Here is a 440,227-nt window from a genome sequence, read left to right on the forward strand (position 1 = left end):
AGAACTGGAAGCCCAGTAATGGGTGCAGGTGACTGGTACTAATCGGCCGAGGACTTACCACAAAGAAGCTACGCGTCCACTGTGCAGTATCTGAAACAACACACACGTTGTTCAGAACTGAAAACCCCCACAACACAATTGTGAGGACATATCAGTTCCGTGTGACAGTTTCACAGAGTTACGGCGGCCATAGCGACAGGGAAACGCCCGGACCCATCCCGAACCCGGAAGCTAAGCCTGTCAGCGCCGATGGTACTGCACCCGCCAGGGTGTGGGAGAGTAGGACACCGCCGAACATACATTACGGCGATGGCCCCCAACTGTGTTGGGGGCCATCGTCATTTCTATGGTTCATGCCTTGGAGTCGGTGCTCACCAACCGCCGTCGAAGAACGCCGCGAGGGCTGGTTGTGAATCCGCAGCAGTACCGGCGTTCGCTACGACGAGAACCACCGCGGCGAGTGCGAGCAATGCCGAGAAAACGCCGAACGAAGCTAAAACGCGCCGTGTCCGCTTCTCGAGCAATGGCATTCGGGCGAACTGTCGCCACAGCCAGACGCTTGTCGCCAGGAAGGCCACCGCCACGATCGCGCCGATCACCGCCATCGCAAGGTGGTAGCGGGAAAAATCGCTGATCATTGCGCCGGCTGCAGGTGATATCCGATCGGTGGGCGAAGCGTGCAACTGTTCTCTTACTTGACCGAGGGCGGTGGCAAGGTCGCTGTTGGTCTCGCCGAACGGCAGCATCGAGAGTAGCGAAGAAAACGGAGCCACGGCGCCCTGAAGATTGGCCATCACCATGGCCGACGCGATCAGGCCGCAGGCCGTGACAACGACACCGCTCGCTGCGAGGGCGACCTGTCTTCCGTAGCTGCTGTCGGTGGCTCTGAGGAACGCCCGCCATACGTGCAGACCCAGCGCAAGAAGCACCGCGAGGAGGATCGCTGCAATTGCGGCCTTGGCAACGTGGAAGCGGAACCAGTAATCGACGAGCGTCCCCATGCTGGGGGAGAAGGCGCGGCCACCGGAATTCCAGTACTCGACGAATGCTCCACGCAGGGCGGCAGTGAGCCAGGCCTCGTCGAAGGTTTGTCCGCCCGGCGCCTTCGCCAGCGCACCCGGAGCCACGAACACGGCGACAACCAACGCAGACGCTAGGGCGGTCAACAGCGCTACTGCGCGATTGGGGGAAATCGGGACCCGCAACCGGGCGACGGTGGTGTTCAACAGAGAATCCTTCTGCTCGATCGGTAGTCAGTCGAACTACCATTCTCTGAGCCACTCTGTAGCTGCACATCAACCCACGGGTGGAGATGCCGTCCGTCGCGTCAGTCGACGGGGCTCGCTAGACGAGTCGGTTGGCTGCGACCGCGGAGCGTCACGGAATCGTCGAGACGCCAATGCTTTGCCTCGTCTTCGCGTGCCGCGCCGACGGCACGGTCGGATGCGAGGACCAGACTGGGCACGGTCTTGGCCAATTCGCAGAGGCGGGCGGCCTCGTTGACCGGATCTCCGATCACCGTGTACTCGAATCGTTTACGCGCGCCGATGTTTCCGGCAACCGCCACGCCGTATGCGATGCCGATGGCAGCACGGCAGTCCGAGACTTCCACCGGCAGACGATTTCTGATCGCCCGTGCGGTCGCAAGGGCTTGCCCCGCTGCGTCGGGCAGGTCGAGCGGCGCGCCGAAGATCGCGAGAGCGGCGTCACCCTCGAACTTGTTGATGATGCCGTCGAAGTTGTCGACCTCTTCGACGACCACATCGAAGAATCGATTGAGCAAATCGACCACGACCTGCGGCGGATGGCTCGCAGCGAGCTGGGTGGAGCTGATGATGTCGATGAAAAAGACTGCGACGGTGCACTCTTCGCCACCCAACTCTGGGTTGCGCGCCAGTGCAGCGTCGGCAACCTCGCGCCCGACATGGCGGCCGAACAGTTCTCGGATACGTTCGCGTTCTTGCAGGCCCTCGGCCATCCGATTGAAGCCGCTCTGCAGCTCACCCAATTCGGTGCCGTCGTAGACGACTACGTAGGCATCGGTGTCGCCGCGTTCCACCACCGACATCGCGTTGGTGACGGAGCGGATGGGATCGACCGTCGCCCGCGAACCCAACCTCGTCAACAGCAGCCCGAAGACGATGGTCAGGATGCCGATTCCGAGAATCGATACCGCGAGCTGATTTGCGGTCACCGGGTTGACGAAGCTGAAGAGTGCAACGGTCATCAGCCCGAACACCGGCACGCCACTGCCGAGGATCCACGCAAGCATGGATCTACCGGTGACACCGGTGATCCGGATATGGCGGGGATCGCCGTATTCCAACGCCCGAGCCGCAACCGGGCGGAGTGCGAACTCGCTGAGGACGTAACAGAACGCGCACGTCGTGACTCCGGCAAAGCCGATTGTGAAGGCCACCTTGGGAATTGCGTCTTGATTGATCGTGCCCAGTGCGGCGGTGAAAACCGCAACCCCGATCGCCCAGAGGACCGCCTGCAACATCGTGAAGCGGGCAGGCATCGCCAGCGCCGCAACCTGTTCGCGGCGAGTCGGCTCCCGGCCCTCTGCGGCCCAACGCAGCCCGCGCAGCCCGATCCCAGTGCCGATCGCCATCCCGATCACCACCGCGACGATCGTATAGAGCGGTGCGACAACGAAGTCCACGAAGGCATATTCCTGCGCCAGCAGGTTGGGGCCGGGAATCACCACCGTGATCAGTGCCGTCACGACCATGGCGCCGACCAGATTGGTGACGCCGATGAGCGCCATCAAGAGCAACTGCACCCGGATCCGTTGTCGGCGTATCGATTCGTTCGGTGTGCCGAGCAGCCAAGATCCCAGTGGGGCGACGGTCCGGGGGTGGTGCGCTCGAAGTCGCGACATGGTGGTTCGAGGGTAACGTGACACCTCGTTTAAGGTGGTCGAGTGCGCCTAGTAATTGCCCGCTGCCAAGTCGATTACGTGGGTAGGTTGACGGCTCACCTGCCACTCGCGCGTCGCCTGCTCCTCGTCAAGGCCGACGGATCGGTGAGCGTTCACGCCGACGATCGCGCATACAAGCCGCTGAACTGGATGAGTCCGCCCTGCTGGCTCACCGAAGGAAAAGCCGAGGACGGCGAGCGAGCGTTGTGGGTGGTGACGAACAAAGCGGGCGAAGAGTTGCGCATCACCATCGAGGACATCGAGCACGATTCCTCGCACGAACTCGGCATCGATCCCGGTCTGGTCAAAGACGGGGTGGAAGCCCACTTGCAGGAACTGCTCGCCGAGCACGTCGAGACCTTGGGCCAGGGTTACAAGCTGGTTCGTCGGGAATTCATGACGGCGATCGGCCCGGTGGACCTGATGTGCCGCGATGCCGACGGCGCCAGCGTTGCAGTCGAGATCAAACGGCGCGGCGACATCGACGGCGTCGAACAGCTGACCCGGTACCTGGAATTGCTCAACCGCGACCCGCTCCTTGCACCGGTGACCGGGGTGTTCGCGGCTCAGCAGATCAAACCGCAGGCAAAGACCTTGGCCGTCGACCGCGGAATCCGTTGTCTGACGCTCGACTACGACGCTCTCAGAGGCACCGAGAGCAACGAGTTCCGGCTCTTCTGAGGGGACCCGCGCAACGCCGCATATTCTGTAGTGGTGCCCCGACGTAAGCCGCAGCGTTCGCGAAGTCAACCGACGCATCGCTCTGCTTTCGGCGATGCCACCAGCCGAATCGATGATGGACCGGCGGGGGAGCGCTACCAGGTGCGGACGGTGCCGGGTTCGCGTGCCACCAAGATTTATCGGTGCCCGGGGTGCGATCACGAGATTCGACCGGGCGTCGCGCATCTTGTCGCGTGGCCGGTCGACGAGATCGGCGGTGCAGACGAACGCCGGCATTGGCACGCAGGCTGCTGGTCGGGCCGTGAGACGCGAGGGTTGACGCGTCGCTGGTCCTGAGCCTTACCGGGCGGACGCGCTTTCCTTGGCCTTCGACACCGTCTGGTCGTCCAGATCCTTGTCGACCGAACCGTCGATATCGGAGTCGGACGATTTCTGCAGTGCGCCCGGCGTCTCCGTCGGGGTGTCGAGAAGTTCGCTCTCGCGATTGACCGAGGCGAGCATGGCGGGCACCGAATCCAATTGGCCGCGAATGCCAAGCAATTGGGCGAGGACACGGCCGCGGAGGACGCGCAACTCTTCCGCAAGCTCCTTGGCATGCGCGATCCGACGCTCCGCCTGCTGCGTCGCGGTCTGCAGGCGACGCTGCGCCTCTTCGGTGGCGTCCTTGATCCGCTGCGCGGCCTCGGACTGGCTCGACGACTCGAGATCTTCCACGGCGCGCGTGACCTTGGTCCGACGCTCGCTCATGGTGATCTCGAAGTCCTGCTGCTCGGCCTTGCGCGTCTTGTCAGCCGTCGCAGCGAGGCGGGCGGCCTCTGCATCGGCGGCTTCGACGATCCGCGCGGCTTCGGTGCGTGCGCTGGCCATTGTCTGCTCGTACTCGATCTCGAGCGCGTTGCGGCGTTCCTCGATCTCGGCGAGCATCCCGTCGTAGCGAGCTTGCATCTGGGCGGCGTCCTGCTCGGCGATGGACGTCACTTCCGCTGCCTCGGACTGCGCTCGAGCGCGAACTTCGGAGGCTTCGTCCGACGCCAGGCGCAGCATCCGCGAAATACGATCGGACATGCCCTCGGCAGTGGTCGGCGGCACCGACAGGCGATCGACGTCTTTGCGCAGAGCATCGATGTCGTCACGAGCGTCCTCGAGCTGATTCGCCAGGTTCCGTGCCTGCGCTGCCGCGGCGTCGCGGTCCGTCGCAGTTACTCGAAGTTCCGCATCGAATCGGTCGAAGTAGTTGCGCACCTCGTCACGGTCGTAGCCCTTGCGGGTGATCGTGAAAGGAAGTGCCGCACCATATCGGTCTTGCTCGTTCGCCATGTCGTTCAACTTACCGTTAGAGAGTGAAGGATGTCGGCTGGAAAATCGGGTGCTCAGTGCGTCGATTCTGCAGCAGGTTGGACAAGTTCTACCAGTACGCCGCCTGCATCCTTCGGGTGGATGAAGTTGATGCGCGAGTCCGCTGTACCTCGGCGCGGCTCGTCGTAGAGGAGCCGAACGCCGCGCCCGCGTAGATCGGCGGAGACGGCGTCCAGATCGGTGACGCGATAGGCGAGTTGTTGCAGGCCGGGGCCGTTCCGATCGATGAACTTCGCGATGGTCGACGACTCGTTCAGAGGCGCGAGCAGTTGCACCTGCGTAGCACCGGACGCCGCACCCGCGTAGGAGAGCATCGCTTCGTGAACACCCTGCGATTCGTTGATTTCGCGATGCGTCTCGACCATTCCGAGGTTCTCGCCGTACCACGCGACGGCGGCGTCGAGGTCTGGGACGGCGATCCCGACGTGGTCGATAGCGGTCACGAGCTGCGATGCCAAGGCGCCTGCGGCCGCACTTGGGCCGGATTGTGTCATGGGCAAACGGTAGCGCTACCGTTGACCGAGTTCTCGCCGGGATACCGCCCTCCCGGTCGATCGTCATCGGAGGCCAAAAATGTCCAGCTCAGTCATCGTGTCGGGTGCTCGTACGCCGGTTGGCCGGCTTCTCGGTGGGTTGAAGGGCTTCTCCGGCTCCGACCTCGGCGGGTTCGCGATCAAGGCCGCACTGGAGAAGTCGGGTGTTGCTCCCGAGCAGGTCGAGTACGTGATCATGGGTCAGGTGTTGACGGCGGGCGCCGGTCAGATTCCCGCCCGGCAAGCCGCGGTCGCCGCCGGGATTCCGATGGACGTTCCCGCGTTGACCATCAACAAGGTGTGCCTGTCGGGCGTCGACGCCATCGCGCTCGCCGACCAGCTGATCCGCGCCGGTGAGTTCGACATCGTGGTTGCCGGCGGTCAGGAATCGATGACCAATGCGCCGCACATGCTGGAGAAGAGCCGCGAGGGGTTCAAGTACGGCGATGTGACGCTGCGCGATCATCTGGCTTTCGACGGGTTGTACGACATCTTCACCGATCAGGCGATGGGCAGCCTCACCGAGCAGCGCAACCGGACCGAGTCGACGCCGCTGACCCGCGAGGAACAGGACGAGTTCGCCGCTGCCTCGCACCAGCGCGCGGCACTCGCCTGGAAGAACGGCGTATTCGACGACGAGGTGGTTCCCGTGGCGGTTCCGCAGCGCAAGGGTGACCCGGTCATGGTCACGACGGACGAAGGCATCCGCGCCGACACCACGGTCGAAACCCTCGGCAAGCTGCGTCCCGCGTTCAGCAAGGACGGCACCGTGACCGCCGGATCGGCGTCGCAGATTTCCGATGGTGCCGCGGCCGTGGTCGTGATGAGCAAGGCGAAGGCCGAAGAGCTCGGATTGGACTGGCTGGCGGAGATCGGCGCGCACGGTGTGGTCGCCGGTCCGGATTCGACACTGCAGTCGCAGCCGGCACGTGCGATCGCCAAGGCATGTGCACGAGAAGGCATCGATCCCAAAGATCTGGATTTGGTGGAGATCAACGAGGCGTTTGCAGCAGTCGGGATCACGTCGGCACGTGAATTAGGTCTCGATGCCGACCGCGTGAACGTCAACGGCGGCGCGATCGCCATCGGCCATCCGCTGGGTATGTCGGGTGCGCGTATCGCGCTGCATCTGGCGCTCGAGCTGCGTCGACGCGGCGGCGGAGTCGGCGCAGCCGCGCTGTGCGGCGGCGGCGGTCAGGGTGACGCGCTGATCATGCGCGTGCCGAAGAGCTGACGGCAACTACAGCTTGTCGTAGCTGGTCCGGCACAATGGCAGGCATGGGAAATATCTTCGATGTCTCGACGCCTGCCAAGCGGTTTCGGCTGGTCGCGTACTGGGAGGCCGTCACGTGGGCCGCATTGCTCGTCGCGATGTTCTTCAAGTGGGTGCTCGGCCACGAGGAAGCGGTCCGCATCCCGGGCATGGTGCACGGAATCGCTGGATTCATGCTCTTCGTCGTGATTGCGTTGTTCACGGCGCGATCGCTGCGATGGAATGCATCGACCACCGTCTGGGCGCTCCTGTCGAGCATTCCCCCGTTCGGCACGATCGTGTTCGAGAAGTGGGCGGCGCGCACCGGTCGATTGGCTGAGCTGTCGACCACCACCGCCGTTGCGCAGGTCCCCGCACAGTCGTGACAAACTGGAACCCGTGACTCGACCCGGTTCCCGTCCACCAGCACGTCCGTCTCGACCCGCGCCCGCAGTGGCAGCGGCGATGACGGGCGCAGTCGACCTGTCCGCCCTGAAGGAGCGCGCGCAGCCCGCGCAGCGACCGGCTGGCACCGCTCCCAGCGGCGCCGACGGGCCGAGCGCGCCAGCCGTTGTGCAGGTGACGGAGGCGAACTTCGAAGCAGAGGTGCTGCAGAAATCCGACCAGGTGCCCGTCGTGGTGGCGATGGTGTCGGGCAGAAGCCCGGGTAGCCTCGATCTGCTCGAAGTACTCGAGCGAATTGCCGTGCAGGACAACGGGGCCTGGATTCTTGGCGCCGTCGACGTCGATGCGAACATGCGTATCGCCCAGGCCTTCGGGGTGCAGGCCATTCCGACAGTCGTCGCGGTGGCGGCCGGCCAACCGCTTGCCGACTTCCAGGGCGGTCAATCCGACGCACAGGTCCGCCAGTGGATCGATGCGGTTCTCGCCGCCGTCGAGGGCAAGTTGGCAGGGCGCCCCGCGCAGGAGGGCGACGCCGAGGCGGAAGCGCCGGAAGACCCACGATTCGTCGCTGCGGAGGACGCGCTCGACTCGGGCGACCTGGACGCCGCCGTTGCCGCGTATCAGAAGATTCTCGACGAGGAACCTGCCAACGCGCAGGCAAAGGACGCGCTCCGCCAGGTTCAGTTCCTCGCCCGGGCCCAAACGGTCGGACCCGACGCCGTCGAGACCGCCGACGCGAATCCGGCCGACGTCGACGCCCAGCTCAGCGCCGCCGACGCGGAATTGCTTGCACAGCTTCCGGAAGCGGCTTTCGGACGCTTGATCGACGCAATCAAACGCACCGCAGGCGACGACCGCACGGCGCTGCGAACGCGGCTACTCGAACTGTTCGAATTGTTCGATCCCGCAGAGCCTTTCGTGGTCGCCGCACGCCGCAAACTGGCAACCGCGCTTTACTGACCAGGTCGCGCTAGCCGTACCGACCATTGCACGCGGATTGACCCCCGAGCACGCCGGAGCGGAATGCGTCGATTCGAGCGAACCCGCTCGGCACCGTCTTGCCGTTGACGTCGCTTGCGGCGAGCCCGTCGGTGAGCAGGCCGGATACTGCCTCGTCGAGATCGCCCGGTGACAGCGTGAAGTCGCCCGCATCCGGCCCACGATCGGATGCGAGCCCCGTGGTGACCACCCCGGACAGGCAGGCCGCGCGCAGCGCAGTCTTGGCTTCGGTGAGCGACTGTTTCTCGTTCTGCTGTACGGCGAGCGTGAAGCGCGACCCGAAGACCACGTACGCGTTGTAGTCGCCGGTGACGGTGACCGGAAGCCCGTTCCCGGGATCCTGGCGGGGTGTGCCGCGCTCGGCAAGCGCGGGAATGTCGACGCCGATGGTGTCTGTGGTGGGGCAGTAGGACACCGGCTCCGTTGCCCGGGCGTCCGCGCACCCGGTGTCCGCGCCGGTGTAGGAGATCTTCGGTTCCTGTGGCAGGGCGAAAATACTTTGCAGTGCCTTCACGAATTCGGTGAGACTTGCTTGGGTGACCGGTAATTCGCCGGTATCGCTCGGTGAGCTGAACTGCTGCGGCAAGTCGGCGCGGCGGCTATCGATCTCTTTCTCGTCGATCTTCGCGCATGCATCAGGTCCGTCTGTGAACCCGATCTGTACTGCCGTGACCCGTTCGAACGCAGAACCGTGAATCGACTCGGGATCGTTCGGATCGGAGTCTCGGATCGAAACCGTCGCTGCAAGAACGGAATTCAGGCCGTCCGAGGTGTTGATGGTGAAATGTGGTGCGCCGCCTTCCGCGACATGCCGGATGAACGCACCCGCGAAGCAGTCGGCTTGCTGTTCGAACACGATGCCCGGCTCGTCCTCACCGACGATTCCGCTCTGGAACTGCACCGCGTGTCCGTACTCGTGCGCGAGCACCATCACCACCGACATGGGACCGAACGCGTCGATCATGGCCGGAAGCAGGTTGGTCCGATCCCAGCCGATCGTGTTGTCCTTGGTGCAGTAACCGGCATTGGCCACGCCGGCGGTGCGGTCCTGGCAGAACTCGATTGCGCTGCCGCGCGGGGCATCCGAGTCCCAGGAGACGATGCGATCGACGGGCTGGAACTGGCCCTTGAAATGTTTGGGGTATTCGGCCTTCCAGTACGTCTGGATGTCGTCGACAGCATCGACGGCCAACTGATCGACGTCGCCTCCGTCGCCGTTCTCCGCTTCGAGCGTCGACGGTGCTACACCCGGCCGCGGTCCGCTCGGCCCCGACGTAGCCGGTAGTCCGGCGACGGTGAACGGGTCGTTGTAGATGGACACGGCATTGCCGTCGACGGTGCTACTGCAACCCGCAATCAATGCCACGGACAACATCAGGGTCACCGACACCACTGCTGCACCGACGGATCGTGCCGTGCTCATCCATGCTCCGTATTCCCGAAACCCTGCTCACCGCTGGAAGTTCAACCAGATAGCGCTGTTCGCGGGCAGAACCACCTGTGCGGATGCCGGCCTGCCGTGCCAGGGCTCGACGGTGGCGGTGACCGCCCCCAAGTTGCCCTGCCCCGAACCGCGATAGATGTCGGCGTCGGTGTTCAGAATCTCCACCCAGCGACCAGGTTCGGGTAATCCGACACGATAGCCGGAATGTGCCGAGCCCGAGAAGTTGTAGATGCACGCAACGACCGATCCGTCGGTGCCGAACCGGAGGAAGCTCAGCACGTTGTTGGCGGTGTCGTTGGCATCGATCCAGGAGTAGCCGCCCGGTGACGTGTCGAGGGTGAACAGCGCCGGATGGGCGCGATAGATCGCGTTCAGATCGCTGACCATGCGGAAGATCCCGCGACGCAGGTCGCCGGTGTACGGCTCGTCCAACTGATACCAGTCGAGGCCGCGTTCCTCCGACCACTCGGTGCGCTGGCCGAATTCCTGGCCCATGAAGAGCAGCTGCTTCCCAGGGTGCGACCACATGTACGCCAGCAACGCCCGCAGCCCAGCGGCTTTCGCGAAATCGTCGCCCGGCATTCTGGTCCACAGCGTGCCTTTTCCGTGCACCACTTCGTCGTGGCTGATGGGCAGCAGGTAGTTCTCGCTCCAGGCGTACATCAGCGAGAAAGTGATGTCCTGATGGTGATACGACCGGTGGATCGGATCATGCCCGAGGTAGCCGAGCGTGTCGTGCATCCAGCCCATGTTCCACTTCATGTTGAAGCCGAGGCCGCCGACGTTGGTGGAACGCGTCACGCCCGGCCACGCCGTGGATTCCTCTGCGATGGTGACGACTCCGCTGTGCTTCTTGTGCACGGTCGCGTTCATCTCCTGTAGAAACCCGACGGCCTCGAGGTTCTCGCGACCACCGTGCACGTTGGGCGTCCAGCCACCCTCGGGGCGCGAGTAGTCGAGATAGAGCATGGAGGCGACAGCGTCCACCCGGAGACCGTCGACGTGATATTCGTCGAGCCAGTACAACGCGTTCGCCACGAGGAAGTTGCGAACCTCGCTGCGGCCGAAGTCGAAAACGTAAGTACCCCAGTCCAATTGCTCACCGCGCTGCGGGTCGCCGTGTTCGTAGAGGGGTGCGCCGTCGAATCGTGCCAGCGCCCATTCGTCCTTGGGGAAGTGGGCGGGCACCCAGTCGACCAACACGCCGATGCCGGCAGCATGCATGTGATCGACGAAGTAGCGGAAGTCGTCCGGGCGGCCGAATCGTGCAGTCGGTGCGTAGTACGACGTCACTTGGTAGCCCCAGGAACCGCCGAACGGATGCTCGGCGACCGGGAGCAACTCGATGTGGGTGAATCCGGCTTCGGTCACGTACGTCGCGAGTTGCTCGGCAAGTTCACGGTAGGTGAGTCCCGGCTTCCAGGATCCGAGATGCACTTCGTAGACGCTCATCGGAGCTTGCGACGGATCCACGTCGCCGCGTTGCGCGAGCCAGGAACTGTCCGTCCACTCGTAGTCGCTGGTGGTGACGACCGATGCGGTATCCGGGGGGAGTTGCGTGCAGAAGGCCATGGGGTCGGCCTTCTCGCGGGCAACGCCGTCGCTGCCCACGATGCGGAACTTGTACAGCGTTCCTGCGCCGAGGTCGGGGACGAAGAGTTCCCAAACACCAGTCGAACCGAGTACTCGCATGGGCGAGCTTGCCCCGGTCCAGCCGTCGAAATCGCCGATCAGAGTGACACCTTGGGCATTGGGCGCCCAGACCGCGAACGAGGTTCCGGTCACTTCCCCGTCCGGGGTCGTATACGAGCGGGCTTGCGCACCGAGGATGTCCCACAGGCGTTCGTGGCGGCCCTCGCCGAACAGATGGAGATCGAGTTCGCCGAGGGTGGGTAGAAACCGGTAGCCGTCCGCTGAGACCGCGGTGTGACCACCTTGGTAGGTGGTGGCGATTCGGTAGTCGACAAGGTTCTCGATCGGAATCAGTGCCCCGAACAGTCCGTTCTCGAGGTGCGGTAGCGGATAGTCGACACCGCCGATGCGGGCTACGACCGACTCCGCCTGCGGCCGCAGGACGCGAATGACAGTGCCCGACCCTTCGGGGTGTGCACCGAGGACCGAGTGTGGATCGTGATGGCGTCCGGAGAACAACAGATCGAGATCGCGACGATCGGGTAGCGCGTTCTTAGGTGCTGGGGGCTTTCGAGTCACGATGAATCTCCTCGGTAGGCGCGTTCGGCTCGGGCCTCGTACGGGACCATCGGAAGTGCGAGGATGTGTGCGACCGACTTCCACGGTTCCAGGCGCACGTAATTCGTTTGGCCCCAGTGGTATTGCTCGCCGCTGACCTCGTCGTACACCGGCAGTTGGTCGTGCCAGTCGCGTCCGATCGCAGGCATGTCGATCTGGACGTTTCCGTCCTCGACGCCGAACGGGTTGAGGTTGACGATGATCAGCACTGCGTCGCCGGTGACCGGATCGACCTTGGAGTAGGCGATCAACGCGTCGTTGTCGACGTGGTGAAACGCGATGGTCCGCAACTGCTGCAAGGCGGGATGTGCACGCCGGATCTCGTTGAGCCGGGTGATCCACGGTTCCAATGACTCACCGCGAGCCCGAGCCTCCGCGAACGGCCGCGGGCGCAGTTGATACTTCTCGGAATCGAGGTATTCCTCGCTGCCCGGTCGCACCGCCTGGTGCTCGAACAGTTCGTAACCCGAATAGACGCCCCAGCTCGGTGCGAGGGTCGCGGCGAGCGCCGCGCGAAGTGCGAACATGCCCGGCCCGCCGTGTTGCAGGCTTTCGTGCAGGATGTCGGGAGTGCTGACGAACAGGTTCGGTCGAGCCTCGTCCGCCTTCGCGGCGATCTCTTTGCCGAATTCCGTCAACTCCCACTTGGCAACTCGCCAGGTGAAGTACGTGTACGACTGCGTGAACCCGCGTCGAGCCAGCCCGTAGAGCCGGGCGGGGCGGGTGAACGCTTCGGACAGGAAGATCGCGTCAGGCTCTGCGATGCGGGCGCGGGCGATCAGCCATTCCCAGAAGTCCGGCGGCTTGGTGTGCGGGTTGTCTACCCGAAATATCTTGACGCCCAAGCTGATCCAGTACTCGACGATGCGCAGAACCTCGGCGTAGATGCCCTCGGGGTCGTTGTCGAAGTTGACCGGATAGATGTCCTGATACTTCTTCGGCGGGTTCTCGGCGAATGCGATTGTGCCGTCGGGTAGCACCGTGAACCACTCGGGATGTGCTGCGGCCCAAGGATGGTCGGGTGCGCACTGCAGCGCCAAGTCGATGGCGACCTCGAGGTTCAGCCTGTTCGCGCTGGCCACGAACGACGTGAAATCTTCCTCGGTCCCGAGCTGTGGGTGGATCGCGTCGTGGCCACCTTCGTCGGACCCGATCGCCCATGGCGATCCCACGTCGTCCGGGCCTGCTGTCAACGTGTTGTTCGGGCCCTTGCGGTTGATCTTGCCGATCGGGTGGATCGGCGGCAGGTACACCACGTCGAAGCCCATCGCCGCAATGCGTGGAAGATCTGCCGCCGCTGTCTCGAAGGTGCCGTGACGTGGTGTGCCGTCCTCGTCCCAACCGCCGGTGGAGCGTGGGAAGAACTCGTACCACGAGCCGTAGAGCGCGCGCTTGCGTTCGACGAGGAGCGAATGTTGGTGGCCTCGGGTGACAAGTCCGCGCAGTGGATAGACGCGCAGCAAATCGGTGATCTCCTGTGAGAACGCGGGCGCGACGCGCGCAGGTAGCTGGTCGTTGCCGCGAAGCGCTGCCGCCGCACTGTGCAGCCGTTGCCGTTCGGCTTGCGGCACCTTGCGCGCCGCCCGATCGAAGAGGAGCGCGCCGATCTCCAGATCGTTGGCCAGGTCGGTCGCGCTCTGGCCTACCGCCAGCTTGGCTTCGACACCGCCGCGCCAGGTGGCGATCGGATCGCCCCACGCTTCGATTCGGTACGTCCACAGGCCTGCGACGGTCGGTGCGAAAACGGCGTTGAACACGTCCGGTCGATAGTCGGGTGACATGCGAATTCGCGTCGTCTTGCTACCCCCGGGTTCACGCATCGCGAGAGTGGCCGCGACGGCGTCGTGACCTTCGCGCCACACGACGGCACGGACGGGGAACATTTCCCCTACCACAGCTTTGGCGGGGCGTCCGCCCGAGATGTCGGGCGAGACGTCGTCGATCGCGATACGACCTGTCACGCGGTGCTCCGTTCATGGTGGGACCAAGGGAGGCTCTCGAAATGGCGTCTGTAGTTCAACCGTAATGGAGTTCGGGAAACTTCGGACATGCAGTTCGACATTCGGAGCGTGCCGACACCGTCGAGGTGAGTAGTCTTCGCTGGGTGAAGGCACTCCGTCGGTTCACTGTCCGCGCTCACCTGCCGACGCGCTTGTCCGCGCTCGCGCATCTCTCGACGAACCTGCGGTGGTCGTGGCATCCGCCCACCCAGGATCTGTTCGAAGAAATCGATCCGAAAAGGTGGCTCGAAGTCGGGCACGACCCCGTGCGAATGCTCGGCGAGGTGCCGGGATCGCGGCTCGACGAGTTGGCTGCGAACCACGGTTTCCTGGAGAGGCTCGACGCCGCGGCCGCCGACCTCGACGACTACCTGACGCGTCCGCGTTGGTTTCAGAAGCAGGCCGATGCCGGAACGCCGTTGGCCGGAATCGCCTACTTCTCCATGGAATTCGGCGTTACCGAGGTACTCCCGAACTATTCCGGCGGGCTAGGCATCCTTGCGGGTGATCACCTGAAAGCTGCATCGGATCTCGGTCTTCCGCTGATCGGTGTCGGGCTGCTGTACCGCTCGGGTTACTTTCGGCAATCGCTGACGGCCGACGGGTGGCAGGCCGAGCACTATCCGGCGCTGGATCCGCAGGGGCTGCCGCTGCGGCTGTTCACCGACGGTGACACACAGTCGCCCGTCCTCATTCACGTCGCGATGCCCGGTGGTCGGGTGCTGCGTGCGCGGGTGTGGATCGCACAGGTCGGCCGCGTGTCGCTGCTGCTGCTCGACTCCGATATCGCCGAGAACGAACCGGAGTTGCGCGGGGTGACCGACCGCCTCTACGGCGGCGATCAGGACCATCGCATCAAGCAGGAAATCTTGGCCGGTGTAGGGGGAGTGCGCGCGGTGCGCGCGTTCACGCATTCCAACGGGTTGCCGGATCCGGATGTGTTCCACATGAACGAGGGGCACGCGGGATTTCTCGGTGCGGAACGCATTCGGGAATTCATCTCCGGAGATGGGCTCGATTTCGATTCCGCGCTCGCTGCTGTTCGCGCGGGCACCGTGTTCACGACGCACACCCCGGTTCCCGCAGGCATCGACCGCTTCCCGGCAGGGCTGGTTCGCCACTACTTCGGTACGGGCGGCGATTCGGATCTGCTGCCGGGACTTCCCGTCGACCGCATCCTTGCCTTGGGCCGCGAGGCTGATCCGACCGTGTTCAACATGGCGCACATGGGATTACGGCTCGGCCAACGGGCCAACGGCGTGTCCAAGCTGCATGGCGAAGTGAGCCGCGAGATGTTTTCGGCCCTGTGGCCGGGTTTCGACGCATCGGACGTCCCGATCGGGTCGATCACCAACGGTGTGCATGCGCCGACCTGGGCGGCCCGCGAGTGGATGGAGAAGGCCGAGACGCTCGTCGGACCCGAGCTCGTGGAGGAAGCCCGCGGCTGGGAGCAGTTGCACGACGTCGATCCGGCGGAGCTGTGGTCGACGCGCAACGTTCTGCGGCAGAAGCTGGTCCACGAGGTTCGTCGGCGGGTCCGCGCATCGTGGCTCGAACGTGGTGCCACCGCGGCCGAATTGTCCTGGACCGACAGTGTTTTCGATCCGAACGTGTTGACCGTCGGTTTTGCACGACGTGTTCCCACCTACAAGCGCCTGACGCTGATGTTGCGCGAGCCGGAGCGGTTACGTGCGATGTTGCTCGATCCGGACCGACCGGTGCAGCTGGTGGTCGCGGGCAAGAGCCATCCGGCCGACGACGGCGGAAAAGCGTTGATACAGCAGGTGGTTCGCTTCGCCGACGAGGCGGATGTCCGTCATCGGATCGTCTTTCTTCCGAACTACGACATGTCGATGGCACGCTTTCTCTACTGGGGTTGCGATGTCTGGTTGAACAACCCGTTGCGGCCGCTGGAGGCGTGTGGCACATCGGGCATGAAGTCCGCACTCAACGGTGGGTTGAACCTGTCGATCAAGGACGGGTGGTGGGACGAGATGTACGACGGCGAGAACGGTTGGGCGATCCCCACCGCGGACGGTGTCGCCGACGAGACCCGGCGCGACGATCTCGAAGCCAGTGCGCTCTACGAGCTCCTGGAGAAATCGGTGCTGCCGCGTTTCTACGATCGCGGCGAAGACGGTATTCCTACTCGCTGGGTCGAGATGGTGCGACACACCCTGCAGGTACTGGGGCCGAAAGTGTTGGCGTCGCGAATGGTTCGCGACTACGCGGTCGACTATTACGTCCCCGCCGCGCACGCGTCGCGTCAGGCCACATTCGACAACTTCGCCGCAGCACGTCGGATCGCCGAGTATCGCGGTCGGGTGGAGTCGGCATGGCCGCACGTGCGGGTCACGCAGGTCGACAGCGCGGGCTTACCCGATACACCGGTCATCGGTGCGAACCTCGCGCTGCGGGCGTACGTGCAACTCGCGGGCCTGTCGGCAGACGACGTGGTTGTGCAAGCCGTGCTGGGACGGGTCTCGGAGGACGACGATCTCACCGAGGTGTCCGCGACTCCGATGTCGCACGTCGCGACCGAGCACGACGGGCACGTGTTCGCGACGGAGACACCGGTGCCGCTCTCCGGTGCGGTCGGCTACACAGTGCGCGTGCTGCCGCACAATCCGCTGCTCGCCGAAGACGCCGAGCTCGGATTAGTGGCAACGCCGAGCCTCTGACGATCGAAGGGCGGGCACATGACAACCATCACGGTCGAACGCACCATCGAGGCACCGGTGGCGGACGTCTTCGACTGGGTCGCGACCGCACGCAACTACCCGCGGTCTTGGGTGGTGCTTCGAGAACGCCTGGCAACGCCCGGTACCGAGGCACCGTACGGCGTCGGGGCAGTCCGAATCCTGCTCTGGGTCATCGGGTGGTTTCGCGAACGGATCACTGCGTACGACGCGCCGCGCAGCTTCGACTACCTGGTGGAGCGAAGTTTTCCGCCCTCTCGCCACGAAGGTGGCCGCATCGAGTTCACCGAAGTTCCCGGTGGCACGCACGTGGTGTGGACGACGACCGGAATTGTTGCGCTACCGATCGGTGGCGCATTCGTCATGCGAGTGATCGCCAAACCGTTCATCGTGTTCGTATTCGGCAGAATTCTCGACAGGGCGGCCCGCGAGTTGACGCAGCAGAAGCGCTAGTCGTTTTTCCGCGTCAGGATCGGCAACAGATATCTCGAAGCGAAGTCCGCTATCTGTTCGCGGGTGTCGAGCGGGAGGGCGGCCATCGGCGTCAATACGAACGAATGGACGATCCGGACGACTGTTTCCGCGCGAACCGCAAGATCCGGTGCGTCTTCGAGGAGTCCGTCGGCCACCGCCCGCTTCAGCGAGTGCAGGGTGGCGAATACGGCCATCGACAGCGTTGCGCTGCCGTCCGTGGTCATGCGGGGCAGCGCGTACTCCGGTTCGAGCGTCAACAGCCGCGCGAAGAAGAAGTGTGAGCGCGCTCGTTCGAGGACGGTGGCAAAAGTCGCACCGATGCGGGCGTCCAATGTGTCGTACTGATCATCGATCTGTGCGAGATCAGCGAGCACTGCCGTCGTTTCTCGATTGATGACGGCCCTGACCACTTCGTCGCGCGAACCGACGCGGCGATAGACGGTGACGCGGTCCACGCCTGCCCGACGGGCGATGTCCTCGATGGTCGACTTTCGGATTCCGAACTCTTCGAATTGCTTCAGAGCAGCGACGATGATGCGATCTTCGATCGAATCTGCCTCGCTCGTGGACGCAGAACGGTCCGACGAGACCCTGATTCTGTCGCTGTCGCCAACGGTTCGATTCCCAACCACGAACGTAAGGCTATCAAACAGTTGCAACACTTTCGCCCATTTGTTGCTGCAACATTGCGATGAGAATTGTTGCTGTGTACGGTTGCGACGACAGTCACATCCCGCTGCCGAGTGGCGCGAGACAGGAGCGATTTATATGACTGCCCGACCGGCAACCTTGTGCGAGGCATTCCAGGCAACGGCGGTGATCGCACCCGACGACATTGCCCTGAGAACTCCCGGCAACACCGACACCCGCACCTGGCGGGAGTACGCCGACCAAGTGCGTCAGGTCGCGGCGGGCATGGCCGCAGCGGGAATTCAGCGCGGTGACACCGTCGCGCTGATGATGTCGAACCGGATCGAGTTCTACCCGGTGGAAGTGGGCGCCCAGCACGTCGGCGCGACGTCCTTCTCTGTCTACAACACACTGTCGCCCGAGCAACTTGCGCATGTCTTCGGTAACGCGGGCAACAAAGCCGTGTTCTGTGAAGCGCAATACGTCGAGCGGATCAAGGCCAGCGGTGCGAACGTTCCGCTGATCGTCACGATCGACGACGAGGTCGAGGGCGCGCAGACGCTCGCCGCATTGATCGCGGGCGGGCACCCTGCCTACGACTTCGACGCAGGCTGGAAAGCCGTCGAGGCCGACGACGTCGCGACGCTGATCTACACCTCCGGCACCACGGGCATGCCCAAGGGTGTGGAGTCGACTCACGCGAACCTGCTGCACGAGTCGTACGCGTTCGGTGAGGTCCTCGACATCGAATTCGGCGATCGCATGACGTCCTACATGCCGTCTGCGCACATCGCCGACCGGTTCACGTCGCTCTACATGCAAGAGGTCCATGGCACCCAGATCACCACGGTCGCCGACGCGAAGATGATTGCGGCAGCGCTGGCCGACGTCCGCCCGACCATCTGGGGCGGTGTCCCGCGGGTGTGGGAGAAGCTGAAGGCCGCAATCGAATTCGGCGTCGGCGCCGAACAGGACGAAGCGAAGAAGGCAGGCCTGCAGTGGGCGCTGTCGGTCGCAGCCAAGCGTGCCGCAGTCGAGTTGGCGCACGACAAGATGGACGACGGACTCGCCGCCGAGTGGGCGAAGGCCGACCAGCTGGTGTTGTCGAAACTGCGCGCGAAACTGGGTCTCGATCAGATGCGTTGGGCGATGTCCGGTGCTGCCCCGATCCCGGCGGAAACCCTCGGGTTCTTCACCGGCATCGGCGTCGACATTGCCGAGATCTGGGGCATGTCCGAGCTGACCTGCGTCGCGAGTGCCGCGCACCCGCGTGATGCGAAGCTCGGCACCGTCGGTCGTCTGCTCCCGGGCATGGAGAGCAAAATCGCCGAGGACGGTGAGTTCCTGATCCGCGGCCCGCTCGTGATGAAGGGCTACCGCAAGGAGCCCGAGAAGACGTCGGAGGCAGTCGATTCCGAGGGGTGGCTGCACACCGGCGACATCATCACCGTCGACGACGACGGATTCATGACCGTCGTGGACCGCAAGAAGGAAATCATCATCAACGGGATGGGCAAGAACATCTCGCCCGCTCACGTCGAGAACACCATCAAAGCTGCGGCGCCCCTGATCGGTGCCATGGCCACGATCGGTGAGGGTCGCCCGTACATCACAGCGCTCATCGTGATCGACGCGGAGAGTGCGCCGGTCTACGCGGCGCAGAACGGTCTCGCGGACGCTTCGGCGGCAGCTCTGGCGAACGATCCTGGGGTGCTCGCGGCCATCGCTGCAGGTGTCGCTGCCGGAAACGACAGGCTCTCCCGAGTCGAGCAGGTCAAGCGCTTCACTGTCCTCCCGACGTTCTGGGAACCGGGTGGCGACGAGGTCACGTTGACGATGAAGCTCAAGCGCAAGGTGGTCTCTGCGACCTACGCTGATCAAATCGAAGCGCTCTATGCGGCGGAGCCGGGTGTCACCGTGTTCGAACCCGCAGTGTTCGAACCCGCAGCAGCGGAAGCCGCAGAGCCCGTAGCAGTCAGGTGACGGATATGACGAGCTGGTTTGCGTTGAACGAGTCGAGCGACGAAACATTCGAGACGGCCGCCTCGCGATTCACCCACGTAGTCGATGTCCCCGCGCCGCGTGAGCGGGTGTGGGAGGCGCTGGCGGCCGACGATGCGATCGTTGCGTGGTCACCGCTGGTCACCGGGATCGAATGGTTGACGCCACGCCCGTTCGGCGTAGGAACGTCGCGCATCATCACGCTGGGCCATGGCGCGGTCGCGCTGCGCGAGCGCTTCTACCGCTGGGACGAAGGCGAGCGGATGACGTTCACTGTCGACGCTGCATCGCGCCCGGGATTCGAGAATTTCGCGGAGGACCTGAAACTCGAAGACGAGGGTAACGGCACCACGCTGACATGGACGTTCGTGTCCACGCCGATCAGCGTGCTCCGCCCCGCCGCACTGGTGGGCGGCCCAGGGCTTCGTCTCGCCACTCGATCGATAGCGCACGGGATCGCAGGCCATCTGCGTAAGCACACCGCCGCGGCAGGAAAGGGAACGACCCGATGACAGTGCAGACCGACGCCCAACGGCCGAGGATCGTGAAGACGAAGACGCTTCCGACGTTCGATGTGCACAGCCCGCTAACGGGCGCAGTGGTCGGCTCGTATCCGATTCACGAGGCCTCCGATGTCGATGCCGCTGTCGCTCGTGCGCGTGCCGCCGGCGAGTGGTGGTCTGCGCTGACCTTCGCCGAGCGGGCCAAGCGGCTCGACGCCTGGCGCGGTGAGATCGCGCGTGGCGCAGACGAACTCGCGTTGCTGATCAACACCGAGATGGGAAAGCCGGTATCCGACGGCAAGCTCGAGATCGCCATGGCACTCGAGCATCTCGCGTGGGCGACCAGGAACGCGGAGAAGGTCCTCGGCCACCGATCGGTCAGCCCGAGCCTGCTCACGCTGAACCAAGCGGCGAGCGTCGAGTTCCTCCCGTACGGCGTCGTCGGCGTCATCGGACCGTGGAACTACCCGATCTTCACGCCGCTCGGATCCCTCTCGTTCGCCCTCGCCGGGGGAAACACGGTGGTGTTCAAGCCGAGCGAGTTCACCCCCGGTGTCGGCCACTGGCTGGCCGATGCCTTCGATCGCGTCGTTCCCGAGCATCCGGTGCTGCAGGTGATCACCGGATTGGGCGACACCGGTGCGGCGCTGTGCCGCTCGGCCGTCGACAAGATCGGCTTCACCGGTTCCACGACTACCGGCAAGAAGGTCATGGCGGCCTGTGCCGAGAACCTCACGCCCGTGCTGATGGAATGCGGCGGCAAGGACGCGTTGGTCGTCGACGCCGATGCCGACGTCGTCGCAGCGGCGGACGCAGCAGTGTGGGGTGGACTGTCCAACGCCGGCCAGACGTGCCTTGCGGTGGAGCGCGTCTACGTGCACCAATCCGTGTACCAGAGGTTCGTGTCCGAGGTGGTCAAGCAGTCCGCGAAAGTGCGGGCCGACGCCGATGACGGGCTGATCGGCCCCATCACCATGCCGAGTCAGGTCGAGGTGATTCGAGCGCACATCACCGACGCCATCGCCAAGGGCGGCCGGGTTGTGCTGGGCGGGCTCGACGCGATCGTCGGCAATTTCGTCCAGCCGACGATTCTGGTCGACGTACCGGAAGACTCCCTCGCCGTGGCCGAGGAGACCTTCGGCCCAACGTTGACCATCACCAAGGTCACGTCGATGGACGAAGCCGTCGGACTGGTCAATGCGAACAGGTACGGCCTCGGTGCCACCGTGTTCTCGCGCAAGAACGGCGAAGCGATCGCGCGTCGCCTGCGTACCGGTGGCGTCGCCATCAATGCGTTCGTCGCCTATGCGACGGTGCCCTCTCTGCCGCTCGGCGGCGTCGGCGACTCGGGATTCGGGCGCGTGCACGGCCCGGAAGGCTTGAAGGAGTTCACTTTCCCGCGTGCGATGACGCGCCAGCGGTTCCCGTCGCCGCTTGCACTGACCACGTTTGCTCGCTCGGCGCGCACTGACGCGATTGCCGGCACACTCGTGAAATTTCTCCACGGAAGGAACTGACCCATGTCCGAGCAACGCAACGGTGCGGTGCCCGATAACGATCAGCCCGAGCATCATCAGATAGTCGTCATCGGCGCCGGATTCGCCGGCATCGGATTGGCAGTCAAGCTGCAGGAAGCCGGATTCGAGGACTTCGTGGTACTCGAGCGAGCCGACGATCTCGGCGGTGTGTGGAGCAGCAACACCTATCCGGGCTGCGCGTGCGACGTGCCGTCGCACCTGTACAGCTACGCGTTCGCGCCGAACCCGAACTGGACTCGGACCTACGGCCAGCAGGAGGAGATCCTCGAGTACCTGCGTTCCGTCGCCACCGAGCACGACGCGCTGCGGTTCATGCGTTTCAAGGTGGAGCTACTGGACGCCGAATGGTCCGAGGCAAACTCGCTGTGGCACTTGGATACTTCCGCAGGCGCACTGACCGCGAACTTCGTGATCTCGGCGGCCGGGCTGTTCGGTGAGGCAGCGAAGCCGAACATCGACGGCCTGGATACCTTCGAGGGCAAGCTCATCTACTCGCTGGACTGGGATCACCAACACGACTTCGAGGGCGAGAACATCGCCGTGATCGGAACCGGCGCGTCGTCGGTGCAGATCATTCCCGAGATCGCACCGCTGGCACAGAAGTTGACGGTCTTCCAGCGCTCCGCGCCGTGGATCATGCCGCGGGTCGATCGCTCCATCCCGGGCCTCGAGCGGATTCTGCTCCGTCGGGTCCCGCTGGTGGGCAAGGCAATTCGTAGCGCCTACTACGCCGGAATCGAGGGCTTCGGGCTCGTCGGCTTCGTCGATTCGCGCTTCCGCCACCCATACGAATTGGTGGGCCGACTGCAGTTGCTGCGGCAGGTGCGCGATCCCGAGCTCCGCAAGAAGCTCACACCCGACTACATGATCGGCTGCAAGCGCGCCATCTTCTCCGATGCCTATCTGCCTGCGCTGAGTCGGGACAACGTCGAGGTTGTGACCGAGGGTATCGACGAGATTCGGCCGCACTCGATCGTGGACAAGGAAGGCGCGGAGCACCCTGTCGACACCTTGGTGCTCGGCACCGGATTCGTCACACCGCCTGCAGCTTTCGAGCGTTACCGCGGCCGCGACGGTCGGACGTACGCCGATCTGTTCCTCGAGCACCCGCGTAGCTACCTCGGCGCAGTGGTCTCGGGTTTCCCGAACTTCTTCTTCACTCTCGGCCCGTTCGGTGCGGTGGGCAACCAGTCGGCGATCTTCATGATCGAGTCGCAGATTCACTACATCATCGAGGCCCTGAAGCTGATGCGTGCCGAAGGCGCGCAACGCGTCGAGATCCGCAAGGACGTGCAGGATGCGTTCATGGCGGAGGTCGACGAGCGTAGCCGTTCGACTGTGTGGTTGACCGGCGGCTGCAACAGCTATTACACCACCGCCAAGGGTGACAACGCCGGGCTGTATCCGAACTGGAGCTTCGAATACCGGAACCGGACAAGGAAGTTCGACCGAGACGAATTCGAGGTAGTGAGCTGATGCCCAGCCTGTGGCCGTTCGGATCGAACGACTTCGACGTTCGCGACAAGGTCGTCGTGATCACCGGTGCGGGGCAGGGTATCGGCTTGGCCGCGGCGAAGATTCTCTACGGCCGGGGTGCGCGGATCGCAATCCTGGACAGCGATACCTCATCGGCTTCCGCGGCAGCAGATTCGCTCGGCCGCAATGCCCTTGCCGTCCCCGTCGACGTTCGTGACCGACCCGCGATGGCCGCCGCCATCGAGAAGGTGACCGATCACTTCGGCAAGCTGGACGTGGTTGTCGCGAACGCAGGCGTGGTGCCCGCTCCCGCGACGTTGCGGACCATCGATCCGGCGGACTTCGATCGGGTGCTCGGCATCAACCTGACGGGTGTGTTCAACACGATTCACCCCGCTCTGGATCAGGTAGTCGAGAACCACGGCCATGTGGTTGTCGTTGGATCGTGCGCGGCGTTCTCGCCGCCTGTCGGCGGCTCGCCGTACATGATCAGCAAGGCTGCCGTCGAGCAATTGGGGCGTGCGCTGCACATCGAGCTGGCTGCGGTCGGCGCATCGGCCGGTGTCGTGTACTTCGGCATCGTCGACACCCAGATGACCAGAGACGCCATGGACGACGATGAGATCGGGCGCGAACTCGACGCCCTGCTGCCGTGGCCGCTGAGCAGGCGCATCTCGGCGGACGATGCCGCGCGAGTTATCGCGGATGCAATCAAATCCCGTGCAGCGCAGGCGATCGCACCAGCCGGGTGGGATATCTACTCCCTGTTGCGCGGCGTCGCGAACGTAGCTGTCGATCGGCAACTGGTCACCGACAGCAAGCTGCACGCGTTGATTCACAAGATCGAGGCTCGAAAGGGTCGATAGACGTCACCAGCCGGCACGTGTGCGCGGCATCTCAGCTGCGCCGGATTCGTGTCGGCGTACCGCGAGCACCTGATGGATCGTGATTCGCCCGCGCTCGAACGACAACGCGCTTGCCGCCAGATACAGCAGCCAGGTGCGGGCGCGCGCTGCACCCACGAGCTCGACAGCCTCGTCCCACGAGCCCCGTAGATCGTCGACCCATGAGCGCAGGGTCAGCGCGTAGTGCTCTCGCAACGCCTCGGAGTCGCGGGTCTCGAAGCCGGCGCGTTCCAGCGCGCCGACCGTGTGACTCAGGGGGAGTAGTTCGCCGTCCGGGAAGATGTATCGGTCGACGAACGTCTGCGGCGATTTCGCTTGCGGTGCAATGGGAGCCACCGACGCGATCGCGTGGTTCAGCAGTCGACCGCCGGGCCGCAACAGCCCGAACAGAATGCATGCGTAGTTGGTCAACTGCGCATCGCCGACATGTTCGGACATGCCGATGCTGGAGATGGCGTCGTACGGTCCGTCGGCGACGTCGCGGTAGTCCTGCAGACGGATCTCGATGCGGTCCGACATCCCTGCCTCGGCAACTCGTTTCAGGGCCAACTCACGCTGCTCGTGACTGATCGTCACTCCGACCACGTCGACGCCGTAATGGGTCGCCGCATGAATGGCCATCGAGCCCCAGCCGCACCCGACGTCGAGCAGCCGCATTCCCTTTGTCAGTCCCAACTTTCGGCAGATCAGATCCATCTTCGCGAATTGTGCATCCTCGAGCGTTCCGCTCCCTGGCGTCGCCCAGTAGGCACAGGAGTAGACCATGCTCGGCCCGAGGATCAATCGGTAGAAATCGTTGCCGACGTCGTAGTGGTGCGAGACCGCCTCGGCGTCGCGATCCTTGCTGTGCTTGGCGCCGGCCCTGCGCCGCACTTCCTCCGCAGGCGGTTTCGGTGGCAGGCCCAGTGCGCCCAGTCGCAGGAAATTGTTTGCAATGTCACGAATTTCGTGTCGATCGAGCTCGCGCAGATCGCGCCGGGCAATCCGTTCGATCACCGCAGGTCCCTCGATGAGTGCGAAGAGATCACCCTCGACGTCCATGTCACCGGAGACGTACGCGCGCGCGAGTCCGATTTCATTGGGGGACCACAGGACCCGTCGTAACGCGCGCCGGTTGCGGAACACGACGGTGACATCCGGGTCCGACGGTCCGGCGGTCGACCCGTCCCAACTCCGTACGCCGACCGGGACGGGGCCGCCCGCGATCTGCTCGAAGGTAGTGAGGATTCGCTGTGCGGTCGACATCCCGGTTCGGTCGATCATTGTTGTGGCCGATGCCCTTCCATCCAGTCGAACGTACGAGTCCATGCCAGCGCCGACGCCGCCTCGTTGAAGACTGCGGGGCGGTCGTTGCAGTTGAAGCCGTGATCAGCGGTTGCGTATCGGTCGATCGCGGTGTCGGTGCGAGTCGAGTCAGTGGCCGCGCGAAGAGCTTCCACCTGGTCCACCGGGATGCCTTTGTCGATATCGCCGAAATGTCCGAGCCACGGCGTCTGGAGTTCGGCGACCTCGTCCACCATGGCGGGATAACCGAAGCGGCCGTTGGTGATTCCGCCACCGTAGTAGGTGATGGCCGCGCCCAGGCTGCGTCGAACCGCAGTATGGAACGCAACGCTGCCGCCCATGCAGTATCCGACGACGGCCGTGTTCTGCGCCTCGATACCGGCCGACGCGAGAGAGGCGAGTGCGGCGTCCACGTCCTCGTCCAACTCGGTACCGACCAGCGAGTGCACGAGTCGCAGCGCCGTCTCGAGGTCGTCGTACGCCAGAATCGGATCGCCCTTACGGTGGAACAAGTGTGGAGCGACGGCCGTCCAACCGGCCGCTGCGAAGCGGTTGCACACATCGACGATGTGGTCGGTGATGCCGAATGCCTCTTGCAGCACGACGATTCCGCCGCGAACGGCGCCTTCGGCGGGAACGGTTGTCAGTGGGGTTGTCATATTTCGATCACACCAGATCTTTCTCGTTCTCGCTGCAGACGAACTTCCCGCCACGCAACCAGGATGCGACTGCCGCGATCGCGCACGCCGCGATCGCGAAACCGAAAGCGACTGTAAGGCCTTGCGAGAACGGCTCGGAGATCAATTGCGGGAAGAAGGTGCGGCCGGTCAAGAAATCGGCATGGCCTGCTGGCAAGTGCGCGAGCGTGTCCGATCCCAACAGCGATTGGATGGGGTTGTAGCCGAGCAGCGACGCAAACATCACCGAGACCGGTGGCAACGCGGCTACGTGCGCAGCCTGTGCCTGCGAGACGCCCTGCGCGGTGAGGCCGCTGTACATGGTGTCCGGCAGCGAATGCGACAGGCCGGTGATGATGAGACTGAAGAAGATACCGATCGAGAGCACCATGGCAGCGTTCTGGAATGTCGTGCTCATGCCCGCGCCGACGCCTCGGCGGTTCGGCGGCAGGCTGTTCATGATTCCTGCGCGATTCGGCGCTGCGAACAATCCCATACCCAATCCGTTGAACAGCAAGATCACAGCGAACTGCCAGTAACTGAAATCGACTGGCAACACCATCAATCCGAGAAAGGTCACCGCCGCGACGACCATGCCGCCCGTAGCGAACAGTCGTGCGCCCAGTCGATCGCTGAGCCATCCGGACACCGGCCCGGCGACCAAGAAGCCGATCGTCAGCGGCACCATGTAGATCCCGGCCCAGAGTGGTGTCGACTCGAAGCTGTAGCCGTGGCGGGGGAGCCAGATGCCCTGCAGCCAGATGATCAGGATGAACATCAACCCACCTCGCCCGAGCGATGCGAGCAAGCTCGCCACGTTGCCGGCGGTGAAGGCCCGAATTCTGAACAGGCTCAGTCGGAACATCGGATCGGCGACCTTGGTCTCGATCGCGCAGAAGAGCGCAAGAACGGCGATACCGCCGATGATGGCAAGGAGTACCCAGGGGTTGGTCCAGCCCATCGTGTGCGTTCCGTAGGGCTGGATGCCGTAGGTGATGCCGACCAGCACCGCGATCAACCCGACGGCAAATGTCGCATTGCCCCACAGGTCGAGGCGGGCAGGTTGTTTGATTCCGGTGTCGTGCAATTTCAGATACGCCCAGATCGTCCCGAACACGCCGATCGGCACCGAGACGAGGAAGACCAATCGCCACTGCACCGGCGCGAGCAGTCCGCCGAGAATCAGGCCGAGAAACGAACCTGCGATACCGGTCACCTGGTTGAGCCCGAGGGCGAGTCCGCGCTGTTCGACGGGGAACGAGTCAGTGATGATCGCCGCCGAATTCGCCATCAACATGGCACCGCCGACGCCTTGCAGAATGCGCATGACGATCAACCACCATGCGCCCGCGGTGCCGTGCATCCAGGTGATCGACAACAGGACCGAAAAGACCGTGAACACCGCAAATCCGGCGTTGTACATACGAACTCGACCGAAGATGTCCCCGAGCCTGCCGAAACTGACCACGAGAACGGCAGTGACCACGAGGTACCCCATGATCAGCCACAGCAGCAGGCTGGTGTTGCCCGGCGCGAGGGGATCGATGGCGATGCCGCGGAAGATGTCTGGCAACGCGATCAGCAGAATCGACGAATTCACTGTCGCGATCAGGCCACCCAACGTCGTGTTGGAGAGGACGATCCATTTGTAGTGCGGATGTGCGATCGCGGTGGCAGCGCGGTTGTCCCGTTTGCGCACCCGATCCGACACCGATAGGGCCATTGACGTCACTTCCTGGAATCTCTTGGCAGGGCTCACTGACCAAAGTAATCTCAATACTTGCGGTAAACAACAAAGCCGAGGAGCCGGTCATGACTGTTGACGAGACACCCGCAGCTGTTCAGTCCAACCACACCCCGTCCACCACCGGTCATCCCGTTGTCGTGGGTTTCGACGGCTCGCAGGCCAGCCGCCGCGCGCTCGCGTACGGAGTGCAGATGGCGCGCAACGCAAGCGAGTCTTTGGTGGTGGCGTACGTGTCATCGATGAACCCGGGGTTCGACATGGGCTTCGTCAATCCGGCCTGTGATGCCGGTTCCGAAAAGAGCGAGCGCGACCTCGCGGGCTGGCTTCATGCCGAAGTTTCTGCCGCCGTCGACATGTCGTCCATCGGAGTCGAACTGATCGAGAGGACCGGTGATACCGCGCGGCAACTCGAGCAGATCGCCACCGCCCGAACTGCCAACGCGATAGTCGTCGGGGCGCCGGAGCATCGGCGACATCACGTTGCGGGATCTGTGCCTGCCTGGCTTGCGCGGCACGCCTGCTGCCCGATCGTCGTCGTGCCTTGAGCGCGCCTACTTGGCGGCCAGTCGCTTCAGCGCCTTGCGAACGACGGCGGGATCGGATGTCTCCCAGTACGGCGGCAGCGATGCCCGCAGGTAGCCCCCGTAGCGCGCGGTAGCGAGGCGGGGATCGAGCACTGCGACGACGCCGCGATCGTCGACGCTGCGGAGCAGTCGACCCGTACCTTGCGCGAGGAGCAATGCCGCGTGGTTCGCCGCCACTGCCATGAAGCCGTTTCCACCTCGGGATTCGACGGCGCGCTGGCGGGCGACCAGCAGTGGATCGTCGGGCCGGGGAAACGGAATGCGATCCAGGATCACCAACGTCAGCGACGGTCCTGGCACGTCGACGCCCTGCCACAGCGATAACGTCCCGAACAGCGACGCCGATTCGTCGGCGGCGAACTTGGTCACCAGCGCGCCCGTCGCGTCCTCGCCCTGGCACAGAACCGGGGTGTCGAGCCGCTCCCGCAGCGCTTCGGTTGCTGCCTTCGCGGCGCGCATGGATGAGAACAGACCCAGGGTCCTACCGCCGGCCGCGGTGATGAGCTCGAAGATTTCGTCGAGGTAGGACGCAGCAAGTCCGTCGCGACCGGGAGGCGGCAAATGCTTTGCCACGTAGAGGATTCCGGACTTGGCGTGGTCGAAGGGGGAGCCGACGTCGAGTGAACTCCACTTGATCGACGTCTCGTCGGCGGGCGGTTCGGCGCCGGATGCCATCGCCGTATCACTGCGCGCCGCAGCTTGTGCAGGAAGTCCCCAGTTGATCGCGAGCCCGTCGAACGAGCCGCCGACCTGCAACGTCGCCGATGTCAGCACCACGGTCGATTCGGCGAACAGACGAGCACGCAGCAATCCGCCGACCGACAGCGGTGCCATGCGCAGCACCCGCTTGGTGTTGCCACGGAAGTCGTCGACCGCCAGCCACACCACGTCACGACGTTTGGCGGGGTCCGGCTCGTCGAATGCGCCGAGGGCGCGCACCGCGTTGTCGTGGACTTCGTCGACGGCGGCCAACGCCTGGGTGCGCGCCGCCGCGGCCTCGGGGTCCGATGCCGCCATGCCTGGGCGTGTCGGTGCGACCGCCGTGCGCACTGCCCACGCCGAGTCTCGGACCAGCGCGAGAACGGCATCCACGCCTTCCGGCATGGCGTCCCACCGTGACGCGCTCATCTCCTCCAACACGCCTGCCCAGGCCTCTGCCGCACCGTCGAGTCGGTCGACCTCTTCTTCTTCGACCAACTTGGTGCACCTGCGCGCAGCCGCGGAGATCGCGGCCGAACTGAGTTCGGCGGTCGCGACGCCGGTGACACGATCCACCAGCTCGTGAGCCTCGTCGATCACGACGACGTCGTGCTCCGGCAGCACTGCGATTCCGGTGATGGCGTCTATGGCGAGCAGTGCATGATTGGTGACCACGACGTCGGCCTTCGCGGATGTCGTGCGTGCCAGCTCGGCGAAGCAATCCTCGCCGTACGGGCAGCGAGACTTGCCGAGGCATTCGCGGGACGAGACGCTTACCTGGCGCCACGCCTGATCGCTGACGCCGGGTACCACTTCGTCTCGATCGCCGGTCTCGGTGTCCGAGGACCATTTGTTCAGTCGCTGTACCTCGCGGCCGAGCCGGGAGACTGCGAACGCATCGAACAACTCGGCTTCGGGCGGGTCGTCGGGAATCGCGCTGTTGAGCTTGTTGAGGCACAGATAGTTGTTGCGGCCCTTGAGGATCGCGAATTCGACCGGGCGGCCGAGCGACGGCTGCAACGCGTCGGCGAGCCGGGGGAGATCACGATCGATCAGCTGCCGCTGCAGTGCGATGGTGGCGGTGGAAATCACCACGGTCCGACCCGAGTCGACAGCGTGGCGCACGCTCGGCACCAGATACGCCAACGACTTGCCGGTGCCGGTGCCCGCCTGCACCGCCAGGTGTTCGCCTGTGTCGATGGCGTGTGCCACTGCCGATGCCATGGTGAGCTGGGCGGCGCGATCGGTTCCACCCAACGCCTTGACCGCCGTTTTCAGCAGTTCGGGGACGATCGGGAGTTCGGGCACCGAAGAAGGTTACTGCCAACCACCGACCACGCCGTCCGCGACGCGGCTACTGCCGCTCGCCGACCTGCCCGACAAGTTCCACTCCGGCGTCCCGCAGCGCCGTCAACGCCTTCTCGACGCTCTCGGGGGCGACGCCGGCGGTGTGTCCGAGCAGCACGCGGGTCCGCAGGCCGCTGGCTGCGGCATCGAGTGCGGTGGCGCGGACACAGTGATCGGTGGCGATGCCGACGATGTCGACAGCGTCGATATTGCGCGACTCCAGCCAGTCGGCGAGGGGTTCGCCGTTCGCCGACGCGCCCTCGAATCCCGAGTACGCCGCGGAGTACTCGCCCTTGGAGAAGATCTCGTCGACCGCGGTCAGATCGAAATTGGTGTGGAAATCCGCGCCGGGCGTACCGACTCGGCAATGCGGTGGCCACGTGTCGACGAAGTCGGGGTTCTCGGAGAAATGGGCGCCCGGATCGATGTGATAGTCGCGGGTCGCGACGACGGCGGCGTACTGGTTCTCGGAGCGAAGCAGGTCCGATACCGCTGTGGCGACCGCCGAGCCCCCGGCTACGGCCAAGGATCCGCCTTCGCAGAAATCGTTCTGGATGTCGACGACGATCAGGGCTGTCGTTGGCGCGAGCGTTCCTCTCATCCGACGAAGGTGGTCGGGATTGCCGGTTCGCCGTTGGACAACTTCAGGCCCTCCCACGGCAGACTGATCAGGCCCTGCGCCACCAGTGCGCGGGCGTCGGCGAGATCGGGCAGGTCGGGAACCTTCTCACCGGATCGCACCAGCGGAATCATCAACTCCCGCACCTGCAATCCACCGGGATCGGGTGCGGGGTTCTTGGCGAGATACACCACTTCCTCCACGACGGTCCCTGTGCTGCGAGCCAGTCGTGATGCGCGCTTGGTTCCGCCGATCGACTCCTTGTGGCTGCTGCGTTTCGCAACGGGAACACCGTCCACCTCGACCAACTTGTAGACCATGCCTGCGGTCGGCGCACCTGATCCTGTCACCAGCGACGTTCCGACTCCGTAGGAGTCGACTGGTTCGACCCGCAAGGCAGCGATTGCGTGCTCGTCCAGATCGCCGGACAGCACGATCTTGGTTTCGGTGGCCCCCAGTTCGTCGAGTTGCTTGCGGACCTGACGCGCGAGAACGCCGAGATCGCCCGAGTCGATGCGCACACCGCCGAGCTTGGGCCCTGCCACCTCGACTGCGATGCGCACGCCCTCGGTGATGTCGTAGGTATCCACCAGTAGCGTGGTGCCTACACCGAGAGCTCGGACCTGAGTTCGGAAGGCGTCGGCCTCGTGGGGTCCGTCGGTGTCGGTGTGGAGCAGGGTGAAGGCATGGGCGCTGGTTCCGGTTCCGGGAATGCCGTAGCGGCGAACGGCTTCGAGGTTGGAGGTGGCGGTGAAGCCTGCCAGGTACGCGGCGCGCGAACTCGCGGGCGCCGCTTGTTCATGGGTTCGACGCGACCCCATTTCGATCGTCGCCCGGCCGTCCGCGGCGCTGACCATGCGTGCTGCGGCCGACGCGATCGCACTGTCGTGATTGAGGATCGACAGCGCGAGCGTTTCCAGAAGCACACATTCGGCAAACGTTCCTCGCACCGACAGGATCGGTGAACCGGGAAAGTACAGGTCACCTTCGCGGTAGCCGTCGATGTCGCCGCCGAATCGGTAGTCGCGGAGCCACGCGACGGTGCGATCGTCGAGGAATTTCGCGACGATGTTCAGCTCGTCCGCTCCGAAGCGGAAGTTCGCCAACGCGTCGAGCAACCGACCCGTGCCTGCGACCACTCCGTAGCGCCTGCCGTTCGGGAGCCGGCGGGCGAATACCTCGAAAGTGCACGTGCGCTGTGCGGATTCGTCGGCCAGTGCCGCCGCGAGCATGGTCAGCTCGTATTGATCGGTGAGCAGGGCAGTGCTGGTGTGCGCGACGGTGGCGTCGGGCGCATGCGTTTGGTTGGCCACGGCGACAACTTTACGAGTACCTGCTCAACCGGGTGTTGTGGTTCGCATACCGCGTCGTACCCTTGGAATATGGCTCTGCGCACGACGACAGTTCCCACGGCCAGAGTTCCGGCCGCGCCGCAGGCCACGCCGCAAACGGCGGAGGTCGAGGAAGTCGATGAAGCCCAGGATCGGCCCTGGGTCACCATCGTGTGGGACGACCCGGTCAATCTCATGCATTACGTTGCATACATCTTCCAAAAGCTGTTCGGTTACAGCAAAGCCAAGGCAACCGAGCTGATGATGAAGGTGCACCAAGAGGGCAAAGCTGTGGTGTCGTCCGGCTCGCGCGACAAGATGGAACAGGATGTACGCAGGTTGCATGCCGCGGGACTCTGGGCCACCATGCAGCGCGAAGACCAGTAATTCACAACTGACCACAACCCGAAAGGGACCTACAGGTACCGACGTGCGGACGTGGACCCGAAAGAATTCGCTGGGCGGCGTGAGGCTGCGCACCGACATGGATGCACGCGAAGCCGCTGTGCTGCGATCGCTGGTCGGATCGGTGCTCGGTCTACTCCACGAACGCGCCGACTCGGTTCCCGAAGACGATCTCGCCGCGCTCACCGGGCTGCGGATGGGCAACAACACGCCCCCTGACGACGCGACGCTGGCCCGACTGCTGCCCGACTTTCACCGCAGCGACCCGGACAAGCCCGACGACGACCGCGCCGACATGAACGGGGCGCTGCGCAGCTTGCACGAGCCGGAGATCATCGACGAGAAGCTCGCGGCAGGCCAGGTGATCCTGGAGACGGTGCCTGCCGAGGGCGGCCGGATTCTGTTGACCCGCGAGCAGGCCGATGCGTGGCTGAACGGCCTGAACGACGTTCGCCTCGCCCTTGGCACGACATTGCAGATCGATGCCGATACGCCTGATCATCTGGAGCCCGACGACCCGCGCGCGCCGCATCTGGACGTGTATCACTGGTTGACCTGGATCCAGGATTCGCTCCTGCAAGCCATGGCGCCTTAGATGAACATGGCTCCCTAGATGAAGCCGGGTGTACGGAACTCGTTGGCGGACGTGACCGGCGTGCTGGTCGGCCATCACCACGCCCTGGATCCGGACGCGACGACAGCTGACGAGTCGACACCGGGAACCGGCTCTGCGACTGGGTGCACCGTGATCCGCGTGCCCGGTGGCGCAACAGCATCGGTCGACGTTCGCGGCGGCGGGCCGGGCACCCGCGAGACGGATCTGTTGGAACCGAGCAACACGATTCAGCAGGTCCACGCCGTGCTCCTGTCCGGAGGTAGCGCCTACGGGCTTGCCGCAGCCGACGGCGTCATGCGATGGCTCGAAGAGCACGGTGAAGGCATTCCGATGGGGCAGCCCGGACAGGTTGTGCCGATCGTTTCCGGCGCGGTGATCTTCGATCTACCCGTCGGCGATTGGGCCACGCGCCCGACCGCCGAATTCGGTTACCGAGCTGCCGACGCTGCGGCGACGGACTTCGCGACTGGCTCGGTGGGCGCGGGTGTCGGTGCGAGAGCGGGATCGTTGAAGGGCGGAGTCGGTACCGCGAGCGTCACCATCACCGGGGGCGTCGCCGACGGCGTGACGGTGGGCGCGTTGGTGGTCGCCAATCCGGTCGGGTCCGTCGTCGATCCGCGGCTGGGGTTGCCGTGGGGGACCGCCACCGACGGCCCTGCATCGTTCGGACTGCGAGCGCCCGACGAGTCGCAGCGGTCCGCGTTCGTCGATCTCGCTCCTAAGGGCACGACGCTGAACACCACCATCGGCGTGGTCGCGACGGATGCAGCACTGAGTTCGTCCGCGTGCCGCCGAATGGCGATCACGGCCCACGACGGCCTTGCGCGGGCAATCAGGCCTGCGCATTCACCGCTCGACGGCGACACCATGTTTGCCCTGGCCACGGGAACTTTCGTTGCGTCGGACGCCGGCGATCCGCTGCCATCAGCCTTTCCGCAGGAGCTGCCGATGATGGGCGCGGTATGCGCGGCGTCGGCGGTGTGTGTGGAGCGCGCGATCGTCGGTGCGGTCCTGGCCGCCACATCCGTCGCGGGAATACCCGCATATCGTGAGCTGTTGTCGTCGGCATTCGCCTGAATCAACGGAAAGGTTGAGCACGTGCTGGTCATCAGGGCCGATTTGGTCGATGCGATGGTGGCGCATGCGAGAGCGGATCACCCCGACGAGGCGTGCGGAATCATCGCGGGCCCTGAGGGTTCCGACCGTCCCCAGCGTCACGTCGCGATGGTCAATGCCGAGCGCTCGCCGACGTTCTATCGCTTCGACTCCGGGGAGCAGCTGCGCCTGTGGCGAGAGATGGACGACGCGGACGAGACGCCCGTCGTGATCTATCACTCGCACACCGCAACCGAGGCCTACCCGAGTCGCACCGACATTTCGTTCGCATCCGAACCCGACGCGCACTACGTGTTGATATCCACCCGCGATCCGGCGCAACACGAGTTGCGCAGCTATCGGATTCTGAACGGCGTGGTCACCGAAGAACAGGTCGACGTGGTCGAGAACTATCAACCCGCCCAAACCTAGAAACACCCTTCGAGCACAGGAGTTCCCATGGCAGTTACCGTGTCCATTCCCACCATTCTCCGCACCTACACCGACGGCGAAAAGCGCGTCGAGGCAACGGGTTCCACATTGTCCGCCGTCATCGACGATCTGGATGCCAACCACGGCGGTCTCAAGGAACGCCTGCTCAACGATGGCAAGCTGCATCGCTTCGTCAACGTCTACGTCAACGACGAGGACGTTCGGTTCTCCGGTGGACTCGACACCACGGTCGCCGATGGCGACAGCGTCACCATCCTCCCGGCTGTCGCGGGCGGCTGAACGCCCGTGGCGCGCTTCGATTCTCTGATCGCATCGCTCGGTGATACCCCGCTGGTCGGGCTGCAGCGGCTCTCGCCCAAATGGGACGGCGACGACCACGTCCGGCTGTGGGCGAAGCTGGAGGATCGCAACCCGACGGGCTCCATCAAGGATCGCCCTGCCCTGTCGATGATCGAACAGGCCGAACGCGACGGGCAATTACGGCCTGGCGCAACGATTCTCGAGCCGACCAGCGGCAACACCGGCATTTCGCTCGCAATGGCGGCGAAGCTCAAGGGCTACAAGCTGATCTGTGTGATGCCCGAGAACACGTCGATCGAGCGCAGGCAACTGCTCACCATGTACGGCGCGGAGATCATCGACTCGCCTGCCGCGGGCGGGTCGAATCAGGCGGTCGCCATGGCAAAGCAGATTGCCGCCGAACATCCCGACTGGGTGATGCTCTACCAGTACGGCAACCCCGCAAATGCGTTGGCGCACTACGAAGGCACGGGTCCGGAGCTGCTGCGCGATCTTCCCGAGATCACCCATTTCGTCGCCGGTCTCGGCACCACCGGAACCCTGATGGGATCGGGACGCTATCTGCGCGAACAGGTTCCGGGTATCGAGATAGTCGCCGCCGAACCGCGTTACGGCGAACTGGTTTACGGACTTCGCAATATCGACGAAGGCTTCGTTCCCGAGCTCTACGACGAGTCGGTGCTGAGCTCGCGTTTTTCGGTCGGCCCCTTCGATGCCGTGCGCCGGACCCGGGAGTTGGTGCTCGAAGAAGGCATCTTCGCAGGCATCTCGACCGGCGCGATTCTGCATGCCGCCTTGGGGGTCAGCCGCAAGGCGATCGCTGCCGGAACGCGCGCCGACATCGCCTTCGTCGTCTGCGACGCCGGGTGGAAGTATCTGTCGACCGGCGCATACGACGGTACGCTGGAAGAAGCCGAAGATCGGTTGGACGGCCAGTTGTGGGCGTAAGGAGCTGACGAAGATGACGGGAAGTATGGGTCCGTCCTTCGACCCCGCCCGAATCGATGCCATTCGCGCATCGCTCGACAAGTCCTCCTCGGCGACGACCCGTCCTGCCGTCAATGCCCCCTCGAACCCGCCGACCTCGATGAAACCGCCGCGCGACGGTCGCCCGCTCTGGATGCAGGCCGCCGCGATCATCGTCGCGTTCACCGTGTTGCTCTACGCCATCGAAGCGGTCGACGTGCTCGCCAATCACCGGCTCGATCAGGCCGGCGTCGAGCCCCGCGAGGTCGACGGCCTTTGGGGAATCCTGTTCGCGCCGATGCTGCACTTCGGCTGGGGGCATCTGATTGCCAACACGATTCCCATGCTGGTGCTCGGCTTCCTGTCGTTGATGGCGGGTATTGCCCGCGGAATCACCGCTACCGCCGTGGTGTGGATCGTCGGCGGTATCGGCACCTGGCTGACCGGCGGATCGGGCAGCGTCCACATCGGAGCGTCGGTGCTGATCTTCGGCTGGCTGACGTTCTTGCTGGCGCGGGGCATTTTCAATCGCTCCGCGATGCAGATCCTCATCGGTCTGGTCGTCCTGGTGTTCTACGGCAGCCTGCTGTGGGGCGTGCTGCCCAGCGATCCGAGAATTTCCTGGCAGGGTCATCTGTTCGGCGCGATAGGCGGGCTGATCGCGGCCTGGGTGCTGTCCTCGGATCAGCGCGCAGCGAGGCGCAAACCCGCCGTTGCCGGCTGATTGCCCTTCTCGCGTTTCAACTGTTGTCTGTGTCTGGCGGTACCGGGTCAGGTCACATTTCCGCGGCATTTGTGAAGTCACCCCGACGAATCTCGGGGAAGCTTTTTGGCGCCGCCCAGATCGTGGCAGCATGGCGGTTATGCGTCTTACCGTCCTCGGGTGTTCGGGCAGTGTCTCCGGCCCGGATTCCGCTGCGTCGGGATATCTACTGACCGCACCGGACATGACACCCGTGGTCGTCGACTTCGGTCCGGGCGTGCTCGGCGTTCTGCAGCGCCATGCAGATCCCGGCGAGGTTTCGGTTTTTCTGACGCACCTCCATGCCGACCATTGCCTCGACCTCCCTGGCTTGTTGGTGTGGCGGCGCTACCACCCGAACCCGCCGACGGGGAGGGCGGTGGTCTATGGGCCCTCGGATACCTCCCTGCGCATCGGGAACGCGTCCGCGGAGGTCGGTGGCGAAACCGACGACTGGTCGGACACGATCGATCTGCGGCCGTGGCAAGCGGGTGTCTCCGTCGACTTCGGCGGTGGCAATTCGGTGACGCCGATGCGCATGGACCATCCGCCCGAGTCGTATGGATTGCGGTTCGCCACGGATTCCGGACGCACTTTCGTCTACACCGGTGACACCGGGATCTGCGACATGGTCGTCGATCTTGCGCGCGGAGCCGACGTCCTGTTGGCGGAGGCATCGTGGACCCATGACCCGCCGAATCGTCCGCCGGGCGTTCACCTTTCCGGAACCGAGGCAGGGCAGGTCGCTGCTCGCGCCGGGGTGGGGGAGTTGCTACTCACCCACATTCCGCCGTGGACGTCCCGCGAGGATGTGATCGCCGAAGCGAAGGCCGAATTCTCCGGACCCGTGCATGCTGTTTCACCCGGCGAGGTCTTCGATCTCTGAGTGCGGCTAGGCTTTTGTCGTGTCGAGAAGAGCCGATGGCAGGGCGGACGACGAGCTCCGCGAAATCCGTATCACCCGTGGATTCACCGATCACCCAGCAGGTTCCGTGCTGGTGGAGTTCGGTAAGACCAGGGTGATGTGCACAGCCAGCGTCGAGGCCGACGTGCCGCGTTGGCGGAAGGGATCGGGGCTGGGGTGGTTGACCGCCGAGTACGCGATGCTTCCCGCGGCGACCCACACCCGTAGCGGCCGCGAGTCCGTCAAGGGCAAGGTCGGTGGGCGTACCCAGGAGATCAGCAGGCTGGTCGGGCGCTCCCTGCGTGCATGCATCGACCTCGCAGCGATCGGTGAGAACACCATCGCCATCGACTGCGACGTGCTCCAAGCCGACGGCGGCACCCGGACCGCGGCGATCACCGGTGCGTACGTGGCCCTTTCGGATGCCGTGACCTACCTGCGGGCCGCCGACAAGCTGGCGGACCCGCAACCGATCTCGTGTGCCATCGCCGCAGTCAGCGTCGGCGTCGTCGACGGTCGCGTCCGCCTCGATCTGCCGTACGAAGAGGATTCGCGCGCCGAGGTGGACATGAACGTCGTCGCGACCGACACCGGAACGCTGGTCGAGATCCAGGGCACGGGTGAGGGCGCGACCTTCCCGCGGTCGACCTTGGACAAGATGCTCGACCTGGCGTTCGCCGGTGCCGAGCAGTTGTTCGTCGTTCAGAAAGAAGCGCTGGCGCTGCCGTACCCCGGCATCTTGCCCGAGCCGAAGGAGCCGGCGAAGAAGAAGTTCGGTGCCTGACTCGGGTGGCAGGCGACTTCTCGTCGCAAGTCGGAATCCGAAGAAGCTCAACGAGCTTCGCCGGGTTCTCGCGGAAAGCGGTGTCGTCGGAATCGAATTGGTGGGCCTCGACGAGGTGGCGCCGTTCGACGAGACGCCCGAAACAGGAGCGACGTTCGAAGCGAACGCAGTTGTCAAGGCCCGAGACGGTGCAGCTGCCACCGGGTTGGCTTGCGTTGCCGATGATTCCGGGTTGGAAGTCGATGCCCTCAACTCGATGCCGGGCGTCCTGTCGGCGCGTTGGTCGGGCACCCATGGTGACGACGACGCGAACACGACCCTGCTGCTTGCGCAACTCGCCGACGTTCCCGACATCCGTCGTGGCGCGCGATTCGTATCGGCGTGCGCGTTGGTGACGCCGGACGGCGACAAGATCGTCGTGCGCGGCGAGTGGACGGGCACCATCACACGGGAGCCGCGGGGAGACGGCGGATTCGGCTACGACCCCATCTTCGTTCCCACCGGCGGCAACCGCACTTCGGCGGAGCTCACGCCTGCCGAGAAGGATGCCGAGTCACACCGCGGGCGTGCACTGCGTCAGCTCGTGCCGTCGCTCGCTGCGTTGGTGTAGTGCTGTGTTGGTTTAGCGCCTAGACGTTGAAGTCGCGCTTGACCTGAGCTGTCCGGCGATGCTCGATGACGAATGACAGGAACGGGATGGTTCCCGCGAGCAGGGTCCCCACCGTGCGCAGCGCAGGCCAGCGAACCTTTACGGCCAGGTCGATCGTCATGATCAGGTAGACGAAGTACACCCACCCGTGCACCACGGCGATCCAACTGGGCGTGTGCACGCCGAAGCCGTATTTGACGATGATGTCGACGGTCAGCACCAGCAGCCAGATGCCTGTGGCGTAGGCGAGAACTCGATAACGCAGCAGCGAACTCGCGATCTTCTTGTTGGTCTGGCTCGCGGGTGCTGTCGCGCTGTCCTGACTCGCCGTCACTTGGTGCTCCTATCGGTCTCGCGAGCCGAGAGCTCCGCGAGGTATCGGTTGTACTCCCGCATCTGCGGGTCTTGGTCGTCGCGTGCAGCACTGGGACGCTCGGGCAACAGGCCGACGGGTACTTCGCGAACGACGACCTTCTTCTTCGGCGTGCTCGATGGATCTTCGGCCTCGTCTTCGAGTTGCACAAATCGGCGGTAGGCATAGACGACAAATCCGGCGAACAGCGGCCATTGCAGCGCGTAGCCGAGGTTCTGGCCGGTCCCGCCCGCCGATTCGAAGCGTGTCCACTGCCACCAACCGAGCGCAAGACAGCCCAGCGAGGCGACGATCACGAGGATGATCAGCGACGCACGGTGCCGACGTCGGCCATGATCGGCCGCGTCTGCATTGCGTTCGGTTGCACTCGTCATCGACTACGAAGATACCGGTGGGTCGCTGGTGAGACTATTCGTGGTGGTATGACATGAATCGCCACTGTGCGCGAGGGGGGACTTGAACCCCCACGTCCGTTGGACACCACATCCTAAGTGTGGCGCGTCTGCCATTCCGCCACTCGCGCGCGAGCAAAGCTTACGCCACGAGGTCGGACGGTTCCGATGCGTGCAGTCAACTGGCGGTCAGTCTCCGTCGCGTCCGCGCCTTCTTGATCGCACCGGTCCAGGCCAGCTGAGCCATCGCTGCCGACTCGCGAACCATGGCGGTCGGATTTGCGACACCGATCTCTGCGCCCTGGCGCGCGAACAGCATCGCGACCTTGCGCTTGGTCGCTGCGGATGCCTTGCTGAGATGACCGCTGTCGAAGGGCGGTTGGGGGTCGTATTCGATGGCCAATTGGATTGCTTCCGCGACCTCTTGTCCCGCGATTTCGGCTGCAAGCCATAGCCCGAGGTCGATCCCTGCGAGACGCCCGCTGCCGTGACGATCTTGCCGACTTGCACGATCCGCTGGTCACGCTGCACCTGTGCGCCGAGCCCCGCCAGAGCCGAATGTGCCATCCAGTGGCCGGTCGCGGGCTTTCCGTCGAGCAGACCTGCCGTCGCGAGGACCAACGATCCGGTACAGACGGATGCAGTCCACGTCGTCGTCTCGTGTGCCTTCCGCACCCAGTCGAGCACGACCTTGTCGGCGGCGACTGTCGCAGCTGTCGACGAACCGCCGATGAGAAGTACATCGGGCGTAGGGGTTTCGTCGAAGGAATGTGTTGCACCCAGGATCAGCACGCCACTGTCGGTGGTGATCGGACCGGGCTCTTTCCAGACGAACCGAAGATCCACGCCCGGCAGCAATCGCAGCACCTCGTACGGCCCGATCGCGTCGAGCGCGGTCATCCCCGGATAGAGCACAATTGCGATTTGCATGCTGGTCCTCTCAGATTCCGATGGACAACGCTATGGCGTTCATCTTGCGCGGAGCAATCATGGACAGCAGCTGGGTGTAGCGCGCGAAGATCGGTTCGACTGTGCTCGGTCTGGTCTCGATCGCGTGCAGGATCCATTCGGCGGCCACCTCGGGAGTCAGCGCGGGCATTGCCGCGTAGTCCTCGGTCGGGGCGATCATGGGTGTGCGCACGAGTGGGTAGTGAACGGTCGTGACACACACGCCGGTCGATGCCAATTCGGCATCGAGGCTGCGACCGAACGCGGTGAGTGCGGCTTTCGATGCGTGATAGGCGGTGAATCTGGGCATCGTGCCTGCGGGAACGCCCCACGTGCCGACGTTGATGATGTGACCGGACTTCCGTTCGATCATCGCCGGGAGCAACGCCAACGTCAGTTCCACGGGTGCAAGATAATTCAGTCGTGCAGTTCGCTCGTAGTCGTGGAATCGGTGCACGGCGTCTGCTGCTCGGCGGCGGATGGAATGCCCGGCGTTGTTGACCAGTACGTCGGGGATCCAGTCGATGTCGTGGAGATGGCGTACCAATCGGGCGACGTCCGTCGAGTCCGAGAGATCGCAGGTAGCGAACTGTGCTGTTCCACCGGCCTTCTCGACTTCGACGCACGTCGCTTTCAGCTCGTCCTGCGATCTGGCCACCACCAACACCGATGCGCCGTGCTCACCGAGCAGAACGGCGAGAGCACGCCCGATTCCCGACGATCCGCCGGTCACCAAGCAGCGCCTGCCACGCAGGTCCGGCCCACCGCGGACACTGCGCCGAATGCCGTCGATTCGGTGGGTGATTACCGCGCGATCGGAGGCGGCTTGCAAGAGCCAGCGTGTCGGGTCCATGCGCTCACTCTGCCATCCGACTACTCGGTGCCGATGGCGTCGACGACGTTCAACCGTGCGGCACGAATCGCCGGCGGTATCGACCCGAGCAGACTCAGCAGCAGGGCTGCCCCCGCGAACACCACCATCAGCACCCGGGGGTGGTAGGCGACGTCGATGCTCAGGACGTCGGTGATCGCTCGGGCGTTGAGAACCTGCGTCGCAGCACCGATCGCGAGCCCCAACACCGCGCCGATCACACCGATCGCCACAGCTTCCGCGAGCACCGTGCGCAACGCGAATCGTCGACTCGAACCCATCGCCCGAAGCACACCGAGTTCGCGGCGACGTTCGAGCACCGACAGCATCAACGTGTTCAACAGGGCGATCGCAGCAACCAGGACGACGATCCATGTGATGGCGCCGGTCAACGCGGTGGCCTGCGCTATCGCCCCGCTCACGCCTGCAACGGCCTCGCTACCGGAAAAGACGTATACATTGTCCGGCACGGCGGCCCGGATCGCGGCTTGCACGCGGGCGGCATCGGCACCCGGTGCAACCATCACCTGCAGCACCGTCGAACCCGGCCTGTCGAACCACTGCTGCATTCGATCGAAATCTATTGCTGCAGTGCCGCTTATCGCTGCGAAGAACGGAACTACGGCGAGCACCGTCAGGTGTTGGCTCCCGTTGGGTGTGGGTAGATCGACAGCGCCGCCCGTCGAAACGCCGAGCGACCTGGCGACGTCGCGTGACAACACGATGCCGGTGCCCTCGCGTAGTCGCTCGCGGACCGCCGGGTCGAGCGAGCTGTAGATGGGTCCGTTCGCACCGCTCTGCAGCCCCTGGATCATCACCCGGTCGGATCCCAATGTCGCAAAAGCCATTTGGCCCGCGACCACCTTCGATACGCCGGGAGCGGAGCGAACGGCGGGAAGTACGTCGGCCGCCAGGATCGGCGAGGTGGGAAAGACCGCGGCGCTGGTGGAACTGACCCAGATATCCGTCTTGGCGAGGCCCGCGAACGAGTCGGTGGTGGAGTCGATGACGTCGTTGTTGGAGTTGTTGATCGTCACCGTCACTGTGACCGCAATCAAGACGGTCATCAATGTTGCCCACACGCGGCGCGGGGCACGCTCGATGGTCGTCGCAGCGAGAGTCCCTGGTGCGCCGAACAATCGGGCAGCCGCTGCCACCAAGGCGATAATCGGCCCGGTAAGAGCGAAGCACAGGGCCAACGCCGCGAGCAGCGACAACCCGATCGACCCGACGGACGCCTTGCCGAGATCCGACGTCGCGACGGCGACTGCGCCGCCCGCCAAGATCAAGCCGCAGGCAGCCGCGATTGCCAGCAGCGATCTGCTCGGCAGCGCCGATCGCGATGCCGCCACGGGGACCAGTGCTTCGATAGGTGCGACCCGGTACACCTGTTGACCCGCAAGTGCAGCTGCGGCAACGCAAGCGCAGACACAGACGGCCATCGCGGCCGGTACTGCATAGCCGGGAAGTATGAATTCGGTTCGGGTATCGACGGATTGGACGATCGCTTCCGGAAGCTGCCGAATTGCCGAGCGCCCCAGCATAATTCCGAGTGCGGCACCGACCGCGCTGCCGAGCAATCCGAGCACCGCGGCTTCGGCGAGGACGTCTCGAAGTATCGCGCGTCGCTGTCCGCCGAGCGCGCGGAGCAGCGAAATGGCCGGCCTGCGCTGACTCAGAGCCATGCTCATCGTGTTGTAGATCAGGAACATGGTCACGACAAGCGCGGCGGATGCGGCCAACAACGTGGAGTAGCGGAGAACGGCGATCCCTGCACCGGCCTGCGCGGCCCGAAAACTGGGTGTGGCGACAATTGCCCGACCGGCCACAGCGTTGCTGACCGCAGATCGCACGGTGGTCACATCGGCACCGGGCTTCGTTGTCAGCAAGACGGAATCGAGTCGACCGGCCCGATCGGTGATCTGCTGTGCCAGGGTCAGCGGTGCCAATACGAAATGTCCACCGTTCACCGTGTCGGCATCGGCGCCCGTCACCACCGCCGCGACGGTGACGGACTTCGAACCCAGCTCGAACACATCACCTTTCGCGTGCCCGGTACCCGTCCCGACCAGAACGCCGTTCGGAACACTCAGCAGTGCTCCCACATCGTGCGCGACGGCGTTCTGCATCGGAGTGTGCAGCGCCGTCCCGCGCTGGTCGGTTCCGATCAACAGAGTTCGATTCGTCGCCGATCCTAGGGTCATCCGCAGCATCGGCACCGCAGCGTCGACACCCGAAACGGTGCCGACCTTGTCCAGCAGGCTCTGATCGAAGCCGCCATCGGTGATCCCCGAGACCTCGAGATCCGCATTTCCACCGATCGCCGTCGTCAGGCGGTCGACGGATCCCGTGATGGAGCCGGTGATTCCGAGTACCGCCACCAGCAGAGCGGCCGAAACGGCAACCACCGCAAGGGACATCAGGGTGCGGGCGCGATGTGTGGCGAATTCGCGAAGGTTGAAGATGCGCAGCCGGTCGAGGGCGGCGGGGATCATGCCCGCACTCGCGAACGAGCGGTGATCGACTCGTCCGATCCGACGAGCCCGTCGCGCAGTGTGATGACCCGATCGGTCGCTCGCGCGGCGTCGAGGTTGTGCGTCACCATGATTGCCGAACGTCGCGCGTCGGTGTCATGTGCGATGTCGCCCAACAGCTCCATGATCGCAGCACCCGTCGTCGAATCGAGATTGCCGGTTGGTTCGTCAGCCAGAATCAGGGGCGGATCCATCATCAACGCACGCGCGATCGCAACACGCTGCATCTGGCCGCCGGACAACTCGGACGGCCGGTGCTCGGCGCGATTGCCGAGGCCGACAAGGTCCAGCAGCGCAAGTGCCGCCGGTTTGGCGGTGCGCAGCCGAACCCCGTCGAGCAGTGTGGGAACCGCCACGTTCTCCCATGCCGAGAGCGTGGGCAGCAAGTTGAAGAATTGAAAGATGAACCCGACCTTGTGACGTCGAAACGCCGACTGCCGCTCGTCGTCGAGAGAGCCGATCTCCTCGCCCTCGAAACGAATCGAGCCGGAATCGGGGGAGTCGAGTGCACCGAGCAGATGCAACAGCGTGCTCTTGCCCGCACCGGAGGGACCGACCACCGACACGAAGAGCCCACTCCCCACTTCGAGGCTGATGCCGTCCAGCGCGGTCACCTGCTGACCGCCGACACGATAGTGCCGAGTTACTTGCGTCAGTTCGATCATGACCGCCCCAGTTCTCGAATGCTGAATTCATGCAATGGTTTTGAACGAGGCATGCGCGTCGAGCACTGCCCTGAGCGCCGGCTGCTCGGCGACCAGTTCGTCCCACGCCTCGTTCGGCGAGCTGCAGTCGTACATCGCTTGATCGAGCTTGGCATTCAGGTGCGTAGTCCAGCGATGCTGCAGCGCGAGCAGCAGTCCCTCGACACCGCCGAACAGTCGGTGGACCTCGCTGAGATCGAGGGCGTCGAAAGCCTTCGACGGATCCGTTTCGGCGCGTTCGAGAATCGTCTCCAGCACGTCTCTGCGTTGATGTAATTCGTTCCAGGACAAGGTCGCCTCCGTTGCTCGTACTGTCGAAAACACTACGAAGCGATCGGGAAGCCGTCGCCGTGCCATGGTCGCGACTTTCTCTCCTACCGCAGGCGGAGGTTGGCAACCGCCCCGAGTCCGATGACCAGGCAGGATTTCCCCTCTAGGGTGATGTGGATGAAGGTGTCGGAATCGATTTCGATGGCCCGCTACCTCGAGCGGCTGCGGGATCACTTCGAGGCGCATGGGTACGGCTATCCGATCAGCTACCTCGCCATTTGTGACGGCGGCATACTGTTGGCTGTCGTTGCCTCTGTTGCGCAGCGATATTCGCAGCTGCTGGCGGTCTGGACGATCCTTGCAGTGGCGTTCTGTGCGTGGCCGCTCGTCTGGTTTCAACTCACCGGGCGGACGTCGGCCGTGATGTCGACGTTTACCGCCATCTGTGCAACCTCGCTGTTCCTTCTCGAGCCGGTGAGCCCGGACTTCTCGCCTGCGATCCTTGCCATCTGGCTCGCGGTGGCGAGTGCCACCGCATCGCTGCGAGTGTCGCTGATCGCGGCGGCTGCCTCGTTGGTCACGCTCGTGGTTCCTGCGCTCGACGGGCGACTGAGCCAGGCGCCGTTCTGGATCGTCGCCATCGGGTTCGGCTGGGTGGTCGGCTACATGATGCAGGTACAACTACGTCTGCTGCACGAGGAGCGAGCCTCACATGCAGCGAGGGAGCTCAAAGCGGCGGCGGACGAGCGCAGCCGCATTGCCCGGGAGGTACACGACGTGGTCGCGCATTCGCTGAGCATCACGTTGTTGCACCTCACCGGCGCGCGGCGGGCACTGGAAGAAGATCGAGACGTCGACGACGCGGTCGATGCGCTGGGGGATGCCGAGCGGGTCGGGAGACAGGCGATGGCGGACATTCGCCGCACGGTCGGCTTGCTGGATCCGGCCCCGGCTACCGCGCCGCCCGAGCCCGATCTGGCCGACATCGACGATCTCGTCGCGGATTTCCGTCGCGCGGGTCAGTCGGTCGATTACGCGCTTGTCGGTGATCCGAAGGCAGTGTCCGCGGTCATCGGACTCGGCCTGTTCCGCGCCGCCCAGGAATCGCTCTCCAACGTCGCGAAGCATGCGCCGGGTCAGGGCGCGCGGATCGATGTTGCGATCGACGAGGAGGTGGCGACGCTGACGGTGTGTAATCCGCTCCCGCCTCGGCATCGGGAGCCGGGCACAGGATCGGGCATCAAAGGTATGTGCGAGCGTGCGAATCTCCTCGGCGGTACGTCGCAGGCCGGTCGCCACGGTGACGATTGGGTTGTGCGCGTTGCGATTCCGCTCGAACCCGACGCCAACACCTCGCGTTGTCTTCAGCAGTTGTTGCGGCGGCAGCCGTGAACGACGTTTCGGTGTTGCTGGTCGACGATCAAGAACTGGTGCGGTCGGGGTTGCGTCGGATTCTGCGACGCAAAGACGGATTCGTCATCGCAGGCGAATGTGCCGACGGTCGCGAGGTTGTTGCCGCCGTCGCCGACTCCACGCCCGACGTTGTGGTGATGGATCTGCGCATGAAGCATGTCGACGGCATCGAGGCGACCCGCAGGCTCCGCGAAACCGACGACCCGCCGCCGGTTCTGGTGTTGACCACGTTCGACGACGATGAGTTGCTCTCCGGCGCACTCCGAGCGGGCGCAGCCGGCTTCATTCTGAAGGACTCGCCTGCCGAAGAACTGATTCGTGCCGTCCGCACCGTCGCCGAGGGCGGTTCCTGTCTCGACCCTGCGGTCACGGCTCGAGTCTTGGCAACCTATCGCCGGGCCCCGGTCGCGGTGTCCCCGAAGGCCGACGCCGAGGACCTGACGCCGCGGGAAGCAGACGTGCTGCTTCTGCTCGGTCGTGGCTTCAGCAACGCCGAGATCGCGCGACGTCTCGGCATCTCGTCGGTGACCGTCAAGAGTCACGTCGGCCACATCTTCGTCAAGTTGGGGCTGCGAGACCGGGCGGCGGCAATCGTCTATGCGTTCGATACCGGTGTCGTCACGCCCGGCATCGCGTCGAACCCGTAGGTCATGCAATCCCGTGACCTGCATGTTTCTACCCACGAGTAACCAACACTCGCATATAACGAATTGGTAACGATCAATCTGAGGGATCCTCATGTTCTCGGTCGTCCAAGCATCGCCGGTGCCAGCGGCGATGGATGGTGAACAATCGTCCAGTTTGTTAATTCTGGTACGGCCGCACCGTTACCGATTCACGATTCGCCGCCGTGCAGAGTGAAACATGAGGGTTCCCTCATGATCTTGTGTCACTCTTGTGAAGCCCGAACGAGGACGTTCGCTGTCGATTGCCCCGACTTGATTCGCGGGCCCGACCATCCCCGCCGAACGCTCGCACCCACCAGGTGCCCACGAGAGGAACCTTCACTGTGACCATCGACGAGAACGCACCCATCGGCAAAGGACGAGGAGCGACGTCGGCACGGCAAGCCCCCAACGGGTCGATGCTGTCGAAGCCGAGCCGCGCCCCACTGGTCGACAGGTTCGTCTCGGGCGAGCCGTACGCGATCGCCTTCGGCGGTCAGGGTTCGCCGTGGCTTGCCGGGCTCGAGGAGATCAGCCGTGACAGCGCGCTGGAGCCCGAGCTCACCGATCTGGTCAACATCGCGGCGTCGTTGCTCGCACCGGTAGAGCAGAAGCTTCTGGTCGTGCGACCGGTCGGATTCGATCCGATCGCGTGGATGCTCGAAAACGACATCGTCGACGAAGAGCGTGGCGAGGCGTCCGCGGGACCGTCGGAAGCGGCCCTTCGCTCCGCTGCTGTCTCGTTCCCCGGGGTGCTGCTCACGCAGCTCGCCGCCGTGCGCGCACTGCAGCTGCAGGGCCTCGACCCCGTGAGCGAGCTACCCACCGCCGTCATCGGTCACTCGCAGGGACTCATCGCTGCGGCCGCTGTCGACAGTGATGGTCGCGACGACGCCGAACTGCTCGCCGTCGCACAGTTGATCGGTGCCGCCGCTGCGTTGATCGGCCGCCGCAGAGGAATCGTCGCCGTTGCCGACCGCTCGCCGATGGTGGCCGTGTCCAACGTCGACTCGGACCAACTCGCGACGATCGTCGCAGAGGTAGCCGCGGCCGGCGATCCCGCAACGGCTGCCGTGCTGTCGATCCGCAACGGTCGCCGTCGCGTGGTGCTGTCGGGTGCGCCCGCGCAGCTGGAGCTGGTCGAGCAGCATTGCGATCGCATCGCCGCCGAGCAAGCCCGCGAACGTGACGCCAAGAAGCGTGGCGGAGCCGTGTTCGCGCCGGTCTTCGAGCCGCTCGCAGTGGAAGTCGGTTTCCACCATCCCGCTCTCGCGGACGCCGTGGAGCTGGTCGGGGAGTGGGCCGCACTGTGCGGTATCGATGTCGAGCGAGCACGCACGCTGACCCATGGTTGCCTGGTCGATCCGCTCGACTGGGTCCAAACCGTCTCGGACGCTGTCGATTCCGGTGCAACCTGGATCCTCGACCTGGGCCCGGGCGATCAGCTCAGCCGCATGACCGCGTCCATCCTGCGGGGCAGCGGCGTCGGCATCGTTGCCGCGGCCACGCGCAGCGGACAGCGCAGCTTGCTCACCCCGGGCGCCGCACCCGAGGTGACGCCGTCCTGGGCGCAGTTCGCGCCGAAGACGATCACCTTGCCGGACGGTCGGGTCGTCGTCGAAACCGCCTTCACCCGCCTCACCGGACGGTCGCCGATCCTGCTCGCGGGCATGACGCCGACCACGGTCGACGCGAAAATCGTTGCTGCAGCAGCCAATGCAGGCCACTGGGCCGAGCTGGCCGGCGGTGGCCAGGTGACCGAAGAGATCTTCGAAGATCGCGTCACCGAACTGCGCACCCTGTTGGAACCGGGCCGCACGGTCCAGTTCAACTCGCTGTTCCTCGATCCGTACCTGTGGAAGCTGCAGCTCGGTGGAAAGCGCCTCGTCCAGCGTGCGCGCGCGGCAGGAGCGCCGTTCGACGGCGTCATCGTCACCGCGGGAATCCCGGAACTCGAGGAGGCCGTCGCGCTGATCCACGAGCTGTCCGAGGCGGGAATCACCCACATCGCGTTCAAACCCGGCACGGTCGCGCAGATTCGTTCAGTGATCCGGATCGCCAACGAGGCACCGGATTTCGCGGTCATCATGCATATCGAAGGCGGACGTGCGGGCGGTCACCACTCGTGGGAGGACCTCGACGATCTGCTGATCGACACCTACGCCGAGTTGCGCAGCCACCCGAACGTGATCGTTTGCGTCGGTGGCGGCATCGGTACCCCGGAGCGTGCAGCCGAGTACCTCACCGGTACCTGGTCGGCGGTCTACGGCTACCCGGCGATGCCGCTCGACGGCATCCTCGTCGGCACGGCCGCCATGGCCACGCTGGAGGCGACCACCTCCGAGCAGGTCAAGCGGCTCCTCGTCGACACGCCAGGCACCCCCGACTGGGTCGGTGCGGGAACTGCCGAGGGCGGCATGGCTTCCGGGCGTAGTCAGCTCGGTGCCGACATCCACGAGATCGACAATGCCGCCTCGCGCACAGGCCGCCTGCTCGACGAGGTCGCGGGCGATGCGGACGCCGTTGCGGATCGTCGCGACGAGATCATCGCCGCGCTCGACGGAACGGCCAAGCCGTACTTCGGCGACGTCGAGACCATGACCTACACGCGGTGGCTCGAGCGCTATCTCGAGGTTGCTGTCGGCATCGACTCGCCCAACGCCTTCGATTGCGGTTCCGACATCGGCGATGTCATTGCGGCGGTTGCCGATTCCCCCTGGCTGGACATCACGTGGCGTGATCGCTTCGCCGAGATGCTGCAGCGCACCGAGTCGCGGCTGCACCCGTTCGATCGGGGCCCGATCCCCACTCTGTTCGCCGACCCCGAGTCGCTCGAGCGCCCCATTGCCGCGCTCTGCGCGCTGAAGGCTCGCTACCCGGATGCCGACACCACTGTGCTGCACCCGGCCGACGTCTCGTTCTTCGTCACCCTGTGCAAGACGCCGGGCAAGCCGGTGAACTTCGTTCCCGTCGTCGACGGCGACGTGCGCCGCTGGTGGCGCTCCGATTCCCTGTGGCAGGCACACGATCCGCGCTACTCGGCCGATCAGGTCTGCGTCATTCCGGGAACCGTTGCGGTAGCGGGCATCACCCGCATGAACGAGCCGGTCGGCGACCTGCTCGACCGATTCGAAAAGGCAACGACGGACTCTCTGCTCGGTGCGGGTCAGGAGCCGCTCGCCGTGGCGAGCCGTCGCCACGTCGGCATCTCAAACGGACCGATCGACATCGTGCTCGCCTCGCCCGATGTCACGTGGTCCTCGCGCCTGACCCAGAACCCGGTGCAGCGCCTCGGCGACGCATCCGAGTGGATTCTCGTCGACTCGCATGCAGTGCACCCGAAGACCGGCGCGACGCTGACCGAGCTCGACGCCACGCACGTCGAACTGTCGGTTCCCTTGGCGCGTAGTGCCGTACGGATCCGGATCACCGTTCCCGCATCGACCAGGGACGGCGGCGCACCGGTGGTGACCGAAGAAGACGCCGACCTGTCGATGGCGGCGCTGCTTTCCGTGGCAGCCGGCCAGGACCTGCCGACCGTCAAGGGCAACACCGCGCGCATCAACCTCGCGTGGTCGCCGGACATGGTCGCCGATCACGCGGGTGTGACCGGATCAGCAATGCCGGAGAACCTGAGCTCGGTGGGCAACACCGTCCCTGATGTGGTCGTCGGTGCCTGCTGGCCCGCGGTGTTCGCGGTGCTGGGCGCTGCGCGCACCGGGGTCAACGGAAGTGTCAGCAGGGTTATCGAAGGCATGTTGGACCTGGTCCACCTTGACCACCAGGTGCAGCTGGTCGGTGAACTCCCCGCCGAAACGAGCATCCTCACGGTCAAGGCGTCGTCGCACTCGGTGCACGACACCGACCTCGGCCGCGTCGTCGAGGTGCACGTGGAGATCGGCGTCACCGATCTCGCGCAAGGGCTGCAAACGCCGGTCGTCGCAAAGCTGGTGGAGCGCTTCGCGATCCGCGGGCGCACCGGTCGGGGTGAACTGACGGATCCGCCGCGTGCCGGTGGTGCCCTGTCCGGCTCGGTCATCGATACACCACGGCGTCGTCGTCGCGACACGAAGATCACCGCGCCGCGCGACATGGGGGCGTTCGCCCAGGTGTCCGGCGATCACAACCCGATCCACACGTCCGACGCCGCAGCGTTGCTAGCCGGCCTCGGCAGTCCGATCGTGCACGGGATGTGGCTCTCGGCCGCCGCCCAGCATGCGGTGTCCGCCATCGACCCCAGGGCGGCCGTGCCTGCCCGCCGCCTCACCTCGTGGACCGCGCGTTTCCTCGGAATGGTGCGCCCAGGCGCAACTGTCGACGTGCGCGTCGACCGCACCGGCGTCGACGGCGGCGCGGACATCGTCGAGGTGTCCTGCCGTGTCGACGGTGACATGGTGATGGTCGCGTCGGGTCGAACGACTGTCCCGAAGACCATCTACGCCTTCCCCGGCCAGGGCATTCAGCGGCAGGGCATGGGCCTCGATGCTCGTGCCAGGTCCAAGGCCGCCAAGGACATCTGGGACCGCGCCGACAAGCACACCCGCGCGGCCCTCGGCTTCTCCATTCTCGCTGTGGTGCGCGACAATCCGACCTACCTGAAGGCGCGCGGTGTCGAGCATCGGCATCCCGATGGCGTGTTGCACCTGACGCAGTTCACCCAGGTCGCCATGGCGACCCTCGGTGTTGCCCAGATCGCGGAACTGCGCGAGTCGGGTGCCTTCGTAGAAGGTGCCCTGCTGGCGGGACACTCGGTCGGCGAGTACAACGCGTTGGCCGCCGTCGCCGGCGTGCTGCCGCTGGAAGCCGTACTCGAGGTCGTGTTCCAGCGAGGCTCGGCCATGCACCAGCTGGTACCCCGGGACAGCAAGGGCCGCAGCAACTATCGGATGGCCGCTATCCGGCCTTCGCAGATCGGGCTGCCGGACGACGAGGTCGAGGGCTTCGTCGCCGCGATCGGCGAGCGCACCGGTGAATTCCTGCAGGTGGTCAACCTCAACCTGCGTGGCTCGCAGTACGCGATTGCCGGGACCGTCGAAGGACTCGAAGCGCTGGAAGACGAGATCGACACGCGCCGGGCCCAGTTCGGTGGCAAGCGCGCGTTCATCCTGGTTCCCGGCATCGACGTGCCGTTCCACTCCACGGTGCTGCGCAAGGGCGTTCCGGAATTCCGCAAGCGACTCGACGAACTGCTGCCGCGAGACCTGCATCCCGAGGTGCTCGAAGGTCGCTACATTCCGAACCTGGTGCCCAAGCCCTTCTCGCTGAAGCGCGAGTTCGTTCAGGAGATCGCGGACTTGGTGCCGTCCGATCCGCTACAGGATGTGTTGGCAGACTTCGACAACTGGGCCGCACGCCCGCACGACCTGTGCCGCGTGGTTCTGACCGAATTGCTGGCCTGGCAGTTCGCCAGCCCGGTTCGGTGGATCGAGACCCAGGACCTGATGTTCGCCGACGAGGCGGCAGGCGGTCTCGGTGTGGAGCGTTTCGTCGAGGTCGGCCTCGGTGCGATGCCGACGGTGGCGAACCTGGCGACGCAGACGTTGAAGCTGCCCGGTCGCACGGGCTCGCCTGTCGAGGTGCTCAACATCGAGCGCGACGCCGCGGTGGTGTACTCCACCGACGTCGATGCTGATCCGGTGGAAGACGATGCCTCGGTCGAGGTGGTCGAGACTGCCGCTGCGCCTGCGCCTTCCGAGGCACCCGCCCCGGCCGCGCCGGCCGCCCCGAGTGGTGGTCCGCGTCCGCAGGACATCGTGTACTCGGCCGCGGATGCGACCAAGACCCTGATCGCGCTGTGGACCAAGCTTCGGCCGGACCAGATCGGACCGGTCGACACCATCGAAGCGTTGTGTGACGGGGTGTCCTCGCGGCGTAACCAGCTGCTGGTCGACCTCGGTTCCGAGCTGTCGCTCGGTGCCATCGACGGCGCTGCCGATGCCGACATGGCTGCTCTGGCAGGCACTGTCGAGAAACTGGCGCGTACCTACAAGCCGTTCGGCTCGGTGCTCGCCGAATCGACGGGCGACCACCTGCGTAAGGTCTTCGGCCCGTCGGGTCGTAGGCCTGCTGCGATCGCCGAACGGGTGAGCAAGGTCTGGGAGCTCGGCGACGGCTGGGCGCACCACGTGCTCGCGGAAGTCGCTCTGGGAACCCGTGAAGGTGTCAGCGTCCGTGGCGGCGACCTCGGTGGCTTGATCGACGGTCCGTTGACCGACGGCGCGTCCGTCGATGCCGTGATCGACGCCGGCATCGCTGCTGTCGCCGCGCGACGGGGCATCACCGTGACGATGCCGTCGTCCGGTGCAGCTTCCGGCGGCACCGTGGACGCTGCCGCACTCGGCGAGTTCACCGACCAGATCACCGGGCGTGACGGCGTGCTTGCGTCCGCGGCCCGGCTGGTGCTGAACCAGCTCGGACTGGTGGACGAGGTTTCTGCACCGGAGAAGTCGACCGATGCCGAACTGATCGACCTGGTGTCGGCAGAGCTGGGCAGCGACTGGCCGCGGCTCGTCGCCCCGACCTTCGATGCGAAACGTGCTGTGCTGATCGACGATCGCTGGGCCACTGCTCGAGAAGACCTGGCGCGCTTGTGGATCGGTGCCGGCGACATCTCGGGGATCACTGCAGGCGGTTTTCTCGGTGCCGGCAAAGACGTTGCCGCCCAAGCGCTGTGGTGGAAGGCACGCGCGGCTGCTGCCGATCGTGCGATTCTCACCGCCGCCTACGGCCAGATCGCCGATGCCGCTCTGCGGAGCGTCGAGTCGGAGTCGTCCGACGTCGCTGTGGTGACCGGCGCGAGCAAGGGCTCGATCGCCGCAGCCATCGCGGGTCGACTGCTGGGCGAGGGTGCCACCGTGATCGTCACGACCTCGCGGTTGGACGACGACCGGCTCGGGTTCTACCGAGATCTCTACCGGGACAACGCTCGTGTGGGCGCGGCACTCTGGGTGGTGCCTGCCAACATGGCGTCCTACACCGACGTCGACGCGTTGATCGACTGGATCGGCAACGACCAGACGGACAACGCCGGTGGTGCCAAGATGCTGATCAAGGCGGCGATGACGCCGACTCTGCTGTTCCCCTTCGCAGCCCCTCGCGTCGCAGGTGACCTTGCCGACGCAGGCGCACGTGCGGAGATGGAGATGCGCGTGCTGCTGTGGTCGGTGGAACGCCTGATCGGTGGTCTGTCGAAGATCGGTTCGGACCACGACGTGGACAGTCGTCTGCACGTGGTGCTGCCCGGTTCGCCCAACCGCGGACTGTTCGGTGGCGACGGCGCCTACGGCGAAGCCAAGGCCGCCTTGGACGCGGTCGTCGCCCGGTGGAGTGCCGAACGTACCTGGGCCGAGCGAGTCACGTTGGTGCACGCCCTGATCGGGTGGGTGCGCGGCACCGGCCTGATGGGTCACAACGACCCGCTGGTCGATGCTGTCGAGGCTGCAGGCGTATCGACGTGGTCGACGGACGACATGGCGACGGCACTGCTGCGCCTGTGCGCACCGAGCACACGTCGCGACGCCGAGACCAAGCCGGTCGAAGCAGACCTGACCGGTGGTCTCGCCGACGCGAACCTCGACTTGGCCGCGCTGGCAAAGCAATCGACCGCCGCGACCGCCGCCGATGTGGTGGACACGGACGACGACGCCGTCATCGCGGCTCTGCCCCCGGCGCCGTCGCAGCTGCAGCAGTCGGCTGCGCCGAAGTGGGGCAACGTCGATGTGGATCCCGCCGACATGGTGGTGATCGTCGGAGCAGGCGAGCTTGGACCCTACGGCTCGGCCCGCACGCGCTTCGAGATGGAGGTGGACGAGAAGCTCTCCGCCGCAGGCGTTCTGGAGCTGGCGTGGAACACCGGCCTGGTTGCGTGGGAGAACGATCCGACGCCGGGTTGGTACGACATCGAGTCCGGTGACCTGGTTCCCGAGGCGGAGATTGCCGACAAGTACCACGACGCTGTGGTGGCGAGGTGCGGTATCCGGCGCTACGAGGACGACGGCGCGATGGTGGAGAACACCGCTCCGCTGCTCACGTCGGTGTTCTTGGACAACGACTTGACCTTCGTCGTTCGCAGTGAGGCCGAAGCCCGGTCGTTCGCGGCCGCCGATCCGGAGCACACGGTGATCACGCCGGGCGACGGTGGCGACTGGACGGTGATTCGCAAGGCGGGCACGGAGATTCGTGTGCCACGCAAGATGAAGCTCACCAGGACGGTCGGTGGACAGATTCCCACCGGCTTCGATCCGACTCGCTGGGGCATCTCGGCGGACATGGCGGGCGCGGTCGACCGGGTGGCGCTGTGGAACATCGTCACCACCGTCGACGCGTTCATCAGCTCCGGCTTCACTCCGTCAGAACTGATGCGCTGGGTACACCCGAGCTTGGTGGCCAACACTCAGGGCACCGGAATGGGCGGCATGGAAGCGATGCGTGGGCTGTACATCGACACGCTGCTCGGCGAGGCTCGAGCGAACGACATTCTGCAGGAGGCACTGCCGAACGTGGTTGCGGCGCACGTGGTCCAGTCGTATGTGGGTAGCTACGGCGCGATGGTGCATCCGGTTGCGGCGTGCGCAACCGCTGCAGTGTCGGTCGAAGAGGGCGTCGACAAGATCAAGCTCGGCAAGGCCGAATTGGTAGTCGCAGGCGGCTTCGACGATCTGAGCGCCGAAGGCATCATCGGCTTCGGCGACATGTCGGCCACAGCGGACTCGGCGGCCATGTCGGCCAAGGGCATCAGCGACAACCGGTTCTCGCGAGCCAACGATCGTCGTCGCGGTGGATTCGTCGAATCACAGGGTGGCGGAACGATTCTGCTCGCTCGCGGTGACATCGCACAGGCCATGGGGCTGCCGGTGCTCGGCGTAGTGGCATGGGCACAGTCCTTCGGTGACGGCGTGCATACATCGATCCCGGCTCCGGGACTCGGCGCCTTGGGAGCCGGCCGCGGTGGCGCGAACTCGCGAATGGCGAAATCGCTGCGCAGCTTGGGTGTTTCGGCCGACGAGGTCGCAGTGATCTCCAAGCACGACACATCCACGGCGGCAAACGATCCGAACGAGTCGGAGTTGCACGAGCGGTTGGCGTCGGCGATCGGCCGATCCGACGGTGCGCCGATGTTCGTCGTCTCGCAGAAGAGTCTGACCGGTCACGCGAAGGGCGGCGCGGCGGCATTCCAGCTGATCGGGCTGTGCCAGGTGCTCAGTCATGGCGTCATCCCGCCGAACCGCAGCCTCGATTGCGTCGATGAGAAGATGCAGGACTACCCGCACCTGGTGTGGGCGCGCGAACCGTTGCGTTTCGGCGAGCAGTTGCCGCTCAAGGCAGGTTTGTTGACCAGCCTCGGCTTCGGTCACGTATCCGGTCTCATCGCCGTGGTGCACCCGGAGGCATTCGTGCAGGCTCTTCCGGTGGACGAGCGTGAGGAGTACCAGCGGCGGGCACAGGAACGCACGATCGCGGGTCGGCAGCGGTTGGCTCAGGCGATGTGCGGTGGGGCTCCGCTCTACGAACGTCCGGCGGATCGCAGGCTAGGCAACGGCAGTGCTGCCATCCGCACGCTCGAGGCAGACGTGCTGCTCGCAGAGGATGCACGGCTCGGCGACAACGGCACATACAAGGCGGGCTGCGCGTGAGCATTCTCGGAATCGGCATGGATTTGGTGACGGTCTCGGAGTTCGCGGAGCAGATGGAGCTTTCGGGCACCACCATGCTTCGGGAGAGTTTCACTCCGGGGGAGCGGCGCTACTGCGCGAGCAAGGGCACCGACCCGGCGCGCAGCTACGCGGTGCGATGGGCGGCGAAGGAGGCGGTGCTCAAGGCATGGGCGTCGTCTCGCTTCGCCCGCAGCCCGCAAGTCGGCGACAACCCGTATCTCCTGATCGAGGTTGTCAACGATGCCTGGGGTAGGCCGAGCATCAAGCTGCACGGGCTGGCCAAGGACTTCCTGCCGCGAGCGCAGATTCATCTGTCGCTCACTCACGACGGCGACACCGCAGCAGCAGTCGTCGTTTTGGAAGATCCGGCAGACGGTGCACCGGTCGATCAAGACTGAGCCGATCGAATCTGAGCCGATCGGGTCTCACTTTGAGTGAACGGCACGTTCGTTCGATCTGACCGCGTGAACGTGCCGTTCACTCGTTCAGGTGCGATAAATCCGCCATTCATGAAATGTCGGCGGAAGGGTGTCTACTTGGTTCGGGAGTCCTTTTCGGCGACCAGTAGGTAGGCGACCATGAGTCGTTTGAGTTCGGCGACCGCATCGGCGTGGCTCTGACCGTCTTGGACGGAAAAGTTCAGCATCGAATAGACGACGTGCACCAGCACCTCGGCCATCATCTTGCGACGATCACGCGGTGTTCGTGGTGTGAGCGGCCGGAGCATCCTCGAAATTACTTCGGCAAATTCTTTCTCGTGGATTGCTCCTGTTGCGCGTGTTGACGGTGTGGATTGCATTGCGAGCCACACTTCGCGCCGAGAAGGGTCGGAAATCCAGAGGGTTGCCAGGTGATCGACCAGCCTGTTCATCGAGCGCAACCAGTCCAGCGACGGTATTTCGCCGTTGAATTCGTCGAGCTCCTGGGATACCGCGACGAGGTCCTGTCGATTCAGCTCGCACACGATCACGTACTTGTTAGCGAAGAATTGGTACAGGGTCCCGATCGGAACTTCGGCTCTCGAAGCCACTTCTTCGCAGGTGAACGACTCGAAACCGACCTCGGTGAGCAGATCGCGGGATGCGCCCAGCAGCGCGTCGAACTTGCGCTTGCTGCGTTCCTGCGTCGGCCGACGTCGCGGCATCAGCTCTTGTGGATCGTCCTGGAGCTCGAGCGCGGGATCGGGACGCCGTGCTGACTGCGTGCTCGTAGGCGACTCCACGAACCCAGGTTAGTCGCCCGTACGCGACCGTGCGGTCTCCCGTCGGTCCGAGGGTGTCGGCGCGGGCGCGAATATAAAGGAAAAAGCGCCCTACCTGGCATTTCGGGTAATATCCAATCCCTGATCGCGTTGGTTCCGAATAACCATCCGAGTGCGTGTCTTATTGAGGAGGGTGATCGAACGTGGCGACTATCGGTGTATCGACCGAACGCGGGGTGGTGCGCGGTGTGCTTCTCGGCGCCGAGCCGTCCGGCAAGGGCGCCGAGCGAGAGCTGACCGTGGCACAGGAACGGCCGGTTGAAGATCAGAACGATACCGCAGCCGCCGTTGTGTCGATGTTGGACTCGATCGACGCGGAGAAGAAGAAGGGCGTCGACATCAGCGGCGCCGCCGTTGCCTACCGCGACGCCGAAGAGCGGCACGCCATCGTGTCCGGCCTCGCGTCGAGCCGCTGGAGCACCTCGTCCTTGGTTTCTGCCAAGGCAGCCCAGCTGGCCAGCTTGAACGAAATGCCCGAGCTCGCCGACTACCGGAACCTCCTCATGTACGAGGTGGCCCCCGGCGTCGTCACGTTCTCGGTAGTCGATCCGACCCGCACCAAGGTCCTCGCGGCCGATTCCGTGGCGTCGAGCTCGCACACCGCCGAGACCATCGGCGGATCGGTTCGCCGTGCGTGGGAACTGCTGGACACCTCCGAGGTCTCGCCCGATGCGGTTGTGCTCTTCGGCTCGCGCGCAGGCGATCCCGATGTGATCCCAGTTCTCGAGATGGGCTTCTCGGTGCCGGTGGTTCGGGCCACCGAGGCAACATCGACGACGGCCTACGGTGCAGCCCTGCTCGCCGCCCGTGACATTCCGGGCAGCGGCCTCGCCGCGGCAGGCGCAGGTATCGGCGCAGGCGCCACACGTTCGAAGCGTCCGTACGTCCTCGCTGCCGCAGCCGCGGTACTGCTCGGTGCAGGTGGCCTGGGCGTCGCTGGTCTGATGTCGAACTCGGATTCGTCCGATGTCGCGACCAACGCCAGCCCGGCGTCGTCGCAGGGTGCTCCCGCCCAGATGGGCGTGACAGGTACCGCGTCGACGCCGTCGGCATCGACTGCCGCACCGGTCCAGATGCCGCCGCCCGCAGCGGTTCCACCGCCTGCGCCTGTTGCGTTGGTACCGGCGAGCGCGCCCACCGAAGACGATCCGGCTCCGGTGGACGCATACACGCCTGAAGCTCAGCCTGCGCCCGCGCCGTGGACGCCCGAGGCCGTGGCCGCTGCGACGCGGGAGCAGCAGACCGCGGCAGCGCCCGCACCGAAACCGCAAGCCGTTGCGCCGGTAGCTCCTCCGGCGCCGGTGGCACCCCCGGCCCCGCCGGCACCCACGACGGTCGGTAACCCGAACCCGTCGACCTGGCTGTTCCCGGGTGAGTCCCCGCCGCCGCCCGCCGGCGATCCCACCGCGGAGGCCTGGTGGGCCAACCACTTCGAGCTCAAGGATCGCTGGCTGCACCACGAGTAAATCGCTCTACGCCGTACGGTGACTGAATGGCCATCGAGCACAGTGGGTCCGGCGACCCGCGTCGGACCGTCGAACTGCTGTGGGGCACCTCGCCGCGCTCGCCGAAAGGGCCCAAGCCGCGGCTGACCGTTGCGCAGGTGACGGCGGCTGCGGTTGCGTTGGCCGATGCCGAAGGGTTGCAAGGCTTTTCGATCAGGCGACTCGCGGACACCCTCGGGGTGTCCGCGATGAGCCTATACACCTATGTGCCGACCAAGGCCGAACTGATCGACCTGATGGTCGACCACGTCAGCGGTGAGACCCTCGGTGCGTACCGCGCCACCGACGACTGGCGAGCCGGTCTGGAATCGATCGCCCAAGCGAATTGGATTCTCTACCAACGGCATCCGTGGTTGCTTGCGGTCTCGCGTGCCCGCAGCCCGTTGGGCCCCAACGTGATGGACAAGTACGAGCGGGAACTTTCGATCATCGACGGCATCGGGCTTACCGACGTCGAGATGGACTCGGTTCTCAGTTTGGTGCTCGGTCACACGGAGTCGACAGCTCGTCGGGTTGCTGACGCAGCCGATGCGGTGCGACGAAGCGGACTGACCGACACTCAGTGGTGGGAGCAGAGCCAGCCTGCTCTGGACGAGGTGGTCGACGCCTCCCGCTACCCGACGGCCCAGCGTGTAGGCGAGGCGTCGGGTCAGGCCCATCAGGCGGCGTCCGACGCGAATTCCGCATTCGGCTTCGGACTCGCCCGCATCCTCGACGGGATCGAGGCTCTGGTGGCTGGGCGAAGAGGTTAGACCGAGATGTCGCGACGCAGCTTCGCGACGTGACCCGTCGCCCGGACGTTGTACTGCGCGACCTCGATCTTGCCGTCTTCGTCGACGAGGAAGGTCGAGCGGATCACGCCCTGAACCTTCTTGCCGTACATCGTCTTCTCGCCGAACGCGCCCCAGGTCTCGAGCGTCGACTTCTCCGGATCCGAGAGCAGCGGGAACGTCAGCTTCTCCGCATCGCGGAACTTCGCGAGCTTGGCAGGCTTGTCCGGTGAGATACCGACGACGTCGATGCCGGCGCCGTTGAGGTCGCCGAGGCTGTCGCGGAAGTCGCACGCCTGCTTGGTGCATCCGGGCGTCGACGCCGCCGGGTAGAAGTACACCAGCACCTTGCGGCCCCGGAAGTCCGACAACGACACGTCGTTGCCGTCGGCATCGGGAAGGGTGAAGTTGGGGGCGTCGTCTCCGGCTGCAAGCCTGCTGTTGGCGGTCACGAGAACTCACGCTACCCAAGGATCGGACAGTCGATGCGTCGACTGCCCCGGTTCGACGGCCTGGCCCTGCACAGCATGCCCACCGATGCTCTACGGTTGATCCCACCAGCGCCGGTAGGTCAGGCGCAGAAGCATCGACCAAGTTGGAGGACACGTGCCTAGGGACACCGAGAGCATCGAGCGGGAGATCGAGGCCGCCCGCAATCAGCTCGCCAACACACTCGACGAACTGAGTGTGCGGGCACATCCCAAGCGCCTTGTCGAGAACACCAAGCAGACCGTGGTCGCCAAGGTCAACGAGCCGAAGGTCAAGTACAGCCTGATCGGCGGCGGCGCGCTCATCGTGCTGCTGTTCCTGGTGAAGATCTTCCGCTAGCTCGTCACGGCTGCTTGACCAGAACTGCTCGGGTGTAGAGCAGGTCGAAACCCTGGCGTTGAACGTTCTGTTGCGACTTGGAGCCCGGTTGCGTCGTGACGATTGCAACGTCGCACCCTGCGGCCGTGGCGTCGACGATGCGCGCGGTGAGCAACGCGGTCTGGACGCCGTGCCTGCGATGTGCCGGAGCGGTTCCCGCGCCGGCGAACTGGGCCACACCGTCGCGCACCCGGTAGTTCGCGCCGCCGGCCATTTCGCCGTTGCGCAGCGCAACGTAGCGGGTGACTCCGGCGCCCAGGAGATCCCTGGTTGCGCTGATGTAGGCAGCGCGCGGAAATTCTTCGTGCCACGGCACACCTTGGTCGTCGGGGTGGGCGGCCGTATCCGCCATCATTTCGAGCCAAGACTCCAGCTCGTCGTCGCCACGTCGAACCTCGATTCCTGCCGGAGGCGCGTGGTCGACCGGCGACGGCAACGCAAGACCGAGCACGTTCTCGAACGACTCCAGCCGATACCCGCGGTCGCTGAGCACCGCGACGAGATCGGGGTCTGCCAGGTGAGCGAGTTCGACCTGCACCGGGGCGTCGTAGGTTGCGAATGCCCGCTCGATCTCGCCCAGCTCGTCCGCGGTGGGGACACCTCCGAAGCCGAGTCCCGCGACCTTGTTGAACGGTGAGTTCTCCTCCGCGAAGCTGGCGACGCCGCCGGCGATGGGGATCACGAAGCCCGTCGTATCCGACCGCCGCCTGCGCGCCGCATCGCTGCACGCGGCGGTGAGCTGTGCTTCGACCCGCTCGATGCGTTCGGCAAGAGCGATGTCGCAGAAGAGCGGTATTCGCTCGGTGGTCATGTCAGGTTCCTTCGGTGAGCGGCTGTCGCTGTTCACGAAACGCTCTTAGGATCCGTTCAACCGGACATTGCGAAAGTGGGATCGACATGGACGCTGCAGGACTCGACGCGGCCGTACTGAGGGCCACCCGCCGTTCGCTGCACGCGGTGGCGGAACTGCTCATTGCCGGTCCGCAGTACCGCGAGCACGGCACCATCCGGTTGGCGGTCACCCCGGGTGGTATCGGCGGAACGGCAACGCCGACACGAATCGACGGCACCGACCTGGTCTGGTCCGGTGGGCGAATGCCGTTGCGGGGCAGCTACGCCGACGTTGCGGCGGCCGCAGGGATAGCACTGGGAGCGCCGGTCGGCGTGTATGCGGACACGTCCGGCGTCGAGGGCGACGAACAACTCGCGGTCGACCCCGACGCGGTGGCGTTGATGCTCGGCTGGTTCGCGGCGGGCGACGATGCGCTGCGCACCTTCGCGCCCGCCGTCACACCGATCCTGTGGCCCGAGCATTTCGACCTCGGCATTGCACTCGACGACGTCAATTACGGCGTCTCACCCGGTGACGCAGACAGCCCGCGGCCGTACGCCTACGTCGGGCCGTGGCAGCCACGCACCGGAGCGTTCTGGAACGCATCGTTCGGTGCGTGGCGCCACGATGGTGAGTTGCCTACGGCACAGAGCATCACCGATTTCTTCGCCGAGGGGCGACGCGAGGCTGCCTCCTGAGTCGAATCAGCTCCGCGTTCCGGACAACGCGTCGTTGAGCGTCTTGCTGGGACGCATCACCGCCGATGTCTTCTCGGCGTCCGACTGGTAGTACCCGCCGATGTCGACCGGCTCGCCTTGGACCTCGCCGAGTTCAGCGACGATCTTGTCCTCGTTCGAGCCCAACGTCTCCGCGAGTTCGCCGAAGTGCTTGGCCAGGTCCGCGTCGTCGGTCTGGGCAGCGAGCTCACGGGCCCAGTACAGCGCGAGATAGAACTGGCTGCCACGGTTGTCCAGCTCGCCGGTCTTGCGCGAGGGATTCTTGTTGTTCTCGAGGAGCTTGCCGGTAGCCGCGTCCAACGTCTTGGCGAGGATCTCGGCCTGCTTGTTGCCTGCCTTCTTGCCCAGGTCTTCCAAACTGACTGCAAGCGCGAGGAATTCGCCGAGCGAATCCCACCGCAGGTGATTCTCCTCGATCAGCTGCTTGACGTGCTTGGGCGCGGAGCCGCCTGCACCCGTTTCGTACAGCCCGCCGCCTGCCATCAGCGGAACGATGGACAGCATCTTCGCGCTGGTTCCCAGCTCGAGAATCGGGAACAGATCGGTGAGGTAGTCGCGCAGGATGTTGCCGGTGGCGGCGATGGTGTCCAGTCCGCGCATCAGCCGCTCCAGCGTGTAGCGCATGGAACGCACCTGCGACATGATCTGGATGTCGAGGCCCTCGGTGTCGTGATCCTGCAGGTACTTCTCGACCAACTTCGTCAGCTCGTGCTCGTGCGGGCGGTACGGGTCCAGCCAGAACAGCACCGGCATTCCTGAATCCCGGGCCCGAGTGACGGCAAGTTTGACCCAGTCGCGGATCGGCGCGTCCTTGACGATCGGCATGCGGAAGATGTCGCCTGCCTCCACGTTCTGCGTCATCAAGATCTCGCCGGTCGCGACGTCGACGATGTTGGCTGCGCCGTCGGAGGGAATCTCGAAGGTCTTGTCGTGGCTGCCGTATTCCTCGGCCTTCTGCGCCATCAGGCCGACGTTGGGAACGGTGCCCATGGTGGTCGGATCGAACTGGCCGTTGGTCTTACAGAAGTTGATGATCTCCTGGTAGATCCGCGAGAACGTGGACTCCGGGTTGACGGCCTTGGTGTCCTTGGTGCGGCCGTCGGCGCCGTACATCTTGCCGCCGAGTCGAATCATCGCGGGCATGGACGCGTCGACGATGACATCGCTGGGGGAGTGGAAGTTCGAGATGCCTTTGGCCGAATCCACCATCGCCAGCTCTGGGCGATGCTCGTGGCAGGCGTGGAGGTCGCGGACGATCTCCTCGTGCAGCGACGCGGGCAACGACTCGATCTTGTCGTAGAGGTCGGACAGGCCGTTGTTGACGTTGATGCCGAGCTCGTCGAACAGCTCCTGATGCTTCTCGAAAGCGTCCTTGTAGAAGACCCGAACGGCGTGCCCGAAGACGATGGGGTGCGAGACCCGCATCATCGTGGCCTTCACGTGCAGCGAGAACATGACGCCGGTCTCGTAGGCGTCTTCCATTTCGGTCTCGTAGAACTCGTAGAGGGCCTTCTTGCTCATGAACATGCTGTCGATGACGTCGCCCTCGTCGAGCGACACCTCGGGCTTGAGTACGACCGTCTCGGTGGGCGTCACCAGCTCCATCCGAACGGTGCGAGCGCGATCGAGGGTCATCGACTTCTCGCCGTGATAAAAGTCGCCCTTCTTCATCGTCGCCACATGGGTGCGCGATGCTTGCGACCACGCGCCCATGCTGTGCGGGTGCTTGCGTGCGTACTCCTTGACCGCCTTGGGTGCGCGACGGTCCGAGTTGCCTTCGCGCAGTACAGGATTGACCGCGCTGCCGAGACATTTGGTGTAGCGCTCGCGGAGCTTGCGCTCGTCTTCGGTCTTGGGGTCCTGTGGAAAATCAGGAAGCTCGTACCCCTTCGCGCGGAGTTCTTTGATCGCGGTCAGCAGCTGTGGCACCGACGCGCTGATGTTCGGCAGCTTGATGATGTTGGTCTCGGGTAGCTGCGTCAGCCTGCCGAGTTCGGCCAGGTTGTCCGGCACTCGCTGCTCTTCGGTCAGTGCGTCGGGAAATTCGGCCAAGATGCGCGACGCCAGTGAGATGTCACTGGTTTCGATGTCGATTCCCGCGGGTTCGGTGAAGGCACGAATTATCGGGAGAAAGGCGTAGGTCGCGAGTCGCGGCGCCTCGTCGGTAAGGGTGTAGATGATGGTCGGCTTGTGCGCGTTCATTGTTCTCCCGGGCGTCATTATCGGATTGCGATTCTGAGGACTCCAGAATGTCACGTCGGCACTCGGTCATGGTGACGATATGGCTCGCACCGATGGTGAGAGTGTTGTGTCCGGGATGCAGAACACCCCCCGTCGGCGCTGTGCCTGCGAGGGGTGTTCGTGTTGTGCGCCATCAGGGACTTGAACCCCGAACCCGCTGATTAAGAGTCAGCTGCTCTGCCAATTGAGCTAATGGCGCCCGAAACGATGTTTCGTTGCGGGAGAGACGATAACAGGAGAGTGGCGCGGAAGTGAAATCAGTATCCGACGTGATCGCGACGCGCCAGGTAACGCTCTGCCCGGACCGCAACGATCAGGTGATTGAACTGTGATCCAGCTCGGGGACGATCGGATGGATCGTGGCGCTCTGGCCTGGCAGAATGCCAAAGTCACCACGATCTCCACAGGCTGGTGGCCGGTGCGACGGAGCTGGTTGACGTCAATGCACAACGAAGAGTGTGAAGTGGGGTTCGTATGCGGGTGGGTCCGGGCGGTGATCGCCGAGTCGGAATGAGATCGGGCCGATGTCTGATCGCGTTGGCGGCTGCGAGTGTCGTTGTCGCAGGGTTGGTTTCGGGTTGCACGACGTCGTCGCACGATGCTGCATCCACGGTGCCGATCGACTCCAATCCGTTGACCGAGCTGATCAAGCCGAAGGTGACGTCCGTCGTGAAGGACGGCGAGGTCGGGGTTTCGCCTGCGGTTCCGGTGACGGCGACGGTCGCCGACGGTCGCCTGGGAGCTGTAACGCTGCTCACACCGGACAACACCCCTGTTGCGGGCGTGTTGTCGCCGGACGGAGTGTCCTGGCAGAGCTCGGAACCGCTGGGCTACAACCGCGAATATCGAATGCAGGTACAGGCCTACGGCCTCGGCGGTACGACGTCGAGCGTGATGAACTTCACGACCAGCGCGCCGGAGAATCTGACCAAGCCGTACCTGCTGCCGGGTGACGGCGATGTGGTCGGGATCGGGCAGCCGGTCGCTGTGCAGTTCGACGAGGACATCCCGGATCGGCTTGCCGCACAGAAGGCGATCAATATCGTCACCGATCCGCCGGTCGAGGGTGCGTTCTACTGGGTCAACAATCGCGAGGTGCGTTGGCGGCCAGAGCATTTCTGGGTGGCGGGAACCAAGGTCGACGTCAATGTCGGCGCCTACGGTCAGGACCTCGGCGGCGGACTCTTCGGATCCGAAGACGTGCATTCGAACTTCAGGATCGGCGATGCCGTCGTACTGACCGCCGACGACAACACCAAAGAGGTGACCGTCGAGCGCAACGGTCAGGTCGAGATGACGATGCCCACCTCGATGGGCAAGAACGACACACCGACCGACAACGGTGTCTACATCATCGGCGATCGTTTCCAGCACATCATCATGGATTCGTCCACGTACGGCGTCCCGGTCAATTCGCCCACCGGATACAAGACACCCGTCGATTGGGCCACCAGGATGTCCTACAGCGGCATCTTCCTGCACTCTGCGCCGTGGTCGGTGGGGCAGCAGGGATATTCGAACACTAGTCACGGGTGCTTGAACCTGAGCCCGGCAAATGCCGAGTGGGTCTACAACAACACCAAGCGCGGCGACATCACGATCGTGAAGAACACGGTCGGCGGGATCCTGTCCGGGACCGACGGTCTGGGCGACTGGAACATCCCGTGGCCGGAGTGGAAAGCCGGCAATGCCAATCGGCAATAGCTGACGTCAGACGCAAACGAGGCCGGTTCTCTGGAGAGAACCGGCCTCGTGTGCTTGGGGTGAGTGACGGGACTCGAACCCGCGACATTCAGGATCACAACCTGACGCTCTACCAGCTGAACTACACCCACCATGTGCCGGACAATTCCAGCGCGATCGATACTAGCGTGCCGGGTGTTCCGGTAGCCAATCGGATATCGGCGACGTCCCCGCGCGCTGGGTGAATGTACCCCTCGTTCGATCTGACCGAACGAATGTGGCATTCACTCCGGGACGTCGAGGGCTTTCACGACCGCGGCGATGTCGTTGGTACTCGGTCCGGGCTCGGCGACGAAGGCGGTGCGACGGTAGTACTGCAACTCCTTGATCGATTCTTTGATGTCCGCCAGCGCGCGGTGGGCGAGGCCCTTTTCCGGCTGGCCGAAGTAGATGCGCGGGAACCAGCGACGGCACAGTTCCTTGATGGAGCTGACGTCGATCATGCGGTAGTGCAGGTAGGCGTCGAGGTCGGGCATGTCCCTGGCGATGAATCCGCGATCGGTGGCAATCGAGTTGCCGGCCAGCGGTACGGCACCGGCGACCGGAACGTGCTCGCGGATGTATTCGAGAATCTGCTTCTCGGCCTCGGCGAGAGTGACCGTCGACTGGCGAACTTCCTCGGTGAGACCGGAGTGCTCGTGCATGTCCCGGACGATGTCGGGCATGGCCGCCAGCGCGTCGTCGTCGGCGTGAATCACGATGTCCACACCGTCGCCCAGCACGTTGAGATCGCTGTCGGTGACCAAGGCTGCCACCTCGATCAGCTTGTCGGTGCCGAGCCGCAGTCCGGTCATTTCGCAATCGATCCACACAAGTTTGTCCTGCACTCGACACACAGTAGTCACTGTGGTCGCTCCACGACGGCGCGCATCGCGCTGTGGGTTACCTGAAGTGGAGGAGAAACGCATCGAGTCTTTACCTTGCCGGCCGGATCGATCGGCACTTCGAACTGTCGGTCGGTGAGTGGAGCGTCCAGGCACTCACCTGCAGCGTTGGCGCGTTATGGTCTGCGGTGGAGCTTTCCCTTTCACCGGTCCCAGGAGGACGTGCATGACCAGTCCGAACGACAAGCTGGCCGCTGCGCGCAAGGCCGCAGCCGACGCCGCCGCAGCGCTCGAAGCCGCAGAGAAGGAAGCTGCGCAAGCGCAAGCGGCTGCGCCCGCAGCCCAGAGCGGTGGATCGGACAAGGCGAAGGCCATTGCGGCCGGTTACCAATCGCAGGGTGCTGCGCTCGAGCTGGGCGCCGTGATCGTCGACGGCACCATCGATTCGCAAGCGCTGGTTCGCATCCCGCTCGCCACGATCAACCGCCACGGGCTGGTCGCGGGTGCGACCGGTACCGGTAAGACGAAGACTCTGCAGGGCATCGCCGAGCAGCTCTCGCGCGCCGGCGTCCCGGTCGTGCTTGCCGACGTGAAGGGCGACCTGTCCGGCCTGTCCGCACCCGGCGAGGCCAACGACAAGATCAAGACCCGTGCCACCGAGACGGGTGCCACCGACTGGTCGCCTGCCGGTTCACCCACCGAGTTCGTTTCGCTCGGCACCGGTGGCATAGGTGTTCCGGTGCGTGCGACCATCACCGCGTTCGGACCGATCCTGCTGAGCAAGGTGTTGGGGCTCAACGAGACTCAGGAGTCCACCCTCGGTCTCATCTTCCACTGGGCCGACACCCAGGGCCTGGCGCTGCTCGACCTCAAGGATCTGCGTTCGGTGATTCAGCATCTCACCAGCGACGAGGGCAAGGCCGACATCAAGGGCATCGGCGGCGTATCGCCCGCCACCGCCGGTGTCATCCTCCGCGCGTTGGTGAACCTGGAATCCGACGGTGGCGACACCTTCTTCGGTGAGCCCGAACTGGACACCAAGGACCTGCTGCGGGTGGTCGGCGGTCAGGGCGTCATCACCCTGTTCGAGTTGGGCGACCAGGCCGCCCGGCCCGCGATGTTCTCCACCTTCCTCATGTGGGTCCTCGCGGACCTGTTCCAGACGCTGCCCGAGGTGGGCGACGTCGACAAGCCGAACCTGGTGTTCATCTTCGACGAGGCGCACCTGCTGTTCGCCGATGCGTCGAAGGCGTTCCTGGACCAGGTGGAGCAGACGGTCAAGCTGATCCGTTCCAAGGGTGTCGGCGTGTTCTTCTGCACGCAGTTGCCGACGGACATTCCGAACCAGGTGCTCTCGCAGCTGGGTGCCAGGGTGCAGCACGCGCTGCGCGCATTCACGCCCGACGATCAGAAGGCGCTCACGAAAACCGTTCGGACATATCCGAAGACAGACGCCTACGACCTCGAAGAGGCACTGACCTCACTCGGCATCGGCGAGGCGATCGTCACCGTGCTGTCCGAAGTCGGCGCGCCGACGCCGGTCGCTTGGACGCGCCTTCGCCCGCCGCGGTCACTGATGGGCACCATCGGAAACGACGCGATCAAGAGCAAAGCGCAGTCGAGCCAGCTCTTCGCGAAGTACGGCGAAACCATCGATCGCGAATCGGCATACGAGAAGCTCACCGCCCGCGTCGCCGCCGAACCCGAAGCTGCACAACAGGATCAAGCGCCTGCCGCGCCGAAGCAGGAGCGCGGCGAAGAAAGCGCTGCAGAGCGGATCATGAAGAATCCGGCGGTCAAGAGCTTCATGCGCTCGGCCGCATCGGCGGCGGGCCGCGAGATCAGTCGCAGCATCTTCGGAACGGGCCGCAGGCGCTGACCAACCGTGCGTGAAATTGGGTGCTCTGGCACCCGATTTCACGCACGGGCAAGCGGGATCGCCAGCACCTCACCTGCGTGAACGTCGAGGGGGAGCCGTACGTCGCCGGCGATCTCCCTGCCGGATCTGGCCAATATCGTCGCGGTGGCTTGCGGCCCGCAAGGATGGCGGTTGACCAGCACCGCGTGGTCGGTCAGCGCGTCGCTCGGGCTGCCGTCGACCCACACGAAGGTATGCCCATCGGTGATCGGCTCGACGAAGTCGATGCGGAACAGGGCGATCCCGCTGCCCGCCAGTAGCGACTCACCCGGGTCGACGGAGATGTTCGGCCTCGGAAAGCGTTGGCGCCCACAGGCATCGTCGAGCGCATCGTCGATCTCCGCGGCAAGATTCGCATCGGCGCATCCGAGTCCGAGTTCCGTGGCGATGACGCCGTGGTCGTACCGTATCTGCGCCATCGTCGCGATCATCGATCCGATGGCTGCGCCGTAGTCGTTGTCGAAGCGGGCGGACGGGCACCAATGCACGCCGGTCAGACGCAGATGATCGCTGGCAACGACGGCCGCGATCACGGCATCGGCATCTTCGCCGGTTCGGACATCGAGCATCACGTCGACCGGACGGCCCGACGCGCGCAGCAACGGTTGCAGATCGTCCGTGGAATCGAGCACTACGCGTCCGATGTGAACGTCGGCACCGAACCGGTCCGCCGCCTCGGCGACGTGGGCCGCGGTGTCGTGCAGGGTGATTCGTCGGGCAGCGACCGAGGCTGTCAACGCGGTCGCCAGCGCGTCAGCGGACTCGACCATGACCGACAATCGTTGCCCGACAACCCAACTGCTGTTGTCGCCGACGCCGAGGACCGCGTCCGGGACGTTGACCCGCGCGAACGGGAACAGTGATCGCAGCGCATCGACACGACGCTGCAATTCGACGTCGCACAGAGCAACTGTGGGCGTGCCGTTGCGATCGGCGACATCCTCTAGCGCACTGGTCCCGACGGTGACGCGGCCGCGATCGTCGTAGTGCGTGTCCGCTGGCCAGACTGCGGGATCCAGCCGCGGTGTCACGACGGAACGCAACGAAGGAAGAATGTCGAGCAGGGTCACCGATGTCTCCTGAAGAAGTCCCGCACCGTCGGCGGATTCATCTTCAGGATTGCGCGTAGCTCGCCGCATCGGACCGCCCTTGACGTCGTTTTGACGGGTCGGGCGGGCCTCTTGACGAGTCGTTGACGGGAGTCCGGATGTCGATCCGCGCCGCGGTTCCTCGCGAACCTTCGACCAGCGACGAGAGCCTGTCGTACGGTGTCTAGCGCCGCCCGAGAAGAGGACACCGCCGTGCCAGCATTCGATCTGGAGAATTTGCTTGTCGAGCCTGCACGACGTGCGGGGCTGGAGGTGCGTTCGCTGGTTGCCGTTGTCCGTGCAGGCGCGGTAGGAGTCGAACTTCCGCATCGACTGCTGCTGATCGTCAAGGCGCTCAACGATTACGGCCCGTTCGGTGCCGCCGCCAAGATCGCGGCGATTCGCCACGGCAAGCACCCGGCGATCTCCGACGAACGTGGCGAGCTCGCCTACAAGGACTTCGATCGTCAGATCGACCAGCTGGCAAACGTGTTCCGCGAACGATTCGCGCCTGGGACGACGATCGGCATCCTGTGTCGTAACCATCGTGGGCCGCTGATTGCAGCGTTTGCGGCCTCGCGTGCTGGGCTCAACGCAGTCTGGCTCAACACGGCATTCTCGGCACGGCAGGCCGGCGAGGTAGCAGAGCGTGAAGGCGTTCAATTGCTCGTCCACGACGCCGATTTCGCCGATGTGGTCGCACAGTTCGAGCCAACCCACGGCAAGGTGATCGTCGATATCGCCGCGGCGACGGACGAGTTCGATGCGATGATCGCAGAGGGCTTGCCCAAGGCGCCCCCGTCGCCCGCCAAGCCCGGCCGGATCGTGCTGCTCACCAGCGGCACCACGGGGACGCCCAAGGGCGCGCCGCGCTCGGAGCCGAAGGGTTTCAGCGTGCCGGGCGCGGTGATGGAACGCATGCCCATCCGCGCCCGTGAGTCGGCCCTCATCTCGCCGCCGTTGTTCCACGGGACGGGTCTGCTGATAGCCCTCATGGCGATCGCGCTCGGCGACAAGCTCGTTCTGCGTCGCAAGTTCGATCCAGCCCAGGTACTCGACGACATCGAGGCACACAAAGTGGCCACGATCTGCTTCGTTCCGGTGATGCTGCAGCGGCTGCTCGCCCTCGGCGACGATGAAATCGGGAAACGCGACACGTCCTCGTTGCGCGTGGTCTTCTGTGCGGGTTCGCAACTGCCTGCCGCTGTCGCGACGAAGGCGCAAGAGGTCCTCGGCGATGTCGTCTACAACCTTTACGGCTCCACCGAGGTCGCACTCGCGACGATGGCCACGCCGAAGGATGTGCGCGAATCGCCGACGTCGGTCGGGAAACCGCTCCTCGGGGCGCGTATCAAGATCCTCGACGAGCACGGCAGTGACCTGCCGACCGGCTCGACCGGGCGGATCTTCGTCGGCACCACAATGCCGTTCGAGGGCTACACCGGTGGCGGCGGCAAGGAGATCGTCGGCGGCCTGATGTCGAGCGGAGATGTGGGCCACTTCGACGAGAACGGCCGACTCTACGTCGACGGCAGGGACGACGACATGATCGTCTCCGGCGGCGAGAACGTCTTTCCGAAGGAGATCGAGGAGCTGCTCGCCAGCCACCCTGCGGTCGTCGAGGCGGCGGCGATCGGTGTCGACGACGACGAGTTCGGCAAGCGGCTTCGCGCGTTCGTCGTCACGAAGCCGGGATCGACCTGCACCGAGGACGAGATGAAGGCGTTCGTGAAGCACAACCTCGCGCGCTACAAGGTGCCGCGCGACATCGTTTTCCTCGACGTCCTTCCGCGTAATCCCACTGGCAAGATCCTCAAGAGAGAACTGGCGGACCAGGAGGATCGGGGCTAACCGCCGAGCTTCTTGTAGAAGCCGCCCACGATCGGCGCGATCACCCCTCGCGGGGTGTATTGCCCCGCAACGGACATGCCCTTGCTGAGAAGGCCGGGCACGATGCGCATCTTGTTGCGCTCGAGCGCATCGATCGACACCTTCGCGGTGTACTCGCTCGACACCCACAGAAAGTCCGGCACCATCTTGTCGACGATCGACGCGTCCGCGGGGTCCGGCAATTCAGTACGCACGGGTCCAGGGGCCAGCACCGTGACGTTCACGCCGGTGCCCTTGAGTTCGCCCCGAATGGACTCGGAGAAAGTGTTCACGAACGCCTTGCTCGCCGCGTAGGTGGCGTTGTTGGGGATCGGCATGTTGCCTGCGGCGGAACCGCTGGTGAGAATGCCGCCGCTCTTGCGGGCAACCATGCCGGGCAGAACGGCCAACGTAAGGTCGTGCACGGCAACGGTATTGAGCTCCACCTGCGCGCGTTCGTATTCCGGGTCCAGGTCGGCGACCGGCCCGAACGTCGCGATCCCCGCGTTGTTGCAGAGGATCGAGATGTTGCGTTCCGAGAGTTCCTGCACCAGTGGCGCGCGCGCGTCCCGGTCGGAGAGGTCGACGGCTCGCACCTCCACCTCGACGTTGTGCTGTGCGCGCAGCGTTGCCGCGAGCGTCTCCAGGATTTCGCCGCGTCGAGCGACGAGGATCAGCGAATAGCCGCGCGAGGCCAGCTCGGCGGCGAGAGCTTCACCGATTCCGGACGAGGCGCCGGTAACGACGGCACGGCTTTCGGGCGTGGGGATTGGCAGGCTCACGGACGCAGCGTACCTGCGGCGCCGGAACCAGCGCTTGAAAGTGGAACTCCATCGCATCTGGGCAGCGTAACGGCGCTACGCGCAGGTGAGCGTTTAAGGGGTCCTGACACCAACAAAGCGCTCACCTGCGGCGAAGCCGCCTCACAACCGCGCAGCCAGTCGCGTGCCTTGATCGATGGCGCGCTTGGCGTCCAGTTCGGCCGCAACGTCGGCGCCGCCGATGACGTGCGTGCTGACACCGGCTGCTTCCAGATCGCCGAGAATGTCGCGCACCGACTCCTGGCCTGCGCAGATCACGACGTTGTCCACCTCGACGACCCGCTTCCGCTCGTGCTTGTCACCGAAGCTGATGTGCAGTCCGCGATCGTCGATCAATTCGTAGTTGACGCCGCCGATCTGCTCCACGCCCTTCGCCTTGATCGCGGCACGGTGGACCCAGCCGGACGTCTTGCCGAGGCCCTTGCCCAGTTGACCGGTCTTGCGCTGCAACAACACCACGGCGCGGGGGGAGGGGGACGGTTTCGGCGTGGTCAGCGCACCCGCGAACTCTTCCGGGTCGCCGACGCCCCATTCCTCTTTCCAGTCGTCGATCTTCAGACTGGGTGAACCGTCGACAGTGAGGAACTCGCTGACGTCGAAGCCGATGCCGCCGGCGCCGATCACGGCAACGCGCTTCCCGACCGGCTTCTCCTCGCGAACCAGCTCCGCGTAGGTGAGAACCATCGGGTGGTCGATACCGTCGATCTTCGGAATCCGCGGGCGCACACCGGTTGCGACCACCACGTCGTCGTATTTACCGTCGATCAGTTGTTGCGCGGTGACGCGAGTGTTCAGGTGCACGGTCACCTTGTTCACGTCCAGCAGTCGCGTGTAGTAGCGGATGGTTTCGGCGAACTCTTCCTTGCCGGGGATGCGGCGGGCGATGTCGAACTGGCCGCCGATCGACTTGTCCGCCTCGAAGAGATGCACGACGTGTCCGCGCTCGGCCAGGTTGACGGCGGCAGAGAGACCGGCAGGCCCGGCACCGACGACGGCAACCTTCTTGGTCCGTCGCGTCGGCGACAACGTCAGCTCCGTTTCGTGTCCGGCCCGCGGATTGAGCAGGCAGGACACCGTCTTTCGCATGAAAGCGTGATCGAGGCAGGCCTGGTTGCAGGCGATGCAGGTGTTGATTTCGTCGGCACGGTCACTGCCTGCCTTCTCGACCCAACGTGGGTCGGCCAGCAGGGGGCGTGCCATCGAGATCAGATCCGAATCGCCACGCGTCAGAATCTCCTCCGCGGTCTCCGGCATGTTGATGCGGTTGGAGGCACACACCGGAATGCTCACGTGGGCTTTGAGTTTCGCGGTGACATCGACGAAGGCCGCCCGCGGCACCGAGGTGACGATCGTGGGCACGCGGGCCTCGTGCCAGCCGATGTCGGTGTTGATGATCGTGACGCCGGCCGCCTCGATCTGCTTGGCCAGCGACACGATCTCGTCCCAGGTCTGTCCACCTTCGACCAGGTCGGCCATCGACAGGCGGAACAGAATGATGAAGTCGGGACCGACGGCTTCGCGGGTGCGGCGCACGATCTCGACGGCCATCCGCTGCCGATTCTGTGCGGTGCCGCCCCATTTGTCGGTGCGCTTGTTGGTGCGCTCGGCTAGGAACTGATTGATGAAATAGCCTTCGCCGCCCATGATTTCGACGCCGTCGTAGCCGGCGAACTTGGCCAGTTCGGCGCAACGCACGTAGTCGTCGATGGTGTTCTCGACGCCTTTGTCGGAGAGCTTGCGCGGCCGGAAGGGATTGATCGGCGCCTTGATCGACGATGCGGACACGCTTCCGGGCATGTAGGAATATCGGCCCGCGTGCAGAATTTGCAGCGCGATCTTTCCGCCCTCCGCATGGACGGCCTTGGTGATGGCACGGTGGCGATATGCGTCGTTCTTCGACGTCATCTTGGCGCCGAGGGGGAGTAGCCAGCCGGTGCGGTTGGGCGCGTAGCCACCGGTGACGATGAGACCGACACCGCCGCGCGCACGTTCGGCAAAGTACGCGGCCAACTTGTTGGTATCCCAGGCCCGGTCTTCGAGACCTGTGTGCATGGAGCCCATCACCACGCGGTTCTTCAGCGTCGTGAAGCCGAGGTCGAGCGGGCTGAGCAGGTGGGGGTAGCCAGTCATCGTCGAGTCGACCTTTCCAGTGCGGCGAGGACTTCCTCGCACCATTCGGTGAATCCTTCTTCGACCCGGATCCCGCCGCGCAGCACCAGGTACTGATGCAACGGACTCCCGGAAAGTTGTTCGGGCGCCGCGAAATCGCGCTTTTCCATCCGCCGATAGTGGTCGAGGCGTTCGGCATGGCTGTCGCGGTGTCGGGCGACCTCGTCGATCAGCGCTGCGACGTCGCCGTGCTCGGCTGCCCGGATCTTGATGGCCAGCTCGTCGCGTAACTGACCGGGTTGGGTGGGCTCGGCAATCCACCGGGACAGCTCGGCGTGCCCGGCGGTGCTGACCGAATACACCTTCTTGTCGGGCCTGCCGTCCTGTTCCACCTCGACGCCGTCGACCCAGCCCGCCTCGTGCATGCGCTTGAGCACGCGGTAGATCTGCTGATGGGTGGCGGTCCAGAAGAAGCCGATGGACTTGTCGAACCGGCGCGCGAGCTCGTAGCCGGAGCCGGAATGCTCCGTGAGCGACACGAGAATCGCGTGTTCGAGGGCCACGGCGTCAACATATATGCAACGAGCTGCCTATGCAACTAAGTGCGCACTGCTCTGAGTCGTACCTCGGTACGACGACCGCGTCGGCGCGCCTGCCCTAGGCTCCCGTCCCATGAGCACCGGAATCGAACCCGTCGCGGGTATCGGCGCGGCCGCGACCCGACGGCAGATCGGGGCGTGGGGTCTGTGGGACTGGGGTTCGTCGGCGTTCAACGCGGTGATCTTGACGTTCGTCTTCTCGGTGTATCTGACCGATGCGGTCGGCGACGATCTGCCGGGCTCGATCTCGGCCAGTACGTGGCTGGGTTGGGCGCTCGGCATCGCCGGTTTCTTCGTCGCGATTCTCGCGCCGGTCAGCGGCCAGCGGTTCGATGCCAACGCGAAACGTAAACGCTCGCTTGCCTTCTTGACCGCAGTGACGGTCGTATCGATGGCCGGGCTGTATTTCGTCAAGGACGAGTATCAGTATCTGTGGATCGGCTTGGTGCTCTTGGGCATCGGGTCGGTGATATTCGAGCTTGCTGGGGTTCCGTACAACTCGATGCTGCGCCAGGTATCCACGCCGGCGACCATCGGCCGGGTGTCCGGATTCGGTTGGGCGATGGGCTATTTCGGTGGCATCGTGTTGTTGCTGATCTGCTATTTCGGTTTCATCGTCGGTGACGGCGACACTCGCGGCTTCCTGGGTATCACCACCGACGGGGGCCTCAATATCCGGATGGTCGCCTTGCTCGCTGCCGTCTGGTTCGCTGTGTTCGCCATTCCGGTTCTGTTCGTGGTGCCCGAATTGCCCCCGGTCGACGCCGATCCCGGGGCGGCGGACGCCGGATTCATCGCGTCGTACCGGGTGCTGTGGCGCGACGTTCGCGAACTGTGGACCGCCGATCGCCGCACCGTCTACTTTCTCGTCGCCAGCGCGCTCTTTCGAGATGGCCTGGCGGGGGTCTTCACGTTCGGAGCCGTGCTTGCCGTGAACGTCTACGGCATCGCGAGTGCAGACGTGCTGCTCTTCGGTGTGGCCGCGAATGTCGTTGCGGCACTGGGTGCGCTGGTCGCGGGACGCATCGACGACAGGGTCGGGCCCAAGCGGGTGATCCTCGGCTCGCTGATCGCGATGGTCGTGGCGGGGGTGATTCTGCTCGCCGTGTCCGGTCCGCTGCTGTTCTGGGCATTCGGCCTGATGCTCTGCCTGTTCGTCGGTCCGGCTCAGTCGTCGTCGCGCACGTTCCTCGCGCGCATCGCGCCGCCCGGTCGAGAGGGTCAGCTGTTCGGTTTGTACGCAACCACCGGTCGGGCAGTGTCGTTCCTGTCGCCGACACTGTTCGGACTGTTCGCATTTCTGTTCGGTGCCGATCGGGCCGGAATCATCGGCTTGTTGATCGTGCTGCTGCTCGGCCTTGCGGCGCTACTCGTCGTGCGAGCTCCGGAACCAGGGGATCCGCCGCTAGCGCTCGGACCGCGGCTTCCATTGGCCCAGCCCGAGTAACAGCACCCGCATCTGCTTCTCGGTCCGCGCCGAAACCTCTTCCTCTTCGCGGCCGTTCTCCTTGGTGCGGAGGAACGCCGCCATGGCTTCCAGCATCGACGAGACGACAAGGTCGGCAGCCATGTCCAGGTCGTCGGTGTCCCACGCGCCGAACCCCGGCATGCGGGACAGATCGATGGTGAGCTCGCCGACGATCAATCGCAGTTCCGTCTCGATCGCGCGTCGCACGACGGCCGAACCCCCATAACGCTCGCGGTAGAGAAACAGAAAGATCTCGCGGTTGGCACGAACGTGCTTGGACAACACGGCGAGCGATTCGCGCCCGTTGGCCGGGATGGGGGACTTGCGCGCGTCTCGCAGCATCACGCGCAGTGCCCGCATGCCGTCGTCGACCAGCGCGAGACCCAGCGCGTCCATCGATTCGAAATGGCGATAAAACGCTGTCGGGACGATGCCGGCGGCGCGCGCGATCTCCCGCAAGCTGACGGCTGCAAGCCCGCGATCGGACGTCAATTCGAGGGTGCAATTGAGCAGCGATGTGCGCGTCTGCTCCTTGCGTTCTGCCCTGCTTTGCGGTCCGGTCACCGAATCAGCGTACAACTGTGCACTCCGCTCGTCGTCGATTGGTGTAACTCAGATCACCGGTAACTGCAGTTGACAGGCATCGGGTGTCAGGTGACACACTTGTTCAGTGTACGGGTGTGCACTGAAATGCAACGCCCTCCGCGGATCACGACAGGAGACCTCGACATGACATCGGTTTTGCCGAAGCGGCTCACCGGAGGCAGGCTGTTCTCCTTGGTAGAGGCACTTGCCACCCCTCACCACGTAGACAGATATCTCGAACTGCTCGACCCGATGGCCACCGTGCGCGACATGCGCGCCGAGGTCACTGCGGTGCACAAATCCACCGACGACACGGTGACCCTCACCCTGCGTCCGACTCGGCATTGGCTGGGATTTCACGCAGGCCAGTTCGTTCAGGTCGGCGTCGTCATCGACGGTGTCCGCCACACGCGCTGCTACTCGCCCGCATGCTCGCAGCATCGCAACGACGGTCATATCGAACTGACCGTGAAAGCGCATCCGGACGGTCTCGTGTCGCAGTACCTGCACCGCAACGCCCGGGTCGGACTAGTCGTCGATCTGTCGCAGGCGTCGGGCGCTTTCCGGATGCCCAACGCTCGTCCGGCGAGCGTGCTGTTGATCAGCGGTGGCAGTGGGATCACGCCGGTGCTGTCGATGCTTCGGACGCTCGTCGACGAGAACTACCGCGGGCAGATCACCTTCCTGCACTACGCCTACACCGAGCAGGACGTCTCGTACCGCGCAGAGCTCGATCGGATCGCGGCCGCCAACGACAACGTCAACCTGGTGCTCGCCTACACCGATCAGCAAACCGGTGGTGACCTGCACGGATTCTTCGACCAGGCACACCTCGACGCCGCAGCGCCGTGGCACCGTGACGCCGAGACATACCTGTGTGGACCGCCCGGACTGATGCGCGGCGTTCGTGAGCTGTTCCGCGACATCGACCTGGAAGATCGGCTCCACACCGAGGAGTTCGCGCCGCCCGTCGTCGCAACGGAAGACGCGACCGGCACTGCGTCGTTCTCGACCAGCGGCATCGAATCCGCGAACGCGGGAGCCAACCTGCTCGAGCAAGCCGAAGCCGCCGGACTCACGCCCGAGTACGGATGCCGCATGGGCATCTGCTTCACGTGCACCTCGACCAAGATCTCCGGCTGCACCAAAAATCTGCGTACCGGCGAAATCGACAACGACCCCGATCAGCCCATTCAGCTCTGCATCTCGGCCGCCGTCGGCGACGTCGAGATCGCCATCTAGGAAAAGGAGCACACAATGTCCGTTCTGAACCTCCCCATTCCCGGCTTCGCGGCCAAGGCAGACGCAGGCCCCGTCGTCATCAGCGCCGAGCAGGTCGAAGAGCTCGGCCGCGAGCTCGACGAACTGCGTGCGCGCATCGTCGCCGACCTCGGCGAAGAGGACCGCGAGTACATCTACAAGATCATCAAGGCGCAGCGAGGTCTCGAGGTCGCCGGCCGTGGCCTGATGTACCTAGGTTTCATTCCGCCGTTCTGGTTGGCGGGAGTCGGCGCGCTGGGCGTGTCCAAGATCCTCGACAACATGGAGATCGGGCACAACGTCATGCACGGTCAGTACGACTGGATGCGTGAGCCCGGCCTGAATTCACGCGTCTTCGAGTGGGACACGGTCTGCCCGGCGGACCAGTGGCGGCACTCGCACAACTACATGCACCACACGTTCACCAACATCGTCGGCAAGGATCGTGACATCGGTTACGGCATCCTTCGGATGGACGAGCAGCAGAAGTGGAATCCGTACTACCTCGGCAACCCGGTGTACGCATTCCTGCTGATGACGTTCTTCCAGTGGGGCGTCATGTTGCACGATCTCGAGGCCGAGAACGTGATCCAGGGCAAGCGCAAGTGGGTCGACGTCAAGCCTCTGTTGCAGGGCATGTGGCGAAAAGCCGGCCGTCAGGTGCTCAAGGACTACGTGATCTTCCCGGCCCTCACCGGACCGTTGTTCGTCAGCACTCTCGCGGGCAACGTCGGCGCGAACCTGATTCGCAACCTGTGGACCTACTCGATCATCTTCTGCGGGCATTTTCCGACCGGTGTACAGACCTTCACCGAGGAGGAGACCGAGAACGAGTCGCGCGGCGAGTGGTACATCCGACAGATGCTGGGCAGCGCCAACATCGAAGGCAGCCCGCTCTTCCACATCATGTCCGGCAACCTGTCGCACCAGATCGAGCACCACCTCTTCCCCGATCTGCCCGCTCATCGCTACCCGGAGATCGCTCCCGAGGTCAGGGCGTTGTGCGAGAAGTACGGCCTGCCCTACAACACGGGTGGCTTCTTCAAGCAGATCGGCTCGGTGTGGGGCAAGATCTTCAAGCTCGCGTTGCCGCCTTCGCTCGTCAAGTCCGATTCAGCTCCCGGTGTTATCGTTGCGCGTCGTAAAACCGCAGCTTGAGAGGTACTGAAATGGTCGGCAAGTTCGAAAGCAGCAAAGACGTCGTGCAGGAACTGACGGAATCCGCTGCGCATCGCGTGGGCAACATCGCGACGATCATCACGAGTGCCGTCAAGGACGTGACGCGCGAGATCGGTGACTTCGTCACGGACGGCATCGAGATGCGCGAGGCGGCACAGCAGGCAAAGGTCGATCACGATGGTGGGGGCGTCGATCCGATCGACGACCGCGGCGCCGATCCGCGCTGATCAACACGACAACGGCGGTCCACACGCAACAGCGGTGGGCCGCCGTTCGTCTGCCCGGAATCGGGGGTACCGCACTGTAGGCTCGACCGAACCAATCCGCGCGGGGGAATAGCGATGATCAGGGAGGTCCGAGTGCGGCCGATCGTCGTGCTCGGTGTCGGTATCGGCATCGTCGCGCTTGCCGGCATCAGCGCGTTACCGGATCGACCGGCCGCGATCGGAGCGGGGGTGGCGCAACTGGTCGGTGGCGCGGCGGCAACGTGGGCCTGCCTGTGGACCAGTCGAAATCAGGACGGACTGCAACGGTCGTGGCGGCTGCTGGTCGCACTCGGAATGGCCGGGTGGACGGCAGGCGCCTTTCTGTGGGTGTTGAACAGGAACATCGCCGGAAATCGCCGCCCGCCGCCGATGTTGGCGGACTTCGGCTACTTCCTGTTCGCGGGTGCCCTGCTGGCTGCCCTGTTGCTCTTCTTCAGGGAGTCGATGCGCGCCGCCGGCGGCAGCAGTGAACGGCACGTGCGCGCGGTGTCGCTGATCGACAGCTTGGTGGTTGTCGGATCGTTGTTCACCCTGACGTGGTCGACCTCGCTGGGCTCGGTGGCGCACTGGAATGCCCCGTCGCTGCAGAAGCACCTGATCGTTCTCGCGCATCCGATCGCGGACCTGATCATCGTGTCGACGGTGGCGCTGCTGCTGCTTACCCGGCGTGTCCGAGACCGATTCCTGCCGCAGCTGTGCCTGTTGGGCTGCGGCGCAGTGGTGTCCGGGCTGTCCGACAGTGCGCTCGCGTATCGCGTCAGCGTCGGCAGACCGGAACTGCCGCCGATCGGCGACCTCGGCTTCGTTCTCGGTCCGGCATTGATCGTCGTCGCCGCGATGACCGCGACCGGCAAAGCATGGGTGCCGCGTATTCGCACCTCGAGCGAGCGCGCTCATTTGCTGATGCCGTACGGCTTCGTCGTGCTGACCGGCGCCGTGGTGCTGGGACGAGCAATCGGCGGCGGCGGAATGGACGTTCTCGGAACATCGATGGTGTGGCTGGTGGTGGTGCTGGTCCTGGTTCGGCAGATCGTCATTCTTCTCGAGAACAAGGCTCTGCTGGAACAACTTTCGTCGGCTCAGACCGAATTGGCCTATCGCGCTCACCACGATCCGCTGACCGGATTGGCCAACCGCACCCTGCTCGGTTTGCGCCTCGACGAGGCGATGGATCATCGGCGGCGCAGTGGTCAAGTGTTCGCCGTGCTGCTGATCGACCTCGACGACTTCAAGGCGGTCAACGATTCGCTGGGGCACGCGGCGGGTGACTTGCTACTGCAGATCGTCGGCGATCGACTGCGTGGCTGTGTCCGCGCGCACGACACCGTGTCTCGTCTCGGCGGCGACGAATTCGTGGTGGTGCTGGCCAGCGGTGGTTCCGAACCACGCGCCGTCGCGCAACGGATCGTGTCGGTGTTGGGGGAGCCGTGCGTGGTCGACGGGCACGTGCTGGCGATCAAGGCAACCGTCGGCGTGGTCGAACCCGGATACGAGCCGGGCCTCACGCCGGAGATCATCCTCCATCGGGCCGACGGCGCCATGTACGCGGGAAAGCGACGGGGCAAGTCGGTGATCGTTGCCTACGACGCATCCGGGGCGTCGACGCTGTCCGAAGACACCGACATCATCCCGCGTTAGGCAATAACCCGAAAATCGTTGCGGGGGGAGCCTGACCCGCCTTTGTTCAGGGTGCCGCCCGCCAGAATCCGCGCGCCGGTCTTCGGCCGCGCTGCCAAGTTGTTCAGGTTCTCCAGGCTGATCCGACGTTCGGCATAGAGCATCCTCGACGCGGCGTAGGTGTCGTCGATACCGAGGTCGGGACCGAAGGTGTCGGTGCCCAGTGCGCCCCGAACGTCGAGCCTGCGATTGTCGATCAGCCAGCGCACGGCGTATGCCGGAGTGCCCCAACGCGATTCCCAACTGGTCCAGGCGATGACGGTCGGCGGCGAGTCCACCCTCCTGGAAATGCGCGGGCGCGCCCCAGTGGGTGCCCGTGTGATTCGCCCTGCTTGACGTATTGCAGGTAGAAGCCGTTGTCGGGAACGGTCGCCGCGCACTCGAGGGTGAACTCCGGATCACCGGGGAAGCCGGTGGTGATCGCCGGATCGTTGATGTGCGACAGGCTGATCACGCGAACCGGGCGGTCCACGCTGCCGAGCCGATCAGCCGTTGGGGTTCAGGATGTAGTCGCGTGCCGAATTGATGGCGTCGTCACCACCGACCGAGTACAGGCCGGCGAACGCGCCGACAACCGCGCCGACAACGGTGGTGATCGGAACCACGATGAAGTCGAGGATGAAGAGGCTGAGCGGGAATCCGAGCACGAATCCGATGGCGGCACCGATCGCAGCGCCCGTGAGGATCTGCGGCATCGCCTTCTGAGTCTCGGCGAAGAACTTTTCCTGATTGCTGACGTCGTGCAGCGGGGATGCGACGGAATGGACGGGCGCGAGGGTCAGGCGTTGCCCGTCCTGCTCCACCTTCGCGCTGATCGGAACCTGCTTGTCGCCCAGGTGAATCAGCATCGGAAGTGCGGCGACAACCTTTCCACTGTTGTCCGCGATGGTGACGATGTTGCCGTTGTCCACCAGCTGGAAGCGTCCTGCCGTGAGGTCGGTAACGACGGAACGGTGATCGGTGGACGTTGCGACGTGATAGGTAATCTGGTCGATCGTCCCGCGGAGGTCGGGGGCCACAGCTGCGGGAGCGGGCTGCGCGTGGGCAACCGCACCACCGAGTGTCGCGACGCTCACGGCGGCAAGGGCGGTCGCGGTCATTCTTGCGATGTTCATTGTGCTCTTCTCGTCGCGCCAAGCGGCCCGCATAGGTCTACCCGGGCAGCTGCTTGCGACCGGTTTGCGGAAAACATACGGGATGACGGTGCCGGGCGCGACGGACGCGCCATAAACGCTCAGTTCGCGCGAATGCAAATTTCAGTGCCCCCGGCAGGATTCGAACCTGCGACCAATGGATTAGAAGGCCATTGCTCTATCCCCTGAGCTACGGAGGCGCGGGAGATGGTGCAAGACGTGCCGGTCGCACTCACTCCCGAAAACAGCGGACGTCGGTCAGCGTTGCCGCAGCCCGAGGCCGCCTGTCTCGGCAGTCAGTGTATCCGCAACGGAAATGACAACCCGACACCGCGTGGGGGGTCGAGTAGGTGCACTCGGCGATCGGTTGCACAGCGAAAGTCATGCACCCGTCTGCCGGGCATCTTGTACGCCCCGACCACGACCGATGGAGGGAATTTCGCCGATTTGCCGGTCAGTTCCCCGATTCGGCGGCAATCTTTGGCAATTTGACGGCAAACATCGGCATTCCGGTTGCCGGTCGTTGGTGTCCGGTTCATGATATTCAGCTACAGGCTGCGTTCTAGCCCTCGAGATCGGGATGGACGGCGGAAGAATGACAGATATCGACACCGCTCAGGCGCCTGGCGGAGGTAACGCCAGTTTCGACGCCGAGCAAGCAGGCTACAAACAATCTTTGAGCAGTCGGCACGTCCAGATGATCGCCATCGGTGGCGCCATCGGAACGGGCCTTTTCCTCGGTAGCGCGTCGCGGTTGCACAGCACCGGTCCGGCCCTGTTGTTCAGCTACGCGTTCGTGGGCCTCGTGTGCTACTTCCTGATGCGGGCGCTGGGCGAACTCGTCCTCTATCGGGCGTCGTCGGGCGCGTTCGTCTCCTACATGCGCGAGTTCTTCGGTGAAAAGGCAGCCTTCTACACCGGCTGGCTGTACTGGATGAACTGGGCACTCACCGGTGTCGCCGAGCTGTCGGCGGTCGGTCTGTACATCCAGCGGTGGTGGCCGAACATGCCGACATGGGCAACGGTGCTGATCGCACTTGCGGTCGTGCTTGCCATCAACCTGTTGTCCGCCAGGGCTTTCGGCGAGTTCGAGTTCTGGGCGGCCATCGCGAAGGTCGGTGCGATCGTCATCTTCCTGCTGGTCGGCATCGTGGTCGTCGGACTTCAGTTGGACGTCGGCGGACACAAGGCCGGTGTGTCGAACCTGTGGAGCAACCCGGGTGGTTTCTGGCCCGCATCCGGCGACTTCATGTGGTACGGACCGATTCTCGTGATGTCGGGCGTGGTGTTCGCGTACGCCGCCATCGAGATGGTCGGTGTTGCGGCAGGCGAGATGGCCGACGCGAAGAAGGAAGTTCCTAAGGCCGTCAACGCCGTCATCTTCCGCATCGCGGTCTTCTACTGCGGCTCGATCCTGCTGCTGGTCTGCATCCTCCCGACCAGCGAGTACAAGTCGGGAATCAGCCCGTTCGTCACGGTCTTCGGGCGAATGGGGCTGGACTGGATGGGCACGGCGATCCAGATCGTCCTCATCATCGCCGCACTGTCCTCGCTGAACGCTGGGTTGTACTCGACCGGTCGAGTGTTGCGCAGCCTCGGCATGGCCAAGCAGGCGCCGAAGTTCACGTTGAAGATGAGCAGCTCGGGTGTTCCGTGGGCAGGCATCGTGATGACGTCGGTCGTGTTCGTGCTCGGTGCCGTACTCAACGCGCTGACCCCGGACGCCTTCGAAATCGCAATCGAAACGACGGCCGTCTGCATCCTGTGCACCTGGGCGACGATCTTCCTGTGTCAGTTGCGATTACGCCATCTGAGCGACCGAGGAGTCATTCCGCCCAGTTCGTTCCAAGCGCCCTTCTCGCCGTGGTCCAGCTACTTCGGTCTGGCGTTCCTGGTACTCGTTCTGCTCGGTATCGCCGTCTCCGGTTGGCAGTCGTCGCCGTACTTCTGGCACAAGACCGGCTTCATCGTCGTGGTGATCGGCTTCCCGATCGTGCTGGTACTACTCGAAGTCGGTTGGCGCGCAGTCAAGGCGAAGGTGATCGCCAATACCGGCGGCAAGATCCAAAGTCTGTGGACCGACGACGGTCCGCGGTATCCGAGTACGACGTCCACATCCACGACGGAGGGCTGACCGAGATGAGCATTCGAACTCGGCGTCACGCCAAAGTTGCGGTGGCTCTGTTGGCTTCGGTGTTGGTCGTCTCCGCCTGTTCCTCCGGCGGCGATCGCTCGGCGCCGACCGACAACGGAGCCAGCGGTGATGCGAAGATCACCATCGGAATCTCCGATGACGAGCCGGGACTGGCCGACAAGGACGGTTCGTCCTACAAGGGCTTCGACATCGATACCGCGAACTTCGTCGCAGGCAAGCTGGGTGTTCCGACCCAGAACATCGTCTGGAAGCCGGTCGATCAAGGTGAGCGCATCTCTGCCTTGACCAGTGGTGACGTCGACCTCGTCGTGTCCACCTTCTCGATCACCGCCGATCGCGAAAAGCAGGTCTCGTTCTCCAAGCCGTATTACGTTGCGCACCAAGATCTTCTGATACGGCGCAACGACGACACGATCACCAGCCCGGAGACGTTGGATGGAAAGGTCCTCTGCGCTGCATCGGGGACCACGTCTGCGGACTATGTGAAGGCCAACTACAGGGGCAAGATCACGCTCCGCGAGGTTCCGTCGTGGTCGGAATGCGTGCGCAACCTCGCCAACGGTGACGTCGACGCGGTCTCGACCGACGACTTGATCCTGGCAGGGTTTGCCGCGCTACCCGAGTACAAGGGCGTGCTGCGCCTGATCGGCAAGGGCTTCACCGACGAGAACTACGGCATCGGCGTCAAGAAGGGTGACACGGAGCGGGTCGACAAGGTGAACGCTGCACTCGCGGACTATGTTTCGTCGGGTGCGTGGAAGAAGTCGCTCGACACCTGGTTCGTCCCGTCGGGCTACAAGATTCCCGACCCGCCGTCGTTCGGCTGATTGCTGTTGACCGAGTCGCTTGCCGAGTTGCTCGGCACCGCAGATCCGTTCGATGGACTGGCACCGCCGGAGTTGGAGGCGATCGCCGCTGCGTCGACGCTTCGTGACTACGCGCTCGGCGAGGTCGTGATCGACGCCTTCGCCGAGCAGTCCGGCGATGTCTTCTTCGTCGTCAGCGGCGGCGTGGAACTGTGGACCGGCGTGGACGCCTCCGGACCGGCCGACGATCGGCTCGGTCCGGGTGGCGTGTTCGGCTACTCGGCGATGCTCATCGAGAGTTCGATCGGGCCGCGTGTCGTCGCGTCCGCTCCGTCGCGGATCGCCCAGATTCCGGGTGACAGCGCGACCATCGCCTTCGTCACGCGGAAGGGAGCGCGATATCTGGCGAAGCGGATCGTGAGATGGAGTACCAGCCCCAGACCGTCGAGTGTCTCCGCGGGTGTCGAGGATCTGCTGCGTGCCCAGCCGCTCGTCGTAGCCTGCGATGCGACCGTCGCAGATGCGGCCCGCGACATCGGTGCCGACGGGCGCGGTTACGCGGCGGTTCGACTGCCCGACGGCAACCACCGGTTGGTCACGGATGCGTCGTTGCGGCAACGCGTGATCGTCGACGGGGTGCCGGGTAGCGCACCGGTCACCGAAGCACTCGACTCCACACCACCGGTCGCGGTCGGCGGTGACAGTGCCGCCGAACTGCTGCTCGCAATGCTCGACCGGGGCGCGCAGTTCGTCGTGGTCACCGATCGCGACGGCGCGTTGCGGGGCGTCGTTTCGCTGCGGGATGTGTTCGCGTCACCGATCAAGGTCGACATCTCGTTGCACGAACGGTTGCGATCGGCGACGACCGTCGACGATCTCGTCGATAGGGCACATGCCCTTCCGGGTCTGCTCGGCGATCTGCTCGCCAGCGGGTTGACCGCGACCAAGGTGATCGCCGTCAACGCGACGATGCGAGACGCCCTGGTTCGGCGAGCAATCGAGCTGACCTTCGCCGACCACCCCGAGCTCAGCACCGATGATTTCACGTTGCTGCTGTTGGGCAGCCATGGCAGGCGCGAGGCCGTGCTGTCCTCCGACATCGACTCTGCCGTCGCCTTCCTCGACGCGACACCCCCTGCGACGGTCGTCGCGTGCCGCGGCGTCTTCGCCGAGATCGGCGGTGTGCTGTCGCGCGCGGGACTTGCGAAAGACGAGCACGGCACCAACGCGAGCAAGCCCCTGTTCTGTCGCACCAACGCCGAGTGGCGATCGGCCGCATCCGATTGGATTGCGAAGCCCGAGGCGGACCGCGGTGCGATCATGACCTCGCTGATGGTCGACGGTCGCCCGATCTACGGCGACCCGGGCCTACCGCCCGCCACTGCCGTGATCGGCGATCTTCGCAGGCATCCTGGGACGTTGCGGCTACTCCTCGAGGACGCGCTTGCGCGCCGAGCCAGGCTGCGATTCGCGCGCGATGCACTACGCCTACGACCCCAACGGGTCGACCTCAAGCGCGATGCCATCCTGCCGGTGGTCAACCTCGCGCGGTGGGCTGCGCTGAGTTCCGGTTCGGTCGCGACCGGAACGGTCGACCGTATTCGGGCGGCTGCGGGATCACCGGCTCTGCCCGAAACCCGAGCACGGTCTTTGATCGAGGTTTTCGAAGCGCTCGCGCAGATCAGGCTGCGCTACCAGCTGATTCAGCTGGAGGAGGGCAGTAGCCCGGCAGATTCGGTCACAATGGAGCGGATGTCTCCTATCGATCGCTCCGTAGTAGCCCAAGCTGTCCGCGAGGTCGCCGCCGCCCAGCGGCGGGCGGCCAACATTTCCAACTGGGTCGACACTGACGAGTTGGTTGCGCCGCCCGGACGATGACCGCTTCTCTCACACCCAGCCGGGTTGCCGTGATCGGCGACGTCGGCGGGCACGTAGACACCTTGCGCTCCGAGCTGACCCGGCTAGGTGCAGACCCTCGGACGGGGGTGCTGCCTGCCGATCTCGTCGTGATCCAAGTCGGCGACCTGGTTCATCGCGGTCCCGACTCGGACGGTGTAGTCGAACTGGTCGACGGCTACCTCACGGAGCAACCGAACAACTGGGTGCAACTGGTCGGCAACCACGAAATGCTCTATCTGCGCGAGCCGGCATTCCTCTGGGACGAGTATGTCGCCGAACCGACGGAGGAGGCGCTGATTCGGTGGTGGCGAGAGGGTTCGATGCGGGTCGCCGCCTCGTTCCGCACTCCCGACGCCGAATACCTCGTGACCCACGCAGGATTGACCGCGGGCATGTGGCGGGCCGCGCTCGGGACGCCGATCGAGGCGGCAACGGCGGCGAGGGGGCTCAACGACTTGATCGGCCGACGCGACGGTGTGATCGCACGTGGCGGGGTGATGTTGCGCGGTCATCGAGTCAATCAGGGCGCCGGTCCACTGTGGGCCGACGCCGCCCGCGAACTGGTCCCGAGTTGGTCGCAGACACGGATGTCGTTCAGCCAGATTCATGGGCATTCCACCCTGACCGACTGGAGCACCGGCACCTTTCGAGCAGGGGCGCCGATCGAAGCTGTCACCGAAATCGACCGGCGGTTACGGCACGAAACCACGACTCTCGGCGGCGGAACCATCGTCGGAATCGACCCGTGTCTCGGCACCGACGGTGGGTGTCCGCTGCGAGCGTGGGAAAGCGCGATCGTCGGCCCGGTCGTCAGTTGACGGTTGCGATCGGACGCTTCTGGGCACTCCGAATCCAACGGTCGTCGATCTGGAGGTAGTTCGTGTCCACAACCCAGCAGAAGTTCGATCCGCTCGCAGCGGCGGGGGATTTCTACGACATCAGGGGCCAACTCGATCCAGGGGAGCGGACGGTCGTGGACGGCGTGCGCGACTACATGGAGCGTGAGGTCGCACCGATCATCAACGACTTCTGGGGGCGCGCCGAGTTCCCTCGGAAGGCCGTCTGGGGGTTGCGTGACCTCGGCATCACCGGGTCGCAGTTCGACGAGCACGGTTGTCCCGGCATGAGCAATCTGGCGAGCGGCTTGATCTCGATGGAGATCTCCCGGGTGGACCCGTCGGTCGGCACGTTCTTCGGGGTGCACAGTGGCCTGGCGCTCGGGTCGATAGTGCTCTGCGGAGACGAGGAACAGAAGGCCGAGTGGATCCCGAAGTTGTTGAGCTGGGACAAGATCGGGGCATTCGGGCTGACCGAGATCGAAACCGGATCCGGCGTGGCGCTCGGTTTGCAGACGACCGCGACGCGCGACGGTGACAGTTGGCTGCTGAACGGCAACAAGAAGTGGATCGGCAACGGCACCTTTGCGGATGTGATCGTCGTCTGGGCGCGCGACGTCGAAGACGATCAGGTGAAGGGCTTCCTGCTCGAAACGCCTGCCGAGGGGTTCACCGCCGAAAAGATCGAAGGCAAGGTCGCGTTGCGCGCCGTCGAGAACGCTGTCCTGCGATTCGACAATGTCCGTGTTCCCGAGACACATCGGCTACAGCGGGCCAACTCGTTCCGCGACACCGCGAAGGTGCTTCGGCTGACCCGAGGCGGCGTCGCCTGGAACTCCGTCGGCTGTGCGATGGGCGCCTACGAAGCGGCTCGTGCCTACGCAATTCGGCGCGAGCAGTTCGGCCGGCCGATTGCCAGTTTCCAGTTGATCCAAGATCTGCTCGCCAGAATGCTCGCGGGCATCACGGCCAGTCAGTGCGTGGCCAGTCGACTCTCGGCGCTGCAGGAAAACGGCAAAGTGTCCGAGCAGCAGGCGGCAATGGCAAAGATGTACTGCACGACGCGGACCCGTGAGGTGGTCCAGTGGGCTCGGGAAGTGATGGGTGGCAATGGAATCCTTCTCGAAAACGATGTGGCTCGGTTCTTCGTGGATTCCGAAGCGCTGTACTCGTACGAGGGGACACGCGAGGTTAATTCGTTGATCGTCGGCCGTGCCATCACTGGCTATGGCGCGTTTGTCTAGGACTGTCGACAGTCGATCTGAGCATCCGGCCAGCGAAACCCGACCGAGGGTGGCACGATAACCCGAGTGACCGAACATGCGGCGCAAGACCATGCTTATGCAGACAAATTTCGCACTGCACCGCACGTCATCGTGCTTTTCGGTGCGACGGGGGACCTTGCGAGACGCAAGTTGCTTCCAGGAATGTTCCATCTGTCGATCTCCAATCTGACACCTGATGTCCGGATTGTCGGAACCTCGTTGGAGGACATCGACGACGAAGCGTTCCGCGCGATCGCGAAGAAGGCTTGCCACGAGTTCTCCACTCGGGAAATAGATCCGGAAGATTGGGATCGGTTCGAGAAGAACCTGCGATATGTGCCGCAAGGTGGGGGACCGAAGGCGTTGGCGGCTGCCGTCGCCGAGCAGGAGAAGGCTCTCGAAGGCGATGTGCGCCTGCTGCACTATCTGAGCGTGCCGCCGAAGGCCGCAATGGCTGTGTTGCAGATGCTCGACGAGGCGAAGCTGGTCAAGCGGTCGCGCATCATCATGGAGAAGCCGTTCGGTACCGACCTGGAAAGCGCGACCAAGCTCAACGCCGCGATCCACCAAACCTTCGACGAGTCGCAGGTTTTCCGCATCGATCACTTCCTCGGCAAGGAGCCGGCCCAGAACATCCTGGCGTTCCGCTTCGCCAACGGACTGTTCGAGCCGATCTGGAATCGCAACTTCATCGATCACATTCAGATCGATGTGCCGGAGAAGCTGTCGCTGGAAGGGCGGGCCGCCTTCTACGAGCCCACCGGGGCGTTCAAGGACATGGTGGTCACCCACCTGTTCCAGATCCTTGCGTTCATGGCGATGGAGCCGCCGACGGCGCTGGCGTCCGGCGCGATCAGCGAGGAGAAGAACAAGGTCTTCCGTTCGATGCGTCTGCTCGATCCGCGCGAGGTGGTGCGCGGCCAGTACCGCGGTTACCGCGACGCACCGGGGGTGTCACCGGAATCGGATACCGAGACGTTCATCGCGCTCAAGGCGGAGATCGACAACTGGCGCTGGGCGGGTGTCCCGTTCTACCTCCGCACAGGTAAGTGTCTTGCCGAGGGGCAGCGCATCATCTCGATCGCGTTCCGGGAGCCGCCGAAATCGATGTTCCCCGCCAACTCCGGCGTCGGCGCGCATGGTCCGGATCACCTGACGTTCGACTTGGCCGACGCATCCAAGGTCTCGCTGTCCTTCTACGGCAAGCGACCGGGACCCGGTATGCGACTGGACAAGCTGAGCTTGCAGTTCGCGCTGCAGGAGACGGACCGCGCAGGCGACGTGCTCGAGGCGTACGAGCGCTTGATCCTCGACGCGATGAACGGGGATCACACCCTTTTCACCACCGCCGAGGGCATCGAACGGCTGTGGGAGGTGTCCGCTCCGCTGCTCAACGATCCACCGCCGGTGAAGGGTTACGACGTCGGCTCGTGGGGTCCCAACGCCATCCACCAGCTGATCGCACCCCACGCGTGGCGCTTGCCGTTCGAACGGGTGTGGCGGGCAAAGAAATAACACGGCGCACAACAACACAACTCGTCACTCGCACACGCCGTGATCGCGGCACTCGCTGAAGGGGATTCGCAATGCAGTTGGGAATGGTAGGACTCGGCCGGATGGGCGCAAACATCGTGCGCCGCATCGTCAAGGACGGCCACACCGCCGTGGTCTTCGATACCAACGCCGACACGGTGAAAAGCCTGGAGGCCGAGGGTGAGGGCGGCAGCATCAAGGGCACGACCGACCTCGCCGAATTTGTTGCCGCACTGGAGAAGCCACGCGTGGCCTGGGTGATGATCCCCGCAGGCATCACCGGCAAGGTCATCGATCAACTCGCGGAGTTGCTGGAAGAGGGCGACATCATCATCGACGGCGGCAACAGCCGCTACCACGAGGACATCAAGCGGGCGAAGGCGTTGCAGCCCAAGGGTATCCACTACGTCGACATCGGCACCTCGGGTGGCGTCTTCGGCCTCGCGCGCGGGTTCTGCCTGATGGTCGGCGGCGAAACACCTCAGGTCGAGCACCTGGATTCGCTGCTGAAGTCGATTGCTCCCGGCATCGGAACCGCCGAGCGCACACCCGGACGCGAGGGCGACCCGTCGACGGCGGAGCAGGGCTACCTGCACTGCGGTCCCGCTGGTGCGGGACACTTCGTGAAGATGGTGCACAACGGCATCGAGTACGGCGCAATGGCCGCCTACGCCGAGGGCCTGAACATCTTGCACAAGGCCAACATCGGATCGCGTTCGGCCAGCGAGTTCTCGGCGGAAGAGACCCCGCTGGAGCAGCCTGAGCTCTACCAGTACGACATCGACGTTCCCGAGGTGACCGAGGTGTGGCGCCGCGGATCCGTCGTCGCGTCGTGGCTGCTGGACCTCACGGCTGCGGCATTGCACGCCGATCCCGAGTTGAAGTCCTTCGGTGGCCGGGTCTCCGACTCCGGCGAGGGACGCTGGACCATCGATGCCGCGATCGACGAGGGTGTGCCGGTGCCGGTGCTCGCGGCATCGCTGTTCCAGCGGTTCTCCTCGCGCGGCGAGGCTCTCTACGCCGATCAGGTGCTCTCCGCCATGCGCCACGCATTCGGTGGGCACAACGAGCTGCCGTCCAAGTCGTAGTTCGAACGCACGACGGTTCCGCATCGGTCACCGATGCGGAGCCGTTCTGTGTAGTTGTCAGACCCGTACGGGTGTGCCGCGGTTGTTGGCGGGTATGGGTTCTCGGAATCGGTCTCGTTGCACGGGTGGGATGAACCAGGGGTGCCGGTCGTCGCCGATGATGACGTCCCAGCCGCTGTGATGGATCATGCGGTGATGAAACCGGCAGAGCAGGACCAGATTATCCAGATCGGTGGGTCCGCCGTCTGCCCAGTGTTTGACATGATGTCCGTCGCACCAGGATGGGGGTCGTCCGCAGCCAGGAAAGGCGCAGCCGTGATCCCGAGCGACCAACGCGCGCCGCAGTTTTCGGGAAATCACTTTGGTGGTTCTGCCGAGGTCGATCGGGGTGCCGTTCTCGTCCAACAAGATCGGTGAGAGGGTGCAGTCACAGGCCAGGCGGCGAACCGTGTCGACAGACAGGGGCCCCGTCCACGGCGTCCACCCGACATCCGTGGCGGCGAACATCTCGTCGTAGGCGCCACGATCCGCAGCGGGCTTCTCTGAGCCGGACTTGTCGACGAGGTCGTGGGCGTTGATGTGGACGTGTAGGTGCGGGCGTTCGTTGCCTTCGTCGGGCCCGCTCGCGGCATCGTGGTAGCGGCGCAGCACCTCGGTCAACGCGTCCGCGCGGCGTTGGGCTGGGGTGCGTCGGTCGGGTTCGGCATCGGAGTCGGGTCGCGGTTTCGACAACGGGGACAACGCGGAGAGCAGCATCTCCCCGGTCTCGGCATCGACATCACCCTTGAGCACGACCCGCCCGTTGCTGGTGGGAGAGGCGAAGAATTCGTTGCGGTCGACATCTTCGGCGGGTGGCGGATCATCGGTTTCGAAGACTTGCTTCAGTTTCGCGATCGCACCGCGCAGCACCCGGGTGTCCCGATCTTTCGCGGCGTCGACGAGGAACTTCAGGGCGGCGGGTGCCGCCTCGGCAGGCATCGCCGCCGGGGGTCGTTCCATGAACGAAATGATCATCGCGGCGTGATCGGCGCAGATGTCGTCGGCCTCGTACGCCGCCCGCACCTCCGGACTACTCCGCAGAGCATCCGCGCGCCGTTCGATCCGGACCGCCTCACGGGTGTTCAAAGAGGTGCTGCACGCCAACCAGGCGGCGACACTGGTGTATCCGGACGGGACGGCACCGCGCTCGTTCATGTCGCTGATCAACCGGTACCGCAGCGCTTCGAGACCATGAATCGCGGAGCAGACATCGATGAGTGACGACGCCAACGCGTCGTCGGTCAGCTGCCACGACTCGCGGCTCACCGACCTGATCTCCTCGAGAATCTCCCCTAACCCCATGCCCGAATTGTATCGAGACCCTCCGACAAGAATCATCTGAAACTGTTGGGGCCCTTGGGATTAAAGCGACGCGCAGTGTGAGTGAAGTTGGGTGCTCTGGCACCCAACTTCACTCACAGGCGGCGTTGCCGCTGCTACGGGCTCGACGAATGCGCCGGCTGAAATTCGCCCGACTCCGCCTGCTGTTCCGCCCGAATCACATGCACCACAGCGTTGATCAAAGCCAGGTGAGTGAATGCCTGCGGGAAGTTGCCCAGGTGTCGGCCGGTCCGCGTATCGATCTCTTCCGCATAGAGCCGTAGCGGACTCGCGAACGCCAGCAGGCGTTCGCACAGTTGCTTGGCCCTGCGCAGCTCGCCGACCTCGACCAGTGCGGACACCAGCCAGAACGAGCAGATCGTGAAGGTGCCTTCCTCGCCGGAGAGGCCGTCGTCCGTCTCTTCCACCTTGTAGCGCAGCACGAGGCCGTCGACGGTGAGTTCGTCGGCGATCGCGAGAACCGTTGCCTTGACACGTGCATCGTTCGATGGCAGGAAGCGGACCAACGGAATCAGCAGCGCCGACGCGTCCAATGGGTCGGCTCCGTAGACCTGCGTGAAGACCCCGCGCTTGTCGACGCCGTTCGTGAGAATGTCTTCCTTGATCCTGTCCGCGATGGCGGCCCACTCACGGGCGTACTGCTTTTCGCCGTGCATCAATGCGAGCTTCGCGCCGCGATCGAGTGCCACCCAACACATCACCTTCGAGGACGTGAAGTGCTTGGGCGCACCACGCACCTCCCAGATGCCGCGGTCGGGCGCTTCCCAGTTCTTGATGGCTTCCTCGACCTGAGTCTTGAGGATCGGCCACAGCCGTTCGGGAACGTGCTCGCGAGAACGCACATGCAGGTACACAGAGTCCAGCATCGTGCCCCAGATGTCGTGCTGCTCTTGGTTGTACGCGCCGTTGCCGATGCGCACCGGCCGAGCCTCGTCGTAGCCGCTGAGGTGATTTAGCTCGGACTCTTCCAGCATGCGCTCGCCGCCGAGGCCGTACATCACCTGTAGCGGTCGCGATTCGCCGTTCTCGTCCAATGCCACGTCGGAGATGAAGGCGAAGAAGTTGTTGGCTTCGCGATCGAGTCCGAGTGTGTAGAGACCCCAGAGGGCGAAGGTCGAGTCGCGCACCCACGCAAAGCGATAGTCCCAGTTACGTTCGCCGCCAGGTGTTTCCGGCAGTGACGTAGTCGACGCAGCCATCAGCGCGCCGGTCGGTGCGTAGGTAAGTCCCTTCAGTGCAAGCGCGCTCTGCTGCAGATAGCCGCGCCACGGATGATCCGGGAACTTTCCGATGGTGATCCACTGACGCCAACACTCGGAGGTCTGCCACATCTTGGCGGCGGCTTCCTCCTGCGTCTTCGGTGCAGGCAGTGGCGACCACGACAGTGCGACGAAGGCCTCGTCACCCTCCACCATCCTGGTGCGCGCCTGCGCCTCTCGGCCTTCGAGCCCGAGGCGCAGGTTCGACGTCAGCTTCAACGTCGGCTGGCTGCCGTCGGCGCTACCCGCACAGGTCGCAGTCGCCTCTTCGTAGACCGTGCCGGAGTACTCCCACTTCGCTGTCTGTCGGAAGTAGTCGAAAGCCGGCTCGCAGTTGACTTCCAATTCCACTGTTCCGCTGACACATTTGACGGTGCGCAGCAATACGTGCTCGGCGTCCCAGTCGGTGGGTGTTCGACGGTGCGTCTTCGAGCGTTTGTCCGTGTTGTGCCACGCGCCCATCACCAGTGCGTCATGCACCACCAGCCAACCGGTTTCGGTCTGCCATGTGGTTTCGACGATCAGCCCGCCGGGGCGATAGTGGCGAGCGGCAGGCACGTTCTGACCGTACGGTCCGAGCCGAAAGTGTCCCGCACCGCGATCGAGTATTGCCCCGAAGACGCTGGGGGAGTCAGGGCGCGGCACGCACATCCACTCGACCGCTCCGTTCGGGGCGATGAGCAGAGTGGTCTCGCAATCGGAGAGAAACGCGTACTCGTCGATCGGCGGGAACGGGCTTCGTTTGGAGTGAGCGAGATCCAGCGCACCGTCGTTGGCTTCGCCTGGCACTACCGCCTCGCCGAGCTTCGCGGCTTCTGCCTCCGCGATCTCGTGATCGATGAAGGTCTGTGTGGAGTCAGGTACCGAGCTCGCGTTCGCTTCTCGGTCTGCGCTGGCAGGCGCGGCACGTTTTGTTGCGGGTTTCTGGGCGGTTGCCATGCGCTACATCATCAGCGCCGATGGCGACGGTGTCTCGAGATTGCTCTACATCAGGTAGTCCCGAATTGCCAAATCGCGCAAACCAGTCGCGCGGCAGCCGGGATCGGTGGATCCTTCCGACCGATCTACCCTGTCTGTATGGCAGCACCCGAGCTCACGCAGTCCTCGACGACGGAGCGAGCGACACACACGAGTTCGACAGCACTTCTGATCGTCGGCGCACTCATCGCGGGCGCGGTTGCCGCACTGGTCGTCGGCTTCTCTGCCGCGCACGCACTCGTTCTTCTCGGCATCCCAGATCCGGGACCGCTGACCACGTACGGACTTCCCGCGATGCGTGCGATCGGCGAAGGGGCAGGCGTCGTCACGATCGGCTCGTTGCTCCTGGCATCTTTTCTGGTGCCGCCGCAGAGCAACGGCGTTTTGGATGTCGACGGCTACCGTGCCTTGCGCATGGCGTCTAACGCGGCCGTCGTGTGGGCGATCTGTGCGGCCGCTCTCGTGCCTTTGACGTTGTCCGACACCTCCGGACAGCCGTTGCGCACTGCGCTGAACCCGAGCACTCTCTGGAACTCGATCGGGCAGGTCGAACTTGCCGGCGCGTGGCGCTGGACGGCCATCCTGGCCGTACTCGTCGCCATCGGAGCGCGACTGGTACTGCGTTGGGCCTGGACACCGGTGCTTTTCGGGCTCGCCGTTTTCACACTGATGCCGCTCGCGGTGACCGGCCACTCGTCTGCCGGCGGGTCCCATGACTTGGCTACCAACAGCCTGATCCTGCACCTGGTTGCGGCGTCCCTGTGGGCGGGCGGGTTGTTCGCGCTCCTCGCGCATGCGATGCGCAACGGAAAGCACACCGACATCGCCGCCCGACGCTTCTCCGCGGTGGCAGGCTGCGCGCTGGTGGTGATGGCGGCGAGCGGCGTGCTCAACGCATTGGTGCGGGTCCCGGTGAGTGACGTGTTCACCACCACCTACGGGCGGCTGATCGTTGCCAAGGCTGTCGCGCTGGTGCTGCTGGGGATGCTCGGCTTCGCTCAGCGCCGTCGGTCCTTGCCCGCGCTCGCAGCGGACCCGACATCGCGCGCGCAGCTCATCCGATTTGCCGGCGTCGAGGTCCTGCTGTTCGCCGCCACGATCGGGCTGGCAGTCGGACTCGGTCGCACGCCGCCGCCTGCCGATGTCGCCTTGCCGACGGTCACCGAGGCGGAGCTCGGCTACAACCTCGACGGCCCACCCACGGTAGGTCGGCTGCTCTTCGACTGGCGCTTCGACGTGATCTACGGAACAGCAGCGATCATCATGGCGCTGTTGTATCTGCGTGGCGTTCGCACCATGCGGGCGCGCGGCGACAAATGGCCGCTCGGTCGCACGGTGTCCTGGGTCCTCGGCTGTCTGGTGCTGTTGGTGGCCACGTCGTCGGGCTTCGGTCGCTATTCGCCCGCCGTGTTCAGCGTGCACATGGGCATGCACATGGCGTTGTCGATGCTTGCGCCGGTGCTGCTGTCGCTCGGTGGTCCGATCACCTTGGCGTTGCGCACACTGCAACCCGCGGGCAAGGACGGGGTTCCCGGCATCCGCGAGTGGCTGTTGGCGGCCTTGCACAGCCCGGTCTCGCGCTTCCTCACCCAGCCGATCGTTGCGGCCGTCCTGTTCGTCGGCGGCTTCTACGCGCTCTACCTCGGCGGCATCTTCGGTGCCACGGTCGACTCGCATACGGCGCACTTGCTGATGAACGCGCACTTCCTGTTCAGCGGCTACCTGTTCTATTGGGTGGTGATCGGAATCGATCCGGCACCCCGGATCATCCAGCCGATCACCAAGGTCGCCATGGTGTTCGGGTCGTTGCCCTTCCACGCGTTCTTCGGTGTCGCATTGATGAGCATGGATACCGTGATGGGCGGCTGGTTCTACCGCAGTCTGGGGCTGAGCTGGAACTCCGACCTGCTTGGCGATCAGCGACTCGGTGGTGGAATCGCCTGGGCGACGGGCGAAATCCCGTTGGTCTTGGTGATGCTGTCGCTGTTGATTCAATGGTCGCGCAGCGACGAGCGGGCGGGCCGCCGAATCGACAGGGCCGCCGAACGCGACCATGATGCCGATCTTGCCGCGCACAACGCGATGTTCGCCGAATTGGCGCGTAGGGATCGTGAAGGTCGACTGTGATCGGCCGATCGGACGTGCTCGCCGCGAGCGAGCGACTTGTCGGTCGCGTCCGGCGTACGCCGGTTCTCCAGACTACGGTGATCACCGACCGCGGTGACGACGTGCCGGTGGCACTGAAACTCGAATACCTGCAGGCAGGTGGATCTTTCAAGATTCGCGGCAGCCTCAACGCATTGCTCGCCGCGGCGACGCCCCCCGAAAGGGTCGTGATCGCGTCCGGCGGCAACGCGGGCATCGCAGCCGCGATCGCGTCGAGGCAGCAGCAGATTCCATGCGTGGTCGTTGTGCCGACCACCGCTCCGCATGCGAAAGTGCAAGCGCTGCAAGGATTGGGCGCCGAGGTGGTGTTGCACGGCGACCGCTACGCCGATGCGTTCCAGCGCGCAACCGACATCGCCACCGAGCAAGGCGCTCTGCAACTCCACGCCTACGACCTACCCGATGTCGTGGCCGGCGCAGGTGTGATCGGACTCGAAATCGCAGAGCAAATACCCGCCTGCACTTCGATACTCGTAGCCGTCGGCGGCGGGGGACTGGTCGCCGGAATCGCGGCGGCAACCGGTGACGGGGTCAAAATCGTCGGCGTCGAGCCGACCGGAATACCGACGCTGCATGCGGCGCTCGCGGCGGGCACCCCGGTCGACGTGAACGTGAACAGCATCGCGGCAGATGCGTTGGGCGCCAGCCGCCTCGGTACCATCGCGATGGACGTGGTGCAGCGCCGCGGCGTCGAATCCGTGCTGGTCGACGACGCCGCCATCGTGGCCGCGCGTCGTCAGCTGTGGGAGCGGTATCGCATCGTGGTGGAGTTGGCGGGAGCGACTGCATTGGCCGCAATCATCTGCGGCGCTTACGTTCCCGCCCCCGACGAACATCCGGTAGTCGTCCTGTGCGGTGCGAACACCGACCCGGCGGCGCTGTAGCAGAGCACCCCGACACATTTCGCTGCCGCAGGCCTCCGCAACGGCGGTTGTTCACAATCGAGCAGTTTGTCCACAGATTGGCCGCGCGCCGTATTTCGGTCGGTTGTCGGTTCACGCTTGGTGGCAGCGACGCACTCGGCGTCGCGTAAGGGGGCGGACATGTACGAGGCACACGCGGGAATCGTCGGAACGGTCATCACCAATCCGATCAAGCGGACCACGCCGAGCGGCGAGGAGGTGCTGAGCTTTCGGATGGCGAGCAACTCCCGCAGGCAGGACCGCGCGACCGGAGAATGGCTCGACGGCGGAACGCTGTACCTGACGGTCACGTGCTGGCGTCGGCTGGTCACCGGTGTGGGGGCGTCGATCATGCGGGGTGACCCGATCATCGCCTACGGGCAGTTGCGCACCAACGAATACACGACGCGCGACGGTGTCGAACGAGCCGATCTGGAAATGCGCGCCAGCGCCGTCGGCCCTGATCTGGCTCGATGCATCGTGAAGTTCGACAGGCCCAAGACGATCGAACTCGACATCACGTCGGTCGACAACGACGCCACCGCGGATTCGTCGGCGGAACGAGGCCGCGAGCAGGAGCCCGTAGCGGTATAGGCGGCGCGTTGGGACCGACCGATCGGCACCGATAGGCTGGTCGCCATGGCGGAGTTCATTTACACGATGAAGAAGGTGCGCAAGGCGCACGGCGACAAAGTCATCCTCGATGACGTCACGATGAGCTTCTACCCGGGCGCCAAAATCGGTGTGGTCGGCCCCAACGGTGCAGGTAAGTCCAGCATCCTCAAGATCATGGCCGGCATCGACCAGCCGGGCAACGGCGAAGCTTTCCTGGCGCCGGGCGCCTCGGTCGGCATTCTTATGCAGGAGCCGCAACTCGACGATTCCAAGACGGTTCGTGAGAACGTCGAAGAAGGTCTCGGCGAGACGATGGTGCAGCTCAAGCGCTACAACGAGATCGCCGAGCTGATGGCGACCGACTACTCCGACGAGCTCATGGAAGAGATGGGCGATCTGCAGGAGAAGCTCGATCACGCCGATGCGTGGGAGATCGACTCACAGCTCGAGCAGGCGATGGACGCGTTGCGTTGCCCGCCGCCGGAGTCGCCGGTCACCAACCTCTCCGGCGGTGAGAAACGACGCGTCGCGCTGTGCAAGCTGCTGCTCAGCAAGCCCGACCTGCTGCTGCTCGACGAGCCGACCAACCACCTCGACGCCGAGAGTGTTCTGTGGCTGGAGCAGCACCTCGCCGCCTACCAGGGCGCCATCCTCGCCGTCACCCACGACCGGTACTTCCTCGACCACGTCGCACAGTGGATCGCCGAGGTGGACCGCGGCCACCTGTACCCGTACGAGGGCAACTACTCCACGTACCTGGAGAAGAAGGCCGAACGCCTCGAAGTGGCAGGAAAGAAGGACCAGAAGCTGCAGAAGCGGCTCAAGGACGAGCTCGCCTGGGTTCGCTCCGGCGCGAAGGCTCGGCAGGCGAAGAGCAAGTCGCGTCTGGCCCGCTACGACGAGATGGTTGCCGAAGCGGAGAAGACCCGCAAGCTCGACTTCGACGAGATCCAGATCCCGAACCCCCCACGTCTCGGCGACGTGGTGGTGGAGGTCAAGAACCTGGACAAGGGCTTCGACGGTCGCGTGCTGATCAAGGATCTGTCGTTCACGTTGCCGCGCAACGGCATCGTCGGCGTGATCGGCCCCAACGGTGTGGGTAAGACCACGCTCTTCAAGACCATCGTCGGGCTCGAGGAGCCGGACGGCGGCGAGGTCAAGATCGGGCAGACGGTGAAGCTCAGCTACGTCGACCAGAACCGCTCCGGCATCGACCCGAAGAAGACGGTGTGGGAGACGGTCTCCGACGGCCTCGACTTCATCACCGTCGGCAACTCCGAGTTCCCGTCGCGTGCCTACATCAGCTCGTTCGGTTTCAAGGGTCACGACCAGCAGAAGCCGGCAGGCGTGCTCTCCGGTGGTGAGCGAAATCGGCTGAACCTGGCGATGACGCTCAAGCAGGGCGGCAATCTGATCCTGCTCGACGAGCCGACCAACGACCTCGACGTCGAAACCCTCGGCTCGCTGGAGAACGCTCTCGAAGAGTTCCCCGGTTGCGCCGTCGTGATCTCGCACGACCGCTGGTTCCTGGACCGCACCTGCACGCACATCTTGGCGTGGGAAGGCGGATTCGGCGACAACGAGGCAGCCTGGTACTGGTTCGAGGGCAACTTCGAAGGCTACGAAGCGAACAAGGTGGAGCGGCTCGGCCCGGATGCGGCGCGTCCGCACCGCGTCACCCACCGCAAGCTCACCAGGGACTGACTTCAGCGGGGCGAGCGAAGCGACGGGGGCATTGACACTGTGGGTAAGACGTTCACCTGTGAGATCGGGATCAGGTGGGGCGATTCCGATCGACTAGGTCATGTCAACAACACCAAATACTTCGAGTACGCGCAGGAATCGCGGGTCCGCTTCTACGCCGAATGTGGCTTCAAGAGAGGCGGACTCGCGAATCATTCGGTGGTGTTGCGGCAGACATCGATGGAGTTCATCCGGCCGCTGACGGACAAGTCCGGACCGTTGAGCATCGAGACGGTGGTGCGCAGCATCGGTGGATCGTCGTATTCGATGACGCACACCATGGCCGATGTCGACGGCGTCTTATGTGCGGTTGCGAGCGTTGTCATGGTCGGTTTCGATGCACACACGCAGACCTCGCGAACGCTCGGCGAGAGCGAGCGTGCGGCACTCGCCGACTACCTGGTGGATGGCTCCGCTCCCTGACCGGAAAGGCCCACTTCCCGACTGTTCACGCGACTAGTGTCGAGGGCGCGCCAAAAGCGAGTCGAGCAGATCGGAGAGTGGGCTGAAATGACCGCGTCACCAGGGGTATCCGACACCGAGTGGGCGAAGCTGCCCGCTGCGCTACGTGCGGACCTGGACAAACTCGAGGAAGCCTATTTCCGGCACGTGGATGCCGGGGATGCCGAGTGCGCGGTTGCCGCGTCGTCGGCCGATGTGTTCCGCGAGCATGTGGAACTCGGCATGGTTCGGCGCGAGGGTGTCGCGGTGTCGCGGGTGTATCGGCCGGAATCCGGGTCCGATCTCGGTGCGGCAGTACAGATCGTCACCGACGACATGCCGTTGCTGGTGGAGTCCGTGACGTCGACGTTGTCGCGCTACGGCGTGACGCTCAGCGAAGTCATTCACCCGATCTTCGAAGTAACGCGCGGCACCGACGGAACGCTGACGCACATCTCGGCACACGAGGTGGATCATCGGGGCGGCGGCGGGTCGGACGGGAAGCTCGAATCCTGGATGCATCTGCAGCTTCACCCCGCTACCGACGCGGCCGTTCTCGACGAGATCGAGACGGCAATCCCCGATGTGCTCGCCGATGTCCGGCAGGTGGTCGGCGACACCGAAGCGATGCGCAAGGTCCAACACGATCTTGCCGACGAACTCGACCTGGCCGCGAAGAAGGGAGCGAGCGGCTACCCGGCCGAAGAACTGACCGAATGCGCAAACCTGTTGCGCTGGTTGGCCGAAGGCCATTACACGGTGTTGGGGTACAGCCGATTCGAACTCGACGGCTCTAATACGTCGGGCTCTCGCGAGCAAGCGGTCGGGACGACGGGTCTCGGCCTGATGCGACCGGAGGTGCGGTCGGCGCCGCACGACTTGCCGGTCCCGGTGTCCAGCAAGGATCGCCCGCTGCTGGTGCTCACGCAAGGGTCTGTCCCCGCGACGGTGCATCGGTCGGTTTACCCCTATTTCGTGGGTGTCGCGGTGTTCGACACCGCAGGCAACGTAGTGGGCGAGCACCTGTTCGTCGGAGTGTTCACCGTGACCGCGTTGCACGAGAACGTCCTCGACATTCCGGTGATCGAGGGCCGAGTGCGGCACGTCATCGAGCGAGCAGGCTTCGACATCAACTCGTTCTCCGGGCAGGCGATGCTGGAGGTCATCCAGTCGTTCCCCCGGACCGAACTGTTCTCCTCGGACGCCGAAGCGTTGTTCACCACCACGTCGTCGGTACTCAACGTCGGTCTGCGCCGCCAGGTTCGGCTGTTCCTGCGCGAGGACTCGTTCGGCCGATTCGTGTCCTGCCTGGTCTACCTGCCGCGTGATCGCTACACCACCCGGGTGCGCCTCGAAATGCAGGACATTCTGGTTCGTGAGCTGGGCGGCACATCCATCGAGTATTCGGCGCGAGTCACCGAATCCGATTTGGCCAACGTGCATTTCACAGTTCGACGCTCGGACGAAGACGTCGCGACCGCGGTCGACACGTCGGAGTCGAATCGTCAACGCATCCAGGAACTCCTCGCTCAGGCCAGCCGGACGTGGGACGACTATCTGGGCGACGAGGTCGCGACCATGCCGTCGGTGCTGCCGACGCTCGCACAGCACTACGCCGACGCGTTCCCGGAGGGCTACAAGCAAGACTTCGAGCCACGTCGCGCACTCGCCGACATCGTTCGGCTGGAAAAGCTCGACGAGGGTGCAATCGATCTGTACCTGTATCGAAATCAGCAGGCGGACAAGGGGCACTGGCGCTTCACCCTCTACATCGGTGGCGCCGGGGTGTCGCTGAGCCAGGTGCTTCCGGTGCTGCAGAGCCTCGGCGTCGAGGTGCTCGATGAGCGCCCGTATCAGGTGAGTCCGTTGGGCGGCCAGGAACGCTGGATATACGACTTCGGTTTGGTCGCAACACCGGAACTGCTTCGCGGCTCGCTGGATCAGGACATGGACTCGTCGTTGCTCGAGAAGGTCGGCCCCACCGAGGCCGAGCTGGGTCTGCAATCGCGGTTCACCGAGGCGTTCGGTGCCGTGTGGCACGGACTTGCCGAGGCAGACAGCTTCAACGAACTGGTGCTGCGCGCCGGCCTGCATTGGCGCGAGGCCGCCATGCTGCGTGCCTACGCGAAATACTTGCGGCAGGCCAACTTTCCGTACAGCCACGCCAACATCGCGCGCGTGTTGCTGACCAATCCGGATACCGCCCGGCTGTTCGTCGAACTCTTCGATGCCATGTTCGATCCCGACGCGGCGTCGAGTGAGCATGCGCTGGCGATAGAAGGACAACTGCGGACCAGAATCGACGAAGTGGTCAGCCTCGACGTCGACCGCATTCTGCGCGCGATACTCGGTCTCATCAAGGCGACTCTGCGCACAAACTACTTCGTGCTCGATGCCGCCGGCGCGTCCAAGCCGTTTCTGTCCTTCAAGGTGGAGCCGCGCGAAATCGCGGAGCTCCCGAAACCCAAACCGCAGTTCGAAATCTTCGTGTATTCGCCGCGAGTGGAGGGCGTGCATCTACGGTTTGGCCCGGTGGCCCGCGGTGGTCTGCGGTGGTCCGATCGCCAGGAGGACTTCCGAACGGAGGTCCTGGGTTTGGTGAAGGCGCAGGCAGTGAAGAACGCCGTGATCGTGCCGGTCGGCGCGAAAGGTGGCTTCGTCGTGAAGAATCCGCCTGCGCCGACGGACGACGCGGCGGCGGACCGCCAGGCGTTCCGCGACGAAGGCATTGCGTGCTACCGGCTGTTCATCTCCGGACTGCTCGACATCACGGACAACGTGGATCGGGTCAGCGGCGCTGCGGTTGCGCCTACGCGGGTGGTGCGCCGCGACGGCGACGACACTTATCTGGTTGTTGCCGCGGACAAAGGCACGGCGACGTTCTCCGATATCGCCAACGGTGTGGCGCTGGACTATGGTTTCTGGCTCGGTGACGCCTTCGCGTCCGGCGGCTCCGTCGGCTACGACCACAAAGCGATGGGCATCACGGCGAAGGGCGCGTGGGAAAGCGTCAAACGTCATTTCCGAGAGATGGACATCGACACCCAGTCCCAGGAATTCACTGTGGTGGGTGTCGGCGACATGAGCGGTGACGTGTTCGGCAACGGCATGCTGCTCAGCGAACACATCCGACTGGTCGCCGCATTCGATCACCGACACATCTTCTTGGATCCCAATCCTGTTGCGGCTCCGGCATTTGCGGAGCGCAAACGTATGTTCGCGCTGCCACGGTCGTCCTGGGCCGACTACGACACGTCGTTGATCAGCGAGGGCGGCGGCGTCTGGGACAAGACGCGAAAGTCCATTCCCATCAGCCAGCAGGCGCAGGTTGCGCTGGGGTTGGGGCCCGACGTGACATCGCTGTCACCCCCGGAAATGGTTAAGGCGATCCTGCTGGCGCCGGTCGACCTGCTGTGGAACGGGGGTATCGGCACCTACATCAAGGCAGGTACCGAGGCCAACGCGGACGTGGGCGACAAGTCCAACGACGCAGTTCGTGTGAACGGCAAGGACATCCGCGCCCGGGTGATCGGCGAAGGCGGCAACCTGGGTGCCACCGCCCTCGGCAGGATCGAATTCTGCGAAAACGGCGGCAAGATGAATACCGACGCCCTCGACAACTCCGCGGGTGTGGACTGCTCCGACCACGAAGTGAACATCAAGGTGCTCCTCGACCGACTGGTCAGCAGTGGCGAACTCGCCGAGGCGGACCGAAATCCGTTGCTGGCGTCCATGACCGACGAAGTGTCGAGGTTGGTGCTCGACGACAACATCTCGCAGAACTATCTGATGGGCCTCTCGCGTGCCGACGCCGCCGCGATGCTGAGCGTTCATCGGCGCGTAATCGGGGACCTGGAGCGCAATCACGGACTCGACCGAGAGTTGGAAGCGCTGCCGTCGGAGGTGGAGATCGCCAAGCGGCTGCAGGAGTCGCGAGGCCTCACCTCGCCGGAACTGTCGAACCTGATGGCGCACGTGAAGTTGGCGCTCAAGGACGACCTGCTCGCCAGTGAGCTGACCGAAATCGAGGTGTTCGCCAGGCGCCTCCCTGTGTATTTCCCTGTGCCGCTGCGTGATCGGTTTGCCAAAGCGATCAAAGCGCATCCGCTGCGCAGGCAGATCGTGGCAACGATGCTCGCGAATCAGGCAATCGATCTCGGCGGCATCACCTACGCGTTCCGCTTGCTCGAGGAGGCGGGGGCAAGCAGCACCGACTCGATCCGTGCGTACACGGCTGCGGTGGACATCTACGATCTGCATTCGATGTGGAACACCATCCGAAGCGCCGATGTGTCCGCATCGATCGCGGACGAGTTGGAACTCGAGACCAAGCGCATGCTCGATCGTGTGTCGCGGTGGTTGCTGACCAATCGACCGCAGCCGATCGCGGTCGGCGCCGAGATCAACAGGTACGGCAGGGGAGTGCGTGAACTCGCGCCGCTGGTGCCCAGTTGGTTGAAGGGTCATCGCTCGTCGAATCAAGAAGATCGGGCGGCGTCGATCATCGAACGTGGAGCGCCACGCGACCTTTCGCTGCAAGTTTTCGGATTGCTCGATCTGTACCCGCTGCTCGACATCATCGACATTGCGGACATCACCAACAGCGAGGGTGTGGAAGTCGGCGAGCTGTACTACGCCCTCGACGGTCACCTCGGCGTCGACTGGCTGCTCACCGCGGTGTCACACCTCGAGCGCGGCGATCGTTGGCATGCCCTGGCGCGCTTGGCATTACGTGACGATTTGTACGGCTCGCTGCGATCGTTGACGCTGGACGTGCTGGTCGCCGGCGACCCGGATGAGTCGCCGGAAGACAAGATCGCATACTGGGAGTCGACAAATCAGTCCCGGCTCGGCCGAGCCAGGACGGCACTGACGGAGATTTTCGAGTCCGGCACCCACGACCTGGCAACGCTTTCCGTAGCCGCGCGACAGATCAGAAGCATGGTGAGCGGGGTCGGCTCCCAATCGGAGGTATCGCGTTGACGCAGGAGCACCAAGCGAATCCACCGTTCGGTTTTCACACCAAGGTGGAGGTTCGCTGGTCCGACATGGACGCGTTCCAGCACATCAACCATGCCCGCATGGTGACACTGCTGGAAGAAGCGCGCATTCCGTGGCTCTTCTACGACGACCGGCCGACCAAAGGATTGCGTGAGGGCGCGGTGCTGGTGGACCTGCACGTTCAGTACAAAGGGCAATTGCGCCACGACGACACGCCGCTCGACATCGTCATGTGGGTGGACCGGCTGCGGGCGGTGGATTTCACTGTCGGATACGAGGTTCGGCCTGCAGGTGCGCCTGCGGACTCTGCGCCGGGCGTGACGGCAACGACGCAGATCGCGGCCTTCGACATGAAAGGCCAACGCCTGCGCCGCTTCTCGCCGGAGGAGAAGGCCTACTTGGAGAGCTGGAAGCGTGAATGAACGCTTTCTTGTCATCGGCGATCCTGCCGAACGGGAAAATCTCTCCTCTTTCGTGAGCAGGGCCCTCCGGCTCGACGAGGCTGTGGTGGTCCGGCTGCGTCGCCGCAGTGAAGAACAGTTCGAGGCGTGGGCTACAACAGGATTCGACACCTTGGCGTCAAGAGTGATCGGCGGCGAGCTGAACCCGCGCGACACCACCGTCGCAGGCGACGCGCTTCGGCTGGGACTCGGTGCGCCGAAAGACGATCCGATCCCGCTCGGGTATTCGATGGACTCGGCGTGGCGCGGAGCCTTACCGCCCGACACCGGCTTCACCCACATCGACGATCTGCCTGCACGCGCCCTCGTCGAACTCGCCCAGCGCGGTGTCGCGCTTGCCAAGGAACACGGCAGCAATCAAGGCCCGCCGGTGTCGCTGCTCGATCAGGAAGTGGTGGAGGTGACTGGCGCCGGCGACAACGTCGGGATCAGCATGCGCGTCGTTTTCGCCTTGACCGCAATGGGATTCATCCCCGGCGGCGACGACGTGCAGCGGATAGACGCCGCCGAGTTGGTGCGCGTACGGGCGACCAAGTCCTGGTTGCGGCTGGACGCGCGGTTCGGGTCGGTCAACAAGCGTCGTGGCGGCGACATCCCATTGCTGGTCGGCCCGCCCTGAGAAGCAGTGTCAGACCAGCCACGCCGCGGCTGTGTCAGACCAGCCACGCCGCGGCGTTGGGCGGCAGTTGGCCGCCTTCGACGTGCGTGCTCGCGAGCAGCAATTCGCCCGGCGGCAGCGGAATCGGCGCCGACGTCGTATTGAGTGCGCAGATCAAGCCGCCACGTCGTCGGAACGCGAGACACCCGGCTGGGCTGCCGTACCAATCGATTTCGGCACCCGAGAATTCCGGCCGCATCGCTCGGAGTTCGATGGCCATCCGGTAGAGCGACAGGGTGGACGCCACGTCTTCCAACTGTGCCTCGACCGTCAAGGCCGCCCACTCGGCAGGGATGGGCAACCACGACTTCGCCGCCGTCGTGAAACCGAACGGAGGCTCGGAGCCCTCCCACGGAATGGGGACCCGGCAGCCGTCGCGCCCACGTTCGGTGTGCCCGGAGCGCTCCCATACCGGATCCTGGAGTACGTCGTCGGGCAGATCCACGTTGGGCAGCCCCAACTCGGAGCCGTTGTACAGGAAGGCCGATCCCGGTAGTGCCAACTCCACCAACGCCATAGCCCGGGCGCGCTCGACGCCGACGGTGCCGCCGCCGTAGCGGGTGACTTCGCGCTCCACGTCGTGATTCGACAACGTCCAGGTGGGAGTGCCCTCCTCCGGTGCGACGGCTGCGATGGAGTTCTCGATCGCCGCGCGCACGTCTTCGGCGACGTAGCCGGTTTCGGCAAGCCGGAAATTGAATGCCATGTGCAGTTCGTCCGGCCGGACGTAGCGGGCGAAGCGCTCGTTGTCGTCCACCCACACCTCGCCGACGGAAACCGCACCGGGGAACTCGTCGATCACCTTGCGGATGTTGCGGTGGATCTCGTGGACGCCGTCGTTGTCGAAGCGCAGATCGTTGTCGCTGTGGCCGAGCAGCTTGCTGTCGATGAGGTCGACGTCCGGCAGGCCTTCCGGCTTCGCCATGCCGTGCGCTACGTCGATACGAAACCCGTCGACCCCGCGACCCAACCAGAAACGCAGTGTCGTCGCGAGGTCGTCCATGACCTCCGGGTTGTCCCAGTTCAAGTCCGGCTGCTCGGGAGCGAAGATGTGGAGGTACCACTGTCCGGGGGTGCCGTGCGAGTCGGTGGTGCGGGTCCACGCCGGCCCACCGAAGATGCTGGGCCAGTTGTTCGGCGGTGTCGCCCCGTCGGGACCCTTGCCGTCACGGAAGATGTAGCGGGCGCGCTCCGGGCTGCCCGGTGCGGCGGCGAGTGCAGCCGCGAACCACGGATGCTCGACGCTGGTGTGATTGGGTACCACGTCCATCACAACGCGGATCTGGCGCGAATGTGCCTCGGAGATCAGGGTTTCCATGATGGCGAGATTGCCGAACAATGGGTCGATGTCGCGGGGATCGGCTACGTCGTACCCGCCGTCGGCCATCGGTGAGCGCATGACCGGGCACAGCCAGATCGCGTCGACACCGAGCAGTTCGAGGTAGCCGAGCTTGTCACGGACACCGGCAAGGTCGCCGGTGCCGTCGCCGTTCGCGTCCGAGAAGGAACGTGGGTACACCTGATAGAAGATGGCGTTCTTCCACCACGATTCGGCGTCCGCGGCAACCGCCGGCGCATTCACAGGTTCCGTCACAACTGGTCATAGTGCCAAACGCGGTCGCACTCTTCGACACGTAGGGGGTTCGGGCATGTCTGCGCGGACAACCGGCAGCCAGGTCAGCTCAGAACGGCGAGTTCACCATCGATTGGGCAGCCATCTCCATGTAGTCGGTCAACGCTCGTCGGTGTTGTTCGTCGAGGGTCTGCGCATCTATGGACGCGATCGCGACATGCATGCAGCGAAGCCACGCGTCACGTTCGAGCGGTCCGATTCGAAACGGTTGATGGCGCATCCGTAAACGAGGGTGGCCACGTTCTTCGGAGTAGGTCCGCGGTCCGCCCCAATACTGCTCGAGAAACATGCGAAATCGCCGCTCGGCAGGTCCGAGATCTTCTTCCGGGTACAGCGGTCGCACGATCTCGTCGTGCTCCACTTCTTCGTAGAACCGAGAGACCAGCCGTCGAAACGTCTCTGCCCCGCCGACAGCCTCGTAGAAAGTCTGTTCTGCGTCACTCATTCGCGTCATCTACCTCACGGTTGCGGTTCGCCTCATTGTGCCCGCCAGTCGGACGTCGCCTCGAGTCACCCGTTGTTCATCGAATATCGATGCAACTTCGAACGAAATTGGCGTGCATACACGCCGGATCCGTGTTCAACTGGTCACAATCCCAGAGGTAGCACGAAGTCTGAGGGCCATATGACGCAGCGTCACGACACACGTCCACACCGACAACTCGTGCCCACCGATGCTCGTAGCAGGGGCTCGGGGGCGCACGCGCTGCAAGTTCTGTCCGAAGAATCACGATCCGACCCGCTGTCGACCGCCGCTCTGACGAGCGCCGACGAGGCTCCGGTTCCAGCCTGGGTGAAGCGCCGGGTGTTGCTTCTCAACGCCACCTACGAGCCGCTCACCGCTTTACCCGTCCGTCGGGCGGTGGTCCTGCTGGTGTGCGAGAAGGCCCTCGCTGTTCACGAAGATCCAGACGGCTCCGTCATCCACTCCGCAGGGTGTTCCGTCCAGGTTCCGTCGGTCATCAGGCTCCGCAACTACGTCCGAGTGCCGTACCGAGCTCGGATTCCGATGACTCGTGCTGCCCTGATGCATCGCGATCGCTTCCGATGCGCGTACTGCGGCGGCAAGGCCGAGACCGTCGATCACGTCATTCCCCGCAGTCGCGGCGGCGAGCATTCGTGGGAGAACTGCGTTGCCAGTTGCGCTCCGTGCAATCACCGGAAAGCGGACAAGCTGCTCAGTGAGCTGGGGTGGCCGCTGCGGGCTGCGTTGGTGCCGCCCAAGGGCCCGCACTGGCGCCTCCTTGCGACCACCAAGGAACTCGATCCCTCCTGGTTGCGGTATTTGGGAGAAGGCGCGGCCTGAATCGAGGGTTGGGATATGCGAACCGACCTCGCTCCGCTACCGTTTGGCGTGTGAGCATTCTCGAGACAGTGCTGATATTCGTTCTGATTCCGGTCGTGGTGATCGCCTTCGTCGGTGCGATCGCGATGCGCGGCAAGCCGGTCGCAGGTACGCGTCCTGCCCACTTCGATCTCGGTTCGCGATGGACACATGCCCCGATGCTGTTCAGCGCAACCGACGAGATCACCGTCAGTGGTCATCACGGTGGCGGTCACGCGGCGATCGAGGCCGGTTCAGCTGATCTGATCGGAGGTAGGGCACATGGCCGGTGGTAACCATTTCCCAGCAGTGTCGGAGGCGGACTTGCCTGTCGGCTCCGTGCTGACGTCGAGCGGCCGTGTGTCGGCCGTGCATCGTGCAGGCGAGGAGTTCGACGATCCGCCGTTCTCGCAGAAAGAGCTGCTGCGTCTCGACAACGCGCTCACCGAGGCGACTCGAAAGACCAAGGTGCGCTTCAACGCCTACATCGGCGACCTCGGCGCGGATACCGCCGCGGGCGCGGACGCATTGTTCCCGAAGACACCGGAAGCGGCGCGCTCGGCGCTGATCGCCGTGTCGCCGAACGAGCGCGCCGTGGAGATCCGGTCGGGTCGGGCAGTCGCGAACAGGGTGACCGATCGCATCGCGCAACTAGGCGTCACGGCGGCTGTCGCGTCGTTCGGCGAGGGCGATCTCATCGACGGCATCGTCGCCGCGCTGCGCGTCATGAGCGCCGCTATCGCAAGCCCCTAGCCAGTCTCCGCAGTGCGCGGTCGGCAAGTCCAGGACTTGCCGACCGCGCACAAGGCCGCCGAGCTGAGCTGCTTCGTGGCGGGCTCGTTCCGTCGCCTTGCCGACTTGCACCCCGGCCGCCAGCACCCAGAGGCCCCGCGGAAAGCGGCTGAGGCGTTGCGGCAGCAGCGGATTCGTCGCGAGCAATCGCAGATTCCATGCAATGTTGAACGTGATCGGCCTTCTGGGACAGCCGTTTTCCCGATGCTTCTGCGTCAACTGCGCAGACGACCGCCCGTAGGCGAGTGCCTGGCGCCACGTCGCTTTCATCGTGGTGCGGAGTCGATACGCCACCATCGCGTCCGGTGCGTGCCCCAACGTCATTCCTGCCTGCTGAATGCGCCACGACAGATCGCCGTCTTCGCCACCGCCGACAAACGCCTCGTCGAACTGCCCGATCCTGTCGACCACGTGTCGCCACATTCCGAAATTGTTGCCGTGTGCGAACGGTAGATACGCGGTTTCGAAACGCTCGTCTGGAGCCGGAACTATTCGCCACGATGCGACCCGCGGTGAGTTGAGCGTCTGTACCTCGATCGGACCGCCGACAGCGTCGAATTCTCGGGCGGCCTCCGACATAGCCGCCACCCAGCCCGGATGGACCCGATCGTCTTGATCGGTGAACAACAGGAAGTCGCCCTGTGCCGCATCGATTCCCGCGTTGCGCGCGTGCGGGGTGCCCTGGGTTGCCGAACTGTCGACACACCGGAGCCGCAGACGACTGCGATGCGGGTACGCATGCAGGACATCGGCCAGCCCGTCCGTGGACCCGTTGTCGCTGACGACAACTTCGAACGGTGGTGGGCTGTCTTGCGCGGCAAGGGCATCCAGCTGCTCGACTATGTCGGGTAGCCCGTTGTAAGCGGGGATGATCACCGAAATCAGTTCTGGTGCCGTTGCGTTCGGTGACTTCGCGCTCTGTGACATCCTGACTAGGCCGTGTCGATCGGCAGTCGCCGCGACTTCGAACCTGCCCGGAAATACTTCAACGAGAATTTTCCCGCCTCAGGATCGTACGGACGATGCAACACGTACAGCAGCGCGTGGAACCGCCAGTGCAGCTTCAGCGCCTTCTCGATCTCGGGCGTCAGCTTGCCGTGCATGTCGAAAGTCTTGGTGCCCGAATCGATGTACTTGGTGAACTCCCGAGGCGGTGTCAAAGCTCGGCGCGGTGAGATGTCGACCATCAGGTCGGACAGCTGCCGAATCTTGATGTCCTCTTCACGGATCGTCAGTGCCAGATCGAGGTCCTCGTGCACGTCGTTCTCGGTGCTCGTGTTGTCGCGGACCTTGTCCCACACCGAGTGCCGCACCGCCATGTTCGCGCCGTGCAAGTTGTTGATCTCGCGATCGCCACCGAACGCGCCGCGCTCGATCTGCTTCTTGGTGTACCAGCCCTTGAGCTTGGTGAAGGGCGAGTCGTACGAATTGTTCAGCCCGCTGATCGCACCCACCGACTCGACATCGTCGCGGCCGAAGAATTCGAGAATGGTCTGCGCCCACGAATCGTAGGCCCGGGAGTCGGCGTCGAGGCGACCGAGAATCTCGCCTGTCGCGGTATCGAATCCCAGATTGCGCGCGAATGCGACGCCCGGTCGCGGTTCGGCGAGCAGCTTCAACTTGGGGTGTCTCGGCAGGTAGCTGCGAACGATTTCGGCCGTGCGATCGGTGGAGTTGTTGTCCACGACCAGGATCTCGTGGAGATCGTCTTCCTGAGTCAGCAGGGCATCGAGGCATTTGCCGATGTAGTGCTCTTCGTTGTGCGCGGGTATGACGACGGAGAGAGTGAGTTTCGACATTGATTCGACGGTATCGGAGGGCGCAAAGTCCGGTCAAACACGTGTTTCCCGTGCTTGACCGGACCTTTACGAGGACTAGCCCTTGTCGAAGGCGCGCGCGGCGAGCGATCGGACGATCCCCGCACGACCCTCGATCACCAGTCGGCGCAGCGCAGGGGGCCGTTCTGCGGCCAAGAACTCGTCGGCCGCGGCCACCGCGTCATCGCTGATCGCCCACGACGGATACAGCCCGATGACCACCGTTTGGGCGACCTCGCTGGATCGCCGCTCCCACACTCCGGGAACGTCGACGAAGTACTTCGCCAGATACGGGGCCAACAATTCGCCCTGACCCTGCGGTGCGAAACCGCCGATGATCGCGCGAGCCGTGATGTTCGGTATCGAATCGTCGTTCACCACCGAATTCCAGGCCTGCTCCTTCACAGCGGCCTGCGGGCGAGCCGTAGCCGCCGCCGCCCCTTGGCGCTTGCCTGCGGCCGTCGGATCCTTGGCGACCTCGGCGTCGATGAACGGTGTCTCGATGCCGTCGGCATCGATCTCGCCGGCCGCCGCCAACGCGATGACGATCCGCCAGCGCAGATCGGTGTCGACCACCAGACCGGGCAGACCCAGCTTTGCCGGATCGCCGTCGAGCAGCTCCTGCAACACCTCGGTATGCCACGCAGACAGCTGCGCACCGGTCAGCGCATTGACGAACGCCAACTGATGATCGGAGCCGGCCTCGGCCTCGCGAGCCAGTTCGAGCAACCGGTTCGCATACCCGGACCAGCCTTCGTCGGCCGCCCACGCAGGATCTGCGTAGCTACCGATGGCGGTCTGCGCCTGCATCAGAAGTCGCTGCACCACACCGACTTCGGTTTCGGCACCGATACCGCGTTGCACGAGTGCGACGAAGTCGCGCGCCTTCAGCTCGGCCTGTCGGGTCATCTCCCACGCAGCCGACCACGCCAACGTGCGGGGGAGCGGCTCGCTGATGTCGCCGATCCGATCGATCAGCGTCGTCAGCGATTCCGGGTCGAGTCGCACCGAGCAGTACGTGAGGTCGTCGTCGTTGATCAGGACGAGCTTGCCGCGATGCACGCCGACCAACTCTGGCACCTCGGTGCGTTCGGTGGCGGCGAGATCGAGCTCGATGCGCTTGGTGCGCACCAACTTTCCTGCCTCGTCAGTGACACCCCCCGTCGCTTCGCTCGCCTCGTCGTAAATGCCGACCGCGAGGCGATGCACGCGACGCTCACCAGCGCCGGGCTCGGCGCCGCCCTGCAGTACGGCGAACGAGGTGAACTTGCCGTCGGCGTCCACCTCGAACTCCGGGCGAAGCGTGTTGAGTCCGGTGGTCTTGAGCCACTGGGTGCCCCAATCCGACAGGTCACGGCCCGACGACTTCTCCAGTGCGGAGAGCAGATCGTCGAAGGTGGCGTTGCCGAACGCGTGGTCCGCGAAGTACGCGCGCAGCCCGGCGAGGAAGTCCTCGAGCCCCACGTAGGCCACCAGCTGTTTGAGGACGCTTGCGCCCTTGGCGTAGGTGATGCCGTCGAAGTTGACCTCGACGGCGGCCAGGTCGGGGATGTCTGCCGCGATCGGGTGTGTCGACGGCAACTGATCCTGGCGATACGCCCACGACTTCTCGACGTTCGCGAAGGTCGTCCAGGCGTTGACGTACTCGGTGGCTTCCGACTGGCACAGCACGGAGGCGAACGTCGCGAACGACTCGTTGAGCCACAGGTCGTCCCACCAGGCCATGGTGACCAGGTCGCCGAACCACATGTGCGCCATCTCGTGCAGCACGGTTTCCGCACGACGCTCGTAGGACGCTCGTGTCACCTTGGACCGGAACACGTAGTCCTCGAGGAACGTGACCGCGCCCGCGTTTTCCATTGCGCCCGCGTTGAATTCGGGGACGAACAGCTGGTCGTACTTGCCGAACGCGTAGGGCACGCCGAAGTTGCGGTGGTAGAACTCGAAGCCCTGCTTGGTCTCTGTGAACAGCCGGTCGGCGTCCATGTGCTCGCCGAGGGAGGCGCGGCAGAAGATCCGCAGCGGAATGGTGCCGTGATCGTCGGAGTAGCTGTCACTCCAATGCGCGTACGGACCGGCAATCAGTGCGACAAGGTAAGTGCTGATTTTCGGTGTAGTCGCGAAGTGGTGCGTGTTGGCCTCGCCGCCGTCGTTGCCGAGGGTGGCGCCGTTGGAGATCACTTGCCAGTCGTGCGGGGCGGTGACGCTGATGTCGAAGGTGGCCTTGAGATCCGGCTGATCGAAGCAGGCGAACATCCGCTTGGCGTCGGCGGTTTCGAACTGTGAGTACAGGTAGACGGCGTTGTCGGTGGGATCGACGAAGCGGTGCAGTCCTTCGCCTGTGTGCGAGTAGTCGCAGTCGGCTTCGACGATCAACTTGTTCTGCTCCGCGAGACCGCTGAGCGCGATTCCGGTCGATTCGTCGTAGCCGGTGATGTCGACCACGGTGCCGTTCAGCACTGCCGAGCGCACCGTGCCCGCGATGATGTCGATGAACGTCGACGCGCCCGCGGTGGCGCTGAAGGTGACGGTGGTGCGCGAGGAGAAGGTCTTCTCGCCTGGCCCGCCCGCTCCGTCGGTGAGATCGAGTTCGATGCGGTAGTTGTCCACCGCAAGCAGTGCGGATCGCTCGTTCGCCTGGTCACGGGTCAGATTCGGCGGGGCCACATGTGCTCCTTCGTCAGTCGGGGTCGGTTGGCTGTACGTACACGTCATCCAGATCAGTTGCCGGGTCGGCCAAACGCTGCGGGTCTACGGGTCGGCCGGAGGCAACCAAGGCCTTGACCGTATCGGTGACATCCCAAATGTTCACGTTCATACCCGCGAGTACCCGATTCTGCGCGTCCAACCAGAACGCGACGAACTCGCGTTTGCCGGCGTCGCCGCGCACAACCACCTGGTCGTAGCCCTCTCGCGGAGTGGATCCCACGTACTCCATGCCGAGGTCGTATTGATCTGTGTAGAAGTACGGCATGTTGTCGTAGTGCTGGGACCTGCCCAGCATGGTCGCGGCGGCGACGGCTGGCTGGTTGAGCGCATTTGCCCAGTGCTCCACCCGAATTCGACGTTTCAGAACGGGATGGTCCTGCTCGGCGATGTCGCCGACGGCAACGATGTCGGGATCACTGGTTGCGAGTGCGGCATCCACCAGCACACCGCCGTCCACTGCCAATCCCGCTTGCTTCGCGAGCTCGATGTTCGGTTCCGCCCCGACTGCCACCAACACGGCGTCGGCGGGCACGGTCGATCCGTCGCCCAGTCGCAAACCGGTGGCACGACCCGCCTCGGTGGTGATCTCGTCGACTTTCGCGCCGAACCGGAAGTCGACTCCGTGCTCGCGGTGCAGATCGGCGAACACGGTGCCCATCTCGGGCCCGAGCACGGCGAGCAGTGGCAGGTCGGCGGTCTCGGCAACTGTCACCTCGACGCCTTTCTCCCGTGCGGCAGCAGTGATTTCGAGACCGATCCAGCCTGCGCCGACCACTGCGAGCCGCTTGCCCTCACCCAGTGCATCGAGCAACGCATCCGACTCGTCGACCGTGCGGAGGTAGTACACACCCGCGGCATCCGAACCCGGAATCGGCGGGCGCCGGGAGCTGGATCCGGTGGCGAGGGCGAGCTTGTCGTAGGCGATGGTGGTGTCGTCGGGCAGGGTCACCGTTTTTGCTGCCGTGTCGATCGAGTGCGCAGCGGTCCCGAGGCGCAGGTCCACGTGGTGATCGCGGTACCACTGCGACGGCAAAACGGTGAACTCCGACAACGACTTCTTGCCCGCCATGTGTTCTTTCGACAGCGGAGGCCGATCGTAGGGGAGATGCTCTTCCTCCGACAGCAACACGATGGATCCGGCGAAGTCTTTCTCGCGCAGAGCTTCAGCGACTTTGGCGCCGGCAAGTCCGCCGCCGATGATCACGAAATTCGATTGGTCGGACATATCGGATGCACCTCCAGGGAGTGGCTATCACTTGCTACGACCCTACTGCCGGCAGAAGTCGGCGGCGGGAAGTATTTCGGCGCGAACGTGGTTGGCTTGAAAGGAGCTGACTTCTGCCTACCTGTTTCGAGATCGAGGGAGTAACGCGTGAGCGACAAGACGAGCAAAGACACTGCCGATTTCTGGTTCGACCCGCTCTGCCCGTGGTGTTGGATCACGTCGCGGTGGATTCTCGAGGTGGAGAAGGTCCGCGACATCGAGGCGAACTTCCACGTGATGAGCCTGAGTGTCCTGAACGAGAACCGCGAGGGTCTGCCGGATCAGTACAAGGAACTGTTGTCCAGCGGTTGGGGACCTGTCCGCGTCGCAATCGCCGCGGCACAGGCGCATGGGGACGAAGTCCTGCTACCGCTGTACACGGCAATGGGAACCCGCATCCACGACCGCGGTGACGAGTACAAGCGCGATGACCGCAAGGAATCACTCGCGATCGTGATCGAGGAGTCACTCGCCGAGGTCGGTCTCCCCGCAGAACTCGCCAAGGCGGCCGACTCCACCGACTACGACGAGGCGCTGCGCAAGAGCCATCACGCCGGCATGGACGCCGTCGGCGACGACGTGGGCACTCCCACCATCCACGTCAACGGCGTCGCGTTCTTCGGACCCGTGTTGTCGCGGATCCCGCGAGGCGACGATGCAGGCCGAGTGTGGGACGGCGCTGTCGCCTTGGCGTCCTACCCGCACTTCTTCGAACTCAAGCGCACCAGGCACGAGGATCCGCAGTTCGACTGATTTTGCCGCTGATCACGAGCATCGGGTGGCACTTTTTGCGGAATCTGCCACCCTCTGCTCGTGATCACTGCAGATAGGGCTGGTTGTACGTCGGCTGCTGCGGCGGATCCGGGTGCCAGAACAGCTTGCCGTGCCTGCTGCGGTCGCGAAGGGCGTTGGCACGCCACGTCAACACCGGATGGCTAGACGTCGCGTTGACCAACCAGACGAAGAAACCGCGCTCACGCATCGAGCGGTCGGCAAGCTCGTCGAAGCCGACGAGCCGGTTCAGGTATTTGCCCGCGCCGAGAGTGCCCATCGCACCGGGTACGCCCGCGGGCCGATTGCAGAAGCCGTGGTTGTCGGCGGTGTATTCCTGCGAGCGAATCAGTGACGTCCCGAGGATCGGCAGAAACTGACCGGCGAACATGCCGAGCTGCCGCCAATACGACAGGTGTCCCGCGGCGATGTGACCCACCTCGTGGCCGATGATGAAGGCGAGTGCATCCGGTTCACGGGCTTCGCCGCCGACCTCGAACAGGTCGCTGTAGACCACGACGAACCGCCGAAAACCGTGACCCGACGCGAATGCGTTGATCTGACCGTTGCCGAGTACCACGTAGGCGTCGGGTACCTGGGTCATGCCGAATCGCGCGGCGGCTTCCTGGACGAGTCGGTAGCCGTCGGGAAACTGTGTCGGTGACATCTGCACACCGTTGAGTCGCTGACCGGCGTAGAGCATCCCTCGACCGAAGTAGACGATCACCGGGGCAAACAGCACGATCAGCACCAGCTGATTGAGCACGCCGAACACGATCAGCAGTGTCGACGTCACATACAGAAGCGCGGTGACCACGACGACGATCACCAGGAGCGGGATTTCCCAGGAATGTCGTGCCGGCCGACCGTACGGGGAGAGTCCGCGCGGCGGCATGGTGACCGGTGGCCCCCAGCCAGGCTGAGCCTGACTCGTCTGTGCAGGGCCCGGCGGTACTGGAAAGTTTTCCGAAGTCGGATACGGCTGCATGGCTGCAACTGTATTCAACGGTTGCTGCCGGGCTTCGACGGCGCGATGTCCGGGGATGCGCGGCCGATCACGATCAGGCCTGACACAATCTCACCCATGCGCGTATACCTAGGTGCCGACCATGCCGGCTTCGAGTTCAAGAACCAGATCATCGAACACCTGACCAAGACCGGGCACGAGCCGATCGACTGTGGCGCCCACGTCTACGACGCCGTCGACGATTACCCGGCCTTCTGCGTCGAGGCCGCTCGCCGCACCGTTGCCGACGAGGGCAGTCTCGGCCTGGTGCTGGGCGGTAGCGGCAACGGTGAGCAGATCGCCGCGAACAAGGTGCCCGGCGCCCGCTGTGCGTTGGCGTGGAGCGTCGAGACCGCGAAGCTGGCGCGCGAGCACAACAAAGCGCAGCTGATCGGCATCGGCGGTCGCATGCACACACTCGACGAAGCGCTCGCCATCGTCGACGCATTCCTGTCGACGCCGTTCTCCGGCGAAGAGCGGCACCAGCGTCGCATCGACATCCTGTCCGAGTACGAGAAGACCGGCGTTCCGCCCGCGCTCCCCGCCGAGTGAGCGCACGTGCCTGAAGGGCATACCCTGCACCGGCTCGCCAAGGTGCATCAGAAGCACTTCGCGGGCGCCCAGGTTCGGGTCTCCAGTCCGCAAGGAAAGTTCGCCGACGGCGCCGCCATGGTGGACGGTCGATTGTTCGTCAAGGCCGAGGCGTGGGGCAAACACCTACTGCACCACTACGAGTCGGGTCTCGTTGTGCACGTTCACCTCGGGCTCTACGGCAGCTTCTCCGAGTCCGAGATCCCGATGGGGCCGCCGGTGGGTCAGGTGCGGATGCGGATGGTCGGTGCGGACTTCGGCACCGACCTGCGTGGCCCCACCGCATGCGAGGTGCTGCACACCTCGGAACTCGACGCGATTGCCGATCGACTCGGTCCGGATCCGCTGCGGCGCAATGCCGATTCGGATCGCGCGTGGGAGCGGATCCGCAAGTCGCGTAGGCCGATCGGATCGCTGCTGATGGATCAGGCTGTCGTCGCAGGCGTCGGCAACGTCTATCGCGCGGAATTACTTTTCCGGCAACGTATTTCGCCCTATCGGCCCGGCACCGCGATCGAGCGGACGGTGTGGGACGAGATGTGGGCCGACCTGGTCGCGTTGATGAAGGTGGGGCTGCGCCGGGGAAAGATCGTCACGGTCGAGCGGGAATTCGACCGCGGTGATCCGTCGTATCGGAAGGGTCGCCCGCGCACCTACGTGTATCGACGCGCGGGATCGCCGTGTCGGGTGTGCGGGTCGACGATCCTGCACGCGGACATGGAGGGCCGAAACCTGTTCTGGTGCCCAAGCTGTCAGGCCGACTAGAACCCGCCGAAGTCACCGCCGCCACCGAAGTCGCCACCGCCGCCCCAGTCGCCGCCCCCGAAATCGTTGCCACCCCCGAAGTCGTTGCCGCCGATGTCGCCGCCACCTTGATCGCCGCCGTCGAAGCCGCCTTGATCTCCGGCATCGCCGCCTTGGTCGCCGTTGCCGGCGTCGAGGCCGTCCTGATAGCCGTCGCCGTAGCCGTTCTCGAAGGCCTGTGAGTCGTAGCCGACGCCCGACATACCGGAGAACATCGCAGAGAACAGGAACATCGAGCCGACACCCCAGGCGCCTGCGACAAGTGCTGGGCGCCACCATGGTTCGGAGTACCAGCCTGCCGGAACCGGTCGGCCCGCAACGCGCCCACCGGGGTAATAGTTCGGTGTCCGATCGGACGGGCCGGGCGATGCGGCGACCTTCCGGCCCTCGAAATCGACCTCGCGATTTTCGGTGACCTCACCTGCAGAGCGTTGGCCATCGAGGGTCGGGACTTCCGGCCCTGGGTCCATGCCCATCGCGGTGCGCGCAGCTCGGATGTAGTAGAGACCTTCCAGCGCTGTCTGTTTCGCCAACCGGGCCTGCGCGGGGGTCTTCGCCTGATCGATCTGCGAACCTGCGGCGATGTTGCGTTCGGATGCGTCGGCGAGTGCCTGCTTGGACGCGGCGTCGGACCCGGTGAGTTGATACACCTGACCGCCGAGCCGCTCGTTCGCCTGGCGGGCATCGGCGATCGCGTCCGCCAACTGGTCGGTCGAACGCTGACGCGACCGGCGTTGGCTGTTCATGACGACCAGGCCGATCCCGGCCAGCAGCACGATGATCAGCAAAATCTCCACGACTCACCCTTTCAGCAGCCGACAATTCGGACACTGCCGAGAGTACCTGCGGCAGATGAGCGAAACCTTAGAGCGCCGACGGGGGCTTGAGTCCGACGCCGGCGAAGCTGCTGAGCCGCTCGGGATGATCACCGACATCCTCAGGGGACTCTGGACGCCACAGTGGCAGGTAGACCACTCCAGGCTCCAGTATGTCGAAGTCGCCGAGGAAGCCGCTGATCTCCGCCTGCGAGCGCAGGGTCAACGGATTCGGCGTTTCCCTCGACATCTCGATGAATTGCGCGACCTTGTCTGCGGGGCCCTCGTTGCTGAAATGCGTGATCGCCAGGTAGCTGCCCGGCGGCAGCGCGTTTCGGATCTTCGCCACATTCGCACCGGGGTTGGACTCGTCAGGGATGAAATGCAGCAGCGCAACGAGAAGCACGGCGACCGGTTGGGTGAAATCGATGAGGCGTATCACCTCGGGGTGTGCGAGGACCGCATCGACGTCGTTGAAGTCGGCGCGCACAGCCGTTGCATTGGGGTTGCCGGCGAGAATGGCCTGACTGTGCGTGACCGCTACGGGGTCGGTGTCGACATAGACAACCTTCGCGTCGGGATGCTGGCTCTGTGCGATCTCGTGAACGTTGCCCGCGGTCGGGATGCCCGAACCGATGTCGAGGAATTGGGTGATTCCTGCCTCGCCGAGCATCGTGACCGCACGACGCAGGAACGCGCGGTTCGCCCGCAGGATCTGCGGGACAACGGGCCACATCGCCTCGGCGCGGTCGGCGAGCTGCCGATCGACTTCGAAGTTGTGCATGCCCCCGACGACGTAGTCGTATACGCGGGCCACACTCGGAATTGCGGGATCGATGTCGGCCGGCGCCCAATCGGGTTGCGTCATGAGATTCACAGTAGGGAATCGGCGGGGCGTGCGACGACGGAACGGCCGTTCGATCGCTCAGCCCCTTGCTCCGCTCAACCCTCTGCTGCGCTCAGCCCTTTTGCCGCGCTGAGCCCTGCTCGTCTACCGTAGAAGCTGCCGTCACCCAGCGAGGTTCCCGACGCGTAGCCGCCGGCGCAAACGCCGGCGGTGCAGCGACCGGCTGCGAACAGTCCGGGGATCGGCTCACCGGATACGTGCAGCACCTCCGAGTTCACCGAGGTTCGCAACCCGCCGAGCGTGAAACCGGCTGTGCAGTTACGCAGATCGAGCGCTGCGATCGGTGAGCCGATCGGCTTGCACCATTGCGCCTTCTTGCCGAGCACCGGATCTTCGCCGTTCGCCGCATGTCTGTTGTACACAGCGACGGTTGACGTCAAAGTGCCTGCGGGCAGATTCATGTCGGCCTCTAGTTCTTCGACGGTTTCGGCCACCCATTTGGGTCGGAACCGAAAGAACGGCGTCGAACTGTCTGCTGCGCAACCTGTCTCGTATGCGTCCTCGTCGATGACGAGATAGGCCTGGTTGTCGTTGCGCAGCAACGTCTCCTGACCGATTCGACCGGGATAGGTGTCCTCGTTGACGTAGCGCTGACCGCGGGCGTTGACGAGGATTCCGCGAGCCATCAGTTGCGGTTCGCCGAAGAAGGCGACCTCGGTGGCATCCATGTGCGCCAAGTCGGCGCCGAGCGCCTGCGCCATCCGGATCGCGGAGCCGTCGTGCTCTTCGATCGCGGCTCCCGGCCTGTCGATCAGCCTCGGAGCGAACGACTCGATCATCTGCTTGTTGTAGGCAAAACTGCCGGTGGCCAACACCACGCCGGTCCGGGCACGGATCGTGAGGTTGCGGCCGTACTGCTTGGCGACGATGCCGACGACGCGATCGCCGTCGATGATCAGCCGCTGCACCCGCATGTCGTATTCGGCACGGACGCCGAGCTTTTCGGCGGTGTCGGCGAGCGGCTTCATCAGCATGTAACCGCCGCCCTTCTGGCCGGTGCGTTTGTTCTCCATCTGCGGGACGTGTCCGCGCGGGGCAGGTGTGGCGATGGTGTTGTACGGCGCAGAGTTCTCACCGCCGGAATACATCAGGCCGTCGTCGAAGGGCGTCTCCCAGCCAGGCTGGTCGTAGAAGCTCTCCTTGAACGGCACCCCGTTGTCGACCAGCCAGTTGAAGTGCTCGACGCTGCCATCGCAGTAGTCGGTGATCTTGGCCTCGTCGGCGCCCGGTCCCAGCGCCGCCATCATGAAGGCCTTCATGTTCGCGGGGGAGTCCTCGAATCCGAGCGCCTGCTGCAGGGGTGTGCCACCGCCGAGATAGATGAAGCCACCTGCCAACGCGGCGGCGCCGCCCCATCCACTCGTGCGTTCCAGTACCAGCACGTCGGCACCCGCCCGTGCGGCCTCGATGGCCGCGGTCACCCCTGCGATGCCGTACCCCGCGATCACGACGTCGGCCTCACGATCCCAGGCAGCCACGTCGTCGGCCGAGAGGGGTCGGATGGATCGATCGTCAGCCATTGTCTTGATCCTTCGCGGCGGCACGGGCTGCCTTTCGGCGATCGCTCTTCACGGCGATCAGTGCGTTGTTGAGCCCGGTCGCCAGGGGCCATCCGACGTAGTGGCACAGGAAGATTGCCGCTTCCTCGCACTGTTGCTCGGTGAGTTCCTCGTTGTGCAGCGCGGCGTTGAGTTGGATCTTCGCGACGTCGCCTTGCCCCTGCGCGGTGATGGCGCCCAGCAGCAGCAAACGGCGATCGCGAAGGCTCAGCCCTTCACGCGTCCAAATGTCGGCGAACAGGTGATCTGCTGTGACAGCGAAGAACTCACCCGGAACGTCGGCGGGCATCTCCCAGCCGTACACCTGATTCATCATGGCGACACCGCGTGCGCGCACTTCGGTGATGCGGGTGTCCTCGGTCATGGTTGCTCCTTTGGCAAAGTTGACTGCGACAGCATGCCGGGGCCGACGCCGAGCCCGTCTCCGAGTTCCGAGAGTGCCCGCGCCGCGAGTGGAAGGTCGACGTCAAGTCGCTCGCCAAGATCGAGCGCGAGCGCGAGATCCTTCTCCCCGAGGTTGCGCACATGGCTCAGAATCGAGAACCACACATCCGACTCGTCGACTGGATCCGTGGTGTTGCGGAGCATGATGGCCCCTGCGCCGCCGGTGATGGCGTCGGTGTGCCGAACCACCTTGCCGAGCTTGCGGATATCGAGACCCGACGCTGCGGCGAGACGCTGGGCTTCGCTAGCGGCTGTGAACGAGACGAAGTGAAGCAGGTTGCGCGCCAGCTTCATTCGCGTCCCGGCTCCGACATCGCCAGCGTGGACGACCAGTTCGGCCCAGCACGAAAACGGCTCTCGCACTGCGGCAAAGGCCTCGTCCGTTCCGCCGATCATCACGGCGAGCTTGCCCTGCTGGGCGCCGGGGGCGCCACCGCTGACCGGCGCATCGATCAGCTCGACGTCTGCCGAGCGGCACTGCTGCGCGAGGTCGAGCGCGGTGGTGTCGCTGATCGTCGAGTGCACCGCGACGACGGTTCCGGGACGTGCGGTCGACAGAATCCCGTCCGGTCCGGCGACGACATCGCGGACTTGCGCGTCGTCGAGGACGGTTATCGAGATGATGTCCGCGGCGGTGGCCACCGCCGCGGGCGTTGCCGCGGCACGGGCGCCGGCTGTCGTGAACGATTCCAGCGCATCGGACCGGGCATCGCAGACCACCAGTCCACCGGGCCAGTCGAGCAACCGGGTCGCCATGGGCGCGCCCATGTTGCCGAGACCGATATAGCCCAGTGTCGGTGCCGTCATGACCGGTAGACCTGACCGCCGTCGACGTTGAATATCTGGCCGGTGATCCAGCCGGCTTCGTCGGAGAGCAGGAACAGGCACATACCGACGAGGTCGTCGGTGGTCCCCATCCGTTGCAACGGAATTCGCTTGACCATGTCCGCCACGATATTGCCGGGAGTGACGGTGCGGGTGGCTTCGGTGTCGATCGGCCCCGGTGCGATGGCGTTGATTCTGATCTTGGACCAGCCGAGTTCGGTGGCCAACTGTTGGGTCAAGCTGTTGATGCCGGCCTTCGCAAGGCCGTAATAGTTCGAGTACAACCAGGCAGCTGTGGACGACTGGTTCACTATCGACCCGCCGTTGGCGCGCATGTGCGGCACGACGGCGCGGCAGACGTGCAGAGCGCCATCCATGTTGACGCTCATGAACTTTCGGTAGTAGTCCCAATCCACGGTCAGCAGCGAGTCGATCTTCATGCCGCCGTAGATGGCGGCATTGTTGATCAGGTGCTCGATGCTGCCGAACTGCTCGACGGTGAAATCCGCAAGTTCTCGAGTGGACGTACCGTCGGCAACATCGACCTCTTTGAAAACCGCCTTACCGCCGTCGGCAACGATCTGCTCGGCCACCGTCTGGCCGTGCTCCCGATCGATATCGGCGACAACGACATTGGCGCCCTCGGCTGCCAGCGCACGCGCATATCCCTCGCCGATGCCCTGCGCGGCGCCCGTGACAATTGCTGTGCGTCCGTCGAAGCGTCCCATGAAATCCTGCTCTCGCTCTGGTCGAAGTGGCTGGTGTGGAGGTGGTTTCAAGATTTCGGCGCGGACGCGACGACTTTCGTCTCGAGGTATTCCTCGAATCCAGCGACGCCCATTTCACGACCGATTCCGGATTGCTTGTAGCCCCCGAACGGAACGTCGGCGGAGTACCACACGCCGCCGTTGACGCTGAGCGTGCCGGTGCGAATTCCGGCGACCACCTTCTCGATCCGCGCCGCATCGGCGCCCCACACCGAGCCGGAAAGTCCGTACGGCGAATCGTTCGCGATTCGGATCGCGTCGTCGTCATCGTCGTAGGGGAGGATCACGAGCACAGGACCGAAGATTTCTTCCTGCGCCACCCGACTGCTGTTGTCGAGACCGGCAACGAGGGTGGGTTCGACAAAATAGCCGTTCTCGAGATTTGCGGGGCGACCTCCGCCGACCACGATCGTGCCGCCCTCGTCGACCGCGAGCTTCAGATACATCTCTACCCGATCGCGTTGGCGCGCGGAAATCAATGGGCCGCAGACCGTTCCAGGAGCAGTCGGGTCGCCGGCCCGGATGCCTGCCATCGCCTTTGCTGTCGCCGCAACTGCCTCGTCGTACCGGTCACGCGGTACCAGCAGTCGAGTGCTCAACGCGCAGCCCTGCCCAGCGTGGACGCACACCGCGAAGGCAGCCATGGAGCAGGCGGCGATGATGTCGGCGTCGTCGAGAACGACGAACGCGGACTTGCCACCGAGTTCGAGAAACACCTTCTTCAGAGATTCGGCCGCGGCGCGCATGACGGCTTTGCCGGTCTGTGTGGAACCGGTGAACGAGATCAGATCGACGCGCGGATCGGTGGCGAGTTGGGCACCGAGACCGTGATCGGTGGACGTCACGATGTTGACGACGCCCGCAGGGATGTCGGTCTCCTCGGCGATGACCTCGCCGACCAGGGCAGCACACCACGGGGTGTCGGGCGCAGGTTTGAGCACCACCGTGTTACCCGCGGCGAGCGCGGGGCCGAGCTTGGCGAAGTTGATCTGGTGCGGAAAATTCCAGGGTGTGATCGCGCCGACGACGCCGACGGCCTCTTTGAGCACCCGGCGCGCGGTCGGGATTCCCATCGGTGTCGCAGTGCCGAGATCCTGTTCCCAGGAGTAGTTGTCGACCAGGTCGGCCCAATAGCGAAGGTCCTCGATCGGGCCCGCCAGTTGCGGTCCGTTCGTGAGCATGGCAGGTGCGCCGACCTCTGCGATCGTGATCTCACGTAACTCGTCGATGTGCGATTGCAACGCATCGCACAGCTGCCGCAAACACTGCGCGCGAAAAGCATGGTCCCGGCTCCAGGATGTGGTGTCGAACGCGGTTCTCGCGGCTGTGATTGCCGAATCCATATCTGCCGCAGTGCCTTCGGCGGCCAGCCCGATGACCGACTCCGTCGCGGGATTGACGATCTCGAACGTCCCGCCCGATCCAGGTATTAGCTTCCCGTCGATCAAGAGTGCGGAACTGTCGATGGGCCGCAGCGTCATGTGTAAACCTTTCTGGACAGGTGTCTGGACTATAGTTCGAACATCTGTCATATTGCAATGACCGCGAACCGGGAGAGATGCATGGATCGAGTCGCAGACAATGTGGCACCTCGTGTGTCGAGCAACTATGCGGAATCGACCCGTCGACGCCTCAGCAAGAAGCAGGCGGAGACCGTCGACAGGTTGACCCGCGCTGGGATCGAGGTGCTGCGCGAACGCGAGTTCAGCGGGTTGACGATCCGTGAAGTCGCATCCCGCGCCGGTGTCGGCCCTGCCACTGCCTACACCTACTTCTCGTCCAAGGAACATCTGGTCGCGGAGATCTTCTGGCGCCGACTTCAGGCGGAGCCCGCACCGATCGATGCTGGACTCGACCGGACCGCGCGGGTATTGAAGGTGTTGCGCAGCATCGCACTGTTGGTGGCCGGCGAGCCCGAAGTGTCCGGTGCAGTGACGAATGCGCTGCTGGGCACCGACCCGGACGTCGAGCACCTCCGGGGTCGCATCGGTCGCGAGATCCGGCAGCGGCTGGCAGGTGCGCTCGGCCCGGACGCCGACGAAGACGTGCTCGAAACACTCGAAATGATCTATGCCGGAGCGCTTTTGCGTGCGGGCATGGGATACGACAGCTACGCGAACATCGCGGAAAAGCTCGAAGTCTCCGCACGAATGATTTTGGAGTAGCCATGACAGATGCACTGGCCGAGCCAATCGTGTTCGACCCGTACGACTACCGATTTCATGACGATCCGTATCCGACGTATCGACGACTCCGCGACGAGGCGCCGCTGTATCGCAACGCGAGCCTGGACTTCTGGGCGCTGTCGCGGCACGTCGACGTCACCGGTGCGTTCAAGGACAAACAACGCCTGTCCAGCGCCAACGGTGTGTCCGTGGACCCGGCCGCATACGGTCCGCACGCTCACCTGGTCATGTCGTTCCTCGCAATGGACGATCCGCGGCATTTGCGGCTGCGACAGTTGGTTTCTCGCGGCTTCACCCCCCGTCGGGTGGCAGAACTCGAAGGTCGCATCCTGGAGCTGGCCAAGCTGTACCTCGATCCCGCGTTGGAGAAGGGCGAGTTCGACTGGATCGCCGACGTCGCGGGAAAGTTGCCGATGGACGTCATCTCCGAATTGATGGGCGTCCCGGAGACTGACCGTGCCGAGCTTCGTCGGATGGCCGACCTGGTGGTGCATCGCGAACGCGGCGTACTCGACGTACCCAAGGAGGCAGTCGAGTCGTCGATCAGCCTCATGTCGTACTACCGAGACATGATCGCCGAGCGCAGGCGTTCCCGGACCGAGGACCTCACCTCTGCGCTGCTCGATGCCGAAATCGATGGTGACAAACTCTCGGACGCCGAGATCCTGGGGTTCATGTTCCTGATGGTGGTGGCGGGCAACGAAACAACCACCAAACTGCTGGGCAATGCGCTGTATTGGGGTGCACACAACCCAGCGGAGGTGGCTGGCGTGCTGACCGATCCGTCGCGCGCTTCCGACTGGACCGAGGAGACCCTGCGCTACGACACGTCGAGTCAGATCATCGCGCGTACCACGACCGAGGATCTCGAGTATTACGGACAGACGATCCCCTCGGGCGAGAAGGTGCTGCTGTTGATCGGCTCCGCGAACCGCGATTCCGCTCTCGCCGACGATGCCGACGAGTTTCGCATCGGCAGACCCGCGGGCAAGATTGCCAGTTTCGGGGGTGGCACTCACTTCTGTCTCGGAGCACATATGGCGCGGTTGGAATCCAATATCGCTCTGTCCGAGTTCGCAAGGCGGGTATTGGCTTTCGAGGTGGACGAGACGGGAATCGAACGCGTCCACTCGACCAACGTGCGAGGGTTCGCGGCCCTGCCGGTGAAGGTGCAGGTGAACTGATGCCCAGGTTCGTACCGAATCCGATCCAGCGTCCGACGTTGATCAGCGGTGCGTCGTCGGGTATCGGCACCGCGACGGCGTACGCGTTGGCAGAGTTGGGCCATCCCGTCGTTCTCGGTGCGCGCCGGGTCGCAGAGTGCGAGGCGATCGCCGACAAGATTCGCAGTAGTGGCGGACAGGCGTATGCCCACGCCCTCGACGTCACCGACGACGCATCCGTCGATGTGTTCGTCACCGCGGCAGAGCGGGAGTTCGGTCCGGCGGAGATCGTCGTCTCCGGAGCCGGTGATCTCGAGTTCGGCGCAGCGGATCAGATGACACCGCAACGGTTCCTGAACCAGATCGATGTTCACCTGGTGGGTGCCCAACGGCTCGCGCATCGTGTGCTGCCGGGGATGCGTGAACGGCGCCGCGGGGACTTCGTACTGATCGGGTCGGATTGTGCGGATCGCGCTCGCCCACTGATGGGCGCCTACGACGCGGCGAAGGCCGGGCTGGAGGCGATGGGTAGGCAGATGCGAATGGAATTGGAGGGCACCGGTATTCGCGCGTCCATCGTCCGGCCGGGGCCGACGCTGACCGGGATGGGCATGGATTCCACGCCCGAGGTGATCGGCCCCGTCGCCGAGTCGTGGACTCGCTGGGGGTTCGCGCGGCACGGCTACATGTTGCGTGCCTCGGACATCGCGGCCGCTGTGGTGGCCGTCGTGACGGCACCGCGGGGTGCACACCTGGTCCTGGTGGAGGTGCAACCCGAGGCGCCACTTTCGCAGAACGACGCGTCGCCGAATACGGCGGTGAAGCAATGAATTCCGATGTGCACCCGTCGACTTCCGTGCGAGCGAAGCCGCCGCGAGTATCCGGTGGTGACGACGAGCACGGCCACCTCGAAGAGCTGCGAACGGACCCGATCGCACTGATGCGCCGGGTGCGCGACGAATGCGGTGACGTCGGCATCTTCCAACTCGCCGATCGGGAGGTGGTGCTGCTCACGGGTGCGGAGGCCAACGAATTCTTCTTCCGATCGGCCGACGACGACCTCGATCAACAGGCCGCGTATCCGTTCATGAAGCCCATCTTCGGCGAAGGCGTTGTCTTCGACGCCAGCCCAGAGCGGCGCAAGGAAATGCTGCACAACTCCGCACTGCGGGGCGAACAGATGAAAGGTCACGCCGCCACGATCGGGGGCGAGGTCGAGGCGATGATCGCGGGTTGGGGCGACGAGGGCGAGATCGACCTCCTCGACTTCTTCGCCGAACTGACCATCTACACCTCGTCCGCCTGCCTGATCGGCAAGAAGTTCCGCGACCAACTCGACGGTCGCTTCGCCGAGCTCTATCACGAACTCGAACAAGGCACCGATGCGCTCGCATTCGTCGATCCCTACGCCCCGATCGACAGCTTCCGGCGCCGCGACGACGCACGAGTTGCGTTGGTGGAGTTGGTGCGTCAGATCATGAACGGCAGAATCGCAAACCCGCCGCAGGGCAAGGACGACCGAGACATGCTCGACGTTCTGGTCTCCATCCGCACGGACGACGGTCAACTGCGATTCACCGCCGACGAGATCACCGGCATATTCATCTCGATGATGTTCGCGGGTCATCACACCACATCGGGAACGGCCGCGTGGTCGCTGATCGAGCTGTTGCGCCACCCCGATTGGTCGCATCAGGTGGTGACCGAGCTCGACGAGCTGTTCACCGCGGACGCCGACCTGAGTTTCCATGCACTGCGGCAGATTCCGATTCTCGAGTCGGTCATCAAAGAGACCCTTCGCCTGCATCCGCCGCTGATCATTCTGCTTCGACTCGCCCGAGGTGAGTTCGACGTCGGCGACTACGTGATCCACGAGGGCAACCTGGTCGCCGCCACGCCTGCGATCTCCAATCGAATTCCCGAAGACTTTCCGCGACCCGACCGATTCGATCCGGCTCGGTACCTCGATCCGAACCAGGAAGACATTCTCAACCGGTGGACGTGGATTCCGTTCGGGGCGGGACGGCACCGTTGCGTAGGCGCTGCCTTCGCGCAGATGCAGCTCAAGGCGATCTTCTCGATTCTGCTGCGAGACTACGAGTTCGAGCTCTCCCAGCCGTCGGGTACCTACCGCAACGATCACAGCAAGATGGTCGTGCAGCTGCAGCAGCCGTGTCGGGTCCGGTACCGGAAGAGGGCAGCGCGATGAGGATCGTTGTCGACCTGGACCTGTGTCAGGGCCACGCAGCCTGCGAGATGGAAGCTCCCGACCTCTTCACAGTCCCGAAACACGGTCAGGTCCAGATATCGGATCCGTCGCCGCCCGACGCCCAACGCTCGGATGTCGAGAGTGCGGTCCGCTACTGCCCTACCCAAGCCTTGCGCATCATCGACGACTGAAAGTGAGCACACGATGCCTGGATTCGATCGCGCCGAACTCGACGAGATGGTGCAGCGATGGGTGGACGAAAACAAGAAAGCCGAAGCCGCCCGCGACTGGAAGCCGTTGGCCGACATGTACACCGAGGACGCGACGTACGGGTGGAACTATGGGCCGAAGCACGACTTCATGGCCGTCGGTCGGGACGAGATTCGCGACGTCGCCCTCGGTCTGGAGATGAGGGGACTCGAGGGTTGGGAGTATCCCTACCAGGACTTCGTGATCGACGATCGCAGCGGCAACGTCATCGGGCTGTGGAAACAGGTCTCCGACTCCACCCGTGACGACGGCAGCAACTACTCGGTGCGCGGAATCGGTGGCAGCTGGTTCCGATACGGCGGCAACTTCCAATGGTCCTGGCAGCGAGACTTTTTCGATTTCGGCAACGTGTCTGCGTTGTTCGTGGAGATGATCACGAACAACGCGCTGTCCGAGGGAATGCAGGGACGGATCCAGCGTGCCGTGTCCGGCGAGCCGCTACCCGGCTGGTATCCGGCGGGCACGTCACCCGTTCCGCTGTGGTGAGTCCACTCGATGCGTTGTCGCGGACCGATCTCGCGACCCTGGTGCCCGAGCTGCTGCTGTGCGGCCAGCTGATCGATCGTTCCGGAATGGCCCACCTGATAGTCGAGTTCGGCCGCGAGGGAATGGCGCAGGTCGCGATCGAAGAGTGGCAGGCCGCCAGCCCCTGGTACACGCGGCGCATGCAGCGCGCGCTCGGGTTCGAAGGTGACGACGTTGTGACCATCTTCAAGGGTCTGCAACTCGACATCGGAGCGCCACCGCAATTCATGGACTTTCGCTTCCGCGTCGACGACCCCAGCCACGGCGAGTTCTGGCTCGACCACTGCGGTGCACTGATGGACGTCGAACCGCTAGGCGATGAGTACGTGTCCTCGATGTGCCACGACATCGAGGACCCCACCTTCGACGCGACCGCCCTGGCCACGAATCCGCACGCGCAGGTGCGTCCGCTGCACCGCCCACCACGTCGACCATCGGACCGTCATCCGCACTGTGCGTGGACGGTGATCATCGACGAATCGCACGTTCCGCCTGTCGTGCAACCCCACACCGAAGCGATCGGTAAGACTGCCGCCGTGGTGGTGGAACTGACTGCGATCGATCGATCCGAGGAAGGCGCACAAAACTATTCGGGCCCGCTGCTCGCAGACCTGCGTTTCGGCGACTTCTCCAGATCCGCTCTTGTGCGGATCGCGGAGGAGGTGTGCATGCAACACCACTTGTTGGCGTTGGCGTTTCTCGCCGCTGTGCGGACACGGGTCGGCGACGATGCGGCCCGTTCGATCGCACGGAAACAGCTGGCCGGTATCGCGGGTGTCGCGGCCGAGCGAATCCGGAATGCGCTGGATCTGCCTGCCGATCTCGCGGGCGCCGCCGGTGTGCTCGCAGTGCATCCTTTGCTGAGCCCGAAACAGTATGTGGAGAGCGATATTCGATTCGACGGCGAACGCCTGACGCTGTGGTTGGGCCGGAGCGGGCCGGTCGACGCGGACGGCGGGTGGCCGACGTTGCTCGACGCCGGGCATCTCGAACCGCTGCAGGCGTTGGTGCGTGGCGTGAACCCACATTTCACCGCACGGGTGATCAGCGAGGATCGCGACGGGCTGCTCCTGAACACCGACACCGAGGCCGAGCCCGCCGCCGAGTGCGTCGAAGTCGCCATCACCAAATGCAGTACGGGAGCGGCGTTCGTGTTTCAAGATCGAGGAATCCCGTTGCGGCTCTATGTTGTTTGACCACTCGAACCGAAGGATCTGCCATGGCCCACGCGTTTGCCGACCTGTTCGAGCATGCCGTCGATGCGATGCCCGACCGCGTTGCGCTCATCGTGTCGGGAGAGCACGTCACCTTTCGTGAGCTCGACGAGCGGGCAAACCGGCTGGCACACCACTTCAAGGACGCCGGCTTCGGATTCGATGCACACGTCGGCATTCACATGCACAACTCGATCGAGACGATGGTCGCGGTGCTCGCCGCGTTCAAGATCCGCGCCGTCCCGGTGACGGTGAACTATCGCTACACCGTCGACGAGTTGATCTACGTCTACGAGAACTCCGATCTGGATGCTCTCGTGTATCACCGCAGCTACGGCGAGCAGGTCGTCGGGGCAGTCGCGTCGGTACCTCGCATTCGCCACGTCGTGGTGGCTCCGGACGAGATCGCGTCGGGAGACGAGCCGGTCGTGCCCGAGGGGATCGAGTACGACGACGCGTTGGCCGATTCGTCGCCGACCCGCGACTTCGCTGAACGGTCGGGCGACGATGTCTACATCCTCTACACGGGTGGGACCACCGGCAGGCCGAAGGGCGTGGTGTGGCGGCAAGAGGACATGTGGCGCGTCTTGGGCGGCGGCTACGACTTCTATTCCGGTGTGCCCGTGGCAGACGAGTATCAGCAGTCTCGAGTCGGCGCCGCGTCGGATATGCCCATGCGGATGCTGATTCTGCCGCCTCTCATCCACACGTCGGCTCTGATGCCGAGCTTCACTTTTCTGTTCGCCGGGAACACGGTGCTCTACGTTCCCGCATTCGATGCGACGAAGGTCTGGCAGGTGGTCGCCGAGGAGAAGCCCATGGTCATGGTGATCACCGGCGACGCCATGGGGCGGCCACTCATCGAGGCGCACGCACAGCTGCAGCTGGACACGTCGAGTCTTGCCGTCGTCGCATCGGGTGCGGCCCTGTTCTCCGGCTCGGTGAAGGATGCATTCTTCGACCAGTTCCCGAATCTGATGATTTCCGACTCGGTGGGCTCGTCCGAAACAGGTTTCGGTGGAATCGGTTTCGCGAGCAAGGGCACGCAACAGCGCGGTGGGCCGACGATCGGTTCCAACCGTTTCACGGTGGTGGTCGACGATGACGGCAACGTACTTCAACCGGGTTCGGGCGCCGAGGGCTGGCTGACAAAGCTCGGGAACGTTCCGATCGGCTACTACAAGGATCCGGTGAAGTCGGCGGAGATCTTTCGCACCGTCGACGGTGCGCGCGCTGTAGTCACGGGGGATCGTGCCCGGGTCGAGGCGGATGGCTCCGTCACCCTACTGGGCCGCGGCAACATGGTGATCAACACCGGCGGTGAAAAGGTGTTCGCCGAGGAGGTCGAGGCGGTGGTGAAAGCTCACGGCGACGTCTACGACGCGATTGTCATCGGTATGCCCGACGACAGGTGGGGCAGCCGTGTCACCGCCGTCCTGCAGACTCGTGACCACGCGTCCATCGATTTCGATTCGCTGGAGAAGCACGCGCGAAACCAGCTGGCAGGCTACAAGATTCCGCGATCGTTCTGGATTGTGGAGCAGGTGATGCGCGCTCCGAGCGGCAAGCCCGATTACCGCTGGGCAAAGGAATTCGCAGAGAACAACGAACCGTCGCATCGCATCGGGCTCACCTGATCGCGAGCGTCTCCGGGTAGTGACCTCGGCTTACTGTTGGTCATACCTCATCGACGATTTCGGAGGGCCACATGCGCATCGCGCTGTTCGCCACATGCATGGGAGACACGATGTTTCCAAATGCGGTCAAGGCAACCGCCCTGCTGCTGACCAGGCTCGGGCACGAGGTGGTCTTCCCTCCTGGCCAGACGTGCTGCGGCCAGATGCACATCAACACCGGCTACCAACCCGATGCGCTTCCGCTCGTCGCGAACTTCGCCGACAACTTCGGTGACGGATCCATCGATGCCGTCGTCGCGCCGTCCGGTTCGTGTGTCGGATCGGTTCGGCATCAACACGAGATCGTGGCCTCGCGGTACGGAACTGCCGGCCTGTGCGGGCAGGTCGAGCGGGTGAAGGCCAAGACGTACGAGCTGTCCGAGTTGCTCGTCGACGTGCTGGGGGTGACCGACGTCGGTGCGTATTACCCGCACCGCGTCACCTATCACCCCACGTGTCATTCGCTTCGGATGCTGCGAGTGGGCGACAAGCCGCTGCGGCTGCTGCGGGCGGTGCGCGACATCGACCTCGTCGAACTGCCGGAGGCCGATGTGTGTTGCGGTTTCGGCGGCACCTTCGCCATCAAGAACGCGGAGACCTCGACGGCGATGCTCGCCGACAAGATTCGCAACGTCGCGGGTACCGGTGCCGAATTCTGTTGTGCGAGTGACTCGTCATGCCTCATGCACATCGGTGGCGGCATGACGCGACTGCAGATGGGAACGCGCACCGTTCACCTCGCCGAGATCTTGGCGTCGGTCGAGAAGCCTGTGGCGGTGACCGCATGAGTCCCGTCACGCTCGGCTTGCCCGCCCTGCCGCCGCGCTCACCACACGGTTCCGGCAACCTGCGGGGGGCCGAGAAGTTCCCCGCGGCCGCCCATCATGAATTGGCGAACGGTCAGCTGCGCCGCAACCTCGGCAAGGCGACCCACTCCATTTTCGAGAAGCGCATCCACGTGACCGGCGAGTTGCCCGACTGGGAGCAGCTACGCGATACCGGCTCCGCGATCAAGACGGACGCGATGAATCGTCTTCCGGAACTGCTGGAGCAGTTGGAAGCCACGGTCACCGAGCACGGGGGAGTCGTGCATTGGGCGACGGATGCCGACGAAGCCAACGACATCGTCACCCGCCTCGTCCGCGATACCGGCTCGGACGAGGTCATCAAGGTGAAGTCGATGGCAACCCAGGAGATCGGCCTCAACGAACATCTCGAATCCGAAGGCATCACGGCATACGAGACCGACCTGGCCGAGTTGATCGTCCAGCTCGGCCACGACAAGCCGTCGCACATTCTGGTGCCCGCGATCCATCGCAATCGCTCCGAGATCCGCGAGATCTTCCTCCGGGAAATGCCGGGAGTCGATCCCGATCTGGACGACAACCCGGTTCATCTTGCGGCGGAAGCCCGAAACTTCTTGCGGCGCAAGTTCATGACGACTCCAGTGGCGATCTCGGGGGCCAATTTCGGTATCGCCGACACGGGGACGCTCGGGGTGGTCGAGTCCGAGGGCAACGGTCGGATGTGCTTGACGTTGCCGCGGACCCTCATCACCGTGATGGGCATCGAGAAGGTGCTGCCGACGTACTCGGACCTCGAGGTATTTCTCCAACTGCTCCCTCGCTCGTCGACGGGGGAGCGGATGAATCCGTACACGTCGATGTGGACCGGCGTGACAACCGACGACGGACCGCAGGAGTTCCACCTCGTCCTGCTCGACAACGGCCGTACCGCGGCATTGGCCGACAAGATCGGGCGGGCGGCGCTGAATTGCATCCGCTGCTCGGCGTGTCTGAACGTGTGCCCGGTCTACGAGCGCACCGGCGGGCACGCCTACGGCTCCACCTACCCAGGCCCGATCGGCGCGGTGTTGACCCCGCAGCTGGCAGGCATGGAGGACAAGAACGATCCGAATTCGACGCTGCCGTTCGCGTCCAGCCTCTGCGGCGCCTGCTTCGATGCGTGCCCGGTGAAGATCGATATCCCGTCGCTGTTGGTGGAACTGCGCCACCAAAAGGTGGAGAAGGCCCGATTCGGCGTGGAGGCTGCGGCGATGAAGGCGGCGTCGGTAGCGATGTCGTCGGCACGCAAATTCACCACCGCGCAGAAGGCGGCAGGACTGGGACGTCTGGTGGCGGGAAAGAAGGGGAAGATTTCGACGCTGCCGCCTCCGTTGAACGGCTGGACCGAGGCTCGCGACATACCGGCGCCCCCGAAACAGACGTTTCGGGACTGGTGGAACTCCGATACCGGCCGCGCGGAGATTGCGGCGGCTCGGCCGGAGAATCGGTCATGAGCTCCCGGGACGTGATTCTGGGTCGAGTACGCGACGCGCTGACGCTGGCACCACCGGTGCCGCAGCAGATTCCCCGCGAGTACCGGACAGGGCAGACCCTCGGTCACACCGAGCGGCGGGATCTGCTCGTCGATCGGCTGGTCGACTATCGGGCGAAGGTGTACCCATGCGCTGCCGCAGATCTCGCGGGGACCATTGCGCAGGTGCTTCGCGATGCAGGCGTCGAGAGGGTGGGAGTGCCTGCCGGACTGGATGATTCGTGGCTCGAGCAATTCGACGGCGAGGTGGTGGTCGACTCCGCGGACGTTCCCGCTCCAGCCCTGGAATCGCTCGATGGTGTGGTGACCGCATCGACGGTCACGTGTGCCGAAACCGGAACCATCTTCTTGGACGGTAGCCCGGATCAGGGTCGGCGCGCGCTGACGTTGGTGCCCGATCTGCACGTGTGTGTCGTCCCGCTCTCGAGCGTCGAGGTGGGCTTACCGGAAGCGATGGCGATGCTGGTGCCCGAGCGGCCGACAACCATGATCAGTGGGCCGTCGGCGACGTCGGATATCGAACTCGAGCGAGTCGAGGGTGTGCACGGGCCGAGAAATCTGCACGTGGTGATCGTCGAGTGACGAGGTGGGCCGAATGATCGTGGAGCGGGCGACGGGAATCGAACCCGCGTAATCAGTTTGGAAGACTGAGGCTCTACCATTGAGCTACGCCCGCAAGCAGACGACATCCATGGGATCGCCACCGATGTCGTATGCGTTGACAGACTGTACCGAACCTCGCTTTGGAATCGGTAATCGGGTGATCGTAGGATGACGTGCCGGTTCTTCACCGATGGAGTCTGCGCGATCGAATTTTTTCGGTGTCTGTTGGGAACGGGGTGTAGCGCAGCTTGGTAGCGCATCCGCTTTGGGAGCGGAGGGTCGCAGGTTCAAATCCTGTCACCCCGACCAACATGGAGCGGGCGAACTCTCGTCCGACTTCATGACCTGATCGCCACACCGGCGAACGATGAGAAGAACACCACCACCTAAGGAGCATGTCCGTGAAGAGCACCGTCGAGCAGCTGAGCCCGACGCGAGTCCGGATCAACGTTGAGGTGCCCTTCGAGGAGCTCAAGCCTGATTTCGACCGCGCCTACAAGGCGCTTGCGCAGCAGATCCGCGTCCCCGGCTTCCGTCCGGGCAAGGCGCCCGCGAAGCTTCTCGAAGCCCGCGTCGGTCGCGGTGCGGTGCTGGAGCAGGTCGTCAACGACGCCCTCCCCGGCCGCTACAGCGAAGCCGTCACCGAGCAGCAGATCAAGCCCCTCGGCCAGCCCGAGATCGAGATCACCAAGCTCGAAGACGGCCAAGAGCTGAACTTCAGCGCCGAGGTCGACATTCGGCCCGAGGTGACGTTGCCCGACTACAGCACCATCAACGTGGTCGTCGACCCGGTCACGATCACCGACGCCGACATCGAGGAGCAGTTGCTCTCGCTGCGCCAACGCTTCGGCACCCTCACCGGTGTCGAGCGGGCAACGCAGGACGGCGACTTCGTCTCGATCGATCTGTCCGCGACGGTCGACGGCAACGATGTGCCCGAGGCCAGCGCGAACGGCCTGTCGCACGAGGTCGGTTCGGGCCAGCTGATCGAAGGCCTCGACGAGGCGATCATCGGCCTGGCAGCGGGGGAGTCCAAGGACTTCACCTCCAAGCTGGTCGCGGGCGATTTCGCTGATCAGGACGCCGTTGTCACCGTGAAGGTCGTGACCGTCAAGGAGCGCGAGCTGCCCGCAGAGGACGACGAGTTCGCCCAGCTGGCGAGCGAGTTCGACACCCTCGACGAGCTGAAGTCCGACCTGCGCGAGCGGGTCAGCCGCGTCAAGAAGGTCGAGCAGGCCGGCGAGATCCGCGACAAGGTGTTGGAGTCGCTGCTCGAGACCGTCGAGCTGCCGTTGCCCGAGGCCGTCGTCAAGGCCGAGGTCGACAACCAGATTCACGACGCGATCCACGGTCTCGATCACGATGAAGAGCAGCTCGCCGCACTGCTCGAGGAGCAGGGCAGCAGCCGCGAGCAGTTCGACGCGGAGGCCAAGGAGTCCGCCGAGCGTTCGGTGAAGACCCAGCTGCTGCTCGACGCGATTGCCGAGGACGAAGGCACCGAGGTCGGGCAGGAGGAGCTGACCGAGCGGATCGTCTTCCAGGCGCAGCGCTACGGCATTTCGCCTGAGCAGTTCATCCAGCAGGTGTCGCAGAACAACCAGCTCGGTGCCATTTTTGCCGACGTGCGTCGCGGCAAGGCGCTGGCAGGCGTCGTCGAGAAGGCGGGCGTCAAGGACACCGAGGGCAACGTCATCGACACCAGCGAGCTGTTCGGCAGCAGCCCGGACACCGCGGTCGACGAGGCCGAGACCGTCGACGAGACCGATTCCGGCGAAGAGAAGTAAGCGGCGGGTTTCCGCTTTGAGCGAAGTAAGGCGGCGCCGGGACTCCGGCGCCGCCTTGCTTCGTTAGTGTCAATGTCAGGCATCGCGAAGGCGAGGGTGAGCGAAGCATCGGAGCGAACCCCGAGTCCAGTCGATGCGCGCAACGCAACAAGTCAGCCAGCAAGAGAAGGCAGGTACCGTGACAAATAATCAATACGCACTGGGCAGCGACGGTTCACCGCGGGGTCCAGTCATGACGTCCGCTGCAGCGGGTCTCAACCTGAGCGACTCCGTCTACGAGCGGCTGCTGCGTGAGCGCATCATCTTCCTCGGTACGCAGGTGGACGACGACATCGCCAACAAGCTGTGCGCCCAGATTCTGTTGCTCACCGCCGAGGATCCCACCAAGGACATCGCGCTCTACATCAACTCGCCGGGTGGTTCGGTCACCGCGGGTATGGCCATCTTCGACACGATGACCTTCGCCGAGTGCGACGTTGCCACCTACGGGATGGGTCTTGCCGCGTCGATGGGACAGTTCCTGCTCACCGCGGGCACCAAAGGCAAGCGGTATGCGCTGCCGCACGCGCGCATCATGATGCACCAGCCCTCCGCAGGCATCGGTGGCACCGCCGCCGACATCGCGATCATGGCCGAGCAGTTCGTCTCCACCAAGCGTGAGATGAACGAGCTGAACGCGCTGCACACCGGAAAGTCTGTCGAGCAGGTCACCGCCGACGCGGATCGCGACCGGTGGTTCACGGCACAGGAAGCGCTCGAGTACGGCTTCGTCGACCACGTCATCACCCGCGCAGCGCAGGCAGGCGGAACCGGGGTCTGACGTTCTCGTCGTTGCCCGTCCGCCACACACAGAAGACTTCGGAGAAAACAATGACTGATTTCGACCCGCGAAAGATGGGTTCGACGGCACCCCAGATGCCGCAATCGCGCTACATCCTGCCGTCGTTCATCGAGCACTCCAGTTACGGCGTCAAGGAGTCCAACCCGTACAACAAGCTCTTCGAGGAGCGCATCATCTTCCTCGGCGTGCAGGTGGACGACGCATCGGCCAACGACATCATGGCGCAGCTGCTTGTGCTCGAGTCGCTCGATCCCGACCGCGACATCACCATGTACATCAACTCGCCCGGTGGCTCGTTCACCTCGCTCATGGCGATCTACGACACGATGCAGTACGTCCGCGCAGACGTCGCGACGGTCTGCCTCGGTCAGGCTGCATCCGCTGCCGCCGTGCTGCTTGCCGCGGGTACGCCCGGCAAGCGGGCGGCATTGCCCAACGCCCGTGTCCTGATCCACCAGCCGTCCGTCGAGGGTGGCATCCAGGGGCAGGTCTCGGACCTCGAGATTCAGGCCGCCGAGATCGAGCGCATGCGTCGTCTGATGGAAACGACGCTGGCGCGTCACACCGGCAAGGACGCCGACGTGATCCGCAAGGACACCGACCGCGACAAGATTCTCACCGCCGATGCAGCCAAGGAATACGGCATCATCGACACCGTTTTCGAGTACCGGAAACTGAGCGCTCGGAAATAAAGAGGACGGTTCTCCCGCGACACGCCGCAGCGGCGAGGTTGCGGGAGAACCAGCCACCTACGGGCCACGCTGAGTGCCCACCCGGATCTCTCCGGGAGGGTTGTCCATCGGCGTTGTTCACGAGGCTCGGCCTCGTCGATCGGACGGGAGGACGACAGATTATGCGGTGTTCCGGCTACGAATCACCGGTAAGAAGTCGCCCCCGCTCCCGATCTGCGGGTACGGTCTCACCATGGGCTTTCGGTTCCGATACATCTGGATCCGACGGTTGCACGCAGACTAGGAAGTAGGGACCTGACAAGATGGCGCGCATCGGTGACGGCGGCGATCTGCTGAAGTGCTCTTTCTGCGGTAAGAGCCAGAAGCAGGTCAAGAAGCTCATTGCGGGTCCTGGGGTGTACATCTGCGACGAGTGCATCGACCTGTGCAACGAGATCATCGAAGAGGAGCTGGCCGAGTCCAGCGAGGTGAAGCTCGACGAGCTGCCCAAGCCGCGCGAGATTCGCGACTTCCTCGAAAACTACGTGATCGGTCAGGACACCGCCAAGCGCACCCTCGCCGTGGCCGTCTACAACCATTACAAGCGCATCCAGGCAGGCGACAAAGGTCGCGATGCCCGCGGCGGCGAGTCGGTCGAATTGGCGAAGTCGAACATTCTGATGCTCGGGCCTACGGGCTGTGGCAAGACCTATCTTGCCCAGACGCTCGCGAAGATGCTCAACGTGCCGTTCGCCATTGCCGACGCCACTGCGCTCACCGAGGCCGGCTATGTCGGTGAAGACGTGGAGAATATCCTGCTCAAGCTGATCCAGGCAGCCGACTACGACGTCAAGCGGGCCGAGACCGGCATCATCTACATCGACGAGGTCGACAAGATCGCCCGCAAGAGCGAGAACCCGTCGATCACGCGTGACGTGTCCGGTGAGGGCGTGCAGCAGGCGCTGCTGAAGATCCTCGAGGGCACGCAGGCCAGCGTCCCGCCGCAGGGTGGTCGCAAGCACCCGCACCAGGAGTTCATCCAGATCGACACCACCAACGTGCTGTTCATCGTTGCCGGTGCGTTCGCGGGGCTCGAGAAGATCGTGTCGGATCGCATCGGCAAGCGTGGCATCGGCTTCGGCTCCGAGGTGCACTCGAAGGCCGACATCGACACGCAGGATCACTTCGCCGAGGTCATGCCGGAAGACCTGATCAAGTTCGGGCTGATTCCCGAGTTCATCGGTCGTCTGCCGGTGGTCGCATCGGTGACCAGTCTGGACAAGGAATCGCTCGTGACGATTCTGTCCGAGCCGAAGAACGCTCTGGTCAAGCAGTACACCCGGCTGTTCGAGATGGACGGCGTCGAGTTGGAGTTCACCTCCGAAGCTCTCGAAGCCATCGCCGATCAAGCCATCCTGCGCGGCACCGGTGCCCGTGGACTGCGCGCCATCATGGAAGAAGTTCTCAACCCGGTGATGTACGACATCCCCAGCCGCGACGACGTCGCCAAGGTGGTCGTCACCGCGGAGACGGTGGTGGACAACGTGCTGCCGACCATCGTGCCGCGTAAGGCGCAACGCGCCGAGCGTCGCGACAAATCTGCATAGCTTTCGCACACGCCGAACGGGCGGTTACCGAGGCCTCCACTCGCTGGATGGCACGGCAACCGCCCGTTCGGTGTCTCAGGCCGATCCCATGTCCGCTGACAGCCAATGCTCCGGACGCAGATAGATCGCGACCTCGTCTTCGAGGTTGTTCTTCGCGAACTCGAGGTAGCCATCCACCTTGTCCGCCGGAAGATAGCGTGACGTCATCTCCCGGAGCTGCTCGTGCGTTCCCTCGTCGATACGGTCCACCGTCCCGCTCACGCTGACGTATCGGACGCTGGGCTCTAGCCGCTCCACCATCAGCGTGAACCGCCCGGCGGCCCGGATGAGCTCCGCCTTCTTCGACGTCTTCCCGGTGAGAACCCACGGTTGCCCACCGGGCAGGTACTGGTACCAGATCGGCACTGTGAGCGGCGCCCGATCGGGGCCGGCGTCGACGGACAGCGCAGCGATGTGCGGCTCGGACAGAAACTTTTCGCGTTCGGTTCGTGTCAATGCCATGTCAGCGACGGTACCCATCGGCACCGACAGCTATTCGCGGCCGGACGACACCCAAGTGGCGTCGCTGCTGCGCGCACCGGCGACCGATGCGGCGACGCCGTCGAGCGTCGCGAGCTGTGCGGTGTCCAGCACAACGGACAGCGAGGCGACGTTCTCGTCGATCCGCTTCGCTCGCCGGGTTCCTGGAATGGGGACCACGGACAGGCCGAACTGTTCGCCCTTGTACCGCAGCCACGCGAGGCTGACCTGCGCGGGCGTCGCGCCGACTGCGTCCGCTACGGAGCGAACGGTGTCGACCGCGGCCTGGTTGGTGTCGATCGCGCCGTCGGCGAAGCGGGGGATCTGGCGCCGGAAGTCGTTCTTTCCGAGCGTGGTCGCATCGACGGTGCCGGTGAGGAAGCCGCGCCCCAGCGGTGAGTAGGGCACGAATCCGACACCCAGTTCTGCTGCCGTCGGCACCACCTTGGCCTCGACGTCACGGCTCCAGATGCTCCACTCCGACTGCACCGCGGCGATCGGATGGATCGCCTGGGCGCGAAGCAGTTCGTCGGCCGTCACCTCGGACAGGCCGAGGTGACGCACCTTGCCCGCGGCGACAAGCTCGGCCATGGCGCCGACCGTTTCCTCGATGGGGGTGTTCGGGTCGAGGCGGTGTAGGTAGTAGAGGTCGATCACGTCGGTATTCAGCCTGCCGAGGCTCTCGTCGACGCACTGCAGCACGTAGGCGCGGTCGCCGCGGGTTGCCCGCTCACCGGCGGCCGGATTGCCGGAGATGCCGAACTTGGTGGCGAGGGTGACCTCGCTGCGTCGCTTGGCCACCACCTTCGATATCAGCTCCTCGTTCGCACCACCGCCGTAGACGTTGGCGGTGTCGATGAAGGTGACGCCGATATCGAGCGCGTGGTCGAGGGTGGCAAGCGATTCGGCGGGATCCGCGTCGCCGTAGACGGGGGTCAGCGCCATGCCGCCGAATCCGAGTTGGCTTGTGGTCAGGTTGTCGCCCAATACGTCGGTCATGGGTACGACGGTATGTGCTGGAGTGCACTCCAGGTCAAGCGGTCTTGATCCGATGATCGCCGGTGTAGATGTTCATCGACTCGCCGCGAAGGAACCCGACCAGCGTAAGCCCGGATTCGTCGGCGAGGTCCACGGCCAACGACGACGGTGCCGATACCGCGCCGAGAACGGGAATGCCTGCCATCACGGCTTTTTGGACCAGTTCGAACGAGGCTCGTCCGCTGACGATCAAGATCGACTCGGACAGCGGGAGTCGGCCGTCGCCGACAGCCCACCCGATCACCTTGTCGACGGCGTTGTGTCTACCGACATCCTCGCGGGCGGTCAACAGTGCGCCGTCGGCTGTGAACAACCCGGCTGCGTGGAGACCGCCGGTTGCGTCGAATACCCGTTGGCTGCGGCGCAGCGTTTCGGTCATCGAGGACAGCGTTTCCGCATCGACGGTGAAAGTGGTTGCTGCGATGTCGAATCGGGACTTGGTCCGCACGTCGTCCAGCGATACCTTGCCGCAGACGCCGCACGCGCTTGTGGTCAGGAACTGGCGACTCGCCAGTGCTGCAACGGGATCGGCGAACGGCGCGAACGTGACGTCGAGGACGTTGTAGGTGTTGACGCCGTCGGCGTCCTTGCCGTCGCAATAGCGGATCGCGGCGATGTCGGCGCGATCGCCGATGATTCCTTCGCCGAGCAAGAAGCCGTGGATCAGGTCGATGTCGTTGCCAGGTGTGCGCATCGTGACGGTCAGCGATGTGCCGTCGATCCTGATTTCCATCGGCTCTTCGACGGCGATGGTGTCAGGCCTCCGCGTGGTGCCCGATGCGGAAACCCGCCGTACCGGACGTCGGACGGTCACCCGTCCCATCAGGGCGATCCTGCCGGTTCGAGGCGCACCACAACAGCTTTGGATACGGGCGTATTCGATTTCTTTGCAACGTGGTCGAGCGGAACCAGCGGATTGGTCTCCGGGTAGTACGCCGCGGCATTGCCCTTTGGAGTGCTGTAGGCGACGATGCGGAAGTTCTTCACGCGGCGTTCCTGCAGCGCATCACCGTTGCGCCATTCCGACACGATGTCGACGTGGTCGCCGTCGTGGAAGCCGAGTTCGGCGATGTCTTCGGCATTGACGAGCAGAACCTGACGTCCGCCCTTGACACCGCGATAGCGGTCGTCGAGACCGTAGATGGTGGTGTTGTACTGATCGTGGCTGCGCATGGTCTGCAGAATCAGCTTGCCTGCCGGGGTGGGCACCCAGGTGAGATCGTTCACCGCGAAATTGGCTTTGCCTGTGTCGGTGACGAATTCGCGGGAGTCGCGCGGCGGGTGGGGGAGCAGAAAACCGTTGCGCTCGCGCACCCGAACGTTGTAGTCGGTGCAGCCCGGGACCACGCGCGAGATGGAATCGCGTACCCGGTCGTAGTCGACGGCGAAACGCGCCCACGGCACCCGATGGTCGGAACCTAGCAGTGCTTCGGCCAGCTCGCAGACAATGGCCACCTCGCTGCGCAGCTGATCGCTCACCGGCGTCAACCTGCCGGTGGACAGATGAACCATCGACATCGAATCTTCCACGGAAACATGCTGTTTGGTGCCGCCGCGAATGTCGAGATCGGTTCGCCCCAGCGTCGGGAGGATCAGCGCCTGAGCGCCGGGGACCACGTGGCTGCGATTGAGTTTGGTGGAAACCTGCACCGTCAGACTGCAGTTGCGCAGTGCGGCCTCGGTGACCTCGGTGTCCGGTGTCGCGCTGACGAAGTTGCCCCCCATCGCCATGAACACCCGTGCCCGTCCATCGCGCATCGCCTTGATCGAGTCGACGGTGTCGAGGCCGTGCCTGCGCGGGCTGGAGATGCCGAACTCGGTCTCGAGCGCTGCCAGAAACGATTCCGGCATCTTCTCGAAGATGCCCATGGTTCGGTCACCCTGAACGTTGGAGTGCCCGCGTACCGGACATACGCCTGCACCCGGTTTGCCGATCATTCCGCGCAGCAACAACAGGTTGGTCGCCTCTTCGATCGTGGCGACCGCATGGGTGTGTTGGGTGAGGCCCATCGCCCAACACGTCACCGTTCGCTGCGACGCGATCAACGCTGCCGCGGTGTCGTCGAGTTGGGTGCGACTGAGCCCCGTCGCCTCCAGCACGGTGTCCATGTCGACGGCCCGTAGGTGATCGGCGTAGGCGTCGAAGCCCGCGCAGTACTTGTCGATGAACGCGCGGTCGAGCACCGTGCCCGGGGCCCGATCCTCCGCTTCGATCAGGAGTCGGCCGAGACCCTGGAACAGGGCCATGTCACCGCCGAGACGGATCTGCAAGAATTCGTCCGCGATCTCGATACCGCTGCCCACCACGCCCTTGACGGTCTGCGGATCGCGGAACCCGCGCAAGCCGGTCTCCGGGAGCGGATTGATCGCAATGATCTTGGCGCCGTTGGCCTTTGCCGCCTCCAGGGTCGACAGCATCCGCGGATGATTGGTACCGGGATTCTGGCCCGCGATGAGGATCAGGTCCGCGTGCGCAACGTCGTCGATGGACACCGACCCCTTGCCGATGCCGATCGACGCTGTCAGCGCGGTGCCCGACGACTCGTGACACATGTTGGAGCAATCGGGCAGGTTGTTGGTGCCGAAGCTGCGGACAAGCAATTGATAGAGAAACGCGGTCTCGTTGCTGGTACGACCGGACGTGTAGAACACAGCTCGGTCGGGGCTGTCGAGTGCAAGTAGCTCGTCGGCGATGAGACGGTATGCGTCGTCCCACTCGATCGGCGTGTAATGGGTTGCCCCGGAACGCAACACCATCGGACGGGTCAACCGGCCCTGCTGGCCGAGCCAATAGCCGGACTTGTCGGCCAGCTCCGCAACCGAGTGCGCCGCAAAGAATTCGGGGGTCACCTCACGCAGCGTCGCTTCTTCCGCAACGGCCTTCGCACCGTTCTCGCAGAACTCGGCAGGGCGGCGATGGCCGAGCGGTTCGGGCCATGCGCAACCTGGGCAGTCGAATCCGTTGTGTTGGTTGACGCGGGCCAGCGAACGGGCGGTGCGAACGGCCCCCATCTGCTCCAGTGATCTACGCATCGACACCAGCACGGCCGTCAAACCCGCGGCCTTGCTCTTGGGCGCCGAGACCGTCACGTCCGCTTCGTCGATATCGTCGGTGGGTCCAGTCCGCGTCATGCCTCCATACTGCTCCCGCGGACGAGCGGAGTCATGCGGGGTACTGACAGTCCAACCCGTCGCCCACCAGTTCGGTGTAGTGGCCGATCTTGAAGTCGACGGCATCCAGGTCCTTGGCGAGCTGGTCCATGTCGGACAGAATTCTGCTTCTGTGTGATTGCAGAAGTGCCAGCCGTTCCCTGTGTGTCTCGGGTCCGCCGGCAAGCAATTCGACGAAGCGCCGGATGTCCTTGACCGGCATCCCTGTCCGTCGCAGCCGCAGCATCAATCGAATTCGGCTCATGTCCTCGACGCTGTAGCGGCGGCGCCTGCCGGAATCGCGGGTCACCGGCGGAAACAGCTGCTGGCGTTCGTACCAGCGCAGTGTGTCGATGCTCAGGCCGGTCGCGTCCGAAACCTCGGCGATCGACAGCGATTGTGGGGGTGCGGAAACATCCGTCATGATTCGACCGTAGAACCTGGAGTGCACTCCAGGTCAAGTCCCGCACGGGAAATTCGGACATCGCGACGGTAATCTGGCGCGGTGGCCTCTGCAGCGCGTTCCGCGACGTCGTCCGATGTGAAGAATCTTGCTCGAACGTTGGCGCGAGCCTTCGACGACGATCCGGTGATGGCGTGGATGTGGCCGGATGTCGCGGCGCGCAGGCGCGGGTTGCCTCGGCTGTTCGCCGCGTTGACGAAGTACCACCACCTCGCGGGTGGCGGCGCGGAAGTGGTCACCGACGATTCGGGCACCGTGGTGGGTGCGGCACTGTGGGACCCGCCGGGAGGCTGGCAGCAGTCGACGCTCACCGACCTCCGCATGTTCCCTGCACTGGTTCGGGCCTTCGGTCGGCGGCTACAGGTCGGTGGGGCTATCGCCGAGACGATGAAGGCGAAACATCCCACCGAACTGCACTGGTACCTGGCGATGATCGGTACCGATCCGGACGCCCGCGGCGCGGGGTACGGACAAACCCTCATGCGGTCGCGTTTGGACCGCTGCGATGCCGAACACAGTCCCGCGTACCTCGAATCGAGCAAAGCCGAGAACGTGCCGTACTACCAGCGATTCGGCTTCGAGGTGACCGACGAAATCGTCGTCGCGGACGGCGGGCCCACGGTCTACGCGATGTGGCGTAACGCGCGCTGATCAGCCGAATGCCGCTTCGGCGGCGGGCAGCGCGAGATCGCGATCCGACTCCACCATTCCGATTCGAGTACGGCGATCGAGTAGATCGTCCGGGGTCAACGCGCCTTCGTGGCTGATGCCGAAGGCGAATTCGGCTGCGCTGACGTCGAGTCCGGGCGCGATCGGGGACAGCAGGCTCGAATTCCCCTGCGCGGCAGCCACGACCAACGGCGCCTCGGTTCCGTAGCGGCCGATCAGGAGTTGCGGTGCCACGATGCGATCACGGGCAGCGCCTTTCGCTGCGCCGACCAGCGGTAGCCGCTTGGTCAGGCACGGTCCGGCGGTGAGCCTACCGTCGGTGACAGCGGCGTCGACGGCGTCCTCGGCCATCTTGCGATAGGTGGTGAGTTTGCCGCCCACGACGGTGATCAGACCGTTGGCCGCTCGCAGCACCGCATGGTCGCGGGAGAGGTCGGCGGTGTTGCCGTCACCGGTGTCGAGCAACGGGCGCAGGCCCGCGTAGGTGCCCAGAATGTCCTTGCGGGTCAGGGGTTCTCGCAACACGGTGTTGATGGTGTCGAGCAGGAAGTCGATCTCCGAATCGGTGGCAACCGGAACGTCCGGGACCGGCCCTGGCGCGGCTTCGTCGGTGAGTCCCAGGTAGACCCGACCGTGTGCGGCAGGGAAGGCGAAGACGAAGCGGCCGACCTTGCCGGGGACGGGGACGGTGAGCGACGCTCCGAGACCACCGAACGATTCGGTGGCGAAAACCAGGTGCGACCCGCGGCTGGGACGAAGGGTGATCTCCGGGTTCACCTCGCCGGCCCAGACGCCTGCGGCGTTGACGACCGCGCGCGCGGTGACGGCGATCTCGGAGCCGGTGCGAGTGTCGTGCAGCGTTGCGGAGGTTCCGGTCACGTCGCTAGCCGCGACACGCGTGAGGATCTTGGCGCCGAACGATGCGGCGGTGCGCGCTATTCCGACCACAAGTCTGGCGTCGTCGACCAATTGGCCGTCCCAGGCGACGATGCCGCCGCGCAGTCCGGCGTCCCGGACGGTCGGCGCGTATCGCAGGGCCTCGGCGCGGCTGACGCGACGTGACCGTGGGAGCGAGCTCGGGCTCGTTCCCGCCGTGCGACGCAGGACGTCACCGGCAACGAATCCAGCTCGCACCATGGACTTCGAGAGCAACGGAACGTTCGGCAGCATCGGAACAAGCTGGGGGAGTGCATGAACCAGGTGTGGTGCGGTGTGCTCCATCAAGATCCCGCGCTCGACGGCACTCTCGTGCGCGATGCCGACGTTGCCGCTGGCGAGGTAGCGCAACCCGCCGTGCACCAACTTGGAACTCCACCGGCTGGTGCCGAATGCGAGATCCTCGCGTTCGACCAGTACGGTGCTCAGCCCACGCGACGCCGCGTCGAGGGCTATGCCCACGCCGGTGACGCCGCCTCCGATCACCAGTAGGTCGATGACTTCGCCGTCGCCGAGTTGTTCGAGCTCGGACGTGCGGCGGTGTGCGTTTAGTGCGGACGATGTCGTCACAGGGAATCTCCAACAGGTCGAAGGTAACTGTCGATGGCATGGGCGAGTTCGGTCGCGAGGTCGTCTACGCCCAAGCGTGATTCGACGATTCGCCCTGATTGCGCCGCCGACTGACTGATCAGCAGCAACATGGTCGCCATACGGTTCGGATCGCCGGTACGGATGCTTCCGCCGCGTTGGCCCGCCTCGATTGCAGAGGTGAAGAACGTCAGGAGTTCGATCTGGCTGCGACCGAGGCGGTCGACGATGTAGGTGAGCAGCAGGTCGGAATCGGTGCGAAAGATCTTGGCGAACAACGGATGATCGCGCAGCAATGCGATTCCGTCGACGATCGTCTGCACGAGTTTCGCTCGCGAATCGCACCCGATCAGATCGCTTCCCGCAAGGGTCGAGCGCACCTCGCGGGTGAGCATGTCGCCGACGAGGGCGTTGCTGTCCGGCCAGCGGCGATAGACGGTCGGCCTGCTCACGCTCGCTCGCCGAGCGACCTCTGTCAACGTCGTTCGCTTTACCCCGAACTCCTCGACGCAGGCACGAGCGGCGTCCAGGATCTGATCGTCGACAGACCGCTCGGTCTCAGCGCTGCGTCCCGACGATGTTGCGTTACGAATGGTCATTGTGTGTAACACTGTAAGGCATGAACGCGACTTCCGCTCCCCAATTGCCCGCCACACCGTCCGAGCCCGCCCCGACCATGGTGTGGAACGCCTGGGGTGTCGAATCGGGCCACAAAGAGTTGTCCCCCGAGGTCAAAGCGCTGATCTCGTCGGCGCTAGGAGTGAGCGAGGGCGTCGCAGACTCGCGTGCAGTCGCCGATGTAGCTCTGCGTGACTCTGCTCTTACCGACGATCAGCGCTCCGGATTGGCCGGAATTGTCGGCGACGAGTTCGTCAGCATCGCGCACGAGGACCGTCTGATTCATGCCGGCGGCAAGAGCACGTTCGATCTACTGCGTCGGCGATCGGGTGAACCGCAGGCCGCGCCGGACGCGATCCTGTTCCCAGCCGATCACGATCAGGTGGTCGCGCTGTTGGCCTACTGCGCCGAGAACGCCATTGCTGTTGTTCCGTTCGGCGGCGGCACCAGCGTGGTGGGCGGCGTCGACCCGGCTCGCGGGGACTTCGCGGCTGTGGTGACACTCGACCTGCGCCGCCTGGACGCGCTGGTCGCTGTCGATTCGGTCAGCGGACTTGCCACCCTCGGCGCCGGATTGACCGGGCCGCAGGCAGAAGCGCTGCTCGGCGAACATGGCCTGTCGATCGGCCACTTTCCGCAGAGCTTCCAGTTCGCGAGTATCGGTGGTTATGCCGCCACCCGGTCGTCCGGTCAGGCGTCCGCGGGCTACGGCCGGTTCGACGACATGGTTCATCGCCTGCAGATCGCGACGCCGCGCGGCACCCTCGATCTCGGCAAGGCGCCCGCCTCGGCCGCGGGCCCGGACCTGCGCGAACTTTTCGTCGGCTCCGAAGGCACCCTCGGCGTGATCACCGCGGTGACGGTGCGCGTGCATCCCGTCCCCGAGACCACCGGCTACCAGGGCTGGTCCTTTCCCAACTTCGAAACCGGCGCTGCCGCACTGCGTTCGGTCATCCAGACCGGTGCTACACCGACCGTCATGCGGCTCTCCGACGAGGCCGAAACCGGCGTGAACCTCGCGATGTCGGATCGTATCGGCAGCGACAGTGGCGTTTCGGGCTGTCTTGCGATCACCACGTTCGAAGGCACTCCTGCTCATGTCGAGGCCAGACAGGCCGAGGCGACCGCCATCCTCCTCGCCGCCGGTGGCACCGCGTTGGGCGCGGAACCCGCGCAGCAGTGGGAGCACGGCAGGTTCAACGCGCCGTACATGCGTGACGCACTCCTCGATGCCGGCGTCTTGTGCGAGACGATGGAAACCGCAACGGTGTGGTCGAATCTCGGTGCCCTGCGTACCGCCGTCACCTCCGCTCTGTCGGACTCGCTTGGCGGCCAGGGCACCCCGCCGCTCGTGCTGTGCCACATCTCGCACACCTACGTCACCGGTGCGTCGCTGTACTTCACGATCATCTGTGCAGCGAAGGAGGATGCGATCGCGCAGTGGTCCATCGCCAAGAAAGCCGTGGGCGACGCCATCGTGAGCGTCGACGCCACGATCACGCACCATCACGCGGTCGGTGCCGATCACCGCCCATGGATGACCGACGAGGTCGGCGAGCTCGGCGTGGAGGTACTCCGTGCGGTGAAGGCGGCCATCGACCCGGCAGGAATCCTCAACCCCGGCAAGCTGATTCCGTGACGCAAGGTCCCACCGCCGTGGCGGTGCTGACGAATCCGCTTTCGGGTCAAGGCGCAGCGAAGGCTGCAGGGGCTCGCGCCATCACGCGCTTTCGCGAGCGCGGCCTGGCAGTGACCGAACTGCAGGGCAACAGTGCCGCGGCGTCGGTCGCGTTGGCACGTCAGGCCGTCGCGGACGGCGCGCAGGCGTTGGTATGCGTCGGGGGCGACGGGTTGATCTCCGCGGGCATCCAGGCTGTCGCACAGTCGGGGGTGCCGATCGGAGTGATTCCGGCGGGCACGGGCAACGACACCGCGCGCGAATTCTCGATACCGACAGGCGATCCCGAAGCCGCGGCTGACGTGGTAGTTGCCGGCAAAACGAAGACGATCGACTTGGCCAGGGTGGGCGATGCCTGGTTCCTGACGGTCCTAGCCAGTGGCTTCGACTCCAAAGTGACGGATCGCGCCAACTCGCTGACATGGCCGAAAGGTCCGATGCGCTACAACGTCGCGATTCTCGCCGAACTGGCCGGGCTGCGGGCGATTCCGTATCGGATCGAACTCGACGACGAGACGATCGAGGTCGATGCGACGCTGGTGTCCGTCGGGAACACGCGATCGTACGGCGGCGGCATGCGGATCTGTCCGGATGCGGTGGTCGACGACGGTCTTCTCGATGTGACTGTGGTGCGCCACGCGAGCCGACTTCGCTTGGCGATGTTGATGCCGACGATCTACAAGGGCACGCACGTCAAGCTCGATACCGTCGATACGTACCGCTCCAAACGGGTTCGGTTGACGGCGGACGGCATCAAAGCGGACGCGGACGGCGAACCGCTGGCGCCGCTGCCCCTCACCATCGAGGCGGTCGCGGCGGCTGCCACCATCTTCGTGCCGAGCACATGACGGCCGACCGGGTTGCCTCAGGTTAGCCCGCATCTGACCCCGGTGGCTGCTGTAGCGAGGCAGAAACCGACTCGACGCACGCAAAATAGCCGATACCAGTCCGTGAGTTTCTTTACTTAGGTCGAAAAGTATCCGCTGAACTGCAGCTTTGTGGACTCGGCCGCGCTACTGTTGACAGCGAGGGGCGAGTGGCCCGGTCACCCTCATCCGCCGGGTCCCTCGCCCTTCAGTATGCGCAGAGAAGGTTCGTTCGGGTAGCGACATGATTGCCTGTTCAATTTGTCCGATCTCGAGGTCGGGGGCGGGACCGCTTCACGGCGGCAACTAGAATCGCCGAGTGACCAGCGCAGCGCCAGACCCCCGTAGCCGTGCAGAATCCCTCCCGAAAAACTGGGACCCCAGCGCAGTAGAGATGCGGATGTATCAGGGCTGGGTCGATGCCGGTTACTTCACAGCAGACGCGACCAGCGACAAGCCCGCCTACTCGATCGTGCTCCCGCCGCCCAACGTCACGGGCAGCCTTCATATGGGGCACGCGCTGAACCACACGATCATGGACATGCTCACCCGCAGAAAGCGAATGCAGGGTTTCGAGGTGTTGTGGCAGCCAGGAATGGATCACGCCGGCATCGCGACGCAGACGGTGGTGGAGAAACAACTCGCGGTCGACGGCAAGACGAAGGAAGACTTCGGCCGCGAGCTCTTCATCGACAAGGTGTGGGACTGGAAGCACGATTCCGGCGGCACCATTCAGGCACAGATGCGCCGAATCGGCGACGGTGTCGACTGGAGTCGAGACCGATTCACCATGGACGACGGGCTTTCTCGTGCCGTGCAGACCATCTTCAAGAAACTCTTCGACAAGGGCTTGATCTACCGCGCCGAGCGGCTCGTCAATTGGTCGCCGGAGCTGAAGACCGCGATCTCGGACATCGAGGTCAAGTACGAGGACGTCGAGGGTGAGCTGGTCTCGCTGCGCTACGGCTCGCTCGACGACGACGAGCCGCACGTGATCGTGGCGACCACCCGTGTCGAAACGATGCTCGGCGATACCGCCGTCGCGGTGCACCCCGACGATCCGCGTTACCAGTCGATCATCGGCACCACGATGTATCACCCGATCACGGGACGACAGATTCCGATCATCGGCGACGACTACGTGGATCCCGAATTCGGTTCCGGCGCAGTGAAGATCACTCCGGCTCACGATCCCAACGATTTCGAGATGGGCGTCCGTCACAGCCTGCCGATGCCGTCGATCATGGACGAGCAGGCCCGAATCGTGAACACGGGCACCGAATTCGACGGCATGGACCGATTCGAGGCTCGCGTCAAGATTCGTGAGCGCCTCGCGGAGGAGGGGCGCGTAGTCGCCGAGAAGCGGCCCTACCTGCACAGTGTCGGCCATTCCGAGCGCAGTGGTGAGGCAATCGAGCCGCGGCTGTCGTTGCAGTGGTTCGTCAAGGTGGAATCGCTGTCCAAGGCGGCAGGCGACGCGGTTCGCAACGGCCACACCACGATTCATCCCGCCAGCCTGGAGCCGCGCTGGTTCGCCTGGGTCGACAACATGCACGACTGGTGCATTTCGCGTCAGCTGTGGTGGGGTCACCGCATTCCGATCTGGTACGGACCCGAGGGTGAGGTCGCGTGCATCGGGCCGGACGAGACGGCCCCCGAGGGGTGGGAGCAGGACCCCGACGTCCTCGACACTTGGTTCTCGTCTGCCCTCTGGCCCTTCTCCACACTGGGTTGGCCGGACAAGACACCGGAACTGCAGAAGTTCTATCCCACCGATGTGCTGTCCACCGGCTACGACATCATCTTCTTCTGGGTCGCCCGCATGATGATGTTCGCGCTCTTCGTGGCGGAGGACGAGTCGAGTGCGCCGCAGGTGCCGTTCTCGGATGTGTTCCTGCACGGCCTGATTCGCGACCAATTCGGCAAGAAGATGTCGAAGTCGCGCGGCAACGGCATCGATCCGCTGGACTGGGTCGACCTCTACGGTGCGGACGCACTGCGCTTCACCCTCGCCCGCGGGGCTCAGCCGGGTAGCGACCTGTCGGTCGGCGAATCGCAGGCGTCGGCGTCGCGCAATTTTGTCACCAAGCTGTTCAACGCCACCAAGTTCGCACTGATGAACGGTGCCGCGGTCGGCGAGCTGCCGGAGCGTGCGTCGCTCACAGACGCTGATCGCTGGATTCTCGATCGTCTGGAAGAGGTTCGGGCAGAGATCGATTCGGCATTCGACTCGTACGAGTTCGGCAAGGCATGCGAGTCCCTCTATCACTACGCGTGGGACGAGGTGTGCGACTGGTATCTCGAGCTGGCCAAGGTGCAGTTCGGTGCAGGCGACGCCGTTGCGGCGAACACTCGCGTGGTGCTCGGCGTCGTCCTCGCGCGACTGCTCGAGCTGCTGCATCCGGTGATTCCGTTCATCACCGAGGCGCTTTGGAAGGCGCTCACCGAGCAGGAGTCGATCGTCACCACGGCGTGGCCGCAGGCTTCGGGCGTCGCTACCGATGTCGCTGCAGCGCAACGAATCTCGGACATGCAGAAACTCATCACCGAGATCCGCCGATTCCGCAGCGATCAGGGCCTCAAGGACAAGCAGAAGGTTGCTGCACGGCTGATCGGAATCGACGACGCGGATCTCGTCGCACAGCAACCGGCTGTCGCGACGCTCGCCCAATTGACCGAGCCCGCCGACGATTTCGCCGCGACAGCGTCGCTGGAAGTTCGACTGACCAAGGCGACTGTGACCGTCGAACTCGACACGTCGGGCACGGTCGACATCGCCGCGGAGCGTCGTCGGCTGGAGAAGGAGCTGGCGGCAGCCGAGAAGGAACTGGCGGGCTGCACAGCCAAGCTGTCCAACGACGCGTTTCTCGCCAAGGCGCCGGACGCCGTCGTCGACAAGATCAAGGCGCGCAAGCAGTTCGCCGATGAAGAAGTACAACGAGTGGGCGCTCGGTTGAGCGACATGGGGGACAAGTGAGCGAACCGCTCCAGATATCGCCGGTAGACCTGGCCGAATTGGCGTTGGTCGAGGCCGAACTCGACGAGCGCTGGCCCGAAACCAAGATCGAACCGTCCACCGCCCGCATCGCTGCGCTGATGGATCTGCTCGGCTCGCCGCAGCACAGCTACCCGGCAATCCATGTCGCGGGCACCAACGGCAAGACCTCGGTGAGCCGGATGATCGACGCGCTGCTCACAGCACTGCACCGGCGGACAGGGCGGACGACAAGTCCACACCTGCAACTGGCGACCGAACGCATCAGCATCGACGGGGGCCCGATTACGCCGCGGCAGTACGTCGACATCTACCGCGAACTGCTGCCGTACGTCGAAATGGTCGATCGCCAGTCCGTCGCGGCAGGTGGACCGGCCATGAGCAAGTTCGAGGTCCTCACCGCCATGGCCTTCGCCGCTTTCGCTGAGGCACCGGTCGATGTCGCCGTGGTCGAGGTCGGCCTCGGCGGCCGCTGGGACGCCACCAACGTGGTCGACGGACAGATCGCCGTCATCACGCCGATCGGTCTCGACCACATGGAGTACCTCGGCACCGACGTCGCGACGATCGCGGGAGAAAAGGCCGGGATCATCAAAAAAGCGCCCGAGCGGCTGATCCCGTTGGACAACGTCGTCATCGTCGCGGAGCAGCAGCCTGAGGCGATGGACGTCATCCTTCGAGAGGCCGTGGGTGCGGACGCTGCGGTGGCGCGGGAGGGCAGCGAATTCAGCGTGCTCGGTCGTCGGATCGCCATCGGTGGGCAGGAGCTGGAACTCCAGGGTCTCGGTGGCGTCTACAGTGAGATCTTCCTGCCGCTGCACGGCGAGCACCAGGCTCACAACGCGGTGATGGCGTTGGCGGCCGTCGAGGCCTTCTTCGGCGCAGGCGCTGATCGCCAACTGGACCAGGACGCGATCAGGGCGGGGTTTGCGTCGGTGACGTCCCCGGGCCGGCTCGAACGTGTGCGTAGCGCGCCCACCATCTTCCTCGATGCCGCGCACAATCCGGCCGGTGCACGAGCGCTCGCTGCGGCCCTCGCAGCGGAGTTCGACTTCCGGAAGCTCGTCGGCGTCGTCGCCGTGATGAAGGACAAGGATGTCGCCGGAATCCTCGAAGCGTTGGAACCCGTTTTCGACGAGATAGTGGTGACCAGCAACGGCTCGCCGCGTGGCCTCGACGTCGAGGAATTGGCGGATCTCGCGGTCCAGCGGTTCGGCGACGAACGCGTGGTGGTCGCTGCGACGCTGCCGGATGCGCTGGAAACGGCCATCGGAATCGCGGAAGACGTCGCCGAGCCCGGTGAGGCAGTATCGGGCGCAGGCGTCGTGGTGACCGGATCTGTCGTCACCGCAGGCGCGGCCCGTGGCCTCTTCGGAAAGGACCCCGCGTGAGCGAGTACGGCGAATTCAAGCCGCCGGCGAAAGACCCATGGAAGGGCTTTCGCGGAGTGTGTGCCGGGACCTTGGTGCTCGAGGCCATCGTCGTACTCCTCGCATTGCCTGTGGTTGCCACCGTCGGGGGCGGAATCACCTGGGTCTCCGGCACGTACATCGTGGCGCTTGCCGTGCTGATGATTCTGGGTGCGGGCCTACAAGGCCGCAGCTGGGCGATTCCGTTCGACGTCGCGCTGCAGGTTGCGATGATCGTGGGGTGGGTCTTCCATCCGGCGATCGGCTCGTTGGGAATCCTGTTCTCGGCAGTATGGGCGTACATCATCTACCTGCGCCGAGACATCACCGACCGACTCCGGCAGGGACTGCTTCCGGGACAGCGGGATTGACCGGATACGCTATCGCCCGTGACTGAGCGAAGCCTTGTACTTATCAAGCCCGACGGCGTTGCCCGCGGGAACATCGGCGAGATCATCGGCCGTATCGAGCGCAAGGGTCTGACCTTTGCCGCGATCGAGCTGAAGACCGTGTCGGAAGACCTTGCCGGCAGTCACTATGCCGAGCACAAGGAAAAGCCGTTCTTCGGCTCGTTGATCGAATTCATCACCTCCGGACCCGTCGTCGCCGCCGTGGTCGAGGGACCGCGCGCCATCGCCGCGTTCCGTCAGCTTGCCGGCGGAACCGACCCGGTCGAGAAGGCCGTGCCGGGCAGCATCCGTGGCGACCTTGCCCTCGAGACCGGTGAGAACCTGGTGCACGGGTCGGATTCGGCCGAATCCGCGCAGCGCGAGATCGCGCTGTGGTTCCCGAACCTCGCCTCCTCGTAGAGGTTCATTCACATCTCCTGGTGCGCCGCTGGCGAAGCTTCGTCGGCACGTATGGGATACTGAGGGTGGATGCTCCGCAAATTGCTATGCGCGGCGGCTTCCGGATGACACCGAGGCTCGATGCCGTCATCGCTGCTACGGGCAGAAGGTAACCCCTCGCCCGCGTCGGCATGCTTGATGATCAGCGCTCGAACCATGGACCATAGCCATCCAGCCAGGCACCGCGTGCCCAGCTAGCCCACTTGGACCAGTAACCGACCGGACGATACCGAGTACGCGGAGCGAGACCACAAATAACCCGCGCCCCTTCCGGGGTGCGGGTTACCGAAGCAGCACCTCCGCGTGGCCGCGTCACCGTCCGTTCTTCTGGGCGGACGCGCCCGGGGGTCCGAGGAGACCTACGTGGCCGATCACGAGCCGCCTGAAACACCAGAAGAGCTGAACGCACAGGAGTCGACGCCGATCGATTCCGGCAGCGCCGAGTCCACGGGCGTCGAGTCAGCCCCACCCATCGACACCGTCACGGCCGACGAGCCGGGGGAGAAGGCCGTCCCGGTGCTTCCCGATCGGATAAGAGTTCATGCCCTCGCCAAGTTGCTCGGAGTCAAGAGCAAGCAGGTGCTGGCGACGCTGAGCGAGATCGGGGCCGATGCGCGCAGTGCGCAGTCGAGTCTCGGACGCGAAACCGCCGAGTCGGTGCGCGATGCACTGGCAGCTTCCGAGGCGCAAGCTGCGGAAACCGAACCGCAGCCTGTCGCGGAATCGGCAGTCGAAACGCCGGTGGCGGAGCCTTCCGAGCCCCCGGCGCACACCGAGCAGCCGCAGCTGTTCACGAGTTCTGCGGTCGACGAGGTTCCGCACCTGCCCGTCTCGACCGAGTCGTCCGCGTCTGTACAGGTTCCGTTGTTCTTGCAGCCGGACGCCGCAGCCGTCGCGGAGGCTCGCAAGCAGAAGGCCGAGGAACAGCGCAAGGAAGCCGACGAACGTCGTAAGCGCGAGGCCGACGCAAAGAAGGCCCAAGCAAAGAAGGCTGAAGCCGAGCAGGCCGAAGCTGGCGAAGCGCAGGGCGAGACCGATGCTGCTGACGCGCAGGTCGCCGATGGAGACACCAGCGACTCGTCCTCCGACGATGCCGATTCCGACGACAAGGGCGATGGTTCGCAGCCTCGTCGTCGTCGGCGCGGCCGCCGAGGGCGTGGCCGTGGGCGTGGCGAGCAGGCCGGCGGCGACGCCGACTCGGATGACGATTCCGACAACTCCGACGCCACCGACGACGAGTCCGCCGGGTCGCCGTCCGATGCTGCCGACAGCTCCGACAAGGCCGGCACCTCCGACAAGGCCGGCACCTCCGACATGGCCGGCACCTCCGACAAGGCAACGGACGACGCGGAGTCGGAGAAGGATTCCGCCGACGCCGACGCGGAGAAGTCGGAGGACGGCGAAGACAACGGATCGGGCGATGGTTCCACTCGTAGGCGTCGTCGTCGGCGCAGGCGGAAGGTCACCGGCGACGGTTCGGGCGACTCGGGCTCCGAGGACGATCCGCCGAACACCGTGGTGCACGAGCGCGAGCCGCGTAACAACGAACCCCGCAACAAGGGCCGTGCCGGGCGGGACCGAGACGAAGTTCAGGGCATCACCGGATCGACCCGCCTCGAGGCGAAGCGGCAGCGCCGCAGGGATGGCCGCGATGCCGGTCGTCGTCGGCCGCCCATCCTGACGGAGTCCGAATTCCTGGCTCGCCGGGAATCGGTGGACCGCGTGATGGTGGTACGCGAGAAGGCCTCGCCGGATCACCAGACTGCCACGCAGGTCGCGGTGCTGGAAGACGGCATCCTTGTCGAGCATTTCGTGACCAGTACCAGCTCGGCCTCGATGGTCGGCAACGTCTACCTGGGACGCGTGCAGAACGTGCTGCCGAGCATGGAAGCCGCATTCGTCGACATCGGCCGCGGCCGCAACGGCGTGCTGTACGCGGGCGAGGTCAACTGGGAGGCTGCCGGTCTCGGCGGCAAGGAACGCAAGATCGAGCAGGCGCTGAAGCCGGGCGATCAGGTGTTGGTCCAGGTCAGCAAGGACCCGGTCGGACACAAGGGCGCACGCCTCACCACCCAGATCAGCCTGGCCGGTCGCTTCTTGGTCTACGTGCCCGGCGGTAGCTCCACCGGCATCAGCCGCAAGTTGCCGGACACCGAGCGAAAGCGCCTCAAGGAAATTCTGCGCGACATCGTTCCGGCCGACGCCGGCGTGATCATTCGCACCGCGTCCGAAGGCGTTGCCGAGGACGAATTGGCCCGTGACGTCGAACGGCTGCAGGCGCAGTGGCGGACCATCTCCGAAGCTGCCGAGGCGCAGGACGGCGGTAAGGGCGGGTCCACTCAGACCCTCTACGAAGAGCCGGATCTGCTGGTCAAGGTCGTCCGTGACCTGTTCAACGAAGACTTCTCGAAGATCGTCATCGAGGGCGAGAAGGCCTGGAGCACCGTCGAGAACTACATCAAGACGGTGGCACCCGACCTGCTGCCCCGCGTGAACAAGTACGAAGGTTCAGGCAACGTCGATGTGTTCGGCGCGCACCGGATCGACGAGCAGTTGGCCAAAGCACTCGACCGCAAGGTGTGGCTGCCGTCCGGCGGCACGTTGGTGATCGACCGGACCGAGGCAATGACCGTCGTCGACGTCAACACCGGAAAATTCACCGGCTCCGGCGGCAATCTCGAGGAAACGGTCACCCGCAACAACCTCGAAGCTGCCGAGGAGATCGTGCGGCAGATGCGGTTGCGCGACATCGGCGGCATGATCGTCGTCGACTTCATCGACATGGTCCTCGAATCCAACCGTGATCTGGTGCTGCGACGACTCACGGAGTCGCTCGGTCGTGATCGGACCCGGCATCAGGTGTCCGAGGTGACCTCGCTGGGTCTTGTCCAGATGACACGGAAGAAGCTGGGCACAGGCCTGGTCGAAGCGTTCTCCAGCACCTGTGAGCACTGCCATGGTCGCGGGATCATCGTGCACTCGTACCCGGTCGAAGTCGGATCCTCGGACGACAACGGTCAGCGTTCCGGATCGCGGGGCGAGTCGACGCCGCGTAAGCGTCGTGGACGCGAGAAGCCCGCTGCTTCGACCGAGCCGACTCCCGACGAGCACGAGGTCGATTCGTCTGTACGTCGCGCACATCCGGTCGCACTTGCCATGGCGGCGCACCACGGTGAGCACGCCGACGAGGCAGCTGCGCCGGTCGAGCCTGAGCAGCCGGATGCCGTGGCCGAGCCAGTCGTCGAGACCGCGACGGCGGACGTCGCAGCAGTCGAACCGGTAGTTGCCGAGCCGGCAGCACCTGTCGAGCCGGCAGCACCTGTCGACCCAGCACCCCTCGACAACGACGAGCAGGCGCCGAAGAAGACACGCGGACGGCGCCGAGTTGCCCGAGCGGCCGCGGCGCCTCCCGGCGAAAGCACCACGGGAACTGTGTTCGTCATTCCGACGCCGTCGGCGGAGGAGCTGGCCAGTGCGGCAGCAGCGAATGCGACGCTGGACAACGGTGCGCACGCGCCCGAGAACGGCGATGCCGAGCCGCCGGTGGTTGCACCACGTGTTCGACGCCGTAGGGCGGCGGGCAGGCCTGCGGGTCCACCCGTGGACGTCGACGTCTGACCGGCAGGTTTGCGGGAGTGCACCCGGTGACGTGACCTCGGTCGCGCCGGTTTGACCCTTGTGGTTGCCTTCCCGTAACCTTGACCAGTCGCTACCCGGCGATATCGCTTTGCCGCGCCCGTCAGGGCCGTGCCTTTCGAGGCGCTGCGCGAGCATGCCGGAGGTAGCAACCACACCAGACCAGTCGCGCGACAGCTGTTGCGCGAGCAGCTCGAACAATGCGTTCGATAAAGCAGTGACGTGAAAGAAGGGCAGCCCTCCGATGGCAACGTACGCGATCGTCAAGACCGGCGGAAAGCAGTACAAGGTCGCCGTCGGTGACCTCGTCAAGGTCGAGAAGATCGAGGGAGCGCCCGGAACGGCCGTTTCGCTCGAGACCGTTCTCCTTGTCGACGGCGCCGAGCTGACCACCGACGCCGCCAAGCTGGCCAAGGTCTCGGTCACCGGCGAGGTTGTCGAGCAGACCAAGGGCCCGAAGATCAAGATCCACAAGTTCAAGAACAAGACCGGCTACCACAAGCGCCAGGGGCACCGTCAAAAGCTGACGGTTCTCAAGGTCACGGGTATCAAGTAACTCGAGCTCTACTGATCCTGGAGGGTCGAAGACATGGCACATAAGAAGGGCGCATCCAGCTCGCGGAACGGTCGCGACTCGAATTCTCAGCGACTCGGCGTGAAGCGTTTCGGCGGCCAGGCCGTCAGCGCAGGCGAGATCCTGGTTCGCCAGCGCGGCACGCACTTCCACCCGGGCGTGAACGTCGGCCGCGGCGGCGACGACACCCTGTTCGCACTCGCCACCGGCGCAGTCGAGTTCGGCAGTAAGCGCGGCCGCAAAACTGTCAACATCGTTGTCACGGAGCCGACGCAGGCCTGAGGCTGCTGCGTTCGAAGCTCCAGGTTCTTGCGAACAGGGGCGGGCCAGGGTCATGTACCCGCCCGCCCCTGTTTTGTTTTTCACCCCAACCACCCATCCCGCAGCATCGACCCGAGGAGGATCGGTTCCATGTCCCGATTCATCGACCGAGTGGTGCTGCATGTCAGCGCCGGTAAAGGTGGCAACGGCTGTTCATCCGTGCACCGCGAGAAGTTCAAGCCGCTCGGTGGTCCCGACGGCGGCAACGGTGGTCGTGGCGGCGACGTCGTACTGGTCGTCGATGCCAACGTGCACACGCTGTTGGACTTTCACTTTCACCCACATGCCAAGGCCAGCAACGGCACCCAGGGAATGGGTAGCAACCGCGACGGCGCGCAGGGCGAGGATCTGATCCTCAAGGTCCCCGACGGCACGATGGTGTTGGACAAGAACGGCCGGATTCTGGTGGACCTCGTCGGCGAGGGCACCCGGTTCGAGGCGGCCGCGGGTGGTCGTGGTGGTTTGGGCAACGCCGCGTTGGCCTCGCGTGCGCGCAAGGCGCCCGGCTTCGCGCTGCTCGGTGAAGACGGTATCGAGCAGGATCTGGTTCTCGAACTCAAATCCGTTGCCGACGTAGGACTTGTCGGCTTTCCGTCGGCGGGCAAGTCGTCGCTGGTCTCCGTGCTGTCCGCCGCGAAGCCGAAGATCGCCGACTACCCGTTCACTACACTCGTCCCCAACCTCGGCGTGGTCTCCAGCGGTGACACGACATTCACCGTTGCCGATGTCCCAGGACTGATTCCCGGTGCCAGCGAAGGCCGAGGCCTCGGCCTCGACTTCCTTCGGCACCTGGAACGCTGCGCCGTGCTGGCACACGTGGTCGACTGTGCGACTTTGGATCCCGGCCGTGATCCGATCTCCGACGTCGACGCGTTGGAGGCCGAACTGGCCGCGTACAAGCCTGCGCTGTCGGCCGACAGCAATCTCGGCGACCTGGCCGATCGGCCTCGCATCGTCGTCCTGAACAAGGTGGATGTGCCGGAGGCGCTGGAACTGGCGGAGATGGTCACCGCCGATTTCGAGGCGCGCGGCTGGCAGGTGTTCGCGATCTCGGCTGTCAGTCGGGAAGGCTTGCGGCCGTTGACCTTCGCGCTGGCGAAGCTGGTCGAAGACTACCGTCTCGCACATCCGAAGGCCGCGCCGAAGCGCCCGGTGATTCGCCCGATCGCGAAGAACGAATCCACGTTCACCGTCGTTGCGGATCCCGAGGTTCCCGGCGGGTTCATCGTGGAGGGCACTCGACCGGAGCGGTGGGTTGCGCAGACTCAGTTCGACAACGACGAGGCCGTGGGCTACCTCGCAGATCGCCTGGCTCGTTTGGGCGTCGAGGATGCGTTGGTGAAACAGGGTGCCGAACCCGGCGCGTCGGTCACCATCGGCAGAGTCACCTTCGACTGGGAACCGCAGACACCGGCCGGTGTCGAGATGGTGCGGACCGGCCGCGGCACGGACGCGCGCATCGATCAGGTCGATCGCATCGGAGCCGAAGAACGCAAGCATGCGCACAGGGTGCGCCGTGGTCTGGAATCGGGCGATGGCAGCGACGACTTCTGACGTCGGGGGATCGGGTAGTTCTGCACGCCAAGCGATTTCGACTGCCCGCCGAGTAGTTGTCAAGATCGGGTCGTCTGCCCTGACCAGCTTGGCAGGCGGTCTCGACACCGGCAGGCTCGATCTGCTCGCCGATGCGATCGAAGAGCGGATGCGCGCGGGCTCGGACGTGGTGGTCGTATCGTCCGGCGCGATCGGTGCGGGTATCGCCCCGCTGGGCCTGACCAAACGACCCACCGACCTCGCCACGAAACAGGCTGCCGCGAGCGTGGGCCAATTAGCGCTGGCGCACGCGTGGGGGACGTCGTTCGGCCGATATCAGCGCACCGTCGGGCAGGTGCTGCTGAGTCCGGACGATTTCGCGCGCCGTGCGCATCACCGCAATGCGCAGCGCACGCTGGACCGACTGCGGTCGCTCGGTGCGGTCGCGGTGGTGAACGAGAACGACACCGTGGCAACGGCGGAGATCCGTTTCGGTGACAACGATCGACTGGCGGCGCTTGTCGCTCATCTGGTGGGCGCCGACGCGCTGGTGTTGCTCTCCGACGTGGACGGGCTCTACGACGGTGATCCCCGCAAGGGCGGCGCCGCGTTCATTCCCGAAGTGCGCACGTCCGAAGATCTGGACGGCGTGATCGCAGGTACGGGCGGGGTGCTCGGCACCGGCGGCATGGCGTCGAAGCTCGCCGCGGCCCGCCTCGCGGCCGACGCCGGCGTACCTGTGCTACTGGCGGCGGCGTCGGATGCTGCTGCGGCTCTCGGCGAAGGAACGGTGGGCACGGCATTCGCGGCGCGTCCGGAGCGACTGTCGGCGCGCAAATTCTGGGTCCGTCATGCGGCGGACGCGCGCGGTTCGGTTCGACTGGACTCGGGTGCGGTTCGGGCCGTGTCGCAGCGGCGCAGTTCGCTTCTCGCGGCGGGTATCACAGCGACCGAGGGCCGCTTCTACGGCGGCGACGTGATCGCGCTGACCGGGCCCGACGGTACGGTGGTCGCACGCGGGATCGTCGCCTACGACAGCACGGAGCTCGACGGCATGCTCGGCCGATCGACCGGCGAGCTGGCCGCGGAACTCCAGCGCCCCGTCGTCCACGCGGACGATCTGGTTCGCCTCTGACCTGGATTGCCTCTGAAATGGGGTTTTCCTTCTTCTTTGCGTAGCCATTGCCTGAATTTAGGGTGCGCTCCCACATCTCCCAGGATTATCTTTCGATACGGGTCCGTAGCGTAATTCGCGCAGGCGGTGCGAAGGGGAGTCGGCATGGACAGCGAAACCATTCAGCGGCGGCGGTGGCTGATTCTCGGTGTGATGGTGATCTGCCTATTGGTGGTGATCCTCGACAACACCATCCTCAACGTCGCGCTACGAACGATTCAGGACGATCTCACCGCGTCGCAGAGCGAAATGCAGTGGGCGGTAGACAGTTACGCTCTGGTGTTCGCCGGCCTGCTGATCGTCTGGGGCGTGACAGGTGACCGCGTCGGACGCAAACGCATCCTGCTGCTCGGCATGGTGCTCTTCGGCGTCACCTCGGCGCTGTGCTCGTTCGCAACGTCACCCACTGAACTGATCGTGTACCGCGCTCTGATGGGTATCGGTGCGGCTGCCGTTCAGCCGCAGACACTTTCGGTGATCCAGAACGTCTTCGAGCCCGCGGAACGCCCCAAGGCCATCGGCATCTGGGCAGCCTTCTCCGGCCTCGCGATCGCCGTCGGGCCGATCGCGGGTGGAGCGCTGATCAAGTTCTTCTGGTGGGGTTCGGTTTTCCTGGTCAACGTCCCGATCGTGATCGTCGGCATCGCGCTGATCGTGGTGCTGGTGCCGGAATCGCAGGATCCGAATCCCGGCAAGTTCGACCCGCTCGGCACCGTCCTGTCGATCATCGCCCTCGTCGTGCTGGTCTACGGAATCATCCAGGGCGGCAACACCAACGACTGGTTGCGCTGGAACACCCTCGGCGCCATCGTGGTCGGTGCGGTGCTGCTTGCGCTGTTCGTCTATCTCGAGGCCAAGAGCTCGCATCCGACGATCGACGTGTCGTTGTTCAAGAACCGGGAATTCAGTGCGGGCACCATTTCCATTGCGCTAGTGTTCTTCTCACTGATGGGCGCGACGTTCTACCTTGCCTATTATCTGCAGGCCATTCGTGGCTACACACCGCTGACGGCAGGCGTCGCGCTGATCGCCGTCGCTGCCGGTGTGATGATCATGGCCAGTCGCGCTGCCGGCCTGGCGGCCAAGTTCGGACCCAAGGTTGTTGCAGGAACCGGCCTCAGTTTGTTCGCGCTGTCGATGTTGTCTTACGCATTGGTCACCGCAACGACGCCGCAGTGGATCATCGAGATCCAGATGTTCACGCTGGGCTCGGGGATGGGGTTGACCATGACGCCGGCCACCAACGCGATCATGGGCGCTGTTCCTCGCGAGAAGGCTGGCGCAGGATCGGCTGTGAACAACACCGTTCGACAGGTGGCGGGCGCTCTCGGTGTCGCCATCCTGGGATCGCTGCTCGCAGTATCGTTCCGTGGACACCTCGGCGTCGACACGCCCGCGCAGCTGGCTGCTCGGCTCGACCAGCCCGCAGCCATCGTCTCGACCTTGCCCGAGAGCGTTCGGGTGACGCCGCATGTCACCGACGACGCGAGCGAATCCATCGGCGGTGCACTGAGTTTCGCAGGCCAAGCGGGTGCGGCTCTGCAGCAACGTGGAGAGCTGCCGCAAGCTCGACAGCTGCCGCCCGCGGTCATCGCGGCCCAGGAGAAGCAGGCGCGATCGTCGATCGAGGCATTCGTCGCGCAATCGAAAGATGCGTTCATCCACGGCATGCACGTCTCGTCGTTGGCGGCAGCGGCGAGTGCGGCACTCGGAGCGGTGGCGGCATTCACGTTGCTGCCCGGGCGTCGTCGGGAAGAGGAGTCGGATTCGGGCGAATTGGCCGCGGAGCTGGTGTGAGTCCGCGCGGTCGACCGCGCGATGCCGGGGTGGACCGGCAGGTGTTGTCGGCGACCCTCGACCTCTTGGCAGAACGGGGTCGGCACGGAGCAGGCATCCAAGCGGTTGCCGCACGGTCGGGTGTCGCGAAATCGACCATCTATCGCCGGTGGTCCTCGCGCGACGAGCTGATCGTCGATGCGCTGGCCGAGCTCTTCGCGGTTGGGGAGACGACGCTGCCCGACGACCCGCGCGCGCAGCTGCGAGTTGCTCTGCGCCAGCTGCACGAGCAATGGTCCGACGATCGGTTTCGGCGCATCATGCGGCGCGTCGCCGCCGACGGCAGCGAGGCACCCGGCGAGTACCGCCGCTTTCGCGATCAGCTGGTGTCGCGACGGCGCACGTTGCTGTTGGAAATACTCGGTCGATGTGTCGCGGCTGGGTTGATCCGCGCCGAGACGGACCTGGGGTGGGCGGCGGACCTCCTTGTTGCACCGGTGATCGTGGCTGCGATGACCCATCGCAACGATGTCACCGACGAACAGCTCGACTTCAGTCTCGAGACCGTGTTGTCCGGGCTGGCGCCGCCAAGGCTGTGAGCACATCCGAGCAGCCCGCGTCGAGCTTGAGCGAGGCGAACTCGTCGCCCCTTGTCCGGCCTCGATTGACGATGGCGATCGGGATTGCCAGCTTCGCGGCCCGACGCACGAAACGCAGGCCGGACATCACGGTCAGCGACGATCCGGCCACCAGCACCGCGTCGCATTGCTCCACCAATTCGAATGCGGCGGCGACCCGTTCAGGCGGCACACTCTCGCCGAAGTAGACGATGTCGGGCTTGAGAATGCCGTCACAGTGTTCGCAGCCGACCATCCGGAAGTGTTCGGTGCTGGAGATGATCGCGTCGGCATCGGGTGCGATCTCGACAGACGTTGCGGCGGCGACAGTTTCGGCAAAACCAGGATTGAGCCGATCGAGGCGCTCGGCCAGGGCGTAGCGCGATACCCGGCGGCCACAGCTCAGGCATGCGACACGAGCGTAGGTACCGTGCAGATCGATCACCTGGCGGCTGCCGGCCTTGGTGTGCAGGAGATCGACGTTCTGTGTGATCACGGCGCGCACCGACCCAGCGCGTTCGAGGCCGGCGAGGGCGCGATGGCCGGCGTTCGGCATGGCCGCATCCATGTGCCGCCACCCGACGTGGTTACGCGCCCAGTAGTGCCGACGAAAGTCGGGATCGCCGATGAACTGCTGGAAGGTCATCGGTGTTCGCGGCGGCGATTTCGGTCCTCGGTAGTCGGGGATTCCCGAGTCCGTCGACATGCCCGCGCCGGTGATCACCAGGGTCCGGCGGTTGTCGAGCAGTTCCCGAAGGCGCTCGATGCCGTCGTGCGGTCTGTCGCGAATGTTCAATCCGGAGCCACTCGCGCGAGATGAAGATCGGTCCATGACAAACACACCTTCCGTCTCCTCTCCAGTGAACCCCATCCCCGCCGGGTACCGCACCCTCACACCGTTTCTTGCCGTGTCCGACGGTGCTGCGGCCATCGACTTCTACCAGCGCGGCCTCGGTGCCGAAGTGGTGGATCGCATGGATGCGCCCGACGGCGCGGTCATGCACGCGGAGTTGCGGATCGGCGACTCCATGCTCCAGATGTCGAACGAGATGCCTGATTTCGGAATCAAGGCACCGGACGCGGGTTGGGTGCATTCCTCGGTGGTGGTCTACGTGGCGGACACCGACGCCTTCGTCGATCGCGCCGTCCAGGCGGGCGCCACCCTCGTTGTCCCGGTCTCGGACACCTTTTCCGGCGATCGTCACGGAGTGCTGATCGACCCCTTCGGCCACCGATGGGCGGTCTGCACCAAGATCGAGGACGTCCCCAGTGCCGAGGTTGCTCGACGCGCGCAGGAGCTGTTCTTTCCCGCGTCGGCTCAGTAGCCCGACACCGGGTCGACGGACGCGATCAGTTCTTCGCCCGCAGCGAAGCGCGCGACATTGTCGCGGACTCGCTCTGCATAGGCGGTGAGCCGATGCTGGGGCGGGTTGGAATCGTGCGGCGTGACGATCGCGTTGGGCAGCGACCACAGTGGGTGTCCGTCGGGCAGCGGTTCCGGCTCCGTGACATCGAGTCCCACGCCGCCGATCGTGCCGTCGGTGAGTGCTTCGACCAGGGCATCGGTGTCGATCAGGCTGCCGCGCGCGATGTTGATCACCCACGACGTCGGCTTCAGCTTCGCCAACTCTTCCTTGCCGACAAGATGTTTGGTGGCGGGCGTTGCAGGTGCGCCGATGATCACGTGATGGACCTCGGCCCACACATCCGCCAACTGGCTCACCGGATACGTATGCACAGCGCCAGGAACCGGGCAACCGGATCGATTGACGGCAACCACATGAGCACCCAATGCCGCGAGCATGGGGATCATGGCGCGACCGATTCCGCCCGCGCCCACGATTGCGACGGTGGCGCCACGCAGTGTCCCGACCGTCGGTGCCAACTCCTGCTGTCGCCATGTGGTGGCGAGGAGGTGCTGGGGGAGCGAGCGGACACCGGCGAGCAGCAACGCGACCGCGTGCTCGGCGACGCTCGGCGCGAAAGCGCCTGCGGCGGAGGTGAAATGGACGTTCGGATTGCGTTCGATGACTCCGGAGGTGAACCAGTCTTCGATGCCCGCGGCAGGCAGTTGCACCCATTCGATGCCGTCGGGTAGCTGATCGGGAAAGGTGTCCGATCCACTGTTCCAGACGAGGGCGCGTGCCGACTCCAACGGGACGGTTGCGCCGCCACCGGCAACGACGGCATCGACGAGGCGCGCATCGTCATCGGGATGGACGGCGATCGATGGCGACGGACGGTCGTCGGACAAGGTGAACCTCCAGTGCGACCAGAACCGGGCCGCCGATATGGCGGCCCGGTTCGATCAGAGCTCGGTTGTCACACGATCCTAGGCAGGCTCTTCGATGAGGGGGTAGACCCCGTTCTCGTCGTGCACCTCACGGCCGGTGACCGGCGGATTGAACACGCAGAGCATGACCATCTCGGTGCGCGGCTCGACGCGGTGCCGCTCGTGCCCGTTGAGCAGGTACATGCTGCCCGGTCCCAGTTCGTAGACCGTGTCGTTGTCCAGGTCGGTCAGCGTGCCCTCGCCCTTGGTCAACCACACGGCTTCGATGTGGTTGGCGTAGTGGAAATTGTTGACCGAACCGGCCTTGATGGTGGTCTCGTGGAACGAGAAGCCGACCTTGTCGCCGCCGAGCACGATCCGCTTGCTGCGCCAGTTGCCGTCTTCGCTCGTGATGTCACGCTCGGTGTCGGTGATTTCCGCTGTCGTACGAACAATCATGGAGAATCCTTTCAGCTGACGGTGGCCGTGGCATCCGCGAGGATACCGAGGCCGTGGTCCAATTCTTCGTTGGTGATGGTGAGCGGCGGGAGCAGCTTCACGACCTCGTCGGAGGGGCCCGAGGTTTCGGCGAGCAGGCCGTTGTCGAATGCCAGCTTGCAGACCTTGCCTGCCTTCGCCGCGTCGTCGAACACCAAGCCGCGAACCAATCCGCGACCACGGGTCGAGACGCCGTCGAACTTCTCCGACAGATCGGTGAACGCCTTGGCGATGCGCTCGCCCTTGCGCAGGGTTTCCTTCTCGAGCGTGTCGTCGGACCAGTAGTGCTCCATGGCAACCCGCGACGTCACGAACGACGGATTGTTGCCGCGGAACGTGCCGTTGTGCTCGCCGGGCTCCCAGATGTCGAGTTCCGGCTTGAACAGCGTGAGCGCCATCGGCATGCCGTAGCCGCCGATCGACTTGGACAGCGTGACGATGTCCGGGGTGATGCCTGCTTCTTCGAACGAGAAGAACGGGCCGGTGCGACCACACCCCATCTGGACGTCGTCGACGATCAGCAGGATTTCACGCCGCGAGCACAGCTCGGCCAGTGCCCGAATCCATTCGGGGCGAGCAACGTTCACGCCACCCTCGCCCTGCACAGTCTCCACGATCACCGCAGCCGGGCGGTTGAGGCCGGAACCGGAATCGTCGAGCACGCGCTCGAACCAGTGGAAGTCCTCGGTGACGCCGTCGAAGTAGTTGTCGAACGGCATCGGGGTCGCGTGCACGAGCGGAATGCCCGCGCCCGCTCGCTTCATCGAGTTGCCGGTCACCGAGAGCGCACCCAGCGTCATACCGTGAAATGCGTTGGTGAAGTTGATGATCGAGGTGCGGCCGGTGACCTTACGGGCCAACTTCAGGGCCGACTCGACGGTGTTGGTCCCGGTCGGGCCGGGGAACTGCACCTTGTAGTCCAGGCCGCGTGGATCCAGGATCTTGGCCTTGAACGTCTCGAGGAAGTCCCGCTTGGCAACGGTGGACATGTCGAGTCCGTGGGTGATGCCGTCGCGCATGATGTACTCGACGAGCGCTTCCTTGAGAACCGGATTGTTGTGTCCGTAATTCAATGCGCCTGCGCCGGCGAAGAAGTCGAGGTATTCCTTGCCGTTCTCGTCGCGAATCCACGACCCCTTTGCGGTGTCGAAGATGGCGGGCCACCCGACGCTGTAACTGCGAACCTGCGATTCGAGACTATCGAAAATATTGGTATCAGCGGTATTCATGGTTGCCGCTTCCCTTCGTCGACTGACTGCGTACCGACGATGTAGAGGTCCTCTGCTTCGTGTGCATCGGGAAAATCGTCGGCTTCGAAAAGTTGTTGCTTGACTATCGACGTGTTGCGACGCCGAGCCAGGCTGGTGAACATCGCGATCGACGCCGGATTGTCCGGGCTGACCGTAGTTTCCAGCAGCGAAACACCTTGGGGTGCAAGGTTGTCTAGCAAGTTGTCGAGCATTGCACGCCCAACTCCCTTGCCGCGCTGGCTTTCGTCGACAGCGACCTGCCAGACGAACAGGGTGTTCGGTGCGGCTTGCCGACGGAACCCGGTGACGAAACCTACTATCCTGCCGTCGGATTCGGCTACCACGCTGGTGTCCGAGAAGTCTCTGCACCACAGTAGGTACGAGTAGCTCGAGTTGACGTCGAGCACCTTGGTGTCTTTCGCCAACTGCCACAACTGCGTACCGTCTGCGATGGTGGGTGGTCTCAGAACCACGCCACCCTGTGTAGGGCTGTCGGCTGCTTCGGTCTGCGGGATCGCTCTCACGTTTGCCTGGGTCATTGGTTAACCGAACGTAACAATCTTGCGGGACGATTTCATGTACCCGTTGGAATCGATCGCCAAACACCCGTGGCCTGCGCAGGTGAGCCACCGTTTGTGAGCTACCTCACATCAAGGCTGATCGGGGCGGGTTTCGTCCGGTTGCGTGTTCGCCCGGAACGTCCGGATCGTTCGATCACCGGTGCCGACGGAAAATCGAGGTCAGGGCCGTTCGGTACCTATTTTGGGCTGGCCAGGGCAAGAGGAAGCACCGCGTCCGCACCTGCGGCCCGAACGGCCCGCGCGGCCATCGTCATAGTCCAACCGGTGTCGGTGAGAGCGTCCACGAGCAGCACCGGACCGCGTACAGCGGTGAAGTCGGGGACCTCCCAGGCATCGACGAGGCCGGCCACCCGGTACGCGGAGTTCGCCGCGGAGACAGGCGGGTGGTCCGGACGAAGGCGCAGCACACCGAGGTCGTCGAGCCTGCCGACCTGTGCCAATCGAGCGGCGAGGCTCGTGGTCAGAATTGGATGGGTGGGAGATTCCAGCGCGAGCACACTCGTCGGGCGCTCCGCCCAGTCCCACGCCTTCAGAACCTGAATGCAGGCTGTGATCACGGCGTCGGGGACTTCACCGTCCGGCCCGTCCAACAGAGCGCGAAGCCGTTGTCCCCAGCCGAGGTCGGAGAGTCGGCCCAGCACCCTCCCGGTGTCCGGGCCGTCGGCGATCTTGCCGGAGAGACCGACTCCGAGCTTGCTCATCCCGGTCGGCCACTGCTTGCGGGCCGGTAGATCGAAACCCGGCCGATCGAGGCGAGATCGGGTCGCCTGCACCGATTGCGCGTCGACAGTGCTGCTTCGGTGGTTGCCGGTGCAGTTGTCGCAGCGCTCACATTTGCTGTTCGCGCCGTCCATACCCGGGTCGTCGAGTTGACGGCGCAGGAATTCCATTCGGCAGGTGTCGATGCGCTGGTATTCGAGCATCGCGTCCTGTTCGGCCTGGCGGGCCTCGTCGAGTCGGCTGTAGCGCTCCTCGTCGTAGGTCCACGGTTCGCCGGTCGCGATCCAACCGCCGCGCACACGTTTCACGGCGCCGTCGACGTCGAGCACCTTGAGCACCATCTCCAGCCTGGTGCGGTTGAGCTCCACCAGCGGCTCCAGCGCGGGTGTCGACAGTGGCTTGGTCTGATCGAGTTCGTCGATCACTTTGCGTACCAAGTGTTCCCGAGGAAACGCGACCGACGCGAAATAGCTCCAAATGCGCTGATCTTCTGGGCCGGGGAGCAGTACGACCTCGGCGCGTTCGGTGGCGCGACCGGCACGACCGACCTGTTGGTAGTAGGCGATCGGCGACGACGGGGCACCGACGTGGATCACGAACCCGAGATCGGGTTTGTCGAACCCCATGCCGAGCGCCGAGGTTGCGACCAGCGCCTTGACCTCGTTGTTCAGCAGGGCCTGCTCCAGCGCTTCACGCTCCGCCGGATCCGTCTGACCGGTGTACGCGGAGACGCGGTGGCCTTGGTCGGTGAGCAGATCGGCGAGATCACGGGCCGCAGACACGGTGAGGGCGTAGATGATTCCCGAGCCGGGGAGGTCTGCGAGATGCTGGCCGAGCCAGGCCGCGCGCTCGGTGGCGTCGTCGAGCTTCAGTACCGACAGATACAGCGATTCTCGATCGAGGGTGCCGCGCAGGACGAGGGTGTCCGACCCGCCATGACTTTCCCCCGTCGCCCCGACTCCTAGTTGAGCGGCGACATCGGCGACCACCCGATCGTTGGCGGTGGCGGTGGTTGCCAGGACCGGAACGTCCTCGCCGAGCTCTGCGACCAGCGTGCGAATGCGCCGGTAATCGGGTCGGAAATCGTGGCCCCAATCGGAGACGCAGTGCGCCTCGTCGACCACGACCAGACCGGCATCGGCGGCAAGGGAGGGGAGTACCTGATCGCGGAAGTCGGGATTGTTCAGTCGTTCGGGGCTGACCAGCAGGACGTCGATCTCGCCTGCGGAGACCTGCTCGTGGATGTCCTGCCATTCGGTGACGTTGCCGGAGTTGATGGTCGCGGCGCGAACGCCCGCACGCTCGGCAGCGGCAACCTGGTTGCGCATCAGCGCGAGGAGCGGAGACACGATGACGGTCGGGCCGAAGCCGCGCGCCCGCAGCAGCATCGCCGAGATGAAGTAGACGGCGGATTTACCCCAACCGGTGCGCTGCACCACCAGCGCGCGAGCACGCTTGACCACCAGGGCCTCTATGGCGGTCCACTGATCCTCACGCAACGTCGCCGTGGGGCCGGCAAGCTCGCGCAGGAGCTTTTCGGCGTCGTCACGCAAGTCCGTCGTCGGGGTCGTCATGGCCCCATCGTGCCCGACAGGTGTGACAGCTAGCTGGCGATCGTCTCGGCAAGGGCGCGCGCGATGTCGGCGCGCTGCGGCAGCGAGGGGCTTGCACCTGCGACAGTGCTGGCCAATCCGCCCGCCGCGCAGGCCCATCGCAATGCCTCGGCAGGACCGCGTTGCCACGCCACCGCGAGAACTCCGGCGAACGCATCTCCTGCCCCGGTGGTGTCGACCACGTCGACGGGCAATGCCGGCACCGACTCCGCCGCGCCGCCGGGGCCTCGATACGTCGCGCCGTCGACGCCGAGGGTGATGACGACGTGCGGCACCGCGGCGAGAACGTGTGCGCCCAGCAGTTCGGCTTCCGCCTTGTTGAGCACGAGAATATCGACGGCCGCGAGCAGTTCGTCCGGAAGTTCCTGCACAGGAGACGGATTCAGGATCACGGTGGTGTCGTTGGCATGCGCGTGCTGTGCCCCGGCGAGGATCGCTGCGAGCGGTAGCTCGAGGTCGAGCAGCAGGATATCCGCGTCGGCGACGGCGGCCAACTCGGCGTCCGTCAGTTCGGTGATCGTCGAATTCGCCCCTCCGACAACCACTATGCAGTTTTCACCCGAGTCGTCGACGCCGATCGCCGCGACGCCGCTCGGTCCTTCCACCTCGCGTAGCAGACTGGTCCCGACGTCGTTGAGTACCAATATCTCTCGCAGGTCGAGCGCAAACGTATCGTCGCCGACCGCGCCCACAAATTCGACGTCGCCGCCTGCCCGGGCGGCCGCTATCGCTTTGTTCGATCCCTTGCCGCCAGGTGCTGCGGTGAACGATCTGCCCAGCAGGGTTTCGCCGGGAGCGGGGAGCCGTTCCGTTCTGGTGACCAGGTCCATATTGGCGCTGCCGAGGACCGTGATTCTCGGTTTTGCCCCTTTTGTCGCGGACATGTCTGCAGGTTAGACCCGGAAGGTGTTCGCGAGGGGGATGCGCGCCGGTTGTCGGCGCGACACGGGTGGCTACGCTGTCTACATGACTGCAGCAACTGCTTCTGCGCAGGTGAACAGCGATCACAACGACGTTCGAGAGGCCGTGCACAGCGCGGCTCGGCGCGCTCGTGTGGCGTCCAAGACGTTGGCGCAGCTGACCACCGATGCGAAAGACGCGGCACTGAACGCGGCAGCAGACGCGATCCTCGCCGCCGCCGATTCCGTGCTGGCGGCGAACGAGAAAGACATCGAGATCGCCCGCGAGGGAGGTATCGAGGAATCGCTGCTCGATCGGCTGCGGTTGACGTCGGCTCGCATCGACGGCATCGCGTCCGGCCTGCGACAGGTTGCGGGTTTGCCGGACCCGATCGGCAGCGTCGTTCGCGGATCGACTCTGCCGAACGGTCTGGAGATCCGTCAGGTGCGGGTCCCGCTCGGCGTGCTCGGGATGGTCTACGAGGCTCGCCCGAACGTCACGGTCGATGCGTTCGGCCTCGCCTTGAAGTCGGGAAATGCTGCGCTGCTTCGTGGTTCGTCGTCGGCGTCGCGATCGAATGCCGCCCTCGTCGTCGTTCTGCGCGAGGCGTTGGTTGCGAAAGGGCTGCCTGCCGATGCGGTGCAACTGCTGCCGAGCGAAGATCGTTCCAGCGTCACGCATCTCATCCAGGCACGCGGTTTGGTGGACGTGGTGATCCCTCGTGGGGGCGCAGGACTGATCAACGCGGTGGTCCGCGACGCAACCGTGCCGACGATCGAAACGGGAACGGGCAACTGTCACGTCTACGTGCATTCGGCGGCGGATCTGGACATGGCCGAACGGATCGTTCTCAACTCCAAGACCCGCCGGACCAGTGTGTGCAACGCAGCCGAAACGGTGCTGATCGACTCCGCGGTCGCCACCGTTGCCGTACCCCGGCTGATCGAGGCGCTGGAGCGGCAGAGCGTCACCATCCACGGCGACCTGCCCGGTCTGGTACCCGCCAACGAGGACGACTGGTCCAACGAATACCTATCGCTCGACGTCGCGCTGAAGGTGGTCGACGGCATCGATGCGGCGATCGAACACATCGACCGCTACGGCACCGGTCACACCGAGGCCATCGTCACCGCCGACCTTGCTGCGGCACGTGAATTCACCGCACGCGTCGATGCCTCCGCTGTGATGGTCAACGCCTCCACGGCCTTCACCGATGGCGAGCAGTTCGGCTTCGGCGCCGAAATAGGGATCTCCACCCAGAAATTGCATGCCCGTGGTCCGATGGGGCTACCGGAACTGACGTCGACCAAGTGGATCGTGTGGGGCGACGGCCACACCAGACCGGCCTAACGAAGGAGCAGAGTGGATTCCGCCACCCAGCCCGCATTTCACACCGTCGACGAGGTCATCACGCGCCTCGGCGAAACCGGTTATCTCGCCAACAAAGCGACGGCGACCGCGGTGTTTCTCGCCGATCGGCTCGGCAAGCCATTACTGATCGAAGGCCCTGCCGGTGTCGGCAAGACCGAGCTGGCTCGGGCCGTCGCACAGTGCACGGGCGCAGAGTTGGTCCGCCTGCAGTGCTACGAGGGCGTCGACGAGTCGCGTGCGCTCTACGAATGGAACCACGCCAAGCAGATTCTGCGGATCCAGGCAGGCGGGGCGAGCGCAGCGACGGGGAATGTCACAGCGGAAAACAACTGGGACGAGACCAAGCAGGATGTGTTCTCCGAGGAGTTCTTGCTGACCCGGCCGCTGCTCACCGCGATCCGGCGCACCGAGCCGACGGTCTTGCTGATCGACGAGACCGACAAGGCCGACGTAGAGATCGAAGGACTGCTGCTGGAGGTGCTCAGTGATTTCGCGGTCACGGTGCCGGAGTTGGGAACCATCACCGCGACGCGCAAGCCGTTCGTCGTCCTGACGTCCAACGCGACCCGCGAGCTGTCCGAGGCGCTCAAGCGACGCTGCCTGTTCCTGCACCTCGACTTCCCTGACGAAGAGATGGAGCGGCGGATTCTGGCGAGTCGGGTGCCGGAGCTGCCACCAGCCATCGCCGAACAGATGGTGCGGACCGTCGCGGTGTTGCGCGGCATGCAGCTCAAGAAGCTGCCGTCGGTTGCCGAAACCATCGATTGGGGACGCACCTTGCTGGCGTTGGGCATGACTTCGCTCGACGACTCAGCTGTGGCCGCCACGTTGGGTGTGGTGCTCAAACACCAGTCGGATCATGTGAAGGCTCGGTCGGAGCTGAAATTGACATGACCGCGGCAGCACCGCACGGCTTGCCGGGACACCTCGTCGGATTCGTCGAGGCGTTGCGTAAGCGCGGCATTCCCGTCGGGCCATCGGAAACGGTGGATGCGGGTCAGGTGATGTCGGTGCTCGATCTGCTCGACCGCGAGATTCTGCGCGAGGGCCTCGCGTGCGCGTTGCTGCGACGGCCCGCGCACCGCGACACCTTCGACGGACTGTTCGACCTGTGGTTTCCGGTCGCGATCGGCTACAGGACAACGGACGACGACGATCTCGCCATTCCGCGCACCGAGTCGGGGACCGTCGACATGTTCGCGCTTCGCAAGATGATCGCGGAGATGCTGACCGAGGATTCGCCCAAGATCGATCAGATCGTCGGCATGATCGTCGATCAGCTGGGGACCTACGAATCGTTGAACGGACCGTCGTTCTCGGCGTATCAAGCGTTGCGTGACATCGCTCCCGACTCGCTGCTGAAGAAGATTCTCGACGGGTTGTTGGCCGCGGCAGGGGAGACGGACGACGAAGGCTTTGCCGGTGTGGTGGCCCGAAACACCGCGCAGCAGCGCATCGCCGGGTTCCGGTCGGCGGTCGAGAGCGAGACCCGTCGGCGGTCCGCGGAGAAGCAGGGCCGCGACCGGGTGGCGAACTATGGCGTCGCCCGGCAGGCCGAGGAGGTCGACTTCCTACGCGCCTCCGATGCCGAACTGACCAAGCTGCGACGCAGCGTCGCCACCCTTGCGCATCTACTGGCGACCCGGTTGGCCGCGCGCCGCCGGAAAGCGCGCGCGGGCGAGATCGACCTGCGAAAGACGCTGCGCAAGTCGATGTCGACCGGCGGCGTCCCCATCGATCTGGTTCAGCGCAAGCCCAGGCCCGGTCGCCCCGAACTGGTCATCATGTGCGACGTGTCCGGCTCGGTCGCCGGCTTCAGTCACTTCACGTTGCTGCTGGTACACGCGCTACGCGAGCAGTTTTCGCGAGTGCGGATCTTCGCGTTCATCGACTCGGCGGACGAGGTGACCGACTACTTCGGACCGGACGCAGACCTGGGCAAGGTGATGGTCCGCATGGTCGGTGAGGCCAAGCTGATCACCTACGACGGTCACTCCGACTACGGCAACGCGTTCGGTGTCTTCATCGACCAGTTCCGGGACTCCATCACCGACCGAACGTCGCTGCTGATACTCGGCGATGCGCGGACGAACTATCGCGACCCGAATCTCACCGCGCTCGGCTCGATGGTCGATGTCGCCAAGCACGCCCATTGGCTCAATCCCGAGCCGCGCAACCAGTGGGGATCGGGGGACTCGGCGGCCGACAAGTACGGCGAGGTCATCGAGATGCACGAGTGCCGATCCGCCAAGCAGCTGACCTCCGTGGTTGCCGGATTGCTGCCGATCTGAGACCGGTGCAGACCCGCCCCGTAAGCTCGTCTCTCGTGCAGCAGGGACATGACAAGGCGGGCCGAAGGCTTGGGGTGATGGGCGGGACGTTCGATCCGATCCATCACGGTCACCTGGTGGCCGCCAGCGAGGTGGCGCACCGGTTCGGGCTCGACGAAGTGATATTCGTGCCCACCGGTCAGCCCTGGCAGAAGGAAGGCGCGAACGTCAGTCCCGCCGAGGATCGCTATCTGATGACGGTGATCGCCACCGCGTCCAACCCCCGTTTTTCGGTGAGTCGGGTGGACGTGGACCGCGGCAAGAAGACCTATACCGTCGACACGCTCCGCGATATCAGGGCACAACATCCCGAGGCCGAGCTGTACTTCATCACCGGTGCCGATGCCCTGTCGAGCATTCTGTCGTGGCAGGACTGGGAAGAACTGTTCGATCTGGCGAACTTCGTCGGCGTGAGCAGGCCCGGCTTCGAATTGCGCATCGACCATCTGCAGAACTATCTGGGCAACTATCCGCCCGAGGCACTCACGCTCATCGAGATCCCCGCGCTGGCGATCTCGTCGACCGAATGCCGCTTGCGGGCCAGTGAGAACGCCCCGGTCTGGTACCTGGTGCCCGACGGCGTCGTGCAGTACATCTCGAAGCGTCATCTCTACGGATCGCGCGATGGCGCGCGATCGGACGGGTCGGTCGCGATGTCGGCGCCCGTCGCATCCGTCCCTGCGCCCGTGGAGCCGGAACCCGAACCGCAACGGAAGGCAGCAAAGTGAGCGCAACCGACGAGGCCATCGAGATGTCCCGCATCGCGGCCCTCGCCGCGGACGAGAAGTCGGCCACGGATGTCGTGGTGCTCGACGTGTCGGAACAACTGGTGATCACCGATTGCTTCGTCATCGCCTCTGCGCCCAACGAGCGCCAGGTCAACTCGATCGTCGAAAACATCGAGGACAAGCTGCGCGAGGCAGGGCACAAGCCGGTCCGCCGTGAGGGAACGCGGGAAGGGCGGTGGGCTCTGCTCGACTACGCCACCATCGTCGTTCACGTCCAGCACAACGACGAGCGCAATTTCTACGGGCTCGAGCGGCTGTGGAAAGACTGCCCCGCGGTTCCCGTCGAGGGGATCGGACAGCCACCCGCCGAAGCGACGGGGGAATAGTCCATTGGCAGCCAGCGCACCGGTACGGCGCCTTATTCTGTTGCGACACGGGCAAACCGAGTGGAACGCGACCGATCGGATGCAAGGCCAGCTCGACACCGAGTTGACCGAACTCGGTAGGACACAGGCGAAGGAAGCCGCCCACGAATTGTCTCAGCGCATGCCGCTGGCCGTCATCTCGTCCGATCTGACCCGGGCCCGCGACACCGCCGATGTGCTCGCCGATCTGTCCGGGCTCACCGTTGCGCTGGATCCACGGCTGCGCGAAACGTTCCTCGGTGACTGGCAAGGGCTCACTCACGCCGAGGTGGACGAACGCGCGCCGGGCGCCCGCGTCGTCTGGCGCCGTGATGCGACGGTGTCGCCACCCGGCGGCGAGAGCCGCGTGGATGTGGCGGCCAGGTCGAAACCCGTTGTGGACGAGCTCATCTCGACGCGCGACGATTGGTCCGACAGGCCGATCGTGCTGGTTGCGCATGGCGGACTGATCGCTGCGCTCACCGCTGCCCTGCTCGATCTGCCGGTGGACAGGTGGCCGGTGCTGGGTGGGCTGGCGAACACCAGCTGGGTGCAACTGGGTGCGCACGGCGATCGCGCCGAACCGAGTTGGACGCTCGACGTGTGGAACGCGTCGGCGCGGGTGGCCTCCGATGTCCTCTGATCGACCTGTATTGCTGGTGCTCGCGGATTCCCTCGCGTACTACGGGCCCGAGGGCGGATTGCCTGCCGATCACCCCGAAATCTGGCCCAATCTCGTTGCGGCCGAGCTCGGTTGGGATGTGGAGTTGGTCGCTCGGATCGGCTGGACCTGTCGCGATGCCTACTGGGCGCTGACGCAGGATCCGCGCGTGTGGGCGACAGTGCCGCGAGCCGGTGCCGTCGTTCTCGGTGTGGGCGGAATGGATTCGCTGCCGTCGCCGCTGCCGACCGCGATGCGGGAATTGATTCGCTATGTGCGGCCACCACAACTACGCCGGGTCGTTCGCGGCAGCTACGGCTGGCTGCAGCCCAGGTTGTCCAAGCTCGGTAGGCCGGTCGCGCTGCCCCCGCATCTGAGTGTCGACTACCTCGAACGCACGCGGAAGGCCATGGCGTTCGTCCGCCCGGATCTGCCGTTCGTCGCAACGCTGCCGTCGGTACACGATTGCGAGGCGTACGGCCGGGTGCACGCCGGTCGCGCTCCCGCGGTCCGTGCGGTCACCGCGTGGGCCGACAGTACCGGCGTGCCGTTGGTAGATCTCGCAGAATGCGTGCGGGACAACATCTTTTCCGACGATGCCAACCCTGACGGCATCCATTGGGGCTGGGATGCGCACCGCAGAGTCGCCGACGCCATGGTGGCGACGATCGTCGGCGCCCGTGCCGACGCGCTCGCGGACGAGGCTCGATAGCCATGGCTGTGGTGGTGGTTACCGACTCGTCGTCGTGCCCGGATTCGGAGCTGGCGCAGCGCTACGGGATTCACGTCGTTCCGTTGCACGTTCTGGTGGGAGACCGAACGTTTCGCGAAGGCGTAGACGATCTACCGGACGACTACAACGACGGCACCTCGAGCACCTCGGCCGCGTCATCGGGTGAGCTCGACGACTGCTACCGCACAGCCTTGGCGGCGAGTGACGGCGATGGTGTTGTGGCCGTGCATCTTTCGCGACAACTGTCCGGAACCTGGCAGGTCGGCAGTCAGGTCGCCGAGCCGTTCGACGAGCAGGTGCGCGTCGTGGATTCCCGCGCGGCGGGAATGGGTAGTGGTTTCTGTGCGCTTGCTGCGGCCCGGGCCGCGCAGGCGGGCGCGAGCATCGACGACGTGTACAACGCAGCCGTCGACACCGCCGGGCACGCCCGGTGTTTCGTCGTCGTCGATCGCTTGGATCATCTGCGTCGTGGCGGCCGAATCAGCACTGCGACAGCGCTGTTGGGAACCGCGTTGGCGATGAAGCCGCTGCTGCACATCGTCGACGGCAAGCTGGTGCTGAAGGAAAAGACGCGGACCACGTCCAAAGCGATCGCCAAGCTGATCGATGCCGCGGTCAAGGAAGCTGGTGCGGGCCCGGCCGCAATTGCGGTGCAGCACTTGGACGCACCCGAGCGGGCGGACGAGGTGGCGGCGAAGTTACGGGATCGGCTGCCCCACCTGACGGAGTTGGTGATCTGCGAACTGGGTGCGGTCCTCGGCGTGCACGTAGGGTCGGGGGCGGTCGCAGTCCTGGTCGTGCGCGGCGGTGCCGGGCAGGTCGAGCCATGACCGACCTGTGCCCCTGCATGCAGGGCGAACCGTTCGACAACTGCTGCGGACCGCTGCTCAGTGGAGAGAAGTCCGCGGCAACGGCGGCGCAACTGATGCGATCGCGCTACACCGCATTCGCCAGGGGCGATCGGGATTACCTGATCCGCAGTTGGCATCGCAGCACCCGACCCAAGCCACTCCGCCTCGACCCGGACCAGCGGTGGCTGCGTTTGGAGATCGTGGGCACGACGGGTGGTGGCCTGCTGGAAGCAGAAGGCACAGTGGAGTTTCGGGCGCACTACGAGCAGAACGGCCGCCGTGACGTGCTCCATCAAAACAGTAATTTCGTCAAGCAAGACGGGCGCTGGGTCTACCTCGAATAGCTGTTGATCACGAGCAATTGGTGGCTATTTTTCGAAAATCACGACCCGATGCTCGTGATCAATGCGAAACGGGGGTTGTTCACATCGACCTGCGTCATCCACAGGGCAATGTGAAAGCCCTGGTCGCGCGGAATTCCGGTCGGATGGTCGACCTACCGTGTTTCTCATGGGGAGTATCGAAGAGCGGGAGCGGATTCGCAGCCGGCTCGACGCGATCAGGGGTGAGCAAGACGAGCCGGTTGCCGAACGCGACGACGTCGGTGCGCCGTGGCTCGACGAGCAGGGGGAGCGGCGAGGCGCGGACTGGCTGCCGGAGCGGTTGCGTGGTGCCCGGCTGAACCCGGGGCGGCGCAGCGCCGCGATGATCGCGGCCGTCGGCGTGGTTGCCGCGATCATCGCCGGAATCGCGGTGTTTCGCGATCGGCCCCAGGCGCAAGCGGTGCCGCCGCTGCCTGTGGTCCATGTGGCACAAAACGATTCGACCGACCCGCCGAAGACCGCGGCGGTGGCGTCGGCGGCCGACGCGGAGTTGGTGGTCAGCGTCGTCGGCCTTGTTCGCAGCGCCGGTCTAGTTCGATTGCCGCCGGGTGCTCGGATCGCCGATGCGCTCGCCGCGGCAGGAGGTGCGCAGGACGGCGCCGATCTGATCAGCCTCAACATGGCGCAGCGGGTAGCGGACGGCGATCAGATTGTGGTCGCGCCGCCGGGCGGTGCACCGCCTCCAGCTCGCGGGCCTGCCCCGGCGCCGGGAGCGGCCAAGCCGGGCAAAGTCAGCCTGAACAACGCGACCGAGCAGGATCTCGACGGGTTGCCGGGAGTCGGGCCGGTGACGGCAGCGGCGATCGTGGCGTGGCGAACAACCAACGGCAAGTTCACCGATATCGAGCAACTCGGCGAGGTGGACGGAATCGGACCCGGAAGGCTGGCGAAGCTGCGCGATTTGGTCGGCTTGTGACCGGGACGGATGCGGTTCTGCATCCGCTCGACATCAGGCTCGCACCGGCGGCTGGAGTGTGTTGGGCGGCAACGCTGGTCGGGATCCTGCTCGGGTGGCGAGCGGCCCTTACCACTGCTCTCGTACTGATGCTCTTCGCAGCGGCGGTCCTCGCGCGTGCCCGCACGCGGCGAGCGGCACCCGCAGTGCTGGCTGTTCTGGTCATCGGCGCGGGCTTCGCGCTGTCGATTGCGTGGCGGGCTCATGCGGTGGCGACGCACCCGTTGTCGTCGACAGACGACGGTGGCCATGCGACGGCGACGATCGTCCTGTCCGACGACCCGAAACTGTTGCGCGCCAACGGTGGTGCACCGTTCGGGGGCGGCAATCGGGTGGTGGTGCACGCACAACTGCGGGAGGTGCGTACGGCGGGGCGAACGATCGACGTCGGCGGGGCGGTCGTTGTCTTGGCACCCGCGGACGGCTGGCTCGCATTGTTGCCGGGGCAGCGGGTGGAGGTCCGCGGACGCGTCACCGAACCGTTGCATCGCGATCTCTCTGTCGCCACCATCAGGGCTACCGGTCCACCCTCGAGCGTGAGCGAGGCGCCCATGCTGCAGCGGTTTGCCGGCGCGATCCGCCACAACCTCTCCGACACCGCGACGCGGGCACTCGGATCCGACTCCGCCGGACTGCTTCCGGGCATGGTCGTCGGTGACACATCGGGGATGTCGGACGAGCTGCTCACCGATTTCAAGGTCGCGGGACTGTCTCACCTCACGGCGGTGTCCGGCGCAAACTTCTCGATCCTGCTCGGGGCGGTGCTGCTTGCTGTCCGCGGGTTGACCCTCGGCCCGCGCGCCGGCGCGGCGATCGCAGGGGTAGCGCTGGTTCTGTTCGTCGTTGTCGTACGACCGTCACCGAGCGTGTTGCGCGCAGCGGTGATGGGCTCGATCGGACTGTTGGCGTTGGTGACCGGCCGACGCAAGCAGGCACTGCCGGCGCTCGGCGGTGCGATCATCGCACTGCTTGCGCTGTTTCCCTCCCTCGCAGTCGATTTCGGGTTCGCGCTGTCCGTCTTCGCCACCGCGGGCCTGATCGTCCTCGCACCGAGTTGGGCGGATTGGCTGCGTGCGCGTGGCTGGCCGCGCTGGGCGGCGGAGATGGTTGCCGTGGCGAGCGCCGCCTTCGCGGTGACCGCTCCGATCATCGTCGGCATGTCCGGGACGGTGGGTCTCGTCTCCATCCTCGCGAACCTGCTTGTCGCGCTGGTTGTGCCACCGGTGACGGTGCTCGGCGCATCGGCAGCGGTGCTCGCGTCGATCTGGTCTCCGCCCGCTGTGTTGCTCGCGCGGATGGCAGGCCCGCCACTGTGGTGGATGGTGTGGGTTGCTCGGCATGCAGCGGCATTCCCCGGTGCGACGATGACGGTGCCGGGCGGCCTCGCGGGCGCATCGGTGGCGGCAGGGGCAGTCGCGCTGACGATTGTCGCGTTGCGGTTCGGAATCACTCGTCGATTGCTGCTGGCGATCGCGATCGGAGTCGCAGCAGTGTTGATCCCGGTTCGGATATCGAATCCGGGTTGGCCACCGGCGGGCTGGATCTTCGTGGCGTGCGACGTCGGTCAGGGTGACGGTCTGGTGGTCTCGACCGGCGACGGTAGAGCGGTGGTCGTCGACGTCGGACCGGACCCAAGTGCGATGCGTACCTGCCTGGATCGGCTCGGCATCCACAGTGTCGCGCTACTGATCCTGAGTCACCTGCACGCCGACCACATCACCGGTCTCGCAGGTGTGCTGCGCAGCAGATCTGTTGCCGCGGTAGCACTCGGACCGATGAAACTGCCTGCCGAAGGATTTCGCAGCGTTGTCGAGACGACGGCGGAAATGCGAACGCCGCTCCTCGATCTCGCCGCAGGCGACCGGATCGACTTCCCGTCGCTGCACCTACGGGTGCTGGCACCGCTGCTGCCGCAACCCCGGGATCCGGTCGAGGCCGCGGATTCGGCGAACGACCAGTCACTCGTCATCGCAGCCGATACCCCGGCCGGACGGCTTCTGTTGACCGGCGATGTCGAGATCGCAGCACAGGAATCTCTGCTACGCGCAGGTGTGGACCTGCACGCGGACATTCTCAAGGTTCCCCATCACGGTTCGAGGAACACGTCGAACGCCTTCCTGGCCGCGGTGAAACCGCGGTTGTCGGTGATCAGCGTGGGGGCGGACAACACTTTCGGCCATCCCGCGCCAGGCTTGGTGAGCCAGCTCGAAAGTCTCGGCTCTGCGGTCGCTCGAACCGATCGCGACGGCGACGTCGCCGTGGTCATGACCGGCTCCGGGGTGGGTGTGGTGGGAAGCAGCGATCGTGCAACGATTCTTTCGTGATCGAATCCGGCATCCACCAACTCCATCTGGTCCTCGGCGAAGAGGAACTGCTGATCGAGCGCGCTGTCGCGCAGGTGGTGAGCCAGGTTCGCTCGGTGGCCGAATCCGCGGACGACCTGCCCGTCACCCGCCTCCGCGCAGGCGATGCCAGCGAGGCGGAACTGCTGGAGCTGCTGAGTCCGTCGTTGTTCGCCGAAGACCGGGTGATCGTTCTGGAGGCTGCGGCCGAGGCAGGCAAGGACGCTGTCGCGATCGTGGAGGGGGCAGCGAGAGACCTGCCGGACGGCGCAGTGCTGGTGGTCCTGCACACCGGCGGTGGCCGGGCGAAGGCGTTGGCGGGCACGTTGCAAAAGGCGGGTGCCGAGGTGCACGACGTGGCAAAGGTGACCAAACCTGCCGACCGCGCCGACTTCGTTCGCGCCGAATTCCGGGCGGCCGGCGTACGGGTGTCCGGTGAAGTGATTCAGGCCGTCATGGAGGCGGTGCGACCGGATCTGCGTGAACTCGCCGCGGCGTGCTCACAGCTGGCCGCCGACACCGGCGGCCGTATCGACGTCGCAGCCGTGCGGCGCTACTACTCCGGTCGCGCGGAGGTGACCGGTTTCGATGTCGCCGATCTGGCTGTGGCGGGAGACCGGGCGGGCACCATCGAAGCCTTGCGCTGGGCGACGTTGCTGGGAGTTCCGCCGGTGCTGCTGGCCGACGCTCTCGCCGATTCGGTCCATACGATCGCGCGGGTGGGGTCGGCGGGCCGAGGCGATCCGTTCCGGATGGCGTCGCAGTTGGGGATGCCGCCGTGGAAGGTGAAGAAGGCGCAAGCGCAGGTCCGCGGCTGGAATCCGACCACCATCAGTACCGCCCTGCACGTGGTCGCAGACCTGAATGCCGATGTGAAGGGTGCCGCGGTCGATCCGAACTATGCGATCGAACGCGCGGTCACCAGAGTGCTGGACCTACGCGAGCAAAGCCGCGCGTAACAGGTTTCGAAACTTTTTCTGCAGAAGGCGTAACGAACCCGTCCTCATGCCGATCTACCTATCGACCCCGCGTTGTTGCCGGACCCCCGACCTGGCAACAACACGGGGTCTTCTCTTTGCCCGGGGCCGGGCTACTGCGTCGAGATGCAGCCGCGCAGCGTGAGTAGGTCGCCTGCGAATGCGACGCCGCCAGAGCACGAGAATTGGTTGGCGCTGTCTGTTGTGACCTTGGCGCCGCTCATTGCCACGGCGATCGACAGGCCGGGGTCGATGGCCGTCGCGTCGACGCTCGCGCCGGGTCCCATCGCGATCGCGGCCGGGCCGAGCAAGCTCTGAGCGGTGGACGTTGCGGTGCCGCCGCCGCTCGCGATCGCGAGAGCGAGACCCGAAGCGCCTGCGTTGGCGGTCGCCGTGCCGTCGGTGCCGTAGGCAGCGGCGGCGCCGCCGGGAGCAGCAGTCGCCGAACACGACGACCCGTCGGCTGACGTGGCAACGGTGCCCGCGCCAGGAGACGGACATCCTGCTGTGGGTGCGGCGCCCGCAGGCGCAGCCAGCGCAACAGCGCCTGCGGTGGCGATCGAGGCGCCGAACAACATCACCATCGAGCGTTGACCAACGTGACTTGCCATTCTTCTACTCCTGTTCGATAGGTTCGCCCCGCGACGCGGGGCTTGTCGACGATGCGGTGGCGGCGATGTTCTCGAGCATCCCGCGAAAGAGGGCAGCTCGAATCGGCGCGATCGAATACCAATACATCCGTCCCGCAAGACCGTTCGGGAAATAGACGACACGCTGGTCCAGTCGTGATCGTCGATCGGCCAACTCGGTGACGCGTAGTTCCAGCCACGCGCGTCCTGGAACCTTCAGGTGGGTGCGCAGTCGAACGAACTGTCCCGCATCGACCTGCTCCGCCTCGACAGGTGCCACGACTGGCCACGCGGAGGGAAACTCGTTCCAGCCGGTGGGCTGCCCCACCGATTCGACGCTCCGCCAGAGTGTGGCCGCGTCGACGGCGCACTCGTGGCTGCGTCGGTCGACGTACACGGTCTCGCCCGCCCAATGCGGGTCGGACGGCAACGGATCGGACGGGGCGTCCGTGGCCGTTGTCGTGGTCCACTGCGTGTCGATCTCGCCGACCTCGGCGCTGCGGAGCGCAAGTGTCACAGCGTCCCGGTAGGTGGTCAAACCGCCATCCGGCGGTGAGATCACCTGGTCGATGTCGTGATCGTGCGCGATCGCTTCACACTGAACCGATTCGATCAACGGCATCGCCAGACCTCGAGGCAACGGGGTGACGAATCCGATCCACAGGCTGGCAAGATGCGGTGTCAGCACAGGAAGCACAAGGATCCGACGCCTCGACAGTCCCGCGACATCTCCGTAGATCTTCATCATGTCGCCGTAGGTGAACACCTCGGGTCCGCCGATGTCGTAGCTGCGATTCGCCACGGTCGGCAATTCTGCGGCAGCGAGCAGGTAGTGCAGCACGTCCCGAACGGCGATCGGCTGGATGCGATTGTGCACCCATTTCGGTGTCGTCATCACCGGGAGGCGATTGGTGAGGTGCCGAATCATCTCGAATGATGCTGAGCCCGAACCGATTACGACTCCGGCCTGCAAGATGACGGTCGGTACGCCGGAGTTGTGCAGGATCTCGCCGACCTCGGCGCGCGAGCGTAGATGGGGCGACAGCTCACCGTCGAGTGGATGCAGGCCACCCAGATAGACGATGCGGCCGACGCCTGCCTCTTTCGCTGCCTGCGCGACGTTCCATGCGTTGTTTCGATCGGCGTCGGCGAACGATCCCGACGTGCCCATCGCATGTACGAGGTAGTAGAGAACGTCGATTCCCTTGCACGCCAAGCGAAGTGATTCGAGATCGCCCAGGTCGCCCTCGCAGATCTCGGCGTCGTCGGCCCACGGGACGTCCCGCAACTTCTCGGGTGTTCGCACCAATACGCGGGTGTGATGTCCGCGTGCGATCAGTCGGGGTGCAAGCCGCCCGCCGATGTACCCGGTTGCGCCGGTGACCAGAGCGTTGACGGGTGCCACCGGTTCATCGACTGCGTTCTCGGGGTTCGGGATACGCATCTCCGCCTCACGTGTGCCGACTGGAACCGATCTTGATCGGCCTTTCCTCACTGTAGCCCGCGGAGGGCAACGATGCATCGGTTGTGCATCGAAAAGCAGGAATCCGGTGGCCCTCAGGCGAGGAGGTCGAGCACCGAGACCAGACTTGTTCCGGCGACGGTGCCGTGGGGGAGAGTGACGTCGGTCCAGCCCGGACCAGCCGCGACGACCACGGCGCCACCTGCTGCTGCGCGGCGGAGCGTGGATGTGCGTGCGGTCTGCGGGCCCTGTGACCACACCACAACGGCACGCGGCGACACGTCGCGTGTCAACGAGTCGCGGATGGCCGATGCGGGCACAGACGCACCGAGCATTCTGACCGTGTGGCCACGTTCGGCGAGCGCGGCACGTAGCGCTTCGAGGGGGAGCGTGTGGAACTCACCGCGCGAACACGCGAGCATGATCGGCGGACGATTGTCGGAGGTGCTGGGCTCGACACGTTGGAGGCACATGACGATCGAGCGGGACAGGATGTGTTCGACGTCGATGCATTCGTCGCCACTGCTGTGCCGCTCCTCTATCGCGGCGAGGGCAGGTCTGCAGAGCTCGTCCCAGGTGGTCAGCACGCCGTCCCGCGTCAGGGTGGTTCGCAGGATGGCGTTGATGCGATCGGCGTCCAATCGAAAGGCCGCGTCGACGACGGCGTCCACATCCCCGAACGCCGGCGTGGCGGTTGCAGTGTTCGCAATGGCGGCCCGCGCTGCGCTGCCGGGCGTCGCGCCGGCTCGGATCAGCTGCAGCATCCGCTCGAGAATGGCGATGTCGATCTCGGTGTAATGGCGATGGGTGCCGGGCTCGTGGCCGTCGGGACCGATGCCGTACCGCCTGGTCCAGCTGCGCAGCGTGGCGGTCGCGAGACCAAGGCGCTGGGCTACCGCCGCGACGGTGTACTCCACCGTCGGCGCATCGGAGAGAGATGAACGCATCGCCACCCCTACATCTTCGCCCTGAAACCTGCGCGCATCAAAAAGCCGCCGTGGCCATTGGACCACGGCGGCGCGTACGCGTCACTACAGATGAATCAAATCTTGTTCAGTGCCAGCGCGAGCGCCGACTTCTTGTTGGCAGCCTGGTTGGCGTGGATGACGCCCTTGCTGGCTGCCTTGTCGAGCTTACGGCTGGCAGCGAGGAGCAGGCCGTTGGCCTTTTCCTTGTCACCGGCGGCAGCGGCCTCGCGGAACGAGCGGATGGAGCTGCGCAGCGCCGACTTGACCGACTGGTTGCGCAAGCGTGCACGCTCGTTGGTCTGGATCCGCTTTACCTGGGACTTGATGTTGGCCACGCGTAATTCCTCTGCTTCAGCTGTTGGTTTTCTTAAGTATTGGGGCGTGGTAGCACGCCGACAGACGAGAATACCAGGATCGGCGGGAACGACCCAAACCGAGTGACCCCGTCGCGCAGTCGAGCGCCCGTAAATCGGCGGATTCGAGAAATTAACATTCAGTGCTCTCCCCGCAGCGCCGACATGTAGCACCATGACCGAATGAGCCGCCGATCATCGACGAAGTCGGCCCGTACTCCCGTCGCGTCAGCCCGGAGTAGGGCAACCCAGAAGCAAATTTTCGATGGTTACAACGATTCCGGGTCCTATGACCAAGCGTTCGACGAAATGTTCGACAGCGACGGTGGTGTTCGAGCGCCGTACAAGCGGATTTTCGAAGCGTTGGCACCGACGCGGCCCGACGATCTGGGGGCCCGTGCCGACGCGCTCGGCCGTGCGTTCGTCGATCAGGGCATCACTTTCTCGCTGTCCGGCCAGGAGCGGCCGTTCCCTCTGGACCTGGTGCCACGCGTGCTGGCGGCGGCGGAATGGGCGCGTCTGGAGCGCGGAATCAAGCAGCGGGTCGAGGCGCTGGAAATGTTCCTCGCCGACGTCTACGGCGAACAGACCATCTTGCGCGACCTCGTCATTCCCAAAAGGCTCGTCACGTCCTGCGAGCACTTTCACCGCGAGGCCGCCGGGTTCGTCCCGCCGAACGGCGTGCGTATCCATGTTTCCGGCATCGATCTGATTCGCGACGAAAAAGGCGTCTTCCGTGTGTTGGAGGACAACCTGCGGTCGCCGTCGGGCGTGTCGTACGTGATGGAGAACCGCCGCACGATGGCGCGGGTGTTCCCCGATCTGTTCTCCTCGCACCGTGTGCGCGCAGTCGGCGACTACGCGAGCCACCTGCTGCGTGCACTGCGGGCATCGGCCGCGTTGAACGAAGCCGACCCCACGGTGGTGGTGCTGACGCCTGGCGTGGCGAACTCCGCGTACTTCGAGCATTCGCTGTTGGCGCGTCAGATGGGTGTGGAACTGGTCGAGGGTCGCGACCTCTTCTGCCGTGACAACCTCGTCTACATGCGGACGACGGAGGGGGAGCGACAGGTCGACGTCGTCTATCGGCGTATCGACGACGACTTCCTCGACCCGATGCACTTCCGACCCGATTCGGTACTGGGCGTCGCGGGCATCCTGAACGCGGCGCGCGCGGGCAACGTGGTGATCTCGAGTGCGGTCGGTAACGGTGTCGGCGACGACAAGCTGGTCTACACCTACGTGCCGACCATCATCGAGTACTACCTCAACGAAAAGCCGTTGCTGGCCAACGTCGATACGTTCCGCTGCTGGCTGGACGACGAGTGTGAAGAGGTGCTCGATCGCGTCGACGAACTGGTGATCAAACCCGTGGAGGGCTCCGGCGGCTACGGGATCGTGTTCGGTCCGGACGCGTCGCCGAAGGAGCTCGACACGATCACCCGCAAGATCAAGGCGGATCCCCGAGGCTGGATCGCGCAGCCGGTGGTGCAGCTCTCGACGGTGCCGACCAAGATCGACGATCAGCTGGCACCGCGCCACGTCGACCTGCGTCCGTTCGCCGTCAACGACGGCGAGAGCGTGTGGGTACTGCCCGGCGGCCTCACCCGGGTCGCGTTGCCGGAAGGATCGCTGGTGGTCAACTCCAGCCAAGGCGGTGGCAGCAAGGACACCTGGGTGCTGGCGAGCCGCGCATCCGTTGCCGAGCAAGAACTCTCGGGTGACGAGTTGGTCGGCGAGCCGCCGGAAGGTCGGGACGCAGAGCACGGGCCGGAGCTGTCGAACCAGCAACAGCAACAGCAGCAGCAACAGATCGGCGGTGAGGGCTGATGCTCGCACGAAATGCGGAGTCGCTCTACTGGATCGGCCGATATGTCGAACGTGCCGACGACACGGCACGCATCCTCGACGTCGCGGTGCATCAGCTGCTCGAGGACGCGACTGTCAACCCCGATCGCACCTCGCGACTGCTGCTTCGGGTGCTCGGCATCGAGCCGCCCGAGGGAACTCTCGACGTGTGGTCGGTGACCGAACTGGTTGCCTTCAGCGGGGAGCACGGCGGCTCGATCGTCGACTCGATTTCCAGCGCGCGCGAAAACGCCCGTGGTGCACGGGAAGTGACGTCCAGTGAAATGTGGGAGTGCCTCAACGCCACCTACAACGGCCTGCCGGACCGGGAGCGCGCGGCGCGCAGGCTCGGCCCGCACGAGTTCTTCCGCTACGTCAAAGAGCGCGCCGCGATGTTCGCCGGTCTCGCCGATTCGACACTCAGCCGTGACGACGGTTATCGGTTCCTGCTGCTCGGTCGTTCCGTCGAGCGGGTGGACATGACTGTGCGCCTGCTGCTTTCGCGTGCGGGCGATCGGTCGTCGTCGCCTGCGTGGGTCACGGTGCTGCGCTCGGCCGGTGCGCACGACACGTATCTGCGTACCCACCGCGGCGCCTTGGACGCACACTTGGTCGCCGAATTCATCCTGTTGGACAGGCTGTTTCCGCGATCGGTGTTTCATTCGGTTCGGGTCGCGGAGCGGTGCCTGGAGGAATTGGATCAGCGGCCGAACAGCCGGGTCGGCGCGCGGCACGAGGCGCAACGGTTGCTGGGCCGTGCGCGGAGCGAACTGGAATTCCTGCCGCCGGGAGAACTGTTGGAGGACTTGCAATCTCGGCTGTTGTCGTTGCAGGACACCTGCCACGACGTCGGCGAGGCCATCTCTCTGCAGTACTTCCACGCCGCACCCTGGGTGGCGTGGACCGATGCGGCGATCGGCAACGATCGTCCGGAAGCCAAAGTCGAGGGGGAGCTGTGAGCTGGCGTATGCGCGTGGTCCACACGACGGGCTTCGCCTACGAAGAACCTGTCACCTCGTCCTACAACGAGGCGAGACTGACTCCGCGAGCGGACAATCGGCAGAACGTGATTCTCAATCGGGTCGAGACGGCACCTGCGACCAGGTCGTATCGCTACACCGACTACTGGGGCACTGCTGTCACCGCGTTCGACTTGCACGCCCCGCACACCGAGCTGGAGGTGACCGGATCCTCGGTGGTGGAAACGGATCCGTTCGCGGAGCCCGCCGAGGCGTGGTCGTGGGAGGACCTGCGTGGTGATCTGTCGCTCGACCGATTCGACGAGTTGCTCTCGCACACCACGTATGTTCCGAAGGATCGCAAGCTGGCGTCGGTTGCCAAGCAGCTGACGAAGGGCCTCGACCCCGTCGATGCGGTTGTCGCGGCAGCCGATTGGGTCCACAGCGAGATGTCGTATTCGGCGGGCACTACTTCTGTACACACCTCTGCGGTCGAGGCTTTCGGCGATCGAACGGGCGTCTGCCAGGACTATGCGCATCTGACGCTGCTGCTGCTGCGTAGCGTCGGCATCCCCAGTCGCTACGTTTCCGGGTATCTGCACCCGCGGCCGAAGGCGCCGATCGGCGAGACGGTGCAAGGCGAGAGTCATGCCTGGGTGGAGGCCTGGACCGGTGCGTGGTGGGGCTACGACCCCACCAACGCCGTCAAGGTGAACGAGCAACACGTCTCGGTCGGTGTCGGTCGTGACTACGGGGATGTGCCACCGCTGAAAGGCATTTACTCGGGCGGCGGCTCCACGGCACTCGATGTTGTCGTGGAGATCACACGACTCGCGTAGAGTCCTGGCTACATCTCGGGCAGCGGACCTATCGGGCAAAGGTGGGGCAGTGTCTAACCAAGAACCGTCGTCAAGTCGAGTACCTTCCAACTCGCCGTCTTCAGCGGCCCCAGGCATCGATCACATAGCGCAAGAGCACATCTCGGAGCCGAAGAAGGCCGTCGCCGAAGCGCTCGGGACATTCGTTCTCGTCCTCGGTGGTGTCGGAACGGCCGTCCTCGCCGGCGATCGCGTCGGAAACGTCGGTGTCGCCTTGGCTTTCGGATTCACCCTGTTGTTCCTGGTCTACGCGATCGGGCCGATCTCGGGCTGTCACGTGAATCCGGCAGTCACACTGGCGAATCTGCTGCTCGGCCGTATCTCTGCGGTGGCCGCGGGAGCCTACGTGGTGGCCCAGTTGGTCGGCGCGTTCCTTGCCGGGGTGGTGATCTACGCGGTCGCGAAGGGTCGCCCCACCTACGACCGCGCAGCGGACGGGCTTGCGGCCAACGGTTGGGGTGCGCACAGCCCCTCGGCCGGAGCCGGTCTGAACGGTTACGGCGTTGCGGCAGTTGTCATCATCGAGGTAGTGCTCACCGCGCTGCTGGTGTTCGTAGTGCTTTCGTCCACCGATCAATTGGCGGATCGTCCTCTGGCAGGGCTGTCGATCGGTTTCACACTGGCTGTGTGCCACCTCATTTCGATCCCGGTGGACAACACGTCGGTGAACCCGGCTCGCAGCCTCGCGGTTGCGCCCTACCAGGACGGTGCACTCGCGCAGGTGTGGGTGTTCGTGGTGTTCCCGCTGATCGGCGGCGCCTTGGGTGCCTTGGTGTACCGCGGCCTGTTCGGCAGGTACAAAGGTGTGAACTGACCGGCGTCAACTAGCGCCAGCTGTAGCCCGTGATCAGGCGGGCGGCGACGGTGTCGAAGACCTTTCGATCCAGGATTGCGCCTTCGCGGCGAATCCCGGCTTCGGGAACGTCCAGCACGCGGTCGAGGCGGACCCAGCTGGGCCTGCCTTCGCCGTCCCATGCGCCGGCACCGATCCCGATCCAGTCGCGATCATGGGCGCGGTCTTCGTTCGACGAGAGCATCAGTCCCAACAGTGTGGACCCGTCACGGCCGACAACCAGCACCGGCCGATCCTTGCCCTTCGACGCGTCCTCTTCGAACGTGACCCAGGTCCACACGACCTCGCCGGGATCGGCACGACCGTCGAGGTTGGGTGCGTAGACCACCTGTCGTGCTCGGTGTGCGGTGGGAACGGAGCTGGACGCGACCGGTCGGCCCGGAATCACGGGTACTCGTTTCGCAGGCAAGATGCCCGACTTCTCGAGTTGCTCGACCAGCTTGGGGGCGCGGGAGCGCACCAGTTTGGGCGCTTGCTCCTTGGCGATGCTGCCGAGTTGCTTGCCGATCGTGTTCCACGTGCCCGCCATCGTTCCGAGTTTAGTAGCCGCTCATGGGACGATGGAGGGCGCGTCGGGCCCAGCGGCCGCCGCAAAACGTGTTTCACCATGCCTTGAAGGAGTCGAGTGCCCAGCTTTGCCGATACGACGTTCACCGATCCGTCGCGGATCCGGAACTTCTGCATCATTGCGCACATCGACCACGGCAAGTCGACGCTCGCGGACCGGATGCTGCAGCTCACCGGTGTGGTCGAGGACCGGCAGATGCGTGCGCAGTACCTCGACCGAATGGACATCGAGCGTGAGCGCGGTATCACCATCAAAGCGCAGAACGTCCGCCTCCCGTGGGTGGTGCGGGAAGGCGACGCTGCCGGTGATCAGTACGTTCTCCACCTCATCGACACGCCGGGCCACGTCGACTTCACCTACGAGGTGTCGCGAGCGCTGGAGGCATGCGAGGGTGCGGTGCTGCTCGTGGACGCCGCACAGGGCATCGAAGCCCAGACGCTGGCAAACCTCTACTTGGCCCTGGACAAGGATCTGACGATCATTCCGGTGCTCAACAAGATCGACCTGCCTGCTGCCGATCCCGATCGCTACGCCGAGGAGATCGCGCACATCATCGGCTGTGAGCCCGGTGACGTGCTGCGGGTGTCCGGCAAGACCGGTGTCGGTGTTTCCGAGTTGCTCGATCACGTCGTCCAGGAGATCCCGGCGCCCGTCGGTGACGCCGACGCGCCTGCCCGGGCAATGATCTTCGACTCCGTCTACGACACCTACCGCGGCGTTGTCACTTATGTCCGCGTCGTCGACGGCTCGTTGAAGCCCAAAGAGAAGATCCAGATGATGTCGACCGGCGCCACCCACGACCTGCTCGAGGTCGGGGTCGTCTCGCCGGAACCCAAAGCGACACAGGGGCTCGGCGTCGGCGAGGTTGGTTACCTCATCACGGGTGTGAAGGACGTTCGTCAGTCGAAGGTTGGCGACACCGTCACGTCTGCGCGCAACGGCGCGAGCGAGCCGCTGACCGGCTATCGCGAACCGCGACCGATGGTCTATTCGGGCCTGTACCCGGTGGACGGCTCCGACTACCCGGATCTGCGGGACGCACTGGACAAGCTGCAGCTCAACGACGCGGCGCTCACCTGGGTGCCCGAGACGTCGGTTGCGCTGGGTTTCGGCTTCCGCTGTGGCTTTCTCGGTCTGCTGCACATGGAGATCACTCGCGAACGGCTCGAGCGCGAATTCGGCCTCGACCTGATCTCCACCGCGCCCAACGTCGTCTACCGCGTCGAGATGGAGGACGGCACCGAACACGTCGTCACCAACCCGTCGTACTGGCCGGAAGGCAAGACGCGCAACGTCTTCGAGCCGATCGTCAAATGCACCATCATCTCGCCGAGCGAGTTCATCGGTTCGATCATGGAGCTGTGCCAGTCGCGCCGCGGCGAGTTGGGCGGCATGGACTACCTGTCCGAGACGCGAGTCGAACTGCGCTACACCATGCCGATGGCGGAGATCATCTTCGACTTCTTCGATTCGTTGAAGTCGCGCACCCGCGGTTACGCAAGCCTCGACTACGAGGAGTCCGGCGAGCAGGCGTCGGCGCTGGTGAAGGTGGACATTCTGTTGCAGGGCGAAGCCGTCGACGCGTTCAGTGCGATCGTGCACAAGGACGCTGCGGGCGCCTATGGCAACAAGATGACCACCAAGCTCCGCGAGCTCATCCCGCGGCAGCAGTTCGAAGTGCCGATCCAGGCTGCGATCGGCTCCAAGATCATCGCGCGCGAGAACATTCGGGCAATCCGTAAGGACGTGCTCGCGAAGTGCTACGGCGGTGACATCAGCCGTAAGCGCAAGCTGTTGGAGAAGCAGAAGGAAGGCAAGAAGCGGATGAAGACGATCGGCCGCGTCGAGGTGCCGCAAGAGGCATTCGTCGCTGCGCTCTCGTCCGACGCCGCATCCGACAAGCCGAAGAAGTAGGAGTTCCGATGCTCGAGACCTGGTTGACCCGTGAACTCGGCATCGCGTTGCCGATCCTGAGCGCGCCGATGGGTGGTCGTGCCGGTGGCGAACTGGCGGGCGAGGTTTCCAAGGCGGGCGGACTCGGCATGCTCGGTGCGGCGCGCTACACGACCGCCGATTGGATCGCGACAGAGTCTGCTGTTGCTCGTGACATCGGCGGCGCGTTCGGGATCGGGCTGCAGACGTGGTCACTCGACGACGGGTCCTTGCTCGATGCCGCGATTGCCGCGAAGCCGACCGTGATCGGACTGTCCTTCGGCGATCCGGCGCCCTATGTCGACCGGGTGCACGCGGCGGGTATTCCGGTGCTGTCTCAGATCAACACGGTCGACGACATGCGGCTTGCCGAGCGCGCCGGTGTCGACGTGATCGTCGCGCAGGGCGGCGAAGCGGGCGGCCATACCGGCCATATCGGGACGCTGCCGCTGCTGCAGGAGGTGCTCGAAGCCACCGAGCTGCCGGTCCTGGCTGCGGGTGGCATCGCAACGGGCAGGGGATTGGCCGCCGTGCTGGCTGCGGGTGCCGAGGGCGCGCTGCTGGGAACTGTCCTGCTGGCGAGTCCCGAGACCATCGGTCCGGAGTACGCGAGGGACCGTTTGTTGGCCGCCGGGAGCGGCGACACCGTTTACACTTCGGTGTTCGATCAAGCCCGCGACCAACCTTGGCCGCAGCGCTGGGGCGGACGCGCGTTGCAAAACGCCTTCACATCGAAATACCACAACAGTGACGTCGATCACGCTAAGTTGGCAGACGCATACGATCCCGCCGATCCGAACCTCGGGGTCGTATACGCCGGTCAGGCAGCAGGTTTGGTCAACGTGGCCCGTGGTGCGGGTGCGATTGTCCAAGACATCGCTGCTCGCGCCGAGCAGCTGCTCGAACGGTTCTGACGAGGGAGCACCAACCGTGGCAACACAGGTCACATCGCCGACCGGACGTCTTCGTCGTCTGACCAGTGCGGCGCTCAACGCCGACACCACCATGCGCGGAATCGACGACATGCTGGTGGACCTCGTCGACGTCATCGAGGAACTGGATCCTGCCGTCGACAACCTCAACGAGGTGCTGATCGCCGCTCGCGACGAATTCGCTGCGATCGGTCAGGCGCGGGCCGGTGCCGAAGAACTCGTCCAGCGACTCGGCGACATCCTGGACCTGGTGGAATGGGCGTTGACGCCCGCATTCGTCGCCAAGGCTCAGGTCGAGAAGCTGGTGGTCGCTGTTGCGAAGGCGCGCAGAACTTTGGTGCCGCACCGCCGTCGTCGACCTGTCGCCCTCCCAGCTCCGACGGCGGTGGAGTTTCCGCCGATGCAGCTGGTGGGCTGAGGTCGCCGCTACTTCGAACTGTGTGCCGGCTGGAAATGCCCGGACTGCCGTGCCTCTTCTGCTCTGATGACGTGCACCACAGCGTTGATCAGCGCCAGGTGGGTGAACGCCTGTGGGAAGTTGCCGAGATGCCTGCTGGATTTGGTGTCGATCTCCTCGGCATAGAGCTTGAGCGGGCTGGCATAGCCGAGTAGCCGTTCGCACAGCCGCTTGGCGCGATCCAGCTCGCCGATCTCCACCAGCGCCGACACCAGCCAGAACGAACATATGGTGAAGGTGCCCTCTTCGCCGGACAATCCGTCGTCGGTGGTATCGGTGCGGTAGCGCAGCACCAATCCGTCCTCGGTCAGTTCGTCGGCGATCGCCAGCACTGTCGCACGGACACGCTCGTCGTCGGCGGGCAGGAAACGCAGCAGCGGCACCAACAGCAACGACGCATCGAGGGAGTCGACGCCGTACGCCTGCGTGAAGACGCCCCGCGAATCGACCCCGTTGGTGAGAATGTCGTCCTTGATCTCGTCGGCGAGCTGTTGCCACTCCTGCGCGTAGCTCTTCTCGGCGTGCAGCAGTGCCAGCTTGGCGCCGCGATCGAGAGCGACCCAACACATCACCTTCGACGACGTGAAGTGCTTGGGTTCCCCGCGCACCTCCCAGATGCCGCGGTCCGGCTTACGCCAGTGCTTGATGGCCTCTTCGACCTGACGCTTGAGCAGTGGCCACAGCGACTCCGGCACATGCTCGCGTGAGCGGATGTGCAGATACACGGAGTCCAGCATGGTGCCCCAGATGTCGTGCTGCTCCTGGTCGAAGGCGCCGTTGCCGATACGGACCGGGCGGGCGCCTTCGTAGCCCGAGAGGTGATCGAGTTCGGCTTCGTCGAGCTGCAGCTCGCCGCCGATGCCGTACATCACCTGCAGCGGAACGGCATTGCCGTCCTTGTCCTTGCCGACGTCGGAGATGAAGGAGAAGAAATCGTTGGCCTCGCGATCGAGCCCCAGTGTGTAGAGACCCCACAACGCGAAAGTGGAGTCGCGAACCCACGCATAGCGGTAGTCCCAGTTGCGTTCGCCGCCAGGCGTTTCCGGAAGCGACGTCGTCGAGGCCGCCATCAGCGCACCGGTCGGTGCGTAGGTGAGGCCCTTCAAGGTGAGCGCGCTGCGTTGCAAGTAGCCGCGCCACGGGTGATCGGGGAATCGGCCGATGGTGATCCACTGCCGCCAACATTCGGCGGTCTGCCACATCTTCTTCTCCGCCTCGGCGAAATCCTGCGGCGCAGGCAACTCGGACCACGACAGGGCGACGAAGACGTTGTCGCCCTCCACCATCCGGGTGCGGGCACGGGCTTCACGCCCTTCCAGTCCGAGCCGCAGATTAGTCGTCAGCTTCAGCGACGGATGGTCGCCGACCGTGGCCTTGCAGGTGGCCGTGGCTTCCCCGTAGACCTTGCCGGTGTAGGTCCACTCGGCGGCGGCGCGGTGATAGTCGAAGGCGGGTTCGCAGCTCACCTCGAGTTCCACGGTGCCGCTGACGCATTTCACCGTGCGCAGCAGGATGTGCTCCGCATCCCAGTCCGTCGGGGTTCGGCGGTGGGTCTTCGAGCGCTGATCGGTGTTGTGCCACGGGCCGAGGACCAGAGCGTCGCGAACGATCAGCCATCCGGTTTCGGTCTGCCACGTGGTTTCGACGATCAACCCGCCCGGCAGATAGCGACGAGCGGCGGGGACGTTCTGTCCGTAGGGGCCGACACGAAAGTGGCCCGCACTGCGATCGATGACCGCGCCGAAGACACTCGGGGCGTCCGGTCGCGGAACGCACATCCATTCGACAGCGCCGTTGCGGGCGATCAGACAGGTGGTTTCGCAGTCGGAGAGAAACGCGTAGTCGTCGATGGGCGGGAAGTTGCTGCGATGCGAGGCAATGGCGGACAGCGGTTTTTCGCCGTCCTGATCGAGATCGAAGTCCTCCCTGCCGTCGTCGTCCAGAACGGGTGCGGACACTTCCATTGCGTCGGAATCCGACGACTGCTGGTCGAGGGGAGCCATGTGCAACATCATCGACCTTGGACGGTGCTCCGTCCACGCGAATCGCAGAAGTAGAAGGGGTCAACGATAAGGTGGCCGAGTGCATCGAATCGCCGGCTGGTGGGACGGACTGGAACTGTGGGTGGCCGGTCTGCCGTTCATCCCGCAATTCATCGTCGTCCTCGCCGTCATGGTTCCGGTGAGCTGCGCAATCGCGTGGCTACTCGATCGTGTCTTGATTTCGGTGCTCCATTTGCTCGGGCGTGCCAATCCCGACTCGACGACCACCCCCGACCGAACTGGGAGGCTGCCCTGATGCCTCGTTCACGCGTCACACTGGCGCTGTTCGCCTTGCTTCTGCTCGTCATCGTCGGATGGTTGCTGACCAGGTAATTTCGGTGTCCCGCACTTTCGATTCGAGGCCTTTCGCCTGCTCTGCTACGCTTCGCCGCGTGTCTGCAGCCGTCGCTCATCGGGTCCGCCATAGGTTGGCGTTGATCGCGATCGGCATGCTCGCTGTCGCCGATATCGACTGTCGCTGACCTCTCAGCGACTGATCGGGCACCTTTCTGCCATCTGTCGTAGGCCCCGGTTCGTCCGGTCTCCGCGCGAATCGTGGCCGGTTTCGTTTGTCTCACCCCCGCCACATTTCTGTCGAACAGCACCATGCATGAAAGGCATTTCCCGTCATGAGACGCAGATCTCGTTATTTCGCCACCGCCCTCGTCACCATCGGAGCAGTAGCTCTCACCGCGTGCAGCGGCGGCTCGAGCGACACGGTCGGTGCCGACAGCGGCTCGGGCAACGGTGGCAAGACCACAACGCTGAACCTGTACGCCTACGCGGTGCCGAAGCCCGGCTTCGACAAGGTGATTCCGGGATTCAACGCCAGCGACGCGGGCAAGGGCGTGGAGTTCCAGCAGTCCTACGGCGCATCGGGTGATCAGTCTCGCAAGGTCAAGGACGGCGCTGCCGCAGACGTCGTGAACTTCTCCGTGGAGCCGGACGTCACCCGCCTCGTCGATGCCGGCCTGGTCGACGAGAACTGGAACAAGGACGCCAACAAGGGCATTCCGTTCGGATCCGTCGTGACCATCGTCGTCCGCAAGGGCAACCCCAAGAACATCCGTACCTGGGACGACCTGCTCAAGCCAGGCATCGAGGTTGTCACGCCCAACCCCTTCAGCTCGGGTTCGGCCAAGTGGAACCTCCTCGCGCCGTACGCGGACAAGAGCGACGGCGGCAAGAACCCGCAGGCCGGCCTCGATTACCTGAGCCAGCTGGTCGGCGGGCACGTCAAGGTGCAGCCGAAGTCCGGTCGCGAAGCCACCGAGACCTTCCTGCAGGGCACGGGTGACGCGCTGCTCAGTTACGAGAACGAGGCGCTGTTCTCCGAGCGCAACGGCGATCCGGTCGAACATGTCACGCCCGCGACCACGTTCAAGATCGAGAACCCGGTTGCCGTGATCAAGACCAGCAAGAACCTGGAGAAGGCCACCGCCTTCAAGGACTTCCTCTACACCCAGGACGGTCAGCGGCTGTGGGCGCAGGCCGGGTTCCGTCCGGTCGATCCGGGCGTCGCACAGGAGTTCGCGAAGGATTTCCCGCAGCCGGAGAAGCTGTGGACCATCGATGACCTCGGCGGCTGGAAGACTGTGGACAAGGATCTGTTCACCAAGGACACCGGCTCTGTCGCCAAGATCTACGACAGCGCAACCAAGTAACTGGAATCGATGTGACGACAACACAGACAACGGAGCAGGGAGCCGGGGCACATCTGCCCGGCCCCGGCTCCGGCCTGCCCGCCAAACCTCGATCGCGCTGGATGCGCGTCAACGGGACAGTGGGGCCGCTCGGCATCGCAGTATCGGTGCTGTGGCTCAGCATCATCGTGCTGCTGCCACTCGCGGCGTTGACTGTCACATCGTTCGACAACGGCCTCGGTGGATTCTGGGACGCGGTGACCGCACCGGTGGCGCTCGCGTCGCTGCGGGTCACCGTCCTGGTGTCCATCGTGGTCGCGCTGATCAACGTGGTGATGGGCACGCTGGTCGCGTGGGTGCTGGTCCGGGACGAGTTCCCGGGTAAGCGAATCGTCAACGCGCTCATCGATCTTCCGTTCGCGTTGCCGACCATCGTCGCCAGCATCGTGTTGCTGTCGCTCTACGGTCCGGACAGCCCGATCGACATTCACCTCAATGCGACGCAGCCAGGCCTGATCGTCGCGCTGGCGTTCGTGACGTTGCCGTTCGTCGTCCGCTCCGTTCAACCGGTGCTGATCGAAGCGGATCGTGAAGTGGAGGAAGCGGCCGCGTCGCTCGGCGCCGACAACTGGACGACGTTTCGTCGAATCGTGTTGCCCGCGTTGTTCCCCGCCGTGCTGAGCGGTGGCGGGCTCGCGTTCGCACGTGCCATCGGTGAGTACGGCTCGGTGGTGCTCATCGGCGGCAACATTCCGCGAGAGACGCAGATGGCGTCGCAGTACATTCAGCAGCAGATCGAGATCGACGCTCCTGCCAATGCCGCGGCGGTGTCGGTGGTCCTGTTGCTGATCTCGTTCTTGACACTGCTGATTCTGCGGATCATCGCCGAGCGGAGCATTCGCAAACAGGAGCAGGCAGCGTGAACGTCACCAGGTCGTCTCGGATCGCGCTGCGCAGTGTGGCGTTGCTCTATCTGTTCGTGCTGCTGGTGCTGCCGATCGTCTTGATTCTGTGGCGAACGTTCGGTGACGGCATCGGCGCGTTCGTCGATTCGATCAGCACGCCCGCCGCCATCTCGGCGCTGAACCTGTCTCTGCTGATCGTCGCGATCGTGGTTCCGATCAACGTCGTCTTCGGTGTGGTGACCGCACTTGCGTTGGTGCGCGGGCGATTCCCGGGGCGTGGGCTCATCCAGGGCATCGTCGATCTGCCGTTCGCGGTGTCTCCCATCATCGTCGGCGTTTCGCTGATCCTGCTGTGGGGTGTCAACGGCTGGTTCGGCGGAGTCGAGAACCTGGGTTTCAAGGTGATCTTCGGCATACCGGGCATGGTGATCGCGACCATCTTCGTCACATTGCCGTTCGTCGTGCGTGAGGTGGAACCGGTCTTGCACGAGATCGGTGACGATCAAGAGCAAGCGGCGGCGACGCTGGGCGCGTCCGGGTGGCAAACGTTCTGGCGTATCACGCTTCCGGCCATCCGCTGGGGCCTCACCTATGGCGTCGTGTTGACGGTGGCCCGTGCCCTCGGCGAGTTCGGTGCCGTGATCATGGTGTCCTCCGGATTCCCCGGTGTATCGCAGACGTTGACGCTGCTGGTGCATTCGCGCTACATCGACGATCGCAATACCTTCGGCGCCTATTCGGCCGCGACACTGTTGATGGGCATCGCGCTCGTCGTGTTGCTGGCGATGACGGCCCTCGACCGTAAGAGGACAAGCAAATGAGCTCCAGTGCACCGACGCAGTACTCCGGCGCCAACATGATCACCGTGACCGGTGCCAACAAGCACTACGGCAACTTCGCGGCGCTGGACAACGTGACGCTCGACATTCCGTCGGGTTCGCTGACGGCACTGCTCGGCCCGTCGGGCTCCGGTAAGTCGACGCTGCTGCGCTCGATCGCAGGCTTGGAGACGTTGGACTCGGGGATCGTGACGATCGCCGGCCGGGACGTCACGCACATCTCGCCGCAGAAGCGTGACATCGGCTTCGTGTTCCAGCACTACGCCGCGTTCAAGCACATGTCGGTCCGCGACAACGTGGCCTTCGGCCTGAAGATTCGCAAGCGTCCGAAGCCCGAAATCGCCAAGCGGGTAGACGAATTGCTCGGAATCGTCGGACTCGACGGCTTTCAGCATCGCTACCCGGCGCAACTCTCGGGAGGCCAGCGTCAGCGCATGGCGCTGGCGCGTGCGCTCGCCGTCGATCCGCAGGTGCTGCTGCTCGACGAGCCGTTCGGCGCGCTCGACGCCAAGGTGCGCACCGATCTGCGGACGTGGCTCCGGCGTTTGCACGAGGAAGTGCATGTCACGACCGTGCTGGTGACTCACGATCAGGAAGAGGCGCTCGACGTCGCCGACCGGATCGCGGTGCTCAACAAGGGCCGCATCGAGCAGGTCGGCACACCGGAAGACCTCTACGACCGGCCGGAGAACGATTTCGTCATGTCGTTCCTGGGGCCCGTCGCGAAGTTGAACGGCAAGTTGGTGCGCCCGCACGACATTCGGGTCGGGCGCGATCCCGCGATGGCGCAGGCTCAGCTGGAGGGCACAGCGGAATCGGCCGGTGTCACCCGCGCCACGGTCGAGCGAGTGGTGCACCTCGGGTTCGAGGTGCGCGTGGAATTGCGCAATGCGGCAACCGGCGACCTGTTCGCCGCGCAGGTGACGCGTGGCGACAGCGAAGCGCTGCGGCTCAGTGAGGGCGAAACGGTCTACGCGCGGGCAACGCGACTGCCGCAGCTGCCGGAAAACGTTATCGAGCAGCCGGAATCCGCAGGAGTCGGGGAACCCCTCACCACGTCTAAGTGAGGGAGGGTGCCCCTGACTCGGGCCGTCGGGTGCGAACCAGGCGACGCAGTCCGAATGCGAGCAGGAGTGCGGCGACGAGCAGGACGCCGACGAAAATCGTCAACCCGTTCCAGCCTGCCGCGTGAAATGCGATTCCGCCGACGGCGCCGGCGATCGCGCTGCCGAAGTAGTAGCCGAACAGGTACAGCGACGACGCCTCGGCGCGGTGCACCGTTGCGATCCGGCTCACCCAACCGCTGGCCACCGAGTGCGCACCGAAGAATCCGGCCGTGAACAGTGCGACACCGATCAGTATCCAGGCGATCGAATTCGCCAGTGTGGCAAGCAAGCCCACGCTCGCGACCACTACGGATACCGTCAGCACCTGCGATCGGCCGAAGCGATCTGCCGATCGACCGGCTGCCGCTGACGACACGGTGCCTGCCAGATAGAGCAGGAAGACCGACCCGATCACCGCTTGCGACAGGTGAAACGGCGCGGCCATGAGTCGGTAGCCCAGATAGTTGTAGACCGTGACGAACCCACCCATCAGGACAAATCCGAGCGTGAACAAACTCAGCAGCGCGGGATTGCGCAGGTGCGCAGCCAGATTGGCGACGGTCGAGCGGATGCCGACGCGACGCGAGGTGAAGTAGCGCGACTCCGGGAGTTCGCGGACGAAGATCAGCGCGAACGCCGTCGCAGCGATCGCGGCGCATTCCATCGCCCACCGCCACGACGTGAGATCCAGTACCGCGGCGGGGATCAGCCGGCCGACAAGGCCACCGATGGTCGTTCCCGCGATGTAGCGGCCTGCGGCTGCACCCAACGAATCCGAGTGGATTTCCTCGGCCAGGTAGGCCATCGCAACAGCAGGGACACCGGCGAGCGCGATGCCTTGGGCCGCACGACACGCCAGCAGCACTTCGATCGACGGGCTGAGGGGGAGTAACAAGCCGATTGCGGACGACGCCGCCGCGGAGATGGCCATCACCCTGCGGCGTCCGTAGCGTTCGGACAACACGCTCGCCGGAACGATGGCGAGCGCCAAGAAGCCGGTGGTGACCGAGACCGCGAGCGCCGAGGTCGCTGGGGACACGCCGAAATACTCGGAGAACGTCGGCAGCACGGCTTGCGCGCTGTACATCGACACGAACGTCGTCAGACCCGCCGCGAACAGCGCGAGCGTGATGCGTCTATATCCGGCGGATCCGCGCTGGTGAGCGTGGGTTCTCGCTTCGGCCTGCAGTGTCATCGAACCTCCTGATTCCCATCGTCGTCCGAGCGGTCTCATAACGGAAATGAATCGTTGTCGCCTCGGTTATGCTCTAGCTGCATATAGGAGGTGCGATGCTGGGCGACGATCTCCGGTGGTTCATCACTCTCGCCGAACTGGAGCAGGTCACTGCCGCCGCAGACGAGCTCCACATCGCTCAGCCGACGTTGTCGCGCATGTTGGCGCGATTGGAACGCAGGCTGAACGCCGAACTGTTCGACAGACGCGGTAAACGCATAGCGCTCAACCGCTTCGGGCGCATCTACTACGAGCGGGCGCGACGTGCGCAAGCCGAACTCGATGCGGCGCAACGAGAGATCGGCGATCTGATCGATCCCGCGCAGGGGACCGTCGCGCTCTCGTTCCTGCATTCGTTCGGGGTGCGACTGGTCCCGGCTCTGATCGCGCAGTTTCGTACGCAGTCGCCGCGAGTGACGTTCACTCTGACGCAGGATGCTGCGGACGCGGTGACGAGGCGGGTGACGACAGGTGAAGCCGACCTGGCGATCGTGTCGCCGCGGCCTGCGGGATCGACGGTGGCGTGGCGACGACTGATGTTGCAGCGACTGGCCCTGGCTGTCCCCGCCACCCACCGCTTCGCCGATCGCCGCCAGATCGGACTCGCCGATGCGATCGACGAACCGTTCATCGCGATGCACCCCGACTTCGGCATGCGGCGCATCCTTGAAGAGCTCTGTGCCGCAGCGCATTTTCGGCCTCGAGTGACGTTCGAGTCGAGCGAGCTCGGCACGGTTGCCGGGCTGGTGAGTGCAGGCCTAGGCGTCGCCGTCCTGCCCGTCGACGATCAGCCTCAGCTCCCGCCGGGCCTGGTGCTCATCCCGCTCGTCGACGCCGGCGCCACCCGGGAGATCGGGGTGATCTGGAACCCGGACAGGCCGTTGTCGCGGCCGGTCCGGGCGTTCCGAGACTTCGTCGAAGAATGGAGCACGCGCCCCGATCAGCTGCGCGCGTGAACGGGTGCCCCGAGTGCTTCGCCGAGAACGGGACCGAGTAGCTGCAACGCACCCGGTGCCATCATCTCGCCGTGGTGGGCGGCGATAGAGACGTCCGTGATGCGACCGGTCACGTGTGGAGCCCAGGTATCGGCAGCATCGGCGCGGGTCGGATGATCCAGCGCCGCACTGAAGAACAGCACATCGCCGTCGAACGGCCGAGGCCGGTGCTGCTGCATCAGATCGCCTGCACGCAGCGCACTGGCGAACAGACGTTGCGCCCGTTCCGGGGTGAGTGCCGAGGATCCGACTGCCATGTCGTCGAGGAGACGCTGCGCCTGCGCCAACGAGAACTCGCCGTCCGGCGCGTCCAAGTCCACGTCGACTCCGAGCGAACGTAGGGTCTGCGCCAGTTCGGTGCGCACCATGTCCGCGTCCGTCTCGCGGATGGAGTCGACCAATGTCAGCGATGCCACCTCTTCACCCGCGGCCTGCAACTGCGTGGCCATCGCGTGGGCGATCACACCGCCGAGCGACCAGCCGAGTAGGTGGTACGGGCCGTGCGGTTGTGCGCGGCGAATCTCCTCGACGTAGCGTGCAGCGATCCGGTCGATCGACGCGGGGTTGTCATCCGCCTCGAGAATCGAGGGCGACTGCAGCCCGTAGATCTGGCGCGTCGGTTGCACGTATTCGGTGAGGCCCCAGTACATCCAGGCCAGACCGCTGATGGGGTGCACGCAGAACAGCGGCTGCTCGGTGTTGCCGCGACCGATCGGAATCAGTACGTCGAGTCCGTCGCTCGCCTTGTCGGCAGTATCGACATCGGAGGTGACTCGGCGCGCCAGGTCGTGCACCGTCCGATGGGTGAAGAACCATTGCAGCGCAACGCGTATGCCCAATGTCTTGGTGAGCCGGGCGCTGGCGCGTGCCGCGAGGAGTGAGTGTCCGCCGAGTTCGAAGAAGTCGTCGTCGATGCTCACCCGATCGACCGCGAGCAGATCTTCGAAGACCGCTGCGATCGCGTCTTCGATTCGATTGCTCGGCGCGCGGTAGGGGGTGACGTCCGTCCGCGGCGCGGGCAGCGCCTGCCGGTCCAGCTTGCCGTGCTTGGTCAGCGGTAGCTCGTCCAACACCACTGATGCGGACGGAATCATGTACGACGGCAGTTGATGTGCGAGTGTCGATTTGAGATCGGCGGTGTCGATGCTGGCGCCCTCGGTGGGAACCACGTAGCCGACCAGCTGGTCACCGGAACTCTCGTTGGATCGCGACAACACCGCCACCTGCGCAACGTCTTCCAGGCGCAGCAGCGCTGCCTCGATCTCGCCGAGCTCGATGCGGAAGCCACGCACTTTCACCTGGAAGTCGGTGCGGCCCACATATTGCAGCTCGCCCTGTTCGGTCCACGACACCAGGTCGCCGGTTCGATACATCCGCGCGCCGACATCGCCGTAGGGATTGGCGACGAATCGCTCTGCCGTCAAAGCGCTTTGGCCGTGGTAGCCGCGAGCGAGTTGTGTACCCGCCAAGTACAACTCCCCAGGAACCCCTGCGGGCATGGGGTGCAGCCGGGCATCGAGGACGAGCACCTGCGTGTTCCACTCGGGCATTCCCACCGGTACGGCCGCCGTATCCGCCGCGTCCACGGTGTGCGCTGTGACCGACACCGCGGCCTCGGTGGGACCGTAGAGGTTGAACAACGTCGCGTTGTTGCCACCGAGGAAGCGTTGAGCCGTCGCAGCGGGGAGCACTTCACCGATTGCGAGGACGCGACGCAATGAGGTCGGTAGCTTGCCTTCCGCTTCCACGAGCAGGGCGTCGAGCATCGACGGCACCGCATGCAGCGTGGTGATCTCTTCGGCACGCAACACGTCGTTGAGATACGACGGGTCACGATGGCCGCCGGGTCCCGCAAGCACCATGCGCCCACCCGACACTGCCGCAGTCCAGTACTCCCAGACGGAGAGATCGAATGTCGCCGCGGTCTTGACAAGGATGGCGTCGTCGGCACCGAGCTCGAACTCGGATCGCTTCCACTGCAACTGATGTGCAATCGCGCCGTGGCTCAGCGACACGCCCTTCGGTCGGCCGGTCGAACCGGACGTGAAGATGACGTAGGCGGTGTTCGTCGGGTTCAGCGGTGCCAGTCGATCGCTGTCACGGATGGTGCTGTCGTCGTAGTCGGCGAGGTTCAGCTCGTCGACTACCACCGTGCGTACGGTAGTGGCCTCGAAGCTGTCTCGGCTCGTCGTCAGAACACACACCGGATCGACGATGTCGAATTGGTAGGCGGTGCGATCGGCGGGCTGAGACGGATCGATGGGAACGTACGCGCCGCCTGACTTCGCGACGGCGAACATGGCGATCACCAACTCCACTGATCGCTCCATGGCGAGAACGACCGTGGACTCGGGTCCGACGCCGGCGTCGATCAGGTAGCGCGCGAGGCGATTGACGCGAGCGTCCAGTTCGGCGTACGACAAAGTGGCATTGCGTTCCCAGCCGCTGTCTCCGCATGCAACCAGGGCTGTGTTGTCGGCGTGTTCGGCAACCTGCGCGTCGAGGAGCGTGGCGAGAGTCGCCGAGGTATCGGTGCGTTGCTGTGTGCGATTCCACCGTGACACCACGCGCTCACGCTCGCCGGTTTCCAGCAGATCGATGTCACCGACGGGCGCCTGCGGGTCGGCGACGACCGACCGCAGCACGCGCTCGTAGCGTTCGGCGAACTGCGCGATGGTGGCCTGATCGAAAAGGTCTACCGCGTAGGAGAATTCGATCACGATGTCATCGGGGCGGCCGTCGTGATCGTGTTGATCGATGACGGTCACCTGCAGGTCGGTCTTGGCGAGGTTGGCGTCGAGCTCGACGGGACTTACGGTCAGTCCGGGCAGTTCCAGCGTGCCGTGCGAGAGATTCTGGAACAGGAAGCCGATTTGGTAGATGGGGTTGCGGGCGTTGCTGCGAGGCGGATTGAGCACCTCGACGAGCCGCTCGAACGGCACCTCTGCATGCGCGTAGGCCTGTAGATCCGTTTCGCGGACCCGACTCAGCAGATCGTCGAAGCCCTCCGACTGTTCCAACCGCACTCGCAGCACGAGGGTGTTGACGAACATGCCGATCAGATCGTCGAGTACCGCTTCGCCACGCCCGGCGATCGGAGTGCCGACGGCCACGTCGTCGGTGCCGGACAGCCGACCCAGCAGCACCGACAATGCCGCGTGCATGACCATGAACAACGACGATCCGTTGCGGCGCGACAGCTCCAGCAGGTCGTGGTGCAGTGCGCCGTCCAACGTGAATTGCGTTGTGGCGCCTCGGAAGGACTGCGCCGCCGGGCGCGGGCGGTCACCGGGGAGTTCGAGTTGATCGGGCATACCGGCCAATTGCTCGGTCCAATAGTCGATCTGGCGGGCCGCCAACGAATTCGGATCGTTGTCGGCGCCGAGCAACGCGCGCTGCCACAACGAGTAGTCGGCATATTGCACGCTCAGCGGTGCCCATTGCGGCGCCATCCCCTGGGTGCGCGCCGCGTACGCGACGGTGAGATCCCGCGCGAACGGAGCGATGGAGGAACCGTCGGCGGCAACGTGATGGACGACGAACGCCAGCACGCAGTCGTCGCCGACCTCGAAGACGCGTGCGTGCACGGGAACCTCGACGGCGACGTCGAAACCGCGCATTGCGACGGCCAACACGCTGTCGAGTACCTCGTGCTCGTCGATCACGACGGGCGTCAAATCTGGGATGGCCTGTGCCGCAGGAACAACGACCTGGCACGGCTCGGTGTTGTCGAGCGGGTAGTACGTACGCAACGATTCGTGACGCTCGAAGACATCGGCGAATGCTGCCTGCAATGCGCCTGTGTCGAGATCGCCCGAAAGTCGAAGGGCGAACGGAATGTTGTCCACCGCGGACGCGGTGTCGAATTGATTCAGGAACCAGTACCGCTGCTGCGCAAAGGACACCGGGACCCGTTCGGGCCGCGGGCCTGCGACGAGTGCGGGGCGAGCACCCTGGCCGCGCAGCGGTTCGACCACCGTCGCGAGTGTGCTGACCGTCGGTGATTCGAACAGCGCACGGGCTGGAATACGCGCGTCGAGCGCGGCGCCCAGTCGAGCTGCGACCTGCGTTGCGATGAGCGAGTTTCCGCCCAGTTCGAAGAAGTCGCCGTTGCCGCCCACGTTGTCTATCCCGAGAACATCGGCATATACGGACGCGATCAATTCTTCGAGCGGTCCTTCGGGTGCCCGGTAGGCGGCGGTTTCGAAAATCGGTTCGGGCAATGCGGCGCGGTCGAGCTTGCCGACCGGTGTCAGCGGGATCTCGTCGAGCACGATGATCGACGAGGGAAGCATGTACGCGGGGAGCGACAACGCGATGAAGGATTCGAGCTCTTTGACATCGACGCGGCCTGCCTTCGGCAGGACGTAGGAAACCAATGTCGTTGCACCCGAGGGGGCTTCCCGACCGACTGTGGCTGCGAAGCTGACATCGGGATGATCGGCGAGTGCGGCATCGATTTCGCCGAGCTCGATGCGGAAGCCGCGGACCTTGACCTGAAAGTCGTTGCGCCCGATGAACTCGATCGCACCGTTCTCACGGCGACGGACGACATCGCCGGTGCGATACATCCGTGTGCCCGGCTCACCCGACGGGCTCGCGACGAAACGACCGGCCGTCAGTGCGAGCCGGTGGTGATAGCCGCGGGCCAGCTGGATTCCGGTCAGATAGAGCTCGCCGGCAACGCCGACAGGGACGGGCGAGAGGCGCTCGTCGAGTACGTGCGCTGCCATGTTGCGAACGGCGGGGCCGATGGTGATCGATTGGCCGGGCACCAGCGGATCGCTGATGTTGGACATGATCGTGGTCTCGGTCGGCCCGTATCCGTTGTAGAACTCGCGGCCGGTCGCCCACCGGTTCACCAGGTCCGGGCCGCATGCATCGCCGCCGACCACCACGACGCGGAGATCGTCGAGGCCATCGGGATCGACCGACGACAGCGCGGCGGGCGTGATGAACGTGTGTGTGACCCGCTCGCGGGCGAACAGATCCTTCAACTCGTCGCCGCCGTAGACGGACGGGGGAGCGATGACCATCGTGGCGCCCGCCCCGACCGCAAGCAGTAGCTCGAGAACGGACGCGTCGAAGCTCGGCGAGGCGAAGTGCAGCGCGCGGGACTCGGCGGAGACGCCGTAGCGCTCGCGCTGTTCGGCGCAGAAGCTGTCCAGTCCGGTATGGGTGACCAGCACACCCTTCGGGCGACCGGTGGAACCCGATGTGTAGATCACGTATGCGGTGTGTTCCGGGCGGAGCGGGCTGATCCGATCGTCGTAGGACACCGGATCCGCGGACTGCTGCGCGACACCCTTCGTCAACTCGTCGTCGTCGAGCGCGAGCCAGGCGATCCCGTCGGGAAGCTGATCGCGGACGCCGGTCAGCGTCAGGCCCACGAGCGCGCCGGAGTCGGTGATCATGTGCGCTACCCGGTCGGCCGGATAGTCGGGATCGACGGGAACGAAGCCGGCACCGGTCTTGGCCACGGCCCACACGGCGACGATCGAGTCGATCGAGCGGGGAATACCGATGGCGATCAAATCCTCCGGACCCAGGCCCCGAGCGATGAGTACCCGGGCCAACTGCGACGAGCGGGCGTCCAGTTCGGCATAGGTGACGGTGGCACCTGCGAAGGACAGCGCGGTGCCGTCGGGATTGGCTTCCGCGGCGCTGCCGAGTAGCTGTGGCAACGTCGCGACCCGCTTCGGCTTGCGACGAACCGGTCGTTGCCTGCTCGCGGGCCGTTTCGAGGACGAATCTCGCGCGTCGGGATCGATCCGTGACAGTGAATTACCTATCGTCATTCGAGTTCGACTCCTTGCTTACGGTGATGCGCGTTCATCGAAATGCTTCGGGCTCGATCTCATGACCCAGATTTGAGTACCCAATTATCGCAAATTACCTCTGCTTACGAAAATCGAACTGGTCACTCGAGTGATAATTTGCACAAGAAATTACTGCGGGTGATCGAGGGCGCGGCCGCTACGACTGCAGTCCGAATTGTCCGACGCGATCGGGAAATATGCAGGTGAAGTGATGTTTTTGGCCGATTAACGCATCGTGGACTCTTTGTATTACAGTCTGTTCGTACACCGTGAATGCATTCATTACAGTAGGAATGCGGCGCAGATAAAGTCTTTCGATATTATTTCGACGCGATTCAAGCCCTGGTGACACGCATATTCACGACGGTAAACAGAATTCTTTCGAGAATTATCGGATCTTTGCGGACCTACGGTCTGTTTAGCAGCGCATACTCACACGGCCGGTCAGGAATGCGACACATTGTGCGCGTGCTGCAACGCAGCGTCAGGCGGCGCTCGCAGTCATGCCGTCAAATCGCTCGGGCGCCCATCGAGCTGTGAGCGTGCCAGGTCGTACCGATCCAGCAACACGCTCGCGACCAGGTGATGTGAGCCGAGGACGTCTGCGCAGGTCACGTCGGCGTCGGCGGAATTCGCGGCAGCCGCGACCCGGTCGGTGAGCAATCCGGGCGCCAAGAACCACGGTGCAACGACGATGCGGCGGGCACCGCGCGCTCGCAGCGCGGCAATCGCGTGCTCGACGGAGGGATCGGCAGTCGCGAAACACAGTTCCGCTCGCCACTCCGTGCCCGCCACGACGGCATCGACCACGCGGCGGGTGCGCAGATTCGCGGCGACGCGGGATGAGCCGACAGCGGCCACGGCAACGCCGAGACGAGCATCACCGCTGATGGCGCCAGCGTCGATCACCCTGTTCCGCACGATCGTGGGCAGACGCGGATCGGCACCGAGAACGTCGGCTTGCTGCAGTGCGAGGTGAGGGTGGTCGGCCCGGGCGCGCGCGAGGATGCCCGGTAGGTCGATGCGTGCGTGAAATGCGTTGCCGAGTAGCAGCGGTGCCACCACGGCGCCGGTGTGCCCCTCGGCGGCGATCGCGTCGATCAACCCGTGCACCGATGGCGCGTTGAGATCGAGAAAGCAGAGTCGTACGTCCAGGCCCGGTCTGGTTCGCCGAACCTCGTCGACCACCGCAGCCATGACCCTCGCGGAACGAGGGTCGCGGCTGCCGTGTGCGACGGCGATCAACGGAACCATGAATGCGGTCCTAGGCCGACTTGCCGACCTCGACGGAGCTCAAGACATCTCCGACCAGCCCGGCCGCGAGGGTGTTGCCGCCCGCCGGGTCGATCAGCAGGAAGCTGCCCGTGTGGCGATTGACGGCGTAGTCGTCGGCAACGATCGGCTCGGCGACACGGATCGAGATCCGGCCGATGTCGTTGAGCTCCAACGTTTCCGGGTCCGGATCCGACGAGAGGTTCTGCTCGTCGAATCGGTCGACCAGGGTTCCGACGATGGCCTGCGTGGTCTTGGTGCCGTGCTTGAGTAGCACTCGAGCGCCTGGTCGCAGACCCTTCTCGGCCAGCCAGCACACGGTCGCATCGAACTCGCCGATCGGTTCGGGCGCATCCGCGGGGGAGGCGATGGTGTCGCCGCGGGAAATGTCGACCTCATCGGCAAGGATCAGCGTGACGCTGCGACCGACCTGTGCCGAATCGAGTTCGCCGTCCGGTGTGTCGACCCGCTCGACCGTGGTGCGGATGCCGGACGGCAACACGACCACCTCGTCGCCGGGCGAAACGCTGCCTGCGGCGACCTGGCCGGCGTAGCCGCGGTAGTCGGGGTACTCGGCGGTACGAGGGCGGATCACATACTGCACGGGGAATCGTAGGCCCAACGAGTGGCGACCCGCGCTGTCCGCGTCCACCGGAACGGACTCGAGGTGCTCGATCAGGGAGGGGCCCGTGTAGTACGGAGTGTTCTCGGAACGGCTCGCCACGTTGTCACCGTGCAGGGCGGAGACGGGGATCTCGGTGACGTCTTCGGTCGACCAACCGAGAGTGCTTGTGAGTGAATTGAATTCGGCCGAGATCTGAGCGAACACCGTTGCCGGATCCTCGACCAGATCGATCTTGTTCACGGCAAGCACCAGCTTGGGCACTCCGAGCAACGCCAGAACGGCTGCGTGCCTACGCGTCTGCTCGATCACACCCTTGCGTGCGTCCACAAGCAGAATCACCAACTGTGCCGTTGATGCGCCGGACACGGTGTTGCGGGTGTACTGCACGTGTCCCGGGGTGTCTGCTAACACGAAAGACCGAGTGGGCGTTGCGAAATAGCGGTACGCGACGTCGATGGTGATGCCCTGCTCGCGTTCGGCGCGAAGGCCGTCGACCAGTAGAGAGAGATCCGGTGTGGACAATCCCTTGTCGACCGATGCGCGGGTCACCGCGTCGATCTGATCGGCGAGAACGGACTTGGTGTCGTAGAGCAACCGGCCCACCAGTGTGGACTTGCCGTCGTCGACGCTGCCGGCAGTGGCAAGTCTCAACAGGTCGGGCTGATGCTCGCTTCGCGGGCTTCGCTCGTGCATATCAGAAGTAGCCCTCTCGCTTACGGTCTTCCATCGCTGCTTCGGATACCCGGTCGTCGCCACGAGTGGCGCCGCGCTCGGTGAGTCGGGATGCGGCGACCTCGGCGAGGATCGCCTCGTTGTCCGCGGCTTCGGAGAGCACGGCACCGGTGGTGGAACCGTCGCCGACGGTGCGGTAGCGCACCGAAAGCTCTTGCAGCTCTTCGTTTTCACTCGGCCCGCCCCACACGCCGGGCGTCATCCACATGCCGTCACGCTGATAGACGGGACGCTGGTGGGCGTAGTAGATGCTGGCCAATGCCACGTTCTCGCGGGCGATGTAGCGCCAGATGTCCAGCTCGGTGAAGTTGCTCAACGGGAACACGCGAACCTGCTCGCCGGGGGAGTGCTTGCCGTTGTAGAGGTTCCACAGCTCGGGGCGCTGCCGCTTGGGGTCCCACTGACCGAATGCGTTGCGCAGCGAGAAGATTCGCTCCTTGGCGCGTGCTCGCTCCTCGTCGCGGCGGGCGCCGCCGAAGACCGCGTCGAAGCGGTTTTCGGTGATCGCGTCGAGAAGGGGCACGGTCTGCAACGGGTTGCGGATGCCGTCAGGGCGCTCGGTGAGCCGCCCGTCGGCGATGTAATCCTCCACGCTGGCGACATGCAGACGCAGGTTGTAGCGCTCGACGATCTCGTCGCGGAACGCCAGCACCTCGGGGAGGTTGTGCCCGGTGTCCACATGCAGGAGTGCGAACGGCAGGGGTGCGGGCCAGAACGCCTTGAGCGCCAGATGCAGCAGCACCGTCGAGTCCTTACCGCCCGAGAACAGGATCACCGGGCGCTCGAATTCGCCTGCGACCTCACGGAAGATGTGGATCGCTTCGGATTCGAGGGCGGCGAGCGTGTCGAAGCCAGGCGCGGAGCCTGCGGAGTGCCCGTTGTCAGGCGCGGAGCCTGCGGAGTGCCCGTTGTCAGGCGCGGAGCCTGCGGAGTGCCCGTTCGGTACAGACAGGTTCGGCATCGTACTGATTTGAGCGGTCATGAGCTGTGCAACCCACATTCGGTCTTGGCGAGGCCGGCCCAGCGGCCACTTCGCGGATCGGCTCCAGGGGCGGGCTTGGCCGTGCACGGCGCACACCCGATGGACGGATAGCCCTCGTCGACAAGCGGATTCACCAAGATGGAGTGCTTCTCGATGTATTCCTGCATCTCATCGTCCGTCCACGCCGCGATCGGGTTGATCTTGACGAGGCCGAACGAGTCGTCGAACGAAATCAGTGGCGCGTTGGCGCGGGTCGGCGATTCGACGCGGCGAATGCCGGTGACCCACGCGTCGTAATTGCGCAAAGTGTTCTGCAGCGGAACGACTTTGCGGAGGAAGCAGCACCGACCGGGATCGCGGGCGAACAGGTCCTTGCCCTCCGCGACATCCTGCTCTGCGACACTGGCTTCGGCCTTTGCGTTGACGACGTTGACGCCGTACACCGCCTCCACCGCGTCACGCGTGCCGATGGTCTCGGCGAAGTGATAGCCGGTGTCCAGGAACAGCACGTCCACGCCGGGGTGTACTTGCGCGCCGAGGTGAACAAGGACGCCGTCCTGCATGTTCGACGCCACCGTGAAGTTGGTACCGAAGTTGTCTTCGGTCCACTGCAGCAATTCCAGGGCCGATGCGCCGTCGAGTTCGGCGGCGCCCTTCGCCGCGAGATCACGCAGCTCTACCTCGGACTTGGTGCGGGTGTGAGTCACTGTCATCGCAAATCATCCTCGTCAGCTCGGACGGCCCACTGTGCGAACCGCTCGCCTTCGTTCTTGTTCTTGATGAAGTTGCGCACAACCCGATCGATGTAGTCGCCGAGCTCCGGGCTGGTCACCTTGTGCTGCCGCAGCTTTCGACCGAAGGCGCTGTCGAAGCCGAGGCTGCCTCCTAGGTGAACCTGGAAGCCCTCCACTACATTCCCCTCGTCGTCGTCCATCAACTGACCCTTGAAGCCGATGTCGGCTACCTGGGACCGAGCGCACGAGTTGGGGCAACCGTTGATGTTGATGGTCACCGGCACGTCCAGCTGATCGTTGAGATCTGCCAGCCGCTGCTCCAGCTCCGGCACCAAAACCTGTGAGCGCTTGCGGGTTTCGGCGAACGACAGCTTGCAGAACTCGATGCCGGAGCAGGCCATCAGGTTCTTGCGCCAATGCGACGGGCGCGCAGGCAGATTGATCGCGTCCAGGTCGGCGATCAGGTCGTCGAGCTTGTCGTCGGGGACGTCGAGCACGATCAGCTTCTGGTACGGCGTGAAGCGGATCCGATCGGAGCCCGCTTTCTCGGCGATGTCGGCGACCTTGCTCAGGATGGTGCCGGACACGCGGCCCGCGATCGGGGCGACGCCGACGGCATTGAGGCCGTTCTTCAGCTTCTGCACACCGACGTGATCGATCGGGCGGGTGATCTGCTCGGGCGCGGGTCCGTCGATCAGTTTCCGCTTCAGGTATTCGGTTTCGAGAACCTCGCGGAACTTCTCGATGCCCCAGTCCTTGATCAGGAACTTCAGCCGCGCCTTCGACCGCAACCTGCGGTAGCCGTAGTCACGGAAGATGGAGACGACGCCTTCCCAGACGTCGGGAACCTCGTCGAGCGGAATCCACACGCCGACACGCTTGGCAAGCATCGGGTTGGTGGACAGACCGCCGCCGACCCACAGGTCGAGGCCGGGGCCGTGCTCGGGGTGGTTCACGCCGATGAAGGCGACGTCGTTGATCTCGTGGACCACGTCCTGCTGGCCCGAGATCGCGGTCTTGAACTTGCGCGGCAGGTTGGAGTATTCCTTCTTGCCGACGTAGCGCTTCACGATCTCGTCGATGGCCGGAGTGGGGTCGATGATCTCGTCGAGCGATTCACCCGCCAACGGCGATCCGAGGACCACGCGCGGGCAATCGCCGCACGCCTGAGTGGTCTTGAGGCCGACGCCTTCGATTCGCTTCCAGATCTCGGGGACGTTCTCCACCTCGATCCAGTGGAACTGGACGTTCTCGCGGTCCGAGATGTCCGCGGTATCGCGGCCGAATTCGGTGGAGATACCGCCGAGCGTGCGGAGCTGCGCAACGTTCAGTGCTCCGGCATCGCAGCGGATGCGCATCATGAAGTACTTGGCTTCGAGTAGATCGATGTTCTCGTCGCCGGTCCAGGTGCCGTCGTAGCCCTGCTCACGCTGGGTGTAAAGCCCCCACCAGCGCATCCGGCCGCGCAGATCGCCCTTGTCGATGCTGTCGAAGCCACCCTTGGCGTAGATGTTCTCGATGCGCGCGCGCACGTTGAGTGGGTGATCGTCCTTCTTCGCCTGCTCGTTGGCGTTGAGCGGCTCGCGGTAGCCGAGTGCCCACTGGCCCTCAGCCTTGCGCTTGACGGGCCGGGCGACGCGCTCGCGAGGGGCGACATCGGCGCGGGTTGCCGCTGTCTTGTGTGCCGCGCGTACGCGAGCCGAGGGCTCGGCGTGGGCACGGGTGTGACGCTCTGTCGGACCGGCGTCGGGTGTCGACGTCATGGAGATGGCTCCTGAAATTCGAGGTCGCCTGTGCGGTGGTGCGCGACGGGCTGGTCACGCTTGTTTCACCGCAGCCGGCGGGGGTTCGGCGTGGAACTCGAGAATTGCTGGCTGAACTACCGGGGGCTGCCGGGCAGACAACACGAGCTACAGACACGCTTGAGGTCGACGTGGCGACGCGCCACAAGTCGCACTCCGGGTCCGGTCATGGCCCCTATTGTGCCACGTCAGATCGGTCCGTCCGACCGCACGAACCTATTTCCCTCGATTTCGGGGGAAATGCCCAGGTGGTGGGAAGGCTGTCGAGTTGCGGGAGACTGGAGTGATGACCGGGCTGGTGGAGAGTGAACAACTCGAACGTGCGCTCCTCGCGCGACCTCGCAACTCGGCAGCACCGTTCGGCATCTACGTTCACGTGCCGTTCTGTGCGACACGCTGCGGCTATTGCGACTTCAACACCTACACGGCCGGTGAACTCGGCACGTCGGCGTCGCCACAGTCCTGGTTGGAAGGTTTGCGGTGCGAATTGGACCAGGCTGCGCGGTTGTTCGGCGACGCACCCGCCGCGGACACGGTTTTCGTCGGGGGCGGCACGCCGTCGTTGCTGGGCGGTGACGGCCTTGCCGAGGTGCTGGACGCGGTTCGTGGCACTTTCGGGCTCTCCGGTGGGGCGGAAGTGACCACCGAGTCGAATCCGGAGTCGACGTCTCCGCAGTTCTTCGATCGAATACGTGATTCCGGCTACACCCGGGTGTCGTTGGGTATGCAGTCGGCGGCGGCGCACGTATTGAAGGTGCTCGATAGGACGCACACGCCGGGCCGCGCGGTCGCGGCCGCCAAGGAGGCTCGAGCGGCAGGTTTCGAGCACGTCAACCTGGACCTGATCTACGGAACCCCCGGCGAACGGGACAGTGATCTCGATGCGTCGCTGGATGCGGTGCTCGCTGCCGGCGTCGACCATGTCTCCGCCTATGCGTTGATCGTCGAGGACGGTACGGCGCTGGCTCGCCGGGTGCGGCGAGGTGAACTGCCCGCCCCCGACGACGACGTTCTCGCGTCGCGCTACGAACGCATCGACTCGGCGCTGGCGGCAGCGGGACTGAGTTGGTACGAGGTGTCGAACTGGGCCGCCGACGCGGACGCGGTGTGCAAGCACAACATCGGCTACTGGGACGGCGGCGACTGGTGGGGTGCCGGACCTGGAGCGCACAGCCACGTGGCCGGCGTGCGCTGGTGGAACGTCAAGCATCCGGCCCGTTACGCGGAAACCCTTGCAGCGGGACAACTTCCGGTTGGCGGTTCGGAGGTGTTGACCGGCGCGGAACAGCACATGGAGCGAGTGATGCTGACGACGAGGCTGCGCAGCGGGCTGCCGCTCGATGCGCTGGATTCCGACGAGCGGGCAGCCGCCGACGCCGTGGTCGAGCGCGGTTTGCTGAGGCAGGCCGGGGAGCGGTTGATCTTGACCGATCGGGGCCGGTTGCTGGCCGACGGCGTCATCCGTGACGTGTTGCGCTGACGCTCATCTCACCGCTCAGGCTTCGAGTTCGAGCACCCTTGCGTGTAGGACCAGGCGATTTCGCAGTGCTGCGCGCACGGCGCGGTGGAGGCCATCTTCCAGGTAGATCACGCCTCGCCAGCGGACTGCATGCGGAAAGAGGTCGCCGTAGAAGGTGGAATCTTCCGACAGCAAGCGGTCGAGGGCCAGGACTCGGGTGGTGGTGACGATCTCGTCCAGTCGTACCTGGCGGGGCGGAATTTGCGACCACTCTCGGATCGACAGTCCGTGATCGGGGTAGGGCTTGCCGTCCATGGTCCCTTTGAAGATCATGCGGTGCCCTCGAGGATCATGGCGACAGCCTATGTCGTCGGGCGGCCGAAGCGGTTGTACCCACTAGACTGGATAGTTGCGGGCTATGTGAATCACCTCGACCGACGAGGATCTGCCCAGGTGACGGGAGGTGACCTTCGATGTCGAGTACTGACGACAGACGATTCGAGGTCCTTCGCGCAATCGTCGCCGACTACGTCTCCACCCAAGAGCCGATCGGCTCGAAAGCGCTGGTCGACCGACACAATCTGGGTGTTTCCAGTGCGACGGTCCGCAACGACATGGCCTTTCTCGAAGCCGAGGGCTACATCACGCAGCCGCACACCAGCTCGGGCCGAGTGCCCACGGACAAGGGTTATCGGCAGTTCGTCGATCGAATTGCAGAGGTCAAACCGCTTTCGCCTGCCGAACGTCGCGCGATTCTGGAGTTCCTGGATTCTGGCCTCGACCTCGACGACGTGTTGCGACGCGGTGTCCGACTGCTCGCTCAGCTGACCCGCCAAGTCGCGGTCGTGCAATATCCGACGCTGTCCGCGTCGTCGGTCCGCCACCTCGAGGTGGTCGCATTGACACCTGCGCGGTTGTTGCTGGTATTGATCACCGACACCGGCCGCGTCGATCAGCGCATGGTCGAGCTGGGCGACGTGATCGACGACGACGATCTGTCCAAGTTGCGTGCGTTGCTCGGCGGTGCGATGGAAGGCAAGAAGCTTTCCGAAGCCTCCGCCGCCGTTGCCACGCTCGCCGAGAACGCGCCGGAACACCTGCACGACGTCGTGATTCGGACGGCGACCGTGCTGGTCGAGAGCCTCGTCGAGCATCCGGAAGAACGCCTCGTGCTGGGCGGAACCGCTAATCTCACCCGCAACGCCGCCGATTTCGCCGGAGTCGCCGGGTTCCCCGGTTCGCTGCGGTCCGTACTCGAAGCGCTGGAAGAGCAGGTGGTTGTGCTCAAACTCATCGCCGCCGCGCAGCACCCCGGAACGGTGACCGTGCGGATCGGCGAAGAGACGCAGGTGGAGCAGATGCGCGGAGCATCGGTGGTGTCGACGGGTTACGGCGCGCAGGGCATGGTGTTGGGCAACATGGGCGTGCTGGGCCCGACGCGAATGGATTACCCGGGAACAATCGCCAATGTGGCCGCCGTTGCCAGATATATCGGCGAGGTACTGGCCGGAAGATAGCTTTTTCATGGATGGCACACAGTTTCGACAGTGGACAGTTAGGACGAGAGACTCAACGTGGCACGCGACTACTACGGAATGCTCGGTGTCGGGCGCAATGCGACCGACCAGGAGCTCAAGCGGGCGTACCGCAAGCTCGCGCGCGAGTTGCACCCCGACGTCAATCCCGACGAGGCGGCACAGGCCCGCTTCAAGGAAATCTCGACGGCGTACGAGGTGCTCACCGATCCGGAGAAGCGCCGGATCGTCGATCTCGGTGGCGATCCACTCGAATCCGGCGGCGGTGGTGGCGGTGGATTCGGCGGTGCCGGCTTCGGTGGGGGACTCGGCGACGTGTTCGAAGCCTTCTTCGGTGGCGGCGGCGGTGGCTCACGACGCCCTCGCGGTCGAGTGCAGCCCGGCGCCGACTCGCTGCTGCGCACCAAACTGACGCTCGACGAGTGCGCTGTGGGCGTGACCAAGCACATCACCGTCGACACCGCGATCCTCTGCGACGTGTGCACCGGCTCGGGAACCAACGGCAATTCCAAGCCCATCCGATGCGACACCTGCGGCGGCGCAGGCGAGGTGCAGAGCGTGCAGCGCTCGTTCCTCGGTCAGGTCATGACCTCGCGCCCCTGCCCGACCTGCCGCGGTGCCGGCGAAGTGATCCCCGATCCATGCCACAAGTGCGGCGGTGACGGTCGAGTCCGCGCCCGCCGCGACATCACCGCGAAGGTGCCCGCAGGCGTTGCCAGCGGGATGCGGATCCGGCTCGCTGCTCAGGGTGAGGTGGGCCCCGGCGGTGGTCCCGCAGGCGACCTGTACATCGAGGTGATCGAGCAACAGCACGAGGTGTTCGTCCGCGACGGCGACGATCTGCACTGCACCGTTCGCGTCCCGATGGTGGATGCGGCGCTGGGTACCACCGTGGTGATCGACACGATCATCGACGGGCCAACCGAGCTCACGGTGGAGCAGGGTACGCAGCCGAACGCGGTCAGCGTCATTCGGGGCCACGGGATGCCGAAGCTGCGTTCCGGTGTGCGCGGCGATCTGAACGTGCACCTCGAAGTGGTGGTGCCGAACAGGCTCGATCACAAGCAGGCCGATCTGCTGCGCGACTACAAGGGCCTGCGCGATCGCGAGCATGCCGAAGTGGTGACCACGTCGTCGGCACAGAGCGGTGGCTTGTTCTCCCGCCTGCGTGCCTCGTTCAGCGGTCGCTGACCAACGACCTCGATCGTGGCAGCCACTGTCTTCTACATCGAGCGGGTACCCGCGGTGGACGACATCGCGGTACTCGACGGCAAAGAAGGTCACCACGCCGCGACCGTCCGGCGTATCAAGGTGGGGGAGCGGCTGACCGTCTCGGACGGCGCGGGCGAGTTCGCCGATACGGTTGTGGTTGCGGCGCAACGTGATCGGCTCGACTTGACTGTCACCCGACGCTGGACTGTCGACCTGCCGAGGCCGACCGTGACGTTGGTGCAGGCGCTACCGAAGTCCGAGCGCTCGGAGTTGGCAGTCGAGTTGGCGACCGAGGCGGGCATCGACCGCATCGTCCCCTGGCAGGCATCTCGTTGCGTCGCACGGTGGGACGGGCCCAAGGCGCCCAAGGGAATTGCGAAGTGGCGCGCGGCAGCGCTGGCGGCGGCGAAGCAATCGCGGCGCGCGATCGTGCCGACCGTCGACGATCTGCACGACACGGCGGGCGTCGTCGAACTGGTACGCCGTGAGGTCGCTGACGGCAGTGTCGTTGCGGCACTGCACGAGTCGGCGAGTCATCGGTTCGCCGACCTTCCGGTTTCCGATGCGCCTGGTGTGGTATTGATCGTGGGACCCGAAGGCGGCCTCGACTCTTCCGAACTCGATCGGCTGATCGACGCCGGCGCCCGCACCGTGTTGCTAGGCCCCACCGTGCTGCGAACCTCGACCGCCGCCGCGGTGGCGTTGGGTGCGTTGGGCGTGCTCACCCGTCGCTGGGATTCGGCTCCGCCTCAATAACGCGACAACCTTCAGCGATGTCGCAGCGAGGGCTCGATGGTCAAGGCGAACGCGGGTGTGTCGATTCGAACGGGTGCCAGCGCCGTTTCGGTCGATGCGCCGGCCGCGGCATCCGCGCCGACGAAGATGCAGTGCCCGTTCGGATTGATCACCAGCCGTCCGCCGGTTGCCAGGTCGGGAACCGTGACCCGTGCGGCGCCATGGAGTTCGACGACGCTGTCCGGATCGATCGGGATCGCGGCGTGTACCCAGGGTGCAAGGAACGGATGGGCCGTCACCGTCGTCGTATCGGCTTCGGTCGTCACAGTCGGTGCGGGTAGTTGGACCGGTGACATCGGTCCGGTCAGCAGCGGTCCGACAACGCCGAAACCGTTCGCTGGTTGGTTCGGATCCGGCGTGACCGGATCGGCCTGGGCGAGCCCGGAGCCGAAGACGACGAACCCGGCGACGGCCAGTGTGAGCAGAGCAATTCGGTTGTGCACGCGCACATTTTGGCCCACTTCGCGCGCTATGGGCATGGTTGTGGTCACGCGGATTCGATCCTGACATCAGCGTCCCGAGAGGGCGGCCACAGCCCGAGCGAGGTCGTCGCCGTCGGGTAATTCACCCTCGGGGGTCAGCAGCGACAGCGTCGCAAACCCCTGCAGCAGAACGAAATACAACTGGGCGATCGATCGGGCCTGTTCGGAATTCAAGTCGGGATGCGTGGTACGCACTACGGCGGCGAGGTCGTCGTAGACCCCTCCGATCGAGTTGGTCATGTGCTGCTGGGCCTCCGGCGACCGCGCGATTCGGGACCCGTTCTCGAAGCTGAGCATCAGGCCGTCGCGGTTGCGCTCGAGCACGTCGCGCATACCGTTCCACGTCGCTGCGAATGCTTCGGGCAGCGACTGGGTGGCACCCGTGTCTCGGATCAGGGTCTCCATCGCATCCCCGATGCCACTGCCCAACGACTCGTTGAGCGCTTCGGTTATCAATCGATCCTTCGACCCGAAGTGGTAGCCGATGGCGGCGAGGCTCACCCCGGCGGCAGTCGCGATATCGCGCGCCGTCGTGTTCGCCAGACCGTGCTCGAGGATCGCCTTTCGAGCGCCTGCCATGAGGTCTTCTCGATTTCCCATGCGCTGACTCTAGCGGTCGCTGACACATTCGTGTTAGACATATGTCTGACACATTCGTACAACAGGTTGGACGTCGTCATGAACCAGAATCGAACCCCGCTGAACGTGCTGGTCTGCGGCGGCGGCATCGCAGGAAACGCGGTAGCGCTGCAACTGATCCGAGCGGGAATCCGCACCACGGTTGTCGAGCGCTCCGCCGGTCCGCGTCCGGGCGGGCAGGCCGTCGACCTGCGCGGCCCGAGCCGTAAAGTCGCGCAGCGGATGGGCCTCATGCCCGGCGTCCGCGCACGGCAGCTGGACGAACGCGGCATGTCCTACGTCGACGGGCAGGGGCGCGAATTCGCGCGCATGTCGATGGAGATGCTCGACGGCAAGGGGCCCGTTGCCGACATCGAGATCACTCGCGGCGACCTCAATCAAGTGTTGCTCGACCAGATCGACGCCGCCGGCGGCGTCGACTACCGCTACGGCGAGTGGGTCGGTGCGGTGCGGCAGAACGACGACGGCATGGACGTGACCTTCGCCTCCGGGGCGAACGGCAGGTTCGACCTGGTGATCGGTGCCGACGGTGTGCATTCGGCTTTGCGAGGCATGGTGTTCGGTCCGGAGGAGCAGTTCGCGACCAACCTCGGCGGCTACATGTCGTTCTTCACCATCCCGACACCCGAGAACATCCAGCAGGGTTGGCTTTCGATGCACACGGTCCCGAACGCCTCGGTCGCGATCCGCGCCGACTACGACCCCTCGACCTCGAAAGCTGTCATCACCGTGCGCGCACCGGCCGACCCGACACTTCGTCGCGACGTCGACGCGCAACGACGGCTGATTCGCGAGCATCTCGCAACCGCGCGCTGGGAAGCGCCGACCGTCCTCGACGCCATGAACAGCGCCGACGACTTCTATTTCGACGAGCTTGCCCGTGTGGACATGCCGAGTCTGTCGAAGGGCAGCGCGACGCTGCTCGGCGACGCCGGGTACTGCGGCTCGCCGCTCACGGGGCAAGGCACCGCCATGGCGCTCGTCGGCGCCTACGTCCTTGCCGGCGAAATCGCAGCCGACCCCGACGACGTTGCGGCTGCGCTGGCCCGTTACGAAGAGGCGGTACGTCCGTTGCTTGCCACAGCGCAGGAGGTGCCCGGCGGCGGCGTGAAGTTCATGTTGCCCAAGACGTCATTCGGTGTGCGGATCGGCCGGGTGGCGATGCGGGTCATGACGAGTAGGCCGATGCGTCCGCTGTTGGTCAAGATGATGACGGACACCGACGACTACACGTTGCCGAGTTACACCGATCCCGCCGTCGCGCCGTGACGACCCTTCTGCCCGCGGCTTAACCAGTGGGCGTCGTCCGATGCGAGAGTTAGACTTTCGGTAGAAGAGTCGGCAGAACTGCCGAGAGAGAGGCGAGCGCCACCACGTGAGTGCACAAAGCGACATCGGCGAGTCTTCGAAGGCCACCCCGAGCGGCAACGCTGCAGGTCAAGCGCGGACGGTCCGGTCCGTAGTCGAGCTTTCCTCCGACGCCGTCTTTCCGTTCCTCGGTTCGGCCGATGCAAATCTTCGGCAATTGGAACAGGTACTGGACGCCGACATTCACGTTCGCGGCAACGCTGTGACGCTCACCGGTGCAGGTCCGGACGTCGCGCTCGCCGAGCGTGTCGTCGGTCAGCTGGCAGCTCTGGTCGAACGCGGACAACCGATCACACCGGAGGCCGTGCGGCACACGTATTCGATGCTCACGCAGGGCGTTTCCGAGTCGCCCGCGGAAGTGTTGAGCCTCGACATTCTGTCGCGGCGCGGCAAGACGATCCGCCCGAAGACGCTGAACCAGAAGCGCTACGTCGACGCGATCGATGCCAACACAGTGGTTTTCGGCATCGGCCCGGCAGGCACCGGTAAGACGTACCTGGCGATGGCCAAGGCGGTGCAGGCCCTGCAGACGAAGCAGGTCACCCGCATCATCCTGACCCGGCCCGCCGTCGAGGCGGGGGAGCGGCTCGGCTTTCTCCCTGGCACGCTGAACGAAAAGATCGACCCGTACCTACGGCCGCTGTACGACGCGCTGCACGACATGATGGATCCGGAGGCGATCCCGAAACTGATGGCCGCCGGCGTCATCGAGGTCGCACCGCTCGCGTACATGCGTGGCCGCACCCTCAACGATGCGTTCATCATTCTCGACGAGGCGCAGAACACCACGGCCGAGCAGATGAAGATGTTCCTCACACGGTTGGGCTTCGGCTCGAAGATCGTGGTCACCGGCGACGTCACGCAGGTGGACCTCGGTGGTGGCGCGCGCTCGGGTCTGCGCGCGGCGGCGGACATCCTCACCGATATCGACGATATTCATTTTGCCCAGCTGACCAGCAGTGACGTGGTGCGGCATCGCCTGGTTGCCGACATCGTCGACGCGTATGAGCGGTTCGAGTCCGAAGGCGAGCGTCCGGCGCTGGGCAATCGAACTCAGCGTCGCGCAGCTCAGTCGCGCACAGCGCGGCGTTGAGGTTGGCGGGTCTGTCGGATCAGGGCCGATAGGGTGAGACCGGACAGTACCGGACTGCCCGCCCATCGATCCCGAGGATTGCAGCTATGAGTATCGAGGTCTCGAACGAATCGGGGATGGATGTCTCCGAGTCGGACTTGATCAGCGTCGCGCGATTCACGATCGCCCGGATGGACGTGCATCCGGCGGCGGAACTGTCGATGGTGCTCGTCGATCTCGACACCATGGCCGATCTGCACGTGCGATGGATGGACCTCCCAGGCCCCACCGACGTCATGTCTTTCCCGATGGACGAGTTGGAGCCGGGCGGCCGCCCGGACAGTCCCGAACCCGGCCCGTCGATGCTGGGCGACATCGTCTTGTGCCCGGCGTTCGCGTTCGGCCAGGCCAAGCAGGCTGGGCATTCGTTGGCGCACGAACTCGCCTTGCTGACCGTGCACGGTGTGCTGCACCTCTTGGGCTACGACCACGCCGAGCCGGACGAAGAGAAGGAAATGTTCGGCCTCCAGAATCAACTGCTCGCCGACTGGGAAGACAGTGTGCGGCAAGCCGCCCGCGCAGCAGCACTTGCCGAGCGCGATGCGCGACTGCTCGGTAAGGCCGGATTCTTCGACCGTCCCGACGACGCCCACCGGTGAGCGACTGCAGTGAGTAGTCCTCTGGCGCTGATCGTCCTCGCGGTTCTGCTGGTTCCGGCCGGCGGTGCTTTCGCCGCAGTCGATTCCGCCCTCAACACTATTTCGCCAGCGCGCGTCGAAGAGATGGCGAGAGTCAACCGTGCGGGTGCCGCTCGCCTGATTCGAATCGTGTCGGATCGGCCGCGCTATATCAATCTCGTTGTGCTGCTGCGCATCCTGTGCGAGATCACATCGACTGTGCTCCTTGCGGGCGCGCTGATCGATCTGATCGGGACGGTGTGGGCTCTGGTCGTCACCGCGGTGGTGATGGTGCTGGTCGACTACATGGTGATAGGTGTCGGTCCGCGAACGCTCGGCCGCCAGCACGCGTACACGATCGCGCTGGTCGCGTCGCTGCCGATGCAGGCGATCGGTGCGTTGCTGGGGCCGGTGAGCAGACTGCTGATCCTCATCGGTAACGCGATCACGCCGGGTAGGGGATTTCGCAACGGCCCCTTCGCATCCGAGATCGAGTTGCGTGAGCTGGTCGACATGGCACAGGAACGCGGTGTGGTCGCCGACGGTGAGCGCCGCATGATCCAGTCCGTGTTCGAACTCGGCGACACCTCCGCCCGCTCGGTGATGGTGCCCCGTACCGAGATGGTGTGGATCGAGTCGAACAAGACGGCGGGCCAGGCGACATCGCTGGCCGTGCGCAGCGGCCATTCCCGGATACCTGTCATCGGTGAGAATGTCGACGACATCTTGGGCGTCGTGTACCTCAAAGACCTTGTGCAGCAGACGTACTACTCCACCGATCGGGGACGCGAGGTGAGCGTGTCGCAGGCGATGCGGCCTGCGGTCTTCGTCCCCGACTCGAAAGCCCTCGACAGCCTGCTCGCCGAAATGCAGCGCGATCGCAATCACATGGCGTTGCTGGTCGACGAATACGGCGGTATCGCAGGGCTTGTCACGATCGAGGACGTCCTCGAGGAGATCGTCGGCGAGATCGCGGACGAGTACGACACCGACGAGACGGCGCCCATCGAGCAGCTCGGCGTCGGCGAATACCGACTGTCGTCGCGGCTGTCGATCGACGATCTCGGCGAGTTGTTCGACATCGAAATCGACGAGGACGATGTCGAGACCGTCGGCGGCCTACTGGGTTACGCGCTGGGTCGCGTTCCGCTGCCCGGCTCGGAGGCTGAAAGCCATGGGCTGTTGCTCTACGGCGAAGGTGGCACCGATACCCGAGGCCGCGTGCGCGTGCACACGGTGCTGGTCCGGCGGGCGCCCTCGATGGACGACGATTCACACGACACCGACGACAAGGGACGCGATGACTGAGCCGAACGCCGAAGACCAGAAGCTCGTGGTGCTCGCTCGCGGGGCACAGGGTCGCAGTGGTGGATCCGAGGGCGCCGCGGTCCGCGACCTCGACGGGAGAACCTATGCGGCCGGGCAGGTCTCGCTGCCGTCGCTGTCGTTGACGGCGTTGCAGGCCGCTGTGGCGGCGGCGGTGTCGAGTGGTGCCGAAGGGTTCGAGGCCGCGGTGATCGTCGGTGGAGGTGCCAATGATCCCGGCGTGCACGCTGTGCGCGATCTGACCGCGTCCGCCGTGGTCAGCATCGTGGGAACCGACGGTTCGCTCACCGAGGTGCCCCGTGGCTGACTCCGAATTTCGTTCCGGCTTCGTCTGTTTCGTCGGCCGGCCCAACACCGGCAAGTCGACGCTGACGAATGCTCTTGTCGGATCGAAGATCGCGATCACGTCGTCGCGACCGCAGACCACCCGACACACCATCCGCGGCATCGTGCACCGCGATCATGCACAGCTGATCCTCGTCGACACCCCCGGATTGCACCGTCCCCGAACACTGTTGGGCCAGCGGCTCAACGATTTGGTGCGGGACACGTACTCCGAGGTCGACGTCATCTGCCTGTGTATTCCAGCGGACGAGGCGATCGGTCCCGGCGACCGTTGGATCGTGACCCAGGTGCGCCAGATGGCGCCGAAGACCACGCTGGTGGGCATTGTCACCAAGATCGACAAGGTGGGGCGGCAGAAGGTCGCCGAACAGCTGATGGCGCTCTCGAATCTGCTCGGGCCGGACTGCGAGGTGATCCCGGTATCGGCACAATCCGGCGAACAGGTCGAACTGCTGGTCGATGTGCTGGCGAAGGCGATGCCGGAGGGTCCCGCGTTCTATCCGGACGGCGAGCTGACCGACGAGCCCGAAGAGACGCTGATGGCCGAGTTGATTCGCGAAGCCGCGCTGGAAGGACTCGGCGACGAACTCCCGCACTCGTTGGCCGTGGTGATCGAGGAGATCACCGAGCACGAGAGCCGCGACACCGTGTCCAAAACCGGTCGCTCCGCTCCACCGATGTTGCACGTGCACGCATTGCTCTACGTCGAACGCTCGAGTCAGAAGGGCATCGTCATCGGCAAGGGCGGTGCGCGCCTCAAAGAGGTGGGCACCAACGCGCGCAAGCAGATCGAGAAGATTCTGGGCACCAAGATCTACCTCGACCTGCATGTGAAGATCGCCAAGGATTGGCAGCGCGATCCGAAGCAGCTCGGCAGGCTCGGCTTCTAACGCGCTAACGAGCGAGCAGCGCGATCAAAGCAGCGGAGATATCGTCGTCCTTCGATCCGGTTGCCAAGCGCCGCAACTGAAGACCCGTGATCGTCGCGACGAGTGTCGGCGCCAGCTGCTCCGCGTTCGGCACGCCGAGCGCCTCGAGGATGCTGACCGTGAGCTTGTCGTAGGCGGCGAAGCATTCGCCTGCGGCACCGCGTAGCGATCGATCACGACCGGCGTGCAGGTAGAGCTCGAACGTTGCGAATTGGACTTCGGTGAACGAGAAGTCCTGCGCGATTCGCGCCGTGATCTGCGCTGCGTGGGCAAGATCGATCGTGGTGTCGCGGTACTGCTCGGCGAGCTCCTGCATACGCACGGTCTCCTTGCTCGCGTAGCCGAGCAGGGCCTCCTGCAGGAGATCGCTCTGGGTGGGGAAGTGGTAGGTGATCGATCCCAGCGACACCTTTGCCTGCGCCGCGATCCTCCGGTTCGATACGGCCCCAACGCCATCCGTAGCAACGATGGTCAGCGCAGCGGCGAGGATCCGATCGCGAGCACTCACCCCAGCCACCACGGATCGGGTCGTTGCAGGTCCCAGCGCAGTACCGATTCCAGTTGTGCGGCAAGCGATACCAGGAGTGGTTCGGTATTCGCATTGCCCATCAACTGTGCTCCCACCGGCAGACCGTCGGCGGTGAACCCGCCGGGGATCGCGACGCTCGGCCAGCCCAGCACGTTCCACGGCCATGCGTACGGGCAGGCGTTGGTGATCAGCTTGTTGATGCCCCACGAGCTCAGTCCGTCCGGAGCGTGCAGCGCAGGCGGTGGCGTGCCGGTCGATGGCGCGATCACCACGTCGAAGTCTCGGTAGATGCGGCCGACCTGCTTGTGCAGCAACGGTTCCAATCGTGTCACCGCTTGCAACGGACCGTTGCGGAGGACCTTACCGAGCCGTGCGTTGGACAGGGTGTGCGGATCCAGCTTCGACGGATCCGCAAGGTCGCGCGTCCAGTTGTCGATACCGGCCATGGATCGGGGCATGAAGTTGGCGCCGATCTGCGGGCCGTAGATCGGGTCGGCGACGGTGACCTGATGACCCAGCGACCGCAGTGCGGTGACGACGCGTTCGACTCCGGCCTTCACTTCGGGATGCAGGGATGTTCGGGTGGCGGTGAAGGGGCGACGGTACGAGAGGGCGATTCGCAGGACGCCAGGATCCCGACCGACGGCATCGCTGACCGTGAGCGGCTCGGGCGTATGCAGATCGCCGGCGTGGTTTCCGGCGGCCACATCGAAGAGCAAGGCGGCGTCGGCAACGGTCCTGGTGAGAGGCCCGTTGACGGTGAGTCCGTAGAAGGATTCGGGTTCCGGCCAGGTGGAGATGCGGCCACGTTGCGGCTTGATGCCGAACAGATTTGTCCACGCGGCGGGGATACGGATCGATCCGGCGCCGTCCGAACCGAGCGCGGCGGGCACCAAGCCGGCGGCGACGGCGGCACTGCTGCCACCCGACGATCCGCCTGGCGTGTGATCGGCGCTCCACGGATTGCGGGTGTAGCCGAATCCGGGTCCGCTGGTGAACGGCCACTGGCCGATCTCGCAGGCGTTGGTCTTGCCGACGATGACAGCACCGGCCGCGCGGAGGCGTCGCACGGCTTCTGCGTCTTGGAGCTTGACAGGGAAGTCGCCGACTCGGCCGAATGCCGTCGGTTCGCCTGCGACGTCGGTGTCGTCCTTCACCGCGATCGGGACGCCGAGCAGCGGCGGCCGATCGCCTGCTGCGAAGCGGGCGTCCGCCGCAGCGGCTTCGGCGAGGGCTTTCTCTCGTCGGACGATCTTGAATGCGTTCAGGTTGGGCTGGCTCGCGTCGATGCGGTCGAGTGAGTCGGATACGGCCTGCACAGAGGTCAGTGTGCCTGCGGCGATGGCCGATGCAGTCTCCTGCAGGCCTAGATCCTGAGTCTGTCGTGAGTTTCCGACCGTCACCGTGTGCTCCGTTTCTCGATTCTGTTCGTTCGAACGAACAGTAGCAGCACTCGCGTGCGTGGCCTCGCGCCTAACGGGTTCTGTCGGACCCTCGTGGGAAACTGGAAACGGCCGTTTCGAGTGGGTGCTGGGTGAATAGAACTGCGAGGTGAGTGCTGTGCGGGTCTATCGAGACAATGCTGTGGTGTTGCGCCAGCACAAACTCGGCGAAGCCGATCGCATCGTCACGTTGCTCACCCGGCAGCACGGGTTGGTACGGGCCGTCGCGAAGGGGGTGCGTCGGACTCGGTCCAAATTCGGGGCCCGGCTCGAGCCGTTCGCGCACATCGACGTGATGCTCTATCCCGGCCGCAACCTCGACATCGTCACCCAGGTGCACACCGTCGACGCGTTTGCCGGCGACATTGTCAACGACTACGGCCGCTACACCACGGCGTGCGCGATCCTCGAAACCGCCGAGCGGCTCGCGGGCGAGGAGCGGGCACCCGCGCTCCAACTGCACCGGCTGACCGTCGGCGCGCTGCGAGCGGTGGGGGAGCAATCGCGGCCGTCGGAGCTGGTACTCGATGCTTTTCTGTTGCGCGCCATGGGCTTTGCCGGCTGGGCGCCCTCGCTCGAAGAATGTGCACGGTGCGCGAACCCCGGTCCGCACCGTGCCTTTCACGTTGCTGCCGGCGGCGCGGTGTGCGTGCATTGCAGGCCGCCCGGTGCCGCGACACCCGCGCCCGGTGTGCTGGATCTGATGGACGCTCTCTATCGCGGCGACTGGGAATACACCGAAACCACCACTGCGAACGTCCGTCGTCAAGCGAGTGGATTGGTGGCCGCTCACCTGCAGTGGCATCTCGAACGACAGCTGCGGACGCTGCCGCTCATCGAGCGTGCGAAGCCGCATGCCACGCCGCTGGTCGACGTCGTGCAGGATGGACATCGTGATTCGACGCAACGAACCGCAAGCTCGGCCTGACCGCGTCATTCGGCCGCCGGACCCGCATCCGTCGGGTGCCCGCGCGCCGATACTGCAGCCGGAGTTGATTCCACGGCACGTGGCTCTCGTCATGGACGGAAACGGTCGCTGGGCGCAGGATCGCGGGCTACCTCGCACTGCTGGGCACGAGCGTGGCGAGGCCGTCCTGATGGACACGGTGGAGGGGTGCATCGAGATCGGTGTCACCTGGCTGTCGGCCTACGCGTTCTCGACCGAGAACTGGCGACGCAGCCCGGAGGAAGTCCGCTTTCTCATGGGCTTCAACCGCGACGTGATTCGCCGACGACGCGACGAGATGCACGAAATGGGTGTCCGAGTGCGATGGGCGGGGCGCCGACCCCGCCTGTGGCGCAGCGTGATCAAGGAGCTCGAGATCGCGGAAGAGTTGACCAAGGACAACACCGTGATGAACCTGACGATGTGCGTCAATTACGGTGGTCGTGCCGAAATTGCCGATGCTGCACGGGAAATCGCGCGTCTCGCGGCGGCGGGCAAGCTCGATCCCGAGCGGGTCAACGAGGCGACCATCGCGAAGTATCTCGACGAGCCGGACATGCCGGATGTCGACCTGTTCCTCCGGCCGTCAGGTGAGTTGCGGTCGTCGAACTTCATGTTGTGGCAGTCGGCGTACGCCGAATTCGTGTTCCAGCACAAGCTGTTTCCCGATTTCGATCGCCGAGACCTGTGGGCCGCGTGTGTCGAGTTCGCCTCACGCGATCGTCGATTCGGGGGAGTCAAATGAGCGACAACGCCGCAAGCGAACTGCAGACGCGAGCGCAAGAAGCGTTGTCGCACATGATGGAAGTGCGCGTCACCGAGGATGGATCGGTGGGTTTCGAGTACGGCGGTGCGCTGTGCTCGCTGCGCGCGGTCACGTTGTCGCCGGGTCTCGACGTGCTGTCGTTGACGTGCGTGCTGGCGTGGGATCGCCCGCTCCGTGCGGCGCTGACGAAGCGAGTCGCCGATCGCAACAATGCGCTGCAGTTCGGTTCCATCACCGTGATCGGCAACGGAAAGTTGGCGGACGTGATCATGCGTTACACGTTCCCTGGAACCGGTCTCAGCGACGAGGCGCTCACCACGATGTTGCTGCTGGTGCTCTCCGGAGTCGACCGCAGCCGTCAGGGCTTGGTGCCCTGAGTTTTTGGATGTGACAGCCGACATGGAGCGCGCCGCATACATCGATCGGGCTCGGTCGCTGCTCGACGGTGTCGCCGACCGTCGGGTAATTCTCGGCATCACCGGTGCGCCCGGTGCGGGGAAGAGCACGTTCGCGCAGTGGCTGGTGCAGGCGCTGGCCGATGCAGGTATCGAGGTCGCGTACGTTCCGATGGACGGATTTCACCTGGCCACAACGGAATTGGTTCGCCTCTGCCGAGCCGACCGCAAAGGTGCGCCGGATACTTTCGACGTCGGTGGCTATCGCGCTCTGTTGCAACGAGTTCGTGGTGAACGTGCGGACATCTGGGCGCCGTCGTTCGATCGAACGCTCGAGGAACCGGTTGCCGGTGCGGTTCCGATCGCAGCTGATTGTCGTCTGGTCGTCACCGAAGGGAACTATCTGCTCCACGACGATGGCGGGTGGGCCGATATCCGGCCGCAGCTCGACGAAGTCTGGTTCTGCCTCGCTGCAGACGACGTTCGGCTGCAGCGATTGATCGCGCGTCGGGTGGAATTCGGTCAGGATCCGATCGCGGCGGATGCCTGGGCGCGGGGCAGCGATCAGCGCAACGCTGACTTGGTGGCTGCGACAGCAGCGCGCGCCGACCTGATCGTGTCGGTGGATTAGGCGCTAGCGTGATTACGTGACTCTTTCCACGGAAGATCGTCTGGCCATCCACGAACTCGTCGCGCTGCACGGACATCTCGTCGACGACCACCAGCCGGAGCGCCTCGACGAATTGTTCACTGCCGACGCGGTTCTCGACATCGAGCAGTTCGGCTACGGAACCATCCGCGGCCTCGCTCGGCTACGCGAAGTGTTTGCCGGGCGAGAAGGGCACCCGATCGGACACCACACCACCAACACCATCGTCACGGTGTCCGCGGATGGAACGGTGCGGGCGCGCTCGAAAGGATTCGGCGTCAACGCGGACGGCACGGCAGGGACCACCGTCTACGACGACGTCGTCACCGCAACTCCGAACGGGTGGCGGATCGCGCACCGCACGGTAGTCAAACGCGAGTAGCGATCACGCTGCCGCGCAGGTGCGGCAGGTGCCGAAGATTTCGATGGTGTGACTGACGTCGGTGAAGCCGTTCTGCTCGGCGATCGACTGTGACCACTGCTCCACCGCCGGCCCCTCCACCTCGACCGTGAAGCCGCAGTTGCGGCAGACCAGGTGATGGTGGTGGCCAGACGAACAGCGCCGATAGACGGATTCGCCGGTGTCCGTGCGCAATACGTCCACGGCTCCGGCGTCGGCCATGGTCTGCAAGGTGCGGTAGACGGTGGTCAGCCCGATGCCGCCGCCGCGCTTACGCAATTCGTCGTGCAGCTCTTGGGCCGAGCGGAACTCATCGGTGTCGTCGAGCAGGGCCGAGATGGCGCTGCGTTGCTTGGTGCTGCGGACACCGACGGTCACCGATCCGGTTTTGTCTGGCAACTCTCAACCTTCCTGAGCGTGGGCGACGGCGTCGACGACGATGTGCGCGAGGTGATCGTCCACCAACTCGTAGAGAACTTCGCGGCCGTTGCGCTCGCCGCGCACCACGCCGGCGGCCTTCAGCACCCGTAGATGTTGGCTGATCAGCGGTTGCGTCACGCCCAGCGCCCCGACCAGTTCGTGGACGCATCGACCCGACTCGCGTAGCTGCAGCACGATCGCAATTCGCACCGGAGCCGCCAGCGCGCGCAACAGTTCACCGGCGGCGACCAGAGTCTGCTTGTCGGGTACGGCTGCGGGAGCGGTCGCCGCGAACGGATCGCGGGTGTGTTCGACGATCTCGATGTCGTCGGGTTCAGCAGTCGCCATGTGGCCCTCCTGCGCTGGATTCGTACGAAACAACAGCTTATTGCAAATCGATTCCATTTTGATATGCATAGGTGCGCATGTCAAACACGATCCGTGTCGCCCATGTCCAGACCACCTGGTTTCGGCGGATAGGCTTGGTCGGTCCCAATTCCAACCGACCCGGCATCTATTCGCCAGATGGAGAGCTCGAGACGTGGCCCCCAAATCCAAAGTCGACACCGTTGCCAACCTCGCCAAGCGCAGGGGCCTGGTGTTCCAGTCCGGCGAGATCTACGGCGGCACCAAGTCGGCATGGGATTACGGGCCGCTCGGCGTCGAGCTCAAGGACAACATCAAGAAGCAGTGGTGGCGGTCCATGGTCACCAGCCGCGAAGACATCGTCGGCCTCGACTCGGCCGTGATCCTGCCCCGGCCGGTGTGGGTGGCGTCGGGTCACGTCGGCGTCTTCAACGATCCGCTGGTCGAGTGCCTGAACTGCCACAAGCGGCACCGCCAGGATCACCTGCAGGAGGCGTACGCGGAGAAGAAGGGCCTCGACGACCCGGACGCGATCGGTATGGACCTGATCGGCTGCCCCGACTGCGGCACCGTCGGCCAGTGGACCGAGCCCCGCGACTTCAACATGATGCTCAAGACCTACCTCGGCCCGGTCGAGTCGGAGGAGGGCATGCACTATCTGCGACCCGAGACCGCGCAGGGCATCTTCGTGAACTTCGCGAACGTGGTCACCACGTCGCGCCGCAAGCCGCCGTTCGGCATCGCCCAGATCGGCAAGAGCTTCCGCAACGAGATCACGCCCGGCAACTTCATCTTCCGCACGCGGGAGTTCGAGCAGATGGAGATGGAGTTCTTCGTCAAGCCCGGCGAGGACGCGGAGTGGCACCAGTATTGGATCGATCAGCGCTTCGGCTGGTACACCGGCCTGGGCATCGACCCGGAGAACCTGCGGCTCTACGAGCACCCGAAGGACAAGCTGTCCCATTACTCCACGCGCACAGTCGATATCGAGTATCGCTTCCGCTTCCAGGGCAGCGAATGGGGTGAGCTGGAGGGCGTCGCGAACCGTACGGACTTCGATCTGAAGACGCACTCGGAGCATTCGGGCGCCGACCTGAGCTACTACGACCAGGCCAACAACGAGCGCTACACGCCGTACGTGATCGAGCCTGCGGCCGGTCTGACGCGCTCGTTGATGGCGTTCCTGGTCGACGCGTACGCCGAGGACGAGGCACCGAATGCCAAGGGCGGCATCGACAAGCGCACGGTGCTGCGACTCGATCGTCGACTTGCGCCGGTCAAGGCGGCAGTACTTCCGTTGTCCCGCAACGCCGATCTGACGCCGAAGGCAAAGGATCTCGCTGCCGCGCTGCGCCAGAACTGGAACGTGGAGTTCGACGATGCCGGCGCGATCGGCCGTCGCTACCGTCGGCAGGACGAGATCGGCACACCGTTCTGCATCACTGTCGATTTCGACACGCTGGAGGATCAAGCCGTCACCGTTCGCGAGCGCGATTCGATGGCGCAGGAGCGGGTCTCGCTCGATCAGGTGGAGGGGTACCTCGCGCAGCGGTTGATCGGGTCCTAGCTAGCTCGAGATTCTGCGGAGCTGGATGATGCGGAACTCGCGGTGCCCCGCGAGTTCGTATTCCATCTCGTAGCCCGGCCAGAACTCGACGATTGCGTCCCACGCGAGCTTGCGCTCGACGCCGTCGATCAGCCGCACCGACGCCTGGAACATTTCCTTGCCGAGTCGGACGGTGGCGGTCTCGGCATTCATCAGGTTCACGGTCCAGACCGGGTGCTTCGGGCGACCCCAGTTGGATCCAGTTACCAGGTACGAATCGTCGTCGTACGGCACGTAGAGCAGCGACGTGGTCCTCGGCAGGCCGGTCCTACGGCCGAGGACGGTGATCTGGATCGACGGGAGACCGGCAATTCCGACGACGCTGACGCGATCGTTGGTCAGGCGGCGAACAGTCGCTTCGGTCCAGGTGATCTGCGGTGCCAGTCGCATCAGCCAGGGGTAGGTGCCGATGCGCCGTGCGACCTTCTGAATCGGGTTGCGGCTCATTCCGCCAGGTTAAGTGGGCATCAGCTCGAGTCCCGCATCGAACCAGGGTGACAATCGCCACCCTGCTGTGCGGCGAGCCGTTCTGTGTGGTTGTGTGCCGGTGTTTACGCGGGGACGGGCGCCCCGCGGTTGTTGGCGGGTATGGGTTCTCGGAATCGGTCACGTTGCACGGGCGGGATGAACCACGGGTGACGGTCCTCGCCCATGACAACTTGCCAGCCGCTGTGATGAATCATCCGGTGGTGAAACCGGCAGAGCAGGACCAGATTATCCAGATCTGTGGGTCCGCCATCTGCCCAGTGTTTGACATGATGCCCGTCGCACCACGACGGGGGCCGCCCGCAGCCCGGAAAGGCGCACCCGTGATCCCGAGCCACCAACGCCCGCCGCAGTTTCCGCGAAATCACTTTGGTAGTTCGACCCAAATCGATCGGGGTGCCGTTCTCGTCCAACAAAATCGGTGACAGGGTGCAGTCACACGCCAACCGACGAACCGTATCGACGGACAAGGGGCCCATCCACGGCGTCCAGCCGACATCGGTGGCGGCGAACATCTCCTGGTAGGCGCCACGATCCGCGGCCGGCTTGCCTGAGCCGGACTTGTCGACGAGATCGTTGGCGTTGATGTGGACGTGTAGGTGTGGGCGTTCGTTGCCTTCGTCGGGTCCGCACGCGGCATCGTGGTAGCGGCGCAGCACCTCGGTGAACGCGTCCGCGCGGCGTTGGGCTGGGGTGCGTCGGTCGGGTTCGGCATCGGAGGTGGGTCGTGGTTTCGACAACGGGGACAACGCGGAGAGCAGCATCTCCCCGGTTTCGGCATCGACATCACCCTTGAGCAGGACCCGCCCGTTGCTGGTGGGGGAGGCGAAGAACTCGTTGCGATCAAGGTCTTCGGCGGGTGGCGGATCATCGGTCTCGAAGACCTGCTTCAACTTTACGACCGCACCCCGCAACACCCGAGTATCCCGATCGCGAGCAGCATCCAACAGAAACTTCAGAGCGGCGGGTGCCGCCTCGGCAGGCATCGCCGCCGGGGGTCGTTCCATGAAATTGATCACCATCGCCGCATGATCGGCACAGATGTCGTCGGCTTCGAACGCGGCCCGCACCTCCGGACTACTCCGCAACGCATCCGCACGCCGTTCGATCCGAACCGCCTCACGGGTGTTCAACGATGTGTTGCACGCCAACCACGCCGCGACACCCGTGTACCCGGACGGGACCGCACCGCGCTCGTTCATGTCGCTGATCAACCGGTACCGCAACGCTTCGAAACCATGAATCGCGGAGCACACCTCGATCAGAGACGACGCCAACGCGTCGTCGGTCAGCTGCCACGACTCGCAGCTCACCGACCTGATCTCCTCGAGAACCTCCCCTAACCCCATGAGTGAATTGTATCGAGACCCTCCGACACGAAACTCCTGAAACTGTTGGGACTCAAGAGATTAAAGAGAATGAACCCGCGCGCACTGTGAGTGAAGTTGGGTGCTCTGGCACCCAACTTCACTCACAGGCTGCACTGGATCTTGCGCACTCCTATGCACCCAGCTGGTTCACCTGTCGGGATGCCGAATCTCCGACGCCGAACCTAGATCGGTTCCTGCAACTCCGTGACCCAACCTGCCGGATCTTCGGTGTATTCGATGGTCACTTCACGGGCAAATCCGTGGCTGCGATGACCGTTCATATCGATCCAGCGCCCGAGGTTCTGCCAGGAATTGCCGACGGTGTCCATGCTTCCGCAGTGCAACACGGTGGCAGCGCGTTCGATGGCGGGCAAGTCGGTGATGGTGAAGTCGTACTCGTCGCTCGGCTCCGCATTCACCTGCATGCCGGCGTGCACGATGACCGAGCCGTCGGCAGCGTTCTCGTACAGCGCGACCGCGGGGCCGGTGATCGGAACACCTGCGCGTTGCAACCGGCCGACGATGTCGCCGAACATCGGCGCAACGACCGGCCCGATCTCGTTGTGTTCGTAACCGGCTGCAGTGCCGGTCAATTCGGCGATGCGGATAGCGGGCAACGGTTTGACGATGACGTCGTCGGTAGGCATGAAGTCCTCGCTCTCGATGATTCGGAGCCGTGCCTCCACCTGACCGAGTCGATCTTGGTCCTTCGAGATCTGTGTCCGCAGCTCCGATTGTCGAAGCCGCAGCATCCCTCGCAATTCGGCACCGCTGACGTTCTCGTCGAGAATCGCCTGCACCTGCGCGAGTGTGAAGCCCAGATCCTTCAGTGCGACAACGCGGTTGAGTCGAGCCAGCTGGGCTGCCTCGTAGAACCGGTATCCAGTCGACCGATCGACGCGCGCGGGACGTAGCAGTCCGATGCTGTCGTAGTGACGCAGCATGCGGACCGAAATCCGGCCGTGGCGGGCAAAGTCTCCAATGGTGAACATGACGACCTCCGGTGTACGGCCTCACACGGTGTCAGGGTCAAGCAGTCCCAGCGAGTCAAGACCCAGCGATCAGAACCGCCCGCCACCGCCGATACGCCCCGAGCTGCTCGATCCGCCGAACGATCCCGGACTGCCGCCTCCGAACCCGCCACCGAATCCGCCGCCGAAACCACCACCGAATCCGCCGCGTCCGCTCATCCCGCCGCGCAACATGCTGTCGATGAGAATGCCGCCGAGCACAGCACCTGCGTTGCCGCCACCACGCCGACCGTACGAGCTTTGCTGTTGACTGTTCTGCCACTGCTGCACGTCGGACTGCGCGGAATTCAGTGCTTGCGCGGCGAGATCGCCTGCTGCCCTTGCATGTGCAAGCGCCTGGGACAGATCGCTTGCTCGCAACGACTGCGCCTGATCCAGGTGGCGCTGGGCCTCCGAGAGCCGGGTCCGAGCATCCGCATCGACGGCGCCACGCCGCGTCGAGATGAAGTCCGCGGCGGCCGTCACCTGAGCGTTCGCCGACGTCAGCGCCTGATCCACCTGCTGCGTAAGGCGATCCGATTGCTGTTTGCGATCGGTGGCCGCGGCCAAGGCCTTGTCGAGTTCCACGTCTGCCGCGGAAATCTCGTTGAAGCTGCCCAACGGATTCTCCGACTGCGCGGCTTCGGCTCGAGTCAGGGCCGCCTGCGCTGCAGCCTTGGCCTGAGCCAGGGTCGCATCGCCGAACGGTGCGAGCTGCTCTGCTGCCGCAATGTCTTTGCGCGCGTCGTCCAGTGCCGCAGGAAGAGTGGCGATCGCGTTGCGGATGTTGTCCGCGGCATGGTCGATCGCGTCCAGTAGTGTCCGCGCCTGGTTGATGGCACCCTCCGCGGCCCGGATGGCGGACACCGCTGGGCCCTGCTTGCCCGCAGGCAATTGCGTCGCTTCGCGTCCGGCAGTGATGTTCTGCTCGGCGAACGTCAGCCGTTCCTGTGTCATCGACACGTTGTCCTTGATCGGGGCCAACGTGGCTGCCGGAAATTCGGACGTGAGATGCGTCAACGTCGTCTGCGATTCCGGCACCCGCACAGTGAGACCGACCATGTCCTGGGTCAGCGCGTCGAACCTGGCGGGAGCGTTGATCAGCAAATCGCGCATGCCGTCGAATTCGGCGACACGTGCGTCGAGTTCCTTGTCGGCCTTGCCGCAACTGCTGATCAACTGCACCAACATCTCGCGTTGCTGATCGGGGGTTTCGGGGACGTTGTCGTCGAGCCGCTGCCTGATCGAAAAGGCCTGAGCCATAGTCGACTTCGCGTTTTCGAACGCGGTGATGAACGGCTTGGTCGCGTCGTCGCCGAATTCGCCGCGCGCCAGGTTGAGCTCCTCCTCGCTCGTGCGCAGCGCGTTGTCCATCTCGACCAGCACTTCCTTCGCACGGGCGTCGAGCGCCGGAATCGGAAGTGTTGCCAGGGTATTGGTGTCCGTCGGGTCCACCTCGCGGGCGGCCTCGGTGCCCTGCTTGACGCGATCGCCCTTCTTCTTCCGCGAATACAGCGCGACTCCACCCGCGCCGACCACCACCACGCCACCACCGATCAGCAACGTCTTGACGCTGCCGCTGCTGCTGCCCGACGAGTTCATCGCATCGGAGACACCGCTCGCGGCAGCGATACCCGCTGCGCCCCAATCGCCCTGACGCAAAGCAGGTTCGATCGCGTTGACCCGAATGCCGTCGACCTTGGCCTGCGTGACGTTGGACAACCCCTGCGGGACGGAGAAGTCGTAGGCGCGGTCGACAGTGGCGACGGACAGCAGCACATCGCGGTCACGCAACGAGCTGATCTGGGCTTCCTGGGCGCCCCATGCGGTGGGATCCTGGCCTGAGAAATCGGAGACGTAGACAACCCACAACCGCACCTTGTCCGTGCTGTAGAGGTTGTCGATCGCGCTTTGCAGACTTGCTCTTTCGCCTGCATCGAGTGCGGATACCTTGTCGACGATCTGATTCGGCAACCGTGACGGCGGTTCCGCACCCGCCGTCGCAGGCAGGCAGATCAGAGCTAGCAGAGCGATCACGAAGGTGAGGGCCGACGCCGCCGACCACCGCCGCGTTCTGGACTGCAGTGATCGAAAACCGAGGCGACCCGACGACGGTGCGAATGGCATAGGCATGAATCTAACCGGTCGGAGCCCATGACAGTTGTCATGTACAGGACATGACATCCATGCGAGGCAGTGCGGGCAATCGACGAGCAGTGTGGAGTCATGACCAGAACAGCGCCATCGCATGCCCCAGCAATCGAGTTGCGCGAGCTTCGCAAGACGTTCACCACCCGCAGCGGTCCCGCGGTTCGCGCCGTCGACGGTGTCGATCTGACCGTGCAACCCGGCGAGATCGTCGCCTTCCTCGGGCCGAACGGAGCGGGCAAGACGTCGACCATCGACACGATGCTCGGGCTCGCGAAGCCGGACCACGGCAGCGTCGAACTGTTCGGTGGCGATCCTGCGTCCGCCGTCGCATCGGGGCGGGTGTCGGCAGTGATGCAGAGCGGTGGCCTGCTCAAGGATGTGACGGTCGAGGAGACCGTTCGCCTGGTCGCGGCGCTGTTCGCGAGTCCGCGCCCGGTGTCGGAAGTGCTGGCGCGGGCCGGGATCGCTGACATCGGTGGCCGATTCGTCGGCAAATGCTCGGGCGGTCAGCAGCAACGGTTGCGTTTCGCGCTGGCGCTACTACCCAACCCCGACCTGATCGTGCTCGACGAGCCGACGACGGGCATGGACGTCGAAGGCCGACGCGAATTCTGGAACGCGATGCGGGAGGACTCCAGTCGCGGCCGCACCGTGCTGTTCGCCACCCACTATCTGGACGAGGCCGACGCGTATGCCGACCGCATCGTTCTGGTCAGCAAAGGGCGGATCGTTGCCGACGGCAGCGCGGCCCAGATCAAGAATCTCGCGTCCGGGCGAGTCGTACGCGCAACCTGGCGCGACGCCGACCAGGCCAAGTTGATGCGCATTCCCGGCGTCGACGAGGTGGAGTTGCGCGGGGATCGAGTGATGGTGCGGGCCAAAGACTCCGATGCCGTTGCTCGCTACCTGCTCAATTTCACCGATGCCGTCGACCTCGAGATCGTCTCGCACAACCTCGAAGACGCATTCCTGACGCTGACCACCGATGCGGCAACTGCCGATGACACCGATTTCGTCCGAACGGGAGCATGAGATGACCACGACGATCGACAACGCCCGCGCGCTGCCCGCCCTCGGCGGGTTCAGCCGCGGCTTCCTCACGCTCGAATTGCGCCGCGTGCTGCGCAATCGCCGCACCATGATGTTCACCCTGCTGATGCCGCCGCTGTTCTTCGTGATCTTCGGTCTGCAATCGGATTTCAAGACCCAAACGGTGGGGAGCGGCAACCTCACCGGCTACATCATGGTGTCGATGGCGGTCTACGGAGCGATGCTCGCCACCACCGCGGGTGGCGCGATGGTTGCCGTCGAACGAGCCCAAGGTTGGAGCAGGCAACTGCGTCTGACACCGCTGCGACCGGTCGCCTACATTGCGACCAAGGTGATCGTCGCGATGACGTTGGGGCTGGTGTCGATCAGCGCGGTATTCATCGTCGGTGCCTTTCTCGGTGCTCACCTGACACCGATCGCGTGGGTGAGTTGCCTGGTACTGGCCTGGATCTGCTCGTTGGTGTTCGCCGCGTTCGGGCTGTTCATGGGCTATCTTTTGCCGTCGGAGAACGTGATGCAGGTGCTCGGCCCGGCGCTCGCGATGCTGTCGTTCGCAGGTGGACTGTTCATGCCGCTGCACGGCTGGTTCGGCGTCGTCGCGAAGTTCTCACCTACCTACGGCATCGCAACCATGGCTCGCATGCCATTCGGTGACGAGAGTGCTGGATCGGTTGCCGCAGCCGTGCTGAACATCGTGGTGTGGGGGACCATCTTCATCGGTGGCTCGGCGTACATGTTCCGTCGTGACACGGACCGAGTGTGAGGGTGCCTGCCGCCGCTGCAGTCGGGGCGCGGACCCCTACTGTTGACCGTGTGACAGGCGAACGACCCCCGTTGGAATTGGGTGCGAGGGAACGCAACGGACGCATGGGCTGGATCCTGGCAGGCGTCTGGCTGATCTACCTCGCCTATCCCGTCGGCGCGGCGTGGAAGCTCGACACCGTTCCGCGGGTTTTCGGTCTGACGCTGATCGCACTGTTCGCGGTGGCGTACCTGTCGGCGTTCATGTTGTTCCGCACCAGGTACGCCTGGCCGCGGCCGGCGACTCGCATCGTATGGAGCGTCGTCGGGACACTGCTCTTGATCATGGTCGTCGCGATGTTCCCACTGGGCTCGGCGGCATTCGCCTTCTCGGTGTACATCGCGGCACTCGGCGCATTCACGTTGCCCACGAAGCAGTCGTGGTTGCTGTCGCTGGGCTTGGTCGCGTCGGCGTTGATTCTGCCTCTGCTGATCTCGAGTTGGGAGAAGCAGGAATCCCTCGCATTCCAGTTGATCGTTGCGACGTTCGCGGCGTGGGGGATAGGCCAGATCATCCTGCGCAACCAGCAATTGGCCGCTGCCAGAGAGCAGTTGGCGGTGTGGGCAGTCGCCGAAGAGCGGTTGCGGGTGGGCCGCGACGTGCATGACATCCTGGGCCACTCGTTGACGGTCATCACGATCAAGACCGAACTCGCTCGCCGTTTGATCGACGTCGACGTGGAGCGCGCAAAAGCAGAACTCGAAGACATCGAACGGCTGTCTCGCGATGCCCTGGCCGGTGTGCGCAGCACGGTCGGCGGCCTGCGCGAAGTCACGTTGGCAGGGGAGTTGGCGAACGCGAACTCCGCCCTGTCGGCCGCGGGAATCCGCCCCGTATTGCCGCACATCGCCGATTCGGACATCTCGAAGCCGAGGGGTGAGATCTTTGCCTGGGTACTGCGCGAGGCGGTGACGAATGTGGTGCGGCACAGCGGCGCCCAGCAATGCGAGGTGCGTGTCCGGCCGACCGAGATCGAAATCGTCGACGACGGTGGCGGTTACGACAAGGACAACGATTCCTCGGGCTCCGGGCTCGCCGGATTGCGCGAGCGCGTGAGTACAGCGGGCGGGACGCTGCGAATAGGATCGAATCACGGTAGGGGCTTTCGCCTTGTCGCATCCTTTCCTGATTCGACTGTTGCAGAGGAGGTTTCGGCGTGACCGATCCAATTCGCCTGCTGCTCGCCGACGATCAGGCCTTGGTGCGCGGTGCACTTGCCGCCTTGCTCGATCTGGAATCCGACCTGGAAGTAGTGGCCGAGGTGGGTCGCGGCGACGAGGTGCTCGACGCGGTGCAACGCACCACCCCCGACGTTGCCCTTCTCGATGTGGAAATGCCGGGGCTCGACGGCATTTCGGTGGCGGAACAGTTGCACGGCGCGCATCCGAACGTGCGCATTCTGATGGTGACGACGTTCGGGCGGCCAGGCTACCTACGCCGGGCGATCGATGCCGGCGCAAGCGGATTCGTCGTCAAGGACACCCCGGCCCGACAGTTGGCCGATGCGGTGCGACGCGTGCACATGGGCTTGCGCGTCGTCGATCCGGCGTTGGCCACAGAGACGTTGACGTCCGGAACATCACCGCTGACCGCTCGGGAGCGCGAAGTGCTGACCGCCGCCGCGGGTGGCGCGACGGCAGGTTCGATCGCGCGGTCGATGCATCTGTCGGAAGGCACTGTGCGCAACCACCTGTCGTCGGCGATCGGGAAAACCGGAACGTCGACCAGGGCCGAAGCCGCCCGTGAGGCGGAGCGGCTGGGCTGGTTGTGACACAGCTAGGGTTGCCGCCAATGCACGGCGAAGGCGCGGGCCGGGTTCGCAGTGAAGATCGCGGTTGCGACATCCGTACCCAGCTCGTGTTCGATCCGGGGGCGTAGGCCACCGAGCAGGAACGGCATGCCGGGCCCGTCGGCTGTGGACCGCGCGGATGCCGTGACCGTATCGCCGCCGAGCAAGATCTGGTGGGTGTGACCTGCGTCGACGAGCGCGGCGATACCGTCCAGCAGGCGCCAATCGGTGTTGTGGTGGGCTCGCGACGGACCGTCGAAGGCCAGGAAGGCGCCGGCCTCGGCGGCGCGGCGATGGACTCGCATATCGGGGAAACGGTGCAGGTGTCCGAGGATCACCCGTTCGGCAGGAACGCCGTGGGTGCCGCAGAGCAGATTCAACACATCGAGGGCCGCCGTGCCGCCCTCCAAATGGACGCCGATCGGTGCGTCGGTGGCGCGATGAGCCTCGGCGGCAGCTGCCATCACGTGCAGAGCGTGGCGGTCCAGATGATGAAAGGAACCGGCCACCTTGATCATCCCTGCGCGGATCGGCGCACTGGTCAGTTCGTGAACGAACAGGTCGGCCAGTGTGTCGTAGTGGCGTTCCAGCGTGCTCGCGCTGTAGTGCTGCGCTCGATGCATTCCGGTGGCCGCGACGATATGAACGCCGGATTGCTTCGACAGCGTTGGCAATTGCTCGAGTCGGCGGCGCATGCCCCACGGCGTCCACTGAACGACGGTACGACCGCCGAGCGCAGCAAAGGCATCGATTTCGACGCGAGCGGCTACGACGTCGTCGAGTTCTTCGCCCGGTAGCGAGGGAAGGCTGATGAAGAGGTGATCGTGGGCATCGGAGACGCCGACCTCGTCGGGCGAAATATCGCCGAGAACGGTTCGAACCGTGGGGGTCATCGCGACGCCGCCTGGTCCGTATCGGCGAGCGCGGTGGCAGCGACGCGCAACCCGGCTAACGCCTTCGGCACGCCGACGTAGGGCGCAAGGTGAACGAAGACCTCGACGATTTCTTGCCGAGTCATGCCGACCCGCAATCCAGTTCTGACGTGACCCGCCAGCTGCGGATCCACGCCTCCGATCGCAGTCAGCGCGGACAGATTGACGAGCTGGCGGTCGCGTAGCGACAAATCCGGACGCTGATAGGTGCCGCCGAACAACGCGGTGACGATCCAGTCGGCGAATCCAGGCGCGACCGCTTCGAGTCCCGGCAGTGTGGACTGTTGGGTTGCGCTGTCCTGCAACACATCCAGCAGGCGGTAACCCTCGGCTCGGTCCAATGGCGCCCGCGTCAGGTGCTCTGTGAGCGGTAGCTCGGTCTGCTTGCTCGTGTCCATTTCTGCACCTTCGCCTTCGCGAGCGTTGTAACGGTTGAAGCGTTACGGAGACGCTAACACAAGTAACGGTTGAGCCGTTACACTCGTGGCATGGTCAAAGCGGACAACCTCGCATTCCGGTTCGACTGCGGCGCCGTGTGGTTGAACCTGCTCGCAACGACGGGCCGCACCTTCGGTCCGGATCCGGTCGAACGTCTCGGCACACTGGAGCGATTTGCGGAATGGCTCGACCTCTCCGAGCTGTCGCCCGTGCGGCCGCCGACGCGACGCGACCTGGAGCAGGCATGTCGCTTGCGGGAGACGCTGCGCGCGCTGGCATTGAGCACCGTCGACAAGGAGCCGCCGCCCGCCGCCGCCGTCGCCGATCTGGCAGCGATTCTTTCCGGTGACGACAAGCCGATTCGGTTGACCGCGAGCGATCGTCTGCATCGGAATCCGCCGGCGACCGCCGCCGATGCCCTGAAGCGAATCGCCCGCCAGGCGATGGAGCATCTGACCGGTGCCGACCGGCTCGCTCTCAAGAGTTGTCCGGAACACGACTGCCGGGGCGTCTTCATCGATCCGACAGGCCGGCGTCGGTGGTGTCCATCGCCTGCGTGTGCAACCCGAGGCAGGGTTCGCGCGCACCGGGCCCGCCTCGCAGGCGCCTGATCGTTGGCGCGGCTGTGAGACACGCGACCGGTGGTGGCTGCACCGTTGCGCGACCTGCGACTGGCAAACTTGGGGAGTGACTTCGGCTCCAGTGCGGTACGAACCTGAACAATCCAGCGATCCCGAACGCCTCGGCTTCGGTGGAACGCTGGTGCGTTGGGTCGGTCGGCTGGTCGTCGGAACTATGTTGATGGCAGTTCTGCTCGTCGCTGGAACCGCTGTGCGCGTCTGGCAGGTTGCGCGAATCGACGATCTGACCAAGGCCGACGCGATCGTGGTGCTCGGCGCTGCGCAATACTCCGGAACGCCGTCGTCGGTGTTCGAGGCCCGTCTCGACCAGGCCGCCCTTCTGTACGGTCGCGGAATTGCCCCCACCGTCATCACGGTCGGCGGCAAGCAGGTGGGCGACGAGTACACCGAGGCGGCGTCCGGCAAGAACTATCTGTCGGAGCATGGCGTTCCCGCCGACCACATCGTCGCGATCGAAGAAGGCTCCGACACGCTGCGCAGCATCGAAGCCGTCAACGCCGAAATGAACAAACGCAACGAGAAGTCGGCCGTCCTTGTCAGCGATCCATGGCATTCGCTGCGGACCCGCACGATGGCGCGTGACGACGGTCTCGACGCGTGGACCGCGCCGACTCGGACCGGTCCCGCCGTGTATACGCGGGAGTCGCAGATCCACGGGATCGCGCGGGAGACCGGCGCATTGCTCTGGTACCAGTTGACGCACTTCTCGGCGGATTTCAAGTACACGGCAGGGCAGTGACAAACAGCGGGGCAGCGACGACGACGCGATATTCCGAGCACGATCGACAGCGACTGGTTGTCGAACCCGCCAAAACAGCGGGTTTACCCGGCGCTGATGCGGCACATCGCAGCGACTTCTCCCGTGATCGGGCCAGGGTGCTGCATTCGGCAGCGTTTCGTCGATTGGCGGACAAGACTCAGGTCATGGGTCCGCGTGAGGGCGATACGCCGAGAACGCGGCTGACGCATTCGTTGGAGGTCGCGCAGATCGGCCGCGGCATCGCCGATGGACTGGGTGCCGATCCGGACCTGGTCGATCTTGCCGGTCTCGCCCACGACATCGGGCATCCACCGTACGGCCACAACGGCGAGAAGGCGCTCGACGATTTTGCGGCCGACTTCGGCGGTTTCGAAGGCAACGCGCAGAATCTCCGGATTCTGACTCGACTGGAACCGAAGGTGCTCGACGATGCCGGTGCCAGTGCCGGGTTGAATCTCACCAGGGCATCGCTCGACGCCGTGACCAAGTACCCGTGGGGTAGGCCGAGCGCGGGTGCCAAGTTCGGTGCGTACGACGTCGATCTGGAGCGTTTGGCATGGGTGCGCGACGGTGCTCCACCGATGCGACAGAGTCTGGAATCGCAAGCCATGGATTGGGCCGACGACGTCGCCTACTCGGTGCACGACGTCGAGGACGGTGTAGTCGCAGGCCGCATCGACCTGCGTGCGTTGGCGGATCCGACCGAGCAGCGAGCGTTGGCAGATTTGGGTGCGGGTCAGCATTCCGGCCCGTCAGCCGACGACCTTGTCGAGGCAGCTCGACGCCTCTCGCTGATGCCCGTGGTGGCGGCGGTCTCGCACTACGACGGGACCATCGCCAGCTCCGTCGCGTTGAAGCGGCTGACCAGCGAGTTCGTCGGCCGATTCGCATCGGCTGCAATATCGAGTACCCGCCAGGCGGCGGGAATCGGTCCGCTCTCGCGCTACGACGCCGACCTGGTGGTTCCGCCGATCGTCGCCGCCGAAGTGGCGATGCTGAAGACTGTTGCGCTGCGCTATGTGATGTCGGATCCAGGCCATCAGGTGCAGCAGGCCGATCAACGCGATCGAATTCACCAGGTAGCGCAATGGCTGTTGCGGACCGCACCGAAGGGCATCGATGCGTCCCTGCTGCCGTATTGGGAGGCCGCAACCACCGATCATGAGCGGGTTCGGGTGATCGTCGATCAGATCGCGTCGTACACCGAGAGCCGGTTGGAGCGGGTCGCGGCACTGGTGGAATCCGCGTCGCGATGACGTTTCCCCACGTGCGTCAAGTCGTGCTCGATTGCACCGATGCGCGCCTGCTCGCGGAGTTCTACCGCGAATTGCTCGGCTGGTCGTATCGGTCCGGCGACGAGGTGCCGCTCGGTCAGGATTGGCTGGTGCTGCGCAATCCGGCCGGGGCGGGCTTGGCATTCCAACAGGTGGCGGACTTGCCCGAGCCCACCTGGCCGACGGGTGACCGGCCGCAGATGCTGCACCTCGACCTCACCGTGCACGATGCGGAGGAGTTGACGGCGCAACATCGCCGCGTGCTGAACCTGGGTGCGAAGCTGCTTCGCGATCGATTCGACGACCCTGACGAGCCGCTCTACGTGTACGCCGACCCTGCTGGGCATCCATTCTGCATCTTCGTCGGGTAGGAGCACTCTTCACGTTAATCCCAAGGGCCCCAACAGTTTCAGGAGTTTCGTGTCGGAGGGTCTCGATACAATTCGGGCATGGGATTAGGGGAGATTCTCGAGGAGATCAGGTCGGTGAGCCGCGAGTCGTGGCAGCTGACCGACGACGCGTTGGCGTCGTCACTCATCGATGTCTGCTCCGCGATTCATGGTCTCGAAGCGCTGCGGTACCGGTTGATCAGCGACATGAACGAGCGCGGCGCCGTCCCGTCCGGGTACACCAGTGTCGCCTTCTGGTTGGCGTGCTGCACCTCGTTGAACACCCGTGAGGCGGTCCGGATCGAACGGCGCGCGGACGCTCTGCGTAGTAGTCCGGAGGTGCGGGCGGCGTACGAGGCCGACGACATCTGCGCCGATCACGCCGCGATGATCATTTCGTTCATGGAACGACCCCCGGCGGCGATGCCTGCCGAGGCGGCACCCGCCGCCCTGAAGTTCCTCTTGGACGCCGCGACGGATCGCGACACCCGGGTGCTGCGCGGTGCAATCGCGAAACTGAAGCAGGTCTTCGAAACCGATGATCCGCCACCCGCCGAAGACCTTGATCGCAACGAATTCTTCGCCTCACCCACCAGCAACGGACGCGTTCTGCTCAAAGGTGATGTCGATGCCGAGACCGGGGAGATGCTGCTCTCCGCCCTGTCGCCGTTGTCGAAACCACGACCCACCTCAGATGCCGAACCGGATCGACGCACCCCAGCCCAACGCCGGGCGGATGCCCTGACCGAGGTGCTGCGCCGCTACCACGATGCGGCGTGCGGGCCGGAGGAAGGTAACGAGCGCCCGCACCTGCACGTCCATATCAACGCCCGGGATCTCGTCGAAAGGCCTGCTGCGGATCGGGGTGCGTACGACGAGATGTTCGCCCAAACGGATGTGGGTTGGACGCCCTGGATGGGACCCTTGTCCGTCGATACGGTTGGCCGGTTGGCGTGTGACTGCACCCTGTCCCCGATTTTGTTGGACGAGAACGGCACCCCGATCGATTTGGGCCGCACCACGAAGGTGATTTCCCGAAAGTTGCGGCGGGCGTTGGTGGCCCGGGATCACGGGTGTGCGTTCCCGGGCTGCGGACGGCCCCCGTCGTGGTGCGACGGGCATCATGTCAAGCATTGGGCGGATGGCGGACCGACGGATTTGGATAATTTGGTCCTGCTCTGCCGGTTTCATCACCGGATGATTCATCACAGCGGCTGGGACGTGATCATGGGCGAGGATCGCCACCCGTGGTTCATCCCACCCGCCTCGCGGGACCGATTCCGAGAACCCTTACCCGCCAACAACCGCGGGGCGCCCGTCCCCGCGTAAACACCGGCACACAACCACACAGAACGGCTCCGCATCGGCAACCCGATGCGGAGCTGTCCTGCATATGTCTGGTGAGCGCCTCCGCAGCCGTAGGAATGCCCGCTACATGGACAGTGGCGGCGTTCGGTGCGCCCGACGAGGTCCGCGATCGTGACCGGCACCCGGGTAGTCGTCGGCACCCAGATCTCCCTATACGACCAGCTCATCCCACCTGACATCGGAGGGGCTGGCAGGTGGCTAGACTTGGGCGCCGTGGCCGGAAGAATCCCTGATCGAGATGTAGCGGCCATTCGTGAGCGCACATCGATCGAGGACATCGTCGGTGAATACGTTTCGCTGAAGCGCGCGGGCGGCGACTCGATGAAGGGCTTGTGCCCATTCCACGACGAGAAATCGCCGTCGTTCCACGTGCGCCCGAATCATGGTCACTATCACTGCTTCGGCTGCGGTGAAGGCGGCGACGTCTATTCGTTCCTGCAGAAGATCGAGCACATCAGTTTCGTCGAAGCAGTCGAGCAGCTTGCCGATCGCTTCGGGTACACCATCTCCTACGAAGGCGGCGGCACCTCCGTTCAGCGCGATCGCGGCACTCGGTCACGGTTGGTGGCGGCCAATGCTGCCGCGCAGGAGTTCTACGCGCTCCGGCTCAACGGGCCGGACGCCGAGACGGCCCGCAACTACCTGACCGAGCGCAAGTTCGACGCCGTTGCAGCCGCGCAGTTCGGTTGCGGCTATGCGCCCGAAGGGTGGGACACGCTCACCAAGCACTTGCTGAACAAGGGGTTCGAGTTCAAGGAACTCGAAGCTGCGGGCCTGTCCCGTCAGGGCAAACGCGGTCCGATCGATCGTTTCCATCGCAGGCTGCTGTGGCCGATCCGCAATCTCAGTGGTGACGTGATCGGGTTCGGTGCACGGAAACTGTTCGACGACGACACCATGCCGGGCAAGTACATCAACACCCCGGAAACTGTGCTGTACAAGAAGTCTCAGGTGTTGTTCGGACTCGACCACGCCAAGCGCGACATCGCGAAGGGTCACCAGGCGGTCATCGTCGAGGGCTACACCGACGTGATGGCCATGCACCTCGCCGGTGTGAAAACCGCTGTGGCGTCGTGCGGTACGGCCTTCGGCGAAGAGCACCTCGCGCTGCTGCGCCGACTCCTGATGGACGACAGCTACTTTCGCGGTGAAGTGATTTTCACCTTCGACGGGGACGCCGCGGGTCAGGCGGCAGCGCTGAAGGCGTTCGAGGGCGACCAAAGCGTGGCGGGCAAGACCTTTGTCGCCGTCGCACCCGATGGTCAGGATCCGTGCGAACTTCGTCAGCGCTCCGGGGACGCCGCAGTGCGTGATCTGGTGGCCCGACGCACGCCGATGTTCAAGTTCGCGATCAAAGCCGCACTGGCAGAACACGATCTGGATACCGGCGAAGGCCGCGTCGAAGCACTGCGTCGTACGGTGCCGATGGTTGCGCGGATCAAAGACAAAGCGCTGCGCGACGATTACGCGCGCCAACTTGCGGGCTGGGTCGGCTGGGACGAGATTCCGGCCGTAATCAAGCGAGTGCGTGAGGAAGCATCGCGAAACGGCACCGCGAGTGCCGACAATGGGGGAGCCCGGCGCCTCAAGACGCCGGTGAGTCGTCGGCCCGCTGCGGATGCGCCGCCCGTGGTCGGTCCGCCGCGCCCCGAGCCGTCCGATCCCACGCTGCGTCCGCAACGCAATGCGCTCAAGGCTGTGCTGCAGTATCCGTCGTACGCGGGCACAGTGTTCGATTCGTTGCCACCGGAGACCTTTACCCATCCGGCCTACGCGGCCGTGCGCAACGCGGTGGCGGCGGCCGGCGGCACTGCCGCAGGACTCGGCGGTGGCGAATGGGTGAACGCGGTCGCCGAGAAGGGTGATTCGCCGACGGTCCGATCGTTGGCGATGGAGCTCGCCGTCGAACCTTTGCCCACTTCGGAAGATACAGTGCCGCGCTACATCACCGGCGTGCTCGCGCGGTTGCAGGAAGTGTGGGTGGGGCAACAGGTGGCTGAACTCAAGTCGAAGCTGCAGCGCATCTCACCGGCGGACGAACCCGACGAGTTTCACGCTCTGTTCGGCGACCTGGTCGCGTTGGAGCAGTATCGGCGGAGCCTGTTGGAGCAGGCGATGGGCAACGAGGACTACGGGGTCGCGTAGCTCAGGCTTTTCTGCGGAGCTGATCGTGTGGGACGAAGACGGTGGTCTCGTCGTCGATCGGGCGCATCGGTTCCAGCTTGGGTTGCGTGCTGAGGCTGTCGGAGAGTTTCTGCCTGCCAGCGTCGACGATTTTCCTTGTTGCGGGACTCGTGGCCACCACTTTGGCGGCGCGGCTGATCTGTTCGTATCGGGCGCGACCAGCCTTCGTCCCGAGTACGTAGCCAGCAGCCACTCCGAGCATCAACCGCATCATCTTCTCGACGTTCCTCCCGTTGTGGACCGCTCCCATCCTGCCTGACGCCGCGACGGTCCGTGCAATTTGGGTGGGCCACCGGCCATGCGCTAAAGTTTCCTCCGGCCCATCCGGCAACGGAAGGGTCGCGAGCACAATCCCCTGTAGCTCAATTGGCAGAGCTTCCGACTGTTAATCGGACGGTTGCTGGTTCGAGTCCAGCCGGGGGAGCGTCGCAAACACCCTCTCACCCCACAGCGGGGTGGGAGGGTGTTTTCGTCGGCGCTCTGGTTGTCAACTGTGCGGAATCGCCACACCGATCGATCGCAGAGCACCACAAGTACACCGAACGCGAACCAGGCGAGTGCATAGATCGCTATCACGCGGTCGTTGTCCGGACCATCTGCCCACAGCGGTCCGATCCGAATCGAGCCCTCGAAGACGTGCGCGATCAAGGTGATCAACACGCTGCCGCCCGAGTGAGCGAACAGCCATGCGTAGAAGAAGGTGCAGCCGAATGTTGCGAGCGACTCGATCGGTTGCAGCTCGAACTCATCGATGAAGTACAGCGGGATGTGCCACACCGTCACCAGTACGGCGAGAATCGCGGTTGCCGTGCACCGGGTTCGCCCTACCTCGAGACTCGGTTGCGCCAAGCCGCGAAACGACGGCTCCTCGGCAACTGGCCCGTTGAGCGGGTCGATCATGCGGACAGCGACGACGACGATCACCGAATACCAGGCGTGAAACTGGCCGAACGACGGCGAAGTAGACGCGAAGGCACTGTTCGACGCGATCGTGATCGCCAGTATCGCCACGGGGATACCGATTGCGGCGACGTACCAGATCCAGCCGACTCGCCACCGGACGATCCGAGAACCGAGCTCTCGAAATCCTGCACGTCCGTCCGCGATGCCCATCACGATCAGGGCTGCGATCAACGCTCCCGTGGGGAGGAACGAGCCGAACGGGACCAGTGACCACGAGATTGCGTACGTCAATGCGAAGAACGACACGAGCCGGTGGTCGCGAATCCATGGAGCCACTGCAGACATGGCGCCTCCCAGGGCGTGCTCAGTGTAGGCCGGTCAAGCCGGTTTGCAGAGCTCTAAGCCAAAGCTTATATTTATTAGTGAGAAAAAACTAAAACTAGTATTGACAAGTTGTGTGATCACGCTCACTCTTGTCTGCATGGAAAACAACACGAACTACGACGTCGTGGTCGTCGGGTCGGGCATCGTCGGCCTTGCTCACGCGTATCACGCACTGAGCAGAGGGCTGCGCGTCGCAGTCGTCGATCACGCAGACGGAGTGACCGGAGCATCCGTGCAAAACTTCGGGCACGCGTGCATTACCGCGCAGTCGGGCCCGGCGTTGCGCTACGGGCGGGCGGGACGTGAGCACTGGCTGGACCTCTCGCGCAAAGCGGGTTTCTGGTCTGCACGCTCCGGAACGCTTTGTGTCGCAAGGCATGACGACGAACAAGCCTTGATCGACGAGTTCGCGAGCGAGCGAGGCGCAGGCGAGGTCGAGTTGCTCGACCGAGCGCAGATTCTCGAGCGTCTTCCGATTCGTCCGGACGGTGTGACCGGCGGCATGTACCTGCCGAACGACATCCAGGTCGACCCGCGTACGGCGGCACCGTCGATCGCGCGCTGGTTGGAGTCGTCGGGTGTCGACTTCTACTGGCGAACCGCCGCAACATCTTTCGACTCCGGTGTCGTGCACACGACGAGGGGCGACCTGCGAGCGGGCACCATCTTCGTCACCGTGAACTACGACATCGACCGACTGTTCCCCGAGTACGCCGACCGCGACGATCTGCAGCGCTGCCGTCTGCACATGCTTCGGGCCGAGGCGCCGCTGCGGTTCGCGCTCCCGACACCTCTCTTCACCGGCTGGTCGCTGGTGCGCTACTCCGGCTTCGACAATCTGGCCTCGAAAGACGCTCTGCTGCAACGGCTGCGTTCCGAGTATCCCGACTACGTGGATATCGATCTGCACCAGATGTACACACCGCAGTCCGATGGTTCGATCCTCGTCGGCGACACCCACGCCAAGGATGTGTCCACCTCGCCCTTCCAGTCGGAGAAGGGCTTCGCAGTGCTGATCGCGGAAGCCGAGCACCTGTTCGGAGTCCCGCTCACCGTCACCGAGCGATGGCAGGGCGTCTACTCGTCCGCACCCAACAAGGAATTCCTGATCGAGGAACCGCTCGACGGTGTGCACGTGGTCACCGTGACTACCGGCATCGGCATGACGACGTCCATGGGACTTGCCCTGGAAAGCGTCGATCGCGCGTTCGCGCACAACAACATTCGCGTATCGGCCTGATTCGTGACAACTGATCGAGGAGAACAAATGAGTACGAACAACCATCCCGCGCCGGCCCTCGTCGTATTCGACATGGCAGGCACCACCGTCGAGGACACCGGACTGGTCCAGCGGTCGTTTCTGGCCGCCGACGAGCACGCCGGTCTGTCGACCGACGCGCAAGATCGTGAACGGATGATGCAGTACGTCCACGACACAATGGGTCAGTCGAAGATCGTCGTGTTCCGGCATCTCAGTCGCGGTAACGAAGAGCAGGCGCAGACTGCGAACAAGGCCTTCGAGCGCAGCTACGCACAACTGGTCGAAGACGGAAACTGCAGCCCCATACCCGGTGCTGTCGATGTCATGTCCGCGCTGCGCGACCAGGGTGTGAAGGTCGCGCTCACAACAGGATTCGCATTCGAAACCCAACAGGCGATCCTGGATGCGCTCGGCTGGCAGGGCCTCGCGGACGTCGTCCTGTGTCCTGGCGACGGTATCCGCGGCAGGCCGTACCCGGACATGGCGCTGACCGCGTTGCTGCGCACCGCTACCGACTCTGTGCAGCAGATGGTGGTCGTCGGTGATACATCGTCGGACATCACCACGGGTGTTCGTGCAGGCGCACGCGCATCGGTCGGCGTGCTGACCGGCGCACACGGTGCCGACCAACTCCGAGCGGCCGGGGCAACACACGTCCTGGACAGCGTTGCCGACCTACCCGGTCTGCTGACCGAACTGCACGCCGGCGCATTCAGCGCCGTCTGAATCCGAACAACCAGATCCACCCTGATCCGCCCAACGCCGCCGGCGTGCGGTCGACAGCCCCCACCGACCGCACGCCAGCGATGCCTCGCAACGCAATTCGCGTTCTGCTTCCCCCAATTCGAGCCTTTCGGCCACCCACTCCCGGCTAGGTGCCTACCATGTCGAACACGCTGATGACCCCCCAGACAACCGCCCCGAGCTACGAGCGTTGGCGGCGACAAATATTCGCAATCACCTGGATTGCGTATGCCGGGTTCTATTTCACCCGGCAGACCTTCTCCGTGGCCAAACTGGGAATCCTCGAGGATCCCGTGTTGAGCACCACTCTGACCAAGGGTGCGCTGGCCAACCTCGACGCCGTCTACCTCGCCGCCTATGCGGCAGGCCAGTTCGTATGGGGTTCGGTCTCCGACCGCTACGGGCCACGCATCGTGCTGATCGGTGGCCTTGCGATGTCCGCGATCGCAACGCTCTTCATGGGCCTGTTCCCTGCACTGTTCCTGCTGCTACCTCTGATGATCGTGCAGGGCCTCGCCCAATCCACGGGCTGGTCGGGGACGCTGAAGAACATCGCGCAGTTCTTTTCGATCGGTGAACGCGGACGAGTGCTCGGCCTGTGGAGCACCAACTATGCCTTCGGTGGACTGGTTGCCGCGCCGTTCCTCGGGTGGGTCGCCTACAGCGTGTTCGACAGCTTCCGTGTCGCTTTCTTCACCGGCGCTCTCGTGGTGATCGGCGTACTCGTCCTCGTGCTGCTGTTCCAGCGCAACACCCCCGAAGACGTCGGCTTGCCGTCGATCGAGGACTACCACTCCACCGAAGACCTGCCGCCACTCGACGACGAACCTATCGCCGAATCGGCGACGTCATTGCGCGAAACGTTTTGGGCAGTCCTGCGCGATCGGATGGTGCTGACACTCGGCGCGTCGTACTTCCTGCTCAAGCCCGCTCGGTACGCAATCCTGTTGTGGGGGCCCGTGATGATTGCGGAGCGTCTCCACGATGCCAGCAATTTCGAGGCCATCACGGTCCCCGTCGCCTTCGGCGTGGCAGGTCTCGTCGCACCTGTGCTTATCGGACGCATCTCCGACCTGCTGTTCGATGCCAGGCGGATACCTGCCTGCGTGGTCAGTCTCGCCTCGTTGGTTGTTGCACTCGCTCTCTTCGGACCGATGACCGCAACAGGGAACGTGTGGGTGATGGTCGCCGTACTGGCGGCGATCGGGCTGACGATCTACGGCGCCGACGCCATGATCTCGTGCGTCGCCGCCGTCGACTTCGGCACGTCCAAGCATGCGGGCGCCGCGGCCGGAACGATCAACGGGTTCGGTTCGGTCGGAGCGATCCTCGGCGGCTTGCTTCCGGGCTACTTTGCTACCGAGCAATTGTTCTACGGCTTCGCCGGAGCAGCCTTCATCGCGATGGTGCTGCTGATCCCGCACTGGAATCGGATGCCCGCTGCGGCTTGATGATCCGACTCGCGACGCCGGGATGGCCTTGGTCATCCCGGCGTCGTCAGCTGCTCACGCTGTTGTCGATGCTGTCGCGAGGATCGATGGTGCGCGCGTTTACGATGGAAAAGGCAACTCGGTCCGGTCGGTAGCGATCGTCCGCGAATTCGAATGCCTCACCCAGGTTGTTCCAGGAGGTTCGGCGCTCGCGCAACAACGGGCTGCCGACGTCGATTGCGAGGTTTTCTGCGTCGGCACCGTTGGCTGCGACGGCGTCGAGAACGTGGCGCATCGATTCGAATTGCACACCGCGCGAGCTGAGGAAGTCCGTGATCGAACCGGAGTCCGTGTCGAAATCGAACAGCAACGAGCCAACGCTTTCCGTGTACGTGGTGCGCTCGAGCATGGTCGGCTCATCGTCCAACAAGCGCAATCGAAGTACCTCGACCACGAAGTCGTCGGCGCTGGCGCCCAATGCGGTTCGTGCCGGCTCTGTGACACGACGACGGGAAATCTCGATCGTTCGGCTGCCTGCATCGCGACCGGTGAGCCGGGCCCACTGGGTGAAAGGGGTGAAGGTGTCCAGCGTCTGGGTGACATCGAAGCTGCGGACGATGGCTGGTTTGCCGCGGGATATCGCGACCAGTCCCTCGTTTTTGAGCATCGCCAACGCTTGGCGAACGGGTCCTCGTGAGACGTCGAATTGTGCGCACAATGCGCTCTCGCTCGGCAGGGATTCGCCGACGTTGTAATCGTGGCGCAGAATCCGAAGCCGCAATTCACGCGCGACCACTTCGTAGCGCGGCTCGCTCACGGAATCCTCTCCCTTCGGCAATCTTCTGGTTCCAGCATAAGGTGTGGTGCCGGTCGACATCCGTGTGTGCCGGTCGGTGTCGGAAGATCGACCTGGGGACGGGCGCTGTATTCGGCTTGCTGAGGGTGTTCGACGCCGGGATCCCGTTAGATCCGGTGCACCGCGTCCGCTGGCTTGCAGCCGAACACTCGATAGCCGTTGCCGCCAGTGGACTTCACCGAATACATCGCGCTGTCCGCGTCCTTGATGAGTGCGTGCACGTCGACACGACGGCCGACCGGAACCTGGGCGACGCCGATGCTGGCAGTCATCTCCAGCTGGCCGACACTGAGTTCGAACGGGATGCGCAGCGCATCGATCACTCGTTCGGCGGGTTCCCACGGCGTTGCGAAACCGCAAGTGGCGATGACGAATTCGTCGCCGCCGTAGCGGGCGACGATATCGCCGTCGAGCAGAATGGAGGACAATCGCTGCGCGGTGGCGACCAGCATCTCGTCACCGGCAGGGTGACCGTACTGGTCGTTGACCGCCTTCAGTCGATCGAGATCGACGACCAGGACGTTGAGCGGCGCGGACGAGCCTGCGGCAAGTTGCGCGCACACCGTGTGCAGCAGTGTGCGATTCGCCAGACCCGTGAGCGGGTCGTGTGTCGCCTGATGTCGCAACTGATCCTGCAGAGCCGCGACCTGCTGATCGTGCACCAGCACCGCCGCCTGCAGAATTTCTTCCTGCTGAATCAATGCCCGCTCCTGTACGGCCTCGGCGTACGCCTCCGCCACTTCGCCGATCACGGCGGCCCACCGCTCGCTTCGCGAATTCTGCTGCGCCGCAGTAAGAGCTGCGATGGTATGCGACAGAATTCGAGTGCCGGTAAAGGGTGGTTGAGCCAGTCGCATTCCGACAGGGCGCGCATCCGCTGGACGGAACGGCTCGGTCGTCGCGATTGCCTGCAAGGTCAACAGCAGGCCTTCCAAGAGCACCTGCACATCTGCATGGGACGCGGGAACGTGGCCGGCTCGTCGAATCGATCGTGCCCACAGATGCGCGGTGGCGGCCGTGTCCGATCCTGCGATCGACGACAGCTGTAGCGCATTCCCATGGACGGACATCTGCATCAGGGCTTACGGCCGACCCCGGCGAAACCAGGCACTGCGTTCGACGGCGGCCCCTCCGACCGCCACTGGGTGAGCCCGACAAGACCCGGCGCCACCAGGTCGAAATCGCCGAACAGTGCTTCGACCTGATCGTGCGTGCGCATGGTCATGGGCGTCGGAGTGCGTTTGTAGAGGTCTACGTGTTCTGCTGCGCGTTCCGGTGCGATGTTCGCACCCGCATGCGAGATCGCTAGGTAGCTGCCGGACGCCAGATCGCTGCAGAGGCGTGCGATCAAATCGGCAGGCTTCGCCGAGTCGTCGAGAAAGTGCAGGACCGCGATGATCAGGATTCCGACCGGCTTGGTGAAATCGATTGCAGCTCTGACGTTCTCGTGGTTCGTGATCGATTCCGGATTGCGCAGATCGGCTTGCACGACGACCGTCTCGGTGTGCTCTGCCAGGATTGCTCTGCTGTGCGCGATGGCCACCGGATCGCAGTCGACATATACGACGCGGGCCTCAGGATTCACTTCGCGGGCGACCTCGTGCACGTTGCCCGCGGTCGGTATGCCGGATCCGATATCGATGAATTGATCGATACCTGCTTCGGCAAGGTAGCGGACGGCCCGTCGTAGGAAAGCGCGGTTTTCCTGCATGATCTGCGGCAGCTCGGGCCACATCTCGATCGCGTTTCGGGCGATCTGGCGATCGATGCGGAAATTGTGCGAACCGCCGAGGTAGAAGTCGTAGATCCGCGAGGCGCTAGGCACCGACAGGTCGATTCCGACCGGTGCCCAATTGGGTCGATCCACCCCGACGACCTTTCCCCTGCATCTCGTAGGACCTGCGCGCAATGACGGCAGCGCCCAACCAGAATGCACCCTCGAACGGTTGGCCGCCAGGGATCGGGCGGGGGAGAGGGACCTAACTCCGGCCCGCTACGATCGGTACGCTCGCGATGGCCTCGTCGCGTTTCGGGGGCGGTAGCTCAGTCGGTTAGAGCCGTGGACTCATAATCCATTGGTCGCGGGTTCGAGCCCCGCCCGCCCCACAACGACAACGCGCACCTTCCGTATGCGTCGCGAAACTTGCGACGCGACCGGAAGGTGCGCGTTTTGCGAACTAGCTCAGTACGACGAGTTGACGTTGTCCATCGAGCCGTAGCGGTTGGCTGCGTAGTTGCAGGCGGCGACGATGTTGGCGACCGGGTCGTAGATGTCGTCCGAGGTGCCCGCGATGTGGAAAGCGCGGAAGGTCGGGTCGATGACCTGCAGCAGACCCTTCGACGGGATGCCTGCGGCGGCATTCGAGTCGTAGAGGTTGATGGCCTGCGGGTTGCCGGTCGACTCACGCATGATGTTGCGGTAGATGCCGTCGTAGCTCGCCGGGATGTTGTTGGCGTGCAGGATGTCGATCGCCTGACGGATCCAGCCGTCCAAGTCGTTCGTGTACACCGGGGCAGCAGGCGCGGGGGCCGGCGCAGGCTGGACAACCGGCGCTACGGGCACAATCGGCGCCTGGAACGCCGCAGGCACGGCCGGAGCGGCCGGTGCGGGCGCTGCCGTGGCAGCCATCGGGGAAACTGCGGCATCCGCCGCGTGGGGCTGATCGACGCCGGTATAGGCTATGGTTGCGAACGCGGCAAGGGCGAGGCCCGCAGCGCCTGCAGTGGCGGCGACCGAGGTAGCCGGGGTGGATCGTTTGAACATTCCGGAAATTGCAGCCATGTTGATCAGAACTCCTTAATCAGCTTCGGCCGCGATTCGGCCGGCAACAGGCAGCACTCATCCACCGCGGGCACGCACTAGGGCGCTCGTGGTTGGTCGGTGTGCTGTTGTGGGTGTGGATGTGAAGACGGGATCGTGTGCCCGTCGGCATGACGCGACTCGAGCGACCGCCGGTCAGTTACCGGCTGGGAACTCCGCGTCCGCGACTCGTAAGGCGGAGACAGCGCCGGTAACCTCGGCTCGCTCGAGCGTTGTCCATGCGGGGTAGGTCCGCATAGTCAGCAACAACTCCTCGGTACTCGCCAGACGTTACGTCTGTATCGGTCTGGTAACAGAATGATCGCGGCAGGTTAACGCAAGGTGAACAGAATCTGTCTCAAAGGTGTACTGGGCCTGATTCGGGCATGACTCCCACCTGCTGATTTCCCCGCTCACCAGCGCTTTCTCGAAGATCAGCCACTGTGGCCCGGTTCACACAGAAAATGTCCTCTTCAGCGCGTCAGGTAGACCATTCCGTGACATTGGCGCGATAACGGGCTGTTTTTCGCGGTCCCGCGGGGGCTGCTTTCGCGTCCGATCGAGACCTGTTCGCGCCACGCCGATTTTCGGTGCGGATTTCGTGGCAAAACGTGTTGCGGTGCGGCAGAGTACGAGCCATGACCAGCCCACAGCGTTCGAGCCCCTCGGATATCTTGGCCGCAGCGCAATCCGCGTTGGAGGCCGCGCAGGCGGTTGCGGGCAGTGCCTTCGATACAGCGATTCGGCTGCCACCCGCATCTGCGCAACTAGCTGCAACACTTCCCGGTCTGATCGAAAACCTCGCCGTGTCCATCGAACGGCTCAATCGGACGCTGGATCGAACAGAACGGATGCTCTCGCTCGCCGATCCGATGTTGAACACCCTCGATCGACTGATCCCTCGGCTGGAGCAGTTGATGTCGGTAGGCGACGACATTGTGCGGCAGGTCACCAAGCTGCCTGGCATGGGGACCATCGGTCGCGTCACCGGGCTGACCAGCGACCAGCCTGCCTCGCCACCGTCCGACCCGAAGGATAAGGACACGAAGCGGCGTCGTTAGCTGCCGGGACGGCTACCGACGCGCGTCGATGGTTGCTGTCACGGTCACCAGGTATCGACCGCGCTGACCATTCGACGACAGCCCGTCGATTCCACTGGGCAGCGGTGTCACCGCGTGATCGAGATGCGCCAGGTTGCTGGAACCCCGCTGACTTGCCGATTCAGCGCTGCGGGCGAGCGTTGCGAGCACCTCTGCGACCTCGTTCTCGGAGTGCGCGACGCCCGACGCCGTGAACGTGCGCGCGTCCGACAACGCTGTGACGGTCAGGGTCTCGGACTCCGGGTCCGGCATGGGCGTCGGAGCAGGTCCGGTCAAGCCCGCGTGCGATTCGGACCCTGTGAGTGCAGGCGCGGCCTCGGGCCTGGTCAAGCCATCGAAATGGCTCATCGGTTCGGTGGATCCCACGAGAGTGCGCGCCATCTGCATGGATCGGCGGTAGGTGGTGTTCAATGCGGCGACGACGGCCTCGGTGAGGTCGTCCACCCGGTGGTCGTAGGTGGTCCGATCGGACTTGTCCTCGAGCGGCCACCCGATGCTCGGGCCGCCGAGTTGGGGCCAGGCCGGGCGCAGCTGTAGCCAGGTGCTGAGTTCGGCCGATTCCGACGCGTCCTTCGGACGCCGTCGTCGACCCGAATCCTGTTGTGGCTGTTCGCTGTCCGACCACACGCCCAGCAACAAGTCTGGAAAGCGTTCCTTGTCCCAGACGATGGCACCGACGTTCGCGGCGAGAAATGCGGCCCGACACGCTTGGGCAGCGGTAGAGAGCTGGCCGAGGAATCCCATCGGATCCGCGACGACGACACGGCCCAGCTTGGACCTGTCGATCGTGAACAATTCGGCTGCCATCACTGCTTTCCGATCCGTCGGTCTGATCGATCGATTGAAGTCGGCCAGTAATTTGCAAGGATAACTGTCGGTTACCCACGTTCTCGAAATGCCATGCCGTCAAAGTTTTAACAGTATTTACCTGCGGTGAAATCAGTCGGACGTGCCGGCGGCTCGCAAAGTTGCCGCCGCCTTGAGCACCATTTCGTGAAATTCGTCGCCGGCATCGGAGTCGAGGACGATTGCTCCGCCCGCCCCGACCTGCCACACGCCGCCAGTCGCAACCGCAGTTCTGATGACGATGTTGAGGTCGGCGGTCCCGTTCAGTCCCAGAAAACCTATTGTGCCGGAATAGATTCCACGAGCCTCGGATTCCAGCTCGTCGGTGATCTCCATGGTGCGCAGTTTCGGCGCGCCGGTCATCGACCCGCCGGGGAAACACGCTCGAACGCAATCGATGACGTCGAACTCCGGTCGCAGAGTTCCGCGAATCGTCGATACCAGTTGATGCACTGTCGCATACGTCTCGGTCGCCATGAGGGTGGGTACGTGAACACTGCCGATCTCGCAGACGCGGCCGAGATCGTTGCGCAACAAATCGACGATCATCAGATTTTCGGCGCGCGTTTTGGTGCTCGACGCCAATTCCGCAACCAATTTGGCGTCTTCGGCTGGGGTGGTGCCGCGTCGCGCAGTTCCCTTGATCGGCTTTGTCTCGACGACCCGTTTGCGGTCGATCTTCAGGAATCGCTCGGGCGACGAGCAGGCCACCGAAATGTCGTCGAGATGCAGGAAAGCAGCGTAGGGCGCCGGATTGCAGCGTCTCAGCACCCGATAGAAATCCAATGCGGCACCTGCGACGGGAACGGTGGCGTTGTCCGTCAGGCAGATTTCGTACGACTCGCCCGCGCGCAGGCGCTCCTGGCAGACTGCGATGTCCGCGAGGTACTGCGATCGACCGCGGACGAGGAGCCGTTCGACTTCCGCGTGATCCACGGTTCTGGTCAGCGGTGCGGGATTGGTCCAGTCGGGAACGGTGGTCAATCGCGCGGACGTCTCGGCGATCCACCTGCGGGACTCGACAGCGCCGGCGTGGGTGCCGTCGTCGAGTGCCAGCAGGTAGGTCTTGCCGTCGGTGTGATCGACGACGACCAGCCTGTCGAGAAATATCCAGGTGGCATCCGGGTTTCGCGACCGGTGACGGTTGGGCGAGCCCACGTCGGATTTGAGCTCGTATCCGAAATAGCCTGCGTAACCGCATGCGAAGTCGAACGGCAGAGGGGTGGTCGGCATCGCTCGCACGCGGAGCTGCTCGGACAGATAGTCGAAGATTGTGCCAGGCAAACGAATTCGTTTCCCTGACGCGCGTTCGACGTCGACACCTCGGTCCTCGATGCGGTAGCGCACCACCTCCGAGAGCGGTCCACTCGCGTCGCCGAGAAACGAAAAGCGGTCCAATCCCGGTTCCACGTATTCGCTGTCCAACCAGAGCGCGTGTGCGGAATCCGCGTACAACACGCTGAACGCGCCCTCGGCGTCGACGGCACGATCGAGGACTTCCACATCGAGGCGATACGCCGACTTCGGCGGCGCCCCTTGCGAAACGACCTTGGCGGTGGGCGCGGCTCTATCGGTGGGTGTCAGCGCGGCAAAGTTCCGAAACAGCTGCTCGCCGAACTCGCTCGCGATGGACTCGGGATGAAACTGCACGCCCCACTGCGGTCGAGAGCGGTGCCGCAGGGCCATGATCACGCCGTCCTGCGACCATGCCGTTGCTTCCAGAACATCGGGCAGCGGTTGGTCGGCAGCCAGCGAGTGATAGCGAACGGCGTTGAAGTCCTGCGGAATTCGGTTGAACAAAGCACTGTCAGCGTGCCGGATGCGGTCCACGAACCCGTGGCGTGGTGTCGGAGCGGCGGACACCGTCCCGCCCTCCGACACGACGATGCCCTGATGGCCCAGGCACACGCCGAGCACGGGAATCTGCGCCTCGTGTAACACGGCGGCGGAGACGCCGAAATCGCGACTGCGGCTGGGGTGGCCGGGGCCGGGAGAGATCACCACGTTGTCGAAGTCGTCGAGATGCAGGTCGTCGAACGGCGCGTCGTTGTGCACCACCGTCGGCTCTACGCCGTTCACCACGCTGATCAGTTGGAACAGGTTGTAGGTGAACGAGTCGTAGTTGTCGATCAGCAGCGTTCGCATGCCTCACTCATCTGTTGGGCGTCACGGGCAATTTTCGCAGACCGGGCGGCACAACAGTCGACCTACCCCCGAATAGATTGTCTCGATATCGCCTGCCGGTGGCGGGTTCTTGGTGGCCGGGTGCGTAGCCGAAATCTATTCTGGGCCAATGTCTATCGAGCCGGATACCAAGAACTGGACCTGGGTCCTCGACCGCCCGTGTGCGGAGTGCGGATTCGACGCGTCCACCACCGCCTACGATTCGATTCCAGATCTGTTGCGAGACAACGCAAAATCGTGGTCGGTGGTGCTGGCCCGTTCGGATGTGCGGGAGCGACCCGACGAGTCGACGTGGTCGGCTCTGGAGTACGCAGCTCACGTACGCGACGCCAACGGCATCTTTCGAGATCGACTGGCGCTGATGCTGGCGCAGGACGACCCGCCCTTCGCGAACTGGGATCAGGACGCAACCGCAGTGGAAGGTCGGTACAACGACCTGGATCCCGCCGTGGTCGGGCGTGAACTCGTGTCGTCGACCGACGCTTTGGCGGATGCGTTCGCAGCGGTTCCGGCGGACCTGCGAACGCGGTCGGGTCGTCGCAGCGACGGTTCGTCGTTCACCGTCGAATCGCTGGCGCGGTACTTCGTGCACGACCCGATTCATCACCTTTTCGACGTGTCCGGCTGAGGAAACTCGTTCTAGAACGTGTTCCAGTTCTGCCGTAGTGTGGTTGTGATCACATGGTGACCGACGCATACGAAAGGCTGAAACATCGATGAAAACAAAGGGCGCGGTCCTGTGGGGACTCGGCGAGCAATGGTCGGTCGAGGAGATCGAGATCGGCGATCCTGTTGCCGGTGAAGTGCAGATTCAGCTCGAGGTGGCAGGCATGTGCCACTCCGACCATCACATCGTCACCGGCGCGACGCCGATGCCGTCCTTTCCGGTGATGGGTGGTCACGAGGGTTCGGGCGTCATCACCAAGGTGGGTCCCGAGGTGCACGATCTGGCCGTCGGCGATCACGTCGTACTGTCGTTCATCCCGTCCTGCGGCAAGTGTTACGCCTGTTCGCGCGGCAACCAGGCCCTGTGCGATCTGGGCGCAGGCCTGCTGTCCGGCCTGGCCATCAGCGACGGAACGCACCGGGTGCACGCGCGCGGTAAAGGCGTGATCCCGATGTGCCTGCTCGGTACATTCTCGCCCTACATGACGGTCCACGAAACATCGGTCGTGAAGATCGATCCGACCATCCCGTTCGAGGTCGCGGCGCTCGTCGGCTGCGGCGTTCCGACCGGATTCGGATCGGCGACACACGTCGCCGACACACAGCCGGGCGACACCGTCGTCATCATCGGCATCGGCGGCGTCGGCATGAGTGCGCTGCAGGGTGCCGTGATCTCGGGTGCGAGCAAAGTCGTCGCCATCGATCCGGTGCCCTGGAAGCGTGAGCAGGCCCTGAAGTTCGGTGCCACGCACGCGTTCGAAAGCACGGCGGCCGCAATCGAGCCGCTGCTGAACCTGACCGAAGGTCGAATGGCGGAGAAGACCATCATCACGATCGGTGAGATGAAGGGGGAGATGGTCGAAGAGGCCCTCATCCTCACCGCCAAGGCCGGAACCGTGGTCGTCACCGCGATGGGCAATCTCACCGACTTCGACGTGAAGCTCAACTGCTTCCTGCTGTCGATGCTGCAGAAGACGGTGAAGGGCACGATCTACGGCGGCGGCAATTCACGTCAGGACATTCCGCGCCTGCTCGCGATGTACAAGGCTGGGCAGCTGAATCTGGACGACATGATCACGCGCACGTACTCGCTCGAAGAAGTGAACCAGGGCTACCAGGACATGCTGGACGGCAAGAACATTCGCGGCATCATCAAGTTCACCGACGCAGATCGCTAATTTCGCAACTGCGGCAACTGCTGCGAGAGGACATCGAGCTGGGCCTTCACCTCGGTGAGGTCCGGCCCGTCGTCGTCGGCCAGCGACACTCTGATCGCGACGGCCTGGGCTGCGGCGTTGTCGAACCCGTTGCTCGCTTCGACGACGCGATCCCACAAAGGCTGAACCTGGCGATCGTTGGGGCCATGCGCCCCCGCGGTCGGATCCAGTCGGCGACCGAGCGAGGTCAGCTTGCGGGACTCGACCAACTCGTCGTCGAGGCGTTCGCCGACGTCGGCGAGCCAGCTCTTCACACTCGGATCGTCGGTATCTGCCGACACCGAGTGAAAGCGTTGCACGGCCGTTTCGCAGCGCTGCTGCAGCAGGGCCCATGCGTCGTCGTGCGGGACGGCGCGGGGTGCCGCTTTGGCCTTGACGAAGCCGACCAGTCCGCCCAGCGCCGCGCCGGGCAGAAATCCGCCCAGCGTGCTGATCAACAGCACAGCGAGAATGGTGACCAGTACGCCTCCGTCGTCGGTGGAGATGCCGCCGGTGGCCGCAACCAGCACATAGATCACCAACAGGAATACGAATCCGAGCACGCCGCCCAGTAGCCACGGCCGCGACGTCACCACCCGCCAGTTCATGGCGCTGATGGTATCGGGCGTCGGTAGGGTTGCGACGTGCCCAGCCTCGATCAGATCAGCCAGTGGCCGGTGACGAACGCAGCCGCCGTCGTCGTGACCGAAACCGGGGTGGCGGAGACCTATGGTGACACCGACCGCGTCTTCCCGTTGGCATCGGTGACCAAGCTTCTCGTCGCGTATGGCGTACTCGTCGCCATCGAGGAGGGGGCGGTCGAGCTGGATCAGCCTGCGGGGCCGACCGGGTCGACGGTGCGCCATCTGCTGGCGCACGCGTCGGGGCTCGCATTCGACAGACACACGGTGCAGGCAGATCCCGGAAAGAAGCGAATCTATTCCAGCGCAGGGTTCGAGGTACTCGCGGAATTCGTCGGCGACCAGGCAACCATCGCATTCCCGGACTATCTCGCCGAGGCGGTGTTCGAGCCGCTCGGTATGGCGTCGTCGGAGTTGTCGGGTCCAGCGGGTCACGGAGCCCAGTCGTCGGCGGGGGATTTGGCTCGGTTCGCTGCGGAGTTGGCCAACCCAACCCTGATCTCGCCGGAGACGCATGCAGCAGCAACCACTGTGCAGTTTCCCGGTCTCGACGGCATTCTGCCCGGCTACGGCACTCAACGGCCGAACGACTGGGGGCTCGGGTTCGAACTGCGTGACCACAAGAGCCCACACTGGAGTGGAACGCAGAATTCAGCGCGCACTTTCGGTCATTTCGGGCAGAGCGGCACGTTCCTGTGGGCGGATCCGGACAACCGGGCAGCGTGCGTGGTCCTCACCGACGAAGACTTCGGAGACTGGGCGAAACCGTTGTGGCCGGCGTTGAGCGACAACGTCCTGAAGAACCTGACCAGCTGATACACAACTGACACTGGCGTAACAGGGGCCTCACAAGGCACACTGGTAGATCTAAGCACCGCTGCGGTTGACCGAGGTCGTTGGGGAAGACGTCCCTCGTCGAAGCCGGAGGTGTTTGAGGTGCGCGCTTTGAATCAGTTCGCGGACGCGACGTCGGGTGTTGTCTACATCCACTCGTCGCCTGCCGCGTTGTGCCCACATGTCGAGTGGGCACTCACGTCGGGTCTGGATGCACGAGCCAATCTCAAATGGACAGCGCAACCGGCCACCGACGGGTTGTTGCGCGCCACAAGCAATTGGGTGGGCCCCGTGGGTACCGGGGCGAAGATCGCCAACGCGCTGCGGGCGTGGCCGATGTTGCGATTCGAGGTGACCGAAGATCCCAGCGAAGGCGTGGACGGGGAACGCTTCAGTTTTGTTCCAGGCCTGGGACTCTGGCGTGGCGCCATGAGCGCGAACGGTGACGTGATCGTGGGGGAGATGCGGTTGCGCACGATGTTGGCTGCCGGATCGGAATCCCTGGCCGCCGAGTTGGACACTGCGCTGGGAACGGCTTGGGACGACGCACTGGAGCCCTTCCGCAGCGGTGGCGAAGGCGCCGAAGTGACCTGGTTGCACCGCGCGGTCGGCTGAGGTTTACCGACGCCCTGTGATGGGCACCACAAGGCTGTGAGTACCGATGCCGAGCAACCACAGTCCGACCTGACCGACCAAGCCGATGCCGGTGAAGCGCCGGAGCCGACCGAGGAAATGATCGAAAAGGCCAAGAAGGACATGGAGGGCCTCTCCGAGCAGTACACGCCTGGCGCGCGCAAGACGGTTGCGGTGCCGGGAACCGACGGCACCGTTGCTGGAACGGCGTTCGAAGAGCATGTGAATCAGATGTCGGACGAAGAGAAGGAAAAGGCCGACAAGTCCATGGCCGAGTTCAAGGCCGATCAGGAAGAGCGCTTCCGCGATAAAGAGCCGGAAAGCGACAACAGGGCCGAGTAGCAGACGAAAAGACCCCCGAAGCTGGTGCTTCGAGGGTCTTCTCTTCGAACACGTCTACAGCGGGATGTTCTTGTGCGAACCCCGCCTGGCCGGTGCGGCAGCGAGGGCCGCGGTGATTACGCTGCGAGTCTTGGCGGGCTCGATAACTTCGTCGACCACACCGATTGCCACGGCGCGGCTCACACCGCCTGCGATGGCCTCGTGCTCGGCGGCAAGGCGATCGTGCAGGGCCTGGCGCTCGTCGTCCGGAGCGGCCGCGAGAGCACGCTTGTGCAGGATGCCGACAGCGGCCTTTGCGCCCATCACGGCAACCTCGGCCTCGGGCCAGGCGTAGACGGCCGTTGCGCCGAGTGCGCGAGCATTCATCGCGATGTACGCGCCGCCGTAGATCTTCCGGGTGACCAGTGTGACGCGCGGAACCTTCGCCTCGGCGAATGCGTGCAGCAGCTTGGCGCCGCGTCGAACCACGCCCTCCCACTCCATGCTGACGCCAGGGAGGTAACCCGGCACGTCGACGATGACGACCAGCGGGACACCGAACGCGTCGCACAGCCGCACGAAACGTGCTGCCTTCTCGGCGCTTTCGGAGTTGAGGCAGCCGCCGAGCCGCAGCGGATTGTTGGCAATCACGCCGACCGTGCGGCCACCCATCCGGCCCAGTCCGGTGACGATGCTGCGGGCCCAGCCGCCCTGCATCTCTTCGAAGGACGACTCGCCGTCGACGTTGTCGAGCAGCTCGTGCACGATCGGCTTGACGTCGTAGGCGCGGCGAGCCGATTCGGGCATCAACGCCCGCAGGTCGGTATCGCCGTGCGCGGCCGCGACCAGATCGAATGTGCCCTGCTCGGACAGCATCGAGACCAGTCGGCGCGCGCGGTGCATGGCGTCGGACTCGTCGTCGGCGATGATGTGCGCGACACCGGACTTCTTGAAGTGAGTGTCGGGGCCGCCGAGCGACTCCATGTCGACCTGCTCGCCGGTGACGCTGCGAACCACGTCGGGACCGGTCACGAAGACGCGGCCTTCCGGAGCCATGATCACGATGTCGGTGAGGGCGGGGCCGTAGGCCGCACCGCCTGCTGCGAAGCCGAGGACGACGGAAATTTGGGGGACGAGGCCCGACGCGCGGACCATCGCTTCGAAGACGAGGCCGACGGCGTGGAGTGCTTCGACGCCCTCCGCCAGTCGAGCGCCGCCGGAGTGCCACAGGCCGACGATCGGCAGGGACTGCTCGATCGCGGTGTCGATGGCGAGCACGATGTGCTTGCACCCTTCGACCCCCATGGCGCCGCCCATGACGGTGGCGTCGGAGCAGTAGGCCACGGTCCGGACGCCGTCCACTTCGCCGATCGCGGCGAGCATGCCGGACTTGTCGCGGGGGTGGAGGGTGGTGACGGTTCCCGAGTCGAAGAAACGCTGCAGTCGCAGCATTGGATCGCGTGGATCGGTTGCGGCATCTGGCTTGGTCGCCGGGGCGAAAATAGTCATCGCGTCCTCCTCGAGCATGTGCCCCCTGGTGGAGGGGCGTGGTCCGGGCGGGGTTTCCGTTTGTGTGGTCGCCCCGCCCGGAGCTAGCTGAAGCCGGTTAGTACCGACCGAAGGCGAGCGCGACGTTGTGCCCACCGAATCCGAACGAGTTGTTCAATGCGTACTCGATCTGTCCCTGGCGGGGTTCGCCGTGGACCACATCGAGGTCGATCTCCGGATCCTGATTTTCGAGATTCAGCGTCGGCGGAACGATGCCGTCCCGGATGCTGAGCACGGTGAGCACCGACTCGAGGGCGCCGACGGCACCGATCGAGTGGCCAAGCGCCGACTTGGGCGCGTAGACCGACGCGTGGTTGCCCACAGCGCTGGTGATCGCTTTCGCTTCTGCGCTGTCGCCGATGGGTGTGGCGGTCGCATGGGCGTTGACGTGCGAGATGTCGCTCTTCGACAGGCCTGCGGTCTGCAGGGCCCGTGTCATTGCGCGTGCGGCGCCCGTTCCCTCGGGATCGGGTGCCACCAGGTGGAATCCGTCGGAGGTGATGCCTGCACCCATGATTCTTGCCAGGATGGTTGCACCGCGCGCCTTGGCGTGCTCCTCGGTCTCGATGACCATCAGGGCGCCCGCCTCGCCGAAGACGAATCCGTCGCGGTCCTTGTCGAACGGACGCGAGGCTGCCTTCGGGTCGTCGTTGCGTGTACTCATTGCGCGCATCATCGTGAATGCGGCAATCGGCACGGCGTCGATATGACCCTCGACGCCGCCGGTGACGGCGATGTCGGCGTCACCCATGGCGATCATCCGCCACGCGTTGGCGATGCCTTCCGATCCCGACGAACACGCCGAGACGGGGGTGATGACACCGGCACGAGCCTTGAGTTCCAGACCGACGACCGCCGACGGACCGTTCGGCATCACCATCTGGACTGCCAGTGGTGACACCTTGCGGTAGCCACCGGACTTGAGCGTCTCGGTCGCGTGGATGAGGGCATCGGCGCCGCCGAGGCCAGTGCCGATCGCGACAGCAAGGCGGTCGTGATCGACCTCCGGGCTACCCGCGTTCTTCCATACTTCGCGACCGAGAACCGTGGCCATCCGCTCGACGTAGGACAACCGGCGCAGCTCCACTCGCGTGAGCAGGCTTTCCGGTGTGACCTTGAGGTGTCCGCCGATCTTTACTGGAAGGTCGTACTCCGAGACGAATTCGTCCTCGAGGACATCGATTCCGCTTTCGCCGTTCAGGAGGCCCTTCCACGTTGCGTCGACGTCACCCGCGATAGACGTCGTCGCGGCAACGGCAGTGACGACGATGTTGGGGAAGTTCCCGTTTTTGGTGGAAGGAATGGTCACGGTTTCGCTCACTCGTCCTTTGCGTCGCTCTTGGCGGCTTCGAACTTCGCCTTGAGTGCCTGCGCGGTCTCGGAGTCTTCTGCTTCGAGCTTCTGGACGTAGTTGACGGCGTCGCCGACGGTACGCAGGCTCGCGAGGTCCTCGTCCGGGATCTTGACGTCGTACTTGTCTTCCATCTGCACGGCGATCTCCACCAGAGACAGCGAGTCGATGTCGAGGTCGTCGACGAACGACTTCTCCGGCGTCACCTCGGACGGCTCGATGCCGGTGACCTCTTCGATGATCTCGGCGATGCCGGCGATGATTTCTTCCTGGCTGGTGGCCACTGCGTGGCTCCCTTCTGTGTTGGGTCTATCTATGTGTCGATCTGTGGTGGCCGATAGTTACCGGCCTGGCGCAAGAAATTCGCCGATCTGGCGAACTTGTACCTACGCAGCTGCGGCTGCGCGCGCGGAGCTATCCAGAACCGAGCTCGGACAGTCCGGCGATGTCATCGGGGGTTTTCAACGCCGCGTTGGGCGTTCCCCGCATTTCGCGCTTGGCGATCCCGATCAGGGCGCCTGCCGGTGGAAGCTCTGCGACCGCGGTGACCTGTGCGTTCCGAAGAGATTCGGAACACAGGTCCCACCGCACAGGTCGGGTGACCTGCGCGGCAAGCTTAGTCAGAGCATCCGACCCGGAATCGACGGCCTTGCCGTCGAAGTTGGAGAGCAGGGTGTGCGTCGGGTCGGCGGGCGTGATCTTTGCTGCCGCCGCGGTGACCGCATCCTGCGCTGGTGCCATGAAGGCGGTGTGGAAAGCGCCGGCGACGGGCAGCGCGCGAACGCGGGCCTTCTCCGGCGGGTCGGCTGCCAATTCGGCGAGCGCATCGAGCTTGCCCGCGGCGACGATCTGCCCGACGGCATTGCGGTTGGCCGGAATCAGTTCGAGCTGCTCGAGGCGAGCCAGTACCTCGGCCTCGTCGCCACCGAGTACGGCAGACATGCCTGTCGGTTCCAACGCACACGCCTTGGCCATCTCGGCGCCGCGGATGGCGGCGAGGGTGACAGCTTCGTCAGCGGTGATCACGCCTGCGATTGCGGCCGCGGCAAGTTCGCCGACGGAGTGGCCGGCAACGATCGCGTCAGCGGGGAATAGGCCGCGCTTGTCGATTTCGTCGAAAGCGAGCAGCGCCGCCGCGACGACAAGGGGCTGAGTGACCGACGTGTCGGTGATCTCGTCGGCGGTGGCGGTGGTGCCCAGCCGGACCAGATCGAGGCCGCTGGCCTTCGACCACAACGTCAATCGGTCAGCGGCACCGGGCAACTCCAACCACGGAGTGAGCATGCCTGGAGTCTGGGAGCCCTGTCCCGGGGCAAGGAGCGCAATCACATCCCCTAGGGAACACTGTCGGAGGCCATTCCCGAGATGTCGTTGACCATGAAGGTTTGGAATCCATTTTGTGGGTATCCAACAAAACTGTTCGTGGCCGGCTCCCGATCGGGACATAAGCCGCCGTGGTTAGGTTCCGACTTCCCCGAATGTTGCCGATGTTTCTGTTGGGGTTGGGTGGTGCGATTCGTTACGGTTCTGTGTCAAACGGCCTACCGTAGCCGCGACTCTTAGCACGTAAGCGTCCCGCGGATCCAAAGGATCACGGCCCGTTATCTCGGCGATTCGCTTCAGTCGATAACGCACTGTATTTGGATGAACAAACAGCTGGCGAGCGCAAGTCTCTACTGCGCCACCGCAGTCCAAATAAGCGTCGAGAGTATCCGAGAGTGCTGATCCCGCCGCAGCGAGGGGGTGCACTACTTGACCGTTGAGCGCGCCCACCGCTGCTTTGTCGCCGAGTAGTGCCCGCTCCGGAAGGAGCTCACCCGCGTGGACCGGACGAGGGGCCCCGCGCCACCCTGTCACTGCTTCCATTCCTGCCAACGCCTCGACCGCGCTGGCGTGCGCCGCGCCCAGCGTGCCCGCGGTCGGACCGATGACGACTGGACCGTCGGAGAAGGCTTCGAGAAGATCGGTGACGAAGGCACCCGCGGCGGTCTCGTGCATGTCACCGCTGACCACCGTGACCAAGCGAGTGCCCTGAACGACGGCGAGCGCCGCCCTTCCATGCTTCTGTGCGACCGTGCCGACGACGTAGATTCCTTCGTCCTCGCGGGGCGTGCCGACCAGAACTGTGGCGGGTGCCGTTGCGTCCCAGTTCAGTGTCGCGGCGCGCGAGAGCATGTCGGACCCGGTGTCGCCGCGCACCACCGCGTCGACGACCAACGCTTCGAGCCGGGTGTCCCAGGCGCCGCGCGATTCGGCGGCGCTGGCATAGACGGAGGCGGCGGCGAAACCGAGCTCGCGCCCATAGCGCAGGACGGCCTCGGTCAACGCGACCAGCTGTCGTTCGTTGCGCGCGAGCGCAGGCAGCCACTGCTCGAAGAACTCCATCGCGACGCGCACCATGTCCACGGTCTGCCGCAGCGTGAGCCGTCGGGTCAGATCCTGGGGAATGACCTGAAAGGCGTCCAGGCTGAACCGAATATCGCTCTCCGGGTTCTGCAGCCACTCGAGAAAGTTGACGACAGCCGTCTGCACCAACATCTGCACGCTGGCCCGCTGGTCAGCATCGAGGTCGGAGAAGAACGGCAGCTGATCCTGCATCGACGAGATCGCATCGGTGGAAAGTCGGCCGGAGAACTGCTTGACCCTGCGCAACAGAGTGTCCGGAAGCGGATCGCGCGATTGCCGCGCCGACGACAACGTGGCAGTCGGGAGGTAGACCTCGTGTTCCGATGTCGACGGCTCGACCCTACGAGGAGGCGGCGGTCGCTTTTCCGGCATAAAGGGAACTTACGCCGCCTCCCTGTGACTCAGATGCACACGGGGTCTGAGCCAGCTGCGATTCTCTAAGCACGCCGCTCGTTCCTCGCTGCGATGCTCACGCCACGCCAGGGTCCGAATCATCGCTGGGGGCACCCGCCACATCATCGATCTGATACTTCTCCGCCGCCGCAACTGCCGCGTCCTTGTCGACCTTGCCGTCCTTCGCGAGGGCATTGAGCACTCCGACGACGATGGACTGCGCGTCGACGTTGAACACTCGTCGGGCTGCTGCGCGGGTGTCGGAGAAGCCGAAGCCGTCGGTGCCGAGGGTGGTGTAGTCGCCCGGTACCCACTGACGGATTTGATCGGACACGGCGCGACTCCAATCGGACGCCGCGACGAACGGGCCTTCGGCACTGCCGAGTTTCGAGGCAACGTAGGGAACGCGAGGTTCGTCGTCCGGGTGTCGCAGCGCGGCGCGCTCGGCTTCGATACCGTCGCGGCGCAGTTCGTTCCACGACGTCACCGACCACACGTCGGCGCGGACTCCCCATTCTTCGGCGAGCAGTTCCTGCGCCTTCACGCCGTCGGGAACCGTGACGCCCGAGACCAGGATCTGGGCCCGCGGACCGTCGCCCTCGGCTGCAGGCTTGTACAGATAGATGCCCTTCAGCAGGCCTTCGACGTCCAGATCGGCCGGCTCCGCCGGCTGTTGATACGGCTGGTTGTAGAGGGTGATGTAGTAGAAGATATTTTCGCCTCCAAAACCGGGGGCAGCCGTTCCATCTGCGTTCATCGTGCCGCCGTACATCCGACGCAGGCCGTCCTTGATGATGTGCGCGATTTCGTACGAGAAGGCAGGGTCGTATGTCACTGCCGCCGGGTTGGTCGACGCGAGCAAGAGCGAATGCCCGTCGGCGTGCTGCAGGCCCTCACCGGTCAGCGTGGTGCGGCCTGCGGTGGCACCGAGGACGAAGCCACGTGCCATCTGATCGGCTGCCGCCCACAGTCCGTCGCCGGTGCGTTGGAAGCCGAACATCGAGTAGAAAATGTAGAGCGGGATCATCGGTTCGCCATGCGTCGAGTACGACGATCCGACCGCCGTGAAGCTGGCTGTCGAGCCGGCCTCGTTGATGCCCTCGTGCAGGATCTGCCCAATCGAGCTCTCCTTGTACGCGAGCATCAACTCGGCGTCGACCGAGGTGTAGAGCTGGCCGTTGCGGTTGTAGATCTTCAGCGACGGGAACCAGGAATCCATGCCGAAGGTGCGGGCCTCGTCGGGAATGATCGGCACGATCCGCTTGCCGATCTCCTTGTCCCGCAACAGCTCCTTCATCACGCGAACCAACGCCATGGTGGTCGCGACTTCCTGCTTGCCTGAGCCCTTTCGCACCGACTTGTAGACCTCGTCGCCGGGCAACTTCAACGGCTTGGCGGTGGTGCGTCGTTCGGGGAGGAAGCCGCCCAGGTTCTTGCGGCGGTCGAGCATGTACGCGATTTCCGGCGCCGACGCTCCCGGGTGGTAGTACGGCGGAAGATACGGATCCTTCTCCAACTGCGCATCTGTGATGGGGATCCGCTGCATGTCGCGGAAATCCTTCAGGTCGTCCAGCGTCAGCTTCTTCATCTGGTGCGTGGCGTTGCGCGCTTCGAAGTGCTTGCCGAGCGTGTAGCCCTTGATGGTCTTCGCCAGGATGACCGTCGGCTGCCCCTTGTGTGCCATCGCAGCCGAGTACGCGGCATGGACTTTGCGGTAGTCGTGGCCGCCGCGCTTCAAGTTCCAGATCTGGTCGTCGGTGAGGTCCTTGACGAGTTCTTTGGTGCGGGGGTCGCGGCCGAAGAAGTGGTCGCGGACGAACGCGCCGTCGTTGGCCTTGTAGGTCTGGTAGTCGCCGTCGGGGGTGCTGTTCATCAGGTTGACCAACGCGCCGTCGCGGTCGGCATGGAGCAGGGCGTCCCACTCGCGGCCCCAGACGACCTTGATGACGTTCCACCCGGCGCCGCGGAAGAACGATTCGAGTTCTTGAATGATCTTGCCGTTGCCGCGAACCGGTCCGTCGAGTCGTTGCAGGTTGCAGTTGATGACGAAGGTCAGGTTGTCGAGGCCCTCGGTCGCGGCGACGTGCGTCAGGCCGCGTGATTCGGGTTCGTCCATTTCGCCGTCGCCGAGGAAGGCCCAGACGTGTTGGTCTGAGGTGTCTTTGATGCCGCGGTCGTGGAGGTAGTGGTTGAACCGGGCTTGGTAGATGGCGTTCATCGGGCCGAGGCCCATGGACACGGTGGGGAACTCCCAGAAATCCTGCATCAACCGCGGGTGTGGGTACGACGGGATGCCGCCGCCCTCGCCTGCGTGGCTGTACTCCTGGCGGAAGCCGTCCATCCGATGTTCGTCGATGCGGCCTTCGAGGAAGGCGCGGGCGTAGATACCGGGGGAGGCGTGGCCCTGGATGTAGATCTGGTCGCCGCCACCGGGATGGTCTTTGCCGCGGAAGAAGTGGTTGAAGCCGACCTCGTACAGCGCGGCCGACGACGCGTAAGTCGAGATGTGACCGCCGACGCCGACTCCCGGACGCTGTGCGCGATGCACCATGATCGCGGCGTTCCAGCGGATGAAGGCGCGGAAGCGACGCTCGAGGTCTTCGTCGCCGGGGAACCAGGGCTCGTTCTCGGTCGGGATGGTGTTGACGTAGTCGGTCGACGTCAACGCCGGGATGGAGACGCGCTTCTCACCGGCTCGTTCAAGAAGCCGCAGCATCAGATACCGTGCGCGGCCCGAGCCGGATCGGTCGAGCAGACCGTCGAACGATTCCAGCCACTCGTTGGTTTCGTCCGGATCGATGTCGGGGAGATAGGACGCAACACCCTCGCGGATGACGCGCACCCGCCCATCCGAATTGGAGCCTGCAGGTTTGGCAGGCATCGTGTCCGGCTTGCCTTGCTTCGCTGCGGATGTGGTGGTCGATTCGGACAACATTCGCTCCTAGGTGCGGGCTGAACGCGCGGTTCGCGTACTGACCAGCGGCGAGAACCGGGTGTGGGACGCCGCCTGCTTCATATATCTCGGACCTGCGATCCATCCTTGCGCATCGCGTCCGTCCGGTCATCATGTCAGCCGAATCGGTGCAGGTCAGTTGGTGGGGCAGGTGACGTACCAGTAGGTCTGTTTAACGAACCGAAGGTACGTTTCCGAGACTTTTTCTCAACTTATCGAGACCCAATGCGGCGGATCGGCTTGCGCTAACGGCTCGGACCCTGTTCGCTTTCAGGTACTGATCCCACGACTGAAGGAGGACACCACCGTGGTCGCCGCGGCGGACGCGCAGAACTACGCTCAGAAGCTTGGCATTTCGCACGGCATGGTGGTCCAAGAACTGGGTTGGGACGAAGACTCAGACGACGACCTGCGCGCAGACGTGGAAGACACGATCGGCGACGAACTGCTCGATGAAGACTCGGACGAGGTGATCGACGTTGTGCTGCTGTGGTGGCGCGACGGTGACGGTGACCTCGTCGACGCACTGATGGATGCGATTTCCCCATTGGCCGACGAGGGTTTCGTCTGGGTGCTGACGCCCAAGACGGGCCAATCCGGGCATGTCGAACCCAGCGAAATCGCAGAATCGGCGCCCACAGCCGGTCTGACACAGACGTCGGCAATCAACCTCGGCACGTGGACCGGTAGTCGGTTGGTGCAACCTAAGGCGCGCGCTGTTCCCAAGCAACGCTGACGCCGTTCGTACTTACCGATCCGCCACAACCGAAGGATGACTATGCCGCTCGAAGTGGGCGCCACCGCTCCCGACTTCAGTCTCAAGGATCAGAACAACCAGGTAGTCAGCTTGTCCGACTATCGGGGCAAGAAGAACGTCCTGATCGTCTTCTATCCGCTCGCCTTCACCGGCACCTGCCAGGGTGAACTGTGCAAGGTGCGTGACGGGTTGCCGAAGTTCGAAAACGACGAACACGCGGTCCTCGCGATCTCGGTCGGGCCGTCTCCCACGCACAAGGTGTGGGCATCGGAGCAGGGCTACACGTTCCCGTTGCTGTCGGACTTCTGGCCGCACGGCGAGGTAGCCAAGGCCTACGGGGTGTTCAACGACCAGAACGGTTTCGCCAACCGCGGCACCTTCGTGGTGGACAAGGACGGCATCATCCGTTTCGCCGAGATGAACGGGCCCGGAGAGGCCCGTGACCAGGCGGCTTGGGAGAAAGCGCTGGCCGCGCTAGATTCTTGAGTCGGCGGTGACGACGTCTGTCGTCGCCATCGGGCGTATAGCTCAGCGGTAGAGCTCTGGTTTTACACACCAGCGGTCGGGGGTTCGAACCCCTCTGCGCCCACTTCGATGACCTTCGCGATCCGTTGCGATCTCTCCCGGAAACCGGGAGTGGATGCAACGGATCGTTCAGTGTCCAGGCCGCGTCATCACGTCTACGCAGTTTTCCGGCGCGCCTGAGATTCCGTTCAGCGCGTCTGCAGCGCGGGCGCGACCGAGATTCCATTCGAGTACGTCGCCGCGCGGTGTGTCGCCGCGCAGGATGCAGCTCGCCAGATCCTGCGGGAGTCCCGACATGATCGTGGGCGTCGCGTCGTCGCCGAGGGATTTCAGATACACCGCGTCGAGCTTGCCGGTGTCGTGAAACCGGTCGATATTGCGTTGCGCGACCCAGGCTTCGGGATTGGCCACGCCGATCCCCAAAGCGAGTACCGCCGCCGAGAGCAGTGCGGCGCGCGGCAGCCAGGACCCGGACAGTCGGATGCGCGCGATCAAGACGAACACCAGCAGCAGGCCCAGCCACAGCTCGAAAACGTCGACCAGCACCCGCAGCACCGTGAAGCCATAGGCCTGCTGATAGACGTTCATCCGAAACAGCGCCGATGCGACGACGACCAAAGCGAGCATGCACAGCAACCCGAACACGACGCGTTGGACGAACTGTTCGCTCGGAGTGTCCTTGGGCGCCTTGCGGCTTGCGATGGCCACGGTGACGAGGGCGAGGAAGGTCGCGGCAGTCAGCTGCCCGAAGCCCTGGTGTACGTAGTCGGCGTAGGTGAGTCCTGTTGTGCGCTGGACGTAATCGTGGCCGCCCCACATCGCGGTCGCCTGCGCGACGACGAAGGCCGCGAACACGACCACGACCAGCCCGACCGGTACCAGCCATTCGAACGGTCGGGTGACCCGCTTGCCTGCGGGGAGCGCGATCCGGTTGACGTTGGGCGGATTGATCGCCACGTAGCACGCAGTCAGCACCATTCCCGCCACGAAAACGCCTGTGAAGGCGCGCAACACAACACCGTCGACGTTGATGTCGGGCACCAGCGCCTTCGCCCACGATCCGAAGATCGCGTCACCGGAGGCAAAGAGACCACCGAAGATCACCAGCGCCACCAACGAGATCGACACGGTTCGAACCACCGGCCAGAGGATCGACACCCTCGACAATGCACCGAGAGTACGACCGAGTAGCGGCAATCCGCGTACCGCGGCGGCGACCCACGACGCTCCCGCGCCGAACATGGCCAACAGGCCGCGCGCATCGGTGAGGGCGGACGTGACGAGCAGCCCGGTGACGAAAACGGCTATGACAGTGAGCCATTCGGCCGACCGGAGAACGACCAACGCCGACAGCGCGATGGCGACGACCGCCAACGTCATCGTCCACGGAGCGCGCTTGCGGACGGACGCGTAGAGCACCAGGCTGCCGCACAGCAGCAGCACGACCAGCACGCCCAAACCGAGTTTCTGGTACGGCAGTATCAGAGCAGCGACCAGCCCGATACCAGCCGAGGCAAGCAGCAGGTCTGGGCGGGTGGTGATGCCACGCTCCGGCCACGCCCGCCCGAACAGGGCGTCGACGAACGGCTGCTGTTCCGCCGGAGCAACTTCCGGTGTCGGTGGGATCGGGGGAGCGGGTGCGGGCACGGTCATGATCGGCTCCTTCGGTGTGGTGCGGGGGTGTCTCGGTAGGACGGCGCGGACGCGCGCGCCCGGTCCGTTGGGCATGGGCGGCAGCACCGCGATCGAACCGCCGTGCAATTCGCAGACCCAGCTGGCGATCGCGAGGCCGAGGCCCGTTCCGCCCCCGGACTCGTCTGCGGTGCCGAAGCGGTCGAAGACCTGATCGGCTCGATCGAGCGGAATTCCAGGGCCCTGATCGTGGACCTCGAGTATCCATCGATCGGTGTCGATGCCCCGAACATCGACGTCGACGCGGCCGCCGTCGGGGCTGTGCCGGACGGCGTTGTCCAGCAGGTTTGCCAGCACCTGGGCGAGGCGGCCGGCATCTCCTTCGATCGAAAGGTTCTGTTCCACAGCCGATTCGATCGACACGCGGCGCAGTTCCGCACCCGAGCGAGCTTCGGCGACACCCTGATCGACCAGTTCCGCGAGGTCGACGGACGTGTAGTCGAGGGTCGCGATTCCGCCGTCGATCCGACTCAGGTCGAGGAGATCTGCGACCAGCTCGCTGAGCCGTTCCGCTTGCGCGAGAGCAGTGTGCAGCGCGGTCGAGTCGGGTGTGACGATGCCGTCGGCAAGATTCTCCAGCAAGGCCCGCTGAGCGGTGAGCGGCGTTCGCAGCTCGTGCGAGACGGTGGCAACCAGTTGGCGGCGCTGCTGATCGGACGCCGCGAGATCGGCCGCCATGGTGTTGAAGGCGCGCGCGAGCTCGCCGACTTCGTCCTTCGATGTGGTGCGGACCCGGCGCGAGTAGTCGCCGGTGGCCATCGCCGATGCGGCAGCGGTCATTTCGCGCAGCGGCGACGTCATGCCCCGCGCGAGCCACTGGGTGACGCCGAGCGCGGCAGCGACGGTAACGGGAACCGTCAACCATGCCGGTACGTCGGCGCGATCACCGGACTCGGACACGATTGCCGCGGCAACGACGCTGAACGCGACCAGGATGCCGAGCTTGACCTTGATCGACCGGAAACCGTCGAGTGGTCGATCGCTGTTCACTGCTCGACCGCAAGGGCGTAGCCGACGCCGTGCACGGTCCGGAGCCGTTGCCCACCGATCTTGGCGCGCACGGCTTTCACGTGGCTGTCGAGGGTGCGGGTGCCCGCGGCGTCGGCCCAACCCCACACCTCGCGCATCAGCTCGTCGCGGGTTCGCACCGTGCCGGGCTCGACGGCGAGTGCGAGAACGAGATCGAATTCGAGAGGTGTCAGATGGACGTCGATGCCGTCGACGGTGACCCGTCGAGCGTTGCGATCGATGGCGAGTGTGTCGACGGTCAGCAGTGGCTGGGCCTCGTCGGCCAGTGACCTGGCGCGGTCGACGCGACGCAAGAGCGCACGAATCCGGGCGACGACTTCGCGCATGCGGAACGGTTTGGTGACGTAATCGTCCGCGCCGACGCCGAGCCCGACCAGCAGATCGGTCTCGTCGGTCCGAGCCGTGAGCATCAGAACCGGAACAGGGCGGGACGCCTGAATTCGGCGGCACACTTCGAGGCCGTCGAAGCCCGGGAGCATGACGTCGAGTACGACGAGGTCGGGCCGATGCTCGTCGGCAGCCGCGACGGCGGTGGGCCCGTCGAATGCTTGGGCGACGCGGAATCCCTCCGCCACAAGGCGATCCGTGACAGCTTGATTGATCGTGAGGTCGTCTTCGACGACGAGGATCAGCGGCTGAGCAGGCGCCGGAATGGTCATGGACTCACATTAGGTGGGCGGTCCTGCAGGTCGCGCGCGTGAATTGTGGAGATCCTGTGAAGGTCTGCCCGCACCGGATGGAACGGGCGCCGTCATGTCTTGTCCGGAGATCGTCGACCGGAGCAGTCGGCTTTGTATGACGATCTTCTCGACAATGGTGATCGAACGTCGCGAAGCTCATGACCTCGCATAGTGACGCGACACCGACATGACGGGCGCCCGAGTCTGTGCCTGCCCTACCTATTGGGCGACTACGCCGTTCACCGGCGCCGGCGCGGGTCCGGGCGGAGCTGTGAGGCCGCGAGCGGCGCCTACGCCCGCGCCGATCGCGCCGCCGATCACGGCGAACGGTGCGGCGGTGACGACGGCGCCGATGGCAGCACCGAGCGGCGGCCCGACCACCAGTCCGGCCGGAAGGAACGGAACACCGGCGATCAGGCCGGCGACACCGCCGACGAGGCCACCAGCAGCGGCCAGGGGAAGACCGACGGTCAGTGTTGCGGCGGTGGCACCGACAGCGGCGTCACCGATCGTGGCCCCGGCAGCGCTCTGCGCACGGGCGGGGTCCACGCCCTGCGACATATAGAAGTCGGCGGTCTGCGCCTCGGCGCCTGCGGCGGCGTCGTTGACCATCTTGGCCTGGCCTGCGTCGACGAAGTACGGGGTGTCGATCTGCACATCGCCCATGCGGATCTTTCCCGGCGGGGGCGCGATCGGAGCCGCGACCGGAGTCAGAGCGGGCTGGAGCGCCTGCGCCTGGGGTGCGACGGGGGCAGGTGCGGGGGCGGCGTTTGCCGCACCGGCACCTGCGACGGCGATGACCAGCGGAACCGCGCCGACAGCGACCATGGAGCTCGTGCGATGCCTTTGCACCTGGGCCCTGTGGCGTCCGTGCTTCTGCGTGCCCATCTCCATGACCTCTTTCGTCGGTTTGTCGCACAACTTGCGAGCTATTCGGACCCGACGCGGGTGCGGATTGGTGCGAATGTGCGAGAGGCGCGAAATCGACGTCCGCTACCAGGCGACAGGGCCGTTCGAATCGACGAACGTTCCCGATCGTGCGTCGGCGGGAAGTGTGGCGGCTGCGACCACGACGGCCGCCGCCTGGCTCGCGGTGAGCGGAGCCTGTTCGCGGTTGATCGGGGTGAGATCGGTCTGTACGAAGCCGGGGCAGACGGACGTCACCGTGATCCCGGAGTCTGCAAGTCGCTTGGACAAGCTGATGGTGATGCTGTTCAACGCTGCTTTGGAGCTTTGATAGGCAGGCACGATCGTCTGGAAGTAGGGCGAGCTCGGGTCGGCTTGATCACCGAGTGAGCCCATCGTGCTCGAAACGTTCACGATGCGTCCCATCGCGCTTCGCCGCAGCAACGGGAGAAGGGCTTCGGTGACGGCGACCGCCCCGAAAACGTTGGTTTCGAATGTCGATCGAAAAGTATCGAGGTCCGCGAACTCGTGGTCGGTGGCATCAGTTGCCTCCGGCAGGATGCCGGCATTGTTGACCAACACGTCGAGACGCCCAACGGTTCTTTCGATCTGATCGCGAGCGGCGGCGATGCTCCGCGCGGACGTCACGTCGAGCTCGGCTGCCTGCACGTCCAAGCCGTTCGCGCGCAGTTCTGCGGCAGCGCTCTCTGCCCGATCACGACGCCGTGCGGTGAGAACGACGCAATAACCAGCCTGGGCGAGTGCCTTGCTGGTGGCGAAGCCGAGTCCGCGATTTGCGCCGGTGACGAGTGCGACGGTCATGGGTATCCAATCGATTCGGTGGAGGAGCGAGTGCGCTCAACCTGGAAGACGCTGTGCGCCTGCGATTCGTGAGATCGCTCTTTTCCCGCGGATTCGCGAATGGAATGCTGCTAGCATCGCGACCAGTGCGGATCGACGCACATTCATTCCGGGGGGGATGGCGACAATGGGGACGAATCTCGAAGTCGACACGGCTGCCTTACGCGGCCTGGCGACTGCCTTGAACGACGACGCAGATCAAGTGGCGCAACTCGATCCGGCTCGACCGATAGCGGCTGCGGCGCTCGAAATGCCGTCGTCGCAGGTGGGTGCTGCGGTGGGCGCGGCCGCCGATCCGGTGGCGAAGTCGTATCGCCGCATGGCAGATCAGATCAGGTCGATGTCAGCTGCGGCGCAGACGAACGCCACCAGTTACGACGCGACCGAAGAGGCGTTTCGCCGCCAGTTCATGCTCTACCGACTCGGCTTGTAGTGCGTACGACGCTCACCCAATTGCGGGGCTGGCGTCCGGAAGCTCTCGCCACCGCAGGCGCCGATCTCGCGACGGTGATCAGAGCCTTCGACGACGCAATCGTGTTGGTGGACAGGCATGTCGACCAGGCAATGCTCGCATGGCAGGGAGCCGCCGCGACCGCTGCGTCGGCGCGCGCACTGTCGAGCACACTGAGCGGAACGCACATCGTCACCGCTGTGTTCGCCACGGCCGATGCCTTGAGTGGAGCCGCGGCGGTGCTGGGCCCTGCCACCTCGTCCGCGTTGGGCATCGCCACCGAGGCCACCGAATCCGGCTTCACGGTAGGCGACGACGGCAGCGTGACGGCACCGACCTTTGCGTCCGGCAATCCATTGCTGGACTTGCTTTTCCAATCGCAGCTGGACGAACGCGCGGCGACGCTGCAGGCACGTCTTTTTGCCGCACTCGATTCCGCGGGCGAGATCGACGAGTCCTCCGCCCGGCGGCTTGCCGTCGTATCGGGAGATGTCGAGAGCCTGCTGCACGCGCCGGGCGGCAACCCGTTGGCGGAGCCTGTTCGTGCTGTCATCGAGGGCTACGCCTTTCTGCCCGACGATCCGAAGGCGTTCGCCGCCTTCTGGTCCAAACTCGGGTCCGTCGACAAGGACGCGCTGTTCGCCTACGACCAGACGATCGGCAATCGCGACGGCATGCCCGCCAACGACAGAGATCATTACAACCGGCGCTACCTCGATCGGCTGGCGGAGCGCGCCCGGGCAGACCTGGAATTCCTCGATCGCCTACCGAATCGCGAAAGCGACTGGGCCAGAACCGCGCTCATGACCGAGGCCGCCGGGTACAGCGCCGTTCGCGAGCAACTCGAGGTCCAGGACGTGCCGAGGTTCTTGCTGCACATCGACGACCACGGCCGCGCGGCACTGGCTTTGAACAATCCTGACACCGCGGACAACGTCGCGACGTTCGTTCCCGGCACCGGTTCCACCCTCACCCATATCGGCGGGGACCTGAACAGATCGCGCGCCATGCTCGACGCGGCTACGGCAGCGGATGCGCAAGCATCCACTTCGGTGATCGCGTGGAACGGCTACAACGCACCGCAGAGCATCGTTCCGGATGCAGCAGGCGATCGATTCGCCGAGCGCGGCGCTACCGAGCTCGATCGCTTTCAGGACGGCTTGCGCGCCGTCCGATTCGGTGGCCCGTCCCACAACGTGGTTATCGGCCACAGTTACGGCAGCACGCTGATCGGAGTGGCGGCGAGCCAGGGCGGATCGTTGGCCGCCGACGATCTGGTGTTCGTCGGTAGCCCCGGCGTCGAAGTGTCCCGCGTCGACGATCTTCGACTCGACGGCACTGCGCTGTCGGACAACCGGTCGCTGTCGGACAACCGTTCGCCGTCGGACAACCGGTCGCACGTCTTCGTGATCGCATCGCCGACCGATCCGGTGCCGATGATCGCGGATCTGGTCGGCGACCTGGCACACGGGCCCAACCCGGCGCGCGATTCGTTCGGTGCAACCGTGCTGTCGGCGCCGCCGGGATCGCACAGCGCGTACTGGGATCGGGGCAATCCAGCCTTGGTGCAGATGGGGAAAATCATTGTCGGACAGGGGGAGTCGTGAACAAGATTGTCGTGAACACTCATGAGTTGGACGCAGTCGCCAGGCGTGCGCGGCGCGTGCAGGACGGCGTCGAGCAGGTTCGCGGGCGCGCCACGTCCTCGTGCGGTGAGGTGAGCGTGCAAGTCGGAGCGGACGGCAGAATCTGCGAGCTGGCGATCAGCGAAGACGCAGTGGGGCTGGGATCGGAGCGGATGGCGGAATTGATCTCGCAAGTGCACCGTGCCGCCCTTGCGGAGGCGGACTGTGCGGCCCGGGCGGTGCGACAGGAACTGGCGGAGGTCCCAGCTGTCGCACGGGTGGCCCGCACGATCGAAACGACATTGGACGTAGAAGAACCGAGTGGCAGGTTCGAGGCCACGTCGATCCTGCACGATCCGCTACTGCGGCGGGGTTACTGACGAACGATCCTGAAACGATGCGCGGTGCGCTGCGGGACTGGTTCCGAGGATGCGGCCGAAGTGATGCCGCATGGTCACGGCGGTCCCGAAACCTGTTCTGTCGGCTATGCGTTCGACGGTCTCGCTTGTCGATTCCAGGAGTAGGCGGGCACGATCTGCCCGTTGCTGCAATAGCCACTGCTGCGGGCTGCTCCCCGTTCGCTCGCGAAAGCGGCGGGTGAAGGTGCGACGCGACATCACGGCGACCGCCGCCCACTGATCCAACTCGACGGGCTCGGCCAGATTCGTCCGCGCCCACACCATGGCGTGCTCGATCGGATCGTGATCGGCGTCGGCGGCGATGGGCACCGGAATGTATTGTGCCTGTGAGCCGTTGCGATGCGGCGCGAGGACGAGTGTGCGGGCCAGGTCCATGGCATAGGCGCTGCCGTGTTCCGATCTGACCAGATGCAAGCAACAGTCCAGTGCTGCGGCGACACCGGCCGAGGTGACGATGTCGCCGAGATCGGACCACAGCACGTCGGAGCGAACGTTCACGTGGGGAAACGTCGCCGCAAGCGCTTTGGCTGCGGACCAATGCGTCACCACGTCGCGTCCGTCGGCCAGGCCGGACTCGGCGATCGCCCACGAACCCAGACACAGTCCGACGATGCGAGCTCCGCGATGGTGCGCCAGGTGCAGCGCGTCACGAAGTCCGGGCGAGACGGTCTTCGCCGGAATCCAACTCGGAATCACGACGGTGTCTGCCCGCTCGAAGGCGTCGAGTCCGTGCCGGATCACGATGTCGTAGCCGGCGGGCGTCGTCATCGGCCCTGGCGTCTCGGCGCAGACTTCGACTCGATAGTCGGAGTCGAAGCTGTCCAGACCTGCCGCGCCGAACACCAGGGTCGGCACCGACAGGTGAAATGGGCTGATGTTGTCGAAGGCCAGCACTGCCACGGATCGCATGGCCCGATTTTAGCGCTACGCGGCCTTCGGGTCACTGTCGAACGCAACTCGATCGGCAGAGTGTGGAGGCATGACAACAGCGAGCCGCACCCAGATCGACGCCCTGCTCGTCGGCGGGCCCACCCTGCATTTCCGCTACGGCGGCCTGTCGGTGCTGACCGACCCGACGTTCGATGCTCCAGGGGACTACCCCTCCGGGCCGATCACCCTGCACAAGCTGGTCGGGCCCGCGGTGACGCCGGATGCGCTCGGGCAGGTCGACGTCGTGTTGCTCTCGCACGATCAGCACGCGGACAATCTCGACACCTCGGGTAGAGAATTGTTGGCGACCGTCCCGATCGTGTTGTCCACCAACGAGGCAGCCGATCGAATCGACGGTGTTCGGGGCCTCGACAATTGGCAGTCGGTAACTGTCGACCGACCTGATGGCGGGAGCGTCGCGATCACGGCTGTCCCAGCTCTGCACGGACCGGAGGGCGCCGAAGCGATCAGCGGCACCGTGATCGGATTCGTGTTGGAGGCAGACGAGCTACCGACCGTCTATGTGTCGGGTGACAACGCGTCCGTCGGGGTCGTCGAGCAGATCGCCGAACGGTTCGATCCCATCGACCTGGCGATTCTGTTCACCGGTGCCGCGAACGTCGGTCGTTTCGGCGACAACGATCTGACGCTCAATGCGCGCACGGCAGTCGCGGCGGCGAAGGTGCTGCGGGATGCGGTGATCGTTCCCGTGCACGCCGAAGGCTGGGCACACTTTTCGGAAACCCTCGAGCGTTTGCGGCGGAGCTTCGAGTACGACGACATCGGCGATCGACTGCGGGTGTTGGCCCCCGGAATTGCCGCGTCGGTGTAGCACTGCACACTTGCCTACCAGGGGCGAGCGAGTGGTGCAGATCGGAGCGAACGATGAAAGCGGTGCGGTTCAACCGATTCGGCGGACCGGAGGTCCTCGAGATCGTCGACCTACCCGATCCGCATCCGGGTCCAGGTGAGGTTCGGATTGCGGTGCGCGCGGCGGGCATCAACGCGAGCGACTGGAAGAAGCGTCAGGGTCTGATGGACCAGGAGTTGCCGCAGACGCTCGGTCACGAAGCGTCCGGAATCGTCGACGAGATCGGCGCCGGTGTTGTGGACGTGGCGGTGGGTGATCGGGTCTTCGGCGCGTCCGGCGAGAGCGCTTCCCAGGCCGAGTTGGCGGTGCTCTCGTTCTACGCGCCCATACCGCCGTCGCTCGACTTCGTCGGTGCGGCGGGCTTGCCCGCTGCACTCGAAACAGCAACGCGCGCACTTGATCAGCTCGGAGTCGTCGGCGGCAGCGCCGTTCTGGTCAGCGGGGCCTCCGGAAGTGTAGGCAGCGCAGCCGTTCAGCTGGCGGTTGCTCGCGGCGCGCGGGTGATCGGCACGGCCGGCCGATCCAACCAGGACTATCTTCGGTCGCTAGGTGCCGAGCCCATCGAATACGGCGACGGTCTGGTCGATCGGGTCCACGCGCTCGCACCCGACGGCGTCGACAGCGCACTCGACGTCGCGGGCAGCGGTGTTCTGCCCGAGCTCATCGCACTTGCGGGCGGTACGGAACATGTCGTCACGATTGCCGACTTCGCCGGTGCGCAGGAGCACGGGGTGCGGTTCAGCCGCGGCGACGACGGGCGAGCGGTCCACGCACTGCGCGAAATCGGGGCGATGATCGAGTCGGGGCAGTTCTCGCTCCCGGTCGCCCAGACCGTTTCGCTCGGCGACGTTGCCGAGGCACACCGTGTCGGCGAGGCGGGCAGGGTTCACGGCAAGCTCGTGCTGGTGATCGACTCAGGACACTAGTCGGGACCACGCCGCAGGTGCTCGAAGATCAACGTAGTCTCCGTGCCCGCCACCTCTGGATCCGCGCCGAGGTGTTCGATCACGAAGTCACGCAACCGATGCGCGCTGGCGACGGCGACGTGCAACAGATAATCGTCGGCGCCTGCGATGAAATAGATGTCGAGCACCTCGTCGAGTCCGACCATGCGTTCGGTGAAGGCTTCGTGTTTACGTGCATGCGCCTGCAGTCGCACGGAGATCATCGCTTCCAGATTTCGTCCCAGCGCGGCAGGGTCGATGGCGGCGTGAAAGCCCCGAATGATGCCGCGATCGATCAACGATCGCACGCGGCCGAGAGCTGTCGACGGTGCGATGCCCGCGAGGGAGGCCAGCGCGTTGTTGGGTGTGCGGGCATCGCGCTGCAGTTGCTCGATCAGAACGCGATCCACCGAGTCGAGGGCGAAGTCCCGAACATCGTTCGGCGCAGCGCCGCGGGTCGGCGGTGAATCCGCAGATTCCGTAACCATGATCCGAGCTTAGAGAATGTTATTCAGCCTTGTAGCCACATCGCAAAATATTGTTCACACTTGATCTACATCACACGAACAATGTCGAGGAGTTGGCGATGAAGGTCGGAGTACCCCGCGAGATCAAGGATCAGGAATTTCGGGTCGCGTTGACCCCGGCAGGGGCACACGAACTCACCGCGCACGGTCATGACGTGCTGGTGGAGACGTCGGCAGGTGCGGGTTCCGGATTCGAGGACGCCGATTACACGGCCGTCGGCGCCCGCATCGTCGATACGGCCGACGAGGTATGGGATCAGGCGGAGCTGCTGCTCAAGGTCAAAGAGCCCATCGCGCAGGAGTATTCGCGGATGCGACGCGATCAAGTGCTCTTCACCTACCTGCACTTGGCTGCCTCGAAGGAGTGCACCGACGCCATACTTGACTCCGGAACGACCGCGATCGCGTACGAGATGGTCGAGGGCAAGAACGGTTCGCTACCGCTGCTGGCGCCGATGAGCGAAGTGGCGGGAAAGCTCGCAACCCAGTGTGGCGCATATCATTTGATGCGCGCAGGTGGCGGTGCAGGTGTGTTGATGGGCGGCGTTCCCGGTGTCCGTCCGGCCAACGTGGTCGTGATCGGCGCGGGTGTGGCCGGCACCAACGCTGCAACCGTTGCCGTCGGAATGGGCGCACAGGTCACGATTCTCGACCTGAACATCGCCCGGCTTCGCGAGGTCGACGAGATGTTCGGTGGTCGGGTCACCACCGTGACGTCCAACAAGTTCGAGCTGGAGCGGGCCGTCCTCGACGCCGATCTGGTGATCGGATCGGTGCTCGTTCCCGGCGCGCGGGCGCCCAAGTTGGTGTCCAATTCGCTTGTCGCACGGATGAAGCCGGGCTCGGTGCTGGTGGACATTGCGATCGATCAGGGTGGTTGCTTCGAGGCGTCGCACGCCACGACCCATTCGGATCCGACCTACCGTGTCGCGGACTCGGTGTTCTACTGCGTGGCGAACATGCCCGGCGCGGTGCCGAACACGTCCACCTACGCGCTCACCAACGCGACGCTGCCGTACGTGCTGAAGCTGGCCGATCAAGGTTGGCGCAAGGCCACCGCGGCGGATCCCGGCTTTGCCAACGGGCTCTCCGCACACGACGGCCAGTTGTTCTCGGCAGCGGTCGCCGAGGCACACGGATATCCGATGGCCGGGCACCTGCGCGCCTCGTAGTGCTCCGTCGCGCTCAGTCGAACCAGCGTGAGCTGGACTCGTCGGGAACGGCCACGTTTCGCAATTTGTCAGGATTGCGGATCACGTCGATGGACGTGATGTGGTCGTTCTCGACGACGAACGAATAGACGCTCAGGTCCTTGCCGTCGAAGATGATCAACCCCGGTTCGCCGTTCACCGATACCAAACCGCCACGCACCTGATCGCCATGCGATCGCAAGGTGGTCAACGCGACTCGGAGGAGGAACGACGACACGCTGTCCGCGCCGTGTAGTGGCCTCGCGACCGCTGTCACCTTGCCGCCGCCATCTGCGGTGAAGGTGACGTCGTCGCCGAGGACCTTCAGCAACGCTTCCAGGTCGCCCGCACGCCATGCGACCGCGAACGCGCTGACTGCGCGTTGGTGCTCGGTGGTCGACGCCGGAAACCTGGGCGACCCGTCTTGCACGTGCTTCCGGGCGCGGGTGGCGAGTTGACGAACCGCTGCAGGCGTGCGGCCGACGACATCGGCGACCTCGCCGCTGGACAATCCGAACACGTCCTGCAGGACGAACGCTGTGCGCTCCGCGGGGGACAGGGTCTCGAGGACCACCAGCAGCGCCATCGTGACGCGTTCGTCCTGGCTGATTCGGTCGGCCGGATCGTCCCATTGGGTGACTTCCGGTTCGGGCAGCCAACTTCCGACGTACGTCTCGCGTCGTGAGCGGGCCGATCCGAGCGAGTCCAGCGCCAGCCGACCCACCACCGTAGTCAGCCAACCGCGCAGGTTGTCGATCTCGGTCGCATCGACCCGTTGCAGGCGCAGCCACGCGTCCTGAACCACGTCGTCGGCCTCGGCGAGGCTACCGAGCGTGCTGTAGGCGACTCGGCGCAGATACGGGCGAAGTTCTTCGAAGCGGTCGGCCAGTTCGGTGTCGCTCATCGTGTTGCCGCGTCGAGTGTGGCGTCGGCAAGCCATTGCTCGTAGGTCGAGCCGACCCGTCGTCCGGTGTCGTCCAGGCACGCGGCACCCTCGCGCATTGCGCGTCCCGCCTTGCCGGGCAGGGGAATGTGCACAGCCAGCATGTGACCATCATGGTGTGCTCGCCGGATCTCGGCCAGCTCGGTCAGGCTGTACACGGTCGGACCACCGATGTCGGGCACCCGATTCGACGGACCGGTGTCGACCGCATCGGCCAGTCGTGCTGCCACCTCGCCGACGTCGATGGGCTGGAACTGTGCACGCGAGTGCGGCGAGATCCGGTATTTGGCGGCCGCCGCGAGCGGTGCATCGACGAAACTGTGAAACTGTGTGGCGCGCAGCAAGGTCCACGGCACCGGTCCCGCGGCAAGAACCTTCTCCTGCTCGACCTTCGCCCGGTAGTAGCCGATCGGAATGCGGTCGCAGCCGACGATCGAGATCTCCACATGGTGACCGACGCCCGCCCGGACCTCGGCGTCCAGGACGCGGCGCAGTCCGTCGACGAGTACCGCCGTCGCCTGCTTCTGTGAATTCACCGCATCTACGACCGTATCGATGTTGTCGAACGCGGCATCGAGGCCGACGCCCGTACTGAGATCTGCCGTGCGGTGGGTGAGGTTCGCGCGCATCAGGTCAGGTGCACTACGGCTGACGACGCGCACCTGATGGCCCCGATTCAGCAGTTCGCTCACCACATGCGCGCCGAGTCCACCCGTTCCACCGATCACTGCAACATGCATGTCGTCCTCCTCGATTTGCCCTGGTTATCAAGACGACGACGCAGCTCACCGGGTTGTGACATCGACCCGATCGGTCAGACGAGTTCGATGTCGAGGCGGTCGTAGAGCGGGACCATGACATTGCGTCGATAGCGGCGCTTGGTGACTTTCCACGGTCGGCCGGGTGCGATCAGCGCCTCCAACACACCGGTGAGTTCGAAATTCGTGAGCTGCGCACCCATACAGAAATGCTTTCCGCCGCCGAACCACAGTTGGCGCGCATCGGCGACGTAGCCGAGGTCGAGGTCGAAACCGCCTGCCTCGTTGTTGATGGTCCAGGTCATGATCTTGACGCGATCGCCCGCCTCGAGATGCTGCCCGCCGATGGTCACGTCCTCGACGACGCCCCGACCCACGATCGGCATCGAACTGGTCACCCGCAGGCTCTCGCGAACCACATCGGGGATCAGGCTCGGGTCCGCCAACAGTGCATGCTGACTACCGGTGTCGTGAAGCAACGCCACCATCCGGGCCAACGTGCTTGCCAGCGTTGCTGTTCCGGCCACCACCAACAGTGTCGTGACGCCGATCGTCTGGTCCAGGCTCAGCCCCACCTCACGGCATCGGCCGATGGTCGTCGCCGGATCCGCCGAATCGAACGCCGCGGGCACTCCGACGGAAATTCTGTTCGAGAGGGCGTGCCCCTTGCGCGCCATGCGTTTGCTCACCGTGGTGGTCTTCCAACTGCCCTTGCCCAGATTGGCCAATTGTTCGACGGTGTCGAACAATTCCAGATACGGCGTGTCGGGGTCCGTGGCTCCGCGCGACGGGCCCATGCCGACCAGGTCGACCATGATCCGACCCGTGTAGGCGCGAGCGAAATCGCCGATGTCCACCGTCTTGCCCGCGCTGAGGTCGGCGGTCAACCGGTGCAGCATCGGGCCGACCGCACGGTCGACTAGGGCGCGAGAGCGCTCAGGGGTGAACAGATCGTGCGTCTGCGCCCTGAACTCGACGTGCGCCTTTCCCTCGAACAGGTTGTATACCCAGTCGCCGAGCATCTGGGCCCACCAATGGCCGGAGGCGCCGTCGTCGACGATGCTGAAATGCGTTGTGTCGTTGTGAATCTGACGGGCCAACAGAGGGTCGGCCACCAGCCAGCCGAGCAGGGGCACCTTTCGAATCGGCTTGACCAACGACCCAGCGCTCAACAGCACGGGTAGCCCAGGCTGCGCGAAACCGTGCAGCGCGTACTCGTGCCGAGCCGCGGAGTTCACGCGCTGACTCCGGTGGGAGACGGCTGGCGATGATACGAGCAGCAGGCGTTGCCGAGGCGCTCCGATGTGTCGTTCGCGGTTCCCGTTTTCAGAGATCGGAACTGGTCGAGCACCATGTGCGTCGACATGACGGCGAGTGACACCCACTCCGAGGCGGTGCCCTCCCACGTGCCGGTCCGATCCACCGCTGTGCGCCAGATCTTTTCGGTCAGCGCCGGATCGAAGATTCCGTATCGCTCCACCGAGGCCCGTGACAGGTGATCGTGTGCGATGTCGCTGCCTGGCCCACTGAGATACCACGCGCCGACCGGAGTCATGAACGGCTTCTTCCGGCGCCGCGTGATCGGCTTCGGCAGTATGTCCGCAGTAGCGCGCTTCAACACGTACTTCTCCGTGCCCCTATGGAGCAGCATTCCGGGTGCCAGCTCGGCGCAGACATCGATCACGTCGCGGTCGAGGTACGGCACCCGCACCTCGATGCCGTGCGCCATGCCGAGCCGATCCGAAATCGGAAGCACCCAGCTGGGCAGTCGTGTGAAGAATTCGAAATGCAGTTGCCTCCGCAGCTTGTCGTGCGGCGGCGGCGCGGGAAGTTGCGACGGTGCCGGCAGGCCCTCTCGCAGAATCGGTTTCGCCGCATCGCCCAACGCGCTCCACAGGTAGATCCAGGGCGGCACCTCGCCGTACTGCTGCCCGTACTGCCCCAGCCTGCTTGCGACACTGACGATATGGCTGTCGAGGCCCGAGGGAGCTCCCAGTATCTTGGTTGCACTCTGCCACACCGCCGGCTGCAGGCGACCGAGTCTCAGTGTCTCCAGCTGCGAACTCAGCTTCATCAGTCGGTAGAAGTCGTAGCCGGCGAGAAGTTCGTCCGAACCGTCACCGGACATCGCCACTTTCAGACCGAGGTCGCGGGCAACCCGGGTGAGATCGAGGAACGGCGTGGCGACTGCGCCGTACCAGAACGGCGACTCGAAGTGCCACAGGCTCAACGGAAGTAGTTCACACGCCCTGGCGCCGGTCATCTCCGCTTCGACGTTCGATACGCCGAGCGACCGAGCGACCAGCCGGGACATATCCGTCTCGTCGAGGTCCTCACCGGTCAGCTTGACGCTGGCCGTCGTCAGCGGCGCATTGCACCGCGCAGCGGCAACCGCGGCGATCGCCGAACTGTCCAGGCCGCCGCTGAGCGCGACGCCGGCCTGCACCTCGTCGGGAAGCCGTTTGCGAACCGCTTCGGTGAACGTGTGGTCGAACAGTTCGATTGCTGCCCGACCGGAGAGCAACGGCTTGTCCGGATCGGGACGAAGAAACGGTGTGAAATAACGACGTTGGTTCAGCCCGTCTCTGTCGAAGGTGACGATCGTCCCCGGTTGCAGCTCGGTGACACCGCTCCAGAACGTGCCCGGTGCGATCGGGTGGCCGTAGAAGAAGCAATCGCTGAGGCCCTGCGGGTCCATCGCAACGTCGCAGAGTCCGGAGGCGAAGATCGCCTTGATCTCCGATGCGAACACCACTCGTGCGCCGTCTCGGTGATAGAACAGCGGCTTCACACCGACGCGGTCACGGGTCAGGACAAGTCGCTCGGACTGCGTGTCCCACAGCGCGATCGCGAAGTCTCCGTCGAGCTTCTCGACGAAGTCGGTGCCGTATTCCTCGTAGAGGTGGGGAATGACCTCCACGTCGGAGTGGCTAAGAAAGGTGTGGCCGCGCTGGGCAAGTGCGCGGCGCAGCTGTTTGTGGTTGTAGATCTCGCCGTTGAAAACGACGTGGACGGTGTCGTCTTCGTTGGCAGTCGGTTGTGTTCCGTGTGCGACGTCCACGATTGCCAGCCGTTGCGACCCGAAGGCGACGTGACGGTCGTGCCACGTTCCCGCACCGTCGGGGCCACGATGGCGCTGGGCCGAGCTCATTACGCTGACCCGCGTCGGATCGACGGCAGACCGGAAGTCGACTATCCCCGTGATCCCGCACATGTCATGCCTCTCCGTTCGGGCGGTAGCAGACGCATGCGGCAACCGGTCCGCCCGCGGCGACGAAGAGCAGCGGCCGTCGGTCCACCGCCTTCTGCTCGATTGCGTTGGCGTAGGCAAAGATCGGTGCCGCGGTATGCGGATCGCCCACCGAACGAGGCACCGTGATCATCGATGCCGACGCTACCCCGAGGCCGTCGGCGAGCAGTTCGGCGAAATCGGGCGTCGGTGCCGGCACCAACAGGCGTGCCGAGGCCAGGTCGACACCCTCGGCGTCGAGGCAGGAGCGGATCGCGTCGATCGCGAATGTCACGGTGGTGGCAGGGGATTCGACGGTGATGGTGGATCGCCCGTGTATGCCCACCTCGCCGAGAACTACCTTGCCGTACGGCTCGAGTTGCCTTGTGTCCGATGCCGAATGGACCCGCCCGAATCCGCCTGCGGTATCGGCGCGACCGAGCAACAATGCCGCTCCGGTGCTGGCGTAGGGAAAGTCGTCGGCGGCCGTCAGGGATGGATGGGTATCGCCCGCAGTCAGCAGAACGTACTCGACATCGGCTGCCGCGAAGAAGGATTCGGCAACGGAGATCGCGTCCAGCAGGCCGCACGCCCCGTTCATCAGGTCGAACGAGAACGAGGGCACCCGCCCGGGACTGTATTCGAGGCCGATGCCGATGCGCTTCTGCAACAGTGCCGACACGGCGGGCTCGACGATATTGGAATCGCGATAGATCCCGACGTTGATCAGCGCGCCGATTCGGTCGGGGGACACGCCGGCGGCGTCGAGGCAGGCTGTTGCAGCGCGGGTGGCGTGCTCGAAATAGCTTCCGGTATAGCTGTCGGTGTCAGTCGCATATGAAACGATCGCGGTGGGCACGTCACGCCCCCAATCGCGACACGGTTGCCGCAAGGAATCCGTACACCATCCCGGATGCGGACGGAATCATCAGGATCTTGGATCCTTTCGGGATCTTTTGGTTCTTCAGGTGCTCGTGCAGAACGAGGAAATGGGACGTCGATGCGGTATTGCCGTAATCCTCGAGGACGTTCAGGGCCTCGGGCATGGTGGTACCGAAGTGCGCCGCGGTCAAGTGTGTGATGTATTCGATTGCGGGAGCACTGAATTGGTGGTGGATCCAGAAGTCGTAGTTCTCGGAATCCCAGGTTCGATGGGTCTCGTCCAGAAACGCCTTCATCCGAACGATTCCCTGCATGTACCGCGACTCGTTCTGCATCGCCCGGTTGTCGGTGTACATCGCCATTCCGTTGGATCGGTCGCTGGGCATTCCGATGCAGTGCTCGGCCGCGGCCGATGCGGTCATGACTTGGACGTAGTGGATCGCGTCCCGTTCGTCTCCACGGCCGTCGAGAATGACCGCCACTGCGGCGTCGCCCACGGTCAGTGCGGCGAATTGCGGATCGTAGGGTTCGCGGATCTCCCGAACCGCGGTTTCGGCGATGGGCGTGATCTGCTCGCCGCTCACCACAATGCCGTTTTTGACCACACCCGCTCGAATCAGCCTGTCCAGAACCATGATTCCAGTCACCATTCCGGCGCACGCATTCGAAATGTCGAAGTTCTTGGCAGCGAACGCGCCGATCGAGTTGCGCAGCATCAAGGAGAAGGACGGCTCGAAGGCGAACAAGCCGGGCGCAGTGGTACGCGTGATCGACACCGAGATCACGATGTCGAGCTCGGCGGCCGTGTAGTCGGAGCGCTCCAGACAGTCCGCAATTGCGTTGGTGGCAAGGGCGAACGACGACTCGTAGTCGGCTGGATCGGCGTTGTACACCCGGCGGCTCTGGATTCCGGTGATTGCGGCGAGGTCGAGGTTTCGAGGAATTTCGAGCCTGTCTATCAGTTCCTCGGTCGACACTTCTTCGGCCGGGGTATAGGAGCCGATCGCTTCGAATCGTGTTCGGTACATACCTGCCTCTATTGCCCGTATCGGCCCCCGAGTGGAGCCACGCTAGCACATGAATTCACGGCGACGGGGTTGCGCGCGAGGCGGTGGCTGCCGAGTGGTCCAACCGTTTTCCGGTGGCCGATCCGTCGCCGGGGAACCACCAATTCCAGTGTCCCAGAAGGCGTAACAGCGATGGAACGAGCAAAAGTCTGATGACCACGGCATCGATTGCGATGGCGACGGCGAGCGCAAATCCCAGTTGTTTCAATTCCAGAACGTCGGCGGTGAGAAAGCTCCCGAACACCACGACCATGATCACCGCCGCCGCAGTGATGGGCCCGGCCGTCTGCTGGATGCCGGTTGCGACGCTGTCGCGATTGGTCCGGTCGGACTGTGAATCGGCGGCATCCCAATTTTCCTTGATGCGTCGAATCAGGAAGACCTCGTAGTCCATCGAGAGTCCGAACAAGATGGCGAACACGGTTATCGGGAGAAATACCTGGAGGAATCCTGGACTCTGGAATCCGAACACCGACTCGCCGTAGCCCCACTGGAAGACGGCGACGGTGATTCCGAGCGCAGCTCCGGTCGCGAACAGGTTCATGACGATCGCCTTCAACGGAAGGACGACGCTGCGGAAGACGAGAGTGAGGAAGATCAGCGACGACGCGAGTACCAGCCCGATCACCCAGGGCAGACGTGCCGTGATCACATCGGACATCTCGACGAGGGCCGCCGTGGTTCCGCCGACGGACACCTTCACACCGTTGTCGGACACTGCGTGCGCACGCTCGCGGAGTTCGCGAACCAGATCAGTTGCGGCGGTCGAATCGACCGGCACCGCGGGCACGACGGAGACCATGACTCGTCCGCCGCTCTCCCGCGTCAGCGTCGTCGCGATCCGGGCATCGCCTGCCAGTTGCTGGACGTATCGATGCGCGGCAGCCGATTCGGTCGCGTCGAGTGGCGTGTCGTTCGGCCCGGTGGCGATCACATCGATAGGTGACAGCAGGCCCGGAGCGAAATCGGCGGCGATCGATGCCGCGGCCCTGCCCGACGGCGTCCCATGCAGCGCCGGGAGACCGATGTCGAATCCGTAGCGCATGTCGACCCCGGGCGCCGCGGCAAGTAGCAGCAGCGTGAGCGCGCCGAGAGCGAAGACCACCGGCCTTCTCATGACCAGGTGCGCCCACCTGCCCCACCGATTTGCCGGGTCCGCGGGCCGGTCGTGCACGCGGCGAGGCAGCCTGCCGCGATTGACCGCCGGGCCCAATTCCGCCAGCACCGCCGGAAGCAGTGTCGTCGCGACGAGCATTGCCGCGACGACCGACGTGCTGACCCCGATGGTGATGGCACGAAAAACCGGAGCGGGAACGACGACCAGCGCGCACAACGAGATCACCACGATCACACCCGATGCCAGGACCATCTTTCCCGCGGTATCGAGCGAGACACCGACAGCCGCAGTGATTTTCGTTCTGTCCGTGCGATCCGCGACATGCTCCGAGCGCAGCTGCTCGCGAAAGCGGGCCACCACGAACATCGCGTAGTCGATGCCGACACCGGTACCGACCATCGTCGCCGTCGACAGCGCCAATGGGTCCAGCGGCCGGAAGACGGTGATCACCAGCAGGGCGCCGATGCACAGCAGGAGGCCTGCGACGGCCGTGAGAATGGGAATTCCTGCGGCGACGAGCGCACCCAGGCCCACCGCCAACAATGCGAACGCAACCGGAATGCCGATGGTTTCGGCGCGCTGCGCGTCGGCGCGCTCGACGGTGATCATGTCGCTCTGGATCGCCGAGTAACCGGTGAGGGCAACGTCCACATCCCGCGTCGCCGCGGTGCGAAGATCGGACTGCAATTGCTTCGCCACGGCAATCCGTTGCGCCATCGTGCCGTCGATTCCGACGACGGAAAACGCGGTGTGCCGGTCGGCGGAGATCGTCGTGACAGGACCGCTGCTCACCGGTCCTGTCAGTACCCGCACGTCCGCAATGGAACGCGCTGTCGTCAGGCTCCGATCGACAGCGCCGCGGTAGTCGGGAGCATCCACGGTGAGCGTGGGCGAGTGATAGACGATGACGCTCTGTTCCGCGCCGAGCTCGGGGAAATGCTCGCCGAGCAGCCGGTCGACACGAACCGACTCGGCGTGGTCGACCGTCAAGTCCGGTGCTTGCAATCGTGCATCGAGAATCGGATACGACAGGCCGCACGCGAGCGTCAGCAGTATCCACACGGCGATGACCACACGCCGATGCTGCGCCATGCGAACGCCCCAGCGCCCGACAAGCCCCAACTCCGCCATCGGCAGCCCCTCGTTGTGCAGCCCTGGGTGTGATTACCGGGTCTGACAGTAAGTCATCCGTGATACGAGTTCGGGCACGCCGTAGCCTCGCACTGTGAACAGAGGCGGTGCCCGTGCGCTGGGACTGGCGATCGGCTATTGCGCCGACCGAGTCTTTCGCGATCCTACGCGCCTGCACCCGGTTGCCGGATTCGGCACTGCTGCAAGCCGACTCGAACACCTCACCTACCGAGACAGCCGCGCCGCGGGTGCCGCGCACGTCGCAATCCTGGTCGGGGGAACCGTCGTGTTCGGCGTAGTGCTCGGTCGTGGGGGAGCGCCTGCGACGGCGCTGGCAACATGGGCGGTGCTAGGCGGAAGTTCCTTGGCCGCAACAGGAAACACCATGGCCGACCATCTGGAAGCGAACGACCTGCTGGCGGCGCGCACCCTGTTGCCGTCGCTGTGCGGTCGCGATCCCGATCTCCTCGACAGCGCCGGGCTGGCTCGCGCCGCACTGGAATCGGTCGCCGAGAACACATCTGACGCCACGGTGGCACCACTGTTCTGGGGCGCCGTCGCGGGTGTGCCCGGCCTGGTGGGTTACCGCGCGATCAACACGCTGGACGCGATGATCGGCTATCGCAACGACCGCTACTCACGTTTCGGTTGGGCCGCTGCGCGCACCGACGACATCGCCAACCTGATTCCTGCACGACTCGCCGGTGCACTGACCGTTGCCCTGGCGCCGACCGTCGGTGGCTCGCCCCGACAAGCGTTGCGGGCGTGGCGCCGTGATGCCGCGGCTCACCCGAGTCCCAACGCAGGCGTTGCCGAAGCATCGATGGCCGGCGCCCTGCGGGTGACGCTCGGCGGGCGCACGGCCTACCGTCACGGCGTCGAACAGCGACCCGAACTCGGCGACGGTCCGGCCCCAGGGGGAGCGGATCTGCGTCGGGCGGTTCGACTCTCCACCACGGTCCAGCTCGCGTCAGCGGCGCTTGCCGTAGCGGTCGGCGAGCTTGTCCTCCTGCGAGACCGGCGCAGGCGGCGCTGACTCCAGCGTCGGTGCCGGCGTCGCGGCGGGCTCTCGCTCCTTGCGTCGCTCGCGGAGTTCGGCACGGACGAAGTACCCCAACCCGAGCGGTGCCATGATGCCGAACGCCAGCCACTGCAGCCCGTACGACAGGTACGGCCCGGCATCGAGTTGCGGCAATGCGATCGCGTTGAAGCCGCCTGGCTGGTCGTCGGCGAGTTGCAGATAGCCGCTGACCAAGTCGATTCCGAGCACCGAACCGACGGTCGGCGAGTCGATGAAGTAGACCTGGCGATAGCCGTCCTCGGTGATCGGATCCTTGCCCGGCACCACGCCTTCGGACATTCGGATCACCGCGGACAGCTTGACCGGGCCTGTGGGAGCGGCGTCGATCGTGGGCGGGCGAGTGCCTTCGACAGGTCGCACATAACCGCGATCGACGAGTATCGACCGACCGTCCTTCATCCGCACCGGTGTCAGCACGTCGTAGGACGGCGCATCGTTGTTCGACCGCAGCCGCAGGAGCACGTCACTGTTCGGGATGTAGCTGCCCTCGACCGTGACGCGCCGCCACTCGTCGTCCTTCTTGGGCCCGGCACCCTGGATCAGACTCTCGACAGGGACCGGATCGGAATTCAACGAATCGGCGATCAGGTTGTTGCGGTGCGAAGTGGAGATGTTCTTCCCCAGCTGCCACGGCGCGAGCACCGAAAAGCACAGGTAGGCGAACGCGGCGACCAGCAACGCCAGGATCAGCCAACCCGGTCGGAGCAGGAACTTCAGTCGTCGCACGTATCCACGGTAGCGGCCAACCGCTCGCGCACCCATTCCAGTAGTCCCGGGACGGCCGCCTCGATCTGGGCGAGCACCGTGTCGAATCCGTCGGCTGATCCGTAGTAAGGGTCCGGAACATCCGCTTCGTCGGCATTCGGATCGAAGCTGCGCAGCAGCCGGAGCCGATCCGCCGGTACCCCGAGCCGAGCCAGGTCCCGCCGGTGACCGGAGTCCAACGCCACCACAAGATCGGCGTCCAGGTGATCTCGATCGACCACTGCGGCGGCATGCCCGATGCGGTAGCCGTGCTCGAGCAGCACCACCGTGGTTCGCGGATCGGCATCGTCACCCACGTGCCAGGAACCGGTGCCCGCGCTGCTCACCCGCACCCGATTCGCCAGGCCTGCGCGCTCCAGGTGGCCTTGGAACACCTTCTCGGCCATCGGCGACCGACAGATGTTTCCGGTGCAGACGAAGGTGACATGCAACTCAGACTCGGACATCGAGCACCCGCGCCAGGTCGGGGACGGTATCGGCGATCAAGCTCGCGCCGTCGGACTCGCCGTCGACGCCGTAACCCCAGCCCGCATAGACCGTCGGAATTCCCCAGTGGGCCGCACCGGCGACATCGTGCTCGCGATCACCGACGAGCACGACGCCCTCGGTACCGCCCACGATCGGCTCAATCTGCATGTTCCGCAGCGTGTGCGCAATCACATCCGCTTTGGTCCGGCGTTCCAGATCTTTGCTGGCACCGCCGATGAACTCGAAGTACTTGGCGAGCCCGAAGTGTTCGAGGATTCGCACCGCGTACCCCTGGAACTTGGAGGTGGCGATGCCCAACCGAGTCCCGTCCGCGGAGAGCGCGGCGACGATCGGTTCCATGCCGTCGAACACGCTGTTGTCAGCCCAGCCGCCGCCCTCGTCGTAGCTGTCGAAGTACGCGGCAATCGCTTGCGCGGTACGGACCTCGTCGATGCCCATCGCGCGAAACGTGTCGACCATCGGCGGACCGACCACGGTTGCCAACAACTCGGCGCTCGGTTCGGGTTCGCCGATGGTCGACAATGCGTGACGGAATCCGGCAAGGATTCCCGGCGCCGAGTCGGTCAGAGTGCCGTCCAGGTCGAACAACATCACCGGTGCGGGCAGGGTCGGATCGGATCTCACGCTGACATTGTCGCCGTAAGCTGACCGACTGTGGATCAGCGGGTGGAGCACCTACGGCACGGGGACATGGAGTGCCTGCGGCACCACGGCGATGTGGACGCCGCCCCGGGACTGCTCGATTTCGCGGTCAACGTCGCGAGAATCGCTCCGCCCGAGTGGCTGCAGCGCCGACTTGCCGGGCGCCTCGCGACCCTCGGCAGATACCCGAGTGCCGCGGAAGACCTCGCGGTTCGCGAGCGGGTGGGTGCGCGGCACGGCCGATCCGCCGACGAGGTGCTGCTCCTTGCCGGCGGTGCCGAGGGATTCGCGTTACTGCCGCGGCTCGAGCCTGCGTTGGCCGCGCTGATCCAGCCGTCGTTCACCGAACCCGAGGTTGCGCTGCGCGAGGCGGGTGTACCGATCGAGCAGGTGCTGCTCCCGCCGCCCTACGCGCTGGATCCGAACCTGGTGCCCGATGCCGCCGACTTGGTGATCGTCGGCAATCCGACCAACCCGACGTCGGTCTTGCACCACGCCGATTCGATACTGGCGATGCGCCGACCCGGCCGGATCGTGGTTGTGGACGAAGCATTCGCGGATGCCTGCCCGGGGGAGACCGAGTCGGTCGCCGGGCGGTCGCTGCCAGATGTGCTGGTGCTGCGAAGCCTGACCAAGACGTGGTCGTTGGCGGGGCTCCGCTGTGGGTACGTGCTGGGCCCACAGGATCTGCTGCGTCGGTTGCAGGTCGGTCGGGCCCATTGGCCGATCGGGTCGTTGCAGTTGGAGGCCATCGCGGCGTGCTGCACACCGGAAGCGGCAGCACTGGCGGCAGATCGAGCGCAGCAGCTCGCCTCCGATCGGGCGGCGATGATCGATCTGCTCCGCGACGCGGGATTCGACGTCGCCCTCCCTGCCGCTGCGCCGTTCCTGCTGCTGCGCGTCGACAACGGCGAGATCGTGCGAAAAGAACTGCGCGAGAAGGGGATCGCGGTTCGGCGTTGCGACACCTTTCGCGGCCTCGGCCCCGATCATCTGCGAGTTGCGGTTCGTGGCACAGTCGAGGCCACCCAATTGGTGGCGGCAATGATCGAGGTGGCGGGGACGTGACGGTGGTGTTGAAGGACCTGATCGCTGTACTTGATCGGGCGTATCCGTCGGCACTTTCCGAGAGCTGGGATTCCGTCGGGCTCGTGTGTGGCGACCCGGCCGATCCCGTGGAACGGGTGCTGCTTGCCGTGGACGCGACCGAGGCTGTTGTCGACGAGGCGATCGCTTGGGGCGCACAGGCTTTGGTGGTACACCATCCTCTGTTGCTGCGCGGCGTCGACACCGTCGGCGCCCACACCCCCAAAGGGGCATTGGTCCATCGGCTGATCAAAGCCGGCTGCGCTCTGTTCACCGCACATACCAACGCCGATTCCGCCGATCCTGGCGTCTCCGATGCGCTCGCCGAGGCGCTCGGCGTCAGTGTCACCGGACCTATCGACGCCGTCGACGAGCGGCCGTTGGACAAATGGGTGGTGATGGTCCCGACCGCCGATGCGGAGCAGGTGAAGTCGGCCCTGTTCGCAGCGGGCGCGGGTCGAGTCGGCGACTACTCCGAATGCAGTTGGCAATCGGCGGGCACAGGCCAGTTCCGGCCGGCGACGGGAGCGAATCCGACGATCGGGACGGTCGGCGAGCTCGAGTCAGTCGAGGAAACCCGTGTCGAGGTAGTCGCGCATCGCAGCATCAGGGTCGCGGTGCTCGGCGCCCTCCGGGCCGCCCATCCCTACGAGGAGCCCGCCTTCGACATCCTCGAACTCGCCGGCGTGCCGTCGGCGTCGGGTCTGGGCCGAGTCGGCACCCTGCCGGCGCCGGAGACGTTGCGCGAGTTCACCGCTCGGGTGCACGCAGCTCTGCCTGCCACAGCGTGGGGAGTTCGCGCTGCGGGGGATCCCGACGCGATGGTGCAGCGCGTCGCGGTGTGCGGGGGAGCAGGCGATTCGTTCCTCGACGCGGTCGGCCGACTCGGCGTGGATGTCTACGTCACCGCCGATCTTCGGCATCACCCGGTCGACGAACATCTGCGTGCGGGCGGGCCTGCGCTCGTGGACGTTGCGCATTGGGCAAGCGAATTTCCCTGGTGCGCGCAGGCAGCCGGTGTGCTGAACGAGGCACTCGATGTGCAGACCAGGGTGTCCGAAGTCCGCACCGATCCGTGGACCGTCGGCACCAGCTGATCGCGGGGTACGGTGGTGCATTCAGTACGTGGAGCATTCGTAAACTACACAGCAGTCCCAGCTCGGACCACCTCAGGAGCCGTCACGCGTGAATGTAGAACCGCAGATTCAGGCAAGGCTGCTCGAACTCGCCGCAGCCGATACCGAGCTGTCGCAGATCGCACACCGTCGAAAGACCCTGCCGGAGCAGCAGGAGATGGACCGGCTGCAGGTGGAGCGCGCCGAGCGCAAGGACGCCGCTGTGACCGTCCAGATCGCGATGGACGATCTGGATCGCGATATTCGCAAGCTCGAAGGTGAAGTGGACGCCGTGCGCAAGCGCGAGGAGCGGGATCGCACGATGCTGCAGAGCGGCTCGGTGGGTGCGAAGCAGCTCTCCGAATTGCAGCACGAGTTGGGCACTCTGGAACGACGTCAGGCCAACCTCGAGGACGAACTCCTCGAAGTGATGGAACGGCGCGAAGCATCCGAGGCAGACCAGCAGCATGCCGGTGCCCAGCTCAGCCACATCGACGATCAGCTCATCGATGTGCAGCGCAGGCGCGACGACGCGGTCGCCGATCTCGATACTGCTGAAAACCGCTGCACCGCTGATCGTTCCGCGCTCGCGGGTGAGTTCCCGGTCGAGCTGATGGCCATCTACGACCGGCAGGTCGGCCTGCACGGAAGTGGTGCCGCGTTGCTGCGGGCGCGGCGGTGCGGTGCGTGTCGGATCGAGCTCGATCGCGGCGAGATCTCCCGCATCGCAGGCACTGCGCCGGAAGTCGTCGTTCGCTGCCCCGAGTGCGGTGCGATCTTGGTGCGTACCAAGGAATCGGGGCTGTGACCGGTTCGCACGGTGTGGAGCGTGTGATCGTCGAGGCCGACGGTGGCTCGCGCGGCAATCCCGGTGCTGCTGGGTACGGTGCTGTCGTATTGGCCGCCGACGATCGCGTCGTTCTTGCGGAACGCAAGGACAGCATCGGTACGGCCACCAACAACGTCGCTGAATATCGCGGTCTCATCGCAGGATTGACCGCCGCAGCCGAGTTGGGCGCACGCGAAGTGGACGTGCGAATGGATTCCAAACTCGTCGTCGAACAGATGTCGGGACGCTGGAAGATCAAGCATCCGGACATGATTCCGCTCGCCGACGAAGCTCGCCTGCTGGTGCGGCAATTCGCCCGCGTCGGTTTCACCTGGATTCCGCGGGCACAGAACTCGCACGCCGACCGGCTGGCGAACGAGGCGATGGATGCGGCAGCCGAAGGTGACGCGAAGGTTGCATCACCGGGCTGGACCGGTGCGGTCGGTGCACCCACGCGACTGTTTCTCTTGCGCCATGGCCAGACTGAGCTTTCTGTGCATCGCAAATACTCGGGTCGCGGCAATCCGGCGCTCACCGAACTCGGTCGTAACCAGGCGGCGCTCGCCGCGACGCGGCTCGGCGCGGAGACGGACATCGCGGCCGTGGTGTCGTCACCGCTCAGCCGTGCACTCGACACAGCTCATGCTTCGGCCGAGGCGCTCGGCCTCGAGGTGCGTGTGCTGGACGGCCTGATCGAGACCGACTTCGGCGACTGGGAGGGCCTCACCTTTCCCGAAGCGGCGCAACGTGATCCGGAGCTGCATCGGCAGTGGCTCGGCGATACCTCGGTTCGACCGCCGAACGGGGAAAGCTTCGATCAGGTGCGGTCCCGGGTTGCGGCGGTACGGGCCCAGCTGCTGAAAGAGAATCCCGGCGAATCGGTGCTGGTCGTCAGCCACGTGACCCCGATCAAGACCCTGCTGCAGTTGGCGCTCGATGTCGGACCGTCGCTGTTGTACCGCCTGCACCTCGACCTCGCGTCGCTGAGCATCGCCGAGTTCTATCCCGATGGCGGGTCGTCGGTGCGGCTGGTGAACGACACGTCGTACCTGGCCTAACGCACAACTTTGAGTAAGGTCCGCAGATTGCGCGTCGTCGTGGCCGACTTGTATCGCTTGTTGCCCGTCCGCTTACCGAACGGACTCTGCAAAGTCTGGCCGCGCTCGACCTCCCAGTAGAGAACGCCGTCCCCGGCTGCGATCTGCTCGACATCGCCGTCCAGTTCGGACTTCATCTCGAGCAGGTCGTCGAGGACGGCGTCGTCCGAGGACAGCAGCACGTATGGGTGCCAGCCCTCGTGCTCGGGATCGAACGGGTAGTCGTCGATGATTCGCTGCACCGTCGCGATGTCGACCAGCACGATCCACGCCTCGTAGCCGAACGCCTGGTTCAACGCCGATTCGATGTCTTTCTTCAACTTGGCGCGGCCGGTTCTGCTCGACTCGAACGCCACGTTGCCCGACGCGAGAATCGTTCGCACGCCGTCGAATCCGAGGTCGACGAAGGTCTGCTTCAGATCCGCCATTTTGATGTTGATCCCGCCGACATTTACTCCGCGCAGGAACGCCACGTACTGCGTCATGAACAAGAGCCTCTCACGGGTGCAACGCGTCGACCAGGAACTGCGTCTGATCGGCGACGGCGGTCTCGTATGCGTCGTCGTAGTAGATGTCGAAATGGCCGACGGGGTAGCGCTTGACGACCGCGTTGGGCAGTCGGGACGCAGCCTTCACCGTTGCCTCCGCAGGTGCGACGGTGTCCTTGTCGCAGACCGCGAAGAACACTGGCATGGTGAGGTCGGAGGCCGCGCGTCCAGGTGCGTCGGTGACCACGTGCAGGCCGATCCGAGCGGCGACATCCGGCTGATACAGCGGACTTTCGCGCGCGAGACGGCCGTAGCCGGGCACCACGTCGTCGGCGGCCATCAGGGCGGCCTGGCCCGGCCGACCCGCCAGTGCCGCCTTGATCGGCGGACGCCCCAGGAACGAGCCGACCGTGTCGGCGAGCGCGAGCAGCGTCACCTTGGTCGCGCTGACCGGGCCGAGCGCGATCGCGGAGGCGATGCCGTCCGTGAACGGGCACTGCGCGACCACAGCCGCGACGGTGGGATCCTGGTGCGCGACGGTCAGGACGTGTCCGCCGCCGAACGAACTGCCCCACAATGCAATTCGATGCGGGTCGATACCGGGCAGATCGCGTGCGTACGAGATCGCGGCATGCCAGTCTTCGCGTTGCTTCTTGATGTCGAGCAGCTGTCGCGGCTCACCTTCGCTCGCGCCGAAGTGGCGGTAGTCGAAGATCATGGCTGCCATGCCTGCCGCGACGAATCGTCGGGCGTACTTGTCCAGGCCTGCTTCCCGATTCAGGCCGAGGCCGTGCCCCAGCACCACGAGCGGAACGGTTTCAGGCCCTCCGTCGGGGCGGTACAGCCAGGCGGCGCACCGCTGCGAGCCGGACAGGAATTCGACATCGGTGCGGTCCATACCCACCAAGGTAGACGAGTACACTCGTCGGGCGGACGAGTTGGCTGGACGGCCGCGGCGGCGGGAACCGGCACCTGGTGTCCAGGCCCGCCTTCGAGGAAAGTCCGGACTCCACAGAGCAGGGCGGTTGCTAACGGCAACCCGAGGTGACTCGCGGGACAGTGCCACAGAAAACAGACCGCCATCGCGCAAGCGGTGGTCAGGGTGAAACGGTGCGGTAAGAGCGCACCAGCGCCCCGGGTGACCGGGGCGGCTAGGTAAACCCCGCCCGGAGCAAGGTTGAAGGTTGCACCCGGATTCGTCCAGGTGTGGCTGCGCAGATGTTCGAGGGCTGCTCGCCCGAGTCTGCGGGTGAACCGCTCGAGGTACCCGGCAACGGTGTGCCCAGATGGATGGTCGTCACCCGACGCGATGCGGCGGGTACAGGATCCGGCTTACACGCCAACTCGTCCGCACCCACCCCTCCATTCCTCACGCACCCCGAATCGATGGGGTGAACGGCACGTTCGTTGCGTTGGATCGAGCGAATGCGCCATTCACCCCGGCGGGGAGCCAGCGGAGCGCCCATCGAACTCCGGCGGGGAGCCTGCGGAGCGCCCATCGAACTCCGGCGTTCACTCCGCTGAGTGGGACGTGTGGGGCAGATGTTGCCCAGGTCACTCGGAGACAGTAGGACCCGAATGTGCGGATGCGTGACCGGCGTCATACCCTTGGCGCGTTGCCGCTCGCATCACCCCTGCCACTCGCTCGGGCTGGTGCGTGCAAATCTCGCAGTACCGATTCTTAGGGGAAGTTGTCATGCGTTTTGTTCGTTCACTTGCTGTCGGAGCCGTCGCCATCGGGGCTACCGCCGGACTGGGTGTGCTCGGTGCCGGTTCCGCATCGGCACTCGGCGTGACACCTCTTCCTGGTGGTGTGCAGGTCGACATGAATCACGACGAAACCGTGTGGGCGCATCAGAACAAGGTGGGCGCTGTGGTTGCCGGGCTGCCCAGTGCCGCCGCCAAGTCGTTCGGCACCACCCTCGACGCCGCGACCGAGCTGTCGCAGACCTACCCCAAGGGCCGCGTCAGCTTCAGCGCCTTCGGCCCGATCACCGATCCCAGCGGCGTCATCGTCGCGTTCGAGGAGTAGCGCCGGGTGGTCGTACGGCGAATAGCAGCAGGCGTACTCGATTTCGGCGTCATCCGAACCGAATTCCAGCTCTCCGAGGAGTATCCAGCCGAGGCCGTCGCGGAAGCGACGGCTGCGGTGGACGCTCATGCCGGTGAGCGAGAGGACCGCACCGATCTGCCGTTCGTCACGATCGACCCACCGTCGTCGATGGATCTCGACCAGGCCGTGCACATCGAGCGCACGGCCGCAGGCGGATTCATCGTGCACTATGCGATCGCCGATGTAGGGGCGGTGGTGGTTCCCGGCAGCGTGCTCGACAAAGAGACCCGCCGTCGCGGACAGACGTTCTATCTTCCGGACGGATCACTGCCCCTGCATCCGCGCGAATTGTCCGAGGGCTCGGCAAGTTTGCTGCCCGATCAGACCCGTCCCGTCGCGCTGTGGACGATCGAACTCGACGCCACCGCTGCGGTGACGCAGTTCTCGGTGCGGCGTGCGCTCGTGAAGTCGATCGCACGACTGGACTATGCAGGTGTGCAAGCCGACGCGGACGCCGGAACGCTGCACCCCTCGATCGCCGACCTGCCCGCATTCGGTGCGCTCCGGGCCGCAGCAGCGCTGCAGCGTGGCTCGATCGAACTGAAACTGCCCGAGCAAGAGGTAGTGCCCGCCGACGAGCAGAAGTCCACGTGGCGTTTGGAATTGCAGCCACGCACCGCCGCCGACGACTGGAACGCCGAAGTATCGCTGTTGACCGGTATGTGTGCCGCACAGCTGATGATCGAGGCCCGCATCGGTTTGCTGCGCACCCTGCCGCCGCCGGATCCCGAGGCCGAGGTGGCGATGCGTAAGACCGCAGGCGCGCTCGGGCTCGATTGGCCCACAACGACTTCGGTCGGCGTATTCCTTGCGGAGCTGCCGGCCAACGCGCCCGACACGCTGGTGATGATGACGGCTGCCACCACCCTGCTACGTGGCGCCGACTACGCGGCGTTCGACGGGACTTTGCCGGATTTGCTGGAGCACAGCGGGATCGGCGCGCCGTACGCCCATGTGACGGCACCGTTGCGACGGCTTTCCGATCGGTTCGCCACCGAGGTGTGCCTCGCCGTCAGCGCCAAGACCGACGTGCCCGCATGGGCGCGCGACGCGCTGCCGGAGTTGTCCGAAATCATGCGTGGTTCCGATTCGCTGGCCAACAAGGTGGAGCGGGCCTGCATCGATCTCACCGAGGCATTCGTCCTTGCACCCCGTGTCGGACAGAAGTTTTCGGCCGTCGTGGTCAAGTCTGCCGACGGCAAACGGGACTCCGAGATCTTCGTCAACGATCCACCCGTGCTTGCGAAGTGCACGGGTGCGCCGCCCGAGGGGCAGGTGGTGTCGGTGCAGCTGACGACGGCCGATATCACCAAGCGAGCAGTCGCGTTCGCCTATTCGAAGTAGCGCCCTACTCACCCAGCTTTTTACTCACCCAGCGCAGTACATGCAACGGTCAAGGCTTCGAGTGCGGGGTGATATCCCGAAATCGCCGCTCGGGCACTGTGTTCCTCGGCCATGTAGAGGAGCCCGTAGGTGAATGCATCTTCACCACGAGACTTGGCGGCGGCGGCCTCCCGAAGAATCAATTGCTGGGATTCGACGGCATCTCGGTGATCGCCCAACACGCTCTGCACTGCCTTCGCGTCCTTCGCGACACGGTCGGCGGAATCGCCGAGCACGTTTCCTGCGGCCTCTGCCGCGTAGCGAAGGCGCTTGGCAGCCTTGCGAACCTCGTGCAGCGCCACGGTCTTGTCGTCGGGGGCCGCGCTGAACTCGGTGCGCACATGGACCCGCAGTCGGTGATACTCCTTCGTCAATGCGTTCGTGAAGATCGACGACGCAGGCTTCGACGCACCCTTGCCCGTCGGCGGCCGATCGAGAAGGGCGTCGAGGCGATCGCGCACCGCGGCGTACCGTGAGCTGTCCAATGCGATGAGCGACTGGGCATGGGCGACAGCGTATTTGGACTGCTGGCTGCTGACGAGCCGCTCGTAGATCGGCCCGATCACCAGGTCGCCCGGCTGTGCCAGCAACAGCGACTCGTACCGCTCCGCCATCACTTCGGCATCCCTCGCGACCCCGAGAATGCCTGCGAGCCAGGTCAACTCGGCCCTGATCTCGTCGACCTCGGCACGCTCGAAAACCGTGCGGTAGGAGCGCAGCACGCTCCGCAGGCGACGGGTCGCGACCCGCATCTGATGGATCGAGTCGTAGCGGTCGGCGCGGACGTCCGGCTCGGCGCTGATCAGTCGGTCGACATCGAGCGACAGGGTGGTGACGACAGCGGGTCCGGCGGCTTGTGCGCTCATCGGAACCTGTCCGTCGTCTCGACGAGGTGATGCGCGATGCCCGGCTCGTTCGATGCGTGCCCGGCGTCGTCGACGATGATCAACTCCGATTGCGGCCACGCGCCGTGCAGATCCCACGCGCTGCGCGCCGGACACACCACGTCGTATCGGCCTTGCACGATCACGCCCGGAATCTGCTGCATCGCAGCAATATTCGTCAACAGTTGGCCCTCGTCCAGAAATCCGCCGTTGCGAAAGTAATGGTTCTCGATGCGTGCGAAGGCCAGGGCGAAGCGGGTCTCGGATGTTTCGGCGACCCGATCCGGGCGGGGGAGCAGGGCGCTGGTCGCACCTTCCCATGCCGACCACGCCACCGCGGCAGCCGTTGCCACCGCGGGATCCGTCGAATGGAGCAGGCGATGGTATGCCTCGACCAGATCGCCGTCACGCTCGGATTCCGGAACGGGCTTCAGGTACTTCTCCCACAGGTCGGGGAAGATGTTGCCTGCGCCGCCGACGTTGTAGTACCAGTCGATTTCGCTGCGCCGCAACAGGAATATCCCCCGCAGCACCAGTTCGGTCACGCGCTGGGGATGCGCTTGCGCGTACGCCAGTGACAACGTGGAGCCCCACGAACCGCCGAACACCAACCATTTCTCGATGTTCAGATGTGCGCGTAGCTTTTCGACATCGGCGATCAGATTCTGCGTCGTGTTCGACGACAGGTCGGCGCCGTCGGCGATGTGCGGCGTCGACCGTCCGCACCCCCGCTGATCGAGAAGGATGATTCGGTAGGCGGCCGGATCGAAGAACTGGCGGTTGAACGGTGCGGTGCCGCCGCCGGGCCCGCCGTGCAGAAACACCGCAGGTTTTCCGGCGGGGTTGCCGCTGGCCTCCCAGTACATGAGTTGGCCGTCGTCCACCGGCAGGTGACCGGTCTGGTAGGGCTCGATCGGCGGATAGAGGCTGCGCATCACTTTCAGAAGCCGACGAGGCCGGATGCCAGATCCGGGATGTTCAGCGCTTCGATTGCCTGCTGCCGGGTGTCTGCGCAGTTGTCGGTGGTGATCTTGTCGATGATGGTGCGATCGCGCACGATCTGAGCGTTGATGAGACCGTTCTGTGCCGCCCAGGTCTGCACCAGGATGTTCAGTCCGGGCTTACCCAGAGTCGGACCCTGTACGCGCCAGTCGGAGAGTTGTGCCTCGATGTCGGAGCACAGCTTCTTGGCCGCCTCGTTGCCGATGTTGTCTGTGCCACCGGCGTTTCCGGTCGGTGCCTGGCTCGCCGCGGGAGCCTTCTGGCCTACCGAGGACGGCGCGCTGGTCGCGGTGCCGTTGTCCTGGCTGCCGCAGCCTGCGATGGCGACGGTTGCGAGCGCTCCTGCGATGAGGGCGATTCCACCACGGCGGACACGCGTTGCGTACTTCGGTCTGTTGTCGGTCGTCACACCCAAGAGTCTGCCATCTACTCGTCAACGGCAGGTGAATCGAGCATGGGAGCGGCCCGGCAACGGATCGCGCTGCCGGGCCAGTTCTCGTGGAACGCTCAGAAGGTGTGTTCCGGCGCGGGGAAGATGCCGCGCTTCACCTCGTTGTCGTAGGCGAGGGCCGCGTTGCGCAGCTCGTCGCCGACGTTGCCGAACTTCTTGACGAACTTGGCGGTACGGCCTGCGGTGTAGCCCGCCATGTCCTGCCAGACCAGTACCTGTGCGTCGCACTCATGGCCTGCACCGATACCGACCGTCGGGATGGTGAGTTTGCGGGTGACCTGTGCCGCGAGCTCGGCGGGAACCATCTCCATCACGACGGAGAACGCGCCTGCTTCCTGCACCGCGATGGCGTCGGCGATCAGCTGATCGGCGCCGTCGCCGCGACCCTGGACGCGGAAGCCGCCGAGGGTGTTGACGCTCTGCGGTGTGAAGCCGATGTGTGCCATGACCGGGATGCCCGCAGCGGTGACCGCGGCGATCTGGTCGGCAACGCGCTCGCCACCCTCGAACTTGACGGCGTGCGCCTGGCCTTCCTTCATGAATCGTGTCGCGGACGCGAGCGCCTGCTGGGCGGAGGTCTCATAGCTACCGAACGGGAGGTCGGCGACGACGAGGGCGTGCGGCGCGCCACGGACGACGCCGCGGACCAGCGGCAGCAGCTCGTCGATGGTGATCGGCACGGTGGTGTCGTAGCCGTAGACCACGTTCGCTGCCGAGTCGCCGACCAGCAGCACAGGAATGCCCGCGTCGTCGAAGATCTTGGCGGTCGAGAAGTCGTAGGCGGTGAGCATCGACCAGCGTTCGCCCTCGGATTTCATCTGCTGCAGATGATGTACCCGGGTCTTGCGTTTGGGGGTGCTGACCGCACCGTACGCGCCGGTCTCGGGTGTCACAGAATCGGACATCAGTGTCCCTTTCGTCCTCGAGGCCCTGTCGGGTCCCCGGGTGTGGGTTATGACTTCTCAGAGTCTGCCACCGGCGCACATCGTTGCGTAGGGACTGCGGTCGTGCAATTCGTCACACTCGAGACCAGGTCGCTTCGCGTCGGCATGGCACGATCGAGCGATGTCGATATCCAACCGTGCTGCCGCCGTCATGGTCGGTGCCAGTATGTGTGCCCTGCTGGTGAGCTGCACGAACACCGAAAGCGGGCAGGAAGCAGCGCCGTCGAGCAGCACGAATTCGACGTCGGCCGCAGCGGTGGATCCGGCTTTGGCACCCCTGCAGAAGTACTACACGCAGCGGGTGGCATGGGAAGGCTGCGACGGCTTCGACACCGACGGATCGGGCTTGAAGTCGGACCTGCAGTGCGCGCGGGTGACGGTGCCCCTCGACTACGACAAACCGGACGGCGATACCGCGAAGATCGCCATCTCGAAATCGGCGGCGTCCGGTGATCGCATCGGCTCGCTGTTGATGAATCCGGGTGGTCCGGGCGCGTCGGGTCTGGCGTTGGCCAGCCAGCTGGACGACACGCCGCTCGCCAAACGATTCGACGTCATCGGATTCGATCCACGCGGTATCGGCGCGTCGACACCTGCGGTCTCGTGTCTCACACCCCAAGAAGCCGACGCCGATCGGCAAGACCTCGACGTCGACATGTCACCCGCGGGTATCGCCCAGACGGAGAAGGAGCACGCCGACTACGCCGCGAAATGCGCTCAGCGCGCGGGCACCACGGTGCTGGCGCACGTCGGGACCAGAGAAGTGGTTCGCGACATGGACATCATTCGCGGTGTCCTCGGCGACGCGAAGCTGAACTACGTCGGTTACTCGTACGGGACACGCATCGGATCCACCTACGCCGAGACGTTCCCCGATCGAGTGCGTGCAATGGTGCTCGACGGCGCCGTCGATCCGGAGCAGAACCCGTTGGACGAGCTGGTCGCGCAGGCCGCTGGATTTCAGAAGGTTTTCGACGAGTACGCGCGGGACTGTGCAAAGAACCGCAATTGCCCGCTCGGCGGCGACGCCGCAGGCGCCGTGTCCGCGATCCGTGCGCTGGTGAATCCGTTGATCGACAAGCCCGCAGCCACAACGGATCCCCGCAGGCTCAACTACAACGATGCGATGACGGGCGTGCAGCAGGCGCTGTACTCGCCGGACCTGTGGCGGGTTCTCACCGTCGGCCTACGTGAGTTGAGCGAGGGGCGGGGCGACACGCTGTTGCATCTCGCCGACATCTACGACGGACGACGCGACGACGGTAGCTACTCCAACCTCAACGACGCCTTCAACGCGATCAGGTGCGCCGACGACCCGCCCGTGAAAGATCGAGCCGCGGTCGGAGCGACGGACGTGCGATACCGGCAGGCAGCACCGTTCCTCGACGACGGGCTCGGCACCGGCCAGGCTCCGCTGGACATGTGCGCGTTCTGGCCGGTCCCCAACACTGCTACGCCGCACACACTTTCGGTTCCGGGCCTGCCCAAGGTGGTCGTGGTGTCGACGACCGAGGATCCGGCGACGCCGTATCAGGCAGGTGTGGATCTCGCACGGCAGCTGAACGGGTCGCTTATCACCTATCAGGGCGAGCAGCACACCGTTGCGCTGCAGGCCGGAGTCGCCTGCGTGGACGATCCAGTCACCGCATATCTCACCGATCTCACCGAGCCTGCGCCTGGCCTGCGCTGCTGAGCACAACAGATCCGCGCGGGCCGATTCGCGGCTCGCGCATTCTAGATTTCACGATGTAACACAGAGTTAACGCCAAGTGCCTAGTCTCGCGAGCATGGATCGCCAAAAGGAATTCGTGCTCCGGACCCTCGAAGAGCGCGACATTCGATTCGTCCGATTGTGGTTCACCGATGTGCTCGGTTACCTCAAATCGGTGGCGATCGCTCCCGCGGAGCTCGAGGGTGCCTTCGAAGAAGGCATCGGTTTCGACGGGTCCGCGATCGAAGGCTTTGCGCGAGTGTCCGAGGCGGACATGGTCGCGATGCCCGATCCCTCGACCTTCCAGATCCTGCCGTGGTCCACCAGCAAGGGGCATCAGCACTCGGCGCGCATGTTCTGCGACATCGCGATGCCGGACGGCTCCCCGTCCTGGGCCGATCCGCGCCACGTGCTGCGGCGTCAGCTCAACAAGGCTGCCGACCTGGGCTTCAGCTGCTACGTGCACCCCGAGATCGAGTTCTTCCTCATCGAGAACGCGCCGCTGGACGGTCGGGCGCCGAAGCCTGCGGACAACGGTGGCTTCTTCGACCAGGCGGTGCACGACACGGCGCCCAATTTCCGCAGGCATGCGATCGATGCCTTGGAATCGATGGGTATCTCCGTCGAGTTCAGCCACCACGAGGGTGCCCCGGGCCAGCAGGAGATCGATCTCCGCTACGCCGATGCGCTGTCGATGGCGGACAACGTGATGACGTTCCGATACGTGGTCAAAGAGGTGGCCATCGAAGAGGGTGTCCGCGCCACTTTCATGCCTAAACCGTTCAGCAACCACCCTGGCTCGGGCATGCACACCCACATGAGCCTGTTCGAGGGCGAGACCAACGCCTTCCACGACGCCGACGACCCGATGCAGCTCTCCAAGACCGCCAAATCGTTCATCGCGGGCATCATCGAGCACTCCGGCGAGATCAGTGCCATCACCAACCAGTGGGTCAACTCGTACAAACGCCTGATCCACGGCGGCGAAGCGCCGACGGCCGCGTCCTGGGGTCGGTCCAACCGGTCGGCACTGGTTCGCGTACCGATGTACACGCCGAGCAAGTCGTCCTCGCGTCGCGTCGAGATTCGTAGCCCAGACTCGGCCTGCAACCCGTACCTCGCGTTCGCGGTACTGCTCGCGGCGGGTCTGCGCGGTATCGAGAAGGGCTATGAACTGCCGCCGGAGGCGGAGGACGACGTGTGGTCGTTGACCGCCGCTGAACGGCGCGCCATGGGCTACAAGGAAATGCCGGGCAGCCTCAACGACGCGCTCGCCCAGATGGAGCGCTCCGAGCTGGTCGCCGAAGCGCTCGGCGAGCACGTTTTCGACTTCTTCCTCCGCAACAAGCGGCGGGAGTGGGAGGAATACCGCAGCCACGTAACGCCGTTCGAGCTTCGCGAGTACTTGGGCCTCTAGCGGGGGACCCGCGTGGCTTGTAAGGCGCCCCCTGCCCTGCGCTAGGTTTGCTCCTATGAGCATCGGCTACGCGCACACCGCAACGGCACGCTGATGGTCCGGCCACCGACGGCGCGATCCGCCGTTCCCGGAGTGGGGCGGCTGGGTCTTCTCGAACCAACCGCCTCGGCGGATCTGCAGGCCCTCGGCTGGGTCGATCAGGATTCCGTCGAACTGTTGTGGTCGCTCTCGCGTGCCGCGAATCCCGACTTGGCGCTCCGGGCCCTCGGTCGACTGCGGGAAGCGCTGGGCGACGGCTGGTCCGAATTGGATCAGCTGCTGCGCGACGAGAAGTCGTTGCGCGGGCGGCTGTTCGGTCTGATCGGTGCCTCCAGTGCGTTCGCCGACCACCTGGTCGCCGAACCGCAGTCCTGGAAACTGTTGCGGGCCTCCGCGTTGCCGAGCAGGCAGCAGCTGATCGACGACATGCTCGAGCTGGTCGAGGCGACACCCGAAACCGGGCCGAACGCCGCGGCATTACTGTTCCGCGCCGGGATGACCGGGCCGTCGACCGTCGCGCGACTGCGGAGGCGCTATCGCGATCACCTGATGTTGTTGGCAGCCGTCGACCTGGCGGCAACGGTCGAGAACGAACCGGTACTTCCGTACCAAACCGTTGGCCATCAGCTGTCCGACCTCGCCGATGCCGCGCTCACCGCAGCTCTCGCCGTTGCCGTGGCGACCGTATTTCCCGACGAGCCGTGCCCGGTTCGCATCGCCGTCCTGGCCATGGGCAAATGTGGTGCACGCGAACTGAACTACGTCTCGGATGTTGACGTCGTCTTCGTCGCCGAACCGGCGAACGTCCAGGGGAGCCGGTTGGCGTCGGAGATGATGCGAATCGGGTCCGTTGCCTACTTCGATGTCGACGCGGCTCTCCGGCCGGAAGGGAAACGCGGCGAGCTGGTGCGCACGCTGGATTCGCACATCGCGTACTACCAGCGTTGGGCGAAGACCTGGGAATTCCAGGCACTGCTCAAGGCGCGGCCGATGACCGGCGACATCGAGTTGGGCGAGCAATATCAGGCCGCGCTGCTGCCGATGGTGTGGACCGCATCCGAGCGCGACGACTTCGTCGTCGACCTGCAAGCTATGCGCCGTCGCGTGGAGGAAATGGTCCCTCCGGAGTTGCGCGAGCGCGAACTCAAGCTGGGCCGTGGCAGTCTGCGCGACGTCGAATTCGCCGTTCAGCTACTGCAATTGGTGCACGGTCGCGCAGACGAGACGCTGCGTGTGACAGGCACCGTCGACGCGTTGACGGCCCTTGCGGTCGGCGGTTACGTCGGGCGTGACGACGCCGCCAACCTCACGGCGTCCTACGAATTTCTGCGCCTGCTCGAGCATCGCCTGCAACTGCAACGTCTCAAGCGCACCCACACCTTGCCGCCGGCGAGCGACGAAGAAGCACTGCGGTGGCTGGCGCGGGCCGCGCATATGCGCCCCGACGGCAGGCACGACGCGCTCGGCGTACTCAACGCCGAGATCAAGCGCAACGCACATCGGGTGCGACGCTTGCACGCAAAGCTGTTCTACCGCCCGCTGCTGGAATCGGTTGCGCGCTTCGACAAGGACGCCCTCCGGCTGAGTCCGGACGCAGCGGTCCGCCAGCTCGCAGCTCTCGGCTACCAGTCGCCGCGGAACGCACTCGGACACCTCACGGCGCTGACCGGTGGAGCGTCGCGCAAGGGGCGCATCCAAGCACTGCTGCTGCCGACGCTGCTCGAATGGCTCGGCGAGACACCGGATCCCGATGCGGGCCTGCTCGCGTACCGCCGCGTTGCCGAAGCTCTCGACGAACAGACCTGGTTCCTTCGGGAGCTTCGAGACGAGGGTGCGGTGGCGCAGCGCCTGATGATCACTCTCGGCTCGTCGGCCTATCTCTCGGAGCTGCTGGTGAAGGCTCCTGAGGTGATTCGCATGTTCGCCGACGGGCCCAACGGGCCACTGTTGGTCGCAGCCGATCCGGATGATGTTGCGCGAGGCATCCTTTCGTCCTCCGCCCGGTACAGCGATCCCAAACGTGCTGTGGCGGCATCTCGTTCGCTCCGGCGACACGAGCTGGCACGGATCGCATCGGCCGACATCCTCGGGATGCTGGACGTGCGGGAGGTCTGCCGTGCGCTGTCGTCGGTGTGGGCGGCTGTGCTCAATGCCGCACTGCAGTCGGCGATCACGGCATCCGAGGCGGAAACCGGCGAGCCGGCTCCCGCGACATTCGCGGTGATCGGGATGGGCAGGCTCGGCGGGCACGAATTGAGCTACGGCTCCGACGCGGACGTGCTGTTCGTGTGCGATCCGAAGGACGGCGTCGACGAGACCAAGGCGGTCCGGTGGGCGAACGGCATCGCGGAAAGCGTCACGAAGCTCCTCGGCGCGCCGAGCACCGATCCGCCGCTACAGGTCGACGCGGGTCTGCGTCCGGAGGGGCGCAACGGACCCCTGGTGCGCACGCTCGCGGCCTACGACGCCTACTACGCGCAGTGGGCGCAGCCGTGGGAGGTGCAGGCGCTGTTGCGCGCCCACCAGGTAGCGGGCGACGACGACCTCGGTGTTCGGTTTCTGCATCTGATCGACAAGGTGCGGTATCCGGAAGGCGGGGTGTCGTCCGCGGCGGTTCGCGAGATTCGCCGGATCAAGGCGCGCATCGACTCCGAGCGGCTGCCACGCGGCGCCGATCCAGCCACGCACACCAAGCTCGGTCGTGGCGGGCTCGCGGATGTCGAGTGGACCGTGCAGCTGATCCAGTTGCAGCACGCCCACGACACGCCGACCTTGCACAACACGTCCACGCTCGACACGTTGGAAGCCATCGGCGCAGCGGAACTGCTCAGCGAAGAAGACGTCGAGCTGCTGCGCGAATCGTGGCTGATCGCGACGAAAGCGCGCAACGCCCTTGTGCTGGTTCGCAACAAGGCGACCGACCAACTGCCGGGGCCCGGACCGCAACTGTCGGCGGTCGCGCACGCGGCGGGCTGGAAGAACGACGACGCGGGTGAGTTCCTCGATCACTATCTTCGGGTGACGCGCAGGGGCAGAGCAGTCGTGGAGCGGGTCTTCGGCGCTTGAGCTACTAGGTCGGCTCGATCAGCGATGCTGATCCAACCAGCCGACGATGTCGCCGATCACCTGATCCTTCTCCGGTTCGTTGAGGATCTCGTGCAACAGGCCGGGATAGACCTTCAACGTCACGTCGTCCGAACCGGCCTGCTTTGCGATGTCCCGCGATCCGGACACGGCGACGATGGGGTCGTCCTCGCCGTGCAGGATCAGCAGCGGCACCGTCAGTTTCGGTAAGCCCGCCTGTACCTGTTCGATTGCGTGCATGCCCTCGGTCAGCGTGCGGACCGGGATCTTGCCGCGGAAGTTCAGTTGATCCGAGTCGTAGTCCGCGATGACCGCGGGGTCGCGGCTCAGGCCCGCCGAATCCAGTTTCAACGCACCGGCATTGGGTGCGACCTTCGACAACAGCGAGCCGACGACTCGCTGCACGCCGGACACCACCGGCACATCGATTGCGGCGGCCGAGATCACGAGACCGTTGATAGCGACCTGGCTGCGGGTCACGTAGTACAGCGCGATGAGGCCACCGAGGCTGTGGCCGAGGACGAATCGGGGGGCCTCGGGGTGGCGTCGAATCGCGCAATCCATCATTCGCTGCACGTCGTCGGCGACGCCGTCCATCGTGCCGATGTTCGCCCGATGGCCTTCGGACAGACCGTGCCCGTGATGATCGGGCGCGTAGACCGCGTAACCGGCCGCGGCGAGACGTTCGCCGACGTACTGGTAGCGGCCACTGTGTTCGGCGATCCCGTGCACCAGGATTACGACCGCCGTCGCCGTGTCGTCGGGAATCCACGCGCGCCACTTGATCTTGCCGTCGGACCCGTCGAAATCGCCCTGGATTGTGTCGGTCATGCGGTCCTGACTTTCGGTCGTCGCTGGCTTCGATCGGACCATACCCCGATCGGAATCTGCGCCGGTTCCGGATTCATGGTTTTCTGGGTCGAGTGAACTCGAGATGGTTGCGCGTCGGTCTAGCGGTCCTCGGCTCCATCGCATTGGTGCTCGGCTGCGTCGGTATTGCCCTGCATTGGAGCCGTTCGCAACGGTATTCGTTCGTTCTCGCGTCGTCGGGTGCGGTCATGCTGACGTGCGCCGCCGTTATTGCGCTGATCCTGTTCGCGGCCGCTCGATCGTGGGTGGGAATCGCGGCAGCGGGCCTGGCGATCGGTGCGGGGATCTGGACGCAGCTCCCGTTGTACGTCGCTGACGGGGCACCGGCCGACGGCTCGGCGCTCACCGTCATGCAGTCGAACATCCTCTTCGGTACTGCGGATGCCGACGCCATGGTGCGCGAGGTGCGTGAGCGTCGCGTCGACGTGCTGACAGTCGAAGAGTTGACACCGGAGGCGGTGGCTCGGTTGGGTGCCGCGGGACTTGACGCGCTGCTGCCGTTCCATCACCTGCAACCCGATATCGAAGCGCGCGGGACGGGGATCTGGGCGCGGTATCCGCTGCGTGACCCGAAGACCTACAGCGGATTTCCCCTTCATCAGGTGTCGGCGACGATGGACATTCCGGGCGGCACTCCGACGACGGTCTTCGCGTTCCATCCGGTGCCGCCGTGGCCGTCCGGCCCCGACGTATGGGGAGACCAGATGCGACGGCTGCAGGAGATCATGGCGTCGGCAGGTGAGGGCCCCGCGATCGTGGGTGGGGATTTCAACGCCACCTACGATCACGCCGTCTTCCGAAACGTCATCGCAGGCCGATTCGCGGATGCTGCCGATCAAGCCGGTGCCGGAATTCTGCCGACGTATCCCGCCGATCGGTGGTGGCCGCCGGTGATCGCGATCGATCACATCCTGGTTGCGGGCGGCCGTGCGGATCATGTTGACACAGTGACCATTCCGGGCTCGGACCACCGTTCCGTCGTGGCGCAGATCAGGATGAACCGCGTATCAGGATGAACCGAGCTTCTCGAACAGCAGGCGATCGAACCGGATGAGCCTGCCGTAGTTGATGCGGGAGAGGCGCTCGTCGAAGCCGTGAATGCGATCGATGTCGGCTTGCTCGAACACGATCGGTGCGAAGTTGAAACGGGCGGCGAACACATCGTTGTAGTGGCGCGAGTCGGTGGCGCCGGGGACCAGGCCGGTGGTGACGGCGACATCGGGTACCAGCGTTCGTACGGTGTCGGCGATGAACGCGAACTCTGGGCTGTCGGACGCGGTGACGGGGGAGGGCTCAGCGAGCATGTTCTGCATGGTCTCCAGCTTGACCAACTTGTCGTCGATCACCTTGCGGCAGTGTGCTTCCACGTCAGCGATCGTCTCGCCGGGCAGAATACGAAAGTTCACCAGTGCCTCCGCCAGTTGCGGCAGCACGTTGTCTTTGACGCCGCCTCGAATGACCGTCGGCGCCGTGGTTGTTCGAACGAGTGCGCCGGTGGAGGGGCGCGCGGTCAGTATCCGGGCGATGACAGCGGGCAGGGCCTTGGTGCCCAGCCCGAGCACTGTGCGTTTGGGCTCGGACATGAACGGCGCCAACAGCTTCACCATGTCGACCACCGCTGGAATGACGCGAATGGGCAGCTGATGGTCCTGCAATGCCGCAACCGCTCGTGCGATGCGACCGACGGCTGTCTCCTTACCGGGCATCGACGAGTGTCCGCCGGGATCGGTGGTCGAGAGCCGGATCGTGACGAATCCCTTCTCGCCGACCATGATCGAGGCCACCGGTCGATCGACGTCGTCGACGATCCCTGTCGTGATGACACCGCCTTCGTCGAGCAGGAGCTCTGCCCGCACTCCTCGGCTGCGCAGCTGTTCGGCGATGACGGCGGCTCCGCGGTCGCCGCCGATCTCTTCGTCGTGACCCAGCGCGAACATCAGCGTCGTCGCCGGCGTGAAGCCGTCCGCGAGGCTGGCTTCGACCGCTTCCAGTAGCGCGAAAGCTCGACTCTTGTCGTCGATAGTGCCTCGGCCCCAGATGAATTCGTCATCGATGACACCGGCGAACGGTGGATGCGTCCACAGCTCGGCGTCGTCGACCGGCACCACGTCGAGGTGCGCGAGAAACAATGCGCCGACCCGATCACGATCACGGCCGTGCCAGGTGTAGAGCCTGCTGTGTGCGAACTTCTCGAGGGTGAGCTCGGAATGAACACGGGGGAAGGACTTTTCGATCAGCATGCCCAATTCGACGAACTCGGCGTCGTCGATCGTGGTGCGGTCGTCATAGGACACGGTGCGAATCTGTACGGCGGCCGACAGTCTGGCCACCGCGTCGTCCCCCGGATCGTCGGCCGTGCTCGTGAGGTCCATGGTCACCGCCGACAACGGCAGGCGTTCGGATTTCAGGTGCACCCGGATTCTCGGGGCCGAACCGGATTCGAGCACCAGCACCGTATCGCCGAGTTGCCATCGGCGAGGCGCGATCGGATCGCCGAGCATCGCCCGGTACCGGTCTGCAGCTCGATCGAGATCCGTGACGGTCACGGTGACGGCCGCGACGCACGCTTTCGTAGCAATCGTGGGCTCGTTCGGCGAGCGCTGCACGGTCGTCGGCTGGGCCGGGTCGGTAGCGTCGATACGAACGCAGCGATCGCCGACGCGTACTACTGCCGCCATAAATCCCGTCGAATCCGACAAACTGCCGCCGGATTCGTTGCCGCCGAACAGCAATGCAGGCCGGATCGGTGTGCGCGACAGCAGGCGTGTCGCCGATCCCGACCGCGTAGTCCCGAACGACACCAGCTCCACATAGCTGCCGTCGAGCAAGACGCGGGCGGAGACGATCGGCGATGTATGGACGCCTTCCGACACGTCGAACCCGGCAGCGCGGAACTCGCGCACGCTTCGGTCGAGGTCGCGAACCCCGAGAACCAGGTGATCGAGCGCGACGCTCACATCGGAACCCGCGCAGTCGGGAGAGGTCGGCCGGTCACGAACACCGGACCAGCCTAGCCGCGACCGACGATCAACCGTCATGTCGTACGGGGAACTGCATGGGTGTCTCCGCGGCTGCGATGAGATCGGGGGGCAGTTGGATGGACCGCTCGTTGATCAGCTTGGCGATCAGGGGTCCCGGCCCACCCGCGAGGTCGGGATGACGAACATCCGCGAGTAGTGGAAGTTGCGCGTCGGCGCGATCGACGGTGATGCGGGCGTTGGTGAAATCGGCCGCCCATTCGAAATCGTTGGTGTTGGTGATGTGTATGCCGATGCGGTGGCTTCGCGGAATCGGCCAGTCCTGGTTGAACATTCGAATGTTCACCTGCCCCGTCGGTCCGAGCATCGCGATGCCGCGGGTGATCGGAACTGCCATGCCCGACGGTGCCACGTCGTATACCTCCGCCGCGATGGGCGCATTCGCCGGACCACGAGCCTGCGCCGAAACCGACGGGGCGCCGGACAGGTGCTGGTCGGCGGCCAACGGCGGTGAGATGGTCCAGATGTCGCGATCGGGTCCGGGGATGATTGTCCTGTCGGTGTACGTGCCGGTGCGCAGCGAGACCGGCACCCGCGTCGAATCGGCAGGCGGGAAGTCGGTTTCCGAGCGCCACCGACCGTCGAACTGGCCGACGGTCACCTTGGGGCCGGGCACGGCGACCGGCCGATCCGCGACATGCTTGTCGAAGAACGCCATCACCTCCGACGAGAAGGTGTCGCGGCAATCGGTGAAGCAGTCCTGGTGGCCCATTTGCGCGAACCACGCCTTGTTCTCGGGATTGGCCAAGCCGTGCCACAGGTCGATGACACGATCGGCTCTGGTGTTCTTGTCGAGGAAGCCCTGTGCGAGGAACACGGGAGTGGTGTTGCCGCGGATTTCCGAGATCAGGTCGCGTTCTTTCCACACCGCGGCGTTCGGGTCGCGGTTGCTGAGCTTCTTTACGAAATCGGCGTAGCACGATTGGGGGGTGCTGACGGCATTCGCGCGGTAGTGATCGGTGTCGTCGGGTCTGCCGGGCGTCTGCGAGATCATCGAATGTTCTATCGCCACAACCGGATCGGACGGTATGACGCCCCGATCGAGGACCGGCTTCGCCGTGAAGCGGTAGGGCACGCCTTGCATGAAGAAGTAGGCGTAGGGATCGGCGGGCGGCTCGAAGGTAGCGACGGCGGCGAGGCCCGTCGGGTGTTCGGCCAATCCCATCAACCCGGTGAAGCCTTCGTAGGACAGGCCGTACATGCCGACCTTGCCCGTCGACCACGGCTGCGAGGCGGCCCACTCGACGGCTGCCTTCACACCTCCGCGCTCGTTGGGCCCACCCCAGTCGGGGCAGCCGCTGGACCCGCCGTAGCCCGGCAGGTCGGCGATCACGTAGGTGTAGCCGCGGGCGAGGAAGTCGTCGACGTGCAGATCGAGCGTCGACGGGGCGCGGGTGAGCAGGGGATCGGTGAGATAGAGCAGATGGCTGCGGTAGGCGCCGACCGTCAGCACCACGGGTGTCTTCTGCCCGGCCGGAATGTTGTTGGGCCGCATGACGTCTGCGTGGATCTCCGCGCCGCTCGACGACGGGAAGTACGCCTCGGTCCATGTGTACGACGCGGGATCCGGCGTGTCCGCTGTGGCGGTGGCGGGAACGACGATCGTCGTCACGGTCAGGAGTGCGAACGCCAGTGTTCGCGCGAGGGTGCGGCCCAGCGTCATAGCAGTAGTAGATGGGGAATTCCGTGTGCAGTCCAGCCCGCAAAGTTAGGGGCGCAACGCCGAACGGGCGGTTATCGCGAACGTCTCTCGACGTTTGTTGCGATAACCGCCCGTTCGGGGGACTAGCTGAGGATCACACGTCGTAGTAGAGCTCGAACTCGTACGGGTGCGGCCGCAGGTTGACCGGTGCGATCTCCTGCTCACGCTTGATCGAGATCCAGGTCTCGATGAGGTCCTCGGTGAACACGCCACCCTCGGTGAGGTACTCGTGATCCTGCTCGAGGCGGTCGATGACGCTGGCGAGGCTGGTGGGGGCCTGCGGGATGTTCTTGGCCTCCTCCGGCGGGAGCTCGTAGAGGTCCTTGTCCACGGGCGCCAACGGCTCGATCTTGTTCTTGATGCCGTCCAGGCCCGCCATCATCTGCGCGGCGAAGTTCAGGTACGGGTTACCCGAGGAGTCGGGTGCGCGGAACTCGAGACGCTTGGCCTTCGGGTTGTTGCCCGTGATCGGGATACGCACGGCGGCCGAACGGTTGCGCTGGCTGTACACCAGGTTGATGGGGGCTTCGTAGCCCGGCACCAGACGGTGGTACGAGTTGACCGTCGGGTTGGTGAACGCCAACAGCGACGGTGCGTGGTGCAAGATGCCGCCGATGTAGTGGCGAGCCAGATCCGACAGACCCGCGTAGCCGGCCTCGTCGTGGAAGAGCGGCTTGCCGTCCTTCCACAGCGACTGGTGCACGTGCATGCCCGAGCCGTTGTCACCGAAGAGCGGCTTCGGCATGAACGTAACGGTCTTGCCCGCCTCCCATGCCGTGTTCTTCACGATGTACTTGAAGAGCTGCAGGTCGTCGGCGGCGGCAAGCAGGGTGTTGAACTTGTAGTTGATCTCGGCCTGACCGGCGGTGCCGACCTCGTGGTGGCCGCGCTCGAGGACGAAACCCGCGTCCTGGAGGTTGGTGGCGATGGTGTCGCGCAGGTCGACGTAGTGGTCGTACGGCGCGACGGGGAAGTAGCCACCCTTCGGGCGGACCTTGTAGCCGCGGTTGGGGGAGCCGTCCGGGTTGGTCTCGGCGCCGGTGTTCCACCAGCCGGAGACGGAGTCGATCTCGTAGAACGCGCCATTGACGGCGGAGTCGTAGCGGATCGTGTCGAAGATGTAGAACTCGGCCTCGGCACCGAAGAAGGCGGTGTCGGCGATGCCGGTGCTGATCAGGTATTCCTCGGCCTTGCGCGCGACGTTGCGGGGGTCGCGGCTGTAGGACTCACGCGTGAACGGGTCGTGGACGAAGAAGTTGATGTTCAGCGTCTTCGCGGCGCGGAACGGGTCGATCTGGGTGGTGGTGAAGTCGGGGAGCAGCAGCATGTCCGACTCGTGGATCGACTGGAAGCCGCGGACGGACGAGCCGTCGAACGCGAGGCCTTCCTCGGCCAGATCCTTGTCGAACGACTGCGCCGGGATGGAGAAGTGCTGCTGGGAACCCGGCAGGTCGCTGAATCGAACGTCGATGTATTCGACCTTCTCGTCAGCGATGTATTTGATGACCTCTTCGGCCGTGCTGAACGCCACTGCTTGTGCTCCTTCGGTTCGGTTCCCAGCCAAGTATCGACTTGCTGCGTCGCGACCAGACGCTATGGACTTGGTGTTGCCCAGCAATCAAGGCTGTGTTTCGCCAGTGTTACACGTCTTGTAAAACGCCCGTTCGCTGCGACCGGTGTCACGGTGATCGAACCGAGCGCACTCATCTTGCCACCCGCGGCTATGCGCCGGGTCACTCGGTCCAGGTGAGAGTGCAGCGCAAACGCCTCGACGCCTACTCTGGAGCCATGGCACGCATGACTGGATCCTGGCTCTCCGGCCCCACCGCGGCACTGCCGAAGAAGCCCTATGGCGCTGAACCGGACAAATTTCGCGGCGAATCGCTAGGTTTGCCGCAATCGGGTCCGGGTTCGCTGGTGCCGACAGGTCGTCGGGTCGGTGCGCTGATGATCGACTGGTTGATGGCCGCCGGCGTTTCGGCCGCATTCCTCGGTAGCAATGCCTTCGGCGGTGCGTTGTCGACGATCACTCTGTTGGTGTGGTTCGTCGTGGGTGTGGCAGCGGTGACGATTTCGTCGTTCACGCCGGGCCAGTTCTTCCTCGGCATCTCCGTTGCGCGCATCGATGGACCGGTGAAGGTCGGATTTGTTCGCGCGCTGGCCCGTTCGCTGCTCCTGGTGTTCGTCGTCCCCGCCGTCATCACCGACGCCGACGGCCGAGGCATGCACGATCGCGCAACAGGAACAGCGCTCGTCCGCACTCGCTGACCTGCCTTGAATGGGTGAATGGCACTCTCGTTCGGTCAGATCGAACGAGAGTGCCATTCACCCAGACGACGCGCTGGCTCAGCGGCGACGCATCGTCCGCTGGACGCCCTTCATCTTCGCTCCACCCGGTAGCGGTCCCTTCGGCATTGCCGGGCCACCGCGGGCTCCGAGTGCGGAGAGCCGCGACTCGATCGAATCCATCCGCTTGGTATCGATGTTGCGGGGGAGCTTGGTCAGATACTTCTGCAATTCCTTGAGCGGCACCTGGCCCTCGTCGTTACCGACGACCACGTCGTAGATCGGGGTATCGCCGACAAGTCGAGCCGTCTTCTTCTTCTCCTGCGCCAGCAGCGGCTTCACGCGGTGCGCCGAACCTTCACCGACCAAGATCACGCCCGGGCGACCGATGACGCGGTGCACCGCATCCATGTGGGTGGTTGCTGCGACCGCCTGATTGACGCGCCAGCCGCCCTGCAGGTTGTCGAGCACCCAGGCGGCGGCACCGGCTTGACCCTCGGCCTTGCCGTACACCGTTTTCTGGACACGACGACCGAAGATGACGAAGGCCAGCAGGATGCCCAGCAGAATGCCGATCGGCAGGAAGAACCACTGCAGCCCGAAGATCAGCCCGATCAGGAAGAACGCGACCGTGACGACCACCAGCGCGCCGATCATCAGCGGAAGCAGCAGCTTGTCGTCCTTGCGCTGCATGTTGAACGCCTGCCAGAGCTGCGTTCTACGCTCCTTGGACGCCTGCTTGCGTGCGGCCTTCGCCGCCGCCTTTGCTTCCTTGGTGGGCTTGCCGCCCTTGCTGCCGTTCGCCATTGTCACAGGATAGGCGGTCGGGAGAGCGCCATCGACGGTCGGCGGGCGTCAGCGCGCCAATCTCGCCATCAGCGAACTCGCCTCTTGCGATGCGTCGCCACCCTCGGTGAGATGACGCTGGCCTTCGGGCAGCTCACGACCGTGATGTGCCATCGCCTGCGCGTACAGACGACCCGCCCGATACGACGACCGGACCAGCGGACCTGCCATCACACCGGCGAAGCCCATCGCCTCGGCGGTTTTGGAGTGCTCGACGAACTCCTCGGGCTTGACCCAGCGATCCACCGGATGGTGGCGCGGTGAGGGACGCAGGTACTGGGTGATGGTGATGATGTCGCAGCCGGCGTCGTGCAGATCCTGCAGCGCCTGGGTGATCTCGTCCGGGGTCTCGCCCATACCCAGGATCAGATTCGACTTGGTGACCAGCTGATCGTCGCGGGCTGCGGTGATCACGTCGAGTGACCGCTGGTAGCGGAACGCCGGACGAATGCGTTTGAAGATGCGCGGCACAGTTTCGACGTTGTGCGCCAACACCTCAGGGCGGGAGCCGAACACCTCGGCAAGCTGATCGGGCTTGGCATTGAAGTCGGGGATGAGCAGCTCGACGCCGGTGCCGGGGTTCAGGTCGTGGATGCGGCGGACCGTCTCCGCGTAGAGCCAGGCACCGCCGTCGTCGAGGTCGTCGCGGGCGACGCCGGTGATGGTCGAATACCGCAGCCCCATCGCCTGCACACTCTCGGCGACTCGACGTGGTTCGTCGCGATCGAGCGGGTCGGGCTTGCCGGTGTCGATCTGGCAGAAATCGCAGCGCCGCGTGCACTGCTCGCCGCCGATCAGGAACGTGGCTTCGCGATCTTCCCAGCATTCGTAGATGTTGGGACAGCCCGCTTCTTCGCAGACCGTATGCAAGCCTTCACGTTTGACCAGACCCTTGAGCTCTGTGTACTCGGGGCCCATTTTGGCGCGCGTCTTGATCCAGTTCGGCTTGCGTTCGATCGGAGTCTCCGCGTTGCGGATCTCTAGTCGAAGCAGCTTTCGTCCTTCAGGTACTGGAACAGTCACTGGGTTGATGCTACGCCCGCACCGAATGGCTCACGCCTGCGCCGTCGACCGCGCGATCACGTCCGCAAAGCTGATCCGCTCGATGTCGTGATCGTCGATGGTCAGGTCACCGTTCAATGCGCGAATCGTGGCATCGGCGACTGCATCGTGGACGTCGGCGACAGTGATGTCGCGACCCAGCTCGAAGGAGAGCGATGTCACTCCGGCATCGCTGATTCCACACGGAACGATCGTGTCGAAGGCGGCGAGCGCCGAGTCGCAGTTCAGTGCGAAGCCGTGCAGTGTGACACCTCGTTGAACACGGACGCCGATGGCTGCGATCTTGCGTTCGGGCAGCCAACTGCCGTCACGCATCGTTGCGGGCAACCACACTCCGGACCGGCCCTCGACTCGTCCGCATTCGAGGTCGTAGTCGGTACAGACGACGATCAGCGCTTGCTCGAGCCGCCGCACGAACTTGACGACGTCGACAGGCTCGGCGAGGCGAACGATCGGGTAGCCGACAAGCTGACCGGGACCGTGCCAGGTGATCTTGCCGCCACGATCGACGTCGACGACGGGCGTGCCGTCCTTCGGTCGATCCTCGGGCGCGGTGCGCCGACCGGCCGTGTACACCGAAGGATGCTCGAGTAGCAGCAACCGATCGGGGCCGACGCCCGCGGCCCGCTCGGCCGCGATGCTGCGCTGCAACTCCCAGGCCTCGACGTAGTCGATGACACCGAGGTCCGACACCACGACCGGATCGGTGTCGAACCGTGCCGACATACCTACACTCATCGTGTCGACGCTACGCCGGAATCGAGCGTCAGTTGCATCAGCGTCAGGTCCAACCACCGATCGAACTTTCGTCCCACTTCCGGAAGCTGCCCGACCACCGTGAACCCGAACCGTTCGTGCAACGCGATCGAGGTGTGGTTTGCCGACTCGATGCCCGCGACCATCACATGGAGATCGGCATGGCGGGCGCGATCGAGCAGTTCCGTCATCAACGCGGTCGCGATGCCGCGGCGGTGGAATTCGTCCGCGACGTAGACCGAGTTCTCCACCGTCTGCCGATAGCCCGACTTGGGTCGCCACTGACCGTACGACGCGTATCCCGCGACCCGGCCGTCGACTTCTGCGACCAGGATCGGATGAGCGTCGGCGGCGCGCTGATGAAACCACTCGACCCGGTTTTCGAGGTCGGATGGCTCGGTGTCCCAGATGGCCGTGGACTCGGCGATCGCGATGTTGTGGATCACGAGTATGTCCGGCAGGTCGGCCACGACGGCATCGCGAATCAGCATGGGTCTCCTACGGGAATGCGAACGAACGACGAACCTACGTTGCGGCGTCGAGCGCCTCGCCGATCGTGTTGTGGCGGAACGAGAATCCGGCACCTTCGAGGACTGCGGGGATGGCTCGCGGCCCACTGAGAATGGCCTCGTCGGCAAACTCGCCGATGATCGCTTTCAACGCGAACTTCGGCACCACCCACGGAGCCGGTCGGTGCAATGCCTTGCCCAGTGCCGTGTTGAACTGCGCGTTGGTGACCGGTGCAGGCCCGACCAGATTCACCGGGCCCGCGATGGCGTCGTCGGTGAGCACGAACTTGATGGCATTGATCTCGTCGTCCAACGAGATCCAGGGGAAGTACTGCCGACCACTACCGAGACGACCACCGAGACCCACCGAATACAGCAACTTCAGCTTGTCCAGCATGCCGCCACGACGCGCGAAGACCGGGGCGCTGCGGACCATCGCCGTCCGAACACCGGCCGCCGATGCAGGCGCGGTGGCAGCTTCCCAGTCGTGACACAGGGTCGCGAGAAATCCTTCGCCGACCGGCGCGTGTTCGTCGACGACGCGGTCGCCGGTGTCGCCGTAGAAATTGACGCCGCTGGCGTTGACCATCGTCGACACACCAGCGTCGGCGACGGCGTTGGCCAGCACATCGGTGGACGTGATCCTGCTGTCGCGAAGCGCCTGCTTGTACGCACCCGACCACCGCTTGTCGCCGATGCCGACGCCGCAGAGGTTGACGACGGCGTCGGCACCGGCAAGCGCTGCCGGATCGATCGAGGCCTGCTCGGGATCCCACTGGTACTCGTCAGGCCCTGCGGCGGTGCGACGAACCAGACGCGATACGTCATGGTTGTCGCGCCGCAGGGCAGCAACGAGTGCGGTACCGATCAGACCCGACGATCCGGCGATGATGATCTTCATGCGTCGCTAGATACCCAGATCCGCTTCGAACGATGCCTCTTCGAGGCGGTGGCGAATCGTGTTGAGGAAGCGGCCGGCGTCGGCGCCGTCGACCAGTCGGTGGTCGTAGGTGAGCGGCAGGTAGCACAGCGACCGCACGCCGATCGACTCGCTTCCGGTCTCGTCCGTCAGCACCACCGGGCGCTTGACGATCGCGCCGGTACCCAGCATCGCGGCCTGCGGCGGCACCAGGATCGGGGTGTCGAACAACGCGCCCTGGCTACCGATGTTGGTGATGGTGAACGTGCCACCCGACAGTTCGTCCGGCTTCAGTCCACCGCTTCGTGCACGGCCTGCGATGTCGGCGATCGCCCGCGCGAGTCCGGCCAGTGACAGGTCTCCTGCATTGTGAATCACCGGGGACAGCAGACCCTGATCGGTGTCGACGGCGATGCCCAGGTGCACACCTGCGTGGTAGGTGATCTCCTTGGCGTCCTCGTTGTAGCTGGCGTTGACGTTCGGATGCGCTCCGAGCGCCTCGACGACGGCCTTCGCGAAGAACGGCAGGAACGTGAGGTTGACGCCCTCGCGCTCCTTGAAGCCGGCCTTGGCCTTGGTGCGCAGTGCGGCGATCTTGGAGACATCGGCCTCGTGGACCTGTGTCAGCTGAGCCGTGGTCTGCAGCGACTCCCGCGTCTTCTTTGCGGTGATCTGACGGATCCTGTTGGCCTTCTGGGTGGTGCCGCGCAGGTGTGCCAACTCCGGTCGACCTGCCGCCGCAGCGGGCTTGGCCGCGGGTGCGGCAGCCGCCGCCGGTGCTGCTGCGGGCTCGGGCGTCTTCGCCGAATCCGCTGCTGCCAACACGTCCTGCTTGCGGATGCGGCCGCCGACGCCGGATCCGGTGAGCGACGACAGATCGACGTTGTTCTCGCTCGCCAGTTTGCGGACGAGCGGAGTGACGTACGGCGACGATCCACTCGGTACATCAGCGGCCGCGTGGGCGGGAGCGGAGCGCGGCTCTTCCTTCGCGGGAGGCGCAGGCGTGGGCTCCGGTGCGGGCTTCTCTTCGGCCTTGGGTGCCGGCTCGGGCTCGGGCTCCGGTGCAGGCTCCGGCTCGGGGGTGGGCTCGGGTGCAGGCGCGGATTTCGCGGCCGGCGACCCGGATCCGATCACACCGAGCTGGCCGCCGACGGGAACGACGTCGTCTTCCTCGGCGGAAATCTCGAGGAGCGTGCCTGCGACGGGGGACGGAATCTCCGTGTCGACCTTGTCGGTGGACACCTCGACAAGCGGCTCGTCGACGGCGACCTCGTCACCGACGGCCTTGAGCCAGCGGGTGACGGTGCCTTCGGTGACGGACTCGCCGAGTTCCGGCATCTTCACGGGGCTGCCCGACGAGCTACCACCGGACGATGCTGCGGGCGTGGGTTCCGCGGGCTTCTCTTCGGCCGCGGCGGGCTCCGGCGCTGGTGCCTCTTCGGCGGGTGCTTCCTCGGCAGGGGCCGACGGGCTCGAGTCCGCGGCCGGGGCATCACCGGCATCGCCGATCACACCGAGTTCGCCGCCGATCTCGACGACGTCGTCTTCCTGCGCGGTGATCTTGGTGAGGGTTCCGGCAGCGGGTGACGGAATCTCGGTATCGACCTTGTCCGTGGAGACTTCGAGCAAGGGTTCGTCGACCTCGACCGTGTCTCCTTCCTGCTTGAGCCAGCGGGTAACCGTGCCCTCGGTGACGCTCTCACCTAGGGCTGGCATCTGGACGGAGAAGGCCATGTCGTTTGACTCCTCGACTTGTGGTCGGATCTGATTTTCGACTCGCTGGTGGTCGCACACCATTGTGCTTGGCCGACGCGATTCGTGCGGGTTCTTCCTACGATCTTCATCCTTGCATCCGACGGCCGTGCGCATCCCAGGAGGTAGCTCTCGTCCGACGTTTCGGACGACTACTTTCCACTGCTGGCAAAATTGAAGGACGCCGCAGGGTGCGGTGGCACGAGGAGGTCACCCGTGGGGTTGATGGATCGCTTCAAGGGCGGACGGTCCCGAGGTTCGAAGACAGCGAGCAATGCGGACGCGCAGTACCTCGCCGCGTGGGCGCGGTCGCACATCGGTGTCGAGGCATTTGTCGAACCGAAGACCACAGTCACCGACGTGACCGCGGTGCTCGTCGCGACCGACGGCGAGTGGACGCGTCGCGTGGTCGGTGAGCGTGGCGCCCACAAGTTGGCGGACGATCTGAAGATCCCTGTCTACGACGTGCGCAAGACCGGTTACCCGCAGCGGATGCGGGACTTCGATGCCCGCCGCAAGATAATTCGCAAGCGGCAGGCCGAAGGATTGTGAGTCGTCCTAGCCGTTCGCGGCGATGTCTTCGAGTACCGAGATGATGGTGCGAACCGGTACGCCGGTACCACCTTTGCCGATGTAGCCGAACGGTCCGCCGGTGTTGTACGCCGGGCCCGCGACGTCCACGTGCGCCCACTCGACACCGTCGGCGACGAACTCTTTCAAGTACAACGCCGCAGCCAACATGCCGCCGTTGCGGTGGTTGGTCACGTTGGCCATGTCGGCAACCTTGGAGTTGAGGTCCGCTCGCAGTTCGGCGGGCATCGGCATCGGCCACGCGTTCTCACCGATCTCCTGAGAGATGCGAGCCACCCGGTCGCGGAACGCGTCGGTGCCCATCACGCCCGGTGTCCGAGCACCGAGTGCGACCATCTGTGCGCCGGTCAGCGTCGCGGTGTCGATGAGGTAGTCGGGCTTGTCCTCGCACGCGCGCACCATCGCGTCGGCCAAGATCAGGCGTCCTTCGGCGTCGGTGTTGATCACCTCGATCGTGGTTCCGCCGTATTGGGTCAACACATCGCCCGGACGTTGGGCGGTCGCGGACGGCATGTTCTCGGCCATCGGCACGGTGGCGACGACGTCGACCGCAAGGCGCAACTTCGCCGCGAGCACGACGGCAGCGACGACGGCAGCGGCACCGCCCATGTCCGACGTCATGTTCTCCATGCCCGCCGCGGGCTTGATGGAGATGCCGCCGGTATCGAACGTGATGCCCTTGCCGACCAAGGCGACCTTCTTCGCGCCGCCACCGGAGTAGCTCATCCGGACCAACCGCGGCGGTCGAGACGAACCCTTGCCGACACCGATGATGCCGCCGTAGCCGCCCGCCTCGAGAGCGGCTTCGTCGAGCACCTCGACGGTGAGACCCGCCGCGGTACCGAGGGCTTCGGCGCGCGCGGCGAACTCTGCGGGGAACAGGTGGCTGGGCGGGGTGTTGACGAACTCGCGTGCCGACGCGACGGCTTCGGCGATGGCCGCCGAGCGCGCCAGTGCGGCCTTGGCGGCGTCCGCGTCCGCATCGGCGACGAGCAAGTCGACGTGCTGGAGCGGCTGCTCATCGGCCTTCGGGGCCGACTTCGCCGACTTGAACGCGGTGAAGGAGTACGCGCCGAGGTAGAAACCTTCGGCAGCGGCGCCGAGGTCGAGGCTGCTGAGCGTCGTCGCGGCCGTCGCCGACCCCGTCAGCGAACGGGCGGCGACGCCTGCGGATTTGCGAATCTGTTCGGCGCTCACAGGCTCGTTGCCGAGCCCGACGGCGAGCACGCTGGCGACCGGCAAGGACTCGGGCGCAGGTACTCGGGTTAGCTCTTCCGCCTTGCCTTTCGCACCGACCGCGCGAAGTCGGGCGAGTAGATCCGCCGCCACATCGTCGGCAAGGACGCGAGTTCCGACGACCACCCTCGGACCGTCGTCGCCCGCCGTCAACCCGATCACCAATACGTCTGCGGCCGTGAGCCGCCCTGCCGTGGCGAGCTCCGGGCCGAGGGCTGGGGTGGTCGGCGATTCGGAACTCAACGGGCTCTCCTTTTGCTGGGGGCGAACGGGCTCCTCATGGTAGCCACGGGCTCGGACAACACGACGGTGCGTGCACTACCGTGCTTCCCATGACCGAACCCCTGCTGCAAGGACCGATAAAGGCAGTGCACTCCGAACTCGGCGCGACGTTTGCCGAGTTCGGCGGCTGGGAGATGCCGGTGTCCTACGCGGGCACGGTTGCCGAGCACAACGCGGTTCGGACGACTGTCGGGATCTTCGATGTCAGCCATCTCGGCAAGGCGTCGGTGACCGGTCCGGGTGCGGCGGCGTTCGTCAACGCGGTGCTCACGAACGATCTGGATCGGATCCGTCCCGGCAAGGCGCAGTACACGATGTTGTGCACCGACGACGGTGGCGTGGTCGACGACCTGATCGCCTACTACGTCGATGCCGACGACGTGTTCCTCGTGCCCAACGCCGCCAATACGGCCGCCGTCGTCGACGTGCTGACAACGCTTGCTCCCGCGGGTATCACCGTGACCGACGAGCACCGCGACTTCGGCGTGATCGCCGTGCAGGGTCCGCGCTCGACAGAGGTGGTCGCAGCACTGGGACTGCCCACCGACATGGAGTACATGGCCTACGCGGATGCCGCCTGGGGCTCGACGTCGGTGCGGGTGTGCCGCACCGGTTACACCGGTGAACACGGCTACGAGCTGCTACCCAAGTGGGATGACAGCGAGCGGATCTTCCGCGCGCTGCTCGACGAGGTGAAGAAGGTCGGCGGCGAGGTCGCCGGGCTCGGCGCCCGCGACACGCTGCGCACCGAGATGGGGTATCCGCTGCACGGTCACGAGCTGTCCCTCGAGATCTCCCCGCTGCAGGCGCGTGCGGGCTGGGCAGTCGGCTGGAAGAAGGCCGCGTTCCGTGGCCGCGACGCGCTCACCGCAGAGAAGGCGGCCGGACCGCGGCGCACGCTGTGGGGACTGGAGGCGCTCGATCGCGGGGTACTGCGCGCGGGGCTGAACGTGCTGCGCGACGGCGAACCGGTGGGGGAGACGACGTCCGGTACGTTCTCGCCGACCCGCAAGGTAGGAATTGCGTTGGCGTTGCTGGATACCGAAGCAGGTGTCGAGGTCGGAACCGAAGTGGAGGTCGACGTTCGCGGCCGCAGGCTGCGCGCCGCGGTCGTCAAGCCGCCGTTCGTCGACGTGAAGACGAAGTAGCGCCACGACGAAGTGACTTTTGTACGAATATCGTTGGTTAGGATTGCGTCATGACTGGTCCCGTCGAGTTCGCTCGCACCGCACATCCATCCCCTGCAACCGAGCAGGCGCGGGCCGCAGTGCTGGCGGACCCTGGATTCGGCCGTCACTTCACCGACCACATGGTGTCGATCGATTACAACGCGACCGACGGCTGGACCAATCCGCAGGTGCTTCCGTACGGATCGTTTCAGCTGGATCCTGCCGCGATGGTGCTGCATTACGGGCAGGCGATCTTCGAAGGCCTCAAGGCGTATCGGCAGCCCGACGGCAGCATCAATGCGTTCCGCAGCGATGCCAACGCCGAGCGGTTCCGTAACTCCGCCCGCCGCATGGCGATGCCGGAATTGCCCGACGACCTGTTCATGGGCTCGATCGCCGAACTGCTCGAGGTCGACAACGCCTGGGTGCCTGCCGCGGGCGGCGAATCGTCGCTCTACCTCCGACCGTTCATGTTCTCCACCGAAGCAGGCCTCGGCGTGCGACCCGCATCGGAGTACAAGTACCTGCTCATCGCGTCGCCCGCCGGTGCGTACTTCCCGCGTGGCGTGAAGCCGGTCAGTGTCTGGCTGTCCACCGAATACGTGCGTGCCGCTCCGGGAGGAACAGGCGCGGCGAAATTCGCGGGCAACTATGCCGCGTCGCTGGTCGCCCAGGCACAGGCTGCCGATCAAGGCTGTGATCAGGTGGTGTGGCTGGACGCGATCGAGCGCCGCTACGTCGAAGAGATGGGCGGCATGAACCTGTTCTTCGTCTTCGGTTCCGGCTCGGATGCCCGACTGGTGACGCCGGAGCTGTCCGGCTCGCTGCTCCCCGGCATCACCCGAGACTCGCTGCTGACGCTGGCGGGCGACTCCGGGTTCGCCGTCGAGGAACGCAAGATCGCGACGGACGAGTGGCGCAAGCTCACGGCCTCCGGCGAGATCACCGAGGTGTTCGCCTGCGGCACCGCGGCTGTCATCACCCCGGTCGGCTCGGTCAAATCTGCCGACGGGCAATTCACCATCGCCGACGGCGAACCGGGCGAGGTCACTATGGCCTTGCGCGACACCCTCACCGGCATTCAGCGCGGCACGTTCGCCGACATCCACGGGTGGATGACGACGCTGTGCGGTGCGCCGTCGCCTGTCGCAGGCTAAGCGATCAGATTCTGCAACGTCGCCCGAGCGCCGTTGGCGTGCAACGAGTTCAGTGCGGCGACGTACTCCGCCACGAATCGTTCGTCGTCCGCAAGATCGCCGAACACATCCTGGTTTCGAATGAACGCAGTGGGGTCGGTGCGGTTGCGCAGAGCGAGCGGCACCAGCGTCGCCTTCAACCGGTCGACGATTTCGATCGGCTCGCCCTCCTCGTCAATGGCCTCGTCGTAGCGTGCCCAACTCGCGACGATCGCCGCGGACAACGTGATGGGGCCGTCGAGCTCGAGCTGGCGACGAATCACCGGCAGTAGCCATTTCGGGATTCGGTCGGACGATTCGGCGCACAACCGCGACACGTTGTCACGGATCTCTGGGTTGGCGAACCGTTCGATCAGCGTGTGCTTGTACTCGGCGAGATCCACACCGGGGACCGGAAGCAGGGTCGGTGTCGCCTCGTCGTCCATGTAGGCGAGCAGAAACGCGGCGAACGCCGGATCCTGCACCACCTCGTGCACCAGGCGATAGCCGCACAGATAGCCGAAGTAGCAAAGGGCCTGGTGGCTGGCGTTGAGGAGCCGCAGCTTCATCAGCTCGTAGGGTGCGACCTCGTCGACCACCTGCACCCCGGCGTCCTGAAACGGCGGCCTGCCGAGGGTGAAGTGGTCTTCGAGAACCCATTGGGTGAACGGCTCGGTCGGCACAGGCCACTGGTCTTCGATGCCGAACCGCTCGGCGACCTCGTCGATCAATTCAGGCGAGGTGGCGGGCGTGATGCGGTCGACCATCGAATTGGGGAAGGCGCACTTCGCTTCGATCCATTCGGCGAGCGCGGGGTCCTTCAGTCGGGCGAAGGTGGTGAACGACGATCTGGCGATGTGGCCGTTCTCCTGAATGTTGTCGCAGGACATGATGGTGAACGGTTCGAGGCCGCGTTCTTTGCGTCGACTCAGTGCGGCACAGATCAGTCCGAAGGTGGTTGCGGGTACCGCGTCGGGTTGTAGGTCTGCGACGACGCCGGGATCTGTTTCGTCGAATTCACCTGTAGTCGCGGAGAAGTTGTAGCCGCCTTCGGTGACGGTGAGCGACACGATCCGGATCTCCGGCGACGCCATCTTCTCTATGACGGCGTCGGGATCGTCCGGCGCGAACAGGTACTCGATGATGGAACCGATCACGCGTGTGTCCCACGTGCCGTCGGCGTGGCGCACGGCCAACGTGTAGAGACAATCCTGTTCTGCCATCACGTCGCGCATCCGGGCGTCCGACTTCATCACCCCGACACCGCAGATTGCCCAATCGAACGCTTCACCCTGTGCGAGCAAGGCGTCCACATACATCGCCTGGTGCGCGCGGTGAAAACCGCCGACACCGAAATGCACTATGCCGCAACTGAGTTTGGATCGGTCGTAGTTCGGAGTCGCCACCGTATCGATGTCCGCGAGCGTGCCGGCGGTGAGCTTCATCAGCGAGACTCCTTCGGTAGTACTGACGGCTCGACGCGAACGACGGCCTTGATGCTTCCGGGGACGCGATCGGCGACGAGAGCCTTCGCCACGTCGTCCAGTGCGAAGCGCGCGGTCACCATCGCGTCGAGATTCACCTTGTTCGAGAGTACGAGGTCGCGCGCGATAGGCCACGTGTTCGCGTACCGGAATACTCCGGTCAGGACCAGCTCACGATTCTGAATGAGCGATACCGGGAGTGCGATCTCGTCTGCGCCCATTCCGACCAGCACCACGTGCCCGGCGGGCGCTACGGCGGCGATGCCGTCGACGACGGCGCGTGGCGCTCCCGAGGCGTCGACGAAACTGTCGACCATCAGGTCGCGAACGCTCTCGGTACGTGGGTCGATGGCGCGGGTGGCGCCGAATTGCAGTGCGGCAGAAGCGCGCTGCGCATCGATATCCGACACGATTACCTCGGTCGCGCCGAACGCGCGGGCAACCTGAGCGGTCACGAGACCGACTGGCCCCGCGCCGGCGATCAACACTCGCGAGCCGCCCGTGACGTGCGCCTTCTGGACGGCGGCGATCCCGACCGAGAGCGGCTCGAACAGGGCAGCAGCCTCGTCGGAGATCTCGTCCGGAACGGCGTGCGCGAAAGACGATTGGATCGTGACGTATTCGCAGAGGGCGCCGTCGATCGGGGGAGTCCCGAAGAATTCCATGTGCGGACACAGGTTGTAGCGGCCTGCCCGAGACTGCGAGCTGGTGGGGTCCGGCCGCTGCGGCTCGATCGACACCCGCGCTCCGATGCGATCGGCGGAGACCTCGGAGCCCACGGCAACGATCCGCCCAGCCGCCTCGTGCCCGAGTATCAACGGACCGTTCACGATGTGCGGCCCGATGCGGCCGTGGTGAAAGTAGTGCGCGTCGGAGCCGCAGATCCCGACAGCGGTGACCTCCACCAGGACCTCGTCGGCCGCGGGTATCGGCACCTCACGACGCTGCAGCGCAATCTCGCCGGGCGCGATCAGCACGCTGGCGTTCATCGAATCCGGGATGGTTGGCGATTTGCCGCCGAGTGTTGTGTAGATCACACCTCGATGCTACCTTCACTGTGAGCAGATGAACACAGAGTGAGCAAATGCTCACCCGCACATCGAAGGCAACGAGGGCTTCCGAGTGACCAATCCTCCGGTCGATCCGACACCCGAACAGGGCAGCGAGCTTCGCCTGGCCCTGCGTGCGGCGACGATGTATCACCTGGAGGGCGCAACGCAGGCGGAGATCGCCGCTCGCCTCGGTGTGTCACGGCCGACGGCCGGACGATTGGTAGCGCGGGCACGCGCACAAGGGTTGGTACGCATCGACATTCACGTTCCGCCGCACCTGCAGGGGACGGTGCATGCGGACATCGAACGCGATCTGGAAGAGCGGTTCGGGCTCTCCGAAGCTCTCGTCGTCAGCGACGTCACGGATGGCACGCCCACCGGCTACGGTGCGTTGGGTCGGGCTGCCGCGACCGTCGTCACGCGCCGGCTGCAACCGGCCCACACGCTCGGATTCACTTGGGGCCCTGAAACTGTCGCTGTCGCGCAGGCACTGCCCGCGCGGTCGGCGCGCTGCACCCAGGTGGTGCAACTCGACGGGTCGATGAGCTCGATCGGTTACCAAACCGGTGTCGACTACACGCTCGGACATTGCGCGGAACAATTGCAGGCCGGCCCTATTCGACTCAACGCGCCGTTGTACGCCGATCCCGCGACTGTTCGCGCGCTGGAGAACGACTCGGTGATCTCGCGAGCTCTCGACAGCGGTCGCGACGCGGACATGATGATGTTCGGACTCGGCCCGGTGTCGACCTCAACCACGTTGTTCGAAGGCAGTTTCATCGATTCCGCCGTGCTCGACGAACTACACGATCTGGGTGCGGTGGGCGAAATCGGCGGCAGATTCTTCGACAGCAACGGCGCCGACGTGGCGAGTTCCTTGGTCGCGCGCACCGTCTCCGTTGGACTCGACGCGATTCGTCGATGCGCCACAACACTTCTGGTGTCAGGCGGGCCCAAGAAGCACGAGGCGATCCTCGGTGCGCTTCGCGGCGGTCTCGCAAAGGTGATCGTTACCGACGTCGAATGCGCTCGGTGGCTGCTCGAACAGAAAGAGGATGGTGCCAAGTGAAATCACGATGGAGGTCAGGGCTTACCGCCATTGCCGCGGTGGTGAGCCTCACTGCGGCGGGCTGTGCGGGCGCCGGGTCGTTCACGTCGGGCGGTGGGGATGCGGTGACGATCGCGATCGTGTCCAACTCGCAGATGCAGGACGCGATCAAGCTGTCCCCGGAGTTCGAGAAGGACAACCCCGGAATCAAGTTGAAGTTCGTCAGCCTGTCGGAGAACGAGGCTCGCGCCAAGATCACCGCATCGGTGGCCACCGGCGGCGGTGAATTCGACGTGGTCATGATCAGCAACTACGAGACGCCGCAATGGGCCGAGAACGGTTGGCTCACCAATCTTTCCGACTACATGAAGAAGACGCCCGGCTACGACGAGCAGGATTTCATTCCGTCGCTGCAGAAGTCGTTGTCGTATCAGGGCAGCATGTACTCGGTGCCGTTCTACGGCGAGTCGTCGTTCCTGATGTACCGCAAGGATCTGGTCGAAGCAGCAGGCATGCAGATGCCGCCGAATCCCACGTGGGAGCAGGTCCGCGACATCGCCGTGAAGCTGGACAAGCCGGGGACTCAATCCGGAATCTGCTTGCGCGGCAAGCCCGGTTGGGGCGAGGTGCTTGCACCTCTCGATACCGTGATCAACACGTTCGGCGGCCGCTGGTTCGACGAGAACTGGAACGCGGAACTGAACAGCCCGGAGACTGAGAAGGCCGTCCAGTTCTACGTGGATCTGGTGCGCCAACACGGTGAACCCGGCGCGGCGACAAGCGGATTCAGCGAATGTGCAACGCAGCTCTCGCAGGGCAACACCGCGATGTGGTACGACTCGACGGCAGCCGTGTCGGTGTTGGAAGATCCGACGTCGAGCAAGGTGGTCGGCAAGATCGGCTACGTTCCCGCCCCGGTCGAGACCAAGCAGGACGTCGGCTGGCTCTACACCTGGGCCCTCGGTATTCCGAAGACCAGCACCAAGCCGGATGCTGCGTGGAAGTTCGTCTCGTGGATGACCAACAAGGAATACATCGAGAAGGTGGGCAAGGAACTCGGCTGGGAGCGGGTGCCGCCCGGTAGCAGGCTTTCCACCTACGAAATCCCGGAGTACAAGAAGGCGGCAGCCGCCTACGGACCGCCGACGCTGTCCGCGATGGAGAAGGCCGACCCGGAGAAGCCGACCGTGAAGCCGGTGCCGTACACCGGAATTCAATTCCTGACGATTCCTGAGTTCCAGGATCTCGGTACCCGCGTCAGTCAGCAGATCAGTGCCGCCGTAGCCGGGCGGATCAGCGTCCACGACGCACTGGAACAGGCGCAGCAGTATGCCGAGGTGGTCGGCAAGACATATCAGGAGGCGAAGTAGCCATGACCACAACTTCTCTGCCGACCGGTTCGGTAGCGGAGCCGTCGTCGACGCCGATCAGGTCGAAGCGCGAGATCATCTCTCGTGCGGAGGGCTGGCGCAGGCGAGGACCGCTGCTTCCCGCATTGATCTTCATGATCGTGGTGACGCAGATTCCGTTCCTCTTCACGCTCTACTACTCGACGCAGTCGTGGAACCTGGTGCGACCGGGCTCGCGAAAGTTCAATTGGCTCAACAACTACGTCGACGTCTTCAAGGACAGCCAATTCCGCCAGGTGGCGCTGAACACGGTCATCATGATCGTCGGCACGGTGATCATCTCGGTGATCCTCGGCCTGTTGCTGGCGCTGTTGCTCGATCGGCAGTTCTTCGGCCGCGGTCTGATCCGCACGCTGCTGATCACGCCGTTCCTGGTCACACCCGTTGCGGCGGCGCTGATCTGGAAGACGACGATGCTTGACCCGGTGTTCGGGCTCGTCAACTTCGTGTTGAAGCCGTTCGGCGTCGGCCAGGTGGACTGGATCAGCAAGTACCCGTTGCCGTCGGTGATGGCAGACCTGGTGTGGCAGTGGACGCCGTTCATGATGTTGCTGATTCTCGCTGGGCTGCAGTCGATGCCACGCGACATCATGGAAGCGGCCCGAGTCGACGGTGCGTCGTCGTTCGCGTTGTTCCGGGAACTGACCCTGCCGCATCTGCGTAGGTTCATCGAGTTGGGCGCCGTGCTCGGCGCCGTGTATCTGGTCAACACCTTCGACGCCGTCTACATGATGACGTCGGGCGGACCGGGCGTCGCCAGCTCGAACCTGCCGTATTACATCTACCAGCGCGCGTTCCTGGGCTTCGATATCGGCCAGGCAGCGGCGATGGGCGTGGTGACGGTGATTGCCACGATCATCATTTCGACGCTGGCACTTCGCTTGATCTTCAAGAGCTTCACAGGGAACGAGGAGGCGGCCTGATGAGTACCGATGTAGCTGCTGCGGATACGCAGTCCGCGGTACCACCGACGATCGGACGTAAGAAGAAGTTCGGCAAGGGCACCGTCTGGTCCGTCGTTGCCTGGGTGGTGGGGATCGGATTCTTCTTCCCTGTGCTGTGGATGGTGATCACCGCATTCAAGAGCGAGGGCGACGCCTATACCGATCCGCCGACCATCTTCTTCACCCCGACGCTGGAGCAATTCAAGTCGGTGCTCTCCAGCGGAATCGGCACGACACTGCTGAATTCGGCGTTCGCGACGGTGATTTCGACGCTGCTGGTGCTGCTGCTCGGTGTGCCTGCCGCTTTCGCGCTGTCGCTACGACCGGTGAAGGGGACACAAGACGCACTGTTCTTCTTCATCAGCACCAAGATGCTTCCGGTGGTTGCGGCGATCATCCCGCTGTATGTGATCGTGGGTGATCTGGGCATGCTCGACAACGTCTGGACGTTGGTGATCCTCTACACGTCGATGAACCTGCCGATCGCGGTGTGGATGATGCGCTCGTTCTTCCTGGAGGTGCCGAGCGAACTGCTCGAGGCCGCCAGCATGGACGGCGCCAGCCTATGGACGGCGGTGCGAGAAGTGATTTTGCCGCTGGTGTCACCGGGAATCGCCGCCACCGCTCTGATCTGCGTGATCTTCTCGTGGAACGAATTCTTCTTCGCGGTCAACCTGACAGCTGTTCAGGCACAGACCATTCCGGTCTACCTGGTCGGATTCATCACCGGTGAGGGTCTGTACTGGGCGCGGTTGTCCGCGGCCGCTGTGCTCACCGCACTTCCCGTAGTCATCGCCGGTTGGGTCGCGCAGAACAAACTGGTTCGCGGCCTGTCCTTCGGCGCCATCAAGTAGAGAGCGACAGTCATGGCCGAGATTTCGTACAACAAAGCATCGTGCGTCTACGAAGGCGCGGACAAACTCGCGGTCGATTCACTGGACCTCGAGATCGAGGACGGCGAGTTCGTGGTCCTGGTCGGTCCGTCCGGCTCCGGGAAGAGCACGGCGCTGCGCATGCTCGCCGGACTCGAGGAGATCGACGGCGGCACCATTTCGATCAACGGGAAGAACATGGTGGGGGTGCCGTCGAAGGACCGCGACATTGCCATGGTGTTCCAGAACTACGCGCTCTATCCGAACAAGACGGTCGGGGAGAACATGGGGTTCGCGCTGAAGATGCGTGGCGTACCCGAGGCAGAGCGCAAGCAGAAAGTGGCCGAAGCCGCCAAGGTGCTCGATCTCACCGAGTTCCTCGATCGCAAGCCCGGCAAACTCTCCGGTGGCCAGCGCCAGCGGGTTGCCATGGGGCGTGCGATCGTTCGTGAGCCGCAGGTGTTCTGCATGGACGAGCCGCTGTCCAACCTCGACGCGAAACTGCGCGTACAGACGCGTACTCAGATCGCGGCACTGCAGCGGCGGCTCGGCACCACCACGGTCTACGTGACCCACGATCAGGTGGAGGCGATGACGATGGGCGACCGCGTCGCGGTGCTGAAGTTCGGCAAGCTGCAACAGTTCAGTTCACCGACCGAGCTCTACGACCGGCCGGTCAACGCCTTCGTCGCGGGCTTCATCGGTTCGCCTGCGATGAATCTGTTCACGGTGCCGGTCGCCGACGACGGTGTTCGGATCGGCGGCGTCACGCTGCCACTGGAGCGCTCCGATGTCTCGGCCATCGCCGCTGCGGGAGTGAAGACGGTGACGGTGGGGCTGCGACCGGAACAGTTGGGCCTCGGCAGTGGCGGCGACGGTATTCCGGCACAGGTCGATCTGGTCGAGGAACTGGGCAGCGAGTCGTATCTGTATGCGCACCTGAACGATTCGTCGGTGACCGGGCTCGATGGTGGTCCGGTTGCGTTGGTCGCGAGGTCTGCTGTCCGCAAGCCCGCCAAGTTCGGTGACTCGATCACGCTGAAGAAGTTGGACGGTCCGGTACATCTGTTCCACCCTGAAACGGGGGATCGGATCGAGTAGGGCATTTCGCCCCAAGGCGAGCATGACGGCTCCGCATTGGTTGCTTTGAAATTCTGAGCAGCCGATGCGGAGCCGTTCTGTGTGGTTGTGTGCCGGTGTTTACGCGGGGACGGGTGTGCCGCGGTTGTTGGCGGGTAGGGGTTCTCGGAATCGGTCGCGTTGCACGGGTGGGATGAACCAGGGGTGCCGGTCCTCGCCGATGATCACGTCCCAGCCGCTGTGATGAATCATCCGGTGATGAAACCGGCAGAGCAGGACCAGATTATCCAAATCGGTCGGTCCGCCATCTGCCCAGTGTTTGACATGATGTCCGTCGCACCAGGACGGGGGTCGTCCGCAGCCGGGGAACGCGCAGCCGTGATCCCGAGCGACCAACGCCCGCCGCAACTTTCGGGAAATCACTTTGGTTGTTCTGCCGAGGTCGATCGGGGTGCCGTTCTCGTCCAACAAGATCGGTGACAGGGTGCAGTCACACGCCAACCGGCGAACCGTGTCCACCGATAAGGGCCCCATCCACGGCGTCCAGCCGACATCGGTGGCGGCGAACATCTCGTCGTAGGCGCCACGATCCGCAGCGGGCTTATCTGAGCCGGACTTGTCGACGAGATCGTTGGCGTTGATGTGGACGTGTAGGTGTGGGCGTTCGTTGCCTTCGTCGGGTCCGCACGCGGCATCGTGGTAGCGGCGGAGCACCTCGGTCAACGCGTCCGCCCGTCGTTGGGCTGGGGTGCGTCGGTCGGGTTCGGCATCGGAGGCGGGTCGGGGTTTCGACAACGGTGACAACGCGGAGAGCAGCATCTCCCCGGTCTCGGCATCGACATCACCCTTGAGCACCACCCGCCCGTTGCTGGTGGGGGAGGCGAAGAATTCGTTGCGATCAAGGTCTTCGGCGGGTGGTGGATCATCGGTTTCGAAGACTTGCTTCAACTTTACGATCGCACCGCGCAGCACCCGGGTGTCCCGATCTTTCGCGGCGTCGACGAGGAACTTCAGGGCGGCGGGTGCCGCCTCCTCTGGCATCGCGGCCGGGGGTCGTTCCAGGAAGTTGATGACCATCGCCGCATGATCGGCGCAGATGTCGTCGGCTTCGTACGCCGCCCGCACCTCCGGACTACTACGCAGAGCATCCGCGCGCCGTTCGATCCGGACCGCCTCGCGGGTGTTCAGCGAGGTGCTGCACGCCAACCAGGCGGCGACACTGGTGTATCCGGACGGGATCGCACCGCGCTCGTTCATGTCGCTGATCAACCGGTACCGCAACGCTTCGAGACCATGAATCGCGGAGCACACCTCGACGAGGGACGACGCCAACGCGTCGTCGGTCAGCTGCCACGACTCGCGGCTCACCGACCTGATCTCCTCGAGAATCTCCCCTAACCCCATGCCCGAATTGTATCGAGGCCCTCCGACACGAAACTTCTGAAACTGTTGGGGCAGTTGGGATTAGCGGTGCGCCCGCCTACCCGCCCATCATCGCGCGCCACTGGTCGAGACTGCGGGGGCGATAGACGTAATTCTCGCTGCGCACCGCGGACAGTGGCGCGCTCGGCGCAGCCGAATATGCGTGGCCCGGATAGACCGTCGGATCGCCGCTCAATGCGGCGAGGTTCTGCAGGCTGCGGAACATCTCGTCGGTGTCACCGCCGGGAAAGTCGGTGCGGCCGCAACCTTCCAGGAACAACGTATCGCCCGCGACCAATCGCCCATCAAGTAGAAAGCACTGGCTGCCCGGCGTATGCCCCGGCGTGTGGAGCAGCTCGATGTCGATGGAGCCGACCGACACGATGTCGCCGTTGCCATGGCCGGTAAGGCTGCTCTCCGCGATACCGGTGACGCGCGAAACCCACGTGACCTCATGCTCGTTGACGTGCACAGGTACCTCGACCCGGTCGAGCAACTGCGTCAGCCCGGGCAGTGTGAAACCCATCATCTCGCCACCGACATGGTCGGGATGGTGGTGCGTGGCAAGGACTCCGGTCAGTCGCAGCCCATCTGCTTCCAGTGCGTCGACCAATTCGCCTGCGGCGTAGGCGGGGTCGACGATCAGGCACTCACCGGTCTCGTTGTCGCCGATCAGATAGGCGAAATTCCGCATCTGCGTGGCGATCGGATCGCCGACGGCAAAGTCGCGGCCGGACAGTAGCTGGCGAAAGTACAGGCGTTCGGACACGGCCAAAGCCTACGCGCCGGCGCTGAGGCCCACGGCAACGATCGACACGGTCACTTCGATCGCGGCACCCAGCACGTCGCCGTTGAGACCCCCGAACCGGCGGACACAGTGCCGAACCACCACCACGGCGACCAGCAAGGCAACCACAACGACAATCGGCCCTTGCCACCACCGTTCGACGCTCCAGATGGCAGCGGCGACCGTCACCGCCGCCCAGGTCAGCCCGAGCCACACCGGCTGGGTATCGGCGACCAATGCGCCGAAACCGCGATCGTCCGCAGCCGTCACGCTGCGTCGGCAAGCCAGGACCACCGCAACCCGACCCGCGCACACTGCGATGGCCACCGCGAACCACTGACCGGCAGCGCCCAACGCACCGAATGCCAACGCCTGCACTCCGATCGCAACGACGATCGTCGCCACCCCGAACGGCCCCGAACTGCCGCTGCGCATCACTTCGCGGGCGCGCGCGGCGTCGCCGTAGCAGCCCAGACCGTCTGCAGTATCGGCCAGTCCGTCGATATGCATCCCGCGCGAGGCCAGCGCCAAGGTCGCAACCACTATCAGCCCGGCCAGCGCGGGTTCCAGTCCGATCCTGATCAGTGCCCACAGCAGACCTGCTGCGACGGCACCGAGAAACGCTCCGGTTATCGGCGTAGACGCAATCGCGCGACCGGCTGCGCGGCGATCGACATCGGCAGGCCCCCCGACCGGCAGCACCGTCAGCCACGAGAACGCGAGCCGCAAACCTGTCACGAAGGTCAGTCGTCCGACGTCGAGACACCGGCGTCGGCAAAGGTGGCCATGTCGGCCAGCGTGGCCACGGCAGCCTGCAGCACGGGCAGCGCTGTCAAGGCGCCCGAGCCTTCGCCGAGTCGCATGTCCAACTCCAACAACGGTTCCAGCCGCAACTGAGTCAACGCCAGCGTGTGTGCGGGCTCGGTAGAGCGGTGCCCGGCGACCCACCAGTTCTTCGCGCCCGGCGCAAGGTCTTCGGCAACCAACGCGGCGGCGGTCACCACGACTCCGTCGAGAATCACCGGGGTCTTGCGCAATGCCGCCTGCGCGAGAAATCCGGCCATGGCGGCGATGTCGGCACCCGATGCGACGCGCAGCAACTCGACCGGGTTCCTGGTCACCGGCCGTGCGCGCCGCATCGCGTCGCGCACCGCCGCAGTCTTGCGACACCATCCGGCGTCGTCGATGCCGGTACCGCGGCCGATTGCGACGACAGGTTCGGAATCGGTCAGCGTCGCGATCAATACCGTTGCGGGCGTTGTGTTTCCGATGCCCATATCGCCCGCGATCAGCAGGTCGGCCCCGGAATCGACTTCTTCGTCGGCGATGGCCCGTCCCGCCGCGATCGCGTCGACCACCTCCTGGTGTGTCATCGCGTCCTCGGTGTCGATCGATCCCGACGACCGTCGAATCTTGTGTGCGGAGATCGATGGTTCGGTATCGGCGTCGACTGCGATGTCGACAACGCGAACGGACGCACCGGACACCCGTGCGAGCGCGTTGACCGCGGCACCGCCGCTGAGGAAGTTGGCGACCATCTGCGTTGTCACCTCGCTCGGGTAGGCGGAAACGCCACTGCCGGCGACACCGTGATCGCCCGCGAAGATCACCACCCGCGGACGTGCGAAAGCATTTGGGGGACAGGCGCCTTGGCAGGCGGAGATCCAGTTGCCCAGCGCTTCGAGTTTGCCGAGCGACCCCGCGGGCTTGGTCAGCTGGAGTTGCCGCGCCGCCGCCGCGTTGCGCGTGGGCGAATCGGGTGCCGCGACAGACGCGAACACCGGCTGCGGTGGAGGGATGGGTCCGCTTGTCACGGTTGGCCTTTCGTTTTCAGAACCAGTGGAAGTCCAGCGACGACGAACACGGCCTCGTCGCATACGGCAGCGATACGCTGATTGAGCACGCCGAGTTCGTCGCGGAACAAGCGGCCGGATCTGGTCTCGGGAATCACGCCGAGACCGACCTCTGGGCTGACCAGGACCAGGCGCCCGCGGTAGTCGGCGATCGCGGCGACCAAGGCGTCGGCTCGGGGTTCGACGGTGCCACGAGGACGATCCCAGGCGTCGGCGTCGTCTATTTCTGCCGTCAACCAAGTACCGATGTCGTCTACCAGCGTTGCCGGACCTGTAAGTCCGAGAATGGTTGCGAGATCTCCGTCGGCACTCTCGACGAGCGTCCAGCTGTGCGGCCGGCGTGCGCGGTGGGCATCGATGCGGGACTCGAAATCGAGATCGGACGGGTCATGTCGTGCGGTGGCGACGTAGCGAACGGGTCCGCCGTCGTCGACGATCCGCTCCGCATAGCCCGATTTGCCCGACCGTGCCCCGCCCAACACAAGGGTCCTGAGCTGGGCGGCGGCTGGCACGGATTAGACGCTACCAACCGCCACATCGCGGCAGCCGAAGCGGCGACGGTAGTCGGCGGGCGCGAGCCCCACCACCTTGTTGAAGTGGTGTCGCAGCAGTGCGCCCGAACCGAACCCACAGCGCTCGGCAATCGTCTCCAAGCCGAGATCGGAGTCCTCGAGCAGGGTCTTCGCCAGCAGCACGCGCTGGTTGGTCAGCCATTTGACCGGTGTTGTGCCGGTCTCGGCGGCGAAGCGACGCGCGAACGTGCGGGTCGACATGGTTGCGTGAGCGGCGAGGTCGTCGATGGACTGCGGCTGATCCAGGTTGGCCGTCATCCACGCCAGTGTGGAAGCCAAACTGTCGGAACGGCATTCGACGATCGGCTGTTCGATGAATTGCCGCTGGCCGCCGTCGCGTTGGGGTGGAACCACCATCCGTCGTGCGATCGCGTTGGCGACGACGGTGCCCAGTTCTCGACGAACGAGATGCAAAGACGCGTCGATGCCCGCAGCGGTGCCCGCGCTGGTGATCAGGTTGCCCTCGTCGACGAACAGCACGTCAGGATCGACCGTCGCCTCGGGGAACATGGTGGCGAGTTGATCGACGTAGCGCCAATGCGTGGTGCAACGACGCCCGTCGAGCAGTCCCGCGGCGCCGGCGAGAAACGCGCCCGAGCAGACGGTGAGGATTGTCGCGCCCGCGTCGGATGCGGCTCGGATGGCGCCGACGACTTCCGGATCGAAATCCTCGCGGACGGAGGCCGCGGGTACTGCGACCAGATCGGCACCACTGATCGCGTCGAGGCCGAAATCCGGCGTGATGGTGACGCCGGGGGACGACGTGCGCAGCGGAACCCCCGGTCGTGTGCCGCAGACCCGAAAGTCGATGGCGGGCAGTCCTTCAGCGGTCCGGTCGAGGCCGAATACCTCGCAGACCACGCCGAACTCGAACATCGCTGCGCGGTCGACGAGTACGGCCGCAACCTTGGACAACATCAGCCCAGCATAGATGGCGGAATCTTGTTGGACAATGTCAGTACTGCCACTTCCGGCGGTAATTAAATGATCGCAAACTTACTGCCATGACCACTTTCATCGCACTCGTACTTGTCGTTCTCGTGCTGCAGGGATTGTTCGTGGCATCGAAGCGCAGTTCACACGGCCGAGCGGTGTACGGCACGCCGTACCGCTACAACTTCTTTCGCGGTGACGCGTTTATCGGGGCAACGGATCACATCGATCGCGATGCCGAGCGGGCGTTCGCGGACATCGACGCGATCAGCCGTAGGGCACCACACAACTGAGACTGGATCAGACCGCGTCGCCGGGACTGACGCGCGGCTTGGGAGCACGCATCTTGCGGATCTGCGACGCGCGAACGAACGCGTACCAGCCCAGCTTCATGCCACCGTCGGTGCTGTCCGGGAACTTCTCCAGCACCCGCCTGTTGATCATCCGACCCACCCAGACTCCCTCGGCGAGCATGAACAACATCATGATCAGCATCGCCAGGGTGACGATGAATTGCAGTGCGGGACTGAGGAACAGCGTGAGGATCAGGATCAAGGCCAGCGGCATGAACAGCCCGACCAGGCTGCGTCGAGAGTCGACGATGTCGCGGACGAACGCCCGCACCGGACCCTTGTCGCGGGGGAGCAGGTACGCGTCGTCGCCGGCGAGCATGCGGGCGCGACGTTCCTGCGACTGGGCCTTGCGCTCTTCGCCTGCCAACTTGCGATCCGCTTTGGTGCCGCGGTTCGCCTTCCGTCGCGCACGCGCTTCCTTGGCGGTCTGCGGGGCAGGAGCGACAGGTCCACGACGCTTCGTCTCGGCATCACGACGCTTGGGCGTCGGCCGACCTTTGCCCGCGGTTGCGGTCGAACCGGTCGGCTCAGCGGCCTCGGTCGCAGCGTTCCCAGCGTCGTTGTCCGAGTTGTCGGAGTTTCCCCGGCGTAACAGCTTCACAGGACCAGGCTATGGGATGTCCGGCCTGCTGGGGAAACCCGGTGGTCGTCGATGCGGCGGCGCGCATGCGACCATTGGAAGGAATAGCTGTGGCGGGAGTACCGTTGAAGCGTTCACGGGTACGAACAGCTTGTCGATAGGGAGAGCCCATGAGTGTGCAGAACGAGACCGAAATCCAGACCGAGACCCACAAGGTCACCATGACCGATGCGGCCGCGGCCAAGGCGAAGGCTCTGCTCGACCAGGAGGGTCGCGACGACCTGTCCCTGCGGATTGCGGTCCAGCCGGGCGGTTGTGCGGGTCTGCGCTACCAACTCTTCTTCGACGATCGCAACCTCGACGGCGACCTGGTTCGGGACTTCGGCGGCGTCAGCCTCGCCGTAGACCGGATGAGCGCGCCGTACGTCGAAGGTGCATCGATCGATTTCGTCGATTCGATCGAGAAGCAGGGCTTCACGATCGACAACCCCAACGCCACCGGGTCGTGCGCCTGCGGCGACAGCTTCAACTGACTCGAACCCTTCGATAGCCGAACAACGCGAGGTCTTTCCAGGTTTCCAACACCCGGAAGGGCCTCGCTTTGTTGTGCGCACAGTGCGTGTTAGCCGGTGACTAGGTCGATGCGAGGCGTCTGGAGTGTGCTTTCCTCACCGGCCCCGAAGCCGGCAATCACCATTTGCTGCCAACTGGGAGGGAATCGAGATGTCGACACCTACAGGGTCTCGTCGCGTGGTCGCGGGTATGGCTGCGACGGTCGCAATCGCGGCCACTGTCGCAGGCAATGCCGCGGCTGCACCGAATGCAACCACAGTGGTCGGAACCTGGTCGGTCAGTGTGGTCGAGCACTACCGAACAGGTGATGTCACCCGGTCGGGAACGTTCACGTTCGCGCCAGGCGGCGACGGCACCGTCGTGACGGGGAGCGGGCTGACCGGTTCGCTGCGCTGGACCCAACGCGGCCCGGGCATTCGATTCGACTACAACCACAATCTGCCGCCGGACGGCACGGCGCAGGGGCACCAGGACGGGTCGGTGGCGCGCAGCGCGACCAACTTCACATCCACCGGCGTCGTCACGCAGTTTCGCGCCGACCGATCGGTCATCGAACGGTTCGCGGCGGATTTCACGGGCACCAAGCAGTAGCCCGCCCTCGGAGTCCAGTGTGATCAGGGTTGAAGTACAGTCGCCCCTGGGTTGAGACGCCGCCCCGATCCTCGCGCTGCAGCGCGAACACACCTCCCAGGCAGTACCGCGGTAGCTTCGGATAGCGCACTGTCGATTCACCGAAAGGCTCATGCCTGTGACCATCGCCGTATCCGGATCGATCGCAACCGACCACTTGATGACGTTTCCCGGCCGGTTCGCCGATCAGCTGATCGCCGACAAGCTGCAGCACGTGTCCCTGAGCTTCCTGGTCGACGACCTGATCGTTCGCCGCGGCGGCGTCGCGGGCAACATCTCGTACGCGATCGGGCAGCTGGGCGGTGCGCCGCTGCTGGTGGGCTCCGTCGGCGCGGACTTCGCCGATTACCGTGCTGCGCTCGAGGCAACCAACGTCGACTGCAGTGCCGTCACCGTCTCGGAGACCGCGCACACCGCGCGCTTCGTCTGCACCACGGATCAGGACATGGCGCAGATCGCGTCGTTCTACCCGGGTGCGATGAGCGAAGCCCGCGACATCTCGATCACCACGTTGGCCGAGCGCGACGGTGGCTTGGAGCTGGTCCTCATCGGCGCCAACGATCCGGAAGCGATGCTTCGACACACTGACGAATGCCGTTCGCTGGGAATCGATTTCGCGGCGGACCCGTCGCAGCAGCTGGCATTCCTCGACGGCCCGACAGCCGCGAAGCTGATCGACGGCGCGGCGATTCTGTTCACCAACGAATACGAGTGGGCGCTGCTGCAGCAGAAGTCCGGTCTCTCGGGTGACGAGATCCAGTCGAAGGTGGCGCTGCGCGTGACCACCCTCGGACACCGGGGTGTGGAGATCGTCGACGCCGACGGCACCGTCGTCAAGGTCGACGTCGTCCCGGAAACCGCCAAGGTCGACCCGACGGGCGTCGGCGACGGCTTCCGTGCAGGCTTCCTCACCGGTCGGTCGGCGGGCCTGAGCCACGAGCGCTCCGCTCAGCTCGGCTGCCTGATCGCGACCTTGGTGATCGAAACCGACGCGCCGCAGGGTTGGACGTTCGATCGCGCGGAAGCCCTGGAGCGCCTCACCGGTGCTTACGGCGCCGAGGCCGCCGACGAAATCACCGGGGCACTCAGCGCGCCTGCGTAAAAGCTACAGCGCGACCGGGTACGCGGGCTCCTGGATGTTCGGCACGATGCGCTCTTCGACGAAGATGCCGTGCCAGATCATGAACACAAGGACCGTCCAGAGCCTGCGGCTGTGATCGGAGACGCCTGCGCGGTGATCGTCGAGCATCTTGGTGATCGCGGGCTTGTTCAGCAGGTGATCGGTCTGCGACTCGACGATCTGCTGATGCGCCCAATCGAAGAGCTCCGGACCTGCGAGCCAGTGGCGTAGCGGAACGGGGAAGCCCAGCTTCGCCCGGTGCAGGACGTGCCCGGGCACGATGCCTTCCAGCGCCTGCCGCAGGGCGTACTTGGTGGTGTCCTTCGTGATCCGCTGTTCCAGCGGCACCTGCTCTGCCACCCGGAACACCTCGGAGTCCAGGAACGGGACGCGAAGCTCCAGCGAGTTGGCCATGGTTATCTTGTCGGCCTTGACCAGGATGTCGCCGCGCAGCCAGGTGAACAGGTCCAGGTGCTGCATTCGGGTGACCGGATCCCAGCCCAGCGACTGGGCATAGATCGGTGCGGTGACGTCCTGATGTGTCCACTCCGGGCGGAAGTCGCGCAGCACCGCACGCAACTGTGCGTCGTTGAAGCTGCGGGCGTTGCCGTAGTAGCGCTCCTCGAGCGTCATCGAGCCGCGGTTGAGCAGGCTCTTGCCGCGACGACCGTCGGGCATCTTGTCCGACATCCTCGCCGCCGCCCGCCGGAGGCCGGGGGTGAGCCGTTCGAAAGGCTTCAGCGACAACGGTTCCCGGTAGATCGTGTAGCCGCCGAACAATTCGTCCGCGCCCTCGCCGGACAGCACGACCTTGACGTGCTTGCGCGCTTCCTTCGCGACGAAATACAGCGGCACCAGTGCGGGATCGGCGACCGGATCGTCGAGATACCAGACGATCTCCGGGATCGCGTTCGCGAATTCCTCGGGGCTGACTGTTTTGACGATGTGGCGTGCACCGATCGCCTCGGCCGACTCGGCGGCCACGTCGACCTCGGAATAGCCCTGACGCTCGAAGCCCGTCGTAAAAGTGATGAGCTTCGGGTTGTGCCGGATCGCCAGCGCCGCGATGGCCGTCGAATCGATGCCGCCGGACAGGAACGAGCCGACGGTGACATCTGCGCGCATGTGCTTGGCGACGGAGTCCTCGAGAGCGGCACCGATCTCGCGATAGCGCGCGGCCTCGGTACCCGGCGCGAACGGCCGGACATCGAACTTGGGCGTGAAGTAGCGGGTGACCCGCGGAGCCGTTCCCGGTGTCAACGTCGCGTAGCTGCCCGATTCCAGCCTGCGGATGTCCGCATGCAACGTTTCTGGCTCCGGCACGTACTGCAGGACGGTGTAGTGCTCGATGGCCCGCGGGTCGAGGGCATCGGAAATGCCGAGCAGCGGACCCAGTTCGAGAATGCTCTTCTTCTCGCTGCCGAACACCGTGCCGTTGGCGCTGGTCGCGATGAACATCGGCTTGATGCCGAACGGATCGCGAGCGATGAACAGTTCACGCTTCTCGGTGTCCCAGATCGCGAATCCGAACATGCCGCGGAGTCGTCGCACCGCGTCTGCGCCCCAATAATGGAACGCGGCGACGATGGCCTCGCCGTCGCCCTCGGTTCGGTACGTCGCACCGTGCTTCTCGGCAAGTTCTGCGCGCAGTTCCAGGTAGTTGTAGATCTCGCCGTTGAAGGTGAGTGCATAGCGGTCCGGGCTCTCCGGCGGCCCCCAGATGAGCGGCTGATGCGAGTGCTCGAGATCGATGAGGGAGAGACGGTTGAAGCCGAAGACGATGTCGTCGTCGTGCCAGGTGCCGTGATCGTCCGGGCCGCGGTGACGGAGGCAGTGCATGGCCGAATCGACCGCTGCGACGGCGTCCGGGGTGGTGCCGTTCGACGTCAGAAACCCGAGCAGTCCGCACACGGCGACACGCACCTCGATTCACAATGGGAGGTCGCCGGTCCGGAGGGGGACAGGCGGGAAAACCTTTCGCCGAGTATGCCGTAGTTCGGTCGGAGTGTCGGTTCCTACCCGAGAGCGAAGACCCCCCGCCTTTGGTCTACGCTGCGTAGTATTCGAGCCGACCTGGTGTGGCTCGCTGCTTTGCGTAATCAGTAGGGCCATCGAAATTTGGGGCGATCAGGAAGGCGTGAACGTGGCGCACAGTCGGATCCTTCGGCGAGCCGGGTTGGCTGCATCTCTCGCAGTGGCCGCCATGGTGCTGTCGGGTTGTTCGATAGATAACCAAGTGCTTCGTTTCGGCTGGCCGTCCGGTGTGACGCCGCAGGCCGAGCGGATGCGCGAGCTGTGGACGTGGTCTGTGATCGCCGCCCTGATCATGGGTGTGATCGTGTGGGGGCTCACGTTCTGGACGGTGGTTTTCCACCGTAAGAAGAAGGACTCGCCGGAGTTCCCTCGGCAGACCGGTTACAACGTGCCGCTGGAGCTGTCGTACACGGCTGCGCCCTTCGTCATCATCGCGGTGCTCTTCTACTTCACCGTCGTCGTCCAGAACTACGTCGGCGAGAAGGTCCCGAACCCGGACGTCGTGGTGGATGTCACTGCTTACCAGTGGAACTGGAAGTTCGGCTACCGCACCATCGACCTCAAGGACGGCGCCGCGAAGTTCGACGGCATCGACCACGTGCGTGAGGACGCACTGGCCGAGACTGCCAAGAAGTCGGCGGAGCGGACCAACGAGGAAGGCGAGCCACGACCGGGCGCCATCGACGGCAAGGATCCGCAGGACCTCTCGTACCTGCACTACGACCGCATCGAGACCGTTGGTTCCAGCTCGGAGATCCCCGTTCTGGTACTCCCGACCGACAAGCGGGTCGAGTTCCAGATCGCGTCTGCCGATGTGATCCACGGCTTCTGGGTTCCCGAGTTCCTGTTCAAGCGCGACGTGAACCCGAACCCCAAGGAAAACCACTCGGACAACGTCTTCCAGATCAGCAAGATCGAGAAGGAAGGTGCGTTCGTCGGTCGTTGCGCAGAAATGTGCGGCACATTCCACTCGGCGATGAACTTCGAAGTTCGCGCCGTGAGCCCCGAGAAGTTCACCCAGTACATGGAAGCTCGCAAGGCGACCAGCGAGGGTGGCAAGGGCATGACCAACGCGGATGCACTCGCCTCGATCGGTGAGTCGCCTACGGCGACCACCACCAAGCCGTTCAATACCGATCGCACCGTGCGCGAGGCCACCACGGCGGAAGGCAACTGACATGAAGATCGAAGCACGACTGTTCGAGTTGCTCACCGGGTTCGCCTTTGTCGTCGCCTTCATCTACGCCCTCTTCACCGGGCTGTCCCGTACGGGGGTGGAGTGGGTCGGTACCACCGCGATCATCCTGACCGGTGGCCTGACTATGATCATCGGCACGTACTTCCGATTCGTCGCGCGGCGTTTGGATCTGCGCCCCGAGGACTACGAGGATGCCGAGATCACCGACGGCGCAGGCGATCTGGGCTTCTTCAGCCCGGGTAGTTTCTGGCCGATCACTCTCGCGGCCGCAGCTGCCCTGGTGGCGACGGCGCTGGCGTTCTTCCAGCCCTGGTTGATCGCGCTGGGCATCGTCTGCGTCCTCACAGCAGTAGCCGGACTGGTCTTCGAGTACCACGTGGGACCCGAGAAGCACTGACGTAGCAGAGTTCTTACGGCAAAGGCCGCCGCTTCCGCACAGGGAGTGGCGGCCTTTGCCGTCGGATCAGCCTTCGCCGTTGGATCAGCCCTTGCCGTTGGGTCAGCTGGCGCGCGAGTCCGTGTCGACGTCGGTCAGGACTTCCGCGACGTCGTCGAGCGACAAGCTCAACGCGGCTGCCAGCGATGCCACCGTGAAGAACGCAGGCGTTGCGATGCGTCCCGCCTCGATCTTGCGCAACGTCTCGGCCGATATGCCTGCGGTGCGCGCCACCTCGACCATGCTCCGTGCGCCACGGGCGGTCCGCAGCAACTCACCGAGACGCCTGCCACGGACCAACTCTTCTGCTGTCAATGGAATACGAACCATGGATCGAATTCTAATACCGGTCCACTCGTCGTCGATCACGGAGATTCTGCGCGTGCCATCTAGGTGAATTCATGTGGTGAGTGCAACACCTGGTGGTGTGGGTGAGTTCGAGAGTAGTTCGCCGCGGTTTGGGGCGTCGGGCTCGCGCGTCGGATCGGCGTTGAGCGGTACTCGGGCGATACGCTACCCGCGCATCCGACCCTTTCCGCAGGCCGAGTCGGCGCGCGTTCGACCGGATCGATTCGCCACCAGCGATGCCGGATGCGATGTCTTCGCGTTCGGGCAACGTCAGTCACGGCCGGGAAGTCCCCGCGGGGACGTCGAAACGTGGTTTCACTCCGCCAGCATCGGTGAACCAGTGTTGCCCGGTACCGGAACCCAAGCTGGGCCGATGCGTCAGAACATCCGTGATCACGAGGCCGTCGGAGCCGCCCGCTGTCACGATTCCCGCCCCGGTGTGTAGAGGATCGACAAGAACGAGCGGCTACGGCCGAATGAGGCCCGACGACGAAGGCCCCCAGTCGATGGACCGGGGGCCTTCGTCGTCGATGTGGGTCAGTGGCTGTCGCCGCTGCCGTTTCCGTTGGAGCCATTGCCGTTGTGGCCGCTTGAACCGTTCCCGTTGGAGCCGTTGCCGTGGATACGGCTCTGGTACTCCGTGAGGACCGACAGTTGCAGATGCTCCGCGTCGTGATGGGCCTTCGCCAGCGCTTCGCTCTGCGCAACAGGATCGGCGACCAACAGGCTGCCGGAGCCCGGCTTGCCTGCGGAACCGAGCTTGTTCATCTTCTTCGGAACTGCTGCGCCCTGGTACTCGAGCGGGATGGCGTGGCCGTGATCGTCGACGCCACCGAGCGGCTGGTGCACCTCGATGTACTCACCGTGCGGCAGACGCTTGATCACACCGGTCTCGATGCCGTGCTCGAGCACCGCGCGGTCACTGCGCTGCAAGCCGAGGCAGACGCGGTACGTGACGTAGTACGCCAGTGGGGGAGCGATCAGCAGTCCGATCCGGCCGATCCAGGTGGTCGCGTTCAGCGAGATGTCGAACGTGAGCGCCAGGATGTCGTTGACACACGAGAGCGTCAGCACCACGTAGAAGGCGATGGCCATGGCGCCGATCGCGGTACGTACCGGCACGTCGCGCGGACGCTGCAGCAGGTTGTGATGCGCGGTGTCCTTGGTCAGGCGCTTCTCGATCCAGGGGTACGAGAACATCAGCGCGAAGACCAGACCCATGATGATCGCGACCCAGAACACGGCCGGAATCATGTAGTTGCCGATGTAGATCTCCCAGGCCGGCCACAGGCGGGCCATGCCGTCCGTCCACATCATGTAGAAGTCGGGCTGCGATCCCGCCGAGACCTGCGAGGGGTTGTACGGGCCCAGGTTCCAGATCGGGTTGACCTGCAGCACGCCGCCCATGATGGCGATGGCGCCCATGACGATGGCGAAGAACGCGCCACTCTTCACAGCGAACACCGGCATGATGCGAATGCCGACGACGTTCTCTTCGGTGCGTCCGGGTCCGGGGAACTGAGTGTGCTTCTGGTACCAGACCAAGGCGAGGTGAGCTGCGATCAGCGCCAGAATGATGCCCGGAAGCAGCAGCACGTGTGCGATGTAGAGCCGCGGAATGATGAGCGTTCCGGGGAAGTCGCCACCGAACATCAGCCAGTGCAACCAGGTGCCGATGATCGGCATGCTGATGGTGATACCCGAGAACGCGGCTCGCAGCCCGGTGCCGGACAGCAGGTCGTCCGGAAGGGAGTAACCGAAGAAGCCCTCGAACATCGCCAGCACCAGCAGGAGGCAACCGATGACCCAGTTGGCCTCACGCGGACGACGGAACGCGCCGGTGAAGAAGATGCGCATCATGTGCACGATGATCGATGCGGCGAACAGCAGCGCGGCCCAGTGGTGGACCTGGCGCACGAAGAGACCGCCACGAACCTCGAACGAGATGTCGAGCGAGGTCGCATACGCCTGCGACATGTGCGTGTTGCGCAGCGGCTGGTAGACGCCGTCGTAGACGACTTCCTTCATCGACGGGTCGAAGAACAGCGTCAGATAGACACCGGAGATCAGCAGCACGATGAAGCTGTACAGCGCGATCTCGCCGAGCAGGAACGACCAGTGCGACGGGAAAACCTTGTTGATCTGGCGTTTCAGTCCAGCAGCGAGGTGATATCTGGAATCGACTTCCTGCGCTTGCTGGGCGGCACGGTCTGCCACGGTTGGACTCATGACGTACCTTCCGATCCTGATTCATGAACGCCGTTCGGGCGCTCCCAGTATGCGGGTCCGAGCGGTTCGATGAAGTCGCCACGGGCGACCAAAAAACCCTCGCTATTGACTGTAATCGGAAGCTGGGGCAATGCACGAGCCGCCGGACCGAATATCGGCTTTCCGTATTCGAGAGCGTTGAACTGCGACTGGTGGCACGGGCACAGAATCCGGTTGGTCTGCTGCTCGTAGAGCGACGTGGGGCAGCCGAGGTGCGTGCAGATCTTCGAGTAGGCGAAGTAGTCGCCGTAGTTGAAGCTTTCCTGACCCTTGCGCTTGATGACACGAGCGGTGTCCTCGGTGCGCAGGCGAATCAGCATCACCGCGTTGCGAATGCCGTGCAACGCGTCGAGCAGCTTCTCCTCGTCGCCGCGATCGCTCTCACGGAACGGGAAGACGGTCTCCATGGCCCCGGCGTCCAGGTCTTCCGGCCGAACCAGCACCACGTCCTCCGGGCGACCGGTGTCGCGACGGATGTAGATGGTCTCGCCGGGGTAGTTGGGCGTCCAACCCGATACCCACAGCGGTGACTTGTCGCCCTTGGCCCACGGGTTCTTCACCATGCCGCCGACGAACGGCAGCAACGCGCCCAATCCGAGTGCGCCGACACCGAATCCGGCGCTGCGCTGGATGAGCTTGCGACGACCGATGGTGGACGTGCTGAGCGAGTCGCTGAGTTCCGCAACGATGGTGCGGCGATCGACCTCGGCCGACTGGCCGTCGTGCCGATCCTGGATCGACACCTCTTCGGGAATGAACTTCTTGGTGAACTGCACCGCGCCGATACCGATGGCGACGATTGCGAAACCGAGAGTCAAGCCGTACAGGGGAGTGGCGAGGGAGTACAGACCGTAGTCCTGCTCGCCCATGCCCTTGTACTTCCACGGCCAGAACAAGAAGATGCCGATGAAGGCGAGGCCGGACAGGCCGGCGAGGATGAACCAGATTGCGACACTGCGCTCGGCCCGCTTCTCGGCCTTGGTGCCCGGCACCGGCCAGCGATCCCGACGGAACGCGATGTCGACGCCGTCCATCTCGGTACCGAGTTTGACGAGATCGTCGTGGCTCATCGCGTCGAGCTGCTCGGCAGTCAACGTCTTCGGGTCTTGCTCCTGTGCTCCGCCGGCCTTAGCCACGTCGCCTCGCTCCTGCCCGCTCATGACCTTGATCCGATCCACAGCGCCGCGCCGACAGCGGCGGCGATTCCGATTGCCCACAGGGCCACCGCTTCGGTCGCGGGGCCGAAGCCGCCGAGACCGTACCCGCCTTGCGGATTGGTTTCGGTCGACGATTTGACGTAGGCGATGATGTCGCGCTTTTCTTCCGGGCTCAACTGACGATCCGAGAACTTCGGCATGTTCTGCGGACCGGTCTGCATCGCGGCCAGGATCTGCTGCTCGTTGGCGGGAGCCAGTCGGGGCGCGAACTTGCCGGAGGACAGTGCGCCGCCCTTACCGGTGAAGTTGTGGCACGACGCGCAGTTGAGGCGGAACAGCTCGCCACCACGGGCGATGTCGTCACCACGTAGGGACGACTGGGCGATTTCGCCGTTCGCGTCGCGAACCACCGTCGGGCCGCCGCCGTTGGCCTGCACGTATGCGCCGATCGCGTCGATCTGGCCTGCATCGAACTTCGCAGGCTTACGCGTTGCCTGCGCTTCGTTGCGTGCCGCAGGCATACGACCGCTCGACACCTGGAAGTAGACAGCCTGCTCGCCGACGCCGATGAGGCTGGGTCCGCGATCCTGGACACCCTGCAGGTTGGAGCCGTGGCACGTGATGCACGACGTGTCGTAGAGCTGCTTACCTTCGCGGATCAGTGCTGCCTGGTCGTCGCTCGCGGTCGCCACCTGGGGGGTGGGCGTCAACGCGGACGCAAGGAGACCGGCACCGACCAGGCCCATCATGAGGACCATCGCGCCGGCCACTCGACGACGGAGCTTGCGCTTGCGGCGCGCCTTCACGTGGTCGACGGCAGGCTCCGGAGCGTCGTGCTCGTCTGCTGACGGGGGAGATGAACTCATCTGTATCCCTTTTGTAGAGGACCGACTGGCGACTTGGGACTGTCTGTGTCTGGAGCTGTCAGCGGACGAAGTAGATCGTCGCGAACAGGCCGATCCAGACGATGTCGACGAAGTGCCAGTAGTACGACACGACGATGGCTGCAGTGGCCTGCGCAGGTGTGAACTTACTGACCTTGGTTCGAGCAATGAGGAAAACGAAAGCGATCAAACCGCCGATCACGTGCAGGCCGTGAAAACCGGTGGTGATGAAGAAGACCGAGCCGTAGATGCTCGACGAGATGGTGGTGCCCTCCTGGTACAGGGCGTGGTACTCGGTGCCCTGACCGATGACGAACATCGCGCCCATGATCAACGTGACCAGGTACCAGCGGCGCAGGCCGAACACGTCGCCCTTCTCGGCCGCGAACACACCCATCTGGCACGTGAACGACGACGCGATCAGGACGGTGGTCACCGGGATCGCGAGCTTCATGTTCAGGTGGGTCGGCTCCGGCGGCCAGTTGCCGTGCGCTTGCGCGCGCGCGACAAAGTACATGGAGAACAAGCCGGCGAAGAACATCAGCTCGCTGGCCAGCCAGACAATGGTGCCAACGCTGACCATGTTGGGTCGGTTCAGCGAGTGCACGCGCTGGGTGATTGCAGATCCTTGAGTGCCCACTGCGGTCGTCACCAGAGAAGTATGACCCGTCGTAGTAAAGAAGACATAGCCGGGTTCGAAACTTGTCCGAACGTGTCGCGCACCGCTTCGGGTCGGCCCGGCGATTGCCCAGGTCGCGAGCTATGCGAGGGTGGGACGGTGTCCGAAGCAGCACGACGCCCAGGGTTGATTCGACGCCTTTTCGGCGGTCGGAAAGGCCATTCCGAGCTCGATCCGACCCGCTCCGACCTCGTCGTGGTCGTCTCTTGTTTCGACGATGCCGAAGCGTGCTCGGCCGCGTTGGAGCGCGGTGTGGCGAGCGAGCCTGCGCTGGCCGTCGACGAGCAGGTCGTGCTCCGGCATCACTTGGTGCTCCCCGTCGACTCGGTGGCGACGGCCGTATCGATCGCCGCCCAGGATCACTACGCACTTGCCGATGTGGGAGAGCCGACCGACGGCACGGTCTCCCTTGTGCTGCAGCGAGTTCAGGTGCTCGACGCGTTGCACTGCTCGCAGGAGCGGTCGCGGATGGCAGGTCTCGCGCAGCGCCACGACGGAACGGTGCTCGGCTGGGATGCGTTGCAGCCGGCGGCGGCGACCGAGTAGGCCGAATACGGCTTCGAACAATCGGACACGCTGACTTAAGCTCATGCACATCACGTCGACCCACCGGAAGGGCCCGCTTTCACGATGAGTGCTGCACCAGAGCGCGGGTCTGTTCGAACCTGGCCGATGATCCTCGGCGCGCTGACCGACGGTCGCGACCTCGACACGTCGGATGCCGTGTGGGCGATGGACGAGATCATGTCGGACAACGCCTCGTCGGCGCAGATCGCTGCGTTCGGCGTTGCCCTGAAGATGAAAGGTCCGACGCCTGCGGAACTGACCGGTCTCGCCACGTCGATGCTCGGGCATTCGCGACAGGTCGTGCTCGACGCCGACGTGGTGGACGTGGTCGGCACGGGCGGCGATAGATCGGGCACCGTCAACATTTCGACCATGGCGGCGATCGTCGTTGCGGCCGCGGGCATTCCGGTCGTGAAGCACGGCAATCGGGCGGCATCGTCGAAAAGCGGTGGCGCAGATGTGCTCGAGGCGCTCGGTGTGCGGATCGGCATCGGACCGGCGGGTGTCGTCCGCTGCGTCGACGAGGTCGGGATTGCGTTCTGTTTCGCGCCGCTGTTTCACCCGGCTTTGCGGTTCGCCGGGGTGCCGCGCAAAGAGATCGGTATCCCGACCGTCTTCAACGTGCTCGGTCCGCTGACAAATCCTGCGAAGCCGCGTGCAGGGCTGATCGGGTGCGCGTTCGCGGATCTGGTACCGGTGATCGCAGGTGTGTTGGCACAGCGTGGCAACAGTTCGTTGGTCGTGCGCGGTGACGACGGGCTCGACGAAATAACGACGTCGACCACCAGCCAGGTGTACGTGGTCCAGAACGGCACGGTTCGGCAGGTGCAGCTGGATCCGACCGAACTGGGGATCGCACGTGTGCCCCTCGATGCTTTGCGTGGCGGCGACGCCGACGTCAATGCTCAGGTCGCGCGCGATCTGTTCGCGGGCGAGTCGGGTCCGGTTCGAGATGCGGTGCTACTCAACGCGGCTGGAGCGATCGCGGCGCATCAGGGCGTCGGTGACGATCTGGTCGGTGCGCTCGCCGCGGGGATCGAACGGGCTGCGGCAGCGGTCGACAGTGGCGCTGCGGCAGCACTGTTGGACAAGTGGGCTGCCCTGACGAACACGCTCGGTACCGACTGAGCGCTGCACTACTCGCCGAGTGAGAAACCTGCTTCGACGTCGGCATTCGAATACGACTTGAACGCGATATGCGTCGTCGTCTCGACCACGCCCGCCACCTTGTTGATCCCGCCGGTGACAACTTCGGCGATCTGCTCATGGTCGCGCACCCGGACGATCGCGACCAGGTCGACATCGCCTGCGCAGGAATAGACTTCGGCAACCCCGGTCGTGTTCGCCACCGCTTGTGCCGTCTCCGGAATCTTGTTCGCCTCGGCGTGGATCATGACGATGGCCGTGATCATGGAAGCTCCTTCGCGTGTGGGTCTCGGCTCAGTCTAGATGCAGGCGCGGGCTGGGCGGGTCAGTGGCGGAGATAGTCCGGGGCAGCGGATTCGGCGCGGACGGCGTCGCGGGCCAGTTCGACCCAATCGAGCCAACGACCTGCTCCGTGTGCGGGCTCGGCGTAGTTGTCGGTGGTGCGGACGATGCGGGTTCCGGGTTGCTCCAGCCAGCGTGCGATCAAGCCGACCTCTTCGGCGAGTGCGCCACGCAGTGGCGACGCATCTGGCACCACGGTCTCCGCTGCCGCAGTGATGGCTTCCACCACCGGCATAGGTGCGACGCCTCGTGGAGCCACCGCCGCCGACGCGAGCCTGCCGTAGCGAACGACCGCGAATTCCCAGCCCCCGCCGAAGGCCGGTCGGGCGGCGACCAGTTCCTCGATGCGTGCGACGGCTGCCAGCCTCTGGCTCCGGCGCAGAATTCGCACGACGTTCGACGACCGATCCCGCTGGCGCGCAGCGCTTTCGAAAAATTCGCCCGCCGCGAGCTCGTCGATACGACGACGCATTCGGTGCAGTGGCTCGTCGTCGGCACCGGTGATCAGGGCTTCGGTCAACCCGGCAGCAGGTCGGTAGCGGTCGGCGGTCTGCGGATCCGAGGCCGCTGCCGGGCAGCCGCCGACGGCGACGGGGAGACAGGTGTGCATCTTGCTAGCTGCAATCTTGGTGGTGCAGGTGCGGAGGCCGCAGTACTCGGCGATCGTCGACGCGACGTCGGCGGCGTCACCGCGCGAGCCGAACGGCCCCAGCGCAACGGCGCCGGCGGTTCGACCGATGGAGAGCCGTCCGAACGGTTCGTCGGTCAACGTTACCCACCACGCGCGTTTCGGAAACTTCGACCTGCGGTTGTACGGGGGAGCGTGGGCGAGCAGAAGTCGAAGCTCGCGAACGCCCGCCTCCAGCGCGTGTGCGCATTCGACGTGATCGACGCGTTCGGCGAGCGAGACCATTTCCTTCATCCGGCCGCGGCTTTCCGAACCGGTGAAGTAGTTGCGCACGCGGCGCTGCAGGTTGACGGCGGTTCCTATATAGAGGACTTCGTTGGACGGTCCGCGGAACAGATAGACGCCGGGTGTGCGGGGGAGGCCGGAGGCCAACGATCGTTTGGCTCGCTGGCCCGCCGACACGTTCGGCAGATAGTCGACCAGCTCCGTATAACTGTGCACGCCCTGATTGCCGACTCGGGCGAACAATGCGTGCAGCACGTCGACGGTCGCGCGAGCGTCGTCGAGTGCACGGTGGGTCGGTTGCGTGGAGGCCTGGAACAGCTGTGCCAGCGCGGACAACTTGACCGACGGTGCCTCGTCCCGAGTGAGCACGCGCCGCGCCAGCTTCACCGTGCACAACACCCGAAACGACGGCCATGCGGTGTCGCAGCGCGACGCGGCTGCCCGGAGAAAGCCGATATCGAACCCGGCGTTGTGGGCGACGAGAACCGAACCCGACGCGAACTCGAGAAAAGCGGGCAACACCTTCTCTATGCGCGGGGCGTCGTAGACCATCGCGCTGGTGATCCCGGTGATCTGCACGATGTGCGGCGGAATGCTGCGACCTGGATCGACCAGGGTCGCCAGCTCGCCGATCACCTCACCACCGCGAATCTTGACCGCGCCTATCTCGGTGATCGCATCCGCATAGGAACTCCCACCCGTGGTTTCCAGGTCGACCACGACGAAGGTGGTATCCCGCAGTGGGGTGTCCAGTTCGTCGAACGCCAGCTGAATACCGCGAGAGCCCGCGTCGGTCCGAATCGAGTCGACCCTACGAGTGCGCCGAACGACGCTGGTGGGGCGAATGTCCCACGGAATCGGCAAGGTCACGAAAGTCAGGCTAGGACGGCCCACCGACAAGGTGATTCAGGCACACCGACGTGCCGCATGACGGCAGCGAACAGGGGTGCGCGAACGGCAACTTTGTCGTACCCCATCGCTACTTTCGCGGTCACAGGCGTACCGAATCGCCTGAAAACGACCACCGGAGATGGGGATCACAGTGATTGTCGACTGCAATGAATGCGCCGTCAGGGACATCGCATGCCGGGATTGCGTAGTGACGGTTTTGCTCGGTGAACCGACGATGCGGGAGCGGACCGAGGTCCGCCCCGACCCACGACGGCGCGTCACCCGTATTGACCAGGAAGAACAAGACGCTATCGATGCACTCGCAGACATCGGTTTGGTGCCTCGGCTGCGGCTGGTACGCACACGCGTTCCCCAGGTCGCCGACCAGATAACGGCCGCCACCGATTCCTGTGAGCCCCGTCGCATCAGTTGAAACGGCAAATCGCCAGGTGGGTTCACCTGGGCTTCAGTCGATAGACACAAGCTGAGACCGCTTCGTAACCTTTTCGAGACATTGCGGAGTCTGCTGCACCACCCGGTGCGGCATCGCGTGTCACCGCTTAATCGGATTGCTCGCAAGGGCAACCGAGCCGGGAACCCAAGTACATCTGGGGTGAATCCCAACGGATCGCACTAGCGAAACCGATGGGTAGGGCTGATCTTCCCAGCCCGAACCCATCAGCTAACTCGGCATGCGGATGATCGGAAGAATGGAGTACCAGTCTCGTGGCGTCCCTCATCTCTCATCGTCCCGTCCGTCGTGCGGCCATCGCCGGCGCTGTCGCGCTCGGCGCCCTCGTCATCCCGGCGGCACCGGCTTTCGCACAACCCGTCAGCATTCCCGGCGTCGGCACCTTCGACGTTCCGGATGCGCCTGGCATCCCCTCGATCTCCAACTTCCCCGTTCCGGCTCCGCCGACGCCGTTCGCTGCTCCGACGCCGTTCGCTGCTCCGACTTCGAGTGCTGCGCAGCAGGCTGCTGCCGCCGCAGAGAGCAAGATCGGCTCGCCGTACGTCTACGGCGCCGCCGGCCCGAATGCGTTCGACTGCTCCGGACTGGTCCAGTGGGCCTTCAAGCAGGCCGGCCTGAGCGTGCCGCGTACCAGCGAGGCCCAGGCGTCCGCCGGTATCCCCGTCTCGCAGGCTGACCTGCAGGTCGGCGACATCATCTCCTTCTACGGTGGCGGCCACTCCGGCATCTACGTCGGCAACGGCAATGTCGTCCACGCTGCGACCGAGGGCACCCCGGTGCAGATCGCGTCGATGGCGTCCATGCCGTACAACGGTGCACGTCGCATCTAGTTTTCGCCCAGATGGGTAGGAAAAAGGGGCGGGTCGATTTACTCGAATCGCCCCTTTTTTCTGTACTTTGTCCCCGTTTCCGCGACGTCTCCGGCTCGAAACCGGGCAAAGAGACCGAATCGTGGCTCGGCTGGACATGAACGTATGCCATTCCGTAACCTGACCGAGACCTTGCAGGTTGTCGGCGTCGAGATACACAGCTGACGACCAGTCCGCAGGGCCCCAATCTTCCAGCGGAGGAAACGGAGACGACTGTCCGTGGCGTCACTACGATCGAAACGTTCCGTCGGCGGGGTGTGTGCTGTCGCCGTGTTGTCGATCGCACTTGCCGCGACACCGGCAAGTCCTGCCGCCGCCGACCCCGTCGCGCTGCCGAGTAACGCTACCGAAGCGATGCAGCGGCTCACCGACCTTTCGCGCCAGTCCGAGCAGACCAACGAGGCGTTGAACAAGGCCAAGGTCGACGCAGACCAGAAGGCCGCGCAAGAGCGCGACGCCGAGGGCAAGCAGGCCGCCGATCAGGCTGCCGTCGACGCCGCCAAAGCCAAGGTCGCGCAGTTCCAACCTGCTGTCGACCGTATTGCGGTGGCGACCTATCAGGGGGCTCGACCCAACCGGCTGTTCTCCGTGCTCCTCAGCGACTCGCCGCAGCAGCTGCTCGACCAGATGTCCGCGCTGGACGTGATCTCGTCCGAGACCGCGGCGAAGGTCGACCAGTACAAGCAGGCGACAGCTGCCGCATCCGCGGCTGAAGACGCGTCACGCAAATCGGCCGACGCGGCCCGCAGCATCGCCGATCAGGCCAATGCGGTCAACGCGGATCTGCAGAAGAAGCAGGGCGACCTGCAGGCGCAGATCGCCGAGGTCACGCAGGCGTGGGCCAAATTGTCCGGCAGCGAGCAGTCGATGCTCGCGGGCACTCCGTTCCCTCCCGGATTCGATCCGAGCATTCTGCTCAAGGGTCTGTCGGGCAGCGGTGCGGGCGCGCTCCAGGCCGGGTTGACCAGGATCGGCGACCCGTACGTTTGGGGTGCGACCGGTCCCAACCAGTTCGACTGCTCCGGGTTGGTGCAGTGGGCATACAAGCAGATCGGCAAGAATCTCCCGCGCACGAGCGAGGCGCAAGCGGCGGGCGGAATTCCGGTGTCGCGAGATCAGCTGGAGCCGGGCGACGTCGTGCTCTTCTACCCCGACGCTTCGCATGTCGGCATCTACGCAGGCAACGGAAACGTGTTGCACGCCTCGACGTTCGGTGTCCCGGTCAAGGTTGCGCCGATGGGTGACATGCCCTTCTACGGCGCACGCCGATACTGAGCATCGGGTAGGGAGGAATTTCCTCGCAGGAGCCTGCGCCGTCGGATCCGAAACGGCGTCCGATCACGCGGCGTCCGATCAAAGGCTGGGAAGCCGCGGCGATCGTCGGGTTGATCCTTGCGGTTGCCATTGCCCTCGGCGTCTATCTGGTGCGTCCGCAGGAATCGGACGACGCCGGTGCGGCACCGTCGAGCAGCGCCGCGCCGGTCGGCAACGTCTACGAGGATCAGCGTCGCGCAGGAGTACAACGGCTGCTCGACCGGTGGGCAGCTGCAATTCGTTCCGGAAACACTGCCGCTCTCACCCAACTGGTCGATCCCCGGGCGGCACCGGAATTTCTCGAAGCGGAGGTGCGTCGGGCTCAGAACCTGTCGGGGGTGCCTATCTCGGATTGGGGATTCGAGATAGGCGATGAGCCGGACGTCACCATCGCTCCGGATGTCGCGGATCGACTGGGCGCATCCGATGTGTGGGCACCGCCCGTATATCTGCGCTATGCGATTGCAGGTCCGGACGCGGCACCGACCCGCAAACCGGTCGGGCTGACCGTCGCACGGCACGGCGACGACTGGAAGCTGGTATCGGATACGGATGAGCCGACGCGCCCCACCTGGCGCGGCCCGTGGGATTTCGCGCCGATGATCGCGGTGACGGTGCCGACAGGCAACGGCAAGTCGTCGGTGGTGCTCGGTCATCCCGAGCAGCGTGCGCAAGTGGACAAGTTGGCCGCCGAGGTTCGCGACGCCGTCCCCGCCGTGACCTCGTTGTGGGGACCGAACTGGGCGCAATCGGTGTTGGTGATAGCCACGTCGAGTCACGACGAGTTCGTCGATCTCGCAGGCAGCGATCACAGCGGCTCCGAGGTGGCAGCGGTGGCGGTGTCGGATGCGGTGGCACCCGGTGCGACGACGGCGACCGGGCAACGGGTCGTGTTCAGCCCGGATGCTGCGGAGCGATTGACCGATGCAACGCGACGCTCGGTCCTGCGCCACGAGATGACGCATGTCGCGACCCGCGCGAGCACGGTCGACGGATCGCCGATGTGGATGCTCGAGGGCTTCGCCGACTACTCCGGCTACCGCAACTCGGGAATACCGTTTCAACAGATCGCGCCGGAGGTCACTCAGTTCGCGCGCGCGAACGGCCCGCCGAACTCGTTGCCCGCCGACAGTGCCTTCGGCGCCGACGACGACCGCGCCAAGATCGCCTACGAGCTCGGCTGGTCGGCCTGCGCGTACATTGCCGCGACCTTCGGCGAGCCCAAGCTGGTCGAACTCTACAAACGGCTGGCGAAGGGTCCCGTCGACGACGCCGGTGTCGATGCCGCGATGCGTGACGTGATTCAACTCGGCAAAACCGACTTCGTCGCCCGCTGGGGCGGCTGGGTGGCCACTCAGGTGCGGTGAGCGCTGGGTACGGTGTCGGGATGCCGCGGACACTGCTGGTGACCAACGATTTTCCCCCGCGACCGGGCGGTATCCAGTCGTATCTGCACACCCTCGCGACGAAGATGCCCGCCGACGACCTGGTCGTCTACGCACCCCGCTGGCGCGGCGACAGCCACAAGCGCTTCGATGCCGAGCAGCCGTTCGAGGTAGTTCGCCACCCCACGACGCTGATGTTGCCGGCGCCGATGGTCGCTCGACGCGCCGCGGGACTGATTCGTTCGCACGGGTGTGAGAGCGCGTGGTTCGGTGCTGCTGCGCCGCTGGCACTGCTCGCGCCGAGCTTGCGTCGGGCCGGAGCGGAGCGCGTGCTGGCCAGTACCCATGGTCACGAGGTCGGCTGGTCGATGCTGCCAGCCGCGCGGCAGGCGCTGCGGATCATCGGCGACAACACCGATGTGGTCACCTACGTCAGCAAGTACACGCGCGGCCGGTTCGCGTCTGCCTTCGGCGCGGACGCGTCGCTCGAGCATGTGCCACCGGGTGTCGACAGCTCGGTGTTCAAGCCCGATCCCGCTGCGCGAGAAGAACTTCGGGCGCGCTACAAGCTGGGCGACCGGCCGACGATTCTGTGCCTGTCGCGGCTGGTGCCGCGTAAAGGGCAGGACATCTTGATCCGATCGCTCGCCGGCATCAGGGAGCGAATCGACGGTGCCGTGCTGGTGATCGTGGGCGGCGGGCCCTACGGGGACACCCTGCACAAGCTGGCCGCCGAGTGTGGCGTGGCCGACCACGTCGTGTTCACCGGCGGTGTCCCGGCCGCGGAGTTGGCGGCGCACCACACGATCGCCGACGTGTTCGCCATGCCGTGCCGCACCAGGGGGGCGGGTTTGGATGTCGAGGGACTGGGGATCGTGTTTCTCGAAGCATCGGCGACCGGGGTGCCGGTGATCGCGGGCCGGTCGGGCGGCGCGCCGGAAACGGTCGTCGAAGGCGAAACGGGACATGTGGTGGACGGCCGCTCGATCACCGAGGTCACCGATGCCATCGTGAGTGTCCTCGCCGACCCAGCGAAGGCCGCGGCGATGGGTGCTGCCGGGCGCGCATGGGTGGCGCAGCAGTGGCGCTGGGACGTGCTTGCTGCCCGGCTGCAGTACCTGCTGAACTGAGTCGATAGGCTCGTCCGGTGAGCAGCATCCAGGTCGCGGACCAGACCTTCGTCGCGGCACAGCCCGCTCGCGTCGCCGACCTGATCGGCACCCCGGCAAAATGGCGCACCTGGTGGCCGGATCTGTCGCTGCGAGTCGGAGAGAACCGGGGCGACAAGGGAATTCGGTGGACCGTGAGCGGTCCCGTCGACGGCACCATGGAGGTCTGGCTGGAACCGGCCCTCGACGGCGTCATCATCCATTACTTCATGCACGCGGAGCCGACAGGTGGCGATCGCACCTCGCCCGACTACGCCGAGCTGAACAGGGTTCGCAGAGTCGCAGGCAAGCGCATGTCGTTCGACGTGAAGGCGACGCTGGAAGCCGGTCGTGCAGCGGGCGAACCACCCCGATAATCGGGCGCGACCGCCTCGGCGAATGTGCACCCGTGGCTCCGATCGTGTGTGATAGTCAAGGCGCTCGTGCGTGACAGCGCGCCCGATCGTCGACAGTTCTTTCGAAAGGAATCGTCAGCGGCATGACGGACAAGACCAAGAGGTCGATCACGATCGATGCTCCTGCGGATCGGATCATGGCTGTGATCGCCGACTTCGAGGCATATCCGACCTGGGTGGCCGCTGCGAAGTCCGTCACCCCGATCACCGTCGGGTCGAGCGGCCGCGCGGAGACCGTGCGCTTCGTGTTGGACGCCGGGATGGTCAAGGACACCTACGACCTCGCCTACGACTGGGCCGCAGACGGCAAGTCGGTGAGCTGGGATTTGGTGCGCGGTGACCTGCAGAAGTCCCAGCACGGCAGCTACGAGCTGGAAAGCGGTCCCGACGGCGCCACCGTGGTCACCTACGAGCTGACCGTCGACCTGAACATCCCGATGATCGGCATGTTCAAGCGCAAGGCCGAGAAAGTCATCACCGACACGGCCCTGAAGGAACTGAAGAAGAGAGTGGAAGGCTGAGCAGGCGCACCGCACAACGTGCCCGCGTCGAGCTTTTCATCGGCAAAGGCGGCACGGGCAAAACGACGCTGGCCTGCGCTACCGCCATTTCGCGCGCACGGGCCGGCGAGCGAGTCCTGCTGGCATCGATCGACCAAGCGCATTCGCTCGGTGATGCGCTCGATGTGAACATTCCGCATGAACCCGGAACGACCGCGGGCGTTCGCACGCTGTCCGACGGCCTCGACATCATAGAAATCGATACCCTCGCCCTGCTCGAAGACCGGTTTCGCGGCATCTCGACCATGCTGAGCATGGGGGAGGGCCACAACCACGGTGCCGAATTCGGCACGCTCGACCCCGCCGAATTGACCGGTTTACCCGGAGCGCAACAGCTGTTGGGTCTGTCCGAGATCGTCGAACTGGCCGACGACGACGCCTGGGACATCGTGATCGTCGACTGCGCCGCGACGGCGGAGACACTTAGTACGTTGGCGTCGCCGGAGTCGTTGCTCGGCTACCTCGAGCGGATCTGGCCCCAGCACAAGCGGGTCACTGCAGCTATCGGGACCGATCTGCAGATGGCCGTGGTGGTCGCGGCGACCGAGCGAATCGCCAAATCGGTTGCGGTGGTCCGCGACCTGCTGGTGGATCGGACGCGGACCGGCGCTCGCCTGGTGACGGTTCCGGAACGGGTCACGTTGGCGGAAACCGCCCGGATCCGGTCGGCATCGGCCCTGTTGGGCCTGCGACTCGACGCCGTCGTCGTGAACAAGGTGCTCCCACCACTGGACCCGCCGGGCGTTCCGCAGACCGACGACGGTCACCCGGCCATCCGTTGGTACCGCAGCAGGCGTCGGGAACAGCTCGAGGTGATCGCGGATCTGGAGCGCGCGATGGGCGACGTGCCCATCGTGACGGCACAGCACACCGGCCCCGAACCGGTAGGGTTGGCGGCCTTGGGTGCGCTCGCTTACTCGGTTTCTGTCGATCCGGGAAGTGCGAGTCGAGACGAAGATCCGACGACGGTGGCAGTGGAGCTGGAGTCGGGAACCGGACTGGAGTCGGTGTACGCCATGCGGATGTATCTGCCCGTGGCGCAACCGTCGAGCCTGCGTCTGGGGCGAGTGGAGGACGACTTGATAGTGGGAGCGGACGGTATCCGCAGACGAGTACGTCTGGCATCGGTGCTTCGACGCTGCACGGTCGCGGGCGCGGAGCTCGAGGGTGATCGACTGGTCGTTCGGTTCCAGCCGGATGCGAGTGTGTGGCCCCGATGAGCGAAGAACACACCGCTGCCGATCACGGTGGCTTCGGTGAAGAGCTGCGCCTGTTGGCGGAGCAGCTGCTCGAGCGCGTCGAACCCTCGCTGCGTCGCACCGCCGGAGCAGATCGAGCTGCGATGGCGGGATGCAGCTGGTGCCCCATCTGCGCCGCCGCGGCATTGCTGCGAGGCGACCACCACCAAGTGTTGTCCGCGTTGGCGGATCACGGCACGGCGATGGTCGTCATCCTGCGCGAGGCGCTCGCCGGAACTCCTGTGGAGCCCCGGCTTCCGGTCGATGACACCGCTGTCGACCATGCTGCCGCTGACGAAACGGCTGCGCCCGCGCGGACCGAACCGAAGCCTGCGCCCGCCGAGGTTCCCGATGTGGCCGATGCGGTTCGGTTCGTGAACATCCCGGTGACGATCCGGTCCTGACACGTGGCGACCAAGGGCAAGAAGCGCGATTCCACCTCGCTGACGGTGGGAATCGACGTGGGCGGCACCAGCATTCGCGCTTCCGTCGTCGACGCCGACGGGCAGGTGCTCGACACCACGCAGGCCCCGACGCCGCAGTCGGCGCAAGCACTCGAAGACGGACTCGACAGGGCGGTGCGTGAGCTGGCCGGTCGGCACCGAATCAGCGCCGTCGGGTTGGCGGTCGCTGGGTTCATCACCTCCGATCGGTCCACAGTTCGCTTCGCCCCACACCTGCCCTGGGTGGACGCACCGGTCGGCAGGGAACTCAGTGATCGCCTCGGCCTGCCCGTCATCCTCGAACACGATGCCAACTCGGCGGTGTGGGCGGAGCACAAGTTCGGCTCGGCCGCGGGTGGTCGCAACGTGGTGATGGTCGCCATCGGGACGGGTATCGGGGCCGCGCTACTGATCGACGGCAAGCTCTATCGCGGGACGCACGGGGTGGCACCGGAGTTGGGGCATGTGCAGGTCGTCCCGGATGGGCGCGCCTGCGCCTGCGGGAAGCGCGGGTGTTGGGAGCGCTACTGCAGCGGGACCGCCATCGCCGACACCGCCATCGAGCTGCTCGCCGCGAACCCCGCGAAGTCGACGATTCTCGCCCGCGAAGTGGCCCGCGACCCGGGTTCGTTGACCGGGCGTCGCGTCGCCGGTGCTGCCCAGGACGGTGACCGGGTCGCCTTGCGGGCGATGGCCGAGTTCGCCCGCTGGCTCGGCATCGGCTTTTCGTTCGTGAGCGATGTGTACGACCCCGACCTGATCGTGATCGCGGGCGGCGTAAGTTCTTCTGCGCCACTCTTTCTCGACGAGGCCCGCGAGCACTACGCGGCGTTGATCACCGGCGCAGGTCATCGGCCCCTCGCTCGTATTCGGACAACGCAACTCGGCGAGGCCGCCGCGATGATCGGCGCGGCAGAGCTGGCGCGTTCCCTGCTGTCGCCGGGTTAGGCCGCACGTTGGCTCAGGTGCTCGAAGCTCGGTAGAGTCACAGCGAGCGTTACGCGCGATCGGGCCCGTTCGGGGAAGGATGCCATGTTCTACTGGCTGCTCAAGTATGTCTTGGTGGGTCCCTGGATCACGCTGTACAACCGACCTCGCGTCGAAGGCCTCGAGAACATCCCTGCCGAGGGTCCCGCGATCATGGCAGGCAATCATCTCTCGATCGCCGACTGGCTGTTCGGGCCACTGAAGTTGCCGCGTCGTGTCACCTATCTCGCGAAGAGCGAATACTTCACGACACCCGGGTTCAAGGGCATGCTGACGCGGTGGTTCTACACCGGCGCAGGCCAGGTTCCGCTCGATCGCAGCGGTGCCGATGCCGCCGAGAATGCGTTGCGAACCGGCCGTCGTTTGCTCGATCAAGGCAAGCTGCTCGGTCTGTACCCCGAAGGCACGCGCTCGCCCGACGGCCGCCTGTACAAAGGCAAGACCGGGATGGCGCGAATCGCGTTGGACACCGGGGTACCGGTGATTCCGATCGCCGTGATCGGAACCGACAAAGTCTGCCCGCCCGGGCCCTTTTCGTGGCATCGGGGTCGGGTCACCATCAAGATCGGCAAGCCCATCGACTTCAGCCGTTTCGAGGGTATGGGCGGCAACCGTTTCGTCGAACGTGCTGTTACGGACGAAGTTATGTACGAGCTGATGCAGTTGTCCGGTCAGGAATACGTCGACATCTACGCGGCCTCGCTGAAGAAGAAGCCCGCAACGGCCCAGCCGACCGCCGATCGCGTTCCGGACACCCGCGCGGGTTAGCAGGGTTCCTCGCGTGCTGACTCGCCGGTAATATTCGCGGCATGGGTAACACACTCGACGGGTCCGTAGCGTTCATCCAAGCCACGTGGCATCGCTCCATCGTCGACCGCGCGCGTGAAGGCTTCATCGCTGAATTCACCTCGTTGGGGTACGACGCAGACTCGGTCGACATCTTCGAGGTGCCGGGCGCGTTCGAGATTCCGCTACACGCACAGCGTTTGGTGCGGACCGGTAAGTATGCGGCCGTCGTCGCTGCCGCGCTGGTCGTCGACGGTGGCATCTACCGTCACGAGTTCGTCGCGTCCGCCGTCATCGACGGCTTGATGAAGGTTCAGCTGGAGTCGGATGTTCCGGTGTTCTCGGTGGTCCTGACCCCGCATCACTTCCACGAGCACGCCGAGCACGTCGGCTACTTCACGGAGCATTTCGTCACCAAGGGCGCCGAAGTCGCGCGCGCATTGGCGACTACGACGACGTCGCTGCGCGCGATCGGCGCCGATCGCTGACGCTGGATCGATCCGACCAGGTGAGCGTGGCGACGATGACGATCGTCGCGAGGCCCCACCACACGTATGACGAGACGACGAACTGATCCCACAGCGGCCACCCCAGCCCGCTGTATCGACCGTGAGCGAGACGCCAGTGCGGCGCGAAGTGGAACAGCACCACGCCCACCGACACCCAGGTCGCCAGGCCGACGCTGCGCCTGCGGTAAGCCAGCACGCCGAGAACCAGCAGCATGGGCACAATCCAGACCCAGTGGTGCGACCACGAGATCGGTGAGACCAACAGCCCGGCCATCGCGTTGACGCACAGCGCGAGGGCAGGCTGATCGGCGCGCAGGGCGCGGTGCATGCCCACAGCTGCGACGGCGAGAACGGCGGCGCTCAGCAACACCCACACAGGCATCCGCAGGCTGTCCATGCCCAGTCGCGCCAGCACGCCGGTCAGCGACTGGTCGCCGGGATAGGCGGGCTTGCCGATGCGATTGGAGTCGACCAGCACCTCGGTCCAGTACTTCGTCGAATCGGTGGTGGCGAGCAGGAAGCCGACCGCGGTGCAGGCCGCGAAGCTGAGACCGGCCACCACGGACGCACGGAAGTCCTTGCGGACCAGCAGGTACAGCACGAAGACGGCGGGCGTCAGCTTGATCGCGGCCACCGCGCCGATCAGCAGACCGCGTGGCCACGGCGTCTTCTTCGGCAGGCAGTCCAGAATCACCAGCGCCATCAGCACCATGTTGATCTGGCCGTAGTCGTAGGTGGAGAAGATCGGTTCGAGGACGAACGAGACCACCAGTACGGCACCCGCCGACCACAGGACTGTCGGGTTAACGCGCCGTGCCGCGATGACCACGTCGTATCCGAGTGAATGCAGCGTCAGCAGAATCGACGCCGACAGCGCCGCCACGGAGATCAGCGTCATCACGATCCCGGCCATGGACAGCGACATCCACGACATCGGGCTGAAGGAGATGGCGGCGAGCGGGGGATAGGTGAAGGGCAGCGGCTTGCCGAGCTGGGTCAGCGGCAGATGTCCGTAGAGCGCCGTGCCGCGGGCAAACGCGATGCCGCCGAGGCGGTAGACATCGAGATCGAGTCGGTATGGGTCGCCGAACGCGCGCCGCAGCAGCGGCAGACCGCCGAGGTTGTAGAGCATGCCGACCAGTAGGCCGACCACCACCGCGCCACGGGCGACGAGTCCGAGCACGGAAGTGCGCGCGTCGTCGTCGACAACAGGTGCGCCAACCAGGGGTCTGCGACGAAATGTCGGAGCGAGCACGTCAATCCTTACTGCTGAGCGGTATCGCGCTTGGTGCGGGGCACCGGGCACGGAAGCGCTCCTTTGGCATACTGTGGTCGCCCGTGCGCTACTTCTACGACTGCGAGTTCATCGAGGATGGAAACACCATCGAACTGATCTCGATCGGCGTCGTTGCCGAGGATGGCCGAGAGTATTACGCCGTGTCGTCCGAGTTCAACCCGGACAGGGCGGGGCGGTGGGTCCGCCGCAATGTATTGCCCAAACTACCGCCTCCAGCGTCCCCCTTGTGGCGCACGCGCGACAAAATACGCGATGACCTGCTGGAATTCTTTGTTCCGAGGCCCGGCGTGGTGCCCGAATTGTGGGCTTGGGTCGCCGCATACGACCATGTGGTGCTGTGTCAGCTCTGGGGCCCGATGACGGAATTGCCTCGGGTGCTGCCCAGGTACACACGTGAGTTGCGTCAGCACTGGGAAGAGCACGGCAGTCCGCCGATTCCGCCGGTTCCCGACGATGCGCACGACGCTTTGGCCGACGCGCGCCACAACTTCGCCAAATTCGAGGCCATCGAAGCTGCCCGCGCGCGAGCCCGCCTCTCCTGAGTGTCATATCCCGACACCTTCGGTTCGCGTGGATGCGAATATTGTGTACCTGTGAACTGGACCGTCGACGTACCCATCGATCGCTTGCCCGAATTGCCGCCACTGCCCGCGGAGATGCGGCGCAGGCTCGATGTGGCTCTCGCGAAGCCCGCTGCGCAGCAGCCGACCTGGCCTGCCGATCAAGCTGCGGCCATGCGCACCGTCCTCGAGAGCGTTCCGCCGATCACGGTGCCGTCCGAGGTGGCGGATCTGCAGTCGAAGCTGGCTGCCGTCGCGCGTGGTGAAGCGTTCCTGCTGCAGGGCGGTGACTGCGCGGAGACGTTCGCCGACAACACCGAGCCGCACATCAAGGGCAACATCCGCACGCTGCTGCAGATGGCCGTCGTGCTCACCTACGGCGCCAGCATGCCGGTCGTGAAAGTGGCCCGGATCGCAGGCCAGTACGCCAAGCCGCGTTCGGCCGACATCGACGCGCTGGGTTTACGGTCCTACCGCGGCGACATGATCAACTCGCTGGTCGCCGACGCTGCCGTACGCGAGCACGATCCGTCGCGATTGGTCCGTGCCTACGCAAATGCCAGCGCGGCGATGAACCTGGTGCGTGCGCTGACCGGTGCCGGCATGGCCGCACTGCACAAGGTCCACGACTGGAACCGTGAGTTCGTCGCGTCGTCGCCGGCAGGTGCCCGCTACGAGTCGATGGCCGCCGAGATCGATCGTGGCCTGCGCTTCATGAACGCGTGCGGCGTCAACGATCCGAACCTGCAGCAGGCCCAGATCTACGCGAGCCACGAGGCTCTGGTGCTCGACTACGAGCGCGCGATGTTGCGACTGTCCGAGGACGAGTCGGGCAACCCGGTGCTCTACGACCTGTCGGCGCACTTCCTGTGGATCGGTGATCGAACGCGGCAACTCGACGGCGCGCACATCGCATTCGCGGAGCTGGTGTCGAATCCGATCGGGCTGAAGATCGGGCCGAGCACCACGCCGGAGATGGCCGTCGAATACGTCGAGCGGTTGGACCCGACCGACAAGCCGGGCCGATTGACGCTGGTGTCGCGGATGGGCAACAACAAGGTGCGCGACCTGCTGCCGCCGATCATCGAAAAGGTGCAGGCCACCGGCCATCAGGTGATCTGGCAATGCGATCCGATGCACGGCAACACCCACGAGGCGTCGACGGGTTACAAGACACGGCACTTCGATCGCATCGTCGACGAGGTGCAGGGCTTCTTCGAGGTGCACCACGGCCTCGGCACCCATCCGGGCGGCATGCACATCGAGCTGACCGGTGAGGATGTCACCGAATGCCTCGGCGGGGCTCAGGACATTTCGGATCTCGACCTCTCGGGTCGCTACGAGACGGCGTGCGATCCGCGCCTGAACACCCAGCAGTCCCTCGAACTGGCCTTCCTGGTCGCCGAGATGCTCCGCGACTGATGCGGCTCCGCCGCAGGTGAGCGTTTAGTTGGTCCCCACACCACTTTTCCGCTCACCTGCCGGTTACGGCAGCGAGATCAGGGTGACGCGGTCGCCGGGCTCGACACGAGTACCGCCGCCGGGGAGCTGTGTGATCACCAACGACCGATCGGTCTGAGCCACCTGACGTACTTGCACCTTCAGGCCCAGCTTCTCGAGTTCCGCGCGTGCCGAGCTGACCGACTGTCCGAGCATCGACGGCACCGTCACCGCATTGGACACCTGCAACGTGACGTCGCCGCCGGCATCGACGGTCTTTCCCGCCTTGGGGTCGGTGCCGATCACGTCGCCGCCGTCGACACCCGAATCGAATGCGGTCGTCGTGTTCTTCACGGAGATGCCGAGGCCTTCGAGCTTCGCTCGCGCATCGTCGACGCTGGTCCCACGCAGATCCGGAAGTTGGACCGGTGGCGCTCCTTTGCTACGGATCACCTTGACCGACGACCCGACTGTCACGGCGCTGCCCGGTGCCGGATCGAGTGCTGCGACCGATCCGATCGGTGCTTTGGCGCTGAACGCATCGCCACCGTCGACAGGTTGCAGCGTCGCATCGCGTAACCGCTGCTGAACCGCCGCGAGCGTCTCGCCCGGATTGAACGCCGGCACCTTCGGCTGACCCAGCGAGATCAGCAGGTCGACGGTCGAATTGCGCGTCACCCGAGAGCCGCTCGGTGGATCGGTGCCGATGAGTGCATCGACCGGCACCGTGTCGGACAGCTGATTACGGGTGCCCGCGACCAGGTCGGCGTCGGTTATCGCCGCGGTCGCGGCTGCCTTGTCCAACCCCTCGACGGTCGGAACCTCCGTGTAGCGACCGGAACCCATCCACCAGCCGCCCGCGCCGACGGCCAGCGCCAGCAACAGCACCACCACCAGCCAGATGATCATCTTGCGACGCGACCGATGCCGATCTTCGACGGAGTTCGGGAACGGATAGCGCGAGCCTCGCTGCGAGACGGGCGGCGGCGGGGGAGATTCCTCCTCCCGAGGCGTCGCTGTGGTCACCACCTTGGTGTGTTGCAGCGGTGCATGGTGGGGCTGGGCATATTGCGGCTGGGCACGCTGGGGCGGTGCCTGCTGTGCGATGACCGCCGTGCGCGGCGGCTCCACTGTCGTCGGTGCGGCCGAGGTGGCCCGGCGCGGGTGCTGCGCGCTCAGGTGTTCGGCAGATCGTTTCGGCGCGGGCACCCGGTAGGCGGGCAACTGCAACGCGGTCGCCACCGCCCGCAACGCCGATGCCATCGCCGCGGCATCGACAAAACGCTGCGCGGGATCGCGTGCGGTAGCGCGAAGGACGAAGTTGTCGAGCTCCGGCGGTATCCCCGCGATGATGGAACTGGGCGGTGGCACGTCGTTGTCGATCCGCTGATAGGCGATGGACAGCGAGGTGTCGCCGGTGAACGGTGTTCGGCCCGTGAGCATTTCGAACGCCAGGATGCCCATCGCGTACACGTCGCTGCGCGCGTCGGCCGTTCCGGTGCTCACCTGCTCCGGCGACAGATAAGCTGCGGTGCCCAGGATGACGCTGCTGGACGTCGTCGTGGATGCCGCGACGGCCCGCACCAGGCCGAAGTCCGCGATCTTCACTTCACCGGAATCGGAGATCAGCACGTTTTCCGGCTTGACGTCTCGGTGCACCAGGCCGGCCGCGTGTGCGACACCGAGCGCGTCGAGTACCGGCTCGGCCACCGCACGCGCGGCATGCGGCGGCATGGGACCGCGCTCGCGCAGCAGCTCCCGCAGGGTGCCACCTTCCACCAGTTCCATCACGAGGAACGCGAGATCACCGTCGTGACCTTGGTCGTAGACGGCGACCAGGCCGGGGTGCTTGAGGCGCGCAACGGCTCGGGCTTCGAACTCGAAGCGGGCGAGGAACGACGGGTCGGCAGCGAACTTCGGGTCCATCACCTTGATGGCGACCGGCCGGTCCAGACGGGTATCGAGGCCTCGGAACACAGTGGACATCCCGCCGCGGGCGATCGGAGCGTCGATGCGATAGCGGCGTTCCAGCACAGCACCGAGCAACTCGTGACCTCCGATCTTCATTCGTGCCTCTCTGCAGTAGTCCCGACCCTCGATCGTAGAGTGGAACCCGATAGCGTTGTGGATGTGAGTGCCATTCCCTACAGCGACGACGTCCTACCCGCGTCCGTTTCGCTGCTCCAGCTTCCTGATGTCGCCAAACTGCTCGATGTCGTGGTCACCCGTGTTCACCAGATGCTGCGCGATCATCAGCTGGTCGCAATCCGTCGCGACGGGTACGTGGGTGTTCCGGAGGATTTCTTCGGTGCCGACGACCAGATTCTTCGCATGCTGCCCGGCGTGTTGTCGGTGATGCACGACGGCGGGTACTCCGACGCCGAGACGCTGCGGTGGCTCTACACCGAAGACGACACCCTGCGTGGGGGTTCGCCGGTCAAGGCGCTGCGCGGTGACGACGCTCGCGAAGTGATTCGGCGGGCGCAAGCGCTGGGTTTTTGAACGCCCAGTTTTTGACTCGTCGCTAGCCGAGAAACTCTCGCAGGGCCGCGGCAACCGCCTCGGGTTGCTCGATGTTGGGGGAGTGTCCGGCGTTCTCGACGACCGTCACCGCGGCGCCGACCGTGCGAAAGCGCTCGACGGTGCGGTCGCAGTCGTACATCAGGTCGTATCGCCCGTGAATCACAGCCGCAGGCTTGCCGAGATCACGAATCTGCCGGTCGAGGGGATTGTCGGCAAGGGCCTTGCGCCGGTCCAGCACCACGACCCGCTGCATCTTCGACGACATCGCCCGAAAGTCGTCGTACTCGCGCGTCGGCGAATCGAGGCCGGTAGCGGGCCGGTACCCGGGCGCAAAGCCGATCCTGCCGAAGAAGCGAACGCTGGCCGGGCTCGCCGCGCGGTGCAGGATTTCGCCGAGAATCGGCAGGGTCAACAGCACGCTGGCGCGGGGAAAGTCTGCATAGCTGTAGTCCGGTGCCTGGTTGATCACGACAACCTCGCCGACCCGCGTCGACAGCGCGGCAACGGCCAGCGCGGCATCGGCACCGAACGAATGTCCAACGGCAGCAACGTTGTCGACTCCGAGGTGGTCTAGGACTCCCGACAACGCCCTGCCCTGAGACTGCGGGTCGAGGTAGTGCTGCCCGCCAGTGCAGCCGTGTCCGCGGAGATCGACGCGGACCACCCGGTAGGTGTCGGTGAGGAGCGGTGTCACCGTCGCGTACGCATGCATCGAATTGGCGAATCCGCGGATCAGCAAGATCGGTTTGCCGTCGGCCGGTCCGTCTTCACGTACGTGGATGGGTCCACCGTCCACGTCGATCATCGTCCCGATCTGCTCGCGCGTCGTCATCGGTTGTGTCGTTCGCTCGGTCGACGAGCCGCCAAGGCGCGCAACAATTCAGGGGATGCGACGGAGAGTCGCCGGCTGCGGGGGACGACGGCGCGCCGATCCAGTACGTGAAAGTCGTTGCGTTCCACCGACTCCAGAATCCCCGCGTACAGGGTGAACGCCGCCCGGATGCCTGGCCGTACCCGACGATCGAGCATGTCGATGCCCGGTCGCGCTTCGCGGTAGATCGACCGGTTGACCGCGGCGAAATGTGCCAGCGCGCGTCGAACCCGGCGGTCGAGGGTGCCGGTTTTCTTGCAGTGCAACAGCAATGCGTCGTCGACATCGAAGGCGGCAAGCTCGTCGGCGGGGAGGTAGACGCGGCCGCGGTCGAGATCTTCGCCGACGTCGCGTATGAAGTTGGTGAGCTGGAACGCCTCACCGAGCGCGGCCGCTGGAACGACGGCTTCCTCGATCGGAACCACCGTGCCGAGAACGGGGAGCATCTGCAGACCTATCACCGCGGCAGATCCGTGTGTGTACAACCGCAGATCGGCCATGGTCGCGTAGCGAGAGCGGAATTCAGCGGTTCCCGGCAGGTCCATGCGCATCGACTCGAAGAACGACCAGAAGTATTGCGGCGCAATGTCGAAGCGCTCGATGGTGTCGACGACCGCGATCAGGACCGGCCTGTGCACACCGACCGGGTCGGTGCCGGACTCGATCAGATCGCGTAGCTGATGCTCGATGGCAGCAAGTTCGGCAGCGGCGGTTGCGGTCGCGTCGACATCGACGATGTCGTCGACGGTCCGTGCGAAAGCGTAGAGCGCATGAGTCGCCGATCGACGCTCCGCGGGCAACAGCCGGGTTGCGAGAAAGTACGTGCGGCCGTGCTGTTGCGCGACCTGTCTGCACAGCTGATAGGCGGCGCGCAATTCCGCGTCGTCTGCTGTCGTGATCGTCATCGAACGAGTCACTCGCTCGCCGACGGCGCCACCACAGGCGCTTCGGGCACCGACTCGTCGACGATGGACTTCTCGGTCACCTCGCCGGGTGTTGCGCGCAGTCGTAGCGGATCGACTCGACGCAGCGACAGGGCGGCGACGACGGCGACGAAGGTGGCAGCAGCGACGTGCGGGAACGTGTACAGCCCGATGGAGCCGTCGGGTTGGAACACCAGCATCAGCCACGTGGACATGCCGACGAGGAACATCAGGGTCGGCGTCGACATCGCAAAGCCGGCGCCGAGAGCCAGCGGCCACGAGTAGTACCAGGGCAGTGCTGCGGGCGAGAGGATCACGATCGCCACGAACGCGATCATGATGCCCAGCACCGCTTCGCGTTCGGAATTGCGGTAGCGCCACCAGGTGGCCAGCAGCACGATCACCAGTGCGGCAGCGCAGATCATACGCGTCGCCCCGAGTATCGATTGTCCTGTTTGTACGGGGCCGACGTCCGTGAACCACGAGGCGAAGAGCGTGACGGGGTACGCCATGATCGTCGGCAGGGACAGCCAGTTGATGATCTTCGCGGACCCGGACAGGGCCGTCAGCCAGCCGATACCGACGTGTGCCAGAGCTGATGCGACGGCCAGGACGAACGCGAATGCGGCGACACCGAGGCTGGCCGTCTTGAGGAACAGTGTTGCGGGATGGGGGAGCGGGCCCTCGCCCTTCTCGGCACGACGATCTCGTTCGTGCACCATCCAAATCCACACGATGAACGGCAGCGCGATGCCCGCGGTCGCCTTGATCGCCACACCGATCGCGACAACGACGATGCCGCTGACGTGATGGTGTTCGAGAACCAGCGCGATGCCCGCGGCCATCAGCCCGACCATCAGCATCTCGTTGTGCACGCCGCCGATCAGATGGATCAGCACCAGTGGATTGAGAACCGCTAGCCAGAGCGCGACCGCCGGTTTGCCACCGAGATGTCTCGCCAGGTGAGGCACGGCCCACATCATCAACGCGAGACCGGGCAGCATCGTCAGACGCAGGAGCATGGTGCCCGCAACCACATTGTCGCCGGTGAGCGTGGTGATCCCACGTCCGAGCAGCAGGAAGATCGGCCCGTACGGGGCCGTGGTGGTCGTCCACACGTTGCTGACGTTGTCGAGCAGCACGCCGGGATTGGCTACCGGTCCCACCTTGTAGGGATCGAAGCCGTCCCGCAGCAACGCGCCCTGGGCCAGGTAGGAGTACGCATCGCGGCTGAACATCGGCACAGCGAACAGCAACGGCCCGATCCACATCGGCACGATCGCGCGGAGTTCGTTCAGGCTGACCGTTCCCGCAATAGTGGTGCGGCCCAGCCGAACCCACGCAGTGATCATCAGGATCACGCCGATCCAGACCACCACGGTCGACAGGACGAGTCCATGGCCGAATCGCAACCAGGACAGGTGTGCGGACTCGAGCAACGGATCCTGCTTGCGCACACTGCCCGCGCCGAAACCGCCGAACGTGATCATGAGCGATCCGAGGAATCCCAGCAGCGCGGCATGACCCTCGGGGCTACGTAAGAACAAGGAAACAGTGTGGGCGGTCGAGCGGGCCGACGATCGGGTGGGGAGGGACATCGACGCTGATTCCTCCCGAAAGTTAGCGGGCCGCCGAGCGGCCGAAACGCGTTCGGTCGATATCACCGGACGCCGTACAGGCCGAGTTTAGTAGTTCGGCTGCGCAATTCTTGCTTTCGGCTCGTCAATGCCGACCGATTATCCGTTCGGCCGCCAGTTTTCCCGAGATCAGAGCGGTGGGAACGCCCACGCCCGGCGTGGTGCCGCAGCCCGCGAGCACCACGTTGTCGGTGGCGCGAGGGAAATTTCGCGGCCGGAACGGGCCGGTCTGCCGGAACACGTGAGCGGCGGAAAACGGGCTACCGGCCAGCATCCCCTGATCGGACCAGGTCTGCGGGGTGTCGACGGAGTCGACGGTGTACGCGGCGGCGATGCCCGTGTAGCCACGCTTCTCGAGCTCGGCGAGCAGCTCGCGGACGTAGCTCTGCGTCAGCGAAGGCCATTGCAGCGGTGCGCTGTCCAGGTTGGGACACGGTGCAAGGACAGAGAGCGGTTCGTAGCGCTCGCCATCGCGGTCGATGTAGAGGCCCGCGTCCGTCAGCGCGGGGCGGGTGATCAGCAGCGACGGATCCGACATCAGCGAACCGCGCCCGCGTCGAGCGGTGATCTCCGCGAACGTTCGGTCCCACGCCTCGCCGAAGTCGATGGTGTGGTGTTCCTGCGCTGCCCACTCGTCGGTGACCGCGACCGGGATCGTTCCATGGACGACGACAGCGGACGGCGAGGCGCGCAACCTGCGACGTCGGCTCGTCGTCGTTCCGAACAGCTTCGGGACCGAATCGATGTCGACGGTGACAACCACGGTGTCGCAGTCGAATCCGCGCCCGTCTGCCGTGTTCACCCTGCGAGCGCGACGCCCGTCGACATCGATGCCGGTCACGTTCGCGCCGAACTCGATGCGCCCGCCGGCAGTGGTCACCGCATCGGCGAGTGCCTGCGCGATCGCGCGCATCCCACCCTCCGGGAAGTACACGCCCATCGACGTGTCCATGTGCGGGATGGCGCCGTAGACGCCGAGGGCCTCTGCGGGCGACACCCCGGCGTAGAGAGCTTGGAACGTGAAGAGGCGCGCGAGGCGGGAATCGTGCAGAAACTTACCGATCCGCGGCCCCAGCCGGCCGAACGCGCCGAGCCGTACCAACCGAACCAGGTTGCCGGACAACAGATCCAGCGGCGAATCGAAGTTGGCGTCCATGAACGAGTCGTACTCGGCGTCGAAAACATCGGCGAGCCAACGTCGCATCCGCAGGTACCGCTGTGCCTCGTCGGCGCCACATGCGCGCGTCACCTCGGCCGCCATGGCGTCGGGGTCGGCGTGCAGGTCGATCACCGAGCCGTCGGCGAATCGGGCGTGATAGCTCGGCCCCAACTGCTTGATGCGCAGCGGCGGGTTCACGCTGCCTGCATCGGATCCGACGGCGGCCAGGGCCTGGTCGATGAGCTCGGGCATGGTGAGAACCGTTGCGCCGTTGTCGATGTCGTAGTCGGATCCGTGGAAGACACCGACTCGTCCACCGGGGTGATCGGCTCGTTCCAGCACGGTCACGCTGCGGCCGGATCCCAGCAGGTAGAGCGCCGCGGCAAGCCCGGAGAGCCCGGCGCCGACGACCACCACGTGATCGGTCGGCCCGGTAACCGTGCGCAACGGACGCCCGATCACGAGGTCCTCCGTGTTGCGGCATCGGCCATCTGGCGCAGCGTCGCCTTGGCGGCCGGCGTCGCGGAACTGGTGTCCAGCGCGTCCAGTCCGTCGGCGGTGAGCGCATCGATGCGCCGCTCCACGTCGGCGACGGCGCCGAGGTCGGTGATGACTGTGCGTAGCGTGACGACATCGGTTTCGGTCAGCCGGGTTCCGATGCTGCGCCGCAACAGTGCTGCGGCATCGGGTGATTCGGCGTCCGCTCGTTCCAAAGCAACGGCGAGTAGCACTGTGCGTTTCCCTTCACGAAGGTCGTCGCCGGAGGGTTTCCCCGTGACATCGGGATCGCCGAAGACTCCCAATAGGTCGTCACGGAGCTGGAATGCGATACCGACATCGGCTCCGAAACGCCGATAGGCGTCGATCAGCTCGGAGTCGGCGCCGGCAAGGGCCGCACCGATGTGCAGCGGCCGTTCGATGGTGTACGCCGCTGTTTTGTATCGATTGATGCGCATCGCCGATTCGACGGTCTCCGCGCCACGTGCTTCGTCACCGATGTCGAGTAGTTGCCCGCCGAGCACTTCGGTGCGCATCGCCGACCACACGGGTGCCAGCCGCGTTGCGGCGGCGTGGGGGAGACCGGACTCGCGAACCATGTCGTCGGCCCAGGCCAGGGCGAGGTCACCGAGCAGAATCGCGACGTTGGTGCCGTACTGGCCGGCGTCGCCCGTCCATCCGTTTCGTCCATGCCGGTCGGCGAACTCGACGTGGACGGTCGGATAGCCGCGACGTGTTCTGGACGAATCGATGATGTCGTCGTGGATCAACGCGCAGGCCTGCACCAATTCCAGGGCCGCGCACGCTCGCAGTACCGCGTGGGCTTCGGTAGCCGCCGGATCGCCGCCCGCACCGAGCCATCCGGTCCAGGCGAATGCAGGTCGAACGCGTTTGCCGCCTCGTAATACGAACTGCTCGAGGGTGGTCACCGTCTCCGGGTACCCACCGCCGACGCTTGCCACCATGTCCCGGCGAGATTCGAAGAATTCCCGCAACGCCGCCTCGACTGCACCGACCACTGATGGGTCGCCCACGAGTGGGCCGGTTCCGGCTGACAGTTCTGCCTCCAGGATCGAATTTCGGTATTCGCGCATGGTCGAGATCAACAATAGGGCGTGTCGTGGCCCGACTGCGGATACTGTGCGACGCAGCGGGTGAGAGGTGGATTACATGTCAGCACGAACAACGATCACATTCTTGATGGCGACTGCGGCGGTGGTTCTGGTGCTGGGTGCGCCCGCGGCGCAAGCCGACCAGCCACCCGCGTTCGACATCCCTGTCGAAGTGATTCCGAACATCGTGGTTCCGCCCGCGGTCAACGGCGCCGCGACGGACCTGTCGACGGCCGTCCTGAACTTCATCCTCGGAATCAACGCCGGGAATCCGGGCGCGGTCAACGGTTTGTTCGGGGTGGTGGGCGACGGATTCTGCGCTCTAGCAGCGGGTTCGTCGAATCCCTGCACTACCGGCCGGTAGCGGAAAACCGGAGGTCACCGCCCGCAGATTATGATGCGTGGGTGACACTCGAATCCGTTTCCGGCGCGCGCGCCTCCGCCACGCCGTCGATCGTCGACCGTTTGCGGTGCGACGACACCGGTCGAGTGCCGTTCTCCGTCGAATTCACCCCGCCTCGCGATGCCGACGGTGAGGCCAGGCTGTGGCGCACCGTCCGCGAATTCGAGCGCCTGCGGCCCGCCTTCGTTTCGATGACGTACGGCGCAGGCGGATCGACCAGCGATCGCACCGTGCGGATCACCGGCGATCTTGCCGAAGCGACGACGTTGCTCCCGGTCGCGCACCTGACAGCAGTCGGGCACAGCATCGCCGAACTGCGTTCGATGGTGGGTTCCTATGCCGACCGCGGAATCTCGAACATCCTGGTACTTCGCGGCGATCCGCCTGGCGCCCCCCTCGGCGAATGGACCATGCATCCGGAGGGTGTGCGATACGCCGACGAGTTGGTGCGGTTGGTGCGCGACCTGGGTGACTTCCACGTTGGCGTCGCGTCGTTCCCGGAGGGTCACTACCGTTCACCCGACTTGCAACACGACACCAAGTATCTGGTGGCGAAACTTCGCGCAGGTGCCGAATATTCGATCACCCAGATGTTCTTCGACGTCGAGCACTACCTGCGACTGCGAGACCGGGTTGCGGCCTTCGATCCCGAGCAGGGCGCGAAGCCCATCATTCCCGAGCTGATGCCGATCACCTCGCTGGGCTCGGTGCGACGCATGGTCGAGTTGTCGGGATCGGCATTGCCTGCCGAGCTCGAAACTGCCCTTGCCCTGGCAGCGGGCGACGGCCCGGTCGAGGACCGGGCCGCCGTACGCGAGATCGGCATCGAGCGCGCCACGCTGATGGGCGAGCGATTGATCGCCGAGGGTGTGCCGGCCCTGCACTTCATCACCCTCAACTTCGCGCGTGCCACCAGCGAGGTTCTTGCCAACCTGGGGTTGGGCGCTACTCAGCCCGTTCGCAACTGATCCTTCGGGCCCCGCCGGGCATTGGGCTTCCGCTGAGTGATCGCCAACAACACCATGGCCGCCAGTAGGAATGCCGCCGCGAACTGGAAGGTCCGCTCGGCACCGGCAACGAACGCGAACCGCGCCGCTTCCTGTGCCGACGCTCCCAGCGGTGGGGTAGCGCCGCGGCTCGCCGAGCCGAACACCGTCACCAAGACCGCTAGACCCAAAGCGCCACCGGCCTGTTGCATCACGTTGAGCAACCCCGATGCCGCACCGGAGTCTTCCGGTGCCACGCCGGCGAGCGACGCGGTGGTGAGCGGCAGAAACGCTGTGCCGTTACCGATTCCGAACATCACGACCGGTCCGAGCAACTGCCAATATGCACTCTGTTCGGACAGGAACGTCAGCCAGAACAACCCTGCGGTGGACAGCGCGAGTCCGCTCAACATCAGCGTCCGGGCCGCAAATCGCTCCATCAGCACGCGCGAGGTGAACTGCGAGCTGGTGAACAGTGCCACCGTCAACGGTAGAAATGCGAAGCCGGTCTGCAGCGCCGAATAGCCCAGGACGTCCTGCAAGAACTGTGTGAGGAAGAAGAACATCCCCATCACGCCCGCCACCATGAGTAGCCGTCCCAGATACGTTGCGTTGCGCCTGCCGTCCGCGAACAACGCCAGCGGCGTGATCGGAGCGACCGCCCGACGTTCCACCACGACGAACGTCCCCAGCATTGCGACACCGATCAGGAACGATGCGACGGTCTGCGGATCCGACCAGCCTGCGGAGGCCGCGTGCACGAAACGGTAGACCAAGGCGGTCATGCCGACAGTCGAGGTGACAGCGCCTGCGATATCGAATTTCCCTGTGTGCCTTTGTGTTTCCGGCAGCACAGCCGCCGCGCCGACGACCAGGAACACGCCGATCGGAATGTTGACGAACAACACCCAGCGCCAAGAGGTCCACTCGGTGAGCATGCCGCCTGCGATCAAGCCTATGGCTGCACCGCCGATCGAGACCGCCGTGTAGAGGGCGAGAGCCCGGGTGCGTTCGCGACCTTCGCTGAACATCGTCGTGAGCAACGCAAGCCCTGCCGGGGCGGCAACGGCTGCGCCGACACCTTGAACGGCCCTGGCGGCCAACAGCATTCCGGCCGAGGTGGAGAAACCGCCGATCAGAGACGCGAGCGTGAACAGGGCGACGCCGAACAGAAACGTGCGACGCCGTCCGAGAATGTCGCCGGCTCGGGCGCCGAGCAACAGCAGTCCGCCGAAGGTCAACGTGTATGCGCTGACCACCCACGACAGGTCGGTCGCACTGAAATGCAACGCCGATTGGATGTGCGGCAGCGCGACATTGACGATGGTCGCGTCGAGCACCACCATCAGCTGACACGTCAGGATCAGCGTGAGGACAAGAGTGGGATGCCCGTGGAAGGTACGAAACTTCTGTGGCCTTTCGGCCAGTAATTGCGTCATGTGTAGTGCCTCTCGAGGGAGAGTAAGGTAAGCAGTAGTTAAACGGATGCATCCTCCGGTTCCTAGAACTATACGGAGGGCCCCTCCGATTGCGCAACTTATTTATCGAAAGGGATGCGGTAGGTGTCGTCGACAGATTCATCCGGCAAGCCGGAGCCTCGGCCGCTTCGCGCCGACGCTGCACGCAATCGGTTGCGGCTCATCGACATCGCCGCCGATTCCTTCTCCCGCGACGGCGTCGACACCTCGCTCGAAGAGGTGGCCAAGCGAGCCGAGGTGGGTATCGGCACCCTGTACCGGCACTTTCCTACTCGCGGCGATCTGATCGAGGCGGTCTACCGCCGCGAGATCGACGTGTTGTGCGACGGTGTCGACGAGTTGATCGATGGCAACACAGCCGACGACGCGCTTGCCATCTGGATCGATCGCTTCGTTGCACATGTTCGGCGCAAGAAGGGCATGTCCGAGGCCCTGCATGCCGCCATGCGCAACCAACCGGATCTGTTCGCCGACACCCGTCGTCGGGTGCGGGAGACGATCGGCCGGTTGCTCACCAACGCCGCCGATGCCGGCGCGGTACGCGCAGACGTAGATCCGGACGACGTGATGCGCCTGATCAGTGGGGTATGCCTCGCCACCGACACGTCGCAGTTCGCCGAGCAAGGCGAACGCATGGTCAGGTTGATCATCGACGGTCTGCGGTTCGGGGCAGTCAGACCGGCCGCCGCTTCCAGGTAGTCGTACCCCGGCGATGCGATCGGTGTGACAACGCCACCAGCCGTGCATACGCCAGCACCGAGGCCGGATGGGCGAATGCATCGATGACGTCGTCGGCAGTCGGTGTCGCGCCGCTGTCGATGGAACGTGCACTCAGGCGCGCGGCTACGGCCAGGCCGTAGCCGAGTAGACCGAGTCGGCGGACCTGACCGGTTCCGGCAATTGCTGCCGCGGGTGGAACCAGATAGGCAAGTGCCGAGGCGCCGACGACCGCCGCGCTCCCCACGGCCGACCCGTACGCCGACCACAGCCAGCGTTCGTATCCATTCTCGAGTGCTTCCCGGTCTCGGTACATTCGGCAACGTGCCAGCGGTCCGGCACCTGCAACGGACGTCTTTCGCCCTTGCCTGCGCAGCGCGCGCGATATCGAGGTCCTCGGTTCGGCTTGCCGATACCGTTGCGTGCCCGCCTGATTCGCGATAGGCCAGGGCGTCGAACACCAGAAACTGGCCGCACCCGACGGCTGTGGATGCGCGAGTGCTGTTGTTGGACAACGTCATCGGCAGCGTGCTCGCCCACGACCAGCACAGCAGCGGCTGCACCAATCGTTCCGCAGGCGTCTCCGCGATCTGTGCAGGCCACGGTGTCACCAAATCCACTCGCGCACGTCGCAGTTCGGCGACTGCCGCGGCCAACGCGGTCGGTGCCACTCGGACGTCGGCGTCGAGGAAGATCAGCACGCCGTCACGCTGATCTGCCCGTTCTGCGAGCGTGTGGCAGGCCGCCGTCTTACCGACCCAGCCGGTCGGTGGTGGCCCGTGTCGGCGCATCACTTCGAATCGTGGATCGCTGTCGATCGCAGCGTCGGCAATCGCAGCGGTTCCGTCGGCGGAATCGTCGTCGAGAATCAGCACTCGTAGCTCGGGGACGCCGCGCTGCGCGCGCAGGTCGGCGATCAGATCGGGCAGCCGGGCAGCCTCGTCCCGCGCCGGGATGGCTACGGTGACGTGCTCGGGCGTCGGCTCGCAGGCCGGATCCAGTCGGGGGAGCGTGGCACGGTTGTAGAACGTCATGGCCGCGGACACTCCGGCGAGAGCAGCTCCGACGGCTACCGGCGCCGCGCCCATCACACGTCCTCGGTCTGCTTTCGATCGTCCACCGGCGCGACCGCACGAGAAGGACGCGGGTTGCGGGTCATGTAGGCAAGCGCACCGATGATGCCCGCGATACCGAGGGTGACGCCGCCGACGATTCCGGCCCATCCTGCAAAGCTGCGCGTGTTCGGGTCCGAGTACCGCACCTCGGCGCGAATGTTGGTCACCTCACCGGCGGGCAGCTTCCAGGAGATGATCGAATCGCCCTCGCGGGTGCCGTTGGTGGTGGCGACGCGAGCGGGGAACGCGATGGTGAACTGTACGTCGGAGCCTTGCACGGGAACGGATTTCAGGTCCGCCTTGCCGTTGAGCGTGACCAGATCGCCTGCGCGTTGGAGCTGCAGCTGGAACCCCGCCGACGCCTGATCGGATAACTGACCCAGCTGCTGCACATCGCCGAAGGACAGGTCGCTGAAGAACGCCTGGCTGCCGACGTAGCCGTCCTGCTTGTATTCCTGAACGCGAACCTTGGACGACAGCGAGTCCGGCGGCTTGAGCTGAGGGCCCTTGTCGCCGTCGTTCGCCGGAATGATTGCAGCGACGATCTGCCCGGAGACGCGGTCGTTGGCCGACACGCCCATCGACACCTGCACTCTGAGGCAACCTGCGAGCAACGGAACCAGCATCAGCGCCAACGCCACAACGGACGTCACACGAAAAGTTCTGCGGCGGGTCGAGGCACCTGCGGTCTGCTGCACAGACGACATCCTGCCAGGCGGGGTGGAAACGATGCACCGCACCGTCGAACCGATCACCGGAGCTGCCCGCCGCCGGTGCGTACCAACACGCCCACGACCAGCGGAATTCCCAATATCCCCATACCGAGAAAGCCGTAGATCGCCGAGTAGTGCAGTTGCGGCGCGTCGAGGAAAACGGCGTGTGCCAGCGCCGATCCCAGCCAGGTCCACAGGAAGAGAACGATGGGTACCGTCGAAGTCGTCCGGTCGACCGCCGTGGTGCGCAGCGCTGACACCGCGACTGCCATCACCGACGCGACCACGAACCAGCCGAGATAGTTGGTGATCGGAATTTCGGGAAGTCCGGGAAGTCCGGAAAGCGATGATCGCCACGTCCACTGCCCGTCCGCGACCATCTGCGGATCGAGGTACAGATCCCACCCGACCACGCCGACGGCGGTCGCCAGCAACCGCGTCACGTACCGACCGCACAGCAGGTGCGCGACCGTCCACACCGGATAGAGCCCCGCGGTCCATGCCAGGGCGATGACCAAGGGCACCCCCGCTACCGAGGGTCCGATACGACCGTCCGCGTAGTCGTAGGACCCGAACGGGAAACCTGTTGCGATGCCGAGAATTTCGACCGCGTAGCCGAGGCCTGCCGTGATCACGAAGAAGCCTGCCGCCCAACGACCGCCGAATACGACAGCGGCATGCGTGATGCAAGCGAGTCCGAAGAGAACGACGACCGCGAGCGTCACGTGATCGCGAGCGGTTCCCGCTGTGAGTGGGTACGCGATCTGCGCAAGGATCGTCGCGGCAGCCAGCAGCGCGGGCACCCGTTTCGCCCATCCCTCGCGTTTCAGGTCGGCCACCGCCGCAGTCGATGGAGGGCTTTGCGGACAGCGGTGCTGGGCGAGTCGGCGATGACCATGCCTGCCGCCGTTCGTCCGCTCGCGCCCGAGACGCCGCCACCGGGGTGCGTCGACGCGCCGGTCAGGTACAACCCGGGAGCACCGGGGACGCGTTGGCCGGCCAATTCGGGGATCGGCCGCCACATCATCATCTGATCGAGCGACATGTCGACATGCATGACGTTTCCGCCGATCAGCCCTATTTCGCGTTCGATCTCGGCGGGCGATTGGACGTGTCGGTCGGTGATGGTCTCGGTGAAGCCGGGAGCGAGCGCCTCGACCTCGGCGACTATCCGGTCGGCTTCCTGTTCCGCGATGTCAGGCCAGCGGCGACCGTCGGCGAGGGCGTACGGGTGCCATTGCGCCCAGAGCGAGAGTTGGTGCCGACCGGTGGGCGCGATCGTCGGGTCGAGCGCGGAGAAGCTCATGGCCAGGACGGCCGGCCGCGGTGGCAGTTCGCCTGCGAGGGCAGCTCCGTGTGCGAGCCGCAGCGTGCGTCGGTCGTCGACGAGGAGTTGCAGGCCGGTGGCCGACCGGTCTGTCGAGTCGGTGCCTGCGTATCGAGGCAATGCGGTGGTTGCCAGTCGGACCACCATGCCGATTCCGGGGCCGACGCGGATGCCTCGTCGCCAGCTGTCGAGGACCGCGGCGTCGTGCCCGCCGCGTTCGAGCAGGTCCAGGGTCGTCAGCACATGACATCCCGCGATCACCGTCCGGGCGTGAACGGTGCGGCCGCCGAGTGTGCTTACCCGCCAACCGGATTCGATCCGTTCCAGCGCGCGCACTCCGTCGCCGGCGGACACCGCGCCGCCCATGCTGCGCAGCGATCCGATCAGTGCGTCGGCGAGTGCTCCGCTGCCACCGACCGCCCGACCGGGCGGCAACGTGTGCATCAGCGCCGCGAATCCGACCATCGGCGCGGTGCCCGGTTCCGACATGGGCGGCCCGGACTGGGCGCCGAACCAGGCAAGCGCGGCCTTGAGGCGCTCGTCGCGGAAATGCTCGTCGAGCAGGGCGTCGCCACTGGTCAGGAACTCGCGGGAGAGGGCGCTGCCACCCGCCCCGGTGTCGAGTCCCCAGAACGATCGGAGCAGCCGGCCACCGGTCGGCGCTGCGCCGAACGCCCGCATCACCCGTTCGCTGCGGGGACCCCAGGAGGCGACGTACCGTCGATAGGCGTCGGCATCGGCAGCTCCGCAAGCGCTGCGGACGGAATCACAGGTTCGGTCCAGATCACGGTGGAAGACGATCGGGGGCCGGTCCGGTCCGCCGGGCGCGAATCCCCATGGATCGCAGTCCAGGTAGCGAAGACCGTGGTCGGCGAGCTCGAGTTCCTCGATGATCCCGGTGTGCCGAATCATGATGTGCGCAGACGATCCGCGGTCCACCCGATGCCCGGGGAAACGTTCGACCGTGGACGTCGCACCCCCGAGCACGGTGTCGCTCTCCAGTACTTCCACCGACAGACCGGCACGTGCGCAGTAGCAGGCAGCAACCAACGCATTGTGGCCCGAGCCGACTACCGCGACGTCGATCACGCCGGGGGACCGGTGAGGGGTAGTGCGCGCCCGAGAACGGCGAAGGGCCTGCTGTCGCCGGTGAACGTGAAATTCCTGATGATGTCGCGGAACCCGAGCCTGCGGTAGAGCCGCCAGGCTCGATTGTCTTCACCGTCGATCTCGGGCGTCGAGAGCAGAGCGGTCGACTCGGGTCGATCGTCGAGAAATCGCCACAGCAGCGCTTCGCCGAGTCGGTGACCTTGCGCGCTCGGATGGACGTGCAGTTCGGTCAGCTCCACGTAGTTGTCGAGCACGCTTCTGGCGTCGTTGTCGGACCATCCGGAGCGACGCATCCCGCTGTAGACCTGCTGATGCCACCACTGGTGCGGTGCTCCGCGATAGCCGTAGGCGATCCCGACCAGCCGATCCGCTTCGCCAGTTGTGCCAGGAACCGTTGCTGCCACTCCCCGCCAGCCCGGCCGAGTCACGTGCTCGGACCACATCGGTGCACGGTGGTGCTCGGTGCCGCGCGGGTAGTCCATGGCTGCGACATAGATGCCCAGCGCTTCGTCGAGCCTGGCTCGAAATTCCGCTACCGACAGGTCGACGACAACGGGGGCAGGGGTGTTTTCGACTGCCATCACCTTTCCTGTCGAGCAAACATGTCGGAGGTCGCAGTTATATTCAATCCGTCGAATAGATGTTCGATGTCGGGGCTCCGGCGATCGTCCGAGGGAAGCGGGCGACGCCGGGCCCCGGGACTGCTTCGGTTCGCCGCGTCATCGGCGAGGAGGTCGAGAAAAATGGCAGGTCAGCAACGCCGGACCGGAACCGCGCACCGCCCGGTGTCGTCGACGCGCCCGCGTCCGCTGCTGCAGCGTGCCGACCGATTGTTGATGGAGGCGGCGGGCGAAGACGATCCGAGCGAACGTTTTCTCTCGGCGTACCTCGCCGCGTTGCGCGGTGCCGCCGCAGTGCTGGCGGCTACCGAGGCGACTCGCCCGGCGCGGGAACGTTCTCGCAACGCATGGGTGCTGATGTCCCGCGCCGCGCCCGAGTTTGTGATGTGGTCGGACTACTTTGCCGAACATTCGTCGACGCGAGCGGCTCTGGAGGCCGGAATATCTCGTGAAGTCACAGATCGGCAGGCAGATGACTTCTTTTCCCGTGTCGGCGCCTTCTTGCACGATGTCGAGGATCTGGTCGGCGATCAGGCTCGCATACCCGATTCGGGGGATTGGCACAAGAATATTTCGGCGTGATCGATACCCGCTCCCCGGCACGTCACGACGATTCGCGCAGGTCTCGAAGACAAAAGTTCGCAACTCGTGAACGACAGGAGGTGGTACGCCTTACATTCAACTCGTATCATTAGAGTTAGGTAGCCGAGCAAGTTCGGCTACTGGTCGTCTTCGCACAAAGACGGCTCCACCATCTAGTGCCGGGGGAGGTACCGTGCCACTCTCCGAGCACGAGCAGCGCATGCTCGATCAGATCGAGAGCGCTCTCTACGCTGAGGACCCCAAATTCGCCTCGACGGTGCGAGGTGGCCGCCTACGCGCAGCCACCAGTAGACGTCGACTGCAAGCTGCTGCCCTTTTCGTTCTCGGCCTGGTGTTGCTGATCGCCGGGGTCGCACTTCCCGTGAAGCCCGGCGGGTTCCCGATCATCAGCCTGGTCGGCTTCGTGGTCATGTTCGGCGCAGGCGTTCTGTTTCTCATGGGCAGTTCCGGCAAGGCGGGCGCCAAGAAGGGCAGCGCTCCCACTCCGGAAGATCGCACGGGCGGTGGCAACGATTTCGGTCGCGGCAAACCGAAGGGACCCGGATCGGGTAAGTCGCGCGGTCCGCGCAACAAGTCCGGTGGGTTCTCTTCGCGAATGGAAGATCGCTTCAGGAAGCGGTTCGAGCAGGAGTAGCAGCACCAGTCACGCACAGCACTTCGACATAGAGCGGCGCAGCACCGAGTAAGCGGTGCGGCGCCGCTTTTTCGTGCGCACCCGTCCTTTCGGTGCTGCAATCCGGTCGATTTCGCATGTCATCTCCCACTCCGCCCCACTTGGTGATCGATATCGCCGGAAATTCCCCACATCCCGCCACCGGCCGGCCTCTGCCGTTGCTTCGCGCTGCGCCGGCGACGCTCACCTGGGCTTCTTGTTTCGAAGTCGGCGCTGAACGCGTCCCCGGATTCATGCGGCGCGCCGTTGGCGTTCTACGAGCGAATCGTTCCCCACCCGCCCATCGGGCGTTGAGCTGCATGTTTGCCGAACACGCCGAGTGCACACGACCGGTGGTGATTGAAAGTGGGGGAAAGTGGGGTAATGTGGTGCTCAGCGGAGAGCCATGGTGATCCAGGGGAGGTGTCGAGTGTTCCTCGGTACCTACACGCCACGACTCGACGACAAAGGCCGGCTCACGTTGCCGGCGAAGTTCCGGGACGCACTGGCAGGAGGGTTGATGGTCACGAAAGGTCAGGACCACAGCCTCGCCGTGTATCCGCGGGACGAGTTCACCAAGCTGGCCCGGCGCGCTGCTTCTGCGTCGCGCAACAACGCGAAGGCGCGGGCGTACGTTCGTGCGCTCGCGGCGAGCACCGACGAGCAACACCCGGACTCGCAGGGTCGCATAACGCTGACCTCGGATCACCGGGTGTACGCGGGATTGTCCAAAGAGTGCGTCGTCGTCGGCTCTGTCGACTTCCTCGAAATCTGGGACAAGACCAAGTGGGAGGCCTACCAGGCCGAGCACGAAGAGGACTACTCGCAAGCGATAGACGAATCGTTGGACGGCATCTTCTAGGCCGCCCCACACGTCAGGCGAGTGCCGCGAGGCCTCTGCCCGACGGGACCCTGACGCTCTTCCCCAGCGCCAGGTTCCCCGATCGGACAGGGACCCCGCGGCATTCGCACCCACCGATCACCGCACTGCACATCGCGGCAACCGCAACGGCCAGCGACTCACGTAGGACCCGGAGGTAGAGGTGGAAGACGAGGTGGGAAGCGCCGGTTCGGATTTCGGCCACATTCCCGTCCTACTCCATCGCGCCGACGAACTGCTCGGCCCCGCATTGACCGACGACGGTGCGGTGTTCATCGACGCAACGCTCGGCCTCGGCGGACATTCCGAATATTTTCTCCGTACCTACCCGGCCCTGCGATTGATCGGACTCGATCGAGATCCCGCGGCGCTCGAACTTGCGGCACAACGGCTGTCGCCATTCGCGGACCGGATCACGCTGGTGCACACCAGGTACGACGGGATCGAAGCAGCCTTGGAGCACGCGCACCTGGCACCGACGGAGTCGGTGCAGGCCATCCTGTTCGACCTCGGTGTGTCCTCCATGCAGCTCGACGAGGCCGATCGTGGTTTCGCCTATTCCATCGATGCACCGCTGGACATGCGGATGGACCCCACGACCGGCATCACCGCGGCGGACGTCCTCAATACCTACAGTCACGGTGACCTGGCGCGGGTGCTCAAGACCTACGGTGAGGAGCGGTTCGCGGGTCGAATCGCGTCGGAAGTGTTGCGCCGCCGCGAGACCGAGCCGTTTCGCAACAGCGCGGCACTCGTGGAGCTGCTGTACGCGGCGATCCCGGCGGCGACTCGACGCACCGGCGGGCATCCGGCCAAGCGAACTTTCCAGGCCTTGCGTGTCGAGGTCAACGGCGAATTGGATTCGCTGCGCACCGCGATTCCGGCCGCTATGGACGCGTTGGCGGTGGGTGGGCGCGTGGTCTTCATGTCATACCAATCGCTGGAAGACCGTGTGGTGAAACAAGAACTCACACCGCGCATTACCTCGAGAACGCCACAGGGACTGCCGGTCGAACTGCCCGGCATGGGCCCGGAATTTCGCTTGCTCACCAGAGGTGCCGAGCGAGCGACTGACATCGAAATCGAGAACAACCCGAGATCTGCCCCCGTGCGCATGCGCGCCGCGGAACGGATTGCCAGGAGGTCGGCGGCATGAACGTTCGAACAACACTCACCCGCCGATCGGAGCAGTCGGACCGGCGAGCACATGTCACCGGAAGGCGCGGGCATGCACCGGACCGTCGCAGCGGTAGCTCCACGCGACGCGCCCAGCCCCGCAGGATAGAAGCCGCCGACGACGCCGGGCAGCGCTCGAGCGCCGCTCAGCGTGCCTACGAACGGCGCCAGCAGCGGGCCGCCCTGCACAACGGCGAAGCCGCATCGGCGGTGCTGCCGAAGCGGCGCACCGGAAAGCTGGCAGCGCGAATTCCTTTCGTCGCAGCGATCATCGGGATGCTGTCGGTGGGTCTCGCGATCACGTTGATGCTCACCACGCGCTCGGCCGAGGAGAGCTACCAGCTCAGTGCGGCTCGCGATCACAACCAGAATCTGATCGAGGAGAAGGCGGCGTTGCAACGCGACGTCGAGTCCGCCGACTCGGCACCGGACCTCGCGGCGAAGGCTCGCGATCTCGGGATGATTCCCGCGAAGGACCCGGCGCGTCTACTGGTCGCACCCGATGGCAGCGTGTCGGTCGTCGGCACCCCCAAACCTGCGGAGGGTGCGCCTGCACCCTTGCTGAACGGCAATCCGTCCACGCGGGTTCCCGCAGGCGCTCCCGGTCGTCCGGCGCCGTCGGCCGCGGCGCAGGCGGAAGCGCCGGTGCCCGCATCGCCGGTTCCCGCGCCTGCTCCGACCCCTGCGCCAGTACCCGGAGCACCTGCACCGGCGGTCCTCGCGGCGCCGGCACCTGTCCCGGCACCGGCACCTGTCTCAGCGCCCGCGCCCGCAGCTGCTCCGGCTCCTGCGGCACCGACACCTGTTGTGCCCGCACCGGTTCCGGCTCCTGCGCCTTCTGTCCCGAATGTCCCGGTTGCTCCACCGGCCGTTGCTTCGGCTGCGCCTGCACCCGCCACGCCGCAGACTGCGAATGGAGCTCAGGTCGAGGCTCAGGGTGAACAATTGGTACCCATGACCATCTCGGCACAGCCTCCCGCGGGCGGGCAGCGGTGAGCCGGTCGCCCCAGCCGCAGCAACGCGGACGTGGGCCGATGCCGGGTCGCCGACTCGGTACTCGATCGGGCTCTGCGCAGGACTCCGCCTTCCGATTCCGTTTCCGCGCAGGGCGTTTGGTCATGTTCGGCGCACTTGCCATCGCGATCGTGCAATTGCTGTGGGTGCAAGGGATTTCGGCGCCGCGGCTCTCTGCCGAGGCTGCGACGCAGCGCACGGTGACCCAGGTGGACCCGGCGACACGGGGCGCCATCACCGACCGCAACGGCAAGCCCATCGCGTTCACCATCGAAGCGAAAGCGCTCACGTTCCAGCCCACCAAGGTCCGCAAGGAACTCGACGCGGCCAAGGCGAAGAGCGACAAGGCGCCGTCGGCCGATGACCGCTTCAAGGAAATCGCTAAAGGTATCCACGACAAGCTCGGCGATGCCGCGCCGGAAAAGGATTTGCTCACCAAGCTGAAGAGCAACGAAACCTTCGTCTACCTCGCCCGCGGTGTCGATGCTGCCGTCGCGGGAAAGATCAGCGACAGTTTCCCGGAGGTCGGGACCGAACGGCAGGACATCCGCGAGTACCCGGGTGGCGCGCTGGCCGCCAACATGGTGGGTGCGACGGGCTGGGACGGCCACGGTCTGCTCGGTCTCGAGTCGTCGATGGATTCTCAGCTCGCAGGCACGGACGGATCCGAAACCTACGACCGCGGTTCCGACGGTGCCGTGATTCCCGGCAGCTGGCGCGACAAGCAGCCCGCGGTCAACGGCTCCGGCGTCGAGCTGACCATCGACTCCGACCTGCAGTATTACGTCCAGCAGCAAGTGCAGCAGGCCAAGGATCTGTCCGGCTCCAAGAACGCCTCCGCTGTCGTGTTGGACTCCAAGACGGGTCAAGTCCTCGCGATGTCCAACGACGGCACGTTCAACCCTGCCGACGGCGTGGGCAAGGACAAGAACGCTCAACTGGGTGATCCTGCGGTGTCGACACCGTTCGAGCCGGGCTCGGTCAACAAGATCGTCACAGCGGCATCTGCCATCGAGTACGGACTCACGAAACCCGATGAGGTGCTGCAGGTTCCGGGCAGCATTCGAATGGCCGGTGTCACCGTCCACGACGCGTGGGAGCACGGCACAGTTCCGTACACCACCACCGGTGTGTTCGGTAAGTCGTCCAACATCGGCACCCTGATGCTGGCGCAGCGCGTCGGTGAGGATCGCTACGCCGACATGCTGCACCGATTCGGCCTCGGGCAACGGACCGACGTCGGCTTGCCGGGTGAGAGTAGCGGCGATGTCCCGGACCGAGATCAGTGGTCCGGCGGTACCTTCGCCAACCTGCCGATCGGGCAGGGTCTGTCGATGACGTTGCTGCAGATGACCGGCATGTACCAGGCCATCGCCAACGACGGCGTGCGCATCCCGCCGCGGATCGTGAAGTCGACTGTCGATTCGTCGGGCAATCGGACCGAGACACCCACGCCAGACGGCGTGAAGGTGGTGAGCCCGCAAACCGCCAGCACCGTGCGCGACATGTTCCGGGCGATCACCCAGAAGGATCCGATGGGCTACCAGCAGGGCACGGGTCCGCAGGCGGCTGTCGACGGCTACCAGATCGCGGGAAAGACCGGAACGGCTCAGCAGGTCGACCCCGGTTGCAAGTGCTACTCGAACTCCAATTACTGGATCACGTTCGCAGGCATCGCTCCGGCCGACAACCCGCGCTACGTCGTCGGCATCATGCTCGATGCGCCCGTCAGGGGAGTCGACGGCGGCGGCGGCCAGTCGGCAGCTCCGCTCTTCCACAACATCGCGTCGTGGTTGTTGCAGCGCGACAGTGTGCCGCTGTCGCCGGATCCGGGTCGCCCGCTGATCCTCGAAGCCAACAGCTGACCTGCACTCCTGTGCCGCGCGGGCAATCGATCGGGTGCTCACGTGACCGGCGAACCGCGGCACCGAGGACCTGCGATTCTGTGCTGTGGACGCCCGCCGGTAATCTGACACGTCGATCTGTCCGTAATGTTCTCGACGTCGGTCCGGTGCAGTCCCGACGCATGTTCTGTCCCGTGTAACCAGACCGAGAGACCGAGAGGAGCGCAGGTTGAGCGTCCAGTCGCAGCAACCGCCGGCCCTCCGGCCGTCGAATCCGCCGTCGACCGCCGTGTCGACGCTGGCGGAAGCGATCTCCGCGCGCCTGGCGCTCCCCGGTCCGAACGACTCGTCCCGCGTCACCGGTGTGGAACTTCGTGCGCAGGCGATTCGACCCGGCGACTTGTTCGCCGCCTTGCCAGGAGCAAAGGCACACGGTGCCGAATTCGCATCCGCCGCCATCGAGCAGGGTGCCACGGCCGTCTTGACAGACGCCGCGGGCGAGCTGCTGATCCGCGATCGTGGTGCTCTGACGGTCCCCATTCTGGTGGTTCCGCAACCTCGCAGCGTCCTCGGCGAGGCGTCGGCAACCATCTACGGTCGACCGTCGGAGCACATGCAGGTCATCGGCATCACCGGCACCTCGGGCAAGACCACCACCGCGTATCTGGTGGAGGCGGGTCTGGTTGCGGCGGGGCGTAAGCCCGGCCTGATCGGCACCATCGAAACGCGTATCGAGGGCCGTCAGGTGCCCAGCGCACTCACCACGCCGGAAGCGCCGAACCTGCACGCCATGTTCGCGGCGATGCTCGAGCAAGGCATCGACACTGTGGTGATGGAGGTGTCCAGCCATGCGTTGTCGTTGGGCCGGGTCGACGGAACTCGTTTCCAGATAGGTGCTTTCACCAATCTGTCGCAGGACCACCTGGATTTCCACGACAGCTTCGAAGACTACTTCGCTGCGAAGGCTCGCCTGTTCGTCGCGGATTCCGCAGTCCGCGCGGACCAGTGCGTGATCTGTATCGACGACGAGTGGGGCGTCCGCATGGCGGGCTCGGCAGCGGTGACGCCGGTGACGGTGTCGGTCGCGTCGCAGGCGGACTGGCGTGCGGGTGACATTTCTGCGGTCGAGACCGGCGGGCAACGATTCGAGGTCCTCCGATCGAACGGCGATCCGCTCACCATGGCGCTGCGGCTGCCCGGCCGCTACAACGTGGCGAACGCATTGCTCGCCGTCGCCGTGTGTGCCGCTGCCGGGGTCGACGTCGCCACCGCCGCTGCCGCGATGGCCACCGTCGACGTGCCCGGCCGGGTGCAGCGGGTGGAGCGCGGCCAGGACTTTCTCGCCGTCGTCGACTACGCGCACAAGCCTGCTGCGCTCGAAGCTGTGATCACGACGCTGCGCGCGCACACCAGCGGGCGAGTCGCCGTCGTCGTCGGTGCCGGTGGAGACCGAGACCACGGCAAACGGCCGCTGATGGGCGAGGGGAGTGCTCGCCTCGCGGATCTGCTTGTCATCACCGACGACAATCCGCGCAGCGAGGACCCCGCGACCATTCGCGCGTCGGTGCGCGCCGGCGCCGATGCGGTTCCAGCGGCCGAGCGGGCCGAGGTTCGCGAGATCGGTGATCGCGCAGCAGCAATCGCGGAAGCTGTGCAGTGGGCTCGAGCAGGCGATGTCGTGCTGATCGCGGGTAAGGGACACGAAACAGGGCAGGAGATCCACGGCGTGAAGCAGGCATTCGACGATCGCGACGTGCTCGCCGCGGCGATCGATGCGCAGATCGGTGGTCGGCAGTGATTTCGATGACGCTGCAGCAGATCGCGACGATCGTCGGCGGGACGCTGCACGACGCGCTCGATCCGACAGTGGTCATCACCGGCGGAGTCGAATTCGATTCACGGAAGGTCGGCGCGGGCGATCTGTTCTTGGCATTGCCCGGCGCGCGTGTCGACGGTCACGAGCACGCTGCTGCAGCCGTCGCGGCCGGAGCCGTCGCTGTACTGGGTGCGCGCCCTGTCGGAGTTCCGGCAATCGTCGTCGAGCCGACGCCTCCGACCGAAACCCCAAGCAATGCAATGGCATTGGAGCACGACACCGACGGCTCCGGCGCTGCCGTGCTCACTGCATTGGGCAAGCTGGCCCGTGCCAGCGTCGACGCGCTGGCCGCCGAGACCGGCATCACCGTCGTCGGCGTCACCGGATCGTCGGGGAAGACGTCGACAAAGGATCTGCTGGCTGCGGTCTTGTCGCCGCTCGGCTCCACCATCGCCCCGCCGGGATCGTTCAACAACGAGTTGGGTCACCCCTGGACGGCGTTGCGCGCCGACGAGAGCACCCGCTTCCTCGTCCTCGAACTGTCGGCTCGCGGTCCCGGTCATGTCCGCACGCTCGCGGAGATCGCGCCGCCGAAGATCGGTGTCGTACTCAACGTCGGCACAGCGCACCTCGGCGAATTCGGTTCGCGCGAGGTGATCGCGCAGACGAAGGGTGAGTTGGTCGAGGCTCTGCCGTCGGCCGCGGACGGTGGGGTTGCCGTGCTGAACGCCGACGACCCGCTGGTCGTTGCCATGGCGCCGCGCACCACCGCCCGCGTCGTGTTGGTCGGTCAATCCGACGATGCCGATGTCAAGGCGGTCGACGTGGTTCTCGACGGCGAAGCGCGAGCGAGCTTCACCCTGCAGTCCCCGGCGGGCACGATCCCGATCACCCTCGCGGTACATGGCGAACACCAGGTCGGCAATGCTCTCTCCGCTGCGGCCGTCGCACTCGAATGCGGGGCGAGTCTCGAGCAGATCGCGGAGTCGCTCGGTACCGCACATGCGGCGTCGGTGCGCCGGATGGATGTGCAGTCGCGCGCGGACGGTGTCACCGTCATCAACGACTCCTACAACGCGAACCCCGATTCGATGCGCGCGGCACTGAAAGCCCTCGTTTCGATGTCCCGGGCGACGGATGTGCCTCGTCGCAGCTGGGCCGTCCTGGGCGAAATGGGCGAGCTCGGCCCGGATTCGGTGACCGAACACGACGCGATCGGGCGGCTCGCGGTGCGGCTCGCGGTCAGCAAGCTGGTCGTAGTCGGAACCGGACGGCCGTCTCATGCCATGCACCAGGGTGCGGTCATGGAAGGTTCGTGGGGCGACGAAGCTGCACTCGTGCCCGATGCAGCGGCGGCTGTGGATCTGCTCGATCAGCAGGTGCAGCCGGGGGATCTGGTGTTGGTCAAAGCATCACAATCGATCGGCCTCTGGGTGGTGGCCGATGAATTGCTGTCCCGGAAGGCGACGTAAGTGAGACAAATCCTCTTTGCGGCGGGAATCGCGCTTGCAGTGTCGATTCTGCTGACACCCGTGCTGATCAAGACGTTCTCGCGGCAGGGCTTCGGCCAGGAGATTCGAGTCGAAGGTCCGGCTAGTCACCAGTCGAAGCGCGGAACGCCGACGATGGGCGGCGTCGCGATCCTTGCGGGTATCTGGGCCGGCTACTGGGGCTCGCACCTGATCGGTGTCGGCTACGAAGCGGACGGCCCGTCGGTGTCCGGACTGCTGGTGCTCGCGCTGACCACGGCTCTCGGCGGTGTGGGTTTCCTCGACGATTTCATCAAGATCCGTAAGCAGCGCAACCTCGGGCTCAACGCGACGGGCAAGTACGTCGGCCAGGTCGCGGCGGCGGTGATCTTCGGCATCCTGTGCCTGAAGTTCCGCGGTGGGAGCGACCTGACGCCGGGCAGCACGCACCTCTCGTATGTACGCGACGTCACCACGGTCGCAATGGGTTCCATCGCATTCGTCCTCTTCTGCTGCTTCGTTGTGATCGCCTGGTCCAACTCGGTGAACCTCACCGATGGCCTGGACGGCCTCGCCGCCGGATCGATGAGCCTGGTGCTCGGCGCCTACGTGATCATCACCTTCTGGCAGTACCGCAACGCGTGCGGCACCGTTCCCGCGCAGGGCTGCTACAACGTCCGCGATCCGCTCGACCTGGCCTTGATATGTGCGGCGGGCGCAGGAGCGTGTATCGGATTCCTATGGTGGAACGCGGCCCCGGCGAAGATATTCATGGGCGATACCGGCTCGCTCGCCCTCGGCGGCCTGCTCGCCGGGCTGTCGATCACCACTCGCACCGAACTGCTGATGGTCGTCATCGGCGCACTGTTCGTCGCGGAGGCGGCATCGGTGGTCATCCAGGTGGCCGTGTTCCGATCGTCGCGCAGACGCGTGTTCCGAATGGCGCCCTTCCATCACCACTTCGAACTTGCAGGCTGGGCAGAAACCACGGTGATCATCAGGTTCTGGCTGCTCGCCGCAATAGCGTCGGCGATCGGCCTGGCCCTGTTCTACAGCGAATACCTGTCGGCGATCGGCGACTGATCGCGTGCCGGAACTGCAATTGCATGAATTGGCAGGCAAGAACGTTCTGGTCACCGGCTGGGGAATCTCGGGTAAGGCGCTGATCCAGCCGTTGCGGGATCTCGGCGCGACGATCACAGTTACCGACGGGGGAGCGGCGGCACTCGCCGAGGCCGCGGAGTTGGGTCTGCACACGGCGGTCCCCGACGACCTGGCCGCCGACGGTGCACTCGACAGCTTCGTTCTCGTCGTCACCAGCCCGGGTTGGCGTGCCGAATCGCCGGTTCTCGCTGCCGCGGCGAAGCGTGGGTTGCCGATTTGGGGTGACGTCGAGTTCTCCTGGCATGTCGATCAGGCGCAGTTGTACGGCCCGGTTCGGCAATGGCTGGTGGTCACAGGCACCAACGGCAAGACGACCACCACCTCCATGGTGGCGTCCATCCTCGAGGCAGCGGACGTCTCGAATGCCGCCTGCGGCAACATCGGTCTGCCGGTGTTAGACGCGCTGCGTCGCACTGCTCCGCGCGCCGAGGTGCTGGCCGTCGAACTGTCGTCGTTCCAATTGCATTGGGCGCCTTCGGTACACCCCGCAGCAGGCGTGGTGCTCAACATCGCCGAGGATCACCTCGACTGGCACGGTGGCATGCAGCCCTACGTCGACGCCAAGGCGCGGGCACTGTCCGGCGACGTCGGTGTCGTGGGACTCGACGACGCGGTAGCGGCGTCACTCGCCGCGACGTCGCCCGCGGGCCGAACAGTCGGATTCCGGCTTGGGACACCGGTTTCGGGAGAGCTGGGCGTGCTCGACGGCACGCTGCTCGATCTGGCGTTCGCCGAAAGCCCCGGTGCCGAGTTGATCGGCGCCGACGAGATCAGCCCGCCCGGTCCCGCCGGAATCATGGACGCGCTTGCCGCGGCCGCCCTCACCCGTTCGATCGGCGTCACTCCCGACGCCGTCGGTGCCGGATTGGCCAATCACACCGTCGGACCGCACCGCGCAGCCTTGGTGCGAGAACTGGCCGGCGTCGGTTTCGTCGACGATTCCAAGGCAACGAATCCGCATGCCGCGCGGTCGTCGATCCTCGCCCATCCCAGGGTCGTCTGGCTGGCAGGCGGCTTGCTCAAGGGTGCGTCGGTGGACGAGCTGGTCGCCGAAGTGGCCGATCGCCTGGTCGCCGCTGTCCTAATCGGCCAGGATGCGACCCAGATCGCAGAGGCTTTGGCGCGACACGCCCCCGATGTGCCCGTCGTGACGGTGCCAGCGAGAGACGATGCTGGAGTGACTGAAGTGAACTCGGCTGACTCGATCATGCGAACCGCCGTGCGTGCAGCAGCGCGTTCGGCCTCGCCAGGCGACACCGTCCTGCTGGCTCCCGCTGCGGCATCGCTCGACATGTTCGCCAGCTACGGCCATCGCGGGGCCGCCTTCGCCGCCGCCGCCGAGGAACTCACTGCGGCCGACCTCGGCCCCGCATCATGAGCATCTCGCAGCCGACCCGCAGACCACGCCAGTCGCAGCAACGCACGAGCGCGCCGAAGAAGCGCACCGCTGCTCGGCAATCGGCGAGTGCGCGGGCGCCGCGGACTCGGTTCGGCATGTGGCTGCAGCGCCCGCTCGCATCGTTCCATCTGGTCGTCACCATCGCGACGCTGCTGACCGCGCTGGGCTTGGTCATGGTGTTGTCCGCATCGAGCGTCGAGTCGTACGCCGACGGCGGTTCGGCCTACACACTGTTCACTCAGCAGGCCATTTTCTCCGTGCTCGGTGCGGGCCTGTTCTACGTTGCGCTGCGGACCCCGATCCGAGTGCTGCGCAAGTTGTCGTTCCCCGCCTTCGTCCTGTCGGTGATCACGCTCGTCCTGGTGCTCATACCCGGCATCGGTGTCGAGGCACAGGGTGGTCGCCGCTGGTTCGAGCTGGCAGGCGTGTCCGTTCAGCCGTCCGAGATCGCCAAGATCACCCTCGCCGTGTGGGGTGCGCATCTGCTGGCGTCTCGTCAGACGGAGCATGCATCGCTCAAGGACATCGTCGTTCCGCTGGTGCCCGCGGGTCTGATCGTCTGCTTCCTCGTCGTGCTCGAGCCCAACCTCAGTACCACCATCGCCCTCGGCATCATCCTCGCCGCCCTGCTCTGGTTCGGCGGGCTGCCCGCCAGGCTGTTCGGCGCGATCATGGCGTCCGGCGCGCTTGCCGCGATCGTTCTCGCCATGTCGGCCGGCTACCGGTCGGCGCGAATTCAGGCCTTCATGAATCCGGGTGCAGATCCGCAGGGCATCGGCTACCAGGCGCGGCAGGCAACGTACTCACTTGCCGACGGCGGCATCTTCGGTCGCGGACTCGGTCAAAGTCGCGCCAAGTGGAGCTATCTGCCCAACTCGCACAACGACTTCATCTTCGCCATCATCGGCGAGGAACTGGGCTTCGTCGGCTGTGCCGTTGTCATCGGTCTGTTCGCGCTGTTCGCCTACACCGGTATTCGGATCGCGATGCGTTCGGCCGATCCGTTCCTCAAGCTGCTCGCCTCGACGGCGACCACGTGGATCGTTGCGCAGGCGTTCATCAACATCGGCTACGTGGTCGGTTTGATGCCGGTGACCGGTCTGCAGCTGCCGTTGGTGTCGGCTGGTGGTTCGTCGCTGGCGATCACCTTGCTGATGTTCGGCATCATTGCAAACGCGGCCAGACACGAGCCGGAAGCCATTGCGGCACTGCATTCGGGGCAGGACGGGCGGTTCAGCAAACTGCTTCGCCTGCCCAAGCCGGAGTCGTATTCGCCGGAGAAGGCGAAGGCCGTTCGCGCCGACGCAGCCCGGCGTGCGGCCGTCCGCGCGGCCCGCGAGCAGCAGGCGCGTGGTGGCTCTTCCTACGGAGGGCGGACAATGTACCCGCGGGACGACCGTCGGCAAGGGCGGGAGCAGAGCCTGCGGCGCGACCAGATGACGCCGCACCCGCGTGGAGAGCGAGGATTTCGTAGGTGAGCCGTGACGATGCTGGATTGTCCGTAATCGTCGCCGGAGGTGGTACCGCAGGGCATATCGAACCCGCTATGGCGGTTGCCGACGCTCTTCGGCGACTGGACCCATCGGTGCGGGTGACCGCTCTCGGAACGGCCCGCGGCTTGGAGACGACGCTGGTCCCCGAACGCGGCTACCCACTCGAACTCATTCCGCCGGTACCGCTGCCGCGCAAGCCGACGATGGATTTGGCTCGGTTGCCGCGTCGCGTGCGCGATTCCGTTCGCGCCACCCGTGATGTGATCGAGCGAACCGACGCCGATGTGATCGTCGGATTCGGCGGCTATGTCGCGCTGCCCGCATATCTCGCAGCAGGCAAGGGTGCGACCCGGCGACGCAGACTGGTGCCGATCGTGGTGCACGAGGCGAACGCCAAGGCGGGGATCGCGAACAAAATCGGCGCCCGTCGAGCGGCGCGGGTTCTGGCCGCCGTTCCGGGTTCTGGAATTCATGCGCCCGGGATGCCGGACGCCGAGGTCATCGGAATACCCGTGCGGTCGTCGATCACCGGACTCGATCGCGAGGCGTTTCGTGGTGGCGCCCGCGCCCACTTCGGTCTGCCGCCCGACGGTCCGGTGCTGTTGGTCTTCGGCGGGTCGCAGGGCGCACAGTCGCTGAACAAAGCTGTCTCCGGTGCTGCCGCCGAACTCGCTGCGGCAGGAATTTCCGTCTTGCACGCACACGGACCCAAGAACTCGGTCGAGCTTCCGGAAACCACCGATCGCGCGCCGTACGTCGCGTTGCCGTACCTGTCCCGAATGGATTTGGCTTATGCCGCATCCGATTTGGCGATCTGCCGCTCTGGCGCGATGACGGTGGCCGAGGTGTCCGCGGTCGGCATGCCCGCTGTCTACGTCCCGCTGCCGCACGGCAACGGTGAGCAGGAGCTCAACGCCAAGCCGGTGGTTGCCCAAGGTGGTGGAACAATCGTCGCGGACGCGGACCTCACGCCGGAGTTCGTGGTGAACACCGTGATCCCGATGCTGCGCGATCAGCAGAAGCTGAAGCAGATGGGTGCCGCTGCCGCCGATGCGGGTCATCGCGACGCTGCGATCGAGGTGGCGCGGATCGTGCTGGAAGTAGCGAGAGGATGACTGCCGACATGGCCTTCGCGAGCGATCATGAATGAGCCGACCGATTCGGCCGTCGCCGACCTTCCGGATCACCTTGCACGCGTTCACATGGTGGGTATCGGTGGCGCGGGCATGTCCGGGATCGCGCGGATTCTGATTGCCCGCGGCGGTCAGGTCTCCGGTTCGGATGCCAAGGAAAGTCGGGGCGTCCTGTCGTTGAAGGCGCGCGGCGCCGTGGTTCGCATCGGGCACGATGCCGACGCGTTGGATCTGCTGCCCGGCGGACCGACCGTGGTCGTCACCACACATGCGGCGATCCCGAAGGACAACCCGGAGTTGGTCGAAGCAGCCCGGCGCGGCATTCCGGTGATCCTGCGTCCCGCGGTGTTGGCGTCGCTGATGCAGGGTCACCGAACGCTGTTGGTCTCGGGCACCCACGGCAAGACGTCGACGACGTCGATGCTGGTGGTTGCGCTGCAGCACTGCGGATTCGATCCCTCGTTCGCCGTCGGTGGCGAGCTCAACGAGGCGGGCACCAACGCCCACCACGGCACCGGCGAGATCTTCGTTGCCGAAGCCGACGAAAGCGACGGCTCGTTACTCCAGTACGACCCCAACGTCATCGTCGTCACCAACGTCGAGTCCGATCACCTCGACCACTTCGGTACCACCGAGGCTTATGTGCAGGTGTTCGACGATTTCGCGGAGCGGCTGGCGCCCGGTGGGCAGCTGATCGCATGCCTGGACGATGACGGTTCGGCTGCCTTGGCCGCGCGGGTCTCGAAACGGGCGCTCCCCGGAGTTCGCGTGATCGGCTACGGTTCGCTGCCGGCAGGCGGTGATCCGAGCAAGTCCGACGCTGACGGCGTGGAAGTCGGTGTGTGGCTCCATGGTTGGGAGCCACGCGATGTCGGCGGGGTCGCGCAGTTCCAGTTCGCGGGCGAGAGCAGTCCACGCACGTTGCGACTCTCGGTGCCTGGGCGCCACATGGCGCTCAACGCGTTGGCCGCCTTGTTGGCCGCGCGGGAAGGCGGCGCTGATGTCGACGAAATCCTCGAAGGTCTCGCAGGCTTCGGGGGAGTGCACCGTCGATTCCAGTTCACCGGCCGTGAGCGTGGTGTGCGGGTGTTCGACGACTACGCCCACCACCCGACCGAAGTGCGCGCGGTGCTCGGCGCTGCAGCGGAACTGGTCACGCAGGAGGCGAAGGACGGCGCGCGGTCGAGGCGCGGAAACGTGATCGTGGTGTTTCAGCCGCATCTCTACAGTCGGACCGCGACGTTCGCACAGGAATTCGCCGTCGCGTTGGATCTTGCCGACGAAGTGGTTGTCCTCGATGTGTACGGTGCGCGCGAAGAGCCGCTGCCCGGTGTGAGCGGCGCCTTGGTGGCCCAGTCGGTGACGAAACCTGTGCACTACCAGCCCGATCTGTCGAAGGTCGGTCGCCAGGTCGCCGGTCTGAGTCAACCCGGTGACGTGGTGATCACCATGGGCGCGGGCGATGTGACGATGCTCGGCAGCCAGATTCTCGACGGATTGCGATCCCGACCCCAACACGGGCGGCAGGATCGATGAGCCGGGCCCGCGATCGGCGCCGTCGTTCTGAAAGCAGCCGTTCAGGAAGCAGCCGATCCGACGAGACCGAAACCAAGACCGGTCTCCGTAAATGGTGGCCCGTCTGGGCGATCAGCGCGGTGGTCGTGGTGATCGCACTGTTCGCATTGGCATACTTCACACCGCTGCTGTCGGTGCGCAAGGTGTCGGTCCTCGGCTTGCACTCGATTCCTCAGGAGCAGGTGGTGTCCGCACTTGCCGTGCCCGACGGCAGACCGCTGTTGCGCGTCGACACCAACGCCGCGGCCAAACGCGTCGCGCAGATTCCGAAGGTTGCGCAGGTTCGGGTGCAACGCGACTATCCGTCGAGCATCAAGGTGACCGTCACGGAACGCACGCCGGTTGTGTTCTTCGACTCGCCGCAGGGCACGCATCTGCTCGACGCGACCGGCGTCGACTACGCCATCGAGCCGCCACCGCCGGGAGTTCCGCGCCTGAAGGTCGGCAACCCGGGGCAGGGCGATCCGGCGACCAAGGCCGTTCTCGATGTGCTGGCTGCTACGCCGCCACCGCTGCGCGTACAGGTGGGAGAGGTTGCGGCCAAGTCGATTTCGGATATTCGACTGACACTGCTCGACGGGCGGGTCGTGGTGTGGGGGAGCGAAGAGCACTCCGATCGCAAGGCTGCCGTCGCGTTGCCGGTGCTTTCGCAACAGGGCCAGACCTACGACGTGTCGAGTCCGGACTTGCCGACGGTCAAGTAAATCGCACGAATTTCCGGTTACTGGAAAGAATTCGTCCGCGACACGGCGCGCCTGCTGGCAGATCGAGGGGCCGGTGAATAGCGTTCCGTCCTAGTCGAGTACTTGACATAATGCTAACCCTGTGGTTGAGGTTTAGGGTTTGCGACTCGACAGGAACCATGTACGAGCCACTGCCGGCAGGGAACTCTCTGTTGACACCCAGATTTGGATCGAAGGAAGGCGAGAGCCCATGACGCCCCCGCACAACTACCTCGCCGTAATCAAGGTCGTCGGTATCGGCGGCGGCGGCGTCAATGCGGTCAACCGCATGATCGAGCAAGGACTCAAGGGAGTTGAGTTCATTGCCGTCAACACCGACGCGCAGGCACTGCTGATGAGCGACGCCGACGTCAAGCTCGACGTCGGCCGCGAATTGACCAGAGGCCTCGGCGCCGGTGCCGACCCGGATGTCGGCCGCAAGGCCGCCGAAGACCACAAAGACGAGATCGAAGAGGTGCTCAAGGGCGCCGACATGGTCTTCGTCACCGCAGGCGAGGGTGGTGGCACCGGCACAGGTGGCGCGCCCGTCGTCGCCAGCATCGCCCGCAAGCTGGGTGCGCTGACCATCGGTGTGGTCACCCGGCCGTTCTCCTTCGAGGGCAAGCGTCGCGGTGGGCAGGCCGAAACCGGCATCACCGGGCTGCGCGAATCCTGCGACACCCTGATCGTCATCCCGAACGACCGGCTCCTACAGCTGGGCGACGCGGCCGTCAGCTTGATGGACGCGTTCCGCTCCGCCGACGAGGTGCTGCTCAACGGTGTTCAGGGCATCACAGACCTCATCACCACGCCGGGCCTGATCAACGTCGACTTCGCGGACGTGAAGAGCGTGATGTCCGGAGCCGGTAGCGCGCTGATGGGTATCGGTTCGGCGCGCGGCGACGGCAGATCCGTGAAAGCTGCTGAGTCCGCGATCAATTCGCCGTTGCTGGAGGCATCGATGGAGGGCGCGCACGGCGTGCTGCTGTCGATCGCGGGCGGCTCGGATCTCGGTCTCTTCGAGATCAACGAGGCGGCGTCGCTGGTGCAGGAAGCAGCGCATGTCGACGCCAACATCATCTTCGGCACGGTCATCGACGATTCGCTCGGCGACGAGGTTCGCGTCACCGTGATCGCGGCAGGTTTCGACAGCGGCGCGCCCGCTCGTCGGCCGGTCGAATCGCAGGCCAACATCGGCCGCGGGGCGATCGGTGCCGGTCGGGCAGGCGAAGTCGGTCAAGCCACTAACGGCAACGGTTCGAGCTATCGAGATCGCGAGCCGTCACGCAATGGTGAGGTGCCGGTCCCGGTGGGCAGCGCGCGCCACACGGCACCGGTGGTCGAGGAAGCCGAAGACGACGTGGACGTGCCCTCGTTCATGCGTCGGTGACCGGGCTGGTTCGTCGAGTCGTCACAGGGCGGGCCGGGGGAGTCTCCGTCCCGCCCTACGACTCGTTCAATCTCGGTGATCACGTGGGCGACGACCCTGCTGCTGTCGCGAGCAACCGCGTGCGATTGGCGACCGAGATCGGTCTGACGCCGGATCGGCTGGTCTGGATGGATCAGATCCATAGCCGCAACATCGCCGTAGTCGACGGCCCGGTCGCAGAGCCGATCGAGGCTACCGACGCGATCGTGACGTCGGTTCCCGCTCTGGCGCTCGTCGTACTCACGGCAGATTGCGTTCCCGTATTGCTCTCGGACGACGAAGCAGGTGTGATCGCCGCTGTCCACGCAGGTCGCGTCGGCGCCCGCATCGGCATTGTCCCGCGGGTGTTGGACGTGATGGTCGAACAGGGTGCACAAATCGAGCGCATCGGCGCATTTCTCGGCCCGGCGGCGAGTGGCAGGCAATACGAGGTGCCGCCACACATGCAAGCCGACGTCGAGCGACACCTGCCCGGCAGCGCGTCGAAGACGGTCCGCGGAACCACCGGACTCGATCTCCGAGCGGGCATCCGCAAGCAACTGCTCGACGCGGGCGTCGCCGGCGTTGCGATGGATCCGCGCTGCACCATCGAAGATCGCACCCTGTTCAGTCACCGGCGCGGAGCAACGACCGGCAGAATCGCGGGCGTGATCTGGATGGATACGACACAGGCAGCATCCGCGCGCTCATGACCGAGACTCGCGACGCCGAACTCGCGGCATCGCTGCAGCAGCTGGTCGAGCGCCTCGACGCGGCGTGCCGCGCCGCGCGCCGTGACCCTGCCGATGTGGCTCTGCTTCCTGTCACCAAATTCTTTCCGGCCTCGGATGTCGAGATTCTCTATGCACTCGGTCGTCGCGAGTTCGGCGAGTCGCGGGAGCAGGAGGCATCGGCCAAGGTCGCGGATCTGGCCGCGTCGGTCGCCGACGACCCGATCCGTTGGCACATGATCGGTCATCTGCAACGCAACAAGGCGAAATCGGTTGCGGCGTGGGCCTATGCGATCCACTCGGTGGACAGTGCGCGACTGGTGTCGGCTCTGGACAGAGCCGTCACAGCCGAGGTGGACGCGGGGACTCGGACGGAGCCGCTGCGCGTGTTGCTGCAGGTGAGCCTCGATGGCGATCCCGACCGCGGCGGCGTGGTCGGTGCGGATCTGCTTCCGTTGGCTGACCGGGTCGCGGCTGCCGTCGATCTCGAGTTGCGTGGTGTGATGGCAATTCCGCCGCTCGGAGCCGACCCCGGACGGGCGTTCGCCGAACTCGCACAACTGCATTCGGCTCTCACGGCCGAACATCCCGGCGCGATCGAGTTGTCGGCGGGCATGTCCGGTGATCTGGAACTCGCCGTCGAACACGGATCCACGTGCGTGCGTGTCGGTACCGCGTTGTTGGGTTCGCGGCCGATAACCTCGAGTTAGCACAACGGATCCCATCAGTCACAGCAGAAACATCCGCCGGACGTTTTCGCAGGCAGATCATTTGCAAGGCAAAAGGATTCACGCACATCGCCCGCCGTGCCAAGGAAGGTCGATCAATGAGCACGATGCACAAGTTCAAGGCTTACTTCGGCATGGTTCCGCTCGAGGACTATGAAGACGACTACTTGGACGATCCGGGGCCGCCGCGTCGCGCGCCTCGACCGTCCTATGGCGAACTCGACGACCTCGAGTACGCGGAGCCCGCCGCGCCGCGGCCCAGCTACGCAGGCAGGCGCGAAGAGTTCGAGGACGGCTATGACGCGCCGCGTCGCGCACCGCGCCTGGAACCGATCGGCACTCGCACGGCGCGCCCGGGGCCCGCAGCCAGTGTGCGCGGGACAACCCGTGGCGCATTGGCGATGGACACCGGAGTCGACGAGCGGATCGACACGCGTCGACCGTCGCTCTTCGACGAAGGCGGCACGCTGTCCAAGATCACCACGCTGCGGCCGCGGGACTACAGCGAGGCCCGGACTATCGGCGAGCGGTTCCGCGACGGCACGCCGGTCATCATGGACCTGGTCGAGATGAGCAACGCCGATGCCAAGCGCCTCGTCGACTTTGCCGCGGGCCTGGCGTTCGCGCTTCGCGGCTCGTTCGACAAGGTCGCTACCAAGGTGTTCCTGCTCTCACCCGCAGATATCGACGTGTCCGCCGAAGAGCGGCGCCGGATCGCAGAAACCGGCTTCTACAACCAGAAATAGCCCTGGAAGCCGAACGATCACCCTCGATTGCCCAGTTCACACTGGGCATTCGTTTTGATCGTCCGGCGAATCTCAGGCAGAGTGAGCAGGTGGCCTTGTTCTCGGTGCTCTACTTCGTTCTCTTTGTGTTCTGGTTGCTACTCATCGGCCGCATCATCATCGAGTTCATTCGCACCTTCGCCAGGGATTGGCGGCCGACGGGAATCGTCGTCGTCATCCTCGAAGCGGTGTTCACGGTCACCGATCCGCCGGTCAAGCTGCTGCGGCGGCTGATCCCACCGATAAATCTCGGCGGTGTTCGGTTGGATCTGTCGATCATGGTTCTGCTCTTCGTCGTCTTCATTCTGATGTCGATTGTGCAGAGACTTGCGCAACCCGCGGGTCTGGTGTGACAGAATGGACGCTAGTTACAGTGTGACGGTTCGCCACTCAGCAGGATGCGCTATAACTGAATGCTTGCTCTACCGCCAAATGACGCGTGAAGGGATCCTTCCATGCCGCTGACTCCAGCTGATGTGCACAATGTCGCGTTCAGTAAGCCGCCGATAGGCAAGCGTGGCTACAACGAAGACGAAGTGGACGCCTTCCTCGACTTGGTCGAGCAAGAGCTGACTCGCCTCATCGAGGAGAATGCCGATCTCCGTCAGCGCGTCGGGGAGCTCGATTCGGAGCTGTCCGACGTGAAGAAGCGCGGCGGCAACGGCCGCGGCGCTGTCACCGGTGCAGCAGCGGGAGCCGCTGCAGCCGCACCGGTGTCCCGGATCGCCGAAACTCCCAAGCCGCCGGCGCCAGCGCCCGCGCCTGCCCCCGCTCCGACCCCGCCGCCGGCACCTGTCGTCGCGCCGCTGGCCGCCGCAGCACCGCAGGCGTCTGCAGCACCTGCAGACGCCAACATCCAGGCCGCCAAGGTGCTGGGTCTCGCTCAGGAAATGGCAGACCGGCTCACCGGCGATGCCAAGTCCGAGTCCGAGTCGCTGCTGACGAACGCTCGCACCAACTCCGAGCGTTTGGTCGGCGATGCCCGCCAGCGTTCCGAGGCGATGATCACCGACGCACGGCAGAAGTCGGAGGCGCTCCTCGCGGATGCGCAGACTCGCTCCGAGACGCAGTTGCGCCAGGCGAAGGAAAAGGCCGATGCGTTGCAGGCCGATGCCGAGCAGAAGCACACCGAGATCATGGCGACCATCAACCAGCAGCGCACGGTGCTGGAAGGTCGGATCGAGCAGCTCAAGACGTTCGAGCGCGAATACCGGGTGCGCCTGAAGTCGTACCTGGAATCGCAGCTCGAGGAGCTCGAGAACCGTGGTTCGGCTGTTCCGGTCGACGGCGGCGACGCCTTCGGTCAGGATGTGTCCTCGACCAGCAACCACAGCCAGTCCTATGCCAAGGGGAGCAAATAGCGGAACGGCCTGAGCGGCCTACTGCCGGGGTGAATAGAGGTTCGGCGTGCTCGTTCTGACGCTACTTCTGGCGGCAGTGGGGTTCGCGCTTCTGGTCATCGCGTTGATCACCGGGTCGGTGGTGTGGGCGTGGATCTGCATCACCGTCTGCATCATCGGCGCGTTGCTTCTGCTGGCAAGCGCATTGAGTCGACGTGATCGCGGTGGCAGCTCCGAGCCTGCGGCGAGTGCTCCGGCGGTTCAGCAACAGCAGCGAGGCAGGCATTCGCGACCCTAGCGAATCTGCTTGACCGCGCTCGCTAGAATTGGCAACACCACACAGGTGTCGATCCGGCCATCACCGGGGAGCCTTCGGAAGAACGGTCGCGAAGCGGCCCAGTAGAACCGAACGGGTGAGCCCGTCACAGCTCATGAGAGCGGCCTCGGCAGTTGCGAGGCAAGCGGGGTGGTACCGCGGTGGCAACGCAAACAGCGTTGCCGTCGTCCCCGTGCCGATACGGGCACGAGGAGCGCGGACGTGACTGAGCAGGATCCGACGAAGAAGTATCCGCTGGTCGATCTGACCGACGGTGCTACCTCCGGGGTCAAGTTCCCCGAGCTCGAGGAGCGCGTCCTCGCCGAATGGGCATCGGACGACACCTTCCGCGCCAGCATCGCGAACCGTGACGGTGCACCGGAGTTCGTCTTCTACGACGGCCCGCCCTTCGCCAACGGACTTCCGCACTACGGTCATCTCCTCACCGGCTACGTCAAGGATCTGGTACCCCGCTACCAGACCATGCGCGGCAAGAAGGTGGAGCGCCGCTTCGGCTGGGACACGCACGGCCTGCCGGCCGAGTTGGAAGCCGAGAAGCAACTCGGCATCAAGGACAAGTCCGAGATCGATGCCATGGGTCTCGCGGAGTTCAACGCCTACTGCAAGTCGTCGGTGCTGCGTTATACCGACGAGTGGCGCGCCTATGTGACCCGGCAGGCTCGGTGGGTCGATTTCGACAACGATTACAAGACCCTCGATCTCGACTTCATGGAGTCGGTCATGTGGGCCTTCAAGGAACTGCACAACAAGGGCCTGATCTACCAGGGCTTCAGGGTGCTGCCCTACAGCTGGTACGAGCAGACCCCGCTGTCCAACCAGGAAACCCGCCTGGACGACGCGTACAAGATGCGACAGGACCCTGCCGTCACTGTCGACATGCTGCTCAGCGCGCCGGGATCGTCGGTAGACGGTGCGAACGCGCTCATCTGGACCACCACGCCGTGGACGCTGCCGTCCAACCTGGCGATCGCGGTGCACCCGGACACCGACTATGTCCAGGTGGCGGCACCCGACGGTAAGCGCTACGTGCTCGCCAAGGAGCGGCTGGGTCATTACGCCCGTGAGCTGGGCGACGAGCCGGAAGTAGTGTCCGTGCACAAGGGTGCCGACCTGGTCGGTCTCTCGTACACGCCGCCTTTCGACTTCTTCCACGGTCCGGGCAAGGGCCACGAGAACGCGCACAGGGTGCTTGCCGCCGACTACGTGACGACCGACTCGGGTACCGGAATCGTCCACCTCGCACCGGCATTCGGTGAAGAGGACATGGACGTCGCGACCGCCAACGGCATCGAGATCGTGCAACCGCTCGATCAGGGCGGCAAGTTCACGTCGATGGTGCCGCCGTACGAGGGCCTGATGGTGTTCGATGCGAACCCGGTGATCATCAAGGATCTCAAAGCCTCCGGAAAGCTGTTGCGGCACGAGACGATCGAGCACTCGTACCCGCACAGTTGGCGTTCCGGTCAGCCACTGATCTACATGGCAGTGCCGTCGTGGTTCGTGGCTGTCAAGAAATTCCGCGACCGGATGGGTGAGCTGAACCAGGAGATCACCTGGGTACCGGAGCACATGCGCGACGGTCAGTTCGGTAAATGGCTCGCCGGTGCGCACGATTGGAACATCAGCCGAAACCGTTACTGGGGCAGTCCGATTCCGGTCTGGGTCTCCGACGATCCCGAATACCCGCGCATCGACGTCTACGGATCGCTCGACGACTTGGAGCGCGACTTCGGCGTGCGACCGACCGATCTGCATCGGCCTGCAATCGACCTGCTGACCCGGCCCAACCCCGACGACCCGACGGGCAAGTCGACGATGCGTCGCACGCCCGAGGTGCTCGACTGCTGGTTCGACTCCGGTTCGATGCCGTTCGCTCAGGTGCATTACCCGTTCGAGAACCAGGACTGGTTCATCGGGGCGAGCGAAGCGACGGGGGAATCCAGCACAGGGCATTACCCGGGCGACTTCATCGTCGAGTACAACGGCCAGACCAAGGGCTGGTTCTACAACCTGCACGTGATGGCGACCGCGCTGTTCGACAGGCCTGCCTTCAGAACCGTTGTGGCACACGGCATCGTCCTGGGCGACGACGGTCTGAAGATGAGCAAGTCGCTGCGCAATTATCCGGACGTCAACGAAGTGTTCGATCGTGACGGCTCGGACGCCATGCGCTGGTTCCTGATGAGTTCGCCGATCCTGCGCGGTGGCAACCTGATCGTCACCGAGCGCGGTATCCGCGAAGGTGCGAGTCAGGCGCTGCGGCCGTTGTGGAACGCATGGACGTTCCTGCAGCTGTATGCGTCGAAGCCCGGTGTGTCGCGTACGGATTCGACGCACGTGCTCGATCGCTACGTGCTCGCAAAACTGTCGGCGTGCCGTGACGCGATGACGGATGCGCTGGAGGTCAACGACATCTCGGGCGCGTGCGACGAACTGCGCTCGTTCTGCGATGCACTGACCAATTGGTATGTGCGGCGGTCGCGTTCGCGGTTCTGGGACGAGGATCGCGACGCGATCGACACGCTGCACACGGTGCTCGAAGTGGTCACTCGGCTGTCGGCACCGCTGTTGCCGCTGATCTCCGAGGTGATCTGGCGCGGACTCACGGGCGGTCGCTCGGTGCATCTCACCGACTGGCCCACCGAGAGCGAACTGCCCTCGGATCCGGACCTTGTGGATTCGATGGACGAGGTACGCACCGTCTGCTCCACCGTGCTGAGTCTGCGTAAGGCGCAGAACCTGCGCGTGCGGTTGCCGCTGCCCGAAGTCACGGTTGCTGCGAGCGACGCCGAAAGACTGCGCCCGTTCGCGGACATCATCGCCGACGAGGTCAACGTCAAGAAGGTCGATCTCACCGAAAACGTCGATGTGCACGGGCGATTCGAGTTGGTCGTCAATGCCCGCGCCGCCGGGCCGCGGCTGGGCAAGGACGTCCAGACGGTGATCAAGGCGGTCAAGGCAGGCGAGTGGACGGAGACCGACGGCGTCGTCAGCGCAGCCGGAATAGACCTACTTCCCGAGGAATACACCCAACGTCTGGTTGCCGCCGAACCCGAATCGACGGCCGCCCTGCCGGGCAACGCCGGTTTGGTCGTCTTGGATTCTGCCGTCACCGAGGAGTTGGAGGCCGAGGGCTGGGCGCGCGACTTGATCCGCGAGTTCCAGGACGCCCGCAAGTCGGCTGGGCTGGACGTGTCCGATCGGATCAGCGTCGTGCTGTCGGTGCCCGAAGACAAGACAGCGTGGGCGCAGACCCACCTCGACTTGATCGCGGGGGAGATCCTGGCCACCACGATCTCGTTGGGTGATGCAGGCAGCACCGCCGTCGAACTCGGTGGCGGGTCGACAGCCTCGATCACCAAGGCCTGACGACGTGTCGGTAGGGCGGGGTAGTTTCTGCCCATGAGCACCAGCAAGGACACGGTTACGTACCTGCTCGGGCAGCTGGAGCCGCTCGATGTGCGAGCACGACCGATGTTCGGCGAATACGGCCTCTACTGTGACGACAAAGTGGTTGCGTTCGTCTGTGACGATGCGCTGTTCGTGAAGCCGACCGAGGCTGCCGACGAGTACTCGGATCCGGACTGGCTGGCGCCCGCCTATCCCGGTTCCAAGGACTACCACCGGGTTCCGCAGGAGCGTCTCGAAGACGTCGAATGGCTGCAGGAGTTCGTGCAGCGGACGGCGGACGTGTTGCCTGTGCCCAAGAAGAAACCCACCAAGAAGAAGCCGCCGAAGCAGAAGTAGAGAGTGTGACCGACGAGCCGGACCCGACGCGGAGTCGTCGCTGGGTGTTGCACCTGGACATGGATGCGTTCTTCGCGTCGGTGGAACAGCTGACACGCCCGACGCTGCGCGGTCGGCCGGTGCTTGTCGGCGGGTTGGGCGGCCGAGGTGTGGTGGCCGGCTGTAGCTACGAAGCGCGGGTGTTCGGTGCTCGCTCTGCGATGCCGATGCATCAGGCACGGCGCATGGTCGGCGGCGCGGCCGTTGTTCTGCCACCGCGCGGCGCCGTCTACTCGGTGGTCAGCAAATCGGTATTCGATGCACTACGCGTGCGGATGCCGATCCTGGAACAACTGTCGATGGACGAGGCATTCGGGGAACCGCAGGAACTCGCGGGGGCGACTGCCGCCGAGGTGTGGCAGTTCTGCGAGGAACTGCGTGCGCTGGTTCGCGAGCAGACCGGCCTGGTGTCGTCCATCGGTGCGGGCAACGGGAAGCAGATCGCCAAGATTGCATCCGGACTGGCGAAACCCGATGGGGTGCGGGTGGTTTCGCCCGCCGAACAGACAGATCTGCTGGCCTCGCTGCCGGTGCGCAAGTTGTGGGGGATAGGGCCGGTCGCCGAAGGCAAGCTGCGCAAACTCGGAATCGAGACCATCGGCGGGTTCGCCGCGATGCCCGAGTCGGAGGCGGCGTCGATTCTCGGCAACAGCGTCGGCACCGGCCTGCATCGGCTTGCCCAGGGCATCGACGACCGCGCGGTCGCAGAGCGTGCGGAAGCGAAACAGGTGAGTGCGGAGACCACGTTCGCCGTAGACCTCATCACCATCGGCTCTCTGCGGACCGCCGTCGATTCGATTGCCGCATCGGCCATCGAGCGGCTTCGCAAGGACGGACGAGCCGCGCGCACGGTGATCTTGAAGCTCAAGAAGTCCGATATGAGTGTGATCACCCGATCGGTGACGCTCCCGTATGCGACGGGTGAGCCCGCCGCCCTCGTCGCGGCGGCCCAGCGATCGGTGATCGATCCGGAAGAGTTGGGGCCCATCCGGCTGGTCGGTGTCGGGCTCGGCGGCCTGTCGACGGTGCGGCAGGGTTCGCTGTTTCCCGAACTCGATTCCGGGACGCCTGCGAGTTCCGCAAACGCCGAACCTGCCGCAGAACACGAGGCCGAGGAGGTACACGACCGGCCGGTCTGGCACCCGGGGATCGATGTCACGCACCCCGATTTCGGGCACGGCTGGGTCCAGGGTGCAGGTCACGGAGTGGTAACAGTTCGATTCGAGACGCGCTCTACCGGGCCCGGACCTGCGCGAACCTTCCCAGCCGACGATCCCCAGCTGGCCAGGGCCGATGCTGTGGACAGCCTGCAATGACGGTAGCGTGGGGAACTCGAGCAGGAGGGCTGTCGCACGGCCGCACCTGCCATAGTGGACAGAACACCCAGACCCGACCGCAAAGGACGAGCAGTTGAAGCTTCGCAACACCAGCCGCGCAATGGTCGCAGGCATGGCCATCGCCGCGGCCCTCACCATGACCGCGTGTAGTTCGGACGACAACAGCGCGGGCGCAACGTCGAGTGCTGCCGCAACTTCGGCTGCGCAGACGACCACGGCTGCTGCCAACGCCAACATCCCGCCGGCGCCCACCGCCGACGAGCTGAATGCGATGCTGCAGAAGGGTCTCGATCCCTCGATCCCCGCGACCGAGAAGACCGACATGATCCAGGGCTCCGAAGCGGATCCCGACCTGATCAACCGGGTCGCCACCGCCGTTGCGCAGAACAACGCGACGGTCAAGGTCACCGAGGTGCAGGACGCACACGACGGCACCGCCATCGCGAAGGCAGACGTGACCTTCAACGGTCAGACCAACGTCAACGCCGTCCAGTTGGTGTTCGACAACGGCAAGTGGAAGCTGGACAAGGGCTTTGCGTGCAACATCGTGCAGATCGCACAGCTGCAGTCGGCTGCCTGCCCGTAATTTCGTGCACTGACAAGCGATGCCGGTGTCCCCGAGGGGACGCCGGCATCGTTGTTTTCGGACTAGGTACCCGTTGTTTCGGCCTACATACCTGGAGCGCCGCGCAGTCGATCCACCTGTTTGACGGTCACGTCGGTCAGCACCTTTGGGTCGATGGGCTGTTGACCGGTCGCGGAGATCTGCACGACGGTCGAGCCGACCACGGCGACGACCACGTCGGAGATCAGGGTGAGACCCTCGCTGGTTGTGGTAGCTCGAATCGAGACCGAGGCGTCACCGGCTGCCGGCTGATCGTTGCCGGCGAGCTTGTAATCGACATGGATTCCGTCGGCGTCGGTGCCGGAGTACGACAGGCATGATCCGAACAGGTCCTGTACGTGCGCGAACGCGCCTGCAGCACCGGTACTCGGGTAGCTCGCGGCATCGATGTCGATGCTGGAGAAGTTGGGCCCGGTGAAGCGGGATACGGCGTGTGCGGCGGATCCGCCCTGCTGATCCGAGATCGGCGACAGCACAGCCGCGCATTGGGCGGGATCGGTATGCGACTTGTCCGGCTTGTCGGCATCCGGGCCGCTGGGTGCGGAGGGGTCTTGCGTCGGATCCGCGATCGGATTGAACCCGGCAGGCAGGTCGCGCGCCGCCAGCAACGCTGCAGCCAACTTCGTCGAATCGGTGATCGCGGGTGCCGACGGCGTCGCTGGAGCGCTCACAGACGGTTTCAGCGGTGCGGACGGGGCTGCGTCGGTCGGCTTGTCAGGCGACGACGAGCACGCCATCACGGTGGTCGCGACCGCCAGCCCCGTCAGTACGGCGAGTGGGATTCTGGTGTTGTTGGCTGCGGCGGGCAGGAGCGGAGCGACTCGGGGATTCATCGGCCCCATTGGACCAGGTTGCTGGTGGTCTGTCGGAGCCTGGTCGACGTCTTCGGGTCGCGCAGGTCCTGCGAGCCGCCGATCGTCACCGAGCCGTCGACCGGCAACGGCAGCGACAGATCCAGCGTCACCTTGCCGCTGCCGTGTGACGCGTAGGCGTCGATGTCGAGCATTCCCGCGCCGTTGGGCAGGTTCCACACCGGCGCTTTCGGTGTCTGGCTCACGTCCAGACCGATCGTGAGGCGATTGCCGTCGCGTTCCTGCAGTGTTGCGGTGGTCACCTGGTCCAGGGTTACCCCGCCGGTGATCTGCTGGCGAATCGTCCATACAGCGCCGGCGCCGACGGGATCCTTCGGGAACGCCACAGCTAGAAAGACCGCCTGATATAGCGCCTGCTCGATTGCCGAGCGCGCATTGTCGACGGCCTTGGCCGACGGTCGAATTCGCAGTGCGGTGACGGCGCCGAACGGATCGACTGTGAGTCCGGCATGCGAACCTGCCGACGGGCCAAGGTCTTTCGCGAGGGCGGCGTCAGGGGTGGTGACCTTGCCCAGCGTCATGCCGATCCCTTCGTTGCCGAGGGCAGCGGTCAGCGGAATCGCAAGCGGCGGTGCGGAAAAGTCTTGGTTCGGTAGGTCGTCGATCTGCTGCTGGACGCGGAAGTCGGTGCGTAGCGTCACCTGCTGAGAGGCGTCGGGTGCGACGCGGGGCCCGAGTACTTCGCGCGGCTCGTTGCCGGGATCGACCAACGACGTTGTCACAGCAGAGATCGGTACCGTCACCTCTTCGCCTGCCGACTCGGTGCTGTCGCCCTCACCTGTCACAGGATCGGACGTGTCGGCGCAGCCGGCAACCAGGGTGGCGACAGTAAGGGCCGTCGCGAGCACCAGCATCCGGAGTCGAACCGGACTCGACATCACCGTCACGCACACAGGTTACGGGGACTTCGCGTACACGCGGTGGGCCCTTCGCGTACACGCGGTGGGAGCTCTGCCCGGATAGGGGATGATGGTGTGGTGAGTACTGACCGACCTGCAGGCGAGGAAGCGCAGGCAAATCCCGCGTCGACGCCCGATCCGGACGTTTCCCCGCCCGCACAGAGCCCCATTCGGTTGCGAATGCTGCTGGCGATCGCTGCCGTGCTGCTCGCATTCGACCTCGTCACCAAGATCCTCGTAGTCCAGTTCATCGAACCTGGCAACCCGATCCGGATCATCGGCGACGTGGTGACCCTGAAGCTGATCCGCAATCCCGGCGCTGCCTTCTCGATGGCGACGGGGATGACGTGGTTGCTCAGCCTGGTCGCGGTCGGCGTGGTGATCGGCGTGGTGCGATTCGGTCGAAAGCTGCGCTCGCTGTGGTGGGCGATCGGGCTCGGCATGGTGCTCGGCGGTGCGCTCGGCAACTTGATCGATCGTTTCTTCCGCGCACCGGGTCCGATGCAGGGCCACGTCGTCGACTTCGTCTCGGTCGGTTGGTGGCCGGTGTTCAACGTCGCGGATTCCGGCATCGTGTGCGGCGCTGTCCTTTTGGTCGCGCTCACCCTGTTCGGTTTCGAGCCTGACGGCACTCGGCGAACCGCAGAGTCGGCGTGAGGGAATCCCGGTCCATGCCGGTTCCCGACGGGCTGGACGGAATGCGCGTGGACGCCGGGCTCGCGCGGCTGCTCGGGCTTTCTCGCACCGCTGTCGCGAGTCTGGCCGAAGACGGGTCGGTGCAGGTGGACGGTTCGGCAGTGATGAAGTCGGACCGCCTTTCCGCGGGTTCCTGGCTCGAAGTCGAGCTGCCAGAACCCAAGCGTGAGTTGACCATCGATCCGGAACCCGTCGACGGCATGAAGATTCTGTACGCCGACGACGACATCGTGGCGGTCGACAAGCCCGTCGGCGTCGCGGCACACACCGGCGTCGGCTGGTCAGGTCCGACCGTGGTCGGTGGGTTGGCCGCTGCGGGCTTTCGAATTTCGACGTCGGGTGCGCACGAGCGTCAAGGGATCGTGCAGCGGCTCGACGTCGGGACGTCCGGTGTCATGGTGGTGGCCACGTCCGAGCGTGCGTACACCGTGATGAAGCGGGCGTTCAAGGAACGCACCATCGAGAAGCGGTATCACGCACTCGTGCAGGGGCATCCGGATCCGAGTAGCGGCACCATCGACGCGCCGATCGGTCGATCGCACAGCAACGACTGGAAGTTCGCCGTCACAGCCGACGGCAAACCCAGCGTCACTCACTACGACACCGTCGAAGCTTTTCAAGCGGCCAGCTTGCTCGACATTCATCTGGAAACCGGTCGGACACACCAGATTCGCGTGCATTTCGCGGCAATTCGGCACCCATGCTGCGGCGACACCACCTACGGTGCCGATCCGCGGCTGGCCGAGCGCCTCGGCTTGGAAAGGCAATGGCTGCACGCGCGTTCGCTTGGCTTCGCTCATCCCGCCGACGGTCGTTGGCTCGAGATCACCAGCGAATATCCCGACGATCTGAAGCACGCGCTCGAGGTATTGCGGAGTGCGTGATCGGCGTCCGCTGATCGTCGGCGGTGTCGTCGTTGTGCTGATAGTCGTTGTTGTCGTGACGCTCGGTGTCCTGAATCCGCCGCGCAAAGGTGTGATCGCCAGCGATCGCCTTGGGCCGGAGCAGGGGGAGCAGGTTGCGGATTATCTTGCGCGCGCTGCTGATTCGTTGATGCCTGTCGATGGGGCGCGCTATGCGCTGGCGTCGTTGTCGGCGGAGATCACGCCGAGTGATGCGGCGAGGCTGGCCGGCGATCTGCGGGTGTCGCAGGTGCTTTATCGAGTTCCGATGCCGCGCGTGCAGACGCCGCTCGTCGTTGTCGGCGTCGGTGCGGGGAGCGAACCCATCACGGCTTCGGCGGGAGTTGCAGCGGCGCAACTGAGTTCGGCAGGGGCAGTGACCGATCGGGCCGCGCAGGTCAATGCGGCGTCGATAGCTCGACTCGGTCAGGGGTGCGCCTGCGTTGTTGCGCTGACCGTTCGCGGTGCGACGCAGCAATTGGTCGACCTTTCCCACCGCGCCGGCGTCCGGGCTGTCGAAGCGTTGCCGCCCGACGCGGTGTTCGGGCGTTTCGCAGTGACCCCGCTGCTGCCCGAACAAGTTGGCCTTGTGACCCCGGGCCCCGACGATGGCGCTGTTTTGCCGAACTAACTATTCGGTATATTGGGTCGATGCCCCGCACATACCGGAGTCAATCCGTGGCCGTGGCTCTCGCAAGTAGTCCGCTGGTGCCGAGTTCGCGACGACGGCAGGTGTTGAAAGCAGCCGGTGTGAGGTCGACGGCGCCGAGCCTGATCCATCGCGGCGTCGTCGTACAGGGCTTGGGTGAATTGACGCTCGGACCGGGCGTTTTCATCAACTACGGCTGCTACTTCGACACAGTTGCGGACATCACGGTCGGTGCGCGAGTCTTCATTGCCGACCATGTCCGGGTCCTCACCAGCAGTCACGAACTGGGTACTGCCGAGCAGCGCGCGTCGACGTTGAAATCGGAACCGGTCGAGATCGGCGCCGGTTCGTGGATCGGGTCCGGTGTCGTGATCATGCCGGGTGTGACGATCGGAGCCGGGACGGTCATCGCTGCCAATTCGTTGGTGACCAGCGATTGCAAACCTGATTCGCTGTACGTCGGTAGTCCCGCCAAGTTCCGGCGGGAACTGCCTTAGTTCCGTGGCGAAACCTGGATCAACCCCTGTGGTGCGCGGTCGCGGTTGAGCGCGGTGATCTCGACATCGGTGGCGATCCAGTCGGTGTCGTCGAATCGCACTCGAATGACCAGGCTTTCACGTTCGCCCGTCGTTTCGAGCCGTTTGCAGGCGGCGGCGAGGATCTGCTGGTCGGTTGGCTCGATCTCGGGATTTTCCCGTTGCCAGCGAGCCAGTGGCCCGGTTGGGGTCGAAAACCAGTCGTAGATGACCGCGGTATTGAGATCTATTGCTCCGGTACCTATTCCGGTCGCAACAGCTACCAGCCGCAGAGCGGCGTTGTCCACATGGGGTTCCGGCGGATCGACATCGGAGATGTCGTGAAAGAGTCCGCGGGCGATGCGGGCGTTCTGGTCGGCACGAGCCACCATCTGGAGGTGGCGGGGCGTGTTGTCGAAGGCGGCCATCACGATCTTGCCTTGCCAGGAACCGCCACCCTCGATGTTCGACACCATTCCGACGTAGCCGACACGATCGTCGAATCGGAGGATGTGTTGGAAGTTGTCCGCCGCTGACCTGCGATCTCGACGCAGTTCCACCGGCATGTGCTGGATAAGGTCTTCGTAATTTTCCGGCCCCGCGTAGTTGATCTCTTCGTCTACATCGAAATGCCACGCAGTCACAATGCGTTTCGGCGGCGGCATTACATCGTCCGGACCGATCCAGAGGTGAACGGCGTTGACGACATCGAATGCGGCGAGCACCGGAATGGCGAGCACCTGCAGCGATGTGCGCGACCGTGTTGCTGCGACCTCCCCGTGCTGCTCGATGCCCGTTGTCGCGCAGGCGTCGACCACCGCGAACATGCGTGCCGAGGCCGTAGCACCGTAGGGCCTTGCCCTCGCCAGGCTGCCCCAGTCCTTGATCTTTCCCCCGTCGGCGATGACTGTGCGGGTGTCCGATGCGAGGGTCTCGACGATCAGCCAATCATCGGTCACGGCAGCCCTCCGACGAGGAAGCGGCAAGTTCGGGAACGCGATCGTCGACTGTCCATTGATGTCAAGCGTAGAAGCTGTCCAGCCGAGACGGCGCATGCGGCCTATTCTGAAGGCATGCCGTCCCAGGACGGGAACCTCCCGGCGAACTTGATGATCTACGCGGTGGTCGCACTGGTACCCGCTGCGACGGTGTGGCTTGCGTTTCACGCGTCGGGGCTCATCGAACGCGGGTTTCAGTTGTCCCGGCGACGAGCGGTGCCTGCGGGTCCACCGATCGCGCGACTGGCCGCCGATCTGCGGCGACTCGATCAGGCAAATCGGGATGTACCTCCGGGGACAAGCATGGTGCGTCGACGAGGTGTTCAGATGGCCTACGACGATGTCCTGCGCGACGCATGCCGAGCGTTGGACGTGCCCGAATCGCTCGCAACCGTTCCCGAGGGTCTCGACAAAGAGCTGGAACGGACACGGGTACAGCTCGCATTGAGAGCAGCCGGCCTCGTGTTCTAGTTCGACCGATGATTCTCCGGAGCTGCGCCGGTCATACCTACGACCGAGAGCGACAGGCCTGCCAGGAGGACCAGCATGAACTTGACTACCACAGTTTCGACTCACACTCTCGATGTACCCGGCGCGAGTTTGTACTACGAACTGCGCGGTAGCGGACCTCTCGTGGTGTTGATCGGCGCACCGATGGATGCCGTTGCCTTTGCCCCGCTCGCTGAACGATTGGCCACCGACTACACAGTTCTCACCGCCGATCCCCGCGGCATCAATCGGAGTTCCGTCGATAGCCGCGACATCGACTCGACGCCCGAACTGCGCGCCGACGACATCGCAAGAATCCTGCGTGCGGTGAATACCGGCCCCGCAGCGGTATTCGGGTCGAGCGGTGGCGCCGTCAGCGCGTTGGCTCTTGCACAAGCGCATCCACGGTTGATTCACATCGTTGTTGCGCACGAGGCTCCGCTGATCGAGTTACTGGCCGACCGCGCGCAACTGCGGCGGGGAACCGACGAACTCGCGGACGTCTACCTGGCCGGGAATCACCTCCGTGCGTGGGCAATGTTCATAGCGCAAGCCAAGATCGACATGCCTGCCGATGTGTTGGAAATGATGTTCGGTGATCATCGCGATCCGCAGCACCTTGCGGACGAGCTCTTCTGGTTCGCACACGAGATGCGGCCATCGACGTATTGGGAACCAGACCTCGACGTCTTGCGAGCGTCGCCTGTGCGGATTGTCGTTGGGGTGGGCGAAGATTCGACAGGGGAGACCTGCGATCGCACCTCTTGTGCACTCGCCGCCGAGCTGGGCATCGGCACCACATCGTTCCCTGGTGGACACATCGCGTTCGCGGAGGATCCCGACGCCTTCGTCGGCCGGTTGCGCCCCCTTCTGGAAGATCGGTGACCATGAGCGAACTCGACTTCACCTTTTCCGCGCCGATCGAGAAGGACGGTGCGTTTGCAACCTTCGTGACGGTCCCGGGCTCAGCGGAGCTTCTCGGTACAAGACGTCCCGTCAAGATCGAGGGCCAGATCGATGGACACGACTTCGCGGCGACACTGATGCCATCGGGTGCCGGCCCGCATTGGCTACCGCTGAAGGTCGCGGTATGCAAGGCAATCGGGAAGAGTGTCGCCGGTGAACAGGTCACCGTGAAGTTGTTGCGTCGCAACACTTGACCCCGAATACCCAGGGTAATTAGAAGGGTGGTGGGGCGAGGGTGTCGCGAGCGGTGGTGATGGCGCGGTGCTCCTCGTGGTGGTCGCGTAGGTATTGCAGGGCGGGGTTGTTCGCGATGCCGATCAGGGTGGGTGGGTCGAGGGTGTCCATGTGTCGTTCCCACCAGGTGGGTTCGTAGAGCAGCTCGACGGCGTCGTGGTCGGTGATGGCGTCGGTGGGTGGGCGCGGTGCTGTTGGGTGTTGTGGCTTCGGTGGTGGTTCGGGTTTCCCGATCAACGTGCGGGTGGTGGGGATGGTGATTCTGGTGATACCGGTGCGGCTGGTCCAGCGCAGGGCTCCGCCAGGTA

Annotated in this window: 405 protein-coding genes, 9 tRNA genes, 1 rRNA gene, 1 other RNA gene, 5 pseudogenes and 1 riboswitch; of the genes and pseudogenes, 242 read left to right on the plus strand and 179 right to left on the minus strand. The window is 64.8% G+C overall.

Annotated elements, in window-relative coordinates; translation table 11 throughout:
• Positions 1–179: 179 nt before the first annotated feature.
• Positions 180–296 (plus strand): 5S ribosomal RNA (gene rrf / locus FOY51_RS09820).
• A gap of 75 nt (positions 297–371) precedes the next feature.
• Here rrf and FOY51_RS09825 read toward each other — a convergent pair.
• The gene (locus tag FOY51_RS09825; protein WP_214633088.1) at positions 372–1,226 is read right to left on the minus strand and encodes a hypothetical protein; all 855 of its coding nucleotides are present in this window, start codon (positions 1,224–1,226) and stop codon (positions 372–374) included.
• A gap of 101 nt (positions 1,227–1,327) precedes the next feature.
• Entirely contained in the window at positions 1,328–2,884 is a 1,557-nt protein-coding gene (locus FOY51_RS09830; protein WP_149430068.1) for an adenylate/guanylate cyclase domain-containing protein, read from the minus strand.
• A gap of 42 nt (positions 2,885–2,926) precedes the next feature.
• Between FOY51_RS09830 and nucS the strand changes: the two genes are divergently transcribed.
• Together nucS and FOY51_RS09840 are read left to right on the plus strand one after the other, a co-directional pair.
• Complete coding sequence (nucS, locus tag FOY51_RS09835; RefSeq protein ID WP_149430069.1) at positions 2,927–3,604, plus strand: endonuclease NucS; 678 nt, start codon at positions 2,927–2,929, stop codon at positions 3,602–3,604.
• Between the two features lie 33 nt (positions 3,605–3,637).
• The gene (locus tag FOY51_RS09840) at positions 3,638–3,940 is read left to right on the plus strand and encodes an Rv1322 family protein (protein ID WP_149430070.1); all 303 of its coding nucleotides are present in this window, start codon (positions 3,638–3,640) and stop codon (positions 3,938–3,940) included.
• Positions 3,941–3,943: 3 nt separating this feature from the next.
• Here FOY51_RS09840 and FOY51_RS09845 read toward each other — a convergent pair whose 3' ends face one another.
• Both FOY51_RS09845 and mce read right to left on the minus strand, forming a co-directional pair.
• Positions 3,944–4,921 (minus strand): coiled-coil domain-containing protein, encoded by a 978-nt coding sequence (locus FOY51_RS09845; protein WP_149430071.1) that lies wholly within the window; start codon positions 4,919–4,921, stop codon positions 3,944–3,946.
• A gap of 53 nt (positions 4,922–4,974) precedes the next feature.
• On the minus strand, positions 4,975–5,454 hold the full coding sequence (gene mce / locus FOY51_RS09850; protein ID WP_149430072.1) for a methylmalonyl-CoA epimerase: 480 nt from the start codon (positions 5,452–5,454) through the stop codon (positions 4,975–4,977).
• 79 nt (positions 5,455–5,533) lie between these two features.
• Between mce and FOY51_RS09855 the strand changes: the two genes are divergently transcribed.
• The 3 genes from FOY51_RS09855 to FOY51_RS09865 all read left to right on the plus strand — a co-directional run bounded on the left by FOY51_RS09855 (position 5,534) and on the right by FOY51_RS09865 (position 8,110).
• A complete protein-coding gene (locus FOY51_RS09855) occupies positions 5,534–6,727 on the plus strand; it encodes an acetyl-CoA C-acetyltransferase (protein ID WP_149430073.1) in 1,194 nt (397 codons plus the stop codon).
• 44 nt (positions 6,728–6,771) lie between these two features.
• A complete protein-coding gene (locus FOY51_RS09860; RefSeq protein WP_149430074.1) occupies positions 6,772–7,131 on the plus strand; it encodes a DUF3817 domain-containing protein in 360 nt (119 codons plus the stop codon).
• A gap of 79 nt (positions 7,132–7,210) precedes the next feature.
• Complete coding sequence (locus FOY51_RS09865) at positions 7,211–8,110, plus strand: tetratricopeptide repeat protein (RefSeq protein WP_149430075.1); 900 nt, start codon at positions 7,211–7,213, stop codon at positions 8,108–8,110.
• Positions 8,111–8,120: 10 nt separating this feature from the next.
• Here the strand turns inward: FOY51_RS09865 and FOY51_RS09870 are convergent, their stop codons facing one another.
• From FOY51_RS09870 to FOY51_RS09880, 3 genes are read right to left on the minus strand one after another with little or no spacing between them, the layout of a single operon-like run.
• Positions 8,121–9,572 carry a neutral zinc metallopeptidase gene (locus tag FOY51_RS09870; RefSeq protein WP_149430076.1) on the minus strand — a complete coding sequence of 484 codons (1,452 nt, stop codon included), beginning with the start codon at positions 9,570–9,572 and terminating at the stop codon, positions 8,121–8,123.
• A gap of 27 nt (positions 9,573–9,599) precedes the next feature.
• Positions 9,600–11,804, minus strand: a complete 2,205-nt coding sequence (gene glgB, locus FOY51_RS09875; protein WP_149430077.1) for a 1,4-alpha-glucan branching protein GlgB — start codon at positions 11,802–11,804, stop codon at positions 9,600–9,602.
• On the minus strand, positions 11,801–13,804 hold the full coding sequence (locus FOY51_RS09880) for a maltotransferase domain-containing protein (protein WP_149430078.1): 2,004 nt from the start codon (positions 13,802–13,804) through the stop codon (positions 11,801–11,803). Before FOY51_RS09880 ends, glgB begins: the two co-directional genes overlap by 4 nt.
• Before the next feature lie 143 nt (positions 13,805–13,947).
• On the opposite strand from FOY51_RS09880, the gene glgP reads away from it, so the two are divergent.
• Together glgP and FOY51_RS09890 are read left to right on the plus strand one after the other, a co-directional pair.
• Positions 13,948–16,524, plus strand: coding sequence for an alpha-glucan family phosphorylase (gene glgP, locus FOY51_RS09885; RefSeq protein ID WP_149430079.1), 2,577 nt, complete (start codon positions 13,948–13,950; stop codon positions 16,522–16,524).
• 18 nt (positions 16,525–16,542) lie between these two features.
• A complete protein-coding gene (locus FOY51_RS09890) occupies positions 16,543–16,995 on the plus strand; it encodes an SRPBCC family protein (protein WP_149430080.1) in 453 nt (150 codons plus the stop codon).
• On the opposite strand, the gene FOY51_RS09895 is transcribed toward FOY51_RS09890, so the two are convergent.
• Entirely contained in the window at positions 16,992–17,648 is a 657-nt protein-coding gene (locus tag FOY51_RS09895) for a TetR/AcrR family transcriptional regulator (RefSeq protein WP_235916234.1), read from the minus strand. The two genes, FOY51_RS09890 and FOY51_RS09895, sit on opposite strands and share 4 nt — an antisense overlap.
• Positions 17,649–17,784: 136 nt before the next feature.
• Here FOY51_RS09895 and fadD11 point away from each other — a divergent pair, with 136 nt between their 5' ends.
• The 5 genes from fadD11 to FOY51_RS09920 are packed head-to-tail and all read left to right on the plus strand — an operon-like array spanning position 17,785 to position 24,030.
• Positions 17,785–19,629, plus strand: coding sequence for a fatty acid--CoA ligase FadD11 (gene fadD11 / locus FOY51_RS09900; RefSeq protein WP_149430081.1), 1,845 nt, complete (start codon positions 17,785–17,787; stop codon positions 19,627–19,629).
• Positions 19,630–19,634: 5 nt separating this feature from the next.
• A complete protein-coding gene (locus FOY51_RS09905; protein WP_149430082.1) occupies positions 19,635–20,159 on the plus strand; it encodes an SRPBCC family protein in 525 nt (174 codons plus the stop codon).
• Positions 20,156–21,667 (plus strand): aldehyde dehydrogenase family protein, encoded by a 1,512-nt coding sequence (locus tag FOY51_RS09910; protein ID WP_149430083.1) that lies wholly within the window; start codon positions 20,156–20,158, stop codon positions 21,665–21,667. Before FOY51_RS09905 ends, FOY51_RS09910 begins: the two co-directional genes overlap by 4 nt.
• Positions 21,668–21,670: 3 nt before the next feature.
• Positions 21,671–23,164, plus strand: coding sequence for a flavin-containing monooxygenase (locus FOY51_RS09915; RefSeq protein ID WP_149430084.1), 1,494 nt, complete (start codon positions 21,671–21,673; stop codon positions 23,162–23,164).
• A complete protein-coding gene (locus tag FOY51_RS09920; protein WP_149430085.1) occupies positions 23,164–24,030 on the plus strand; it encodes a short-chain dehydrogenase/reductase in 867 nt (288 codons plus the stop codon). Before FOY51_RS09915 ends, FOY51_RS09920 begins: the two co-directional genes overlap by 1 nt.
• A 3-nt stretch (positions 24,031–24,033) precedes the next feature.
• Here FOY51_RS09920 and FOY51_RS09925 read toward each other — a convergent pair whose 3' ends face one another.
• Genes FOY51_RS09925 through FOY51_RS09935 form a run of 3 tightly spaced genes read right to left on the minus strand, consistent with a single transcriptional unit; the run spans position 24,034 to position 27,753 of the window.
• On the minus strand, positions 24,034–25,314 hold the full coding sequence (locus FOY51_RS09925) for a class I SAM-dependent methyltransferase (protein WP_149430086.1): 1,281 nt from the start codon (positions 25,312–25,314) through the stop codon (positions 24,034–24,036).
• A 14-nt stretch (positions 25,315–25,328) separates the two neighbouring features.
• Positions 25,329–26,012, minus strand: a complete 684-nt coding sequence (locus tag FOY51_RS09930; protein ID WP_149430087.1) for a dienelactone hydrolase family protein — start codon at positions 26,010–26,012, stop codon at positions 25,329–25,331.
• 7 nt (positions 26,013–26,019) lie between these two features.
• Positions 26,020–27,753 carry an MFS transporter gene (locus FOY51_RS09935; RefSeq protein ID WP_149430420.1) on the minus strand — a complete coding sequence of 578 codons (1,734 nt, stop codon included), beginning with the start codon at positions 27,751–27,753 and terminating at the stop codon, positions 26,020–26,022.
• 89 nt (positions 27,754–27,842) lie between these two features.
• Between FOY51_RS09935 and FOY51_RS09940 the strand changes: the two genes are divergently transcribed.
• Positions 27,843–28,322 carry a universal stress protein gene (locus FOY51_RS09940; protein WP_149430088.1) on the plus strand — a complete coding sequence of 160 codons (480 nt, stop codon included), beginning with the start codon at positions 27,843–27,845 and terminating at the stop codon, positions 28,320–28,322.
• Between the two features lie 6 nt (positions 28,323–28,328).
• Here the strand turns inward: FOY51_RS09940 and FOY51_RS09945 are convergent, their stop codons facing one another.
• From FOY51_RS09945 to FOY51_RS09955, 3 genes are read right to left on the minus strand one after another with little or no spacing between them, the layout of a single operon-like run.
• Complete coding sequence (locus tag FOY51_RS09945) at positions 28,329–30,368, minus strand: ATP-dependent DNA helicase (protein WP_149430089.1); 2,040 nt, start codon at positions 30,366–30,368, stop codon at positions 28,329–28,331.
• Positions 30,369–30,414: 46 nt separating this feature from the next.
• Positions 30,415–31,008, minus strand: a complete 594-nt coding sequence (locus tag FOY51_RS09950; RefSeq protein WP_149430090.1) for a nicotinamidase — start codon at positions 31,006–31,008, stop codon at positions 30,415–30,417.
• A complete protein-coding gene (locus FOY51_RS09955; RefSeq protein WP_149430091.1) occupies positions 31,005–32,339 on the minus strand; it encodes a nicotinate phosphoribosyltransferase in 1,335 nt (444 codons plus the stop codon). Before FOY51_RS09955 ends, FOY51_RS09950 begins: the two co-directional genes overlap by 4 nt.
• A gap of 69 nt (positions 32,340–32,408) precedes the next feature.
• Here FOY51_RS09955 and clpS point away from each other — a divergent pair, with 69 nt between their 5' ends.
• The 10 genes from clpS to rdgB all read left to right on the plus strand — a co-directional run bounded on the left by clpS (position 32,409) and on the right by rdgB (position 39,232).
• On the plus strand, positions 32,409–32,744 hold the full coding sequence (gene clpS, locus FOY51_RS09960) for an ATP-dependent Clp protease adapter ClpS (protein WP_149430092.1): 336 nt from the start codon (positions 32,409–32,411) through the stop codon (positions 32,742–32,744).
• Between the two features lie 43 nt (positions 32,745–32,787).
• Positions 32,788–33,357, plus strand: coding sequence for an oxidative stress transcriptional regulator AosR (aosR, locus tag FOY51_RS09965; protein ID WP_149430093.1), 570 nt, complete (start codon positions 32,788–32,790; stop codon positions 33,355–33,357).
• An 18-nt stretch (positions 33,358–33,375) separates the two neighbouring features.
• Positions 33,376–34,455 (plus strand): P1 family peptidase, encoded by a 1,080-nt coding sequence (locus FOY51_RS09970; RefSeq protein WP_149430094.1) that lies wholly within the window; start codon positions 33,376–33,378, stop codon positions 34,453–34,455.
• A gap of 21 nt (positions 34,456–34,476) precedes the next feature.
• A complete protein-coding gene (locus FOY51_RS09975) occupies positions 34,477–34,905 on the plus strand; it encodes a M67 family metallopeptidase (protein ID WP_149430095.1) in 429 nt (142 codons plus the stop codon).
• 27 nt (positions 34,906–34,932) lie between these two features.
• Positions 34,933–35,205 carry a MoaD/ThiS family protein gene (locus FOY51_RS09980; RefSeq protein ID WP_149430096.1) on the plus strand — a complete coding sequence of 91 codons (273 nt, stop codon included), beginning with the start codon at positions 34,933–34,935 and terminating at the stop codon, positions 35,203–35,205.
• 6 nt (positions 35,206–35,211) lie between these two features.
• On the plus strand, positions 35,212–36,174 hold the full coding sequence (locus FOY51_RS09985) for a PLP-dependent cysteine synthase family protein (protein ID WP_149430097.1): 963 nt from the start codon (positions 35,212–35,214) through the stop codon (positions 36,172–36,174).
• Between the two features lie 139 nt (positions 36,175–36,313).
• Complete coding sequence (locus FOY51_RS09990; protein WP_235916266.1) at positions 36,314–36,916, plus strand: rhomboid family intramembrane serine protease; 603 nt, start codon at positions 36,314–36,316, stop codon at positions 36,914–36,916.
• 139 nt (positions 36,917–37,055) lie between these two features.
• A complete protein-coding gene (locus FOY51_RS09995; RefSeq protein WP_149430099.1) occupies positions 37,056–37,820 on the plus strand; it encodes a cyclic nucleotide-degrading phosphodiesterase in 765 nt (254 codons plus the stop codon).
• Positions 37,821–37,839: 19 nt separating this feature from the next.
• Entirely contained in the window at positions 37,840–38,622 is a 783-nt protein-coding gene (rph, locus tag FOY51_RS10000) for a ribonuclease PH (protein ID WP_149430100.1), read from the plus strand.
• Complete coding sequence (rdgB, locus tag FOY51_RS10005) at positions 38,615–39,232, plus strand: RdgB/HAM1 family non-canonical purine NTP pyrophosphatase (RefSeq protein ID WP_149430101.1); 618 nt, start codon at positions 38,615–38,617, stop codon at positions 39,230–39,232. The genes rph and rdgB overlap by 8 nt, the downstream gene beginning before the upstream one ends.
• Positions 39,233–39,251: 19 nt before the next feature.
• Here the strand turns inward: rdgB and FOY51_RS10010 are convergent, their stop codons facing one another.
• The 8 genes and pseudogenes from FOY51_RS10010 to FOY51_RS10045 all read right to left on the minus strand — a co-directional run bounded on the left by FOY51_RS10010 (position 39,252) and on the right by FOY51_RS10045 (position 45,384).
• The gene (locus tag FOY51_RS10010; protein ID WP_149430102.1) at positions 39,252–39,605 is read right to left on the minus strand and encodes a DUF3817 domain-containing protein; all 354 of its coding nucleotides are present in this window, start codon (positions 39,603–39,605) and stop codon (positions 39,252–39,254) included.
• Positions 39,602–40,018, minus strand: a complete 417-nt coding sequence (locus tag FOY51_RS10015; RefSeq protein ID WP_149430103.1) for a transcriptional regulator — start codon at positions 40,016–40,018, stop codon at positions 39,602–39,604. Before FOY51_RS10015 ends, FOY51_RS10010 begins: the two co-directional genes overlap by 4 nt.
• Positions 40,019–40,085: 67 nt before the next feature.
• Positions 40,086–40,167: transfer RNA gene (locus FOY51_RS10020), tRNA-Leu, on the minus strand.
• A gap of 47 nt (positions 40,168–40,214) precedes the next feature.
• Positions 40,215–40,966: pseudogene (locus FOY51_RS10025) on the minus strand (DJ-1/PfpI family protein).
• A gap of 10 nt (positions 40,967–40,976) precedes the next feature.
• Complete coding sequence (locus tag FOY51_RS10030) at positions 40,977–41,837, minus strand: SDR family NAD(P)-dependent oxidoreductase (protein WP_149430104.1); 861 nt, start codon at positions 41,835–41,837, stop codon at positions 40,977–40,979.
• A gap of 20 nt (positions 41,838–41,857) precedes the next feature.
• Entirely contained in the window at positions 41,858–44,350 is a 2,493-nt protein-coding gene (locus FOY51_RS10035) for an FtsX-like permease family protein (RefSeq protein WP_149430105.1), read from the minus strand.
• On the minus strand, positions 44,347–45,054 hold the full coding sequence (locus tag FOY51_RS10040) for an ABC transporter ATP-binding protein (protein WP_149430106.1): 708 nt from the start codon (positions 45,052–45,054) through the stop codon (positions 44,347–44,349). Before FOY51_RS10040 ends, FOY51_RS10035 begins: the two co-directional genes overlap by 4 nt.
• A gap of 27 nt (positions 45,055–45,081) precedes the next feature.
• Entirely contained in the window at positions 45,082–45,384 is a 303-nt protein-coding gene (locus FOY51_RS10045; RefSeq protein ID WP_149430107.1) for a hypothetical protein, read from the minus strand.
• Between the two features lie 156 nt (positions 45,385–45,540).
• Here FOY51_RS10045 and FOY51_RS10050 point away from each other — a divergent pair, with 156 nt between their 5' ends.
• The 4 genes from FOY51_RS10050 (at position 45,541) to acpS (ending at position 57,492) form a co-directional block, all read left to right on the plus strand.
• Positions 45,541–46,755, plus strand: coding sequence for a sensor histidine kinase (locus FOY51_RS10050; RefSeq protein ID WP_187776265.1), 1,215 nt, complete (start codon positions 45,541–45,543; stop codon positions 46,753–46,755).
• Positions 46,756–46,766: 11 nt separating this feature from the next.
• On the plus strand, positions 46,767–47,423 hold the full coding sequence (locus FOY51_RS10055; protein ID WP_149430421.1) for a response regulator: 657 nt from the start codon (positions 46,767–46,769) through the stop codon (positions 47,421–47,423).
• A gap of 362 nt (positions 47,424–47,785) precedes the next feature.
• On the plus strand, positions 47,786–57,073 hold the full coding sequence (locus FOY51_RS10060; protein WP_149430109.1) for a type I polyketide synthase: 9,288 nt from the start codon (positions 47,786–47,788) through the stop codon (positions 57,071–57,073).
• Positions 57,070–57,492 carry a holo-ACP synthase AcpS gene (acpS, locus tag FOY51_RS10065; protein ID WP_149430110.1) on the plus strand — a complete coding sequence of 141 codons (423 nt, stop codon included), beginning with the start codon at positions 57,070–57,072 and terminating at the stop codon, positions 57,490–57,492. The genes FOY51_RS10060 and acpS overlap by 4 nt, the downstream gene beginning before the upstream one ends.
• A gap of 134 nt (positions 57,493–57,626) precedes the next feature.
• Here acpS and FOY51_RS10070 read toward each other — a convergent pair whose 3' ends face one another.
• Positions 57,627–58,238, minus strand: a complete 612-nt coding sequence (locus FOY51_RS10070; protein ID WP_235916267.1) for a TetR/AcrR family transcriptional regulator — start codon at positions 58,236–58,238, stop codon at positions 57,627–57,629.
• A gap of 260 nt (positions 58,239–58,498) precedes the next feature.
• Here FOY51_RS10070 and FOY51_RS10075 point away from each other — a divergent pair, with 260 nt between their 5' ends.
• Both FOY51_RS10075 and FOY51_RS10080 read left to right on the plus strand, forming a co-directional pair.
• Positions 58,499–59,821 (plus strand): DUF7159 family protein, encoded by a 1,323-nt coding sequence (locus FOY51_RS10075; RefSeq protein ID WP_149430112.1) that lies wholly within the window; start codon positions 58,499–58,501, stop codon positions 59,819–59,821.
• A 26-nt stretch (positions 59,822–59,847) separates the two neighbouring features.
• On the plus strand, positions 59,848–60,612 hold the full coding sequence (locus tag FOY51_RS10080; protein ID WP_149430113.1) for a TetR/AcrR family transcriptional regulator: 765 nt from the start codon (positions 59,848–59,850) through the stop codon (positions 60,610–60,612).
• On the opposite strand, the gene bcp is transcribed toward FOY51_RS10080, so the two are convergent.
• A complete protein-coding gene (bcp, locus tag FOY51_RS10085) occupies positions 60,609–61,082 on the minus strand; it encodes a thioredoxin-dependent thiol peroxidase (protein ID WP_149430114.1) in 474 nt (157 codons plus the stop codon). The two genes, FOY51_RS10080 and bcp, sit on opposite strands and share 4 nt — an antisense overlap.
• Before the next feature lie 154 nt (positions 61,083–61,236).
• Here bcp and FOY51_RS10090 point away from each other — a divergent pair, with 154 nt between their 5' ends.
• Entirely contained in the window at positions 61,237–61,458 is a 222-nt protein-coding gene (locus FOY51_RS10090; protein ID WP_149430115.1) for a DUF3618 domain-containing protein, read from the plus strand.
• 4 nt (positions 61,459–61,462) lie between these two features.
• Here FOY51_RS10090 and FOY51_RS10095 read toward each other — a convergent pair whose 3' ends face one another.
• Complete coding sequence (locus FOY51_RS10095) at positions 61,463–62,308, minus strand: GNAT family N-acetyltransferase (protein ID WP_149430116.1); 846 nt, start codon at positions 62,306–62,308, stop codon at positions 61,463–61,465.
• Between the two features lie 86 nt (positions 62,309–62,394).
• On the opposite strand from FOY51_RS10095, the gene FOY51_RS10100 reads away from it, so the two are divergent.
• Complete coding sequence (locus FOY51_RS10100; protein ID WP_149430117.1) at positions 62,395–63,027, plus strand: hypothetical protein; 633 nt, start codon at positions 62,395–62,397, stop codon at positions 63,025–63,027.
• Between the two features lie 6 nt (positions 63,028–63,033).
• Here the strand turns inward: FOY51_RS10100 and FOY51_RS10105 are convergent, their stop codons facing one another.
• Both FOY51_RS10105 and FOY51_RS10110 read right to left on the minus strand, forming a co-directional pair.
• Entirely contained in the window at positions 63,034–65,268 is a 2,235-nt protein-coding gene (locus tag FOY51_RS10105; protein ID WP_149430118.1) for an NADP-dependent isocitrate dehydrogenase, read from the minus strand.
• Between the two features lie 165 nt (positions 65,269–65,433).
• Positions 65,434–65,506, minus strand: a tRNA-Lys gene (locus tag FOY51_RS10110).
• A gap of 275 nt (positions 65,507–65,781) precedes the next feature.
• Here FOY51_RS10110 and FOY51_RS10115 point away from each other — a divergent pair.
• Positions 65,782–67,011 carry a L,D-transpeptidase gene (locus FOY51_RS10115; protein ID WP_149430119.1) on the plus strand — a complete coding sequence of 410 codons (1,230 nt, stop codon included), beginning with the start codon at positions 65,782–65,784 and terminating at the stop codon, positions 67,009–67,011.
• A gap of 55 nt (positions 67,012–67,066) precedes the next feature.
• Here the strand turns inward: FOY51_RS10115 and FOY51_RS10120 are convergent.
• Both FOY51_RS10120 and orn read right to left on the minus strand, forming a co-directional pair.
• A tRNA-His gene (locus FOY51_RS10120) sits at positions 67,067–67,142 on the minus strand.
• Positions 67,143–67,274: 132 nt separating this feature from the next.
• A complete protein-coding gene (gene orn / locus FOY51_RS10125; RefSeq protein WP_149430120.1) occupies positions 67,275–67,877 on the minus strand; it encodes an oligoribonuclease in 603 nt (200 codons plus the stop codon).
• Between the two features lie 223 nt (positions 67,878–68,100).
• On the opposite strand from orn, the gene FOY51_RS10130 reads away from it, so the two are divergent.
• Positions 68,101–69,753, plus strand: coding sequence for a helicase HerA-like domain-containing protein (locus FOY51_RS10130; RefSeq protein ID WP_149430121.1), 1,653 nt, complete (start codon positions 68,101–68,103; stop codon positions 69,751–69,753).
• Positions 69,754–69,791: 38 nt separating this feature from the next.
• On the opposite strand, the gene FOY51_RS10135 is transcribed toward FOY51_RS10130, so the two are convergent.
• The gene (locus FOY51_RS10135) at positions 69,792–70,862 is read right to left on the minus strand and encodes a type III PLP-dependent enzyme domain-containing protein (protein ID WP_149430122.1); all 1,071 of its coding nucleotides are present in this window, start codon (positions 70,860–70,862) and stop codon (positions 69,792–69,794) included.
• 231 nt (positions 70,863–71,093) lie between these two features.
• Here FOY51_RS10135 and FOY51_RS10140 point away from each other — a divergent pair, with 231 nt between their 5' ends.
• On the plus strand, positions 71,094–72,731 hold the full coding sequence (locus FOY51_RS10140; protein WP_149430123.1) for an AMP-binding protein: 1,638 nt from the start codon (positions 71,094–71,096) through the stop codon (positions 72,729–72,731).
• Here FOY51_RS10140 and cmrA read toward each other — a convergent pair.
• From cmrA to FOY51_RS10155, 3 genes are all read right to left on the minus strand, one after another.
• Complete coding sequence (gene cmrA / locus FOY51_RS10145) at positions 72,728–73,531, minus strand: mycolate reductase (protein WP_149430124.1); 804 nt, start codon at positions 73,529–73,531, stop codon at positions 72,728–72,730. The two genes, FOY51_RS10140 and cmrA, sit on opposite strands and share 4 nt — an antisense overlap.
• Positions 73,532–73,672: 141 nt before the next feature.
• Positions 73,673–75,700: an NADPH-dependent 2,4-dienoyl-CoA reductase gene (locus tag FOY51_RS10150; protein ID WP_149430125.1), complete on the minus strand. Its 2,028-nt coding sequence runs from the start codon at positions 75,698–75,700 to the stop codon at positions 73,673–73,675.
• Complete coding sequence (locus FOY51_RS10155; protein ID WP_149430126.1) at positions 75,697–76,242, minus strand: PadR family transcriptional regulator; 546 nt, start codon at positions 76,240–76,242, stop codon at positions 75,697–75,699. The genes FOY51_RS10150 and FOY51_RS10155 overlap by 4 nt, the downstream gene beginning before the upstream one ends.
• Before the next feature lie 109 nt (positions 76,243–76,351).
• On the opposite strand from FOY51_RS10155, the gene FOY51_RS10160 reads away from it, so the two are divergent.
• Entirely contained in the window at positions 76,352–77,725 is a 1,374-nt protein-coding gene (locus FOY51_RS10160) for an MFS transporter (RefSeq protein ID WP_149430127.1), read from the plus strand.
• Here the strand turns inward: FOY51_RS10160 and FOY51_RS10165 are convergent.
• Positions 77,684–78,310 carry a TetR family transcriptional regulator gene (locus FOY51_RS10165; protein WP_149430128.1) on the minus strand — a complete coding sequence of 209 codons (627 nt, stop codon included), beginning with the start codon at positions 78,308–78,310 and terminating at the stop codon, positions 77,684–77,686. The two genes, FOY51_RS10160 and FOY51_RS10165, sit on opposite strands and share 42 nt — an antisense overlap.
• A 165-nt stretch (positions 78,311–78,475) precedes the next feature.
• Between FOY51_RS10165 and FOY51_RS10170 the strand changes: the two genes are divergently transcribed.
• The 4 genes from FOY51_RS10170 (at position 78,476) to FOY51_RS10185 (ending at position 82,674) form a co-directional block, all read left to right on the plus strand.
• Positions 78,476–79,573 carry a ferredoxin reductase gene (locus tag FOY51_RS10170; RefSeq protein ID WP_149430129.1) on the plus strand — a complete coding sequence of 366 codons (1,098 nt, stop codon included), beginning with the start codon at positions 78,476–78,478 and terminating at the stop codon, positions 79,571–79,573.
• Positions 79,574–79,588: 15 nt separating this feature from the next.
• A complete protein-coding gene (locus FOY51_RS10175) occupies positions 79,589–80,749 on the plus strand; it encodes a fatty acid desaturase family protein (RefSeq protein ID WP_149430130.1) in 1,161 nt (386 codons plus the stop codon).
• 11 nt (positions 80,750–80,760) lie between these two features.
• Positions 80,761–80,997, plus strand: a complete 237-nt coding sequence (locus FOY51_RS10180) for a hypothetical protein (protein WP_149430131.1) — start codon at positions 80,761–80,763, stop codon at positions 80,995–80,997.
• A 114-nt stretch (positions 80,998–81,111) separates the two neighbouring features.
• Positions 81,112–82,674 carry a GGDEF domain-containing protein gene (locus tag FOY51_RS10185; protein WP_149430132.1) on the plus strand — a complete coding sequence of 521 codons (1,563 nt, stop codon included), beginning with the start codon at positions 81,112–81,114 and terminating at the stop codon, positions 82,672–82,674.
• On the opposite strand, the gene FOY51_RS27540 is transcribed toward FOY51_RS10185, so the two are convergent.
• The 3 genes from FOY51_RS27540 to FOY51_RS10200 form a co-directional block, all read right to left on the minus strand.
• Positions 82,671–82,991 carry a cyclase family protein gene (locus FOY51_RS27540; protein WP_235916236.1) on the minus strand — a complete coding sequence of 107 codons (321 nt, stop codon included), beginning with the start codon at positions 82,989–82,991 and terminating at the stop codon, positions 82,671–82,673. The two genes, FOY51_RS10185 and FOY51_RS27540, sit on opposite strands and share 4 nt — an antisense overlap.
• Positions 82,992–83,198: 207 nt before the next feature.
• Positions 83,199–83,813, minus strand: coding sequence for a DUF8020 domain-containing protein (locus FOY51_RS10195; protein ID WP_235916237.1), 615 nt, complete (start codon positions 83,811–83,813; stop codon positions 83,199–83,201).
• Between the two features lie 160 nt (positions 83,814–83,973).
• Positions 83,974–84,046, minus strand: a tRNA-Arg gene (locus tag FOY51_RS10200).
• Between the two features lie 395 nt (positions 84,047–84,441).
• On the opposite strand from FOY51_RS10200, the gene FOY51_RS10205 reads away from it, so the two are divergent.
• From FOY51_RS10205 to gnd, 7 genes are all read left to right on the plus strand, one after another.
• Positions 84,442–85,980: an amino acid permease gene (locus FOY51_RS10205; protein ID WP_149430134.1), complete on the plus strand. Its 1,539-nt coding sequence runs from the start codon at positions 84,442–84,444 to the stop codon at positions 85,978–85,980.
• A 5-nt stretch (positions 85,981–85,985) separates the two neighbouring features.
• Positions 85,986–86,828, plus strand: a complete 843-nt coding sequence (locus FOY51_RS10210) for a glutamate ABC transporter substrate-binding protein (RefSeq protein WP_149430135.1) — start codon at positions 85,986–85,988, stop codon at positions 86,826–86,828.
• A 6-nt stretch (positions 86,829–86,834) separates the two neighbouring features.
• Positions 86,835–88,685: a putative nucleotidyltransferase substrate binding domain-containing protein gene (locus FOY51_RS10215; RefSeq protein WP_149430136.1), complete on the plus strand. Its 1,851-nt coding sequence runs from the start codon at positions 86,835–86,837 to the stop codon at positions 88,683–88,685.
• Positions 88,682–89,524 carry a metallophosphoesterase gene (locus FOY51_RS10220; protein ID WP_149430137.1) on the plus strand — a complete coding sequence of 281 codons (843 nt, stop codon included), beginning with the start codon at positions 88,682–88,684 and terminating at the stop codon, positions 89,522–89,524. Before FOY51_RS10215 ends, FOY51_RS10220 begins: the two co-directional genes overlap by 4 nt.
• A gap of 62 nt (positions 89,525–89,586) precedes the next feature.
• A complete protein-coding gene (locus FOY51_RS10225; RefSeq protein WP_235916238.1) occupies positions 89,587–90,786 on the plus strand; it encodes an acyl-CoA dehydrogenase family protein in 1,200 nt (399 codons plus the stop codon).
• A gap of 66 nt (positions 90,787–90,852) precedes the next feature.
• Positions 90,853–92,322: a glucose-6-phosphate dehydrogenase gene (gene zwf / locus FOY51_RS10230; RefSeq protein ID WP_149430138.1), complete on the plus strand. Its 1,470-nt coding sequence runs from the start codon at positions 90,853–90,855 to the stop codon at positions 92,320–92,322.
• 71 nt (positions 92,323–92,393) lie between these two features.
• Entirely contained in the window at positions 92,394–93,428 is a 1,035-nt protein-coding gene (gene gnd, locus FOY51_RS10235; RefSeq protein ID WP_149430139.1) for a phosphogluconate dehydrogenase (NAD(+)-dependent, decarboxylating), read from the plus strand.
• Positions 93,429–93,485: 57 nt separating this feature from the next.
• On the opposite strand, the gene FOY51_RS10240 is transcribed toward gnd, so the two are convergent.
• Positions 93,486–94,769 carry an HNH endonuclease signature motif containing protein gene (locus tag FOY51_RS10240; RefSeq protein WP_149430140.1) on the minus strand — a complete coding sequence of 428 codons (1,284 nt, stop codon included), beginning with the start codon at positions 94,767–94,769 and terminating at the stop codon, positions 93,486–93,488.
• 134 nt (positions 94,770–94,903) lie between these two features.
• Positions 94,904–97,006, minus strand: coding sequence for a glycoside hydrolase family 15 protein (locus FOY51_RS10245; RefSeq protein ID WP_235916239.1), 2,103 nt, complete (start codon positions 97,004–97,006; stop codon positions 94,904–94,906).
• Between the two features lie 138 nt (positions 97,007–97,144).
• Between FOY51_RS10245 and FOY51_RS10250 the strand changes: the two genes are divergently transcribed.
• The 8 genes from FOY51_RS10250 (at position 97,145) to FOY51_RS10285 (ending at position 108,993) form a co-directional block, all read left to right on the plus strand.
• Complete coding sequence (locus FOY51_RS10250; RefSeq protein WP_149430141.1) at positions 97,145–99,172, plus strand: bifunctional copper resistance protein CopD/cytochrome c oxidase assembly protein; 2,028 nt, start codon at positions 97,145–97,147, stop codon at positions 99,170–99,172.
• Positions 99,169–100,095 (plus strand): serine/threonine dehydratase, encoded by a 927-nt coding sequence (locus tag FOY51_RS10255; RefSeq protein WP_149430142.1) that lies wholly within the window; start codon positions 99,169–99,171, stop codon positions 100,093–100,095. Before FOY51_RS10250 ends, FOY51_RS10255 begins: the two co-directional genes overlap by 4 nt.
• A gap of 159 nt (positions 100,096–100,254) precedes the next feature.
• A complete protein-coding gene (locus tag FOY51_RS10260; protein ID WP_149430143.1) occupies positions 100,255–100,707 on the plus strand; it encodes a single-stranded DNA-binding protein in 453 nt (150 codons plus the stop codon).
• Positions 100,708–100,752: 45 nt separating this feature from the next.
• A complete protein-coding gene (gene ettA, locus FOY51_RS10265) occupies positions 100,753–102,432 on the plus strand; it encodes an energy-dependent translational throttle protein EttA (protein ID WP_149430144.1) in 1,680 nt (559 codons plus the stop codon).
• Positions 102,433–102,471: 39 nt separating this feature from the next.
• Positions 102,472–102,894: an acyl-CoA thioesterase gene (locus FOY51_RS10270; RefSeq protein WP_149430145.1), complete on the plus strand. Its 423-nt coding sequence runs from the start codon at positions 102,472–102,474 to the stop codon at positions 102,892–102,894.
• A gap of 87 nt (positions 102,895–102,981) precedes the next feature.
• A complete protein-coding gene (locus tag FOY51_RS10275) occupies positions 102,982–107,895 on the plus strand; it encodes an NAD-glutamate dehydrogenase (RefSeq protein WP_149430146.1) in 4,914 nt (1,637 codons plus the stop codon).
• On the plus strand, positions 107,892–108,335 hold the full coding sequence (locus tag FOY51_RS10280; RefSeq protein WP_290367880.1) for an acyl-CoA thioesterase: 444 nt from the start codon (positions 107,892–107,894) through the stop codon (positions 108,333–108,335). Before FOY51_RS10275 ends, FOY51_RS10280 begins: the two co-directional genes overlap by 4 nt.
• The gene (locus FOY51_RS10285; protein WP_149430147.1) at positions 108,328–108,993 is read left to right on the plus strand and encodes a DUF8185 domain-containing protein; all 666 of its coding nucleotides are present in this window, start codon (positions 108,328–108,330) and stop codon (positions 108,991–108,993) included. Before FOY51_RS10280 ends, FOY51_RS10285 begins: the two co-directional genes overlap by 8 nt.
• 34 nt (positions 108,994–109,027) lie before the next feature.
• On the opposite strand, the gene FOY51_RS10290 is transcribed toward FOY51_RS10285, so the two are convergent.
• Entirely contained in the window at positions 109,028–110,626 is a 1,599-nt protein-coding gene (locus FOY51_RS10290) for a glycoside hydrolase family 13 protein (protein WP_149430148.1), read from the minus strand.
• 88 nt (positions 110,627–110,714) lie between these two features.
• A complete protein-coding gene (locus tag FOY51_RS10295) occupies positions 110,715–111,110 on the minus strand; it encodes a globin (protein WP_149430149.1) in 396 nt (131 codons plus the stop codon).
• Positions 111,111–111,290: 180 nt separating this feature from the next.
• Here FOY51_RS10295 and FOY51_RS10300 point away from each other — a divergent pair, with 180 nt between their 5' ends.
• The 3 genes from FOY51_RS10300 to FOY51_RS10310 are packed head-to-tail and all read left to right on the plus strand — an operon-like array spanning position 111,291 to position 112,742.
• Positions 111,291–111,971: an HNH endonuclease gene (locus FOY51_RS10300; RefSeq protein ID WP_149430150.1), complete on the plus strand. Its 681-nt coding sequence runs from the start codon at positions 111,291–111,293 to the stop codon at positions 111,969–111,971.
• Positions 111,972–112,021: 50 nt separating this feature from the next.
• The gene (gene ctaJ / locus FOY51_RS10305; RefSeq protein ID WP_149430151.1) at positions 112,022–112,285 is read left to right on the plus strand and encodes an aa3-type cytochrome oxidase subunit CtaJ; all 264 of its coding nucleotides are present in this window, start codon (positions 112,022–112,024) and stop codon (positions 112,283–112,285) included.
• Positions 112,272–112,742: a DUF5130 domain-containing protein gene (locus FOY51_RS10310; RefSeq protein WP_149430152.1), complete on the plus strand. Its 471-nt coding sequence runs from the start codon at positions 112,272–112,274 to the stop codon at positions 112,740–112,742. The genes ctaJ and FOY51_RS10310 overlap by 14 nt, the downstream gene beginning before the upstream one ends.
• Here the strand turns inward: FOY51_RS10310 and FOY51_RS10315 are convergent.
• The 4 genes from FOY51_RS10315 to FOY51_RS10330 form a co-directional block, all read right to left on the minus strand.
• Entirely contained in the window at positions 112,641–113,708 is a 1,068-nt protein-coding gene (locus FOY51_RS10315; protein ID WP_149430153.1) for a glycosyltransferase family 2 protein, read from the minus strand. The two genes, FOY51_RS10310 and FOY51_RS10315, sit on opposite strands and share 102 nt — an antisense overlap.
• A 5-nt stretch (positions 113,709–113,713) precedes the next feature.
• Positions 113,714–114,580 (minus strand): glycosyltransferase family 2 protein, encoded by an 867-nt coding sequence (locus tag FOY51_RS10320; protein WP_149430154.1) that lies wholly within the window; start codon positions 114,578–114,580, stop codon positions 113,714–113,716.
• A 75-nt stretch (positions 114,581–114,655) separates the two neighbouring features.
• Entirely contained in the window at positions 114,656–117,265 is a 2,610-nt protein-coding gene (gene pepN / locus FOY51_RS10325; RefSeq protein ID WP_149430155.1) for an aminopeptidase N, read from the minus strand.
• A gap of 13 nt (positions 117,266–117,278) precedes the next feature.
• Entirely contained in the window at positions 117,279–118,532 is a 1,254-nt protein-coding gene (locus tag FOY51_RS10330) for an NAD(P)/FAD-dependent oxidoreductase (RefSeq protein ID WP_149430156.1), read from the minus strand.
• 147 nt (positions 118,533–118,679) lie between these two features.
• On the opposite strand from FOY51_RS10330, the gene FOY51_RS10335 reads away from it, so the two are divergent.
• A complete protein-coding gene (locus FOY51_RS10335; RefSeq protein WP_149430157.1) occupies positions 118,680–119,324 on the plus strand; it encodes a mycothiol-dependent nitroreductase Rv2466c family protein in 645 nt (214 codons plus the stop codon).
• A gap of 64 nt (positions 119,325–119,388) precedes the next feature.
• On the opposite strand, the gene FOY51_RS10340 is transcribed toward FOY51_RS10335, so the two are convergent.
• Entirely contained in the window at positions 119,389–120,330 is a 942-nt protein-coding gene (locus FOY51_RS10340; RefSeq protein WP_149430158.1) for a M48 family metallopeptidase, read from the minus strand.
• 96 nt (positions 120,331–120,426) lie between these two features.
• Here FOY51_RS10340 and FOY51_RS10345 point away from each other — a divergent pair, with 96 nt between their 5' ends.
• Both FOY51_RS10345 and FOY51_RS10350 read left to right on the plus strand, forming a co-directional pair.
• Positions 120,427–120,900 carry a ribose-5-phosphate isomerase gene (locus tag FOY51_RS10345; protein ID WP_149430159.1) on the plus strand — a complete coding sequence of 158 codons (474 nt, stop codon included), beginning with the start codon at positions 120,427–120,429 and terminating at the stop codon, positions 120,898–120,900.
• Positions 120,901–120,906: 6 nt separating this feature from the next.
• Positions 120,907–121,704 carry an Fpg/Nei family DNA glycosylase gene (locus FOY51_RS10350; protein ID WP_149430160.1) on the plus strand — a complete coding sequence of 266 codons (798 nt, stop codon included), beginning with the start codon at positions 120,907–120,909 and terminating at the stop codon, positions 121,702–121,704.
• On the opposite strand, the gene FOY51_RS10355 is transcribed toward FOY51_RS10350, so the two are convergent.
• The 7 genes from FOY51_RS10355 to FOY51_RS10385 all read right to left on the minus strand — a co-directional run bounded on the left by FOY51_RS10355 (position 121,701) and on the right by FOY51_RS10385 (position 128,541).
• On the minus strand, positions 121,701–122,540 hold the full coding sequence (locus tag FOY51_RS10355) for a DUF1542 domain-containing protein (protein ID WP_149430161.1): 840 nt from the start codon (positions 122,538–122,540) through the stop codon (positions 121,701–121,703). The genes FOY51_RS10350 and FOY51_RS10355 overlap by 4 nt on opposite strands.
• Before the next feature lie 67 nt (positions 122,541–122,607).
• The gene (locus tag FOY51_RS10360; RefSeq protein ID WP_149430162.1) at positions 122,608–123,426 is read right to left on the minus strand and encodes an SAM-dependent methyltransferase; all 819 of its coding nucleotides are present in this window, start codon (positions 123,424–123,426) and stop codon (positions 122,608–122,610) included.
• Positions 123,427–123,500: 74 nt separating this feature from the next.
• The gene (locus FOY51_RS10365) at positions 123,501–124,985 is read right to left on the minus strand and encodes an FAD-dependent oxidoreductase (protein WP_149430163.1); all 1,485 of its coding nucleotides are present in this window, start codon (positions 124,983–124,985) and stop codon (positions 123,501–123,503) included.
• On the minus strand, positions 124,978–125,388 hold the full coding sequence (locus FOY51_RS10370) for a carboxymuconolactone decarboxylase family protein (protein ID WP_149430164.1): 411 nt from the start codon (positions 125,386–125,388) through the stop codon (positions 124,978–124,980). Before FOY51_RS10370 ends, FOY51_RS10365 begins: the two co-directional genes overlap by 8 nt.
• Entirely contained in the window at positions 125,385–126,275 is an 891-nt protein-coding gene (locus tag FOY51_RS10375; RefSeq protein ID WP_149430165.1) for an NAD(P)-dependent oxidoreductase, read from the minus strand. The genes FOY51_RS10370 and FOY51_RS10375 overlap by 4 nt, the downstream gene beginning before the upstream one ends.
• Complete coding sequence (locus tag FOY51_RS10380) at positions 126,272–127,021, minus strand: SDR family oxidoreductase (RefSeq protein ID WP_149430166.1); 750 nt, start codon at positions 127,019–127,021, stop codon at positions 126,272–126,274. The genes FOY51_RS10375 and FOY51_RS10380 overlap by 4 nt, the downstream gene beginning before the upstream one ends.
• A gap of 47 nt (positions 127,022–127,068) precedes the next feature.
• On the minus strand, positions 127,069–128,541 hold the full coding sequence (locus FOY51_RS10385) for an aldehyde dehydrogenase (protein ID WP_149430167.1): 1,473 nt from the start codon (positions 128,539–128,541) through the stop codon (positions 127,069–127,071).
• 81 nt (positions 128,542–128,622) lie between these two features.
• On the opposite strand from FOY51_RS10385, the gene FOY51_RS10390 reads away from it, so the two are divergent.
• The 11 genes from FOY51_RS10390 to FOY51_RS10440 all read left to right on the plus strand — a co-directional run bounded on the left by FOY51_RS10390 (position 128,623) and on the right by FOY51_RS10440 (position 139,222).
• The gene (locus tag FOY51_RS10390) at positions 128,623–129,225 is read left to right on the plus strand and encodes a TetR/AcrR family transcriptional regulator (RefSeq protein WP_149430168.1); all 603 of its coding nucleotides are present in this window, start codon (positions 128,623–128,625) and stop codon (positions 129,223–129,225) included.
• Between the two features lie 2 nt (positions 129,226–129,227).
• On the plus strand, positions 129,228–130,430 hold the full coding sequence (locus tag FOY51_RS10395; protein WP_149430169.1) for a cytochrome P450: 1,203 nt from the start codon (positions 129,228–129,230) through the stop codon (positions 130,428–130,430).
• Complete coding sequence (locus FOY51_RS10400; protein ID WP_149430170.1) at positions 130,430–131,239, plus strand: SDR family oxidoreductase; 810 nt, start codon at positions 130,430–130,432, stop codon at positions 131,237–131,239. The genes FOY51_RS10395 and FOY51_RS10400 overlap by 1 nt, the downstream gene beginning before the upstream one ends.
• Positions 131,236–132,618, plus strand: a complete 1,383-nt coding sequence (gene cyp51 / locus FOY51_RS10405; protein WP_149430171.1) for a lanosterol 14-alpha demethylase — start codon at positions 131,236–131,238, stop codon at positions 132,616–132,618. Before FOY51_RS10400 ends, cyp51 begins: the two co-directional genes overlap by 4 nt.
• The gene (locus FOY51_RS10410) at positions 132,615–132,809 is read left to right on the plus strand and encodes a ferredoxin (RefSeq protein ID WP_149430172.1); all 195 of its coding nucleotides are present in this window, start codon (positions 132,615–132,617) and stop codon (positions 132,807–132,809) included. The genes cyp51 and FOY51_RS10410 overlap by 4 nt, the downstream gene beginning before the upstream one ends.
• Positions 132,810–132,822: 13 nt before the next feature.
• A complete protein-coding gene (locus tag FOY51_RS10415) occupies positions 132,823–133,374 on the plus strand; it encodes a Cif family virulence factor (RefSeq protein WP_149430173.1) in 552 nt (183 codons plus the stop codon).
• The gene (locus tag FOY51_RS10420) at positions 133,368–134,609 is read left to right on the plus strand and encodes a hypothetical protein (RefSeq protein ID WP_149430174.1); all 1,242 of its coding nucleotides are present in this window, start codon (positions 133,368–133,370) and stop codon (positions 134,607–134,609) included. The genes FOY51_RS10415 and FOY51_RS10420 overlap by 7 nt, the downstream gene beginning before the upstream one ends.
• Positions 134,610–134,632: 23 nt before the next feature.
• The gene (locus FOY51_RS10425) at positions 134,633–136,264 is read left to right on the plus strand and encodes an acyl-CoA synthetase (protein ID WP_149430175.1); all 1,632 of its coding nucleotides are present in this window, start codon (positions 134,633–134,635) and stop codon (positions 136,262–136,264) included.
• 71 nt (positions 136,265–136,335) lie between these two features.
• A complete protein-coding gene (locus tag FOY51_RS10430) occupies positions 136,336–137,091 on the plus strand; it encodes a (Fe-S)-binding protein (RefSeq protein ID WP_149430176.1) in 756 nt (251 codons plus the stop codon).
• Positions 137,088–138,602 carry a LutB/LldF family L-lactate oxidation iron-sulfur protein gene (locus FOY51_RS10435; protein ID WP_149430177.1) on the plus strand — a complete coding sequence of 505 codons (1,515 nt, stop codon included), beginning with the start codon at positions 137,088–137,090 and terminating at the stop codon, positions 138,600–138,602. Before FOY51_RS10430 ends, FOY51_RS10435 begins: the two co-directional genes overlap by 4 nt.
• Positions 138,599–139,222, plus strand: coding sequence for a LutC/YkgG family protein (locus FOY51_RS10440; protein ID WP_149430178.1), 624 nt, complete (start codon positions 138,599–138,601; stop codon positions 139,220–139,222). The genes FOY51_RS10435 and FOY51_RS10440 overlap by 4 nt, the downstream gene beginning before the upstream one ends.
• A gap of 20 nt (positions 139,223–139,242) precedes the next feature.
• Here FOY51_RS10440 and FOY51_RS10445 read toward each other — a convergent pair.
• Positions 139,243–139,316 (minus strand) — tRNA-Gly (locus FOY51_RS10445).
• 159 nt (positions 139,317–139,475) lie between these two features.
• Here FOY51_RS10445 and FOY51_RS10450 point away from each other — a divergent pair.
• From FOY51_RS10450 to clpX, 5 genes are all read left to right on the plus strand, one after another.
• A tRNA-Pro gene (locus FOY51_RS10450) sits at positions 139,476–139,552 on the plus strand.
• 92 nt (positions 139,553–139,644) lie between these two features.
• A complete protein-coding gene (gene tig / locus FOY51_RS10455; protein WP_149430179.1) occupies positions 139,645–141,027 on the plus strand; it encodes a trigger factor in 1,383 nt (460 codons plus the stop codon).
• A gap of 232 nt (positions 141,028–141,259) precedes the next feature.
• Positions 141,260–141,847 (plus strand): ATP-dependent Clp protease proteolytic subunit, encoded by a 588-nt coding sequence (locus FOY51_RS10460; RefSeq protein WP_149430180.1) that lies wholly within the window; start codon positions 141,260–141,262, stop codon positions 141,845–141,847.
• Positions 141,848–141,897: 50 nt separating this feature from the next.
• Positions 141,898–142,560 (plus strand): ATP-dependent Clp protease proteolytic subunit, encoded by a 663-nt coding sequence (locus tag FOY51_RS10465; RefSeq protein ID WP_149430181.1) that lies wholly within the window; start codon positions 141,898–141,900, stop codon positions 142,558–142,560.
• 302 nt (positions 142,561–142,862) lie between these two features.
• Positions 142,863–144,146 (plus strand): ATP-dependent Clp protease ATP-binding subunit ClpX, encoded by a 1,284-nt coding sequence (gene clpX / locus FOY51_RS10470; RefSeq protein WP_149430182.1) that lies wholly within the window; start codon positions 142,863–142,865, stop codon positions 144,144–144,146.
• A 75-nt stretch (positions 144,147–144,221) separates the two neighbouring features.
• On the opposite strand, the gene FOY51_RS10475 is transcribed toward clpX, so the two are convergent.
• The 5 genes from FOY51_RS10475 to FOY51_RS10495 are packed head-to-tail and all read right to left on the minus strand — an operon-like array spanning position 144,222 to position 149,277.
• Complete coding sequence (locus tag FOY51_RS10475; RefSeq protein WP_149430183.1) at positions 144,222–144,647, minus strand: pyridoxamine 5'-phosphate oxidase family protein; 426 nt, start codon at positions 144,645–144,647, stop codon at positions 144,222–144,224.
• Positions 144,648–144,677: 30 nt separating this feature from the next.
• Positions 144,678–145,664 (minus strand): aldo/keto reductase, encoded by a 987-nt coding sequence (locus FOY51_RS10480; RefSeq protein WP_149430184.1) that lies wholly within the window; start codon positions 145,662–145,664, stop codon positions 144,678–144,680.
• A 34-nt stretch (positions 145,665–145,698) separates the two neighbouring features.
• Positions 145,699–146,526, minus strand: a complete 828-nt coding sequence (gene fdhD, locus FOY51_RS10485; protein WP_149430185.1) for a formate dehydrogenase accessory sulfurtransferase FdhD — start codon at positions 146,524–146,526, stop codon at positions 145,699–145,701.
• On the minus strand, positions 146,526–148,835 hold the full coding sequence (locus FOY51_RS10490; RefSeq protein WP_149430186.1) for an FdhF/YdeP family oxidoreductase: 2,310 nt from the start codon (positions 148,833–148,835) through the stop codon (positions 146,526–146,528). The genes fdhD and FOY51_RS10490 overlap by 1 nt, the downstream gene beginning before the upstream one ends.
• A gap of 31 nt (positions 148,836–148,866) precedes the next feature.
• Entirely contained in the window at positions 148,867–149,277 is a 411-nt protein-coding gene (locus tag FOY51_RS10495; protein WP_149430187.1) for a MerR family transcriptional regulator, read from the minus strand.
• Positions 149,278–149,358: 81 nt separating this feature from the next.
• Between FOY51_RS10495 and FOY51_RS10500 the strand changes: the two genes are divergently transcribed.
• On the plus strand, positions 149,359–149,967 hold the full coding sequence (locus FOY51_RS10500; RefSeq protein WP_235916240.1) for a GNAT family N-acetyltransferase: 609 nt from the start codon (positions 149,359–149,361) through the stop codon (positions 149,965–149,967).
• Here FOY51_RS10500 and FOY51_RS10505 read toward each other — a convergent pair whose 3' ends face one another.
• Together FOY51_RS10505 and FOY51_RS10510 are read right to left on the minus strand one after the other, a co-directional pair.
• Positions 149,968–151,491 carry a glycerol-3-phosphate dehydrogenase/oxidase gene (locus FOY51_RS10505; RefSeq protein WP_149430188.1) on the minus strand — a complete coding sequence of 508 codons (1,524 nt, stop codon included), beginning with the start codon at positions 151,489–151,491 and terminating at the stop codon, positions 149,968–149,970. It lies immediately after the preceding gene.
• Positions 151,488–152,108, minus strand: a complete 621-nt coding sequence (locus FOY51_RS10510) for a TetR/AcrR family transcriptional regulator (protein ID WP_149430189.1) — start codon at positions 152,106–152,108, stop codon at positions 151,488–151,490. The genes FOY51_RS10505 and FOY51_RS10510 overlap by 4 nt, the downstream gene beginning before the upstream one ends.
• 77 nt (positions 152,109–152,185) lie before the next feature.
• Between FOY51_RS10510 and FOY51_RS10515 the strand changes: the two genes are divergently transcribed.
• The 13 genes from FOY51_RS10515 to FOY51_RS10575 all read left to right on the plus strand — a co-directional run bounded on the left by FOY51_RS10515 (position 152,186) and on the right by FOY51_RS10575 (position 169,536).
• Positions 152,186–153,766 (plus strand): FAD-binding oxidoreductase, encoded by a 1,581-nt coding sequence (locus FOY51_RS10515; RefSeq protein WP_149430426.1) that lies wholly within the window; start codon positions 152,186–152,188, stop codon positions 153,764–153,766.
• Positions 153,763–154,653: a diacylglycerol kinase gene (locus FOY51_RS10520; protein WP_235916241.1), complete on the plus strand. Its 891-nt coding sequence runs from the start codon at positions 153,763–153,765 to the stop codon at positions 154,651–154,653. Before FOY51_RS10515 ends, FOY51_RS10520 begins: the two co-directional genes overlap by 4 nt.
• A gap of 337 nt (positions 154,654–154,990) precedes the next feature.
• Positions 154,991–157,648 (plus strand): valine--tRNA ligase, encoded by a 2,658-nt coding sequence (locus FOY51_RS10525; RefSeq protein WP_149430191.1) that lies wholly within the window; start codon positions 154,991–154,993, stop codon positions 157,646–157,648.
• A complete protein-coding gene (gene folC / locus FOY51_RS10530; RefSeq protein WP_149430192.1) occupies positions 157,645–159,057 on the plus strand; it encodes a bifunctional tetrahydrofolate synthase/dihydrofolate synthase in 1,413 nt (470 codons plus the stop codon). Before FOY51_RS10525 ends, folC begins: the two co-directional genes overlap by 4 nt.
• Positions 159,054–159,446: a DUF4233 domain-containing protein gene (locus tag FOY51_RS10535; RefSeq protein WP_149430193.1), complete on the plus strand. Its 393-nt coding sequence runs from the start codon at positions 159,054–159,056 to the stop codon at positions 159,444–159,446. Before folC ends, FOY51_RS10535 begins: the two co-directional genes overlap by 4 nt.
• Positions 159,447–159,464: 18 nt before the next feature.
• Positions 159,465–159,884: a nucleoside-diphosphate kinase gene (gene ndk, locus FOY51_RS10540; RefSeq protein ID WP_149430194.1), complete on the plus strand. Its 420-nt coding sequence runs from the start codon at positions 159,465–159,467 to the stop codon at positions 159,882–159,884.
• Between the two features lie 510 nt (positions 159,885–160,394).
• Entirely contained in the window at positions 160,395–163,541 is a 3,147-nt protein-coding gene (locus FOY51_RS10545) for a translation initiation factor IF-2 N-terminal domain-containing protein (RefSeq protein ID WP_371830438.1), read from the plus strand.
• 262 nt (positions 163,542–163,803) lie between these two features.
• On the plus strand, positions 163,804–164,115 hold the full coding sequence (gene rplU, locus FOY51_RS10550) for a 50S ribosomal protein L21 (RefSeq protein WP_149430195.1): 312 nt from the start codon (positions 163,804–163,806) through the stop codon (positions 164,113–164,115).
• A gap of 33 nt (positions 164,116–164,148) precedes the next feature.
• Positions 164,149–164,415 (plus strand): 50S ribosomal protein L27, encoded by a 267-nt coding sequence (rpmA, locus tag FOY51_RS10555; RefSeq protein ID WP_149430196.1) that lies wholly within the window; start codon positions 164,149–164,151, stop codon positions 164,413–164,415.
• Between the two features lie 129 nt (positions 164,416–164,544).
• Positions 164,545–166,008, plus strand: a complete 1,464-nt coding sequence (gene obgE, locus FOY51_RS10560) for a GTPase ObgE (RefSeq protein WP_149430197.1) — start codon at positions 164,545–164,547, stop codon at positions 166,006–166,008.
• The gene (gene proB / locus FOY51_RS10565) at positions 165,989–167,122 is read left to right on the plus strand and encodes a glutamate 5-kinase (RefSeq protein ID WP_149430198.1); all 1,134 of its coding nucleotides are present in this window, start codon (positions 165,989–165,991) and stop codon (positions 167,120–167,122) included. Before obgE ends, proB begins: the two co-directional genes overlap by 20 nt.
• A gap of 144 nt (positions 167,123–167,266) precedes the next feature.
• Positions 167,267–168,958 (plus strand): MFS transporter, encoded by a 1,692-nt coding sequence (locus tag FOY51_RS10570; protein WP_149430199.1) that lies wholly within the window; start codon positions 167,267–167,269, stop codon positions 168,956–168,958.
• On the plus strand, positions 168,955–169,536 hold the full coding sequence (locus tag FOY51_RS10575; RefSeq protein WP_187776266.1) for a TetR/AcrR family transcriptional regulator: 582 nt from the start codon (positions 168,955–168,957) through the stop codon (positions 169,534–169,536). The genes FOY51_RS10570 and FOY51_RS10575 overlap by 4 nt, the downstream gene beginning before the upstream one ends.
• Here FOY51_RS10575 and FOY51_RS10580 read toward each other — a convergent pair.
• Positions 169,490–170,386: an NAD-dependent protein deacetylase gene (locus tag FOY51_RS10580; RefSeq protein WP_149430200.1), complete on the minus strand. Its 897-nt coding sequence runs from the start codon at positions 170,384–170,386 to the stop codon at positions 169,490–169,492. The two genes, FOY51_RS10575 and FOY51_RS10580, sit on opposite strands and share 47 nt — an antisense overlap.
• On the opposite strand from FOY51_RS10580, the gene FOY51_RS10585 reads away from it, so the two are divergent.
• A complete protein-coding gene (locus tag FOY51_RS10585; protein ID WP_149430201.1) occupies positions 170,385–170,879 on the plus strand; it encodes a VOC family protein in 495 nt (164 codons plus the stop codon). The genes FOY51_RS10580 and FOY51_RS10585 overlap by 2 nt on opposite strands.
• Here FOY51_RS10585 and FOY51_RS10590 read toward each other — a convergent pair.
• The 6 genes from FOY51_RS10590 to FOY51_RS10615 all read right to left on the minus strand — a co-directional run bounded on the left by FOY51_RS10590 (position 170,873) and on the right by FOY51_RS10615 (position 177,372).
• Positions 170,873–171,808 (minus strand): D-isomer specific 2-hydroxyacid dehydrogenase family protein, encoded by a 936-nt coding sequence (locus FOY51_RS10590; RefSeq protein WP_149430202.1) that lies wholly within the window; start codon positions 171,806–171,808, stop codon positions 170,873–170,875. The two genes, FOY51_RS10585 and FOY51_RS10590, sit on opposite strands and share 7 nt — an antisense overlap.
• Positions 171,809–171,886: 78 nt before the next feature.
• Complete coding sequence (locus FOY51_RS10595; protein WP_149430203.1) at positions 171,887–172,285, minus strand: ectoine synthase; 399 nt, start codon at positions 172,283–172,285, stop codon at positions 171,887–171,889.
• A gap of 11 nt (positions 172,286–172,296) precedes the next feature.
• Positions 172,297–173,553 (minus strand): diaminobutyrate--2-oxoglutarate transaminase, encoded by a 1,257-nt coding sequence (ectB, locus tag FOY51_RS10600; RefSeq protein WP_149430204.1) that lies wholly within the window; start codon positions 173,551–173,553, stop codon positions 172,297–172,299.
• A complete protein-coding gene (ectA, locus tag FOY51_RS10605) occupies positions 173,550–174,113 on the minus strand; it encodes a diaminobutyrate acetyltransferase (RefSeq protein WP_149430205.1) in 564 nt (187 codons plus the stop codon). The genes ectB and ectA overlap by 4 nt, the downstream gene beginning before the upstream one ends.
• 218 nt (positions 174,114–174,331) lie before the next feature.
• Complete coding sequence (locus FOY51_RS10610) at positions 174,332–176,449, minus strand: RecQ family ATP-dependent DNA helicase (protein WP_149430206.1); 2,118 nt, start codon at positions 176,447–176,449, stop codon at positions 174,332–174,334.
• Between the two features lie 29 nt (positions 176,450–176,478).
• Positions 176,479–177,372, minus strand: coding sequence for a ribokinase (locus FOY51_RS10615; RefSeq protein ID WP_149430207.1), 894 nt, complete (start codon positions 177,370–177,372; stop codon positions 176,479–176,481).
• Between the two features lie 82 nt (positions 177,373–177,454).
• Between FOY51_RS10615 and FOY51_RS10620 the strand changes: the two genes are divergently transcribed.
• The 12 genes from FOY51_RS10620 to holA all read left to right on the plus strand — a co-directional run bounded on the left by FOY51_RS10620 (position 177,455) and on the right by holA (position 189,105).
• Complete coding sequence (locus FOY51_RS10620) at positions 177,455–178,738, plus strand: glutamate-5-semialdehyde dehydrogenase (RefSeq protein ID WP_149430208.1); 1,284 nt, start codon at positions 177,455–177,457, stop codon at positions 178,736–178,738.
• A 12-nt stretch (positions 178,739–178,750) separates the two neighbouring features.
• The gene (locus FOY51_RS10625; RefSeq protein WP_149430209.1) at positions 178,751–179,653 is read left to right on the plus strand and encodes an AAA family ATPase; all 903 of its coding nucleotides are present in this window, start codon (positions 178,751–178,753) and stop codon (positions 179,651–179,653) included.
• Entirely contained in the window at positions 179,650–181,050 is a 1,401-nt protein-coding gene (locus FOY51_RS10630) for a vWA domain-containing protein (protein ID WP_149430210.1), read from the plus strand. The genes FOY51_RS10625 and FOY51_RS10630 overlap by 4 nt, the downstream gene beginning before the upstream one ends.
• Before the next feature lie 35 nt (positions 181,051–181,085).
• The gene (nadD, locus tag FOY51_RS10635) at positions 181,086–181,817 is read left to right on the plus strand and encodes a nicotinate-nucleotide adenylyltransferase (protein WP_187776267.1); all 732 of its coding nucleotides are present in this window, start codon (positions 181,086–181,088) and stop codon (positions 181,815–181,817) included.
• Positions 181,814–182,203, plus strand: a complete 390-nt coding sequence (gene rsfS, locus FOY51_RS10640; protein ID WP_149430211.1) for a ribosome silencing factor — start codon at positions 181,814–181,816, stop codon at positions 182,201–182,203. The genes nadD and rsfS overlap by 4 nt, the downstream gene beginning before the upstream one ends.
• 4 nt (positions 182,204–182,207) lie before the next feature.
• On the plus strand, positions 182,208–182,864 hold the full coding sequence (locus FOY51_RS10645) for a histidine phosphatase family protein (RefSeq protein ID WP_149430212.1): 657 nt from the start codon (positions 182,208–182,210) through the stop codon (positions 182,862–182,864).
• A complete protein-coding gene (gene octT, locus FOY51_RS10650) occupies positions 182,854–183,594 on the plus strand; it encodes a diglucosylglycerate octanoyltransferase (RefSeq protein ID WP_149430213.1) in 741 nt (246 codons plus the stop codon). Before FOY51_RS10645 ends, octT begins: the two co-directional genes overlap by 11 nt.
• Before the next feature lie 2 nt (positions 183,595–183,596).
• Positions 183,597–184,445: a DegV family protein gene (locus FOY51_RS10655; RefSeq protein ID WP_149430214.1), complete on the plus strand. Its 849-nt coding sequence runs from the start codon at positions 183,597–183,599 to the stop codon at positions 184,443–184,445.
• Complete coding sequence (locus tag FOY51_RS10660) at positions 184,442–184,810, plus strand: YchJ family protein (protein ID WP_149430215.1); 369 nt, start codon at positions 184,442–184,444, stop codon at positions 184,808–184,810. The genes FOY51_RS10655 and FOY51_RS10660 overlap by 4 nt, the downstream gene beginning before the upstream one ends.
• 166 nt (positions 184,811–184,976) lie before the next feature.
• The gene (locus FOY51_RS10665; RefSeq protein WP_149430216.1) at positions 184,977–185,765 is read left to right on the plus strand and encodes a ComEA family DNA-binding protein; all 789 of its coding nucleotides are present in this window, start codon (positions 184,977–184,979) and stop codon (positions 185,763–185,765) included.
• A complete protein-coding gene (locus FOY51_RS10670; protein WP_235916243.1) occupies positions 185,762–188,128 on the plus strand; it encodes a ComEC/Rec2 family competence protein in 2,367 nt (788 codons plus the stop codon). The genes FOY51_RS10665 and FOY51_RS10670 overlap by 4 nt, the downstream gene beginning before the upstream one ends.
• Positions 188,128–189,105: a DNA polymerase III subunit delta gene (gene holA, locus FOY51_RS10675; RefSeq protein WP_187776279.1), complete on the plus strand. Its 978-nt coding sequence runs from the start codon at positions 188,128–188,130 to the stop codon at positions 189,103–189,105. The genes FOY51_RS10670 and holA overlap by 1 nt, the downstream gene beginning before the upstream one ends.
• Positions 189,106–189,236: 131 nt before the next feature.
• Here holA and FOY51_RS10680 read toward each other — a convergent pair whose 3' ends face one another.
• The 4 genes from FOY51_RS10680 to rpsT form a co-directional block, all read right to left on the minus strand.
• The gene (locus tag FOY51_RS10680) at positions 189,237–189,734 is read right to left on the minus strand and encodes a DUF6764 family protein (protein WP_235916244.1); all 498 of its coding nucleotides are present in this window, start codon (positions 189,732–189,734) and stop codon (positions 189,237–189,239) included.
• Between the two features lie 4 nt (positions 189,735–189,738).
• Positions 189,739–191,157 (minus strand): SDR family oxidoreductase, encoded by a 1,419-nt coding sequence (locus tag FOY51_RS10685; protein WP_371830439.1) that lies wholly within the window; start codon positions 191,155–191,157, stop codon positions 189,739–189,741.
• 152 nt (positions 191,158–191,309) lie between these two features.
• Entirely contained in the window at positions 191,310–192,161 is an 852-nt protein-coding gene (locus tag FOY51_RS10690) for a MerR family transcriptional regulator (RefSeq protein WP_149430219.1), read from the minus strand.
• A 95-nt stretch (positions 192,162–192,256) separates the two neighbouring features.
• Positions 192,257–192,517 (minus strand): 30S ribosomal protein S20, encoded by a 261-nt coding sequence (rpsT, locus tag FOY51_RS10695; protein WP_149430220.1) that lies wholly within the window; start codon positions 192,515–192,517, stop codon positions 192,257–192,259.
• Between the two features lie 201 nt (positions 192,518–192,718).
• Here rpsT and FOY51_RS10700 point away from each other — a divergent pair, with 201 nt between their 5' ends.
• The 4 genes from FOY51_RS10700 to FOY51_RS10715 are packed head-to-tail and all read left to right on the plus strand — an operon-like array spanning position 192,719 to position 197,034.
• Complete coding sequence (locus FOY51_RS10700; protein WP_149430221.1) at positions 192,719–194,365, plus strand: circularly permuted type 2 ATP-grasp protein; 1,647 nt, start codon at positions 192,719–192,721, stop codon at positions 194,363–194,365.
• Positions 194,365–195,342: an alpha-E domain-containing protein gene (locus FOY51_RS10705; protein WP_149430222.1), complete on the plus strand. Its 978-nt coding sequence runs from the start codon at positions 194,365–194,367 to the stop codon at positions 195,340–195,342. The genes FOY51_RS10700 and FOY51_RS10705 overlap by 1 nt, the downstream gene beginning before the upstream one ends.
• Positions 195,339–196,181 carry a transglutaminase family protein gene (locus tag FOY51_RS10710; protein WP_187776268.1) on the plus strand — a complete coding sequence of 281 codons (843 nt, stop codon included), beginning with the start codon at positions 195,339–195,341 and terminating at the stop codon, positions 196,179–196,181. The genes FOY51_RS10705 and FOY51_RS10710 overlap by 4 nt, the downstream gene beginning before the upstream one ends.
• Positions 196,182–196,230: 49 nt before the next feature.
• Complete coding sequence (locus tag FOY51_RS10715; RefSeq protein ID WP_371830431.1) at positions 196,231–197,034, plus strand: aquaporin; 804 nt, start codon at positions 196,231–196,233, stop codon at positions 197,032–197,034.
• Positions 197,035–197,044: 10 nt separating this feature from the next.
• On the opposite strand, the gene FOY51_RS10720 is transcribed toward FOY51_RS10715, so the two are convergent.
• Complete coding sequence (locus FOY51_RS10720) at positions 197,045–197,602, minus strand: type II toxin-antitoxin system PemK/MazF family toxin (RefSeq protein WP_149430224.1); 558 nt, start codon at positions 197,600–197,602, stop codon at positions 197,045–197,047.
• 96 nt (positions 197,603–197,698) lie between these two features.
• Between FOY51_RS10720 and lepA the strand changes: the two genes are divergently transcribed.
• The 3 genes from lepA to FOY51_RS10735 are packed head-to-tail and all read left to right on the plus strand — an operon-like array spanning position 197,699 to position 200,923.
• Complete coding sequence (lepA, locus tag FOY51_RS10725) at positions 197,699–199,555, plus strand: translation elongation factor 4 (RefSeq protein ID WP_149430225.1); 1,857 nt, start codon at positions 197,699–197,701, stop codon at positions 199,553–199,555.
• A gap of 8 nt (positions 199,556–199,563) precedes the next feature.
• Positions 199,564–200,487: an NAD(P)H-dependent flavin oxidoreductase gene (locus tag FOY51_RS10730; protein ID WP_149430226.1), complete on the plus strand. Its 924-nt coding sequence runs from the start codon at positions 199,564–199,566 to the stop codon at positions 200,485–200,487.
• Positions 200,488–200,503: 16 nt separating this feature from the next.
• On the plus strand, positions 200,504–200,923 hold the full coding sequence (locus FOY51_RS10735) for a hypothetical protein (protein WP_149430227.1): 420 nt from the start codon (positions 200,504–200,506) through the stop codon (positions 200,921–200,923).
• A gap of 8 nt (positions 200,924–200,931) precedes the next feature.
• On the opposite strand, the gene FOY51_RS10740 is transcribed toward FOY51_RS10735, so the two are convergent.
• Positions 200,932–202,965, minus strand: a complete 2,034-nt coding sequence (locus FOY51_RS10740; protein WP_371830432.1) for a glycoside hydrolase family 15 protein — start codon at positions 202,963–202,965, stop codon at positions 200,932–200,934.
• A 79-nt stretch (positions 202,966–203,044) separates the two neighbouring features.
• Here FOY51_RS10740 and FOY51_RS10745 point away from each other — a divergent pair, with 79 nt between their 5' ends.
• The 6 genes from FOY51_RS10745 to FOY51_RS10765 all read left to right on the plus strand — a co-directional run bounded on the left by FOY51_RS10745 (position 203,045) and on the right by FOY51_RS10765 (position 207,458).
• Entirely contained in the window at positions 203,045–203,260 is a 216-nt protein-coding gene (locus FOY51_RS10745; protein WP_149430229.1) for a hypothetical protein, read from the plus strand.
• A gap of 136 nt (positions 203,261–203,396) precedes the next feature.
• Positions 203,397–203,486 carry an Ms4533A family Cys-rich leader peptide gene (locus tag FOY51_RS27955; RefSeq protein ID WP_353961363.1) on the plus strand — a complete coding sequence of 30 codons (90 nt, stop codon included), beginning with the start codon at positions 203,397–203,399 and terminating at the stop codon, positions 203,484–203,486.
• A 147-nt stretch (positions 203,487–203,633) separates the two neighbouring features.
• Positions 203,634–204,668 carry a sulfate ABC transporter substrate-binding protein gene (locus FOY51_RS10750; RefSeq protein ID WP_149430230.1) on the plus strand — a complete coding sequence of 345 codons (1,035 nt, stop codon included), beginning with the start codon at positions 203,634–203,636 and terminating at the stop codon, positions 204,666–204,668.
• Positions 204,669–204,679: 11 nt separating this feature from the next.
• On the plus strand, positions 204,680–205,570 hold the full coding sequence (gene cysT, locus FOY51_RS10755; protein WP_371830433.1) for a sulfate ABC transporter permease subunit CysT: 891 nt from the start codon (positions 204,680–204,682) through the stop codon (positions 205,568–205,570).
• The gene (gene cysW, locus FOY51_RS10760) at positions 205,567–206,373 is read left to right on the plus strand and encodes a sulfate ABC transporter permease subunit CysW (protein ID WP_149430231.1); all 807 of its coding nucleotides are present in this window, start codon (positions 205,567–205,569) and stop codon (positions 206,371–206,373) included. Before cysT ends, cysW begins: the two co-directional genes overlap by 4 nt.
• A gap of 35 nt (positions 206,374–206,408) precedes the next feature.
• Positions 206,409–207,458: a sulfate/molybdate ABC transporter ATP-binding protein gene (locus tag FOY51_RS10765; protein ID WP_149430434.1), complete on the plus strand. Its 1,050-nt coding sequence runs from the start codon at positions 206,409–206,411 to the stop codon at positions 207,456–207,458.
• On the opposite strand, the gene FOY51_RS10770 is transcribed toward FOY51_RS10765, so the two are convergent.
• Positions 207,451–208,692 carry an MFS transporter gene (locus tag FOY51_RS10770; RefSeq protein ID WP_235916245.1) on the minus strand — a complete coding sequence of 414 codons (1,242 nt, stop codon included), beginning with the start codon at positions 208,690–208,692 and terminating at the stop codon, positions 207,451–207,453. The genes FOY51_RS10765 and FOY51_RS10770 overlap by 8 nt on opposite strands.
• A 95-nt stretch (positions 208,693–208,787) precedes the next feature.
• Here FOY51_RS10770 and FOY51_RS10775 point away from each other — a divergent pair, with 95 nt between their 5' ends.
• The gene (locus tag FOY51_RS10775; protein ID WP_149430233.1) at positions 208,788–209,687 is read left to right on the plus strand and encodes a LysR family transcriptional regulator; all 900 of its coding nucleotides are present in this window, start codon (positions 208,788–208,790) and stop codon (positions 209,685–209,687) included.
• Here FOY51_RS10775 and FOY51_RS10780 read toward each other — a convergent pair.
• From FOY51_RS10780 to FOY51_RS27960, 7 genes are all read right to left on the minus strand, one after another.
• Positions 209,672–215,524 carry a non-ribosomal peptide synthetase gene (locus FOY51_RS10780; RefSeq protein ID WP_149430234.1) on the minus strand — a complete coding sequence of 1,951 codons (5,853 nt, stop codon included), beginning with the start codon at positions 215,522–215,524 and terminating at the stop codon, positions 209,672–209,674. The genes FOY51_RS10775 and FOY51_RS10780 overlap by 16 nt on opposite strands.
• Positions 215,525–216,046: 522 nt before the next feature.
• Positions 216,047–216,799 (minus strand): sirohydrochlorin chelatase, encoded by a 753-nt coding sequence (locus tag FOY51_RS10785; protein ID WP_149430235.1) that lies wholly within the window; start codon positions 216,797–216,799, stop codon positions 216,047–216,049.
• Positions 216,800–216,809: 10 nt separating this feature from the next.
• Entirely contained in the window at positions 216,810–218,135 is a 1,326-nt protein-coding gene (locus FOY51_RS10790; protein WP_149430236.1) for a sulfate adenylyltransferase subunit 1, read from the minus strand.
• A gap of 1 nt (position 218,136) precedes the next feature.
• Positions 218,137–219,135 (minus strand): sulfate adenylyltransferase subunit CysD, encoded by a 999-nt coding sequence (gene cysD / locus FOY51_RS10795; protein WP_235916246.1) that lies wholly within the window; start codon positions 219,133–219,135, stop codon positions 218,137–218,139.
• Positions 219,136–219,152: 17 nt separating this feature from the next.
• Entirely contained in the window at positions 219,153–219,869 is a 717-nt protein-coding gene (locus FOY51_RS10800) for a phosphoadenylyl-sulfate reductase (protein ID WP_149430237.1), read from the minus strand.
• Positions 219,866–221,653, minus strand: coding sequence for a nitrite/sulfite reductase (locus tag FOY51_RS10805; RefSeq protein WP_149430238.1), 1,788 nt, complete (start codon positions 221,651–221,653; stop codon positions 219,866–219,868). Before FOY51_RS10805 ends, FOY51_RS10800 begins: the two co-directional genes overlap by 4 nt.
• 116 nt (positions 221,654–221,769) lie before the next feature.
• The gene (locus tag FOY51_RS27960) at positions 221,770–221,862 is read right to left on the minus strand and encodes an Ms4527A family Cys-rich leader peptide (RefSeq protein WP_353961364.1); all 93 of its coding nucleotides are present in this window, start codon (positions 221,860–221,862) and stop codon (positions 221,770–221,772) included.
• A 116-nt stretch (positions 221,863–221,978) separates the two neighbouring features.
• On the opposite strand from FOY51_RS27960, the gene hemW reads away from it, so the two are divergent.
• Positions 221,979–223,172, plus strand: a complete 1,194-nt coding sequence (gene hemW / locus FOY51_RS10810) for a radical SAM family heme chaperone HemW (RefSeq protein ID WP_149430239.1) — start codon at positions 221,979–221,981, stop codon at positions 223,170–223,172.
• Between the two features lie 15 nt (positions 223,173–223,187).
• Here the strand turns inward: hemW and FOY51_RS10815 are convergent, their stop codons facing one another.
• Positions 223,188–223,484, minus strand: coding sequence for a type II toxin-antitoxin system VapB family antitoxin (locus tag FOY51_RS10815; RefSeq protein ID WP_149430240.1), 297 nt, complete (start codon positions 223,482–223,484; stop codon positions 223,188–223,190).
• 140 nt (positions 223,485–223,624) lie between these two features.
• Here FOY51_RS10815 and hrcA point away from each other — a divergent pair, with 140 nt between their 5' ends.
• The 3 genes from hrcA to FOY51_RS10830 are packed head-to-tail and all read left to right on the plus strand — an operon-like array spanning position 223,625 to position 226,654.
• On the plus strand, positions 223,625–224,668 hold the full coding sequence (gene hrcA / locus FOY51_RS10820; RefSeq protein ID WP_149430241.1) for a heat-inducible transcriptional repressor HrcA: 1,044 nt from the start codon (positions 223,625–223,627) through the stop codon (positions 224,666–224,668).
• Positions 224,669–224,725: 57 nt separating this feature from the next.
• Entirely contained in the window at positions 224,726–225,877 is a 1,152-nt protein-coding gene (dnaJ, locus tag FOY51_RS10825) for a molecular chaperone DnaJ (RefSeq protein WP_149430242.1), read from the plus strand.
• 15 nt (positions 225,878–225,892) lie between these two features.
• Positions 225,893–226,654, plus strand: coding sequence for a 16S rRNA (uracil(1498)-N(3))-methyltransferase (locus FOY51_RS10830; RefSeq protein ID WP_149430243.1), 762 nt, complete (start codon positions 225,893–225,895; stop codon positions 226,652–226,654).
• Positions 226,655–226,665: 11 nt separating this feature from the next.
• On the opposite strand, the gene FOY51_RS10835 is transcribed toward FOY51_RS10830, so the two are convergent.
• Together FOY51_RS10835 and FOY51_RS10840 are read right to left on the minus strand one after the other, a co-directional pair.
• Positions 226,666–227,184 carry a hypothetical protein gene (locus tag FOY51_RS10835; protein ID WP_149430244.1) on the minus strand — a complete coding sequence of 173 codons (519 nt, stop codon included), beginning with the start codon at positions 227,182–227,184 and terminating at the stop codon, positions 226,666–226,668.
• Positions 227,185–227,202: 18 nt separating this feature from the next.
• Positions 227,203–227,775 (minus strand): TetR/AcrR family transcriptional regulator, encoded by a 573-nt coding sequence (locus tag FOY51_RS10840; RefSeq protein WP_149430245.1) that lies wholly within the window; start codon positions 227,773–227,775, stop codon positions 227,203–227,205.
• Positions 227,776–227,853: 78 nt separating this feature from the next.
• On the opposite strand from FOY51_RS10840, the gene FOY51_RS10845 reads away from it, so the two are divergent.
• The 6 genes from FOY51_RS10845 to era all read left to right on the plus strand — a co-directional run bounded on the left by FOY51_RS10845 (position 227,854) and on the right by era (position 233,492).
• Positions 227,854–229,083: an FAD-dependent monooxygenase gene (locus FOY51_RS10845; RefSeq protein WP_149430246.1), complete on the plus strand. Its 1,230-nt coding sequence runs from the start codon at positions 227,854–227,856 to the stop codon at positions 229,081–229,083.
• A 106-nt stretch (positions 229,084–229,189) separates the two neighbouring features.
• Positions 229,190–230,275 carry a PhoH family protein gene (locus tag FOY51_RS10850; RefSeq protein ID WP_149430247.1) on the plus strand — a complete coding sequence of 362 codons (1,086 nt, stop codon included), beginning with the start codon at positions 229,190–229,192 and terminating at the stop codon, positions 230,273–230,275.
• 86 nt (positions 230,276–230,361) lie between these two features.
• Complete coding sequence (ybeY, locus tag FOY51_RS10855) at positions 230,362–230,913, plus strand: rRNA maturation RNase YbeY (protein WP_149430248.1); 552 nt, start codon at positions 230,362–230,364, stop codon at positions 230,911–230,913.
• Between the two features lie 9 nt (positions 230,914–230,922).
• Positions 230,923–232,239, plus strand: a complete 1,317-nt coding sequence (locus FOY51_RS10860; protein ID WP_149430249.1) for a hemolysin family protein — start codon at positions 230,923–230,925, stop codon at positions 232,237–232,239.
• Positions 232,232–232,564: a cytidine deaminase-like protein gene (locus FOY51_RS10865; RefSeq protein ID WP_149430250.1), complete on the plus strand. Its 333-nt coding sequence runs from the start codon at positions 232,232–232,234 to the stop codon at positions 232,562–232,564. The genes FOY51_RS10860 and FOY51_RS10865 overlap by 8 nt, the downstream gene beginning before the upstream one ends.
• Positions 232,557–233,492: a GTPase Era gene (gene era, locus FOY51_RS10870; protein ID WP_149430251.1), complete on the plus strand. Its 936-nt coding sequence runs from the start codon at positions 232,557–232,559 to the stop codon at positions 233,490–233,492. Before FOY51_RS10865 ends, era begins: the two co-directional genes overlap by 8 nt.
• A 4-nt stretch (positions 233,493–233,496) precedes the next feature.
• On the opposite strand, the gene FOY51_RS10875 is transcribed toward era, so the two are convergent.
• Positions 233,497–234,048, minus strand: coding sequence for a TetR/AcrR family transcriptional regulator (locus tag FOY51_RS10875; protein ID WP_149430252.1), 552 nt, complete (start codon positions 234,046–234,048; stop codon positions 233,497–233,499).
• Positions 234,036–235,463 (minus strand): amidase, encoded by a 1,428-nt coding sequence (locus FOY51_RS10880; RefSeq protein WP_149430253.1) that lies wholly within the window; start codon positions 235,461–235,463, stop codon positions 234,036–234,038. The genes FOY51_RS10875 and FOY51_RS10880 overlap by 13 nt, the downstream gene beginning before the upstream one ends.
• Before the next feature lie 157 nt (positions 235,464–235,620).
• Between FOY51_RS10880 and recO the strand changes: the two genes are divergently transcribed.
• The 5 genes from recO to FOY51_RS10905 are packed head-to-tail and all read left to right on the plus strand — an operon-like array spanning position 235,621 to position 238,640.
• Positions 235,621–236,430 carry a DNA repair protein RecO gene (gene recO / locus FOY51_RS10885; protein WP_149430435.1) on the plus strand — a complete coding sequence of 270 codons (810 nt, stop codon included), beginning with the start codon at positions 235,621–235,623 and terminating at the stop codon, positions 236,428–236,430.
• Entirely contained in the window at positions 236,396–237,193 is a 798-nt protein-coding gene (locus tag FOY51_RS10890; protein ID WP_187776269.1) for an isoprenyl transferase, read from the plus strand. The genes recO and FOY51_RS10890 overlap by 35 nt, the downstream gene beginning before the upstream one ends.
• Positions 237,190–237,591, plus strand: coding sequence for a YbjN domain-containing protein (locus FOY51_RS10895; protein ID WP_149430254.1), 402 nt, complete (start codon positions 237,190–237,192; stop codon positions 237,589–237,591). Before FOY51_RS10890 ends, FOY51_RS10895 begins: the two co-directional genes overlap by 4 nt.
• Positions 237,592–237,601: 10 nt before the next feature.
• Positions 237,602–238,240: a nucleoside/nucleotide kinase family protein gene (locus FOY51_RS10900; protein ID WP_235916247.1), complete on the plus strand. Its 639-nt coding sequence runs from the start codon at positions 237,602–237,604 to the stop codon at positions 238,238–238,240.
• 16 nt (positions 238,241–238,256) lie between these two features.
• A complete protein-coding gene (locus tag FOY51_RS10905; protein ID WP_149430255.1) occupies positions 238,257–238,640 on the plus strand; it encodes a nuclear transport factor 2 family protein in 384 nt (127 codons plus the stop codon).
• Between the two features lie 3 nt (positions 238,641–238,643).
• On the opposite strand, the gene FOY51_RS10910 is transcribed toward FOY51_RS10905, so the two are convergent.
• Positions 238,644–239,057 carry a Fur family transcriptional regulator gene (locus FOY51_RS10910; protein ID WP_149430256.1) on the minus strand — a complete coding sequence of 138 codons (414 nt, stop codon included), beginning with the start codon at positions 239,055–239,057 and terminating at the stop codon, positions 238,644–238,646.
• A gap of 3 nt (positions 239,058–239,060) precedes the next feature.
• Positions 239,061–239,426, minus strand: coding sequence for an ArsR/SmtB family transcription factor (locus tag FOY51_RS10915; protein ID WP_149430257.1), 366 nt, complete (start codon positions 239,424–239,426; stop codon positions 239,061–239,063).
• A 193-nt stretch (positions 239,427–239,619) separates the two neighbouring features.
• Between FOY51_RS10915 and FOY51_RS10920 the strand changes: the two genes are divergently transcribed.
• Entirely contained in the window at positions 239,620–241,011 is a 1,392-nt protein-coding gene (locus FOY51_RS10920) for a glycine--tRNA ligase (protein ID WP_149430258.1), read from the plus strand.
• Here the strand turns inward: FOY51_RS10920 and FOY51_RS10925 are convergent, their stop codons facing one another.
• The 4 genes from FOY51_RS10925 to FOY51_RS10940 form a co-directional block, all read right to left on the minus strand.
• The gene (locus tag FOY51_RS10925; protein ID WP_149430259.1) at positions 241,012–241,497 is read right to left on the minus strand and encodes a nitroreductase family deazaflavin-dependent oxidoreductase; all 486 of its coding nucleotides are present in this window, start codon (positions 241,495–241,497) and stop codon (positions 241,012–241,014) included. It abuts the gene before it with no gap.
• Between the two features lie 104 nt (positions 241,498–241,601).
• Entirely contained in the window at positions 241,602–242,885 is a 1,284-nt protein-coding gene (locus FOY51_RS10930; RefSeq protein ID WP_149430260.1) for an HNH endonuclease signature motif containing protein, read from the minus strand.
• A gap of 203 nt (positions 242,886–243,088) precedes the next feature.
• The gene (locus FOY51_RS10935) at positions 243,089–243,898 is read right to left on the minus strand and encodes a MerR family transcriptional regulator (RefSeq protein WP_149430261.1); all 810 of its coding nucleotides are present in this window, start codon (positions 243,896–243,898) and stop codon (positions 243,089–243,091) included.
• Between the two features lie 69 nt (positions 243,899–243,967).
• On the minus strand, positions 243,968–246,043 hold the full coding sequence (locus FOY51_RS10940) for a TPM domain-containing protein (RefSeq protein WP_149430262.1): 2,076 nt from the start codon (positions 246,041–246,043) through the stop codon (positions 243,968–243,970).
• Positions 246,044–246,142: 99 nt separating this feature from the next.
• On the opposite strand from FOY51_RS10940, the gene FOY51_RS10945 reads away from it, so the two are divergent.
• From FOY51_RS10945 to FOY51_RS10960, 4 genes are read left to right on the plus strand one after another with little or no spacing between them, the layout of a single operon-like run.
• Positions 246,143–247,099, plus strand: a complete 957-nt coding sequence (locus tag FOY51_RS10945) for an ABC transporter ATP-binding protein (protein ID WP_149430263.1) — start codon at positions 246,143–246,145, stop codon at positions 247,097–247,099.
• A 1-nt stretch (position 247,100) separates the two neighbouring features.
• Complete coding sequence (locus FOY51_RS10950) at positions 247,101–247,880, plus strand: ABC transporter permease (RefSeq protein ID WP_149430264.1); 780 nt, start codon at positions 247,101–247,103, stop codon at positions 247,878–247,880.
• A 50-nt stretch (positions 247,881–247,930) separates the two neighbouring features.
• On the plus strand, positions 247,931–249,079 hold the full coding sequence (locus tag FOY51_RS10955) for a sensor histidine kinase (protein ID WP_149430265.1): 1,149 nt from the start codon (positions 247,931–247,933) through the stop codon (positions 249,077–249,079).
• The gene (locus FOY51_RS10960) at positions 249,076–249,690 is read left to right on the plus strand and encodes a response regulator transcription factor (protein ID WP_149430266.1); all 615 of its coding nucleotides are present in this window, start codon (positions 249,076–249,078) and stop codon (positions 249,688–249,690) included. Before FOY51_RS10955 ends, FOY51_RS10960 begins: the two co-directional genes overlap by 4 nt.
• 5 nt (positions 249,691–249,695) lie before the next feature.
• Here the strand turns inward: FOY51_RS10960 and FOY51_RS10965 are convergent, their stop codons facing one another.
• Positions 249,696–250,601 (minus strand): phosphotriesterase family protein, encoded by a 906-nt coding sequence (locus tag FOY51_RS10965; protein ID WP_149430267.1) that lies wholly within the window; start codon positions 250,599–250,601, stop codon positions 249,696–249,698.
• Positions 250,598–251,038, minus strand: coding sequence for a carboxymuconolactone decarboxylase family protein (locus FOY51_RS10970; protein WP_149430268.1), 441 nt, complete (start codon positions 251,036–251,038; stop codon positions 250,598–250,600). The genes FOY51_RS10965 and FOY51_RS10970 overlap by 4 nt, the downstream gene beginning before the upstream one ends.
• A gap of 90 nt (positions 251,039–251,128) precedes the next feature.
• Between FOY51_RS10970 and FOY51_RS10975 the strand changes: the two genes are divergently transcribed.
• The 6 genes from FOY51_RS10975 to dnaG all read left to right on the plus strand — a co-directional run bounded on the left by FOY51_RS10975 (position 251,129) and on the right by dnaG (position 257,655).
• Positions 251,129–251,689, plus strand: coding sequence for a CGNR zinc finger domain-containing protein (locus FOY51_RS10975; RefSeq protein WP_149430269.1), 561 nt, complete (start codon positions 251,129–251,131; stop codon positions 251,687–251,689).
• 76 nt (positions 251,690–251,765) lie between these two features.
• Positions 251,766–252,458, plus strand: a complete 693-nt coding sequence (locus FOY51_RS10980; protein ID WP_371830434.1) for a YdcF family protein — start codon at positions 251,766–251,768, stop codon at positions 252,456–252,458.
• Positions 252,455–253,735, plus strand: a complete 1,281-nt coding sequence (locus FOY51_RS10985) for a deoxyguanosinetriphosphate triphosphohydrolase (RefSeq protein ID WP_149430270.1) — start codon at positions 252,455–252,457, stop codon at positions 253,733–253,735. The genes FOY51_RS10980 and FOY51_RS10985 overlap by 4 nt, the downstream gene beginning before the upstream one ends.
• Positions 253,732–254,124, plus strand: a complete 393-nt coding sequence (locus tag FOY51_RS10990; protein WP_149430271.1) for a VOC family protein — start codon at positions 253,732–253,734, stop codon at positions 254,122–254,124. Before FOY51_RS10985 ends, FOY51_RS10990 begins: the two co-directional genes overlap by 4 nt.
• Before the next feature lie 78 nt (positions 254,125–254,202).
• Positions 254,203–255,471 (plus strand): HNH endonuclease signature motif containing protein, encoded by a 1,269-nt coding sequence (locus FOY51_RS10995; RefSeq protein WP_149430272.1) that lies wholly within the window; start codon positions 254,203–254,205, stop codon positions 255,469–255,471.
• A 252-nt stretch (positions 255,472–255,723) separates the two neighbouring features.
• Positions 255,724–257,655 carry a DNA primase gene (gene dnaG / locus FOY51_RS11000; RefSeq protein ID WP_149430273.1) on the plus strand — a complete coding sequence of 644 codons (1,932 nt, stop codon included), beginning with the start codon at positions 255,724–255,726 and terminating at the stop codon, positions 257,653–257,655.
• A gap of 1 nt (position 257,656) precedes the next feature.
• On the opposite strand, the gene FOY51_RS11005 is transcribed toward dnaG, so the two are convergent.
• Complete coding sequence (locus FOY51_RS11005) at positions 257,657–257,908, minus strand: hypothetical protein (protein WP_149430439.1); 252 nt, start codon at positions 257,906–257,908, stop codon at positions 257,657–257,659.
• Between the two features lie 137 nt (positions 257,909–258,045).
• Here FOY51_RS11005 and FOY51_RS11010 point away from each other — a divergent pair.
• Positions 258,046–258,118 (plus strand) — tRNA-Asn (locus FOY51_RS11010).
• A gap of 218 nt (positions 258,119–258,336) precedes the next feature.
• On the opposite strand, the pseudogene FOY51_RS27965 reads toward FOY51_RS11010, so the two are convergent.
• Positions 258,337–258,942 (minus strand): annotated as a pseudogene (locus tag FOY51_RS27965) (CPBP family glutamic-type intramembrane protease); the annotation flags it as partial.
• Between the two features lie 136 nt (positions 258,943–259,078).
• On the opposite strand from FOY51_RS27965, the gene FOY51_RS11020 reads away from it, so the two are divergent.
• The 3 genes from FOY51_RS11020 to FOY51_RS11030 all read left to right on the plus strand — a co-directional run bounded on the left by FOY51_RS11020 (position 259,079) and on the right by FOY51_RS11030 (position 262,437).
• Positions 259,079–260,221 carry a TIGR03364 family FAD-dependent oxidoreductase gene (locus FOY51_RS11020; protein WP_149430274.1) on the plus strand — a complete coding sequence of 381 codons (1,143 nt, stop codon included), beginning with the start codon at positions 259,079–259,081 and terminating at the stop codon, positions 260,219–260,221.
• A gap of 27 nt (positions 260,222–260,248) precedes the next feature.
• Entirely contained in the window at positions 260,249–260,968 is a 720-nt protein-coding gene (locus FOY51_RS11025) for a phosphonatase-like hydrolase (RefSeq protein WP_149430275.1), read from the plus strand.
• Positions 260,969–261,126: 158 nt separating this feature from the next.
• On the plus strand, positions 261,127–262,437 hold the full coding sequence (locus FOY51_RS11030; protein WP_149430276.1) for an MFS transporter: 1,311 nt from the start codon (positions 261,127–261,129) through the stop codon (positions 262,435–262,437).
• Between the two features lie 46 nt (positions 262,438–262,483).
• Here FOY51_RS11030 and FOY51_RS11035 read toward each other — a convergent pair whose 3' ends face one another.
• From FOY51_RS11035 to FOY51_RS11045, 3 genes are all read right to left on the minus strand, one after another.
• Positions 262,484–263,233, minus strand: a complete 750-nt coding sequence (locus tag FOY51_RS11035) for a GntR family transcriptional regulator (RefSeq protein ID WP_235916248.1) — start codon at positions 263,231–263,233, stop codon at positions 262,484–262,486.
• 146 nt (positions 263,234–263,379) lie between these two features.
• Positions 263,380–264,342, minus strand: coding sequence for a GGDEF domain-containing protein (locus FOY51_RS11040; protein WP_187776270.1), 963 nt, complete (start codon positions 264,340–264,342; stop codon positions 263,380–263,382).
• A gap of 5 nt (positions 264,343–264,347) precedes the next feature.
• Complete coding sequence (locus FOY51_RS11045; RefSeq protein ID WP_149430279.1) at positions 264,348–265,139, minus strand: SAM-dependent methyltransferase; 792 nt, start codon at positions 265,137–265,139, stop codon at positions 264,348–264,350.
• A gap of 165 nt (positions 265,140–265,304) precedes the next feature.
• Here FOY51_RS11045 and FOY51_RS11050 point away from each other — a divergent pair.
• Positions 265,305–265,378 (plus strand) — tRNA-Ile (locus tag FOY51_RS11050).
• A gap of 76 nt (positions 265,379–265,454) precedes the next feature.
• On the opposite strand, the gene FOY51_RS11055 is transcribed toward FOY51_RS11050, so the two are convergent.
• Complete coding sequence (locus tag FOY51_RS11055; protein WP_235916249.1) at positions 265,455–266,054, minus strand: transglycosylase SLT domain-containing protein; 600 nt, start codon at positions 266,052–266,054, stop codon at positions 265,455–265,457.
• A 656-nt stretch (positions 266,055–266,710) separates the two neighbouring features.
• Between FOY51_RS11055 and FOY51_RS11060 the strand changes: the two genes are divergently transcribed.
• The gene (locus FOY51_RS11060; RefSeq protein ID WP_149430280.1) at positions 266,711–267,133 is read left to right on the plus strand and encodes a hypothetical protein; all 423 of its coding nucleotides are present in this window, start codon (positions 266,711–266,713) and stop codon (positions 267,131–267,133) included.
• Between the two features lie 12 nt (positions 267,134–267,145).
• Here the strand turns inward: FOY51_RS11060 and FOY51_RS11065 are convergent, their stop codons facing one another.
• Positions 267,146–267,979: a hypothetical protein gene (locus FOY51_RS11065; protein ID WP_149430281.1), complete on the minus strand. Its 834-nt coding sequence runs from the start codon at positions 267,977–267,979 to the stop codon at positions 267,146–267,148.
• Positions 267,980–268,111: 132 nt separating this feature from the next.
• Positions 268,112–270,163 (minus strand): aminodeoxychorismate synthase component I, encoded by a 2,052-nt coding sequence (gene pabB / locus FOY51_RS11070; protein ID WP_149430282.1) that lies wholly within the window; start codon positions 270,161–270,163, stop codon positions 268,112–268,114.
• 148 nt (positions 270,164–270,311) lie between these two features.
• Between pabB and FOY51_RS11075 the strand changes: the two genes are divergently transcribed.
• Together FOY51_RS11075 and FOY51_RS11080 are read left to right on the plus strand one after the other, a co-directional pair.
• Positions 270,312–270,830 carry a DinB family protein gene (locus FOY51_RS11075; RefSeq protein WP_149430283.1) on the plus strand — a complete coding sequence of 173 codons (519 nt, stop codon included), beginning with the start codon at positions 270,312–270,314 and terminating at the stop codon, positions 270,828–270,830.
• A gap of 88 nt (positions 270,831–270,918) precedes the next feature.
• Complete coding sequence (locus FOY51_RS11080; RefSeq protein ID WP_149430284.1) at positions 270,919–272,046, plus strand: NDMA-dependent alcohol dehydrogenase; 1,128 nt, start codon at positions 270,919–270,921, stop codon at positions 272,044–272,046.
• Here FOY51_RS11080 and FOY51_RS11085 read toward each other — a convergent pair.
• Positions 272,043–272,672: a YrzE family protein gene (locus FOY51_RS11085; protein WP_149430285.1), complete on the minus strand. Its 630-nt coding sequence runs from the start codon at positions 272,670–272,672 to the stop codon at positions 272,043–272,045. The genes FOY51_RS11080 and FOY51_RS11085 overlap by 4 nt on opposite strands.
• A gap of 36 nt (positions 272,673–272,708) precedes the next feature.
• Between FOY51_RS11085 and FOY51_RS11090 the strand changes: the two genes are divergently transcribed.
• From FOY51_RS11090 to FOY51_RS11100, 3 genes are all read left to right on the plus strand, one after another.
• The gene (locus FOY51_RS11090) at positions 272,709–273,521 is read left to right on the plus strand and encodes a serine hydrolase domain-containing protein (RefSeq protein WP_149430286.1); all 813 of its coding nucleotides are present in this window, start codon (positions 272,709–272,711) and stop codon (positions 273,519–273,521) included.
• Positions 273,522–273,641: 120 nt separating this feature from the next.
• A complete protein-coding gene (locus tag FOY51_RS11095; RefSeq protein WP_149430287.1) occupies positions 273,642–274,154 on the plus strand; it encodes a DUF3145 domain-containing protein in 513 nt (170 codons plus the stop codon).
• Positions 274,155–274,190: 36 nt separating this feature from the next.
• On the plus strand, positions 274,191–274,514 hold the full coding sequence (locus FOY51_RS11100) for a hypothetical protein (protein WP_149430288.1): 324 nt from the start codon (positions 274,191–274,193) through the stop codon (positions 274,512–274,514).
• 54 nt (positions 274,515–274,568) lie between these two features.
• On the opposite strand, the gene FOY51_RS11105 is transcribed toward FOY51_RS11100, so the two are convergent.
• The 6 genes from FOY51_RS11105 to aceE form a co-directional block, all read right to left on the minus strand.
• Entirely contained in the window at positions 274,569–276,002 is a 1,434-nt protein-coding gene (locus FOY51_RS11105) for an acyl-CoA carboxylase subunit beta (protein ID WP_149430289.1), read from the minus strand.
• A 97-nt stretch (positions 276,003–276,099) separates the two neighbouring features.
• Positions 276,100–277,350, minus strand: coding sequence for a KasA/KasB family beta-ketoacyl-ACP synthase (locus FOY51_RS11110; RefSeq protein ID WP_149430290.1), 1,251 nt, complete (start codon positions 277,348–277,350; stop codon positions 276,100–276,102).
• 8 nt (positions 277,351–277,358) lie between these two features.
• Entirely contained in the window at positions 277,359–277,676 is a 318-nt protein-coding gene (gene acpM / locus FOY51_RS11115) for a meromycolate extension acyl carrier protein AcpM (protein WP_149430291.1), read from the minus strand.
• Between the two features lie 130 nt (positions 277,677–277,806).
• Positions 277,807–278,721: an ACP S-malonyltransferase gene (locus FOY51_RS11120; RefSeq protein WP_149430292.1), complete on the minus strand. Its 915-nt coding sequence runs from the start codon at positions 278,719–278,721 to the stop codon at positions 277,807–277,809.
• Positions 278,722–278,850: 129 nt separating this feature from the next.
• Complete coding sequence (locus tag FOY51_RS11125) at positions 278,851–280,170, minus strand: PucR family transcriptional regulator (protein ID WP_149430293.1); 1,320 nt, start codon at positions 280,168–280,170, stop codon at positions 278,851–278,853.
• Between the two features lie 97 nt (positions 280,171–280,267).
• Positions 280,268–283,072, minus strand: coding sequence for a pyruvate dehydrogenase (acetyl-transferring), homodimeric type (gene aceE, locus FOY51_RS11130; RefSeq protein WP_235916272.1), 2,805 nt, complete (start codon positions 283,070–283,072; stop codon positions 280,268–280,270).
• Between the two features lie 379 nt (positions 283,073–283,451).
• On the opposite strand from aceE, the gene FOY51_RS11135 reads away from it, so the two are divergent.
• From FOY51_RS11135 to FOY51_RS11145, 3 genes are all read left to right on the plus strand, one after another.
• Positions 283,452–283,880: a DUF3052 domain-containing protein gene (locus FOY51_RS11135; protein WP_149430295.1), complete on the plus strand. Its 429-nt coding sequence runs from the start codon at positions 283,452–283,454 to the stop codon at positions 283,878–283,880.
• A 42-nt stretch (positions 283,881–283,922) separates the two neighbouring features.
• Entirely contained in the window at positions 283,923–284,387 is a 465-nt protein-coding gene (locus FOY51_RS11140) for a peroxiredoxin (RefSeq protein WP_149430296.1), read from the plus strand.
• 31 nt (positions 284,388–284,418) lie between these two features.
• A tRNA-Val gene (locus FOY51_RS11145) sits at positions 284,419–284,490 on the plus strand.
• Between the two features lie 65 nt (positions 284,491–284,555).
• Here FOY51_RS11145 and FOY51_RS28125 read toward each other — a convergent pair.
• The 5 genes and pseudogenes from FOY51_RS28125 to FOY51_RS11165 all read right to left on the minus strand — a co-directional run bounded on the left by FOY51_RS28125 (position 284,556) and on the right by FOY51_RS11165 (position 289,555).
• Entirely contained in the window at positions 284,556–286,079 is a 1,524-nt protein-coding gene (locus FOY51_RS28125) for a DUF4153 domain-containing protein (protein WP_371830440.1), read from the minus strand.
• A gap of 30 nt (positions 286,080–286,109) precedes the next feature.
• A pseudogene (locus FOY51_RS28130) lies at positions 286,110–287,108 on the minus strand (HAMP domain-containing sensor histidine kinase); the annotation flags it as partial.
• On the minus strand, positions 287,105–287,806 hold the full coding sequence (locus tag FOY51_RS11155) for a response regulator (RefSeq protein WP_149430298.1): 702 nt from the start codon (positions 287,804–287,806) through the stop codon (positions 287,105–287,107). The gene FOY51_RS11155 and the pseudogene FOY51_RS28130, both read right to left, overlap by 4 nt.
• Before the next feature lie 240 nt (positions 287,807–288,046).
• Entirely contained in the window at positions 288,047–288,715 is a 669-nt protein-coding gene (locus FOY51_RS11160) for a hypothetical protein (RefSeq protein WP_235916250.1), read from the minus strand.
• A gap of 105 nt (positions 288,716–288,820) precedes the next feature.
• The gene (locus FOY51_RS11165; protein WP_149430299.1) at positions 288,821–289,555 is read right to left on the minus strand and encodes an SDR family NAD(P)-dependent oxidoreductase; all 735 of its coding nucleotides are present in this window, start codon (positions 289,553–289,555) and stop codon (positions 288,821–288,823) included.
• Positions 289,556–289,721: 166 nt separating this feature from the next.
• Between FOY51_RS11165 and FOY51_RS27155 the strand changes: the two genes are divergently transcribed.
• The 3 genes from FOY51_RS27155 to FOY51_RS11180 are packed head-to-tail and all read left to right on the plus strand — an operon-like array spanning position 289,722 to position 292,050.
• On the plus strand, positions 289,722–290,027 hold the full coding sequence (locus tag FOY51_RS27155) for a DUF7162 family protein (RefSeq protein WP_187776271.1): 306 nt from the start codon (positions 289,722–289,724) through the stop codon (positions 290,025–290,027).
• A complete protein-coding gene (locus tag FOY51_RS11175) occupies positions 290,027–291,652 on the plus strand; it encodes an alpha/beta hydrolase (RefSeq protein ID WP_149430301.1) in 1,626 nt (541 codons plus the stop codon). The genes FOY51_RS27155 and FOY51_RS11175 overlap by 1 nt, the downstream gene beginning before the upstream one ends.
• A complete protein-coding gene (locus tag FOY51_RS11180; RefSeq protein WP_187776272.1) occupies positions 291,649–292,050 on the plus strand; it encodes a YbaB/EbfC family nucleoid-associated protein in 402 nt (133 codons plus the stop codon). Before FOY51_RS11175 ends, FOY51_RS11180 begins: the two co-directional genes overlap by 4 nt.
• Here the strand turns inward: FOY51_RS11180 and FOY51_RS11185 are convergent.
• Positions 292,030–292,998, minus strand: coding sequence for a GlxA family transcriptional regulator (locus FOY51_RS11185; protein WP_149430303.1), 969 nt, complete (start codon positions 292,996–292,998; stop codon positions 292,030–292,032). The two genes, FOY51_RS11180 and FOY51_RS11185, sit on opposite strands and share 21 nt — an antisense overlap.
• 70 nt (positions 292,999–293,068) lie before the next feature.
• On the opposite strand from FOY51_RS11185, the gene FOY51_RS11190 reads away from it, so the two are divergent.
• Together FOY51_RS11190 and FOY51_RS11195 are read left to right on the plus strand one after the other, a co-directional pair.
• Positions 293,069–293,851: an MBL fold metallo-hydrolase gene (locus FOY51_RS11190; protein ID WP_149430304.1), complete on the plus strand. Its 783-nt coding sequence runs from the start codon at positions 293,069–293,071 to the stop codon at positions 293,849–293,851.
• Positions 293,852–293,904: 53 nt separating this feature from the next.
• Complete coding sequence (locus FOY51_RS11195; protein WP_149430305.1) at positions 293,905–294,816, plus strand: NADP-dependent oxidoreductase; 912 nt, start codon at positions 293,905–293,907, stop codon at positions 294,814–294,816.
• On the opposite strand, the gene FOY51_RS11200 is transcribed toward FOY51_RS11195, so the two are convergent.
• Positions 294,813–295,322: an Lrp/AsnC family transcriptional regulator gene (locus tag FOY51_RS11200; protein ID WP_149430306.1), complete on the minus strand. Its 510-nt coding sequence runs from the start codon at positions 295,320–295,322 to the stop codon at positions 294,813–294,815. The genes FOY51_RS11195 and FOY51_RS11200 overlap by 4 nt on opposite strands.
• Before the next feature lie 98 nt (positions 295,323–295,420).
• Between FOY51_RS11200 and ald the strand changes: the two genes are divergently transcribed.
• The gene (ald, locus tag FOY51_RS11205) at positions 295,421–296,533 is read left to right on the plus strand and encodes an alanine dehydrogenase (RefSeq protein WP_149430307.1); all 1,113 of its coding nucleotides are present in this window, start codon (positions 295,421–295,423) and stop codon (positions 296,531–296,533) included.
• Between the two features lie 13 nt (positions 296,534–296,546).
• On the opposite strand, the gene sigJ is transcribed toward ald, so the two are convergent.
• From sigJ to FOY51_RS11240, 7 genes are all read right to left on the minus strand, one after another.
• Complete coding sequence (sigJ, locus tag FOY51_RS11210; RefSeq protein WP_149430308.1) at positions 296,547–297,455, minus strand: RNA polymerase sigma factor SigJ; 909 nt, start codon at positions 297,453–297,455, stop codon at positions 296,547–296,549.
• Positions 297,452–298,234: an SDR family oxidoreductase gene (locus FOY51_RS11215; protein WP_149430309.1), complete on the minus strand. Its 783-nt coding sequence runs from the start codon at positions 298,232–298,234 to the stop codon at positions 297,452–297,454. The genes sigJ and FOY51_RS11215 overlap by 4 nt, the downstream gene beginning before the upstream one ends.
• A 74-nt stretch (positions 298,235–298,308) precedes the next feature.
• On the minus strand, positions 298,309–299,490 hold the full coding sequence (locus FOY51_RS11220; protein WP_235916251.1) for a cytochrome P450: 1,182 nt from the start codon (positions 299,488–299,490) through the stop codon (positions 298,309–298,311).
• A complete protein-coding gene (gene asnB, locus FOY51_RS11225; protein WP_149430310.1) occupies positions 299,487–301,466 on the minus strand; it encodes an asparagine synthase (glutamine-hydrolyzing) in 1,980 nt (659 codons plus the stop codon). The genes FOY51_RS11220 and asnB (FOY51_RS11225) overlap by 4 nt, the downstream gene beginning before the upstream one ends.
• A gap of 1 nt (position 301,467) precedes the next feature.
• Positions 301,468–302,340 carry a beta-ketoacyl-[acyl-carrier-protein] synthase family protein gene (locus tag FOY51_RS11230; RefSeq protein ID WP_149430311.1) on the minus strand — a complete coding sequence of 291 codons (873 nt, stop codon included), beginning with the start codon at positions 302,338–302,340 and terminating at the stop codon, positions 301,468–301,470.
• Position 302,341: 1 nt separating this feature from the next.
• Positions 302,342–303,391: a 3-oxoacyl-ACP synthase III family protein gene (locus tag FOY51_RS11235; RefSeq protein ID WP_149430312.1), complete on the minus strand. Its 1,050-nt coding sequence runs from the start codon at positions 303,389–303,391 to the stop codon at positions 302,342–302,344.
• Positions 303,392–303,446: 55 nt separating this feature from the next.
• Positions 303,447–305,678: an MMPL family transporter gene (locus FOY51_RS11240; RefSeq protein ID WP_235916252.1), complete on the minus strand. Its 2,232-nt coding sequence runs from the start codon at positions 305,676–305,678 to the stop codon at positions 303,447–303,449.
• 94 nt (positions 305,679–305,772) lie between these two features.
• On the opposite strand from FOY51_RS11240, the gene FOY51_RS11245 reads away from it, so the two are divergent.
• Entirely contained in the window at positions 305,773–306,714 is a 942-nt protein-coding gene (locus tag FOY51_RS11245; protein WP_149430313.1) for a cobalamin biosynthesis protein, read from the plus strand.
• On the opposite strand, the gene FOY51_RS11250 is transcribed toward FOY51_RS11245, so the two are convergent.
• Genes FOY51_RS11250 through FOY51_RS11260 form a run of 3 tightly spaced genes read right to left on the minus strand, consistent with a single transcriptional unit; the run spans position 306,649 to position 308,604 of the window.
• On the minus strand, positions 306,649–307,485 hold the full coding sequence (locus FOY51_RS11250) for an SURF1 family cytochrome oxidase biogenesis protein (protein WP_149430314.1): 837 nt from the start codon (positions 307,483–307,485) through the stop codon (positions 306,649–306,651). The two genes, FOY51_RS11245 and FOY51_RS11250, sit on opposite strands and share 66 nt — an antisense overlap.
• Entirely contained in the window at positions 307,473–307,970 is a 498-nt protein-coding gene (locus FOY51_RS11255) for a low molecular weight protein-tyrosine-phosphatase (RefSeq protein ID WP_149430315.1), read from the minus strand. The genes FOY51_RS11250 and FOY51_RS11255 overlap by 13 nt, the downstream gene beginning before the upstream one ends.
• Positions 307,957–308,604, minus strand: coding sequence for an HAD hydrolase-like protein (locus tag FOY51_RS11260; protein ID WP_149430444.1), 648 nt, complete (start codon positions 308,602–308,604; stop codon positions 307,957–307,959). Before FOY51_RS11260 ends, FOY51_RS11255 begins: the two co-directional genes overlap by 14 nt.
• A 99-nt stretch (positions 308,605–308,703) precedes the next feature.
• Between FOY51_RS11260 and cobC the strand changes: the two genes are divergently transcribed.
• From cobC to FOY51_RS11280, 4 genes are all read left to right on the plus strand, one after another.
• Complete coding sequence (gene cobC / locus FOY51_RS11265; RefSeq protein ID WP_149430445.1) at positions 308,704–309,723, plus strand: Rv2231c family histidinol phosphate aminotransferase CobC; 1,020 nt, start codon at positions 308,704–308,706, stop codon at positions 309,721–309,723.
• Positions 309,720–310,838, plus strand: coding sequence for a Nif3-like dinuclear metal center hexameric protein (locus tag FOY51_RS11270; protein WP_149430316.1), 1,119 nt, complete (start codon positions 309,720–309,722; stop codon positions 310,836–310,838). The genes cobC and FOY51_RS11270 overlap by 4 nt, the downstream gene beginning before the upstream one ends.
• 88 nt (positions 310,839–310,926) lie before the next feature.
• Positions 310,927–311,664 carry a zinc ribbon domain-containing protein gene (locus FOY51_RS11275; protein ID WP_149430317.1) on the plus strand — a complete coding sequence of 246 codons (738 nt, stop codon included), beginning with the start codon at positions 310,927–310,929 and terminating at the stop codon, positions 311,662–311,664.
• 14 nt (positions 311,665–311,678) lie between these two features.
• On the plus strand, positions 311,679–312,743 hold the full coding sequence (locus tag FOY51_RS11280; protein WP_149430446.1) for a bifunctional RNase H/acid phosphatase: 1,065 nt from the start codon (positions 311,679–311,681) through the stop codon (positions 312,741–312,743).
• On the opposite strand, the gene FOY51_RS11285 is transcribed toward FOY51_RS11280, so the two are convergent.
• A complete protein-coding gene (locus tag FOY51_RS11285) occupies positions 312,740–313,267 on the minus strand; it encodes a DUF1697 domain-containing protein (protein WP_149430318.1) in 528 nt (175 codons plus the stop codon). The two genes, FOY51_RS11280 and FOY51_RS11285, sit on opposite strands and share 4 nt — an antisense overlap.
• Before the next feature lie 13 nt (positions 313,268–313,280).
• Positions 313,281–314,168 carry an alpha/beta hydrolase gene (locus tag FOY51_RS11290; RefSeq protein WP_149430319.1) on the minus strand — a complete coding sequence of 296 codons (888 nt, stop codon included), beginning with the start codon at positions 314,166–314,168 and terminating at the stop codon, positions 313,281–313,283.
• 36 nt (positions 314,169–314,204) lie between these two features.
• On the opposite strand from FOY51_RS11290, the gene rnpB reads away from it, so the two are divergent.
• The 3 genes from rnpB (at position 314,205) to FOY51_RS11305 (ending at position 316,727) form a co-directional block, all read left to right on the plus strand.
• Positions 314,205–314,621, plus strand: an RNA gene (rnpB, locus tag FOY51_RS11295) — RNase P RNA component class A.
• A gap of 345 nt (positions 314,622–314,966) precedes the next feature.
• On the plus strand, positions 314,967–315,302 hold the full coding sequence (locus tag FOY51_RS11300; RefSeq protein WP_149430320.1) for a hypothetical protein: 336 nt from the start codon (positions 314,967–314,969) through the stop codon (positions 315,300–315,302).
• A gap of 6 nt (positions 315,303–315,308) precedes the next feature.
• Positions 315,309–316,727 (plus strand): RNB domain-containing ribonuclease, encoded by a 1,419-nt coding sequence (locus FOY51_RS11305; protein WP_149430321.1) that lies wholly within the window; start codon positions 315,309–315,311, stop codon positions 316,725–316,727.
• Between the two features lie 20 nt (positions 316,728–316,747).
• Here the strand turns inward: FOY51_RS11305 and FOY51_RS11310 are convergent, their stop codons facing one another.
• The 4 genes from FOY51_RS11310 to panB form a co-directional block, all read right to left on the minus strand.
• Positions 316,748–317,632, minus strand: a complete 885-nt coding sequence (locus FOY51_RS11310; protein WP_149430322.1) for a CHAD domain-containing protein — start codon at positions 317,630–317,632, stop codon at positions 316,748–316,750.
• Positions 317,629–318,585, minus strand: a complete 957-nt coding sequence (gene pip, locus FOY51_RS11315) for a prolyl aminopeptidase (protein ID WP_149430323.1) — start codon at positions 318,583–318,585, stop codon at positions 317,629–317,631. Before pip ends, FOY51_RS11310 begins: the two co-directional genes overlap by 4 nt.
• A gap of 5 nt (positions 318,586–318,590) precedes the next feature.
• Complete coding sequence (locus FOY51_RS11320; protein ID WP_187776273.1) at positions 318,591–319,061, minus strand: hypothetical protein; 471 nt, start codon at positions 319,059–319,061, stop codon at positions 318,591–318,593.
• A 98-nt stretch (positions 319,062–319,159) separates the two neighbouring features.
• On the minus strand, positions 319,160–320,008 hold the full coding sequence (gene panB, locus FOY51_RS11325) for a 3-methyl-2-oxobutanoate hydroxymethyltransferase (protein WP_149430324.1): 849 nt from the start codon (positions 320,006–320,008) through the stop codon (positions 319,160–319,162).
• 160 nt (positions 320,009–320,168) lie between these two features.
• Here panB and FOY51_RS11330 point away from each other — a divergent pair, with 160 nt between their 5' ends.
• The 3 genes from FOY51_RS11330 (at position 320,169) to FOY51_RS11340 (ending at position 326,280) form a co-directional block, all read left to right on the plus strand.
• On the plus strand, positions 320,169–321,740 hold the full coding sequence (locus FOY51_RS11330; protein ID WP_149430325.1) for an alpha/beta hydrolase: 1,572 nt from the start codon (positions 320,169–320,171) through the stop codon (positions 321,738–321,740).
• Positions 321,741–321,834: 94 nt separating this feature from the next.
• The gene (locus FOY51_RS11335) at positions 321,835–323,175 is read left to right on the plus strand and encodes a glutamine synthetase family protein (RefSeq protein WP_149430326.1); all 1,341 of its coding nucleotides are present in this window, start codon (positions 321,835–321,837) and stop codon (positions 323,173–323,175) included.
• Between the two features lie 93 nt (positions 323,176–323,268).
• The gene (locus FOY51_RS11340; RefSeq protein ID WP_149430327.1) at positions 323,269–326,280 is read left to right on the plus strand and encodes a bifunctional [glutamine synthetase] adenylyltransferase/[glutamine synthetase]-adenylyl-L-tyrosine phosphorylase; all 3,012 of its coding nucleotides are present in this window, start codon (positions 323,269–323,271) and stop codon (positions 326,278–326,280) included.
• Positions 326,281–326,298: 18 nt separating this feature from the next.
• Here the strand turns inward: FOY51_RS11340 and FOY51_RS11345 are convergent, their stop codons facing one another.
• On the minus strand, positions 326,299–327,129 hold the full coding sequence (locus FOY51_RS11345) for an alpha/beta hydrolase (protein ID WP_149430328.1): 831 nt from the start codon (positions 327,127–327,129) through the stop codon (positions 326,299–326,301).
• Positions 327,130–327,221: 92 nt separating this feature from the next.
• On the opposite strand from FOY51_RS11345, the gene FOY51_RS11350 reads away from it, so the two are divergent.
• Entirely contained in the window at positions 327,222–328,184 is a 963-nt protein-coding gene (locus FOY51_RS11350) for an endonuclease/exonuclease/phosphatase family protein (protein ID WP_235916253.1), read from the plus strand.
• Here FOY51_RS11350 and FOY51_RS11355 read toward each other — a convergent pair.
• The 3 genes from FOY51_RS11355 to glnA form a co-directional block, all read right to left on the minus strand.
• Positions 328,176–330,125: a M20/M25/M40 family metallo-hydrolase gene (locus tag FOY51_RS11355; RefSeq protein WP_187776274.1), complete on the minus strand. Its 1,950-nt coding sequence runs from the start codon at positions 330,123–330,125 to the stop codon at positions 328,176–328,178. The two genes, FOY51_RS11350 and FOY51_RS11355, sit on opposite strands and share 9 nt — an antisense overlap.
• Before the next feature lie 70 nt (positions 330,126–330,195).
• Positions 330,196–331,869 carry a CocE/NonD family hydrolase gene (locus FOY51_RS11360; protein ID WP_149430330.1) on the minus strand — a complete coding sequence of 558 codons (1,674 nt, stop codon included), beginning with the start codon at positions 331,867–331,869 and terminating at the stop codon, positions 330,196–330,198.
• A gap of 133 nt (positions 331,870–332,002) precedes the next feature.
• Positions 332,003–333,439: a type I glutamate--ammonia ligase gene (glnA, locus tag FOY51_RS11365; RefSeq protein WP_149430331.1), complete on the minus strand. Its 1,437-nt coding sequence runs from the start codon at positions 333,437–333,439 to the stop codon at positions 332,003–332,005.
• A gap of 257 nt (positions 333,440–333,696) precedes the next feature.
• Between glnA and FOY51_RS11370 the strand changes: the two genes are divergently transcribed.
• Positions 333,697–334,176: an RDD family protein gene (locus FOY51_RS11370; protein WP_149430332.1), complete on the plus strand. Its 480-nt coding sequence runs from the start codon at positions 333,697–333,699 to the stop codon at positions 334,174–334,176.
• Positions 334,177–334,254: 78 nt separating this feature from the next.
• On the opposite strand, the gene FOY51_RS11375 is transcribed toward FOY51_RS11370, so the two are convergent.
• Genes FOY51_RS11375 through sucB form a run of 6 tightly spaced genes read right to left on the minus strand, consistent with a single transcriptional unit; the run spans position 334,255 to position 340,020 of the window.
• The gene (locus tag FOY51_RS11375; RefSeq protein ID WP_149430333.1) at positions 334,255–335,001 is read right to left on the minus strand and encodes a DUF4191 domain-containing protein; all 747 of its coding nucleotides are present in this window, start codon (positions 334,999–335,001) and stop codon (positions 334,255–334,257) included.
• Between the two features lie 48 nt (positions 335,002–335,049).
• Positions 335,050–336,063, minus strand: coding sequence for a lipoyl synthase (gene lipA, locus FOY51_RS11380; protein WP_149430334.1), 1,014 nt, complete (start codon positions 336,061–336,063; stop codon positions 335,050–335,052).
• 30 nt (positions 336,064–336,093) lie between these two features.
• Entirely contained in the window at positions 336,094–336,840 is a 747-nt protein-coding gene (gene lipB / locus FOY51_RS11385; protein WP_149430335.1) for a lipoyl(octanoyl) transferase LipB, read from the minus strand.
• Positions 336,837–337,349: a GNAT family N-acetyltransferase gene (locus tag FOY51_RS11390; RefSeq protein ID WP_149430336.1), complete on the minus strand. Its 513-nt coding sequence runs from the start codon at positions 337,347–337,349 to the stop codon at positions 336,837–336,839. Before FOY51_RS11390 ends, lipB begins: the two co-directional genes overlap by 4 nt.
• Positions 337,350–337,383: 34 nt before the next feature.
• On the minus strand, positions 337,384–338,268 hold the full coding sequence (locus FOY51_RS11395; protein WP_149430337.1) for a TIGR01777 family oxidoreductase: 885 nt from the start codon (positions 338,266–338,268) through the stop codon (positions 337,384–337,386).
• A 6-nt stretch (positions 338,269–338,274) separates the two neighbouring features.
• Positions 338,275–340,020 carry a 2-oxoglutarate dehydrogenase, E2 component, dihydrolipoamide succinyltransferase gene (sucB, locus tag FOY51_RS11400; RefSeq protein WP_149430338.1) on the minus strand — a complete coding sequence of 582 codons (1,746 nt, stop codon included), beginning with the start codon at positions 340,018–340,020 and terminating at the stop codon, positions 338,275–338,277.
• 234 nt (positions 340,021–340,254) lie between these two features.
• Here sucB and FOY51_RS11405 point away from each other — a divergent pair, with 234 nt between their 5' ends.
• The gene (locus tag FOY51_RS11405) at positions 340,255–340,590 is read left to right on the plus strand and encodes an oxidoreductase (protein ID WP_149430339.1); all 336 of its coding nucleotides are present in this window, start codon (positions 340,255–340,257) and stop codon (positions 340,588–340,590) included.
• Between the two features lie 6 nt (positions 340,591–340,596).
• Here the strand turns inward: FOY51_RS11405 and FOY51_RS11410 are convergent, their stop codons facing one another.
• Entirely contained in the window at positions 340,597–342,108 is a 1,512-nt protein-coding gene (locus tag FOY51_RS11410; RefSeq protein WP_149430340.1) for a leucyl aminopeptidase, read from the minus strand.
• Between the two features lie 89 nt (positions 342,109–342,197).
• Here FOY51_RS11410 and gcvT point away from each other — a divergent pair, with 89 nt between their 5' ends.
• Positions 342,198–343,295, plus strand: a complete 1,098-nt coding sequence (gcvT, locus tag FOY51_RS11415; RefSeq protein WP_149430341.1) for a glycine cleavage system aminomethyltransferase GcvT — start codon at positions 342,198–342,200, stop codon at positions 343,293–343,295.
• A 50-nt stretch (positions 343,296–343,345) separates the two neighbouring features.
• Complete coding sequence (locus FOY51_RS11420; RefSeq protein WP_149430342.1) at positions 343,346–344,473, plus strand: branched-chain amino acid aminotransferase; 1,128 nt, start codon at positions 343,346–343,348, stop codon at positions 344,471–344,473.
• On the opposite strand, the gene FOY51_RS11425 is transcribed toward FOY51_RS11420, so the two are convergent.
• Positions 344,470–345,936: a mannitol dehydrogenase family protein gene (locus FOY51_RS11425; protein ID WP_149430343.1), complete on the minus strand. Its 1,467-nt coding sequence runs from the start codon at positions 345,934–345,936 to the stop codon at positions 344,470–344,472. The genes FOY51_RS11420 and FOY51_RS11425 overlap by 4 nt on opposite strands.
• Entirely contained in the window at positions 345,936–346,964 is a 1,029-nt protein-coding gene (locus FOY51_RS11430) for an NAD(P)-dependent alcohol dehydrogenase (RefSeq protein ID WP_149430449.1), read from the minus strand. The genes FOY51_RS11425 and FOY51_RS11430 overlap by 1 nt, the downstream gene beginning before the upstream one ends.
• A 133-nt stretch (positions 346,965–347,097) precedes the next feature.
• Here FOY51_RS11430 and FOY51_RS11435 point away from each other — a divergent pair, with 133 nt between their 5' ends.
• From FOY51_RS11435 to FOY51_RS11455, 5 genes are read left to right on the plus strand one after another with little or no spacing between them, the layout of a single operon-like run.
• Entirely contained in the window at positions 347,098–348,096 is a 999-nt protein-coding gene (locus FOY51_RS11435; protein WP_235916254.1) for a sugar-binding transcriptional regulator, read from the plus strand.
• A complete protein-coding gene (locus tag FOY51_RS11440; RefSeq protein WP_235916255.1) occupies positions 348,093–349,445 on the plus strand; it encodes an ABC transporter substrate-binding protein in 1,353 nt (450 codons plus the stop codon). Before FOY51_RS11435 ends, FOY51_RS11440 begins: the two co-directional genes overlap by 4 nt.
• A 2-nt stretch (positions 349,446–349,447) precedes the next feature.
• Positions 349,448–350,407 (plus strand): carbohydrate ABC transporter permease, encoded by a 960-nt coding sequence (locus tag FOY51_RS11445; RefSeq protein WP_149430345.1) that lies wholly within the window; start codon positions 349,448–349,450, stop codon positions 350,405–350,407.
• The gene (locus FOY51_RS11450; RefSeq protein ID WP_149430346.1) at positions 350,407–351,282 is read left to right on the plus strand and encodes a carbohydrate ABC transporter permease; all 876 of its coding nucleotides are present in this window, start codon (positions 350,407–350,409) and stop codon (positions 351,280–351,282) included. The genes FOY51_RS11445 and FOY51_RS11450 overlap by 1 nt, the downstream gene beginning before the upstream one ends.
• Positions 351,283–351,294: 12 nt before the next feature.
• Positions 351,295–352,401, plus strand: coding sequence for an ABC transporter ATP-binding protein (locus FOY51_RS11455; RefSeq protein WP_149430347.1), 1,107 nt, complete (start codon positions 351,295–351,297; stop codon positions 352,399–352,401).
• A 99-nt stretch (positions 352,402–352,500) separates the two neighbouring features.
• Here FOY51_RS11455 and FOY51_RS11460 read toward each other — a convergent pair whose 3' ends face one another.
• From FOY51_RS11460 to FOY51_RS11485, 6 genes are all read right to left on the minus strand, one after another.
• Positions 352,501–353,784: an HNH endonuclease signature motif containing protein gene (locus tag FOY51_RS11460; protein WP_149430348.1), complete on the minus strand. Its 1,284-nt coding sequence runs from the start codon at positions 353,782–353,784 to the stop codon at positions 352,501–352,503.
• Between the two features lie 76 nt (positions 353,785–353,860).
• Positions 353,861–354,571, minus strand: coding sequence for an MBL fold metallo-hydrolase (locus FOY51_RS11465; protein WP_235916256.1), 711 nt, complete (start codon positions 354,569–354,571; stop codon positions 353,861–353,863).
• Between the two features lie 9 nt (positions 354,572–354,580).
• A complete protein-coding gene (locus tag FOY51_RS11470; protein WP_149430349.1) occupies positions 354,581–355,327 on the minus strand; it encodes an adenosylcobinamide-GDP ribazoletransferase in 747 nt (248 codons plus the stop codon).
• Between the two features lie 5 nt (positions 355,328–355,332).
• Positions 355,333–356,466 (minus strand): nicotinate-nucleotide--dimethylbenzimidazole phosphoribosyltransferase, encoded by a 1,134-nt coding sequence (gene cobT, locus FOY51_RS11475; protein ID WP_149430350.1) that lies wholly within the window; start codon positions 356,464–356,466, stop codon positions 355,333–355,335.
• Positions 356,400–356,954, minus strand: coding sequence for a bifunctional adenosylcobinamide kinase/adenosylcobinamide-phosphate guanylyltransferase (locus FOY51_RS11480; protein WP_149430351.1), 555 nt, complete (start codon positions 356,952–356,954; stop codon positions 356,400–356,402). Before FOY51_RS11480 ends, cobT begins: the two co-directional genes overlap by 67 nt.
• Positions 356,955–356,957: 3 nt before the next feature.
• Positions 356,958–357,932, minus strand: coding sequence for a GlxA family transcriptional regulator (locus FOY51_RS11485; protein WP_149430352.1), 975 nt, complete (start codon positions 357,930–357,932; stop codon positions 356,958–356,960).
• A gap of 86 nt (positions 357,933–358,018) precedes the next feature.
• Here FOY51_RS11485 and FOY51_RS11490 point away from each other — a divergent pair, with 86 nt between their 5' ends.
• Positions 358,019–358,240, plus strand: coding sequence for a hypothetical protein (locus FOY51_RS11490; protein WP_149430353.1), 222 nt, complete (start codon positions 358,019–358,021; stop codon positions 358,238–358,240).
• Between the two features lie 7 nt (positions 358,241–358,247).
• On the opposite strand, the gene FOY51_RS11495 is transcribed toward FOY51_RS11490, so the two are convergent.
• Positions 358,248–358,901, minus strand: a complete 654-nt coding sequence (locus tag FOY51_RS11495) for a DUF3043 domain-containing protein (RefSeq protein WP_149430354.1) — start codon at positions 358,899–358,901, stop codon at positions 358,248–358,250.
• Positions 358,902–359,050: 149 nt separating this feature from the next.
• Here FOY51_RS11495 and FOY51_RS11500 point away from each other — a divergent pair, with 149 nt between their 5' ends.
• From FOY51_RS11500 to FOY51_RS11510, 3 genes are all read left to right on the plus strand, one after another.
• Entirely contained in the window at positions 359,051–359,413 is a 363-nt protein-coding gene (locus FOY51_RS11500; RefSeq protein WP_149430355.1) for a HesB/IscA family protein, read from the plus strand.
• A 190-nt stretch (positions 359,414–359,603) separates the two neighbouring features.
• Positions 359,604–360,044 carry a hypothetical protein gene (locus FOY51_RS11505; protein ID WP_149430356.1) on the plus strand — a complete coding sequence of 147 codons (441 nt, stop codon included), beginning with the start codon at positions 359,604–359,606 and terminating at the stop codon, positions 360,042–360,044.
• Positions 360,045–360,201: 157 nt separating this feature from the next.
• Positions 360,202–361,185 (plus strand): carbohydrate kinase family protein, encoded by a 984-nt coding sequence (locus FOY51_RS11510; protein ID WP_149430452.1) that lies wholly within the window; start codon positions 360,202–360,204, stop codon positions 361,183–361,185.
• A gap of 3 nt (positions 361,186–361,188) precedes the next feature.
• Here FOY51_RS11510 and asnB (FOY51_RS11515) read toward each other — a convergent pair whose 3' ends face one another.
• A complete protein-coding gene (gene asnB, locus FOY51_RS11515) occupies positions 361,189–363,114 on the minus strand; it encodes an asparagine synthase (glutamine-hydrolyzing) (protein WP_149430453.1) in 1,926 nt (641 codons plus the stop codon).
• A 226-nt stretch (positions 363,115–363,340) separates the two neighbouring features.
• On the opposite strand from asnB (FOY51_RS11515), the gene ctaC reads away from it, so the two are divergent.
• Together ctaC and FOY51_RS11525 are read left to right on the plus strand one after the other, a co-directional pair.
• Positions 363,341–364,414, plus strand: coding sequence for an aa3-type cytochrome oxidase subunit II (gene ctaC / locus FOY51_RS11520; RefSeq protein ID WP_149430357.1), 1,074 nt, complete (start codon positions 363,341–363,343; stop codon positions 364,412–364,414).
• A gap of 1 nt (position 364,415) precedes the next feature.
• Positions 364,416–364,832 carry a cytochrome c oxidase subunit 4 gene (locus FOY51_RS11525; RefSeq protein WP_149430358.1) on the plus strand — a complete coding sequence of 139 codons (417 nt, stop codon included), beginning with the start codon at positions 364,416–364,418 and terminating at the stop codon, positions 364,830–364,832.
• A gap of 102 nt (positions 364,833–364,934) precedes the next feature.
• Here the strand turns inward: FOY51_RS11525 and FOY51_RS11530 are convergent, their stop codons facing one another.
• The 5 genes from FOY51_RS11530 to ctaE form a co-directional block, all read right to left on the minus strand.
• A complete protein-coding gene (locus FOY51_RS11530) occupies positions 364,935–365,201 on the minus strand; it encodes a helix-turn-helix domain-containing protein (RefSeq protein WP_149430359.1) in 267 nt (88 codons plus the stop codon).
• A 555-nt stretch (positions 365,202–365,756) separates the two neighbouring features.
• Positions 365,757–367,448: a cytochrome bc1 complex cytochrome b subunit gene (gene qcrB / locus FOY51_RS11535; protein ID WP_149430360.1), complete on the minus strand. Its 1,692-nt coding sequence runs from the start codon at positions 367,446–367,448 to the stop codon at positions 365,757–365,759.
• Complete coding sequence (gene qcrA, locus FOY51_RS11540) at positions 367,445–368,647, minus strand: cytochrome bc1 complex Rieske iron-sulfur subunit (protein ID WP_149430361.1); 1,203 nt, start codon at positions 368,645–368,647, stop codon at positions 367,445–367,447. The genes qcrB and qcrA overlap by 4 nt, the downstream gene beginning before the upstream one ends.
• Complete coding sequence (qcrC, locus tag FOY51_RS11545; protein WP_149430362.1) at positions 368,644–369,510, minus strand: cytochrome bc1 complex diheme cytochrome c subunit; 867 nt, start codon at positions 369,508–369,510, stop codon at positions 368,644–368,646. Before qcrC ends, qcrA begins: the two co-directional genes overlap by 4 nt.
• A 58-nt stretch (positions 369,511–369,568) precedes the next feature.
• Positions 369,569–370,180, minus strand: coding sequence for an aa3-type cytochrome oxidase subunit III (gene ctaE, locus FOY51_RS11550; protein ID WP_149430363.1), 612 nt, complete (start codon positions 370,178–370,180; stop codon positions 369,569–369,571).
• A gap of 126 nt (positions 370,181–370,306) precedes the next feature.
• On the opposite strand from ctaE, the gene FOY51_RS11555 reads away from it, so the two are divergent.
• Positions 370,307–370,753, plus strand: a complete 447-nt coding sequence (locus FOY51_RS11555; RefSeq protein ID WP_371830435.1) for a hypothetical protein — start codon at positions 370,307–370,309, stop codon at positions 370,751–370,753.
• Positions 370,754–370,837: 84 nt separating this feature from the next.
• A complete protein-coding gene (gene trpD, locus FOY51_RS11560; protein WP_149430364.1) occupies positions 370,838–371,902 on the plus strand; it encodes an anthranilate phosphoribosyltransferase in 1,065 nt (354 codons plus the stop codon).
• Between the two features lie 8 nt (positions 371,903–371,910).
• Here the strand turns inward: trpD and FOY51_RS11565 are convergent, their stop codons facing one another.
• A complete protein-coding gene (locus tag FOY51_RS11565; RefSeq protein WP_149430365.1) occupies positions 371,911–372,186 on the minus strand; it encodes an Lrp/AsnC family transcriptional regulator in 276 nt (91 codons plus the stop codon).
• 59 nt (positions 372,187–372,245) lie between these two features.
• Positions 372,246–373,976, minus strand: a complete 1,731-nt coding sequence (locus tag FOY51_RS11570) for a DEDD exonuclease domain-containing protein (RefSeq protein ID WP_149430455.1) — start codon at positions 373,974–373,976, stop codon at positions 372,246–372,248.
• A 637-nt stretch (positions 373,977–374,613) separates the two neighbouring features.
• A riboswitch (cyclic di-AMP (ydaO/yuaA leader) is annotated at positions 374,614–374,779 on the plus strand.
• 13 nt (positions 374,780–374,792) lie between these two features.
• Between FOY51_RS11570 and FOY51_RS11580 the strand changes: the two genes are divergently transcribed.
• The 11 genes from FOY51_RS11580 to FOY51_RS11630 all read left to right on the plus strand — a co-directional run bounded on the left by FOY51_RS11580 (position 374,793) and on the right by FOY51_RS11630 (position 384,172).
• Positions 374,793–375,368, plus strand: coding sequence for an NlpC/P60 family protein (locus FOY51_RS11580; RefSeq protein WP_149430367.1), 576 nt, complete (start codon positions 374,793–374,795; stop codon positions 375,366–375,368).
• 258 nt (positions 375,369–375,626) lie between these two features.
• On the plus strand, positions 375,627–376,682 hold the full coding sequence (locus FOY51_RS11585; RefSeq protein ID WP_149430368.1) for a C40 family peptidase: 1,056 nt from the start codon (positions 375,627–375,629) through the stop codon (positions 376,680–376,682).
• Between the two features lie 110 nt (positions 376,683–376,792).
• Entirely contained in the window at positions 376,793–378,088 is a 1,296-nt protein-coding gene (locus tag FOY51_RS11590; protein ID WP_235916257.1) for a hypothetical protein, read from the plus strand.
• A gap of 20 nt (positions 378,089–378,108) precedes the next feature.
• On the plus strand, positions 378,109–379,236 hold the full coding sequence (locus FOY51_RS11595) for a glycosyltransferase family 4 protein (RefSeq protein ID WP_149430369.1): 1,128 nt from the start codon (positions 378,109–378,111) through the stop codon (positions 379,234–379,236).
• 17 nt (positions 379,237–379,253) lie between these two features.
• A complete protein-coding gene (locus FOY51_RS11600; protein ID WP_149430370.1) occupies positions 379,254–379,631 on the plus strand; it encodes a polyketide cyclase / dehydrase and lipid transport in 378 nt (125 codons plus the stop codon).
• A 122-nt stretch (positions 379,632–379,753) separates the two neighbouring features.
• The gene (locus FOY51_RS11605) at positions 379,754–380,191 is read left to right on the plus strand and encodes an SRPBCC family protein (protein WP_149430371.1); all 438 of its coding nucleotides are present in this window, start codon (positions 379,754–379,756) and stop codon (positions 380,189–380,191) included.
• 38 nt (positions 380,192–380,229) lie between these two features.
• Complete coding sequence (locus FOY51_RS11610) at positions 380,230–381,450, plus strand: ArsA family ATPase (protein WP_149430372.1); 1,221 nt, start codon at positions 380,230–380,232, stop codon at positions 381,448–381,450.
• Positions 381,447–381,872, plus strand: a complete 426-nt coding sequence (locus FOY51_RS11615) for a hypothetical protein (protein ID WP_187776275.1) — start codon at positions 381,447–381,449, stop codon at positions 381,870–381,872. The genes FOY51_RS11610 and FOY51_RS11615 overlap by 4 nt, the downstream gene beginning before the upstream one ends.
• A 3-nt stretch (positions 381,873–381,875) precedes the next feature.
• Positions 381,876–382,859, plus strand: a complete 984-nt coding sequence (locus tag FOY51_RS11620; protein ID WP_149430373.1) for an ROK family protein — start codon at positions 381,876–381,878, stop codon at positions 382,857–382,859.
• An 84-nt stretch (positions 382,860–382,943) separates the two neighbouring features.
• Positions 382,944–383,666 carry a lysophospholipid acyltransferase family protein gene (locus tag FOY51_RS11625; protein ID WP_149430374.1) on the plus strand — a complete coding sequence of 241 codons (723 nt, stop codon included), beginning with the start codon at positions 382,944–382,946 and terminating at the stop codon, positions 383,664–383,666.
• 41 nt (positions 383,667–383,707) lie between these two features.
• Positions 383,708–384,172, plus strand: coding sequence for a 6,7-dimethyl-8-ribityllumazine synthase (locus tag FOY51_RS11630; protein ID WP_149430375.1), 465 nt, complete (start codon positions 383,708–383,710; stop codon positions 384,170–384,172).
• Here FOY51_RS11630 and FOY51_RS11635 read toward each other — a convergent pair.
• Positions 384,132–385,376, minus strand: a complete 1,245-nt coding sequence (locus tag FOY51_RS11635; protein WP_290367886.1) for a glycosyltransferase 87 family protein — start codon at positions 385,374–385,376, stop codon at positions 384,132–384,134. The genes FOY51_RS11630 and FOY51_RS11635 overlap by 41 nt on opposite strands.
• Before the next feature lie 155 nt (positions 385,377–385,531).
• On the opposite strand from FOY51_RS11635, the gene FOY51_RS11640 reads away from it, so the two are divergent.
• Together FOY51_RS11640 and FOY51_RS11645 are read left to right on the plus strand one after the other, a co-directional pair.
• The gene (locus FOY51_RS11640; RefSeq protein ID WP_149430376.1) at positions 385,532–386,032 is read left to right on the plus strand and encodes a polyadenylate-specific 3'-exoribonuclease AS; all 501 of its coding nucleotides are present in this window, start codon (positions 385,532–385,534) and stop codon (positions 386,030–386,032) included.
• Positions 386,033–386,083: 51 nt separating this feature from the next.
• Positions 386,084–387,472, plus strand: coding sequence for a class II 3-deoxy-7-phosphoheptulonate synthase (locus FOY51_RS11645; RefSeq protein ID WP_149430377.1), 1,389 nt, complete (start codon positions 386,084–386,086; stop codon positions 387,470–387,472).
• A gap of 63 nt (positions 387,473–387,535) precedes the next feature.
• Here FOY51_RS11645 and pknB read toward each other — a convergent pair whose 3' ends face one another.
• The gene (gene pknB / locus FOY51_RS11650) at positions 387,536–389,557 is read right to left on the minus strand and encodes a Stk1 family PASTA domain-containing Ser/Thr kinase (RefSeq protein WP_149430378.1); all 2,022 of its coding nucleotides are present in this window, start codon (positions 389,555–389,557) and stop codon (positions 387,536–387,538) included.
• Between the two features lie 63 nt (positions 389,558–389,620).
• Between pknB and FOY51_RS11655 the strand changes: the two genes are divergently transcribed.
• Positions 389,621–389,992: an Rv2175c family DNA-binding protein gene (locus FOY51_RS11655; protein ID WP_149430379.1), complete on the plus strand. Its 372-nt coding sequence runs from the start codon at positions 389,621–389,623 to the stop codon at positions 389,990–389,992.
• A 22-nt stretch (positions 389,993–390,014) separates the two neighbouring features.
• Here FOY51_RS11655 and FOY51_RS11660 read toward each other — a convergent pair whose 3' ends face one another.
• From FOY51_RS11660 to FOY51_RS11680, 5 genes are all read right to left on the minus strand, one after another.
• Positions 390,015–390,845, minus strand: a complete 831-nt coding sequence (locus tag FOY51_RS11660; RefSeq protein WP_214633089.1) for an alpha/beta fold hydrolase — start codon at positions 390,843–390,845, stop codon at positions 390,015–390,017.
• Positions 390,842–391,789: a phytoene/squalene synthase family protein gene (locus FOY51_RS11665; protein WP_149430380.1), complete on the minus strand. Its 948-nt coding sequence runs from the start codon at positions 391,787–391,789 to the stop codon at positions 390,842–390,844. The genes FOY51_RS11660 and FOY51_RS11665 overlap by 4 nt, the downstream gene beginning before the upstream one ends.
• Positions 391,790–391,797: 8 nt before the next feature.
• Positions 391,798–393,405 carry an alpha-(1->6)-mannopyranosyltransferase A gene (locus FOY51_RS11670; protein WP_149430381.1) on the minus strand — a complete coding sequence of 536 codons (1,608 nt, stop codon included), beginning with the start codon at positions 393,403–393,405 and terminating at the stop codon, positions 391,798–391,800.
• A gap of 124 nt (positions 393,406–393,529) precedes the next feature.
• On the minus strand, positions 393,530–395,062 hold the full coding sequence (crtI, locus tag FOY51_RS11675; protein ID WP_149430459.1) for a phytoene desaturase family protein: 1,533 nt from the start codon (positions 395,060–395,062) through the stop codon (positions 393,530–393,532).
• Positions 395,062–396,171, minus strand: a complete 1,110-nt coding sequence (locus FOY51_RS11680) for a polyprenyl synthetase family protein (protein ID WP_371830441.1) — start codon at positions 396,169–396,171, stop codon at positions 395,062–395,064. The genes crtI and FOY51_RS11680 overlap by 1 nt, the downstream gene beginning before the upstream one ends.
• A gap of 100 nt (positions 396,172–396,271) precedes the next feature.
• Between FOY51_RS11680 and FOY51_RS11685 the strand changes: the two genes are divergently transcribed.
• Together FOY51_RS11685 and FOY51_RS11690 are read left to right on the plus strand one after the other, a co-directional pair.
• Positions 396,272–396,577 carry a hypothetical protein gene (locus FOY51_RS11685; protein WP_149430383.1) on the plus strand — a complete coding sequence of 102 codons (306 nt, stop codon included), beginning with the start codon at positions 396,272–396,274 and terminating at the stop codon, positions 396,575–396,577.
• 41 nt (positions 396,578–396,618) lie between these two features.
• Positions 396,619–397,584, plus strand: a complete 966-nt coding sequence (locus FOY51_RS11690) for a methylenetetrahydrofolate reductase (RefSeq protein WP_149430384.1) — start codon at positions 396,619–396,621, stop codon at positions 397,582–397,584.
• Here FOY51_RS11690 and FOY51_RS11695 read toward each other — a convergent pair.
• Positions 397,566–399,041: an MFS transporter gene (locus FOY51_RS11695; RefSeq protein WP_149430385.1), complete on the minus strand. Its 1,476-nt coding sequence runs from the start codon at positions 399,039–399,041 to the stop codon at positions 397,566–397,568. The genes FOY51_RS11690 and FOY51_RS11695 overlap by 19 nt on opposite strands.
• Before the next feature lie 123 nt (positions 399,042–399,164).
• Between FOY51_RS11695 and FOY51_RS11700 the strand changes: the two genes are divergently transcribed.
• Positions 399,165–399,779: a TetR/AcrR family transcriptional regulator gene (locus FOY51_RS11700; RefSeq protein ID WP_149430386.1), complete on the plus strand. Its 615-nt coding sequence runs from the start codon at positions 399,165–399,167 to the stop codon at positions 399,777–399,779.
• Here FOY51_RS11700 and FOY51_RS27550 read toward each other — a convergent pair.
• The 6 genes and pseudogenes from FOY51_RS27550 to FOY51_RS11725 form a co-directional block, all read right to left on the minus strand.
• Positions 399,754–400,113 carry a hypothetical protein gene (locus FOY51_RS27550; protein WP_235916258.1) on the minus strand — a complete coding sequence of 120 codons (360 nt, stop codon included), beginning with the start codon at positions 400,111–400,113 and terminating at the stop codon, positions 399,754–399,756. The genes FOY51_RS11700 and FOY51_RS27550 overlap by 26 nt on opposite strands.
• A 196-nt stretch (positions 400,114–400,309) precedes the next feature.
• Positions 400,310–400,885: pseudogene (locus FOY51_RS27555) on the minus strand (glycosyltransferase family 2 protein); the annotation flags it as partial.
• Positions 400,885–401,619 carry an LppM family (lipo)protein gene (locus FOY51_RS11710; protein ID WP_149430387.1) on the minus strand — a complete coding sequence of 245 codons (735 nt, stop codon included), beginning with the start codon at positions 401,617–401,619 and terminating at the stop codon, positions 400,885–400,887. The pseudogene FOY51_RS27555 and the gene FOY51_RS11710, both read right to left, overlap by 1 nt.
• Before the next feature lie 44 nt (positions 401,620–401,663).
• On the minus strand, positions 401,664–402,455 hold the full coding sequence (locus tag FOY51_RS11715; protein WP_235916279.1) for a carotenoid biosynthesis protein: 792 nt from the start codon (positions 402,453–402,455) through the stop codon (positions 401,664–401,666).
• Positions 402,452–404,041 (minus strand): phytoene desaturase family protein, encoded by a 1,590-nt coding sequence (locus tag FOY51_RS11720; RefSeq protein ID WP_149430388.1) that lies wholly within the window; start codon positions 404,039–404,041, stop codon positions 402,452–402,454. Before FOY51_RS11720 ends, FOY51_RS11715 begins: the two co-directional genes overlap by 4 nt.
• Positions 404,038–404,643, minus strand: coding sequence for a GNAT family N-acetyltransferase (locus FOY51_RS11725; protein ID WP_149430389.1), 606 nt, complete (start codon positions 404,641–404,643; stop codon positions 404,038–404,040). Before FOY51_RS11725 ends, FOY51_RS11720 begins: the two co-directional genes overlap by 4 nt.
• A 162-nt stretch (positions 404,644–404,805) precedes the next feature.
• Between FOY51_RS11725 and FOY51_RS11730 the strand changes: the two genes are divergently transcribed.
• The 25 genes from FOY51_RS11730 (at position 404,806) to FOY51_RS11850 (ending at position 432,660) form a co-directional block, all read left to right on the plus strand.
• Positions 404,806–405,264 carry an SAV_6107 family HEPN domain-containing protein gene (locus FOY51_RS11730; RefSeq protein ID WP_235916259.1) on the plus strand — a complete coding sequence of 153 codons (459 nt, stop codon included), beginning with the start codon at positions 404,806–404,808 and terminating at the stop codon, positions 405,262–405,264.
• Between the two features lie 193 nt (positions 405,265–405,457).
• Complete coding sequence (locus FOY51_RS11735) at positions 405,458–405,919, plus strand: SCO2097 family morphological protein (RefSeq protein ID WP_149430390.1); 462 nt, start codon at positions 405,458–405,460, stop codon at positions 405,917–405,919.
• Between the two features lie 448 nt (positions 405,920–406,367).
• Positions 406,368–406,799 carry a division/cell wall cluster transcriptional repressor MraZ gene (mraZ, locus tag FOY51_RS11740; protein ID WP_149430391.1) on the plus strand — a complete coding sequence of 144 codons (432 nt, stop codon included), beginning with the start codon at positions 406,368–406,370 and terminating at the stop codon, positions 406,797–406,799.
• 181 nt (positions 406,800–406,980) lie between these two features.
• Positions 406,981–407,973, plus strand: a complete 993-nt coding sequence (gene rsmH / locus FOY51_RS11745) for a 16S rRNA (cytosine(1402)-N(4))-methyltransferase RsmH (RefSeq protein WP_149430392.1) — start codon at positions 406,981–406,983, stop codon at positions 407,971–407,973.
• The gene (gene ftsL / locus FOY51_RS27560) at positions 407,970–408,989 is read left to right on the plus strand and encodes a cell division protein FtsL (RefSeq protein WP_235916260.1); all 1,020 of its coding nucleotides are present in this window, start codon (positions 407,970–407,972) and stop codon (positions 408,987–408,989) included. Before rsmH ends, ftsL begins: the two co-directional genes overlap by 4 nt.
• Positions 408,990–409,027: 38 nt before the next feature.
• The gene (locus FOY51_RS11755; protein WP_149430393.1) at positions 409,028–410,872 is read left to right on the plus strand and encodes a peptidoglycan D,D-transpeptidase FtsI family protein; all 1,845 of its coding nucleotides are present in this window, start codon (positions 409,028–409,030) and stop codon (positions 410,870–410,872) included.
• 208 nt (positions 410,873–411,080) lie between these two features.
• The gene (locus FOY51_RS11760) at positions 411,081–412,649 is read left to right on the plus strand and encodes a UDP-N-acetylmuramoyl-L-alanyl-D-glutamate--2,6-diaminopimelate ligase (protein ID WP_149430394.1); all 1,569 of its coding nucleotides are present in this window, start codon (positions 411,081–411,083) and stop codon (positions 412,647–412,649) included.
• A complete protein-coding gene (locus tag FOY51_RS11765) occupies positions 412,646–414,139 on the plus strand; it encodes a UDP-N-acetylmuramoyl-tripeptide--D-alanyl-D-alanine ligase (RefSeq protein WP_149430395.1) in 1,494 nt (497 codons plus the stop codon). Before FOY51_RS11760 ends, FOY51_RS11765 begins: the two co-directional genes overlap by 4 nt.
• Entirely contained in the window at positions 414,140–415,219 is a 1,080-nt protein-coding gene (gene mraY, locus FOY51_RS11770) for a phospho-N-acetylmuramoyl-pentapeptide-transferase (protein ID WP_149430396.1), read from the plus strand.
• Between the two features lie 4 nt (positions 415,220–415,223).
• On the plus strand, positions 415,224–416,678 hold the full coding sequence (murD, locus tag FOY51_RS11775; RefSeq protein WP_235916261.1) for a UDP-N-acetylmuramoyl-L-alanine--D-glutamate ligase: 1,455 nt from the start codon (positions 415,224–415,226) through the stop codon (positions 416,676–416,678).
• Positions 416,675–418,177, plus strand: coding sequence for a putative lipid II flippase FtsW (gene ftsW, locus FOY51_RS11780; RefSeq protein WP_149430397.1), 1,503 nt, complete (start codon positions 416,675–416,677; stop codon positions 418,175–418,177). Before murD ends, ftsW begins: the two co-directional genes overlap by 4 nt.
• Positions 418,174–419,307, plus strand: coding sequence for an undecaprenyldiphospho-muramoylpentapeptide beta-N-acetylglucosaminyltransferase (gene murG, locus FOY51_RS11785; RefSeq protein ID WP_149430398.1), 1,134 nt, complete (start codon positions 418,174–418,176; stop codon positions 419,305–419,307). The genes ftsW and murG overlap by 4 nt, the downstream gene beginning before the upstream one ends.
• 27 nt (positions 419,308–419,334) lie before the next feature.
• The gene (gene murC / locus FOY51_RS11790) at positions 419,335–420,861 is read left to right on the plus strand and encodes a UDP-N-acetylmuramate--L-alanine ligase (RefSeq protein WP_149430399.1); all 1,527 of its coding nucleotides are present in this window, start codon (positions 419,335–419,337) and stop codon (positions 420,859–420,861) included.
• Positions 420,858–421,604 (plus strand): cell division protein FtsQ/DivIB, encoded by a 747-nt coding sequence (locus FOY51_RS11795; protein ID WP_149430400.1) that lies wholly within the window; start codon positions 420,858–420,860, stop codon positions 421,602–421,604. Before murC ends, FOY51_RS11795 begins: the two co-directional genes overlap by 4 nt.
• A gap of 229 nt (positions 421,605–421,833) precedes the next feature.
• A complete protein-coding gene (ftsZ, locus tag FOY51_RS11800; RefSeq protein WP_149430401.1) occupies positions 421,834–423,012 on the plus strand; it encodes a cell division protein FtsZ in 1,179 nt (392 codons plus the stop codon).
• A complete protein-coding gene (gene pgeF / locus FOY51_RS11805; RefSeq protein ID WP_149430402.1) occupies positions 423,009–423,743 on the plus strand; it encodes a peptidoglycan editing factor PgeF in 735 nt (244 codons plus the stop codon). The genes ftsZ and pgeF overlap by 4 nt, the downstream gene beginning before the upstream one ends.
• Complete coding sequence (locus FOY51_RS11810; RefSeq protein WP_149430403.1) at positions 423,740–424,471, plus strand: YggS family pyridoxal phosphate-dependent enzyme; 732 nt, start codon at positions 423,740–423,742, stop codon at positions 424,469–424,471. Before pgeF ends, FOY51_RS11810 begins: the two co-directional genes overlap by 4 nt.
• 116 nt (positions 424,472–424,587) lie before the next feature.
• The gene (locus tag FOY51_RS11815) at positions 424,588–425,235 is read left to right on the plus strand and encodes a cell division protein SepF (protein WP_149430404.1); all 648 of its coding nucleotides are present in this window, start codon (positions 424,588–424,590) and stop codon (positions 425,233–425,235) included.
• Between the two features lie 89 nt (positions 425,236–425,324).
• Complete coding sequence (locus tag FOY51_RS11820) at positions 425,325–425,627, plus strand: YggT family protein (RefSeq protein ID WP_149430405.1); 303 nt, start codon at positions 425,325–425,327, stop codon at positions 425,625–425,627.
• Positions 425,628–425,729: 102 nt separating this feature from the next.
• The gene (gene wag31 / locus FOY51_RS11825) at positions 425,730–426,635 is read left to right on the plus strand and encodes a DivIVA-like cell division protein Wag31 (protein WP_149430406.1); all 906 of its coding nucleotides are present in this window, start codon (positions 425,730–425,732) and stop codon (positions 426,633–426,635) included.
• 46 nt (positions 426,636–426,681) lie between these two features.
• Positions 426,682–426,912: a hypothetical protein gene (locus FOY51_RS11830; RefSeq protein WP_149430407.1), complete on the plus strand. Its 231-nt coding sequence runs from the start codon at positions 426,682–426,684 to the stop codon at positions 426,910–426,912.
• A gap of 240 nt (positions 426,913–427,152) precedes the next feature.
• On the plus strand, positions 427,153–430,320 hold the full coding sequence (gene ileS, locus FOY51_RS11835) for an isoleucine--tRNA ligase (protein ID WP_149430408.1): 3,168 nt from the start codon (positions 427,153–427,155) through the stop codon (positions 430,318–430,320).
• A 33-nt stretch (positions 430,321–430,353) separates the two neighbouring features.
• Complete coding sequence (locus tag FOY51_RS11840) at positions 430,354–430,698, plus strand: TfoX/Sxy family protein (RefSeq protein WP_149430409.1); 345 nt, start codon at positions 430,354–430,356, stop codon at positions 430,696–430,698.
• 59 nt (positions 430,699–430,757) lie between these two features.
• Entirely contained in the window at positions 430,758–432,053 is a 1,296-nt protein-coding gene (locus tag FOY51_RS11845; protein ID WP_442862201.1) for a DNA polymerase IV, read from the plus strand.
• Between the two features lie 94 nt (positions 432,054–432,147).
• Entirely contained in the window at positions 432,148–432,660 is a 513-nt protein-coding gene (locus tag FOY51_RS11850) for a WKL family lipoprotein (RefSeq protein ID WP_149430411.1), read from the plus strand.
• Positions 432,661–432,743: 83 nt separating this feature from the next.
• On the opposite strand, the gene FOY51_RS11855 is transcribed toward FOY51_RS11850, so the two are convergent.
• Positions 432,744–433,532, minus strand: coding sequence for a hypothetical protein (locus tag FOY51_RS11855; RefSeq protein WP_235916262.1), 789 nt, complete (start codon positions 433,530–433,532; stop codon positions 432,744–432,746).
• Complete coding sequence (locus FOY51_RS11860; RefSeq protein ID WP_149430464.1) at positions 433,529–434,449, minus strand: hypothetical protein; 921 nt, start codon at positions 434,447–434,449, stop codon at positions 433,529–433,531. Before FOY51_RS11860 ends, FOY51_RS11855 begins: the two co-directional genes overlap by 4 nt.
• 96 nt (positions 434,450–434,545) lie before the next feature.
• Here FOY51_RS11860 and lspA point away from each other — a divergent pair, with 96 nt between their 5' ends.
• From lspA to FOY51_RS11880, 4 genes are read left to right on the plus strand one after another with little or no spacing between them, the layout of a single operon-like run.
• Entirely contained in the window at positions 434,546–435,127 is a 582-nt protein-coding gene (gene lspA / locus FOY51_RS11865; RefSeq protein ID WP_371830437.1) for a signal peptidase II, read from the plus strand.
• Entirely contained in the window at positions 435,124–436,050 is a 927-nt protein-coding gene (locus FOY51_RS11870) for an RluA family pseudouridine synthase (protein WP_149430412.1), read from the plus strand. The genes lspA and FOY51_RS11870 overlap by 4 nt, the downstream gene beginning before the upstream one ends.
• A complete protein-coding gene (locus FOY51_RS11875; RefSeq protein ID WP_235916263.1) occupies positions 436,043–436,699 on the plus strand; it encodes a hypothetical protein in 657 nt (218 codons plus the stop codon). The genes FOY51_RS11870 and FOY51_RS11875 overlap by 8 nt, the downstream gene beginning before the upstream one ends.
• Positions 436,700–436,746: 47 nt before the next feature.
• Positions 436,747–437,214, plus strand: coding sequence for an acyltransferase (locus FOY51_RS11880; protein ID WP_235916264.1), 468 nt, complete (start codon positions 436,747–436,749; stop codon positions 437,212–437,214).
• On the opposite strand, the gene FOY51_RS11885 is transcribed toward FOY51_RS11880, so the two are convergent.
• On the minus strand, positions 437,211–438,191 hold the full coding sequence (locus tag FOY51_RS11885) for a GAF domain-containing protein (protein ID WP_149430414.1): 981 nt from the start codon (positions 438,189–438,191) through the stop codon (positions 437,211–437,213). The genes FOY51_RS11880 and FOY51_RS11885 overlap by 4 nt on opposite strands.
• Before the next feature lie 114 nt (positions 438,192–438,305).
• Here FOY51_RS11885 and FOY51_RS11890 point away from each other — a divergent pair, with 114 nt between their 5' ends.
• The 3 genes from FOY51_RS11890 to FOY51_RS11900 all read left to right on the plus strand — a co-directional run bounded on the left by FOY51_RS11890 (position 438,306) and on the right by FOY51_RS11900 (position 439,879).
• On the plus strand, positions 438,306–438,701 hold the full coding sequence (locus FOY51_RS11890; RefSeq protein WP_149430415.1) for a hypothetical protein: 396 nt from the start codon (positions 438,306–438,308) through the stop codon (positions 438,699–438,701).
• A gap of 75 nt (positions 438,702–438,776) precedes the next feature.
• On the plus strand, positions 438,777–439,604 hold the full coding sequence (locus FOY51_RS11895; protein ID WP_149430416.1) for an alpha/beta fold hydrolase: 828 nt from the start codon (positions 438,777–438,779) through the stop codon (positions 439,602–439,604).
• A gap of 2 nt (positions 439,605–439,606) precedes the next feature.
• Entirely contained in the window at positions 439,607–439,879 is a 273-nt protein-coding gene (locus tag FOY51_RS11900; RefSeq protein WP_149430417.1) for a DUF1905 domain-containing protein, read from the plus strand.
• A 19-nt stretch (positions 439,880–439,898) separates the two neighbouring features.
• Here the strand turns inward: FOY51_RS11900 and FOY51_RS27160 are convergent.
• Positions 439,899–440,227, minus strand: a pseudogene (locus FOY51_RS27160) (hypothetical protein); the annotation flags it as partial.

The sequence above is a fragment of the Antrihabitans cavernicola genome, assembly GCF_008297975.1.
GTDB lineage: Bacteria > Actinomycetota > Actinomycetes > Mycobacteriales > Mycobacteriaceae > Antrihabitans > Antrihabitans cavernicola.

Excerpts from the sequence above, each read along its gene's own strand:
- FOY51_RS11730 (WP_235916259.1), top strand. The coding sequence starts at position 404,806 with ATGGCAGGTCAGCAACGCCGGACCGGAACCGCGCACCGCCCGGTGTCG.
- FOY51_RS11460 (WP_149430348.1), bottom strand. The coding sequence starts at position 353,784 with ATGGGGTTAGGGGAGATTCTCGAGGAGATCAGGTCGGTGAGCCGCGAG.
- proB (WP_149430198.1), top strand. The coding sequence starts at position 165,989 with ATGGCAGCGACGACTTCTGACGTCGGGGGATCGGGTAGTTCTGCACGC.
- FOY51_RS11390 (WP_149430336.1), bottom strand. The coding sequence starts at position 337,349 with ATGCTGATTCGCGATGCCGTCGTGGCCGACCTGCCGGACATACTCGTG.
- FOY51_RS10410 (WP_149430172.1), top strand. The coding sequence starts at position 132,615 with ATGAGGATCGTTGTCGACCTGGACCTGTGTCAGGGCCACGCAGCCTGC.
- FOY51_RS10610 (WP_149430206.1), bottom strand. The coding sequence starts at position 176,449 with ATGACGACCCCGACGACGGACTTGCGTGACGACGCCGAAAAGCTCCTG.
- aceE (WP_235916272.1), bottom strand. The coding sequence starts at position 283,072 with ATGCCTGCCAAACCTGCAGGCTCCAATTCGGATGGGCGGGTGCGCGTC.
- FOY51_RS11900 (WP_149430417.1), top strand. The coding sequence starts at position 439,607 with ATGAGCGAACTCGACTTCACCTTTTCCGCGCCGATCGAGAAGGACGGT.
- FOY51_RS10730 (WP_149430226.1), top strand. The coding sequence starts at position 199,564 with ATGCTCGAGACCTGGTTGACCCGTGAACTCGGCATCGCGTTGCCGATC.
- pknB (WP_149430378.1), bottom strand. The coding sequence starts at position 389,557 with ATGAAGATCGGAGGTCACGAGTTGCTCGGTGCTGTGCTGGAACGCCGC.
- FOY51_RS27550 (WP_235916258.1), bottom strand. The coding sequence starts at position 400,113 with ATGTACCGAGACCGGGAAGCACTCGAGAATGGATACGAACGCTGGCTG.
- FOY51_RS10330 (WP_149430156.1), bottom strand. The coding sequence starts at position 118,532 with ATGTCCGACCAATCGAATTTCGTGATCATCGGCGGCGGACTTGCCGGC.
- FOY51_RS11815 (WP_149430404.1), top strand. The coding sequence starts at position 424,588 with ATGAGCACGATGCACAAGTTCAAGGCTTACTTCGGCATGGTTCCGCTC.
- cyp51 (WP_149430171.1), top strand. The coding sequence starts at position 131,236 with ATGAATTCCGATGTGCACCCGTCGACTTCCGTGCGAGCGAAGCCGCCG.
- FOY51_RS11140 (WP_149430296.1), top strand. The coding sequence starts at position 283,923 with ATGCCGCTCGAAGTGGGCGCCACCGCTCCCGACTTCAGTCTCAAGGAT.
- FOY51_RS10975 (WP_149430269.1), top strand. The coding sequence starts at position 251,129 with ATGGTCAAAGCGGACAACCTCGCATTCCGGTTCGACTGCGGCGCCGTG.
- FOY51_RS10315 (WP_149430153.1), bottom strand. The coding sequence starts at position 113,708 with ATGTCACAGAGCGCGAAGTCACCGAACGCAACGGCACCAGAACTGATT.
- FOY51_RS11630 (WP_149430375.1), top strand. The coding sequence starts at position 383,708 with ATGGGTAACACACTCGACGGGTCCGTAGCGTTCATCCAAGCCACGTGG.
- FOY51_RS28125 (WP_371830440.1), bottom strand. The coding sequence starts at position 286,079 with ATGACCGTGCCCGCACCCGCTCCCCCGATCCCACCGACACCGGAAGTT.
- FOY51_RS10660 (WP_149430215.1), top strand. The coding sequence starts at position 184,442 with ATGACCGACCTGTGCCCCTGCATGCAGGGCGAACCGTTCGACAACTGC.
- FOY51_RS11255 (WP_149430315.1), bottom strand. The coding sequence starts at position 307,970 with ATGTCCGAGTCTGAGTTGCATGTCACCTTCGTCTGCACCGGAAACATC.
- FOY51_RS11240 (WP_235916252.1), bottom strand. The coding sequence starts at position 305,678 with ATGGCGGAGTTGGGGCTTGTCGGGCGCTGGGGCGTTCGCATGGCGCAG.
- FOY51_RS11615 (WP_187776275.1), top strand. The coding sequence starts at position 381,447 with ATGAGCGAAGAACACACCGCTGCCGATCACGGTGGCTTCGGTGAAGAG.
- cobC (WP_149430445.1), top strand. The coding sequence starts at position 308,704 with ATGGAGTGCCTGCGGCACCACGGCGATGTGGACGCCGCCCCGGGACTG.
- FOY51_RS10035 (WP_149430105.1), bottom strand. The coding sequence starts at position 44,350 with ATGATCCCCGCCGCCCTCGACCGGCTGCGCATCTTCAACCTTCGCGAA.
- FOY51_RS11055 (WP_235916249.1), bottom strand. The coding sequence starts at position 266,054 with ATGGCTGCAATTTCCGGAATGTTCAAACGATCCACCCCGGCTACCTCG.
- FOY51_RS10105 (WP_149430118.1), bottom strand. The coding sequence starts at position 65,268 with ATGAACGCGCACAAGCCGACCATCATCTACACCCTTACCGACGAGGCG.
- FOY51_RS10895 (WP_149430254.1), top strand. The coding sequence starts at position 237,190 with ATGAGCGACAACGCCGCAAGCGAACTGCAGACGCGAGCGCAAGAAGCG.
- FOY51_RS10300 (WP_149430150.1), top strand. The coding sequence starts at position 111,291 with ATGACGCAGCGTCACGACACACGTCCACACCGACAACTCGTGCCCACC.
- FOY51_RS09930 (WP_149430087.1), bottom strand. The coding sequence starts at position 26,012 with ATGACAACCCCACTGACAACCGTTCCCGCCGAAGGCGCCGTTCGCGGC.
- pabB (WP_149430282.1), bottom strand. The coding sequence starts at position 270,163 with ATGCGAACGCTGCTGATCGACAACTACGACTCGTTCACCTACAACCTG.
- FOY51_RS10395 (WP_149430169.1), top strand. The coding sequence starts at position 129,228 with ATGACAGATGCACTGGCCGAGCCAATCGTGTTCGACCCGTACGACTAC.
- ectA (WP_149430205.1), bottom strand. The coding sequence starts at position 174,113 with ATGACCCAGGCAAACGTGAGAGCGATCCCGCAGACCGAAGCAGCCGAC.
- FOY51_RS09865 (WP_149430075.1), top strand. The coding sequence starts at position 7,211 with ATGACGGGCGCAGTCGACCTGTCCGCCCTGAAGGAGCGCGCGCAGCCC.
- FOY51_RS11625 (WP_149430374.1), top strand. The coding sequence starts at position 382,944 with ATGTTCTACTGGCTGCTCAAGTATGTCTTGGTGGGTCCCTGGATCACG.
- FOY51_RS11665 (WP_149430380.1), bottom strand. The coding sequence starts at position 391,789 with ATGACGATCACGACAGCAGACGACGCGGAATTGCGCGCCGCCTATCAG.
- FOY51_RS11345 (WP_149430328.1), bottom strand. The coding sequence starts at position 327,129 with ATGACCGACACAATCCAGGGCGATTTCGACGGGTCCGACGGCAAGATC.
- FOY51_RS10365 (WP_149430163.1), bottom strand. The coding sequence starts at position 124,985 with ATGGCTGACGATCGATCCATCCGACCCCTCTCGGCCGACGACGTGGCT.
- FOY51_RS10185 (WP_149430132.1), top strand. The coding sequence starts at position 81,112 with ATGATCAGGGAGGTCCGAGTGCGGCCGATCGTCGTGCTCGGTGTCGGT.
- FOY51_RS11795 (WP_149430400.1), top strand. The coding sequence starts at position 420,858 with ATGAGCCGGGCCCGCGATCGGCGCCGTCGTTCTGAAAGCAGCCGTTCA.
- FOY51_RS10990 (WP_149430271.1), top strand. The coding sequence starts at position 253,732 with ATGACGTTTCCCCACGTGCGTCAAGTCGTGCTCGATTGCACCGATGCG.
- FOY51_RS11670 (WP_149430381.1), bottom strand. The coding sequence starts at position 393,405 with ATGTCCCTCCCCACCCGATCGTCGGCCCGCTCGACCGCCCACACTGTT.
- FOY51_RS10295 (WP_149430149.1), bottom strand. The coding sequence starts at position 111,110 with ATGAGTGACGCAGAACAGACTTTCTACGAGGCTGTCGGCGGGGCAGAG.
- FOY51_RS10965 (WP_149430267.1), bottom strand. The coding sequence starts at position 250,601 with ATGACCCCCACGGTTCGAACCGTTCTCGGCGATATTTCGCCCGACGAG.
- FOY51_RS11445 (WP_149430345.1), top strand. The coding sequence starts at position 349,448 with ATGACCACAACTTCTCTGCCGACCGGTTCGGTAGCGGAGCCGTCGTCG.
- qcrA (WP_149430361.1), bottom strand. The coding sequence starts at position 368,647 with ATGAGCGGGCAGGAGCGAGGCGACGTGGCTAAGGCCGGCGGAGCACAG.
- octT (WP_149430213.1), top strand. The coding sequence starts at position 182,854 with ATGTCCTCTGATCGACCTGTATTGCTGGTGCTCGCGGATTCCCTCGCG.
- FOY51_RS11360 (WP_149430330.1), bottom strand. The coding sequence starts at position 331,869 with ATGACGCTGGGCCGCACCCTCGCGCGAACACTGGCGTTCGCACTCCTG.
- FOY51_RS10175 (WP_149430130.1), top strand. The coding sequence starts at position 79,589 with ATGTCCGTTCTGAACCTCCCCATTCCCGGCTTCGCGGCCAAGGCAGAC.
- FOY51_RS09970 (WP_149430094.1), top strand. The coding sequence starts at position 33,376 with ATGAAGCCGGGTGTACGGAACTCGTTGGCGGACGTGACCGGCGTGCTG.
- FOY51_RS10380 (WP_149430166.1), bottom strand. The coding sequence starts at position 127,021 with ATGGGACGCTTCGACGGACGCACAGCAATTGTCACGGGCGCCGCGCAG.
- FOY51_RS10775 (WP_149430233.1), top strand. The coding sequence starts at position 208,788 with ATGCTGGGCGACGATCTCCGGTGGTTCATCACTCTCGCCGAACTGGAG.
- FOY51_RS10705 (WP_149430222.1), top strand. The coding sequence starts at position 194,365 with ATGCTCGCACGAAATGCGGAGTCGCTCTACTGGATCGGCCGATATGTC.
- FOY51_RS10740 (WP_371830432.1), bottom strand. The coding sequence starts at position 202,965 with ATGGCTCCCCTCGACCAGCAGTCGTCGGATTCCGACGCAATGGAAGTG.
- FOY51_RS27155 (WP_187776271.1), top strand. The coding sequence starts at position 289,722 with ATGGGGACGAATCTCGAAGTCGACACGGCTGCCTTACGCGGCCTGGCG.
- FOY51_RS10310 (WP_149430152.1), top strand. The coding sequence starts at position 112,272 with ATGGCCGGTGGTAACCATTTCCCAGCAGTGTCGGAGGCGGACTTGCCT.
- FOY51_RS10490 (WP_149430186.1), bottom strand. The coding sequence starts at position 148,835 with ATGACGCGGACTGGACCCACCGACGATATCGACGAAGCGGACGTGACG.
- FOY51_RS10480 (WP_149430184.1), bottom strand. The coding sequence starts at position 145,664 with ATGACCGACGTATTGGGCGACAACCTGACCACAAGCCAACTCGGATTC.
- clpS (WP_149430092.1), top strand. The coding sequence starts at position 32,409 with ATGGCTCTGCGCACGACGACAGTTCCCACGGCCAGAGTTCCGGCCGCG.
- FOY51_RS10390 (WP_149430168.1), top strand. The coding sequence starts at position 128,623 with ATGGATCGAGTCGCAGACAATGTGGCACCTCGTGTGTCGAGCAACTAT.
- clpX (WP_149430182.1), top strand. The coding sequence starts at position 142,863 with ATGGCGCGCATCGGTGACGGCGGCGATCTGCTGAAGTGCTCTTTCTGC.
- FOY51_RS09845 (WP_149430071.1), bottom strand. The coding sequence starts at position 4,921 with ATGGCGAACGAGCAAGACCGATATGGTGCGGCACTTCCTTTCACGATC.
- FOY51_RS10210 (WP_149430135.1), top strand. The coding sequence starts at position 85,986 with ATGAGCATTCGAACTCGGCGTCACGCCAAAGTTGCGGTGGCTCTGTTG.
- FOY51_RS10465 (WP_149430181.1), top strand. The coding sequence starts at position 141,898 with ATGACTGATTTCGACCCGCGAAAGATGGGTTCGACGGCACCCCAGATG.
- FOY51_RS11040 (WP_187776270.1), bottom strand. The coding sequence starts at position 264,342 with ATGTCCGTCCATGGGAATGCGCTACAGCTGTCGTCGATCGCAGGATCG.
- qcrC (WP_149430362.1), bottom strand. The coding sequence starts at position 369,510 with ATGAGTTCATCTCCCCCGTCAGCAGACGAGCACGACGCTCCGGAGCCT.
- FOY51_RS11190 (WP_149430304.1), top strand. The coding sequence starts at position 293,069 with ATGACAACAGCGAGCCGCACCCAGATCGACGCCCTGCTCGTCGGCGGG.
- cysD (WP_235916246.1), bottom strand. The coding sequence starts at position 219,135 with ATGCCGAACCTGTCTGTACCGAACGGGCACTCCGCAGGCTCCGCGCCT.
- wag31 (WP_149430406.1), top strand. The coding sequence starts at position 425,730 with ATGCCGCTGACTCCAGCTGATGTGCACAATGTCGCGTTCAGTAAGCCG.
- FOY51_RS11450 (WP_149430346.1), top strand. The coding sequence starts at position 350,407 with ATGAGTACCGATGTAGCTGCTGCGGATACGCAGTCCGCGGTACCACCG.
- FOY51_RS10750 (WP_149430230.1), top strand. The coding sequence starts at position 203,634 with ATGAGACGCAGATCTCGTTATTTCGCCACCGCCCTCGTCACCATCGGA.
- FOY51_RS10430 (WP_149430176.1), top strand. The coding sequence starts at position 136,336 with ATGCGCATCGCGCTGTTCGCCACATGCATGGGAGACACGATGTTTCCA.
- FOY51_RS10935 (WP_149430261.1), bottom strand. The coding sequence starts at position 243,898 with ATGTTCACCATTGGAGACTTTGCCCGCCACGGCCGGATTTCGGTCCGC.
- fdhD (WP_149430185.1), bottom strand. The coding sequence starts at position 146,526 with ATGGGACGGGTGACCGTCCGACGTCCGGTACGGCGGGTTTCCGCATCG.
- FOY51_RS10320 (WP_149430154.1), bottom strand. The coding sequence starts at position 114,580 with ATGTCGAAACTCACTCTCTCCGTCGTCATACCCGCGCACAACGAAGAG.
- hemW (WP_149430239.1), top strand. The coding sequence starts at position 221,979 with ATGACCGGGCTGGTGGAGAGTGAACAACTCGAACGTGCGCTCCTCGCG.
- FOY51_RS10495 (WP_149430187.1), bottom strand. The coding sequence starts at position 149,277 with ATGACGGATGTTTCCGCACCCCCACAATCGCTGTCGATCGCCGAGGTT.
- FOY51_RS10070 (WP_235916267.1), bottom strand. The coding sequence starts at position 58,238 with ATGCCGCGACGTCGGCCGACGCAGGAACGCAGCAAGCGCAAGTTCGAC.
- FOY51_RS10260 (WP_149430143.1), top strand. The coding sequence starts at position 100,255 with ATGTACGAGGCACACGCGGGAATCGTCGGAACGGTCATCACCAATCCG.
- FOY51_RS10375 (WP_149430165.1), bottom strand. The coding sequence starts at position 126,275 with ATGACGGCACCGACACTGGGCTATATCGGTCTCGGCAACATGGGCGCG.
- FOY51_RS10050 (WP_187776265.1), top strand. The coding sequence starts at position 45,541 with ATGAAGGTGTCGGAATCGATTTCGATGGCCCGCTACCTCGAGCGGCTG.
- FOY51_RS11565 (WP_149430365.1), bottom strand. The coding sequence starts at position 372,186 with ATGATCACGGCCATCGTCATGATCCACGCCGAGGCGAACAAGATTCCG.
- rplU (WP_149430195.1), top strand. The coding sequence starts at position 163,804 with ATGGCAACGTACGCGATCGTCAAGACCGGCGGAAAGCAGTACAAGGTC.
- FOY51_RS11420 (WP_149430342.1), top strand. The coding sequence starts at position 343,346 with ATGACTGGTCCCGTCGAGTTCGCTCGCACCGCACATCCATCCCCTGCA.
- FOY51_RS10845 (WP_149430246.1), top strand. The coding sequence starts at position 227,854 with ATGAACCAGAATCGAACCCCGCTGAACGTGCTGGTCTGCGGCGGCGGC.
- FOY51_RS11840 (WP_149430409.1), top strand. The coding sequence starts at position 430,354 with ATGAGCACCAGCAAGGACACGGTTACGTACCTGCTCGGGCAGCTGGAG.
- FOY51_RS11065 (WP_149430281.1), bottom strand. The coding sequence starts at position 267,979 with ATGGCAGCCGAATTGTTCACGATCGACAGGTCCAAGCTGGGCCGTGTC.
- FOY51_RS11455 (WP_149430347.1), top strand. The coding sequence starts at position 351,295 with ATGGCCGAGATTTCGTACAACAAAGCATCGTGCGTCTACGAAGGCGCG.
- FOY51_RS10435 (WP_149430177.1), top strand. The coding sequence starts at position 137,088 with ATGAGTCCCGTCACGCTCGGCTTGCCCGCCCTGCCGCCGCGCTCACCA.
- murC (WP_149430399.1), top strand. The coding sequence starts at position 419,335 with ATGAATGAGCCGACCGATTCGGCCGTCGCCGACCTTCCGGATCACCTT.
- FOY51_RS11025 (WP_149430275.1), top strand. The coding sequence starts at position 260,249 with ATGAGTACGAACAACCATCCCGCGCCGGCCCTCGTCGTATTCGACATG.
- FOY51_RS11725 (WP_149430389.1), bottom strand. The coding sequence starts at position 404,643 with ATGGCAGTCGAAAACACCCCTGCCCCCGTTGTCGTCGACCTGTCGGTA.
- FOY51_RS10160 (WP_149430127.1), top strand. The coding sequence starts at position 76,352 with ATGAGCACCGGAATCGAACCCGTCGCGGGTATCGGCGCGGCCGCGACC.
- FOY51_RS11370 (WP_149430332.1), top strand. The coding sequence starts at position 333,697 with ATGGCACGCATGACTGGATCCTGGCTCTCCGGCCCCACCGCGGCACTG.
- FOY51_RS11085 (WP_149430285.1), bottom strand. The coding sequence starts at position 272,672 with ATGAACTGGCGGGTGGTGACGTCGCGGCCGTGGCTACTGGGCGGCGTG.
- FOY51_RS10515 (WP_149430426.1), top strand. The coding sequence starts at position 152,186 with ATGGTGTGGAACGCCTGGGGTGTCGAATCGGGCCACAAAGAGTTGTCC.
- FOY51_RS11505 (WP_149430356.1), top strand. The coding sequence starts at position 359,604 with ATGTCGACACCTACAGGGTCTCGTCGCGTGGTCGCGGGTATGGCTGCG.
- FOY51_RS10840 (WP_149430245.1), bottom strand. The coding sequence starts at position 227,775 with ATGGGAAATCGAGAAGACCTCATGGCAGGCGCTCGAAAGGCGATCCTC.
- FOY51_RS10655 (WP_149430214.1), top strand. The coding sequence starts at position 183,597 with ATGGCTGTGGTGGTGGTTACCGACTCGTCGTCGTGCCCGGATTCGGAG.
- FOY51_RS11890 (WP_149430415.1), top strand. The coding sequence starts at position 438,306 with ATGCCGTCCCAGGACGGGAACCTCCCGGCGAACTTGATGATCTACGCG.
- FOY51_RS10240 (WP_149430140.1), bottom strand. The coding sequence starts at position 94,769 with ATGGGGTTAGGGGAGATTCTCGAGGAGATCAGGTCGGTGAGCCGCGAG.
- FOY51_RS10475 (WP_149430183.1), bottom strand. The coding sequence starts at position 144,647 with ATGGCATTGACACGAACCGAACGCGAAAAGTTTCTGTCCGAGCCGCAC.
- FOY51_RS10415 (WP_149430173.1), top strand. The coding sequence starts at position 132,823 with ATGCCTGGATTCGATCGCGCCGAACTCGACGAGATGGTGCAGCGATGG.
- FOY51_RS10945 (WP_149430263.1), top strand. The coding sequence starts at position 246,143 with ATGACCAGAACAGCGCCATCGCATGCCCCAGCAATCGAGTTGCGCGAG.
- FOY51_RS10585 (WP_149430201.1), top strand. The coding sequence starts at position 170,385 with ATGACAAACACACCTTCCGTCTCCTCTCCAGTGAACCCCATCCCCGCC.
- ettA (WP_149430144.1), top strand. The coding sequence starts at position 100,753 with ATGGCGGAGTTCATTTACACGATGAAGAAGGTGCGCAAGGCGCACGGC.
- FOY51_RS10345 (WP_149430159.1), top strand. The coding sequence starts at position 120,427 with ATGCGCGTATACCTAGGTGCCGACCATGCCGGCTTCGAGTTCAAGAAC.
- FOY51_RS11330 (WP_149430325.1), top strand. The coding sequence starts at position 320,169 with ATGTCGATATCCAACCGTGCTGCCGCCGTCATGGTCGGTGCCAGTATG.
- FOY51_RS09905 (WP_149430082.1), top strand. The coding sequence starts at position 19,635 with ATGACGAGCTGGTTTGCGTTGAACGAGTCGAGCGACGAAACATTCGAG.
- FOY51_RS11375 (WP_149430333.1), bottom strand. The coding sequence starts at position 335,001 with ATGGCGAACGGCAGCAAGGGCGGCAAGCCCACCAAGGAAGCAAAGGCG.
- FOY51_RS10770 (WP_235916245.1), bottom strand. The coding sequence starts at position 208,692 with ATGACACTGCAGGCCGAAGCGAGAACCCACGCTCACCAGCGCGGATCC.
- FOY51_RS11075 (WP_149430283.1), top strand. The coding sequence starts at position 270,312 with ATGTCTATCGAGCCGGATACCAAGAACTGGACCTGGGTCCTCGACCGC.
- FOY51_RS11710 (WP_149430387.1), bottom strand. The coding sequence starts at position 401,619 with ATGTCGTCTGTGCAGCAGACCGCAGGTGCCTCGACCCGCCGCAGAACT.
- FOY51_RS10680 (WP_235916244.1), bottom strand. The coding sequence starts at position 189,734 with ATGGCAAGTCACGTTGGTCAACGCTCGATGGTGATGTTGTTCGGCGCC.
- obgE (WP_149430197.1), top strand. The coding sequence starts at position 164,545 with ATGTCCCGATTCATCGACCGAGTGGTGCTGCATGTCAGCGCCGGTAAA.
- FOY51_RS11235 (WP_149430312.1), bottom strand. The coding sequence starts at position 303,391 with ATGTACCGAACACGATTCGAAGCGATCGGCTCCTATACCCCGGCCGAA.
- FOY51_RS11845 (WP_442862201.1), top strand. The coding sequence starts at position 430,758 with ATGGATGCGTTCTTCGCGTCGGTGGAACAGCTGACACGCCCGACGCTG.
- FOY51_RS11660 (WP_214633089.1), bottom strand. The coding sequence starts at position 390,845 with ATGACGACGCGCGAGCAGATCGGGACGATGATCGACGTGGACGGTGGA.
- trpD (WP_149430364.1), top strand. The coding sequence starts at position 370,838 with ATGAGTGCTGCACCAGAGCGCGGGTCTGTTCGAACCTGGCCGATGATC.
- FOY51_RS10950 (WP_149430264.1), top strand. The coding sequence starts at position 247,101 with ATGACCACGACGATCGACAACGCCCGCGCGCTGCCCGCCCTCGGCGGG.
- FOY51_RS10690 (WP_149430219.1), bottom strand. The coding sequence starts at position 192,161 with ATGCGTTCATCTCTCTCCGATGCGCCGACGGTGGAGTACACCGTCGCG.
- FOY51_RS11020 (WP_149430274.1), top strand. The coding sequence starts at position 259,079 with ATGGAAAACAACACGAACTACGACGTCGTGGTCGTCGGGTCGGGCATC.
- FOY51_RS10580 (WP_149430200.1), bottom strand. The coding sequence starts at position 170,386 with ATGGACCGATCTTCATCTCGCGCGAGTGGCTCCGGATTGAACATTCGC.
- sucB (WP_149430338.1), bottom strand. The coding sequence starts at position 340,020 with ATGGCCTTCTCCGTCCAGATGCCAGCCCTAGGTGAGAGCGTCACCGAG.
- FOY51_RS11260 (WP_149430444.1), bottom strand. The coding sequence starts at position 308,604 with ATGTTGTTCGACCTGGACGGCACTCTGACCGACTCGGCGCCGGGAATC.
- FOY51_RS11425 (WP_149430343.1), bottom strand. The coding sequence starts at position 345,936 with ATGAAGCTCACCGCCGGCACGCTCGCGGACATCGATACGGTGGCGACT.
- FOY51_RS09870 (WP_149430076.1), bottom strand. The coding sequence starts at position 9,572 with ATGAGCACGGCACGATCCGTCGGTGCAGCAGTGGTGTCGGTGACCCTG.
- FOY51_RS10865 (WP_149430250.1), top strand. The coding sequence starts at position 232,232 with ATGACTGAGCCGAACGCCGAAGACCAGAAGCTCGTGGTGCTCGCTCGC.
- FOY51_RS09855 (WP_149430073.1), top strand. The coding sequence starts at position 5,534 with ATGTCCAGCTCAGTCATCGTGTCGGGTGCTCGTACGCCGGTTGGCCGG.
- FOY51_RS10195 (WP_235916237.1), bottom strand. The coding sequence starts at position 83,813 with ATGACCGCGACCGCCCTTGCCGCCGTGAGCGTCGCGACACTCGGTGGT.
- gnd (WP_149430139.1), top strand. The coding sequence starts at position 92,394 with ATGCAGTTGGGAATGGTAGGACTCGGCCGGATGGGCGCAAACATCGTG.
- FOY51_RS09995 (WP_149430099.1), top strand. The coding sequence starts at position 37,056 with ATGCGTCTTACCGTCCTCGGGTGTTCGGGCAGTGTCTCCGGCCCGGAT.
- FOY51_RS10100 (WP_149430117.1), top strand. The coding sequence starts at position 62,395 with ATGGACGCTGCAGGACTCGACGCGGCCGTACTGAGGGCCACCCGCCGT.
- FOY51_RS10995 (WP_149430272.1), top strand. The coding sequence starts at position 254,203 with ATGGGATTAGGGGAGATTCTCGAGGAGATCAGGTCGGTGAGCCGCGAG.
- FOY51_RS10040 (WP_149430106.1), bottom strand. The coding sequence starts at position 45,054 with ATGATCGAACTGACGCAAGTAACTCGGCACTATCGTGTCGGCGGTCAG.
- FOY51_RS09830 (WP_149430068.1), bottom strand. The coding sequence starts at position 2,884 with ATGTCGCGACTTCGAGCGCACCACCCCCGGACCGTCGCCCCACTGGGA.
- FOY51_RS11285 (WP_149430318.1), bottom strand. The coding sequence starts at position 313,267 with ATGACGCAGTACGTGGCGTTCCTGCGCGGAGTAAATGTCGGCGGGATC.
- FOY51_RS10780 (WP_149430234.1), bottom strand. The coding sequence starts at position 215,524 with ATGACGATAGGTAATTCACTGTCACGGATCGATCCCGACGCGCGAGAT.
- FOY51_RS09950 (WP_149430090.1), bottom strand. The coding sequence starts at position 31,008 with ATGAGAGGAACGCTCGCGCCAACGACAGCCCTGATCGTCGTCGACATC.
- FOY51_RS10700 (WP_149430221.1), top strand. The coding sequence starts at position 192,719 with ATGAGCCGCCGATCATCGACGAAGTCGGCCCGTACTCCCGTCGCGTCA.
- FOY51_RS09890 (WP_149430080.1), top strand. The coding sequence starts at position 16,543 with ATGACAACCATCACGGTCGAACGCACCATCGAGGCACCGGTGGCGGAC.
- FOY51_RS10425 (WP_149430175.1), top strand. The coding sequence starts at position 134,633 with ATGGCCCACGCGTTTGCCGACCTGTTCGAGCATGCCGTCGATGCGATG.
- FOY51_RS10150 (WP_149430125.1), bottom strand. The coding sequence starts at position 75,700 with ATGACTGGCTACCCCCACCTGCTCAGCCCGCTCGACCTCGGCTTCACG.
- FOY51_RS11165 (WP_149430299.1), bottom strand. The coding sequence starts at position 289,555 with ATGACCGTCGCACTCGTCACCGGCGCAAATCGCGGACTCGGCTTCGCC.
- FOY51_RS11195 (WP_149430305.1), top strand. The coding sequence starts at position 293,905 with ATGAAAGCGGTGCGGTTCAACCGATTCGGCGGACCGGAGGTCCTCGAG.
- FOY51_RS10370 (WP_149430164.1), bottom strand. The coding sequence starts at position 125,388 with ATGACCGAGGACACCCGCATCACCGAAGTGCGCGCACGCGGTGTCGCC.
- lipB (WP_149430335.1), bottom strand. The coding sequence starts at position 336,840 with ATGAGTGTAGGTATGTCGGCACGGTTCGACACCGATCCGGTCGTGGTG.
- FOY51_RS10930 (WP_149430260.1), bottom strand. The coding sequence starts at position 242,885 with ATGGGGTTAGGGGAGGTTCTCGAGGAGATCAGGTCGGTGAGCTGCGAG.
- FOY51_RS11105 (WP_149430289.1), bottom strand. The coding sequence starts at position 276,002 with ATGACTATTTTCGCCCCGGCGACCAAGCCAGATGCCGCAACCGATCCA.
- FOY51_RS10250 (WP_149430141.1), top strand. The coding sequence starts at position 97,145 with ATGGCAGCACCCGAGCTCACGCAGTCCTCGACGACGGAGCGAGCGACA.
- gcvT (WP_149430341.1), top strand. The coding sequence starts at position 342,198 with ATGACCGAACCCCTGCTGCAAGGACCGATAAAGGCAGTGCACTCCGAA.
- ftsZ (WP_149430401.1), top strand. The coding sequence starts at position 421,834 with ATGACGCCCCCGCACAACTACCTCGCCGTAATCAAGGTCGTCGGTATC.
- FOY51_RS10620 (WP_149430208.1), top strand. The coding sequence starts at position 177,455 with ATGACTGCAGCAACTGCTTCTGCGCAGGTGAACAGCGATCACAACGAC.
- FOY51_RS11860 (WP_149430464.1), bottom strand. The coding sequence starts at position 434,449 with ATGTCGAGTCCGGTTCGACTCCGGATGCTGGTGCTCGCGACGGCCCTT.
- FOY51_RS11695 (WP_149430385.1), bottom strand. The coding sequence starts at position 399,041 with ATGACGCAATTACTGGCCGAAAGGCCACAGAAGTTTCGTACCTTCCAC.
- FOY51_RS10205 (WP_149430134.1), top strand. The coding sequence starts at position 84,442 with ATGACAGATATCGACACCGCTCAGGCGCCTGGCGGAGGTAACGCCAGT.
- FOY51_RS11605 (WP_149430371.1), top strand. The coding sequence starts at position 379,754 with ATGACGGACAAGACCAAGAGGTCGATCACGATCGATGCTCCTGCGGAT.
- FOY51_RS11525 (WP_149430358.1), top strand. The coding sequence starts at position 364,416 with ATGAAGATCGAAGCACGACTGTTCGAGTTGCTCACCGGGTTCGCCTTT.
- FOY51_RS11185 (WP_149430303.1), bottom strand. The coding sequence starts at position 292,998 with ATGCGATCCGTGGCAGTGCTGGCCTTCGACAACATCAGCCCATTTCAC.
- FOY51_RS11300 (WP_149430320.1), top strand. The coding sequence starts at position 314,967 with ATGCGTTTTGTTCGTTCACTTGCTGTCGGAGCCGTCGCCATCGGGGCT.
- FOY51_RS10925 (WP_149430259.1), bottom strand. The coding sequence starts at position 241,497 with ATGAGCCGCAACCCGATTCAGAAGGTCGCACGGCGCATCGGCACCTAC.
- FOY51_RS10245 (WP_235916239.1), bottom strand. The coding sequence starts at position 97,006 with ATGGCAACCGCCCAGAAACCCGCAACAAAACGTGCCGCGCCTGCCAGC.
- FOY51_RS10095 (WP_149430116.1), bottom strand. The coding sequence starts at position 62,308 with ATGACCACCGAGCGAATACCGCTCTTCTGCGACATCGCTCTTGCCGAA.
- FOY51_RS11395 (WP_149430337.1), bottom strand. The coding sequence starts at position 338,268 with ATGAAGATCATCATCGCCGGATCGTCGGGTCTGATCGGTACCGCACTC.
- FOY51_RS10970 (WP_149430268.1), bottom strand. The coding sequence starts at position 251,038 with ATGGACACGAGCAAGCAGACCGAGCTACCGCTCACAGAGCACCTGACG.
- FOY51_RS10720 (WP_149430224.1), bottom strand. The coding sequence starts at position 197,602 with ATGGCGGGCACGTGGAACACGATCGGCAAGCAACTCGGCAGCATCGCC.
- FOY51_RS10595 (WP_149430203.1), bottom strand. The coding sequence starts at position 172,285 with ATGATTGTTCGTACGACAGCGGAAATCACCGACACCGAGCGTGACATC.
- FOY51_RS11340 (WP_149430327.1), top strand. The coding sequence starts at position 323,269 with ATGGTCCGGCCACCGACGGCGCGATCCGCCGTTCCCGGAGTGGGGCGG.
- FOY51_RS11030 (WP_149430276.1), top strand. The coding sequence starts at position 261,127 with ATGTCGAACACGCTGATGACCCCCCAGACAACCGCCCCGAGCTACGAG.
- FOY51_RS10940 (WP_149430262.1), bottom strand. The coding sequence starts at position 246,043 with ATGCCATTCGCACCGTCGTCGGGTCGCCTCGGTTTTCGATCACTGCAG.
- FOY51_RS11490 (WP_149430353.1), top strand. The coding sequence starts at position 358,019 with ATGACCACTTTCATCGCACTCGTACTTGTCGTTCTCGTGCTGCAGGGA.
- FOY51_RS10400 (WP_149430170.1), top strand. The coding sequence starts at position 130,430 with ATGCCCAGGTTCGTACCGAATCCGATCCAGCGTCCGACGTTGATCAGC.
- FOY51_RS11160 (WP_235916250.1), bottom strand. The coding sequence starts at position 288,715 with ATGGGCACGCAGAAGCACGGACGCCACAGGGCCCAGGTGCAAAGGCAT.
- FOY51_RS10440 (WP_149430178.1), top strand. The coding sequence starts at position 138,599 with ATGAGCTCCCGGGACGTGATTCTGGGTCGAGTACGCGACGCGCTGACG.
- FOY51_RS11755 (WP_149430393.1), top strand. The coding sequence starts at position 409,028 with ATGCCGGGTCGCCGACTCGGTACTCGATCGGGCTCTGCGCAGGACTCC.
- FOY51_RS11215 (WP_149430309.1), bottom strand. The coding sequence starts at position 298,234 with ATGCATGTTGCAGTGATCGGTGGAACGGGTGGACTCGGCGCGCATGTG.
- FOY51_RS10030 (WP_149430104.1), bottom strand. The coding sequence starts at position 41,837 with ATGGACCCGACACGCTGGCTCTTGCAAGCCGCCTCCGATCGCGCGGTA.
- FOY51_RS10360 (WP_149430162.1), bottom strand. The coding sequence starts at position 123,426 with ATGACGCAACCCGATTGGGCGCCGGCCGACATCGATCCCGCAATTCCG.
- qcrB (WP_149430360.1), bottom strand. The coding sequence starts at position 367,448 with ATGAGTCCAACCGTGGCAGACCGTGCCGCCCAGCAAGCGCAGGAAGTC.
- FOY51_RS11125 (WP_149430293.1), bottom strand. The coding sequence starts at position 280,170 with ATGCCGGAAAAGCGACCGCCGCCTCCTCGTAGGGTCGAGCCGTCGACA.
- ald (WP_149430307.1), top strand. The coding sequence starts at position 295,421 with ATGAAGGTCGGAGTACCCCGCGAGATCAAGGATCAGGAATTTCGGGTC.
- FOY51_RS10615 (WP_149430207.1), bottom strand. The coding sequence starts at position 177,372 with ATGTCCGCGACAAAAGGGGCAAAACCGAGAATCACGGTCCTCGGCAGC.
- FOY51_RS09915 (WP_149430084.1), top strand. The coding sequence starts at position 21,671 with ATGTCCGAGCAACGCAACGGTGCGGTGCCCGATAACGATCAGCCCGAG.
- rpmA (WP_149430196.1), top strand. The coding sequence starts at position 164,149 with ATGGCACATAAGAAGGGCGCATCCAGCTCGCGGAACGGTCGCGACTCG.
- ftsL (WP_235916260.1), top strand. The coding sequence starts at position 407,970 with ATGAACGTTCGAACAACACTCACCCGCCGATCGGAGCAGTCGGACCGG.
- FOY51_RS09940 (WP_149430088.1), top strand. The coding sequence starts at position 27,843 with ATGACTGTTGACGAGACACCCGCAGCTGTTCAGTCCAACCACACCCCG.
- FOY51_RS10785 (WP_149430235.1), bottom strand. The coding sequence starts at position 216,799 with ATGGTTCCGTTGATCGCCGTCGCACACGGCAGCCGCGACCCTCGTTCC.
- FOY51_RS11155 (WP_149430298.1), bottom strand. The coding sequence starts at position 287,806 with ATGACCATTCCGGCGCCTGCTCAGCCGCTGATCCTCGTCGTCGAAGAC.
- mce (WP_149430072.1), bottom strand. The coding sequence starts at position 5,454 with ATGACACAATCCGGCCCAAGTGCGGCCGCAGGCGCCTTGGCATCGCAG.
- FOY51_RS11290 (WP_149430319.1), bottom strand. The coding sequence starts at position 314,168 with ATGGACCGCACCGATGTCGAATTCCTGTCCGGCTCGCAGCGGTGCGCC.
- FOY51_RS11200 (WP_149430306.1), bottom strand. The coding sequence starts at position 295,322 with ATGGTTACGGAATCTGCGGATTCACCGCCGACCCGCGGCGCTGCGCCG.
- FOY51_RS11500 (WP_149430355.1), top strand. The coding sequence starts at position 359,051 with ATGAGTGTGCAGAACGAGACCGAAATCCAGACCGAGACCCACAAGGTC.
- ybeY (WP_149430248.1), top strand. The coding sequence starts at position 230,362 with ATGAGTATCGAGGTCTCGAACGAATCGGGGATGGATGTCTCCGAGTCG.
- FOY51_RS09910 (WP_149430083.1), top strand. The coding sequence starts at position 20,156 with ATGACAGTGCAGACCGACGCCCAACGGCCGAGGATCGTGAAGACGAAG.
- FOY51_RS10460 (WP_149430180.1), top strand. The coding sequence starts at position 141,260 with ATGACGTCCGCTGCAGCGGGTCTCAACCTGAGCGACTCCGTCTACGAG.
- FOY51_RS10765 (WP_149430434.1), top strand. The coding sequence starts at position 206,409 with ATGATCACCGTGACCGGTGCCAACAAGCACTACGGCAACTTCGCGGCG.
- cobT (WP_149430350.1), bottom strand. The coding sequence starts at position 356,466 with ATGCGACGAGGCCGTGTTCGTCGTCGCTGGACTTCCACTGGTTCTGAA.
- FOY51_RS10170 (WP_149430129.1), top strand. The coding sequence starts at position 78,476 with ATGACATCGGTTTTGCCGAAGCGGCTCACCGGAGGCAGGCTGTTCTCC.
- FOY51_RS09925 (WP_149430086.1), bottom strand. The coding sequence starts at position 25,314 with ATGTCGACCGCACAGCGAATCCTCACTACCTTCGAGCAGATCGCGGGC.
- panB (WP_149430324.1), bottom strand. The coding sequence starts at position 320,008 with ATGTCCGATTCTGTGACACCCGAGACCGGCGCGTACGGTGCGGTCAGC.
- FOY51_RS10220 (WP_149430137.1), top strand. The coding sequence starts at position 88,682 with ATGACCGCTTCTCTCACACCCAGCCGGGTTGCCGTGATCGGCGACGTC.
- FOY51_RS10800 (WP_149430237.1), bottom strand. The coding sequence starts at position 219,869 with ATGACAGTGACTCACACCCGCACCAAGTCCGAGGTAGAGCTGCGTGAT.
- pip (WP_149430323.1), bottom strand. The coding sequence starts at position 318,585 with ATGCGCAGCCTCTATCCGCCGATCGAGCCCTACCAGACCGGTCACCTG.
- FOY51_RS11810 (WP_149430403.1), top strand. The coding sequence starts at position 423,740 with ATGACCGAGACTCGCGACGCCGAACTCGCGGCATCGCTGCAGCAGCTG.
- asnB (WP_149430310.1), bottom strand. The coding sequence starts at position 301,466 with ATGTGCGGGATCACGGGGATAGTCGACTTCCGGTCTGCCGTCGATCCG.
- FOY51_RS10630 (WP_149430210.1), top strand. The coding sequence starts at position 179,650 with ATGACCGCGGCAGCACCGCACGGCTTGCCGGGACACCTCGTCGGATTC.
- FOY51_RS11005 (WP_149430439.1), bottom strand. The coding sequence starts at position 257,908 with ATGATGCGGTTGATGCTCGGAGTGGCTGCTGGCTACGTACTCGGGACG.
- FOY51_RS09980 (WP_149430096.1), top strand. The coding sequence starts at position 34,933 with ATGGCAGTTACCGTGTCCATTCCCACCATTCTCCGCACCTACACCGAC.
- FOY51_RS11335 (WP_149430326.1), top strand. The coding sequence starts at position 321,835 with ATGGATCGCCAAAAGGAATTCGTGCTCCGGACCCTCGAAGAGCGCGAC.
- sigJ (WP_149430308.1), bottom strand. The coding sequence starts at position 297,455 with ATGAGCGACACCGAACTGGCCGACCGCTTCGAAGAACTTCGCCCGTAT.
- FOY51_RS11060 (WP_149430280.1), top strand. The coding sequence starts at position 266,711 with ATGACCAGCCCACAGCGTTCGAGCCCCTCGGATATCTTGGCCGCAGCG.
- FOY51_RS27960 (WP_353961364.1), bottom strand. The coding sequence starts at position 221,862 with ATGACCGGACCCGGAGTGCGACTTGTGGCGCGTCGCCACGTCGACCTC.
- hrcA (WP_149430241.1), top strand. The coding sequence starts at position 223,625 with ATGTCGAGTACTGACGACAGACGATTCGAGGTCCTTCGCGCAATCGTC.
- FOY51_RS11080 (WP_149430284.1), top strand. The coding sequence starts at position 270,919 with ATGAAAACAAAGGGCGCGGTCCTGTGGGGACTCGGCGAGCAATGGTCG.
- ectB (WP_149430204.1), bottom strand. The coding sequence starts at position 173,553 with ATGAATACCGCTGATACCAATATTTTCGATAGTCTCGAATCGCAGGTT.
- FOY51_RS11530 (WP_149430359.1), bottom strand. The coding sequence starts at position 365,201 with ATGGTTCGTATTCCATTGACAGCAGAAGAGTTGGTCCGTGGCAGGCGT.
- FOY51_RS10815 (WP_149430240.1), bottom strand. The coding sequence starts at position 223,484 with ATGATCTTCAAAGGGACCATGGACGGCAAGCCCTACCCCGATCACGGA.
- ftsW (WP_149430397.1), top strand. The coding sequence starts at position 416,675 with ATGAGCATCTCGCAGCCGACCCGCAGACCACGCCAGTCGCAGCAACGC.
- FOY51_RS10915 (WP_149430257.1), bottom strand. The coding sequence starts at position 239,426 with ATGGCGACTGCTGAACCCGACGACATCGAGATCGTCGAACACACCCGC.
- FOY51_RS11485 (WP_149430352.1), bottom strand. The coding sequence starts at position 357,932 with ATGTTGTCCAAGGTTGCGGCCGTACTCGTCGACCGCGCAGCGATGTTC.
- FOY51_RS10570 (WP_149430199.1), top strand. The coding sequence starts at position 167,267 with ATGGACAGCGAAACCATTCAGCGGCGGCGGTGGCTGATTCTCGGTGTG.
- FOY51_RS09990 (WP_235916266.1), top strand. The coding sequence starts at position 36,314 with ATGAAACCGCCGCGCGACGGTCGCCCGCTCTGGATGCAGGCCGCCGCG.
- FOY51_RS10275 (WP_149430146.1), top strand. The coding sequence starts at position 102,982 with ATGACCGCGTCACCAGGGGTATCCGACACCGAGTGGGCGAAGCTGCCC.
- FOY51_RS11310 (WP_149430322.1), bottom strand. The coding sequence starts at position 317,632 with ATGAGCGCACAAGCCGCCGGACCCGCTGTCGTCACCACCCTGTCGCTC.
- FOY51_RS09920 (WP_149430085.1), top strand. The coding sequence starts at position 23,164 with ATGCCCAGCCTGTGGCCGTTCGGATCGAACGACTTCGACGTTCGCGAC.
- FOY51_RS10510 (WP_149430189.1), bottom strand. The coding sequence starts at position 152,108 with ATGACCATTCGTAACGCAACATCGTCGGGACGCAGCGCTGAGACCGAG.
- FOY51_RS10180 (WP_149430131.1), top strand. The coding sequence starts at position 80,761 with ATGGTCGGCAAGTTCGAAAGCAGCAAAGACGTCGTGCAGGAACTGACG.
- FOY51_RS11430 (WP_149430449.1), bottom strand. The coding sequence starts at position 346,964 with ATGAACGCCAGCGTGCTGATCGCGCCCGGCGAGATTGCGCTGCAGCGT.
- FOY51_RS09860 (WP_149430074.1), top strand. The coding sequence starts at position 6,772 with ATGGGAAATATCTTCGATGTCTCGACGCCTGCCAAGCGGTTTCGGCTG.
- FOY51_RS11895 (WP_149430416.1), top strand. The coding sequence starts at position 438,777 with ATGAACTTGACTACCACAGTTTCGACTCACACTCTCGATGTACCCGGC.
- FOY51_RS10790 (WP_149430236.1), bottom strand. The coding sequence starts at position 218,135 with ATGCACGAGCGAAGCCCGCGAAGCGAGCATCAGCCCGACCTGTTGAGA.
- FOY51_RS11855 (WP_235916262.1), bottom strand. The coding sequence starts at position 433,532 with ATGAATCCCCGAGTCGCTCCGCTCCTGCCCGCCGCAGCCAACAACACC.
- FOY51_RS10080 (WP_149430113.1), top strand. The coding sequence starts at position 59,848 with ATGGCCATCGAGCACAGTGGGTCCGGCGACCCGCGTCGGACCGTCGAA.
- FOY51_RS10130 (WP_149430121.1), top strand. The coding sequence starts at position 68,101 with ATGACCAGTCCGAACGACAAGCTGGCCGCTGCGCGCAAGGCCGCAGCC.
- FOY51_RS11595 (WP_149430369.1), top strand. The coding sequence starts at position 378,109 with ATGCCGCGGACACTGCTGGTGACCAACGATTTTCCCCCGCGACCGGGC.
- FOY51_RS10385 (WP_149430167.1), bottom strand. The coding sequence starts at position 128,541 with ATGACGCTGCGGCCCATCGACAGTTCCGCACTCTTGATCGACGGGAAG.
- FOY51_RS10805 (WP_149430238.1), bottom strand. The coding sequence starts at position 221,653 with ATGACGTCGACACCCGACGCCGGTCCGACAGAGCGTCACACCCGTGCC.
- FOY51_RS10115 (WP_149430119.1), top strand. The coding sequence starts at position 65,782 with ATGCGGGTGGGTCCGGGCGGTGATCGCCGAGTCGGAATGAGATCGGGC.
- fadD11 (WP_149430081.1), top strand. The coding sequence starts at position 17,785 with ATGACTGCCCGACCGGCAACCTTGTGCGAGGCATTCCAGGCAACGGCG.
- FOY51_RS10665 (WP_149430216.1), top strand. The coding sequence starts at position 184,977 with ATGGGGAGTATCGAAGAGCGGGAGCGGATTCGCAGCCGGCTCGACGCG.
- FOY51_RS11685 (WP_149430383.1), top strand. The coding sequence starts at position 396,272 with ATGTCAGCACGAACAACGATCACATTCTTGATGGCGACTGCGGCGGTG.
- FOY51_RS10015 (WP_149430103.1), bottom strand. The coding sequence starts at position 40,018 with ATGACGAGTGCAACCGAACGCAATGCAGACGCGGCCGATCATGGCCGA.
- FOY51_RS10340 (WP_149430158.1), bottom strand. The coding sequence starts at position 120,330 with ATGCAGCCGTATCCGACTTCGGAAAACTTTCCAGTACCGCCGGGCCCT.
- FOY51_RS09935 (WP_149430420.1), bottom strand. The coding sequence starts at position 27,753 with ATGGCCCTATCGGTGTCGGATCGGGTGCGCAAACGGGACAACCGCGCT.